Source organism: Sanguibacter keddieii DSM 10542, from assembly GCF_000024925.1.
Classification (GTDB): Bacteria; Actinomycetota; Actinomycetes; order Actinomycetales; family Cellulomonadaceae; genus Sanguibacter; species Sanguibacter keddieii.
The window spans coordinates 1205622-1661518 of the sequence record NC_013521.1 but is presented as its reverse complement, the minus strand read 5'-3'; the positions used below and the strand labels follow the sequence as shown (position 1 = coordinate 1661518).

The 455897-nt window shown below is 71.6% G+C and carries 431 protein-coding genes, 6 tRNA genes, 3 rRNA genes and 2 pseudogenes (2 of these 442 cut by a window edge); 194 read left to right on the top strand and 248 right to left on the bottom strand.

Annotation, left to right across the window (positions count from 1 at the left end; all coding sequences use genetic code 11):
• Both SKED_RS07260 and SKED_RS07255 read right to left on the bottom strand, forming a co-directional pair.
• On the bottom strand, positions 1-779 hold the 5' portion of the coding sequence (locus SKED_RS07260) for a carbohydrate ABC transporter permease (protein ID WP_012866485.1). Its footprint begins 175 nt before the window's first position; the window shows 779 of its 954 coding nt (coding positions 1-779); the start codon lies at positions 777-779; the stop codon falls past the left edge of the window.
• A 6-nt stretch (positions 780-785) separates the two neighbouring features.
• Positions 786-2060 carry an ABC transporter substrate-binding protein gene (locus tag SKED_RS07255; RefSeq protein ID WP_012866484.1) on the bottom strand — a complete coding sequence of 425 codons (1275 nt, stop codon included), beginning with the start codon at positions 2058-2060 and terminating at the stop codon, positions 786-788.
• A gap of 169 nt (positions 2061-2229) precedes the next feature.
• Here SKED_RS07255 and SKED_RS07250 point away from each other — a divergent pair, with 169 nt between their 5' ends.
• The 15 genes from SKED_RS07250 (at position 2230) to trxB (ending at position 15857) form a co-directional block, all read left to right on the top strand.
• Positions 2230-3294 carry a LacI family DNA-binding transcriptional regulator gene (locus SKED_RS07250; RefSeq protein WP_143755687.1) on the top strand — a complete coding sequence of 355 codons (1065 nt, stop codon included), beginning with the start codon at positions 2230-2232 and terminating at the stop codon, positions 3292-3294.
• A gap of 33 nt (positions 3295-3327) precedes the next feature.
• Positions 3328-4704 (top strand): Imm61 family immunity protein, encoded by a 1377-nt coding sequence (locus tag SKED_RS07245; protein WP_012866482.1) that lies wholly within the window; start codon positions 3328-3330, stop codon positions 4702-4704.
• A gap of 146 nt (positions 4705-4850) precedes the next feature.
• A complete protein-coding gene (locus tag SKED_RS07240; RefSeq protein ID WP_012866481.1) occupies positions 4851-6332 on the top strand; it encodes an MFS transporter in 1482 nt (493 codons plus the stop codon).
• Positions 6325-7314 carry an alpha/beta hydrolase gene (locus SKED_RS07235; RefSeq protein WP_012866480.1) on the top strand — a complete coding sequence of 330 codons (990 nt, stop codon included), beginning with the start codon at positions 6325-6327 and terminating at the stop codon, positions 7312-7314. Before SKED_RS07240 ends, SKED_RS07235 begins: the two co-directional genes overlap by 8 nt.
• A 276-nt stretch (positions 7315-7590) precedes the next feature.
• Complete coding sequence (locus tag SKED_RS07230) at positions 7591-8370, top strand: ABC transporter substrate-binding protein (protein ID WP_169310138.1); 780 nt, start codon at positions 7591-7593, stop codon at positions 8368-8370.
• A gap of 60 nt (positions 8371-8430) precedes the next feature.
• Positions 8431-8937 (top strand): DUF6301 family protein, encoded by a 507-nt coding sequence (locus SKED_RS07225; protein WP_012866478.1) that lies wholly within the window; start codon positions 8431-8433, stop codon positions 8935-8937.
• A 458-nt stretch (positions 8938-9395) separates the two neighbouring features.
• Positions 9396-9842 (top strand): MerR family transcriptional regulator, encoded by a 447-nt coding sequence (locus tag SKED_RS07220; protein ID WP_012866477.1) that lies wholly within the window; start codon positions 9396-9398, stop codon positions 9840-9842.
• A complete protein-coding gene (locus SKED_RS07215; protein ID WP_012866476.1) occupies positions 9839-10819 on the top strand; it encodes an arsenic resistance protein in 981 nt (326 codons plus the stop codon). Before SKED_RS07220 ends, SKED_RS07215 begins: the two co-directional genes overlap by 4 nt.
• A 41-nt stretch (positions 10820-10860) precedes the next feature.
• A complete protein-coding gene (locus tag SKED_RS07210; RefSeq protein WP_143755686.1) occupies positions 10861-11202 on the top strand; it encodes a hypothetical protein in 342 nt (113 codons plus the stop codon).
• A 78-nt stretch (positions 11203-11280) separates the two neighbouring features.
• A complete protein-coding gene (locus SKED_RS07205; RefSeq protein ID WP_012866474.1) occupies positions 11281-11631 on the top strand; it encodes an ArsR/SmtB family transcription factor in 351 nt (116 codons plus the stop codon).
• Complete coding sequence (locus SKED_RS07200; RefSeq protein ID WP_012866473.1) at positions 11628-12128, top strand: GNAT family N-acetyltransferase; 501 nt, start codon at positions 11628-11630, stop codon at positions 12126-12128. The genes SKED_RS07205 and SKED_RS07200 overlap by 4 nt, the downstream gene beginning before the upstream one ends.
• 136 nt (positions 12129-12264) lie before the next feature.
• Entirely contained in the window at positions 12265-13380 is a 1116-nt protein-coding gene (arsB, locus tag SKED_RS07195; protein WP_012866472.1) for an ACR3 family arsenite efflux transporter, read from the top strand.
• Positions 13377-14387 carry a metalloregulator ArsR/SmtB family transcription factor gene (locus tag SKED_RS07190; protein ID WP_012866471.1) on the top strand — a complete coding sequence of 337 codons (1011 nt, stop codon included), beginning with the start codon at positions 13377-13379 and terminating at the stop codon, positions 14385-14387. The genes arsB and SKED_RS07190 overlap by 4 nt, the downstream gene beginning before the upstream one ends.
• 31 nt (positions 14388-14418) lie before the next feature.
• Complete coding sequence (locus tag SKED_RS07185) at positions 14419-14862, top strand: arsenate reductase ArsC (protein WP_012866470.1); 444 nt, start codon at positions 14419-14421, stop codon at positions 14860-14862.
• The gene (gene trxB / locus SKED_RS07180) at positions 14859-15857 is read left to right on the top strand and encodes a thioredoxin-disulfide reductase (protein ID WP_012866469.1); all 999 of its coding nucleotides are present in this window, start codon (positions 14859-14861) and stop codon (positions 15855-15857) included. The genes SKED_RS07185 and trxB overlap by 4 nt, the downstream gene beginning before the upstream one ends.
• A 74-nt stretch (positions 15858-15931) precedes the next feature.
• On the opposite strand, the gene SKED_RS07175 is transcribed toward trxB, so the two are convergent.
• The 4 genes from SKED_RS07175 to SKED_RS07160 form a co-directional block, all read right to left on the bottom strand.
• Positions 15932-17317, bottom strand: coding sequence for an FAD-dependent oxidoreductase (locus SKED_RS07175; protein ID WP_012866468.1), 1386 nt, complete (start codon positions 17315-17317; stop codon positions 15932-15934).
• Positions 17318-17624: 307 nt separating this feature from the next.
• Positions 17625-18815: an MFS transporter gene (locus tag SKED_RS07170; protein ID WP_012866467.1), complete on the bottom strand. Its 1191-nt coding sequence runs from the start codon at positions 18813-18815 to the stop codon at positions 17625-17627.
• 275 nt (positions 18816-19090) lie between these two features.
• Entirely contained in the window at positions 19091-19975 is an 885-nt protein-coding gene (locus tag SKED_RS07165) for an aldo/keto reductase (RefSeq protein WP_012866466.1), read from the bottom strand.
• Between the two features lie 158 nt (positions 19976-20133).
• Positions 20134-21186: an aldo/keto reductase gene (locus SKED_RS07160; RefSeq protein WP_081448063.1), complete on the bottom strand. Its 1053-nt coding sequence runs from the start codon at positions 21184-21186 to the stop codon at positions 20134-20136.
• 97 nt (positions 21187-21283) lie between these two features.
• Here SKED_RS07160 and SKED_RS07155 point away from each other — a divergent pair, with 97 nt between their 5' ends.
• Positions 21284-21886, top strand: coding sequence for a TetR family transcriptional regulator (locus SKED_RS07155; protein ID WP_012866464.1), 603 nt, complete (start codon positions 21284-21286; stop codon positions 21884-21886).
• 19 nt (positions 21887-21905) lie between these two features.
• Here SKED_RS07155 and SKED_RS07150 read toward each other — a convergent pair whose 3' ends face one another.
• From SKED_RS07150 to SKED_RS07125, 6 genes are all read right to left on the bottom strand, one after another.
• Positions 21906-22460 carry a dihydrofolate reductase family protein gene (locus tag SKED_RS07150; protein ID WP_012866463.1) on the bottom strand — a complete coding sequence of 185 codons (555 nt, stop codon included), beginning with the start codon at positions 22458-22460 and terminating at the stop codon, positions 21906-21908.
• Positions 22457-23011, bottom strand: a complete 555-nt coding sequence (locus tag SKED_RS07145; RefSeq protein ID WP_012866462.1) for a TetR/AcrR family transcriptional regulator — start codon at positions 23009-23011, stop codon at positions 22457-22459. Before SKED_RS07145 ends, SKED_RS07150 begins: the two co-directional genes overlap by 4 nt.
• Before the next feature lie 44 nt (positions 23012-23055).
• Positions 23056-23592: a VanZ family protein gene (locus SKED_RS07140; protein ID WP_143755685.1), complete on the bottom strand. Its 537-nt coding sequence runs from the start codon at positions 23590-23592 to the stop codon at positions 23056-23058.
• 215 nt (positions 23593-23807) lie between these two features.
• Entirely contained in the window at positions 23808-24962 is a 1155-nt protein-coding gene (locus SKED_RS07135; protein WP_012866460.1) for a DUF418 domain-containing protein, read from the bottom strand.
• A gap of 91 nt (positions 24963-25053) precedes the next feature.
• A complete protein-coding gene (locus tag SKED_RS07130) occupies positions 25054-28158 on the bottom strand; it encodes a glycoside hydrolase domain-containing protein (protein WP_012866459.1) in 3105 nt (1034 codons plus the stop codon).
• A 40-nt stretch (positions 28159-28198) separates the two neighbouring features.
• Complete coding sequence (locus tag SKED_RS07125; protein WP_012866458.1) at positions 28199-29128, bottom strand: endo-beta-N-acetylglucosaminidase H; 930 nt, start codon at positions 29126-29128, stop codon at positions 28199-28201.
• Positions 29129-29536: 408 nt separating this feature from the next.
• Here SKED_RS07125 and SKED_RS19950 point away from each other — a divergent pair, with 408 nt between their 5' ends.
• Genes SKED_RS19950 through SKED_RS07105 form a run of 6 tightly spaced genes read left to right on the top strand, consistent with a single transcriptional unit; the run spans position 29537 to position 34837 of the window.
• Entirely contained in the window at positions 29537-29653 is a 117-nt protein-coding gene (locus SKED_RS19950) for a keywimysin-related RiPP (protein WP_143755684.1), read from the top strand.
• Positions 29654-29669: 16 nt separating this feature from the next.
• Entirely contained in the window at positions 29670-31472 is a 1803-nt protein-coding gene (locus tag SKED_RS19440) for an asparagine synthase-related protein (RefSeq protein ID WP_081447941.1), read from the top strand.
• Positions 31469-31735, top strand: a complete 267-nt coding sequence (locus SKED_RS07115) for a PqqD family peptide modification chaperone (RefSeq protein ID WP_012866456.1) — start codon at positions 31469-31471, stop codon at positions 31733-31735. Before SKED_RS19440 ends, SKED_RS07115 begins: the two co-directional genes overlap by 4 nt.
• Positions 31732-32169: a lasso peptide biosynthesis B2 protein gene (locus tag SKED_RS20955; protein ID WP_012866455.1), complete on the top strand. Its 438-nt coding sequence runs from the start codon at positions 31732-31734 to the stop codon at positions 32167-32169. The genes SKED_RS07115 and SKED_RS20955 overlap by 4 nt, the downstream gene beginning before the upstream one ends.
• Positions 32166-33812, top strand: a complete 1647-nt coding sequence (locus SKED_RS07110) for an ABC transporter ATP-binding protein (protein WP_012866454.1) — start codon at positions 32166-32168, stop codon at positions 33810-33812. The genes SKED_RS20955 and SKED_RS07110 overlap by 4 nt, the downstream gene beginning before the upstream one ends.
• Positions 33800-34837, top strand: coding sequence for a methyltransferase (locus tag SKED_RS07105; protein WP_012866453.1), 1038 nt, complete (start codon positions 33800-33802; stop codon positions 34835-34837). The genes SKED_RS07110 and SKED_RS07105 overlap by 13 nt, the downstream gene beginning before the upstream one ends.
• 69 nt (positions 34838-34906) lie before the next feature.
• Here SKED_RS07105 and SKED_RS07100 read toward each other — a convergent pair whose 3' ends face one another.
• Entirely contained in the window at positions 34907-35458 is a 552-nt protein-coding gene (locus SKED_RS07100) for a dihydrofolate reductase family protein (RefSeq protein WP_012866452.1), read from the bottom strand.
• A gap of 74 nt (positions 35459-35532) precedes the next feature.
• On the opposite strand from SKED_RS07100, the gene SKED_RS07095 reads away from it, so the two are divergent.
• On the top strand, positions 35533-36213 hold the full coding sequence (locus SKED_RS07095; RefSeq protein WP_012866451.1) for a GOLPH3/VPS74 family protein: 681 nt from the start codon (positions 35533-35535) through the stop codon (positions 36211-36213).
• Positions 36214-36286: 73 nt separating this feature from the next.
• On the opposite strand, the gene SKED_RS07090 is transcribed toward SKED_RS07095, so the two are convergent.
• Positions 36287-36724, bottom strand: coding sequence for a shikimate kinase (locus SKED_RS07090; protein WP_042437852.1), 438 nt, complete (start codon positions 36722-36724; stop codon positions 36287-36289).
• A 128-nt stretch (positions 36725-36852) separates the two neighbouring features.
• Between SKED_RS07090 and SKED_RS07085 the strand changes: the two genes are divergently transcribed.
• The 3 genes from SKED_RS07085 to SKED_RS07075 are packed head-to-tail and all read left to right on the top strand — an operon-like array spanning position 36853 to position 38822.
• The gene (locus tag SKED_RS07085) at positions 36853-37824 is read left to right on the top strand and encodes a glycoside hydrolase family 43 protein (protein ID WP_012866449.1); all 972 of its coding nucleotides are present in this window, start codon (positions 36853-36855) and stop codon (positions 37822-37824) included.
• Complete coding sequence (locus SKED_RS07080) at positions 37821-38483, top strand: maleylpyruvate isomerase family mycothiol-dependent enzyme (RefSeq protein ID WP_012866448.1); 663 nt, start codon at positions 37821-37823, stop codon at positions 38481-38483. Before SKED_RS07085 ends, SKED_RS07080 begins: the two co-directional genes overlap by 4 nt.
• 42 nt (positions 38484-38525) lie before the next feature.
• Positions 38526-38822 carry a DUF3253 domain-containing protein gene (locus SKED_RS07075; protein ID WP_012866447.1) on the top strand — a complete coding sequence of 99 codons (297 nt, stop codon included), beginning with the start codon at positions 38526-38528 and terminating at the stop codon, positions 38820-38822.
• 157 nt (positions 38823-38979) lie between these two features.
• Here the strand turns inward: SKED_RS07075 and SKED_RS07070 are convergent, their stop codons facing one another.
• Entirely contained in the window at positions 38980-40482 is a 1503-nt protein-coding gene (locus SKED_RS07070) for a dicarboxylate/amino acid:cation symporter (RefSeq protein WP_012866446.1), read from the bottom strand.
• 470 nt (positions 40483-40952) lie between these two features.
• On the bottom strand, positions 40953-42125 hold the full coding sequence (locus SKED_RS07065; protein ID WP_012866445.1) for a zinc-binding alcohol dehydrogenase family protein: 1173 nt from the start codon (positions 42123-42125) through the stop codon (positions 40953-40955).
• Positions 42126-42203: 78 nt separating this feature from the next.
• Between SKED_RS07065 and SKED_RS20495 the strand changes: the two genes are divergently transcribed.
• On the top strand, positions 42204-42755 hold the full coding sequence (locus tag SKED_RS20495; protein WP_012866444.1) for a TetR/AcrR family transcriptional regulator: 552 nt from the start codon (positions 42204-42206) through the stop codon (positions 42753-42755).
• Here the strand turns inward: SKED_RS20495 and SKED_RS07055 are convergent.
• Together SKED_RS07055 and SKED_RS07050 are read right to left on the bottom strand one after the other, a co-directional pair.
• The gene (locus SKED_RS07055) at positions 42746-43318 is read right to left on the bottom strand and encodes a YdeI/OmpD-associated family protein (protein ID WP_012866443.1); all 573 of its coding nucleotides are present in this window, start codon (positions 43316-43318) and stop codon (positions 42746-42748) included. The two genes, SKED_RS20495 and SKED_RS07055, sit on opposite strands and share 10 nt — an antisense overlap.
• A 41-nt stretch (positions 43319-43359) precedes the next feature.
• Positions 43360-44253: a helix-turn-helix domain-containing protein gene (locus SKED_RS07050; protein WP_012866442.1), complete on the bottom strand. Its 894-nt coding sequence runs from the start codon at positions 44251-44253 to the stop codon at positions 43360-43362.
• A gap of 149 nt (positions 44254-44402) precedes the next feature.
• Here SKED_RS07050 and SKED_RS07045 point away from each other — a divergent pair, with 149 nt between their 5' ends.
• The 3 genes and pseudogenes from SKED_RS07045 to SKED_RS07035 all read left to right on the top strand — a co-directional run bounded on the left by SKED_RS07045 (position 44403) and on the right by SKED_RS07035 (position 46585).
• Entirely contained in the window at positions 44403-45380 is a 978-nt protein-coding gene (locus SKED_RS07045) for an aldo/keto reductase (RefSeq protein ID WP_012866441.1), read from the top strand.
• Between the two features lie 54 nt (positions 45381-45434).
• A pseudogene (locus tag SKED_RS19430) lies at positions 45435-45608 on the top strand (DUF2255 family protein); the annotation flags it as partial.
• A 77-nt stretch (positions 45609-45685) separates the two neighbouring features.
• The gene (locus SKED_RS07035) at positions 45686-46585 is read left to right on the top strand and encodes an aldo/keto reductase (RefSeq protein WP_012866439.1); all 900 of its coding nucleotides are present in this window, start codon (positions 45686-45688) and stop codon (positions 46583-46585) included.
• A 22-nt stretch (positions 46586-46607) separates the two neighbouring features.
• On the opposite strand, the gene SKED_RS07030 is transcribed toward SKED_RS07035, so the two are convergent.
• From SKED_RS07030 to SKED_RS07020, 3 genes are all read right to left on the bottom strand, one after another.
• Positions 46608-46826 (bottom strand): helix-hairpin-helix domain-containing protein, encoded by a 219-nt coding sequence (locus tag SKED_RS07030; protein WP_012866438.1) that lies wholly within the window; start codon positions 46824-46826, stop codon positions 46608-46610.
• The gene (locus tag SKED_RS07025; RefSeq protein WP_012866437.1) at positions 46826-49804 is read right to left on the bottom strand and encodes a glycoside hydrolase family 2 TIM barrel-domain containing protein; all 2979 of its coding nucleotides are present in this window, start codon (positions 49802-49804) and stop codon (positions 46826-46828) included. The genes SKED_RS07030 and SKED_RS07025 overlap by 1 nt, the downstream gene beginning before the upstream one ends.
• A 204-nt stretch (positions 49805-50008) precedes the next feature.
• Complete coding sequence (locus tag SKED_RS07020) at positions 50009-50767, bottom strand: hypothetical protein (RefSeq protein ID WP_042438806.1); 759 nt, start codon at positions 50765-50767, stop codon at positions 50009-50011.
• A 292-nt stretch (positions 50768-51059) separates the two neighbouring features.
• Here SKED_RS07020 and SKED_RS07015 point away from each other — a divergent pair, with 292 nt between their 5' ends.
• Genes SKED_RS07015 through SKED_RS06985 form a run of 7 tightly spaced genes read left to right on the top strand, consistent with a single transcriptional unit; the run spans position 51060 to position 62705 of the window.
• Positions 51060-53075: an ABC transporter substrate-binding protein gene (locus tag SKED_RS07015; protein WP_012866435.1), complete on the top strand. Its 2016-nt coding sequence runs from the start codon at positions 51060-51062 to the stop codon at positions 53073-53075.
• On the top strand, positions 53072-54061 hold the full coding sequence (locus SKED_RS07010) for an ABC transporter permease (protein WP_012866434.1): 990 nt from the start codon (positions 53072-53074) through the stop codon (positions 54059-54061). The genes SKED_RS07015 and SKED_RS07010 overlap by 4 nt, the downstream gene beginning before the upstream one ends.
• A 10-nt stretch (positions 54062-54071) precedes the next feature.
• Positions 54072-55226 carry an ABC transporter permease gene (locus tag SKED_RS07005; protein WP_012866433.1) on the top strand — a complete coding sequence of 385 codons (1155 nt, stop codon included), beginning with the start codon at positions 54072-54074 and terminating at the stop codon, positions 55224-55226.
• Positions 55223-56956 carry an ABC transporter ATP-binding protein gene (locus SKED_RS07000; RefSeq protein ID WP_012866432.1) on the top strand — a complete coding sequence of 578 codons (1734 nt, stop codon included), beginning with the start codon at positions 55223-55225 and terminating at the stop codon, positions 56954-56956. The genes SKED_RS07005 and SKED_RS07000 overlap by 4 nt, the downstream gene beginning before the upstream one ends.
• Positions 56957-56990: 34 nt before the next feature.
• Positions 56991-57962 carry a LacI family DNA-binding transcriptional regulator gene (locus SKED_RS06995; RefSeq protein ID WP_169310137.1) on the top strand — a complete coding sequence of 324 codons (972 nt, stop codon included), beginning with the start codon at positions 56991-56993 and terminating at the stop codon, positions 57960-57962.
• 27 nt (positions 57963-57989) lie between these two features.
• A complete protein-coding gene (locus SKED_RS06990) occupies positions 57990-60398 on the top strand; it encodes a beta-galactosidase (RefSeq protein ID WP_012866430.1) in 2409 nt (802 codons plus the stop codon).
• A 21-nt stretch (positions 60399-60419) separates the two neighbouring features.
• Positions 60420-62705, top strand: coding sequence for a family 78 glycoside hydrolase catalytic domain (locus tag SKED_RS06985; protein WP_012866429.1), 2286 nt, complete (start codon positions 60420-60422; stop codon positions 62703-62705).
• Here SKED_RS06985 and SKED_RS06980 read toward each other — a convergent pair.
• Positions 62702-63535, bottom strand: coding sequence for a helix-turn-helix transcriptional regulator (locus tag SKED_RS06980; RefSeq protein ID WP_012866428.1), 834 nt, complete (start codon positions 63533-63535; stop codon positions 62702-62704). The genes SKED_RS06985 and SKED_RS06980 overlap by 4 nt on opposite strands.
• Positions 63536-63686: 151 nt before the next feature.
• Here SKED_RS06980 and SKED_RS06975 point away from each other — a divergent pair, with 151 nt between their 5' ends.
• Both SKED_RS06975 and SKED_RS06970 read left to right on the top strand, forming a co-directional pair.
• Positions 63687-64751 (top strand): aldo/keto reductase, encoded by a 1065-nt coding sequence (locus tag SKED_RS06975; protein WP_012866427.1) that lies wholly within the window; start codon positions 63687-63689, stop codon positions 64749-64751.
• Complete coding sequence (locus SKED_RS06970; protein ID WP_081447938.1) at positions 64748-65386, top strand: Atu4866 domain-containing protein; 639 nt, start codon at positions 64748-64750, stop codon at positions 65384-65386. The genes SKED_RS06975 and SKED_RS06970 overlap by 4 nt, the downstream gene beginning before the upstream one ends.
• Positions 65387-65436: 50 nt before the next feature.
• Here the strand turns inward: SKED_RS06970 and SKED_RS06965 are convergent, their stop codons facing one another.
• The 5 genes from SKED_RS06965 to SKED_RS06945 all read right to left on the bottom strand — a co-directional run bounded on the left by SKED_RS06965 (position 65437) and on the right by SKED_RS06945 (position 67696).
• Complete coding sequence (locus SKED_RS06965; protein WP_012866425.1) at positions 65437-66231, bottom strand: SDR family NAD(P)-dependent oxidoreductase; 795 nt, start codon at positions 66229-66231, stop codon at positions 65437-65439.
• Between the two features lie 116 nt (positions 66232-66347).
• Complete coding sequence (locus SKED_RS06960) at positions 66348-66596, bottom strand: type II toxin-antitoxin system Phd/YefM family antitoxin (protein WP_012866424.1); 249 nt, start codon at positions 66594-66596, stop codon at positions 66348-66350.
• A 93-nt stretch (positions 66597-66689) separates the two neighbouring features.
• Positions 66690-66763 (bottom strand) — tRNA-Val (locus SKED_RS06955).
• Positions 66764-66783: 20 nt separating this feature from the next.
• Positions 66784-67275 (bottom strand): peroxiredoxin, encoded by a 492-nt coding sequence (locus SKED_RS06950; protein WP_012866423.1) that lies wholly within the window; start codon positions 67273-67275, stop codon positions 66784-66786.
• A 7-nt stretch (positions 67276-67282) separates the two neighbouring features.
• Positions 67283-67696 carry a DUF3052 domain-containing protein gene (locus SKED_RS06945; RefSeq protein WP_012866422.1) on the bottom strand — a complete coding sequence of 138 codons (414 nt, stop codon included), beginning with the start codon at positions 67694-67696 and terminating at the stop codon, positions 67283-67285.
• 444 nt (positions 67697-68140) lie between these two features.
• Between SKED_RS06945 and aceE the strand changes: the two genes are divergently transcribed.
• Positions 68141-70885: a pyruvate dehydrogenase (acetyl-transferring), homodimeric type gene (gene aceE, locus SKED_RS06940; protein WP_042437851.1), complete on the top strand. Its 2745-nt coding sequence runs from the start codon at positions 68141-68143 to the stop codon at positions 70883-70885.
• A 107-nt stretch (positions 70886-70992) separates the two neighbouring features.
• On the opposite strand, the gene SKED_RS06935 is transcribed toward aceE, so the two are convergent.
• The gene (locus tag SKED_RS06935; RefSeq protein WP_012866420.1) at positions 70993-71679 is read right to left on the bottom strand and encodes a hypothetical protein; all 687 of its coding nucleotides are present in this window, start codon (positions 71677-71679) and stop codon (positions 70993-70995) included.
• Between the two features lie 156 nt (positions 71680-71835).
• On the opposite strand from SKED_RS06935, the gene SKED_RS06930 reads away from it, so the two are divergent.
• The 5 genes from SKED_RS06930 to SKED_RS06910 all read left to right on the top strand — a co-directional run bounded on the left by SKED_RS06930 (position 71836) and on the right by SKED_RS06910 (position 76858).
• Positions 71836-73029 carry a PucR family transcriptional regulator gene (locus SKED_RS06930; RefSeq protein ID WP_012866419.1) on the top strand — a complete coding sequence of 398 codons (1194 nt, stop codon included), beginning with the start codon at positions 71836-71838 and terminating at the stop codon, positions 73027-73029.
• Between the two features lie 154 nt (positions 73030-73183).
• Positions 73184-74170, top strand: a complete 987-nt coding sequence (locus tag SKED_RS06925; RefSeq protein WP_012866418.1) for an ACP S-malonyltransferase — start codon at positions 73184-73186, stop codon at positions 74168-74170.
• A complete protein-coding gene (locus SKED_RS06920) occupies positions 74167-75171 on the top strand; it encodes a beta-ketoacyl-ACP synthase III (RefSeq protein ID WP_012866417.1) in 1005 nt (334 codons plus the stop codon). Before SKED_RS06925 ends, SKED_RS06920 begins: the two co-directional genes overlap by 4 nt.
• 61 nt (positions 75172-75232) lie before the next feature.
• On the top strand, positions 75233-75481 hold the full coding sequence (locus SKED_RS06915; protein WP_012866416.1) for an acyl carrier protein: 249 nt from the start codon (positions 75233-75235) through the stop codon (positions 75479-75481).
• Positions 75482-75613: 132 nt separating this feature from the next.
• On the top strand, positions 75614-76858 hold the full coding sequence (locus tag SKED_RS06910) for a beta-ketoacyl-[acyl-carrier-protein] synthase family protein (RefSeq protein WP_012866415.1): 1245 nt from the start codon (positions 75614-75616) through the stop codon (positions 76856-76858).
• A 127-nt stretch (positions 76859-76985) separates the two neighbouring features.
• Here SKED_RS06910 and SKED_RS06905 read toward each other — a convergent pair whose 3' ends face one another.
• From SKED_RS06905 to def, 3 genes are all read right to left on the bottom strand, one after another.
• Positions 76986-79154 carry an acyltransferase family protein gene (locus SKED_RS06905; protein WP_012866414.1) on the bottom strand — a complete coding sequence of 723 codons (2169 nt, stop codon included), beginning with the start codon at positions 79152-79154 and terminating at the stop codon, positions 76986-76988.
• Between the two features lie 156 nt (positions 79155-79310).
• Entirely contained in the window at positions 79311-79811 is a 501-nt protein-coding gene (locus SKED_RS06900) for a DUF3145 domain-containing protein (RefSeq protein ID WP_012866413.1), read from the bottom strand.
• A gap of 179 nt (positions 79812-79990) precedes the next feature.
• Complete coding sequence (def, locus tag SKED_RS06895; protein WP_012866412.1) at positions 79991-80479, bottom strand: peptide deformylase; 489 nt, start codon at positions 80477-80479, stop codon at positions 79991-79993.
• 98 nt (positions 80480-80577) lie between these two features.
• Between def and SKED_RS06890 the strand changes: the two genes are divergently transcribed.
• The 4 genes from SKED_RS06890 (at position 80578) to SKED_RS06875 (ending at position 81739) form a co-directional block, all read left to right on the top strand.
• Positions 80578-80654: transfer RNA gene (locus SKED_RS06890), tRNA-Ile, on the top strand.
• 89 nt (positions 80655-80743) lie between these two features.
• Positions 80744-81262, top strand: coding sequence for a hypothetical protein (locus SKED_RS06885; protein WP_012866411.1), 519 nt, complete (start codon positions 80744-80746; stop codon positions 81260-81262).
• A gap of 19 nt (positions 81263-81281) precedes the next feature.
• Positions 81282-81357: transfer RNA gene (locus tag SKED_RS06880), tRNA-Asn, on the top strand.
• Positions 81358-81463: 106 nt separating this feature from the next.
• Positions 81464-81739 carry a hypothetical protein gene (locus tag SKED_RS06875; RefSeq protein ID WP_012866410.1) on the top strand — a complete coding sequence of 92 codons (276 nt, stop codon included), beginning with the start codon at positions 81464-81466 and terminating at the stop codon, positions 81737-81739.
• Here the strand turns inward: SKED_RS06875 and SKED_RS06870 are convergent.
• Positions 81693-82379, bottom strand: a complete 687-nt coding sequence (locus SKED_RS06870) for a phosphatase PAP2 family protein (RefSeq protein WP_012866409.1) — start codon at positions 82377-82379, stop codon at positions 81693-81695. The two genes, SKED_RS06875 and SKED_RS06870, sit on opposite strands and share 47 nt — an antisense overlap.
• 91 nt (positions 82380-82470) lie before the next feature.
• Between SKED_RS06870 and SKED_RS06865 the strand changes: the two genes are divergently transcribed.
• Positions 82471-83253 (top strand): class I SAM-dependent methyltransferase, encoded by a 783-nt coding sequence (locus tag SKED_RS06865; RefSeq protein WP_012866408.1) that lies wholly within the window; start codon positions 82471-82473, stop codon positions 83251-83253.
• Between the two features lie 9 nt (positions 83254-83262).
• Here the strand turns inward: SKED_RS06865 and dnaG are convergent, their stop codons facing one another.
• Positions 83263-85233 carry a DNA primase gene (dnaG, locus tag SKED_RS06860; protein ID WP_012866407.1) on the bottom strand — a complete coding sequence of 657 codons (1971 nt, stop codon included), beginning with the start codon at positions 85231-85233 and terminating at the stop codon, positions 83263-83265.
• Between the two features lie 300 nt (positions 85234-85533).
• Here dnaG and cofG point away from each other — a divergent pair, with 300 nt between their 5' ends.
• The 3 genes from cofG to SKED_RS06845 are packed head-to-tail and all read left to right on the top strand — an operon-like array spanning position 85534 to position 90235.
• Positions 85534-87969: a 7,8-didemethyl-8-hydroxy-5-deazariboflavin synthase CofG gene (gene cofG / locus SKED_RS06855; RefSeq protein WP_012866406.1), complete on the top strand. Its 2436-nt coding sequence runs from the start codon at positions 85534-85536 to the stop codon at positions 87967-87969.
• The gene (locus SKED_RS06850) at positions 87966-88721 is read left to right on the top strand and encodes an alpha/beta fold hydrolase (RefSeq protein WP_012866405.1); all 756 of its coding nucleotides are present in this window, start codon (positions 87966-87968) and stop codon (positions 88719-88721) included. The genes cofG and SKED_RS06850 overlap by 4 nt, the downstream gene beginning before the upstream one ends.
• Positions 88718-90235, top strand: coding sequence for a flavin-containing monooxygenase (locus SKED_RS06845; protein WP_012866404.1), 1518 nt, complete (start codon positions 88718-88720; stop codon positions 90233-90235). Before SKED_RS06850 ends, SKED_RS06845 begins: the two co-directional genes overlap by 4 nt.
• Before the next feature lie 34 nt (positions 90236-90269).
• Here SKED_RS06845 and SKED_RS06840 read toward each other — a convergent pair whose 3' ends face one another.
• Positions 90270-91235 (bottom strand): isoaspartyl peptidase/L-asparaginase family protein, encoded by a 966-nt coding sequence (locus SKED_RS06840; RefSeq protein ID WP_012866403.1) that lies wholly within the window; start codon positions 91233-91235, stop codon positions 90270-90272.
• Positions 91236-91315: 80 nt separating this feature from the next.
• On the opposite strand from SKED_RS06840, the gene SKED_RS06835 reads away from it, so the two are divergent.
• A complete protein-coding gene (locus tag SKED_RS06835; protein WP_245534615.1) occupies positions 91316-91930 on the top strand; it encodes an NUDIX hydrolase in 615 nt (204 codons plus the stop codon).
• Here SKED_RS06835 and SKED_RS06830 read toward each other — a convergent pair.
• From SKED_RS06830 to SKED_RS06800, 7 genes are all read right to left on the bottom strand, one after another.
• On the bottom strand, positions 91917-92414 hold the full coding sequence (locus SKED_RS06830; RefSeq protein WP_012866401.1) for an RNA polymerase sigma factor: 498 nt from the start codon (positions 92412-92414) through the stop codon (positions 91917-91919). The two genes, SKED_RS06835 and SKED_RS06830, sit on opposite strands and share 14 nt — an antisense overlap.
• Entirely contained in the window at positions 92411-92950 is a 540-nt protein-coding gene (locus SKED_RS06825; RefSeq protein WP_012866400.1) for a hypothetical protein, read from the bottom strand. The genes SKED_RS06830 and SKED_RS06825 overlap by 4 nt, the downstream gene beginning before the upstream one ends.
• Before the next feature lie 73 nt (positions 92951-93023).
• A complete protein-coding gene (locus SKED_RS06820; protein ID WP_012866399.1) occupies positions 93024-94316 on the bottom strand; it encodes a deoxyguanosinetriphosphate triphosphohydrolase in 1293 nt (430 codons plus the stop codon).
• 144 nt (positions 94317-94460) lie between these two features.
• Positions 94461-96335: a glycoside hydrolase family 13 protein gene (locus tag SKED_RS06815; RefSeq protein WP_012866398.1), complete on the bottom strand. Its 1875-nt coding sequence runs from the start codon at positions 96333-96335 to the stop codon at positions 94461-94463.
• Between the two features lie 10 nt (positions 96336-96345).
• Positions 96346-97263: a sugar ABC transporter permease gene (locus SKED_RS06810; protein ID WP_012866397.1), complete on the bottom strand. Its 918-nt coding sequence runs from the start codon at positions 97261-97263 to the stop codon at positions 96346-96348.
• A gap of 1 nt (position 97264) precedes the next feature.
• Positions 97265-98872, bottom strand: coding sequence for an ABC transporter permease subunit (locus tag SKED_RS06805; RefSeq protein ID WP_012866396.1), 1608 nt, complete (start codon positions 98870-98872; stop codon positions 97265-97267).
• Between the two features lie 117 nt (positions 98873-98989).
• Positions 98990-100228, bottom strand: coding sequence for a sugar ABC transporter substrate-binding protein (locus tag SKED_RS06800; RefSeq protein WP_012866395.1), 1239 nt, complete (start codon positions 100226-100228; stop codon positions 98990-98992).
• Positions 100229-100540: 312 nt separating this feature from the next.
• Between SKED_RS06800 and SKED_RS06795 the strand changes: the two genes are divergently transcribed.
• Both SKED_RS06795 and SKED_RS06790 read left to right on the top strand, forming a co-directional pair.
• Positions 100541-101611 (top strand): LacI family DNA-binding transcriptional regulator, encoded by a 1071-nt coding sequence (locus SKED_RS06795; protein WP_012866394.1) that lies wholly within the window; start codon positions 100541-100543, stop codon positions 101609-101611.
• 100 nt (positions 101612-101711) lie between these two features.
• Positions 101712-103487 carry a glycoside hydrolase family 13 protein gene (locus SKED_RS06790; RefSeq protein ID WP_042438790.1) on the top strand — a complete coding sequence of 592 codons (1776 nt, stop codon included), beginning with the start codon at positions 101712-101714 and terminating at the stop codon, positions 103485-103487.
• A 166-nt stretch (positions 103488-103653) separates the two neighbouring features.
• Here the strand turns inward: SKED_RS06790 and dusB are convergent, their stop codons facing one another.
• A complete protein-coding gene (dusB, locus tag SKED_RS06785; protein ID WP_012866392.1) occupies positions 103654-104874 on the bottom strand; it encodes a tRNA dihydrouridine synthase DusB in 1221 nt (406 codons plus the stop codon).
• Positions 104871-105842: a ferredoxin family protein gene (locus SKED_RS06780; protein ID WP_012866391.1), complete on the bottom strand. Its 972-nt coding sequence runs from the start codon at positions 105840-105842 to the stop codon at positions 104871-104873. The genes dusB and SKED_RS06780 overlap by 4 nt, the downstream gene beginning before the upstream one ends.
• Before the next feature lie 112 nt (positions 105843-105954).
• On the opposite strand from SKED_RS06780, the gene SKED_RS06775 reads away from it, so the two are divergent.
• The 5 genes from SKED_RS06775 to SKED_RS06755 all read left to right on the top strand — a co-directional run bounded on the left by SKED_RS06775 (position 105955) and on the right by SKED_RS06755 (position 111028).
• Complete coding sequence (locus SKED_RS06775; RefSeq protein WP_012866390.1) at positions 105955-106362, top strand: RidA family protein; 408 nt, start codon at positions 105955-105957, stop codon at positions 106360-106362.
• A gap of 55 nt (positions 106363-106417) precedes the next feature.
• The gene (locus tag SKED_RS06770; protein ID WP_012866389.1) at positions 106418-107311 is read left to right on the top strand and encodes a MerR family transcriptional regulator; all 894 of its coding nucleotides are present in this window, start codon (positions 106418-106420) and stop codon (positions 107309-107311) included.
• 97 nt (positions 107312-107408) lie between these two features.
• Positions 107409-109583 carry a glutamine synthetase III family protein gene (locus SKED_RS06765; protein WP_042438787.1) on the top strand — a complete coding sequence of 725 codons (2175 nt, stop codon included), beginning with the start codon at positions 107409-107411 and terminating at the stop codon, positions 109581-109583.
• A 171-nt stretch (positions 109584-109754) separates the two neighbouring features.
• On the top strand, positions 109755-110249 hold the full coding sequence (locus SKED_RS06760; protein WP_012866387.1) for a GNAT family N-acetyltransferase: 495 nt from the start codon (positions 109755-109757) through the stop codon (positions 110247-110249).
• 77 nt (positions 110250-110326) lie between these two features.
• Positions 110327-111028, top strand: a complete 702-nt coding sequence (locus tag SKED_RS06755) for an AMIN-like domain-containing (lipo)protein (RefSeq protein ID WP_012866386.1) — start codon at positions 110327-110329, stop codon at positions 111026-111028.
• Between the two features lie 38 nt (positions 111029-111066).
• Here SKED_RS06755 and SKED_RS06750 read toward each other — a convergent pair whose 3' ends face one another.
• Positions 111067-111600, bottom strand: a complete 534-nt coding sequence (locus tag SKED_RS06750; protein WP_012866385.1) for a hypothetical protein — start codon at positions 111598-111600, stop codon at positions 111067-111069.
• Positions 111601-111648: 48 nt separating this feature from the next.
• Here SKED_RS06750 and SKED_RS06745 point away from each other — a divergent pair, with 48 nt between their 5' ends.
• The 3 genes from SKED_RS06745 to SKED_RS06735 all read left to right on the top strand — a co-directional run bounded on the left by SKED_RS06745 (position 111649) and on the right by SKED_RS06735 (position 114724).
• Positions 111649-112494, top strand: coding sequence for an alpha/beta hydrolase (locus tag SKED_RS06745; protein WP_012866384.1), 846 nt, complete (start codon positions 111649-111651; stop codon positions 112492-112494).
• A gap of 211 nt (positions 112495-112705) precedes the next feature.
• On the top strand, positions 112706-114163 hold the full coding sequence (locus SKED_RS06740; protein WP_245534614.1) for an MFS transporter: 1458 nt from the start codon (positions 112706-112708) through the stop codon (positions 114161-114163).
• Positions 114164-114199: 36 nt separating this feature from the next.
• Positions 114200-114724, top strand: coding sequence for a TetR/AcrR family transcriptional regulator (locus SKED_RS06735; RefSeq protein ID WP_245534613.1), 525 nt, complete (start codon positions 114200-114202; stop codon positions 114722-114724).
• 49 nt (positions 114725-114773) lie between these two features.
• On the opposite strand, the gene SKED_RS06730 is transcribed toward SKED_RS06735, so the two are convergent.
• Positions 114774-115307 (bottom strand): hypothetical protein, encoded by a 534-nt coding sequence (locus SKED_RS06730; RefSeq protein WP_012866381.1) that lies wholly within the window; start codon positions 115305-115307, stop codon positions 114774-114776.
• Positions 115308-115463: 156 nt separating this feature from the next.
• Complete coding sequence (locus SKED_RS06725) at positions 115464-116852, bottom strand: glycine--tRNA ligase (protein WP_012866380.1); 1389 nt, start codon at positions 116850-116852, stop codon at positions 115464-115466.
• Positions 116853-117046: 194 nt separating this feature from the next.
• On the opposite strand from SKED_RS06725, the gene SKED_RS06720 reads away from it, so the two are divergent.
• From SKED_RS06720 to SKED_RS06690, 7 genes are read left to right on the top strand one after another with little or no spacing between them, the layout of a single operon-like run.
• On the top strand, positions 117047-118288 hold the full coding sequence (locus tag SKED_RS06720; protein ID WP_012866379.1) for an aminotransferase class I/II-fold pyridoxal phosphate-dependent enzyme: 1242 nt from the start codon (positions 117047-117049) through the stop codon (positions 118286-118288).
• Positions 118285-119286, top strand: a complete 1002-nt coding sequence (locus SKED_RS06715; RefSeq protein WP_012866378.1) for a hypothetical protein — start codon at positions 118285-118287, stop codon at positions 119284-119286. The genes SKED_RS06720 and SKED_RS06715 overlap by 4 nt, the downstream gene beginning before the upstream one ends.
• Positions 119287-119288: 2 nt before the next feature.
• Positions 119289-120251, top strand: coding sequence for a metal ABC transporter substrate-binding protein (locus SKED_RS06710; protein ID WP_012866377.1), 963 nt, complete (start codon positions 119289-119291; stop codon positions 120249-120251).
• Complete coding sequence (locus tag SKED_RS06705) at positions 120248-121078, top strand: metal ABC transporter ATP-binding protein (protein ID WP_012866376.1); 831 nt, start codon at positions 120248-120250, stop codon at positions 121076-121078. The genes SKED_RS06710 and SKED_RS06705 overlap by 4 nt, the downstream gene beginning before the upstream one ends.
• A complete protein-coding gene (locus SKED_RS06700; RefSeq protein WP_012866375.1) occupies positions 121075-122007 on the top strand; it encodes a metal ABC transporter permease in 933 nt (310 codons plus the stop codon). Before SKED_RS06705 ends, SKED_RS06700 begins: the two co-directional genes overlap by 4 nt.
• A complete protein-coding gene (locus tag SKED_RS06695) occupies positions 121995-122405 on the top strand; it encodes a Fur family transcriptional regulator (protein WP_012866374.1) in 411 nt (136 codons plus the stop codon). The genes SKED_RS06700 and SKED_RS06695 overlap by 13 nt, the downstream gene beginning before the upstream one ends.
• 20 nt (positions 122406-122425) lie before the next feature.
• A complete protein-coding gene (locus SKED_RS06690; RefSeq protein ID WP_012866373.1) occupies positions 122426-122950 on the top strand; it encodes an SNARE-associated domain-containing protein in 525 nt (174 codons plus the stop codon).
• Positions 122951-122969: 19 nt separating this feature from the next.
• Here the strand turns inward: SKED_RS06690 and SKED_RS06685 are convergent, their stop codons facing one another.
• The 4 genes from SKED_RS06685 to SKED_RS06670 form a co-directional block, all read right to left on the bottom strand.
• On the bottom strand, positions 122970-124148 hold the full coding sequence (locus SKED_RS06685) for an ABC transporter permease (RefSeq protein WP_012866372.1): 1179 nt from the start codon (positions 124146-124148) through the stop codon (positions 122970-122972).
• Positions 124145-124861 carry an ABC transporter ATP-binding protein gene (locus SKED_RS06680; RefSeq protein WP_012866371.1) on the bottom strand — a complete coding sequence of 239 codons (717 nt, stop codon included), beginning with the start codon at positions 124859-124861 and terminating at the stop codon, positions 124145-124147. Before SKED_RS06680 ends, SKED_RS06685 begins: the two co-directional genes overlap by 4 nt.
• Positions 124858-126105, bottom strand: coding sequence for an efflux RND transporter periplasmic adaptor subunit (locus tag SKED_RS06675; RefSeq protein ID WP_143755681.1), 1248 nt, complete (start codon positions 126103-126105; stop codon positions 124858-124860). Before SKED_RS06675 ends, SKED_RS06680 begins: the two co-directional genes overlap by 4 nt.
• A 77-nt stretch (positions 126106-126182) precedes the next feature.
• On the bottom strand, positions 126183-126860 hold the full coding sequence (locus SKED_RS06670) for a hypothetical protein (protein ID WP_012866369.1): 678 nt from the start codon (positions 126858-126860) through the stop codon (positions 126183-126185).
• A 146-nt stretch (positions 126861-127006) separates the two neighbouring features.
• On the opposite strand from SKED_RS06670, the gene SKED_RS06665 reads away from it, so the two are divergent.
• From SKED_RS06665 to helR, 3 genes are all read left to right on the top strand, one after another.
• A complete protein-coding gene (locus SKED_RS06665; RefSeq protein ID WP_012866368.1) occupies positions 127007-127714 on the top strand; it encodes a response regulator transcription factor in 708 nt (235 codons plus the stop codon).
• Entirely contained in the window at positions 127704-129545 is a 1842-nt protein-coding gene (locus SKED_RS06660) for a sensor histidine kinase (protein ID WP_012866367.1), read from the top strand. The genes SKED_RS06665 and SKED_RS06660 overlap by 11 nt, the downstream gene beginning before the upstream one ends.
• Positions 129546-129632: 87 nt before the next feature.
• On the top strand, positions 129633-131927 hold the full coding sequence (helR, locus tag SKED_RS06655) for an RNA polymerase recycling motor ATPase HelR (RefSeq protein ID WP_012866366.1): 2295 nt from the start codon (positions 129633-129635) through the stop codon (positions 131925-131927).
• Between the two features lie 37 nt (positions 131928-131964).
• Here helR and SKED_RS06650 read toward each other — a convergent pair whose 3' ends face one another.
• The 13 genes from SKED_RS06650 to hrcA form a co-directional block, all read right to left on the bottom strand.
• On the bottom strand, positions 131965-132804 hold the full coding sequence (locus SKED_RS06650) for an isoprenyl transferase (RefSeq protein ID WP_012866365.1): 840 nt from the start codon (positions 132802-132804) through the stop codon (positions 131965-131967).
• Positions 132782-133615, bottom strand: coding sequence for a DNA repair protein RecO (recO, locus tag SKED_RS06645; protein WP_081448062.1), 834 nt, complete (start codon positions 133613-133615; stop codon positions 132782-132784). The genes SKED_RS06650 and recO overlap by 23 nt, the downstream gene beginning before the upstream one ends.
• Positions 133616-133722: 107 nt before the next feature.
• On the bottom strand, positions 133723-135519 hold the full coding sequence (gene leuA, locus SKED_RS06640) for a 2-isopropylmalate synthase (RefSeq protein ID WP_042437846.1): 1797 nt from the start codon (positions 135517-135519) through the stop codon (positions 133723-133725).
• 312 nt (positions 135520-135831) lie between these two features.
• The gene (locus tag SKED_RS18920) at positions 135832-137742 is read right to left on the bottom strand and encodes a variant leucine-rich repeat-containing protein (protein WP_012866362.1); all 1911 of its coding nucleotides are present in this window, start codon (positions 137740-137742) and stop codon (positions 135832-135834) included.
• Between the two features lie 119 nt (positions 137743-137861).
• Positions 137862-140231, bottom strand: coding sequence for a DUF7937 domain-containing protein (locus SKED_RS20490; RefSeq protein ID WP_217167952.1), 2370 nt, complete (start codon positions 140229-140231; stop codon positions 137862-137864).
• Positions 140232-140476: 245 nt separating this feature from the next.
• Positions 140477-141421, bottom strand: a complete 945-nt coding sequence (gene era / locus SKED_RS06620; RefSeq protein WP_012866359.1) for a GTPase Era — start codon at positions 141419-141421, stop codon at positions 140477-140479.
• Positions 141418-142764, bottom strand: coding sequence for a hemolysin family protein (locus SKED_RS06615; protein ID WP_012866358.1), 1347 nt, complete (start codon positions 142762-142764; stop codon positions 141418-141420). Before SKED_RS06615 ends, era begins: the two co-directional genes overlap by 4 nt.
• A complete protein-coding gene (gene ybeY, locus SKED_RS06610; RefSeq protein ID WP_012866357.1) occupies positions 142761-143222 on the bottom strand; it encodes an rRNA maturation RNase YbeY in 462 nt (153 codons plus the stop codon). The genes SKED_RS06615 and ybeY overlap by 4 nt, the downstream gene beginning before the upstream one ends.
• Positions 143219-144280: a PhoH family protein gene (locus SKED_RS06605; protein ID WP_012866356.1), complete on the bottom strand. Its 1062-nt coding sequence runs from the start codon at positions 144278-144280 to the stop codon at positions 143219-143221. The genes ybeY and SKED_RS06605 overlap by 4 nt, the downstream gene beginning before the upstream one ends.
• Before the next feature lie 120 nt (positions 144281-144400).
• Positions 144401-144757 carry an HIT domain-containing protein gene (locus tag SKED_RS06600; protein WP_012866355.1) on the bottom strand — a complete coding sequence of 119 codons (357 nt, stop codon included), beginning with the start codon at positions 144755-144757 and terminating at the stop codon, positions 144401-144403.
• Positions 144758-144836: 79 nt separating this feature from the next.
• Positions 144837-145610, bottom strand: coding sequence for a 16S rRNA (uracil(1498)-N(3))-methyltransferase (locus tag SKED_RS06595; RefSeq protein ID WP_012866354.1), 774 nt, complete (start codon positions 145608-145610; stop codon positions 144837-144839).
• Entirely contained in the window at positions 145610-146728 is a 1119-nt protein-coding gene (dnaJ, locus tag SKED_RS06590) for a molecular chaperone DnaJ (RefSeq protein WP_012866353.1), read from the bottom strand. Before dnaJ ends, SKED_RS06595 begins: the two co-directional genes overlap by 1 nt.
• 180 nt (positions 146729-146908) lie before the next feature.
• Positions 146909-147934 carry a heat-inducible transcriptional repressor HrcA gene (gene hrcA, locus SKED_RS06585; RefSeq protein ID WP_012866352.1) on the bottom strand — a complete coding sequence of 342 codons (1026 nt, stop codon included), beginning with the start codon at positions 147932-147934 and terminating at the stop codon, positions 146909-146911.
• A gap of 263 nt (positions 147935-148197) precedes the next feature.
• On the opposite strand from hrcA, the gene SKED_RS06580 reads away from it, so the two are divergent.
• The 4 genes from SKED_RS06580 to SKED_RS06565 all read left to right on the top strand — a co-directional run bounded on the left by SKED_RS06580 (position 148198) and on the right by SKED_RS06565 (position 152539).
• Positions 148198-149487, top strand: a complete 1290-nt coding sequence (locus SKED_RS06580) for a GAF domain-containing protein (protein ID WP_143755680.1) — start codon at positions 148198-148200, stop codon at positions 149485-149487.
• 106 nt (positions 149488-149593) lie between these two features.
• The gene (gene exaC / locus SKED_RS06575; RefSeq protein ID WP_012866350.1) at positions 149594-151117 is read left to right on the top strand and encodes an acetaldehyde dehydrogenase ExaC; all 1524 of its coding nucleotides are present in this window, start codon (positions 149594-149596) and stop codon (positions 151115-151117) included.
• A 56-nt stretch (positions 151118-151173) separates the two neighbouring features.
• The gene (locus SKED_RS06570) at positions 151174-151605 is read left to right on the top strand and encodes a DUF779 domain-containing protein (protein WP_012866349.1); all 432 of its coding nucleotides are present in this window, start codon (positions 151174-151176) and stop codon (positions 151603-151605) included.
• A 73-nt stretch (positions 151606-151678) separates the two neighbouring features.
• A complete protein-coding gene (locus tag SKED_RS06565) occupies positions 151679-152539 on the top strand; it encodes a DUF3097 domain-containing protein (RefSeq protein ID WP_012866348.1) in 861 nt (286 codons plus the stop codon).
• A gap of 136 nt (positions 152540-152675) precedes the next feature.
• Here SKED_RS06565 and SKED_RS20670 read toward each other — a convergent pair whose 3' ends face one another.
• From SKED_RS20670 to SKED_RS06535, 6 genes are all read right to left on the bottom strand, one after another.
• Positions 152676-153698, bottom strand: a complete 1023-nt coding sequence (locus tag SKED_RS20670; protein ID WP_012866347.1) for an integral membrane protein — start codon at positions 153696-153698, stop codon at positions 152676-152678.
• A gap of 103 nt (positions 153699-153801) precedes the next feature.
• On the bottom strand, positions 153802-155952 hold the full coding sequence (locus tag SKED_RS06555) for an acyltransferase family protein (protein ID WP_012866346.1): 2151 nt from the start codon (positions 155950-155952) through the stop codon (positions 153802-153804).
• 2 nt (positions 155953-155954) lie between these two features.
• Entirely contained in the window at positions 155955-157211 is a 1257-nt protein-coding gene (gene hemW / locus SKED_RS06550; protein ID WP_012866345.1) for a radical SAM family heme chaperone HemW, read from the bottom strand.
• 7 nt (positions 157212-157218) lie between these two features.
• Entirely contained in the window at positions 157219-159102 is a 1884-nt protein-coding gene (gene lepA / locus SKED_RS06545; RefSeq protein ID WP_012866344.1) for a translation elongation factor 4, read from the bottom strand.
• 170 nt (positions 159103-159272) lie between these two features.
• The gene (locus tag SKED_RS06540) at positions 159273-160943 is read right to left on the bottom strand and encodes a solute symporter family protein (protein WP_012866343.1); all 1671 of its coding nucleotides are present in this window, start codon (positions 160941-160943) and stop codon (positions 159273-159275) included.
• A complete protein-coding gene (locus tag SKED_RS06535; RefSeq protein ID WP_012866342.1) occupies positions 160940-161350 on the bottom strand; it encodes a DUF485 domain-containing protein in 411 nt (136 codons plus the stop codon). The genes SKED_RS06540 and SKED_RS06535 overlap by 4 nt, the downstream gene beginning before the upstream one ends.
• 154 nt (positions 161351-161504) lie before the next feature.
• Here SKED_RS06535 and SKED_RS06530 point away from each other — a divergent pair, with 154 nt between their 5' ends.
• The 3 genes from SKED_RS06530 (at position 161505) to SKED_RS06520 (ending at position 164302) form a co-directional block, all read left to right on the top strand.
• Entirely contained in the window at positions 161505-162086 is a 582-nt protein-coding gene (locus SKED_RS06530) for a type II toxin-antitoxin system PemK/MazF family toxin (RefSeq protein WP_012866341.1), read from the top strand.
• A 194-nt stretch (positions 162087-162280) separates the two neighbouring features.
• Complete coding sequence (rpsT, locus tag SKED_RS06525) at positions 162281-162541, top strand: 30S ribosomal protein S20 (protein ID WP_012866340.1); 261 nt, start codon at positions 162281-162283, stop codon at positions 162539-162541.
• Positions 162542-162772: 231 nt separating this feature from the next.
• Complete coding sequence (locus SKED_RS06520) at positions 162773-164302, top strand: UDP-N-acetylglucosamine 1-carboxyvinyltransferase (RefSeq protein ID WP_012866339.1); 1530 nt, start codon at positions 162773-162775, stop codon at positions 164300-164302.
• Positions 164303-164392: 90 nt separating this feature from the next.
• Here SKED_RS06520 and holA read toward each other — a convergent pair whose 3' ends face one another.
• From holA to SKED_RS06455, 13 genes are all read right to left on the bottom strand, one after another.
• Complete coding sequence (gene holA / locus SKED_RS06515) at positions 164393-165397, bottom strand: DNA polymerase III subunit delta (RefSeq protein ID WP_012866338.1); 1005 nt, start codon at positions 165395-165397, stop codon at positions 164393-164395.
• A gap of 12 nt (positions 165398-165409) precedes the next feature.
• The gene (locus SKED_RS06510) at positions 165410-168076 is read right to left on the bottom strand and encodes a ComEC/Rec2 family competence protein (protein ID WP_012866337.1); all 2667 of its coding nucleotides are present in this window, start codon (positions 168074-168076) and stop codon (positions 165410-165412) included.
• Entirely contained in the window at positions 168073-168978 is a 906-nt protein-coding gene (locus tag SKED_RS06505; RefSeq protein ID WP_012866336.1) for a helix-hairpin-helix domain-containing protein, read from the bottom strand. Before SKED_RS06505 ends, SKED_RS06510 begins: the two co-directional genes overlap by 4 nt.
• Before the next feature lie 181 nt (positions 168979-169159).
• Positions 169160-170056, bottom strand: a complete 897-nt coding sequence (locus tag SKED_RS06500) for a DegV family protein (protein WP_012866335.1) — start codon at positions 170054-170056, stop codon at positions 169160-169162.
• Positions 170057-170071: 15 nt separating this feature from the next.
• Positions 170072-173008 carry a leucine--tRNA ligase gene (gene leuS, locus SKED_RS06495; protein WP_012866334.1) on the bottom strand — a complete coding sequence of 979 codons (2937 nt, stop codon included), beginning with the start codon at positions 173006-173008 and terminating at the stop codon, positions 170072-170074.
• 75 nt (positions 173009-173083) lie between these two features.
• Positions 173084-173824 carry a vitamin K epoxide reductase family protein gene (locus SKED_RS06490; protein ID WP_012866333.1) on the bottom strand — a complete coding sequence of 247 codons (741 nt, stop codon included), beginning with the start codon at positions 173822-173824 and terminating at the stop codon, positions 173084-173086.
• Positions 173825-173961: 137 nt separating this feature from the next.
• Complete coding sequence (locus SKED_RS06485; protein WP_012866332.1) at positions 173962-175233, bottom strand: MFS transporter; 1272 nt, start codon at positions 175231-175233, stop codon at positions 173962-173964.
• Positions 175230-175922, bottom strand: a complete 693-nt coding sequence (locus SKED_RS06480) for a metal-dependent transcriptional regulator (protein ID WP_012866331.1) — start codon at positions 175920-175922, stop codon at positions 175230-175232. Before SKED_RS06480 ends, SKED_RS06485 begins: the two co-directional genes overlap by 4 nt.
• A gap of 118 nt (positions 175923-176040) precedes the next feature.
• Positions 176041-176871: a metal ABC transporter permease gene (locus tag SKED_RS06475; protein WP_012866330.1), complete on the bottom strand. Its 831-nt coding sequence runs from the start codon at positions 176869-176871 to the stop codon at positions 176041-176043.
• Positions 176868-177656: a metal ABC transporter ATP-binding protein gene (locus SKED_RS06470; protein WP_012866329.1), complete on the bottom strand. Its 789-nt coding sequence runs from the start codon at positions 177654-177656 to the stop codon at positions 176868-176870. The genes SKED_RS06475 and SKED_RS06470 overlap by 4 nt, the downstream gene beginning before the upstream one ends.
• The gene (locus SKED_RS06465) at positions 177653-178657 is read right to left on the bottom strand and encodes a metal ABC transporter substrate-binding protein (RefSeq protein ID WP_245534612.1); all 1005 of its coding nucleotides are present in this window, start codon (positions 178655-178657) and stop codon (positions 177653-177655) included. The genes SKED_RS06470 and SKED_RS06465 overlap by 4 nt, the downstream gene beginning before the upstream one ends.
• A gap of 82 nt (positions 178658-178739) precedes the next feature.
• A complete protein-coding gene (locus SKED_RS06460; RefSeq protein ID WP_012866327.1) occupies positions 178740-180647 on the bottom strand; it encodes a metallophosphoesterase family protein in 1908 nt (635 codons plus the stop codon).
• Positions 180647-180979 (bottom strand): histone-like nucleoid-structuring protein Lsr2, encoded by a 333-nt coding sequence (locus SKED_RS06455; protein WP_012866326.1) that lies wholly within the window; start codon positions 180977-180979, stop codon positions 180647-180649. Before SKED_RS06455 ends, SKED_RS06460 begins: the two co-directional genes overlap by 1 nt.
• A 182-nt stretch (positions 180980-181161) precedes the next feature.
• Between SKED_RS06455 and SKED_RS06450 the strand changes: the two genes are divergently transcribed.
• The 3 genes from SKED_RS06450 to SKED_RS06440 all read left to right on the top strand — a co-directional run bounded on the left by SKED_RS06450 (position 181162) and on the right by SKED_RS06440 (position 185852).
• Positions 181162-181623: a PPOX class F420-dependent oxidoreductase gene (locus SKED_RS06450; RefSeq protein ID WP_012866325.1), complete on the top strand. Its 462-nt coding sequence runs from the start codon at positions 181162-181164 to the stop codon at positions 181621-181623.
• Positions 181620-183407 (top strand): glycoside hydrolase family 35 protein, encoded by a 1788-nt coding sequence (locus SKED_RS06445; RefSeq protein WP_042438761.1) that lies wholly within the window; start codon positions 181620-181622, stop codon positions 183405-183407. Before SKED_RS06450 ends, SKED_RS06445 begins: the two co-directional genes overlap by 4 nt.
• Before the next feature lie 126 nt (positions 183408-183533).
• The gene (locus SKED_RS06440) at positions 183534-185852 is read left to right on the top strand and encodes a SpoIIE family protein phosphatase (protein WP_012866323.1); all 2319 of its coding nucleotides are present in this window, start codon (positions 183534-183536) and stop codon (positions 185850-185852) included.
• Between the two features lie 118 nt (positions 185853-185970).
• On the opposite strand, the gene SKED_RS06435 is transcribed toward SKED_RS06440, so the two are convergent.
• Positions 185971-186315 (bottom strand): STAS domain-containing protein, encoded by a 345-nt coding sequence (locus tag SKED_RS06435; RefSeq protein WP_012866322.1) that lies wholly within the window; start codon positions 186313-186315, stop codon positions 185971-185973.
• Between the two features lie 264 nt (positions 186316-186579).
• On the opposite strand from SKED_RS06435, the gene SKED_RS06430 reads away from it, so the two are divergent.
• Positions 186580-187059, top strand: coding sequence for an ATP-binding protein (locus SKED_RS06430; RefSeq protein WP_042437842.1), 480 nt, complete (start codon positions 186580-186582; stop codon positions 187057-187059).
• 108 nt (positions 187060-187167) lie between these two features.
• On the opposite strand, the gene SKED_RS06425 is transcribed toward SKED_RS06430, so the two are convergent.
• Positions 187168-187482, bottom strand: coding sequence for a CDGSH iron-sulfur domain-containing protein (locus SKED_RS06425; protein WP_012866321.1), 315 nt, complete (start codon positions 187480-187482; stop codon positions 187168-187170).
• Positions 187479-188561, bottom strand: a complete 1083-nt coding sequence (locus SKED_RS06420) for an iron-containing redox enzyme family protein (RefSeq protein WP_012866320.1) — start codon at positions 188559-188561, stop codon at positions 187479-187481. The genes SKED_RS06425 and SKED_RS06420 overlap by 4 nt, the downstream gene beginning before the upstream one ends.
• Positions 188562-188705: 144 nt before the next feature.
• Between SKED_RS06420 and SKED_RS18910 the strand changes: the two genes are divergently transcribed.
• Positions 188706-190484: a PP2C family protein-serine/threonine phosphatase gene (locus SKED_RS18910; RefSeq protein ID WP_169310135.1), complete on the top strand. Its 1779-nt coding sequence runs from the start codon at positions 188706-188708 to the stop codon at positions 190482-190484.
• 16 nt (positions 190485-190500) lie between these two features.
• Here the strand turns inward: SKED_RS18910 and ku are convergent, their stop codons facing one another.
• Complete coding sequence (gene ku / locus SKED_RS06410) at positions 190501-191499, bottom strand: non-homologous end joining protein Ku (protein WP_012866318.1); 999 nt, start codon at positions 191497-191499, stop codon at positions 190501-190503.
• 208 nt (positions 191500-191707) lie between these two features.
• Between ku and SKED_RS06405 the strand changes: the two genes are divergently transcribed.
• Positions 191708-192838 carry an ATP-binding protein gene (locus SKED_RS06405; RefSeq protein WP_042437840.1) on the top strand — a complete coding sequence of 377 codons (1131 nt, stop codon included), beginning with the start codon at positions 191708-191710 and terminating at the stop codon, positions 192836-192838.
• Between the two features lie 139 nt (positions 192839-192977).
• Positions 192978-195536 (top strand): ATP-dependent DNA ligase, encoded by a 2559-nt coding sequence (locus tag SKED_RS06400; protein WP_012866316.1) that lies wholly within the window; start codon positions 192978-192980, stop codon positions 195534-195536.
• 39 nt (positions 195537-195575) lie between these two features.
• Here the strand turns inward: SKED_RS06400 and SKED_RS06395 are convergent, their stop codons facing one another.
• On the bottom strand, positions 195576-196355 hold the full coding sequence (locus SKED_RS06395) for a polyphosphate polymerase domain-containing protein (RefSeq protein WP_012866315.1): 780 nt from the start codon (positions 196353-196355) through the stop codon (positions 195576-195578).
• Positions 196352-197119, bottom strand: coding sequence for a DUF4956 domain-containing protein (locus tag SKED_RS06390; protein ID WP_012866314.1), 768 nt, complete (start codon positions 197117-197119; stop codon positions 196352-196354). The genes SKED_RS06395 and SKED_RS06390 overlap by 4 nt, the downstream gene beginning before the upstream one ends.
• 290 nt (positions 197120-197409) lie before the next feature.
• On the opposite strand from SKED_RS06390, the gene SKED_RS06385 reads away from it, so the two are divergent.
• The 4 genes from SKED_RS06385 to SKED_RS06370 all read left to right on the top strand — a co-directional run bounded on the left by SKED_RS06385 (position 197410) and on the right by SKED_RS06370 (position 202722).
• On the top strand, positions 197410-199020 hold the full coding sequence (locus tag SKED_RS06385; RefSeq protein WP_012866313.1) for a CotH kinase family protein: 1611 nt from the start codon (positions 197410-197412) through the stop codon (positions 199018-199020).
• Between the two features lie 102 nt (positions 199021-199122).
• Complete coding sequence (locus tag SKED_RS06380; protein WP_012866312.1) at positions 199123-200622, top strand: malate:quinone oxidoreductase; 1500 nt, start codon at positions 199123-199125, stop codon at positions 200620-200622.
• A gap of 1 nt (position 200623) precedes the next feature.
• Positions 200624-201199, top strand: coding sequence for a GNAT family N-acetyltransferase (locus SKED_RS06375; RefSeq protein ID WP_081447934.1), 576 nt, complete (start codon positions 200624-200626; stop codon positions 201197-201199).
• A gap of 161 nt (positions 201200-201360) precedes the next feature.
• Positions 201361-202722, top strand: coding sequence for an MFS transporter (locus tag SKED_RS06370; RefSeq protein WP_012866310.1), 1362 nt, complete (start codon positions 201361-201363; stop codon positions 202720-202722).
• A 39-nt stretch (positions 202723-202761) separates the two neighbouring features.
• Here SKED_RS06370 and SKED_RS06365 read toward each other — a convergent pair whose 3' ends face one another.
• Positions 202762-203181 (bottom strand): GNAT family N-acetyltransferase, encoded by a 420-nt coding sequence (locus SKED_RS06365; protein WP_012866309.1) that lies wholly within the window; start codon positions 203179-203181, stop codon positions 202762-202764.
• Between the two features lie 34 nt (positions 203182-203215).
• Between SKED_RS06365 and SKED_RS06360 the strand changes: the two genes are divergently transcribed.
• Together SKED_RS06360 and SKED_RS06355 are read left to right on the top strand one after the other, a co-directional pair.
• Entirely contained in the window at positions 203216-203662 is a 447-nt protein-coding gene (locus tag SKED_RS06360) for an effector binding domain-containing protein (RefSeq protein ID WP_012866308.1), read from the top strand.
• 3 nt (positions 203663-203665) lie between these two features.
• The gene (locus SKED_RS06355; RefSeq protein WP_012866307.1) at positions 203666-204271 is read left to right on the top strand and encodes a GrpB family protein; all 606 of its coding nucleotides are present in this window, start codon (positions 203666-203668) and stop codon (positions 204269-204271) included.
• Between the two features lie 9 nt (positions 204272-204280).
• Here the strand turns inward: SKED_RS06355 and SKED_RS06350 are convergent, their stop codons facing one another.
• Both SKED_RS06350 and SKED_RS06345 read right to left on the bottom strand, forming a co-directional pair.
• Positions 204281-204784 (bottom strand): AAA family ATPase, encoded by a 504-nt coding sequence (locus SKED_RS06350; protein WP_012866306.1) that lies wholly within the window; start codon positions 204782-204784, stop codon positions 204281-204283.
• A gap of 39 nt (positions 204785-204823) precedes the next feature.
• Positions 204824-205045, bottom strand: coding sequence for a hypothetical protein (locus SKED_RS06345; protein WP_042437838.1), 222 nt, complete (start codon positions 205043-205045; stop codon positions 204824-204826).
• A gap of 140 nt (positions 205046-205185) precedes the next feature.
• Between SKED_RS06345 and SKED_RS06340 the strand changes: the two genes are divergently transcribed.
• From SKED_RS06340 to SKED_RS06325, 4 genes are all read left to right on the top strand, one after another.
• Positions 205186-205572 carry a PadR family transcriptional regulator gene (locus tag SKED_RS06340; RefSeq protein WP_012866305.1) on the top strand — a complete coding sequence of 129 codons (387 nt, stop codon included), beginning with the start codon at positions 205186-205188 and terminating at the stop codon, positions 205570-205572.
• On the top strand, positions 205569-206603 hold the full coding sequence (locus SKED_RS06335; protein WP_012866304.1) for a hypothetical protein: 1035 nt from the start codon (positions 205569-205571) through the stop codon (positions 206601-206603). The genes SKED_RS06340 and SKED_RS06335 overlap by 4 nt, the downstream gene beginning before the upstream one ends.
• A gap of 24 nt (positions 206604-206627) precedes the next feature.
• Positions 206628-207620, top strand: coding sequence for an aldo/keto reductase (locus SKED_RS06330; protein WP_012866303.1), 993 nt, complete (start codon positions 206628-206630; stop codon positions 207618-207620).
• A gap of 100 nt (positions 207621-207720) precedes the next feature.
• The gene (locus tag SKED_RS06325; protein ID WP_012866302.1) at positions 207721-207951 is read left to right on the top strand and encodes a hypothetical protein; all 231 of its coding nucleotides are present in this window, start codon (positions 207721-207723) and stop codon (positions 207949-207951) included.
• Positions 207952-207986: 35 nt separating this feature from the next.
• Here the strand turns inward: SKED_RS06325 and SKED_RS06320 are convergent, their stop codons facing one another.
• The gene (locus SKED_RS06320; RefSeq protein WP_012866301.1) at positions 207987-208316 is read right to left on the bottom strand and encodes a DUF2277 domain-containing protein; all 330 of its coding nucleotides are present in this window, start codon (positions 208314-208316) and stop codon (positions 207987-207989) included.
• Between the two features lie 84 nt (positions 208317-208400).
• Positions 208401-209009 (bottom strand): thymidine kinase, encoded by a 609-nt coding sequence (locus tag SKED_RS06315; RefSeq protein ID WP_012866300.1) that lies wholly within the window; start codon positions 209007-209009, stop codon positions 208401-208403.
• 237 nt (positions 209010-209246) lie between these two features.
• Here SKED_RS06315 and SKED_RS06310 point away from each other — a divergent pair, with 237 nt between their 5' ends.
• Complete coding sequence (locus SKED_RS06310) at positions 209247-209540, top strand: hypothetical protein (protein WP_012866299.1); 294 nt, start codon at positions 209247-209249, stop codon at positions 209538-209540.
• A gap of 27 nt (positions 209541-209567) precedes the next feature.
• On the opposite strand, the gene SKED_RS06305 is transcribed toward SKED_RS06310, so the two are convergent.
• The 14 genes from SKED_RS06305 to idi form a co-directional block, all read right to left on the bottom strand.
• A complete protein-coding gene (locus tag SKED_RS06305) occupies positions 209568-209807 on the bottom strand; it encodes a hypothetical protein (RefSeq protein WP_012866298.1) in 240 nt (79 codons plus the stop codon).
• A 114-nt stretch (positions 209808-209921) separates the two neighbouring features.
• Positions 209922-210767, bottom strand: a complete 846-nt coding sequence (locus SKED_RS06300; protein ID WP_012866297.1) for a M23 family metallopeptidase — start codon at positions 210765-210767, stop codon at positions 209922-209924.
• Positions 210764-211330: an ArsR/SmtB family transcription factor gene (locus SKED_RS06295; protein ID WP_012866296.1), complete on the bottom strand. Its 567-nt coding sequence runs from the start codon at positions 211328-211330 to the stop codon at positions 210764-210766. Before SKED_RS06295 ends, SKED_RS06300 begins: the two co-directional genes overlap by 4 nt.
• An 86-nt stretch (positions 211331-211416) precedes the next feature.
• Positions 211417-212442, bottom strand: coding sequence for an ABC transporter ATP-binding protein (locus tag SKED_RS06290; RefSeq protein WP_012866295.1), 1026 nt, complete (start codon positions 212440-212442; stop codon positions 211417-211419).
• Positions 212439-213239 (bottom strand): ABC transporter permease, encoded by an 801-nt coding sequence (locus tag SKED_RS06285; protein WP_012866294.1) that lies wholly within the window; start codon positions 213237-213239, stop codon positions 212439-212441. The genes SKED_RS06290 and SKED_RS06285 overlap by 4 nt, the downstream gene beginning before the upstream one ends.
• The gene (locus SKED_RS06280; RefSeq protein ID WP_012866293.1) at positions 213232-214035 is read right to left on the bottom strand and encodes an ABC transporter permease; all 804 of its coding nucleotides are present in this window, start codon (positions 214033-214035) and stop codon (positions 213232-213234) included. The genes SKED_RS06285 and SKED_RS06280 overlap by 8 nt, the downstream gene beginning before the upstream one ends.
• Positions 214036-214079: 44 nt before the next feature.
• A complete protein-coding gene (locus SKED_RS06275; protein ID WP_012866292.1) occupies positions 214080-214715 on the bottom strand; it encodes a trimeric intracellular cation channel family protein in 636 nt (211 codons plus the stop codon).
• Between the two features lie 10 nt (positions 214716-214725).
• Positions 214726-215682 carry a prenyltransferase gene (locus SKED_RS06270; protein ID WP_012866291.1) on the bottom strand — a complete coding sequence of 319 codons (957 nt, stop codon included), beginning with the start codon at positions 215680-215682 and terminating at the stop codon, positions 214726-214728.
• Positions 215679-216035, bottom strand: coding sequence for a lycopene cyclase domain-containing protein (locus tag SKED_RS06265; RefSeq protein ID WP_012866290.1), 357 nt, complete (start codon positions 216033-216035; stop codon positions 215679-215681). Before SKED_RS06265 ends, SKED_RS06270 begins: the two co-directional genes overlap by 4 nt.
• Positions 216032-216367, bottom strand: coding sequence for a lycopene cyclase domain-containing protein (locus SKED_RS06260; RefSeq protein WP_012866289.1), 336 nt, complete (start codon positions 216365-216367; stop codon positions 216032-216034). The genes SKED_RS06265 and SKED_RS06260 overlap by 4 nt, the downstream gene beginning before the upstream one ends.
• On the bottom strand, positions 216364-217962 hold the full coding sequence (gene crtI / locus SKED_RS06255) for a phytoene desaturase family protein (protein WP_012866288.1): 1599 nt from the start codon (positions 217960-217962) through the stop codon (positions 216364-216366). The genes SKED_RS06260 and crtI overlap by 4 nt, the downstream gene beginning before the upstream one ends.
• Complete coding sequence (locus tag SKED_RS06250; RefSeq protein WP_012866287.1) at positions 217959-218852, bottom strand: phytoene/squalene synthase family protein; 894 nt, start codon at positions 218850-218852, stop codon at positions 217959-217961. The genes crtI and SKED_RS06250 overlap by 4 nt, the downstream gene beginning before the upstream one ends.
• Positions 218853-218866: 14 nt before the next feature.
• The gene (locus SKED_RS06245) at positions 218867-219952 is read right to left on the bottom strand and encodes a polyprenyl synthetase family protein (protein ID WP_012866286.1); all 1086 of its coding nucleotides are present in this window, start codon (positions 219950-219952) and stop codon (positions 218867-218869) included.
• A complete protein-coding gene (idi, locus tag SKED_RS06240; protein WP_012866285.1) occupies positions 219949-220539 on the bottom strand; it encodes an isopentenyl-diphosphate Delta-isomerase in 591 nt (196 codons plus the stop codon). The genes SKED_RS06245 and idi overlap by 4 nt, the downstream gene beginning before the upstream one ends.
• Positions 220540-220627: 88 nt before the next feature.
• Here idi and SKED_RS06235 point away from each other — a divergent pair, with 88 nt between their 5' ends.
• A complete protein-coding gene (locus SKED_RS06235; protein WP_012866284.1) occupies positions 220628-221182 on the top strand; it encodes a MarR family winged helix-turn-helix transcriptional regulator in 555 nt (184 codons plus the stop codon).
• 98 nt (positions 221183-221280) lie between these two features.
• Positions 221281-221916: an alpha/beta hydrolase gene (locus SKED_RS06230; protein WP_012866283.1), complete on the top strand. Its 636-nt coding sequence runs from the start codon at positions 221281-221283 to the stop codon at positions 221914-221916.
• A gap of 21 nt (positions 221917-221937) precedes the next feature.
• Here SKED_RS06230 and SKED_RS06225 read toward each other — a convergent pair whose 3' ends face one another.
• The 3 genes from SKED_RS06225 to SKED_RS06215 all read right to left on the bottom strand — a co-directional run bounded on the left by SKED_RS06225 (position 221938) and on the right by SKED_RS06215 (position 223847).
• Entirely contained in the window at positions 221938-222378 is a 441-nt protein-coding gene (locus tag SKED_RS06225; RefSeq protein ID WP_012866282.1) for a hypothetical protein, read from the bottom strand.
• A 104-nt stretch (positions 222379-222482) separates the two neighbouring features.
• The gene (locus SKED_RS06220) at positions 222483-223121 is read right to left on the bottom strand and encodes a CYTH domain-containing protein (protein WP_012866281.1); all 639 of its coding nucleotides are present in this window, start codon (positions 223119-223121) and stop codon (positions 222483-222485) included.
• A 129-nt stretch (positions 223122-223250) separates the two neighbouring features.
• On the bottom strand, positions 223251-223847 hold the full coding sequence (locus SKED_RS06215) for a GNAT family N-acetyltransferase (protein WP_042437835.1): 597 nt from the start codon (positions 223845-223847) through the stop codon (positions 223251-223253).
• An 86-nt stretch (positions 223848-223933) separates the two neighbouring features.
• Here SKED_RS06215 and SKED_RS06210 point away from each other — a divergent pair, with 86 nt between their 5' ends.
• The gene (locus SKED_RS06210) at positions 223934-224413 is read left to right on the top strand and encodes a hypothetical protein (protein ID WP_012866279.1); all 480 of its coding nucleotides are present in this window, start codon (positions 223934-223936) and stop codon (positions 224411-224413) included.
• 10 nt (positions 224414-224423) lie between these two features.
• On the opposite strand, the gene SKED_RS06205 is transcribed toward SKED_RS06210, so the two are convergent.
• Complete coding sequence (locus SKED_RS06205; protein WP_012866278.1) at positions 224424-225176, bottom strand: helix-turn-helix domain-containing protein; 753 nt, start codon at positions 225174-225176, stop codon at positions 224424-224426.
• A 158-nt stretch (positions 225177-225334) separates the two neighbouring features.
• Here SKED_RS06205 and SKED_RS06200 point away from each other — a divergent pair, with 158 nt between their 5' ends.
• Entirely contained in the window at positions 225335-226150 is an 816-nt protein-coding gene (locus SKED_RS06200; protein ID WP_012866277.1) for an isocitrate lyase/PEP mutase family protein, read from the top strand.
• Between the two features lie 40 nt (positions 226151-226190).
• Here the strand turns inward: SKED_RS06200 and SKED_RS06195 are convergent, their stop codons facing one another.
• The 7 genes from SKED_RS06195 to SKED_RS06165 all read right to left on the bottom strand — a co-directional run bounded on the left by SKED_RS06195 (position 226191) and on the right by SKED_RS06165 (position 232388).
• The gene (locus SKED_RS06195) at positions 226191-226592 is read right to left on the bottom strand and encodes a DUF1304 domain-containing protein (protein ID WP_012866276.1); all 402 of its coding nucleotides are present in this window, start codon (positions 226590-226592) and stop codon (positions 226191-226193) included.
• Between the two features lie 109 nt (positions 226593-226701).
• Positions 226702-227229: a tetratricopeptide repeat protein gene (locus SKED_RS06190; protein WP_012866275.1), complete on the bottom strand. Its 528-nt coding sequence runs from the start codon at positions 227227-227229 to the stop codon at positions 226702-226704.
• Between the two features lie 20 nt (positions 227230-227249).
• Complete coding sequence (locus SKED_RS06185; RefSeq protein WP_012866274.1) at positions 227250-227585, bottom strand: hypothetical protein; 336 nt, start codon at positions 227583-227585, stop codon at positions 227250-227252.
• A gap of 116 nt (positions 227586-227701) precedes the next feature.
• Complete coding sequence (add, locus tag SKED_RS06180; protein WP_012866273.1) at positions 227702-228730, bottom strand: adenosine deaminase; 1029 nt, start codon at positions 228728-228730, stop codon at positions 227702-227704.
• A 48-nt stretch (positions 228731-228778) separates the two neighbouring features.
• On the bottom strand, positions 228779-229198 hold the full coding sequence (locus tag SKED_RS06175; protein ID WP_012866272.1) for a YchJ family protein: 420 nt from the start codon (positions 229196-229198) through the stop codon (positions 228779-228781).
• Between the two features lie 52 nt (positions 229199-229250).
• Positions 229251-231296, bottom strand: coding sequence for an AAA family ATPase (locus SKED_RS06170; protein ID WP_012866271.1), 2046 nt, complete (start codon positions 231294-231296; stop codon positions 229251-229253).
• Positions 231297-231509: 213 nt separating this feature from the next.
• Positions 231510-232388 carry an LLM class F420-dependent oxidoreductase gene (locus tag SKED_RS06165; protein WP_012866270.1) on the bottom strand — a complete coding sequence of 293 codons (879 nt, stop codon included), beginning with the start codon at positions 232386-232388 and terminating at the stop codon, positions 231510-231512.
• A 122-nt stretch (positions 232389-232510) separates the two neighbouring features.
• Between SKED_RS06165 and SKED_RS06160 the strand changes: the two genes are divergently transcribed.
• Entirely contained in the window at positions 232511-233509 is a 999-nt protein-coding gene (locus SKED_RS06160) for a DMT family transporter (protein WP_169310134.1), read from the top strand.
• A gap of 55 nt (positions 233510-233564) precedes the next feature.
• A complete protein-coding gene (locus SKED_RS06155; protein WP_012866268.1) occupies positions 233565-234572 on the top strand; it encodes an LLM class flavin-dependent oxidoreductase in 1008 nt (335 codons plus the stop codon).
• 12 nt (positions 234573-234584) lie between these two features.
• Here SKED_RS06155 and SKED_RS06150 read toward each other — a convergent pair whose 3' ends face one another.
• Positions 234585-236180, bottom strand: coding sequence for a carboxylesterase/lipase family protein (locus SKED_RS06150; protein WP_012866267.1), 1596 nt, complete (start codon positions 236178-236180; stop codon positions 234585-234587).
• A 178-nt stretch (positions 236181-236358) separates the two neighbouring features.
• Between SKED_RS06150 and SKED_RS06145 the strand changes: the two genes are divergently transcribed.
• On the top strand, positions 236359-237018 hold the full coding sequence (locus tag SKED_RS06145; protein WP_012866266.1) for a CatA-like O-acetyltransferase: 660 nt from the start codon (positions 236359-236361) through the stop codon (positions 237016-237018).
• A gap of 26 nt (positions 237019-237044) precedes the next feature.
• On the opposite strand, the gene SKED_RS06140 is transcribed toward SKED_RS06145, so the two are convergent.
• The 3 genes from SKED_RS06140 to SKED_RS06130 all read right to left on the bottom strand — a co-directional run bounded on the left by SKED_RS06140 (position 237045) and on the right by SKED_RS06130 (position 238728).
• The gene (locus tag SKED_RS06140; RefSeq protein WP_012866265.1) at positions 237045-237443 is read right to left on the bottom strand and encodes an MmcQ/YjbR family DNA-binding protein; all 399 of its coding nucleotides are present in this window, start codon (positions 237441-237443) and stop codon (positions 237045-237047) included.
• Entirely contained in the window at positions 237440-237823 is a 384-nt protein-coding gene (locus SKED_RS06135; RefSeq protein WP_012866264.1) for an MmcQ/YjbR family DNA-binding protein, read from the bottom strand. Before SKED_RS06135 ends, SKED_RS06140 begins: the two co-directional genes overlap by 4 nt.
• Positions 237824-237936: 113 nt before the next feature.
• The gene (locus SKED_RS06130) at positions 237937-238728 is read right to left on the bottom strand and encodes an SDR family NAD(P)-dependent oxidoreductase (protein ID WP_012866263.1); all 792 of its coding nucleotides are present in this window, start codon (positions 238726-238728) and stop codon (positions 237937-237939) included.
• 101 nt (positions 238729-238829) lie between these two features.
• On the opposite strand from SKED_RS06130, the gene SKED_RS06125 reads away from it, so the two are divergent.
• Both SKED_RS06125 and SKED_RS06120 read left to right on the top strand, forming a co-directional pair.
• Positions 238830-239315: a MarR family winged helix-turn-helix transcriptional regulator gene (locus SKED_RS06125; RefSeq protein WP_012866262.1), complete on the top strand. Its 486-nt coding sequence runs from the start codon at positions 238830-238832 to the stop codon at positions 239313-239315.
• Entirely contained in the window at positions 239312-239581 is a 270-nt protein-coding gene (locus SKED_RS06120) for a hypothetical protein (RefSeq protein WP_143755675.1), read from the top strand. Before SKED_RS06125 ends, SKED_RS06120 begins: the two co-directional genes overlap by 4 nt.
• Positions 239582-239594: 13 nt before the next feature.
• Here SKED_RS06120 and SKED_RS06115 read toward each other — a convergent pair whose 3' ends face one another.
• Genes SKED_RS06115 through SKED_RS06105 form a run of 3 tightly spaced genes read right to left on the bottom strand, consistent with a single transcriptional unit; the run spans position 239595 to position 240963 of the window.
• Complete coding sequence (locus SKED_RS06115; RefSeq protein WP_174269731.1) at positions 239595-239918, bottom strand: DMT family transporter; 324 nt, start codon at positions 239916-239918, stop codon at positions 239595-239597.
• Entirely contained in the window at positions 239915-240298 is a 384-nt protein-coding gene (locus SKED_RS06110) for an SMR family transporter (RefSeq protein ID WP_012866259.1), read from the bottom strand. Before SKED_RS06110 ends, SKED_RS06115 begins: the two co-directional genes overlap by 4 nt.
• Complete coding sequence (locus SKED_RS06105; RefSeq protein ID WP_012866258.1) at positions 240295-240963, bottom strand: GNAT family N-acetyltransferase; 669 nt, start codon at positions 240961-240963, stop codon at positions 240295-240297. Before SKED_RS06105 ends, SKED_RS06110 begins: the two co-directional genes overlap by 4 nt.
• Before the next feature lie 135 nt (positions 240964-241098).
• Between SKED_RS06105 and SKED_RS18905 the strand changes: the two genes are divergently transcribed.
• Positions 241099-241725: a TetR/AcrR family transcriptional regulator gene (locus SKED_RS18905; protein WP_169310133.1), complete on the top strand. Its 627-nt coding sequence runs from the start codon at positions 241099-241101 to the stop codon at positions 241723-241725.
• Positions 241726-241739: 14 nt separating this feature from the next.
• On the opposite strand, the gene SKED_RS06095 is transcribed toward SKED_RS18905, so the two are convergent.
• Together SKED_RS06095 and SKED_RS06090 are read right to left on the bottom strand one after the other, a co-directional pair.
• Complete coding sequence (locus SKED_RS06095) at positions 241740-242825, bottom strand: M20 family metallopeptidase (RefSeq protein WP_042438725.1); 1086 nt, start codon at positions 242823-242825, stop codon at positions 241740-241742.
• Between the two features lie 85 nt (positions 242826-242910).
• Positions 242911-243834: an AraC family transcriptional regulator gene (locus SKED_RS06090; RefSeq protein ID WP_012866255.1), complete on the bottom strand. Its 924-nt coding sequence runs from the start codon at positions 243832-243834 to the stop codon at positions 242911-242913.
• Positions 243835-244004: 170 nt separating this feature from the next.
• Here SKED_RS06090 and SKED_RS06085 point away from each other — a divergent pair, with 170 nt between their 5' ends.
• The gene (locus tag SKED_RS06085; RefSeq protein ID WP_217167949.1) at positions 244005-244361 is read left to right on the top strand and encodes a putative quinol monooxygenase; all 357 of its coding nucleotides are present in this window, start codon (positions 244005-244007) and stop codon (positions 244359-244361) included.
• 27 nt (positions 244362-244388) lie between these two features.
• On the opposite strand, the gene SKED_RS06080 is transcribed toward SKED_RS06085, so the two are convergent.
• The gene (locus SKED_RS06080) at positions 244389-245204 is read right to left on the bottom strand and encodes a hypothetical protein (protein WP_143755674.1); all 816 of its coding nucleotides are present in this window, start codon (positions 245202-245204) and stop codon (positions 244389-244391) included.
• Between the two features lie 451 nt (positions 245205-245655).
• Here SKED_RS06080 and SKED_RS19940 point away from each other — a divergent pair, with 451 nt between their 5' ends.
• Both SKED_RS19940 and SKED_RS06075 read left to right on the top strand, forming a co-directional pair.
• Positions 245656-246645, top strand: a complete 990-nt coding sequence (locus tag SKED_RS19940; RefSeq protein ID WP_143755673.1) for a hypothetical protein — start codon at positions 245656-245658, stop codon at positions 246643-246645.
• Positions 246646-246832: 187 nt separating this feature from the next.
• Positions 246833-247859, top strand: a pseudogene (locus tag SKED_RS06075) (NADPH:quinone reductase).
• 63 nt (positions 247860-247922) lie between these two features.
• Here the strand turns inward: SKED_RS06075 and SKED_RS06070 are convergent.
• The 5 genes from SKED_RS06070 to SKED_RS06050 form a co-directional block, all read right to left on the bottom strand.
• Positions 247923-248258 carry a branched-chain amino acid transporter permease gene (locus SKED_RS06070; RefSeq protein WP_012866249.1) on the bottom strand — a complete coding sequence of 112 codons (336 nt, stop codon included), beginning with the start codon at positions 248256-248258 and terminating at the stop codon, positions 247923-247925.
• Positions 248251-249003 carry an AzlC family ABC transporter permease gene (locus tag SKED_RS06065; RefSeq protein ID WP_012866248.1) on the bottom strand — a complete coding sequence of 251 codons (753 nt, stop codon included), beginning with the start codon at positions 249001-249003 and terminating at the stop codon, positions 248251-248253. The genes SKED_RS06070 and SKED_RS06065 overlap by 8 nt, the downstream gene beginning before the upstream one ends.
• A 73-nt stretch (positions 249004-249076) precedes the next feature.
• On the bottom strand, positions 249077-249487 hold the full coding sequence (locus SKED_RS06060) for an NUDIX hydrolase (RefSeq protein WP_012866247.1): 411 nt from the start codon (positions 249485-249487) through the stop codon (positions 249077-249079).
• A gap of 67 nt (positions 249488-249554) precedes the next feature.
• Positions 249555-250049, bottom strand: coding sequence for a heme-degrading domain-containing protein (locus SKED_RS06055; RefSeq protein WP_012866246.1), 495 nt, complete (start codon positions 250047-250049; stop codon positions 249555-249557).
• The gene (locus SKED_RS06050) at positions 250046-250423 is read right to left on the bottom strand and encodes a winged helix-turn-helix transcriptional regulator (RefSeq protein ID WP_012866245.1); all 378 of its coding nucleotides are present in this window, start codon (positions 250421-250423) and stop codon (positions 250046-250048) included. The genes SKED_RS06055 and SKED_RS06050 overlap by 4 nt, the downstream gene beginning before the upstream one ends.
• A gap of 58 nt (positions 250424-250481) precedes the next feature.
• On the opposite strand from SKED_RS06050, the gene SKED_RS06045 reads away from it, so the two are divergent.
• The 4 genes from SKED_RS06045 (at position 250482) to SKED_RS06030 (ending at position 254107) form a co-directional block, all read left to right on the top strand.
• Positions 250482-251318, top strand: a complete 837-nt coding sequence (locus SKED_RS06045; protein WP_012866244.1) for an SDR family oxidoreductase — start codon at positions 250482-250484, stop codon at positions 251316-251318.
• A gap of 144 nt (positions 251319-251462) precedes the next feature.
• Complete coding sequence (locus tag SKED_RS06040) at positions 251463-252443, top strand: arsenic resistance protein (protein WP_042437831.1); 981 nt, start codon at positions 251463-251465, stop codon at positions 252441-252443.
• A gap of 122 nt (positions 252444-252565) precedes the next feature.
• Positions 252566-253138: a hypothetical protein gene (locus tag SKED_RS06035; RefSeq protein ID WP_012866242.1), complete on the top strand. Its 573-nt coding sequence runs from the start codon at positions 252566-252568 to the stop codon at positions 253136-253138.
• A 63-nt stretch (positions 253139-253201) separates the two neighbouring features.
• Positions 253202-254107 (top strand): oxygenase MpaB family protein, encoded by a 906-nt coding sequence (locus SKED_RS06030; protein ID WP_042437830.1) that lies wholly within the window; start codon positions 253202-253204, stop codon positions 254105-254107.
• 37 nt (positions 254108-254144) lie between these two features.
• On the opposite strand, the gene SKED_RS06025 is transcribed toward SKED_RS06030, so the two are convergent.
• Positions 254145-254711 carry a GrpB family protein gene (locus SKED_RS06025; RefSeq protein ID WP_012866240.1) on the bottom strand — a complete coding sequence of 189 codons (567 nt, stop codon included), beginning with the start codon at positions 254709-254711 and terminating at the stop codon, positions 254145-254147.
• Positions 254712-254886: 175 nt separating this feature from the next.
• Here SKED_RS06025 and SKED_RS06020 point away from each other — a divergent pair, with 175 nt between their 5' ends.
• Both SKED_RS06020 and SKED_RS06015 read left to right on the top strand, forming a co-directional pair.
• Positions 254887-255597 (top strand): class I SAM-dependent methyltransferase, encoded by a 711-nt coding sequence (locus tag SKED_RS06020; protein WP_012866239.1) that lies wholly within the window; start codon positions 254887-254889, stop codon positions 255595-255597.
• A gap of 132 nt (positions 255598-255729) precedes the next feature.
• The gene (locus SKED_RS06015; RefSeq protein WP_012866238.1) at positions 255730-256500 is read left to right on the top strand and encodes a DUF4184 family protein; all 771 of its coding nucleotides are present in this window, start codon (positions 255730-255732) and stop codon (positions 256498-256500) included.
• Positions 256501-256537: 37 nt separating this feature from the next.
• Here SKED_RS06015 and SKED_RS06010 read toward each other — a convergent pair whose 3' ends face one another.
• Positions 256538-257086, bottom strand: coding sequence for a hypothetical protein (locus tag SKED_RS06010; protein ID WP_012866237.1), 549 nt, complete (start codon positions 257084-257086; stop codon positions 256538-256540).
• Between the two features lie 167 nt (positions 257087-257253).
• On the opposite strand from SKED_RS06010, the gene SKED_RS06005 reads away from it, so the two are divergent.
• Both SKED_RS06005 and SKED_RS20425 read left to right on the top strand, forming a co-directional pair.
• Complete coding sequence (locus SKED_RS06005; protein ID WP_012866236.1) at positions 257254-257553, top strand: type II toxin-antitoxin system Phd/YefM family antitoxin; 300 nt, start codon at positions 257254-257256, stop codon at positions 257551-257553.
• 4 nt (positions 257554-257557) lie between these two features.
• Positions 257558-257941 carry a hypothetical protein gene (locus SKED_RS20425; protein WP_042437827.1) on the top strand — a complete coding sequence of 128 codons (384 nt, stop codon included), beginning with the start codon at positions 257558-257560 and terminating at the stop codon, positions 257939-257941.
• Between the two features lie 48 nt (positions 257942-257989).
• Here the strand turns inward: SKED_RS20425 and SKED_RS05995 are convergent, their stop codons facing one another.
• Positions 257990-258589, bottom strand: coding sequence for a TetR/AcrR family transcriptional regulator (locus tag SKED_RS05995; protein ID WP_012866234.1), 600 nt, complete (start codon positions 258587-258589; stop codon positions 257990-257992).
• Positions 258590-258725: 136 nt separating this feature from the next.
• On the opposite strand from SKED_RS05995, the gene SKED_RS05990 reads away from it, so the two are divergent.
• Genes SKED_RS05990 through SKED_RS05970 form a run of 5 tightly spaced genes read left to right on the top strand, consistent with a single transcriptional unit; the run spans position 258726 to position 264354 of the window.
• Positions 258726-260378: an ABC transporter substrate-binding protein gene (locus tag SKED_RS05990; RefSeq protein ID WP_012866233.1), complete on the top strand. Its 1653-nt coding sequence runs from the start codon at positions 258726-258728 to the stop codon at positions 260376-260378.
• A gap of 16 nt (positions 260379-260394) precedes the next feature.
• Positions 260395-261387, top strand: a complete 993-nt coding sequence (locus tag SKED_RS05985) for an ABC transporter permease (RefSeq protein ID WP_012866232.1) — start codon at positions 260395-260397, stop codon at positions 261385-261387.
• Entirely contained in the window at positions 261384-262253 is an 870-nt protein-coding gene (locus tag SKED_RS05980; protein WP_012866231.1) for an ABC transporter permease, read from the top strand. The genes SKED_RS05985 and SKED_RS05980 overlap by 4 nt, the downstream gene beginning before the upstream one ends.
• Positions 262250-263800 carry an ATP-binding cassette domain-containing protein gene (locus SKED_RS05975; protein WP_012866230.1) on the top strand — a complete coding sequence of 517 codons (1551 nt, stop codon included), beginning with the start codon at positions 262250-262252 and terminating at the stop codon, positions 263798-263800. Before SKED_RS05980 ends, SKED_RS05975 begins: the two co-directional genes overlap by 4 nt.
• Before the next feature lie 41 nt (positions 263801-263841).
• Entirely contained in the window at positions 263842-264354 is a 513-nt protein-coding gene (locus SKED_RS05970; protein ID WP_012866229.1) for a GNAT family N-acetyltransferase, read from the top strand.
• Between the two features lie 77 nt (positions 264355-264431).
• Here the strand turns inward: SKED_RS05970 and SKED_RS05965 are convergent, their stop codons facing one another.
• Positions 264432-265220, bottom strand: coding sequence for a GntR family transcriptional regulator (locus SKED_RS05965; RefSeq protein ID WP_012866228.1), 789 nt, complete (start codon positions 265218-265220; stop codon positions 264432-264434).
• A gap of 39 nt (positions 265221-265259) precedes the next feature.
• Between SKED_RS05965 and SKED_RS05960 the strand changes: the two genes are divergently transcribed.
• The 3 genes from SKED_RS05960 to SKED_RS05950 all read left to right on the top strand — a co-directional run bounded on the left by SKED_RS05960 (position 265260) and on the right by SKED_RS05950 (position 267630).
• Complete coding sequence (locus SKED_RS05960) at positions 265260-266468, top strand: MFS transporter (RefSeq protein ID WP_081447933.1); 1209 nt, start codon at positions 265260-265262, stop codon at positions 266466-266468.
• 86 nt (positions 266469-266554) lie between these two features.
• Positions 266555-267037, top strand: a complete 483-nt coding sequence (locus SKED_RS05955) for a GNAT family N-acetyltransferase (RefSeq protein WP_012866226.1) — start codon at positions 266555-266557, stop codon at positions 267035-267037.
• Positions 267038-267177: 140 nt separating this feature from the next.
• Complete coding sequence (locus tag SKED_RS05950) at positions 267178-267630, top strand: hypothetical protein (RefSeq protein ID WP_012866225.1); 453 nt, start codon at positions 267178-267180, stop codon at positions 267628-267630.
• Positions 267631-267673: 43 nt separating this feature from the next.
• Here SKED_RS05950 and SKED_RS05945 read toward each other — a convergent pair whose 3' ends face one another.
• Together SKED_RS05945 and SKED_RS05940 are read right to left on the bottom strand one after the other, a co-directional pair.
• Positions 267674-268171: a hypothetical protein gene (locus tag SKED_RS05945; protein WP_143755671.1), complete on the bottom strand. Its 498-nt coding sequence runs from the start codon at positions 268169-268171 to the stop codon at positions 267674-267676.
• Positions 268172-268305: 134 nt separating this feature from the next.
• The gene (locus SKED_RS05940) at positions 268306-268653 is read right to left on the bottom strand and encodes a hypothetical protein (protein WP_012866223.1); all 348 of its coding nucleotides are present in this window, start codon (positions 268651-268653) and stop codon (positions 268306-268308) included.
• Positions 268654-268769: 116 nt separating this feature from the next.
• Here SKED_RS05940 and SKED_RS05935 point away from each other — a divergent pair, with 116 nt between their 5' ends.
• Both SKED_RS05935 and SKED_RS05930 read left to right on the top strand, forming a co-directional pair.
• On the top strand, positions 268770-269189 hold the full coding sequence (locus tag SKED_RS05935; RefSeq protein WP_012866222.1) for a hypothetical protein: 420 nt from the start codon (positions 268770-268772) through the stop codon (positions 269187-269189).
• Positions 269186-269476, top strand: a complete 291-nt coding sequence (locus SKED_RS05930) for a transcriptional regulator (protein ID WP_012866221.1) — start codon at positions 269186-269188, stop codon at positions 269474-269476. The genes SKED_RS05935 and SKED_RS05930 overlap by 4 nt, the downstream gene beginning before the upstream one ends.
• A gap of 86 nt (positions 269477-269562) precedes the next feature.
• On the opposite strand, the gene SKED_RS05925 is transcribed toward SKED_RS05930, so the two are convergent.
• Positions 269563-270111, bottom strand: coding sequence for a TetR/AcrR family transcriptional regulator (locus SKED_RS05925; RefSeq protein WP_012866220.1), 549 nt, complete (start codon positions 270109-270111; stop codon positions 269563-269565).
• A gap of 58 nt (positions 270112-270169) precedes the next feature.
• On the opposite strand from SKED_RS05925, the gene SKED_RS05920 reads away from it, so the two are divergent.
• On the top strand, positions 270170-270991 hold the full coding sequence (locus SKED_RS05920) for an SDR family NAD(P)-dependent oxidoreductase (RefSeq protein WP_042437824.1): 822 nt from the start codon (positions 270170-270172) through the stop codon (positions 270989-270991).
• On the opposite strand, the gene SKED_RS05915 is transcribed toward SKED_RS05920, so the two are convergent.
• Positions 270958-271788 carry an alpha/beta fold hydrolase gene (locus tag SKED_RS05915; protein ID WP_012866218.1) on the bottom strand — a complete coding sequence of 277 codons (831 nt, stop codon included), beginning with the start codon at positions 271786-271788 and terminating at the stop codon, positions 270958-270960. The genes SKED_RS05920 and SKED_RS05915 overlap by 34 nt on opposite strands.
• A gap of 115 nt (positions 271789-271903) precedes the next feature.
• On the opposite strand from SKED_RS05915, the gene SKED_RS05910 reads away from it, so the two are divergent.
• Together SKED_RS05910 and SKED_RS05905 are read left to right on the top strand one after the other, a co-directional pair.
• Positions 271904-272485 carry a sugar O-acetyltransferase gene (locus SKED_RS05910; protein WP_012866217.1) on the top strand — a complete coding sequence of 194 codons (582 nt, stop codon included), beginning with the start codon at positions 271904-271906 and terminating at the stop codon, positions 272483-272485.
• A gap of 103 nt (positions 272486-272588) precedes the next feature.
• Positions 272589-272954: a hypothetical protein gene (locus SKED_RS05905; protein WP_245534611.1), complete on the top strand. Its 366-nt coding sequence runs from the start codon at positions 272589-272591 to the stop codon at positions 272952-272954.
• A 13-nt stretch (positions 272955-272967) separates the two neighbouring features.
• On the opposite strand, the gene SKED_RS05900 is transcribed toward SKED_RS05905, so the two are convergent.
• Positions 272968-273999 carry an aldo/keto reductase gene (locus SKED_RS05900; protein ID WP_012866215.1) on the bottom strand — a complete coding sequence of 344 codons (1032 nt, stop codon included), beginning with the start codon at positions 273997-273999 and terminating at the stop codon, positions 272968-272970.
• 154 nt (positions 274000-274153) lie between these two features.
• On the opposite strand from SKED_RS05900, the gene SKED_RS20270 reads away from it, so the two are divergent.
• The 3 genes from SKED_RS20270 to SKED_RS05885 are packed head-to-tail and all read left to right on the top strand — an operon-like array spanning position 274154 to position 275700.
• Complete coding sequence (locus tag SKED_RS20270; RefSeq protein WP_012866214.1) at positions 274154-274345, top strand: hypothetical protein; 192 nt, start codon at positions 274154-274156, stop codon at positions 274343-274345.
• Entirely contained in the window at positions 274342-274605 is a 264-nt protein-coding gene (locus tag SKED_RS05890; RefSeq protein ID WP_042437820.1) for a hypothetical protein, read from the top strand. The genes SKED_RS20270 and SKED_RS05890 overlap by 4 nt, the downstream gene beginning before the upstream one ends.
• A 54-nt stretch (positions 274606-274659) precedes the next feature.
• Positions 274660-275700 (top strand): DNA polymerase Y family protein, encoded by a 1041-nt coding sequence (locus SKED_RS05885; RefSeq protein WP_012866213.1) that lies wholly within the window; start codon positions 274660-274662, stop codon positions 275698-275700.
• 22 nt (positions 275701-275722) lie between these two features.
• Here SKED_RS05885 and SKED_RS05880 read toward each other — a convergent pair whose 3' ends face one another.
• Genes SKED_RS05880 through SKED_RS05870 form a run of 3 tightly spaced genes read right to left on the bottom strand, consistent with a single transcriptional unit; the run spans position 275723 to position 277896 of the window.
• A complete protein-coding gene (locus SKED_RS05880) occupies positions 275723-276634 on the bottom strand; it encodes a helix-turn-helix domain-containing protein (RefSeq protein ID WP_012866212.1) in 912 nt (303 codons plus the stop codon).
• Between the two features lie 55 nt (positions 276635-276689).
• Positions 276690-276881, bottom strand: a complete 192-nt coding sequence (locus tag SKED_RS05875; protein ID WP_012866211.1) for a hypothetical protein — start codon at positions 276879-276881, stop codon at positions 276690-276692.
• 49 nt (positions 276882-276930) lie between these two features.
• Entirely contained in the window at positions 276931-277896 is a 966-nt protein-coding gene (locus SKED_RS05870) for a manganese catalase family protein (RefSeq protein WP_012866210.1), read from the bottom strand.
• 333 nt (positions 277897-278229) lie between these two features.
• Between SKED_RS05870 and SKED_RS05865 the strand changes: the two genes are divergently transcribed.
• On the top strand, positions 278230-278973 hold the full coding sequence (locus SKED_RS05865; protein ID WP_012866209.1) for a PAS and ANTAR domain-containing protein: 744 nt from the start codon (positions 278230-278232) through the stop codon (positions 278971-278973).
• 45 nt (positions 278974-279018) lie between these two features.
• On the opposite strand, the gene SKED_RS05860 is transcribed toward SKED_RS05865, so the two are convergent.
• The 3 genes from SKED_RS05860 to SKED_RS05850 all read right to left on the bottom strand — a co-directional run bounded on the left by SKED_RS05860 (position 279019) and on the right by SKED_RS05850 (position 281370).
• Positions 279019-279747, bottom strand: a complete 729-nt coding sequence (locus SKED_RS05860; RefSeq protein ID WP_012866208.1) for a hypothetical protein — start codon at positions 279745-279747, stop codon at positions 279019-279021.
• Positions 279748-279913: 166 nt separating this feature from the next.
• A complete protein-coding gene (locus SKED_RS05855; RefSeq protein ID WP_012866207.1) occupies positions 279914-280654 on the bottom strand; it encodes a GAF and ANTAR domain-containing protein in 741 nt (246 codons plus the stop codon).
• A 173-nt stretch (positions 280655-280827) separates the two neighbouring features.
• Positions 280828-281370 carry a MarR family winged helix-turn-helix transcriptional regulator gene (locus tag SKED_RS05850; RefSeq protein WP_012866206.1) on the bottom strand — a complete coding sequence of 181 codons (543 nt, stop codon included), beginning with the start codon at positions 281368-281370 and terminating at the stop codon, positions 280828-280830.
• Positions 281371-281455: 85 nt separating this feature from the next.
• Between SKED_RS05850 and SKED_RS05845 the strand changes: the two genes are divergently transcribed.
• Genes SKED_RS05845 through SKED_RS05835 form a run of 3 tightly spaced genes read left to right on the top strand, consistent with a single transcriptional unit; the run spans position 281456 to position 283564 of the window.
• A complete protein-coding gene (locus SKED_RS05845) occupies positions 281456-281830 on the top strand; it encodes a DoxX family protein (RefSeq protein WP_012866205.1) in 375 nt (124 codons plus the stop codon).
• A 13-nt stretch (positions 281831-281843) separates the two neighbouring features.
• Positions 281844-282881 (top strand): LLM class flavin-dependent oxidoreductase, encoded by a 1038-nt coding sequence (locus SKED_RS05840; RefSeq protein ID WP_012866204.1) that lies wholly within the window; start codon positions 281844-281846, stop codon positions 282879-282881.
• Entirely contained in the window at positions 282878-283564 is a 687-nt protein-coding gene (locus tag SKED_RS05835; protein WP_012866203.1) for an NADPH-dependent F420 reductase, read from the top strand. The genes SKED_RS05840 and SKED_RS05835 overlap by 4 nt, the downstream gene beginning before the upstream one ends.
• A 40-nt stretch (positions 283565-283604) precedes the next feature.
• Here the strand turns inward: SKED_RS05835 and SKED_RS05830 are convergent, their stop codons facing one another.
• Positions 283605-283796, bottom strand: coding sequence for a hypothetical protein (locus SKED_RS05830; protein WP_012866202.1), 192 nt, complete (start codon positions 283794-283796; stop codon positions 283605-283607).
• Between the two features lie 52 nt (positions 283797-283848).
• Between SKED_RS05830 and SKED_RS05825 the strand changes: the two genes are divergently transcribed.
• The 3 genes from SKED_RS05825 to SKED_RS05815 all read left to right on the top strand — a co-directional run bounded on the left by SKED_RS05825 (position 283849) and on the right by SKED_RS05815 (position 286528).
• Complete coding sequence (locus SKED_RS05825; RefSeq protein WP_012866201.1) at positions 283849-284451, top strand: CGNR zinc finger domain-containing protein; 603 nt, start codon at positions 283849-283851, stop codon at positions 284449-284451.
• 25 nt (positions 284452-284476) lie between these two features.
• Complete coding sequence (locus tag SKED_RS05820) at positions 284477-284920, top strand: MarR family winged helix-turn-helix transcriptional regulator (protein ID WP_012866200.1); 444 nt, start codon at positions 284477-284479, stop codon at positions 284918-284920.
• A gap of 150 nt (positions 284921-285070) precedes the next feature.
• Positions 285071-286528 carry an MATE family efflux transporter gene (locus SKED_RS05815; RefSeq protein ID WP_012866199.1) on the top strand — a complete coding sequence of 486 codons (1458 nt, stop codon included), beginning with the start codon at positions 285071-285073 and terminating at the stop codon, positions 286526-286528.
• 16 nt (positions 286529-286544) lie between these two features.
• On the opposite strand, the gene SKED_RS05810 is transcribed toward SKED_RS05815, so the two are convergent.
• The 3 genes from SKED_RS05810 to cmtR all read right to left on the bottom strand — a co-directional run bounded on the left by SKED_RS05810 (position 286545) and on the right by cmtR (position 289647).
• Positions 286545-287216, bottom strand: coding sequence for a DsbA family protein (locus SKED_RS05810; protein WP_012866198.1), 672 nt, complete (start codon positions 287214-287216; stop codon positions 286545-286547).
• Between the two features lie 62 nt (positions 287217-287278).
• The gene (locus SKED_RS05805; RefSeq protein WP_169310132.1) at positions 287279-289291 is read right to left on the bottom strand and encodes a heavy metal translocating P-type ATPase; all 2013 of its coding nucleotides are present in this window, start codon (positions 289289-289291) and stop codon (positions 287279-287281) included.
• Positions 289288-289647, bottom strand: coding sequence for a Cd(II)/Pb(II)-sensing metalloregulatory transcriptional regulator CmtR (gene cmtR / locus SKED_RS05800; protein WP_012866196.1), 360 nt, complete (start codon positions 289645-289647; stop codon positions 289288-289290). Before cmtR ends, SKED_RS05805 begins: the two co-directional genes overlap by 4 nt.
• A gap of 259 nt (positions 289648-289906) precedes the next feature.
• On the opposite strand from cmtR, the gene SKED_RS05795 reads away from it, so the two are divergent.
• From SKED_RS05795 to SKED_RS18900, 3 genes are all read left to right on the top strand, one after another.
• On the top strand, positions 289907-290377 hold the full coding sequence (locus SKED_RS05795; protein ID WP_012866195.1) for a hypothetical protein: 471 nt from the start codon (positions 289907-289909) through the stop codon (positions 290375-290377).
• A 237-nt stretch (positions 290378-290614) separates the two neighbouring features.
• Positions 290615-291724, top strand: a complete 1110-nt coding sequence (locus SKED_RS05790) for an ATP synthase subunit B family protein (RefSeq protein ID WP_012866194.1) — start codon at positions 290615-290617, stop codon at positions 291722-291724.
• 175 nt (positions 291725-291899) lie between these two features.
• Positions 291900-293408, top strand: coding sequence for a SpoIIE family protein phosphatase (locus tag SKED_RS18900; RefSeq protein ID WP_012866193.1), 1509 nt, complete (start codon positions 291900-291902; stop codon positions 293406-293408).
• On the opposite strand, the gene SKED_RS05780 is transcribed toward SKED_RS18900, so the two are convergent.
• Positions 293405-293878 carry an ATP-binding protein gene (locus SKED_RS05780; RefSeq protein WP_012866192.1) on the bottom strand — a complete coding sequence of 158 codons (474 nt, stop codon included), beginning with the start codon at positions 293876-293878 and terminating at the stop codon, positions 293405-293407. The genes SKED_RS18900 and SKED_RS05780 overlap by 4 nt on opposite strands.
• A gap of 99 nt (positions 293879-293977) precedes the next feature.
• Complete coding sequence (locus tag SKED_RS05775; protein ID WP_012866191.1) at positions 293978-295396, bottom strand: basic amino acid/polyamine antiporter; 1419 nt, start codon at positions 295394-295396, stop codon at positions 293978-293980.
• Between the two features lie 252 nt (positions 295397-295648).
• On the opposite strand from SKED_RS05775, the gene lysX reads away from it, so the two are divergent.
• Together lysX and SKED_RS05765 are read left to right on the top strand one after the other, a co-directional pair.
• Positions 295649-299092, top strand: a complete 3444-nt coding sequence (lysX, locus tag SKED_RS05770) for a bifunctional lysylphosphatidylglycerol synthetase/lysine--tRNA ligase LysX (RefSeq protein WP_012866190.1) — start codon at positions 295649-295651, stop codon at positions 299090-299092.
• 15 nt (positions 299093-299107) lie between these two features.
• Positions 299108-299932, top strand: coding sequence for a hypothetical protein (locus tag SKED_RS05765; protein ID WP_012866189.1), 825 nt, complete (start codon positions 299108-299110; stop codon positions 299930-299932).
• A 16-nt stretch (positions 299933-299948) separates the two neighbouring features.
• Here the strand turns inward: SKED_RS05765 and SKED_RS05760 are convergent, their stop codons facing one another.
• Positions 299949-301112, bottom strand: a complete 1164-nt coding sequence (locus SKED_RS05760) for a GNAT family N-acetyltransferase (protein ID WP_012866188.1) — start codon at positions 301110-301112, stop codon at positions 299949-299951.
• Between the two features lie 120 nt (positions 301113-301232).
• Here SKED_RS05760 and SKED_RS05755 point away from each other — a divergent pair, with 120 nt between their 5' ends.
• The 6 genes from SKED_RS05755 (at position 301233) to SKED_RS05730 (ending at position 306643) form a co-directional block, all read left to right on the top strand.
• Positions 301233-301889 carry a hypothetical protein gene (locus tag SKED_RS05755; RefSeq protein ID WP_012866187.1) on the top strand — a complete coding sequence of 219 codons (657 nt, stop codon included), beginning with the start codon at positions 301233-301235 and terminating at the stop codon, positions 301887-301889.
• A gap of 192 nt (positions 301890-302081) precedes the next feature.
• Complete coding sequence (locus tag SKED_RS05750; protein WP_012866186.1) at positions 302082-302708, top strand: copper resistance CopC family protein; 627 nt, start codon at positions 302082-302084, stop codon at positions 302706-302708.
• Between the two features lie 43 nt (positions 302709-302751).
• Positions 302752-303435, top strand: coding sequence for a copper chaperone PCu(A)C (locus SKED_RS05745; RefSeq protein WP_012866185.1), 684 nt, complete (start codon positions 302752-302754; stop codon positions 303433-303435).
• Positions 303435-304757 carry a Dyp-type peroxidase gene (locus SKED_RS05740; protein WP_012866184.1) on the top strand — a complete coding sequence of 441 codons (1323 nt, stop codon included), beginning with the start codon at positions 303435-303437 and terminating at the stop codon, positions 304755-304757. Before SKED_RS05745 ends, SKED_RS05740 begins: the two co-directional genes overlap by 1 nt.
• Entirely contained in the window at positions 304754-306214 is a 1461-nt protein-coding gene (locus SKED_RS05735; protein WP_012866183.1) for a PepSY-associated TM helix domain-containing protein, read from the top strand. Before SKED_RS05740 ends, SKED_RS05735 begins: the two co-directional genes overlap by 4 nt.
• A 51-nt stretch (positions 306215-306265) precedes the next feature.
• On the top strand, positions 306266-306643 hold the full coding sequence (locus SKED_RS05730) for a pyridoxamine 5'-phosphate oxidase family protein (protein ID WP_012866182.1): 378 nt from the start codon (positions 306266-306268) through the stop codon (positions 306641-306643).
• A 26-nt stretch (positions 306644-306669) separates the two neighbouring features.
• Here the strand turns inward: SKED_RS05730 and SKED_RS05725 are convergent, their stop codons facing one another.
• Together SKED_RS05725 and SKED_RS05720 are read right to left on the bottom strand one after the other, a co-directional pair.
• A complete protein-coding gene (locus SKED_RS05725) occupies positions 306670-308133 on the bottom strand; it encodes a carboxylesterase family protein (RefSeq protein WP_012866181.1) in 1464 nt (487 codons plus the stop codon).
• The gene (locus SKED_RS05720) at positions 308130-309449 is read right to left on the bottom strand and encodes an MFS transporter (protein WP_012866180.1); all 1320 of its coding nucleotides are present in this window, start codon (positions 309447-309449) and stop codon (positions 308130-308132) included. Before SKED_RS05720 ends, SKED_RS05725 begins: the two co-directional genes overlap by 4 nt.
• A 139-nt stretch (positions 309450-309588) precedes the next feature.
• Here SKED_RS05720 and SKED_RS05715 point away from each other — a divergent pair, with 139 nt between their 5' ends.
• Both SKED_RS05715 and SKED_RS05710 read left to right on the top strand, forming a co-directional pair.
• Complete coding sequence (locus SKED_RS05715; protein WP_012866179.1) at positions 309589-310221, top strand: GntR family transcriptional regulator; 633 nt, start codon at positions 309589-309591, stop codon at positions 310219-310221.
• Positions 310222-310257: 36 nt separating this feature from the next.
• Positions 310258-311121: a glycosyltransferase family 2 protein gene (locus SKED_RS05710; RefSeq protein ID WP_012866178.1), complete on the top strand. Its 864-nt coding sequence runs from the start codon at positions 310258-310260 to the stop codon at positions 311119-311121.
• 31 nt (positions 311122-311152) lie between these two features.
• Here SKED_RS05710 and SKED_RS05705 read toward each other — a convergent pair whose 3' ends face one another.
• Positions 311153-311623, bottom strand: a complete 471-nt coding sequence (locus tag SKED_RS05705) for a GNAT family N-acetyltransferase (RefSeq protein WP_012866177.1) — start codon at positions 311621-311623, stop codon at positions 311153-311155.
• Positions 311624-311714: 91 nt separating this feature from the next.
• Between SKED_RS05705 and SKED_RS20665 the strand changes: the two genes are divergently transcribed.
• A complete protein-coding gene (locus tag SKED_RS20665; protein ID WP_012866176.1) occupies positions 311715-312131 on the top strand; it encodes an arsenate-mycothiol transferase ArsC in 417 nt (138 codons plus the stop codon).
• Between the two features lie 48 nt (positions 312132-312179).
• On the opposite strand, the gene SKED_RS05695 is transcribed toward SKED_RS20665, so the two are convergent.
• The 10 genes from SKED_RS05695 to SKED_RS05650 all read right to left on the bottom strand — a co-directional run bounded on the left by SKED_RS05695 (position 312180) and on the right by SKED_RS05650 (position 326035).
• Positions 312180-314279 (bottom strand): beta-galactosidase, encoded by a 2100-nt coding sequence (locus SKED_RS05695; protein ID WP_012866175.1) that lies wholly within the window; start codon positions 314277-314279, stop codon positions 312180-312182.
• Between the two features lie 100 nt (positions 314280-314379).
• A complete protein-coding gene (locus tag SKED_RS05690) occupies positions 314380-315300 on the bottom strand; it encodes a carbohydrate ABC transporter permease (RefSeq protein ID WP_012866174.1) in 921 nt (306 codons plus the stop codon).
• Positions 315297-316232, bottom strand: coding sequence for a carbohydrate ABC transporter permease (locus SKED_RS05685; protein WP_012866173.1), 936 nt, complete (start codon positions 316230-316232; stop codon positions 315297-315299). Before SKED_RS05685 ends, SKED_RS05690 begins: the two co-directional genes overlap by 4 nt.
• 10 nt (positions 316233-316242) lie before the next feature.
• Entirely contained in the window at positions 316243-317577 is a 1335-nt protein-coding gene (locus tag SKED_RS05680; protein WP_012866172.1) for an ABC transporter substrate-binding protein, read from the bottom strand.
• A gap of 195 nt (positions 317578-317772) precedes the next feature.
• Complete coding sequence (locus SKED_RS05675) at positions 317773-318861, bottom strand: LacI family DNA-binding transcriptional regulator (RefSeq protein WP_012866171.1); 1089 nt, start codon at positions 318859-318861, stop codon at positions 317773-317775.
• Positions 318862-319053: 192 nt separating this feature from the next.
• A complete protein-coding gene (locus tag SKED_RS05670) occupies positions 319054-320199 on the bottom strand; it encodes a LacI family DNA-binding transcriptional regulator (RefSeq protein WP_012866170.1) in 1146 nt (381 codons plus the stop codon).
• Between the two features lie 149 nt (positions 320200-320348).
• Positions 320349-322706 (bottom strand): beta-xylosidase/alpha-l-arabinosidase, encoded by a 2358-nt coding sequence (locus SKED_RS05665; protein WP_012866169.1) that lies wholly within the window; start codon positions 322704-322706, stop codon positions 320349-320351.
• A 74-nt stretch (positions 322707-322780) separates the two neighbouring features.
• A complete protein-coding gene (locus SKED_RS05660; protein ID WP_012866168.1) occupies positions 322781-323686 on the bottom strand; it encodes a carbohydrate ABC transporter permease in 906 nt (301 codons plus the stop codon).
• Entirely contained in the window at positions 323683-324735 is a 1053-nt protein-coding gene (locus SKED_RS05655) for a carbohydrate ABC transporter permease (protein ID WP_143755666.1), read from the bottom strand. The genes SKED_RS05660 and SKED_RS05655 overlap by 4 nt, the downstream gene beginning before the upstream one ends.
• Positions 324736-324748: 13 nt before the next feature.
• Positions 324749-326035 (bottom strand): extracellular solute-binding protein, encoded by a 1287-nt coding sequence (locus SKED_RS05650; RefSeq protein WP_012866166.1) that lies wholly within the window; start codon positions 326033-326035, stop codon positions 324749-324751.
• A gap of 110 nt (positions 326036-326145) precedes the next feature.
• On the opposite strand from SKED_RS05650, the gene SKED_RS05645 reads away from it, so the two are divergent.
• On the top strand, positions 326146-327141 hold the full coding sequence (locus SKED_RS05645) for a LacI family DNA-binding transcriptional regulator (protein ID WP_012866165.1): 996 nt from the start codon (positions 326146-326148) through the stop codon (positions 327139-327141).
• 71 nt (positions 327142-327212) lie between these two features.
• On the opposite strand, the gene SKED_RS05640 is transcribed toward SKED_RS05645, so the two are convergent.
• The 14 genes from SKED_RS05640 to SKED_RS05580 all read right to left on the bottom strand — a co-directional run bounded on the left by SKED_RS05640 (position 327213) and on the right by SKED_RS05580 (position 342871).
• Entirely contained in the window at positions 327213-328055 is an 843-nt protein-coding gene (locus tag SKED_RS05640) for an LLM class F420-dependent oxidoreductase (protein ID WP_012866164.1), read from the bottom strand.
• A 152-nt stretch (positions 328056-328207) separates the two neighbouring features.
• Positions 328208-329695, bottom strand: coding sequence for an amidase (locus SKED_RS05635; RefSeq protein WP_012866163.1), 1488 nt, complete (start codon positions 329693-329695; stop codon positions 328208-328210).
• Between the two features lie 128 nt (positions 329696-329823).
• A tRNA-Ala gene (locus tag SKED_RS05630) sits at positions 329824-329896 on the bottom strand.
• 47 nt (positions 329897-329943) lie between these two features.
• Positions 329944-330624 carry a histidine phosphatase family protein gene (locus SKED_RS05625; protein WP_012866162.1) on the bottom strand — a complete coding sequence of 227 codons (681 nt, stop codon included), beginning with the start codon at positions 330622-330624 and terminating at the stop codon, positions 329944-329946.
• A complete protein-coding gene (gene rsfS, locus SKED_RS05620) occupies positions 330621-331067 on the bottom strand; it encodes a ribosome silencing factor (protein ID WP_012866161.1) in 447 nt (148 codons plus the stop codon). Before rsfS ends, SKED_RS05625 begins: the two co-directional genes overlap by 4 nt.
• Positions 331068-331075: 8 nt before the next feature.
• Positions 331076-332650: a hypothetical protein gene (locus SKED_RS18895; protein WP_012866160.1), complete on the bottom strand. Its 1575-nt coding sequence runs from the start codon at positions 332648-332650 to the stop codon at positions 331076-331078.
• Entirely contained in the window at positions 332647-333261 is a 615-nt protein-coding gene (nadD, locus tag SKED_RS05610) for a nicotinate-nucleotide adenylyltransferase (protein WP_012866159.1), read from the bottom strand. Before nadD ends, SKED_RS18895 begins: the two co-directional genes overlap by 4 nt.
• Positions 333262-333283: 22 nt before the next feature.
• Positions 333284-333436, bottom strand: coding sequence for a hypothetical protein (locus tag SKED_RS20265; protein ID WP_169310131.1), 153 nt, complete (start codon positions 333434-333436; stop codon positions 333284-333286).
• A gap of 122 nt (positions 333437-333558) precedes the next feature.
• The gene (locus tag SKED_RS05605; RefSeq protein ID WP_042437815.1) at positions 333559-334923 is read right to left on the bottom strand and encodes a glutamate-5-semialdehyde dehydrogenase; all 1365 of its coding nucleotides are present in this window, start codon (positions 334921-334923) and stop codon (positions 333559-333561) included.
• Between the two features lie 88 nt (positions 334924-335011).
• Entirely contained in the window at positions 335012-336271 is a 1260-nt protein-coding gene (gene proB, locus SKED_RS05600; protein WP_012866156.1) for a glutamate 5-kinase, read from the bottom strand.
• Between the two features lie 22 nt (positions 336272-336293).
• Positions 336294-337847 (bottom strand): GTPase ObgE, encoded by a 1554-nt coding sequence (gene obgE / locus SKED_RS05595; RefSeq protein WP_012866155.1) that lies wholly within the window; start codon positions 337845-337847, stop codon positions 336294-336296.
• A gap of 115 nt (positions 337848-337962) precedes the next feature.
• Positions 337963-338220, bottom strand: a complete 258-nt coding sequence (rpmA, locus tag SKED_RS05590; RefSeq protein WP_012866154.1) for a 50S ribosomal protein L27 — start codon at positions 338218-338220, stop codon at positions 337963-337965.
• Positions 338221-338297: 77 nt separating this feature from the next.
• Positions 338298-338606 (bottom strand): 50S ribosomal protein L21, encoded by a 309-nt coding sequence (rplU, locus tag SKED_RS05585; protein ID WP_174269741.1) that lies wholly within the window; start codon positions 338604-338606, stop codon positions 338298-338300.
• 467 nt (positions 338607-339073) lie between these two features.
• Positions 339074-342871, bottom strand: coding sequence for an Rne/Rng family ribonuclease (locus SKED_RS05580; RefSeq protein WP_012866152.1), 3798 nt, complete (start codon positions 342869-342871; stop codon positions 339074-339076).
• Positions 342872-343370: 499 nt separating this feature from the next.
• Here SKED_RS05580 and SKED_RS05575 point away from each other — a divergent pair, with 499 nt between their 5' ends.
• From SKED_RS05575 to SKED_RS05555, 5 genes are read left to right on the top strand one after another with little or no spacing between them, the layout of a single operon-like run.
• Entirely contained in the window at positions 343371-344861 is a 1491-nt protein-coding gene (locus SKED_RS05575) for a cytochrome ubiquinol oxidase subunit I (protein WP_012866151.1), read from the top strand.
• Positions 344862-344891: 30 nt separating this feature from the next.
• On the top strand, positions 344892-345998 hold the full coding sequence (cydB, locus tag SKED_RS05570) for a cytochrome d ubiquinol oxidase subunit II (RefSeq protein WP_012866150.1): 1107 nt from the start codon (positions 344892-344894) through the stop codon (positions 345996-345998).
• Between the two features lies 1 nt (position 345999).
• A complete protein-coding gene (gene cydD, locus SKED_RS05565; RefSeq protein ID WP_012866149.1) occupies positions 346000-347727 on the top strand; it encodes a thiol reductant ABC exporter subunit CydD in 1728 nt (575 codons plus the stop codon).
• Entirely contained in the window at positions 347724-349676 is a 1953-nt protein-coding gene (cydC, locus tag SKED_RS05560) for a thiol reductant ABC exporter subunit CydC (RefSeq protein ID WP_012866148.1), read from the top strand. Before cydD ends, cydC begins: the two co-directional genes overlap by 4 nt.
• A gap of 10 nt (positions 349677-349686) precedes the next feature.
• Positions 349687-350862 (top strand): GAF domain-containing sensor histidine kinase, encoded by a 1176-nt coding sequence (locus tag SKED_RS05555; protein WP_012866147.1) that lies wholly within the window; start codon positions 349687-349689, stop codon positions 350860-350862.
• 74 nt (positions 350863-350936) lie between these two features.
• On the opposite strand, the gene SKED_RS05550 is transcribed toward SKED_RS05555, so the two are convergent.
• Positions 350937-351566, bottom strand: a complete 630-nt coding sequence (locus SKED_RS05550; RefSeq protein WP_042438693.1) for a response regulator — start codon at positions 351564-351566, stop codon at positions 350937-350939.
• 136 nt (positions 351567-351702) lie between these two features.
• Here SKED_RS05550 and SKED_RS05545 point away from each other — a divergent pair, with 136 nt between their 5' ends.
• Positions 351703-352659 carry a phosphoglycerate dehydrogenase gene (locus tag SKED_RS05545; RefSeq protein WP_012866145.1) on the top strand — a complete coding sequence of 319 codons (957 nt, stop codon included), beginning with the start codon at positions 351703-351705 and terminating at the stop codon, positions 352657-352659.
• Between the two features lie 137 nt (positions 352660-352796).
• Here the strand turns inward: SKED_RS05545 and SKED_RS05540 are convergent, their stop codons facing one another.
• The 7 genes from SKED_RS05540 to coaD form a co-directional block, all read right to left on the bottom strand.
• Entirely contained in the window at positions 352797-353198 is a 402-nt protein-coding gene (locus SKED_RS05540; RefSeq protein WP_012866144.1) for a DUF4259 domain-containing protein, read from the bottom strand.
• A 184-nt stretch (positions 353199-353382) separates the two neighbouring features.
• Positions 353383-354312 (bottom strand): bifunctional DNA-formamidopyrimidine glycosylase/DNA-(apurinic or apyrimidinic site) lyase, encoded by a 930-nt coding sequence (gene mutM, locus SKED_RS05535; protein ID WP_012866143.1) that lies wholly within the window; start codon positions 354310-354312, stop codon positions 353383-353385.
• Positions 354313-354346: 34 nt separating this feature from the next.
• A complete protein-coding gene (gene rnc, locus SKED_RS05530) occupies positions 354347-355051 on the bottom strand; it encodes a ribonuclease III (protein ID WP_012866142.1) in 705 nt (234 codons plus the stop codon).
• A gap of 49 nt (positions 355052-355100) precedes the next feature.
• A complete protein-coding gene (gene rpmF, locus SKED_RS05525) occupies positions 355101-355295 on the bottom strand; it encodes a 50S ribosomal protein L32 (RefSeq protein WP_012866141.1) in 195 nt (64 codons plus the stop codon).
• A 2-nt stretch (positions 355296-355297) separates the two neighbouring features.
• Positions 355298-355873, bottom strand: a complete 576-nt coding sequence (locus SKED_RS05520; protein WP_012866140.1) for a YceD family protein — start codon at positions 355871-355873, stop codon at positions 355298-355300.
• A 214-nt stretch (positions 355874-356087) separates the two neighbouring features.
• Positions 356088-356615, bottom strand: a complete 528-nt coding sequence (locus tag SKED_RS05515; protein WP_012866139.1) for an ATP synthase subunit B family protein — start codon at positions 356613-356615, stop codon at positions 356088-356090.
• Positions 356612-357208 (bottom strand): pantetheine-phosphate adenylyltransferase, encoded by a 597-nt coding sequence (coaD, locus tag SKED_RS05510; RefSeq protein WP_012866138.1) that lies wholly within the window; start codon positions 357206-357208, stop codon positions 356612-356614. The genes SKED_RS05515 and coaD overlap by 4 nt, the downstream gene beginning before the upstream one ends.
• Before the next feature lie 45 nt (positions 357209-357253).
• Here coaD and SKED_RS05505 point away from each other — a divergent pair, with 45 nt between their 5' ends.
• Complete coding sequence (locus SKED_RS05505) at positions 357254-358111, top strand: GNAT family N-acetyltransferase (protein WP_012866137.1); 858 nt, start codon at positions 357254-357256, stop codon at positions 358109-358111.
• A 2-nt stretch (positions 358112-358113) separates the two neighbouring features.
• On the opposite strand, the gene rsmD is transcribed toward SKED_RS05505, so the two are convergent.
• Genes rsmD through SKED_RS05490 form a run of 3 tightly spaced genes read right to left on the bottom strand, consistent with a single transcriptional unit; the run spans position 358114 to position 362787 of the window.
• Positions 358114-358725: a 16S rRNA (guanine(966)-N(2))-methyltransferase RsmD gene (rsmD, locus tag SKED_RS05500; RefSeq protein ID WP_012866136.1), complete on the bottom strand. Its 612-nt coding sequence runs from the start codon at positions 358723-358725 to the stop codon at positions 358114-358116.
• A gap of 46 nt (positions 358726-358771) precedes the next feature.
• Positions 358772-361048, bottom strand: a complete 2277-nt coding sequence (locus SKED_RS05495) for an ATP-dependent DNA helicase RecG (protein ID WP_012866135.1) — start codon at positions 361046-361048, stop codon at positions 358772-358774.
• The gene (locus SKED_RS05490; protein ID WP_012866134.1) at positions 361045-362787 is read right to left on the bottom strand and encodes a DAK2 domain-containing protein; all 1743 of its coding nucleotides are present in this window, start codon (positions 362785-362787) and stop codon (positions 361045-361047) included. Before SKED_RS05490 ends, SKED_RS05495 begins: the two co-directional genes overlap by 4 nt.
• Before the next feature lie 338 nt (positions 362788-363125).
• Between SKED_RS05490 and rpmB the strand changes: the two genes are divergently transcribed.
• Positions 363126-363317, top strand: coding sequence for a 50S ribosomal protein L28 (rpmB, locus tag SKED_RS05485; RefSeq protein ID WP_012866133.1), 192 nt, complete (start codon positions 363126-363128; stop codon positions 363315-363317).
• A gap of 140 nt (positions 363318-363457) precedes the next feature.
• Complete coding sequence (locus tag SKED_RS05480) at positions 363458-363973, top strand: GNAT family N-acetyltransferase (RefSeq protein WP_012866132.1); 516 nt, start codon at positions 363458-363460, stop codon at positions 363971-363973.
• 15 nt (positions 363974-363988) lie between these two features.
• On the opposite strand, the gene SKED_RS05475 is transcribed toward SKED_RS05480, so the two are convergent.
• A complete protein-coding gene (locus tag SKED_RS05475) occupies positions 363989-364987 on the bottom strand; it encodes a thiamine-phosphate kinase (RefSeq protein WP_012866131.1) in 999 nt (332 codons plus the stop codon).
• 67 nt (positions 364988-365054) lie between these two features.
• Here SKED_RS05475 and SKED_RS05470 point away from each other — a divergent pair, with 67 nt between their 5' ends.
• Entirely contained in the window at positions 365055-365588 is a 534-nt protein-coding gene (locus SKED_RS05470; protein ID WP_245534610.1) for a DUF3515 family protein, read from the top strand.
• A 42-nt stretch (positions 365589-365630) separates the two neighbouring features.
• On the opposite strand, the gene SKED_RS05465 is transcribed toward SKED_RS05470, so the two are convergent.
• The gene (locus tag SKED_RS05465) at positions 365631-366833 is read right to left on the bottom strand and encodes a D-alanine--D-alanine ligase family protein (RefSeq protein WP_012866129.1); all 1203 of its coding nucleotides are present in this window, start codon (positions 366831-366833) and stop codon (positions 365631-365633) included.
• 42 nt (positions 366834-366875) lie between these two features.
• On the opposite strand from SKED_RS05465, the gene SKED_RS05460 reads away from it, so the two are divergent.
• Positions 366876-368072, top strand: a complete 1197-nt coding sequence (locus SKED_RS05460) for a trans-sulfuration enzyme family protein (RefSeq protein WP_012866128.1) — start codon at positions 366876-366878, stop codon at positions 368070-368072.
• A gap of 42 nt (positions 368073-368114) precedes the next feature.
• Here the strand turns inward: SKED_RS05460 and SKED_RS05455 are convergent, their stop codons facing one another.
• The 5 genes from SKED_RS05455 to leuC form a co-directional block, all read right to left on the bottom strand.
• Positions 368115-369125: an NAD(P)H-dependent glycerol-3-phosphate dehydrogenase gene (locus SKED_RS05455; protein WP_012866127.1), complete on the bottom strand. Its 1011-nt coding sequence runs from the start codon at positions 369123-369125 to the stop codon at positions 368115-368117.
• On the bottom strand, positions 369122-369970 hold the full coding sequence (locus tag SKED_RS05450; RefSeq protein WP_012866126.1) for a lysophospholipid acyltransferase family protein: 849 nt from the start codon (positions 369968-369970) through the stop codon (positions 369122-369124). Before SKED_RS05450 ends, SKED_RS05455 begins: the two co-directional genes overlap by 4 nt.
• A 56-nt stretch (positions 369971-370026) precedes the next feature.
• Positions 370027-371343: a UDP-N-acetylglucosamine 1-carboxyvinyltransferase gene (murA, locus tag SKED_RS05445; RefSeq protein ID WP_012866125.1), complete on the bottom strand. Its 1317-nt coding sequence runs from the start codon at positions 371341-371343 to the stop codon at positions 370027-370029.
• Positions 371344-371495: 152 nt separating this feature from the next.
• Positions 371496-372134 (bottom strand): 3-isopropylmalate dehydratase small subunit, encoded by a 639-nt coding sequence (gene leuD / locus SKED_RS05440; RefSeq protein WP_012866124.1) that lies wholly within the window; start codon positions 372132-372134, stop codon positions 371496-371498.
• Positions 372135-372161: 27 nt separating this feature from the next.
• Positions 372162-373601: a 3-isopropylmalate dehydratase large subunit gene (gene leuC, locus SKED_RS05435; RefSeq protein ID WP_012866123.1), complete on the bottom strand. Its 1440-nt coding sequence runs from the start codon at positions 373599-373601 to the stop codon at positions 372162-372164.
• 117 nt (positions 373602-373718) lie between these two features.
• Here leuC and SKED_RS05430 point away from each other — a divergent pair, with 117 nt between their 5' ends.
• Entirely contained in the window at positions 373719-374438 is a 720-nt protein-coding gene (locus tag SKED_RS05430; RefSeq protein WP_012866122.1) for an IclR family transcriptional regulator, read from the top strand.
• 303 nt (positions 374439-374741) lie between these two features.
• On the opposite strand, the gene SKED_RS05425 is transcribed toward SKED_RS05430, so the two are convergent.
• Positions 374742-374817 (bottom strand) — tRNA-Glu (locus SKED_RS05425).
• Between the two features lie 109 nt (positions 374818-374926).
• A tRNA-Gln gene (locus SKED_RS05420) sits at positions 374927-374998 on the bottom strand.
• 181 nt (positions 374999-375179) lie between these two features.
• Here SKED_RS05420 and SKED_RS05415 point away from each other — a divergent pair.
• Both SKED_RS05415 and SKED_RS20420 read left to right on the top strand, forming a co-directional pair.
• Complete coding sequence (locus tag SKED_RS05415; protein WP_012866121.1) at positions 375180-375875, top strand: maleylpyruvate isomerase N-terminal domain-containing protein; 696 nt, start codon at positions 375180-375182, stop codon at positions 375873-375875.
• A 174-nt stretch (positions 375876-376049) separates the two neighbouring features.
• On the top strand, positions 376050-376610 hold the full coding sequence (locus SKED_RS20420; RefSeq protein WP_012866120.1) for a hypothetical protein: 561 nt from the start codon (positions 376050-376052) through the stop codon (positions 376608-376610).
• Between the two features lie 15 nt (positions 376611-376625).
• Here the strand turns inward: SKED_RS20420 and SKED_RS05405 are convergent, their stop codons facing one another.
• Positions 376626-377717: a YeiH family protein gene (locus SKED_RS05405; protein ID WP_012866119.1), complete on the bottom strand. Its 1092-nt coding sequence runs from the start codon at positions 377715-377717 to the stop codon at positions 376626-376628.
• Between the two features lie 103 nt (positions 377718-377820).
• Here SKED_RS05405 and SKED_RS05400 point away from each other — a divergent pair, with 103 nt between their 5' ends.
• Positions 377821-378762: a LysR family transcriptional regulator gene (locus SKED_RS05400; RefSeq protein WP_012866118.1), complete on the top strand. Its 942-nt coding sequence runs from the start codon at positions 377821-377823 to the stop codon at positions 378760-378762.
• Positions 378763-378804: 42 nt separating this feature from the next.
• On the opposite strand, the gene SKED_RS05395 is transcribed toward SKED_RS05400, so the two are convergent.
• The 5 genes from SKED_RS05395 to SKED_RS05375 all read right to left on the bottom strand — a co-directional run bounded on the left by SKED_RS05395 (position 378805) and on the right by SKED_RS05375 (position 383634).
• Complete coding sequence (locus tag SKED_RS05395; protein ID WP_245534609.1) at positions 378805-379611, bottom strand: HAD family hydrolase; 807 nt, start codon at positions 379609-379611, stop codon at positions 378805-378807.
• A gap of 14 nt (positions 379612-379625) precedes the next feature.
• Positions 379626-381155 (bottom strand): glutamate--tRNA ligase, encoded by a 1530-nt coding sequence (gene gltX / locus SKED_RS05390; protein WP_012866116.1) that lies wholly within the window; start codon positions 381153-381155, stop codon positions 379626-379628.
• A gap of 125 nt (positions 381156-381280) precedes the next feature.
• Positions 381281-381943, bottom strand: coding sequence for a PH domain-containing protein (locus tag SKED_RS05385; protein WP_012866115.1), 663 nt, complete (start codon positions 381941-381943; stop codon positions 381281-381283).
• A complete protein-coding gene (locus SKED_RS05380) occupies positions 381940-382725 on the bottom strand; it encodes a fumarylacetoacetate hydrolase family protein (protein WP_012866114.1) in 786 nt (261 codons plus the stop codon). The genes SKED_RS05385 and SKED_RS05380 overlap by 4 nt, the downstream gene beginning before the upstream one ends.
• Positions 382726-382743: 18 nt before the next feature.
• Positions 382744-383634 (bottom strand): class I SAM-dependent methyltransferase, encoded by an 891-nt coding sequence (locus SKED_RS05375; RefSeq protein WP_012866113.1) that lies wholly within the window; start codon positions 383632-383634, stop codon positions 382744-382746.
• Positions 383635-383756: 122 nt separating this feature from the next.
• Between SKED_RS05375 and SKED_RS05370 the strand changes: the two genes are divergently transcribed.
• Positions 383757-384740: an aldo/keto reductase gene (locus tag SKED_RS05370; RefSeq protein ID WP_012866112.1), complete on the top strand. Its 984-nt coding sequence runs from the start codon at positions 383757-383759 to the stop codon at positions 384738-384740.
• A 3-nt stretch (positions 384741-384743) separates the two neighbouring features.
• On the opposite strand, the gene SKED_RS05365 is transcribed toward SKED_RS05370, so the two are convergent.
• Positions 384744-385955 carry an FAD-dependent monooxygenase gene (locus SKED_RS05365; protein WP_012866111.1) on the bottom strand — a complete coding sequence of 404 codons (1212 nt, stop codon included), beginning with the start codon at positions 385953-385955 and terminating at the stop codon, positions 384744-384746.
• 64 nt (positions 385956-386019) lie between these two features.
• Here SKED_RS05365 and SKED_RS05360 point away from each other — a divergent pair, with 64 nt between their 5' ends.
• Positions 386020-386547 carry a MarR family winged helix-turn-helix transcriptional regulator gene (locus SKED_RS05360; protein ID WP_012866110.1) on the top strand — a complete coding sequence of 176 codons (528 nt, stop codon included), beginning with the start codon at positions 386020-386022 and terminating at the stop codon, positions 386545-386547.
• Positions 386548-386553: 6 nt separating this feature from the next.
• Positions 386554-387441, top strand: coding sequence for a hypothetical protein (locus SKED_RS05355; protein WP_012866109.1), 888 nt, complete (start codon positions 386554-386556; stop codon positions 387439-387441).
• Between the two features lie 2 nt (positions 387442-387443).
• Here SKED_RS05355 and SKED_RS05350 read toward each other — a convergent pair whose 3' ends face one another.
• A complete protein-coding gene (locus tag SKED_RS05350; protein ID WP_012866108.1) occupies positions 387444-388916 on the bottom strand; it encodes an alanine/glycine:cation symporter family protein in 1473 nt (490 codons plus the stop codon).
• Positions 388917-389090: 174 nt separating this feature from the next.
• Between SKED_RS05350 and SKED_RS05345 the strand changes: the two genes are divergently transcribed.
• Entirely contained in the window at positions 389091-391700 is a 2610-nt protein-coding gene (locus SKED_RS05345) for a DEAD/DEAH box helicase (RefSeq protein WP_012866107.1), read from the top strand.
• 42 nt (positions 391701-391742) lie between these two features.
• On the opposite strand, the gene SKED_RS05340 is transcribed toward SKED_RS05345, so the two are convergent.
• Positions 391743-392600, bottom strand: a complete 858-nt coding sequence (locus tag SKED_RS05340; RefSeq protein WP_012866106.1) for a PhzF family phenazine biosynthesis protein — start codon at positions 392598-392600, stop codon at positions 391743-391745.
• Between the two features lie 117 nt (positions 392601-392717).
• Here SKED_RS05340 and ybaK point away from each other — a divergent pair, with 117 nt between their 5' ends.
• On the top strand, positions 392718-393230 hold the full coding sequence (gene ybaK / locus SKED_RS05335) for a Cys-tRNA(Pro) deacylase (protein WP_012866105.1): 513 nt from the start codon (positions 392718-392720) through the stop codon (positions 393228-393230).
• Between the two features lie 38 nt (positions 393231-393268).
• On the opposite strand, the gene SKED_RS05330 is transcribed toward ybaK, so the two are convergent.
• A complete protein-coding gene (locus SKED_RS05330; protein WP_012866104.1) occupies positions 393269-393976 on the bottom strand; it encodes an SDR family oxidoreductase in 708 nt (235 codons plus the stop codon).
• 111 nt (positions 393977-394087) lie between these two features.
• Between SKED_RS05330 and SKED_RS05325 the strand changes: the two genes are divergently transcribed.
• Positions 394088-394525, top strand: coding sequence for a MerR family transcriptional regulator (locus tag SKED_RS05325; RefSeq protein WP_012866103.1), 438 nt, complete (start codon positions 394088-394090; stop codon positions 394523-394525).
• Positions 394526-394619: 94 nt separating this feature from the next.
• On the opposite strand, the gene SKED_RS05320 is transcribed toward SKED_RS05325, so the two are convergent.
• Positions 394620-395012 (bottom strand): YccF domain-containing protein, encoded by a 393-nt coding sequence (locus tag SKED_RS05320; protein WP_012866102.1) that lies wholly within the window; start codon positions 395010-395012, stop codon positions 394620-394622.
• A 47-nt stretch (positions 395013-395059) separates the two neighbouring features.
• Positions 395060-396637, bottom strand: coding sequence for a DUF2079 domain-containing protein (locus SKED_RS05315; RefSeq protein ID WP_012866101.1), 1578 nt, complete (start codon positions 396635-396637; stop codon positions 395060-395062).
• A gap of 34 nt (positions 396638-396671) precedes the next feature.
• Between SKED_RS05315 and SKED_RS05310 the strand changes: the two genes are divergently transcribed.
• The 4 genes from SKED_RS05310 to SKED_RS05295 all read left to right on the top strand — a co-directional run bounded on the left by SKED_RS05310 (position 396672) and on the right by SKED_RS05295 (position 399279).
• Complete coding sequence (locus SKED_RS05310; protein WP_012866100.1) at positions 396672-397493, top strand: YggS family pyridoxal phosphate-dependent enzyme; 822 nt, start codon at positions 396672-396674, stop codon at positions 397491-397493.
• Between the two features lie 81 nt (positions 397494-397574).
• Positions 397575-398366: a hypothetical protein gene (locus SKED_RS05305; RefSeq protein ID WP_012866099.1), complete on the top strand. Its 792-nt coding sequence runs from the start codon at positions 397575-397577 to the stop codon at positions 398364-398366.
• A gap of 291 nt (positions 398367-398657) precedes the next feature.
• Positions 398658-398852 carry a helix-turn-helix transcriptional regulator gene (locus tag SKED_RS05300; RefSeq protein WP_012866098.1) on the top strand — a complete coding sequence of 65 codons (195 nt, stop codon included), beginning with the start codon at positions 398658-398660 and terminating at the stop codon, positions 398850-398852.
• Positions 398839-399279 carry a hypothetical protein gene (locus tag SKED_RS05295; RefSeq protein WP_012866097.1) on the top strand — a complete coding sequence of 147 codons (441 nt, stop codon included), beginning with the start codon at positions 398839-398841 and terminating at the stop codon, positions 399277-399279. The genes SKED_RS05300 and SKED_RS05295 overlap by 14 nt, the downstream gene beginning before the upstream one ends.
• A gap of 94 nt (positions 399280-399373) precedes the next feature.
• On the opposite strand, the gene lplAB is transcribed toward SKED_RS05295, so the two are convergent.
• The 4 genes from lplAB to SKED_RS05275 form a co-directional block, all read right to left on the bottom strand.
• On the bottom strand, positions 399374-400423 hold the full coding sequence (gene lplAB / locus SKED_RS05290; protein WP_012866096.1) for a lipoate-protein ligase LplAB: 1050 nt from the start codon (positions 400421-400423) through the stop codon (positions 399374-399376).
• 65 nt (positions 400424-400488) lie between these two features.
• Positions 400489-402078, bottom strand: a complete 1590-nt coding sequence (cimA, locus tag SKED_RS05285) for a citramalate synthase (RefSeq protein ID WP_012866095.1) — start codon at positions 402076-402078, stop codon at positions 400489-400491.
• 347 nt (positions 402079-402425) lie between these two features.
• Entirely contained in the window at positions 402426-403550 is a 1125-nt protein-coding gene (locus SKED_RS05280) for a branched-chain amino acid aminotransferase (protein WP_012866094.1), read from the bottom strand.
• A gap of 158 nt (positions 403551-403708) precedes the next feature.
• Positions 403709-404752, bottom strand: coding sequence for a 3-isopropylmalate dehydrogenase (locus SKED_RS05275; protein WP_042437804.1), 1044 nt, complete (start codon positions 404750-404752; stop codon positions 403709-403711).
• 184 nt (positions 404753-404936) lie between these two features.
• Between SKED_RS05275 and SKED_RS05270 the strand changes: the two genes are divergently transcribed.
• From SKED_RS05270 to SKED_RS05260, 3 genes are all read left to right on the top strand, one after another.
• Positions 404937-405926 (top strand): DUF6301 family protein, encoded by a 990-nt coding sequence (locus SKED_RS05270; RefSeq protein WP_012866092.1) that lies wholly within the window; start codon positions 404937-404939, stop codon positions 405924-405926.
• A gap of 2 nt (positions 405927-405928) precedes the next feature.
• Positions 405929-406381, top strand: coding sequence for a hypothetical protein (locus SKED_RS05265; protein ID WP_042437801.1), 453 nt, complete (start codon positions 405929-405931; stop codon positions 406379-406381).
• Positions 406382-406484: 103 nt separating this feature from the next.
• Complete coding sequence (locus SKED_RS05260) at positions 406485-406823, top strand: antibiotic biosynthesis monooxygenase family protein (RefSeq protein WP_042437799.1); 339 nt, start codon at positions 406485-406487, stop codon at positions 406821-406823.
• Here SKED_RS05260 and SKED_RS05255 read toward each other — a convergent pair.
• Together SKED_RS05255 and SKED_RS05250 are read right to left on the bottom strand one after the other, a co-directional pair.
• Positions 406820-407623 carry a pentapeptide repeat-containing protein gene (locus SKED_RS05255; RefSeq protein ID WP_012866089.1) on the bottom strand — a complete coding sequence of 268 codons (804 nt, stop codon included), beginning with the start codon at positions 407621-407623 and terminating at the stop codon, positions 406820-406822. The two genes, SKED_RS05260 and SKED_RS05255, sit on opposite strands and share 4 nt — an antisense overlap.
• A 9-nt stretch (positions 407624-407632) precedes the next feature.
• On the bottom strand, positions 407633-409921 hold the full coding sequence (locus SKED_RS05250; RefSeq protein WP_012866088.1) for an MMPL family transporter: 2289 nt from the start codon (positions 409919-409921) through the stop codon (positions 407633-407635).
• A 131-nt stretch (positions 409922-410052) separates the two neighbouring features.
• Between SKED_RS05250 and SKED_RS05245 the strand changes: the two genes are divergently transcribed.
• On the top strand, positions 410053-410781 hold the full coding sequence (locus SKED_RS05245; RefSeq protein WP_012866087.1) for a TetR/AcrR family transcriptional regulator: 729 nt from the start codon (positions 410053-410055) through the stop codon (positions 410779-410781).
• A gap of 68 nt (positions 410782-410849) precedes the next feature.
• Here the strand turns inward: SKED_RS05245 and SKED_RS20910 are convergent, their stop codons facing one another.
• The 5 genes from SKED_RS20910 to SKED_RS05220 all read right to left on the bottom strand — a co-directional run bounded on the left by SKED_RS20910 (position 410850) and on the right by SKED_RS05220 (position 416542).
• Positions 410850-411932, bottom strand: a complete 1083-nt coding sequence (locus tag SKED_RS20910; protein WP_012866086.1) for a nitroreductase/quinone reductase family protein — start codon at positions 411930-411932, stop codon at positions 410850-410852.
• A 69-nt stretch (positions 411933-412001) separates the two neighbouring features.
• Positions 412002-413030 (bottom strand): ketol-acid reductoisomerase, encoded by a 1029-nt coding sequence (gene ilvC, locus SKED_RS05235; protein ID WP_012866085.1) that lies wholly within the window; start codon positions 413028-413030, stop codon positions 412002-412004.
• Positions 413031-413081: 51 nt separating this feature from the next.
• Positions 413082-413606, bottom strand: coding sequence for an acetolactate synthase small subunit (gene ilvN, locus SKED_RS05230; protein WP_012866084.1), 525 nt, complete (start codon positions 413604-413606; stop codon positions 413082-413084).
• Between the two features lie 15 nt (positions 413607-413621).
• Positions 413622-415502: an acetolactate synthase large subunit gene (locus SKED_RS05225; protein WP_012866083.1), complete on the bottom strand. Its 1881-nt coding sequence runs from the start codon at positions 415500-415502 to the stop codon at positions 413622-413624.
• Positions 415503-415888: 386 nt separating this feature from the next.
• Positions 415889-416542 carry a VOC family protein gene (locus SKED_RS05220; protein ID WP_012866082.1) on the bottom strand — a complete coding sequence of 218 codons (654 nt, stop codon included), beginning with the start codon at positions 416540-416542 and terminating at the stop codon, positions 415889-415891.
• A gap of 66 nt (positions 416543-416608) precedes the next feature.
• Between SKED_RS05220 and SKED_RS05215 the strand changes: the two genes are divergently transcribed.
• Entirely contained in the window at positions 416609-417160 is a 552-nt protein-coding gene (locus tag SKED_RS05215; protein WP_012866081.1) for a hypothetical protein, read from the top strand.
• A 124-nt stretch (positions 417161-417284) separates the two neighbouring features.
• Here the strand turns inward: SKED_RS05215 and ilvD are convergent, their stop codons facing one another.
• Positions 417285-419033, bottom strand: coding sequence for a dihydroxy-acid dehydratase (gene ilvD / locus SKED_RS05210; RefSeq protein ID WP_012866080.1), 1749 nt, complete (start codon positions 419031-419033; stop codon positions 417285-417287).
• A gap of 175 nt (positions 419034-419208) precedes the next feature.
• On the opposite strand from ilvD, the gene SKED_RS05205 reads away from it, so the two are divergent.
• Both SKED_RS05205 and SKED_RS05200 read left to right on the top strand, forming a co-directional pair.
• The gene (locus tag SKED_RS05205; protein ID WP_012866079.1) at positions 419209-419769 is read left to right on the top strand and encodes a hypothetical protein; all 561 of its coding nucleotides are present in this window, start codon (positions 419209-419211) and stop codon (positions 419767-419769) included.
• Positions 419770-419932: 163 nt separating this feature from the next.
• A complete protein-coding gene (locus SKED_RS05200; RefSeq protein WP_012866078.1) occupies positions 419933-421285 on the top strand; it encodes a cryptochrome/photolyase family protein in 1353 nt (450 codons plus the stop codon).
• Positions 421286-421343: 58 nt separating this feature from the next.
• Here SKED_RS05200 and SKED_RS05195 read toward each other — a convergent pair whose 3' ends face one another.
• From SKED_RS05195 to SKED_RS05135, 13 genes are all read right to left on the bottom strand, one after another.
• Entirely contained in the window at positions 421344-421817 is a 474-nt protein-coding gene (locus tag SKED_RS05195) for a GyrI-like domain-containing protein (protein WP_012866077.1), read from the bottom strand.
• Between the two features lie 125 nt (positions 421818-421942).
• Positions 421943-422539 carry a GNAT family N-acetyltransferase gene (locus tag SKED_RS05190; protein ID WP_012866076.1) on the bottom strand — a complete coding sequence of 199 codons (597 nt, stop codon included), beginning with the start codon at positions 422537-422539 and terminating at the stop codon, positions 421943-421945.
• Between the two features lie 127 nt (positions 422540-422666).
• Entirely contained in the window at positions 422667-424175 is a 1509-nt protein-coding gene (gene gatB, locus SKED_RS05185) for an Asp-tRNA(Asn)/Glu-tRNA(Gln) amidotransferase subunit GatB (protein WP_012866075.1), read from the bottom strand.
• Positions 424175-425686, bottom strand: coding sequence for an Asp-tRNA(Asn)/Glu-tRNA(Gln) amidotransferase subunit GatA (gatA, locus tag SKED_RS05180; RefSeq protein ID WP_012866074.1), 1512 nt, complete (start codon positions 425684-425686; stop codon positions 424175-424177). The genes gatB and gatA overlap by 1 nt, the downstream gene beginning before the upstream one ends.
• On the bottom strand, positions 425683-425982 hold the full coding sequence (gatC, locus tag SKED_RS05175; RefSeq protein ID WP_012866073.1) for an Asp-tRNA(Asn)/Glu-tRNA(Gln) amidotransferase subunit GatC: 300 nt from the start codon (positions 425980-425982) through the stop codon (positions 425683-425685). The genes gatA and gatC overlap by 4 nt, the downstream gene beginning before the upstream one ends.
• 170 nt (positions 425983-426152) lie before the next feature.
• Positions 426153-426269, bottom strand: a 5S ribosomal RNA gene (rrf, locus tag SKED_RS05170).
• Between the two features lie 78 nt (positions 426270-426347).
• Positions 426348-429459: ribosomal RNA gene (locus SKED_RS05165) — 23S ribosomal RNA — on the bottom strand.
• Between the two features lie 453 nt (positions 429460-429912).
• A 16S ribosomal RNA gene (locus SKED_RS05160) occupies positions 429913-431436 on the bottom strand.
• The 16S, 23S and 5S rRNA genes sit together here, the layout of an rRNA operon.
• A 660-nt stretch (positions 431437-432096) precedes the next feature.
• Positions 432097-433098: a sugar phosphate isomerase/epimerase family protein gene (locus SKED_RS05155; RefSeq protein ID WP_012866072.1), complete on the bottom strand. Its 1002-nt coding sequence runs from the start codon at positions 433096-433098 to the stop codon at positions 432097-432099.
• Between the two features lie 99 nt (positions 433099-433197).
• Positions 433198-434388 carry a Gfo/Idh/MocA family protein gene (locus SKED_RS05150; RefSeq protein WP_012866071.1) on the bottom strand — a complete coding sequence of 397 codons (1191 nt, stop codon included), beginning with the start codon at positions 434386-434388 and terminating at the stop codon, positions 433198-433200.
• Positions 434389-434453: 65 nt separating this feature from the next.
• Positions 434454-435554 carry a substrate-binding domain-containing protein gene (locus SKED_RS05145; RefSeq protein ID WP_012866070.1) on the bottom strand — a complete coding sequence of 367 codons (1101 nt, stop codon included), beginning with the start codon at positions 435552-435554 and terminating at the stop codon, positions 434454-434456.
• Positions 435555-435630: 76 nt separating this feature from the next.
• Positions 435631-436773, bottom strand: a complete 1143-nt coding sequence (locus SKED_RS05140; protein WP_012866069.1) for an ABC transporter permease — start codon at positions 436771-436773, stop codon at positions 435631-435633.
• Positions 436770-438299, bottom strand: coding sequence for a sugar ABC transporter ATP-binding protein (locus SKED_RS05135; protein WP_174269730.1), 1530 nt, complete (start codon positions 438297-438299; stop codon positions 436770-436772). The genes SKED_RS05140 and SKED_RS05135 overlap by 4 nt, the downstream gene beginning before the upstream one ends.
• 117 nt (positions 438300-438416) lie before the next feature.
• On the opposite strand from SKED_RS05135, the gene SKED_RS05130 reads away from it, so the two are divergent.
• Positions 438417-439604, top strand: coding sequence for an ROK family transcriptional regulator (locus tag SKED_RS05130; RefSeq protein ID WP_012866067.1), 1188 nt, complete (start codon positions 438417-438419; stop codon positions 439602-439604).
• A 16-nt stretch (positions 439605-439620) separates the two neighbouring features.
• On the opposite strand, the gene ligA is transcribed toward SKED_RS05130, so the two are convergent.
• A complete protein-coding gene (gene ligA, locus SKED_RS05125; RefSeq protein WP_012866066.1) occupies positions 439621-442236 on the bottom strand; it encodes an NAD-dependent DNA ligase LigA in 2616 nt (871 codons plus the stop codon).
• Positions 442237-442393: 157 nt separating this feature from the next.
• Between ligA and SKED_RS05120 the strand changes: the two genes are divergently transcribed.
• Positions 442394-444481, top strand: a complete 2088-nt coding sequence (locus SKED_RS05120; RefSeq protein ID WP_012866065.1) for a prolyl oligopeptidase family serine peptidase — start codon at positions 442394-442396, stop codon at positions 444479-444481.
• A 91-nt stretch (positions 444482-444572) separates the two neighbouring features.
• Here the strand turns inward: SKED_RS05120 and SKED_RS05115 are convergent, their stop codons facing one another.
• From SKED_RS05115 to SKED_RS05090, 6 genes are all read right to left on the bottom strand, one after another.
• Positions 444573-445925, bottom strand: coding sequence for an MFS transporter (locus SKED_RS05115; protein ID WP_012866064.1), 1353 nt, complete (start codon positions 445923-445925; stop codon positions 444573-444575).
• Positions 445918-446961, bottom strand: a complete 1044-nt coding sequence (locus SKED_RS05110; RefSeq protein WP_012866063.1) for a uroporphyrinogen decarboxylase/cobalamine-independent methonine synthase family protein — start codon at positions 446959-446961, stop codon at positions 445918-445920. Before SKED_RS05110 ends, SKED_RS05115 begins: the two co-directional genes overlap by 8 nt.
• Positions 446958-448181: a tRNA 2-thiouridine(34) synthase MnmA gene (mnmA, locus tag SKED_RS05105; protein ID WP_012866062.1), complete on the bottom strand. Its 1224-nt coding sequence runs from the start codon at positions 448179-448181 to the stop codon at positions 446958-446960. Before mnmA ends, SKED_RS05110 begins: the two co-directional genes overlap by 4 nt.
• Positions 448178-449416 (bottom strand): cysteine desulfurase family protein, encoded by a 1239-nt coding sequence (locus tag SKED_RS05100; RefSeq protein WP_012866061.1) that lies wholly within the window; start codon positions 449414-449416, stop codon positions 448178-448180. Before SKED_RS05100 ends, mnmA begins: the two co-directional genes overlap by 4 nt.
• Before the next feature lie 115 nt (positions 449417-449531).
• The gene (locus SKED_RS05095; RefSeq protein ID WP_012866060.1) at positions 449532-450536 is read right to left on the bottom strand and encodes an electron transfer flavoprotein subunit alpha/FixB family protein; all 1005 of its coding nucleotides are present in this window, start codon (positions 450534-450536) and stop codon (positions 449532-449534) included.
• Positions 450537-450555: 19 nt separating this feature from the next.
• Positions 450556-451362, bottom strand: coding sequence for an electron transfer flavoprotein subunit beta/FixA family protein (locus SKED_RS05090; protein WP_012866059.1), 807 nt, complete (start codon positions 451360-451362; stop codon positions 450556-450558).
• A 114-nt stretch (positions 451363-451476) separates the two neighbouring features.
• On the opposite strand from SKED_RS05090, the gene glgX reads away from it, so the two are divergent.
• Together glgX and SKED_RS05080 are read left to right on the top strand one after the other, a co-directional pair.
• Complete coding sequence (gene glgX / locus SKED_RS05085; RefSeq protein ID WP_012866058.1) at positions 451477-453945, top strand: glycogen debranching protein GlgX; 2469 nt, start codon at positions 451477-451479, stop codon at positions 453943-453945.
• Positions 453942-454481: a GNAT family N-acetyltransferase gene (locus tag SKED_RS05080; RefSeq protein WP_012866057.1), complete on the top strand. Its 540-nt coding sequence runs from the start codon at positions 453942-453944 to the stop codon at positions 454479-454481. Before glgX ends, SKED_RS05080 begins: the two co-directional genes overlap by 4 nt.
• 26 nt (positions 454482-454507) lie before the next feature.
• Here SKED_RS05080 and SKED_RS05075 read toward each other — a convergent pair whose 3' ends face one another.
• Together SKED_RS05075 and glgP are read right to left on the bottom strand one after the other, a co-directional pair.
• Positions 454508-454957 (bottom strand): GNAT family N-acetyltransferase, encoded by a 450-nt coding sequence (locus SKED_RS05075; protein ID WP_012866056.1) that lies wholly within the window; start codon positions 454955-454957, stop codon positions 454508-454510.
• Positions 454958-455088: 131 nt separating this feature from the next.
• On the bottom strand, positions 455089-455897 hold the final stretch of the coding sequence (gene glgP / locus SKED_RS05070; protein ID WP_012866055.1) for an alpha-glucan family phosphorylase. The gene runs 1759 nt beyond the window's last position; 809 of the gene's 2568 nt are visible here — the last part of the coding sequence; its start codon lies beyond the right edge, outside the window — the gene reads right to left on this strand; the stop codon is at positions 455089-455091.

Here is a 455897-nt window from a genome sequence, read left to right as displayed (position 1 = left end):
CCGGTCATGATGAAGACCTCGCTGAACACGCGCAGCGCGGCGACGCAGACGAGCACGGCGATGAGGAGCATCGCGCCGCGGACCGCGGGCAGCGTGACGGCCGCGAAGCGTCGGACGGCGCCGGCACCGTCCATCGCAGCAGCCTCGTGGAGGTCCTTGCCGACGTTCCCGAGGGCCGCCAGGTAGATGATCATGTAGTACCCCAGGCCCTTCCAGACCGTGAGGCTGACGGCGCTGAGGACGATGAGCCAGCGGTCGGTGAGGAACGGCAGCGGCTCCTGGATGATCGACATGGCCTGCGCGAGCCCGTTGACGAGGCCGCGGTCGTCGAGCATGAAGGTCCAGATGAGCGCGACGACCACGGCCGACGCGATGACCGGGGTGTAGAACGCGGTGCGGAAGAACGTGATGCCGGGCATCTTCTTCTCGACCAGCAGCGCGATGAGCAGCGGCAGGACCGTCAGCAGCGGCAGGCAGACGAGCATGAACACGACGCTGTTGACGAGGGCGTTGACCACCTGGTCGTCGCGGAGGATGAGCGCGAAGTTCTCGAAGCCCACGTAGCGCTCGTTGCCGCCGAGCGGCTTCGCGTTGGTGAAGGCCATCCGGATCGTGTTGAGCGACGGCCAGATGGAGAACACGAAGAGCCAGCCCAGCGCCGGGGCGAGGAACAGCCAGGGCGTGATCTTCCGGGTGGTGCGGGTCGGGCCGCGGTCCCGTCGCGGGTGCCCGGCGGGCGGGCCCCCCGCGACGGGGGCGGTGACGTCGGTGACGGTCATCGCGGGCTACTGCCGTGCCAGCAGGTCGTTGAGCTTCTCGACGGACTTGTCGAGCGCCTCCTGGCCGCTGATGTCACCGCGGATCGCGAGGGCGATCTGCTGGGCGAGGTAGTCGTTCATGGCGCCGTTGACGGAGTACGGGGTGAGCACCTGGGCGGTCTGCAGCGACTCGAAGCCGGTGACGCGGGCCTTGGCCGACGGCGTGCCGTCGTCCTCGGTGAAGTACGGGTCCGCGTCGGAGCCCTGGGTCGACGGGAAGACGTTCGCGATGTGCGCGAACTCGTTCTGGTTCTCGGCGTCGGTGACGAACTCGCCGAAGGCGATGGCCGTCGCGAGGTTCTCGCTGCTGGCCGAGACGCTCACGCCCTGCACGTACAGCGGGGAGATGTTGAGGGCCGGGCTGATCGCCACGTTCCCCTTGAGGCTCGGGTTGTTCTCCTCGAAGTCCGCGATCGCGGTGGCGCCACCGGTGGTCCAGGCGACCTTGCCCTGCGTGAAGAGCTGGGAGTTGCCGAGGTAGTCAGCGTTGAGGACGGTGGGCGGCATCTCGCCGTTGGCGTAGGCCTCGGCGTACCGGTCCACGATGGCCGCGGCCTCGGGGGTGTTGAACACGAACTCGGTGCCGTCCTCGTTCAGGATGTCGATGCCCTCGAGCGTGAAGTCACCGACACCGGGCACGCGGCTGATGAGGTAGCTCTCCGGGCAGGCCTGCGCCATCGTCGAGGCCTGCTCGAACAGCTCGTCGGTGGTGGCCGGCGGGGCGGTCGAGTCGAGGCCGCAGGCGTCGAGCTGCTCGGCGTTCCAGTAGTTGACGTCGGTGCCCAGGTACCACGGGTAGCCGTAGACACCCTCGACGCCGTCGAAACGGAAGGCGTCGACCGACCCCTCGAAGTACGTGCTCTCCATGTCGGTGCTCTGGCTGACGTCGTAGAGCATGTCCTGCTGGGCCAGCGGCAGCGCGAAGTCCGGCGGGAGGTTGACGACGTCGGGAAGGGTGTTGGTGGAGGCCTGCGAGAGGACCTTCTCGGAGTAGCCGTCGCCCGGCTGGTCGACGAGCTCGACCGAGGTGCCCGGGTTGGCCTCCTCGAAGTCGGCGATGACGCCGTTGAGGTACTCCGCGTAGGTCGGGGTGAGCGACCACGTCTGGAAGCGGATCGCCCCGGTGACCTCCCCCTCGGGGTCTGAGCCCTCCCCCGGTGAGCCGCCGCTGCAGCCGGCGAGCAGGGCGGTGGCGACGAGAGCGCTGGCTGCGGTGGCGAGCGGTGTGCGCTGGATCCTCATGGTGGTTCTGCTCCTTCGTTGGAGGGACCTGACGGCGGCGCCTCGTCGTCGAGGACGCGCCGGGATGGGAGGGATGACACGGGTGCTGTGAGGTGTATCTTTGGCAACTAAACCGGGTAAGTCAAGGTCGTGTCAACCGGTTAAGTGCCGACTGAGGTGAGGATCGATGATGAGTCCCCGGGTCACACCACCGCGCCGCCGCGCGACGCTCAGCGACATCGCCACGCGGCTCGGCGTCTCCAAGGCGGCGGTGTCCTTCGCCCTCAACGGTCGCCCCGGCGTGAGCGAGGAGCTGCGCGAGCAGGTGCTCGCCGTCGCCGCCGAGCTCCACTACCGGCCCAGCTCCGCGGCGCTCGCGCTCGGCGGGTCCCGGGCCGACGTCATCGGGCTGGTGCTCAACCGTCCCGCCCGGACCCTCGGCACCGAGGCGTTCTTCCCCGAGCTCATGGCCGGCATCCAGGCCGGCCTCGCACCGACGCACACCGGCCTGCAGACCCTGGTGGTCGCGTCCCTGGCTGACGAGGTCGACGCCTACCGCACGTGGCAGGCCACCCAACGGGTCGACGGCGTGATCCTCATCGACCCGCGCCGCGACGACGAGCGCGTCGCCCTCGTGGCCGACCTCGGCCTGCCAGCGGTGCAGATCGGCAGCCACCCGAGCGAGGACCCGACGGTCCCGACCGTCTGGGTCGACGACCACGAGGTCGCCACCCGCCTCTTCGACGCGATGTTCGCCCTCGGCCACCGCCGCGTCGCGCACGTCATGGGTCCGCTCGACCTCGAGCACACCGAGCTGCGCCGCCAGGCCTTCCACGACTGCGTCGGGCGGTACGACGCCGGGACACCGGTGTCCGTCGAGACCGACTACTCGGCCGAGCAGTCCGCGGCCGCGACCCTCGAGCTGCTGCGCCGTGACGACCGCCCGAGCGCGATCGTCTACGACAACGACGTCATGGCCCTCGCGGGGCTGCGCGTCGCGCAGGAAGAGGGGGTGGCGGTCCCCCGCGAGCTGTCGATCGCGAGCTTCGACGACTCGATCGCGATGCGCCTCGTGCGGCCGTCGATCACGGCGCTCACCCGTGACACCTACGCGCTGGGTGAGCTCGCTGCGCGGACGCTCATGCAGGTCGTCGCTGCCGCCGGGACCGAGGCGATAATCGGGTCTGTCGCGGGGATGACTCCGACGCTGTCGGTGCGGGAGAGCACGGCGCCGTCGGCGGTCGCTCGGAAGTGACCGGAGGCGGTCGGTCAGGCTACCGTCGCCCGTGTGACGACTCTCAGCACACTCGGCCCCTCGTCGGCGTTCGCCGAGCTCGTCGGTCTGGGTGGATACACGGTCGGCGCTGATGGTGACGACGTCGAGGTGTGGAGCACCGGCGGCGAAGAGCGCCACCGCGTCCGAGCGAGCGACTCTGGTCTCGCGGTGGCCGGAGCGTCACGGTCAGGAAGCTACGCCACGGAGCTCCAGGCGTCGTCGATCGAGGACGTCGAACGCTATCTCACCTTCCTCATCGGCAACTCCGCGGTCCGAGGACCACGTGGGCACACGCTGCTGTCGACGAGCACTCAGACGCCCCTGGCCGCTGGCATCGAGTCCGCAACCGATGCCGAGGGGAATGCCCATCTCTGGAGCGTCTCCGACCCACGCCGGACGGTGACCTTTCTCCGCGGGGTGCCGTGGGAGCCTCGGACGTTCAGCCATCTCATGGGTGTGCCCGTCGGGCTGCTCCGACGAGCACTGCTGGACGAGCACGGATCTCCCGTCTTCGACGTCGGGCAGCCCCACGACAGCCGGCTGTCCGTCCTGTCGTGGACGCCCGCGTGGCTGTTCTCGACGGCCTTCCGAGAGTTCGTCGCGCTCGGTGGTGCAGAGGTGACGGCACGCGGCGACACGGTGCAGGTCGGCGACCTCGAGGCCGGCTACGAGGTCTCGGACACTGACGGGTGGTGGTGCGTGCACCGGTACTCCCGCGGCCTCCGTCACGCGACGCTGCGAGCGCGGCGCGCCGAGGATGTCGAGCGCTATCTCCTGCTGCGGCTCGGCCCGGCTGCTCGGCACTCTCCTCACCTCAGGCTCCCGCTCCTGGTAGAGCCCGCTCCACCTGTGGAGATCGCGGACGGACTGCGCTTCGAACCTCTCGAACCTGGATGGGTGTCCGTGCGCGAGGCAGACGGCTCGGAGCGTGGCATCGAGATCGCCGACGCCGGGATCATCGCGGCACGGGATGCCCGGGACCTCACCCACCTGCTGCGCTCGACGCCGCAGACGATCCGGGAGTCGTACCTCGACGCGGCTGGGTCTCCGGCGCTGTCTCCCGTCCTCGTCCCGGTGAGCCGTGGCGACTCCGCCCCGCCCTCGACCACCTGGGCACAGCTCTCGGCCACAGACCGCCGCCTCGCAGACACGGGGTTCCGCCTCTTCTGCTCCCTCTCCGAGAAGCGGCGGAAGACGTTCGAGGACCCCGTCTCCGCGAGCCCGTTCGACGGAGGGGTCGTCGTGTTCCGGGCCATCCGCGGCGGCGGCAAGATCCTCGTCGCGCACGACGGGTCCGTCCTCTACCGACCCTCGTCTCACTCCCTGGAGCGGGCTCTCGACGAGTTCCGCGCCGGTCGGCGCACACCCCTGGGCTCCTTCGGCGCCTGACCTTCCGGCCGCGTGCGGCTCTGGTAGGTCCGAGCCCGGATGGGCTATCGTCGGCCGCAGAGGGAAAAATCCCGCTGCGCCACGGCGAGCGGAACCGCGTACGCGTCTCACGGGAGTCGCCACTTCTTCGTCGAAGGAGTGCGCCCATGTCCCTGCGAACCGCCGCCACAGTCCCAGTTGCCTCATCCCCACCTCGTCTCCGAGACGCGTGGGTCGCCCTGTCGGGCCTCTCGGCGGTGTTCCTCTTCGAGATGCTCGACACCTCGGTCCTCAACGTCGCGCTCCCGACGATCGGTCGCGACCTCGCGGCGCCCACCGGGTCCCTGCAGTGGGTGACGGGGGCGTACTCGGTCGCCTTCGGCGGCCTCATGCTCCTCTTCGGCGCAGTATCCGACCGCTTCGGCCGCCGCCGCATCATGCTCGTCGGGCTGACCCTGCTCGCGTGCGCGAGCATGCTCACCGTGCTCGTCAGCTCAGTCGAGCAGCTCGTCGCCGTCCGGGCTCTCATGGGGGTCGCCGCCGCGATGACCACGCCGGGATCCATGGCGCTGGCCTTCCGACTGTTCTCCACCGAGGACCTCCGCGTCCGTGCGCTCACAATCATCTCGACCGCGGGTCTCCTCGGCCTCGCCGTCGGGCCGACCGTCGGCGGGCTCGTCCTCGCCGTGGCCCCCTGGCAGGTGCTCCTCGTCGCGAACGCGCCGATCGCCGCGATCGCGTTCCTCGGCATCTGGGCCGGAGTCTCCGCCGACCGTCCGGACGACCTGCACCGTGACCCCGTCGACGTCGCCGGCGCCCTGCTCGGCACGGCGACCGTCGTCGGAGCACTCGTCACACCGACGCTGTTCGTCGTCTCGACCTCCGACCGGACCGCCTGGGGCGCCGTGGTCGCGACCGTCGTCGCGGCGGTCGGGTTCGTGGTGCGAGAGCGCACCGCACGGCACCCGTTGCTCGACCTGCGGCTCGTGGCCCGGCCGCTGGTCGCCAGCGGCCTCGCGTACAAGGCGGCCGCTGGGCTCGCCATGGCGGGACTGTCGTACATGGTCACCCTCCAGCTGCAGCTCGCCTGGGGGTGGCCGCCAGCCCTCGCCGCCGTCGGGACGCTGCCGCAGGTCGTGGTCCTCCTCGCCAGCGGACGGCTCGTCGGACCGTTCGTGCGACGGGTGGGCCTCGACCGCGCAGCCTGGACGAGCGCCACAGCGGTCGTCGCCGGTCTCGCCGTCTTCGCGTCCCTCGGGCGCCTCGGCTACCCCTGGGTGCTGCTCGCGCTCGTGCTCGTCGCCGCCGGGACGCGCGTGGTCGGCGTCGTCGCCGGCACCACCGTCCTGCGCGGCCTGCCGGCGGACCGCACCTCCGTCGGGGCCGCGCTCGTCGACACCGCCAGCGAGCTCGCGACGGCGGTCGGCATCGCTGCCACCGGCACGATCCTCACCGCCCTCGTCTCCGGCAGCATCACCGCCACGACGTGGACCCCGACCCAGGCTCACTCCTTCCAGGCCGCGATCTCGGTCGCAGGCCTGACCATCACCGTCATCGCCGCCGCACTGGTCTGTCTCGGCGCCCTCTGTGCTCGCCGCACCACTCCCTCGACCACCCCGACGACCACCCAGGAGTCCTCCGATGTCTGACATCACCACCCGACCGCCGTTCGACCCCGAGCTCGCCACCTTCCTCACCGCTCTCGAGGCGCGGGGCCCCTTCACGCTCACCGCCGAGATGGTGCCGCACATGCGTCAGCTCGACGTGACCGAGGAGGTCCTCGACGAGCGCCTCCGGGCCCACGGCTACGGACGACGGACCGTGACGGTCCCCGGACACCTCGGGGACCCGATCCGGCTCGCCGTCATCCAGCGCGCCGACCGGACCGGTGCGACGACCGCCGTCTACGGCATCCACGGCGGCGGGATGATGTTCGGCCACTACCTGTCGAACATGGACTCCTACGACTGGCTCCTCGAGCACGACGTCGTGCTCGTCAGCGTCGACTACCGCCTCGCCCCCGAGCACCCGGACCCCTACCCGGTCGAGGACTGCTACGCCGGACTCGTGTGGGTGGCCGAGCACGCCGAGGAGCTCGGTATCGACCCCGAGCGCATCGTCGTCGCGGGGCAGAGCGCAGGCGCTGGGCTCGCCGCCGGCGTCGCGCTCCTCGCGCGCGACCGTCGAGGCCCGGCGCTGATGGCCCAGATCCTGGTGTCACCGATGCTCGACGACCGCGACGCCACCGTCTCGACCCACCAGATCGACGGGGTCGGGGTCGCAGATCGCCAGATGACCCGCTTCGGCTGGGACGCCTACCTGGGGCACCGCCGCGCCACCGACGACGTGTCCGTGTACGCCGCGCCCGCACGCGCGACAGACCTCTCGGCGCTACCGCACACCTACGTCGACTGCGGCAGCGCCGAGGTCTTCCGCGACGAGACGGTCGCCTACGCCAGCGCGCTGTGGGCCGCTGGCGTCGACGCTGAGCTGCACGTCTGGCCGGGTGCCTTCCACGGCTTCACCAGCATGATGCCGCAGGCCGCTGTCTCGAGGAGCGCGACAGCGGCGCTGGCGGACTGGACGCGACGCCTGCTCGCGGTGCCGTCGACCGTCGGGGCGTTGGACTGACCGAGCTGTACTCGACGGAGGCCGAGGGGCGGATGAGACACCGCGAGACTCGTGGAGTGTGGGATGCCACACCTCGGCCTCCGCGAAGAGTTAGGTGAGGCTATCCTCCTCTGTATGAACCTCACGGCGATCCGACGCCCACGCAGAGCACTCGCCCTTCTCTCTGCACTGACCGTCGGTCTCGTCGCCGCGTGCAGCACCGAGACAGCGCAGTCTTCTCCCTCGTCTGAGACCACAGCTACCACGACCGTCACGCACGCCTTCGGTGACACCGAGGTGGGTAGCAGGGACCGCGTCGCGGTCCTCGACGGCGACCGCACGCTCGAGGCCGTCGTCGCCCTCGGCATCGACCCCGTCGCTGCCGTCGTGCCGCCACTCACCGGCGACTACGCGCCGGTGGTGCGTGAGGAGCTCGACGGAGAGCCCGCCGACATCGGGACCTCCGACGGAGGCATCAACCTCGAGGCGCTCGCTGCCGCCGAACCCGACCTCATCGTCATGCAGAGCGAGGGGGCCGAGGATCTCTACGAGCAGGTCTCCCAGATCGCCCCGACCGTCGCCGTCGAGTACACGCCCTCCGGCTGGGAGGAGACGCTCACCCAGGTCGGCAGCTTCCTCGGCCGGGAGGACGCTGCCGCCGACCTCGTCGCCGCGTACGACGGACGAGCCGCCGAGGCCGCAGCGACCGCGCCGCAGGACGCGGGCACGCTGTCGATCGTCCGGGTGCGGACCGACACCGTCCGGTACATGACGCAGGAAGGGTCCTTCCCGTGGTCGGTCGCTCTCGACCTCGGCCGCCAGGCACCGGCGACCCAGGAGCTCGGCGAGGACGGCACGCAGGCGGTCGACGTGAGCATGGAGCAGCTCGACCTGCTCGTCGCGGACGACGTCGTCCTGCTCGTCGACGACGGCGCCGGACCTGCCGCGCAGCAGGTGGAAGACCTGCTGCGCGCCATGGCCCCGGACGCGACGTACTCGCAGATCCCGTCGAAGGACGTCTTGTTCGGGAACGTCCTCACCGCTCAGGCCTTGCTCGACACCCTGACGACCGGCTGACCGCCCCTGCTCCGCAGCTCATCGGTGAGGCCAACGCAGAGACAGTCATAGGCTCATCGGATGAACGCACTCTCCAGAGTCACCGATGCTCAGGTCGATGCCATCTGCGATGCCTTCGTATCGGTGTCGTGGCCGCTCGGGCGCGACGACTTCGGGGCACTCGCGGAGCGCCTCGGGTGGCAGCTGAAGCTGGAGACGTCGAGCGGAGTCCAGCACCGTTCTGGGTACTCCTTGAATCTGCCGACCGTCCGTTCGCTCGTCGCAGACGATGCGATATCCCAGGTCACCATCGCGGTCTCCGACAAGAGCGATGACTCGAGGGCGCTGCGGAGTGCCGCAGACGAGCTGCAGTCAGCACTGAGCGGGCGATGTGGTCAGTCCTCCGGATCCCGGGACGGAGACCACCGCTGGGAGCTGGGCAACGGCGGCAGGATCTGGCTCAGGACGGTGCCCAAGAAGCTGCTGCTCGTCGTGGAGTCGCAGCGATTCGCAGACGTGGAGCGGGGCGAGGAGCGTCTGGGCATCGGCCCCGACCTCTCGCCGGGCGCCGGTGATGCCACCGACTGACGCCGTCCGGTCGACCGTGGCCTCGACGGAAAGACGACACAGACTCGGAGTCTTGGGACTCATCGCCGACGCCACCACCCTGCTCATCTTCTCGACCGCGGCGTCGTGACCCCGACCCCTGGGCGCTGACAGACACCTGACGCGACGGGCTGAGCTGCGCTCGTCCCGAGATCTGGCTCCCGTCGTGCTCGGAGGGCGGATGGAGCCGCGCAGCAATGGAGCTCAGGCCGTCCCCAGGTGCGAGAGGGGTGGCGCCCCTTCCCCCGGGCTCACCAGAAAGGGCTCATGCCGGGTTTCGGGTCGACGAGGTTTCGGGGACAGGTTTCGGTGCACCCGCGGCCGGCGTGTTGCGCTCAGGCTGTCCCAGCCTCGACCTCACCCGAAAACGATCGTTTCCGGGGGCCGTCGACGGTCCGACTAGACCTTCGAGTCGGCTTGAAGGTTTACCGTAGGGCGCTGTGCGCATCTCAGAGGTAGCAGACAGGTCCGGTGTCCCTGCGACGACCCTTCGCTACTACGACTCCATCGGCCTGATCCAGGCTCGGCGAGCGACCAACGGCTACCGCGACTACGACCCGTCCGTCCTGGAGCGCCTGACGCTCGTCGACGCCGCCCAGCGCCTCGACCTGTCCCTCCCGCAGATCGGCGAGCTGCTGACGGCCGTCGAGAGCGAGACCTGCACCCAGGTCCGCGAGACCCTGCACCCCAGGCTCACCGAGCGCCTGCGCGACGTCGACGCGCACCTGGCTGCCCTGCAACTGCTGCGCGAGCACCTGGTGGCCGCCACGCAGCGCGTCGCGGCCTGCCCCGACAGCGGTTCCTCGTGCCGCAGCGAGTGCATGCTGCTCGGCCAACCGCGCTCGACCTGCACCTCCCACGACCCCGCGAACGGAAGCCCCCGATGATCACCCGAGCAGTCCAGTGGTGGGACCGAGTCCAGATCCCCCTCTATCTCGTCGCGATCGCGCTGGGTGCCGTGGTGGGCCTGGCCGCGCCCGGCCTGGCTCCCGCCCTGGAGCACTCCATCAACCCGGTCCTGGCGCTGCTGCTGTTCGCCACATTCCTCGGCGTGCCCCTCGTCGAGGTCGGACGCGGGTTCAGGGACGTGCGGTTCCTCGCCACGGTCCTGGTCGCGAACTTCGTCGCGGTGCCGGTGGTCGCCTTCGCGCTCTCCCGGTTCGTAGCGGACGACCGCGGGCTCATGCTCGGGGTCCTGCTGGTCCTGCTGACCCCCTGCATCGACTACGTCATCGTCTTCACCGGACTGGCCGGTGGAGCTCGCGCACGCCTGCTGAGCGCAGCGCCGCTGCTGATGATCGTCCAGATGCTCCTGCTGCCGGTCTACCTGTACCTGTTCGCCGGCTCTGACGTCCTCGAGGTCATCGAGATCGAGCCCTTCGTCGAGGCCTTCCTCGTCCTGATCGTCGCCCCGCTGGCCGCAGCCGCCCTCGTCCAGGCCCTCGCCCGCCGCCACCGCGCCGGGCGAGCCGTCGAGAACGTCATGGCCGGGGCGATGGTGCCGCTGATGATGGCCACCCTCGCCGTCGTCATCGGCTCCCAGATCGCCGCTGTCGGGTCCGAGGTCGCCGCCCTGGCCCGAGTCCTGCCCCTGTACGTCGCCTTCGTCGTCATCGCCGTGGCTCTCGGGAAGGTCGCCGCCAGGGTCGGGCGGCTCGACGTGCCCGCGACCCGGGCCGTGATGTTCTCCACTGCCACCCGCAACTCCCTGGTCGTCCTGCCCCTAGCCCTGGCGCTGCCGGCTTCGCTCTCGATCGCCCCGCTCGCCGTGGTCACCCAGACCCTCGTCGAGCTCGTGGCCATGGTGATCCTCGTCCGCCTCGTCCCACGCCTCACCCCAGCCCAACCCGCACCCACGACCTAGGTCGGATGCGGCTCCCCGATCAGGCGGAGATACTCAAGGGCATGGGGACCTTCGACTTTCACTCAGACATCCACGAGCTCGACGGCCTGCGCGGACCTGAGGGCCTGGCGGCGGTTGGCCTGTTCATGTCGACCGGGGCCTGGACCGGCAGCCACGGCCGCACCGGCATCGTTCCTCGCGACTTCGCCGTCGGGACGGCAGGCGGCGACCAAGACTCGATCGATCGCCTGATCCGCGCCGGGCTCTGGGAAGAGATCCCCGAGGGGTACCGGATGCTCCGCGGGCCCCACTCCGACCCCGACCTGCCCATGCCGCTGTGGCGCTACACCGACGACGACCTCGGCGACCGGATCTTCGCGATGGACGACACCCCGAACAACTAGCTCGCCGTCCCGGCCTAGGTCTGTGTGCTCGCCCCTCGGCCATCATCGGTTTCGATCGATGCATGGGACGATGAGCAGATGAGCACACTGACCTCGACCACCACCGAGTGCTGTGTCCCGGCGGTCCGCGACTCCCTGGACGTCGGCGCGGCCGAGGACATCGCTCGCGGGTACAAAGCCCTGGGCGACCCCACGCGCCTGCGCCTGCTGGCGCTGGTGGCCTCGGGCGAGGGTGGGGAGGCGTGCGTGTGCGACCTGACCGAGCCTGTGGGCCTGAGCCAGGCGACGGTGAGCCATCACCTGAAGATTCTCGTCGAGGCCGGCTTGCTCACCCGGGAGCGGCGTGGGACCTGGTCGTACTACACGATCCAGCACCCCCGCTTCGACGAGCTCGGCAGGCAGCTGCTGACATCAGCCATGCCCGCATGACACCTGCGGGCCTCACCCTGCGAGCGATGACCCCGAGTGACTGGGGGCGGGTCGCCGACATCTACACGGCCGGCATCGCGACCGGCCAGGCGACGTTCGAGACAACCGTCCCGTCGTGGGAAGCGTTCGACCAGGGCAAGCTCGACACCCACCGCACCGTCGCGGTCGACGCGTCCGGTCTGGTCGTGGGCTGGTGCGCGGTGAGCCCGATTTCGGCCCGGCCGGCCTACGCCGGCGTCGTGGAGAACTCGGTCTACGTCGACCCCGCCGCCGCCGGCCACGGGGTCGGCGGGGCTCTGCTCGCCCATCTGGTCGCCTCGACAGAGGTGACGGGCATCTGGACGATCCAGGCGGGAATCTTCCCGGAGAACACCGCGAGCATGCGACTGCACGCGCGCGCCGGCTTCCGCGTCGTGGGGGTCCGCGAACGCATAGCCCAGCTGAAGGGCACCTGGCGCGATGTCGCGCTGCTCGAACGCCGCAGCCCCCACCCCTGACCTTCCCAGGACCGGCGCAGGTGAACGGCAGTCGAACGTTCGGGACCTCGCTTGCTCTTCTGTATCGAGATAAGTCAATATAGATGCAGACCGATACAGGCTGCTCAGGTGGCCCCCTCTGCGCGATTGGCTCCCCGTGACTGACGTCTCCGCTGCGACCACGACGACCGGCCCAGGCTCACCGCCCCGGCTCTCCACCCTCGACCGCTGGCTGCCGGCGTGGATCGGCCTGGCGATGGTCGCCGGCCTGCTGCTCGGACGCTTCATCCCGGGCGTCTCCGACGTGCTCTCCCGCATGGAGGTCGGCGGCATCTCGGTGCCGATCGGGCTCGGGCTGCTGGTGATGATGTACCCGGTGCTGGCCAAGGTCCGTTATGACAAGGTCGCCGCCGTGACCGGGGACAAGCGCCTGCTGTTCAGCTCCCTGGCGCTGAACTGGATCATCGGCCCCGGGGTGATGTTCGCCCTGGCGTGGATCTTCCTGCCCGACCTTCCCGAGTACCGCACGGGCCTGATCATCGTGGGGCTGGCGCGCTGCATCGCGATGGTCGTCATCTGGAACGACCTGGCCTGCGGTGACCGGGAGGCCGCTGCGGTGCTCATCGCGATCAACTCCGTGTTCCAGGTCGTCGCCTTCTCGCTCCTGGGCTACTTCTACCTCACCGTCCTGCCTGGCTGGCTCGGCCTCGACACCGCAGGCCTGGACATCTCGATGGGCCAGATCGCCCTCAACGTCCTGGTCTTCCTCGGCGTCCCGCTCGTAGCCGGCTTCGCCTCACGGGCCGTCGGCGAGCGGACCAAGGGACGCCAGTGGTACGAGGAGACCTACCTGCCCGTCATCGGACCCTGGGCGCTCTATGGGCTGCTGTTCACGATCGTGCTGCTCTTCGCCCTCCAGGGCGACGCGGTCACCTCGAATCCGCTCGACGTCGCCCGCATCGCCCTGCCGCTGCTGGTCTACTTCGCCCTCATGTGGGGCCTGGGCATCGTGACCGGCAAGACCCTGGGCCTGGGGTACGCGAAGTCCACCACGCTGGCCTTCACCGCAGCAGGCAACAACTTCGAGCTCGCGATCGCCGTGGCGATCGGCACCTTCGGCGCGACGTCCGGGCAGGCTCTGGCCGGGGTCGTCGGGCCGCTCATCGAGGTCCCCGTCCTGGTCGCCCTCGTCTACGTGACCTTGTGGGTCGGGCGGCGCTGGTTCGCCGTAGACCCCTACCAGACCGTCTCCGACCGACAGGTGCAGCCATGACCTCCTCCCTCACCGCCGAGCAGACGTGCGATCAGGTCACCCCTGCGAGCACGAGCATGAGCCTGGACTCAGCCGTGGCCGTCGCGGCGATGCTCAAGTCCGTGGCCGACCCGCTGCGCCTGCGGATGCTGTCCTTCATCACCACCTCCCCGACCGGCGAGGCGTGCGTGTGCGACATCGCGACCGTCGCCGACATCGCCCAGCCCACCGTCTCCCACCACCTGCGCGTGCTCAAGGACAACGGCCTGCTGACCTCCGAGCGGCGCGGCACCTGGGTCTACTACCGGGTCGCACCGGCCCTGCGCGGGGCGGTCAGCACGCTGCTGGACGCCTTCGCCCCCGCAGCGCTGGAGAACCTCACCCGCGCCGGGTCAGCGGTAGGGCTCGAAGACGTCGACGCGATCTTGACCCGCATCGCCGGCGAGCTCGCCCAGCGCTTCGAGCACCTGAGTGCCCAGACCGTCACCACCACGGTGCGCGAGTCCTACACCGCCCTGGCCCGCAGCGCGGGCGTTCGTTCGCACCTGGTGGTGGCTGCTGAGCGCTTCGCCCGCCAGCGCCTCGAAGACCTCACCCGCGCCCAGGCAGCGACCGGCGTGCCGCAGGTGCTGTTCGTCTGCGTGGCCAACGCCGGACGCTCCCAGCTGGCCGCCGAGCTCGTGCGACGCTACGCCGGAGACCGGGTGGTGGTGCGCTCTGCCGGGTCCGCGCCCGCCGCAGACCTCCACCCCGAGGTCCGCGACGTCCTGGACTCCCTCGGCGCGGACGCCGACGCCGCGTTCCCCAAGCCCCTCACCGACGACGCGGTCCGCGCCGCCGACGTCGTGGTGTCCATGGGCTGCGGTGACACCTGCCCGATCCTGCCCGGCACCCGCTACGAGGAGTGGGTCGTGGGCGACCCGGCCCTGGCCTCCCACGACGGGGTGCTGGCGATCACCGAGCAGATCGACGCCCACGTGCGCGTCCTGCTGGCCGATCTGCTGCCCGATCTCGACCTGCCCGCCTGACCTTCATCCGCACCTGACCTGGAGAACGTTCATGACTGAGAACACCGCCCCCGCCAAGCCGTCCGTGCTGTTCGTCTGCGTCCACAACGCCGGCCGCTCCCAGATGGCCGCAGGATTCCTCACCGCCCTGGGCGCAGGCAACGTCGAGGTCCGCTCGGCCGGGTCCGAGCCGGCTGACCAGATCAACCCGACCGCCGTCGAGGCCATGCTCGAGCTCGGCATCGACATCCGCACCGAGACCCCCAAGGTCCTGACCCCCGACGCGGTCAAGGCCTCCGACGTCGTGATCACCATGGGCTGCGGTGACGTGTGCCCGATCTTCCCCGGCAAGCGCTACGAAGACTGGAAGCTCGACGACCCTGCCGGACAGGGCATCGAGGCCGTGCGGCCCATCCGCGATGACATCCAGGCCCGCATCCTGAACCTGCTCGACGAGCTCGGCGTGACCCCTGCACCCCTGACGCCGGCGGCATGAGCATGACCAGCCCCACGCACGAGCTCATCATCGTCGGGTCCGGTCCGGCCGGGTACACCGCTGCCGTCTACGCGGCGCGCGCCGGGCTGGCCCCGCTGGTCCTGGCCGGGTCGGTGACCGCTGGTGGCGCACTGATGAACACGACCGAGGTCGAGAACTTCCCGGGCTTCGTCGAGGGCATCATGGGCCCTGAGCTCATGGAGAACATGCAGAAGCAGGCCGAGCGCTTCGGCGCCCGGATCGAGTGGGACGACGCGACGAGCCTCGACCTCGACGGTCCGATCAAGGTCGTCACCACAGGCTCGGGCGAGGTGTTCTCCGCCCGCGCGGTGATCCTCGCGACAGGCTCGGCCTACCGCGAGCTGGGTCTCGAGGACGAGACGCGCCTGTCCGGGCGTGGGGTGTCCTGGTGCGCGACCTGCGACGGGTTCTTCTTCCGCGACCAGGAGATCGTGGTCGTCGGTGGCGGCGACTCGGCCGTCGAAGAGGCGACGTTCCTCACGCGCTTCGCCTCGAAGGTCACGATGGTGCACCGCCGCGACTCGCTGCGCGCCTCGAAGATCATGGCCGAGCGTGCTGCGTCCGACCCGAAGATCGAGTTCGCCTGGAACTCTGAGGTCGTCGCGATCCACGGCGCGGACAAGGTCGAGGGTGTGCGCCTGCGCGACACCCTCACCGGTGAAGAGCGCGACGTCGCGGCCGGGGGCCTGTTCGTGGCCATCGGTCACGACCCGCGCACCGAGCTCGTCAAGGGCCAGGTCACGCTCGACGACGAGGGATACATCGAGGTGCAGGGTCGCTCGACACGCACCAACCTCGAGGGTGTCTTCGCCTGCGGCGACGCCGTCGACCACACCTACCGCCAGGCGATCACGGCCGCCGGGTCCGGCTGCGCCGCGGCGCTCGACGCCCAGCACTACCTCGCAGACCTCGTCGGTGCGCAGGACTCCCCGACCGAGCTCGTCGAGGCCGTCGACGCCCTCGAAGCGCACTGACTTCCACCTGCTGCATGACGAAGGCCCTCCCGTCCGCGCTCGGACGGGAGGGCCTTCTTCGGCCTACCCCCTGGTCAGGCCGAGTCCGCTGACCGCCCGTGCGCCAGGCCGGTGGCGAAACCAGTCGTTGCCGGTGCGCCGATCGTCAGCAGCTGCGGGGTCTCGTTCGTCCCGCAGCACGAGGTCTCTTCACCGTCGGCCGCGACGTCGGTCGAGCACACACCGGTCGCCGGCAGGTTCAGCTCGACCGCCATCGCGGCGGCGGTGTCTCCGGCCAGGGCAGCGGCGATGGACCGGACCTGCTCGTAGCCGGTGGCCAGCAGGAAGGTCGGCGCTCGCCCGTAGCTCTTCATCCCGGCGATGTAGAACCCGGCGTCGGGGTGGCGCAGCAGCTGCTCACCGTGGGCGGGGACTGTGCCGCAGGAGTGGTAGTTGGGGTCGATGAGCTCGGCGAGACCGGCCGGGCACTCCATGGCGCTGTCGAGGTCCAGGCGCACCTCGCGCACGATGTCGAGGTCAGGGCGGAACCCGGTGGCGTTGACGACCTGGTCGACCGTCACGTCCAGGACCTCGTCTCGGGTGCTGCCCGTGACCCGGACACGCTGACCTTCTCCGCTGATCTGCTCAATAGAGGCGCGCTTGATCAGGGTGATGCGCCCTGACTCGGTGGCCTCCTTCAGTCGCGAGCCCAGCAGCCCGCGTGCGGGCAGCTCGTCGTCGCTCCCGCCCCCGAAGAGCCGGCGGGCCGACCCGCCGCGGATCGCCCAGGTGATCGTCGTTCCCGGCGCGGTCTCGGCGAGCTCGACCAGGGCCAGCAGCGTGTTGGCGGCCGAGTGCCCCATGCCGACCACGAGGGTGTGGGTGCCGGCGAACCGCGCGCGGTCCCGGCCCAGGACGTCGGGCAGGGGGCCGGTGAGGTAGCCGGCGTTCTCCTTCTCGCCAAGGGCTGGCAGCCCACCGGTGCCGATCGGGTTGGTGTGGTCCCAGGTCCCTGAGGTGTCGATGACGGCTCGGGCCAGCACGTCCTGGACCTGGCCCCCGGCCACGATCCGCACGCGATAGGGCTGACGGTCGCGGCCCAAGGAGCGCGTCTTGTCCGCCCCGTCGCGCGTGATGCCGGTGACCTTCGACCCCAGGCGCAGACGCTCAGTGATCTGCGGGAGGGCGGCGAGAGGAGTGAGGTAGTCGGCGACGAGCTCCGCCCCCGTGGGCAGAGTGTCCGGGTCGGGCGAGCGCCACCCTGTGGGCTCCAGGAGCCGGAGCGCGGCCGCGTCGACGTCGTAGCGCCACGGCGAGAACAGGCGCACGTGCCCCCACGAGGAGACCGCAGCGCCGACCGCGTCCCCCTGCTCGACCACCAGCGGCTCCACACCCCGCTCGATCAGGTGCGCAGCGGCCGCAAGGCCAACAGGCCCAGCACCGATGACGACGACGGGCAGGTGGTCGGCGGTCGAACTCATGAGCGCTCCCTGGGACGTGACGTTGGATCGAAGAAAACCGATCCAGTCGATTGTTGCACAGCACCACCCCACCCCGCTCTCACTGACGCCCGCCCCTGAGGGGCACGACGGCTAGCGGGTCCCCTCTCCAGAGGGGTTTCGGGCGCGCCAAAACCACCCCCGCGACCGGCCTGACCAGAAACGGTCACCGATTCAAAACCCGTTTCGGGCGGACACCGTTTCTGGTGGCAGCTTCCAGGGTCCGCACCCTCCACCACCAGAAACGATCGTTTCCGGTGATGACTCCATCCCTTGGCTGAATCGATGATCAACACACGTTGGGCTTCGGCGGCTGCTCGGCCCTGCCCGGCTTGTCCAGAACGTCCATGCAAAGCAGCGCCAACGGTCCAGCGACAGCTGCGGTGACGAGGATCCCGGCGAGCACCAGGCACACCACGGCCCACGACGTCACACCATAAAGCGACCCGGCACCGGCGGCCCCGACCGCTCCACCGGCCAGTGCAGCATTGCTCAGCAAACTCATCCCACGGCCAGCCCGTACTGAGGTGCTGACCTCGGCCACCACCGCCTCGTCCACTGGTGTGAGGGCAGCCCAAGATGCACTCGTCAGGATCCACAGCGCGGCGATGGCGACCGGCCCAGGTGCCGCAGCGAGCCCCGCTGCGCAGATCGCCGAGGCCCCCGCCCCCACCATGTAGATCCTCCTGCGCCCCCAGTGCCCTGTGAGGCGGTGCAGTGGCCCGGGGAGAACGGTCAGAGCGATGCCACCGGGCAGAAACACCAGGGCAATCTGGAAGACATCGAGCTCGGTCGTCATCTGAAGGTGCAGCAGGACGAGGAGGCCGATGCCAGCTTCCGCGATGCTCATCAATGCGACGACCGCGAGCAAGGGGCCAAGACGCTGAAGGTCATTCCTGGCGCTGTCCGTCGACGAGTCCGCGGGCCGAAACGTGCTCTCGGCACGCAAGAGGAGTGCGGCCGACCCGACCAGGCACGTGGCACCGAACGCTGCGAACAAGGCCCGGTAGCCGACGATCGGCAGCAGGACCATCGCTGGAACCCAGACGATCCAGGCGACGAGAGCGATCCTCGAGAACAAGTGCGCGAAAGCACCACCGTCGTCGACGAGGTGCTCGGCCGTGATCGCGCGCACCGCGACCCACAACAGCGCCCCACCTATCCCGGTCGTCCCTGCCGCGAGGAGAGCGACCTCGATCCCTGGCGCGAGGGCGTAACCGAAGCAGCCGAGTCCGTAGAGCAGCGAGCCCGCGGCGGCGACCCGGGCGCGTTCGCGGTGATCGGCCAACCACCCGGCGAACGGGCGCGCGATGAATGACACCACGAGCTCGAGGGCGACGAGCACGCCGATCTGCGCAGGGGAGGCACCCAGGGCCGATCCCGCCCACAGTGGGAGCAGGAAGTCGAGGACGTCACCTGATCCCCCGACGAGCGCAGCCGCCAAGACCGCAGATCGCTGCCGTGCGCTGCGCTGCCCCATCGACCGAGACTAGCGAACCCTCACCGCCAGAACGGCAACAACATGCTGTCCTCGCGGGGCCCGCCACCAGAAACGATCGTTTCCGGTGGGGCGGAGTGCCTCCCGAGACGGCGACACCTTGGGAACGCGGCAACGGCACGGACCAGCTGTTGCTGGGCCGCGCCGTTGTTGGTGGCACCGTTCCGTTCGAGACCGGCTGCACGCTCGTTAGACGAGGAGTCACGCGAGTAGAGGGGGGGCGAGGGGCGTCGTGGTGACGCCAGTCGGCCCTCGGATCACTCGGGGATCGCGAATCCGTAGTTGTCGAGGTTCAGGGTGTTGGAGTCGGGTCCGCCGCGCACGCCAGTGTCGAGGGCGTCGATCGCCGCGATCTCCGCCGGGGCGAGGGAGAAGTCGAACACGTCGAAGTTCTCCGCGATGCGGTGCGCCTTGACCGACTTCGGGATGGCAGAGAAGCCGTGGTCGATGTGCCACCGGAGCATGACCTGGGCCGGGGTCTTGCCGTAGCGCCCGGCCAGGTCGGTCAGGACGGGCTCGGTGAAGGGGTTCTTGGTGGAGTCACCGTAGGTGTACGACCCGCCGATCGGCGACCACGACTGGGTCAGGACGCCGTACTGGTCGTTGGCCACGCGCCACTGGGGCTGGGAGAAGTAGGGGTGCACCTCGATCTGGTTGACCGCTGGCACCACCGAGGATGCGTCGACGATCGCCTGCAGCTGGCTGGGCATGAAGTTGGAGACACCGATCGCGCGGACGCGGCCGTCGGCGAGCAGGGTCTCGAGCGCACGGTAGGCGGCGATCGTCTTGTCGAACTCGTCGGCGAGGGGCTGGTGGAGCACCAGGAGGTCGATCTGGTCGACGTCGAGCTTGCGGCGGCTCTTCTCGAAGCCTCGCAGCGTCTCCTCGTAGCCGTAGTCGCTCATCCAGATCTTCGTCTCGACGAAGATCTCGGAACGCTCGACGCCAGAGCGCTTGATGCCTTCGCCGACCTCACGCTCGTTGAAGTAGGCAGCGGCGGTGTCGATGTGCCGGTAGCCGGTCTGCAGTGCGGAGACGACCGCGGCGGTGGTCTCCTCGGGCGAGCTCTGGTAGACGCCGAGCCCGAGGGCAGGCATGGTCACGCCGTTGTTCAGCGTCACGTGGAGCTGCTGGTCAGCCATAGGTGGCTCCTCTTGTGTGTTGAGCGGTAGTCAGACGGTGAAAGGGGCCCGCGATGAGTCGTCGCGGTGCCCCCCTGGGTCAACCGGCGGGACCACGCGTCGTAAGGTTCTCGACGCGGGGCCTCCGCCGGCTGCGGGGTGCTGGGTGACTCAGCGGTTCACGGCACGGAACTCGGTGAACTCGGTGGCGATGCCGTACTGCTCGCGGAAGCTGTCGCTGACCGGCCCGAGCATGGTGTCTGCGGGGTCAGTCCCACGGGGGGGAGGTTGGCCTCGGCGTAGCGGGCTCCGTGCCCGCCGGCGGGCAGGATCGCGGCGATGAGGTCGAGGTCGTTCGGGGTCAGCGTCACGTCGACTGCGCCGACGTTCTCGGCGATGCGCGCCTGGGAGCGGGTTCCGGGGATCGGGACGATCCGCTCGCCCTGGGCCAGGAGCCAGGCCAGGGCCAGCTGGGCGACGGTCGCGCCCTTGGACGTGGCCAGCTCGGTCAGCTGCGCGGTGGCCTCGAGGTTCTTCTCGAAGTTGCCGGGCTGCCAGCGCGGGTCGGTGCGGCGCATGTCGGTCTCGTCGTACTCGTGGGCCGGTCGCGCGGTGCCGGTGAGGAACCCACGCCCCAGAGGCGAGTAGGGGACGAATCCGATCCCGAGGTCGGTGAGCGTGGGGAAGATCGCCTCGACGTCGCGCTCGAAGAGGGAGTACTCGGTCTGGAGCACCGAGACGGGCTGGACCGCGTGAGCGCGGCGGATCGTGGCAGGGCCGGCTTCGGAGAGGCCGAAGTACTTGACCTTGCCTGCGTCGATGAGCTCCTTGACGGTGCCGGCGACGTCCTCGATCGGCACGTCCGGGTCCACGCGGTGCTGGTAGAAGAGGTCGACGTAGTCGACCCCCAGGTAGCGCAGGCTGTTGTCGAGGACCTCGCGGATGCGCTCGGGGCGGCTGTCCTGGCCGTAGTCGTGGGTGAACCCGAACTTCGTCGCGATCTGGATGTCGTCGCGGAAGCCCTTGACCGCCTGGCCCACGATCTTCTCGTTCTCGCCCCACCCGTAGAGCTCTGCGGTGTCGAAGAACCTCACGCCCAGGTCGTAGGCCTTCGCGATGGTGGCTGCACCCTCCTGCTGGTCTCCGGGGCCGTAGGCGATGGAGATGCCCATCGCGCCGTAACCGATGGCTGAGGTCTCCAGGCCCTGCTGGCCGAGCTGTCGCTTCTGCATGGTCATTCCCTTCCGTCGAGAGACTTCACTGTACGCCACTTCTGTCACTCTATGACAGTTGCTTCGCGAGCCGCCACCTCTGGACTAGGATGGGGGCATGACAGAGGCAACGCGGGCACCGGCATCAGGGCTCAGGAGCGTCACGCGCGCCTCGGCACGAGAGCACGTCGCCGAGCAGGCGCTGCGCCTGTTCGACGAGCGCGGCTTCGACCAGACGACCATCGAAGACATCGCCTCGGCCGTGGGCATGTCCACGCGGAGCTTTTTCCGCTACTTCCCCGTGAAGGAGGACGTGGTCATCGGCGACCCGGCCCCCTTCGGGCTGCTCGTGCGCGACGCCGCGCAGACCCGCCCCACCGACGAGCCGGTCTGGCAGGTGCTCCGGAACGCCTTCGCGCCGGTCGAGGAGAGCACCGCCGCCGGGACCGCGACCGGCCTGCGGACGATGCGGGTCATGATGAGCACAGCCTCGCTCCGGGCACGCAACCTCGAGAAGCACATCGCCTGGGCCGCGCTCCTCGAGCCGGTCATCATCGACCGGCTCGACGGCCCCGAGGACAGCAGGGCGTTCCGCGCCCAGACCCTCATCCACACCGCGCTGGCGTGCCTGGACGTCGCTCTCGCCGAGTGGACTCGTCGCGACGGTGCGACGCCCGTGGGCGAGCTCCTCGACAGGGCTTTCGCGACCGCGCGCGCCTGAGACCGCGTCAGCAGAGGCTTCAGCGCCGCGAGACGTCGTAGGTCACGCGCAGGAGCCCGTCGCCGTCGGTCGAGTGGTGGCCACGGAGCGTCAGCAGGACGTCGCGGTCGAGGTCTCCGAAGAGACGGCTCCCGCGACCGAGGAGCACCGGCGCGACGGACACGGTGATCTCGTCGACGAGACCCGCCGAGACGAACGACTGGATGGTCCGGCCGCCGTCGACGTAGACACGTTCGGCTCCGGTGCGTGCGAGCAGGTCGCTGGCCTCGTCGACGGAGCGCACCACCTGGGCGCGGTCGCTGGCGTCGAGCGTCGTGCTGAGCACGATGACGGTCTTGCCCTCGAACGGCCACTCGTCGAAGCCTGACACCGTGTCGTACGTCGTCCGTCCCATGACGAGAGTGTCGATGGTCGGGAAGAACGTCTTCCAGACCAGAGCAGGGTGCGCCCCCTCCTCGGCTGCGTGGCCTCGCGGCTCGGGGGCGGTGAGCCAGGAGAGGTCGCCGTCGGGCTTGGCGATGTAGCCGTCGAGGCTCGTCCCGATGAAGACGCATCCGCGCCAGGTGCGGGTCATGGTCGTGCCCATTCCTCGAGGAGGTTGTCGATGGTCTGTTCGGGTGATGTGGGGTCGAGAGAGACCGCTTGCCGGTAGAGACTCCCGTGGAGGGCGTCGAGCACGGTGAGGGCGGCTGCGCGGTGGTCGAGGTCAGCGCGGAGTGAGAGATGCGCGAGCAGGCTCTCGATGTACCGCGCCTGCTTGTCCCAGCCTTCACGGAGCAGCTCCACCGCCTCTGGAGACCACAGGTCTCGCATGAGCTCCCCGAGCCCGGTGATCGCAGCAGACGACGACGCTGTCGCGAAGTTCGCCCGGCCGTACGCCCGCAGCTCGTCGAGAGCGTGCTCGGGGTCGGCCGGAGCAGACGGCACGGTGTCGATCCAGCGTCGCGAGAGGGCGTGCAGCAGGCGCTCCTTGGACCCGAAGCGCTTGATGAGGCCTGCGGCGCTGATCCCCGCGGCCGGTGCGACGTCGCCGAGGCCCCAGGGCTCGGTCGAGGTGCGCTGGGACAGGGCGGCGCCGATGCGGTCCAGCAGCTCGGCGTCGGTGGATCGGGGCGGGCGACTCATGGGATTAGTAAATCACAATTGATTAACGGCCTGCCACCCCGCGCTCAGCGCCAGCGGAACCCGTCGACGACCTGCGCGACACCCGGGATCCGCCGCACGGCCTCGAGCAGCGCGAGCCCGACCCCGGTGCCCACCACGTTGAAGAGCAGGTCGTTCACGTCGGCGACGTGACCGCCACCGAGGAGGTTCGCCGTCAGGTACTGCGACACCTCGATGAGCAGGCTCAGGCCCGCCCCCAGGAGCAGCACCCGCCACCACGGCGCACGCACGAAGAACAGCGGGAGCAGCACCCCCAGCGGGACGAAGACCACGACGTTCGTCACGGCGTCGACGACCTCGTAGTCGACCAGCGGCACCAGGTTGAGGTACGTGTCCCACGGCTGGTCAGAGAAGGGCTTGTCGAGGAAGATCGGGAACACCGTATTCGCGAGCACCCCCGCCAGGTATACGCACAGCGCCAACGAGACCGCTGCGCGCTGCGGGGTGAGCCGCGCGCGTCGGTGCAGCGACCACAGCAAGACCGCGAACGCCAGCGTGGCGACGGGGACGACGACCGGTAGCACCGGGACCTGATGAAACACCTGAGCTGCTCCCAGTCGTGGGTCGAGATGGCAGTGTCCACCTGCGCACCGGGACCCCGGGCGCAGCGTAGGCACGGGACACCGCTCTGACCTGCAGAGCGGTGTCCCTCCGACACGGTAGGACGGATCGCCTCGGGAGGGGTCCACCGCAGGCATGACCCTGCGCTGCCCCTGTGCCCCCAGGGGGGGACGAAGGATCCCAGGACGGGAGCGGATCAGCGGGATCGACGGCGGGTGAGGAACCGGAAGCTGAGGTCCCAGACGTACTCGAGCGGCCCCCGGGAGTAGTACCGCAGCCAGACCTTCGCGAAGAGGATCACCAGGGCGCCGATCACGAGGAACATGAGGACCGTGCCGATCAAGGGGTCGAGCATCGGCGAGAGAGAGGAGCCGCCGAGCCAGCGCTGGGCCACGCGGCCGAGGATGTTCTGGAGCACGTAGCAGCTCAGAGCCATCCGTCCGACGAGAGACAGGTGTCGCCCGGCCACGCCGATCGGGTGCCGCTGGTAGAACGCGGCCATGAGCGCGAGGATCCCGAACGCGGTGAACGGCGCGGCCAGGAACCGGCCGAAGCCGTACGTCTCCTGGGAGAGGAAGAACGCCAGGTCCAGCGGGATCCCCACCCCGAAGCCCACGACCATGACCCATCGACGCAGGCGGGATCCTCGGGCCTCGAGGATCCCGTGGCGGTACACCAGGGCACCGAGCGTGAAGCACACGAGACCCAGGGTGAAGATCGAGCCGGTGTCGCTGCCGACGGTCAGGTCGCTCAGCACCGTCAGAGCGTTGTTGTGGATCTCGTACGCGTAGGGCGGCCTCCCCTCGGCCACCAAGAACTCACCCGGGAAGACGAAGCCGGGGGCACCGTAGAAGCCGGGCAGGGCCCAGGGAAGGAGGATGAGCGTGACGTGTGTCGTGAGGGCTACGCCGATGAAGATCCACTGGCGCTTCTCGGGCATCAGCAGGACGAAGGCCACGACGAAGCCGAGGACGGCGTAGACGCGCAGGACGTCGAACTGCACGACGAAGATGTAGTTGAGGACCCCGTCGAGGAAGAGCAGGCCGGCGCGGACGAGATAGGTGCCCGGCCACCGGAGGCCGCGCCTCGCCGCCGCCTGCCGTTGGATCTCGAGACCGATCCCGAACATGATGGTGAGGAGTCCGAGGAACTTGCCCTCCGACGTCCACGAGAGCAGCTCGGCCCATCGGACGTCGATGACACGCTCGCCGAAAAACGCCTGGAACAACCAGATGTTGCTGGCCAGCGTGCCCAGGATGGCGAGCCCACGGATGACGTCGAGCGAGGCGATGCGAGGCTTCTTCGAGGCGTCGGCGGGTTGAGGGAGAGGTGGCGCAAGAGGTGTGGTCACGCCCCGAGTCCATCGTGCGGCCCGTTGCCAGAGCGTCTCGGGTTCTCGATATGCAGGCGACAGGCGCGCGATCTTGCACCGGGTCAGGCTCTCAAGTCGTGCCGAAGACCTCGAGCTGTGACAGCTCGACCTGGGAGAGCGCGGTCAGCCGGACGGCGACGACGTCCCCTCCCTCGCCGCCCTCGGGACGTGTGCGGAACGGCCGCGTCTGGCAGGCGAGGTCGAAGGTCTCCTCCCGCGAGTCGAGCGGCACCACGGTGCCGTCGGCCGTGATGCCCTCGAGCCGCCATGCGGCATCAACCGGGTCGGGGACCACCGGAAGAGCAGCAGGCTCCCCCGCGAGCGTCACCGTGTACAGCGAGACCACTGCTGGTTCGGTGAGCGCGAGCTCGACGTGCTCACCCGCAGCGAGGACGACGGCGGTCTCACCACGGTCGTCGGTGAGACCTCCCGCATCGACGACGAGAAGGTCGCGCAGCGGCTCGCGGAGGCCCAGCTCGGTGCTGATCGACGTGGGCCGGCTGTCACGAGCCCAGCCCGTCGGCTCGTCAGACAGCACGAAGGCGATGTGCCGTGCGGTCGCGAGGACGTCCGCCGGTACCGCGACGCGCTCCCAGACCTCTCCGTCGACGCGGACCTCGCGGACGTACCGTGCGCCCGGGTTCACCGCGGTGATCTCGAGCGGGTGGTCGCGTCCCTGCGGGTGGAGCGTGACGCGGGGCAGCAGCGGCGGGGTGAGCACCATCTCCCCGGTCCCCGGGACCAGCGGGTAGAGCCCGAGCACCGCGAAGAGGTACCACGCAGACATCTCCCCGTTGTCCTCGTCCCCCGGGTAGCCCTGGCCGATCTCGGAGCCGACGAACAACCGGTCGCGGGCCTCGACGACCACGCGGTGCGCGTCGTCGTGGCGCCCGGCGAAGCAGTAGGTGAGCGGGATGTGGTGGGCGGGCTGGTTGGAGAGCCCGAGCATGCCCATCCGGACGTCGCGCGCCTCGGACATCTCGTGGATGACGAAGCCGTAGGACCCGACCAGGGTGGGGTCGGCCGTCTCCGGGGTGGCGAAGAACGCGTCGAGGGCGGCGCCCAGCGCAGCCTCTCCACCGTGCAGCTCCGCGAGGCCGGCACCGTCGTGGGGTGCGGTGAAGGCGGTGCCCCAGGCGTTGGTCTCGGTGTAGTCGTGGCCCCACTCGGCCGGGTCGAAGTCCTCCTCCGAGACCCGCCAGGTGCTGTCGGGGTGGCGCCCGAGGAAGAACCCGAGGCCGCGGTGGAACACAGACCGGTACCCGAGCGCGCGGCGCCCGAGGTACTCGGCCTCCGCGTCGAGCCGGTCGCGGTGCGCCGCGTCGGTGGTCTGCTCGCGCAGCGCGAGCGCCAGCCGGGCGGCGGAGGCGTCGTTGATGGCGTTGTCGAGGGTCCAGGACATCCCCTCGTGGACGTCGGTGTCGACGTAGCCGCGGAAGATCGCGGGGCGCAGGCCCTTCCGACCGATCCGCGCGTCGGCCGCGGGGACGGTCGCGTGGTGCAGCGCCGACTGGTAGGCCCCGTCGAGGCGGAGCGGCACGCCCTGGGCGGTGAGACCGGCGAAGACGGTGTCGCTCGTGGTGCCCGTCATGCAGTCGACGGGACCGGGGGCGCTCCACCGGGCCACCCATCCGGAGTCGGTCGCGTGCTGGACGAAGCCGTCGGCACGCTCCGCAGCCGTGGTCGGGGTGAGCAGACCGAGGAGCGGCCAGGCGGTGCGGTAGGTGTCCCAGAAGCCATTGTTAGACGAGTACTTGCCCAGGCGGACCGCGCCGTCGACCGGGCTGCGGTAGCGCGGGCCCGCCGGACCGGGCTCGTCGTAGGTGTTCGGGTACGCGAAGATCCGGCCGAGGCTCCCGCCAACCGAGCGCAGCACGTCGGCGGACACCTGGTCGGTGTCGTGGATCTCGACCGTGGAGAGCACGCGGCGCCAGGCGTCGGCGGCGGTCCGCAGCATGTCGTCGACGCCGCCGGCGCGCGACACGTTGTCGCGCGCCTGCGCGGCGTCGATCGTCGAGACGCCGATCAGCACGTCGGCCGCTGCTGCGTCGAAGGTGACGGCGCCGCGGAGCACGCCGTCGGCGGGCGTGAGCGTGTGGCTCTCGACGTGCGGGAAGACCGCGTGGACGTGGTGGTCGGGGCCGTCCCCGGTGTCACGGAGCAGCACGTCGAGGTGCAGGGTCCCGCCGTCGACGTCCCACCGCACCTCGACGGCCTCCCCGAGGTGGTCGAGGACCACGGAGAGCACGTCGGTGTGCGACCTGAACCGCAGGCCGATCGCGTGCTGCGCGGCGGTCATGACCACGGAGACGCCGTCGAGCTCGACCTCGTAGCGGTCGGCTCCGGCGTGCTCGCTCGCGCGGTCGAACCCCAGGGCGCGTGCCTGGCGGTCCAGCGGCGGGTCCGCCTGAGCGCTCGGCATGAGCTGGAAGACGCCGCGGTCGCCGATCCATGGGCTCGGGATGTGGCTCGTCGCGAAGGCCTGCAGCGACGAGGAACCCATCTGGTAGCGGTAGGGCCAGTTCCCGGCCGACGCGTCGGTCATCGGGAGCCCGAAGAGACCGCCGTGCGGGACCGAGACGACCGGGGCGGTGTTGCCGCGCGAGAACCGGTCGGAGGAGTGGGTGCCGCGCCGGGTGTCGACCCAGCCCAGCAGGACGTCCGGGCGCGGCGGCGCGGGGCGGACTGTCACGTCGCCGACGTGGACGGTGGTGGCGTCGTCGGTCGCACCGACGGCGACCGTCACGGCGGTGACCTGCTGACCCACCCAGGGGCCGAGGTCGACGACGCGCCGGTTCCACTGGTCGACCGAGAGCATCTTGGCTGCTGCTTGAGCCGCAGAGTCCAGCCGTGTCCCGTGCTGGTCGACGGCACCCGACCCGCTGAGCCGGGTGCCGTCGTCGAGCTCGAGGTCGACGACCAGGGCCGTGGCGCCGTACCGGTCACGCTCCCCCGCCACCGGGAGCACGTCGTAGACGAGCTCGTCGCCGGCTGCGATGACTCGACCAGCGGGCCAGGGGGCTCCACCGGCAGTCGACGACGCGCCAGGGAGCGTGACCGTCCCTCCTCCCGGTGGGCTGTCGACCCGCCAGCAGCGGTCGGCGTCGATCTCGTCGGTGGCAGCCGGCGCGAAGGCGGGCAGTCCTCGGGACAGTGATGGCGTCGTCGTCTCCACCCGTCGAGACTTGCGGACTAAACCGCATTAGTCAACGTTGTCAGCCCGTGTAGACCGTGTCCTGGCCGTAGAGCTCGCGCGTGATCGCAGAGAGATAGCTGCTCGCGTCGCCAGCCCGCAGGTCGTAGGTGACGAAGGCTCCGTAGCCGTCGGCGACCGTGCGTGCCGCGAGGTTCGTCGCGGTGCTCACCGGCGTCTGGCCGAGGTCGACCGCCGCGGCGCCGAGACGTGAGCGGTCGAGGTCGAACTGCGGCGGGTTGTACTGGCCGTAGTAGGGGTTCCAGATGTAGTCGAGCTTGTCGACCACCGAGGTGGGCGCCTGCTGGAGCGACGTCGAGGTCGCGCCGATGTCGTAGAGGGTGATGAGGCTGTCGGCGGGGAGCTTCTCGTGCAGCGCGTCGACGAGCCAGGCTGCGGAGCTGGGGTTCACGGCCGGGGTCCCACCGGAGCCGTAGGTGACCCACTCGTCGTCGATGTCGACGCCGTCGAGACCGTAGGTCTGCACGACGTCGGCGACCTCGTCGGCGAAGGCCTCGGCCGAGGCCTGGGTCGGGAAGTTCGCGAACCCAGCGGCCTGGTGGTTGCCGAGCAGGGACAGGGTGACCTTGATGCCCATGTCCTGGAGAGGCTTGATCTGGGTGTCGGCGGCATCGAGGGTGGCCTGGACCTGGTCGTTGAGGTGCAGGTAGGGCGCTGTGCCGTCGTGGTTGATGTTCGCCGCGAAGATGATCGCGACGTCGAAGGCGTTCGACCCGTCGGCCAGCTCGTACTTCCCGACGTTGGCGAGCTCGTTGCTGTTGACCTCGACGTAGGCGATCGAGACGGGGTCCGAGCTCGAGCGGGCGCCTGGCTCCGGCGCGGCGGCGGCCGGCAGCGCCGCCACCGTCCCGAGTGCGGCCGCGGCGGCCATCGCCGTCGCCGCGGCGATCGCTCGACGGGCGGGGTGTCGTCGTTCGTGGGTGCGTGACATCGGTACTCCTCGTTGAGTGCGTGTCGTCGACACTGCGTCGACGAACAGCACGCAACCGGACTTAACCGGGTTAGTCAACCAATGACTGGCGTGCCGATGCTGCGCCCCAGACGCACCTGCCGCCCATCTGCACCCCGATCACGGGCGACCGCGACCCCGCCGGCGCCCCGAGGCGCCCGTCGTCCCGTGTTCTCAATGCAGCCGCAGCCGCATCAGTCGCCCAACATGCGCGGTATGGAGTTATTGAGACTCGGCGCCCCTTATGTTAGTTTCATCACAGCGAGCAACGCAGCTCGCCGCGGTGGTGGATCAACGCCACATGCCTTCAGAGGCACTTCCCGCGTCGCAGCAGGAGGCTACGAGCCACCTGCTGCTCAACCTCTCTCGTGACGGAAGGGGGTGATCAAGATGAAGAACTACGAAACCCCGATGCTCATCCCGCTCGGCTCGTTCGCGGACCTCACGGCTGGGCTCGGACGACTCCTGGCTGACCGAGTCATCCCGGTCGGCCGGCTGGTCCCATGACCTAAGGAGGTCAAACATGACAAGCGGTCGCGATCCCCGAGCACTCTTGCTCACCATCACCGAGAGACCCGAAGCGATCGCGACCGCTTGCCGTGACCTCTCCTCGACAGCGAGCACCGGCGGGCTGACCCTCATGTGGATCGAGGCTGGTCGCCACTCAACACGAGTGGTCGACGCATCTGGCCGCGCCTGCGGCTTCGCGTCCTTCCCCTCGCGATCAGCAGCCACGGAAATCCGCACCTGCGAGAGCTCCGCTGTGGCGATGCATCGAGACCTTGCACGTCGCGGAGCGCGCGTGGTGGCCATCTGGACCGGCGAAGAGGTGTCGATACGTGGATCAGCCACAGGCTTCGACCGGATCTACTACTCAACTGACGCGCAGTGCACCGTCGTGAGCGACCGAGCCGACACTCTCGCAGAACACGTCGGCGCTCAGATCGACCACACCGGGCTAGCCATCAGCCTGATTTCTCCGGTGAGCCACCCTTTCGACCAAGGACCACTCTGGACAGGAATTGTCCCGGTCCAACCTGGCCTCATGCTCTCGATACGTGCTGGCACCCCTCCAGCTGTCATTCCTTGGTGGGATCCACCGGATGCGCACGCCTCGCTCTCAGACGGTGCCAAGGGGGTGAGATCCGCGATCCAAGAATCCGTTCGTGACGCTGGAGCTGGACACGATGCCATCTTGGCGGACCTCTCCGGCGGGCTCGACTCGACAACCATCACAGCTCTTGGCCTCGACCTCTTCCCTCGGACCCACTTCGTGGCGCTGACAGCCGGGGACCTGGGCCAGAACAGGGACCAGATGTGGGCGGAGCAAGCCGCACGTCACCTGCGCCCCGGAGAGCACATCATGCTCGGAGGCGCGGATCTCCCTCTGGTCTACTCCGACACCCTGGATCTGGGGGCCGAGACCGACCACCCGAGCCCAGCCCTCGCCACGCGGTCCACGATCCGCTCGATCGCCGCCATTGGACGTACAGCCGGAGCTACGACGCACCTGACAGGACACGGTGGCGACCACATGTTCTACGGCATGCCAACACTGCTGCGTGACTCCGTATGGCGCAGACCTCGGGGAAGCCTTCGAAAGATCAACGCCTATCGCCACATGCTGGGCTGGCCGCTGCACGAGATCATCCGACAGTTGCTGTGCAGACAGACGTACGCGGAATGCATCAAAGACTATGACCGCCAGTCCCCCGTGCGCAAAGATCGGATCCCGATCTTGCGATGGACGACGCCCCCCACACTGCCTCCTTGGATTTCAAACCATGGACGGGACCTCATCGCTGAATACGTCGTCAGCCCGACCACTGACCTATCCCCGATGTCTCGGCGGCCTGGTGCCCATGCAGAACTCGACACGATCCGCCAGGGAGCACAGCTCGCGCGCGCGATCTCTCAGATATCTTTCGCCCATGGACTCGAGCTCCAGGCACCGTTCTTCGACGACCGAGTCCTGACAGCGACTCTCACTCTGGACGCGGAAGCGCGGGTCGATCCGTGGTCCTACAAGGCACCGCTCAAGCTAGCCATGGTCGACATATTGCCGCATGCGACACTCACGCGAACCTCCAAAGACGAAGGTTCGCTCGAGCTCGAGCTCGGGATACGAGAGAACAGATCAGATATCCGCGACCTGCTCGAAGACTCACACCTTGCCAACCTGGGAATCATCGATGCAGATATTCTTCATCACGCACTCGAGACCGAGATGCACCCCGCGCTCTCAGACAGCGGTCTCACGACAACTATCTGCACCGAGTCGTGGCTCAGAGGCCGTATTCTCACGACTGGGATGGACCAACCATGAAGTATATTCTTAGCGATTCCGTGGCTATGACTAGGACCGATTATGGTTACGTCATCCTAGACACGAGGAAGAGTAAGTACTTCCAAGTCAACGCAGTTGCAGGCGAGATGCTGAAACTGCTGGCCAGTGGGCGATGCGTCAGCGACGTCGCGCAGTCGGTCGCAGACACATACGACATTCCGGGGACACGCGTCCTGAGAGACCTCGAAGCGCTGATCTCGGAAGCGTTGGGCGCCTGCATCATCGAACAGGTCTCCGAATGACAGTCCCGATGGCCATGCCCGCGCCACGGGAAGAACTTCGGCTCCACCGACTAGATCCTCGGCGGGCGGTCATCGCGCTCTCCTTCCTTCTGGCACGACCGAGCCCGGCACATCTGCAGCTCGTGTTGAGACTGCTCAGCCGTCACGCAGAGCCTGCCGATCTCACCACCACCGGACACGCCTATCGCCTCGTGGTGGCGACCAGTCCGCGATGCGCCGGATGGTGGGGGTGCCTTCCTCGCTCCATCGCGGTCGCACTTCTCTGCCGGCTGCGCGGGCAATGGCCTACCTGGTGCGTCGGCGTCCGGAACTCACCGCCGTTCGCTGCTCACGCGTGGGTCGAGTCGGAGGGCGAGATAGTCGGCGAGACAGCCTCGCCCTCCACCTATGCGCCTCTAGTGCGGGTTGGCAGGACAGCGGTCGGTGAACCATGACGATGAGAGAAATCCTTCACGAACACCGAGCCAGGTTCGCATGGGCCTCCCTGCTGATCATCATCGGAACCGGCTTTGGGCTGATGCAGCCACTTGTCGCAGGACAGGTGGTGTCGACGGTGCAGCTGAGAGAGAGCGCTTGGCCAGCGATATGGACTCTCGTCGGAATCTTTGTCGTCCAGGTCGTCACCGAAACCCTCGGTAGATACCATCTTGAGGTAACGGGAGAAGAAACCGCACGCTCCCTGAGAAGACGCGTCGTGGTTCGAGCCCTTCATGCCCGACTTGAAACACTATCCGCCTATCGCTCGGGAGATCTGATCTCGAGGATCGTCGGAGATCCTAGTGCATTCCAGGGCGCTGTGACCCACGGATATCTTGACATGGCGATCGGAATTCTTACCCTTGTGGGGGCAGCGCTTCTTATGGCGGCAATCAGCCCGCTCCTGCTCATCACGGTAGTGGCAATCATTGCCATTGCAGCGTTGGGTGCAGGAATATTTCTATCCCAGCTGCAGGCGGTCGCCACCAAGAAGCAAGCAGGGATCGCATCCCTCACCGCTGATCTTGAGAGCGTCCTCATCGCCGTCCGAACCGTGAAGACGTCAAATGCCGAGCTACGCGAGTCCGAACGCTTGTCGCGTTCGGTCCAGCGGGTCCTCGATGCCGCCCGACGAGGAGCCGGCCTGACAGCAGCAGCGACCCCTAGCATCTATCTCGCCGCAACCGGCTCCCTCATAGCCGTCGTGGTGATCGGCGGCTCTCAAGTGGCAGACGGGAGTCTAAGTACGTCGGAGCTGGTGTCGGCGCTTCTGTACTCCACCTACATCGTGGTCCCTCTGGGTGGCATCGTCGAGGGCTACACCTCGGTCGCTGCCGGCCGAGCTTCTCTACGAAGAATCTCTGAGATCGTGAGCCTCGAGGCCGAGTACGAGTACGGCGAACCTTCCACGATGCAGGGCCCTGCCGACGAGAGGACAGACCACCCGGTCGTCTTCGATCGTGTCGACTTCTCGTACGCCGCCACGGCACCGCCAGTTCTCAGGTCAGCGTCAATCAAGGTGCAGCGCGGCTCTCGGTGCCTCATCGTGGGCAGCTCGGGTTCTGGCAAGTCGACGGTACTCAATCTCATGTGCGGACTGTACGTCCCACAGGCTGGCTCGATCTCAACCCTGGGGTCCACACCTTCTGGTCAAGACCTGCGACAGCTGCGATCCAAGATCGCACTGGTCGAGCAGAACTCTCCCGTCCTGCACGGGACTGCACGGGAGGCCGTTTCGTATGCAGTTCCGCAGATTTCTGATGCGGAGATACTGCGCATCCTGTCCAGCGTCGGACTGGACGGCGTCTTTCCCGACTCATGTTCCCTGAACCGGGACCTGGGCGACCTCGGAGCGACTCTCTCGGGAGGCGAGAGGCAACGAATCGCTCTGGCCCGAGGGCTCGCTGTCCGACCAGACCTTCTGCTGCTGGACGAGCCGACCTCTAGTCTCGATACCCGCTCATTCGAGAGCGTCATGGCAAGCATCGCCGCGCTTCCGAGAGACGTCACTGTCGTCATGGTCTCTCATGACTACCGCCAGCTCGAGTGGGCTGACTCGATCATCGAGATCCGGGATGGAGGGCTCGTATGGAAGACATGAGGTCCAGTGGGAGCGAGGGCAGCGATGCCACGTGTGCCCCGTGGACGCCGGCTGAGTTCTCCGGAGCCGTCGACGGGTTGGACTCGATCGCCGTGAGGCTGGCCGCCACCTTTCGAATCCCCGACAGGATTTCCGAAGGCTGTGAAACCGTCGATCAGATCGCTCGGACGCTCGCTGTCGACCCGGAGGCTCTAGGTCGAGTCGTAAGATATCTGACAGCGAGAGGCATGTTCGCCGAGAACGACGGCGTCATCACCTTGGGCGAGTATGGCCGCACTCTGCTCGACGCTGACCCGAGCGGTCTTCGACGCTGGCTGACGGCGGACGGACCCGGCGCTCGGCTCGACGCGTCGCTCCTCGCGCTGGCGCAATCCGTCGAGCACGGCGGTTCCAACTACTCCGCGACCCATGGGGTCGACCTCTACGAAGACGCCGCCACGCCGGCTCAGAATGGCGACACCTTCAACTCCTTGCGCGCAGAGCATTGCGCCGCCATCGCACGTGGGGTGGTGCGTCTCCGTCTGTGGAAAGGGTCCGGGCACGTCGCCGATCTAGGTGGTGGGGAGGGGCAGCTCATCGCGTCGCTCCTCACAACTCATCCCCGGCTTCGCGGCACACTCCTGGACCTTCCACCTGCCATAGAGTCCGCGCGTGCCAGGCTCGAATCCGCTGGTGTGATCTCGCGTTGCACAATGGTTGCAGGCTCCTTCTTCGACGAGTTGCCCTTCGCTGCCGACATCTATGTGCTGTCGAACGTCCTCCACAACTGGGATGACGAGCACGCCCGCCGCATCTTGCGGCGTTGCCGCGCGAGAGCCGGTGGCGTCTTGATCGTCGAAACTCTTGCCGATCGAGTCGCGGCCCGGGGTGCGACGTCGATGGACCTGAGGATGCTGGCGTTCTGCGGCGGGAGAGAACGCACGACCGACGAGTATGAGTTGCTTCTTCGTGCGGAGCGGTTCGAGGTGACGAACATCGAGAAGATCACCTCCGAGCTCTGGGCGATCGCGGCGCAGCCAACTTAGAACCCAGCGAAACCTCTGTGCCTCTCCATACGACTCCCTTCCTCGCTAAGCGCAGACGTTCTTCATGGCTCATCGCACCTCGTACACCAGCCGTGCGAACTGTCCGACGGCCTTCGCCGAGACCAGGTGGAGACGGTCGGACTCGACGCGGCGCGGGAGCAGCGGCGCCCCGCCGGCGAGGGCGACAGGTGCGACGGAGATCGCGATCTCGTCGAGGGCTCCGATGTCGAGGAGCTGGCCGGCGAGGTCTCCCCCGCCGACCACCCAGATGTCGCGCTCCCCGGCGGCCTCGCGGATCGCGGGCAGCGCGTCGGCGACGGCCCCCGACACGAACCGCACGTCCGCGCCCTCGGGGACGGGGAGGTCGCGGGTGGTGAAGACGAAGGTGGTCTTGTCCCCGTGGAAGTTCTGCCACTTCTCGGGGTGGGCGAGGATGTCCTCCTCCGCGAGGATCCACTCGTAGGTCGTCGAGCCCTCGACGAGCACGGCGGCATCGGACGGGAAGAGCCCCTCGTCGGGCGCGTCCCCGTTCTCGACGGCGAACAACCAGGCCAGCGAGTTCTGCTCGTCGGCGATCCAGCCGTTGATGGTCGTGGCGGTGTCGAAGATGATGCGTCCCATGCTCGGCACGCTAGCTCCGTCCACCGACATCCGACAGGGCGCGAGACCCGGCCGGTCTCGCTAGGGTCGAGACCATGCTGACCGTCACCGAGGACTTCTTGCTGCTGATGCTCGACGAGACCACGGGGCGACCGCGCCTCGACAGCTCGTCCCTCCCGCTCGGCCTCGCCGGCGGCGTGCTGCTCGACCTGTCGCTCGCTGGCCGGATCACCGTCCCCGAGCGAGGAGCGCCCGACGCGGGACGTGTCGTCGTCGTGCCCGGCCCGCCGCTCGGCCACCCGGTCCTCGACGGCGGACTGGCGATCCTCGCCAAGGACACGCCGCGCAAGCCCGACACCGTCGTGACCCGCCTGTCCAAGGACCTGCGCGAGGCCGTGGCCGGAGCCCTCGAGGCCCGCGGGCTGGTGCGCCGGGAGACGCGACGTGTGCTGGGCATCTTCCCGAGCACCACCTGGACGCCCGTCTCGCCGATGGCTGGCCACGCGGTCCGCGAGCGCCTCTGGGCGACGCTCGTGGTCGGGCAGGACCCGGACGCACCGACCGCGGCGCTCGTCGCACTGCTGCTCGCGACCGACTCCCTGCACAAGGCCCTGCCAGGTCAGGACAAGCGGGCGCTCAAGCAGCGTGCGAAGCAGGTGGCCGAGGGCAGCTGGGCGGCGGACAGCGTGCGCAAGGCCATCAGTGCGGTGCAGACGGCGATCCTCGCGTCGGTGATGGTCGCGACGACCGCGGCGACGACCACGTCGTCGTCCTGACGAAGCCCGCAGAGCTGTCATCGCTCATCGTTGGCCTGGGCCTGCGCCGTCGCGCCTGGGCCTGGGGCCTCGGTCAGAGAGCCTCAACGGCATCGGCGAGGGCGCCGACCGGATGCCGCCCGTCGAGCTCGACGTCCGCAGTCTGACGGAGCAGCGGCTCGACCTCGGTGGTGAGGCGCCGGATCTCCTCCTGGTCGTCCGCCGTCCGGCCGTAGGGGTTGTCGGTGCGCAGCGCGACACGCTCGAGCAGGACCTCGACCGGCACGGTGAGGAGCACGACGTGCTCGAAGCTGTCGTAGAACACCCCTTGGTTGTCGGTGGTCCCCGAGACCACGACGTCGTCGTGGTCGGCCAGGAGACGCGACATCCGAGCCTCGTCCCAGGGACTGCCCGAGCCGTCCGTCCACCCGTCGTAGTCGGTGTCAACCGTGCGGTGCCCGCGCCGGGCCAGCTCTCTGAGCAGCGTCGACTTGCCCGCTCCGGACATGCCGGTGATGAGTACTCGCGCCATCCGCTCACGATACGCACGGGCGCGCCTCCCCGTCCGACAGCCAGCATGCGTACGACACGTGCACCACGGCCGCGCCGTTGAGTAGGTTGATGCCACCACCCAGCGATCGACGATGATCCGGAGCCCGCATGAGCACCACCCACGACACCCCGACCCTCTCCGCCGACGGGGCGTTCCTGCTGGCGTACTTCACACCTGCCACGGACGACGGCGAGCAGGTCCGTCTCGCCGTCAGCCGTGGCCCTCGGCCTGATGCTTTCGACGTCCTCGCCGGAGGTCGACCCGTGCTCGTGTCCGAGGTGGGTGAGCGTGCGGTCCGGGACCCGTTCCTGCTCCGGGACACCGCGCGGGACCTGTTCGTGCTGGTCGCCACGGACCTGCGGGCGCACACCGACGGCGCGTGGGAGCGCTCGACCCGCCGCGGCAGCCGGAGCATCGTGGTGTGGGAGTCCGTCGACCTCGTCACCTGGTCGCCCGGTCGCCTGGTCGAGGTCGCGCCACCTGAGGCGGGGAACACCTGGGCGCCGAAGGTGTTCCGCTCCCCCGCGGACGACACCTGGCTGGTGTTCTGGGCGTCGGCGCTCTACGCCCCTGGCGACGACCGCACCGCCGGGTCGCACCAGCGCATCCTCGTCGCCGAGACCGACGACTTCCAGACCTTCTCCCCCGCCCGCGTCTACCTCGACCCGGGGCACGACGTCATCGACGTGACCTTCGCCGTGCACGACGGCGTCACCTACAGGTTCTCGGCGAACGCCCAGTCCGCCGACCCCGACAAGACCACCGGCTTCCACGTGTTCGTCGAGCGCGGCACGGACGTGCTCGACCCGGCGTTCGTCCCCGTCGTCGTCGACGTGGGGCGCGACGAGCTCGAGCGCGGCGAGGGACCGGCGGTCGCGGTGTCCCACGACGGGACCGAGCTGTTCCTGCTCGTCGACGAGTTCACCGGGCGCGGGTGCACGCTCTTCACCGCCACCGACCCCGCGTCGGGCACCTTCGTCCACGAACCCTCGGCACGGCTGCCCGAGACGGCACGGCACGGGTCGCTGCTGGCCATCACCGCCGACGAGCGCGACCGGCTGCTCGGGGCGCTCCGATGACACTCACCACTGCTGACCACTGGGAAGCGATCCGTGCGGAGCGGGCTCGCCTCGCCGGTGACCTCGCGGACCTCACCGACGCCCAGTGGGCCTCCCCGAGCCTGTGCGCGGACTGGTCGGTCGAGGACGTCGTCGCGCACCTCACCGCCGGGGCGAGCACCGGCCGGTGGGCGTGGCTGCGGAGCATCGCCGGGGCAGGCTTCCGGCCCGCGGTGCACAACGCCCGACGTCTCGCCGAGCACCGTGGGGCGACCCCGGCCCAGACGCTCGAGCAGTTCCGCACCGTCGTGGACTTACGGGTCGCCCCGACCGGCGACCTCTGGGCGTGGCTCGGTGAGGTGGTCGTCCACGGCGCCGACGTCCGCGAACCGCTCGGGATCCGCACCGTGCCAGATCTCTCCGCGGTGGTCGCGGTCGCGGAGGGGTACGTCCGCAAGGACTTCGCGGTCGACTCGCGGTCGATGGCCAAGGGGCTGCGACTCGTCGCGACCGACTCCAGCTTCCGCGCGGGAGACGCGGCGTCCGCACCGGGGACGACCGTCGAGGGGAGCACCCTCGACCTGGTGCTCGCCATGGCAGGACGCCCCTCCGTCGCCGGTCGCCTCGGCGGCGACGGGGTGCCTACGCTCCTCGAGCGCATGCAGCCGCTGCCGGGCTGATACCGCGCGCGCCGCACGCCGTGCCGGCGCATACTCGACGAGATGAGCGACGACACCCAGCAGACCCCCGCCGCGCCCCACAGCAAGGTCGACGACGCGTCGATCGCGGCGACGATCATCGACCTCCTCTCCCAGCGCGCAGACACCTCGTCGATCTGCCCGTCGGACGCGGCGAGAGCGGTCGGCGGCGACCACTGGCGGGACCTCATGGACGACACGCGTCGGGTCGCGCGCCGGCTGGTCGCCGAGGGGCGGGTGCAGATCACGCAGGGCGGCGAGGTCGTCGACCCCACCGAGGCGCGCGGACCGATCCGGATCCGCTGGGCGCGCGAGGACTGAGACTGCTCCCGCCGACTGCTTCCCGGGGGCGCAGAGTCGCCGGGTGCGCCTCCGTCCGAGCACAGACGCACTGAGCCCGCTCGCACGAGGGCGAACGGGCTCAGGCGGGACGGGCTGTCTCTGACGTCGTCAGGACGCGCTCGTTATGAGACTGCGGTCAGGAGTTCTTGTCGCGCCCCTCGGGGACCGGCGCGCCGGTCACCGTCGGAGCGCCGACCGTGACGGGCGTGCCCGCGTCGGCCTGCGCCTCGTCGACGATCTCCTCGGCCTCCTCGTCGTCGGCGAAGAGGTCCTCGGAGGTCGCGGAGCGGTACTGCTCCTCGTCGAGGATGCCCTCACGCTTGGCCACGATGACCGGCACGAGCACCTGGCCCGCGACGTTGACCGCGGTGCGGCCCATGTCGAGGATCGGGTCGATGGCGAGCAGCAGCCCGACACCCGCGAGCGGGAGGCCGAGGGTCGAGAGCGTCAGGGTGAGCATGACGATCGCGCCGGTGAGCCCGGCGGTCGCCGCGGAGCCGATCACGGAGACGAAGGCGATGAGCAGGTAGTCGGTGACCGAGAGGTCGATGCCGAAGATCTGCGCGACGAAGATCGCCGAGATCGCCGGGTAGATCGAGGCGCAGCCGTCCATCTTGGTGGTCGCGCCGAGCGGCACGGCGAAGGACGCGTAGGCGCTGGGCACGCCGAGGTTGCGCTCGGTGACGCGCTGCGTGAGCGGCAGGGTGCCGATGGACGAGCGGGACACGAAGGCCAGCTGGATCGCGGGCCAGGCGCCGCGGAAGTAGCTGAGGACGCGGAGCCCGTTGATGCGCAGCAGCACCGGGTAGAGCACGAGCAGGACGATCGCGAGGCCGATGTAGATCGCGGCGGCGAAGGTGCCGAGCGGGGCCAGGAGGTCCCAGCCGTAGGAGGCGATCGCGTTGCCGATGAGGCCGAGGGTGCCGAGCGGCGCGAGGCGGATGACCCACCAGAGGATCTTCTGGATGATCTCGAGGGCCGACCGGTTGAAGGTGAGGAACGGCTCGGCCTTGCGGCCGACCTTGAGCGCGGCGATGCCGACCGCGAGGGCCATGACCACGATCTGCAGCACGTTGAAGGACAGCGACGTGCTGGCCGTGACGGCCCCGCTCTCGGCGACCTGCGTGCTGGTGTTAGCACCCAGTCCGAGGAAGTTGGCCGGCAGCAGGCTGTCGAGGAAGTCGAGCCACGAGCCGGTGCGGCCCGGCTCGGAGCCGTCGGCGATGTCGAGGGTGGTGTTCTGGCCGGGGCGCATGATGATGCCCAGCGCGATGCCGACCGCGACGGAGACGAGCGCGGTGATCGCGAACCACATGAGGGTCTTGGCAGCGAGGCGCGCACCGTCGGCGACGTGCCGCAGGTTGGTGATCGACGCGACGATCGCGGTGAAGACGAGCGGCGGCACGAGGGTGCGCAGCAGCAGGACGAAGGACGACCCGATGGTGTCGAGGGTCGTGGTCAGCCAGTTGGCGCCGCCCTCGGGAGTGCCGTCGTCGACGGTCCCCATGGACAGGGCCCACCAGCCGAGCAGCACGCCGAGGACGAGCGACCCGATGATCTGGACGCTGAAGGACGGGGCGCGGAAGCGGCGCTTGCCGGTCGACGGAGTCTGTGCGTCCGTCGTGGTGGAGCTGGTCACGTGAGGCCTTTCGGGTGGGGGCGGGCGTGGTGGTGCGCGCACGACGGCGGGGGCCGACATCGTGGGTGCGCAGACGCCAGAGGGGTGGAGACGATGCGTGGCACGCGCCAGACGAGACCCGACAGGTCGGTGGCGCGGCGAGATCGGCACGGCCGAGCGCAGAGACGGCTAGCGTGCGGCGACGGCGAGCAGCGGCGGGCGCGTGAGCGCGACGCGGCGTGCGGTGGGACTCAGCCGAAGGTCAACAACAGCAGGGCAGACAGCAGGTGGACTCCGTCAGCGGGCTCGCGTGACCGAGGTCAGCGGCGCGGTGAGCGGGGTCGTTCCACCCGTGTGTCACAGTCTGTCTCCTGAGGGATCGTGGCGCGGAGTACCCGCGACGAGCCATGCTAACGACCCCGTCCACGCTCTTCAACAGGACGGCCCCGTCGGAGCGGCGCTGCGCCAGCTCCGGTCTCCGGCGACCTGGCTCACCTGGGCTCGGGCGAGGCCCCCGGCCGGCCTGCCCCCGGCAGCGTCACGACGAGCTTCTGCGCGGAGACGCCAGCTCGCATCGTGTCGATCGCCCCTTGGAGAGCCTCCAGACCCTCGCCGACCACGGCAGGCCGAGGCGCGAGATGGTGCCGCCCTTCGGCGAGCGCCGCTGGCAGATAACCGGACCAGAGAGCAGGTCCGACGGCGCTCGACGCGATGGCACTCCCCCACACGAACCGAGCCCGTACGCCGTGCCGCAGGCAACGGGCCTGCAGCGCGACGTTGGACCAGACGAGGCGGGTCATCATCCGCACCCTCGACCACGCGAGCCCGCCGCGGCGCGGCTGGTCGTAGAAGGAGACCGACGGGCTGGTCAGCGCGACCCGCCGGGCGCCGGTCTGCGCAGCGATCGACACGCACGGCTCAGCGGATCCGACCGCGACGGCCACGATCCCGACGACCCGCGCACCCCGAGCAGCGGCGACGACCGACGCGACGACGTCGTCGTCGCGATAGTCGAAGACTGCTCGCGCCCCCAGCCTCCGCATGTCCTCGTGGTGACGCGGGGAGGCTGTGGTGATGACGCTGTAGCCCGCGGCACGGGCGAGCTGGATCGCGTTGCTCCCCACGCTCGTCGACCCGCCCCACACGACGACGACCTCGTCGTCTCGCCCGAACCCGTCGCCCGCCCCGGGATCGAGCCTGCTGAGGTCGAGACCCAGCTGGGACGTCTCGAAGAGCGCTGCGGCCGCCGTCGACAGCGCCAGCGGCAGCACGACGACGTCGTCGAACGACACCTGGTCGGGGACAGGGGCGGCTAGTGCCTCGTCAACCGCGACGAGATGCTGGAACCCTCCCCCGGAGACGTGGTCCCGCCCCTTCTCGAGCCCCGTCGCGTAGGCCACGACCCGGTCTCCGACCGTGAACCTGCTCGCACCGGGCCCCACGGCGACCACCGTCCCGGCGACGTCCTCGCCGAGCACCACCGGGTAGTCGAGCCACCGGTACATGAGGCGGCCGTTGGACTGGACGATCGCGTCGAGCGGGTTGACGGCGACGGCGCGCACCTCCACCACAACCTGGTGCGGGCCTGGGGTGGGTACCGGCGACGGTCGCACGACCAGGTCGGCGAAGGGAGCCTCGATCCACGCGGCGGAGTTGCTGATCATGAACGGCTCCAGAGATTGAATGATGACACGACGTGACATCACTCTAGGTCTGATGTCACTCCGTGTCATCATGGAGTCATGCCTCGATGGTCCCCCGACGCCGCCCTCGTCCTCGAAGAAGCCGCCATGGCCTTGTTCGCCGAGCACGGCTACGCAGAGACGACGGTCCCGCAGATCGCCGAGCGCGCCGGGCTGACCACCCGGACGTTCTTCAGGCACTTCACCGAGAAGCGGGAGGTCGTCTTCCTCCGCGACCGGGAGCTCCCGACCGCGGTGCTCACGATCCTCGACGCCCTCCCCCCAGGCCTGAGCACGCGGCAGCTCGTCGAGCAGGGACTGAGCCGGGCTGCGGTCGAGCTCGAGCAGTGGCGTGCGCCGATCAGCCGACGGGACGCGATCATCCGGACCGACGAGCACCTGCGCGAGCGGGAGCTCCTCAAGCTCGACCACCTCGCGGCCGCGGTCGAGCAGGGACTCGTGGCGCGACAGGTCCCGACGGCAGAGGCGCACGTGGCCTCGAAGGTCGCCGCGCTCGCCTTCGACCTCGCCCTGCGGCGGTGGCTGGATGCTGAGGGATCGTCGCTCCAGGACGAGCTCGACCGCGCCTGGTCCGCCCTCCGTCAGGTGTAGTGCTTCTCGCCCCGCGCGGCCTTCTCGACGACGTCCTGGATGCGCGCAGCCCGGACGGACGGCGTCTTGATGCCGCTGAGCCGGAAGTAGATACGGAACTTCTCGACCTTCGTGAGCCCGTCGATGAAGGCCGCGGCTGCCGGGTTGGCGTCGAGGGCGGCCTGGAGGTCGGGCGGGGCGACGGCGTCCTTCTGCCGGTAGGCGGCGTCCCACCGGCCGTCGGCCTGCGCACGGGCGACCTCGGCGAGCCCGCCGGGCTGCATCCGGCCCTCCTCGATCAACCGGGCGACGTGCTCGCGGTTGATCTTCGACCACGGGCTGTTCTTGCGGCGCGGGGTGAAGACGTTGAGCATGTAGTCGTCGTCGAGGCGCTGCGCCTGGCCGTCGATCCACCCGTAGCAGAGCGCGACGTCGAGGGCCTCGGACCACGTCATGCCGACGGCCGTGGAGGTCTTCTTGCGGAGCGTGAGGCGCACCCCGCCCGGGTCGGGTGACCCGGCGAGGTACTGCTCCCACTCCTCGACGGTGACGTCGAGCACGGGCTTGTCGGCGACGCTGACCATGACCGAGATCTTAGCGACGCCGTCTGACACCCGCGTGGCGCTCAGCGGGCGTCGCCGGTGCCCGTCGTCGGGGCGTGCTCCGCTGCCGTCGCCGACCAGCTCGCGAGGACCGCGAGCGCGTCGGCCGTCGGGCTCGACGGCGGGGCGCTGTAGGCCACGAGCTGGAGCCCGGGACCCGAGGCGAGGGCCATCGCCTCGTAGCTGAGGTCGAGGTCGCCGACCACGGGGTGGGTGATGCTCTTGGTGCCGGTGCTGTGCTGGCGCACGTCGTGCGAGGCCCACAGGCTCCGGAACGGCTCGCTGGCCACGGACAGCTCGCCGACGAGGTCGCTGAGCAGCCGGTCGTGCGGGGAGCGCCCTGCCTCCGAGCGCAGGAGGGCGACGGTCTGCGCGGCGGCGTCGTCCCAGTCCCGGTAGAAGGCGGGTGCCTGCGGGCTGGTGAAGACGAAGCGGCCGAAGTTCGCCGGTCGCTGCGGCTGCGTGGACATCTCGGAGAACACGGCACGTCCGAGCCGGTTGGTCGCGAGGACGTCGAGGCGGCCGTTCTGGACGAACGCCGGGACGTCGGCCATCGCGTCGAGGAGCTGCTGGACCGACGGGCGCACCTGCTGCGGGCGCGCGGGCCCGCGTCGGCGACGGGGCTGCGCACCCTCGTTCGCGGCGCGCACGAGGTCGTAGAGGTGGGTGCGTTCTGCGTCGTCGAGGTCGAGCGCCCGGCTGACGCCGTCGAGCACCGCCTCGGAGACGCCCTTGGCGTTGCCCCGCTCGAGGCGCACGTAGTACTCGACGCTCATGCCGGCGAGGAGCGCGACCTCCTCGCGGCGCAGCCCGGGGACGCGGCGGCGGCCGCCGAAGTCGGGGAGCCCCGCGTCGGCCGGGGTGCGTCGGGCCCGCCGGGAGACGAGGAACGCGCGGATGTCGTTCGGGGTGTCCATGACTGCGAACCTACGACACCTGCCGGGGCCGAGAGAGGTACTGGCAGTGACCCTGTCGACAGGGTCTGCCTCGGACCGCGCGTCGAGGGTTTGACTGACGTCCTCACCGCCGCACGTCACCGCACCCTCGCTCACGGAAGAAGCTCCTCATGAAGATCGCACGTCTCGCAGACCTCGAGGTCTCCCGCATCGGCCTCGGCGCCATGACCATGGCCGGCACGTACACCAGCGAGGGCTCCCTGGACCACGACGAGTCGGTCCGCACCATCCACCGCGCCCTGGACCTGGGCGTGACGCACATCGACACCGCCGAGATCTACGGTCCGTTCCTCAGCGAGGAGATCGTCGGGCGCGCGATCGCCGGGCGTCGCGACGACGTGGTCCTCGCGACCAAGTTCGGTCTGTTCTCCCGCGAGGCGGGAGAGCGCAGCGTCGACAGCAGCCCCTCGAACATCCGCACCGCGGTCGAGGGGTCGCTGCGCCGGCTGGGCACCGACCGCATCGACCTGTACTACCAGCACCGCGTCGACCGGAACGTCCCCATCGAGGAGACCGCGGGCGCCGTGGCCGAGCTCGTCGCCGAGGGCAAAGTCCTGCACTTCGGTCTGTCCGAGGCCTCCCCCGAGACCATCCGCCGCGCCCACGCCGTCCAGCCCGTCACCGCCCTGCAGACCGAGTACTCGCTGTGGACCCGCGACGTCGAGGACGAGATCCTCCCGCTCTTGCGCGAGCTGGGCATCGGGCTGGTCCCGTACTCGCCGCTCGGGCACGGCCTGCTCACCGGGCAGATCCGCACCGTCGACGACTTCGCCGACGACGACTGGCGCAAGACCAACCCGCGCTTCACGGGCGAGAACTTCCAGCGCAACCTCGCTCTCGTCGACGAGGTCACGGCCATCGGCGCCGAGGTCGGGGCGACCCCCGCGCAGACGGCGCTCGCCTGGCTGCTCACCCGCGGAGACGACATCGCACCGATCCCCGGGACCCGGCGGGTGAGCCGCGTCGAGGAGAACACCGCCGCCGACACGGTCGTGCTCACCGCCGACCAGGTGCACCGCCTCGACACCATGCAGCCTGCCGCCGGTGCACGGCACGACGAGGCCAACATGGCGTCGGTCGACGTCTGACGCGCTGCACCGAGGGAGGGCCTCACAGGCCCTCCTCGGTGCGCGGGCCGGGTCAGCGCGGGCGGCGTCGTGGCGGACGTGACCTTCGAGCCTGCCGACCCTGCGGTGCGCGACGCGCTCGACGCGGCCTACCACGCCAAGTACGACCGTTACGGCCCCAGTCCGGTCGGCGCCTTGACGGGCGACGACGTCCTCCGCACGACACTGCGCGTCATCCCGGTCGACTGACGGCCTGCCAGGGCCTGGCGGACGGGGGTACCGACAGCCCCTCCCACGGCGCGGCGACCGTGCCTAGCGTGGGAGGCATGGCACAGACATCGATCCCCACCCTGACCCTGAACAACGGCGTCACCATGCCCGCCCTCGGCTACGGCGTCTTCCAGACCTCTCCCGAGGAGACCCGCACCGCGGTGCAGACGGCGCTCGAGGTCGGCTACCGCCACGTCGACACCGCCGCCGCGTACGGCAACGAGCGCGAGGTGGGCGAGGCGATCCACCAGTCCGGCCTGGCCCGTGACGAGGTCTTCGTCGAGACGAAGGTCTGGATCAGCGACTACGGCACCGAGGCGACGCTGCTCGCCTTCGACAAGAGCGCAGGCAAGCTCGGCATCGATCAGGTCGACCTGCTGATCCTGCACCAGCCGCTCACCACGCAGTTCGACCTCACCATCGACGCCTACCGATCCCTCGAGACCCTCCTCGAGGCGGGCAAGGTCCGGGCCATCGGTGTCAGCAACTTCATGGAGCGTGACCTCACCGCCCTCCTCGAGGCGACGACGGTGGTCCCGGCCGTCAACCAGATCGAGGTGCACCCGTACTTCAGCCAGCCCGGCGTGCGCGCCCTCGGCGAGCAGCACGGGATCGTCACACAGGCCTGGTCCCCCATCGGCGGCATCACCTTCTACCCCGGCTGGGGCGACGAGCGCCGCAGCACCCTGAAGGACCCGACGATGACTGAGATCGCTGCGGCGCACGGCGTCACGCCCGCCCAGGTGATGCTCGGCTGGCACCTGCAGCAGGGCCGCTCGGCGATCCCCAAGTCGGTCACGCCGCACCGCATCACCGAGAACTTCGCGGTCGCCGACCTCGTGCTCACCGCAGCCGAGCTCGCGGCCGTCGACGCCCTCGACACCGGCGAGCGCGGCGGACCCGACCCGGCGACGATGACGCTCGAGACCTACGGACGCGACATCCCGGAGGCCTGAGCCGCCGCTCAGACAGGCACCTTCACCCTCCGGCGAAGGCGAGGCCGAGGCCGTCCAGCTCCTCCGCGAGGATCCGGACGGCCTTGGGGCCGACGCCGTGGATCCCGAGCAGCTCCCGCGTCGAGCGCGCGGCGAGCTGCTCGTAGGTGGTGATCCCGTGGACCGCGAGCTCACGTCGCGCGACTTTCCCGATGCGCGGCGTCAGCTCGCTGGTCTCGGGACCGGCCGGCTCGCTGGTCATCAGCGTCCCACCGGCTGCGACGCGAGCCGCACCGACACCTCGGCCGGCGCCGCCGTGAGGCGGGCGTTGGAGAGCACGCCCGGTCCGCACGCCGCGCTGCCCAAGCCGTGCTGGCGGGCGTCGAGGTGCAGCCAGAGCTTCCCGTCGGGCACGAGGTCGTGCGGGTGCGCGGCCTGGTCGAGTGCCGTGTCGGACCACGGGCGCAGCGACAGCTCGAGGCCTGCCGTGCTGCGGCCGCCGACACTGCTCGGTCCGGCGTCGAGCGTGAGCTCCGACCCGTCGGCGAAGGTCAGCTCCGCGTGGGTCACGCCGCGTCGGGCGCCGTTCTCCTGCGGGTGCGTGTAGCGCGTCTGCAGGCTGCGGACGGTGTGCTCGTACGCACCGCCGACGGCAGCCTTCCGGGAGTCGGAGTACGACTCCTCCGGGCCGAGCCCGTGCCAGCGCACGGCGACGTCCTCGGCTCCGGGCTCGTCGAGCACGAGCAGCACACCGAGGCGCGCGATGCTCTGGCCCCAGCGCCCCTCGGGGGTGATGGCGACGTGCAGGTCGACGTCGTCTGAGCCGTCGGCGACAGGGCGCCACGTGTACACGGTGCGGAACCCGTTGCGGGTGCGTGGGCCTGCGGTGCGGGCGGTCACGACCAGCGCGCCGTCCGTGATCTCGGCCGAGACCTTGCGCTCGGCGAGCAGGTGCAGGCCGCTCTCCTTCCAGACGCTCTCGTCCGAGAGGTCGACCCAGCTGCCCTCGCGACGGTCGTTGTCGGTCGGTGCGCGCCAGGCGTCCACGCGCAGCTCGGCCACCGGGCGCCCGTGCAGCTCGAGGAGGGTGCCGCGCGCGTCGAAGCGCGCGTGCCCGACGGTGAAGCCGTCCGAGGTCTGCTGCGCGCGGCCGGTCGCCTCCGGCAGGGAGACGGCCGGGGTCAGGGCGAGCTGGCCGCTGGACACGACGAACGACCCGGCCGCGTCGTCGAACCACGGTGCGTCGAGGTGGTCGGCCTCGTGCTGGACCGCACGCAGCGTCCACCAGGTCGGGGTGTGGTCGGGCGACGGCAGGTCGAGGCCCGCGGGCGGGGCGACGCTCCGCTCCTCACCGGGTGCGAGCACGAGGTCGTCGAGGGTGTCCGTGGCGAGGACGTCGTCCCCGTGGTGGAGGGTCCACTCGAAGGTCAGGTGCGAGGTGTCGCGGAAGGCGTACCGGTTGCGGACCAGCAGGGTGGTCCCGTCGGCCGTCGGGTCGAGGCGCACGGGTGCGAAGACCGCGGCCATCTCGACGAGCGACGGGGCCGGCGTGCGGTCGGGCAGGACGAGGCCGTCGGCGATGAAGGTGCCGTCGTGGAAGTCCTCGCCGAAGTCGCCGCCGTAGGCCGCGAACTCGGTCCCGTCGTCGGTGCGGCGCGTGAGGCCGTGGTCGATCCACTCCCAGATGAACCCGCCCATGAGTCGCGGGTACCGGTCGAAGATCGCGTCGTAGTCGCTCAGCCCGCCGGGACCGTTGCCCATCGCGTGCGCGTACTCGCACTGCAGGAACGGCATCTGACGGCGGCGGGCGTCGGCCTCGGCGCGGGCGAGCGGCGCCTCGACGCCCTGGCCGATGAGCTCGGTCTCCTCGCTCGTCGCGTACATGCGGGAGTACACGTCGACGTCGTCGGAGGACCAGTCGCCCTCGTAGTGCACCGGGCGGGTCGGGTCGAGGGCGCGGACGGCCGCGGTCATGGCGGCGACGTTGCACCCGCTGCCGGCCTCGTTGCCGAGCGACCACAGGACGATGCTCGGGTGGTGGGCGTCGCGGCGGACGGTCCGGGTGACACGGTCGACGAGGACGTCCTCCCACGCCGGGTCGTCGGTGGGGTTGCCGACCCATCCCCCGTCGATGAACCCGTGCGTCTCGAGGTCGTTCTCGTCGACGACGTACAGGCCGTGCTCGTCGCACAGGTCGAGGAAGTGCGGGTGCGGCGGGTAGTGGCTGGTGCGCACGGCGTTGACGTGGTGACGCTTCATGAGGAGGACGTCCTCGAGCATGCGCTCCGGGGTGACCGAGCGGCCACGAAGCGGGTCGAACTCGTGGCGGTTGACCCCACGCAGCTTCACGGGGGCGCCGTTGACGAGGAAGACCCCGTCCTCGATCGAGACGGTGCGGAACCCGGCACGGAGGGTGACGGTCTCCCCCGGCGTCGTCACGGTCACGTCGTAGAGACGCGGCCGCTCGGCGCTCCACGGCTCGACCTGCGCAGTCGCGGTCTCGCCGGCCGCGACGTCGATGCCGAGCTCGGGGACGGTGACGCGAGCCTCGGCAGATCCCTCGACCTCGACGGTGAGCGAGCCGGTCCCCGTGGTGTGGTCGTAGTCCGCGACGACGGTCGCGTGCGCGACGCTCGCCTCCGGCCGGTGCTCGAGGGTCACGCTGCGGAAGATGCCCGACAGCCACCACTGGTCCTGGTCCTCGACGTAGCTGAGCGCCGACCACTGGGTCACGCGGACCGAGAGCAGGTTCTCGCCCGGGACGACGACGTCGGTGACGTCGATCTCTGTCGCCAGGCGGGAGCCGTGCGAGGTGGCGACGACGGCGCCGTTGACCGACACCTCGAACCACGAGTCCACGCCCTCGAAGCGCAGGTAGGCGCGACCGTCAGCGGCCCACCCGGCCGGGACCTCGAAGGTCCGGCGGTACTCCCCCGTCGGGTTCGCGTCGGGCACGAAGGGCGGCTCGACCGGGAAGGGGTAGAGCACGTTGCTGTAGGCCGGGGTGCCGTAGGGCCAGGTGTCGGGTGCACCGGCGAGCTGCCAGTGCCCGGGGACCTCGATGGTGTCCCACTCGTCGCCGCGGTCTGCAGGGTCGGCACCGGTGTCGGCCGACGGGAACAGCCGGAAGCGCCACGGGCCGTCGAGGCTCACCGACGCGGCGTCGGAGGCGCCTGTCGGCGGGCGGAACCGCGCGGGAACGGTCCCGGTCGGCAGGCTGACGGTGTCGTGACGGGGCACGGGCGCTCCTCGAGGTCGGTGTCGGCGACGGGCGCCCGAGGTCGCGCCGACCAGGGGTGCCGGAGCGGGGAGAGGCCAGGGCGTCGTCGCCGTGTTCAACGATGAACACTATCGGGGTCGGGTGACGGCGCTCAACACGGACGGGCGTCCGTCCGCGTCGCGAGACGCACCTGGGGAGAGGCACCGCCGACGGGCGGGGGTCCGTCAGCCCAGCGCGGTCCCGGTGGTGTCGAGGTCGACCAGCCAGTGGTTGCGCAGGGTGAGAGCCCGCTCGGTGGCGGCGAGGATGCCGGCGACCAGCAGCGTGGTGTTGGCCCAGGCCGGCAGGTTGATCGGTGACGTGAAGGTGCCGAAGCGATCGGAGACGATGTCGAGCCGGGTCACCATCTCGAGGGCCAGCGGTGCGGCGACCACCAGGCCGACGAGCAGGACGACGACGGCGACCGCGCCGATCGCCGAGCTGGTGCGCGGGAACCGGCGCCCGAAGCGAGCCCTCAGGCCTTCGAGCGAGGTGCGGTCGGGGCGCAGGGTCCGCTCGGTCCCGTCGTCGAGGACGTAGTGCATGCGGGTCAGGCCGTACATGCTGATCGCGACGTCGACCACGCCACCGGGGACCGGGAAGGTTGCCGGGAGATCGGACCGGTGGACCTGCACGCCGTCGCGGTAGAGCGCGGCGGGGCTCGTGACCTTCTTGTCCTTCGCTCCCTCCTCCCCGATCTGGTCGGAGAGCTCGTCCGCGAGGTGGTGGACGTCGACGGCGTAGACCGGGGTGGGCTCGGCGGGCTCGGCTGTGCCCGCGGAACCTGCGGCACCCTCGGGCCCCGGCTGCTGCGGCTCGACGGCGTCGTCGAGGTAGAACAGCGACCGGTGCAGCCCCTGCCACAGCCGGAAGTCCTTCAGCGCGCTCCGGTCCCCCGGCTGCACCTTCGCGAGCCGCTTGCTGATCTTGCGTCGCCGGAACATCGTCCTCCAGAGAGGGCTGGGCGGCGGTCGGGCCGCGTGGGTGTGGCGGTCGTCAGGCTGGTCGTCGTGGTCCATACCGGGCAGACACCGGCCGGTACGTCTCTACCGACGATAGCGCTGGTCATCAGCCTGCCAGGCGTAGCACTGACCGACCCTCTCACCAGGCGATCCATTGAATCGTTCCAACAGGCTCTTGTGGTGCCGGACTAAAACCGGTTACAGTCCAGTCGTTCACAGGTGAACCGCAGCACGCGTCTCAGAGCAGAGCGCGTCCGACCAGGAGGGCTTCCCGATGGAGGGACCACCCGACGCACGCCCCACCCCGCCCCCGCAGGGCACCGGCATCAGCCGCCGCGCCGTCCTGCTCGGCGGCGCCTTCGCGGCCGCCGCCAGCCTCAGCGGCTGCTCCTTCATGACCCTCGAGCCGAGGGTCTCGTCGACACCCGTCGCCCCGCTCCCCGGCCAGAAGGAGGCCCCCATGCTGGCGGCGCGCGTCGCCGCCGGGACGCTCCCGCCGCTCGAGCAGCGCCTCCCGGTCGACCCGCAGGTCATCACGCCGACCGACCGCGAGGGCGTCTACGGCGGACGCTGGCGCAGCGGCATGCTCGGGACGGTCTCCGTCTACCAGGCCTACACCTACGCGGCGAGCGACGCACTGCTCAGCTGGGACCCGGACTTCACCGAGCCCGTCCCCGACATCGCCGAGTCCGTCGAGGTGCTCGACGGCGGCAAGACGTTCCTCTTCACGCTGCGCGAGGGCGTCCGCTGGTCCGACGGCGAGCCGTTCACGAGCGACGACGTCGTCTTCGCCTACGACGAGGTGATGAGCCACCCCGACCTGCTCGTCTCGCCCCCGCAGGAGTTCACGACCGACGGGACGCCCGGGCGCATCGAGAAGATCGACGACCGCCGGTTCGCCTTCCGCTTCGAGGGCGTCAACGGGATGTTCCTCGCCCACCTCGCCGGGCCCACCGGGTACATCCTCGTGCTCTACCCGCGCCACTACCTCGAGCAGTTCCACGCCGACCACACGCCCGGGGCAGACCAGGCCGCGCAGGACGCCGGCTTCGGGGGCTGGGGCGACCACTTCTTCTCCAAGGTCGGCCGCGGCTACTGGGACCTGCCCCGCTGGCAGACCACCGAGCTGCCGACCGTCGCGTGCTGGAACGTCCGCACACCGCTGGGCCAAGGGTCCCGCCTCGTGCTCGAGCGCAACCCCTACTACTACAAGGTCGACCCGTCCGGGCGTCAGCTGCCCTACCTCGACGAGGTGGTCCTCGAGATCATCGGCGACCCCCAGCTCATGACCATCCAGGCGTCCAACGGCGAGATCACCCTCCCGCAGAGCGACGTCACCACCCTCGACAACAAGCCCGTCCTCGCCGCCAACCGGGACCGCGGCCGCTACCACCTCGTCGAGGCCATCACGGCCGAGCAGAACCAGCTCTCGCTGCAGCTCAACCTCAACACCGAGGACCTCGGCCTGCGCGAGGTGTTCCTCGAGCGCGACTTCCGGGTGGCGCTGTCCCTCGCGACCGACCGCCGGCAGATCATCGACGCCGTCTACCAGCGTCAGGGCGAGCCCTGGCAGCTCGCCCCACGGCGCGAGTCACCGTTCTACGACGAGGAGATGGCCACCCAGCACACCGCCCTCGACCTCGACGCCGCGAACGCGCTGCTCGACGGGCTCGGGCTGACCGAGCGCGACGGCAACGGCCTCCGGCTGCGCCGCGACGGCGTCCCGCTCACCTTCGACATGGCCGTCATCACCCAGCGCCCGTCGTCCATCAGCGCGCTCGACCTCATCTCCCAGCAGTGGCGCCGCGTCGGCGTCGGGATGCGCGTCCAGTCGATGGACCGGTCGCTCTTCACCCAGCGCAGGTCCCTCAACCAGCTCGACGCAGCCGTCGGGTCGGCCGGGGGCGGGCTGCTCGACGCCATGTACGACCCACGCCTGTGGCTGCCGCACAACGCCGAGTGCCAGTGGGCACCGCTGTGGGCGCTGTGGTTCATCACGGACGGCGCCGAGGGCGAGGAGCCCATCGCGCCCGTGCTCGAGCAGATGGAGCTGTACCGCGAGCTGGGACGCACCCTCGACATGGACGAGCAGATGGCCCTGTTCCGCCAGGTGCTCGCCATCGCCAAGCGCGAGTTCTACACCATCGGCGTGTGCCTGCCCGCCGGTGACTACTCCGTGGTGCAGGACGACTTCGTCAACTTCCCCAGCACCTTCATCAGCAGCTTCATCTACCCCACGCCCGGCCCGATGCGGCCCGAGCAGTTCTCGATGGAGGCGACCGCAGGATGATCCGCTACGTCCTCCGGCGCGTGCTCATCGCCGTCCCGGTGCTGTTCCTCATCTCGATCGCCGCCTTCGCGATCATCCAGCTGCCGCCCGGCGACTACCTCACCACCTACGTGGCCGGGCTGCAGGCCTCGGGCCAGGCCGTCAACGCCGCCCAGGTGGCACAGCTCGCCGAGCAGTACGGGCTCAACCAGCCGATCTGGGTCCAGTACCTCAAGTGGATCGGCAACGTCCTCCAGGGCGACTTCGGCACGTCCTTCGAGTGGAACCAGCCCGTCTCGACGCTGCTCGCCGAACGTCTCCCGCTGACCATCGTCCTGGCGGTCACCACGCTGCTCTTCACGTGGCTGCTCGCCTTCCCGGCCGGAATCTACTCGGCCCTGCGCCAGTACTCCTGGGGCGACTACAGCATCACGGTCCTCGCGTTCCTCGGCATCGCCGTCCCGAACTTCCTCATCGCGCTCGTCCTCGCGTGGATCAGCTCGTCGGTGTTCGGGCAACCCATCGGCGGGCTGTTCTCCGCGGAGTACGTCGACGCGTCGTGGAACCTCGGCAAGGTGCTCGACCTCCTCGCGCACATCTGGGTGCCCATCGTGGTGCTCGGTGCTGCCGGGACGGCCGGGCTGATGCGGATCCTGCGCGCCAACCTGCTCGACGAGCTGCGCCGCCCGTACGTCACCGCAGCCCGTGCGCGAGGGATCCCCGAGCGTCGTCTCATCGTCCGCTACCCGCTCCGCGTGGCGCTCAACCCGTTCATCTCGACGATCGGGTGGGTGCTGCCCGCGCTCATCTCGGGCGAGGTGATCGTGGCCCAGGTGCTGGCGCTGCCCACCACCGGCCCGCTCCTGGTCAGCGCCCTCACCAGCCAGGACATGTTCCTCGCCGGCTCGATCATCCTCATCATCAGCACGCTCACCGTCATCGGCTCGCTCGTCTCCGACGTGGCCCTGGCGCTGCTGGACCCCCGCATCCGACTCAGCTACCAGTGAGGTGCCTCCCATGGCTACCAGCCTGCAGACCGTCTCTGCCGTCCCGTCCGACGACGGCAAGCCCGCGGTGGCACCTCAGCTGCCGCAGCGCACGCTCGTCTGGATGGCGTTCCGGCGCCACCGCCTGGCCTACGCGAGCCTGTTCGTCATCGTCGCCGCGTACGTCCTCGCGATGTTCTCCGGGTTCTTCGCGCCCTACAGCACCCAGCACCTGGTGGCGGACCGCACCTACGCCCCGCCCCAGGCCGTCCACCTGTTCTCCGACGAGGGCTTCGGCCTCCACGCCTACGGGCAGAGCGCGACGCAGGACCCGGAGACCCTCGAGCTCACCTGGTCGACCGACACCAGCGAGCGCGTCGACCTGGGGTTCTTCGTGCAGGGCGAGCCGTACTCGCTGCTCGGCCTGACGGTCGACCGGCACTTCTTCGGCCCCATGGACCCGTCCGAGACCGTGTTCCTGCTCGGCTCGGACCGGGTGGGGCACGACATGTTGAGCATGCTGCTGCACGGCGCCCGGACGTCGCTGACCATCGGTCTGGTCGGCGTCGCGATCGCCTTCGTCATCGGCATCGTGCTCGGCAGCGTGTCCGGGTACTACGGCGGGCGGACCGACACGGTCATCCAGCGCATCATCGAGTTCTTCATGTCGATGCCCACGCTCCCGCTGTGGCTCGGCCTGGCGGCCGCGCTGCCGACGTCGTGGAGCGGGACACAGCGGTACTTCGCCATCACGCTCATCGTGGCCGTCATCGGCTGGACCGACCTCGCTCGGGTGGTCCGGGGGCGCTTCCTGTCGCTGCGCGACGAGCAGTACGTCGTGGCAGCACGTCTCGACGGAGCCTCGACCCCGCGGCTCATCGGCCGCTACCTCGTGCCGTCCATGACCAGCCACCTCATCGCCTCGGTGACGCTGTCGGTGCCCGGGATGATCCTCGCCGAGACCGCGCTGTCGTTCCTGGGGCTGGGGATCCAGCCGCCCGACGTCAGCTGGGGCGTGCTGCTCCAGGAGGCGCAGAACCTGCGCGCCCTCACCACCGCGCCGTGGCTCCTCCTCCCGGGTCTGGCCGTGATCATCACGGTGCTGGCCATGAACTTCATCGGCGACGGGCTCCGCGACGCCGCCGACCCGTACCAGACCCAGTCCCTCGGAGGAGCGCGCTCATGACCGTCACCACGCCCGTCACCGGCTCGGCCGCCGACGCCACCGAGGACCTCATCCTGTCCGTGCGCGGCCTGCGCACCACCTTCGCCGGGCTGCACGGCCCGGTCCACGCCGTCCAGGACGTCGACCTCGACCTGCGCCGGGGCACGACCCTCGCGGTCGTCGGCGAGTCCGGGTCCGGCAAGTCCGTGACGGTGCGCTCCCTGCTGGGGATCCTCGACCCCGGCGGGCGCGTCGAGGCCGGCACCGCCCTGTTCCGCGCCGGCGCCGGCGACGCACCCGTCGACCTCCTGCAGCTCGGGCCCAAGAGCACCGCGCTGCGCGAGGTGCGCGGCAAGCAGGTGGGCATGATCTTCCAGGAGCCCATGGCGTCCCTCTCCCCCATGCAGACCATCGGCGCGCACATCGTCGAGGTCCTGCGCATCCACCTGGGCATGACCAAGGCCGAGGCCCGCGAGCGCGGCATCTCCCTGCTGCGGCGGGTGGGCATCGCGGACCCGGCGCGCTGCATGGACAGCTACTCGTTCCAGCTGTCGGGCGGCATGTGCCAGCGTGCGATGATCGCGCTGGCGCTGGCGTGCGACCCGCGGCTGCTCATCGCCGACGAGCCGACCACGGCGCTCGACGTCACGACCCAGGCGAAGGTCCTCGACCTGCTGGAGGAGACGACGGCGGAGTCGAACCTGTCGGTCCTGTTCATCACGCACGACCTCGGTGTGGTCGCGCGGGTGGCCGACCACGTGGCGGTGATGCGGTACGGGGCGCTCGTGGAGAGCGGGCCGGCGGCGCAGGTCTTCGAGGACCCGCAGCACGAGTACACCCAGCAGCTGGTGCGCGCGTCGACGGTGAAGCCCCGGCACGCGCGAGCACAGCCGCGGGCCGAGAGCGGCGCGAGCGCTCCGGCGGACCTGCTGCCGGTCGTGGAGGTCAGCGACCTGCACGTGACCTTCGGCGGGAAGGCGCGGGCCTTCTCGCGCAGGGCCGAGCCGGTGCACGCCGTCGCGGGGGTGACCCTCGAGGTGCTGCCGGGCGAGACCCTCGGTCTGGTCGGTGAGTCGGGCTCGGGGAAGACGACGACAGGCCGGGCGGTCGTGGGTGCGCAGGTCACCACGGGCGGCTCGGTCGTCTACCGCGACGCCGACGGCGTCACGCACGACCTCGTCGCGATGTCGAAGGAGGCACGGCGCGGGTTCCGGACCGACGTCCGCATGGTGTTCCAGGACCCGTACACCTCGCTCAACCCGCGGATGCGGCTGCTCGAGATCCTCGCGGAGCCGTTGCGCATCAACCACCTGGCGTCAGGCTCCGAGATGCAGGACCGCGTGGCGGCAGCCCTGGAGCGGGTGGGGCTCGAGGCGGACCACATGAACCGGTACCCGCACGCGTTCTCGGGCGGGCAGCGTCAGCGGGTCAACATCGCGCGGGCGCTCATCACCGAGCCGCGCCTCGTGGTCGCCGACGAGGCGGTGTCGGCCCTCGACGTGTCGGTCCGGGCGCAGATCCTCGAGCTGCTCAACGGGCTGCAGGACGACTTCGGCCTCGCGTACCTGTTCATCTCGCACGACCTGTCGGTCGTGGAGTCCGTGTGCGACCGCGTGGCGGTGATGCAGCACGGGATGATCGTGGAGTCCCGCCCCACGGCGGACCTGTTCGCCGAGCCGCAGCACGAGTACACGCGGATGCTGCTGGACTCGGTGCCGGTGCCCGACCCGAGCGCGTACGCGCGCCGATGAGCAGAGGAACCCAGTGACCGGACAAGAACGCCGAGTGACCATCGACGACGTGGCCCGCCTGGCCGGGGTGTCGAAGGCCACCGTCTCCCGACACCTCAACGGCAAGAGCTGGGTGAGCCCGGACGCGACCCGCGCGGTCGGCGAGGCCATCGAGGCCCTGGGCTACGTGCCGAACGGCTCGGCGCAGAAGCTCGCCAAGCAGCGGACGGACTACGTGGGCTGCGTGTTCTCCGAGCCGATGCTGTCGCTGTCGGAGAACCCGGTGTTCGCGGTGCTGCTGCAGGACATCACGCGTGAGCTGTCGGTGTCGGGGCGCTCGACGGTGCTGCTCTTCGCGCAGACGCCCGAGGAGGAGGAACGGGTGCTGCACTACGCCCGGGCCCGGCACGTCGACGGGATCATCATCATGACCCCGGTCGCCGGCAGCCGTCTGCTCACCGAGCTGGTGCGCACCGGCTTCCCGACGGTCACCACCGGGCCGGTGTCCGACGACCCGGACTGGCCCGTGCCGTACGCGGGCGTGGACGACGCGATGGGCAGCACGCAGGCCGTCGAGCACCTGCTCGAGACGGGGCGGCGTGCGATCGGCGTCGTCTCCGGCCCGCTGCGCACCCCGGGTGCGCACACCCGGCTGCAGGCAGCCGTCGACGCGCTCGACGGCGCCCCCGCCGAGCGCGTCGAGGAGGCGGCTGCGTTCACGGTCGCGGCCGGGTACGAGGCCGCGCGGGTCCTGCTCGAGCGCTGCCCCGACCTCGACGCCCTGTACGTGGCCTCCGACGTCCTCGCGATCGGCGCGGCCGACTACCTCCAGCGGTCCGGCCGCCGGATCCCCGAGGACGTGGCGCTGGTGGGCTTCGACAACGTCGCGACCAACCCGCCGCTGACCACCGTCGCCCCCGTGGGCTCGGGCACCTCGCCCGCCGCGCTCATCACCGACCTGCTCGACGGCAAGACCGTCCGGTCGGTCCTCAACCCGACCATGCTCGTCCGCCGCACGAGCACCTGACCCACGACCGAAGGACCTCTCCGAACCATGACTGCCGCTCCCGCCTCGACCTCCCCCCAGACCCTCGTCCGGCTGCGCGCTGCTGGCTGGCCGCAGCCCGAGCGGGCGGCCAGCATGCCGGACGCCCGTGACGGCGCGACGACCATCACCGTGACCGACCGGTGCCTGTCGCGCGACGGGGTGCCGTGGGTCCCGGTGACGGGCGAGATGCACTACAGCCGCGTGCCCCGCCACCGCTGGGCCGAGACGCTGCGCCTCATGAGGGCCGGCGGGATCACGGTGGTCGCGACGTACCTGCCGTGGATCCACCACCAGCCCGAGCGCGGCACCGCGCCGCGGTTCGACGACGGCCTCGACGTCGCCGAGCTCGTCCGGCTGGCCGCGGCCGAGGGCCTGGACGTGGTGCTGCGGGTGGGTCCGTGGTGCCACGGCGAGGTCCGCAACGGCGGGCTCCCCGACTGGGTGGTCGCGGCCCCGTACACCGAGCGGACCGACGACCCCGCGTACCTCGAGGACGTCCGGACATGGTTCGGCCACCTCGGCGACCAGCTGCGCGACTGGTGCGAGCCCGGTGGACCGGTGGTCGGCGTGCAGGTCGAGAACGAGATCTACGACCAGCCCGACCACATCAGCACCCTGAAGCAGATCGCACGGGAGGTCGGGATCCGGGCTCCGCTGTGGACGGCGACCGCCTGGGGCGGGGCCGACATCCCGGTCGGCGACGTCTTCCCCATGTACGGCGGGTACCAGGACGGGTTCTGGCTCGACACCCACGACCGCTGGGAGGACCACGGGTTCGCCGGGCAGTTCAGCTTCTCGGACCAGTGGGACGCCCCCGAGATCGGCGCCGACCTCGCCGGCGACAGCCGCACCGCGCCGGTCCTCGACGCGTCGGCGGCGGCTGCGCCACGACCCGAGTTCCCGCCGGCCACCTGCGAGCTCGGCGGTGGCATGGCCAGCGCCTACCACCGGCGCATCGACGCGCAGGGCCGTGACACCGCGGCCATCGCGCACTGCAAGGCCGGGAGCGGGTCGGTGTGGCAGGGGTACTACATGTACGCGGGCGGCACGAACCCCGGCCCCGACCTGCAGGAGTCGCACGCGACCGGGTACCCCAACGACCTGCCCGAGCTCAACTACGACTTCCGGGCGCCCGTCGGAGCGCACCTGCAGCTGCGCGAGAGCTTCCACCGGCTGCGCGGGCAGCACGCCTTCCTCGCCGCCTACGGCTCCCGGCTGGCGCAGATGCCGTCGACCGCGGGCAGCAGCCCGGCGCAGTGGGCGCTGCGCAGCGACGGCCGGTCCGGGTTCCTGTACCTCAGCACCCACCGCCCGTACGCCTCGCTCCCCGGGCTCGACGGGACGCGCTTCGAGGTCGACCTCGACGAGCAGACGGTGCGTGTCCCGCACGTGCCCGTCGACGTCCCGAGCGGCGCGACCGCGGCCTGGCCCGTGATGCTCGACCTCGGCGAGACGATGCTGCGCTGGGCGACCGCGACGGTCCTCACCCGGCTCGACACGCCCCAGGGTGAGCCGTTGCTCGTGCTGACCGCCGCCCCCGGGGTGCCCGTGCACCTGGGCTTCCCGGCCGACCACGAGGTGACCGTCGAGAGAACCGGTGCCGAGAGCGCCGGTGCTGGTGGTCGGGCTGCCGTCCTCGTCGACGGCGACCCGGGCGAGAGCGTCCTGAAGGACGTGGTGCCGTCGGCCACGACCGTCGTGCGGGTCGACGGGCCGCAGGGCCGTGCCCGCATCCTCGTGCTCAGCGAGGAGGACGCGCTGCGCGCCTGGACCCCGACGGTCGACGGGCGGCTGCGCCTGGTCCTCACCGACGCCGAGGCGGTCTACGAGGCTCCCGGCGGGGAGACTGCCGCCGGGGATACTGCCACCGGGCTGCGGGTCCTGACGTCCTGCCCGGCGAGCGTCGACGTCCTCGGGATCGACGCGGGCGCCGGCTACGAGCGTCACGACGTCGCGCACGACGTCGTCGAGCCACGGATCACCGTCGAGCTCGTGCGCGCCGCACGCGAGCCGGCACCGGCGGTCGTCACGGTCCCGGACCGCGCCAGTGCACCCACCGCGTCCGACGTCGAGGAACGTTCCGCCCGGTACCGCGTGACGGTGACGGGCCTCGCGCGGGCGGGCGAGAGGTCGCTGCTGCGCCTCGACCTCGTCGGGGACGTCGCACGCTCGACCTTCGACGGTCGCGCCGAGGACCTGTTCTGGAACGGCGCCGAGTGGGACGTCGACATCACCCCCACGACGGACGCCGAGGAGCGGGTGGTCGACGTGCTGGTCTACCCGATCACCGACCAGACCCCCGTCCGCCTGCCCGAGCGCGCCGAGCACGCCAGGTCGCTCACCACCGGCCCGACGGCCGAGATCCAGTCGGCCGAGGTGCTCACCTTCCGCACGACCACGCTCTCGTTCCCCTGACCAGCCCGACCTGAGGACACCATGCACCCCCACCTCCACGACATCGACGACGCCGTCTGGATCACCCACCCCGCCTGGGCGGACGGCACCCCACCGCTGCAGGCGCCCGTGCTGCGCTGGTCGGGGTCGGTCGGCTCCCCCGTCCGTGCCGCACGGCTCACCGTCGCCGGCCTCGGCGTCTGGGAGGCGCGGGTCAACGGGGCACCGTCGTCGGCCGACGTGCTCGAGCCCGGCGTCTCCGAGACCCGCACACGGGTGGCGACCGTCAGCCACGACGTCACGTCGCTCCTGCGGGAGGGCGTCAACGAGCTCGTGGTCGAGCTCGGCGAGGGACCCTCGCACGTCCGGGAGGTCGAGGGCCGCTACACCAAGTTCGTCGGGCTGCGGGTGGCTCCGCGAGCGCGCGTCGCGCTCGTCGTCGAGACCGCCGACGGCCGCACCGAGCGCCACGTCTCCGGGCCGCGCTGGGGTGCGATGCTCGGGCCGACGACGCTGAGCCACTGGTACGGCGGCGAGGACTACGACGCACGCCTCGATCCTGCGGGCTGGCACACGGCGGACAGCACGCCCGACGCTGGGTGGGAGCCGGCAGCCGTGGTCGGCGGGCCGCAGGACGGCCCTCGGCCGTGGGAGCGGCAGGCACCGCCGATGCGCGTCGTCGACGTCGTCGAGGAACGCACCCGCCTCCCGCTGCCCGACGGTGCGACCGTGGACCTGGGGCGCAACCTCGCCGGTCGCCAGGTGCTGCGGCTCGGACCGGGCTTCCCCGCGGGCGCGCGGGTCGAGATGTTCCCCGCGGAGTACGTGCACGACGACGGCCGTGCCGACCAGAGCAGCACGGGTCGCACCATCGTGGACCGCTACACGGCGGCCGGTGGCGCGGCGACGTGGCGACCACGCTTCTGCTACCACGGCTTCCGGTACCTCCAGCTGCGCGTGGTCGCGGCAGACGGCACAGTGCTGCCGACCGACGACGTGCACGTGAGCGCCGAGCAGATCATGACCGACGACCCGGTGGTCGGCGGGTTCGCCACCTCGGACGCGACCCTCCAAGGGGTCTACGACCTCGTGGTGCGAGCGGCCGAGTCGAACCTCTACAGCGTGCCGACCGACTGCCCGCACCGCGAGAAGCTCGGCTGGCTCGAGCAGCTCGACCAGGTGTTCGAGCCGGTCTCCGCGCGGTTCGACGTGTCCGCGCACTACGCCGACATGATCACGCACATGCTGGACTCCCAGACCCTTGACGGGCTGATCCCCGACATCGCCCCCGAGCTCGTGGTCTTCGAGGACGGTTTCCGCGACGACGTCAGCTGGGGCGGGGTCGTCTGGCACCTCCCCCGGCACCTGCACCGCCAGTATGGCGACCTCGCCCCGGCCCGGCAGGCCTGGGACGCGGGCGTGCGGTACCTCGACTACGTCGAGCGGTCTGCGGGCGGTGGCCTGCTGGACCACGGTCTCGGCGACTGGATCACCCTCGACGACAGCACCCCGCGTCCGCTCGTCGCGACCTACGGGTGGGTGCGGATGCTCGACAGCGCCACCGAGGTGGCCGAGGCGCTCGGGAGGAGCGAGGACGCCGCGCGGTTCCGGGGACGGGCTGGCGAGCTGCGCGCGATGCTCGAGGAGGAGTACGTGTCCGGTGACGGCGGCGACCTCGTCGTCGGGTCCGGCAGCCAGGCCAGCCTGGCGCTGCTCGTCGACCTCGGGGCGCTCGGCGCCGCTCGCCGTGAGGCTGCCGGCCAGCAGCTCGTCGCCCGCATCCACGAGGCCGGTGACCGCATCACCGTCGGGGAGATCGGCCTCGCGGCGCTGCAGCGGGTGCTCGTCGAGCGCGGCGAGCACGAGCTCCTGCGCACCGTGTACACCCGGCTCGACGTCCCCAGCTACGGCACGATGCTCGCCGCCGGCGAGACGACGCTGCACGAGCACTGGACGGGACGCGCGACCGACGGCTCCGCGAACCACTTCATGCTCGGGTACGTGGCGCACTGGCTGACCGGGTCCGTGGCCGGCCTGCGGCAGGACGTCGGGAGCGTCGCGTGGGAGCGCGCGCTGGTCGCCCCGGCGCCGGTCGAGGGGGTGGAGTCGGCATCGACGCACCATGACAGCCCGGCGGGGAGGTACAGCGTGGCGTGGCGACGGGACGAGGAGGGGCTCGTGTTGCGGGTGGTCGTCCCGGCCGCCGGCTCGGCGCGGCTCGTCCTGCCGGACGGGTTCGACCCGGCCACGACGGGCGAGGTGTCGGTGCGCGACCTCGGGCCCGGGACCCACGTCCGCCGGCTCGTCGAGCGGCCCGGCGTCGTCTAGTCGGCGGCCTGCCTCGGGCTCGCGGCGAGCGACCCGAGGAGGGCCAGCGCTTCGGCGCTGGGGCTCCCCGCGGGGGCGTGGTAGACGATCAGCTGCAGCCCGGGGTCGCTGCGGACGTCGAGGGCCTCGTAGGTAAGGGTCAGCACGCCGACGTCAGGGTGGCGGAACAGCTTGGGCTCTCGGGTCTTGCCCCGCACGTCGTGGCGGCTCCACAGGTCCCGGAACGCCGGGCTCCGACGGGTGAGCTCGTCGAGGAGCTCGAGCAGCCGCGGGTCGCGCGGGTCGTGCCCCTCCGCCAGGCGCAGGTGGCCGGTGGCGGAGTGGGCGGCGCGCTCCCAGTCCACGTAGAAGTCGCGTCCCGCGGGGTCGAGGAAGACCGTCCTGGCCAGGTTGTCGGTCTCGGTGAGACCGGAGTGCAGGGCGCGCGCGAGGTCGTTCTCGGCGAGGACGTCCATGGTCCGGTCGATGACGTAGGCGGGCGTCGAGTGCCAGGTGCTCATGAGCCGGGCGAGGTCGTCGCTGACCGCCCCGTCACGGTGGTCGTACCCGAAGGGCACGGCGCAGCCCGCGAGCCGGAACAGGTGCGCCCGCGCGTCGGCGCCCAGGTCCAGGGCCCGGGCGAGCGCGGCCAGCACCTGCTCCGAGGGGTGCCGCTCGCGGCCCTGCTCCAGGCGTGTGTAGTAGTCGGCGCTGAGACCGGCGAGCACGGCGACCTCTTCGCGCCGCAGCCCAGGCACCCGGCGGTAGCCGGAGCTGGCGGCGGTCGTCGCGTCCGGCTGCGCCTGCGCACGCCGGGCCGTGAGGTACGCGCCGAGCCCGTCGTTCTGCATGGCTCGAGGGTACGTCGCAGCCCGCCCGGATTCCTGGGTGGGTCGCACCCAGGATGTCCTCGCCCTGGTCCAGCCGGGCGCAGCCGATGAGTCTGGATGTCGCAGCGGGACGACTCCCGGTCCGCTGCCCAGCACCGACAGGAGGGCACCCATGCGCTACACACTTCTCGGCCGGTCCGGCATCCGCGTCTCCGAGCTCGCGCTCGGCACCATGACCTTCGGCGACGACTGGGGTTGGGGTGCCTCGCGGGAGACCAGTGCCCGCCTGCTCGACCTCTACGCCGAGGCCGGCGGGAACTTCGTCGACACCGCAGACGCCTACACCGGTGGGACGTCGGAGTCGGTCATTGGTGCGACACTCAGAGGCCGGCGCGACCGGTTCGTCATCGGCACCAAGTACTCGTTGCAGACCCAGCCCGGAGACCTCAACACCGCGGGCAACCACCGCAAGAACCTCGTCACGTCCCTCGAGGCGAGCCTGCGCCGCCTCGAGACCGACCACGTCGACGTGCTGTGGGTCCACGCCCGGGACACGCTCACCCCGTTGCCCGAGGTCATGCGGGCGCTGGACGACCAGGTGCGGGCTGGGAAGGTCCTGCACGTGGGCGTCTCGGACTGGCCAGCGTGGGAGATCGCGCAGGCCAACACCCTGGCGGAGCTGCGCGGCTGGTCGCCGTTCGTCGGCGTGCAGCTGCGCTACAACCTGCTGAGCCGCTCCCCCGACTCCGAGCTGATGCCGATGGCGCAGGCGCACGACCTCGCCGTCCTCGCCTGGGGTCCGCTCGCCGAGGGACGCCTGACGGGCAAGTACCTCGACGGCGGGGAGGGGCGTCTGACCCGCGGCGGGTGGGACTTCAGCGGGACGGCCGAGGACCACGTGGTGCGCGAGGTGGTCGCCGTCGCCGAGGCGGGCGGCTGGACGCCGGCCCAGGTCGCCTACGCGTGGCTGCGCTCACGATCCGGGACGATCATCCCGCTGCTCGGCGCCACCAGCGAGCAGCAGCTGGCCAGCAACCTCGCCAGCACCGACATCACGCTCGACGACAGCACGCTGCGCCGGCTCGACGAGCTCAGCGCCCCGGTGCTCGGCTTCCCCCACGACGTGATGCGCGGCGAGGACATGATCGGCCTCGCCTACGGCGACCAGTGGCGAGAGGTGACCGACCACCGTCGTGCGTCTCGGCGGCCGGTGAACGACAACCCGGCGCTCGCATGAGTGCCCCCTCCGCGCCGCGCACCGTCGTCGTCCGTGGCGCGCTCGTGCACGTCACGCGGTCACGGTCGGTGCGCGGGGACGTCGTGGCCACCGACGGCGTCCTTACCCATGTGGGACCTGATGGGCCGCGCCCGCCGGACGCTCTTGTGCTGGACGGCTCGGGGGCCACCGTGGTGCCGATCCTGGTCGAGGGCGCAATCCGTGCCCGTGGCTCCGACACCGGTTCCTGGCTGACGCCGAGGAGCCCTGCGACCTTCGCTGTGGTCCGCGGTGCGGTCGCTGCGTCGCGCGTCGGCGAGATGCTCATGGTCAACCCGCAGGACCTTCTCGCTGTAGTGCTCGAGGATCAGGTGGTCGTCTGGGACGGCTCCACCGCCGACCTGCACGACCCGGGGCCCGACTGGGTCGGCGCCTGGACGGACCCGTCCCGTGGCATGACGCAGCACCTCAGCGCCGACGGCCGGTACTCCGAGACCCGTGGCGGCCGACGCGACGCCTACACGGGTTGCTTCTGGGCGCACCGGGACTGGGTCGCCTACCTCGACGACACCGGGTTCTGGGCCTTCGGGCAGCGCGCCGACGATGTCCTGCACCACGCGAGGTTCGTGCTGCGCCGGGTACCGCCTCGAGCCTGACGGCCGGGGCCCCGGCCGCGCCGCCCGGTTCAGGGCGGCGCGGGGCCGGGTCACGGCAGGATCGAGTCCACGTACCCGCCGTCGACGCGCACGGCAGCACCGGTCGTCGCCGAGGCGAGCGGTGAGGACAGGTAGGCGACCATGTTCGCGATCTCCTGCGGCTCGATGAGCCGCTGGAGGAGGGACTGCGGGCGGTGCAGGCGCATGAACTCGCGCTGCGCCTCGTCCCACGGGAGGGCGGGGTCGACGAGCTCGTAGACGAAGCTCTCGACTCCCCCGGTGTGCGTCGGGCCGGCGATCACGGAGTTCACCGTGACACCGGTGCCCGCAGCGTCCTTGGCGAACCCGCGCGAGACCGCGAGCAGCGCGGTCTTCGACATGCCGTAGTGGATCATCTCGGCCGGGATGACGATCGCCGAGTCGCTCGCGATGTTGAGCACCCGACCCCAGCCGCGCTCCTTCATCCCCGGCAGCGTCGCGCGGATCAGCCGGACGGCAGCGAGGACGTTGACCTCGAAGTATCGCCGCCACTCGTCGTCCGTGATGTCGAGGGCGGGCTCGGCGCCGAAGATGCCGAGGTTGTTGACGAGGACGTCGACGTGCCCGATCGCGGAGAGGACCGCGTCGGTGCCAGCCTCGTCGGTGACGTCTCCCGGGGCAGCGACGAGGTTCCGCTGGGGAGCCTCAGCGAGCAGCTCGGCGACGACGGCGTCAACCGTCTCGGCACTACGGCCGTTGATCGCCACCCGCGCGCCAGCGTCAGCGAGGGTTGCAGCGATCGCTCGCCCGATCCCCTGGGTCGAGCCGGTCACGAGCGCGGTACGGCCGTGGAGGTCGATGAGCATGGAGAGTCCCCTTCGAGTGCGGATGACGCATAGAACGACGGAAGCCGTTGGTCATCGCAACCACGGGAAAGGCGATTTGATGCCCAGCGCCCACGACCCGACAGCTCCTCAGCTGGTCAGCAGTCGGAGCTCGATGCGCTGGATCCCGATTCCAGCCTCTTGATCGAGGCCAGGACCCGCCGAGAATTGGCGGGCTCGCGGAGGATGTGAAGCGTCTCTCTCAGCGACTCGTACTCGGCCAGCGCGACGACCACCGCAGCAGAGCGCCCTACGCTCTCGATGATGATCTCTTCACGGTCTTCGAGCACCGAGTCGAGGATCTCGGCATAGTGATCGCGGGCGTAGGACTGGGACACGGTCTTCATCGACGGATCCTCCAGACGTCGCCTACCCGAGCCTCAAGCGGCCTGGGGCCAGCCATGGGAGACGGGTGGGGCGTCGGCTCTCAGGCAGAGCAGTGGGCCCGGAGGGACTCGAACCCCCGACATCCACGGTGTAAGCGTGGCGCTCTAACCAGCTGAGCTACAGGCCCTTGAACGAGCGGTGGACAGACTACAACGCCGCGACGGCCTCGAGGTACCCCGAGAGGTCTCGGCGCTGGCCTGCCTCGTTGACGACGGCCCAGCGGACGATGCCCTCGGCGTCAACCAGGAAGCTGCCGCGCACCGCGCGGCCGCGCTCCTCGTCGAAGACGCCGTACGCCCGGGCTGCCTCGCCGTGCGGCCAGAAGTCGGACAGCAGGTCGAAGCCGAAGCCTTCCTGCTCGGACCAGGCCTTGAGCGAGTACATCGGGTCGCACGACACGGCGAGCAGGCGGACGCCTGCGGTCTCGAGCTCGGCGATGTTGTCGCGGAGCTCGCAGAGCTCTCCCGTGCAGATGCCGGAGAACGCGAAGGGGTAGAAGACGACCAGCACGGGCGTCCCGCGCAACGAGCTGAGGCGCACGGGCGTGCCGTGCGTGTCCTTGAGCTCGAGGTCGGGTGCGGCGTCGCCGACGGACGGGGCCGTCGGGCGTGCGGCGGAGACCGCGCCGGTCGTCGTCACCCGCGAGTCACTTGCCGCGGCCGCGGGTGGCGAGCTTGGTCGCCGACCAGTCGGGCGCGATCGCGAACGTGGTCGTGGCGTGCAGGCCCGCGGTGGTGCCGGCCTCCTGGATCTCGCTGTGGCCCACGTGGCCGTCGCGGCCGGGCTTGCGCGTGAAGATCCAGATGATGCCACCGTCGTCGAGGACGGTCTGGATGTCGACGAGGGCGTCGGTCAGGTCGCCGTCCTCTTCTCGCCACCAGAGGATGACGCCGTCGCAGACGTCGTCGTAGTCCTCGTCGACGAGATCGGTCTGGGTGATCTCCTCGATCGCCTCGCGAAGATCGTCGTCGACGTCCTCGCCCCAGCCGAACTCCTGGACAACGAGCCCTGAGGCGAAACCGAGACGGTCCGCATCCTGAGGCTCAGTGGTCGCTACCACGGTGATGTCGTTCCTTTCACGCGAGTGCCGGTCGCAGGTCCGCGCCGGATAGATCGATGGTGGCAAACGTAGCCCACCTCACGCCACGTCGCTCCCGGTATGCCTCCAGGATCGCGAACGTGTCGCCCACCTGGCAAGCGGTCGCGCCCGCACGGGCCGTCCGCCACCCCGCCGACCCCGGGCGCGTCGCCCCCGACGACACCCCAGATCTGACCCCCATACCGCCCAGAGCGCCACGAACCACCCGCTGTCACGAACGTCACGCCCCGTCCGGGGCCCGGCAGGTGGCTTTACGCCTCGCGTTGCGATGAGAATGGACGGATCGACCGGAGTTGACGAAGCCTTTGCGCGCAGCACACACGAGCGCGAGGGAGCGACGACCGGGCCAGGCGAGCGACGGGGCACACCGCCCCACAATGCTCTGAACACGATGTGAGGTTGCTGGTGGCAACGCATGACGAGACTCGGCCGTTGATCAACGGTCTCTTGAGCCAAGTCCCTGATATCGACCCCTCTGAGACCTCGGAGTGGATCGACTCCTTCGACGGGCTCCTCGAGGAGCGTGGCGGCCCGCGGGCCCGTTACATCCTGCTCAACCTGCTGAAGCGGGCTCGGGAGCGCAACGTCGCCATCCCGACCTCGATCAACACCCCGTACGTGAACACCATCGGTGTCCACGAGGAGCCGTACTTCCCCGGCGACGAGGTCATGGAGCGCAAGTACCGCTCCTGGAACCGCTGGAACGCCGCCGTCATGGTGACGCGCGCCCAGCGCCCCGGCATCGCCGTCGGCGGGCACATCTCGTCGTACGCCTCTGTGGCGACCCTCTACGAGGTCGGCCTCAACCACTTCTTCCGCGGCAAGGACCACCCGGGCGGCGGAGACCAGATCTACTTCCAGGGTCACGCCTCCCCCGGTGTCTACTCGCGCGCCTTCCTCGAGGGTCGCCTCACGGCCGAGGACCTCGACGGGTTCCGCCAGGAGCACTCGCACGAGGGCGGCGGCCTGCCGTCGTACCCGCACCCGCGCCAGATGCCTGACTTCTGGGAGTTCCCGACCGTCTCGATGGGCCTCGGCCCGGCGTCGGCGATCTACCAGGCGTGGACCAACCGCTACCTGCACAACCGCGGGATCAAGGACACCAGCCAGCAGAACGTCTGGGCCTTCCTCGGCGACGGCGAGATGGACGAGCCGGAGAGCCGCGGCATGCTGCAGCTCGCCGCGCAGCAGCAGCTCGACAACCTCACCTTCGTGGTCAACTGCAACCTGCAGCGCCTCGACGGCCCGGTCCGTGGCAACGGCAAGATCATCCAGGAGCTCGAGGCGCAGTTCCGCGGCGCCGGCTGGAACGTCATCAAGGTGATCTGGGGCCGCGAGTGGGACGTCCTGCTCAACGCCGACAAGGACCGCGCGCTGGTCAACCTCATGGGCGAGACCCCTGACGGCGACTACCAGACGTACCGCGCCGAGGACGGCGCGTTCATCCGCGAGCACTTCTTCGGTCGCGACCCGCGCACCAAGCAGCTCGTCGAGAACCTCTCGGACGACGACATCTGGGCCCTCAAGCGTGGTGGCCACGACTACCGCAAGCTGTACGCGGCCTACGCCGCGGCGACGGCCCACACGGGTCAGCCGACGGTCATCCTCGCGCACACCATCAAGGGCTACGGGCTCGGCTCCGGCTTTGCCGGCCGCAACTCGACGCACCAGATGAAGAAGGTCGCCCTCGCCGACCTCAAGACGCTGCGCGACTCGCTGCACATCCCGATCACGGACGAGCAGCTCGACGCCGACCCGTACGCACCGCCGTACTACCACCCGGGTGCTGACGCGCCGGAGATCCAGTACATGCTGGACCGCCGCAAGAAGCTCGGCGGGTTCGTCCCCGAGCGTCGCTCGGTGTCGTCGGAGGTCACGCTCCCGGCCGACTCCAAGTACGACATCCTCAAGAAGGGGTCGGGCAACCAGGAGGTCGCCACGACGCAGGCCTTCGTGCGCCTGCTCAAGGACCTCATCAAGGACAAGGAGTTCGGCAACCGCATCGTGCCGATCATCCCCGACGAGGCCCGCACCTTCGGTCTGGACTCGATCTTCCCGTCCGCGAAGATCTTCAACACCCAGGGCCAGAACTACCTGGCCGTGGACCGCGACCTCATGCTCTCCTACAAGGAGTCCGAGGCCGGGCAGATCATGCACACGGGCATCAACGAGGCCGGCTCCGCAGCGGCCTTCCAGGCCGTGGGCACCTCGTACGCCACGCACGGCGAGGTCATCGTCCCGTTCTACATCTTCTACTCGATGTTCGGGTTCCAGCGGACCGGCGACCAGTTCTGGGCCGCAGGCGACCAGCTGACCCGCGGGTTCATCATCGGCGCGACCGCCGGCCGCACCACCCTCACGGGTGAGGGCCTGCAGCACGCCGACGGCCACTCGCCGCTCATCGCCGGCACCAACACGTCGATCGTCCAGTACGACGCGGCGTACGGCTACGAGCTGCGGCACATCGTCCGCGACGGCATGCAGCGCATGTACGGCAAGGACGAGTCGCGCGACCAGAACGTCATGTACTACCTCACGGTGTACAACGAGCCGATGGTCCAGCCGGCCGAGCCCGAGGACGTGGACGTCGAGGGCATCATCCGTGGAATCCACCAGGTCGCGGCCTCCGAGGGCGAGGGCCCCAAGGCCCAGATCCTCGCGTCCGGCGTCGGTGTGCCGTGGGCCCTCGAGGCCAAGCAGCTCCTCGCCGACGACTGGGGCGTCCAGGCCGACGTGTGGTCCGTGACGAGCTGGAACGAGCTGCGCCGCGACGGTCTCGCCGCCGAGCAGCACAACTTCCTCAACCCGTCCGAGCCGGTGCGCGAGGCCTACCTCACGACCAAGCTCAAGGACGCCCAGGGGCCGTTCGTGGCCACGAGCGACTTCGACCACCTCGTGCCCGACCAGGTGCGCCAGTGGGTCCCGGGCGACTACGCGGTGCTCGGTGCGGACGGCTTCGGCTTCTCCGACACCCGCGCAGCAGCACGTCGCTACTTCAAGATCGACGGCCCCTCGGTCGTCGTGCGCACCCTGCAGCAGCTCGCCAAGCGCGGCGAGGTCCCCGCAGAGGCCGCCGCCCAGGCGATCGAGAAGTACAAGCTCCACGACGTGAACGCCGGCACCTCCGGCAACGCGGGCGGCGACTCCTGACGGGTCACCGCTGACATGCAGAAGGCCCCGCACCCTCCACGGAGGGTGCGGGGCCTTCTGCATGCTGCTGAGGCCGGGACGGCCAGCCAGCGGCTGCGGTCAGACGGTCAGGTGCCCGCGAGCTTCTGCTCGGCCTGGGCGATGGCCTTCTGGACGTCCGGGCGGATCTTCGCCACGGCACGCTTGTCCGGGCTCAGGTCGAGCGACTGGAGGTGGTGACGGGCGTCGAAGAGCCGGTCCGCCTCGAGCGCCGCGAGGATCACCTGACGCCCGACCTCGGGCGTGTGCTCCTTGGCGCGCCAGTGGCCCACACCGAGGCCGAGGGCCTCGACGGGCTGCCCGGCCTCACGGAGCATGGTGATGGCCTCGACGAGCGCCTCACCGGTCGGGTCGCGGTCGGCAGCCGTCGAGAGCCGGCGGATCGCCGCCTCGGGGTCGTCGTCGAGCGAGAGCCGTGCCAGCTCGATCAACGGGTACCAGGCCCGCGGGTTGCCGGCCAGCTCCTCGCCGAGCGCCCACACCGCGAGGTCCGCAGCACGCTGCTTCTCGGTGTCGGCGACCTCGGCCGCGAGCGGGTCCTCGTTGTGGGTGCTGTCGGCGGCGCGTCGACGCACCACCTCGGACAGCGCCTGGAACGCACGGATGTTGTTGGGGTCGTCGACGAGCATCGCGCGCAGCGCGTCCTCGTGCAGGGTGTCGCCGCGGCGGTCACCCTTGGTCGGCCGACGCGTACCGATCGTGGACGCCGAGGTGTTGCGGCGCATGAGCTGACGGAGTCTGGGCATGAGTGCCATACGCCGACGATAGCCGCTGAGGCCCCGACGCACCGGTCGGGGGACGTGGACGCCACCGCCGGACACCTGCTCGGCGGCGCCGCGACACGCTCGGGCTTTGTCGCTTCCCCACAACTCACCGCTCGTCCTGGGCCGACCAGGTCGTATGCTCTGGGGATGCCCACCGCTGCCCCCGACGCGAACGTCCCGACAGCCAGCACCCCCGGGACCGCCGCGAACCTCCAGCGCGTCCGTGACGGCAGTGGCCTCCTCACCGCCGCCGCGCTGCGCCGCCTCGACGAGGACCTCCCCTGGTACCGGGACCTCCCGGCCGACGAGCGTTCCTGGGTCGGGCTCGTCGCCCAGTCCGGCATCACGTCCTTCGTCACCTGGTACGCGGACCGCTCCCAGACGCCCCACGGCGTCGGCGACATCTTCGCCGCGGCCCCGACCGACCTCACCCGGTCGATCTCCCTGCAGCACACCCTCCAGCTCGTGCGGATCGTGGTCGAGGTCGTCGAGACGCACTCCGACCAGCTCGCCGCCCCGGGCGGTGAGCGCGACCTGCGCGAGGCCGTGCTCCGGTACTCCCGCGAGGTCGCGTTCTCGGCGGCCGAGGTCTACGCCCGTGCCGCCGAGGTCCGCGGCGCGTGGGACGCGCGCCTCGAGGCCCTCGTCGTCGACGCGATCATCCGCGGTGACCAGGACAACTCGCTGCGCTCGCGCGTCTCCGCGCTCGGGTGGAGCGGCCTCGGCGAGGTCCTCGTCATGGTCGGGACCACCACGTCGCCCCTCGACGACATCCGTGCCGCCGAGCTGCGCCGCGCCACCAGCCGCGCGGCCTGCGACGTGCTCGTCGGGATCCAGGGCGACCGGGTGGTCCTCGTGCTCGGCGGCGAGGGCGACCTCATCGGCGTCGCAACCTCCCTGCTGCCGCGGTTCGGGCCCGGCCCGGTGATCATCGGGCCGTCGATGCAGAACCTCGACGACGCGTGGCGCTCGGCCACCGCGGCGCTGGCCGGCCTGCGCGCCGTCCCCGCCTGGCCGCAGGCCCCCCGGCCTGTCCTCGCGGACGAGCTGCTGCCCGAGCGGCTGCTCACCGGGGACCACGAGGCGCGCCGCACCCTCGTGCGCCTCGCCTACACACCGCTGTCGGAGGCCACCGGGTCGGTCCTCGACACGCTCTCCGCCTACCTCGGCAACGGCCGCTCCCTCGAGGCTGCGGCGCGCGACCTCTACGTGCACCCCAACACGGTGCGGTACCGCCTGCGCAAGGTCGCCGAGATCACCGGCTGGGACCCGCTCGACGCCCGCGAGTCCTTCGTGCTGCAGGTCGCGCTGGCCGTCGGGCGGCTCGCCGCGGCCCGCTGAGACCGTCGCCACCGCGCCGGGGAGCATCCGCACCCCGGCGTCGGCACCACCACCTCGCGCACCCCTCGCTTGTAGGGTGTGCACAAGGACCGCGGAGACACTTCGTGCGGGTCGTGACGGCCCGCACCACCACAGGATCGGGCAGAGTAAGACCGTGCTAGCCATCGTGTGCCCTGGACAGGGCTCTCAGACCCCCGCCATGCTCACCCCCTGGCTCGAGCTGCCGGGAGTCGCCGAGCAGCTCGCCGCGTGGTCGACCGACGACCTCGACCTGCGTGCCCTCGGCACCGAGGCCGACGCCGACGCCATCCGCGACACCCGCGTCGCCCAGCCGCTCATCGTCGCCTCGTCGATCATCGCGCTGCGCGCCGTGCTCGACGGCCGTGACGCCACCGACGTCGTCGACGTCACCGCAGGCCACTCCGTCGGCGAGCTCGCCGCGGCTGCCGTCGCCGGTGTCCTCGACGACGCGAGCGCCGTCGCCCTCGTCACCCGCCGCGCCGCCGTCATGGCCGAGGCCGCTGCCGCGAACCCCTCGGGCATGTCCGCCGTCCTCGGCGGAGACCCCGACGAGGTGCTCGCCGCGATCGAGGCCGCCGGCCTGTGGCCCGCCAACGTCAACGGCGGTGGCCAGGTGGTCGCCGCCGGTTCCCTCGAGGGTCTCGCAGCCTTCGCCGCGAACCCGCCGGCCAAGGCCCGCGTCATCGCGCTCAAGGTCGCAGGAGCCTTCCACACCCCCCTCATGGAGTCCGCCCGCGCGGCCTTCGCCGAGGTCACCGCCGGCTGGACCGCCGCAGACCCCCGCGTCCCGTTCCTGTCCAACGCGGACGGTGCGTCGTACGCGACGATCAGCTCCGACGCGTCACTGCCCCTCGGCAGCGGCCGCGACGTGCTGGACCGCCTCACCGCGCAGATCACCGCACCGGTGCGGTGGGACCTCTGCCAGGAGAGCCTCGCCGCCGCCGGCGTCACTGGGCTCCTCGAGCTCATGCCCGGCGGTGTCCTCACCGGGCTGGCGCGCCGTGCGCTCCCGGGCGTCGAGACGGTCGCCGTGAAGTCCCCCGCCGACCTCGACGCGGCCCGCGACCTCGTCGCCCGCCACGCCGGCACCACTCCCCCCACCGCAGAGGACGCGAAGTGACCCTCCAGCTCAAGCAGTCCACCGGTCCCGAGTTCTCGCGGATCCTCGGCCTCGGCGCCGCGCGCGGCACGAACGTCGTCACCAACGACGACGTCGCCGGCCCGATCGACTCCTCCGACGAGTGGATCCAGCAGCGCACCGGCATCATCACGCGCCGCCGCTCCGACGCCGACGTCACCGTCATCGACCTGGCGGAGGAGGCGGCCCTCAAGGCCATCGCCGCCGCCGGCATCACGGCGCAGGAGATCGACGCCGTGATCCTGTCGACCGTCACATACTTCCACCAGACCCCCGCCGGCGCCGCCCTCGTGGCCGACCGCATCGGGGCGACCCCCGCCGCAGCCTTCGACATCTCGGCCGCCTGCGCCGGGTACTCCTACGGCATCGGCCAGGCCGACGCGCTCGTGCGCTCGGGCACGGCTCGCAACGTCCTGGTCATCGGCGCGGAGAAGATGAGCGACTTCATCGACCCGACCGACCGCTCCATCTCGTTCCTGCTCGGCGACGGCGCCGGCGCGGCCGTGGTCGGCCCGTCCGACACGCCCGGCATCGGCCCGACCATCTGGGGCTCGGACGGCTCCAAGGCGCAGACCATCCGCCAGACGCACTCCTGGCAGGAGCTGCGCACGCAGCCCGAGCTCGGCTGGCCGACGCTGCGCCAGGAGGGCCAGACGGTCTTCAAGTGGGCCGCGTTCCAGATGCCCGTGGTAGCGCAGCAGGCGCTCGACGCCGCCGGCGTGACGGCCGACGACATCCAGGTGTTCGTGCCCCACCAGGCCAACATGCGGATCATCGACCAGTTCATCAAGCAGCTCAAGCTCCCCGACACCGTGGTGGTCGGGCGGGACATCGCCGACACGGGCAACACCTCCGCGGCGTCCATCCCGCTCGCGACCGACCGCCTCCTGGCCGAGGGCCAGGCGAAGTCCGGAGACCTCTCGCTGCAGATCGGGTTCGGCGCGGGCCTCGTCTACGCCGCGCAGGTCGTCGTCCTGCCGTAGGTTTCACCAGTACCTTTCTCTCGACCCCACAGCAGTTCCACCAACACAAGGAGACACACCCATGGCTTACACCGAGCAGGACATCCTCGCGGGCCTCGCCGAGATCGTCGCCGAGGAGACCGGCCTCCCGGCTGACTCGGTCACCTCCGAGAAGTCCTTCACGGACGACCTCGACATCGACTCGCTGTCGATGATGACGATCGTGACCCACGCCGAGGACAAGTTCTCCGTGACCATCCCGGACGACGAGGTCAAGAACCTCTCGACCGTCGGCGACGCGGTGAGCTTCATCAACGGCGCGCAGGCCTGACGTACGCCTGACCGCGGGGTCGAGGACGCACCGTCCTCGGCCCCGCGCCCTGCGGTCGACCTGGCAGCACACCCCGCGCCGGCACCGCTACCCCTAAGACATCTGACCCCGCCTTCCCCCCAGGAGCACCTGATGAGCAACTCCCGCGACGTCGTCGTCACCGGTCTCGGCGCCACCACGCCACTCGGCGGCGACGTGGAGTCCACCTGGAAGGCCGCCCTCGCCGGCGAGTCCGGTGCGCGCACCCTCGACAACGACTGGGCAGAGAAGTACGGCATCGCCGTCGAGTTCGCCGCCCAGCTCAAGGTCAAGGCCGAGGACGTGCTCCCCCGCCCCGAGATGAAGCGCATGGACCCCTCCGCGCAGTACGCGATCATCGCGACGCGCGAGGCGTGGGCCGACGCCGGCAGCCCCGAGACCGACCCCGAGCGCATCGGCGCCGTGGTGTCGTCCGGCATCGGCGGGATCTGGACCACCCTCGACGCGTGGGACACCCTCCGTGAGCGTGGCGGGCGCCGCGTGCTTCCCATGACCGTCCCGATGCTCATGCCCAACTCGCCGACTGCCTACGTCGAGCTCGAGATCGGTGCCCGCGCCGGTGCGCACGCACTCGTCTCCGCCTGCGCGTCGGGTGCCGAGGCCATCGGCTACGGCATCGAGATGATCCGCTCCGGCCGCGCCGACGTCGTGGTCGCCGGTGGTACCGAGGCCGCGATCCACCCGATGCCCCTCGCCGCCTTCGCGGCGTCGCGCACCCTGTCGCTGCGCAACGACGACCCGGCCGGCGCCTCGCGGCCCTACGACGTCAACCGTGACGGCTTCGTGCTCGGCGAGGGCGCAGCCGTCGTGGTCCTCGAGAGCGCGGAGCACGCCGCCGCCCGAGGCGCCCGCGTCTACGCGCGCCTCACCGGTGTCGGTCTGAGCTCGGACGCGTACCACATCACCTCCCCCGAGCCCACGGGTCGCGGCCAGATCGCCGCGATGAAGTCGGCACTCAAGGACGCCGACCAGACGACGCGCGACATCGTGCACGTCAACGCCCACGCCACCTCGACCTCCGTCGGTGACCTCATCGAGGCCCGTGCCGTCCGCACGCTCCTCGGCGACGACGCGGACCACGTCGCGCTGTCGGCCACCAAGTCGATGACCGGGCACCTGCTCGGCGGCGCCGGTGCGCTCGAGACGGTCTTCACCGTCCTCGCCGTGCACCACCGCACCGCACCGCCCACCATCAACGTGTCGGACCCGGACCCCGAGCTCGACATCGACCTGGTGCGCGACACCCCCCGCGCGCTCCCCGAGGGCGACATCGCCGCGATCAACAACTCCTTCGGCTTCGGCGGCCACAACGTGGCCCTCATCGCCCGCAGCGTCTGACGCACGGCGCCCCGCGCCACCCGCACCACCGCCAGAGCGGTGCCAGCCTCCTGGGCCGGCACCGCTCTGTCGTACTGTGACCACCCGACCTGGCGGGTAGTCGCCCGCCGGGGTACGGGCCGTGGGGCTAGCCTTCCTCGTCCGGGCTGTCACCCACGACGCCAGCCATCGCGTCCCAGAGGAGCGGGGCGAGGGTGCGGGCGTAGGCGGGGGTGATGTGGTGGTAGTCGCGGTAGACGAGGACGCTGCCGATGACGGGTGGGCAGGAGCCCTCCGCGCAGAACCACGGCTCGGTGTCCACGAACGTCACGTCGGTCTCGGCCGCCGCAGCGACCTGGTGGTCGAGCGGGAGGGCGTCCGCAGCGGTCCGCGCGCAGACCGACGGGTCGACGGCGTGCGTGACCACGCACTCGGTGGTGGCGTCCTCGGGGAGCATCTGCGGGTTGTCGGACAGCACCACGACGGGCAGCCCGGCCTCGGAGAGCCGCGTCCAGGCCTCCACGAGACCGTCGACGGGCGAGGCGACGCTGTCGGTCGCGACGAAGTCGACGTCGGTCCGGTTCGAGGTGACGACCACGTCGATGCTCGGATCGGCGAGCATCGCCTCGGTGGTCGCGTCGTTCGACCGGACGCAGAGTCCGCCGCGCTCCGCGTCCGAGGTCGGCTGCGCCGTCGAGTACGGGCAGCTGCTGCGCAGGTAGGTGATGACCCGGACGTCGTGCTCCGCGGCCACCGCCTGGAGCGTGGGCAGGTACTGCTCGGCGTGCGAGTCTCCGACCAGCGCGACGACGCGCTCGGCGTCCGCGGGACCGAACTCGCAGCGCGGCGCCACCTCCTCCCCGTCGCGTGAGGCCTTGCAGCGCCCTTCAGCGCCCTCGGGGAGCTCCTCACGGGGGTTCTCGGGTGCAGGGACGATCGTGCGGCTGGTGGACGCGAAGGTGTTGATACCGACGGTGGTCAGGGAGCCTGCGCCGAGGGCGTCCGGGGCCTCCGCGAGCAGTGCCTGCGCACCGGCGGCACGGTCGTCGGCCCGAGCCTCGGCGGTCCGCCCGGGCACCTGCACCACGACGACGCTGACGACGAGCAGCACCGCGGCGGCGACGAGAACCGCCCGTGCGCTCGCACCCGGGCGCAGACCGCGGTGGAAGGGCACCTCGACGACGCGTCGCGTGAGGCCGGCCAGCAGCAGCGAGGCACCCAGGACACCGACGAGCACCGTCGTGGAGGCCTCGGCCACCGAGGTCGCACCGGAGACGCGGGCGACCGCGAAGGGCGCGAGGACGAGCACCGGCCAGTGCCACAGGTAGAGGGAGTACGAGACGTCGCCCAGCCAGAGCACCGCCCTGCCGGAGCTCAGCCTGCGGACCGTCGGTGTGCCGCCAGAACGTGCCGCGAGGATCACCAGGGCCGCACCGACGGTCGGGACGAGAGCGAGCGCTCCCGGGAACCCGTCGAGCGGCACGAGGACCATGCCGCCGGCGATGAGCACCAGCCCGAGCCACGCAGTCGCGGCACGTACCCGCGCGTCGGACGTGCGCAGCGCACTCAGGGCGAGCAGCGCACCCACCCCGAGCTCCCAGAACCGCGTGTGGCTGACGAAGTACGCCGCCGGGTCGCCGCTCGCGGTGACCACCACCGAGCAGACGAAGGAGACCAGGGTGAGCACCAGGACGAGGACGAGCGCAGACCTGCGAGCACCCGCGGCACCGCTGGGGGCTGCCTCGGCGCGTCGTCGTGCACCGCGGCGCGAGCGCGCCCACAGGAGCAGGACGAGCGCCACGGGCCACAGGACGTAGAACTGCTCCTCGATCGACAGCGACCAGAAGTGCTGGAACGGGCTCGGCGCCGCACCCTCGGCGAGGTAGTCGACGGAGTCCGACGCGAGCAGCCAGTTCTGCACCCAGAGCAGCGACGCCGTGCCCTGCCGCGTCACCTCGGCCCAGCGGAGCTCGGGCAGCAGCGCGACCGCGGCGAGCGCCGTGGTGACGACCACGAGCGTCGCGGCAGGCAGGATCCGGCGGGCTCGGCGGGCGTAGAACCGGGCGAGCCCGAGGCGCCCGGTGCGCTCGACCTCGCCGATCATGTGCGAGGTGATGAGGTACCCGGAGATCACGAAGAACACGTCGACACCCACGAACCCTGCGGGCAGCACCGACGGCCAGAGGTGGTAGACCACCACACCGGCGACGGCGAGGGCGCGTAGGGCCTGGATCTCGGGGACGATCGCCGTCGGGCGACGCACGGAGGGACCGGCCGGTGCTGCGTCGGGGGCAGGACGCGAGAGGGCGCTCGTCATGCAGGCCTCCCAGGTCGGCGTGTGCGAGCCGGTCTGGAGGGCGTCGCGATCAGTCGGGGCGCGAAGGACGGCGCGCCGGTGCACCAGCCTGCCACGTGGTCCTGGGAACGGTCACGCCCGGGCGGGCCCTGGGGGCCGGGGTGAGCGGTGGGGCTGTCAGCCGACGCGGTGCAGCCAGCGCACGGGAGCCCCGGCCCCGGCGTAGCGGAAGGGCTCGAGCTCGTCGTCCCAGGCCTGGCCGAGGGCGAGGCCGAGCTCTTCCTGCAGGCGGACGGGGTCGTGGGCGTGCGCGAGGGCGGCGCGGACGCGGTCCTCGGGGACGACGACGTTGCCGTGGACGTCGGTGGCTGCGTGGAAGATGCCGAGCTCGGGGGTGTGGCTCCAGCGGGAGCCGTCGACGCCGTAGCTGGCCTCTTCGGTGACCTCGTAGCGCAGGTGGGTCCACCCGCGGAGCGCCGAGGCGATGCGCGAGCCGGTGCCTTGAGGGCCCTGCCACGAGTACTCGGAGCGGAAGAGTCCGGGCGCGGCAGGCTGCTCGATCCAGTCGAAGGTCACGACCGAGTCGAGGACGTTGCTCGCCGCCCACTCCAGGTGCGGGCAGAGCGCGCGCGGCGAGGAGTGCACGAAAAGTACACCGCGGGTGATGGCACCAGGCATGTAGCCCCTCCTAGAGTCGAGATTCGTCTTCCCCAACGACCTCAAGCACCTGGACGAGATGTCACGCACTTCACGGTTTACGTACTGCTGAGGCCATCATGCCCCACGGACCAGCAGTTGACCAGCAGAGATCCCGGGAGCGTGCGCTCCCGGGATCCCCGACCTCCGGAGACGAGGTCTCAGAGGGACTCGCGCAGGGCGCGCATCGCCTTCTTGCGGACGGCCTTGTCGAGGCGGTCCAGGTAGAGGTAGCCGTCGAGGTGGTCCACCTCGTGCTGCAGGCAGCGGGCCATGAGCTCGGTGCCCTCGACCACGACCTTGTTGCCGTCGAGGTCCGTTCCCTCGACCCGTGCGTACCAGGCGCGCTCGGTCGGGTACCAGAGGTTCGGGACCGAGAGGCAGCCCTCGTCACCGTCCTGGTACTCGTCCTCGGAGAGCTCGACGATCTTCGGGTTGAGCACGTAGCCGATCTCGTCGTCGATGTTCCACGAGAAGGCCCGCAGGCTCACGCCGATCTGGTTCGCAGCGAGGCCGGCGCGGCCGTCGTCGTTCACGGTGTCGAGGAGGTCCTCGACGAGGCCCCTGACCCTGTCGTCGATGACCGTGATCTCGTCGCACGGGGTGCGGAGCACGGGGTCGGGGACGACACGGATCTCTCTGATAGCCATGCGTCGATTATCCCACGAGCGCACCGGCCGCGGAGCACCGTCTGCGGGCGTGCCGCACGTCCGAGACCTGCCCCGCTGCCCGATATGATCGTCCGCGAGCCCCGTTAGCTCAGATGGTCAGAGCGTCCGACTCATAATCGGCTGGTCGCCGGTTCAAGCCCGGCACGGGGCACCAGACGTCTGCACCGGCACCACCGGCTCGATGCACAGGCTCGTGCGGGCCGGTGTGAGCCGGAGCACATCCACGCACGCTACGGTGGGTCGATGGGTCTCCTGTCACGCACCGAGAAGCTCCCGGCCGACGTGCGCGCTGCACTGGACCTCGACCGCGGGGACCGCGTCCTCGCCCACGGCAGGCTCGAGGACGGCTCCTGGGCAGTCGCGACCGCCGCGTCACTGATCCGCTCCGACGGCACCAGCACAGCCGCGTGCTCCTGGACCGACGTCGACCGGGGCGCTTGGGACCCCACCACGGCGACGCTCACGGTGACCTGGGTGGATGGCTCCCCTCCCCTGGTCCTGACGGTCGCCGACCCGCGCCGCACGGCCCTCATGCGGGTGTTCAGGGAGCGCGTCCAGGCCTCTGTGGTGATGTCCGAGACGGTGGCGCTGGGGCCTGGTTTGACCGCACGTGTCGCCGTGCGCAAAGATCTCCACGGCAACCTGGTCACACAGGTCGTCGGGGATGCCGGGGCAGACATGTCTGACCCGCTCGTCCAGGCCGCGGTGCGGTCCGCGCTGGCCCGTCTGAGGTCGGCGTCCGGAGCACCACCCGAAGCCTGATAGAGTTTCTCCCGGTCGATCCCGCGTAGCTCAGTTGGCAGAGCATCCGACTGTTAATCGGATTGTCACTGGTTCGAGTCCAGTCGCGGGAGCCACACAGAAGGCCCCTCACCTGCAGGAATGCAGATGAGGGGCCTTCGTCGTACCCGGGGTCTGAGCGCTCGCCGGGTGCACTGGCGCGGTCGCCACTACTGTCGGCTCATGAGCGCGAGCGACCCGTTGAAGGCCAGCACGGTGTACCTCGACGCGCTCACCGCGAAGGACGGCGACCACGACGCGTCCGTCCTCGGCATCGCGACGGCGATGGCCGGGCTCGACGACATCGTCACGTCCTCCCCCGACACCAGCACCGTGTTCTTCGGAGGCTTCATCGCCCTCGAGGCGGCGGTCACGATGCTGTCTCAGGCACGCGGCGTGGACCGGCTGCAGGTCATCGGTGAGCTGCGGCACGTGATCGAGAGCGCAGAGGGCTACTGACCGCGTCGAGCCGCTCGACCACACGCGGCGACGCCAGCACGGGACCGAGCAGCAGGACGACCACCAGCAGCGTCACGCTGCCCAGCGCAACACCTGCCACCACCTCGTGGGGCGCGTGGACGCCCTGCAGCACCCTCCCGACACCTCCGAGCACCGCGAGGACCACGACGGACGCCTGAGCCCACCGGGGCCACGTGGAGCGCACCAGGAGCACCACCGCGGTCGCCCCCGCGACGGCGATGGTCGTGTGGTTGCTCGGGAACCCCCAGCTGCCCTCACCCGGGCAGTCGACCACGGCGATGTCCCGGCACACGCGATCGGCCTGCACGAACGCCTTGAGGCCCTCGCTCGCGCCGTACGCGGCCACGACCCCCGCACCGGCGGCGACCGCGAGCGCGAGGTTCGCTCCCCCGCGCCGCAGGGCCTGCCACCCGGCGACCGCGCAGGCCAGGCCGAGGAGCACCACGGCGACCTCGGAGACGGCGGCCACCCCGGGGAGGTCGACGGTGGTGGGCACGATGGTCTGGACGAGGTCGTGGCTGGGTCTGCGCAGCAGCCAGGCGACGGTCATGACGAGCGCACCTGCGGCGAGGAGGACCGCGGCACGCGTGGCGCGGGCAGCCGTGGTTGCTGACAGCATCGGGGAAGGGGATGTTCCGGGCATCCGGTCACCGTACGGGGCTAGAAAATGCCCTCGTCACCAGAACACGGTCCCCGCTAGGGTCCCTCTCATGACCTCCACAGGAACGGACGACCTGCTGCGGCTGTGGCGTGCGGAGGAGTCGGTCGTGCCCTCGGGGTGGGACTTCTCCTCTCTCGCCGGGCGCGTGCACGAGGACGAGGTCCCGTGGGACCTCACGGCCGAGACGCGCCGGCTGCTGGGCTCGGCGTCGCGTGTGCTCGACATGGGGACCGGGGGCGGTGAGCACCTGACGACCCTGGCGGACGCGCTGCCGTCGGACACAACCGCCACGGAGGGCTGGGAGCCGAACCTGCCGGTCGCGCGCCGGGCGCTCGCCCCGCTGGGGATCGACGTGGTCGCCTACGACGCCGAGGCGGTCCCCGCGCAGCCGATGCCCTTCGAGGACGGGCGGTTCGACCTCGTGCTCGCACGGCACGAGGCCTTCGACGCGGTCGAGGTGGCCCGGGTGCTCGCACCGGGTGGAGTGCTGCTCACCCAGCAGGTGGGCGGGGACGACGCGGCCGAGGCGCACGCGCTCTTCGGCGCTCCGTTCGCCTACCTCGACATGCTGCTGCCCGTGGTGGCGGCGTCGGTCGCGGCGGCGGGTCTCGAGGTCGAGGAGTCGGCGTCGTGGTCGGGCGAGACGCGGTTCGACGACGTCGGGGCGCTGGTGCGCTACTTCCGCATGGTGCCGTGGGACGTGCCCAAGGACTTCGGCGTGGACCGCTACGCCGACGTGCTCGTCGACCTCCACCGGGCCGGGCCCGCACGCGGGGAGGCATTCGTGCTCACGCAGACGAGATTCTGGCTGCGCGCGACGAAGCCCGACTAGGAGCTGACGTCAGTCGCGGGCGCTCTGCTCGCGGAGCTCGCGGCGCTGCTGCTCGAGGGTGAGCAGGTCGGTGAAGGCCTGGTTGTAGGCCTCAGCCTCGGCGACGGGGTCGAGGCGCTGCAGGCGAGACCGGGCGTTGCCGATCTTGCGGGTGATGCCGAGCTCGACGAAGGCGCGCACGACGCCCTGGACGTAGTCGTCGATCGCGCCGGGGCGGTCCTCGGGCAGCGGTGCGACCGCGAGCTCGTTGACGAGGGCGAGGACGGGAGGTGAGCACTCCTCGGTGATGAGCCCGACCCACTCGGAGTCCTGGCGCTGCGCGGCGGTCGCGAGGCCGCCTGCGGCACGGATCGCCTCGTGGACGGCCCGCCAGGCGGGCACGGTGAAGGCGTCGCCCGGGAGGTCGTCGACGGCGGCCGCGGGGATGTGGTGCGGGTGCTGGAGGATCACCTCGAGCGTCTGGCGCTCGAGGCGGGCGATGGGGTCGGACTGGCTGGGCCGCTGGAAGCCGTCGCCGGAGTCGGCACCGGGCAGGCGGGCGCCGCCGTCGCCGCTCTGCTCGGGCGCCTGGCGGCTCGGTCGACCACGGTCGCCTCCGCGCTGCTGACCGTTGCCCTGGCCGCGACCGGCGGTCTGGACCGCGCGCAGCACGGACTCGCCGTCCATACCGAGCCAGCCGGCGAGCATGCGGGCGTACTCGGGGCGCAGCGCGGTGTCGCGGATCCCGGCGACGACGGGTGCAGCCGCGCGCAGGGCGGCGACGCGGCCCTCGGCGGTGTCGAGGTCGTAGGTCGCGAGCGTGGTCTTGATGACGAACTCGAAGAGCGGCTGGCGTCCCTCGACGAGGGCCTGGACGGCCTGCGGGCCGCGGGCCTGGCGCAGGTCGCAGGGGTCCATGCCGGAGGGCTCGACGGCCACGAAGGTCTGGGCGTAGAACTTCTGGTCCTCGCCGAAGGCGCGCATGGCGGCCTTCTGCCCGGCGGCGTCCCCGTCGAAGGTGAAGATGATCTCGCCGCCCGAGGACCCTCCGCCGGCGAGCTGCACGCCGCCGCCTGCGCTGGTGTCGCCGACGAGGCGGCGCGCGAAGCGCACGTGGTCGGGACCGAAGGCGGTGCCGCAGGTCGCGACGGCCGTCGTGACCCCGGACAGGTGCGCGGCCATGACGTCGGTGTAGCCCTCGACGACCACGATCTGCTTGTTCTTGGCGATGTCCCGCTTGGCGAGGTCGATGCCGTAGAGGACCTGCGACTTCTTGTAGAGCGCGGTCTCGGGGGTGTTGAGGTACTTGGGGCCCTGGTCTTCCTCGTAGAGCTTGCGGGCGCCGAAGCCGATGGTCTCACCGGTGACGTCGCGGATGGGCCAGATGAGCCGGCCGCGGAAGCGGTCGTAGATCCCCCGGTTGCCCTGGCTGACAAGGCCGGAGGCGGTGAGCTCGGCCTCGGTGAAGCCCTTGCCGCGCAGGTGCTTGAGGGCGGCGTCCCAGCCCTTGGGGGCGTACCCGATGCCGAAGTGCAGGGCGTCGTTGCGGTCGAAGCTGCGCTCGGCGAGGAACGCGCGCGCGGTCGCGGCCTCGGGGGTGAGCAGCTGCTCGGCGAAGAACGCACCGGCGATGCGGTTGGCCTCGAGGAGGCGCTGGCGCTTTCCGGGCTCCTCGGTGCGGCGCGGGCCGCTGCCCTCTTCGTAGCGGAGCTGGATGCCGACGCGCCCGGCCAGGTACTCGACGGCCTCGGAGAACCCGAGCCCGTCGATCTTCTGCACGAAGGAGATGACGTCGCCGCCCTCGTTGCAGCCGAAGCAGTGCCACCGGCCCACCTGGGGGCGCACGTGGAAGGACGGGGAGCGCTCGTCGTGAAAGGGGCACAGGCCCTTCATGGAGCCGACGCCCGCGGGGCGCAGGGTGACCTGCTCGCCGACGATCTCCTCGATGCGCGCCTTGTCACGGACGGCGTCCACGTCTTCGCGTTTGATGAGACCAGCCACGTCGTCGAGTCTAGGCCTCCCGGGGCCGCCGGCCGACCGCGGCGTCTACGCCTGTGGAGGACGGGGTGGAGGAGCGCTCGCGAGCAGACCAAGGCACGACGCCACGATGCTCCTCCGGCCGGTCAGACCCGGCCCGACCTCACCCGCGCGGGTACAGTCACCTCCAGCTGCCCTCGCCGTCGCAGGCACCTGTCCCAGCCCTGCTGGGCGCGGCGGTCGAGACCGCCAGCAGGTGCCCGCCCGGCACCGGGGGCACCTACGATCGGACGGCCGGAGAGCCGCCCAGTGCCTGGAGGACAGATGACCTGCGATGCGATCGACGCGGCCCTGACCCGGGCCGAGCAGTCCGGGACGACCACCCAGGACGACGCGACGCTCCTCCTCGCAGCGCGCGGCGACGAGCTCGAGCGGCTGCTGGTGCTCGCCTCCCGGATCCGTGACGAGGGGCTCGAGCGTGCCGGCCGCGCCGGCGTCATCACCTACTCCAAGAAGGTGTTCGTCCCGCTCACCAAGCTGTGCCGGGACCGTTGCCACTACTGCGTGTTCGTCGAGACCCCGGGGAGCCTGCGCGCGTCGGGCGAGCAGTCGTTCATGGAGCCCGAGGACATCCTCGCGGTCGCCCGGGCCGGCGCCGCGCTCGGCTGCAAGGAGGCGCTGTTCACCCTGGGCGACCGGCCCGAGGACCGGTGGCCGTCCGCTCGGGCGTGGCTCGACGAGCACGGGTACTCCTCGACCCTCGAGTACGTGCGGGCGATGGCCGTGCTGGTCCTCGAGGAGACCGGGCTGCTCCCCCACCTCAACCCGGGCGTGATGTCGTGGGCCGAGCTCCAGCGCCTGCGGCCGGTCGCCCCGTCGATGGGCATGATGCTCGAGACGACCGCGACCCGCCTGTGGTCCGAGAAGGGCGGGGTGCACTACGGGTCCCCGGACAAGGACCCGGCGCTGCGCCTGCGCGTCCTCGAGGACGCCGGCCGCTCGAAGGTCCCCTTCACCACGGGTGTGCTGCTGGGCATCGGCGAGGACGACGCCGAGCGCGCCGAGGCGCTCTTCGCCATCCGCGCCTCGCACGAGCGCCACGGGCACGTCCAGGAGACCATCGTCCAGAACTTCCGCGCGAAGCCGCGGACCGCGATGCAGAACGACTCCGACCTCGAGCTCCAGGAGTACATCGCCGCGGTGGCCGTCGCCCGTGTGGTCATGGGACCCGACGCGACCGTCCAGGCACCGCCGAACCTCACCGACCCGCACGAGCTCGGCCTGCTGGTCCGCGCCGGGATCGACGACTGGGGCGGCGTCAGCCCGCTCACCGCGGACCACGTGAACCCCGAGCGTCCCTGGCCGCACATCGGCGACCTCGCAGCGTTGACTGCGACCGCCGGATTCGAGCTGCGCGAGCGTCTCACCGCCCACCCGCCGTACCTCGCGGACGCCGGGACCTGGGTCGACGACCGCATCCGCCCGCACCTCGACGCGCTCACCGACACGGAGACCTTCCTGGCCGTCGAGGACGCCGAGGTCGTCGGCAGGCCCTTCGAGCCCGTGCTCGTCTCTCGGGCGACCCCCCGGAGCCCCGACGCCCCGGCGGGCACCGGAGCCAGCCCTCGCCTCAGCCGCGAGGTCGCCGACGTGCTGTCCCGTGCCACGGACGCCCCGGCCGGGCTCTCCGACGCGGACTACCTCGTCCTGCTCTCCGCCGACGGCGCCGACCTCGACGCCCTCGCTGCCCTCGCCGACGCGGTGCGACGCGAGTCCGTCGGCGACGACGTGACCTTCGTGGCCAACCGCAACCTCGACGCCTCGCTGTTCTCGCCGAGCCGCCTCACGGTCGGTCGCGTCACGGAGCTGGTCGCCGAGGCGCAGGCCCTCGGGGCCACCGAGATCTGCGCACAGGGCGCCGTGAGCGGCGAGCCGGGCTACGACTACCTCGACCTCGTGCGGGCTATCCGCACGCAGGCCCCGGAGATGCACCTGCACGCCTTCCGGCCGGCCGAGCTGTACGCGGGCGCGGCCCGCCAGGGGCTGACCCTCGACGAGTACGTCGCAGTGCTGCGCTCGGCCGGGGTGGACACGGTGCCCGGGACCGGGGCCTTCGTCCTCGACCAGGACGTCCGCGAGGTCCTGGGCGGTCCGTCGGTGCTGACGGTCGACGCGTGGGAGCGCGCGATCCTCACCGCGCACCGCGCCGGCCTGCGCTCTACCGCGACGCTCGTCTACGGCTCCGTCGAGACGCCGGAGCAGCAGCTGGCGCACCTGCGCCGCCTCGCGGCGATCCAGGACTCGACCGGTGGCTTCACCGAGATGATCGCCATGCCCTTCGTGCCGCACGACGCGCCGACCGTCACCGGGACGCGCGGCGGACCCTCGCTGCGCGAGACCCGTGCGGTCCACGCGGTCGCCCGCCTCGTGCTCACCGGTCGGATCGACAACCTGCAGACGGCGTGGACCAAGCACGGGATGCGCACCAGCCAGACGCTGCTGCTGGGCGGGGCGAACGACCTCGGTGGGCTGCTGCTCGACGGTGCCCTCGACCCCGAGGTCGGGGCGGAGGCGTACCGTGCCCTGGACCGGGCCGACGTCGTGCGCCTCGCCGACGAGATCGGGCGCCCGGTGCGTCAGCGCACCACCGACTACGGGGCCGCCGACACGTCGGACCTCCTCACCGGCGGTGGGGACGGTCACCCCACTGTCGAGCCCTGGCTGCGCACCGACCTCATCAGCGGCGCGCGCCTGCGATGACCTCGTCCGTCGCCGAGCCGTCCCGCCCGACCCCGGTGGTGCTCGTCCCGGGGTTCTCGGGTGGCGGCGCGGAGTACGCCTTCGTGCAGCCGATGCTGGCGCGGCGCGGGCCTGCGGTCGTGGTCGACCTGGAGGGTGCGGACCCTGCTGACCTCGCAGCGCTGGTCGAGCGCGTCGCGGGAGTGGTGCGCGCCCAGGCTGGCCCGGTCGTCCTCGTCGGCGCGTCTTCCGGGGCGCTCGTGGCGACCGCGGTCGCTGCGGCCGAGCCGAGGGTGCGCGGTCTCGTGCTGCTCGGCGGGTGGGTGGCGCCCGACGCGCGGCTGCGCGAAGGTCTCGACCTGCTGCTCGCCGTCGGCGAGCGGTCGCCCGAGCTCCTGCCCGCCCTCGCACGGCTGCTGCTGCTCAGCCCGTCGGCGACGACGGCGCCAGGCGCACCGCTGCTGGCCGCCGACCCGTCGGCCACGGCGCGCCTCGCCGCCACCCGCTCCCTCGACGTCTCGGGCGCTGCGGAGGCGGCACCGGGCACCGATGCCTGGACCACGCCCACGCTCGTGGTGGCCGGCAGCGCCGACGCGCTCGTCTCCCCCGCGCTCACGCAGGAGCTCGTCGGGTCCTTCGACGACGTCCGGTACGCGGTGCTCGACGCCGGGCACGCGCTGCTCGCCGAGCGACCCGCGGAGGTGCTCGCGCTCGTCGAGGCTTTCGTGGACGGTCGTGTGGACCCCGGGGCCGTCCCGACGGTGCAGGTATGAGCGCCCCGACGACGAGCACGGCAGACGCGCCGCACGTCGGCACGCCCACCGGCACCCCGACCGACGTCGAGACCGTCGTCGTCGGGGCGGGCTTCGCCGGGATCGGGACCGCGGTCCGCCTGGCGCGTGCCGGGCGCACGGACTTCGTGGTGCTCGAGCGTGGCGACGGCGTCGGTGGGACCTGGCGGGACAACAGCTACCCCGGCGTCGGGTGCGACGTGCCCTCGCACCTGTACTCGTACTCCTTCCGGCCGCGCGCAGGGTGGTCCGCGGTGTTCGCACCGGGCGAGGAGATCCGCGAGTACCTCGAGGCGACCGTCGAGGACGAGGGCATCGGACCGCACCTGCGGCTGGGCACCGAGGTGCGGTCGATGCGCTGGGACGAGGCCGAGGCCCGCTGGTACGTGACGTCGTCGGCAGGCGTCTTCCGGTGCGTCGCGCTCGTGGTGTGCGCCGGGCGGCTGTCGGAGCCGCGGCTGCCTTCGGCGCGCGGGCTGGAGACCTTCGCCGGGCCGGTGTTCCACTCGGCGCGCTGGGACCACTCGGTCGTGACGGCCGGTGCTCGCGTGGGCGTCGTCGGGTCGGGGGCGTCGGCCGTGCAGATCCTGCCGCAGGTCGCGGGCGACGCCGGCGAGGTCGTGCTGTTCCAGCGGAGCGCCCCCTATGTAGTGCCGCGCGGGAACCGCGCCTATTCCGACGCCGAGCGCCGCGGCCTCGAGCGGGTCCCCGGGGCCGTCGAGCGCCTGCGGTCGCGGCTGTTCTGGGAGATGGAGCAGGGGCTGGCCGCCCGGCACGCCGTGCCCGGGTTCGTCGACCGGCTGCGCGAGACCGCTCTCGGGCACCTCGCCGCCCAGGTCCCCGACCCCGCGCTGCGCGAGACGCTCACCCCGGACTACGAGATCGGCTGCAAGCGCGTGCTGCTCTCGGACGACTACTACCCGGCGGTCGCCTCACCCGTCGTGACGGTGGTCCCCGCCGCGCTCGAGGAGGTCCGCGGGCACACCGTCGTGGCCGCCGACGGGACCGCCCACGAGCTCGACGTCCTGATCCTCGCGACGGGCTTCGTGTCGACGCGCCCGCCGTGGGCCGAGCAGGTGGTCGGCCGGGACGGCAGCACCCTGGCCGAGCAGTGGATCACGGGCATGAGCGCCTACGCCTCGACCAGCGTGCACGGGTTCCCGAACCTGTTCGTCATCAACGGCCCGCAGGCCAGCCTCGGGCACAACTCCGCGGTGTTCATGATCGAGACGCAGATCGAGCACGTCCTCGGGGCCCTCGACCACGTCCGGTCGCACGGCGTGGTCGAGGCGACCCGCGAGGCCGAGGAGTCGTACTCCGCGTGGCTCGACGAGGCCGGCGCCGGCACGGTGTGGCGCACCGGAGGCTGCACCAGCTGGTACCGCGACGACCGCAACGGCCGCCTCACGCTGCTGTGGCCAGACTTCGCCTTCACCTTCCGCGAGCGCTACGGGCGCTTCGACCCGGACGGGTACGGGCTCGCTGCGGCGGGGTGACCGTCTGAGGCCTTCAGTGCCTGCTGGCTGACGCTCAGGCGACGACCTCGGTCTCGCAGGTGCTGGTCGCGTATCCCCGGAACATCGCGGCCGAGCAGAAGCCGAGGACCACGCCGCCGGCGCTGTCGACGGCGATGAGCCCGCCGTCCCCGCCGGTCGCGACGAGGTGCTCGTCGATCGCCGACTCGACGGCGTCGTGCAGGGTGTCTCCGCGGTAGCGGATGCGGGCGGCGACGTCGTGGGCGAGCACCCCGCGGAGGAAGAACTCCCCGATACCGGTGCAGGAGATCGCGACGGTGCTGTTGTCGGCGTAGGTCCCGGCGCCGACGACGGGTGCGTCGCCGATGCGCCCGACCATCTGGTTGGTCACGCCGCCGGTCGAGGTGGCCGCGGCGAGGTTGCCCTGGCTGTCGCGGGCGACGGCCCCGACGGTCCCGTGGCCGACGACCGTGCCGGGGGCGGGTGACTCGGGTGCCGGCCAGCGTGGCGTCGAGGCGTCGGCCCCGAGGGCGTCGTCGAGCTGGGCTCGTCGGCGCGGGGTGACGAAGTAGTCCTGCGGTGCGGTCGGCACGCCCCAGCGGGCGAGGAGGTCGGCGTCGGGGTCGGCGACGAGCACGTGCCGGGTCTGCTCCCTGACGGCCCGGGCCGCGAGGACGGGGTTGCGTGCACGCGTCGACCCGGTGACGGCGCCGACAGAGCGGTCCGTGCCGGACATGACGGCCGCGTCGAGCTCCACGGTGCCTGCGCTGGTGAGCGCGGCGCCGCGCCCGGCGTTGAAGTGCTCGTCGTCCTCGAGGACGAGGACCGCCGCGGTGACCGCGTCGAGGGCGGCGCCGCCATCGTGCAGGACGGCGCGACCGGCGTCGACGGCACGGCGCAGGCCGGCCTCGTAGCCGGCGGTCTCCTCGGGTGTCAGCGGACGGGGTCGCGGGCCGGCTCCGGCGTGGATCGCGAGGGACCACTGCTGCTCGGGCGTCGGGGGCAGGTGGGTGAGGTGCATCGGTCCAGTCTGGCGGACGGGTGGGCACCGTGCTGGGGCTGGGCACTCGACGGGTCCCGACCGCCCGCTAGTGTCGTCGGGTGACCGAGACGCCTGCCCCGCACCCTCTCCCGTCCACGGCCTCTGGGCCTGGAGACGACCCGCGGACCGTGGTCCTCGCCGAGCAGCTCGCGTCGTGGGCACCCCGGTCCCCGCACCTCGCGACGCTGCGCGTCGAGTACCTGGCGTACCTCGCCGACGGCGGCACGGCCACGCGCGACGCCTCCCCGCAGCACCTCACGGCGAGCACCTTCGTCCTCAGCCCGGACCTGCGGCAGGTGCTGCTCTGCTTCCACCGCAAGGGCCAGTTCTGGGTCCAGGTCGGCGGGCACGTCGAGCCGGGCGACTCCGACGTCGCGGCTGCGGCCGCCCGCGAGGCGCACGAGGAGAGCGGGCTGGTGGACCTCGGGCTGCTCCGCCGCACCCCGGTCGACCTCGACCGCCACGGCCTGGGCGACGCCTTCGGGCGCTGCGCCGTGCACTGGGACGTCGGCTACGTGGCGCTCGTGCCAGCGGACAGCGTCCCGGTGGTCAGCGAGGAGAGCGACGACGTCGCGTGGTGGCCGGTCGACGCCCTGCCCGCCGAGGTGCCCCCGCAGCTCCACGGCCGGTTAGCGCGAGTCCTGGCCGAGCTCACCGACCTCACCGGGGCGTAGGGGCGAGCACGTCGCGCAAGGTCTCCTTCGCCCGCTGGTACCGCCCTCGGGCGGTCGAGGCGGGGATCCCCAGCAGGTCCGCGGCGTCCGTGAGCGAGAACCCGTCCCAGTGGACGAGCCGGACGAGCTCGGCCAGGTCCGGGTCGAGCCTGTCGATCGCGTCGCGGATCTCGACGCCGTGGTCGGCGGACGACGCGGTCCGCTGGCCCAGGGTCGACCGGAGGCGGTCAGCGAGCCGGGACCGGCGCGACGACCCTCGCTGCGCGTGCAGCAGGACGTTGCGGGCGATACCGAACAGCCACATGCGGGCCTCGGTCGGCGCGGTCGGGAGCGCGTCGACGCGGGACCAGGCGGTGGTCATCACGTCCGCGAGGGCGTCGGCGGCGTCCTCGCGGTCGAGGCGCCGGAGGAAGTAGCGCAGGAGGTCGTCCGAGCACTCGCCGAGCGCCGCGGTGAGGAGCTGCCGGGATCTGGTCGAGGTCATGAGCAGACGAGCTCGGACTCGTAGCTCGCCGACTGCCCGAGGATGCCGTGCGCCTCCAACGCTGCACGGATCCGCAGCTGGAGTGCCATGGAGACCCCGATGTCGTAGCCCTTGTCCTCGGGGAAGAAGTCGTGCGGCACGTCGTGGTGCTCCAAGGCTGCCGCGACGTCGGCGTCCGTGAGGCGGGTGCTGGCGACCGTGTCACGGATCACCTCGCCGAACTCCTCGGAGACCGCCGTGAGGTTGCCGAAGCGGAGCTCGCACGTCGCACCGCTCGGCGGTACGTAGCTGATCGAGACGAGCGGGTCGTCCTGCGCCCAGGGAGACCACTGGCTGCCCGCAGCCGCTGCGGCGACGGCGCCTACCCCGAGGAGGGACGCCGCGATCGCCGCCGCGGCGACAGGGCGTGCGGGACGACGCCTGCGGGCGGGCGCCGAGCGGGCCGCCATCGCCGCGACCTGCCGGCGTTCGTCCGGGGTCAGGTCGCCTGCCGGGTCGGCGTCCTCAAGGAAGGTGTCCAGGTCGTCGATCTGCATGTCTGCCTCCGGTCGTGGGGTGGTCTACCCCGTACATTCCCGGACGGGCGAGATTCGTCCACGCAGATCGAGGTCAGACGTCGAGCTTGCCCGGCTGGACGAGGCGGGCGTGCCACTGGGCGGCTGAGACGTCGGTGAGGGAGGCCACCTGGTCGACGACGACACGCAGGCGGGCGGCGTCGTCCTCGGCCTCCTTCCAGTCGATCGCGAACGACGGCTCGAGGGCGATCGGGGCGCGGTCGCTGAGGACCTCGACGAGGTCGGCGACGAGCTCGCGCTGACGGATGTAGAGGGGCTCTCCCTCGCGCGGCGCCATGATGTAGGCGACGGCGAGGCCCTTGAGGACGAGGATCTCGGCGAGGGTCTCCTCGGGGACGATGAGCATCGCCGCGTACCGGGTGAGCGGGCCGTCGCCGTACTGCGCGCGGGTGGCGCGCTCGGCGGCCTTGGCGAACCGGCCGATGAGCTGGCTGGTGGTGTCCTTGAGGGTGGCGAGGGCGCGCCGCGACCCGTCGAAGCCCTGGACCAGCAGGCCGGCGTCGTCGAGGCGCTCGATGGCGTCGCGGAGGCCGTCGGGCGAGACGAGGTGGCCGTACCAGGTCTGCACGGCGTCGATCACGCGGGCGCGCTCCTCGTCGCCCTCGAGGATCTTGAGGTCGAAGCGTCCGCCGACGATGCCGTCCTCGACGTCGTGCACGGAGTACGAGATGTCGTCGGCGAGGTCCATGACCTGCGCCTCCAGGCACTTGACGCCCTCGGGGGCGCCGTCGCGCAGCCACTCGAAGACGGGCATGTCGTCGGCGTAGACGCCGAACTTGTGGGTGGGGCGACCGTCGAGGCGCAGCGGGCCCTGCCGGTACGCCCACGGGTACTTGACCGACGCGTCGAGGCTCGCACGGGTGAGGTTGAGGCCGACGGCGCGGCCGTCGTCGGCGAAGACCTTGCCCTCGAGGCGGGTGAGCAGGCGCAGGGTCTGGGCGTTGCCCTCGAAGCCGCCGATGTCCTTGGCGATCTCGGCGAGGGCGCGCTCGCCGTTGTGCCCGAAGGGCGGGTGCCCGAGGTCGTGCGCCAGGCAGGCGGTGTCGACCACGTCGGGGTCGCAGCCGAGCGCCTTGCCGAGCTCGCGACCCACCTGCGCGACCTCGAGGGTGTGGGTCAGGCGGGTGCGGATGAAGTCGTCAGACGCCGGGCCGAGGACCTGAGTCTTGGCCCCGAGGCGGCGCAGCGCCGAGGAGTGCACGATGCGCGCGCGGTCCCGCTCGAAGGGGGTCCGCGCCTTGCTCTTGGGAGCCTCGTCGACCCACCGCAGACGGTCGGCCTGCGTGTAGCCGGACTCGGCGGTGTCGCGTTCGTGGGTGTGTGGCACAGGACAAGCGTAGCCAGCGGCTGACCAGGTGCTCTACGCGACGTCGCAGACCGGCCAGCCGTCGGGTGACGCCTTGCTCCGGAGACGGGCAGAGCCCGGGTGCACCTTGTGGGCACCCGGGCTCTGACGGTCTGGGCCGTGGTCCTAGCGGAGGCGCCAGGCGTGGACTCCGGGGCCGCCGGCGGGGAGGGCGTAGCCGCCGTCGACGGGCTCGAGGTCCGCGTCGCCGTAGAGGGTGACGGGTGCGCCGTCGGGCGCGATGGCCTCGGGCAGCACCGCACCGCACCAGGGTGCGCGGGCGACGAGCACCAGGACCGTCTCGTCCGGAGACTCGCGCAGGAACGCGACGGCGTCGTCCTCGACGAGCACCCAGCGCAGGCCACCGGTGCGCAGGGCGACCGAGGAGCGGCGCAGCGCGACGAGGCGGCGGTACACGTCGAAGGTGTCCCCGTCCCAGCGGTCCGGCTCGTCCCACGGCATGGTGACGCGTGCGTGCTCGCCGTTGAGACCCTCGGCGCCGATCTCGTCACCGGCGAAGACCACGGGCGTGCCCGGGTAGGTGAAGAGAAGGCCGGCGGCGACCTCGACCATGTCGAGGCTGCCGACCAGGGACCGCAGGCGCGGGGTGTCGTGCGAGCCGAGCATGTTCCACTGCGACGCGACGACCTTCCAGGGGACCACGGAGTCGAAGTCGCGCATGGCGGCGACCATGTCGCGCCCGGATCGGCGCGGCAGGGAGGTGGGCAGCCCGAGGGCCGGCACGGCGCTGTCCTCGGCGACGACCCACGACCACACGGGCCGGGTGAACGCCGAGTAGTTCATGTTGGCGTGCCAGCCGTCGCCCATCATGTCGAGGCCGGAGTCGTGGAAGTGCTCAGACACCAGCACCGCGTCGGGGTTGATGTCCTGCATGGTGCGACGGACGGTCCGGGCGACCTCGTGCGTCATGTCTTGGTCGGCGTACCGGCCGGTCATGTTGGCGACGTCGACACGCCAGCCGTCGAGCGCGAAGGGCTCGGAGATCCAGCGCCCGATGACGGAGTCGGGCCCGTCGATCATGCGGCGCGCGAGCTCGGGCGACCTGTAGTCGAGCTTGGGCAGCGAGGCGTGCTCGAGCCACCCGACGTAGCCGGGCTCGTCGTCCTGCCAGTAGAAGAAGGACCCCTCGGGGCTGGACCGGTCGGCCTGCGCACGGCGGAACCACTCGTGCCCGTCGCCGGTGTGGTTGGTGGTGATGTCGCCCATGATGCGCATGCCACGCTCGTGCACGGCGCCCGACAGGGACGCGAGCGCCTCGTCGCCACCGAGCAGCGGGTCGACCTCGTCGAAGCTGCTCGCGTCGTAGCGGTGGTTGGAGCGCCCCGGGAACACGGGTGTGAGGTAGAGCGTCCCGACACCGAGGTCCTCGAGGTGGTCGAGGTGCTGCTCGATCCCGGGCAGGTCACCTCCGTACAGCTGCGTGCCGACGCCCGGACCGGAGCCGATGGGCTCGTCGGCCCACTCCGCGTCCTGCGCCCACTCGGGCGTCGGCTTCTCGGCGATCCCGCGCGCGAAGCGGTCGGGGAACACCTGGTAGACGAGGCTGCCCGTCATCCACTCCGGCGCCGCGTCGAACACGGTGAGCCGGAAGTCGGAGACGTCGGGCACCTCGCGGGAGAACAGCCCCTTGCCGTTGAGCCAGCGGTAGCCGCCGGGCTCGTTGACGAAGAACCTGTAGCTCGTCACCGGGTTGTGCACCAGCACCTGCGCCTCGTACCAGCGGTCGGTCGACGTGGTCTCGACCAGCTCGGCGGCCGACATGCGCGGCTCGCCGTCCCGCACGACGCGTAGGTGGATCCCGCGCTCGGTGCCGGCGAGCGGGACCCGGACCCGCACGGTGACGGACTCCCCCAGGCTCGGCGTCGGGTTCGACACGTAGAGCGCCGAGCCGTCGTGGTGCGGGTCACCGAGGAGGTGTCCCGCACCGGCGGTGCCGGGCTGGGCGAGGTGACGGGCGGGCTGGGGGTGCGCAGAGCTCATGTGGAGAGGGTCATCCCTTGACGGAGCCGGCGGTGAGGCCGGAGACGATGTACTTCTGGAGGAACAGGAAGAGCAGGATCACGGGGATCGCGCTGAGCACGGCACCGGCGGCGAACTGGCCCCACGGTGCGTTGCGCTCGTCGGAGGCCCACTGGTAGAGCCCCACCGCGAGGGTGAGCTTGTCGGTGCTCTGCAGCACCGTGCGCGCGATGATGAACTCGCCGTAGGTCCCGACGAAGGACAGCAGGCCCACGACCGCGAGGATCGGTGCGACCAGGCGCAGGATGATGGTCCAGAAGATCTGCGCGTGGCTCGCGCCGTCGATCTTCGCGGCCTCGTCGATCTCGCGCGGCACGGTGTTGAAGAACCCGTACATGAGGAAGGTGTTCACGCCGAGCGCCCCACCGAGGTACACGAAGATCAGCGCGAGCTGGCTGTTGACGCCGAGGATCGGGAAGACGTCCTTGAGGGTCAGCAGCACGAGGAAGATCGCGACGACCGCGAGCATCTGCGGGAACATCTGGATGAGCAGCAGCGCGGTGAGCGAGGCGCGGCGCCCACGGAAGCGGAACCGCGAGAAGGCGTAGGCCGCGGCCCCACCCATGAGCACCGTCGCGACGGCGGTCACCGAGCAGATGACCAGCGAGTTGATCGCCCACGACGCGAAGTCCGTCTCGAACAGCCGCTGGAAGTTGGCGAGGCTGAAGGTGCGGAACAGGTTGTTGGACCCGGTGAGCGTGCCGCCCGGGTTGAGCGAGGCCGACACCACGTAGAGCAGCGGCAGCGCGCAGTAGATGATGACGACGACGCCGACGACGTGCCGCCAGCCGACCTCGCGCCACCACTTCATGCCCGTGGGTGCGTCGCTGCGGTACGTGACCGTCTCACCGGTCGCGCTCGTCACGGTCGACGTGGTCGTGGTGGCCATGTCAGAGCTCCTCGAGGGTACGGGTCCGGCGGAAGCCGAGCCACGAGATGAGACCGACGACGATGAAGATGAGGATCGACACCGCGGCCGCGAGTCCGTACTGCTTCACGCCGCTCTCGAAGGCGACCGAGTAGACCATCGAGATGAGCAGGTCGGTCGAGCCGATGACCAGCGGTGAGCCCGGGAAGTTCGGACCACCCCCGGTGAGCATGTAGATCAACGTGAAGTTGTTGAAGTTGAAGGCGAAGGACGAGATGAGCAGGGGCGCGACCGAGATGAGGAGCAGCGGGTAGATGATCCGCGTGACCACCCGGAACGGGCTCGCGCCGTCCAGCTTGGCCGACTCGATGACGTCGCCCGGGATCGCCTGGAGGGCACCCGTGCAGATGAGGAACATGTACGGGAAGCCGAGCCACAGGTTGACGCCGAGGATCGCCAGCTTGGCGAGCCACGGGTCGGTGAGCCACGGGATGTCCGCGCCCTGGAAGATGATCTCGTTGATGAACCCGAAGCGTTCGTTGAGCATGCCGCGCCACACGAGCGCCGCGAGGAACCCGGGGAAGGCGTACGGGAGGATCATCAGCGCCCGGTAGAGCTTGCGACCGCGGATGCGCGGGTCGTTGAACACGAGGGCCAGGCCGAGGCCGAGCACGAAGGTGGTCGCGACCGACAGGAACGCGAAGGCGAAGGTCCACACGGTGATCTGCAGGAACGCACCGGAGATCCGCGAGTCCGTGAACATCGTGGTGAAGTTCTCGAAGCCGACCGTGACCTGCCAGCCGGGCGTGAGGCGCTGGCCGTCGGCCGACACGAAGTTCCCGCGGTCGTCCGGGGTGTAGACCGTGCCGTCCTCGATGTTCGTGAACGTGTCCGTGGCCTCGTCGTAGGCGAGGGTCGGGGCGAACACGAAGCCGTTCGACGCGTCCTGCGTGCGCAGGCTGCCGCCGCCGAGGTCCTCGGGGAACTCCACGCGCAGGCTGGTGACCTCGGCCTGGCGCTGGGCGACCTCGGCGAAGGTCAGGACGTCGTAGCCGGGCACCGCGGTGACCGAGGCACCGGCGACGGTCGCGTCGGACGCGACCTCGAGCGGCGAGTCCTCAGAGCCGACGAGCGGCTGGCCGTCGCGCACGATGGCGAAGGCGAGACCGTCGTCGTCCGAGAGCACCGTGAGCGGGTAGGAGGCCGAGCCCTCGACACGCTTCTCGGTCTGCAGCTCGATCGACGCGATCGCGTCGGTCTTGTTGAGGATGTGCCCGTCACCGTAGTTCGTGAAAGCGATGTAGCCGGTGTAGACCATCGTGAAGAGCTGGTACACCAAGAGGAAGAGCAGCCCGGGGATGAGGTACTTGAGCGGCACCGCCCGGCGGCTGAAGTAGGCCCAGTCCGCGACCGCGACGGCCAGGACGAGGAACACCGCGATGCCCCACGAGCCGACGGCTGCGGCCGCGAGGATCCCGTAGAGCCCGAAGGCGTTCACCATCGCCATGAGCACGAGCTTGACGATGAAACCGGGCTTCATGGCGCGGGCGGCGGCGTGGTCGGGCCGCGGCTGCGGCTCGCGCACGGCGTCCGCCTCGGGCGGTCGGACGACCGTCGGCTGGTCGGGCATGGTCTTCCCTCCGGGAAAAGGTGCGGGCCCCGGACGACCACGTCCGGCGCCCTGGTGCTCAGGGGCAGGGGTGGGAGCCGTCGTGGCTCCCACCCCTGGTGGTGCTGTGGTGCGGGATCAGGAACCGGCGATGGCCGACTCGATGTTGGAGATCATCGTGTTCCAGCCGGCGACGGGGTCGCTGGCAGCACCGGTGAAGACCTCAGCCTGTCCGACGCCCCAGAAGGTCCAGACCGACGCCATGGCGGGGATGGACGGCATCGGGAAGCCCTCGGCACCGGCCTCGCCGAAGCCGGCGAGGATCGGGTCCTCGACCTTCTCGGCCGACGCGGTGAGCGCGGGCGAGCGGCCGCCGGCCTCGTACAGCGCGTCCTGCGCCTCTTCGGTCGTCAGGTAGTTGGCGACGAACTCGTTCGCGAGGACCGGGTTCTTGGCGTACGCGTTGACGAGCGCACCCTGCACACCGACGAAGGGACGAGCAGGCTCGCCACCGGCGCTCGGGATCGGCAGGACGGTGATGTCCATGCCGGCATCGGTGAACGCCGTCGTGTTCCACGGGCCCGTGATCGTGTAGGCGCTCTCGCCGTCGATGAAGGCCTGCTTGGCGATGTCGCCGTCGATCGAGGCGTCGAAGATGCGCTCGTCGCCCATCTCGCGCAGGAACGTCGCGAAGTTCTCCCCGGCCTCGCCGCCCATGGCGATCTGGTCCGTGTACGACCCGTCCTCGGTCTGCTCGAAGACCGTCGCCCCGAAGGACGTCTGGATCGGGTACATGTGGTACGGGTCGCCCTCGATGCCCTGCTGGATGAGGATCGGGTAGGTGCCGAGGCCCTTGCCCTGCTCGACGAGCTCCTGGAAGGTCTCCGGGGTCTCGGTCGCGAGAGCGTTGTTGCGGACGAGCGCGATGTTCTCGATCGAGTACGGCACGCCGTAGTTCTGGCCGTCGTAGACGAAGGCGCTCGCGGCCGAGGCCACGAAGTCGGAGGACGCGTCGCCGAGGGCGACGGGTGCGACGAGGCCGTTGGTGACGAGCTCACCGAGGCCGTCCGAGGCGGTGATGATGACGTCGGGGCCCTCACCGGTCTGGGCCTGCTGGACGAAGTCCGGGCCGATGTCGCCCGAGGCCTTCTGGACCATGTTGACCTCGACGCCGGTGTCGGCGGTGAAGGTCTCCGCGACGCCGCGGAAGTCGTTGATGCGGACCTCGTCGACCCACATCGTGATGGAGCCGGCCGCGTCAGCGCCGGCCGCCGACGTCGCGGTCCCCTCCGCGGGGGTGTCGTCGTCGCTCGAGCCGCAGGCAGCGAGGGTGAGGCTGGTGACCAGCGCTCCGGCAAGAAGGATGCTTCGTCGCATCGTCTGTACTCCCAGGGTGAGTGGATGGGTCCGGCCGTCTACGGCGAGATCCACCGTCGTTGGCCCTGATAGCCCAGACCGTAACCTCTCGCATCCTCAGGTTGCAAGCCGTTGCAGTAACTTTCAGGCAACGATGCCGTGCACGTTGCAAGATCGTGGATGAGATCCCCGGATTCTTTAGAGATCGCGCCGATCTGTCGTAGCATGAGGCGCTGGCTGTCGCTCTGCAACGGCTTGCAACAGCTCCCGGGTCAACCCGGATCACGCCCATCAGCGCTACGAGAGCCCTGACGCACGACAAGGAGGTCTGGTGTGTCTCTCATCCCGTCCGAAGGCTCAGGTGGCAAGACCCGCCTGACCGACCTCGCCCAGCAGGCGGGCGTCAGCACCGCCACGGTGTCGCGCGTCCTCAACGGCAAGGTCGGCGTCGCGTCCGAGACCCGCCAGGCCGTGCTGGCCGCCCTCGACGTGCTCGGCTACGAGCGCCCCGAGAAGCTCCGCAACCGGTCGGCAGGGCTCATCGGGCTCATCGTCCCCGAGCTCACCAACCCGGTGTTCCCAGCCTTCGCGCAGACCATCGAGAGCATGCTGTCCCAGCGCGGCTACACCCCCCTGCTGTGCACCCAGTCCCCCGGTGGCACCACCGAGGACGAGTACATCGAGATGCTCCTCGACCACTCGATCGACGGCATCATCTTCGTCTCCGGGCTGCACGCAGACACCCAGGCGAGCCGCGCCCGCTACGACAGGCTCCTGGCCCGCGGCATCCCGCTGGTGTTCATCAACGGCTACGCCGACGACATCGAGGCGCCCTTCGTCTCCGCCGACGACACCGCCGCCATGGAGCTCTCCGTCCGCCACCTCGTGTCGCTCGGGCACCAGAAGATCGGCCTGGCCACCGGCCCGGACCGCTTCATCACCGCGCGCCGCAAGCTCGAGGGCTTCCAGGACGCCGTCCAGCGTCACCTCGGCATCGAGGACGCCAGCCCGCACGTCGCCACGTCGCTGTTCACCGTCGAGGGCGGCCAGGCCGCCGGAGGCGACCTCATCGACTCCGGGCACACCGCTATCGTCTGCGGCTCCGACCTCATGGCCCTCGGCGTCGTCCGCGCCGCCCACCAGCGCCGGCTCACGGTCCCCTACAACCTGTCGGTCGTGGGCTACGACGACTCGCCGCTCATCGCCTTCACCGACCCGCCGCTCACCACCGTCCGTCAACCTGTCTCGGCCATGTGCCACGCCGCGATCAGCGCGCTCGTCGCCCTGCTCAACGGCGGCAGCGCCCCCCGGTCCGAGCTGCTGTTCCACCCCGAGCTCATCGTGCGCAACTCCACGGGCGCCTCGCCCGACATGCGCATCCACGCCGCGCAGCGCACCAGCTGACCGGCACGCAGACCACCCCCCGATCCACCGTCTCCGACCCACGAAGGACTCTTCCGCCGTGACCCACCTCGACTCGACCTCAGCCGCTCAGGCTCTCGAGCTGACCACCACCAGCCCCACCGTCTCGGTGATCCACGCGGCGAGCGACGTCGCCCGGGAGTGGTGGCGCACCGCCGTCATCTACCAGGTGTACCCGCGTTCCTTCGCCGACGCCGACGGCGACGGCATCGGTGACATCCCTGGCATCACCTCGAAGCTGGACCACTTCGTGGACCTCGGCGTCGACGCCGTCTGGCTGTCCCCGTTCTACCGCTCGCCCCAGGCCGACGCCGGCTACGACGTGGCCGACTACCGCGAGGTCGACCCGCTGTTCGGCACCAACGCCGACTTCGAGGCGCTCCTCGAAGGGGCTCACGCCCGCGGCCTCAAGGTCATCGCCGACCTCGTCCCCAACCACACCTCGGACGACCACGCCTGGTTCCAGGCCGCGCTCGCTGCCGGGCCGGGCAGCGCCGAGCGCGCCCGCTACCTGTTCCGCGAGGGCCAGGGCGAGCACGGCGAGCTGCCCCCGAACAACTGGAAGTCGATCTTCGGCGGTCCGGCGTGGACGCGCGTGAGCGAGCGCGCCGCCGCGGCCACGGACGGCATCACCGACGGCCAGTGGTACCTGCACATGTTCGACACCCGCCAGCCCGACCTCGACTGGGAGCACCCCGAGGTCCGCAGCGAGTTCGAGGACATCCTGCGCTTCTGGCTCGACCGCGGCGTCGACGGATTCCGCATCGACGTGGCGCACGGCATGGTCAAGGCCCCCGGCCTCCCCGACTGGGACGGCGACGTCGCGATGGTCGAGGGCTCCTCCGAGGCTCCCGGTGCCGTCGACACCGAGCCGCACGAGGCGGCCGAGGACGGCTCGACCGGCGCCGGCAACTCCGGCCCCATGTTCGACCAGGAGGGTGTGCACGACATCTACCGCGCCTGGCACAAGGTCCTCGCGCCGTACGACGGCGACCGCGCCCTCGTCGCCGAGGCCTGGGTCGAGCCGCTGAGCCGCCTCGCGCGCTACGTCCGCAGCGACGAGATGCACCAGGCCTTCAACTTCTCGTACCTCACCACCGCGTGGGACGCGGCCGCGCTGCGCGGCGTCGTCACCGCGTCGCTCGAGGCCTCGGACGCCGTCGGCGCGCCGACCACCTGGGTGCTGTCCAACCACGACGTCATCCGTCACGCGTCCCGCATGGGCCTCACCGGCGCCGCGGTCCGCCCCAACGGCATCGGCAAGAACGACCCGCAGCCCGACGCCGAGCTCGGCCTGCGCCGCGCTCGCGCCGCGACCCTGCAGATGCTGGGCCTGCCCGGCTCGGCGTACGTCTACCAGGGCGAGGAGCTCGGTCTGCCCGAGCACACCGACCTCGACGACGACCTCCGTCAGGACCCGGCCTGGTGGCGCTCCGGCTACACCGAGGCCGGCCGCGACGGCTGCCGCGTCCCGCTCCCCTGGGTCGCCGACGCCCCCGGCTACGGCTTCGGCCCGACCGGCAAGACCTGGCTCCCGCAGCCGGACACCTACAAGGAGTGCGCCGCCGACGTGCAGCGCACCACCGAGGGCTCCACGTACTCCATGTACAAGGCAGCGCTCGCGACGCGTCGCGCCAAGGACCTCGGGCTCGGCTCCCTCGGCTGGGTCGAGGACTTCGCCTCGTCCCCCTCGGTGCTGGCCTTCGTCAACAACGACGTCCTGGTCGTCACCAACTTCGGCGAGGCCCCCGTGGCCCTGCCCGAGGGCGCGGAGGTGCTCATCACGAGCGGCCCGCTGACCACCGCCGGCGACCGCACCGCGGTCCCGCAGGACACCACGGTGTGGGTGCAGGTCTGACGTCTGACGGTGCCGCGGGCTGACTGCCCGCGGCACCGACGAGAGAAGGAGGGCAGTCCCGGTCGGGACTGCCCTCCTTCTCTGTGCACGGTCTCTCCGTGCGTGATCTCTCCGTGCCCGATCCCTCTGCGCTCGAGGCGACGTCGGGTGCGGGCGGAGCCCTGCGTCAGCCGCCGGAGACGCTCAGCTCGGCCTCGAGGAGCTTGGCGCGGTGCTCGTCGCTCAGCTCGCGCGAGGACAGCCAGCCGTCGGGGACGTGCGGCTTCTTGGGGCTGCCCTGGCGTCCGCGCTGCCCCTCGGCGCGCTCGCCCGGGTACGGCTCGTCGTGGTCGAGGGCGTCGAGGTGCTGGCGCAGCTCGGCGAGGGACGACACCATCGCGAGGGCGCGTCGTGCGTCGCCGCCCACGGCGTAGCCCTTGAGGTACCAGGCCATGTGCTTGCGGAGGTCGCGGGTGCCCTTGTCCTCGTCCTGGAAGAACTCGGCCATGAGCTCACCGTGCCGGTAGATGGTCTCGGCGACCTCGTGCAGACCGGGCTTGACCCGCTCGTCCGAGCCGTTGAAAGCAGCCATGAGGTCGGCGAACAACCACGGGCGCCCCTGGCAGCCGCGCCCGACGACCACGCCGTCGCAACCGGTCTGGCGGACCATCTCGAGGGCGTCCTCGGCCGACCAGATGTCGCCGTTGCCGAGCACGGGGATGCTCGTCACCGTCTCCTTGAGCTGGCGGATCGCCGACCAGTCGGCCGTGCCGGAGTAGTAGTCGGCGGCGGTGCGCGCGTGCAGCGCGACGGCGGCGACGCCGGCCTGCTCGGCGATGAGCCCGGCCTCGAGGTACGTGAGGTGGTCGTCGTCGATGCCCTTGCGCATCTTGATGGTCACCGGGACGTCGTGACGTGCACCGGCCTCGACGGCCGCGTCGACGATCCGGGTGAAGAGCTCGCGCTTCCAGGGGAGCACCGCTCCCCCGCCCTTGCGGGTCACCTTGGGGACGGGGCAGCCGAAGTTGAGGTCGACGTGGTCGGCCCGTCCCTCACCCGCGATGATCTCGACGGCCGCACCGACCGTGGCCGGGTCGACGCCGTAGACCTGCGCGGAGCGGGGCGACTCGCCGTCCTCGAAGGTGACGATGCGCAGCGCCTGCTCGTTGCGCTCGACGATGGCGCGCGACGTCACCATCTCGGCGACGTACAGACCGCCGGGGCCGTGCTCACGGCACAGCTTGCGGAAGGCGGTGTTCGTGACGCCGGCCATCGGCGCGAGCACCACCGGCGACGGCACCGTGTACTGACCGATGCGCAGCGGCGGGAGCAGCGGCGTGGCCTGCGCAGACGTGCCGGTCCCGTCCGTGGGCGCGCCGGTCGCTTCGAGGGTGGTCGCGGAAGTCATGCCCCCAGTATCCCACCGCGACCAGCGGTGAGGCGGTCCGTCACCGGGGAGACGACGGTCACGGCGCGCCACGAGCTCCACCCGGCTGGTTCGGCGCCCCGGACGCAGGCGTGCGTCGTCGGCGCCCCGGGGGTCGGGGTCCGCTCCGCGTTCACGACGAACGTCTCGCTGCGGTGCCGGATCTCGACGCGCGCGCTCGTGCCGTCGTCGCTCACGGTCTCGTCCAGGACCTCGAAGCCGTCGACCTCGGTGATGCCGGTGAGCTGGCGCACGGCGTGCTCGGCGACCTGGGCGGGCTGGCTGAAGGCCGAGCGGCCCCGGAGGTGCTCGGAGACGACACGGCCGTCGACGTAGGCGTCGAGCACCGCGGCAGCGGTCTCGTCGACGAGGCGGGAGTAGTGCAGCCCGTGCGGGAGCAGCACGACGTTGGCGGCGAAGCGGTCGCCGCCCACGTGCGTGCACTCCCACACGTCGACGTCGTCCCGGGCCGCCATGCCGGGCAGGAGCGGTCGGCCGAGCTCGGCGCAGCACACGTCGCGACGACCGTGCGTGCACACGAGCGCCAGGGGCAGGTCGTGCGTCTCTCCCTGGGTGGGGCGGTCTCCGGCGACGGCGGCGGTGACGTCGACCGCCAGGAGCTCGTCGTAGGTGTCGATCTCGAACCGGCGCACCCACGGCCCGGCAGGGTGCGTCGCCGCGACGAAGCACACCGGTCGGGTGACGGTCCGCGAGCGCGGTCGGCGGATCAGCACCACCCGCACACCGGGCTGCCCCAGGTGCTCGACCACCTCGTCCGGAAAGATTCCTTCGGGTGCCTCGGAGGGCCAGGGGCCGGGGTGCTCGACGAGCACCCACGCGTCCGCGCGGCCGGCGGCACCGACCATCGGCTCGTCGAGGTCGCGCGAGATCAGGGCACAGCCGACGCGTCGTGGCCTGGGGCGCCCGTCGTCGGTCTCCTTCGCAGTCATCGGAGCGAGGCTACCCTTACCTGCTTCGTGCGGCCGGAGTCGTCCATCCGCTCTGACCAGCGGGTCGATGAGAGGATGGACGATCCCCATCCCCGTACGACGAGAGCGAACCATGCCGTCTGCCGTGACCCTCATCCGTTCCGCAGCCCTGTCGGATGCCGCCGAGTACGCCTACGCGGCCACCGCGCCCGCCGACGCCCGCCTCGTCTTCCTCGCCGGCTCGTGCCCTCTCGAGGCGGACGGGTCGACGGCTGCTGTCGGCGACTACGCGGGTCAGGCCGCGAAGTGCCTCGAGAACATGACCGTCGCCCTCGCTGCGGCCGGCGCGACCGTCGAGGACGTCATCAGCACGCGGGTGCTCGTCGCCTCGACCCGCCAGGCAGACCTGGTGGAGGCCTGGGACGTGGTCCGCGAGACCTTCGGGGACCACGACGTCCCGAGCACGCTGCTGGGCGTCACCGTCCTCGGCTACGACGACCAGCTCGTCGAGATCGAGGCCGTGGCCGCGGTGCGCGACTGACGCGTCCGAGACGCGGCTTGAGGTCGCCCCAGGGGCGTGGCCCAGAGTGGACGGCATGACAGACAACACCAGCACCGACTACTCCGCGGGACGGTTCCGGTCGATGACCGGCCTCTCGGACAAGGCGCTCCGCCTGTACGCAGACCGAGAGATCCTCGTCCCGGCTGCCGTCGACCCGACCACCGGCTACCGCTCGTACGACGCCGACCAGCTGCGCGACGGCATCACCCTCGATCTCCTGCGTCGAGCACGGCTGCCGCTCGACGACCTCCACGCCGACCGGCGGTTCCGGTTCGACGATCACCGCGGACAGCTCGCGATGCGCAGGGCCATGGAGGACTTCTACCTCGACCTCGCAGAACGCGTGGCGACCGGCGACCCTGCGGGTCTCGTGGCTGCGGTGAGCGAGGCGGGCCCTGCGCACTGGGTCGCCGCGGAGGTGCCGTTCGAGGTCTCCTCGAGCACCGACGACCTCGAGGAGACCTTCACGGCGATGGCGGTCGACCTCCCTCACCTCGACCGGACTCTGGTGGACGCTCTCCAGTCCGAGGGCGTCGAGCTGGTCGATGAGTCGTGGACCGTGTCGACGCAGGGCGCTGCGGCGCGGCTGCGCCTCGCTCACCGTGCGCTGTCTCCGGTGCGGGCGAGCACCCTCGAGAAGCTGACGGATGCCGTCAGGTCGTCCGCCGGTCCGACGGTGCGGGTGACGTCCGGGACTCTGCCTGCACGGCGCGAGCTGGTCTACTCCTCGCCGGACGGCGACCCGGCCGACGACCCGGGTCTGACCGACTCGACGCTCTCTCACCTGGGGGTCCTGGCTCTGGCCCGGTACCTCGCAGACGAGGGCGCCGAGACGCTGCACGAGACCGCCCGGCGCCGCGTCCTGTCGACCTCCCTGTTCGACCCGACCGCGACCTCGGAGGACGTCTACGACCTCCGGGCCGGGTAGCCGCTCCACGAAACATGCCCGTAACACAGGAGCCCTTCCCCGTAACACGAGGGCCCTACGGTGCCCGGAGCGAATGTCTACGATGGAGAGCGGGATCATGACTGCCAACCACGTCCGAAGCCAGGCGATCACCGAGGTGCTCACCCGCCCCGCCGTGCAGACGGCTGAGACCCGTCCGCTGAGCGAGACGTGGGCGACCGACGTCTTCAACCTCACGAAGATGGAGGAGGCGCTCTCCAAGACCGCCTTCAAGGCGGTCAAGAAGACCGTCACGACCGGAGAGCCGCTCGACCCGGCCACGGCCGACATCGTCGCCGCCGCGATGAAGACCTGGGCGATGAGCAAGGGTGCGAAGTTCTTCTCGCACGTGTTCTACCCGCTCACCAACATCACGGCCGAGAAGCACGACGGGTTCATCGTCACCAACTCGGACGGTCAGGCGATCACCGAGTTCACCGGCAGCCTGCTCATCAAGGGCGAGCCCGACGGCTCCTCGTTCCCCAACGGCTCGCTGCGCATGACGAACGCCGCCCGCGGGTACACCGCCTGGGACCCCACCAGCCCCGCGTACATCATGTGGACCGCCAACGGCGCGACGCTCATGATCCCGTCGGTCTTCATGTCGTGGACCGGCGAGTCCCTCGACAAGAAGATCCCGCTGCTGCGCTCGATCTCCGCCATGGACGTCTCCGCGCGCCGCGTCCTCACCCTCATGGGCGAGACGGACATCGCCCCGCTCAACGCCAGCTGTGGCCCCGAGCAGGAGTACTTCCTCGTCGACCAGCACTTCGCGGCCGCTCGCCCGGACCTGCTGCTCTCCGGCCGGACGCTCTTCGGCGCCCCGCCCGCCAAGGGCCAGGAGTTCGACGACCACTACTTCGGGGCGATCCCCGAGCGCGTGCAGGTCTTCATGCAGGCCTTCGAGGAGAAGCTCTACCGCCTGGGCATCCCCGCCAAGACCCACCACAACGAGGTGGCCCCCGGCCAGTTCGAGATCGCGCCGTACCACGAGGCCGCGAACGTCGCCGCGGACCACCAGCAGCTGCTCATGACCGTGATGAAGGCGACCGCTGCGGAGCACGGGTTCCTGTGCCTGCTGCACGAGAAGCCCTTCGCCGGCCTCAACGGCTCGGGCAAGCACGTCAACTGGTCGGTGGGCAACGCCACCCAGGGCAACCTGCTCGACCCGGGGACCTCGCCCGAGCACAACCTCAACTTCCTGCTCTTCTGCGGTGCGGTCATCCGCGGCGTGCACAAGTACGGCCCGCTGCTGCGCGCCGTCATCGCGTCGGCGTCCAACGACCACCGTCTCGGTGCGAACGAGGCCCCGCCGGCGATCCTGTCGGTGTACCTCGGCGACCAGCTCGAGGGCGTCTACAACGACATCAAGGCCGGGAAGATCTCGGTCTCCTCCGACGGTGGCGTGATGGACCTCGGCCTGTCGCAGATCCTCAACTTCCAGCGCGACCCGGGCGACCGCAACCGCACCTCCCCGTTCGCCTTCACCGGCAACCGGTTCGAGTTCCGCGCGGTCGGCTCCTCGCAGTCGATCTCCGGTCCCCTCACGGCGCTCAACACGATGCTGGCCGACTCCCTCACCTGGGTCGCCGACCAGCTCGAGACGCAGCTCGAGAAGGGCCTGACGCGCCCCGAGGCCGTCGCGGTCGTCGTCAAGGAGCTCATGGAGCTGCACGGCGACGCCGTCTTCGGCGGCGACGGCTACTCCTCCGAGTGGCACGAGGCTGCTGTGGCGGAGCGCGGTCTGCGCAACCTGCCGACCAGCGCCGAGGCTCTCCCTGTCTACACCGAGCCGGACGTCATTGACCTGTTCGAGCGGACGGGCGTGCTGTCGGCCGTCGAGCTCAACGCCCGGTACGAGGTGTACTCCGAGCAGTACATCAACTCGATCGCGGTCGAGGCCCGTCTGGTCGTCGACATGGCGCGGACCGTCATCTACCCGGCCGCCCTCAAGTACGCCGCTGACCTCGCCACCACGTACGCCGCGGCCAACGAGGTCGGGATCTCCTTCGACACGGCCCAGGTCAAGATCATCGCCGAGAACGCGAACCTGCTGCTGTCGACCGCGACCCAGCTGGAGTCCGCGCTGGAGTCGCACGACTTCGCCGACACCAAGGCGCACATGGAGCACTCGGCGACCTCGATCAGGGGCCTCATGGAGACCGCTCGCGGCTACGCGGACGCCCTCGAGGCCCAGGTCGACGACGCCGTCTGGCCGCTGCCGAAGTACCGCGAGATGCTCTTCATCAAGTAGGGCACCAGTCCCCCGAGCAGGCTGACGACGCCCGCCCGGAGACCGGACCGAGAGATGCGAGCCTGGACCGACGCACCGACGTGTGCGCTGGTCCAGGCTCGTCGTCGTCTGCATGAGCCGGTGGTCGAGGGCACGGGCCAGCAGGGGCGCTCGCCCTGTCATGATGACCGGATGGACTTCACCATCCGCGAGCCGACGGCTCAGGACGCACCCCACCTCGCCGAGCTCCACGTCAGCACCTGGCGCGAGGCGTACACCCACCTCTTGCCGCACGACTACTTCTCGACGGAGTACGTCGAGGGTCGTCACCGGATGTGGGAGCACGTCCTGTCCCACCCCCGCGACGACGTCACCGTGCGGGTCGCCGAGGCTGACGGGACGCTCGTCGGCTTCGCCTGGGCTGGACCGGGTATCGGCGACGGAGACGAAGCGCTCCCGCGACAGCGTCAGCTCTACGCGATCTACCTCGCGGAGTCGCACCACGGGAGTGGCGCAGCCCAGGCACTGCTCGACCAGGCGATCGGGGCCGGTCCGGCGATGCTCTGGGTGGCGAAGCAGAACCCTCGGGCTACCGCGTTCTACGCACGCAACGGCTTCGTCTTCGACGGCACCGAGCAGGTCGACCCGCAGGCCCCGTCGATCACCGACGCCCGCATGGTCCGGTAAGCCGCTGGTGCGCTGAGGGTGCGGAGCCGGGCGCGTGTGGATAGGTTCGAGCACTCCGCTCTGAAAGGTCACCTCACATGCGCAGGACCGTTCTGCCCGCCGTCGTCGCTGCAGCTCTCGCCCTCGGGGCGTGCAGCTCCTCCGGGACCGACCCTGAGCCGACGGCGACGCAGCCGACCGATACGGCACCGACCACCACGGCACCGCAGCCGACGGAGACGACGCCCGCCGCGACGGAAGAGCCCGAACCGTTGCCGACCGCCGAGGAGCCGGAGGACGCACCGGCGGACGAGGCAGAGGAGCCCGCAGGTGCCGAGTTCAGCACGGAGGCGCAGGAGAGTCCTGAGCACCCCGTGTCGCCCGGCGACGAGGGCCCCCTGTTCTCCACCGGCGCCCGGGTGGCACACCACGACGGTTTCGACCGGGTGGTGATCGACTTCGAGGGCACCGGCACTCCCGGCTGGCGCGCGGAGTACGTCGAGGAGGTCGTCTCTGACGAGGTGGTCGGTGAGGTCGACCTCGCCGGAGACGCCATCGTCCGGGTCAGCGTGAGCGGGGTGAGCCTCCCCCTGACCGAGGGCGAGCTCGACCTGAGCCAGATGGCAGAAGGCCACTACGACGCCAGCCAGGCCGAGGTAGTCCAGGACGTGTTCGCCACAGGCATCTTCGAGGGCTGGAGCAGCACCTTCGTCGGGCTGGACGCCCAGGCCCCGTTCCGCGTGTTCACGCTCACCGAGCCCACACGCCTCGTGGTGGACGTCAGCACAGACGAGAGCTGAACCGGCCGCTGACCCCAGACCGCGGCTCCCCGTGGGGGCTAACGGTCGTCGTCCGGCCGGGCGGCGCCCACCGTACCGAGCAGGGCGTCGGTGAGGAGGTCTCCTGTGCTGGTCCCGGTGGCGACGCACCGGAGCAGTGCGTCGAGACCGGCGGCGACGACCGTCACCTCCTCGTACTCCGGCTCTCCTCCACGGACGACCCTGCCGTCCGGTGCGACGGCCAGGTACTCGTACCCGTCGCGCACCGACAGCAGGATCGGGATGTGGGAGGACCAGAAGGCGTCGACGGCGGAGCGCTCAGCCTCGCCGGGAGCAGCCGCCAGGCTCTCGTGCCGGAACGCGTCCCACGGGAACGCCTCGTCGCTGACCCCACCGGCATAGCTGTCCGCCGAGAGGAACCACACCTGGTCGTCGGGGCTGGCGAGCAGGGAGAACGACCTCACCCAGGAGACCAGCTGGTCGGAGGCTCCGACCAGCGGGTCCGGCACCGGGGCGGAGGCAGCCCGGGTCGGTCCTTCGCGCACCCACCCCGCGGTCGACAGGGCGGTGGTCGCGTCGAGGTGAAGACCCATGGCGACATCGTAGCCAGCCCGTCGCCGAGGGCTCGATAGTGTCGACCGATGGCCACCACGATCCCGTTCGCCTCGCTCCCGGTCTCCCAGGTCGACGTCACCTACGAGTACGGCCCCGACTCTCGGCCCAGAGACGGGGTCGAACCAGGGTCTGTCGAGCGGCTCTCGATCGACGACAGCGACACGTTCCCCGGGACGTCGCGCACGGTCTGGGTGCACCGGCCAGCCGGCCACTCGCCGCACCAGGACAGCGCGGTGATGTTCTTCAACGACGGCTGGTGGTACCTGGACCCCGAGGGAGACGTGCGGGGAGGGACGGTCCTCGACAACCTCGCAGCCACAGGAGACCTCCCGCAGACGATCGGCGTGTTCGTCGACCCCGGGGTCCTCGACGTCGACGGAGTCCCCACCAAGCACCGCAACGCCGAGTACGACGCCTTCGACGACCGCTACGCGACGTTCCTCCTCGACGAGGTCCTGCCCCTGGTCGAGGCCCGCTACGCGGTCGCGGACGACCCGATGATGCGCGGGATCTGCGGCGGCAGCAGCGGCGGTGACGCCGCGCTGACTGCGGCGTGGACGCGGCCGGACGGCATCGGACGGGTGATCGCGTTCAACGCCAGCTTCGCCCAGATGCCCGGCGGCAACCCGTACCCCGCGCTCGTCGCCAGCGAGCCGCGCAAGCCGCTGCGTGTGCTCCTCCACGCCGCGCACAGGGACCTGAACTGGGACGCGGCGGACCACAACTGGTTCGCAGAGAACCTCGAGACCGCAGCAGCGCTCGCCCGCGCCGGCTACGACCTCAGGCTGGTGACAGGCGACGGTGGCCACAGCCCGAACCACGGCGGCGTCCTCCTCCCCGACGCGCTGCGGTGGCTCTGGGCGGAGCACTGACGCAGGTCTATGCCGGACCCGTCGACCGGGTGTCGCGTCTGGGGATCCCCTCGCAGACCTCGAGCGGTCGCGGTGGCGATCGGGTCTGAGGGTGAGCCACGTTCCCGTAACTATACATTCTAGATGGTACAGTTACGTCGTGAACTCGACCCGTACCCCCGCCGTGGTATCGCCCACGAGCCCTCGGCAGCGATGGCTGCTCCTCGTGACCGTGAGCGCAGGACTGCTGCTCATCACCCTCGACAACTCGATCCTCTACACCGCGCTGCCCACCCTCACCGAGGAGATCGGCGCGTCGCCGTCGCAGGGCCTGTGGATCATCAACGCCTACCCCCTCGTCATGGCAGGCCTGCTGCTCGGAGCAGGGACCCTCGGCGACCGTGTCGGGCACCAGCGCATGTTCCTCGTCGGGCTGGTCATCTTCGCGGCGGCCTCCCTGGTCGCGGCATTCGCACCCGCCCCCGAGGTCCTCATCGCCGCACGCGCCGTGCTGGCGGTCGGTGCGGCGTCGATGATGCCGGCCACGCTCGCGCTGATCCGCATCGCGTTCACGATCGAGCGCGAGCGCAACGTCGCCATCGCCGTATGGGGATCCGTCGCGCTGATCGGCAGCGCCCTGGGACCGATCGTCGGAGGAGCCCTCCTCGAGCACTTCTGGTGGGGCTCGGTGTTCCTCGTCAACGTCCCCGTCGCGGTCATCGCGTTGCTCGTCGTGCTCAAGGTCGCCCCGCACAACGACCCCGACCCCTCGAAGACGTGGGACCTGCTGTCTTCCGTCCAGGTGATGGTCGCGATGGTCGGGCTCGTCTTCGCCCTCAAGGAGGTCACCAAGCCCGGTCCGTCGTGGCCCGTGGTCGCGGCAGCCCTCGTGGCCGCAGCACTCGGAGCGATCACCTTCACCCGTCGCCAGTCACGCCTGGACCACCCCCTGCTCGACTTCTCGATCTTCCGGAACCGCGCCTTCGCCGCCGGTGTCCTCGCGGCAGCGTTTGCGATGTTCGCCGTGGGCGGCATCCAGCTCGTCACCAGCCAGCGCTACCAGCTGGTCGAAGGCCTCAGCCCGCTCGAGGCCGGCGCGCTGGTCGCGGCCGTGGCGGTCGGCGCCCTGCCCACCGGGCTGCTCGGCGGTGCGTTCTTGCACGTGGTCGGGCTCAGGACCCTCATCGGCGGCGGGCTGACCGTCAGCACCGTCGGGGTGGTCGTGACCGTCACCAGCTTCCAGTCGGGCCTGGGCTGGATGATCGCCGGTCTCGCGCTGACCGGCATGGGGCTCGGCGCGGCGATGTCCGTCGCCTCGACCGCGATCGTCGGCAACGTGCCGCCGCGCCGCGCCGGCATGGCCTCGTCGCTCGAAGAGGTCTCCTACGAGTTCGGCAGCCTCACCGCGGTCGCGATCCTCGGTTCGCTGCTCACCGCGATCTACACCAGCACCATCACCCTGCCGCCCGGAGCGCTGGCCGAGGCCGGAGACTCCCTCTCCGGGGCGCTGTCCACGAGCGCCTCGGACCCTGGCATCCTAGAGGCGGCCTTCACGGCGTTCGACCACGGGTACTCCGTCGTCATGGTCGTCGTGGCGGCAGTCCTGGCGACCGGGGCGGCCCTGACCACCGCGCTGCTCTGGCGCTACGGTCCGGGGAGCGCCTCCTCGTCCTACGACTCCGACCACTGACCTGCGAGGACACCTGTGCGAACCAGCAAGCGAACGATGATCCTCGACGCGGCGACCCGCGTCATCCAGCGAGCAGGTGTCACAGCAGTGACCTTCGACTCCGTGGCGGCCGAGGCCGGCCTCACGCGCGGAGGGATCATGTACCACTTCCCCTCACGGGAGGAGCTGCTCACCGCGCTGCACGAGCACGAGGCCGACGCCTGGGACGCACTGATGGCCCGCACCGCGGGGAAGTCCGCGGACGAGGCCACCGTCGACGAACGCCTCAGCGCCTACGTCCGTGTCTGCACGGAGTCCGCGACCCGCGCAGAGCTCCAGCTCCTCCTCGAGGCCGTGAGCACACCGGAGCACATGTCTCCGTGGACGTCCGTGATGAACCGCTGGGCACCGCCCGTCGACCCCGCCGCGGTCACCCAGGAGGACCCGGAGGCCGTCTGGCGGCTCGTGGCACGGCTCGCCGCCGACGGCCTCTGGATGCACGAGGCCCTGTCCGACCAGCCCCTGTCACCAGAGGTCCGCGCGACCATCGCCGAGCTCCTCGCCCGTCGAACCCCGCTCTAGGGTGGGGCGAGCGCCTCGACCCTGACGGACCGCTCGGGCATCCCGGCAGTCACCGCCGCCGTGAGCCGCCCGGCAGGGTCGTCGCGAGTGCGGCGCCGCCGCACACGGCGGACAGCACACCGAGGGCCGCGAGCGGTCCGGCGCCGCCGGTCCCGACGAGGAGCAGGATCCCGGTGACCGCCGCGACCGCCCCCAGCCCGGCACGCCACAGCAGCGCGCGTCGAGGGTCGCGCCGCCGGTCCAGCGGTGGCCACGGCACCCGACGGCCGTAGCGGACCCGGCCCGGGTGGTCGACCGGGCCAGGTCCGTCGACCAGGTCTCCGGCAGCACCGACCCATGCCCCCGTGCCGACCTCCGGGCAGTGGTCGTGCACCGTCCGCGACACGACCTCGAAGTCGGCCGGGGACCTTCGGTACATGACGGTGACCCGGACGTCGGTCTCGACGCGACCGTCGTGATGGAGCGCGTCGTAGCGGCACACCCGGACCGGGCGGCCCCGACGACCCGGCCACCGTGACCGCTGCACCGTGGCGACGGCCCGTACGGCGAGAGGTCGGTCGTCGGGACGGTCGTCGGTGCGCACCGGACGATGGTCACACGGCGGCTCGCGGACGGCACGGCCAGCAGCGAGCACACCCTGGCGCGACGACGCCCGCGCCTAGACCCGTGAGGGTCGGGACGCGGGCGTCGGACGTGCAGGCCGGGACGGCGACGCGTGGTGCGCGCCGCCCCGGGGGCGTCAGGCTCCGAGGAGACGGGCGCCGAGGTACGCGGTGACCTGGTCGAGGGCGACGCGCTCCTGCGACATGTCGTCGCGGTGGCGGATCGTCACGGCCTGGTCGTCGAGGGTGTCGAAGTCGACGGTGATGCAGAACGGCGTGCCGATCTCGTCCTGGCGGCGGTAGCGGCGGCCGATCGCACCGGCGTCGTCGAAGTCGACGTTCCAGTGCTTGCGGAGCTCGGTCGCGAGGTCGCGCGCCTTGGGCGAGAGCTGCTCGTTGCGGGACAGCGGCAGGACCGCGGCCTTGACCGGCGACAGGCGCGGGTCGAGCTTGAGCACGGTGCGGGTGTCGACGCCGCCCTTCGCGTTCGGGGCCTCGTCCTCGGTGTACGCCTCGGCGAGGAACGCCATGAGCGAGCGCGTCAGACCGGCCGCGGGCTCGATGACGTACGGGACCCAGCGCTCGTTCTTGCCCTGGTCGAAGTAGCTGAGGTCCTTGCCGGAGTGCTCCGAGTGCGTCTTGAGGTCGAAGTCCGTGCGGTTCGCGATGCCCTCGAGCTCGCCCCACTCGGAGCCGGTGAACCCGAAGCGGTACTCGATGTCGACGGTGCGGGTCGAGTAGTGCGACAGCTTCTCCTGCGGGTGCTCGAACAGGCGCAGGTTGTCACGGCTGATGCCGAGGTCCACGTACCAGGCGGTGCGCAGGTCGATCCAGTACTGGTGCCACTCGGCGTCCGTGCCGGGCTCGACGAAGAACTCCATCTCCATCTGCTCGAACTCACGCGTGCGGAAGATGAAGTTCCCCGGCGTGATCTCGTTGCGGAAGGACTTGCCGATCTGGCCGATGCCGAACGGCGGCTTCTTGCGGCTGGCGCCGACGACGTTGGCGAAGTTCACGAAGATGCCCTGCGCGGTCTCGGGGCGCAGGTAGTGCAGCCCGGACTCGTCCTCGACGGGGCCGAGGTACGTCTTGAGCATCATGTTGAAGTCGCGGGGCTCGGTCCACTGGCCGCGGGTCCCGCAGTTGGGGCAGGCGATGTCGGCGAGGCCGTTCTCGGGGACGCGGCCCTTCTTCTCCTCGAACTCCTCGAGCATCTGGTCCTCGCGGAACCGCTTGTGGCACGAGAGGCACTCGGTCAGCGGGTCGGTGAAGACGCCGACGTGGCCGGAGGCCTCCCAGATCTTGCGCGGCAGGATGACCGCGGAGTCGAGGCCCACGACGTCGTCGCGGCTCGTGACCATGGTGCGCCACCACTGGCGCTTGATGTTCTCCTTGAGCTCGACACCGAGGGGCCCGTAGTCCCACGCCGAGCGCGAACCTCCGTAGATCTCGCCGGACTGGAAGACGAAGCCACGGCGCTTCGCGAGGGAGATGGCGGCGTCGAGACGAGAGGGCGCTTGGGCCACAGTGATCACTCCAAGAACATCGGGGCCCGCACGTGGCTCGTGGGGCTCAGGGGGTCGACGCACGTCGCGCGTCGAGGTCCCAGGCTACTAGGGGCCGGCACGCGTGCCGCGCCGGACGCGCACCCACGACCGTGACGCACGTCGCTAGCCTGGCCCGAGAGGACCACCCGCCCGAGACCTGCGACTGGAGCACCATGACCACACCACGACCGGCTGGCGCCTGGCACCGCACCGCACGGGCCGCAGGTCTGCTCGGGTCCGACGGCACGGTCGCGCCGACGATCTTCGCCGAGATGTCCGCGCTCGCCGCGACCACCGGCGCCATCAACCTCGGTCAGGGGTTCCCGGAGGAGGACGGCCCGGAGTTCGTCCGCGAGGCGGCCGTCGCGGCGATCCGGGAGGGCCACAACCAGTACCCGCCCGGGCCGGGCACGCCCGAGCTGCTGCGCGCCGTCGCCCAGCACCAGGAGCGCTGCTACGGGCTCTCGGTCGACCCCGCCTCCGAGGTGCTCGTCACCGCCGGCGCGACCGAGGCGATCACCGCGACGCTGCTCGCGCTCTGCGAGCCGGGCGACGAGGTGGTCACCCTCGAGCCCTTCTACGACTCGCACGCCGCCGCGATCGCACTCGCCGGGGCCGTGCACCGGACGGTGCCGCTGCGACGGACCGCGGGCAGCGCGCGCTTCGCGCTCGACGTCGACGCCCTGCGGACCACCGTCGGTCCGCAGACGCGCATCATCCTGGTCAACACCCCGCACAACCCGACCGGGACCGTGCTCACCCGGGCCGAGCTCGGGGAGATCGCGGCGGTGGCACAGCAGCACGACGTGATCGTCGTGACCGACGAGGTGTACGAGCACCTGACCTTCGACGACGTCGAGCACGTCCCGGTCGCCACGCTGTCCGGCATGGCCGACCGGACGGTGACCATCTCGTCGGCCGGCAAGACCTTCTCCCTCACCGGCTGGAAGATCGGCTGGCTGCACGCCCGCGCCGACCTCGTCACCGCGATCCGGACCGTCAAGCAGTACCTCACCTACGTCAACGGGGCCCCGTTCCAGCCCGCCGTGGCCCTGGCCCTCACCGACCCGCGAGGCGACGAGGCCGTCAGAGCCCTCCGCGACTCGCTGGCCCACCGCCGTGACCTGCTGTGCGAAGGGCTCGTCGCCGCGGGCTTCGACGTCGTCGTGCCGCAGGGCACGTACTTCGTGGTGGCCGACGGCGCGCCCCTCGGCTACGAGGACGGCGCCGAGCTCGCCCGACGCCTCCCGGACCTGGCCGGGGTGGTCGGCGTCCCGGTCAGCGCGTTCTGCCAGGCCGGATCGGAGACCGCGGCGCTGCTCCGGTCGAGCATCCGCTTCACCTTCGTCAAGACCGAGGCGAGCATCGAGCACGCCACGCAGCAGCTGGCGGCGGCAGGGCGGCCGACGAGATGACCGCGAGCGCCACGCCGCACGCCCTCCGCCCGCTGAGCGCCGACGACCTGCTGGCCGGTCCGCGCGGGCGACGGCTGTGCGCCGAGGTCGCAGACGACATGTCACCCGAGGACATCTCGCTCGCACTCACCGAGTCCGTCGACGCGGCGCGGTACTGGCAGTCACAGGACGAGCTGGACCAGGAGCTCGCCCTCCCGGGGAGTCGTGACCGGCTCCGCCCCGTGGCCGAGGTGCTGGCGTCGGCGAGCGCGACCGGGTGGTGGACCGCCCCTCTCGACCTGGACGACCTGCACGAGGTCGAGATGCTCGACGAGACCGCACCCGCCGGCCGGAGTGCGTTGGTCGGTGCACGAGAGCGCCTGGAGCGCTGGCGTACGGACCGGGACCTCGAGGAGGAGCAGCACGTGGGCTCGGACCGCGGGCTCGAGCATGCGGCGGGCGGTGAGTGGTGGACCCAGCCTCTCGGGGCGGACCTGGTCCGCACGACACCGACGGTGCCGTCGCTCGCCCCGGCGGGACTCTTCTACCCAGAGGACAGCTACGGCTGGTCCGATGCTCTGTCATGGCCGTTGTGGGCCACGCGCGCACCGCGGGTCTTCGAGATCGACGGCCCCGGTGACCTCGCGGCGCTCGTCTCGAGGTTCCCTCGTGACGTCACGCGGTCGCGGCGACGGACGTGGTGGGAGACGACAGGCGTCGACGGCGCTTGGGCGGCCCCCGACTGGTCGGCCGTCGCGGAGGACTACGACGCCGTGCACCTCACCGTGAGGGGCTACCTGACGACGGCGGGGACTGCCGTCCCGGTGGAGGGCACCCCCGTCGCCGGTGCCTGCACCGTGCTCGCCGGCTGGGCGCCTGGCGAGACGGTGTGGCTCACCGACGTGCTCGAGCCCGCCGGTGCGGCGCGCCGGTGGCGCCGCCGGGACGACGAGGTCCTGTGGGACCTGGTGACCGACGAGACACCGCAGACGTTTGACACCCCTCCTCCGCACAATTGAGAATGATGCTCATGAACATCCCCCGGTCCCGTGTCCCAGCAGCCCTCGCGGTCAGCGCCCTCGGCGCCGCCCTCGCCCTCACGGGCTGCAGCAGCGCGGACACCCCGGACGACGGCCGCCTCCAGGTCCTCGCCTCGTTCTACCCCCTGCAGTTCATCACCCAGGAGATCGGCGGCGACCTCGTCGACGTCACCTCCCTCACCCCCTCGGGTGCCGAGCCGCACGACCTCGAGCTCTCCCCCGCAGCCGCGCGCAGCGTCGGCGACGCCGACCTCGTCGTCTACCTCTCCGACTTCCAGCCGGCCGTCGACGACGCGATCGCCCAGCGCGAGCCCGCCCACGTGGTCGACGCGGCCACGTCGGCCCACCTCGAGGCGCACGAGCTCCAGGGCGAGTCCGAGGACGAGCACGGCGAGGAGCACTCGACCGACGACGGCCACGACCACGGGGCGCTCGACCCCCACTTCTGGCTCGACCCCGAGCGCCTGGCAGACGTCAGCGAGGACGTCGTCGCCGAGCTCTCCGCGATCGACCCGGACAACGCCGACACCTACGCCCAGCGCGGCGACGACCTCGTGGCCTCGCTCACCGAGCTCGACACGACCTTCGCCGACGGCCTCGCCCAGTGCGACTCGCAGCTCCTGGTCACCTCGCACGAGGCCTTCGGGTACCTCGCCGAGCGGTATGGGCTCGAGCAGGTCGGCATCTCCGGGATCGACCCCGAGGGCGAGCCCTCGCCGGCCCGCATCAAGGAGGTCTCCGCGATCATCAAGGACCGCGGCGTGACTACCATCTACTTCGAGACGCTCGTCAGCCCCAAGGTCACCGAGACCCTGGCCGCCGACCTCGGCATCACGAGCGCCGTCCTCGACCCGCTCGAGAGCCTCACCGACCCCGACGGGGACTACCGTTCAGTCATGCTGAGCAACCTCGAGGCACTCCAGTCCGGTCTGGGCTGCGCATGAGCCAGACCCTCACGTCGGCACCCTCGCCCGGCGCCTCAGACCAACCGGGCAGCACGGCAGCGCCGGCCATCGAGGCGCACGGCGTGCACGTGTCCATCGACGGCAGCCACATCCTGCGCGGCATCGACCTGACGGTCCGCTCGGGCGAGGTCGTCGCCCTCCTCGGCGCCAACGGGTCCGGCAAGTCGACGCTCGTCCGGTCCCTCGTCGGGATCCTGCCGACCACCCACGGCACGGTCGCGATCCACGGCACGCCGCTCGGGCGCTCCGTGCCCTGGCAGCGCATCGGCTACGTGCCGCAGCGCGTCAGCGCCTCGACCGGGGTGCCGTCGACCGCGCTCGAGGTCGTCGCGTCCGGCCTGCTCTACGGCCGCCGCATCCGCCTGCCGCGGTCCGCGCGCGCCGACGCCCTCGAGGCGCTCGGACGCGTCGGGCTGGCCGACCGCGCCGACCGCGCCGTCGGCGAGCTCTCGGGCGGCCAGCAGCAGCGCGTCCTCATCGCCCGCGCCCTCGCCCGCAAGCCCGACCTGCTCGTCCTCGACGAGCCCGTCGCCGGGGTGGACCACCCGAGCCAGGAGGCCTTCGCCGCAACCTTGACAGCACTCGTCGAGCAGGGCACCACCATCCTCGTGGTGCTCCACGAGCTCGGCAGCTTCGCGCCCCTCATCACCCGTACCGTGGTCCTGCAGCACGGCACCAAGGTGCACGACGGCGCGCCCCTCGCCCCAGCCGGCGACCACGGCGCCCCGGGCCACGACCACGTGCACCCGCACCACGACGAAGAGCCCGGCTCGCCGCTCATCCAGGACACAGGATTCCCCTCATGACCTTCTTCTCCGAGATCAGCGGCATGCTGTCCGACCCCTTCATGCAGCGGTCCCTCGCGGCCGCCGTGATCGTCGGGCTCACCGCCCCCGTCATGGGCACCTACCTCGTCCAGCGCAAGCTCTCCCTGCTCGGCGACGGCATCGGGCACATCGCGCTCACCGGAGTCGCGGTCGGGTGGCTCGTCGGGTCGACCATGGGCCTGGTCCAGAACGACGCCCTCGCCATCCCCGGCGCCGTGGTCGCCGCCGTCCTGGGCTCCGTGGCGATCGAGCTGGTGCGCGAGCGTGGCCGGACGAGCGGCGACGTCGCGCTCGCCCTGATGTTCTACGGCGGCATCGCCGGCGGTGTGCTCATCATCGGGTTCGCCGGCGGCACCAACGCCAACCTCATGTCGTACCTCTTCGGGTCCATCTCGACGGTCACCATGACCGACCTCTACCTCACGGTCGGGCTCGGCGCGGTCATCCTGCTGGTCGGGGTGGGGCTGAGCTCGGCGCTGTTCAGCGTGTCCCACGACGAGGACTTCGCGCGGGCCTCCGGCCTGCCGGTCCGCGGCCTCAACATCGCGATCGCCGTCATCGCGGCGCTCACCGTGACCGTCTCCATGCGCGTGGTGGGGCTGCTGCTCGTCAGCGCGCTGATGATCATCCCCGTCGCCGTCGCCCAGCTCGTCACCACGTCGTTCCGACGCACCATGGTCGTGGCCGTCGCGATCGGCGTCGCCGTGTGCGTCGTCGGCCTCTCGATCACCTACTGGCAGCCGCAGTCACCGGGCGCGACCATCGTCGTCCTCGCGATCGCTCTCTACGCCGTGGTCGCCGCGCTGCGCCCGCTCGTGGTGCGACGGCGGACGGTCGCCCGCGACCCGCACCCCGATATGATGGACGACGTCACACTCGACCAGGGAGCCCCCAGATGCAGCGCATGACCCGGCAGCGCACCGCGATCGCGGAGCTGCTCGAGTCCGTCGAAGACTTCCGCAGCGCGCAGCAGCTCCACGAGATCCTGCGTGCCCGCGGCGACAGCACAGGCCTCGCGACCGTGTACCGGACCCTCCAGGGGCTCGCCGACGCCAAGCAGGTCGACGTGCTGCGCACCGCGGACGGCGAGAGCCTCTACCGCCGGTGCGAGCGGTCCGAGCACCACCACCACCTCGTCTGCCGCAGCTGCGGGGCCACCGTCGAGATCGACGGCCCCACGGTCGAGGCCTGGGCGACGCTCGTGGGCTCCACCCACGGCTTCACCGAGATCGAGCACACCATCGAGCTGTTCGGCACCTGCGCGGACTGCGCCGCCGCACGCGCCGACGCCGCGCCCCCCTCCTGAGGCGTCGGCGAGGAGGACGAGTGCCCGAGCAGCTCGAGAGCGCGCCTTTCGTCGCCATCTTCGCGTTCTTCTTCGCCGTCGCCTTCGTACGGACCCAGGCGACGTACTGGGTAGCCCGCGTGGTCGCGACCCAGACGCTCGAGCGCACCACGCCGAGGAACCGGCTCCTCGCCCAGGCCCAGGCCTGGTCGACGACCCCCGCCGCACAGCGTGGTGTCGCGACCGTCAACCGCTGGGGTGTCCTGGCCGTCCCGCTGAGCTTCTGCGCCGTGGGCACCAAGACTGTGGTCAACGGTGCGGCGGGCCTGACCCGGATGCCCTTCCTCACACGGTACCTGCCAGCCCTCGTGGTGGGCTGCCTCATCCACGCGACCATCTACGCGACCATCGGCTGGGCCGCGTGGACCGCGGCGATCTCCGCGGCGACCGGGTCCCCGTGGGGTGCCGTGGCTCTCGTCGTCCTCCTCCTGCTCACCGTGCTCGGGGTGCTGCACGTGGCCCGCGCACGCCGGAGGTCGACGGCGGCCCGGACCGCAGGCTCGTGACCCGAGACCTCGCCCGGCCCTACTCGGCCGAGAGCGCGAGGGTGGGTGGGAGCCGCGCGGCCCGGACCGAGGGGGCTATCCCCGCGAGGGCTCCCGTGACCAGCGCGGCGGCGACCCCGGCGCAGACGACGTCCAGCGGGACCACGACCGGCCACCCGCGCGACGTCGCCCAGAGCACCGTCGCGAACGCCCCGCCAGCGCTGCCGAGCGCACCGCCGGCCAGGCACAGGCAGAGCGCCTCGGTCATGAACTGCGTACGGATCGCCGAGCGCTGAGCACCGAGCGCCCGACGCAGCCCGATCTCGCGGCGGCGCTCCAGCACGGAGGCGAAGAGCGTGTTCGCGATCCCGACGCCGCCGACCAGCAGGGCGACAGCCGCAAGCCCGACGAACATGCCTTCGAAGGTCGCGCCGGTCGCCTGCCTCGCCGCGACGACGTCTGACGGACGGCTGACGAGCACCCGCCCCGGCGACTCGGCAGAGAGCGTCGAGGCCAGGACGGGACGGAGCTCACCGATGACCTCGTCAGGCGCCGTGACGTAGGCGACGGTCGGGCGGACGTCCGGGTCGAGCCAGGTCTCGGCGTCCGCCCAGTCCATGAGGACGGCCGACTGGAGGTCGACCGCCAGCGGGCTCGGCGCGAGGACGCCGACCACGGTGAACGCGACCCCGCCGACGTCGATCGTCACCGGGTCCGACGGCAGACGGTCGAGGCCCAGGCGCTCGGCTGCGTCAGACCCGAGCACGACGGTCGGCTCGACGTCCCCGGTGAGCGTGCGCCCGTCGGCGACCCTCAGCCGCAGCATCTCGTCGAGAGTCCCGCTCACGGCGAGCGCCGTGATGGCTCCGTCACCCTGCGGGCGCAGCGCGCTGCTGCGGACCGAGGCGTGCGTGTTGGCGACCACCGCCGCCCCGGTGACCGGTCCGACCCGCTCGAGCATGGCCTGGCTCTCGCGCGGCAGCGTGCGGACCTCTCCCCCGGTCTGGACGGGGTCGACCCGCAGGAGGTCTGCCCCGAGCGCCGACAGACGACGGTCGAGGTCCGCCTGCGACGAGGCCGGGATGCTCGTGACGAGGACGACCGTGGCGATGCCGATCGAGATGCCCAGGGCAGCCAGCACGGACCTCAGGCGCCGCGCGCGGAGCCCGACGGTCCCGACCACAAGGGTGTCGACCAGCGACAGTCCCGTGCGGCTCATCGTCCACCTCCGGTGGCGTGCTGGACGCGTGCACCGGCGTCGGCAGGCGCACCGTCGTCGACGACCACGCCGTCGTGCAGCTCGACCCGCCGCGCCGACCGTGCGGCGACCGTGAGGTCGTGGGTGATCACGGCGATCGTGGTGCCCTCCGCGCTGAGTCGCTCGAGCACGGCCATGACGAGGTCGCCGTTACGGCTGTCGAGGGCACCGGTGGGCTCGTCGGCGAGGACGATCGCGGGCTCCTTGACGATGGCCCGCGCGATCGCGACCCGTTGCCGCTCACCGCCCGAGAGCTGGGGCGGACGGTGCCCGACCCGGTGAGCGAGCCCGACACGCTCGAGCGCCTCGGTCGCGAGCGCTCGGCGCTGACGTCGTGGCACGCCCGCGTAGAGCAGTCCCGTCATGACGTTGCCGGTGGCGGTCTGGCCGTCGTCGAGGTGGAAGCTCTGGAACACGAAGCCGATCGACCGCGCCCGCAGCTCGGTGGTCTCCCGGTCTGTCAGCCCGCTGGTGTCCTGGCCGTCGACGCGGACGGTGCCGGAGGTCGGTGTGTCGAGCGTGCCCATGACGTTCATCAGGGTGGACTTGCCCGAGCCGGACCGCCCGACGATCGTGAAGAGCTCGCCGCGCTCTACCCGGAGCGACACCGAGTCGAGCGCCACCACGTCGGGGCCGAAGGTCTTGGTCACGTCCTCGAGCTCGAGGATGCTCACGAGGCGGTCACCACCCTGAGTCCCTCGTGCACGGCATCACCCGAGACCTCGACCCGCGCGTCGGTGAACATGCCGGTCTCGACCGGCACGAGGGTGCCGTCCTCGAGCTGGAGCGCGTGACCGCCCTCGCGCAGCGCGAGCAGCGCGGCCGGCGGCACGGCGAGCACCTGGTCGCGGCGCGCGGTGACGATGCGCACCGTGACCGGCCCCCCGTCCACCCCGGACAACGCCTCCTGGTCGGCGACCTCGACGACCACGGTGGCCGAGGCGTCGCCGGCCTCACCGCTCGTGCCCACCTCCGCGACGGTCCCGGGGACCTCGGCGCCGCCGGGCAGCACGACGGTCACCTCGCCGCCCTGCTGGACGGCGGCCTCGGGGACCTGGTCTGCCGAGAGCCGGACGACCTTCCGGGTGCTCGTGACGCGCAGCACCGCAGCCCCCTCGGCGGGGTCGCCGAGCTGCGAGAGGACCGCCGAGACCCGCACGTCCTCGGGGAGCACGACGGCCTCGCCGGTCTGGATCGAGGTGACGCTCGTGATCGGCGCGGGTGGGGTCTCGGCGGCCGGTGCCGGAGGGGCGCTGCCGTCCGCCGGTGCCGGCGGCTCGTCTGGTACCCCGTCGGGTGACGCCTGAGGCGCCTGCGGGTCGTCGTCAGGCGAGACCGGGACCTCGGCCCCTTCACCGTCAGGTGCGTCGGCCGGTGCCTCGGCCGAGGCACCGGCACCCGCTGCCGCACGTCCCGCGCCCTGACCGCTCTGCGGGTCCGGCGTCCCCGGACCGTCCGGCGGGACGAGCTCGACGGGCCGGAGGCCGTTCGCCGTGCGCCACCGGCTGACGGCTGCCGCGAACCGCGGTCCGGTGACGTCGCCGGGCGGGAAGGCGGCGAGGTGCCCGAGTGCCACGAGGTTCTGCGCGACCACGTCCACGTCGGGCCCGCGCAGCCCGGAGCCGTCCAGGGTCCGGTAGAGCGGGGTCTCCCCCAGGAACAGCACGACCGGCTGGTCGTCCGTCCGGAGCACGGTGTCCCCGCGGGTCAGCACGGTGCCCACGTCGGGCAGCCAGGTGATGGTGCCCGCCCGGGAGGCCGTGATCTCGCGGGAGCCGGAGAACTCCACCATCCCCTGGGCCTCCTGGGTGACGACGAGGTCCTCACGAGCGACCTCGACCGTCTCCCGTACCGGTCGACCGACCGCGGACGGGCTCGCTCCCCCGTCAGGGGTCCCGCTCGGCCAGGCGGTCGTCACCAGGACACCTACCCCGACGAGCGAGGCCGCGACGACACCGGCGACCACCGTCGTGCGCCGGCCAGCACGTGGCCCTCTCACTGCCACGAACCAGCGTCGACGACGCTCGTCTCGCACTGGTCGTGGAGCTCCATGCCGAGGCTGATCGACCGCGAGTCGTTCGACGGACCACCGAGCGCGACACCGATCCTCCCGTCGTCCTGGACGACCTCGACGTAGGTGACCCCGCGGTCGTGCAGGCAGTCGACGACCGCCTGCACGAAGTTCAGCGCGTCCGGGTTCTGAGGGTCGTACTCCCACGGCGCGAGCGGGAGGAGCGAGGCGCAGTGCTCGGTCGCCTCCCTGTCGGCCGCAGCCTGCTCGGGCGAGGCCGGACCGGTACCTCCCTCGGTGCCCCCGGCGTCGGACCCCGCGCCCGCGGGGATGCCCGAGTGGTCCATGGTGCAGCGGTCGTACCCGGCCTGCGCCTCGATCTCCTCCTCCTCGGTCATGTCGAGCCGCAGCCGCACCGGCTCGCCGTAGGTGGCGAACAGGTCGTCGCCAGCAGCGTCGGCGGCGTCGGCGGGCGGCCCGCCCTGCGTCGGGTCGGCAGGCCCGGGCGCGGCGGGCGCCTCGGTGGTCGGGATGCTCGCGATCTCGCCCGAGCCGGTCTCGGGCGGGGCGCTCTGGGCGCCCGAGCAGGCGCTGAGGGCGACGACGAGGGCGAGCAGCGGGGCGGCTGCCCTCGCCTGGGCGGTGCGGTGGTGGAGGTGCATGGTCGCTCCAGGGTTCAGGGGTGCTGGGAGGTGCGCGACGAGACGCTAGCCAGCGATTGTGAGGAACCTGTCCGGTGCCCTTGAGGTCCTCGTGAGCCACCCACCCACGCGCTCTCCCCGCGTCCTCGCGCCCCTAGGATGGCGGCGTGACGACGATCCTGATCGCAGAGGACGACGAGCTCCAGGCCGAGCTCGCGCGACGGTACCTGACCCGTGAGGGCTACCAGGCGACGGTCGTCGGCGACGGTCGCTCCGCCCTCGAGGCAGTCCGCGGCTCGGCGGTCGACCTGCTGGTCCTCGACGTCATGCTGCCGGAGATGGACGGCTTCGCGGTGTGCCGTGCACTGCGCGCCGCGGGCGACGAGACACCCATCCTCATGCTCACCGCCCGCTCCGAGGAGGACGACCTGCTCGTGGGGCTCGAGCTCGGCGCCGACGACTACCTCTCGAAGCCCTACTCCCCCCGCGAGATGGTGGCCAGGGCCCGGGCCCTGCTCCGGCGCAGCCGCACCGTCGACGACGGACCCGTCACGGTCGGCCCGCTCGTGGTGGACCCCCGGCGGCACGAGGCGTCCGTCGGCGGCACCCCGATCGACCTCACCCGTGCCGAGATGCAGCTCTTGACCCTCCTGGCGGAGCACGCCGGGCTGGTGCTCAGCCGACCGCAGCTCCTGCGGCACCTGCACGGCTCCGACGAGTACACGACCGAGCGCACCATCGACACCCACATGAAGAACCTGCGGTCCAAGGTCGACGCGGTGTTCGACGGTCCCGAGCTCCTGCGCACCGTCTACGGGGTGGGCTACAAGCTCGTCGCCCCGACCGCGACAGAGCCCGGGACCGATGCGACGTAGCCTCGTCGCGCGGCTGCTCCTGTCCGTCGTCGCGGTCGCACTCGTCGCGGTCCTCGGGACCGTCTGGCTCACCCGCACCACCCAGCCCAGCTACAGCATCGAGCAGGCAGGCACCAACCTCGAGGCGGACGTCGCGATCGTCGACGAGCTGCTCGACTGGGGCGGGTCGCACGCGACCTGGGACGACGTCGGTCCCGTCGTCCACAGGCTCGCGCGCGAGCACGGGCGCCGCATCGCGGTCGTCGAGCAAGGACGCACCGTGGTCGACACCCGCCCAGGGTTCCCCTACCCCGACCACGCCCGCACGGAGGTCGACCCGTGGCAGGAGCTCGTCGACCAGGTCCTGGCACCCGACGACTCCCCAGGGACCGGGAGCGAGGACCTCGCCCCTCTGCCCGACCATCTCAGCGGTGCGCTCACGCTCGACGACGAGCAGCGCGCAGAGAGCCTGCGCAGGGTGTCGGCGGTCGTCGGGTGCCTGGGGCTGACCCTGGAGACCTCGATCGCGTTCTGGCCCACCGGCCGAGCCGTGCTCGACGTCGCGTCACAGCCGGACGGCTGCGGCGCACCAGCGCTGGCGCAGCCGATCGGCCCTGAGCAGCGTGCCCTCGACCAGATCACCGAGCTGACCAACCCCTGCCTGATCACCGCGGGGCTGCCGCCGGTGGACCGTGTGGTGCTCCGCCCCGTCCGAGCCGACCCGGCCGGCATCGTGCTGGGCCTCCAGACCGGCGGCGAGCCGGTCCGCCGGCCCGCTCCCGGAGAGGAGCTGAGGTGCGTCGCGGCCGCCTTCACGACGGCCTCGGCCGGGTCGGTCGCACCCTCCGTCGAGGTGTACCTCACGGACGAGCGCGGGGACCAGCGCAACGCCCTCGACCTCAGCCCCGGGTCTCAGGCGCGCATCGCCCTCGTCTCAGCGGTGGTCGTGACGCTCGTGCTCGCCACCGCGGGCCTCGTGGGGGTGCCGGCGGTCCGCCGGGTCCGCTCCGTGACGCGCGCGGCACGCGAGCTCGCGGCCGGTGACCTCTCCGTGGTCGTGCCGGTGCGCGGCGGCGACGAGGTGTCGGACCTCGCCCGGGCCTTCAACACCATGGCGGCCGAGCTCGCCCGGACCCGCGAGCAGCAGCAGCAGATGGTCGCCGACGTCTCGCACGAGCTCCGCACCCCGCTGACCACGCTGCGCGGCTGGCTCGAGGGTGCCCAGGAGGGCGTGGTCCCGACCGACGCGCACCTCGTCGACCTGCTCCACGGCGAGACCATGCACCTGCAGCAGATCACCGCCGACCTGCAGACGCTGAGCCGTGCGGACTCCGGTCACCTCCAGGTGCACCGGGAGCCGACGGACGTGGCCGCGCTGCTCCACGAGGCACGCCGTGCCTCAGGCGAGAGAGCCGCCACCCGCTCCCTCGACGTCCGGGTCGACGCACCCGGGCCCCTGGTCGCCGAGGTGGACCCCGGGCGCGTGCGACAGGTCGTCGAGAACCTCGTCGCCAACGCGGTCCAGCACTCTGAAGGGTCTCGTATCGACCTGCGGGCGGCGCTGGACGGCACGACCGTCGTGCTCGAGGTCGCCGACGACGGCATCGGGATGACGGCCGACGACCTCTCGCGACTGTTCGACCGCTTCTGGCGCGCAGACCGCTCTCGGACCAAGGGGTCCGGAGGCTCGGGGCTGGGCCTGGCCATCAGCCGCACGCTCGTCGAGCTCCACGGCGGGACGCTGACCGCTGCCAGCGAGCCGGGTGTGGGGACGGTCTTCACCGCCACGTTCCCCGGCAGCACGACCGGGGAAGAGCCGGACGCACCGCGTCCTTCCACTCTCAACTTATAGCGGAGCAGGGGGCTTGCCGCAAGGCCCCCTCTGCGGTGGAGGATCGTCGCCCGAGACCCTCGACACCTCGGGCAGAGGAGCGGCACCGTGCAGCACACCACCAGCGTCTTCGACCTGCCAGAGCACCTGGCGGCGAAGGCCGACCCCGCGCTCGTCGAGCGCGACGAGCAGCTGTTCACCGAGCTGAGCGGCTCGCTCGAGCAGACCGTCACCGACCTCACCGCACGCCTCGCCACCGTGCGACGCTCCCCCGCGGGACACGGCCAGACCGCCGTGGAGCGTGACGCGGAGATCCACCGCCTCGTCGCCCGGCTGCGTGGTCTGCGCCGGCACGGGCCGGACCTCTGCCTCGGACGGACCGTCGCCGACGACGCGACCGCCGAGCACGTCTACGTCGGGCGGCAGGGCCTCACCGACGCAGCGGGCGAGCCGCTGCTCGTCGACTGGCGCTCCCCCGCCGCCGAGGCCTTCTTCGCCGCGACCCCGGCGCACCCGATGGGCCTGGCCAGCCGCCGCCGGTACCGCTGGCACCTCGGCCGGGTGCGCGACTACTGGGACGAGCCGCTCACCCCTGCCGCGCTCGCCAGCAACCGAGAGGACCACGGGGACGACGACGGTGGCAGGGAGGGCGACGGTGGTGTCGGCGACGCGCTCCCCGACGCACGGTCGGCCTTCGTCGCGAGCCTCGGCGGCAGCCGCACCGACCGCATGCGCGACGTCCTGGGCACCATCCAGGGCGACCAGGACGCGATCATCCGCGCCGGGTCGCGCGGGACGCTCGTGGTCGACGGCGGTCCCGGGACCGGGAAGACGGTGGTCGCGCTGCACCGCTGCGCCTACCTGCTCTACACCGACCCGCTCCTGGGCCACCGCCGCGGCGGGGTCCTGTTCGTGGGCCCGCACCAGCCCTACCTCGACTACGTCGCCGACGTCCTGCCCGACCTCGGCGAGGACGGCGTGCAGACCTGCACGCTCGCCGACCTCGTCCCCGAGGGGGCTGCGGCCGTCCCCGAGCGCGACCCCGCGGTCGCGCGGCTCAAGGGGAACCTGGCGATGGTCGAGGCCGTCGAGGCCGCGGTGCGCTTCTACGAGCAGCCTCCCGCCGACGGGCTCCTCGTCGAGACGCCCTGGGCCGACCTCTGGCTCAGCCCGGCCGACTGGGCCCGGGCCTTAGGGTCACCCGACCCCGGCACCCCCCACAACGAGGCGCGCGACGGTATCCGGGACGAGATCGTCTCGATCCTCGTGGACCGGCTCGCCGAGCAGGGCGACGACAGGTACGAGGACGGTGCGGAGGTGGAGGACGGTGCAGGGCTCGCGGACGACGGGGCGTACGGCGGCGACGAGGGCGGCGACGTCTCGCCGGACGTCCTCCGCGCGGCGGTGCGCCGCGACGCCGGTCTGACCGCCGCGGTCGACCGTGCGTGGCCCCTCCTCGACGCCGCGGAGCTCGTCGCCGACCTGTGGGCGGTCCCCGCGTACCTGCGGCACTGCGCGCCGTGGACGAGCCCGGAGGACCGCGCCGCGCTCCGACGTCCGGCCGAGAGCGCCTGGACCGACGCCGACCTGCCGCTCCTCGACGCGGCCCGTCACCGCCTCGGCGACCCTGATGCCTCCCGCCGACGCGCACGCCACGAGGCGACCGTCTCGTCCGAGCTCGAGTACCGCTCGCAGGTGATCGACGACCTCGTCGCCGCCGACGACGACCGCGAGAGCGAGGTGGTGATGCTCCGCAGCAGCGACCTCGCCGAGGCCCTGGCCGGTGCCTTCGACCCCGACGACGTCGCGCACGACCACCTCGTCGGTCCCTTCGCGCACGTGGTGGTCGACGAGGCGCAGGAGCTCACCGATGCCGCGTGGCAGATGGTGCTGCGCCGCTGCCCCTCGCGCAGCCTCACCGTCGTCGGAGACCGTGCCCAGGCTCGCGGCGGGTTCACGGAGACCTGGCAGGAACGGCTCGACAGGGTGGGTCTCACCGGTGTCACGGTCTCGCCGCTCACCTACAACTACCGCACCCCCGCGGCGATCATGGCGGAGGCGGAGGTCGTCGTCCGGGCGGCGATCCCGGACGCGAACGTGCCGGTCTCGGTCCGCACCACGTCGGGGCACGAGGTCCGGCACGGGTCTGTCGACGAGCTCGAGACCGTGCTCGAGGAGTGGCTGGCCGAGCACCCGGACGGCACGGCCTGCGTCGTCGGAGACCCAGGGTTCGTCGGGACCTCGCGCGTGCGGTCCCTCGCACCCGAGCTCACCAAGGGGCTCGAGTTCGACCTCGTCGTGCTCGTCGACCCGGAGGCCCTCGGGTCCGGGGTCGAGGGAGCGGTCGACCGGTACGTCGCGATGACGCGGGCCACCGAGCGGCTCGTGGTGCTCACGCACTGAGGGCGCCGCGCAGCCGTGCTCGCTCGGACGGGCGCACTCAGCCCGGCTGGTCACCGGCGGCCGGCGCGGTCGACGGCACGTCGACCGCGCCGCCGTAGCGGCGGTCGCGACGCGCGTACTCCTCGACGGCCCGCCACAGCGTGCGGCGGTCGACGTCGGGCCAGAGCTGGTTCATGAAGACCAGCTCGGCGTAGGCCGACTGCCAGATCATGAAGTTCGAGATGCGCTGCTCCCCCGAGGACCGCAGGAAGAGGTCGACGTCGGGCAGGTCCGGCTCGTCGAGGTACCGGGCGACGGTCTTCTCGGTGATCTTGGACGGGTCGAGCCTGCCTGCGGCGACCTCGCGGCCGATGGCCTGCGCGGCGTCGGCGATCTCGGCGCGACCGCCGTAGTTGACGCACATGGTGAGGGTGCACACCGTGTTCTCGCGGGTGAGCTCCTCGGCCACCTCGAGCTCGGAGATCACCGAGCGCCAGAGCCGGGGACGGCGCCCGGCCCAGCGGACCCGCACGCCCCAGGAGTTCAGGGTGTCCCGCTGGCGACGGAGCACGTCGCGGTTGAAGCCCATGAGGAAGCGCACCTCCTCCGGTGACCGCTTCCAGTTCTCGGTCGAGAACGCGTATGCGGAGACGTGCTGGACACCGATGTCGATCGCGCCCGCCACGACGTCGAGGAGCGCGGCCTCCCCCGCCTCGTGGCCCGCGGTCCGCGGCAGCCCGCGGGCGTTGGCCCACCGGCCGTTGCCGTCCATGACCACGGCGACGTGCTGCGGGACGAACTCGCGCGGGATCGCCGGCGCCGTCTCCCCCGAGGGGTGCGACGGCGGGAGGATCGGGGCGGCACGCCGCACGGGCTCAGGCTTGGGGGTGCGAGCCATGGAGAGCTCCTTCGGTCACGGTGGGCTGGTCGGCGTCGGCCGGTGCCGGCAGGTCGGCGGTGGCAGCCGGCTCCGCCGGCACGGTGCGGTCGACCATCCTCAGCGAGCGCAGCGCACGCTCGAGGTGGTACTGGGAGTAGGCGGCGACGATGCCGTTGGCCTCGCGGCGGCAGCGCTCGTCGGTGACGTCGGCCACCGCCCAGTCGCCGCTCAGCAGGGCTGCGAGCAGGTCGACCGTCTCGGGTGCGGGAGCCGTCGAGCCCGGGGGGCGACAGCGCGGGCAGACGGTGCCACCCTGCGCGACGGAGAAGGCCCGGTGCGGGCCGGGCTCGCCGCAGCGCGCGCAGTCCGCGAAGGTCGGCGCCCAGCCGGCGACCGCGAGGGCCCGCAGCAGGTAGGAGTCGAGCACCAGGCCGGGCGCGTGCGCGTGGTCGGCGAGGGCCCGCAGCGCCCCGGCGAGCAGCCAGAACTGCTGGACGCTCGGCTCGCGCTCGGCCTCGACGAGACGGTCCGCCGTCTCGAGCATCACCGCCCCTGCCGTGTAGAGCGTGTAGTCCGAGAAGATCGCACGCGCGTACGGCTGGACCATCTCGGCCTGGGTGACGATGTCGAGGTTGCGCCCGACGTGCAGCTGGACGTCGACGAACATGAAGGGCTCGAGGCGCGCGCCGAAGCGCGACGACGTACGCCGCACGCCCTTGGCGACGGCGCGCACCTTGCCGTGCTCGCGCGTGAGGAACGTGATGATCCGGTCCGCCTCGCCCAGCTTGTGGGTGCGCAGCACGAGCGCTTCGTCTCGGTAGAGGACCACGCTCACCATCATCTCTCATCGCACCGACAGCGGGGGCAGCCGGCGCGGGTCGTCACAGGACGTGCACCTCGGGGACCGACCAGCTGGTCGGTCCCCGAGGCGTCAGGTCACGCGGCCGTGCGGCCCTCGCGGTTGACGGCCGAGATGATCGCCTTGAGGGAGGCCGTGGTGATCGACGGGTCAATGCCCACGCCCCACAGGACCTCGTCGCCGACGGCGCACTCGACGTAGGCAGCCGCGGTCGCGTCGCCACCCTCGGAGAGAGCATGCTCGGCGTAGTCGAGGACGCGGACGTCGACGCCCACCTGGCTGACCGCGTCCACGAAGGCCGCGATCGGGCCGTTGCCGGTGCCCTCGAGCGTGATCGGCGTGCCGCCGTCGACCAGGTCGACGGACAGGGTGTCGAGGCCGCCCTCGACGCTCGAGGCGCGCGTGCCGCGAAGGGACAGGCGTCCCCAGGCCTCGAGCGGGCCGTCGGCCGGGGCCGGCAGGTACTCGTCGGCGAAGATCTGCCAGATGTCCTCGCCGGTGACCTCGCGGCCGCCGGAGTCGGTCACCGACTGCACCACGCGCGAGAACTCGATCTGCAGGCGGCGCGGCAGGTCCAGGTGGCGCTCGGTCTTGAGCAGGTACGAGATGCCGCCCTTGCCGGACTGCGAGTTGACCCGGATGACGGCCTCGTAGGAGCGCCCCAGGTCGCGCGGGTCGATCGGCAGGTACGGGACGCCCCACACGAGGTCGTCGACCGAGACGCCCTTCGCGTCGGCCTCGGCGGCCATCGCGTCGAGGCCCTTCTTGATCGCGTCCTGGTGCGAGCCCGAGAAGGCCGTGAAGACGAGGTCACCGGCGTAGGGGTGGCGCTCGTGGACCGCCAGCTGGTTGCAGTGCTCGACGGTGCGGCGGATGTGGTCGATGCCGCCGCCGACGGTGAAGTCGATCTGCGGGTCGACGCCCTGGCTGAACAGGTTCATGCCCAGGGTCACCAGGTCGACGTTGCCGGTGCGCTCGCCGTTGCCGAACAGGCAGCCCTCGATGCGGTCGGCGCCGGCCTGGTAGCCGAGCTCGGCGGCCGCCACCGCGGTGCCGCGGTCGTTGTGCGGGTGCAGCGACAGGACCACGTTCTCGCGGTGCACCAGGTGACGGTTCATCCACTCGATCGAGTCGGCGTACACGTTGGGCGTGGCCATCTCGACCGTGGCGGGCAGGTTGATGATCACCTTGCGGTCCGGGGTCGGCTCGAAGACCTCGATGACCTCGTTGCAGATGCGCGCGGCGAACTCGAGCTCGGTCCCGGTGTAGGACTCGGGCGAGTACTCGTAGAAGACCTGGGTCTCGGGGATCGTCTGCTCGAACTTGCGGCACAGGCGCGCGCCCTCGAGGGCGATGTCGACGATGCCGTCCATGTCCGTGCGGAACACGACGTCGCGCTGGAGCGTCGAGGTCGAGTTGTACAGGTGGACGATCGCCTGCTTGGCGCCCGCGATCGCCTCGTAGGTGCGGGCGATGAGGTGCTCGCGGGACTGCGTCAGCACCTGGATCACCACGTCGTCGGGGATCAGCCCGTCGTCGATGAGCATGCGGACGAAGTCGAAGTCCGTCTGCGAGGCCGAGGGGAACCCGACCTCGATCTCCTTGTAGCCCATCGAGACGAGCAGCTCGAACATGCGCAGCTTGCGCTCGGCGTTCATCGGCTCGATGAGCGCCTGGTTCCCGTCGCGCAGGTCGACCGCGCACCAGCGCGGGGCCTGGGTGATGACCTTGTCCGGCCACGTGCGGTCGGGGACCTCCACGCGGAACTGCTCGGAGTAGGGGCGGTACTTGTGGACCGGCATCGGCGTCGGTCGCTGCACCGCGCTGGCGGCGCTCGTGCTGCTGGAGCTGGGGGCTGCAGGCTGGGGGTTCATGTCAGTAGGTCCTTCGTCGTCCTGTGCGTTCGAGGGTGTCGATCCTGTAAGCCGGCACACCAACCACCGCGACGAGGAGACGGCCTACGAGGCCTCGTCGCGGCACAGAAGGAGGAGGAGAACCCGCTGGACGCCATTCACGTCGACCACTCTACCCCTCGAGGCGTCGAGCGCCAGGGCGTCTCACCAGAGCCGTCGCCGGCTGCCCTCTGCCGGTCCTCTGCCGGTCCTGCGCCTGTCCTGTGCCCGTCATGTGCCGGAGACGACCGAGCCCGCCCCGCGGGTGGCGGGGCGGGCTCGGTCGGGCGTGCGTCAGAACATGTCGGCCAGGTCGCCGAGGCTGTCCTCGAGCCACTCGGGGTCGTCGAGCTTCCCCTCGTCCTTGAGCCGCAGGACGTTCGACAGGATCAGGCCTGACGAGTCGCCCCAGGTGGCCGCGCTGCTCATGTACCAAGACCCGTCCTCCTCGATCGCGACGAGGGACAGGTCGGTGATGCCCAGCTCCCCGAGCAACGGCACCTGGTCGGCGCAGCCCTCGACGGACTCGCCGTCCGCCTCTGCCTGGATGCACTCGGCGTCGAGGGTGACCGAGAAGTCCGTGCCCTCGATCGTGCCCGAGACCTCGAGGGACTCGAGCCGGAGCCACGCGACGCCGTCCTTCTCGTCGCGGACGCTGAAGGACGCGTCGACGTCCACGTCGCGCAGTTGCTCCTGGAAGTCCCGGAAGGTCTCGTCGTCGATGCTGCTGAGGTCGCCGTAGAGCGAGAACGCACGGCGGTCGGCCAGCGGGAGCGCCTTGGCGAGCTCCGCGGTGGTCCCGGTCTCGAGGTAGTCCTTGATGCCCAGGACGAGCCCCTCGCCAGCGGCCTCCGGGGTGTCGTACGCCCCGGCCAGGTCGGCGCCCGGCATCGCGCCGCGCTCGACGCCTGCCGCGAGCGTCGAGTACTCGGTGAGCGTGAGGTAGGGGCTGACGTACCAGTCGCCGCCCTCCTCGACCACCACGAGGAACGGGGAGATGGGGTCGTCCCCGAGGTCGAGGCCCAGGTCGCCGCCGAGGTCGCTCGGGTCGAGGGTGAGGTCGTCCGCGGTGACCGTCGCGGGGAAGGACTCGGCGACGCCCTCCTCGATGGCCTCGCGGATCTCGCTCTCGGTCGGCATCGTCGCACCCTGGTCCTGCAGAGTGGTCCACAGCGACGACCCCTCGATCTCGTCGAAGAACCCGACCGTCGCCTCGACGAGCCTGTCGGCGTCGGCGTCGACCGTGAGAGAGCCGCTCGTGATGCTCACCTTGGCGAGCCCGTCGCCGATCTCCTCGCTGCTGACCTGGAGGTCGTCCAGCGTGAGGTCGAGCGCGTCGAGGTACTGCTCGTAGGCGTCGGTGAGATCGCTGACCTCGTCGCCGTCGGGCATGCGGGCGTCGAAGAGGTCGGCGGCCGTGGTGAGCTGGGAGATCTCGGCCGGCGAGGTCACGCCGTAGACCGCGACGAGGTCCTTGGAGGCCACGCCCTCGATCATCTGGGTCGCCGCGGCCTCGGGCGTGGACGCCCCGCCGACCTTGGAGAACCAGAAGTGGTTCGCCGCGAAGGCGCCTGCGCCGAGGAGGACGAGGACGCCTGCGCCGACGCCGATCCACAGGCCCTTGCGGGACTTCTTGGTGCCGGTGCCGGCAGCAGGCTGCGCCGCCCACGCGCCCTGCTGCTGAGCGGGCTGGCCGTAGCCCACCGGGGCGCCCGGCTGCTGGGCGAAGCCCTGCTGGCCGTAGGCGTCCTGGCCCTGAGGCGTCTGACCGGCCTGCGGTCCCCAGGCCGGCTGCCCGTAGCCCTGCTGGACGTATGCCTGGGTCGGCTGGGTGCCGTAGCCCTGCTGGGCCTGCTGCTGGGGCTGGCCCTGCCAGAGCTGCTGGGTCTGGTCGGGCTGGGCGGGCTGCGGCACCTGCTGGGTCAGGGCTGGCTGGGCCCCCTCGGGAGCCGGCGGGACCGGCGGAGCGGGCGGCACCGGCGGGGCGAGGGGACGCTGCGGGGCGGCCGAGCGGGCGTCGATGGCCGCTGCGACCGCGGGGTCGCCCTGCGCGCGGAGCCAGTCGAGCAGCTCGGGGTACGCCACGGGGTTCGCGGCCACCGCCGCGCGCAGGTCAGGACGGTGGGTCGCGATCTCGGCGAGGGTCGCGGGAGGGGTCGATGGGTCGGCCGCGTGAGACGCGGTGAACTCGCTCGGGCTGGTCATGGTCAACCTGTTCTGGTGAGAGGTGCGCCGGGGGGACGATGGGCCGGCTCTGCCGGCCTGGGAGCCGAAGAGCCCAGCCGCCGCGGGGGCGTCTGGGCTCTTCGGGTCACCTGAGGCCGTCAGGCCTGGCGGTTGCGGAGCGCCTCGTCGACCGCAGGCTCACCGAGCTGGCCGAGCCAGTCGAGGAGCGCCGGGTACGTGGTCGGGTTGGCAGCGACCTGGGGACGCAGCTCGGGCGCCTCCTGGACGATCTGCGACAGGACCAGACCCGTGGTCGACGGGTCGAGGGCCTGCTCGGCCGTGTAGCCGTGCGACGCGGCCGGGGCCACGGGAGCCGGGGCCGACTGCGCCACCGGCTGCGAGCCCTCGGAGGACGACGGCTGCTGCGGAGCCTCGTGCTGCTCGCTCACCGACGCGGCCGAGACACCCGGGGCGTAGCCCGCGAGGTGGGTGTCCTGGTCGATCTCGCTGTCCGGGGCAGCCGACGCGCTCGGCGCCTGCCACTGCTGGTCAGCAGCGGGCTGCTGGGCCACGGGGGCCGAGCCGTAGCCGCCCTCGGGCGAGCCCTGGTCCGTCGGGGTCCCGTACGCACCGGTCGGTGCGCCGTACTGGCCCTGCTGGGGTGCGCCGTACTGCCCCTGGGCGGGGGCTCCGTACTGACCCTGCTGCTGCGGGGCTCCGTACTGACCCTGCGCCGGAGCGCCGTACTGACCCTGGGGCGCGCCGTACTGACCCTGCTGCTGGGCACCGTACTGGCCATGCTGAGGCTGCCCGCCCTGCGGCTGGCTCCACTGGTAGGCAGCCTGGCCGGCGGCGCGGGGTGCCGGACGGTTCTCGGCGAAGTACGTCCGGATCTCCTTGGGCACCGTGAGCGCGAAGGCCACGATCGCCGGGAGCGCGAAGGCGAGGAGCAGGTGTCCCTCGGCGACGAGCTTGTGCTCGCTGAAGCCGTTGGAGAGCTTCGGCGCGATGACGAGGAGCACGATGCCGATCACGAAGGCCAGGCCTGCCGCACCGAGGGCCAGGTTGCGGCCGTTGGCGGGGCGCGACGCGAGCGTGAGGCGTGCGTACACCGCTCCACCCGCGACCACGAGGCCGAGGATGATCGACGTGATGAGGCCACCGAGGCCCACGTCCACCTGGTCACGACCCGGGATCCCGATCCACAGCGCAGACAGGACGGACGCCGAGACGGCGACGATCGCGAGGTAGTCGAGCGCGTGCACCGCCACGCGGACCCACGTGGTGCTGGGCTCTTCGGTGCGTAGCGTGCGGCGGAAGGCGGGCGAGGAGACCGCGGCGGCGATCGCCGGCAGGAAGATCGCGCCGAGACCGGCCTGGAACGACAGGATGGTGGGCGGCGCCACGAAGAACAGCGCGTGCACCGACTGCACCTGCAGGAACGAGCTGGAGTCGCCCGAGCCGAAGAGGAAGATCACGACGAGCGAGATGCCGAGGCCCACGAGGAGCAGGCGCCACGACGGGGAGCGCTCGACGAGCACGCCGTAGACGGCCCACCCGACGAACCCGACGAGGAACAGCCAGGCGACGATGCCGGACACCACGAACATGGCGCCGTTGTAGTCGCCGGCGTTTACGAGGAACATCACGAGCGAGATGAGCATGGTCACGGCCGCGAGGCCGGCGAGGCCGAGGGTGACCGCGCGCCACGTCTTGGGCGCGGCGAGGTCGAGGTTCTCGGGGCCCATCTCCGTCTCGCGCGGCTGCGCCGCGAGGACGGCACCGGCGAGACCGAGCGCGAAGGCCGTGCCGACGCCGTAGACGTCGCCGACCTTGAAGATGTCGAGGACGACGTAGACCACGACCGCGAGGGCGTAGGGCGCGTTCGCGACCTGGCGGGCCAGGCGCGTCTGGTGCACCGTCCACGTGGCCGGGAAGACACCGCCACGTGCCAGGTACGGCAGCGCGAGGGACAGCACCGAGACGACGGTGACGATGATGACGACGAAGTGGAAGCTGTCGCCGATCTTCTCGCCGCCGGTCACCCAGAGGGCGAGCGAGACGAGCAGGAGCAGCGCCGCGACGCCGTCACGGACGAAGTCGGCGACGGGGATGCCCTTGAAGGGGTTGGGACGCGGGGCGGACGGCGCCTGGGGCGCGTAGCCGCCCTGCTGGCCGTGCTGGCCCTGCGGCGCGTACTGCCCGGGCTGGCCCTGCGGACCCTGCTGGCCAGGCTGACCCGGGTACTGGCCCTGCTGGGGAGCGTACTGGCCCTGCTGAGCGGGCTGGCCCTGGTACTGGCCCTGCTGCGGTGCGTACTGGCCGGGCTGGCCAGGCTGTCCCTGGTGCTGCTGGGGAGCGTACTGGCCAGGCTGACCCTGCTGCGGGGCGTACTGACCGTGCTCGCCGGGCTGACCCTGCTGCGGCACGTGCTGGCCCGGCTGGGGCGCCGGGTCCGAGGGGTTCTGCGGCGGCGGCCCCTGCTGCGGGTACCCGCCGGGCGTTGGCGCCTGGCCTTCGTGGCTCATGTTCTCCCTTTCGTCGTTGCCGTGGCGTGCGCGTGCCCGGTGTCCGGCGCGCCTGCCTCACGGTGGCACGACCAGCCGCCGACCGCTCCCGAGAGAAAGCGGGCGGCGTCCCTGGCTGACGCGCTCGTGACCGGCACGGATGTCCTTGCGCGACACGTCTCACCGAAGAGCATGGACCACATCGTGGCGCGGTGCACCGTCTGACCCCCGGTAGAACTCCCCATGCCCGTCCGCGGGCGGGGAGGTCAGAAGCCCAGTCGGCGCATCTGCTTGGGGTCGCGCTGCCAGTCCTTGGCGACCTTGACGTGCAGGTCGAGGTACACCCGGTTCCCCAGCAGCGCCTCGATACCGCGACGGGACTCGGTGCCGATGTGCCGCAGGCGCGAGCCTCCGCGGCCGATGATGATGGCCTTCTGGCTGTCCCGCTCGACGAAGATGTTCACCCGCACGTCGAGCAGCGGGTTGGAGCCGTTGGAGCCCTCGCGCGGCAGGATCTCGTCGACCACGACCGCGAGGGAGTGCGGGAGCTCGTCGCGGACGCCCTCGAGGGCGGCCTCGCGGACCAGCTCGGCGACCATGACGGCCTCGGGCTCGTCGGTGAGCTCACCGTCCGGGTAGAGCTCGCCGCCCTCCGGGAGGTGCTTGACGAGCACGTCGGCGAGGGTGCCCACCTGGTAGCCGCCCTTGGCGGACACGGGGACGATGTCCGCCCACTCCCCCAGCTGGTCCACCGACAGCAGGTGCAGGGCGAGCTGCTCGTGGGTGACGAGGTCGGCCTTGGTCACCACGGCGATGACCGGGGTCCCGCGGCGGCCGCGGTTGAGCTCGGCGAGCTGGTTCGCGATGTAGCGGTCACCCGGGCCGACCTTCTGGTCGGCCGGCAGGCAGAACGCGATGACGTCGACCTCGGACAGCGTGTCGCGCACCAGGTCGTTGAGCCGCTCGCCGAGGAGCGTCCTGGGGCGGTGCAGACCCGGGGTGTCGACGAGGATCAGCTGCGCGTCGGGTCGGTTGACGATGCCACGGATGGTGTGGCGCGTGGTCTGCGGACGGTCCGAGGTGATCGCGACCTTCTGCCCGACGAGCGCGTTGGTCAGCGTCGACTTGCCCGCGTTGGGGCGGCCGACGAAGCAGGCGAAGCCTGACCGGTGCACGGCGCCCTCGGGCGCGTCGGTGGGGGTGCGGCTCATGATTCGGTCTCCTGCTGGGTGCGGTTCGTGCGGCGGTCGTCGCGCGCACGGTGGTCGTCGGTCACTCGTCGTTCCTGGGTGGTGACCGGGTCTCCGGCCTCGCTCCGGGAGACGAGAAGGGTGGCGAGCTGGCGCCGTCGGCCGTCGACGCGCTCGGCGACGAGGTGGACCCCGTGCACGTCGGCCGTCGCGCCGGTCAGCGGCACCTTGCCGAGGGCCTTGGCGAGGAGCCCTCCGGCGGTGTCGACGTCGTCGTCGTCGATCTCGAGGTCGAACAGCTCACCGAGCTCGTCGACGGGCATGCGGGACGGGACCCGGTAGGTCCCCGGCTGGGTCTCCTCGACCTCGGGCGCGGCGGCGTCGTGCTCGTCGGTGAGCTCGCCGACGATCTCCTCGATCGCGTCCTCGATGGTCACGAGCCCGGCGATGCCGCCGTACTCGTCGACCACCAGCGCGATGTGCGACGACGCGCCCTGCAGCTCGCGGAGCAGGTCGTCGACGGGCTTGGACTCGGGGACGAAGGTCGCCTGCCGCATGACCTTGCCGACCGTGCGCGACGCGCCGTCCTCGGCGTCGTTGAGCACGCGCACGACGTCCTTGAAGTAGACGACGCCGAGCAGCTCGTCGACGGAGTCGCCGACGACGGGCACGCGCGAGAAGCCGGACCGCAGGAAGAGGTTGAGCGCCTTGGGCAGCGGGGTGTAGGCGGCGACCGTCACCATGTCGGTGCGCGGGACCATGACCTCGCGGGTCGTGGTGGACCTCAGCCCGAACACCGAGCGCAGCATCATGCGCTCGTCGTCCTCGATGACGTCGGAGTCGTTGACCCGGTCGACCATGTCGCGCAGCTCGTGCTCGTCCTCCGCCTCGGCGTTGGTGCGGGCCGAGCTGGTGAGCGAGGTGACGCGTCCGGCGACGGTGAGGGCGACAGACAGCAGCGCCGAGAGCCGCACGAGGGTCTGCGCGGGGCGGTGGCGGCCGAGGGTCCGCGGGCTGATGCGCACCAGCACGAGCGCGACGAGCGCGCTCACCACCACCGCGAGGACCAGCACCAGCCACCACTCGTCGACGAAGGCCGCGAAGCACACGGTGATGCACGCCGTGGCGAGCATCTCGGCGAACACCCGCAGGAACGCGGCCGAGGCCGCGGTCTGGGCCGGCTCTGCGACGAGACGCTGGACCCGGTACGCGAGGTCCCGGCGGTTGTCGACGATCTCCGCGACGGCCGAGCGGCTGATCCGGGTGACCGCCGCCTCGCCCGCGCTCAGCAGCGCGGCGAGGAGGATCCCGACGACGGCCAGCACGACGAGCAGGCCGACCGGTGCGTCGTCGAGGATGTTCATCCGGTAGGACGCCCCGCGAGGAACGTGAGCAGGAGGCGGCGCTGCAGGCCGAACATCTCCTTCTCCTCCTCGGGCTCGGCGTGGTCGTAGCCGAGCAGGTGCAGGATGCCGTGCGTGGTGAGCAGGAGCATCTCCTCGACGGTCGAGTGACCGGCCCCCTGGGCCTGGATCGCGGCGACCTCGGGGCAGACGACGACGTCGCCGAGCAGCCCCGCGGGGGTGACCTCGCCCTCGCGCCCCGGGCGGAGCTCGTCCATGGGGAAGGAGAGGACGTCGGTGGGGCCGGGCTCGTCCATCCACTGGACGTGCAGCTCGCTCATGACCTCGGTGCCGACGAAGAGGATCGACAGCTCGGTCTGCGAGTGCACGTGCATCTCGTCGAGGACGAACCGTCCGAGGGCGGCGAACTCGGCCTCGTCGACCTCGTAGCCGGACTCGTTGTTGACTTCGATGCTCACCTGCGGTGGCCTTTCTCGGTGGTCCGGTCGCTCGACCGGGGGTCCTGACGGGTGGTGTGGCGGGCCGTGGACACGTCCCACCGGGAGTAGGCCTCGATGATGTCACCGACGAGACGGTGCCGGACCACGTCCGTCGAGGACAGGCGGCAGAACTCGATGTCGTCGACGCCCGTGAGGACGTCCTCGATGACGCGCAGCCCGGACTGCGTGCCGCCCGGCAGGTCCACCTGCGTGACGTCGCCGGTGATGACCATCTTCGACTGGAAGCCCAGACGTGTGAGGAACATCTTCATCTGCTCGACCGAGGTGTTCTGGGCCTCGTCGAGGATGATGAACGCGTCGTTGAGCGTGCGCCCGCGCATGTAGGCCAGCGGGGCGACCTCGATCGTGCCCGCCTCGATGAGCTTGGGGATCGACTGCGGGTCGATCATGTCGTGCAGCGCGTCGTACAGCGGGCGCAGGTACGGGTCGATCTTGTCCGACAGCGACCCGGGCAGGAACCCGAGCCGTTCGCCGGCCTCGACCGCCGGGCGGGTCAGCACGATGCGGTGCACCTGCCGGGCCTGGAGCGCCTGGACGGCCTTGGCCATCGCGAGGTACGTCTTGCCGGTGCCCGCCGGTCCGATGCCGAAGGTCACGGTGCTCGCGTCGATCGCGTCGACGTAGTGCTTCTGGCCGGCCGTCTTGGGGCGGATGCTCTTGCCCCGGCTCGACAGGATGTCGAGGGAGAACACCTCGGCCGGTCGGGTGATGCTCGAGGCGGTGAGCATCGCGATGGACCGGGTGACGACGTCAGCCGACAGGGGCGCGCCCGACTGGGCCACCTCGACGAGCTCGTCGACGAGCCGCGCAGCGAGCGCGACGTCCCCGACCGGGCCGCGCAGCACGATCTCGTCCTCGCGGACCCGGACGTCGACCGTGGTGAAGCCCGCCTCGAGGGCGCGCAGCACGGAGTCGACCGGGCCCAGCAGGCTGGCGATGGACACGTCCGCCGGGACGACGATGCGGTGCTCGACGTCGGTGGGGAGGGTGCCACCAGTGCTCTCTGCAGCTGTCATAGGGCGGTGTTCTCGGTCCTTCGGGTCAGATGGGTGGTCGTACGTCTGGTGGAGCGGTCGTGCGGTGGTCAAGTGTAGGACTGCTCGGCGCCGGGCAGGGCGGCCGGGCGGGCGGGGCGGTCAGGCGAACCGGCCGCCGAGGCTGGTGCCGCCGAGCACGTGACCGTGCACGTGGAAGACGGACTGCCCGGCCTGTGGGCCGGAGTTGAAGACGAGGCGGAACTGGCCGTCGGCCTGCTCCCCCGCGACCTGCTCGGCGAGCGCGACGAGCTCGGCGAGCACCTCGGGCCGGGCGGCAGCCAGCTGAGCGACCTCCCCGTGGTGCTCGGTCGGCACGACCAGCACGTGCACGGGTGCCTGCGGGTTGATGTCTGCGAAGGCCACGACGTTCTCGCTGCGCGCCACGATCTCCGCGGGGATCTTCCCCTCGACGATCGAGCAGAACAGGCAGTCGGGCTCGGGTGCGCTCGTGGTCATACCTCGAGGCTATCCGCTGAGCACGACATCGTCAGGCGGAATCCGGCACCGCTGGCGGGACGGCCGTCGGCTCGCCCCCTCACGCCCACCGGCCCAGGCGCTCGGACAGCAGCGCGACGGCGATCGGACCGGCGGTCGAGGTACGCAGCACGTGCGGCCCGAGCCGGGCGAGCGTCGCCCCGGCCTCGGTGAGCAGCGTGCACTCCCGGTCGCTGATGCCGCCCTCGGGGCCGACGACCACGAGGACCTCGGCGACCGCGTCACCGGTACGTGCCGGCAGGGGCACCTGGGCGATGGGCAGGGTCGCCTCCTCGTGGAGGACCACCACGACGCCGCCCGACGCGACGACCTGCGCGGTCCGTGCCGCGAGCCCCTTGGCGTCGACGACCTCGCCGACACCGGGCAGGCTCGCCCGCCGGGCCTGCTTGGTGGCCGCGCGCACCGTCGCGACCCAGCGGGCCCGCGACTTCGCGGCACGGTCGCCGCGCCACACCACGACCGAGCGCTCGGCCTGCCACGGGAGCACGGCGTCGACGCCGGCCTCGGTGGCCGCCTCGATCGCGAGCTCGTCCCGGTCCCCCTTGGCGAGGGCCTGCACGAGCACCACGGACACGCCGTCGGTGCTCTCCTGGACCGACTCGACGACCTCGAGGGTCACCTCGGCGGCCTGGACGGCCGTGACCCGGCAGGTCAGCCGCAGGCCCGCGCCGTCGACCACGTCGATGCGCTCGCCCACGCCGCGCCGCTGGACCACGCCCGCGTGGCGTCCCTCGAGACCGTCGAGGACGTAGGTGTCACCCTGGGTCAGCCCACCCAGGTTCCCGGACTCGGCCAGGAAGACCGGCGCACTCATCAGCGTCCTGAGAGCTTCTCACGCAGCCGGCTGAAGACACCCGGGTGGGCTGCGGCGACGCGCCCCTCGGGACGCTCCTCGCCGCGCAGCACCGAGAGCTGGCGGAGGAGCTCCGCCTGCTCCTCGGACAGCGAGGTGGGCACCTGGACCTCGACGTGCACGTTGATGTCGCCGCGCCCGCTGCCGTGGAGGTGGCCCACACCGAGGTTCTTCAGCGTGATGACCTGGTCCGGCTGCGTGCCCGGGCGCAGGTCGACCGACTCGGGGCCGTCGAGCGTCTCGAGCTCGATGACCGTGCCGAGGGCCGCCGCCGTCATGGGGACCTCGAGGGTGCAGTGCAGGTCGTCGCCGCGACGCAGGAAGGTCTCGTGCTTGCGCTCGCGGATCTCGAGGTACAGGTCGCCGGCGGGGCCGCCGGCCGGGCCGACCTCGCCCTGCGAGGTGAGCTTGATGCGGTTGCCGGTCTCGACGCCGGCCGGGACCTCGACGGCCACGGTGCGGCGGCTGCGGACGCGGCCCTCGCCGGAGCACTCGGCGCAGGGCTCGGGGATCGTGGTGCCGAAGCCCTGGCAGGCGGCGCACGGCGCCGTCGTCATGACCTGCCCGAGGAACGAGCGGGCGACCCGCTGGACGGTCCCACGGCCGTTGCAGACGTCGCAGGTGCGCGGCGAGGTGCCGGGTCGGCAGCACGAGCCGGAGCAGGTGCCGCAGATGACCGCGGTGTCGACCTGGACGTCGCGGCGCGCACCGAAGGCAGCCTCCGAGAGGTCGATGTCGAGGCGCACCAGGGCGTCCTGGCCGCGGCGCGAGCGCGGGATCGGGCCCCGCTGCTGCTGCCCGCCGCCGAAGAACGTCTCGAAGATGTCCTGGAAGCCGAAGCCGCCGCCACCGTTCATGCCGCCGCCGGGCGCCGACGGGTCGTTGCCCATGTCGTACGAGCGGCGCTTCTCGGGGTTCGAGAGCACCTCGTAGGCGCGACCGACGTCCTTGAACCTGTCCTCGGCGTCCGGGCCCGCGACGTCGGGGTGCAGCTCGCGCGCCAGCTTGCGGTACGCCTTCTTGATCTGGTCCTGGCTGGCGTCGCGGTCGACACCGAGCACCTCGTAGTAGTCGCTCACTGGTTGATCTCTGCCGTTCGTCGGTGGGGGCTGCTTCGGCGGTCCGTCGCGGCACCGCGGTGCTCGCTCTGAACTCTGCAACGTCTGGACGGGGGAATGTGTTTCATCGCGTGCGTCACGTCAGGCACCCGGTGCCCTGCAGGGCGCCCGGCGGAGCCGGTGCCGTGCGCCGCGCGGGCCTCAGGCACCGAGGATCCGTGACAGGTAGCGGGCCACCGCGCGGACCGAGGCGATGGTCGCGGGGTAGTCCATGCGGGTGGGGCCGATCGAGCCGATGGTCGCCACGGCGTCGCCGTCCGAGCCGTAGCCCGTGGTGACCACCGAGGTCTCGAACAGGCCGGAGAGCTGCGTCTCGTGGCCGATCCGCACGTTGACGCCCGACGAGTGGTCGCCCATCTCCGTGAGGAGGTTGAGCAGCACGACCTGCTCCTCGAGCGCCTCGAGGACCGGGCGCAGCGCGTGCTCGAAGCGCATGCTCGCGTGCGCGAGGTTCGCGGTCCCGGCGAGCACGATGCGCTCCTCGCCCTCCTGGGAGAGCGTGTCGGTGACGACCTCGGCGACCCGCGCGACGAGCGGCTGGTCCTCCGGGGCGAAGGTGTCCGCGAGCGCGTCGAGGGCTGTCCGGAGCTCGGGCAGGCGTCGGCCGGCGGCCGCGGCGTTGAGCCGGGCGCGCAGCGCGACGAGGACGAGCTCGTCGGGGGTCGCGTCGAGCTCGAGGGTGCGCTGCTCGACGCGTCCGGTGTCGGTGATGATGACGACGAGGAGGCGTCGCTCGCCGAGGACGACGAGCTCGAGGTGCCGCAGGCCGGAGCGGCGCAGCGAGGGGTACTGGACGACGGCGACCTGCCCGGTGAGCTGGGCGAGCAGCCGGCCGGCGCGGGTGACGACGTCGTCGAGGTCGACCGCGCCGTTGAGGAAGGTCTCGATCGCGTTCTTCTCGGCGGCGCTGAGGGCCTTGACCCCGGCGAGGCGGTCGACGAACATCCGGTAGCCCTTGTCGGTGGGCACGCGTCCGGCCGAGGTGTGCGGCTGGGCGATGAAGCCGCCCTCCTCGAGGACCGCCATGTCGTTGCGGATGGTCGCGGGCGAGACGCCGAGGCTGTGCCGCTCGGCGAGGACCTTGGACCCGACGGGCTCGCGGGTGTGGACGTAGTCCTCGACGATGGCGCGCAGGACGTCCAGCCGTCGCTCGTCGCTCGCCGCCACAGACCTCTCCTTGCTCGTCGTGCTTCGTCGTGCCTCGTCCTCATGGTGGTGCCCGTCGTGCTCGTGACACCTCGCGGCACCTCACGGCCGGCGGCAAGGGCTCGATCAGCACTCGGCACGCCGGAGTGCTAATTCTACGCCAGGGCACCGTCGGACCGCACGTGGCGTCTGGCGCTGACACCAGCACGGTCCGCCGGTATCGTCAGAGACGACCTGGACCGCTGCGCGACGGAGCGCGGCGGACGACGGACGGAGGTCGGCGCGTGCATCCCCCGGCAGCGTGGCCCGGCGGCGTGAGGCCGCTCGTGCAGGACTCCTGGCTGCGGTCGACGGCCTCTCGGCTGGACCCCGACGCGGTCCCCGAGCCGACGCTGCTCGACGACGGTCTGCGTGCCGTCCAGGACGAGCACCCCCTCACCCGTGTCCTCGGGACGATCGAGACCCTCCTCGTCCGGCACACCACGGACACCGGCCTCATGGTCGCCGTCGGCGACCAGGCGGGTCGGCTGCTCTGGGTCGACGGCGACCACGACGTGCGCCGCCGCGCGGAGAGCATGGGCTTCGTGGCCGGGACGGACTGGTCGGAGCGCGCCGTCGGCACCAACGCCCCGGGGACGGCGCTCGTCCTGGACCGCGCGGTGCAGATCCGCCGGGCGGAGCACTTCAGCAGGATCGTGCACCCGTGGAGCTGCACGGCCGTGCCGGTCCACGACCGCGCGACGGGCGCGCTGCTCGGCGTCATCGACATCACGGGCGGGGACGACGCCGTCGCCCCGACCACCCTCGCGCTCGTCGAGGCGACGGCCCTGGCGGTCGAGGCCGAGCTGCACCTGCTGACCCTCGAGGACCGGCTGGCGCGGCGTCCTGCGCGCCGCCCGTCGGGGTTCACCGTGCGGCGGCTCTCCCCGCGCCCCCTGACGGGAGCCGTGCCGCAGGCTGCTCCGGCCGCAGCCCCGCCTCCGGGGACAGGCGCCCTGCTGCGCGTCCTGGGCAGGACCGACGCGCTCCTCGAGACCGCCGGGCGCACGGTGGCCCTGACCGGTCGGCACGCCGAGATCCTCACGCTCCTCGCCTGGCACCCGCGCGGTCTCGGGGCCGACGAGCTGGCCGTCGCGGTCTACGGTCGGGACGACGCCGTCGTGACGCTGCGCGCAGAGATGGTGCGGCTGCGCCGAGCGCTCGGCGAGTCCGGGCCGGACGTCCTCTCCCGCCCCTACCGTCTCGGCGGGCACCTCGACCTCGACGCCTCGCAGGTGCTCGCCTTCCTCGACCGCGGGGCGCACCGCGTCGCGCTCGCCGGCTACGTGGGCCCCGTCCTGCCCGGCTCGCGCGCCCCCGGCGTCGACGACGTCCGGACCGAGGTGAGCCGACGCCTGCGCGAGTCCCTGCTGGCCGACGCCGGGGTCGACACCCTCCTGGCCTACGCGCGCACCGACGAGGGGGCCGCCGACGTCGAGCTGTGGACCACCTGCCTGCGGCTGCTCCCGGCCCGCTCGCCGCGCCGGGCGGCGGTCGTGGCGCACCTCGAGGACCTCGAGGTGGCTCTCGGCTGACCGCGGGGCACCGTGCAACTCGATGCAACCTGCTCGCGCGTAGCGTCGACGACGAGCCCGGTCACCGCCGGGCGACCTCCCTGACAGCGTCGTCGAAGGAGCACACATGACCGTCTACGCAGCCCCCGGCACCCCCGAGGCCCTCGTCACCTTCAAGTCCCGCTACGAGCACTGGATCGGCGGCCGCTGGGTCGCCCCCGTCAAGGGCCAGTACTTCGAGGACATCTCCCCCGTCAACGGCAAGCCCTTCGCGGAGGTCGCGCGCGGCACCGCCGAGGACATCGAGGCCGCCCTCGACGCCGCCCACAAGGCCGCCCCGTCGTGGGGCAAGACCACCGGCACCGAGCGCGCCGACGTCCTCAACAAGATCGCCGACGTCATCGACGCGAACCTCGAGCTCCTCGCGGTCGCCGAGACCTGGGACAACGGCAAGCCCGTCCGTGAACCCCTCAACGCCGACCTACCCCTCGCCGCCGACCACTTCCGGTACTTCGCGTCGGTGATCCGCGCGCAGGAGGGCGAGTTCACCGAGCTCGACAACGACACCGTCGCCTACCACTACGCCGAGCCGCTCGGTGTGGTCGGGCAGATCATCCCCTGGAACTTCCCGATCCTCATGGCCACCTGGAAGCTCGCGCCCGCGCTGGCCGGCGGCAACACGATCGTGCTCAAGCCGGCCGAGCAGACACCGGTGTCGATCCTCGTGCTGATCGAGCTCATCGGCGACATCCTCCCGCCCGGGGTGCTCAACGTAGTCAACGGGTTCGGCCTCGAGGCCGGCAAGCCGCTCGCCTCGAGCCCGCGGATCCGCAAGATCGCCTTCACCGGCGAGACGACCACGGGCCGCCTCATCCTCCAGTACGCGAGCGCGAACCTCATCCCCTCGACCGTCGAGCTCGGCGGGAAGAGCCCGAACATCTTCTTCGAGGACGTGGCCGACAAGAACGACGCGTACTACGACAAGGCGCAGGAGGGCTTCGTGCTCTTCGCCTTCAACCAGGGCGAGGTCTGCACCTGCCCGTCGCGGTCGCTCATCCAGAAGCCCATCTACGACTCGTTCCTGTCCGACGCGCTCGACCGCACCAAGAAGGCCGTGCAGGGGAACCCGCTCGACACCGACACCCAGGTCGGGGCGCAGGCCTCGAACGACCAGCTCGAGAAGATCCTCAGCTACATCGACATCGGCAAGCAGGAGGGAGCCCGGCTGCTGCTCGGCGGCGAGCGCGTGGACCTCGGCGGTGACCTCACCGACGGGTACTACGTGGCACCGACGATCTTCGAGGGGCAGAACTCGATGCGGATCTTCCAGGAGGAGATCTTCGGTCCGGTCGTCGCGGTGACGAGCTTCGACGACTACGCCGACGCGATCGCGCAGGCCAACGACACGCTGTACGGCCTCGGGGCAGGCGTGTGGTCGCGCAACGGGAACCTCGCCTACCGGGCCGGGCGCGACATCAAGGCGGGTCGCGTGTGGGTGAACAACTACCACGCGTACCCGGCCGGGGCGGCGTTCGGCGGGTACAAGAGCTCGGGGATCGGGCGGGAGAACAGCAAGCTCGCACTCGACCACTACCAGCAGACGAAGAACCTGCTGGTGAGCTACTCGGAGTCGGCCCTCGGGTTCTTCTAGGACCGGGTACCGCACCACCTGAGCAGCCGAGCACCTGAGGACCCGAGGAGGACCGCATGATCGAGGCCGACGTCGTCATCGAGGGCGAGACGCAGTCGCGGGTCGCCGCGACGGACAGCGCCGTCGCGCTGCTGCGACGGCTGTGGGAGCAGCACGGGCCGCTGATGTTCCACCAGTCCGGAGGGTGCTGCGACGGGTCCTCCCCCATGTGCTACCCGGCAGGCGAGCTCTTCACCTCCGCGGCCGACGTGCTGCTCGGGCACCTCGACATCTCCGAGAGCGGCGGCGAGGACGGCACCGAGGGTGGCGTGGAGCCGCAGTCCATCGAGTTCTGGATGTCGACCGAGCAGTTCGCGTACTGGCGTCACACCCACCTCACGGTGGACGTGGTCCCGGGGCGCGGGTCCGGGTTCTCGGTCGAGAGCCCCGAGGGCGTGCGCTTCATCATCCGGTCGCGGCTCATGGAGACCTCGGACGCCTTCGTCTGACGTCATCCCCGGCGGAGCCTCGTGGTCGGCGAGGCTCCGCCGGGCGAGCACGCCCGGCGGCTAGCCTGCTGCGGTGAGCTCAGACCGCTACTCCCAGGACGTCCTCGCCTCCGGCCCCCACCCCTCGGTGCGCCGCCCGACCTCGCGACCGGTCGCCGCCGAGCGCGGCCTCGTCGTCGAGGAGGTCATGTCCGGGTGGGTCGGCGCCGTGACGCGGGTCGAGAAGTCCGGCGGCATGCACGTCGTGGTCCTCGAGGACCGCGCCGGGCGCACCCGCACCTTCTCGCTCGGTCCGGGATTCTGGGTCGACGGCGCGCCCGTGACCCTCACCCCACCCGTCACCTCGACCGCGCCCGCCGCCCCGACGCGCACCGCGAGCGGGTCCCGCGTCGTCGCCGACGCCCGGGCCCGCGTCGCGCGCGGCAGCCGCATCTGGGTCGAGGGGCGCCACGACGCCGAGCTGGTCGAGAAGGTCTGGGGCGACGACCTCCGGGTCGAGGGCGTGGTCGTCGAGCTCCTCGAGGGCGTCGACAACCTCGAGGAGGCGCTCGTCGACTTCAAGCCCTCGAAGGGCCGCCGCGTCGGGGTCCTCGTCGACCACCTGGTGCCTGGGAGCAAGGAGCAGCGCATCACCGACGAGGTGCTGCGACGGTTCCCCGGCGGGAACGTCAAGGTGCTCGGTCACCCCTACGTCGACGTGTGGCAGGCCGTGCGACCGCAGCGCGTCGGCCTCGACGCTTGGCCCGTGATCGACCGCGGCACCGAGTGGAAGTACGGGATCCTGCAGCGCCTCGGGTGGCCGGCCGAGAACCAGACGGACGTCGCGCTCGGCTGGAAGAAGATCCTCGGCACGGTCCGCAGCTACGCCGACCTCGAGCCCTCGCTCCTGGGGCGCGTCGAGGAGCTCATCGACTTCGTGACCGTCACCGACTGAGCGCCGGACGCACCGGGCACGCCCTCGCCAGGTGCCCCGCGCTCTTGACGACAGCACAGAGGCCGTACCCCGGCGACGGGGTACGGCCTCTGTCGTGCGTCGAGCGTCGTGCGTCGAGCAGGCGCGCTCGGTCGGTTCAGACCGCCGGCTGCTCGCCGATGAGCCGGCGGTACACGTACGCGGTGGCGATCATCGAGACCGGCACGGCGACGAGCAGGCCGACGAGGAGGACGATCGCGCCAGCGGCTGTCGCGAGGTACACGAAGACGAACAGCAGGATCGCGGGTGCGAAGTTGCGGATCGCGAGCTGGACGCTCGCCTTGATCGCCTCGATCGGGCCGAGGCCCTTGTCGATGACGAACAGCAGCGCGAACTGGCCGAAGAAGCTCACGATGATCGGGCCGACGCCCGTGAAGCTGACGATCGTCGACGCCAGGCCCACGAGCAGCACCGTGACGAGCACGGCGCCGATCCGCGAGAAGGAGAAGAAGTCGCCGACGGTCACCTGGCGGCCGTGCGTGATGGCCAGCGCGCCGCGGATGATGCCCGCCTGGGCGAGCAGCGCGAGGACCAGGATGATCAGCGTGAAGACGACGAAGCCGAAGCCGAGCCCCGCGACGCCCGCCGCACCGATGTCACCGTCGGTGGTGGCCCCGGTGCCGACGAGGACGGAGAAGAACACGATGCTCGCCACGATGAGGATCGCCGCGTAGGCGACGAGCGCCAGCAGGATCGGCCCGAGGTTCTGCGTGAACTTCTGCCAGCCGTAGCGGAAGCCGTCCGGCACGGGCGACTCGGCCGCGCCGTACTGACCGGCGGAGATGGGCGGGGCGCTGGGCGGCGGGTAGGCGCCACCGGGCGGCGGGTAGCCACCGGTCGAGTACTGGTCGCCGCCGTAGGACTGGTCGCCCGGCTGCTTGTCGAAGGCGGGGGGCTGCTGCCCCGGCGCGGGCTGGCCGTAGGCGGGCGGCTGCGGGTAGGCCGGCGGCTGCTGGCCGTAGCCGGGCTGCTCGCCGTAGGCCGGAGGCTGCGGCTGGCCGTAGGTCGGCGGCTGGCCGGGGCCTGCCGGCGGGGGCGGGGTCGATCCCGCGGGGGGCGGCGGGTAGCCCGCCTGGGCGTACGGGTCCTGCGTGCCGTCGTCCGGCGTCTTCTCGCTCATCTCGACTCCTCTGTCGTCGGCTCCGCACGTGCTCGTCCGCAGGTGCGGTCGGCCCGGGCGCGGGAACGTCTCCCCACAGCGTAGGGAAGAACAAACCCCCAGGCTAGGGCTGTGTCACGCCCTGCGCCTCCGCACGGACCAGCGCGTCGGCGACGGTACGCGCGTAGAGCTCCTGCCCGGCGGCGCCCGGGTGGACGCCGTCCTTGCCGAGCACGTCGGGCTGCGCGGCCACCGCGGCCTCCCAGTCGGCGACCACCACACCGGGGTGACGCTCGGCCGCGGCGCGCATCTGGTCGTTCGTCGGGCCGATCCAGCTGCGGTCCGCCGAGCCAGTCACCAGGACCACCCGGTGGTCCGGTCCGATGGCCGCGAGGGCGTCGTCCATGGTCTTCTCGGTGACGGTGCTGTTGGTCCCCAGCGAGACCACCACGTACTCGCGGAGGGCCCCGGCGTCGCGCAGGACCGTGGCGATCTCCGGCACGGTGCTCATCTGCCGGGAGACCTCGGCGTCGACGAAGACCCCGGGCAGCGCGGCCTGGAGCGACGGGACGCTGATGAGGCTCACCGAGTCGCCGATGACGGTCACCTGGTCGCCGGGCGGCGGCCCCGTGGGCTCGGGCGACGGCTCTGCCAAGGGGCTGGGCGAGCCCGACAGGTCGGCGGAGGGGTCCGCCGAGGGGTCGGCCGACGGCTCCGGGGTCGGCGCGGGCTGGGCCTCGTTGGCCTGCTGCGCCGCGGCGGCGCCCTCGAGGATCTGCGCCTCGAGGGAGGACGTGGTCGGCTCGCGGACACCGGCCAGGACCACGGCGGCAACCAGGCCGAGCGCGGCGACCGAGACGACCACCAGGCGCGCCCGGGCCCGGAAGGAGCGCGTCGGGGCGCTGCGCTCGGCGCGCACCGAGGCGAGCAGGCGTCGTGCGCGGCCGGTCACGCGCGTACCGAGCGCACGGATCCCGGCGATCATCACCGGCCGCTCGAGATACTTGTACGAGACCCAGGCGGCCAGCGCCGTGACGGCCGTCGCGACCAGGGCGACGGACCAGGAGCTCGACCGGCCGGGGTTCTCGGCACCCATGAGGCTGGCGACGATCACCACGATCGGCCAGTGCCACAGGTAGATGCCGTAGGAGCGCACACCCACCCAGCGCAGCGGCGACACCTCGACACGCCGGGCCAGGGGCTGGCTGCGGATGAGGAAGGCGATGAGCCCGAGCGAGAACAGCGACGCCAGGACCAGCCCGCCGCGGTACGTGAAGGAGTCGTCGATCGACATCGTGAGCGAGAGGACCACGAGTCCGAGCGCGCTGACGAGCCCGAGGGCGTGACGCGACCACCGGCGCCGCGACGGGGGGAACCAGCGCGCGAACCGGCTCTGCACCGGCAGCAGCGACTCCCCCGCGAAGAGGTCGTCGTCGGGCACCACCGGGGTGTCCCGCGGGGTGCGCGGGGCGAACCACAGCGCGAAGAACGCACCGGCCATGAGCCCGAAGAGGTGGGTGTCGGTGCCGAAGTACACGCGGGACGGGTCGCCCGACGGGTCGACGGCGACTGCCATCCACACGGCGGACCCGACCGCGAACAGGCCCGTGACGACGAGCCCCGTGGCACGCGACCGTCGGACGGAGAACACCGCGAGGAGCACGAGTGGCCAGAAGAGGTAGAACTGCTCCTCCACGGCCAGCGACCAGAAGTTCGCGAAGAGCTGCGGCGTGAGGTCGGCGGAGTACGAGGTGCCCTGGGCGATCGCGAACCAGTTGCTCGCGAATGTCAGTGCGCCGAGCACCTGGAGCTTGATGCCCACCAGCACGTCGCCGCCGATGACGCCGGCCGCGGCGGTGCACACCACCACCACGGCCACCATCGCCGGGATGATGCGTCGGACCCGTCTGGTCCAGAAGTGCCGCAGGGACACGCGACCGGTCTGCACCCGCTCGCGCACCAGCAGGGTGGTGATGAGGAACCCGGAGAGCACGAAGAACACGTCGACGCCGATGAACCCGCCCGGCAGCAGGGCCGGCAAGAAGTGGTAGACCACCACGGCGAGGACCGCGACGGCGCGCAGCGAGTCGAGGCCGTAGATGCGCGGCGGGCGCGACGAGGTGCGGGGCGCGACGGGCTTGCGGACCGTGCCGACCGGCATCGCCGGTCGGTCGAGACGTTCGAGCCCGTCGGGCATCCGGACACGACCGAGCTGCCGGACCGTGGTCGACGGTCCGGGGGTCGGGCGTGGCTCACGAGGCGTCGAGGCAGCCATCGTCAGTCGGTGAGGTCTCTGACGACGGTGTCGGCGAGGAGGCGCCCGCGGCGGGTCAGCACGACACGGCCCGCGATGGCCGCGCGGCCGTCGACGAGGCCGTCGGCGACGTGCTGGGCGACGGCCTTCCGTGCTCGTGGCGACAGGTCGGCCGTCGCGAAGCCCTCGCGCAGGCGGACGCCGAGCATGACGCGCTCGAGCTGGGCCGAGTCGTCGCCGATGGTCTCCTGGCCGGCCGACGGGCTGAGGCCCTCCGCGAGGCGGTTGGCGTAGCGCACGGGGTGCTTGACGTTCCACCAGCGCAGGCCACGTGTGCCGGGCACGTCGGAGCCGAGGTAGGAGTGCGCCCCGGGGCCCACGCCCCACCAGTCGTCCCCGCGCCAGTAGGCGAGGTTGTGGCGGCACGCGCGCTGCACGCCGTCGACGGTGCGCGCCCAGTTGGACACCTCGTACCAGCCGAGGCCCGCCTCGGTGAGGAGGTCGTCGGCGAGCTCGTACTTGGCGGCCTGGTCGTCCTCGTTGGGCAGCGTGAGCTGACCGCGACGCACCTGGGCGGCCATCTTGGTGCCCTGCTCGACCACGAGCGCGTAGGCCGAGACGTGGTCGACGCCCGTGGCGAGCGCCGACTCGACGCTCGTGCGCCAGTCGTCGAGGGTCTCCCCCGGCGTGCCGTAGATGAGGTCGAGCGAGACGTCGAGGCCGACGTCCCGCGCCCAGCGCACCACGTCCGGGATGCGGCGGGGGTCGTGGGTGCGCTCGAGGGTCGCGAGGACGCTCGGGACCGCCGACTGCATACCGAAGGAGACACGGGTGAACCCGGCGTCGGCCAGGACCGCCAGGGACTCCGGGGTCACCGAGTCCGGGTTCGCCTCGGTGGTCACCTCGACGTCGTCCGCGAGCCCCCAGGTGCTGCGGACGGCCGCCAGCATCGTCGCGAGGTCGCGGGCGGGCAGCAGGGTGGGCGTGCCGCCACCCACGAACACGGTCGACACCTCACGGCGCGGCAGACCGGCCGCGTCCATGAGACGCCCGGCCATCTCGATCTCGGAGACGGCCGTCGTCGCGTACGCGGACTGGCTGGCGCCACCGCCGAGCTCGCTCGCGGTGTACGTGTTGAAGTCGCAGTACCCGCACCGCACGGTGCAGAACGGGACGTGCATGTAGACGCCGAACCGGCGGTCGGCTGCGCCGGACGCCACCCAGGTGGGCAGCGTGCCGTCGTCGGGAGCCGGGTCGCCGTCGGGGAGAGCCGGGGTCACGACTGCCTCACTTCTTCTTGTCTCGGGACTCCGTCTGCTCGGAGGTCAGGGCGGCGATGAAGGCTTCCTTCGGGACCTCGACGGACCCGATGGTCTTCATGCGCTTCTTGCCCTCCTTCTGCTTCTCGAGGAGCTTGCGCTTGCGGGAGATGTCTCCGCCGTAGCACTTGGCGAGGACGTCCTTGCGGATGGCGCGGATGGTCTCGCGCGCGATGATCCGGGCGCCGACGGCGGCCTGGATGGGCACCTCGAACTGCTGACGGTTGATGAGGTTCTTCAGCTTGCCCACCATCGACAGCCCGTACGAGTACGCGTTGTCCTTGTGCACGATCGCGCTGAAGGCGTCCACCTGCTCGCCCTGGAGCAGGATGTCGACCTTGACGAGGTCGGCCGCCTGCTCGCCGATCACGTCGTAGTCGAGGGAGGCGTACCCGCGGGTGCGCGACTTCAGCTGGTCGAAGAAGTCGAAGACGATCTCCGCCAGCGGGAGGATGTAGCGCATCTCGACACGGTCGGCCGAGAGGTAGTCCATCCCCTGCAGCTCGCCGCGGCGGCCCTGGCACAGCTCCATGACGGCGCCGATGAACTCCGACGGCGCGATGACGGTGGCCTTGACGATGGGCTCGCGGACCTCGCCGATCTTGCCGCCCGGGAACTCGCTCGGGTTGGTCACCGTGACGACAGACTTGTCGTCCATGGTCACCTCGTAGATGACGTTCGGGGCCGTCGAGATGAGGTCGAGGTTGAACTCGCGCTCGAGGCGCTCGCGCACGATCTCGAGGTGCAGCAGGCCGAGGTAGCCGACACGGAACCCGAATCCGAGCGCGACGGACGTCTCGGGCTCGTAGATGAGCGCGGCGTCGTTGAGCTTGAGGCGGTCGAGCGCGTCGCGCAGCACCGGGTAGTCCGAGCCGTCGACCGGGTACAGGCCGGAGAACACCATCGGCTTGGGGTCGGAGTAGCCGCCGAGGGCGTCGTCGGCCGGCTTCGCGGCGTTGGTGACGGTGTCGCCGACCTTGGACTGGCGGACGTCCTTGACGCCGGTGATGAGGTAGCCCACCTCGCCGACGCCCAGCCCCTTGGTCGGGATGGGCTCGGGGGACGAGACGCCGATCTCGAGGAGGTCGTGGGTCGCCCGGGTCGACATCATGATGACGCGCTCGCGCGGGGCGAGGTTGCCGTCGACGACGCGGACGTAGGTGACGACACCGCGGTAGGTGTCGTACACGGAGTCGAAGATCATCGCGCGGGCCGGGGCGTCCGGGTCGCCGACCGGCGCCGGGGTCTTGAGCACGATGCGGTCGAGCAGCGCGGGGACGCCGACACCCGTCTTGCCGGAGATCTGGAGGACCTCCTCGGGCTCGCAGCCGACGAGGTTCGCGAGCTCTTCCGCGTACTTCTCGGGCTGGGCTGCCGGCAGGTCGATCTTGTTGAGCGCCGGGATGATCGCCATGTCGTTCTCCATGGCGAGGTACAGGTTGGCGAGCGTCTGGGCCTCGATGCCCTGCGCGGCGTCGACCAGGAGCACCGCGGCCTCGCAGGCGGCGAGCGAGCGCGAGACCTCGTAGGTGAAGTCCACGTGGCCCGGGGTGTCGATCATGTTGAGCGCGTAGCCGGTGGGCACGCCGTGCTCGTCGGCGACCTCCCACGGCATGCGGACCGCCTGCGACTTGATGGTGATGCCGCGCTCGCGCTCGATGTCCATGCGGTCGAGGTACTGCGCGCGCATGGCGCGCGGGTCGACGACACCGGTCATCTGGAGCATGCGGTCGGCCAGCGTCGACTTGCCGTGGTCGATGTGCGCGATGATGCAGAAGTTTCGGAGCAGCTCCGGTGCAGTGGCCGCGGGCTGGATACGGGCGAGGTTGGCCGCTGAGGGGATGGGAGTCACGGGTCGATTGTCCCACGACCCCACACCGAGGTGGCACCGCCCCACCCCTCCCTCACTCGCCCCACCCCGCACACCCCACCCCCTCTCATGCCCGTGGCGCGCCCGCGCACCCCTCCGCGGAGGGGTGCGCGGGCGCGCCACGGGCATGAGGACGGGCGCGGGTGCGCGCTCTAGTGGTTGGTGGCGGCCTTCTCGGAGCCGGCGCCTGTGAGGGAGCGCACCTCCATCTCGGCGTACTTGGCCTTGTCTCCCTTCTCGCGGCTGGTGAGGGTGCCGACGATGCCGAGCAGGAACCCGAGCGGGATGGTGACGATGCCGGGGTTCTCGAGCGGGAACCACGCGAAGTCGATGCCGGTGTCGCGGATCATCGACAGGCTGTTGCCGGCGTCGTCCGTCTTGCCCGAGACGACGGGCGAGAAGGTGATGAGCACGAGGCACGACGCGAGGCCGCCGTACATGCTCCACAGCGCTCCCCGGGTGTTGAAGCGCTTCCAGAACAGCGAGTAGATGATGGTCGGCAGGTTGGCGCTCGCCGCGACGGCGAAGGCCAGGGCCACGAGGAAAGCGACGTTCTGGCCGTTGGCGAAGATGCCGCCGACGATCGCCAGCAGCCCGATGACCACGACGGTCATCCGGGCGACCTTGACCTCGCCGTCCGGGTTCACCTCGCCCTTCTTGATGACGGAGGCGTAGATGTCGTGCGCGAAGCTCGCCGCCGCGGTGATGGTGAGCCCGGCGACCACCGCGAGGATGGTCGCGAAGGCCACCGCGGAGATGAGCCCGAGCAGGATCTCGCCGCCGAGGGCGAAGGCCAGCAGCGGCGCGGCCGAGTTCACGCCACCCGGTGCGGCGTTGATCGTGTCGGCGCCAACGAGCGCCCCGGCCCCGTAGCCGAGGACGAGGGTGAAGAGGTAGAAGATGCCGATGAGCCAGATGGCCCAGACCACGGACCGGCGGGCCTCCTTGGCGGTGGGCACCGTGTAGAAGCGCATGAGCACGTGCGGCAGGCCCGCCGTGCCGAGCACGAGGGCCAGGGCGAGCGACAGGAAGTTCAGCTTGCTCGTCTCGCTGCCGCCGTACTGCGCGCCGGGCTCGGCCAGGCCGGCGATGCCGGAGGTGTCGATGGCGCCCTGGATCACGTCGGAGAGGTTGAAGCCGAACTTGGCGAGCACCCACACGGTCATGATCCCGGCGCCGGCGATGAGCAGGATGGCCTTGATGATCTGCACCCAGGTGGTGCCCTTCATCCCGCCGATGAGCACGTAGAGGATCATCAGCGCACCGACCACGGCGATGACGACGGCCTGTCCGCCGGAGCTGTCGATGCCCAGCAGCAGCGCGACCAGTCCCCCGGCGCCGGCCATCTGGGCGAGCAGGTAGAAGAACACGACTGCGAGCGTCGTCAGGGCTGCGGCCATGCGGACGGGGCGCTGCTTGAGCCGGAAGGACAGGACGTCGGCCATCGTGAACTTGCCGGTGTTGCGGAGCAGCTCGGCGACGAGCAGCAGCGCGACGAGCCACGCGACGAGGAACCCGATGGAGTAGAGGAACCCGTCGTAGCCGTTGATCGCGATGGCCCCGACGATGCCGAGGAAGCTCGCGGCCGACAGGTAGTCCCCCGCGATCGCGGTGCCGTTCTGCGGACCGGTGAAGGAGCGCCCGCCGGCGTAGTAGTCCTCGGCGGTCTTGTTGGTCCGCGAGGCCCGCAGCACCACCACGAGGGTGACCGCCACGAAGGCGAGGAAGATGCCGATGTTGACGACCGGGTTGCCGATGTCCTCGGAGGCGGCGAGCACGTAGCCCTGGTCGGCCGTGCCTGCGGCGGAGACGGTGCCGGTCATACGAGATCACGTCCCTCGATGCGCTGACGGAGCTCGTCCGCCATGGGGTCCTGCTTCTTGTTGGCCCAGCGGGCGTAGATCATGGTGATCGCGAAGGTCGTGACGAACTGGCCGAGCCCCAGCAGCAGGCCGACGTTGATGTTCCCCCACACCTGCGTGCTCATGAAGCCGTGCGCGTAGTCCGCGAGCAGCACGTAGGTGAGGTACCAGACGAGGAAGAACGCGGTCATCGGGAAGACGAAGCGGCGGAACCGGCGCCGGAGCGCCTGGAACTCGGGGCTGTCCTGCACCTGCTCGTAGTCGAGGAGGTCGGTCGAGGGGTCCTGCGGTCGGCCACCGCCTCCACCCGGCGGACCTGTCGGTGGTCCGTCGTCGGGTGAGACGGGGGTCTGAGCTGCGTCGGTCATCGCGCCTCCTGGAGATGCCCCGGGCGTCGTTGCCCGGCGCACACTGAGTTGTGTGACCCGGGCCACACTGCCTCAGGGGCGGGTGAGTCGCAACCACCCCCCCGGGGCGTCGCGCAGATCTGCCGCCGGCTGACAACCGGGCTAGCGTTCGAGGATGGCGAAGACCCCCTGGACCACGACCGCCGCCCGCGTCGCCCGCGCCGTGCTGAGCGGGCTCTCCCGTGCGACGAGCGACCGCGGGCCGCGCACGACGGCCGGACCGACGACACGGCCGGGCCGCCCGAGCCCTGGCGTCGCTCGCGGGACCACCACGCAGCGACGACCCGAGGCACCACCGGCCACCTATCCCGGCGACTTCGCCGGGACGGTCCGGGCCGAGTACTCGCCCGACCTCGACGGCAAGCCCGACCCGGGCGAGGTCGTCTGGACCTGGGTCCCGTACGAGGAGGACCACGCGCGCGGCAAGGACCGCCCGGTCCTGCTGGTCGGCCGGGACGGCCCGTGGCTGCTCGGCCTCATGCTCACGAGCAAGGACCACGGGCGCGACGCCGCCGCCGAGGACCGGCACGGCAGGCGGTGGATGGACATCGGCGCGGGCACCTGGGACCACGAGGGCCGCCCGAGCGAGGTGCGGCTCGACCGCGTGGTCCGGGTCGACCCCGCGGCGGTCCGCCGCGAGGGCGCGATCGTGTCGCGCGAGCTGTTCGCCTCCGTCGTGAGCCGTCTGCACGTCTGACGTGGGCGACGGCTCACCCGTGGCCCCTGTCGGGAGCGGGGGCGATCTGGTAGGTTCGGTCTTTGCGTGCTCCGCCCGGGTCGGCGGGCACCATTCCAGTACCTCTCCACGGGTTCCCCACCCCAGTCCCGGTCCTGGAAACGCCTTCTACGACCTGTTCACTCGCTTCGGCGAAATCACCAGAGAGTCCTCACGTGGCTAACATCAAGTCTCAGATCAAGCGCATCGGCACCAACGAGAAGGCTCGCCTTCGCAACAACGCCATCAAGACCGAGCTCCGCACGCACGTTCGTCGTGTGCGGACCGCGGTCAACGCTGGCGACAAGGACGCTGCTGTCGCTGCACTTGTCATCACGTCCAAGAAGCTCGACAAGGCCGTGTCCAAGGGCGTCATCCACGCCAACCAGGCCGCGAACCGCAAGTCGGCTCTTGCAAAGGCCGTCAACGGCCTGTGAGTCTCACTGATCTCTGACACCTCGGTGCCGGAGATCACGCCCAAGGCGTCGCTTCCCGTGTCGGGGCGGCGCCTTTGTCGTACCCGGACCCTCCGTGCCGCCAGGGCGCGCCGAACCGCCGCGACCAGGGCGCCGAGCGTCGTCGCAGGTGAGGACGGCCTGCGGGCCTCCTCCGGAACCCGCCGCACACTGCACACACTTTTATCTCATGTGTGAGATACGGTGGTTCGCATGACGACGATCGACGCTGCCCGTATCGGCACCCTCATCCGCGACGCACGCAAGCTCCACGGCTGGACCCAGGCGCACCTGGCCGACAAGATCGGCACGAGCCAGAGCGCGGTCAACCGGATCGAGAAGGGCGGCCAGAACCTCTCTCTCGACACCGTCCGACGCATATCGGAGGCACTCGACGCCGAGCTCCTCACGCTCGGCCGCAGCGACGTCATGCACCTGCGCGTGCACGGCGGCCGCGAGCTCAGCGGCGCCGTCGACATCCGCTCCTCCAAGAACGCCGCGGTCGCGCTGCTCTGCGCATCCCTGCTCAACCGCGGCCGCACCACGCTGCGCGGCGTGGCCCGCATCGCCGAGGTGGACCGCATCCTCGAGGTGCTGCGCAGCATCGGCGTGAGCGCCGAGTGGACCGAGGACGGCCGCGACCTCGTGCTCCAGCCGCCCGCGACGCTCGCCCTCGACGAGATGGACCAGGAGGCCGCGCGCCGCACCCGCAGCATCCTCATGCTCCTCGGCCCGCTGGTCCACGACCGCCCGACCTTCACCCTCCCCTACGCCGGTGGCTGCGACCTGGGTACCCGGACCGTCGAGCCGCACATGCTCGCGCTGCGGCACTTCGGCGTCGAGGTCCGCGCCACCGAGGAGCAGTACCACGTGGACGTCGACCGCGACCGCCAGGCCGACGGCGCCATCGTCCTGGTCGAGCGCGGCGACACGGTGACCGAGAACGCGATCCTCGCCGCGGCCCGCCACGACGGCGTGACGACCATCCGCAACGCGAGCCCGAACTACATGGTCCAGGACCTCTGCTTCTTCCTCGAGGACCTCGGCGTGAAGATCGAGGGCGTCGGTACCACGACGCTCGTGGTCCACGGCGTGCCCGTGATCGACACCGACATCGAGTACGCACCGTCGGAGGACCCGGTCGAGGCCATGACCTTCCTGGCGGCGGCGATCGTCACGAAGTCGTCGATCACCATCCGGCGCGTGCCGATCGAGTTCGTCGAGATCGAGCTGGCGATCCTGCGCACCATGGGCTTCCGCTACGACATGACGGCCGAGTACATGTCGACCAACGGCCGCACCCGCCTGGTCGACATCACGACGCACGTGAGCGAGCTCAAGGCCCCGATCGACAAGATCCACGCGATGCCGTTCCCCGGCGTGAACATCGACAACCTGCCGTTCTTCGCCGTGATCGCCGCGTCTGCCGAGGGCGGCACGATGATCCACGACTGGACCTACGACAACCGGGCCATCTACCTCACCGAGCTCACCAACCTCGGCGCCAACGTCCGCCTGCTCGACCCGCACCGTGTGCTCGTCGAGGGGCCGACGCGCTGGCGCGGCGCCGAGCTCATGTGCCCGCCGGCGCTGCGTCCCGCGGTCGTGGTGCTGCTCGGCATGCTCGCCGCGCAGGGCACGTCGGTGCTGCGCAACGTCTACATGATCCGCCGCGGCTACGAAGACCTCGCCGACCGCCTCACGGCGCTCGGCGCGCAGATCACGGTGTTCCGCGACATGTGAGTCGCGGTTGGCAGGGCTCGTCCACCGGGCGAGCCCTACCGCTGCGCAGCGTGGCGGTCGGGGCGTCGCCCCGGAGGACCAGCCTGCTGCTCAGCGGCCTGCGCTGCGGGCGACCGTGAGGACGGCGCGCTCGACGGCGAACACCGGGTCGCGTCCTGCGCCCTTGACCTCGGCGTCGGCCTGCGCGGTCGCAGTGATCGCTGTCGCGAGCCCTTCGGGGGTCCAGCTCGCGAGGTCCTTGCGGGCACGGTCGACCTGCCAGGGTGCGAGCCCGAGGTCGGCGGCGCTGCCGCCGCGGCCGCGCATCCCGGCGACCTTGGCGAGGGTGCGCAGCTTCATGGCGAGCGCGGCGACGACGGGCACGGGGTCCGCCCCGGTGTCGAGAGCGTGGCGGAGGAGCGCGACGGCCTGGCCGGCCTCCCCCGCGATGGCGGCGTCGGCGACACGGAACCCGGTGGCCTCCACGCGCCCGCCGTAGTACTTGGCGACGGCGGCCTCGTCGATCGCGCGGTCGGAGTCGGCCATGAGCTGCGAGCACGACGACGCGAGCTCGCGCAGGTCGCTGCCGACGGCCTCGACGAGGGCGCGGACGGCCCCGGCGCTCGCGCGGCGCCCGCCGCGCTTGAACTCGGCGCTCGCGAAGGCGACCTTCTCGGCGTCCTTCTTGATGGGGTCGCAGGTGACGACCGGGGCACCGCTCGCACGGATGGCGTCGAGCATCTTCTTGCCGCGCACGCCGCCGCGGTGCTCGAGGACGAGGAACACGTCGTCGGCCGGGGCAGACAGGTACGCGATGACGTCGGTCATGAGCGCGTCGGTGGTCGCCTCGACGCTCTCGACCACCACGATGCGCGGCTCGGCGAACAGCGACGGGCTGGTGAGGACCGAGAGCATCCCGGACTGGTAGAGCGCCGCCTGGACGGTTGTCTTCTCGGTCTCGGGGTCGACCTCGCGGGCCAGCCCCACGAGCCGCTCGACCGCCCGATCGACGAGCAGTCCCTCGGCTCCATGGACGAGCACGACGGGTGCGAGGGTGGCCTCGTCCCACGAGAGACCCGGGGTCTTGCCACGTGCTGAGCTTCGGGGGGCGGCCATGGTCTAAGGGTGTCACGAGCAGCCACCAGCAACCAACGTCTGTCCCTCCCGCACGACCAGCCCGACGGTGCCGCAGGTGTCGGTCCGCAGGATCGCGGAGCCGGTCGACGCGTAGAGGTCGAGGGCGCTCTCCGTGGGGTGGCCGTAGGTGTTGTCGGCTCCGGCGCTGACCAGCGTGACGCTCGGGCTCAGGTGGTGGGCGAGCGCCGGGTCCTGGGTGCGGGAGCCGTGGTGTGCCATCTTCACGACGTCGACCGTGCCGGTGCCGTCTCTGAGGAGAGTGCGCAGCAGGCTGGCCTGGCCGGCGGTCTCGAGGTCGCCGAGGGCGATGATGCTCAGGTCCGGGGTGCGCAGCGCGAGCACGACGCTCGAGTCGTTCGCCGCCCGGTCGCCCGTCCCCGCCGCGACGTCGTCGGCGGGTGCCAGCACCTCCCACCGCACCTCCTCCGGTGCGGGCCCGGCGAGCAGCGGCTCGGGGTTCGCGTGCGTGCTCGCACGGGCTTCCTCCCAGGGCACGCCGGCGTCGTCGAGCTGCCGCGCGACCGACGCGGCGTGAGTGGCGGGGTCGCGCACGGGGCTGACGTAGACCTGCTGGACCTCGCGGCCATCGAGCACCTCGGGCAGCCCTCCGACGTGGTCGTGGTGGAAGTGGGTGAGCACCAGGAGGTCGAGGGTGGTCACGCCCAGCTCGTCCAGGCACCGTGCCGCGGCGTCGCCCGCCGGGCCGACGTCGATCATCACCGCAGCGCCCGGCCCGGTCTGCACGACGAGGGCGTCACCCTGCCCGACGTCGCACATCACCACCTGCCAGTCGTCCGACCACGCCGTGCCCCCAGGGCGGACGAGGTCCGCGAGCCACGGCGGCTGCGTCTGCCAGACCACGCCGAGCCCCAGCGCCACGCACGCGAGGAACGCGGCGGGCCGGGCGAGCGGCCGGGCCGCCGCCTGCGCCGGGCGGGTCCCTCGACCGCCGTCACGGCGGAGCAGCACGTCCCACAGGCTTCTCCGCGGGCTACTCGGCGCTGCCCCGAGCCCGACGACGTAGACGCCGGTCCGCACGGCCCAGACGAGGCTGCCCCATCGGCCTACGACGACGATCGCCAGGACCGTCACGGCGGCGAGCAGCGCGACACCCGGCGCCCCCTCGACCCACGGGATGCGGGCCAGCGGTGCCGCCGCGAAGCGCTCGGCGACCTCCGCGATCCACCAGGTCGCCCACCCGGCCACCTGCGAGAGCCCGCTGGACGCCTGCGGCCACCAGGGCGCGGCGAGCGCCCCGGCCACACCGAGGACGGTGGCCGGCACCAGCGCCGGGGTCGCGATCAGGTTGGCCGGGACGGAGTACGTCGGCACGAAGGGGTCGAGGAGGATGATCACCGGCCCGCAGGCCATCTGCGCCGCGAGCGGGACCGCGACGGCCAGCGCGAGCCACCGCGGCAGCAGCCGTCCCAGCCACGCCGCGATCGGCCGGGTCCCGACCACGATGCCCGCCGTCCCCAGCACCGACAGGACGAAGCCGTAGGTCCGGGCGAGGAAGGGGTCTACGGCCAGCAGCACCAGCACGGCGACGCAGAGCGCGGTGAGCGACTGGGCAGGTCGCCCCAGCAGGACCGCGCCGAGCGTCACGGACGACATGACGGCCGCGCGCAGCACGCTCGGCTCAGGGTGCACCAGCAGGACGAAGCCGAGCATCGAGGTCCCGGCGACCGGGACCCTGGCCCGCAGCGGCAGGCGCAGGAGCGCGCACAGCCCGGTGACCGTCGCGAAGATGATCGCGAAGTGCGCGCCGGACACCGCCGTCACGTGCGTCAGCGACGTCGTCTTCATCGCGTGGTCGAGCCCCGGCGACATCATCGACGTGTCCCCGATGGCCACGCCCGGCACGAGTCCCCTGGCCTGCTCCGGGAGGGTCGCGGCGACCTCGAGGAAGGCTGAGCGGATGGTGCCGACGGTGCTCAGGACCACGCCAGGGGCTGCGACCACCCGCAGCGCCGAGGCGCGGGTAGTCCCCGGACCCAACGCGAGCATCGCCGTCGCGGCGCTGCCGGGGTCGACGGGCAGCAGGCGCCCCTCGACCTCGACCGTCGCGCCGTATCCGGGCGAGAGGAGCTCGGGCCCACCGAGCACGACCACGTCGCCGTGCGCCGGTCCTGTCGTGGGGACACCGTCGACCCGCCCGCTGACCGTCGTCGCGGTGACGGTGCGCACGTAGCGCGGCTCGCCGTCAAAGCCTGGGGACGTCGCCCGCGGCTCGGAGAGCACGGTCCCGGTCACGGTTCCCGTGGTCCCTGCCTCGACGAGCAGCGGGAGCACACCGGACCGGCCTGCGTGCAGCTGCGCCCCGACCGCGAGCGAGAGCACCACCACGACGCCAGAGACCAGGACGAGCTGGCCGAGCCCGTCCCGGAGGACCTGGTCGAGCAGGTGCGCGAAGCGCTCGAAGAGGACGGTGCGCGCTGGCCGCCGGGGCTCAGCGCTGACCGGGACGGCCGCTACCGTCGACAGCAGCTCAGGGCGCCTCGCCAGGACGAGAGCACGAGCCCCCGCGGCCAGCAGCGCACCCGTCACGGTCGCGGCCACGACCACCAGCGCCGTCCAAGGCTCGGAAGCCACGAGCCACCAGGTAACCACGTACCCGAGGAGCACCGCCGGGACGAGCCGCAGGTCGCGGACCGTCACGGGCCGACCGAGACGAGCTCGCGCAGCCGTTCCATGACGACGGGCCCGATCCCGGAGACGTCCTGGAGCTGGTCGACAGACCCGAAGGCGCCGTGGGTGGTCCGCCAGTCGAGGATCCGCTGCGCGAGCGCCGGGCCGACACCCGGCAGCGTCTGGAGCTCGTCGGCGCCGGCCCGGTTGAGGTCGACCAGCCCGCCCACCGCAGGGGCACCACCGTGCTGCGAGGCCGCACCGGCGGCGGCCTCTGCCGCGACCGGCACCTCCTCCCCCGGTGCCGGGACGTAGACCTGCTCGCCGTCGACCGCCGGCCGGGCGAGGTTCACGGACGCGCTGTCCGCGTCGGGCGTGAGGCCACCCGCTGCGTCGATCGCGTCGACGACGCGCGAGCCCTCGGGGACCTCCACGACCCCTGGCGCGTGCACCCGACCCACGACGTGCACGAGCACCGTCGGGCCGGTGTCGTCGGCCCCGGCAGACCGACCACCAGGAGCAGATGGTTCTCCGGTGGTGTCAGCCACGTCCGGGGTACCTGCCCCAGCGGATTCCTCCGACCGCTCGGCGACCGGCAGCTGGCCCGCTCCCAGCCCGTCCAGCGGCACCGGCTCCGCCGAGACCGCGCGCAGGTCACGGACCACGACGACCCCGGCGACGACCAGCAGCGCCACGAGCGCGACGAGCGCCGTGCGGAGCCCGACCGCCCACCGTCGCCGCTCGGTCTCGCGCTCGACGAGGGTGTCGTGCTCGACCGGGTGCCCGTGTGCCGCGGTGTAGGCGGTCGACACCGACCGCAACAGGTCGGAGCGCGACGTCCCGGCCGCCTCGCGAACCGGCTCGGCGTCCCGCCTGCGCAACGGTGCGGAGCGCTCGGTCGGCGGCGGGAGTCCAGGGATCTCGGTGGTCACCCGCAGGACGCTAGGTCCAGGGGTCCCCTGAGCACCTCACGTCGTCAGCGTCGTGTGGATCCTGGCCCGTCACACCGGACCTGTGGACGAGGCCAGCTCAGCCGAGGCCACAGGTGTGCGGCGGGTCAGCCTCTGCTGCCGCGCAGCTGCAGCCGCCGACCGTTCGACGGGCACCGGCGGTCTACTCGGGGTCGTCCACCGACACCAGCGCGAGCAGTCCCGGCCCCACGTGGGCCCCGAGCACCGCGCTCACGGGCGAGACGAGCACCTGGCGGCCGGTCGCCTCCTCGATGCGGAGCGCGCACGCGACGGCGGCGGTGTCGTCGCCGAGGTGGTGGACCGCGAAGCGCGGCGACGCGCAGGTCCCGAGCGCGGCCACCGCAGCCTCCACGAGCCTGTCGGCGCCCGCCCCACGGGTACGCACCTTCTGGACCACCTCGATCCGACCGTCACGCAGCCCGAGCACAGGGCGCAACCCCAGGGCTGTCCCGAGCGCCGCCGCGGCAGCGCTGAGCCTCCCGCCCCGCCGCAGGTGGTCGAGGGAGTCGACCACGAACAGCGCGGTCGTGCTCGCCGCCACCCGCTCTGCGACCGCGACGACCTCGGCCGCCGAAGCGCCGCTCGCCGCCACGCGAGCAGCAGCCAGAGCGGCGAGCCCGAGACCGGTCGAGACGCTCCGGGAGTCCACGACGTCAACGGGGACCGGGCTGGTGCGGGCAGCCAACGACGCGGCCCGCGCGGTCCCGGACAGCTCCCCCGACAGGTGCACCGACACGACCCGTGAAGCCCCCGAGCGTGCCGCCTCCCGGTACGCGTCCAGGAAGGCCTCCGGCGCGGGTTGCGAGGTGGTGACCTCGGCCCGGCGCGACAGCGCGGCCACGAGGCCCTCGGGTCCGAGGTCGACGCCCTCGTGGTGGGCCACGCCGTCGACCACCACGACGAGCGGCACCGCGAGCACGCCGTGCGCAGCAGCGAGCCCGGCAGGCAGCGAGGCCGTCGAGTCGGTCACGACCACCACACGGCCCGAGGCCGCGTCAGCAGTCGCCGACGCGGCCTCGGTCGTGCGGTCTCCCGCCATGTCTGCTCGCAGCCGTTACTTCGCCGGGACGATGTTGACGAGCTTGGGCGCCCGGACGATGACCTTCATGACGTCCCGGCCGTCGAGCGCGCGCTGCACGCCCGGGTCGGCGAGGGCGAGCGCCTCGAGGTCCGCCTCGCTGGTGTCCGGGGAGACGTCCGCACGCCCACGCACCTTGCCCTGCACCTGGAACACGCACGTCACCGAGTCCTGGACCAGGTACTGCTCGTCCGCAACCGGGTAGGGCTCGTAGGTGAGCGACTCGTCGTGCCCGAGGCGTGCCCAGAGCTCTTCGGCGATGTGCGGCGCGACCGGCGCGGTCATGAGCACGATGGCCTCGGCGGCCTCCCGCGGCACGGACTTGAGCGTCGTCAGGTGGTTGTTGAGGGTGATGAGCTTGGCGATCGCCGTGTTGGCGCGCATGTTCTCCATCTCGACGCGGACGTCGGCGATGGCGCGGTGCACGTGGCGCAGGGTCTCGAGGTCGGCGGGCTCGTCCGTGACGGTGAGCTCCCCGGTGTCCTCGGAGACGACGTTGCGCCACAGGCGTTGCAGGAACCGCTGCGAGCCGACGACGGCGCGGGTGTCCCACGGGCGGGACACGTCGAGCGGCCCCATCGACATCTCGTAGACGCGGAAGGTGTCGGCGCCGTAGGCCTCGTACATGTCGTCGGGAGTGACGACGTTCTTGAGGGACTTGCCCATCTTCCCGTACTCACGGGTGACGGACTCGCCGTTCCACACGTACATGCTCGAGCCGTCGCCGGCCGTGATCTCCTCGACCTCGTCGGCCGGGACGTACGCGCCGCGGGCGTCGACGAAGGCGTAGGCCTGCACGTAGCCCTGGTTGAAGAGCTTGTGGAAGGGCTCGACGCTCGACACGAAGCCGAGGTCGAAGAGCACCTTGTGCCAGAAGCGCGCGTAGAGCAGGTGCAGCACGGCGTGCTCGACGCCGCCCACGTACAGGTCGACTCCCCCGGCGGCACCGGCGGTCGGGTTGTGGTTCGGGCCCATCCAGTAGGAGTCCAGGCTCGCGTCGACCGGGACGGTCGCCGACGGGCCGTCGTTGTGCGGGTCGAGGTAGCGCAGGTAGTACCAGCAGGACCCGGCCCAGTTGGGCATGGTGTTGGTGTCGCGGCGGTACTCGCGCGGGCCGTCGCCCAGGTCGAGGGTGACGGTGACCCAGTCGTCGTTGCGGCCCAGCGGCGGCTCGGGCGAGGAGTCGGCGTCGTCGGGCGCGTAGGTGCGCGGCGAGTAGTCCGGGACGTCGGGCAGGTCGACGGGCAGCATCGCCTCGGTGAGGGCGATGGGCTGCTCGTCGTCGCCGTAGACGATCGGGAAGGGCTCGCCCCAGTAGCGCTGCCGGCTGAACAGCCAGTCGCGCAGGCGGTACGTGATGGTGCCCGACCCGGTGCCCTTCGACTCGAGCCACTCGATCATGTGGCTCTTGGCCTCCGTGACCGAGAGCCCGTCGAGGGAGACCTCGTCGTTGGACGAGGCGACGATCGCGCCGTCGCCGGTCCACGCACCGCCCTCGAAGCCCTCGGGCGTCGCGACCGTGTAGACGACGGGAAGCCCGAAGGCCTCGGCGAAGGCGAAGTCGCGCTCGTCGCCGCCGGGGACCGCCATGATGGCGCCGGTGCCGTAGCCCATGAGGACGTAGTCGGCCGTGAAGACCGGCAGCAGCTGGCCGTTGGCCGGGTTGGTGGCGAGGTGACCGGTGAACACACCGGTCTTCTTGCCCGCGTCGGCCTGCCGCTCGACGGCCGTCTTGGCGGCGGCCAGCGCGCGGTACGCGGCGACGGCGTCGGCCGGGGTCGCGTGCTCGCCGGTCCACGCGGCGGAGGTGCCGTCGGGCCACTCGGCCGGGACCTCGTCGAGCAGCGGGTGCTCGGGCGAGACGACCATGAAGGTGGCGCCGAACAGCGTGTCCGGGCGGGTGGTGAAGACCGTCACGGGCTCGCGCCCGCCGGTCACGTCGAAGGTGACGTGCGCGCCCTCGGAGCGGCCGATCCAGTTGCGCTGCATCGCCTTGACCTTGTCGGGCCAGTCGATGTCCTCGAGGTCGTCGGCCAGGCGGTCGGCGTAGGCCGTGATGCGCATGTTCCACTGGCGCAGGTTGCGCTGGAACACCGGGAAGTTGCCGCGCTCGGAGCGCCCCTCGGAGGTGACCTCCTCGTTGGCCAGCACAGTGCCCAGGCCCGGGCACCAGTTGACCGGGGCGTTCGAGACGTAGGCGAGGCGCTGGTCGTTGACCACGGTGCGCTGCTCGGCGCCCGACAGCTCGCTCCAGGCGCGCCCGTCCGGGGTCGCGCGGGTCCCGGCGACGTACTCGGCCTCGAGCTCGGCGATCGGACGCGCGCGACCGGTACCGCCGTCGGGACGCGTGGCGTCGACGTCGTACCAGGAGTTGAACATCTTGAGGAAGATCCACTGCGTCCAGCGCACGTACTCGGAGTCCGTGGTCGCGAAGGAGCGGCGGTCGTCGTGCGCGAGGCCGAGGCGGCGCAGCTGGCGGCGCATGTTGGCGATGTTCGCCTCGGTGGTGGTGCGCGGGTGCTGCCCCGTCTGCACGGCGTACTGCTCGGCCGGCAGGCCGAAGGCGTCGTAGCCCAGGGCGTGCAGCACGTTGTCGCCGGACATGCGGCGGAAGCGCCCGACCACGTCGGTCGCGATGTAGCCGAGCGGGTGCCCCACGTGCAGGCCGGCTCCCGAGGGGAACGGGAACATGTCCATGACGAAGAAGCTCGGGCTCGACGGGTCGGCGTTGCGGCCCTTGCCGTCGGTCAGCGGTCCGGTGGGGTTGGCCGCGTGGAACGTGCCGAGCTCCGCCCAGCGCTCCTGCCACCGGAGCTCGATCTCGCCCGCGAGAGCCGCGGTGTAGCGCTGCGAGGGCTCTCCCGGTCCGGTCGGGCTCGACGGGTGGGGCTGGTCGTGGGTGCTAGTGGTCACCCGGACAACTTTACCGCCCGACCGCCACCCGCCGGTCCGGCCTCGTCAGCACCGGACCAACCCCGTCAGCACTGGTCAGGAGTAGCGCAGGTGGTCGGCGATCGCCGGGGCCATCCCGAGGACCACCCAGGCGGTCACGGCCAGGTAGAGGACCAGGAGCAGCAGGAACCTGTTGCGGACCACGAAGCCGCGGACCTTGTCCGAGACGCCGAGCATGCGGCCCTGGACGGCGTACACGAACGAGTACCAGAACAGCGGGATCACGGCGAACCAGACGACCATGCAGTACGGGCACAGCTTCTCGAGCTCGTGCACGGAGGTGTACACGAGGAACAGGACGAGCCCGAGGGCCGCGACCGTGCCGCCGAGCAGCGAGCGCCAGTACCAGGCCGGGAGCCGGGCACCGGCGAGCAGCACCACGCCCGAGGTGACCACCACGGGGAAGGCCGCGACCCCGATGAACGGGTTGGGGAAGCCCAGCAGGCTCCCCTGCCAGGACCCCATGGCCGCCGAGCAGTCGAGGAAGATGTTGAAGCTGCAGCTCGCGACGTGGTTCGGGTCCTCGAGCTTGAGGACCTTCTCGATCGAGAGCGCGAGCGACGCGGCGAAGCCGACGAGGCCGAACACCACGAGGACCCAGCCGAAGCGGCGGTCGCCGAGCGACCTGTCGCGGACCGAGGTCGCGGCCATCTCGGCGGCGAGGAGCTCGTCGTCGGTGAGGTCGTCGTCGCTCAGGTCGGGGTCGAGCGCCGTCGCGGCGTGGTCGCCGCGGCCGTCGGACGTGCCGGGAGCTGTGTGCTCGTTCTTGGTCGCCACACGGACTCCTAGGTCGACGAAAGGTCGGGGCGGTTCACCGTAGCCAGCGACGCTGGATGTTTCCTGAGACTGCCAGACTCGCCGCCCGGCCGCTCACCGACGCGCCGCCATGAGCGCCCTGGGCGCCCCGCCGAGGCTCAGCCCTGCTGGTCCGCCGGCTGGTCTGCCGGCTGCGCGAGCAGCTCGGGCGGGACCCGGGTGATCTTCTGCCGGCCGAAGAGCATGATGACTGCGAGGCCGAGGACCGTGAGGACGGCGCCTGCCCAGGCGAGGGACAGGTAGCCCCACCCGGCGGCGATGACGAGCCCGCCGAGGAAGGCGCCGTTGGCGTTGGCGGCGTTGAGCGACGAGTGGCACAGGGCTGCACCGAGCGACGGGGCCGCCGGGGACAGGTCCATGAGTCGTGCCTGCAGCGCGATGCCGAGGATCTGCGACGTGACGCCGATCGCGAAGAGCGCGATCACGGCCGGCACGGGTGAGTGCCCGACGAGCCCGAAGGCCACGAGCGCGACGGCGGTGCTCACGTAGCCGAGGTAGACCGTCTTGAGGACGTCGCGGTCCACGAGCCGTCCGCCGACCAGCACCCCGAGGGTCATGCCGATGCCGAACAGCGCGAGGATCGCCGGGACGCTCGCAACGGACAGTCCGGTCACCTCGGTGAGCGTCGGCTTGACGTAGGAGTAGACGGCGAACATGCCGCCGAAGCCGATGGCGCACCCGGCGAAGGCGATCCACAGCGGGCCGTTCCGCAGCGCGCCGAGCTCCTTGCGGGCCGAGGCTCCGGTCGCGGCGGGCGTCCGGGGCAGCAGGGCGAGCAGCCCCACCACCGTGACGAGCCCGAGGACGCCGATGCCGACGAAGGCGACGCGCCACCCGAGGTTCTGCCCGACCCACGAGGACAGCGGAACTCCGACGATGTTCGCGACGGTGAGGCCGGCCATCATCATCGCGACGGCGTGGCCGCGCCGCGCGTGCCCGACGACGGCGGTGCCGACGATCGCGCCGGTCCCGAAGAACACGCCGTGCGGCAGCCCGGTGAGGAAGCGTCCGAGCATGAGCGTCTCGAGGTTCGGCGCAGCGGCCGAGAGGAGGTTGCCGATCGCGTAGGCCACCATGAGCCACACGACGAGGCGCTTGCGCTCGACCTTCGCGGCGAGCACGGTGATGAGCGGTGCGCCGAGGACGACGCCGAGCGCGTAGGCGGTGATGGTGTGACCGGCGGCGGGGATCGAGGCGTCGAGGTCGGTCGCGATGTCGGTGAGCAGGCCCATCGTCGCGAACTCGGTGGTGCCGATGGTGAAGCCGCCGAGGGCGAGGGCCAGCAGCGCCAGGCCCGGGCGAGCAGCCGCAGCAGGAGGAGTCGCCGTGGTCGGGCGCGTGGTCGCAGGCTGGGTCTCGGGCCCGGTCACTCGGTCACGACCCAGACCGCGTCGGCGGCCCGGAGCCCGAGGTCGACCGTGCTGGTCGACCCGGGGGCGTCGGCCGGTGCCCACTCGATGCACAGGACACCGGCGAAGTCGCGGCGCTCGACCACCCGCAGGCGGGCGTCGAGACCGAAGCCGAGGTCGGCGAAGTACCGGAGCACCTCGCCGTCCGCGTCAGAGATGCGCGCGACCGAGCCCGTGGTCCCGGCGTCGAGCACGGCGAGCGTCACCGCGGGCGGCGTCGGGACGCTGCCGTCGGGCGCGGGGATCGGGTCGCCGTGCGGGTCGCGGACCGGGTGCCCGAGGCGGGCGTCGATGCGGTCGACCATGAGGTCGGAGACGGCGTGCTCGAGGACCTCGGCCTCGTCGTGCACCTCGTCCCAGGTGTACCCGAGCTCGGACACGAGGAAGGTCTCGATGAGCCGGTGGCGCCGCACGATCTGCAGGGCGTGCGCGCGCCCGAGGTCCGTCAGCTCGACCGAGCCGTAGCGCGGGTGCTCGAGCAGCCCCTGGGCCGACAGCCGCCGGACCGTCTCGGAGACCGTGGAGGCCCCGACGCCGATGCGCTCGGCGAGCAGCTTGGTGGTGACGGGCTCGTCCGACCACTCCTGGGCGCTCCAGACCACCTTGAGATAGTCCTGCGCCACGGAGGTCAGCTCGAGTTCACCTGTCACCGGACCAGCCTAGGGCACCGTCGCCGGCGTGCGGACGGCCGTCTCGCGCGGAACCGCGCGCCTCACGAGGCGCTCCTGCGGTTCTGGGACGGTCTCGGCCGGCACCCTGAGACCTCCATCACGCCCGCCGGCTGCGGCTGCGCCAGGTCGCCGCGTAGGCCAGCCCGAAGGCGAGCCCCTGGGCGAGGACGATCATCCCGGCGCTCGACGCGTCGAGGTAATAGCTCGCGTACATCCCGGCGACCGCGCAGAGCGCCGCGACCACGGGGGCGACGACGAGCATCCGCGAGATGCGGTCCGTGAGCAGGAAGGCCGTCGCGCCGGGCGTGATGACCATCGCGACCACGAGGATCACGCCGACGGCCTGCAGCGCGACGACCACCGTGACGGCGAGGGCCGCGAGCAGCAGGGCGCGCAGGCGCCGCGGCGAGAGCCCGATGGCGTGGGCGTGCACGGGGTCGAAGGCGAGCAGCGTGAGGTCGCGGCGCTTCACCACGAGCACCACGGCGGTGAGGGTGCCCAGGACCAGGACCTGCCCGATGTCGAGGTCGGTCACCCCGAGCAGGTTGCCGAACAAGATGTGCGTGAGGTCGATGTGGCTGGGGGTCACCGAGACCAGGACGATCCCGAGCGCGAACAGCGAGGTGAAGACCACGCCGATGACCGCGTCCTCCTTGAGGCGCGTGGTGTCCCGGACCGCGCCGATGAGGGCCACCGCGCCGAACCCGAAGACGAGGGCCCCGGCGGCGAACGGGATCCCCACCACGTACGAGAGCACGACGCCCGGCAGGACCGCGTGGGAGACGGCGTCGCCGAGGAGCGACCAGCCGATGAGGACGAGCCAGCAGCTGAGCAGCGCGCAGACGATGCTCGCGACGACCGTGACGAGCAGCGAGCGCTGCATGAACTCGTAGGCGAAGGGGTCGGTCAAAAAGGTGAGGACGGTCATCGGGTCTCCTCCCCGCCGAAGGCACGCGCGAGGTTCTCGGCGGTGAGCACGTCGCCGGGAGGACCGGCGGCGAGCACGGTGTGGTGCACGAGCACCACGTGGTCGGCGAGGGCAGGGAGCGCGACGAGGTCGTGGGTGGAGACCAGCACGGCGCCGCCGCGGGCGACGAGGTCCCGCAGGACCCCGACGACGAGCGCCTCGGACCGGCGGTCGACCCCGGCGAAGGGCTCGTCGAGCAGGAGCACCTGGGCCTCCTGGCACAGGCTGCGGGCGACGAAGACGCGGCGGCGCTGACCGCCGGAGAGCCGGCCGATCTGCCGGTCGGCGAGCTCGGTGAGCTGCACCTGGGCGAGCGCGGCGTCGACCGCGGCCCGGTCGGTGCGGCCGAGCCGCCGCGTGGTCCCGAGACGGCCGTAGCGCCCCATGGACACGACGTCACGGACGGTGAGCGGGAAGGTGTCGTCGATCTCCTCGGCCTGCGGGACGTACCCGACGAGGCCGGCACGACGGGCGACCTGGGGCGGCTGGCCGAGGATGCTCAGCCGGCCGCCCTCAGGCTCGACGATGCCCATGAGCGCCTTGAAGACGGTCGACTTGCCGGCGCCGTTGACGCCGACGAGCCCGGTGATCGACCCCGCGCGCACCGTGAGCGAGGCCTGGTCGAGGGCCGGGCGGGCGGCACGTCCGCGACCGGACGGCGAGGGGTAGGTGTAGCTCAGGGAGTCGACGACCACGGCGTCGGCGCTGGACGACCACTCCTGCGTGCGCTGGCGGCGGGCGCTCACCGTCCGACCTCCTGGGCGTCCGGGAGCGGGGTGCCGGTGAGCCCGGCGATGATGACCTCGACGTCGTGCGTCAGCAGGTCCTTGTAGGTGGGGACCGGACCGTCCGGCTCGGAGAGCGAGTCGACGTAGAGCACCCCGGCGTAGGTCGAGCCCGACTCGCGCGCCACCTGCTTCTGGGCGTCGGCCGAGACCGTGGACTCGCAGAACACGGCGGGGACCTCGCGGTCACGCACCGCGGAGATCGCGGCCTCCATGCGGCGCGGGCTGGCCTGGCCGTCGACATTGACAGGCCAGAGGTAGACCTCGTCGAGGCCTGCGTCGCGGGCGAGGTACGAGAACGCTCCCTCGCAGGTGACGAGCACCCGTGCCTCCTGCGGGATCTGCTCGAGGGCCTCGGAGAGGGTCTCCCCGATGGCGAGCAGCTCGTCGGCATAGCGCTCGGCGTTCGCCCGGTAGTCCGCCGCGTTGTCGGGGTCGGCCTCCGCGAGGGCCTCCGCGGTGGTGCGCGCGTACTGCGCGCCCACCTCGGGTGACATCCAGGCGTGGGGGTTGGGCGAGCCCGCGACGTCGTCGGGCAGGGACTCTCCCTCGGTCCCGGCGGACTCGACGATGGGCAGCGGCTCGACACCGTCGGACAGCGTGACCGTGGGGACGTCGAGGCCCGCCACGAAGCGCTCGAACCAGGCCTCGAGCCCGAGCCCGTTCTCGAGGATGATGTCGGCGTCCGCTGCGCGGCGCAGGTCGTCCGGCGTGGGCTCGTAGCCGTGGATCTCGGCGCCGACCTTGGTGACCGACTCGACGTAGACGTGCTCGCCGCCCACCTCGCGGGCGATGTCCGCGATCACGGTGAAGGTGGTGAGCACCAGGAGCCGGTCCCCGGCCTCCTCACGAGGGCTCGAGGTCGGCGCGCAGGCAGCGGTGGCGAGGAGCCCGAGGCTGGCGACCACCGCGGCGACCACGGCCCGTCGAATCTTGAAGTTCGGCATACCGAACTTTCGCATCCGGACAGGTGGGTTGTCTAGTTCGCGGCGCGACCGTCCCCGCGGTGCGCACCCTGACGCGCACCGCGGGAGGACGACCAGGTCAGTCCGTGCCGGCCTCGTCCTCGGGACCGGTGCTGGCCGGCGCCGTCGGGGTGTCCCCCGGCACGTCGGTCGACGCGTCGGTGGCAGCGTCGGTCGGCGCGTCAGTCGCGCTCGAGGCCGAGCCGCCGCTCGCGGCGGCGGGCCGCGGCGGGAAGGCCATGCGCTCGCCGACCTGGACCGAGCGGTCCGGCTGGACCGCGATCACGCGGTAGTCGAGCATCACGCGACGCTCGCGGTCGAAGCGGAAGACGGTCATCTCCGCCGTGCCGTTCAGCGGGCCGATGGTCGGCTGGCCCGAGGCGGCTCCCGCCGTCGTCGAGCTGATGTACCGGATCCCCTTGCCGAACTGCAGCGGACCGGAGCGGTAGTGCATGTGCCCCGACAGCTGGACGGGCACGCAGCCCGAGGCCATGACGGGCTCTCCGACGCCCGGGGTGTGGATGAGCAGGATGTCGGCGGGGTCGTCCTCGGCGCAGGCGACGTCCCGCAGCCGGGTCCCGGCCTCCTCGTAGGTCTCGCCGGCGACGGAGACGGACTCCTGACCGATCCGGGTCTCCTTGGGGTCGGAGTCGCCGAGGAACCGGACGCCGTCGATCTCGACGACCGACCCGTCGAGCACGGTCGAGCCCGCCGCTCGGGCCTGGTCCGAGGTGATCGAGCTGTCGTGGTTGCCGTCCGACTGGACCGACGCGGCGCCGTCCGGGACGGCGTTGACGAAGGAGTCGACGCAGAAGCGCTCGACGGCCGTGCCGTTGATGGTCGAGTCGCCGCCGTTGATGACGATCGACGCGCCGGAGAGCGTCGCCGCGGTCGTGATGAGCGGGCTCATGCCCGTGTTGCAGTGCAGGTCCGAGACCATGAGCATCGTCACGACGTCGTCCGGGTCGGACGGCTCCGTGCTCGGCGTCGGCTCGGAGGTCACGTCGGCCCCCTCCTCGCCGCTGCCCGCGTCGGCGTCGGCGCTGCTCGGGTCGGAGCCCGGGTCGGTCGACGTCTCGTCGGACGACGCCCCGTCACCCTCGCCCGCATCCTCCCCGGCGGCCGAGGCGAGCAGCTCGGCGCGTCCCGAGACCCCGTTGTCCCACAGCAGCGCGGTCCGCTGCTCGTCGAGGGCCTCGCGGTCGGCCCAGGCCGTCACGAGGTTGCGGTCGGCCGTCTCGTAGAAGGACTCGTTGGAGCGGTACACGTCGACCAGCTGGCCGCCATAGGTGTCGATGACCCCCGACAGGCGCCCGGTGATGCGCGCCCCCTCGAGAGCCGTACCGACGAAGACCGGCGACGCCTGCGCGTCGACCCGGTCGAGGGCGGTGCTGGCCCGGCTGGTGACCACGACGGTCGAGACCACGAGCGCGACCGCGACGCCGCTCGCGACGAGCACGGTCGAACGGGCGAGCGGCTCGCCGAGCTCGCGGCGCCTCGTAGCACCGAGCGCCAGGTAGCCCGCTCCCCCGACCACCAGCAGCGCGCCGAGCGCACCGGCGGCACGCCACGCGGCGTCGGTCAGCAGCTCGCGTGCGACGTACGAGATCGTGGCGTCAGGGCCGGAGAAGAACTGCAGGTAGCCGTCGACGTCGCCCGCGAGCGCGTTGAGGGTCGTCGCCGAGTCGACGGCCGTGAGGTCTGCGGGGATCTCCTCGATGGTCACCCGGACACCGAGCATCAGCGGGAGCGGGGACTCGAGCTGGACGGTGCCGAGGGGCCCGAGGTCGACCGTGACGAGAGAGCTGGTGGTCACCTCGTAGCGTGCGTTGTGCGGGCCGAGGCTGGCCTCGGTCGAGGCCGTCGTGAGGCCGAACCAGAGGCAGGAGAGCACGGCGAGGACGGAGAGGAGGGTGTACCGGACCCACCGCGCCGGGACGGGAAGGTGGGCGAACCAGCGGCGGACCGAGTCGAGCGCTGCCGACATCAGTTCCCCGCAGCGCGGTACTGGGCGACGACGTCGTCCGGGATCCGGCTGCGTCCGTCGGTGGGCACCTCGATGCCGCGGGCCCCGGCCCAGGCGCGCAGGGCGGTGGGGTCGTAGTCGGTGACGACGCGGGTGAAGGTACGGGTGGAGCCGAGGGAGCCGACCTTGCGGCCGTGGCGCACGGGTCCGTCGAGGAGGTCGCGCAGCGCGCGGGCGTTGCCCGCGGCGAGGTCGATCTCGTACTCGACGCCGTCCACGCCGAAGCGCACGGTCTCGGTCGCGGGGCCCCCGTCGACGTCGTCTGTCAGGACGACCTTGGTGTGTTGTGCCACGCGTGCTCTCCCAGCCTGTCCTGCCGCTCCCCGGACTGAGGAGCCCACCGATCCTAACGTGGAGGTGCCCTCCGCGCAGGGTGCGCGAGGGGCGCTGCGCGGGGTTCCGGAGAGGCGCCTGTGCTGCTGAGACGCTGGTGAGAGCGCTTGCCCCGGCGCGTCGTTCCGGGCAGGCTCGTCGCATGGCCAGAACCGTCGCGCGCGCCGAGCGCGCCACCCGCGAGCAGCTGCTCGACTTCGTCCGTCCGCGCCACCGCGCGATACTCACCACCTACAAGAAGGACGGCTCGCTGCAGACGTCGCCGGTCGCCTGCGGCCTCGACGCCGAGGGCCGGGTCGTGGTGTCGACCTACCCGGAGCGCGCGAAGGCGGCCAACGCCCGCCGCGACGCCCGCGTCACCCTCTGCATCCTGTCCGACGACTGGGACGGCCCGTACGTGCAGGTCGACGGGACCGCCGAGGTGCTCGACATGCCCGCGGCCCTGGAGCCGCTCGTCGAGTACTTCCGGGTGATCGCCGGGGAGCACCCGGACTGGGACGAGTACCGCGACGCGATGCGCGCGCAGGACAAGTCGCTCATCCGGGTGACCATCACCTCGTGGGGCCCGCTCGCCTCGGGCGGCTTCCCGGCGCGGCTCGCATGACCGGCACGACTGCGCCCCGGTCCATGGAGATCGGCGAGACCGACTTCCTCCTCGACGGCAAGCCCTTCCGCATCCTCTCGGGGGCGCTGCACTACTTCAGGGTCCACCCGGACCTGTGGGCCGACCGGATCCACAAGGCCCGCCTCATGGGCCTCAACACCATCGAGACCTACGTGCCGTGGAACGCGCACGCGCCGCAGCGCGGGGAGTTCCGGACGGACGGCGCGCTCGACCTCGAGCGGTTCCTGCGGCTGGTCGAGGCCGAGGGCATGCTCGCGATCGTCCGCCCCGGGCCGTACATCTGCGCGGAGTGGGACAACGGCGGGCTCCCGGGCTGGCTGTTCCGCGACCCTGCGGTCGGCGTGCGACGCGACGAGCCCCTCTACATGGAGGCGGTCTCGGAGTACCTCGGGACGGTCCTCGACCTCGTGGCGCCGTTCCAGGTGGACCGCGGCGGGCCGGTGGTGCTGGTGCAGGTCGAGAACGAGTACGGCGCGTACGGCTCCGACCACGTGTACCTCGAGAAGCTCATGGCGCTCACCCGGTCGCACGGCATCACGGTGCCGCTGACCAGCATCGACCAGCCGAGCGGCACCATGCTCGCCGACGGGAGCATCGACGGGCTGCACCGGACGGGGTCCTTCGGGTCCCGCAGCGCCGAGCGGCTCGCGACCCTGCGCGAGCACCAGCCGACGGGTCCGCTCATGTGCGCGGAGTTCTGGGACGGGTGGTTCGACCACTGGGGTGCGCACCACCACACCACGTCGGCGCAGGACGCGGCCCGCGAGCTCGACGAGCTGCTCGCCGCCGGGGCGTCGGTCAACATCTACATGTTCCACGGCGGCACGAACTTCGGCTTCACGAGCGGAGCGAACGACAAGGGCGTCTACCAGCCGACGACCACCTCGTACGACTACGACGCCCCGCTCGCCGAGGACGGCTACCCGACGGAGAAGTTCTTCGCCTTCCGCGAGGTGATCGCCCGGTACGCACCGGTGCCCGACGAGCCGCTGCCCGAGCGCAGGCCGGCGCCCCTCCCGACGGTCGAGCTGGAGTTCTCGCTCCCCGTGCTCGACGCCGCCGAGCGGCTCGGGTCGTGGACGGCGTCCGAGCACGTCCCGACGACCGACGAGGTCGACTCGTTCACGGGCTTCGCGCTGTACCGCACGACGCTCGCGGCCGCGCAGGAGCGGGTCCTGTCGGTCGGCGAGGTCCGCGACCGGGCGCTCGCGCTGCTCGACCGGGCGCCGGTGGGCACCCTCGACCGGGCCCGGCACGAGCGGACGCTGACGCTCCCCGGCGGCCCGGAGGCCCTGCTCACCCTCCTCGTCGAGGACCAGGGGCGGGTGAACTACGGTCCGCGCCTGGGCGAGCACAAGGGGCTCGTCGGGCCCGTGACGGTCGGGGGCGCCGAGGTCACCGGGTGGGAGATCCTGCCGCTGGACCTCGACGACGTGACCCCGCTCGTCGACGCCGTCCGGGCGGTCGGCGCTCCCGTGGTCAAGGGCGGCGCCGTGGCCGGGCCGGCCTTCGTGTCCGGCAGCATCGAGCTCGACGAGCCGGCCGACCTCTTCCTGTCGGCCGCGCGCCTGGGCAAGGGTGTCGTGTGGGTCAACGGCTTCAACCTCGGCCGCTACTGGAGCGCCGGCCCGCAGCAGACGCTCTACGTCCCGGGGCCGCTCCTGGTGCCCGGACGCAACACCGTGCTGGTGCTGACCCTCGACGGCCTCGACGAGGTGCCGGTCTTCGTGGACGGGCTCGACCTCGGGCACGAGGAGCAGTAGCCGCACCCGGGGTGCCCGGTGCGCCGTCGGTCTCCCGACGACGCACCGGGCTCGCCCTGCGACGATCCGCACCCGGGGTGGGTATCGTTCTCGCATGCACCCCGGCACCGACGACGGGCCACGGTCGTGACGGGCCTCCCGCCACGGCAGACGCTCCTCACCCCCGACACCCCGGTCGACCTCGACAACTGCGCGCGCGAGCCGATCCACATCCCTGGGCTCGTGCAGCCTCGCGGGTGTCTGCTCGTGGTGCGTGCGAGCGACCTCACCGTCGTGCAGTGCTCGGTGAACGTCGCGGAGCTGCTGGGACGTCCGAGCGACGACCTGCTCGGCGCGACGCTGCGCGACGGGCTCGGCGCCGGCTTCGAGGGCACCGTCCGCCGCCACCTCCAGGCCGGCCCGCGTCTCCACGACCGCAACCCGCTCCTGGTGACCGTCGAGGTCCAGGGGACCCCGCTCGAGATGGACGCGATCCTGCACCGCATCCCGCTGCCTGAGGGCAGCGAGGCCGCCGCAGCCGGCGACTCCCTGGTGGTCGTCGAGCTGGAGGTCGCCGACGGCCCGCGCCCCTTCACCTTCGCCAACACCTACCAGGCCGTCCGCGACGCCGTCTCCGACCTCAACCGGGTCCAGTCCCTCACGGACGTCTTCGACACCGCCGCCCGCCACGTGCGCGACCTCACCGGGTTCGACCGCGTGATGATCTACGCCTTCGACGAGGACTACAACGGCGAGGTCGTCTCCGAGGTGCACCGCACGGGCCTCAACTCCTTCCTCGGTCTGCACTACCCGGCGACCGACATCCCCGCGCAGGCCCGCGCCCTGTACGAGAAGAACTGGATCCGGCTGATCTCGGACGTCGACTACGTCCCGTCGCCGATCGTCCCGACGGCGAACCCGCTCACCGGTCAGCCCCTCGACCTCACGCACGCGACGCTGCGCAGCGTCTCGCCCATCCACCTCGAGTACCTCGGCAACATGGGCGTGCGCGCCTCCATGTCGATCTCGCTGCTGCGCGACGGCAAGCTCTGGGGGCTCATCGCCTGCCACCACTACTCCGGACCGCACGAGCCGCCGTTCGGTGTGCGCGCCGCGGCCGAGTTCCTCGGCTCGACCCTGTCGCTGCGCCTGGTCGCCCAGGTCGAGGAAGACCGCCTCGCCGCGTCGCAGCGTGCCGCCGGCATGCTCGCCGAGCTCGTGGCACGCAGCCGCGACGAGGAGCTCCCGCTCGCCCAGGCGCTCACCGCGAGCGGCTCGCTGCTCGACCTCGTCCAGGCGGACGGTGTGGTCGTGCTGGCCGAGGACGACCTCGCGACCTCGGGCGAGACTCCCGACGAGCCTGGCTGCCGGGCGCTGGTGCAGTGGGTGCTCGAGCAGGACGACGACGTGGTCGCGACGGACAGCCTCGTCGCGACGCTCCCGCGCTCGGTCGCGGGCGCCGCAGGTGCCACGGTCGCAGGCACCGAGCCTGACGAGCCCTCTCCGGCCGCAGGCCTGCTCGCCGTGACGCTGCCCGACGGTCAGGTGGTCGTGTGGCTGCGCCACGAGGCGACGCGCGACGTCGACTGGGGCGGCGACCCGCACAACAAGACGATCGAGCGGCTCGAGGACGAGTCCGTGCGCCTGAGCCCCCGCAAGTCCTTCGAGCGCTGGCGCGAGGTCGTCAAGGACCACAGCGTCCCGTGGCAGGAGGAGGTCATCGCCTCCGCGACGGCCCTCCGCGGGCACCTCGTCGAGGCGCTCTACCTGCGCGGGCAGCGCGACCTGCGGTCGGCGCAGGCCATGCAGCGCAGCATGCTGCCCGCGTCGCTGCCCCAGCCCTCCGGCTGGGCGGTGACCGCGCGGTACGAGCCCGCCGACGGCGGACGCGTGGGCGGCGACTGGTACGACGCCCTCGTGCTGCCGAGCGGACGTCTCGCCGCCGTCGTCGGTGACGTGGCGGGGCACGGGCACGTCGCCGCGGCCTCGATGGGCCAGCTGCGCAACGCGCTGCGGGCGATCCTCGTCGGCTCGGAGTCCCCGTCGCGCTCGATCGCCGAGCTCGACACCGTGGCGCGCTGGACGCTCCCCGACCAGTACGCGACGGTCCTCGTCGCGGTGCTCGACCTGACCACCGGGGAGGTCGAGTACTCCTCGGCGGGCCACCTCCCGCCGCTCCTGCTCGCCGCCGACAACAGCTCGACGTGGGACCGCCCGCTCGGGACTCCCCCGCTCGGGGTGCTCGACTCGACCCCGGCCACCCGGCGCGTCACCGTGCCTGCGGGCGGGGGCATCGCGCTGTTCAGCGACGGCCTCGTCGAACGCCGCTCAGAGTCGATCCTGACCGGCGTCGAGCGGCTGCAGTCGGCGCTCGCCTCCGGCGCCGGCGTCGACGGCGCGATGGCGCTGTCGCACGCCACGGACTCGAACGACGACGCGACGCTGCTGCTGCTCTGCCGGGACTGAGCTGCTCGACGTCGTGCGTGCCGGACGCACGGACGCCCGCCAGGCGAGCCTCGTGGCTCGTCCTGCCGGGCGTCTGCGTCAGGAGACCGTGCGGTCTGACGGACCGGGAGCCGGGTGGTCAGGCTTCGTGGTCTGCGGGCGCGCTCGTCCGGAAGTCGAAGCGCGAGGTCAGACCCGTCACGTCGATGATCCACTGGGCCCGCTCGGGCACGTCGACCAGGACAGGACGCTCCCCGTCCGGCGTGGACTTGAGCGCCTCGTAGAGGATGCGCAGACCGCTCGAGTCGATGAAGGTCACACCTGCCATGTCGACGACGACGGGCTCGGTCGACCGGCGGTCTGCCGGCCACTCCTCACGGAACCGCGCGTTGACCACCACGTCGATCTCTCCGGCGAGCGCCCACTGGTGCGGCTGAGCCTCGTCGAGCGAGAAGGTTCCGCTCGTGGCCTTGCGGTCGTCCATATGAAGTCTCCCAGTCGCGATGAGTGCTCGGCAGACAACTATCTCAGACCTGCGACGAGCCGACCACACGAGGCACGAGCCCGTGAGCGTCACGAGCTCATATCACCCGCTGACCTGCGACGACACACCTCACTCGGGTTGAGCGCGCACTCCCGCCGTGGCGATGGCAAGATGGCTGTCTTGCCAGGCAGAGGCACGGTGCCGACAGCCCGGACCGCGCACCGCGACCACCAGACAGACCGACACACCAAGAGGGGCATCCACGTGAGCGAGATCAAGTCTGCCCGCCCACCAGCGGAGTTCACCGAGGTGAACCACTGGGTCCTCGACTCTGTCGACGGTCTGGCGAAGCTGCGCGGCTCGCTGTTCCACGAGCTCACCGGGACGCCGTACATCGGCAGCTCGTCCCTCGACGAGGTCCCCGAGAAGATGGTGCTCGTCACGAGCGAGCTCGCCACCAACGCCCTGCGTCACGGCAAGCCGCCGACGATCGTCACGCTCATGGCGCACGACGGCGAGCACCTCCTCGACGTCGCCGACCACGACGTCTCGAGCGTCCCCGCGCTCGCCGAGGGCCGCGAGCCCGGTGAGGGCGGCTTCGGCCTGCTGCTCGCCCAGCAGCTCGCCCTCGACGTCGGCTGGTACGTCAACGAGACCACCAAGCACATCTGGGCGCGGTTCTCCGCCGAGGAGACCCCGGCGGCTGGAGCACCTGACAGCCCGGAGTCGCTCCAGCAGTCCTGAGGAACCCACGACGCCACAGCAGGCGAGCCCGCCACCCTCGAGGGTGGCGGGCTCGCCTGCTGTCTGACCTCCGCCTCGTGCCGCACCGCGTGCCGCCCCGGCGAGGCCTCAGCCGTCCTCGGACCGGAAGCCGTTGACCTTGTGGGTACCGTCGCAGAGCGGCTTGATGGCCGAGCCTCCGCACCGGCAGAGCGCGACGACGTTGCGGCCCCGGGGCACCTCGCGCCCGTCCGCGCCGAGCAGCGTCGCGGGGCCACGCAGCAGCAGCGGGCCGTCCGGGCACAGCGTGATCGTCACGTCGTGCCCGACGAGCGCACCGGACGTCTCCGCACCGGCTGCGTCGCTCAGCGCCTCAGGCTGGGCGTCGCCCAGCGCCCTCGGCTGAGCGTCGCCCAGCGCCCTCGGCTGAGCGTCGCCGCTCACGCGGCGGACCCGAGCGCGACCTCGCCTCGCTGCCAGGCCTCGAGGAGCCGGGCGCTGGCCCACCCGTCGACGGCGAGGCAGGCTGCGGCACCGAACATGATGTCGGCCAGCAGGTCCGGGTCGTCCTCGGCGAGGCGTCCGGCGAGGTCACGGCCGGCGATCTGCTCGTGCACCGCGTCGGCCTCGACGTGCTCGTCGAAGTACCGTGTGGTCTCGGCGTCGTGACCGGTCCGCCGGAAGCCGTTGCCGTAGAGCCGGTTGGGGATCGACGAGGTCATCTCGAAGGCCGCGAGGTGACCGACGATCGCCCCGCGGAGCCGACGGTGCAGCCCGAACATCGACATCATGTTCACCGAGGCGAGGGTCGAGGCGTCGACGACATCGACATAGGCCCCGTAGGTGTCGTCGAGACCCGCGCCGCGCATCGTCTGCGCGAACAGGGCGGCGTGCGCGGCGACCGGGTCTCCCCCGCCATACTCGTCGGTCTGGATCTCGACGAGCGCCCCCTTGGGCGCTCCGCCCAGCCGCGGGATCGCCCAGGTGTGCGGGTCGGCCTCCTTGAGCTGGTAGAGCGACCGGTGGACGAGGAGGTCACGGAGCTGCTCGACCGTCGCCTTGCGGGCCACGTAGTGCGACAGCCCCGGGCCCGAGTCCTCCGAGGTCATCGCGAACAGCGCCTCGGCGACGGAAGCACGGTCGGCCGCAGGCAGCCCGGGCACCGGCACGCGACGACGGAGCTCGGCCTCGAAGACCGACTCGAGCCGCGCCCGGACCGCGAGGAGCCCTGGCTCCCACTCCCAGGTGTCGGAGACACCCACCAGCCCGCGGTAGTGCAGCTCGTAGAGGCAGAGCAGGGTGATCTGGACGTCGTCGTCCTCGGTCAGGTGGACCTCCGGGTCGGACAGCGACGGAGCTGCGTCCACGGCCTGCCGCAGCCGCTCGCTCGCGGCCCCGGTGTCGGCGCCGTCAGTGGGGTCGAGCACGAGGAGCGCGAGCAGCGCCTCGCTGACCGGCCCACGGGGGGCGGGGAGCGGGTGGCGGCTCGCCCCGCCGCGGACGGTGGGTGCTGCAGGGTTCACTGAGATCTCCGGTGAGGTGGGCGGACGTTGTTCATGACGCTAGGCCTGGCCCGCCTGCCACGCGACCGGGCACCTGTGGACGGCGTACGGCGTGGCACGACCTGCCGCGTCGCTGCTGTCCCCCGGCTCCACTACTGTGACGAGGTGGATTCCCTGTGGTTCGCCGAGGCGACGAAGAACAGCGTGATGGGTATGGCGGCCAGAGAGCTCGCCTGGGACCAGACGCCGCTGGGGCGACCCTCGACCTGGCACCCTGCGCTGCGGCAGGCCGTGCAGCTGTGCTTCTCGACGACCTTCCCCATGATGATCGCCTGGGGCCCCGAGCACACGATGATCTACAACGACGGCTACCGGGACATGCTCGGCACCGACAAGCGGCTCAACGCGATGGGGCGGCCGTCGAAAGAGGTCTGGGCAGAGATCTGGGACTACGTCGGCGGCCTGTTCGCCGAGGTCGAGGAGACCGGGCAGTCGACCGGCGCCCTCGACCAGCCGCTCCTCATGAACCGGTCCGGGTTCGAGGAGGAGACCAACTTCACCTTCTCGTACAGCCCGATCACCGACGAGACCGGCACCGTCCTCGGCATCCTCAACATCACCTCGGAGACCACGGCGTCGGTGGTCGACCGCCGCCGCCTGCAGACCATCGACCAGCTGCACGCAGCCATGACCGACCACCGCGCCGACATCGACGCGCTCGCCGACGCCGTGCTGCACGTCCTGCGCGAGAGCGCAGACATCGCCGGGGCGGAGCTCCACCTCACCGAGGGCGGCGACCTCGTGCTCGCCGGACGCACCCACCACGACCGCGGGAGCCTCGCGGCGCCGCACGTGGTGCACAAGGCATGGTCCTCGCGGACCCCGGTGTCGTCGCGCCCCACGCTCGTCGCGCCGCTCGCACGGGCCGAGGACGCGATCGCCCGCGGGGTCCTGGTGCTCGAGGGAAACCCCCGACGGCCCTACGACGCCGCCCAGCGGTCGTTCCTCATGCTCGTGGCGTCGTCCGTCAGCGCTGCCCTGGGCGCGGCGACGGACCTGCGGCGCGAGATCGACCTCCTCGACGCCCACGCCGAGCTCATCGCCCGGGACGCCGAGCGCAGCCGCGAGTCCTCGGTGACGCTGCAGCACTCCCTGCTCACCGCCCCGCCGGAGCCCGACCACCTGCACATCGTGGTGCGGTACCACCCGGCCTCCGACCACCTCGAGATCGGCGGCGACTGGTACGACTCCTTCATGACCGAGGACGGCTCGACGATGATCGTCATCGGCGACGTCACCGGCCACGACCACCACGCCGCCGCGGCGATGGGGCAGATCCGCGGCATCATCCGCGCGATCGCCTACGACCGCGGGGAGGTGCCGTCCCGGGTGCTCACCCGGGCCGACAACGCGATCCACGGGCTCAACCTCGGCCAGAACGCGACCGCGAGCGCCATCGTCGCCCGCATCGAGCAGGACCACTGCGACCTCAAGGACCGCACGCGGACCATCCGGTGGTCGAACGCCGGGCACCCGCCGCCCGTGATCCTGCGGGCCGACGGCTCCGTCGAGGTGCTGCGTCGTCAGAACGACCTGATCCTGGGGATCATCCCGGACCACGACCGGCACGACTTCACCATCACGCTCAACGACAACGACACGCTGCTGTTCTACACGGACGGCCTCATCGAGCGTCGCAACAGGACGATGACGGCGAGCGTCGAGGCGCTGGTGAGCACGCTCGAGGGCCGTCAGGACGAGGACCTCGACGGTCTGTGCGAGCACGTGCTGCGGACGCTCGTCCCGTCACGGGCCGAGGACGACATCGCCCTGGTGGTGGTGCGCGCCTACCCGCAGGACCAGCCGCGCCCGGCCGAGGCCGGCCCCAACCGGAACATCCCGCCGGAGCTGGACGACAGCGGGACGGCCGACGCCGAGGAGTAGCCGCTCGACGCTCCGGTCAGCTCGCCTTGTCGGCGGCCTTCGCCGACGTGCTCTTCTTCGCAGTGGTCCTCTTCGCGGTGGCCCGGTCGGAGGTCTTCTTGACCGGGGTCTTGCTCGCCGGGGTCTTCTTCGCCGGGGGCTTGCGCGCGGTGGCCTTCTTCGTCGACGTGGCCTTCTCCCCCGCCCCGGACCTCGTACCCGCGCCGTCTTTCTCCTCTGACCCGCCGCGAGACCTCTCGACGCTGCGGCGCAGGACCTCCATGAGGTCGACGACCTCGGCGTCGCCGCCGCTGTCCTCCTCTGGCTCCTCGCCAAAGGTCGCGGCGGTGTCGACGGCGTCGCCGTGCTCGAGCTTGGCGTCGATGAGGGTGCGGAGCTGCACCTGGTAGTCGTCGGTGAACTTCTCGGGCTCGAAGTCGCTCTCGAAGCTCGCGACGAGCGCGGAGGCCATCTCGAGCTCCTTCGCGGTGATCCGCGGGGTCTCGTCGAGCGACGGGAACTCGGGCTCGCGCACCTCGTCGTCCCAGCGCAGCACCTGCAGCAGCAGGACGTCGCCGCGGACGCGCAGTGCCGCGAGGCGGGTGCGCTGACGCAGCGAGAAGGACACGACGGCCACGCGGTCGCTCTCCTCGAGGACGCGGACCAGCAGCCGGTAGGACTTCACGGACTTGGAGTCGGGCTCGAGGTAGTACGCGTGCTCGTACATGATCGGGTCGATCTGGTCGCGCGGCACGAACTCGACCACGTCGATCTCGCGGCTGCGCTCGACGGGCAGCGCGTCGAGGTCGTCGGGGGTGAGCACCACGGTGCGCTCGCCGTCGTCGTACGCCTTGGCGATGTGCCCGTAGTCGACGACCTTGCCGCACACCTCGCAGCGCCGCTGGTAGCGGATGCGTCCGCCGTCGGTGTCGTGGACCTGGTGCAGGCCGACGTCGTGGTCCTCGGTGGCGCTGTAGAGCTTCACGGGCACGTTGACGAGCCCGAAGGTCACGGCACCTTTCCAGATAGCGCGCATGGCCCCATCATTCCCCCGGATGCCGGAGCACGCACGCCTTGCGCGGCTGGCGTCGGTGCCCCTGGGCCCGCAGAGCAGCTCAGAGCGCCAGACATCTGGTGATCGGCCCTGTGGACAACCGTCGCGCAGGCGGAGATCTCTGTAGGTTTGCCGCGTCGTCTCCCGACGCAGGCGGTCGCTTACAAAGATTGCAAAGGGGTGCAAAAGAATGGGACGCAACCCCTTCCGGCCGACAGCCGGCGCATCCCCGCCGCTTCTCGTGGGCCGTGACGACACCTTGGAAGAGCTCGCCGAGTCGCTCGACGACGGCCCTGGCGCCCCCGGCCGTCTTGCTCTGTTCACAGGCCCGCGGGGCGTCGGCAAGACCGTCATGCTCAGCGAGGCAGGTGACCATGCCTTGCAGCGTGGCTGGGTCACGCTGGCGGAGACAGCCACCCCTGGGATGGTCTCGCGCCTCCGACACTCGACATCGAGAACCCTCCGCGAGCTGGATCCTTCCGCGGCTCCGGGAGCATCGATCACCGGCATCACCCTGCCGGTGATCGGCGGAGGCCTGACCGTCTCGTCTCCGCCGGCGTCCGTCGTGGAGTGGCGGCACGACCTAGGTCGTCTGCTCGACGTGCTCGAGCGTCGCGGCACCGGGCTGATGATCACGGTCGACGAGGTACACGCCACCGCACGAGACGAGCTCCGTGATCTCGCTGCGACTGTGCAGCACCTCGTCCGCGAAGACCGAGACGTCGCGCTGGTCATGGCAGGACTGCCGTCCTCCGTCTCTGATCTCCTCAACGACCACGTCCTGACCTTCCTTCGCCGAGCAGCGCGGTTCGAGCTCGACGACGTGCCCCTGGACCGGGTCTCCCAGGCCTTTCGAGCGACGATCTCAGACCATGGCCGGACCATCGACGAAGAAGCGCTCCAGGAAGCGACCGCTGCGACCGGCGGCTACCCCTTCATGATCCAGCTCGTGGGGTACCACCTCTGGCGCCACAGCCAGGATCAGATCACGCTCGAGGCGGTCTTGGACGGTACTGCCGCGGCGCGGACAAGGCTCGGGTCTCTCGTGCACGCCACCGCGCTCGCGGACCTCTCTGCCGTGGACCGGACTTACCTGGTCGCGATGGCTCATGACGACGAGGAGTCCTCGACGGGGGAGATCGCCCGACGGCTCGGGGTGACACCGTTCTACGCCTCGACGTACCGGCGACGTCTGATCGCCGCCGGGGTGATCGCTGCGGTCCGCCACGGCTACGTCGACTTCACGATCCCGTACCTGCGAGAGTACCTCAGAGAGCATGCGACCCGCTACGGGCTCTCAGCCCGTCAGGCCACGCGCTGAGTGCGAGCACCCGCGGTGAGCTCCAGATGCCGACCGGCCCGCGCCTCACCAAGATGGGGGTAGGTCCGCGGACGCCCGCGCGTCCAGATGGCGCTCGGACGAGGCCGTCACCGGCCGGCACCAGCAAGGGAGGCCCACCGTGCCAGACGACGACACAGGGGCGCCCAGTCGCGCCGCTCAGCGCGAGACAGTCACCGTCGACGGGCACCGGGTGACGCTGACGAACCTGTCGAAGGTGATCTACCCGGAGACCGGGACCACCAAGGCCGACGTGCTGGCCTACCTGGCGGCCGTCGCGCAGCCCTTCGTGGCGCACGTGACCGGGCGCCCGGCGACCCGCAAGCGGTGGGTGCACGGCACCGGCGGGCCGGTGTTCTTCCAGAAGAACCTCGAGGACTCCGCCCCCACGTGGGTGCACCGGCGGGACATCCAGCACTCCGACCACGTCAACACGTACCCGCTGGTCGACGACCTCGCGACGCTCACGTGGCTCGGTCAGGTGGCGGCGCTCGAGATCCACGTGCCGCAGTGGCGGTTCGGCCGGACCGGGGTCGAGCACCGGCCCGACCGCCTGGTGCTCGACCTCGACCCCGGGCCCGGCACAGGGCTCGACGAGTGCGTGCAGGTGGCGCTGTGGGCACGGGAGATCCTCACCGGCATGGACCTCGAGCCCTTCCCCGTGACGAGCGGGTCCAAGGGGATCCACCTCTACGCGGCCCTGGACGGAGCGCACGACTCCGACGCGGTGAGCGCCGTCGCGCACGAGCTGGCCCGTGCGCTCCAGGCCGACCACCCCGACCTCGTGGTGTCCGACATGAAGAAGTCGCTGCGCGAGGGCAAGGTGCTCGTCGACTGGTCGCAGAACAACCGCAACAAGACGACCATCAGCCCGTACTCGCTGCGCGGCCGGGACCGCCCCTACGTCGCCGCACCGCGCTCGTGGGCAGAGCTCGAGGCGGGCGGGCTCACCCACCTCGAGGCCGACGAGGTGGTCGCCCGGCTCGAGCGCGACGGTGACCTGCTCGCCCCGCTGCTCACGGGCGGTCATGCCGCGCTCGAGCCGACCACTGCGCGGATGGCGGGCTTCGAGCGGACGGACCGGCTGGAGGTCTACCGGTCGAAGCGCGATGCGTCGAAGACCCCCGAGCCGGTCCCTGAGGCCTCTCCGACCGAGGCGTCCCCCGGCGACGGGCCGGCCGGCTCTGCGGACCCGGCCGCCCCGACCTTCGTCATCCAGGAGCACCACGCCCGGGCTCTGCACTACGACTTCCGGCTCGAGCACGACGGCGTGCTCGTCAGCTGGGCTCTGCCCAAGGGCGAGCCGGTGGACACGACGCACAACCGGCTCGGCGTCCAGACGGAGGACCACCCCCTCGAGTACGGGAGCTTCGAGGGGACGATCCCGAGGGGCGAGTACGGCGCGGGCACCGTGTCGATCTGGGACCGCGGCACCTACGACCTGCACAAGTGGCGCGAGGGCGAAGAGGTCATCGTCACGCTGCACAGTGACGGCTCGGGCGGCACAGACCGCGGGTCGCGGCGCATCGCACTCATCCACACGGCGCACACCGGGGGTGGGACGTCGTGGCTCGTGCACCGGATGAAGGACGACGGGCACTCAGGCGGCGGGGCTGCAGGCGCGTCGGGCGAGGAGGACGACAAGGCGGAGGTCGCCGGGTCTGCGCCCGGGGAGGGCAGCGCCTCGTCGTCCGGGTCGCGCGACCGCCCGCTCACCCCGATGCTCGCGACGCCGGGGACCGTCGACGACCTCGACGAGGACGACTGGGCCTTCGAGATGAAGTGGGACGGCATCCGCGCGGTCGCCACCGTGGTGGCCGACCGTGACGGCTCCCCCGGGTCGGTCCGGTTGACCAGCCGCAACGGCAACGACCTCACGGCGTCCTACCCCGAGCTCGCGGCCCTGTCCGGGTGCGTGGCCGAGGACGTGGTGCTCGACGGTGAGATCGTCGCGCTCGACCAGGGTGGCCGCCCGAGCTTCGGCCGGCTGCAGAGCCGGATGAACCTCACGGCACGACGCGACGTCGCCGCCGCGCAGAAGGCTCAGGGTGTCGTGTACATGGCCTTCGACCTCGTCGAGCGGTCGGGGCGCCGGACCACGCGGGTCGGCTACGACGGCCGCCGGGCGGCTCTCGAGGAGCTCGTGACGGAGTCGGGGCCGGTGCACGTACCACCGGCCTTCACCTCCGACGCGGCCTCGGCCCTCGCGGCCAGCAAGGAGCTCGGGCTCGAGGGCATCGTCGCCAAGCGCCGGTCGAGCACCTACCGCCCGGGCCGTCCGGCGCACACCTGGGTCAAGGTCAAGCACGTGCAGACACAGGAGGTGGTGGTCGTCGGCTGGCGCACCGGCAATGGGGCGCGGGCCCAGACCCTCGGCTCCCTGCTGGTCGCCGTGCCCGACGCCACGGGGACGCTGCGCTACGCCGGACGCGTCGGCACCGGGTTCACCGACGCGACGCTCGAGCGTCTCGCGACCGAGCTGGCCCGGAACCCCCGCCAGACCCCTCCGGTCGACGACGTCCCCGCGGCCGACGCGGGCGACGCGCACTGGGTCCGGGCCGACCGGGTGGGCGAGGTCGCGCACGCCGGGTGGACGGACCAGGGGCGGCTGCGCCACCCCGTGTGGCGCGGGTGGCGCAGCGACAAGGCGCCGGGCGACGTGGTCCGCGAGGACGCCTGACGCGGCCGCTCGGACGCGCCCGGCTCAGAGGTGCTCAGCTCAGACCACGTGCCGTCGCAGCGTGCGGCTCCACCGGTTGGAGGGCAGCGCGTCGTCGAGGGCGGCCAGCCCCACGCAGTACTTGCTGAGGCTCACCGGGCGGTGGCCGCGGGCCCACAGCCACCGGTCGACCGCCGTGGCGGTACCGGGCGACTTGCTCTCGAGGACCACCTGGTCGCCGAGGCTGGCGCTCCCCTGCGTCCCCACCGGGGTGCACAGCAACGACGAGTCGCAGGTGAGCCGCGTCCCGGCGACGGGGTCGACGAAGGTCGTGCGGTCGTAGGTGGTGAGGAGGGTCGGCTCGAGGACCTCTACGACGCTCTGCGCGTCAGGTCGCGCCTGGACGAGGACGGCCTCCGCGAAGGCGCGGGCCTGCGAGTCGAGGGCCGCCGCGGACGACCGCTCGTAGGCGAGGCGCTCCTTGACCGTCTCGCCGCGACCGCCCTTGACCTTGACCTCGAAGACGCACTCGCCGGAGTCCGCGTAGGTGCGGGTGCGGACCTTGAAACGGCGGCGTCGGCCGTGCGCAGCGCTGCGGTACGCCTCGAGCGACGGGGTGTCGAAGTAGACGGACTCGTACCGGAAGCGGCGGCGACCGTCGATCTCGAGGACCCGCAGGCCTTCCTGGTCGGCGAGCAGCTCCGCGAAGACCCGTACGGGGACCACGTACTTGCGGTCGACGCGGGTCTGCAGGTCGGCGAGCTCCTGGATCTCGGTGAGAGACACCGGGGCGAAGCCGGCGAGCAACGGATCGACCTGCGCGTCGACGACGGCGCTCACGAGCGGGCCTGCACGTCGACCTGGGGAACCTGCGCCGCGTGACCGGCGCGCCGCAGCGCGGGGCGCAAGGACTCGGGGACGTCCGACGCGTAGGCACCGGCACCGGTCCCTGCGCCGAGCGGCACGGCGTCGTCTCCGGGACGGTGCACGAGGCCTGCGGGAGTGGTCGTCGTCGTGCGGGTGGTGGTGGCAGCGAGCAGGGCAGACCGCGGGGACCCGCCCGACCGGACGACGTACCGCACGTCGACGCGCTGCATGTCGCGCACCAGGTCGGTCTCCTGGACGATCACGCGGCGGACCGTGCCGCCGAGCAGCTGCTCGAGACGGGCGGTGAGCTGGACCTCGTCGGGGTAGACGGTGTCGAGGGTGACCACCTGGCGGCGGTATCCCGCGGTCTTGGGGTTCGAGTCGACGAGCAGCATCACGAGGATGAGCGCCGCGCTGAACAGCGGTGCGATCCACCACGGGTCGGGCTGCAGACCGGCGATGAGTCCGAGGGCCAGCGAGGCGAAGAAGTACGCGACCTCCTCCTGGGCGAGCTCGGAGGAGCGCAGCCGGATGATCGACAGCACCCCGAACAGCCCGAGGCCGAGGCCCGCGCCGACCGTCGACGTCGCGAGCACGCTCGTCACGGCCAGCACCCCGACGTTGAGACCGATGTACGCGAGGAGCATCTCGCTGCGACGGTGACGGCGGAAGTAGACGGCATAGGTGAGGACGAGGATGGCGACGAGGTCGACGGCGACGATCCACAGGTTCGGCATGAGGGCTCCAGGTGCGTGCAGACGGTGGTGCTGAGGTGATGGGACATGTCTAGGCAGCGGACCTATGGCCTGGCTGTGCGGACCGTAAGAACAGCCGAGGAACGCAGGGTTGCCGGGGCGCGGACAGCCGGTGGACAGCAGGTGGACTGGTCCGCGAGGCGCACCGCGCCGGGCTGGCCACCTCTTGGCCCGCCGAGCCACAGGCTGCGCACAGGGGGCGCCTACCTCGGTCGAAGGCGTCCGGGGTGGAGTGGTCGCCAGCACCTGATCCCCACCCGAAGGACTCCAGCATGCCCACCTCTCAGATCCAGCCGACCAGCTCCGCAGGTCGCCCGGGACAGCCCTCGACCCGCCGCGCCGGCGCCCTCCCCTCCCGGTGGTACCGGGCGACGGCGCTCGTCGTCGGGTCGGTGCTCGCGGTCGGGTCGCTCGCGGCCTGCGACACCTCGGGGACCGCGAGCGCGTCGTCGGTGACGGGGACCACCTCGACCGGTACCTGGGGCGACTCGTCGGTCCGGACCGCGAGCGACGTCGACGGCACCGTCTGGGACTCCTCGACCGTCCACACGATCTCGGTCGAGGTCGACGAGGACGAGCTCGCCGCGATGATCGAGACGTACTCCGCGGAGGACAGCAAGGAGTGGCTCACCGCGACGGTGACCATCGACGGTCAGACCTTCGAGGACGTCGGGCTGCGCCTCAAGGGCAACTCGTCGCTGCGGTCGGTCGGGACGGACACCGACGCCCAGGACATCCCGTGGCTGATCCGCCTCGACAAGTTCGTCGACGGGCAGGAGCTCGACGGGTCGACGGACTTCGTGGTCCGGTCGAACACCTCCGAGACCTCGCTCAACGAGGCGGTCGCCCTCGAGATGCTCGGGGCAGCAGGCCTCGCGACGGAGCAGGCGATCGCGACGAGGTTCTCGGTCAACGGCTCGGAGGAGGCGCTGCGCCTGACCATCGAGGACCCGGACGACGCGTGGGACGCGGCGAGCTTCGACACCGAGGGCATCCTCTACAAGGCCCAGTCCGACGGCGACTACAGCTACCGCGGCGACGACCCGGCGTCGTACACGGACGTGTTCAGCCAGAAGAGCCCCTCGGGCGAGGACGACCTCACGCCTCTCATCGCGTTCTTGAAGTTCCTCGACGAGTCGGACGACGAGACCTTCGCGGCCGAGCTCGGCGAGCACCTCGACGTCGATGCCTTCGCGACGTACCTCGCCATGCAGGACATCGTGGGGAACTTCGACGACATCGACGGGCCGGGCAACAACTCGTTCCTGCGGTACGACTCCGAGACGGGGGCGTTCACGGTGGTGAGCTGGGACCTCAACCTGGCCTTCGGGCAGATGAACGGCGGCGGCATGCCGGGCGGGGCCGCAGGCGCGATGCCCGAGGGAGCCGCGGGTGCCGTACCGGACGGCGCAGACCTGCCCGAGGGGTTCACTCCCCCGGACGGGGCGACGGCACCCGACGGCGCCGGGCTGCCGGAGGGCATGACCCCACCCGACGGCATGACCCCGCCCGACGGCACCGACGCCGGTCAGCGCCCGGACCGCGGCGCAGGACCCGGCACCGGGGCGGCCTCCACGGACGACGGGACCACGGCGGACGAGGGCACCGCCGAGGCTGCCGACGGCCAGCGCCCCGGCGGCGGCATGGGAGGCGGCATGGGCGGCGACAACATCCTCGTCACCCGGTTCCTCGCCGACGACGACTTCGCCGCCCTCGTCGACCAGGCGACCGCCGACCTCACGTCGTCCCTGGTCACGAGCGGGACGGCGCAGGAGATCCTCGACCGGTGGACCGCGCTGCTCACCGACGAGGCGAGCGACCTCGTCGACCCGGCGACCATCACGTCGGAGTCGGAGAGCATCGCAAGCGCTTTCCCGGCATAGGACCTGGGTCCCTTGATCACGGCCCTCGCAGCGTCTCGCGAGGGCCGTGATCTTGATCACTCGACCCCAGGCGGGCGCGGGAGGAGGCCTAGCATCGAAGCCGTGGCAGACAGCACAGCATCCCCCAGCACCCCGGTCGACGTCGTCCTGGTCGGTGGCGGAATCATGAGCGCGACGCTCGGATCCATCATCCGGCTGCTCGAGCCGACGTGGACGATCCGCATCTACGAGCGCCTCGACGAGGTGGCGCAGGAGAGCTCCAACGCGTGGAACAACGCGGGCACCGGGCACGCCGCCCTGTGCGAGCTCAACTACACGCCTGAGAAGGCCGACGGCTCGATCGACATCACCAAGGCGGTGGCGATCAACGAGCAGTTCCAGACGTCGCGCGAGTTCTGGCAGCACCTGGTCACCGCTGACCTGCTGCCCGAGCCCGAGGGCTTCATCGCCTCGACCCCGCACATGACCTTCGTCCGCGGCGCCGCGAACGTCGACTACCTGCGTCGTCGGCACGCCGCCCTCGTCGCGCACCCGCTCTTCAGCGACCTGGAGTTCAGCGACGACCCCGCCGTCGTCGGCGGGTGGGCACCGCTGCTCATGGCCGAGCGGTCGGGTGACGAGCCCGTCGCTGCGACGCGCGCGACCTCGGGCACCGACGTGAACTTCGGCGCGCTCACCCACAAGCTCACCGACTATTTGGTCTCGACCGGTGCACAGCTGCACCTCGAGCACGAGGTCACGTCGCTGCGTCAGCGCAAGGACGGCTCGTGGCGCCTCAAGGTCGCCGACCGCTCCTGGAACGCCCCCGAGCGCCGCAGCACGGTCGACGCGAGGTTCGTGTTCATCGGTGCCGGCGGTGGCGCCCTGCCGCTGCTGCAGAAGGCCGGGATCCCCGAGGCCAAGGGCTACGGCGGCTTCCCCATCAGCGGGCAGTTCCTGCGGACCACCAACCCGGAGCTCGTCGCCCAGCACCAGGCGAAGGTCTACGGCAAGGCCGACGTCGGCTCACCGCCCATGTCCGTGCCGCACCTCGACACCCGTGTCGTGGACGGCGAGACCTCGCTGCTCTTCGGCCCGTACGCGGGCTTCAGCACCAAGTTCCTCAAGAAGGGCTCGCTGCTCGACCTGTTCCTGTCGATCCGCCCGAGCAACATCGTCACGATGCTCGCGGTCGCCAAGGACAACATGGACCTCACCAAGTACCTGATCAGCGAGGTCACGAAGTCGCGCTGGAGCAAGTTCAAGACGCTGCGCACCTTCATGCCGACGGCCGACCCCAAGGACTGGGAGCTCATCACCGCCGGGCAGCGCGTCCAGGTGATGAAGAGCCACCCCGAGAAGCACGGTGTCCTCGAGTTCGGCACGGAGCTCATCACCGCCGAGGACGGCACCATCGCCGGCCTGCTCGGGGCCTCCCCCGGTGCGTCGACGGCTGTCCCCGCGATGATCGACCTGCTCGAGCGCTGCTTCCCGCAGCAGTTCCCCGCCTGGCACCGCGAGCTCGCCACGATGATGCCGAGCCTCGCCCCGCAGCAGTGGGACTCCGAGGAGGCCTTCGCAGAGCTCCAGGCCGACGACGCGGACTTCCAGCCGAGCGCCTGACATGAGCACGCTGCACGAGGTCGGACCGATCACCGACGCCCAGGTGACCACTGACGCCACGCTGACCACCGAGGACCGTCTGCCGGTCCTGGTGCGCGCGGCGACCGACGCGGACTGGCCGGAGATCTGGCAGGCCCTCGAACCGGTGTTCCGCGCGGGCGAGACGTACACGTACCCGCGGGACATCAGCGAGGCCGAGGCCCGGGCCGCGTGGACCGGCGTCCCGCACGTCCAGGTGCTCGTCGCCGAGGACCCGACCGACGGTCGGGTCCTCGGGACCGCCAAGTACCTGCCCAACCACCCGGGTGCCGGCTCGCACGTCGCGAACGCCAGCTTCGTGGTGTCCGGTGACGCGGCCGGCCGCGGCGTCGGACGCGCCCTCGCCGAGGCGACCGTCGACAGCGCCCGGACCGACGGGTTCCGGGCCATGCAGTTCAACGCCGTCGTCGAGACCAACGAGGCGGCCGTCCGGCTCTGGCAGTCGCTCGGCTTCGACGTCCTCACGACGGTCCCGGCCGCCTTCGCGCACCCGACTGCAGGGTTCGTCGGGCTGCACGTGATGCACCGGGAGATCTGAGACAGGACTCACCCTCCCGGACGGGCGTGCTGGTGCTATCGTTTTCTGCGGCGCTCCCAGGTCCTCCTGGTCGAGCACCCGGGCCTGCGGGCTCGTGACGGTCCGATGTGCAACTACCTGCTGACGGAGCAAGGCGGCACCCAGCTGCCGTGGAGGCTCTCGTGGCACAGCAGACATCACCCCTCACCCTGATCCAGCACACTGGCCGGTGGTACTTCCCGGTCGCGTTCGTCGCCAGGCTCCCCTTCGCCATGATGGTCGTCGGCGTGCTGACCCTCGTCACCCACGTGCACGGCTCGGTGGCCCTCGGCGGGCTCGCCTCGGCCGCCGTCGGCATCGGCGTGGTCGTCGCCGGACCGGTGATCGGCGACGTGGTCGACAGGTTCGGCCAGCGCCGGGTGCTGGTCCCCGTCGGGCTGGTCAACGGCGTCCTGCTAGCGGCCTTCCCGCTCGTGGTCCTCGCCGGCGCCCCGACGGCCCTGGTGATGACGCTCGCCGCGCTCATCGGGCTCAGCGCACCGCAGGCCGCCGCCATGAGCCGCAGCCGCGTCATCGCGATCATCCGCGACAGGCTGCTCCCCGAGCAGCGCACCCGCACCTACGCCCGCGCCATGTCCTACGAGTCCGCGGCGGACGAGACGGCCTTCGTCATCGGCCCGTTCCTCGTCGGCATCTTCGCGTCGTTCCTCGCCCCCTGGGCACCGATCGCGATCGCGGCCGTCCTGAGCCTCGTGTTCGTCACGGCCTTCGCCCTGCACCCCACCGCGCGGGCTGCGAGCTCCGAGGCGGACGAGACGCCCGAGCGCGCACCGTTCTCGGCGGTGCTGAGCCCGCGCGTCATGGTGCTCGTCGCAGCGACCTTCGCGGTCGGGTTCTTCTTCGGTGGGGTCCTCACCTCGCTCACGGCCTTCATGGAGGCTCGCGGCGAGGGGTCCCAGGCGGGGCTGCTCTACGGGATGATGGGCATCGGCTCGGCCGTGCTCGCCCTCGCGGCCGCCGCACTGCCGCTGGGCTTCGCGCACCGCTGGCGCTGGGTCGCCTTCTCCGCCGTGATGGTGGTCGGCTCGGTCGCCTACACCGCGCTCGACGGGCGCCCGGCGATGGTCGTCGCGCTGCTCGTCATGGGCCTGGGCGTGGGCCCGGCCCTCGTGACCATCTTCTCGCTCGCCGGGAACCGCAGCCCCGTGGGCCGCTCGACCACGACGATGACGATGCTCGCCTCGGCCCTGACGCTCGCCCAGGCGCTGTCCTCGGCCAGCACGGGCGCCGTCGCCGAGCGCGTCTCGGTCACCGCCGCGATGTCGATCCCGGTGGTCGCCGCGGTGGTGCTCGTGCTGCTCGGGGTGGTCAACGTCGTGATCGAGCGTCGTGAGCGTGGTTCCGAGGACGTCGACGGCGGCGACGACCTCACGCCGGGCAGCGCTGCGGAGCAGCGCACCGAGGTGCGCGAGCACGCTCTCGTGGCCGCCGTCCCCGCCGCGACCCCCGGAGCGGGGCTGCTCACGGACGACGAGCGCAGCTGACGTCTGAGGCGACCGGTCGTCGGCAGGGCTGGAGAAGGATCAGCGGAGCCGCTGCGACATGGTGATCGACCCGTTGGTCGGTCGCTCGAAGCCCAGCTGCTCGTAGAGCCGCTGACCGGGCAGGTCGGCCATGAGGGTCACGAAGGCGCCTTCCGGTGCCCGGTCGCGGATCTCGTCGAGCAGGTCCGTGAGGACCGCCCGGCCCAGCCCGCGCTGCTGGTGGTCGGGCAGCGTCGCCATGTCGGCCACGAGGAAGTACCAGCCACCGTCACCGACGAGGCGTCCCATCGCGACGGTCTCCCCGTCACGCGTCCGGACGGACCGCCACGCCCAGCTGTTCGCCAGCGCAGGTCCGGCCTGGTCCGCACGCTTCGGCGTGAGCCCGGACACCTCCCGCAGCCGCAGGTAGTCGTCCAGGGTCGGCGGCTCGCTCACGAGCGTGTACAGGTCCAGATCCACCCGCACATCCTCCCACCCCCGTACGGTGGCAGGCATGACGGACTACCCCGTGGTGCACGAGCTCGGCCGGATCGACGTCGTGGAACGCGAGGACGCCTCGGCCCTGAGTCGCGACGTGCCGGGTGACCTGGTGACGGTGCAAGCGGCCTGGCCCGCTTTCGAGGGGGAGTTCGACTCGCTGCAGGGACGCGCGATGATGGGGCTGGTCTACGACGGGGTGTACCGGCTGTCGTCCGTCCGTCTCGACCGGGACGACGACAACCCGCTCGACCTCGACGAGACCGTCATCCCCGGAGGCACCTACCTCCGGCTACGCCTGCGCGGGACGGCACCCGAGATCTACGGGCAGATCGGCCCGGCCTTCGACGAGCTCTTCGCGCACGCCGACCACGACACCTCGCGGCCGCACATCGAGCACTACCGCCGCGAGGGCGAGGTCGACTGCCTCGTGCCGGTCCGACACATCGTCGACGCACGGTGAGACATGACAGCCCCCGACAACCCCGCACGCCTTGCTCGCTACGACGACACGTGGCCGGTCCGGGCTGCCGAGGTCCTCGCTGACATCCAGCTCCGCCTCGTCGACCTCCCTGGCGCCTCCGGTGCTCTCTACGACCACATCGGATCGACATCTGTCCCAGGCCTCGATGCGAAGCCCACCATCGACCTCCAGGTGAGGATCCTTCCCCTCCCGTCAGACGAGGATGTTGCCGAGAGGCTCGCGGACCTGGGCTTTCGCCGGGCTCGAGGATCGCGGGCCGACTCCCCGGGTGTCTACCGCGACATCCCCCGTGGTCCGGTGGAGGTCGAGGATGCCGTCTGGGAGAAGTCGCTCTTCGTCAGCTCGGCACCCTCGATCGTCCTCCACATCAGGCGCGCCGACTCGCCGTGGGGCCTGTACACGACCCGTTTCCGAGACTGGCTCCGCGCCCACCCGGAGGAACGCGAGCTCTACCAGGCGACGAAGCACGAGCTCAGTGCTGCGAACGCAGGCAAGCCCGACTACGACGAGTACACCCGGGCGAAGACGGCCTACTTCGACCGCGTCCAAGGGGAGCTCGACCGCTGGCAGGCGACGCCTCGCCGCTGACCGGGAGATCTACCGCCGGGGATCCTGCACGCTCAGACGCAGGATGGTGTCGACGACGTCGGCCAGCGGCCCTGTCGCATCGATGACGATCCCGTCGCGCGGGACGTCCTCTCGAGTCGCATGGAGCCGGAGGACCAGCTGACGCTCCTCGGGCCGGTGACCCCACTCGTCCATGGGACGCTGGTCGAGGCGCTGGACAAGGGTCTCGACATCGACGTCGAGGACGAAGACCGCGTCGAGATCGGCGACGAACTGCGCGAAGTTCCGGGACCCACCGCAGAGGTACGTCACCGGACGGGTCTGGTCCGCGATCAGGGCTCGGACCGCGTCCACGTCCCAGAGGTGGTGCTCGTGGCCTCCGTCGACCGTGGGGTCGCCCGTGACCGGATCGCCTCGGTAGGCCAGCTCACGGTCGCCGTGGACAGCGTGGAAGCCCCGCCGCTGCAGCTCGTCGCAGACCGCAGTCTTGCCAGTGCCTGACACACCCTCGACGAGGAAGTTCCGTAAGCCCACGCCCGTAAGGCTAGCTCGTGCTCGCGTTGGTCCCGTTCCTCAGGGACGGTCTGCAGCGGGCCTGTCGTCCCGTGCACTCGACCGCTTCCGCAGGCTCTGTGCGCAGGCGCACACGACGAGGACCATGCCCGTCATGCTGAGCAGCGGACCGGCGATGCGGTCGGTGGTGAGCAGCGAGACCGCCTGCCACACGAAGAGCGCGAGAGCTCCCGCGATGATCACCTTGAACCGTGTGCCGCTGTCCGGCGTCGTCGTCCCCATGAGGCCACCTTCCCACAGGACCTGGCCATGCAGGCAGACCTCGCGGCATCGACCAAGCCCATGAGCCGTGGCTGGTACCTGCGGACGATCCAGGCAGACGACTAGTGGATATTCCGACTAGTCCGTGTCACGATGAGCGCATGGACGACATCGACCTCACCGGGGAGTGGCTGCGCGGGCTCCTCGGCACCTGCGCCCTCGCGGTGCTCGCCCGGGGCAGCGCGCACGGGTACGCCGTGGTGCAGCAGCTGCAGGCCGCAGGCCTCGGCCCCATCAAGGGCGGTGCGCTGTACCCGGTGCTCAACCGGCTCGAGCGCGACGGAGCCGTCACCGCCGAGTGGCGTGAGGGCGAGGGCGGGCCGGGACGCAAGGTCTTCACGCTGACCCCTGACGGTCGAGCCCACCTCGAGTCGCTGCGCGACGGGTGGGGGCCGTTCGCCCAGACCGTCGCCGGTCTGCTCGACGCGCCGGACACCCCGGCCACATCCTCCTCACCGACCACGATCTCCGCGGGAGACCTGCCATGACCGACACGACGACACAGTGGCCCAGCGCCGACGACCAGGCGTGGGGTGACCGGCTGCGGCTTCGCCTGGGGCTCGACGGCGCAGTTCCCGCAGGGACGGCCGACGAGGCCGTCGCCGACGCCCGCACCGCGTGCCTCGAGTCCGGACGACCGGCCGTCGAGCTCTTCGGCGACGCTGACACCTACGCGCACGAGGTCGTCCGCGACCGCGTACCGGTCGAGGACCGCGCCAGCGTCGACCTCGCGGGCGGCACGCCGCGCAGCCGCTGGACCCTCCTCCTGCTGACCGCCGGGGCGAGCGTCACGGTCGTGGGCATCACCCTGCTGCTCACCTCCGGCTGGACCGCACCCGCGTCTCCCGCGCACGTCGCGCTCTTCGCCGGCGTCCTGCTCTCGTGGGTCGCGATCCTCTGGGGCCTCCTCGACCGCCGAGCCGGGCTGCTGCGACGCGGCTGGGGCTGGTGGACTGCCGGTGCGCTCGGCATCGTCGCGTCGTCGACCGTCGCGGTGTCGCTCCGCGACCGCGACCCGCTCGTCGACGTGCCGGTGCTCGTCGTCCTCGCGTTCGGCGTCGCCCTCACCGTCGTCGCGGTCAACCTCAAACCCCCGGCATCGGCCGAGGACACGTCGCGCGACCTCCCCGCAGACGCATGGTTCGAGCGCCTCGGCGGTCTCCTTCGCGGCCGCTACTACCAATCTCGCGCGACCGTCCGGCACCAGGTCGCCGACGCCCGCGCTCACTGGGAGGACAGCGGCGCACCGCACCCGCACGACGAGTTCGGCTCCCCCGAGGTGTACGCCCTCGAGCTGCTCGACGACTCACCGGCACCCAGGCGGCGGCAGAGGCTCGCGACGGCGTGGTTCTACACGGCATTCGCCGGGCTCTGCGGGTACAACGCGGTCACGGCGGTCCTCGACGACGGGACCGGGACGTGGGGCGTCGTCTGGCGGTGCGTCGCGGTGGCGCTGTTCGTGGGGATGGCCACCCAGACCTGGCGGGAGCACCTCCGCGACCGTCACCGGGCCCGCTGACCTCGCACCCCCTAGGCTGGGGCGATGGACATCAGGACAGCGTCACGCCTCCCCTTCTCCGTCAGCTCCGTCGGCCTCGGCTGCTGGCAGCTCGGCGGCGACTGGGGTGAGGTCACCGAGGGCTCGGCGCACGGCGTGCTCGGCGCCGCCGCCCACGCGGGCGTCACGTTCTTCGACACCGCGGACGTCTACGGCGACGGTCGAAGCGAGCGCCTCGTCGGGTCGTTCCTCGACGCGCGCGGCGTCGACGACGTGCGCGTCGCCACCAAGATGGGCCGCCGGGCCGACCCGCACGAGCCGAGCGCCTTCACCCTCGACGCGTTCCGCGAGTGGACCGACCGCAGCCGACGGAACCTGGGTGTCGACACCCTCGACCTCGTCCAGCTGCACTGCCCGCCCACGCCGGTGTTCTCCGACGACGCGGTCTACGACGCCCTCGACACCCTCGTGGCCGACGGTGCGATCGGCGCGTACGGCGTCTCGGTCGAGACCTGCGCCGAGGCACTCACCGCGATCGCGCGCCCGAACGTGGCGAGCGTCCAGATCATCCTCAATGCCTTCCGTCGCAAGCCCCTCGAAGAGGTGCTGCCCGCCGCACGCGAGGCCGGGGTCGCGATCATCGCGCGCGTGCCGCTCGCGAGCGGCCTGCTGTCTGGCAAGTACGACGAGTCGACGACCTTCGCGGCCGACGACCACCGCACCTTCAACCGTGCCGGCGCCGCCTTCGACGTCGGCGAGACCTTCGCCGGCGTGCCCTTCGAGGTGGGGGTGGCCGCAGCCCGCGAAGTCGCCGCGATCCTGCCCGAGGGCTCGACCGCGACCACGTCGCAGCTCGCGCTGCGGTGGATCCTCGACCAGCCCGGCGTGACGACGGTGATCCCCGGTGCACGGAACGCCTCCCAGGCGGAGGGCAACGCGGCCGCGGCCGACCTCCCGCCGCTCACGGACGAGCAGCTCGCGCGGTTCGAGGAGATCTACGACCAGTCGATCCGGACCCACGTCCACGACCGCTGGTGACGAGCCCCGGTCAGGTGACGCGGACGGCGGTGCGGGTGAACCTGCAGGCCAGGGGCTCTCGACGCTCCCGTTCGCGTCGCCCAGCAGACAGACTGGTCTGATGGCCGACGCAGAGGGATTCGAGTACACCGTCCGCGGCGACGCTCTGGTCGTCGTGACCCACCACGGCCGCACGGCCGCCCGGCTGCGCGGCGAAGCCGCCCGCGACTTCCTGCGAGACGTCGAGACCGGCGACCCGCAGCTGCTCATGGCGACCGTGACCGGGAACTACAAGCGTGGCAACGAGCGCGTCGCCAAGAACCACCCGCGGAACCTGCGCCGCTTCACCTGACGGCACCGTTCAGGCCGCAGCCACCCCGACGCGACTCAGCGCGCAGCGGGCACGGTGTGGTCGTGGTCGTGGTCGTGGTCGTGGTCGTGGTCGTGGTCGTGGAGATGCTCCAGCCTCGCCCGGACCTCGGGACGCCGCAGCGGCGGGACCGTCGTCGGCGGCTGCCGCCTGGCGGGCAGCTCGTCGAGCAGGCGCGTGACGATCGCGGCGATCTCCTCGACCGCCCGGTCGAGCGGCTCCGCGGTCGTCGCGCTCGGGGACTGGACGCCCGTGACCTTGCGGACGAACTGGCGGGCGGCGGCCGCGATCTCCTCGTCGGTCGCCGGGGGCTCGAGACCTCTCAGGGTCGTGATGTTCCGGCACATACCCTCACCGTAGGACTGTGACGCAGGCCACGCCAGGGCCTGCTGTGCCACCGCAGGTCAGACGTCCGAGCCGCGCACGACCCGTCAGCGGGTGAGGTGCCCGCCGCTCTCGCGGAGGTAGCAGGCGGCGCACAACGACTCGTAGCCGACCTCGACGCCGTCGATCGCGACCTGGGCCCCGTCGAAGGTGAAGACGCCGTCGACGGACCGCGCGTTGAAGATCGCCTTGCGCCCGCAGCGGCAGATGGTCTTGAGCTCTTCGAGGCTGTGCGCGATCTCGAGGAGGCGCCGGCTGCCAGGGAAGGCCGCCGTCTGGAAGTCGGTGCGGATGCCGTAGCAGATCACCGGGATCGAGTCGAGGGTCGCGATGCGCAGCAGGTCGTTGACCTGGCCGGCCGAGAGGAACTGCGACTCGTCGACGAGCAGGCAGCTCACGTCCCGGCCCGACTCGGTCTGCACGTGCGCGCGGTGCTGCTGGAACAGGGCGTAGGCGTCCTGCCCCTCCCCCACCATGAAGTCGACGTCGCGGTCGAACCCCAGGCGCGACTGGATCGCCCGGCCGGCCTTGGTGTCGATGCCCGGCTTCGCGAGGAGGACCTGGTGGCCCCGCTCCTCGTAGTTGTACGCGGCCTGCAGCAGAGCCGTGCTCTTGCCGCTGTTCATCGCCCCGTACCGGAAGTACAGCTTTGCCATCGGGTCCCTCTCGTGAAGCGGTCGACGGACATCCCATCACATCGAGGGCCGAGGCGTCAGGTCCTGACGGCTCGTGGGCGCTGGCATGCCGACCGGGCACCCGGTGCTGCTCGCCGCGACATGCCCCGCAGACTTCGGTAGCGTCGACGACTCATGACCGCGGGGGGCGGACGCCCGGGGCAGACGCCGGCTGACGGTCCGCCGCACCACGAGCTCCGCACGGGGGGGAGGACGACCATGAGCACGACGACGCCGCTGAGAGAGCGGTACGCACAGCTGTCCCCACGCGCACGGGTGCGGCTCGGTGCCCTGCTGTTCGCCGTCGGGGTCGGGGTCACCGTGCTCTACATCTTCTTCGACGGTCCGGTCGCGGCCTGGTTCCTGGGACTGACCTGCGTCACGTTCGGTGCGTCCATGATGGGTGCCGAGCTCCGGCGGCGCGGCGAGGAGCAGGACCGCCAGGCACGGGAGCGTCGGATCGCGGAGCAGCGCCGGCCCTGGCCGGCGTCTGAGGGTCACCAGGGCGAGTAGCGCCGCTGAGACCCTCAGGAGCTGAGGTCAGGCCGCAAGGCCCGGCAGCACGGCCACCCCGGCTGACGCGAGGAGCGCGAAGGCGGCGAGCATGAGCGTGCGGAACCCCTCCCCCTGGACGTCGAGCCGCTCACGGTCCGGGAACTGCTCGGCGAAGTCAGAGCGGCCTGCCCGCGACATCAGCCGCACGCCCTTGACGACGAGCACGACGGTGACCACGAGCAGCACGGCAGCGCCGAGCCAGCGGAAGATCTCGGCCAGGTCCACGGGTCTCCGTCCGTCGGGTGTGGCGGTGGGGGCTTCCCAGGATCGCCCGGGTCCGCCGAGGCCGCAAGGCGTCACCAGGACGACGACGGCACCTCCGCACCACGGTGCTCGCCGCTACCGGACCGTCATGTGCTCGCCGTTGCCCGGGAGCCCGACGCCCGGTGCGGCGTCCTCGACGGCCACGTCGGTAAACGCGATCGGGAGCCCCTGACCGGTCCATGCGGACCTGCGGTCCATGAGGTGGGCGTGGACGTGCGGCTCGCTGCTGTTGCCCGAGTTCCCGCACGACCCGATGCGTTGACCGGCCTGCACCCTCTCCCCCTCCCGCACGGCCACGGAGCCGCGCTGCAGGTGGGCGACGAGGGCGAACACGCCGTCGTCGGTGCGGATCACCACGTGGTTGCCGATGATGAACCGCGGCCCGCCGAGCTCGCGCAGCATCCCCTCGGCCATCATGTAGACGACCGCGGCCATCGAGGAGCGTGCGCGGTGGTCCCGCTGACGGTCGTGCGCGGTGACGACGACGCCGTCGACCATCGCCCGCACGTCCTGCCCGAAGGCCGGGTAGTCCGCGACGTCGCGCATCGCGGCACCGGAGCCGAACTCCGGGCGGTCCTGGTCGAGAGGCTCGTGGACGAGGTCGATCGCGTAGGCCTGGCCGTAGGCGCGCACCCCGTGGCTCGGGACCTTGGTCGCCGGGCTGTTGAGTGCAGCCCACCGTCCGACGACGGGCGACCGCACCACGACGGGCTCCCCTGCCGGAAGATGACGGGCGGCAGGTAGGGAGGATGAGAACGCGACCAGCATCCCGACCACTCCCACCAGTGGCAGCACCCCGACCACGGAGGCGACGGGGCCGTCCGGCAGCGCGAGGGACAGCACGGTCGCCGCGATGATCGTCACCGCCGAACCGAGCAGGAGCGGCATGCGGACCCTGTAGACCGCCAGGGCCGCGCTCATCGCTCGACCGCCACGAGGCAGACGAGGAGCGGGACGACGCGCCTCGGCGGCACCTCGTACGTCCCTCGCCCTGCCTGCCGCAACCATCCGGCAGTGAGCAGCTGGCGCAGGTGGTGGTGCAGCTGACCGGTCGTGCCGAGGGAGTCGATCGCGGCGAGGTCGGCGGTCGCCCGGGTGCCGGAGAGCACGTGGCGCAGCAGCTCGACCCGCACCGGGTGGCCGAGGGCCGCGAGGGCCGCGGCGCGGTCGGTCCAGTCGACCTCCAGGAGGCCTGCGGTGCCTGCGCCCTGCTGCCACTCGACGGGGGTGCCGTCGGGCAGGGTCACGGAGCCGGTGAGCATCACGGACCCGTCCTCGGTGGTGGGGTGCTCTGGGCGGCGAGCACGCAGCCCGTCGAGAGCCCAGAAGGTGTCGGAGGGTCCGGGCGTCGCACCGACGCCTGCCGTCCCGACCTCGTGCGCAGGCCCGGCCTCCGCGGTGGGCCGGGGCGCGCGCTCGAGCGCGGAGACCCTGTCGTCGAGTGCCTGGAGGGTGCGCAGCAGCGCGTCCATGTCGTGTGCCATGCCACCACGCTACGTCAGAACGTTTCTACGATCTAGTGGAGTGCGGCGTCGGTCGAAGATCCTCCCGCCGCATCGCACACCCTCGGTCACTGCGACAGGTACAGCCTCCGGACCACGTCCTCGATGTCGGGCTCCTCGATGGCGACGTCGCGGATCGTCGCTCGCGCAGCCACCTCCGCGATCACCTCGGCAGCCGTCGTGATCCCGGGCGCGAAGGCGAGCCGCTGGCGCAGGCCGTCCGCCTCGACCGACACGAGCTCGGTCCCCGGGATCCCCTGCAGGTCCGGCACCCCCGGAACGCCACCGCTGCTCCCGGCACCGGCAGCGCCGGCACCGGACCCGCCTGCCCCGCTGACGAGGTCCACCACCACGACCCGCTGCGCCCCGACCCTGTCGACGAGCCTGGCGAGCGTCCCGTCGAAGGCCATGCTCCCGCGGTCGACCACGAGGACCCGCTCGGTGAGCCGCTGGACGTCGTCCATGTCGTGCGTGGTGAGCAGCAGCGACGTGCCGTGCGCGGCACGCTCCTCGACGAGGAACCCGCGGAGCCGCTCCTTGCTGAGCACGTCGAGGCCGATGGTCGGCTCGTCGAGGACCAGCAGCCGCGGCGAGTGCAGCAGCGCCGCCGCGATCTCGCCACGGATCCGCTGCCCGAGCGAGAGCTGGCGGACGGGTGTCTCGAGGAACTCCCCGAGGTCCAGCCGGTCGACCAGCTCGGCCTGCCGCCGAGCCGCACGGTCCGCGGGCAGCCGGTGGACGGCAGCCAGCGCCCGGTACGACTCGTGCAGCGGGAGGTCCCACCACAGCTGGGTCCGCTGCCCGAACACGACACCGATCTCGCGGGCGAGGTCGCGCCGCTCCTGGTGCGGCACCCTCCCGCAGGTGCGGGCCGTCCCGGCGGTCGGCACGAGGATCCCGGTGAGCATCTTGATGGTCGTCGACTTCCCGGCGCCGTTCGCACCGATGTACCCGACGGCAGCCCCCTCGGCCACGGAGAAGGTGAGGTCGCGGACTGCGTGGACGGTACGGGTCGTCCGGCGCAGGCGCCCTGCCGGGGTCCGGACGCGGAAGTCCCGCGAGAGCCCGGCGACGTCGATGATCGGCTCGGTCATGATCCTGTCCCTGTGTAGTGGCGGAGGCCGGCCTTCCAGCCGGTGAGGGCGACGGCCCAGGCGAGGACCGCGGCCAGCGGGGCGAACCACCCGAGCCACGCGGGCGTCCACGCGGGGCCGGGCTCGCCGATCAGCAGCAGCGTCGGCAGGTAGGCGGTGAATGCCGCGGGCAGCACGAGGGTCACGACCGCGCGCAGGGGCGTGGTGAAGACCGACGTCGGGTACGACGCGGCGTTCGAGCCCCCGTAGACGAAGGCGTTGGTGAACTCGGCGCCGTCGACGAGCCAGAACTGGGCGGCCGCCGCCGCGACGAACACCGCCGCGAAGATCGCGGCCCCGACGAGCGGGATCGCCACCACGAGCAGCACCGCCTGCCAGTCCCAGTCGATCCCGGCCTGCGGCAGCGCGACCGCGAGGATCGCGACACCCACCGCGCAGCGCCCCAGCCTGCGGAGCTGGACGTCGCTGGTCACCAGCTGCCCCAGGACGGACAGCGGCCGCAGCAGGAAGGCGTCGAGCGTCCCCGAGCGCAGGTAGGTGGGCAGCGCGTCCACGTGCCCGACGACGATGTCCGCGAGCGAGAACCCGAGGTTCGCGAAGGCGAAGACGAGCGCCGCGGCGGCGAAGTCGAGCCCACCGAGCTCGGTGACGTTCGTGAAGATCACGTACACCGCGAGGAACTCGAGGAGCCCGACCCCGGCCGACCCGGCGACGTCGAGCGCGAAGGACCTCCGGTACGCGAGCTGCGAGCGGATCCGCGACGAGAGGAGCGCGCGGTACGGGGCGAGATCAGCCACCCTGCACCACCAGCCTGCGGACACCGCGTGCCAGGACCGCACGCCCCACGAGCAGCAGCCCGAGGCACCACGCGGCCTGCACGCCGATGACACCGAGGGCCTCGACACCCTCGACCCGACCGGTCAGCACGTCGACCGGCGCCTGGATCATCGACGGGAAGGGCGACGCCGCCGCGATGCGCGCGAGCCAGTCCGGGAACCAGTGCACCGGCACTGTCAGCCCGCTCAGCGCGCCGACCGCGACCATGTGGAGCGTCAGCACACCGCGCAGCTCGACGAGCCAGAAGGCCGCGAGGTTCACCAACCACCGCAGGGCGAAGGAGACGCAGACGCCGAGCGTCAGCGCGAGGAGCCCGAGGACGTACGGGAGCGCGGTCGTGGGCATCGCGAGCCCGGTGACGAGGGCCCCGACGAGCAGCGGCGGGAGGCCGCGCGGCAGCACCTGGAAGGCGGCGCGCCCGAGGTCGGCCGCGAGGTAGGCCCCCTGGAGGTCGACCGGGCGGGCGAGGTCGACGGCGATGTCACCGCTGCGGATGCGCTGCGCGAGCTCGTCCCACGTCCACACGTTGACCGGGGTGAGCACGGCCTGCGTGAGCCAGGCGTAGGTGGCGCCCTCGAGAGCCCCGTACCCCGCGAGCTCTCCGCCTGCGGCACCGATGACGGCCATGGTGATCGGGGCCCGCAGCAGCCCGAAGACCGTGTTGGTGAAGGCCCCCGCCGCGGTCGCCAGACGGTACGCCGAATAGCGCCGGAAACCGAGCGCGGCGAAGACGGTGTACGTGCTCCAGGGGTGCATGAGGACCGGTCACACTACCGCACGACCGTACCCTGCGGGAGATCTCAGTCGCGGCTCTTCATGTCCCGGGGGCGGGGTGCGTGCAGGTCGTAGCGGACGCCGACCAGACGGATCGCGAAGCAGACGGCCGCGGCGACCACGGTCCACGGGAGCAGGGCGAGGCCGCCGGCGTCGAAGGCCGCTGTCAGCCCGGCGGCGACGAGCGCGGGGATGGCGTAGAGCCCGGAGTGCAGCACGGCGGGGACCTGCCGCACCATGATGTCGCGCAGCGTGCCACCACCGACGGCGGTGACACCGCCGAGGATGATGGCCTGCGTCGCCCCGAGCCCCCACTCGAGGCCCTTGAGGGTGCCGGTCACCGCGAAGAGGCTCAGCCCTGCGGCGTCGAGGACGTTGATGGGCGTCGCGAGCTTCTCGAGCCGCTGCCCGAGCACGAAGGCGATGAGCCCGCCGCACGCCGCGACCGCCAGGTACCGCCCGTCGAGGAAGGTGGTCGGCGGCAGGTCGTCGAGCAGGATGTCGCGGATGAACCCGCCACCGAGCGCGGTGATCATGCCGAGGGTGACGATCCCGACGATGTCGAGCCGTGCCGTGCGTACCGCGGTCATCGCGCCGTTGATGGCGAAGGCCGCGGTCCCCACGAGGTCGAGGGACACCAGGACGGTCGTGGCGGAGGGCATGGACGCAGGTCTACCGGAGGGCGATCCAGATGAGCAACTGGGTGATGAGGAACCCGGAGACGATGTTGAGCCACAGGAACCGCTTCCACCCCGCGTTGGCCCGCTCGCAGTCCGCGTCGCTCAGCGACCGGTACGGCGCGATGTTCACCAGGTAGAGCACGGGCACCACGGCTGCGAGCACGCCCGGCCAGCCGGCGCCGGTCATCAGCAGCGCCGACGCGGCGTAGGCGGCCATCGCGAAGAGCACGGTCCTCGACGCGCCGAACACGGTGCCGATCGAGGCGATGTCCGCCTCGCGGTCTGCCTCGATGTCCTGGACGGCTCCGAAGGCCTGCGAGGCGACGCCCCACAGGAAGAACGCGGCGAGCGTGAAGACCACGGGTGCGGAGAACGACGAGCCCGCGTACACCAGCCCGACGACAGCAGGGCTGACGAAGTGCGTGCTGGAGGTGAGCGAGTCGAGGACCGGTCGCTCCTTGAACCGCAGGCCGGGCGCGGAGTACGCGACGACCGCGAAGACGCTCACCGCGAGGGTGACGAGGCAGGCGACCGGGCTGATCTCGTCCGGCGCGCCCAGGCCCGGCCAGGCGAGCGCGACGGCGACCAGGAACACCAGGAACGGCAGGTTGCTCAGCACGGCCGACCACAGGGTCACCCGGTGCATGCGCCGGTCGAGGACGATCCCCTCGACGCCGCCCTTCCGCGGGTTGCGGAGGTCGGACTCGTAGTCGAACACGTCGTTGATCCCGTACATGAGCAGGTTGTACGGGATGAGGAAGTACAGCGTCCCGACGACGAAGGTCGCCGTGATGCCGCCACCGCTCATGAGGTACGCGGCGGCGAAGGGGTAGGCCGTGTTGATCCAGCTGATCGGTCGAGAGGACCCGACCACCGAGGCGACGACCGACCCGGCCGATGCGCGCGCGGCGCTGGGCGTCTGCGGGGTGCTGCTCGTCGGGGTGCTCACCGTGCGTCCTCTCGTCCTGGCTCGACCTGCTGCCCCGGGGTGTCCTCTCGGGTGCCTCTGCGCCCCAGCCACGTCCACAGCGCCGGCAGCAGGAGACCGGCGGCGATCGGCCAGGCGAGGTCCTCGACCGGCGTCAACCACAGCACGATCCCGACCATGAGGTCGTCCTCGTACCGGAACAGGTCGGCCATGATCATCAGCGAGTCGAAGATGACCGTCAGCACGGACAGCACGACGATGCCGAGGGCGACCGCCTGCCACCAGCGCGGGCCGACGCCTGCGCGCCGGGTGAGGACCACGGTCGCGACGGCGACCACCACGAGGAACACGAGGTTGAGCTGCGCGTAGCTCACGATCGTCCCTCCCCTGCGGGTGTGATGAAGAAGCGTCGCACGAGGCAGAACAGCACCATCGTGAGATAGCAGAGGAAGGTGATGAACACGAGCTCCTCGGGCGGGAAGTCCGGGGCGATCTCGAGCCCGGTCATCCCCGGGCTGTCACCCCGGTAGAACACTCCCGAGAGGATCCCGGAGACGTCCCAGAGCAAGAACATGACGATCCCCGTGCCGAGCACGATCCCGGCGCGGCGCGCGTCGGCCCAGAAGAACAGCTTCCAGCGGTAGTCCATGAGGACCATGGCACCGAGGGACAGCAGCAGCGCACCGAAGTACTCCCACCCCGTCACAGCGGTTCCGCCAGCGGTCCCGTCGAGGTGTCACCGCGCAGCCTCTTGAGCGCGATCTCGGCGCTGATGAGGCACATCGGCAGCCCGATGCCGGGGATGGTGGTCCCGCCGGCGTACAGCAGGCCGTCGACCAGCGCGGAGGCGTTGCTGCCGCGCAGGAAGGCGCTCTGCTTCCAGGTGTGCGCAGGACCGAGCGCACCGCCGGACCACGAGTTGAAGTCGGACACGAAGTCCGCGGGGCCGACGGTGCGGCGCACCGTGATGCGAGAGGCGAGGTCCGGGACACCGGCCCACTCAGCCACCTGGGCGATCGCCGCGTCAGCGGCCTTCTCGACGAGCGGGTCGCCGGCACCGCCGACGCCGCCCGCCCCGATGGTCGGGTCGGGCGGGACCGGCACCAGGATGAAGAGGTTCTCAGAGCCCGCCGGGGCGACCGACGCGTCGGTCGCGGAGGGCCGGCACACGTAGATCGAGGCCGGGTCGGGCACCACGGGGTGGTCGCCGAAGATGCTGTCGAAGTTCTTCTGCCAGTCGGCGGTGAAGAACAGCGAGTGGTGCGCGAGCCCGGGGAGCTCGCCGTCGACCCCGAGGTAGACCAGCACGGCGCCCGGGCCGGACTCGCGCGAGTCCCACCAGCGCTCCGGGTACGTCTGGAGCCCTGCGGGCAGGAGTGCCGTCTCGGTGTGGTGCAGGTCGGCGGCGCTCACGACGACGTCGGCGTCGACGGTCTTCTCGGTGCCGTCGGCGAGCGTGTACCGGACGGCGCTGACGGCGGCACGGCCGCGTCGACCGGCGGTCCTGCGCCGCCCGGAGACGGCCGTGCCGAGCGGAGCGGTGACGATCTCCGTGACGGTCGCGCCCGTCCGGACCTGGACCCCCTCCGCGAGGGCGAGCCGCTCGATCGCGTCGATGATCGTCGTGAAGCCGCCCTGCGGGTACTGGACGCCGTCGGCGAGGTCGAGGTGGCTCATCAGGTGGTACATGCTCGGCGCGCGGTCCGGCGACGAGCCGAGGAACACGGCCGGGTAGCCGAGGATCTGCCGGAGCGTCCGGTGCTGGAAGGACTTCGCGACGAAGCCCTCGAGCGGGCGCAGCAGCAGAGACACGAGGCGTCCGGCCCGGGCGACGACGTCCTTGCGGACGAGGGTCACCTTGGACTGGAACGAGGTGTAGAGGAAGGTCTCGGTCGCGACGTCGTAGGTCTCGCGCGCGGACTCGAGGTAGCGCCGCAGCTGCTCCCCCGCCCCGGGCTCGACCGACTCGAAGGTCGCGACGTTGGTCTCGAGGTCGGGGCTCACGTCGACGGGCGCGTCGGCACCCTCGGCGAACACCCGGTACCCGGGGTCGAGGACGGTCAGGTCGAGCTGCTCGGCGGCCGTCGTGCCGAGCAGGCGGAAGTAGTGGTCGAAGACCTCGGGCATGAGGTACCACGAGGGTCCGGTGTCGAAGCGGAAGCCGTCCGACTCCCAGGAGCCGGTGCGCCCGCCCGTGACGTCGTTCTTCTCGAGGACGGCCACGTCGTGCCCGTCCCTGGCGAGGAGCGCCGCCGTGGCCAGCCCTGCGATCCCTGCGCCGATGACGACGACCCTGCTCATACGGAAGACCCTCTGCTTCTCAGTGCGGCCGCGACGATCCGGGCCTTGGCGGGTGCGGGGACCCGCACCCGGGTGGTGAGCAGCTCGGCGGCCGGGACCGCGGCGACCCGCCGGGTGAGCTCGGCGAAGAGCCCGTGGGCTGCTGCGACGGCTACCCGGCTGTTCGCCGGGAGCCGTGGGATCACCGTAGCCGCGCGGTCCAGGTCGGCGCGCACGTCGGCGACCAGGACGTCGCGGTCGGCGTCGGTGAAGGCGGCGAGGTCGACCCCGGGGAAGTACGCGCGGCCGAGGTCGTCGTGGTCGGCGCCGAGGTCGCGCAGGAAGTTGATCTTCTGGAAGGCCGCACCGAGGCTGCGGGCCCCGGGGGTCAGGTCTGCGACGTCCGTGCGGCCGGCCGCCCCGAGGAACACGTCGAGGCACATGAGCCCGACCACCTCGGCCGAGCCGTAGATGTACTCGTCGAGGGAGTCGGCGGTGTGGACCGAGCGCGTGAGGTCGGTGCGCATCGAGGCGAAGAAGGCCCGGACGTGGTCGTGGTCGAGGTCGAAGCGTCGGGCGGTGATCGCGAAGGCGTGCACCACGAGGTTGGTGCTGTACCCGCTCGCGACGGCGTCGTACGTCTCGCGCTCGAGGTCGTCGAGCAGGCGGGCGCTGCGCGTCGGGTCGGCTGCGGCGAGCGGGCCGTCGACGATCTCGTCGGCCAGCCGCACGAGGGCGTAGATGTTGCGGACGTGCCCGCGGACCGGGCGGTGGAGCAGGCGACAGGCCCAGCCGAAAGAGGTGGAGTACCCGTCGATGACCACCGCGGCGCTCGCCTGGGCGACGGCGTCGTAGCGAGGGTCGTGCGGGACGGGGTGCAGGTCGTCCGACGGGTGGTCGGCTGAGGTCACGGGTGCGGTCCTTCTCATGCTGCTCGTCGGGCGACGTCGCGCGTCACGGACTCGAACCACCCGGTGAAGCCCTCGGGCAGCGAGATCTCGTCGGCCAGGCGTCGGGCGGAGGCGAGGTGCTCGGCGGCGAAGTCCTCGATGAAGCTGCGCGACCCGGCCTCCTCGAGCGCCTGCCGGACGGCGTCGACGCCCTCGTGCGTGAGGCTGGCGTCGCCGACGAACCGGCTGATGGTCGGCCAGGCGTCGGTCTGGCGGGCGTGCGCCATGAGCGGCGTGAGCTTGCCCTCGCGCAGGTCGGTGAGGACGCTCTTGCCGGTGGTCTGCTCGTCGCCGAACACCCCGTCGATGTCGTCGAGGAGCTGGAAGGCGGTGCCGACGAGGCGACCGACGTGGCTGAGCCACTCGACCGTGCGCGGGTCGGCCCCGGCGAGGACCGCCCCGGCCTGGAGCGGCAGCTCGAAGGAGTACACGGCCGTCTTGTGGGCAGCCATCGCGACGATGTCCGCGAGCCCGACGGGTGCGAGGTCGAGGCTGTACCGCACGTCCGAGAGCTCGCCGGCAGCCGTGACGTAGACCGCGTGGTCGAACAGGTGCACGAGGTCGCGCCGGGTCGAGGCCGGGGCGTCGCTGAAGGCGACGAGCCGGTGGGCTCCCGTGAGAGCGAGGTCCCCGGCCAGGATGCCTGCGGCGGCACCCAGGTTCTCGGCACGCTCGTCGTCAGCGCCCTCGGCCCGCGCGCGTTGCGCGAAGGTGCCGGAGACGTTGAGCCGGCCGCGCCGGACGACGTCGTGGTCGATGACGTCGTCGTGCACCACGAAGGCGGTGTGCAGCAGCTCGACGGCGGCGCCGATGGTCGCGGCGAGGGCGGTGTCGGTCCCGCCGAGCTGGTCGTAGACGCCGGTGAGCAGGAGGGGTCGCAGGCGCTTGCCGCCCTGGGACGCGGACTGCAGCGAGGTCCAGAGCTGGGTGTAGTCGGAGCCGTAGGCGTCAGACCGGTCGATCGCCTCGGCGAAGAAGTCGTCGAGGACGCTGTCGACGGTCACGTCGGAGCCGACACGCGGCCCCGAGGCGACGACGCCCTCCGTCGTGCCGCTCGTCATGCGTCCCCGGCCCCCAGGTCGATCTCGCCGAGCTGGTTGAGCTGGCTGACCATCCACGGGCTGAAGGCCCAGGGGGTCGCCGTGATGGCGGTGCCGAGGTCCTGCATGCTCGTCCAGGCGAGGTCCATGACCTCGTCCGGGTTGGGCTGAGGGTCCTGGGTGGTGGTCGCGAAGAAGACGGGGCAGATCTCGTTCTCGACGACGCCGGAGGCGTCGACGGCGCGGTACCGGAAGTCCGGGAGCACGAGCTCGATGCCGTCGACCTCGAGGCCGAGCTCGTGGGCCGCGTGGCGGCGGACGGCATCCGACATCTCCTCGCCGAAGCGAGGGTGCCCGCAGAAGGAGTTGGTCCAGACGCCCGGCCACGTGCGCTTGGCGAGGGCACGGCGCGTGAGCAGCACCTGTCCGTCGGCGCGCAGCAGGTAGCACGAGAAGGCGAGGTGGAGCGGGGTGTCGAGCCCGTGGACCGTGGCCCGCGGGGTGTGGCCGATCCGGGTGCCGTCCTCGGCGAGGAGGATCACGTGGTCGTCGACCTGTGCGGTCTGGGGGGCGGAGTCTGCGCCCTGGGCCGACGTGGCTGTCGTCACGGTTGACCTCCTGGAGTCTGCGAGGACCTGTGCGGTCGGTCGGTGGATCGCTAGCCAAACTACTTACTTCACAAGGTAACATAATGTCATGACCACCTCGGAGCAACCGGAGAGGCCCACGGGATACTGGTACGACAACAGTGACTCCGTGGTCGAGATCCTGCACGCCCTGAGACGTTTCCGCCAGAGCGACCAGGGCATGCGCCGCCGCATGAGCGTCGACATGGCCATGAACGAGTCCGACATGCAGGCCCTCCAGCACGTCGTCATCTCCACCAGCAACGGCCAGCAGGCCACGCCCCGGGACCTCGCACGGTTCCTCGGGATCTCGAGCGCGTCGACCACCAAGCTCCTCGACCGGCTGTCCGCCTCCGGGTACCTCGAGCGCCACCCGCACCCGACAGACAGGCGCGGCCTGGTCATCACCGCGACGCAGCACGCGCACGACGAGCTGCAGGCCCGGATGACCGGCATGCACCGCCGGCTCCGCGAGCTCGCCGCGACGGTGCCGCCCGAGTCCCGGCAGGCCGTGGTCGACTTCCTCACGGCTGTCTCCGACCACCTCGAGACCGAGGGCGGGACACGCTCGGAGGGCTCGGCAGAAGGTCCCGACGTGGCTGCGATCCTCAGGCCCCTGGTCTGAGGGGCCCGACGAGACCCCCAGGTCCGGCATGCTCCACGCCCGCGCCGACCAGCGACGCACAGGCTCGGCACGGCGCTCAGCAGCACTAGGGTGACGGGATGACTCTGAGCCTCGAGGCGTCCGCCGCCGTCTGGTCACCGTCCGCCACGACCGAGCAGGACGCGCCGCTCCTGCTGCTCATGCACGGGTACGGGTCGCACGAGCACGACCTCGTCGGGCTCGTGCCGCACCTGCCGAGCGCGTTCCGCACAGTCTCCGTCCGCGCGCCCCTCGCCGCCGGACCCGGGTACGCCTGGGTGCCGATCGTCGACCCCGGCCGCCCCGAACCTGCCGCGACCCAGGACGCGGCCGACGCCGTCCTGACGTGGCTCGACGAGCACGTCCCGGCCAGCGCCCCGGTCGCGCTGCTCGGCTTCTCGCAGGGCGGTCTCATGGTGACGCACCTGCTGCGCTCGCGTCCTGAGAGGTTCTTCGCCGGGGTCGTGCTCTCAGGCTTCACCGCCGACGTCGAGCTCCCGGGCGACGCGGCGCTCGCACAGATCGCGCCGCCGGTGTTCTTCGGCCGGGGCGACGTCGACCCGATCATCATGCCCGAGGCCTTCGCCCGGACCAGCGCGTGGCTGCCGGAGCACACGACGCTCACCGACGTCGTCTACCCGGGCCTCGCGCACGGCATCTCGCAGCAGGAGCTCGTCGACGTCGACAGGTTCCTCACCAGCGTGCTGCCCGGCTGAACCTCTCGGGCTGTCAGCGGGTCAGGAGCCGCAGCTCTGCGCCACGTAGTCGTCGACCGCGGAGCGCGCGGCCTGGAAGTCCTCCGCGAGGACCAGTCGCTGCGTCTCGCCGGCCTTCTCGGCGTCGGTGCCGCTGGAGAAGATCTCCCCGACCTCGACGACGGTGGAGGTGACGGTCTCCCACTGCTCGGCGATCTCGTCGGGCGCCACGACCGACTCCATGGCGGCACCCGCCGTGGTCCACGAGGTCGCGGCCTCTTCGGTGGTCTGGTCGCCGGCCGAGGACGTGGCCTCGCGTGACTCGACCGCCACGTCGCAGAAGTCTGCGGCACCTGCGGAGGGGTCGGCTCCGGCCGTCGAGCCTGCGCTCGAGCTGTCTGGGGAGTCGTCGGAGCACGCGGCCGAGGTGACGAGCACGAGGCAGCCCAGGGCTGCAGCGGTGGCGCGACGGGTGAGGTTCATGAGGCCATGGTGACCCGGCGCAGGGCAGCAGCGCCACGTGGAGGCACGGGGAGAGGTCTCCATCGAGTCCATCAAGTCTGCTGACTCGAGCGTCGGCCGAGAGGTCAGGCGTCGGTCTCGAGGGTGTTGTGGCCGAAGCCCTGCAGGAACCGGGGCCCGTCGACCGCGAGCTCGCCGGCGAACTGCCGCGACCATCCGGCGAAGGGCGCGTGCGAGAGGGACTCGTTGGAGAACCTGCGGTCCTCGGTGACCTCGGTGACGCAGAACGAGGGGATGGTGAGGTCGGTGACCGGACCACCCCGCTCGCACTCGGCCACGATGAGAGGGCGGTTCGCTCCGCCGAACACGTCGACCACCCAGCCGTCGCCGCCGAGCCACAGGGCGTAGCGGTTCTTGATGATGCGCTTGCCGCCGAGCCGGATCATGTCGAGGCCGACGTTGACGTCGATCTCGCGCTCGGCCTCGTAGCGGGTGCCACCGTTCATGGGGCCCTTGACGGTGATGGCGCAGAACTCGAACTCGCTCGCGAAGTCGCCGAGCACCTGGAGCTCGTCCTCGGTGCCGTCGAGCGGCAGGAGCACCGTGCTCGACTGCACGCGCATCCGCATCGCGTACCCCTCAGCAGCGAGGTAGTAGCTCTGGACGATGAGCACCGGGTCGGGCTCGGTGAGCACAGCCGGCGGGAGCTCGTCGACGTAGAAGCGCCGCTCGAACTCGAAGTCGCCGAAGCCGCAGTCGCTCACCGTCTCCCTCTCGTCCGCAGTGGGCCCTGGGTCGCACGACCGGGCCGGTGCTCCTGAACCTACCAGTGTGCCCCTCGCGCCCACGGCGCACCAGGCCTGTGGACGGCTACGCCGTGAACCGGTGGTCGGCTACGCCTCGAGGTCTTCCCACACGAACGGCGTGGTGGTCCCCGACTCCCAGTCCCGGCGCAGGATCGCGTAGGCCACCGACGCGAGCGGCGCACCGCCGTCGACAGGCCACCCCTCGCGGTAGTGCGCCTCTTTGAGGAACCCCGACCGCAGGAAGGTCTTCCGCATCGCGACGTTGTCCTCGCGCGTCTGCCCCTCGAACCTGCGGGCCTCCGGCATGGTCGTGAAGACCAGGTCGGTCACCGCCTCGAGGACCACCTGGCCGAGCCCGAGGCCGCGGGCCTCGGTCACCAGCCGCAGGTCGAGCATGGGGGTGTCGTCGGAGAGGTCCTCGAGGGTCACGACGCCGATGCGCCCCTCGGTCGCGTGGTCCACCCAGTAGGTGGCGTGGTCCTCGTCGAGGTAGCTCCCGTCGACCAGCCGCGACTCGACGTCGGCTCGCGTGGGGTGGCGTCGCACGTGGAAGGGATACTCGTGCGAGGAGACGAGGTCGACGAGCGCCGGGCCGTCCTCGGGCAGGTCGACGAGGGTGAGCGTCACCGGCGAGGTCGGGCGACGGGTGGCGGAGGTCTGACCGGAGGTCCGTGTTCCAGGCATGCCGCGACCCTACCGAGGCCCCGGGGAGGTCGGCACGGCATTTTCGTCCGGGTGCGCGGCGCGCCCCGAGCGGCGAGACTGGGGCGATGATCTCCGCCGATCTCGCCCGCGCCCTCGCCCTCGCCGGCCTGCGCTGGCACCCCGTCCCCGGTGACCGGTTCACCATCGAGGCCGAGGACCTCGACCAGGTGGTCTACACGGTGAGCGAGCTCATCGTCGAGGTCCACGAGTACCCGACCGGGACGATCCTCGGCTTCAACGGCACCACGGAGTGGGCCCTGGACTCCGTGGACATGGACCAGACGCTGTGGCTGCCCTCCGAGGAACAGCTGCGGACGCTGCTCGGTGCGACCTTCCGGTCGCTCGTGCGCGACGGCGCGGACGTCCCCGCGACCGCCGCCGAGCCTTCTCAGGGGGACGACGAGCGGAGCGAGGATCCCGGGTCCTTCGTCGTGACCATCACACTGCACGGCGAGCCGGTCGAGTTCCGCGCGGAGGTGGCCGCCGAGGCCTACGGGCAGGCGCTGCACTCGCTCATCACGGCGTCGACGGCCGTCGACGCCTGACGACCACCAGTCACACGGCTGCGAGCGGCGGCAACGCGACGAGCACCGGCGCGCCCCAGTCGGGGGCCACGTCGATGCTCACGTCACGCACCAGCGACGTCGGACGTGCGGGGACGAGCACGGGACGCGTCGCGGCCCCGACCACCTGGGTCGCCGGGACCAGCTGACCCGGGGCGTCCTCACGCGAGGGGAGCGCCGAGACCAGCAACCAGAACGCTCCCGGTGGGACGTCCATGAGGATGAAGTACCCCTCGGGGCCCATGAGGGTCCCGGCGATCGGGACACCCTGCGCGGCCCGACGACGGAACAGCCCGACGTAGACCGCGGGCTCGAGTCCTACGGCAGCCTCGGCGGCGGGGCTCAGGTGGACCGACCCGGTGATCACCGTCCCGTCCCGCGCGGGCCCACGGTTGCTCACCGGCCGTGGCTTGCGCTCGGCGAGGGTGTGCGGGAGCCTGCGGAACTCGGTCGGGCTGAGTCCGACCACCTTGACGAACCGGGTGGTGAAGGTGCCGACCGAGCTGAAACCCACCGCGTTGCAGATGTCGACCACCTTGTCCTCACCGGACAGCAGCATCTGCTTGGCGCGCTGGAACCGGTGCGCCGCGAGGAACTGCCCCGGCGGCATGCCGACGAACTTCTCGAAGGACCGCGCGACGTGGAACGGGCTGTACCCGACGTGGTCGGCGAGGTCGTGCAGCGTGACAGGCTCGTCGGAGTGCTCGACGAGGAACCTGGCGGCGCTGACGATGGTCAGGTACATCTGCCCACCCCGCTGCGCCGCACGTCCCCGCCGTTGTGCCGCCCGGTCTGTCCCATGATGTCCATCATGCCGACGCCGTGCACGGACCACAAGAGGCTCCCGTCTCGCCGACGCGCGCCCGGCCGTGTCGACGCCACCATTCGTGGTCCACTGTCGGCATGCACTCTCAGGTCGACCTCGCCCGGTCCTTCGCCTCGCTCCACGTCTCCGGGGCACCGCTCGTCCTGCCCAACGCCTGGGACGTCGCGTCAGCCCGCGTCGTGGTGGCGGCGGGCGCACGGGCTGTGGCCACCACGAGCGCCGGCGTCGCGTGGGCGCACGGTTCCGCGGACGGTCACCGTCTCCCCCGCGCCCAGGCCGTCGGTGCGGTCGCGGCGATCGCCCGCGCGGTCGACGTCCCCGTGACGGCAGACGTCGAGGGCGGGTTCGGCGAGTCAGCGACCGACGTCGCACGCACCGTCGCGGAGGTGATCGAGGCGGGGGCCGTCGGCGTCAACATCGAGGACTCGCTGCGCCCGGTCACCGAGCAGGTCGCGCGTCTGACCGCCGCCCGGGCTGCCGCGGACGACGCGGGCGTCCCGTTGTTCGTCAACGCGCGGATCGACACGCACCGCCTCGGTGGTGTCGGGACCCTCGCGTGGTTCGACGAGACCGTCGAGCGCGCCCTCGCCTACGCAGCCGCGGGCGCGAGCGGCATCTTCGTGCTCGGTGCGCTCGAGGCCGACGTGGTCCGGGCGCTCGTCGCCGCGTCCCCGGTGCCGGTGAACGTGGCGTACGGGCCGGGCACCCTGACCGTCGGCCAGCTCGCCTCCGCCGGTGCGCACCGGGTCAGTGCCGGGTCGTCGATCGCGGAGGCCGCCTACAGCCTGGTGGGTGAGATGGCCGCGACCATGCTCGGCGACTCCGCAGCCGCTCCCGGACCTGCTCCGACCCTCGGGTGGTCGGCCCTCAACGCTCTCGCAGAGGCGCGCTGACGGTCCTGCCCAGGGCGCACGTCAGACCAGCAGGCGCAGGTCAGCCGAGCAGCAGGGCGAGGACGATCGCGACGAGCGGGCAGAAGCCCTGCACGGAGCCCGCGCGGAGCTTGGTGCTGTCGCTCGTGACGAGCACGAGGGCGGCGGCGACCATCGACCCGGTCGCGAAGAGCAGGATCGACGCCCCGGCCACGGCGGCCGTGCCGGAGCCGGCGAGCGCGAGCACGGTGCCGCCGATCGCACCGACCGCCAGGAACAGGTTGTACCAGCCCTGGTTGTAGGCCATCGAGCGGGTGGCGAGCGCCTCCTCCTCGGAGGTCCCGAAGGTCCGGCGCGTCGCGGGGGCCGTCCAGCGCAGGCTCTCGAGCACGAAGATGTAGACGTGCACGAGCCCTGCCAGGACGGCGAAGACGGCGGCGGCGACAGGCAGGTTCTCGAGCACGGTGATTCCTTCGTGGACGCCGTCGGGTGCGACGGCAGGTGAGGCTCCCCCGGCCGGGCAGAGCTGCTGCGGGCAAGCGTACGCCGGAGCCGTCTGACGCCGGCGCGGGCTAGGCCTGGTCGGACGACTCGACGGGGCCGGTCTCGTCGAGCGAGGCGAGGTACTCCGCGTTGCCGCGCACCGCAGGCTTGTAGCGGTTCAGGTCCTCCGAGTCGACGTGCTCCGCCAGCAGGAGGAGCGCGCTCGCCAACGCGGTGCTCGTCCTTCCGGCGGCGTGCAGGCTCAGAGCCTCGAAGGCGCCGAGGGCGACGGAGTCGGGGAACTCCGCACGAGCCCTCGAGAACAGGGAGAGGGAGTCGTCGACGCGTCCGAGGTTGCGCAGCGTGCTCCCGTGCTGGAGGTAGCAGCGCCGCCGGAGGTCGCCGTGGAGGCCTGCCGCCACGGCGCGCTCGTAGAAGCCCAGGGCCGTCAACTCCTCCCCGGCGGTGTCGTAGGCCCCACCGATCTCGTAGAGCACCCGCGCATCGTGGGGGTGCTCCTGGTACAGCACCTGCAAGGCCTCGATCGTCGGTGCCATGTCCGCGCGATCACGGGCCGCGAAGATCCTGTCCAGCTCCTCGTACAGCTCCTGGTCCATGGGCCCTCTGTGCTCCCGTCTCACCCGACGTACGACGCTCGCGGCCCGTCGCTGCTGCGCAGCCAGGCTCGTGCCACGAGCAGGACACCGACGAGCAGCATCGCGACGACCGCGCTGAGGAGCGCATCGTGGGCGGAGGCGAGCAGGTCGTAGGCGTACTGGCCCTCGTCGACGGTCACGGCGGGACCTGGCGAGACGAAGACCTCGGAGATGTAGTAGCGGTTGCCCCACTGGACGAGGAAACCTGCGGCGAAGAGCCCCGCCACCGCCGCCAGGCGGCCGCACCATCGGGCCGCTGCCTCGAGCGCTGGTCGGCGGTCCGTCGTCGCGGCTGCCTCTGCGTGGTCGTACGTCATGTCATACCCCCTGTGTCGCCGACCATCGTGGCACACACCGGTCACGGGTCCGGGGTGCCGACGCGGGTCGTGGCCGTGCGTCCCGCCAGAGAGGAGGCACAGCCACGACCGTCACCTCAGCCCGCGTAGCGCTCGACGTACGCGTCGACCTCGGCGAGGAACCGGGCGCGGTCTGCGTCGGACACCCAGGACGCCTCGAAGGAGTTCTTGGCGAGGGTGACGACCTCGGCGGTCGTCAGGCCGGCCTTCTCGACGAGGGCGACGTAGTTGTCTGCCACGTACCCGCCGAAGTACGCGGGGTCGTCCGAGCTCACCGTGACCTTGACGCCCGCCCGGAGCAGCTGGGCGATCTCGGTGGCCTTCATGTCGTCGGTGACGAAGGAGTTGGACACCGGGCAGCACGTGAGGCCGAGGCCACGCTCGCGCACGAGCTCGACGAGCGCCGGGTCCTCGACGACGTTGGTGCCGTGGTCGATGCGGTCGACGCCGATGTCCTCGAGGACCTGACGGATGTTCTCGATGCTGCCGACCTGGTCGATGTCGCAGTGCATGGTGAGGCGGTAGCCGAGGTCGCGGGCACGGGCGAAGACCGCCGCGAACTTGGCCGGCGGGTTCTCGCGCTCGTCGGAGTCGAGTCCGACACCCAGGATCTTGTCCGCGAAGGGCACGGAGGCCTCGAGGGTCTCGGCGGCGCTCTCGGCGGAGAGGTCCCGCAGGAAGCACAGGATGAGGTGCGCGTCGACGCCGAGCGCGGCACCGTCGACAGCCGCGCGGTGGTAGCCGTTGACGACGTCGGCGAAGGGCACGCCGCGGGTGGTGTGCGCCTGCGGGTCGAAGAACATCTCGACGTGCGTGACGCCGTCCGCCGCGGCGCGGCGCAGGTAGGCGGTCGCGAGGTCGTAGAAGTCCTGCTCCGTGACGAGCACGTCCATCGCCGGGTAGTACACGGCGAGGAAGCTGGCGAGCGAGTCGAACACGTAGCTGGCCTGGACCTCCTCGACGGTGCTCTGGGCGAGCTCCACGCCGTTGCGGCGCGCGAGCTCGAGCTTGAGGTCGGGCTCGAGGGTGCCCTCGAGGTGCAGGTGGAGCTCGGCCTTGGGCAGGCCGGTGACGAAGTCGCGGGTGGGTGAGGCTGGCAGTGCCACAGGGAGGGTCCTCTCGGTCAGGGGTCCCTCAAACCTATCCCTGCAGCACTACTCCTGCGGCGGCTGCTCGACGGCGTCGAGGTAGAGCCAGCGCCGGGCGTCGTCGTCGGAGCGGACGAACCTGCTGACCTCGGTCTGCGTGCTCCGCTCGCCGTCGTGGCGCGAGTGCGCACGGAAGGCGACGGTGCCGGTGTCGTCGGTCTCGCCGCCGTCGACGGTCTCGAGGACCCGCAGGCGCGTCCAGACGGTGTCCGGGTCGAGCTCGAGGTCCGCCGGTCGGGTCTGCGGGTGCCACGAGGCGAGCAGGTGGTCGACATCGCCCGCGGCGAAGGCCGAGTACCGCGACCGCATGAGCGCCTCGGCGGTGCGGGCTGGCTCCTCGCCGGAGTGCACCGGTGCGCAGCACGCCGCGGCGAGACGTCCGGTGCCGCAGGGGCAGGGGCTCGTGAGGTCGAGTGCAGGGCTCATGGCACCAGTATCACCGCACACCTGCCCGGTGTGCAGGGCACCGTGCGACGCCTCAGAGGTACATGCCCGGGCGGGGCCTCTCCGGGACCGGAGGCACGTCGCCGGGCACGTCGCGCGCGAGGACCGTCCGGACGTCGTCCGGTGTGGGCGCGTCGAGGGCGACGACCCGCTCGGCCTGGATCGACGCCGCCTCCTCGAGCACGTTCCGCACGAAGCGGCCGTTGCCAAAACCTGCGGGTCGGGGCCGCGGGAGCATCGCCCGCACCCGGTCCTCGACGCCGTCGCCGAGCACGAACCCCTGCGCGGCCGCCATCGACCGCAGGATGGTGAGGAGGTCGTCGTCGGAGTAGTCGTCGAACACGAGCGTCTTGGGGAATCGCGAGGCGACCCCGGGGTTGGACTGCAAGAACCTGGTCATCTCGTGCGGGTACCCCGCGACGACCACGACCACCTCGTCCCGGCGGTCCTCCATGAGCTTGATGAGCGTGGCGATCGCCTCGGCCCCGAAGTCGCGCGGCGAGTCGGCCGGCATGAGCGCGTAGGCCTCGTCGATGAACAGCACCCCGCCCGACGCACGCTCGAACACCTTGCGGACCTTGGGGGCGGTCTGGCCGATGTACTCCCCCACGAGGTCCATGCGGCTGACCTCGACGAGGTGACCGCGCGAGAGCAGCCCGAGCTGGGCGTAGGTTCGGGCGAGCAGCCGCGCGACCGTCGTCTTGGCGGTCCCCGGGTTGCCGGTGAACACGAGGTGCCGTGAGCGCCCGGAGTCGGGCATGCCGGCCTCGGCCCGCAGCCGGTCGGCGCGCGCCTCGGCCTCGAGCCGGCGGACCTGCGTCTTGACGGGTGCGAGGCCGACGAGCGCGGCCAGCTCGGCCTGCGGGTCGCCGATCTCGACGGCATCCGGGGCGAGCGTCTCGGCGTCGTCCTCGATCTCCTCGTCGCCGTCGCGCAGCCGCATCGGTCGCCCCGGTGCCGGGGTCCGGACGGGCTTGATGCGCCGCGCGAAGTCGTCCATGAGCGGGTTGCGGGCTCGCGTGCTGCGGGCCGTGTAGGTCTCCTCGACGTCCTGGACGAAGTCCACCAGGCTGGGGGTCGACGACGCGACCGGGGCGCCCGGCAGGCCTGCGAGGGACACGGCGGTCTGGCTCACCGTCTGGAGCCACGTCCGGCACACCTCGATCTCGCCGCGCAGCAGCCCGCGGGCCACCCAGTCGCGCGTCGCACCGAGCCACGCCTGCTTGTCGAAGGACGCCTGGCGGTCGGCCATGTCGGCGTTCACCGTGTCGGCCCGCTCGCGTCCGAGCGCCGCGGCGGCAGCGGCGGGCAGCGCGCTGCGGCCGTCCGCGAGCGCGACCGACGCGAGCAGCTCGTCGGCGCTCTGTGACCGCTCGAGGGTCGAGGCGAGGTGCTCGTGGACGACGGTGAAGCCGGCGACCGACCACGAGAAGGTGTCGGTCCAGCCGCCGAGCTCGGGCAGCACGGCGCGCTCGTCGTCGGTCAGCAGGTCGTGGCGCCAGAGCCGGACGAGCTCGGGGTACGGGCTGAAGGCGTGCAGGAGGCGCAGCTCGCGGTCGTCCATGACGCGCTCGAAGATCCCGCGGAGCGCGTCCCTGCGGGTCGCGAAGGGCTCGACGTCGTCGAACACGGCGATGGCGTCGACGCTGGTCTCGAGGGCGTCGAGGCGTGCCTCGGCGTCCTGGCCGGCGTGGTCGAGGAGCCGCAGCGGCCAGTCGGTCGCGGACGGGAAGTAGCGGTAGACCGGGCTCGCCCCGAGCCGGGACACCTCGGGGAGGTGCTCGGCGATGACCTTCTGCGGGAAGGTCGGCTCGGTCCCGGCCAGCAGCGCGCTCCACCCGCCGAGCCGTTCGCCGAGGACCAGCAGGTAGATGGCCATGTGCGGGGTGCCGACGGGCCAGTCGTTCCAGGCGGTGGTGCGCCGGCCCACGCGGTCGTCGGCGACGAGGTCGCGCACGCGCTCGTGCGCGGCCTCCCACCAGCCGTCGGGCACGGGCCAGGGGTCGGAGCCGATGACGTCGAGGTGCGGCCGGGTCGACTGCAGGACGGCGAGGTGGTCTGGCAGGACAAGGGGTGGCACAGGTCTCCTCGGTGAGGCGGGGCACCAGGGGACGGTGCCGGCCTCGACGGTGCGCGCAGGCGTCGGCGGGTCTCGGGGGTTCATTCTGGCACCGAGACCGCACCGTGGCCCAGGGGGTGGCGTGTGTCGGACGGGCGGGTCGAGCGACCGGAGCAGCCCTGGACGGCGACCGTGCAGGAGGTCCGCCGGGTGGCTCAGGTCCGTCGCCGCAGGTCAGAGGTCTCTCAGCAGCGGGACGGCCGGGGCGACCCGGTCGCGGACCCACTCGGGGCCGCTGGTCGAGGGCGTGGCGACGATTACGGTCTCGACGCCGAGGGCTGCGTAGGGTCGCAGCGTCTCGGCGAAGGCGGCCGGGTCGCCCGCGTGGAGCTCCTCGCCGCCGTGCATCATGGTCACGCGGATCTCGGCGGGGTCGCGGCCGAGGTCGTCGCAGTGCCGGCGGAGCACGTCGATCTTGTGGGACACCTGCTCCGGGGTGGTCGCGAAGAGGTTGCAGGCGTCGGCGTACTGCGCCACGAGCCGCAGTGTCTTGCGCTCTCCCCCGCCGCCGACCATCACCTCGGGGTGCGGGGCGCTGAGGGGCTGCGGCGAGCAGAGCGTCTCGGCGAGCTGGTAGTGCGTCCCGTCGAAGGGGCCGTCGTCGGTCGGGTCCCACATCTGGTGGCAGATCTGCAGCGTCTCCTCGAGGCGCTCGAACCGTTCGGCGAGGGGCGGGTACGGGACGCCGAGGGCGAGGTGCTCGCGCTCGTACCAGGCTGCGCCGAGGCCGAGGGTCGCGCGCCCACCGGACAGCACGTCGAGGGTGGTCGCGATCTTGGCGAGCAGGCCTGGCTGACGGTAGGTCACCCCGGTGACGAGTGCGCCGATCTGAGCCTGCTCGGTGCGGCCGGCGAGGAACCCGAGGGTCGTGTACGCCTCGAGCATCGGGTCGCTGGCGGGGAAGCCTGCGCTCTCCATCTGGAAGTAGTGGTCCATCACCGACACCCACGAGACGCCGGCGGTCTCGGCCTCGGCGGCGGTCCCTGCCAGCTCGGCGCGCAGCCGTGCCGGCTCGACGGCGTCGAAGCGCCAGAGGTGGATCCCGAGGCGCATGGTGTCTCCCGACGGTCGAGGTGTAGGGCGGATGGTGGCTAGACGACCATCATGTGCCCGCGGCTGATCGCCCGCCACAGCGGGGGCACGAGGGCCGGTCCGTGGAGGGCACAATGGGCGCCATGACCTCGACGCCGACGCCAGGCCCCGCAGACATCGCCCCCACGGCCCGCTCGGCGCGGTTCGGCACGGCACTCGCGGTCGCGATCACGAGCGGAGCGGTGATCGCCGTGCAGGGCAAGCTCAACGGAGAGCTCGCGACGCGCGGCGCCGGTGCGCTCGTCTCGTCGTGGTTCGCCTACGTCGGTGCGTTCGTCATGGCCGTGCTGCTGCTCGCCGTGCTCGGCCGGCTCGGTCCGGCGATGCGCGCGCTGCGCCACGCGCGGTGGTGGTGGTTCGCGGTCGGGCTGTGCAGCGTGCCCCTGGTGATGTCGATGGCTGTCGGGATCCCGGTCGTCGGTGTGGCGCTCGCGTCGGTGTGCTCGGTCGCTGGCCAGACCGTGTCCGGGCTGGTGCTCGACTCGCGCGGGGTCGGCCTCGACGCGCCGATCCGGTTGACGGTGCGGCGCGCGGTCGCCGGGCTCGGCGCCCTGCTCGGGCTGGTCGTCGCGGTCCTGTCGAGCCCTGGCCCGAGCTCCGGGACCGTCCTCGCGGCCGTGGGCACGGGGCTGTTCCTGTTCGTCGGCGGTCTGCTCCTCTCGGTGCAGTCGGCCGGCAACGGCGTGGTCGCCGCGCGGACCGGCGACCCCCTGGTCCCGACGGTCGCCTCGGTGGTGGGCGGGCTGCTCGGCATCACGGTCGTGTGCGCGGTGGCCCTGGCTGTGGGCGGGCTGTCGGAGGTGTCCCTGCCGCCGCTGAGCACCGACTGGTGGGTGTACCTCGGCGGGCCGCTCGGCGCGATCATCACCGTGTCGGCGGCCTACTCCGTGCGGACGCTCGGCACCTTCGCCCTGACCCTGTCGATCGTCGGAGGCCAGCTGGTCATGGCGCTCGTCCTCGACATCGGCGGGGGCGTCGGTGCGAGCTGGTCGACCATCGTGTCCGTGCTCATCATCGCGGCCTCGGTGTCCCTGACGGTGACCAGGTCACGGTCGGCGGGGCAGGAGAGCACCACGGCGTGACGCCCGGCACGGCGCGGGCGGGAACAGTGCCTGCACGCAGGCTGTTGTCCAGAGCATGACGCTCCCACTCTCGATCCTCGACCTCGCCCCGATCGCCCCCGGAGAGACGGCGAGCGACAGCTTCGCGGCCTCCGTCGCGCTCGCCCAGCAGGCGGAGAAGAGCGGTTATCGCCGTGTCTGGTACGCCGAGCACCACAACATGGCGTCGATCGCGTCGAGCGCCACGTCGGTGCTCATCGCGCACGTGGCGAGCCAGACGTCGACCATCCGGCTCGGCGCAGGCGGCGTGATGCTGCCCAACCACTCGCCGCTGACCATCGCGGAGCAGTTCGGGACCCTCGAGGCCCTGCACCCCGGGCGCATCGACCTGGGTCTCGGCCGAGCGCCGGGCGGCGACCAGGCGACCTTCCGCGCGCTGCGACGTGATCCTGCGGCCTCGGACCAGTTCCCGCAGGACGTCGTCGAGCTCCAGGCCTTCCTGGCCGGCGAGTCCCGCGTGCCAGGTGTCGGTGCCACCCCGGGTGCCGGGTCGCGAGTGCCGCTCTACATCCTCGGGTCGTCGCTGTTCGGCGCGCACCTCGCTGCTGCGCTCGGGCTGCCGTACGCCTTCGCCTCGCACTTCGCCCCGGACGCACTGCACGCCGCGGTCGCCGCGTACCGCTCCGAGTTCCGGCCCTCGAAGCAGCTCGACCAGCCGTACGTGATCGCCGGTGTCAACGCGATCGCGGCTGACGACCACGACGACGCCGCCCAGCAGCTGCTGCTCTCGCGGCGCGCACGTCTGCTCATGATGCTGCGCCAGAGCCGCCAGATCCCGGTGACCCAGACGTTCAGCGACGACGAGCTCGACATGCTCCTCGACTCCCCCGCCGGTGCGCAGGTCGCGAGCATGATGACCTACACCGGTGTCGGCACGGGGCCCGAGGTCGCCGAGTACGTCGCCCGCTTCGGCGAGAGCGTGGGCGCCGACGAGGTCATCGTCGCGCACGCCTCGCTCGCGACGCCGGCCCGGCTGCGATCGGTCGAGCTGCTCGCCGACGCGCACGCGAGCGTCACCGCCTAGGGCCCGGACCGGTCAGACCCGCGGCACCTCCGCCTCCCGCCACCACCGGCGCAGGTGCGGTCGGGGGTCGTCGACGACCGTGCTCTCGCTGCCGAGCAGCATCGTCGCGCGTCGCCGTGGGTCGTGCTCGGGCCAGTCCGGGAGGCCTGCGGCGGCGGGCCGCCCGGTGTGCACGAAGGTCGCCCACGCCTCCGTCATCGCCTGCGAGAGGTCACGCGGGGCGTCCGGACCGACGAGGTCCCGGGTGGTGCCGCGGTCGAGGTGGCCGAAGACGAACGGCGTCTCGATCGAGTGCGCGGCACCCAGCTCCGGCACGGCGTCGCTGCGCCAGGTGAACAGGTACGCCGACGTCGACCCCTGCGCCGACACCCGGGAGTCGAGCAGACGGTCCGTACCGGCCCTGTAGTACAGGTCGGTGAGGTACGCCTCGAGCGCGGGGTATCCGGTCGCAGCGGTCCTGGTGTCCGCCTCGAAGGCTGCCGCCCAGGTGACCGCGGCGTCCGGGGCAGGCTGACGGGCGAGCAGGTCGTCGAGGGTCCGTTGGTTGTCCTCGCCGGATCGCCCTCGTGCTCCGAAGAGGAAGAGCGCTGCCTCGTCGAGGGCCGTCCCGGCGAGCAGGTCGATGCCGTCGGCGAAGTGGGTGCCGTCTCCGGCCGGGTCGGCGGGGAGGAGGTCGCTGCCGATCACCGGCACGAACGGCACGACCCGCTCGCTCGGTGCGCTCCGCGCCAGGTCTGCCAGCACGGCACCCTGCGCCCGGAGCAGGTCGCGGACCGGCGCGCCGAGCAGCGTGCCGGCGTCCGCGCGTCGGAGCCCGAGAGCGTCGAGCACCCGGTCGGTGGTCTCGATCCCCTGCTCGCGGGAGACGGCGCGGTGCGGTCCGCTCTGGACGATGCCGCGGTGCACGAGCGGGAGCGCGGCCGGCGTGCCGAGAAGCGTCGAGACCGAGCTCCCGCCAGCCGACTCCCCCGCGATCGTCACCGAGCCCGGGTCGCCGCCGAACTCCTCGATGTTCTCCCGGACCCACCGCAGCGCCTGGACCTGGTCGCCCAGCCCCGCGCTGCCCGAGCGCGCGAAGGCGTCTCCGAGCAGGTGGTCGAGCGTGAGCGCGCCGAGCACACCCAGGCGGTAGGCGGCGTGCACGACCACGACGTCGTGCTCGGCGGCGAGCACGTCGCCCGCGGCGGACGGGTCCGCCGTCGACCCGCCAGTGAAACCGCCCCCGTGGAACCACACGAGCACCGGGTGCCCGCCGCCACGCGAGGCCGGCGGCGCCCAGACGTTGACGGTGAGGCAGTCTCGCTCGCTCTGCGGGTGACTGGCCGCTCTGACGTCACCGGGGCGGTCGGCCTGTGGTGCGCGCGGCCCCGAGGTCACGCAGTCGCGGACGCCCGTCCACCGCTGCGGCTCGCTCGCTGCCCGGAAACGGGTGCTGTCGGGCGGGAGATCACCGAAGGGCACCCCGAACCAGACGCGGCACTCGCCCTCCCGCACCGGTTGGGTGCGGCCCTCCACCTGCCCGGCGACGGTGCGCACCACGAGCCCGTCGGTGTCGTGCGCGTCGAGCGTGCGGCGCTGCCCGGTGGTCGTGGTGCTGCTGGTCGCCATGAGTGGTCCCCTGTCCTGTCGTCGACGTCGTCGTCGATCGCTACGGTCCTCCTCCACGCTACAAGGGGCTCGGACCGCTGTCCGGTGCAGACGGAGACCGGAGCCCCGGGCAGCCCGAGCGCTCCTGCCTGCCGAGAAACACCTCGACCCTCTCCCGGTCGGCGGACAGGATGGGAAGATGACCTCTCCCTCTGCGACCCCGATCGACCTCTCGACCTGGCCGAGGCGACAGCACTTCGAGCACTACCGCTCGGCCGTCCCGTGCACCTACGCGCTCACCGTCGATCTGGACGCCACAGCATTCGTGGAGGCCCTCCGCGACTCCACCCGGAAGACCTACATCGCGCAAATCTGGGCCCTGGCGACAGCCGTGAACCAGCATGACGAGTTCCGCATGTGCCTCACGCCCGACGGCGCCCCGGCCACCTGGCCCGTGGTCCACCCGTCGTTCACGGTCTTCAACGCGGCTCGGGAGACCTTCGCGAGCGTGTGGGCTCCCTACGACCCGAGCTTTGCCGCGTTCCACGACACGGCGGCGGCCCTGCTGACCGAGCACCGCACGGCGACCGAGATGTTCCCGCAGGGCCCACCGCCGGCGAACTCCTTCGACGTCTCGAGTCTCCCCTGGACGTCTTTCACCGGGTTCTCGCTCGCGGTCCAGCCAGGGTTCGACCACCTGGCACCGATCTTCACGCTCGGTCGGTACGTCGAGCGGGAGGGCTCTCTCCGCCTGCCCGTCGCACTGCAGGTGCACCACGCCGCAGCGGACGGCTTCCACGCAGCACGGCTCCTCGAGACCGTCCAAGGGCTGCTCCTCGAGCCCGGGTGGGTGGCCTGAGCGCAGGGTCCACGGCCCGGTCGACCTCAGCCCGTCGAGCCCCGACCGTCGCACACCCGGTCCAGGCCGTCGCGTTCGCGGCGCGGGAGGCGGGCGACCACGGTGTCGTAGGAGTCGTGGACGAGGTCTTCGACCAGGGAGTCGGTGATCCCGGGGCCCGGGGTGACCGACACCCAGTGCCGCTTGTCGAAGTAGCGGGCGCGCCCGATGCTCTCGTGCTGACGTACGAGGGCGTCGGCGTCCTCGGGGTCGACCTTGACGGTCACGAGCAGGTCGTCCGGGTTCTCGTTCACGACGACGAAGATGCGCCCGCACACCTTGTGGACGAGCAGGCTGTCGGTGAACGGGTAGCCCTCGGAGACCCCGTCCAGGGCTCGTGCTGTCCGGTTGGCGACCTCCTCGAGGCCTGCGCCGTCGAGGCTCACGAGCCAGACCCGAAGGTCGTCGGGTCGACGGGCTGGACCTTCTTCGGCAGCCGCTCGACGACCAGCAGGTACGACTCGGTGACGAGGTCGTCGACCATCGCGGCACCGAGGTCGCCGTCGGGGTGCAGGGTGATCCAGTGCTTCTTGTTCATGTGGTAACCCGGGGTGATGTCGTCGTGGGCCTCACGGAGGCTCCGGCTGTCGGCGGGGGCCGCCTTGAGGACGACGATCGGCTCGGCAGTCACCGCGGTCTGCAGCATGAAGATCTTGCCGCGGACCTTGTACACGTCCCAGTCCTCCCCGAAGGGGTGCGTCAGCTCTGACCCTGGCAGCTCGAGCGCGCGCTCGGCAGCACGCCTCTGCAACGTCTTGCCTCGCACCCCGCCCCATCTCCCTCGCGTCGATCGTGTCCCGGTCACGGTATGCCCTGCCCCTGACACCGGCCGCGACGACGTCGCTGCTGAGCCGCTCTCGGTCACGCGCCGCGACCGGCTCAGAGCATCCCGGTGAGCACCCCGCCGTCCCCTCGCACTGCTGCCCCGTTCGTCGCCGACGCGAGCGGGCTCGCCAGGTAGACCACCAGCGACGCGACCTCGTCCGGCTCGATGAACCGCTCGAGCAGCGTGGTCCGGTTCTGGCCGATGATCGAGGCCTTGACCGCCTCCGCCGGCGCGGACTGAGCGGCTGCGACCGCCTCGACCGCGGACGCCACGCCGTCCGAGTACGTCGGGCCGCCGAGCACCGTGTTGACCGTCACCGCCGTGCCACGGGTGCGCTTGGCCAGACCGTTGCCGAGGGCGATCATCGCGGCCTTGGTGACCCCGTAGGGGATCATGTCGGCGGGGACGTTCACGCCGGACTCGCTGCTGACGAAGAGGACTCGACCCCAGCCTCGCTCGAGCATCCCGGGCAGGACGTGGCGGGAGAGGCGGACCCCGCTCATGAGGTTGACCTCGAGGTAGTGGTCCCACTCCTCGTCGGTGGTCGACTCGAAGCTGCCGAGACCGAAGAGCCCGACGTTGTTGACGAGGATGTCCACGTCACCGAGCTCGGCGACGAGCGTCTCGACGGAGGTCGGGTCGGCGAAGTCTGCGGCGATCCCAGAGTGATCTGCACCGGGATGGGCGCGCCGCAGCTCGGTCGTGACCGCGTCGACCGTCTCGGGGTCGCGACCGTTCACGACGACCCTCGCCCCCTCTGCGGCGAGCCTCGACGCCACCGCGCGCCCGATCCCCTGCGTCGAACCGCTGACGAACGCTGTCTTGCCACGTAGCTGGAGGTCCACGTGCTGTCCCCTTCCGGTCGAGAGCGCAAGCCCCTATGACTTGCCTAGGAAAGTGAGCGTACGTCTCGTGACTTGCTTGAGCAAGTCACTACACTGGCTCCATGCCAGCCCCGTCCCCCACGCCCGGGCTCAGCGGCGACCGCCTCGCCGCGTGGGTCTCTGTCGCGACCATGCTCGAGCGCCTGCCGGCGGCGCTCGACGCCCAGCTGCGACGCGACCACGACCTGAGCCACTACGAGCACGGGCTGCTGACCGCCCTGGACAGCGCAGACGACCGCTCGCTCCGGATGAGCACCCTCGCCGGCTACGCCAGCAGCACCCTGTCCAGGCTCTCCCGGGCGATCTCCCGGCTCGAGAAGAAGGACTGCGTCCGACGAGCCACGGACCCGACCGACGGCCGTTTCACCCTGGCGGTCCTCACCGACGTCGGGCACGACCTCGTCACCCGCTCCTCCCCCGCGCACCACGCCCTCGTCGAGGAGCTCGTCTTCGCCCCCCTCTCCGAGGAGCAGGTGCGAGAGCTCGCAGCCATCAGCAGGCGCATCTCCGTGGCCATCGACCCGACCGCACCGTGGGAGCCTCGGTGAACCTCAGCGACGCCGTCGTGCTGTTCCTCGCGGGCTTTCCCCGCCACGACGGTGAGAAGTACCTCGCCGCGGTCGACGACGAGACCACCCGTGCCGCCGTCCAGGCCCTCCTCGACGAGACGCGGCAGATCCCCGTCGAGTGGGGAAACAAGACGCTCCCCGAGATCGGGCAGGAGGTCCGCGACGAGCTGCGACGACGGCACCCCGAGCTGTCGGAGACGGCCGTGAACCGGCTCGGCAGCTACTTCACCTACCTCGTGAGGTGACGGCACCGCGCCGTCAGTGCGTCGCCCCGAGCTCGATGAGGATCACCCCGACGCCGATGCACGCGATGCCCAGCATCATGCGGCGCGTCAGCGGGTCTCCGAAGGCGACCCGAGCGCCGACCGCGGTCAGCGCAACGCCGGAGGCCGCCCAGATCCCGTAGGCGACACCGATGGCCATACCTGCGTCGAGAGACACGGTGAGCAGCACGAAGGCCAGCGGGTAGAAGACCGCGAGCGGCACGACCCAGGGCTTCTTGCGGAGCCCCTCGGACGCACGGAGGCTGAGGGTCGCGGTCACCTCGGAGAGGATCGCGCCGACGAGCGCGAGCCACATCATGCGCCGACCTCCGTCCGGGTCTCGGACTCCGCGACCGGGGAGGTCTCCACAGGAGTCTTCTCGTGGCCGGTCTCGACGAGGACGACCCCGACCATCACGACGGCGATCCCGAGGACCATCGGCCAGCTCAGCGCCTCGCCGAACAAGGCCGCGGCGAGGAGCGCCGTCAGCGCCACACCCGAGGCAGCCCAGATGCCGTAGACCGAGCCGATCTTAGCCCCCATGCGGAGCAGGATCGCGAGCAGCACGAAGGCCGTCACGTACCCCACGGCAGTGAGGGCGTACCAGCCCGGGGCGTCGAGGGCGGCACGCAGCGAGAGCGTCGCGACGACCTCTGCAGCGATCGCGGCGACCAGGACCGCCCACATCGCCTTCTTCACCGGAGTCCTCCGTCGATCCGCCCAGAGGACGGGTTCCCCGAGGACAGCACCGCGGTCCCCGGGAGCGCCGCCGGGCGCCACATGGCCATCGGGCGTGCGCCCGGGACCCCGTCGATCGGCGCGACCTCCTGGAACCCCTCGCGAGCGTAGAGCCGCCGGTTCCGCTCGTTGGAGGACTCGAGGTAGGCGGGCGCGCCCTCGGCGTCGATGCGCGCGAGCCGAGAGGCGAGCAGCGCCGAGCCGACGCCGGTCCCCCGGGCCGAGGCGACCGCGCCGATCTGCGCGAGGTACCAGTGCCCCTCGGCCGGACGGCACCGCGCGAAGACCGCCTGGACGCGGGTCGCGTGCCGGAGCCCGCGCAGCCCGAGCGCCCGGACGAAGCCCGGGAGCTCCGCGACTTGGCGGAGCAGGTGCGTGCGTGAACCCGGCGGCTCCCACACGGCGACGCCGACGATCTCGCCGTCGTCGCGGCGCGCGAGGTCGACGCCGCCGAGCGGCAGGGCGCCGCTGCGGAGCAGCGGGGCGAAGAGCCGGGCGAGGAGCTCGGCGGTCGGTGCGGGGCGTCCGGTCACGGCGGCCAGGACCGGGTCGCCGGCGAAGGCCTGGGCGAGCACGGAGGCCGCTGCGGGGACGTCGGCGTGGGACGCCGGGGTGATCGTGGGCATGGTGCTCCTTGCGTCAGCGGGGTGGCACTACCTAAACTTGGTCAAGCGACCAAGTCAAGTGACCGACACAGGGTCTCCACGACTCACGACGGACCGATCCGTCGCAGACCACGACCAGACGGGAGAATGGCGGGCATGCCCGACGACACGAAGAACCGCCGACGGTCCGCCGAGGAGCGACGCGAGGACCTCATGGACGCCGCCGTCGTCGTCATGAGCGCACGCGGCGTCGCCGCCGCGACCACCCGTGCCATCGCCGAGGAGGCGGGGGTCCCCCAGGGCGTCTTCCACTACTGCTTCCGCTCCCGGGACGAGCTCGTCACCGCACTCTTCGAACGAGAGATCACCCGGTCCTCCGACCGGACGAGCGGCGCACTCCGCCGCTTCTCCGACGTCGACCGCGGCATCCGTGCCGCCCTGGAAGCCCAGCTGGACCTCGTGCGCTCAGGACCCACGTACTACCTCGCGATGGCCGAGCTCTCGCTCACCGTGCTGCGCACCCCGGACGGTCCACCGCTCGCCGTGTGGGAGCAGGAGCAGTACCGCTCCCGCGCGCAGGCCGGGCTCGAGGCGTGGTCTGCCGAGCACGGTCTGGTCTGGTCCGTGCCTCTCGCGCACGTCGCGTCGTTCCTCGTCGCCGTCGGCGCCGGAGTCACGGGAACCTGGCTCGCCGACCGCGACGACGCACAGGCCGAGGCTGCGCTCGGCGTCGCGGCGCAGGCACTCGGCTCCCTCGCGGGCTCTGCGGGGACCCCCACCTGACCTCGCGTCAGGACTCAGCCGACGATCGCCCGCACGAGCCCTGCCACCAGTCGGACACGTCCGACCACGGTGTCGACCAGCACGTGCTCGGTGTCGGCGTGCGCGCCCCCGCCGACGGCGCCGAGCCCGTCGAGGGTGGGGACGCCGAGGGCGGCGGTGAAGTTGCCGTCGCTGCCTCCGCCGACCGAGACACCGCGGATCCCGGGCTCGAGCGAGGCCGCGAGCGCGAAGAGGTCTGTCGACGTCTCGGGGGTCATCGGCGGGCGGTTCACGGAGCCCGCGACCGTCAGCGCAGCCTCCGGGTGCAGCGGGACGAGCGCCGCGAAGGCTGCCTCGACACGGTCCTTCTCGTCAGCCGTCTCGACACGGACGTCGACGACGACGGTCGCCGCGTCGGGCACCACGTTGCTCTGACCACCTGAGTGCAGGACGGTCGGGGTGACCGTCGTCCCCACCTCGGGACGGTTCAACGCGGCGATGGCGAGCACCTGGTGCGCAGCCTCGACGAGGGCGTTGACGCCCGCCTCGGGCTCGAGGCCGGCGTGCGCCGCGCGGCCGGTGACCGTGACCTCGAAGGTGCCACAGCCCTTGCGGCCGACCTTGAGGTCGCCGCCGTCTGCGGCGCCCTCCATCACGAGGACCGTGCCGCAGGCCAGCGCCCGCTCTTCGAGCAGCGCTCGTGAGGTGACGCTGCCGTTCTCCTCGTCGGCCGTCACGAGGATCTCGACGCCAGACCTGTCGTCGAGCAGCGCGACCGCGTGGATCGCCTGGACCAGGCCGCCGAGCATGTCGAAGACGCCCGGGCCGGTGATCTTGCCTTCTGCGACGGCGAAGGGCCGTCGGGCGAGCGTGCCGGCCGGGAACACCGTGTCGTGGTGCCCGAGCACCAGCACCCGCGGCTCGCCGCCACCCGACCAGTGGACGTGCGGACCGGCCGGACCGTCCACGAGGACGGCCAGGCCACCGAGGCGCCGCTCCAGGAGGTCGGCGACCACGTCGGCCGACGCGGCGAGCGCGACGGGGTCACCGGACGGCGACTCGACCTCCACGAGGGTGCGCAGGTCGTCGAGGATCGGCCCGAGGGCGACGTCGTGAGTCATCGGACCACCGTAGTGCGGTCCGCAGCCGAGCCCGGACGCCGTCACCGGCCACGCTGCCCCGGATGTCGACGATCGCATCTCGACCTCAGCCCTTCGAGCGCGAAGCGCTCCTGTAGCGCCCGGGCGGGAGGGCGCGCTCGCGACGGAAGGCACGGCTGAAGGCGTAGACGGAGGTGTAGCCGACGTCGGAGGCGATCGTCTCGAGGGTGTCGTCCGAGTCGCGGAGCCGATGGGCGGCAAGACTCATCCGCCAGTGGGTCAGGTACTCGCTGGGTGTGGTGCCCGCGAAGGTCGCAAAACGTCGGACGAGGGTCTGCCGTGACGTCGCGACCTCGCGTGCCAGGCTCTCTGTGGTCCACGGGTAGCCCGGCGCCTCGTGGATCTTGGTGACAGCCTGCAGCAGGAGCGGGTCGCGGAGGACACCCCACCACGACCTGTCGGCCTGTGGTGCACCAGCGAGCCAGGCGCGCAAGATCTCGACGAGCAGGATGTCGACGAGGCGGTCGAGGACCAGGTCGGTCGCGAGCCCGGGTCGGGCGAGCTCGCGCCCGAGGAGTCGGACGACGTCGAGGAGGATGGACTCGAGCTGCTGGGCCCGGAGGTGGACCACGGGCGGCAGGAGGGAGAAGACGGGCGCGGGTCCCGCTGGGTCGTGCGAGTAGGAGGCGCCCAGGATCTGCGTCCGCACCTCGCCCTCCCCCAGACGGAGAGTCTCGCCCAGGCGTCGAGCCTCGCGCGCGGCGGCTACGTCGCAGGAGTGGATCTCGACTCCCAGACCGCTGGCGAGCGTGTGGGCGGCGCCGCTGGCCAGGATCACGACGTCCCCGGTCGTCAGGAGCAGCGGCGCATCGGCCTCGACGGTCAGGTAGGCGATGCCGGTCGTGACGACGTAGAGGACGGCGTCTCGGTCGCCCTCCCACTCGACGCCCCAGTCCCCGGCCGCAGCGATGCGAGCGCCGGCACTCCCTCGGACCCCGGAGATGTCGAGCACCTCGGAGAGCACGTCCATGCGACAACGGTACGACGTGATCCGCCCAGGTCACCAAGAACAGTTCCTGAGTGGTCACATCAGGTATGAAACTGAGATCTTCTGGCATTGAGCCGCCCACTGGTCATCCATAACGTTGTCAGCAGTCGGGGCACACGCTCCGAGACCGCACCACCCGAGGAGAGATGACCGTGAGCACGACCGAAGACACCGTCCCAGACGGCCTCATGCCCGCTGACGTCCTGGCATCGTCAACACCTGTCGCCGTCTACGGCTTCGCCAGGGCTAAGGCCGGCAAGGAGCAAGAGCTCGAAGACGCGATCCGGGCGATCATCCCGACGGTCCGCGCCGAGCGGGGCTACGAGCAGTACTCGGTGCACACCACGAAGGAGCAGCCGGGAGCGTTCGCGTTCTACGAGCGCTGGTCCACGGGCCCCGACATCGCGCGCCACGTCCAGCAGCCCCACATGCAGAGCTACTTCGGCAAGATCGCTGATCTCGTCGAAGGCGAGCTCGAGGCCGAGTGGCTCTGGCCCTTGGACGACTGAGGGACGCCCCGATCGGCGCTTCGCCCGTCAGCTCCCCGGGAATCCCTCGACCACGGCGTCGTACTCGTCGGCGGTGGTCGGCTCGAGCGCGCCGTTCGGGGTGTTGGCGAGCGACGCGGCGAGGGTGTCGATCTGCCAGTCGTCGCCGTAGCGCAGGACACCGACGCCGCCGAGGTACGTGTCGCCGTCCCACTCGTAGAGGACGACGTACTCGCGGCGCTCGTCGGCGCCGACGAGGGCGGCCGCCTGGGCGAGGGTCTCGTCGTACTGCTCAGGGCCGACGACGAGATCGACCTGCTGCGCCTTCAGGCTGGAGAGCCGCTCGGAGTCGAGCCCGTCGGCGACGTCCTGGGCACTGAGGTCACCGCCGTCGAGGCGGGTGGTGGTGTCGTAGCGGACCTCGGGCAGGAGCAGGCTGAACGCCATCCGGCGGTACTGGTCAGCAGCGGTCCCGGCACGGGTGGTCCGTCCCAGCTCGACGAAGAACTCGTCGTCGGAGGGCACCGACGAGGTGTCGACGGGTGAGAGCGCCCGGAAGCGCTCGAGCGTGCCGACGAGGTCGAGGTTCTCGGCCTGCGCGTCACCGGCCCACGCCGTCAGTGCCGCCGCGGCGTCACCGTCGGCAATCTTCTCGGTCGAGAACTCGATCGCCTCCTCCGGCGTCGCGAAGCCCTGCTGCTCCGAGTCGTCCGAGCCGCCACCGCCGACGACGAGCAGCACACCGAGCACGAGAGCCACGACGGCCAGCACCGCGACGAGGATCCACGGTAACGGGCTCCGGCGCGGAGCCGGTGCGCCCGGAGCAGGAGGGACGGGCGCGTGAGGAGCGGGCGAGAAGGTCATACCGCCGGACGTTACCCGGCTGACGCGGAGAGGACGATGGAGAGCGCTCCCCAGTAGACCAGACCGATGCGAAGCGTAAGCCAACACTTCGAGTGATCCGTTGCTCAGAGCCACTCACACCTTGGGCGCTGTGTCGTCCAGCCTAGTCGGACCACAACAGCCTCGATTGCCAGTAGCTACGCAGCGACTAACGCCCCTAACCCAAGACCGCACTCGAGACCGTATCCTGACACTCGTGCCTCGACACCGAATCTTCACCCTCGCCCTCCGGGACCGCATGCCGCTAGATGAAAATGGATGGAGCGTTCATCTACATAACGATCTCTGCCCTAAGCCTTGCGTCGACGGCAGTCGATGCGCAGGCACTGTCGCTCGAATCATTCAGAAATCTCGCACAGAAGGCATCGATCACACTCAAGCCGTCAGCGGGATTTCAGAAATAGTCGAAGAGATGCTCGGCTCTCCCGGCGTCACCCTAGGCAAGTTTAGCGGCATTGAAATTCCGGGTCTATCCTCGTATGGAATAGTAAGAGTTCCAATCTCGAGCATTTATGAAGAGAGAGGAGACCAGAACGAAACTTTAGACCCATTTGACATAGCATTCGACGTCCTGACAAGAGTGATCGACGCACTAAGAATCGCAACCAACGCTAGCATTCCACCCCTCACAATTGAACGAATCTATCCGATCTACATCGAGCTCGACTGCGATGAAGATGGTAAAGTCGAGGTAAAAAACATTGCTATCAGCGAGCACGGGTCACTGCTCGAGCGCTCGGACGCTGCAACTCCAGCGCAGTTGAGATCTGCCGAAGAGTATTTCGTCGCTGGAGCCAACGATGATCCAGTAGAGAACATCCGGTACTGGATGCTCGCCGCAAGAAACGACGCCAGGGTTATCGGCGACTACGCGGGAGCAGCCCTCAAGACCGCGGCCGCATCCGAGATTCTCATCAAGACCACCGCTGGTCTACTTATCTGGGAGCAGATCGAGCACCAACCACAACTTCGGTCCAGTTGGTCATCAAAAGGCCAGGCGGCGCTCTCGATGCGCCCAAGCGAACTCATAGCCAGTGTTCTAAGCCCGGCACTAAGAGGAGGATGGTCGTCACAGCACAATCACCAACCGGTGGGCGCATGGCGGCTCTATGTGGCCAAACTCCGAAACCGCGTCATTCACAATGGCTACCGCCCAAGCGCGCCTGAAGTTCATGACGCAATTTGCGCAGTGGACCAACTTGTCGACCACGTGGCTGATCGGATCGCAAGTCGTGCTCAACTTCACCCGCGAACGGCCGTCATTTTGCTTGGCCAGGAAGGACTCGAGAGGCGAGGGGCTTGGGGTAAAGTGCGCGCCACGCTCGACGCAGATGGGTCTGACTGGCGCGATCAGTACCGAACTTGGTCGGAGGGCCTCGCCGACGTGCTATCTGACGAGTGACAACTCGAGTTTGCAACGGCTGGCGTCAGCCGCAGGCCACCGGACGGCACCTTGGCGGCAGCACCTCGGGCAGATCACCCACGTCGCCCCGCCTTCAGCACACTCTTCAGCCACCCTCCGCGACGTCAGGCTGGCGTCCATTGCGACCCGAGGGAATACGACGCCGCCGTCGCTCCTTGTCGCCAGCATGAAGGCAATCGCGTACTCCAGCACCGGCCCCTCGTCCGTCCTGCAGCTCGTCGACCGTGAGGTCGCCGATCCCGGCCCCGGCGAGGTGCGCGTGCGCGTCGTCGTGTCCGGGGTGAACCCGACCGACTGGAAGGCGCGCGCCGAGGGCGACCTGGCCTTCCCCGAGGTCGTCCCGAACCAGGACGGTGCCGGCGTGGTCGACGCCCTCGGCGAGGGTGTCACCGGGCTCGCCGTGGGCGACCGTGTGTGGCTGTACCTCGCGGCGCACCGTCGTCCGACCGGCACCGCCCAGGAGCTCACCGTGCTCCCCGTCGACCGCGTGGTGCCGGTGCCGGACGGCATCGACCTCGACGTCGCGGCGAGCATGGGCGTGCCCGCGATGACGGCGCACCGTGCGCTCACCGTCCACGAGCACGGACCTGCGCGCCTCGCACCGGGCGCGCTGTCAGGCCGTGTCGTCCTCGTCCAGGGGGGGCGCCGGGGCGGTCGGTCACGCGGCGATCCAGCTGGGTGTGTGGGCGGGCGCGACCGTCATCACGACGGTCAGCAGCGACGCGAAGGCCGACCTGGCCCGTGCTGCCGGCGCGCACCACGTGGTCCAGTACCCCGACGACGCCCTCGCCGACCGCATCCGCGAGATCGCCCCCGACGGCGTGGACCACGTGGTCGAGGTGGCACCGGCCCAGAACGCCGCGCTCGACGTCGAGGTGCTCGCCAACCACGGCAGCATCGCGTACTACGCGAACAACAACGGCGACGACTTCTCGGTCCCGATCGTCCCCAGCTTCATCAAGAACGCCCGCTGGCAGGGCCTGCTCCTCTACACGGTCGGCCCCGACGCCCTGAACGCTGCCGCGGAGGACATCACCGCTGCGCTGCGCGACGGTGCGCTGCCCGTCGGCGAGGACGCCGGGCTCCCGCTCACCTGGTTCCCGCTCGAGGAGACCGCCGCGGCGCACGACGCCGTCGAGGGCGGCGCGACCGGCAAGGTGCTGATCCGGGTCAGCGACGAGACGCTCGTGTAGCACCCTCACACCTGAGCACCGAGACGGGGCGTGGCACACCTGGTGCGCCGCGCCCCGTCGTCGTCAGCCGACCGAGAGCACCGTGCTGACCAGCACCACGTACACGGCCGTCCCGCCAAGGATCGACAGCAGCGCGTTGTGCCGCCACAGGTGCAGACCGACCGTGGCACCGAGGCCGACGAGCTCCGGCAGGCCGCGCCACCCGGAGCTGAGCGAGACGTCCTTGAGCGTGTAGACGACCAGGATCACCATGATCCCCACAGGCATGTACCGGCCGAGGAACTGCACGAAGGCCGACTCCCGCAGCTGGCCGATCACCAGGAACGGCAGGGCGCGCAGCGCGAAGGTCACGACGAGGATGGTCGCGAGGGCGGCGAGGACGTAGCCGTCGCTAGGCACGGGCGTCACCTGCCTCGCCGGTCCCACGATCGCGCCGCACGAAGAACCTCACGGTGAGCGCCACGAGGAACAGCACCATGCCGACCACGAGCATCTCGTCGTGCGCGACGAGGAGCGCGACGAGCGCCGACCCGATGGCCAGCACCGGTGAGGTCACGTCCCGGTTCTGACGGAAGGCGTCGAGGGCGAGCACGGTGAAGAGCGCGGTCAGGGCGAACCACATCCCCTGCGGGACCTGGGGCAGGGCGCTGCCGAGGAGCGCCCCGGCGACCCCGCCGACCACCCAGTAGGACTGGCAGAGCACCTGCATCCACACGATGCGAGCGGTGGTCCGCTCGGCCTCGGGGATGTGGTGGGCGAGCGCGTAGGCCTCGTCGGTGAGGGCGTACATGCTGTAGGTCTTGGCGACGGGTCCGCGGACGGAGTGCAGTGGGAAGGACAGCGCGTAGAACACGTGCCGGAAGTTCACCAGCACGGTCGACAGCGCGATGCTCGCCAACGGCGTCGCCGCCATGACGAGCCCGATCGCGAGGAACTCGAGCGACCCGGCGTAGATGAACGTCGAGAACAGCGGCGCCCACCACCACGAGAGCCCAGCCTCGACGACGAGCAGCCCGAAGGCGATCCCGAGCGGCACGAGCGCGACCCCCACGGAGATGGTGTCGCGGACCGCTGCCGGGAAGGGCCGGACCGGGTGCGGGTGGTCTCCCGACGGGGAGGACGGGTCGGCGGGCGGGGGTGGCACGGCCTCACGGTACCGCTGCGCGTCACCGCCGGCCTGGGGCGTCCACCGGAGTCAGGCGGGAGCCCCGCCGCGATCAGCCCCGGAGCGCCGGGACGACGTGAGTGGCGAGCAGCGGCGCGAGGTCGTGCGGCAAGGACTCTGTCGCGATGTCCATCCACCGCAGCTCTGCGATCTCCGCCGCAGGGTCTCCGACGAGAACATCGGGGTGCTCGAACACCGTGGCCTCCACGTCGGCGCCCACCTCGTTCGCCGCTGCCGCGCGGAAGGTCCCGAGCAGGCGGAGAGCGGTCGGGTCGAGGACTACACCCAGCTCCTCGACGCACTCGCGGACGGCGGCCTGCTCGGTGGACTCGCCCACCTCAGGCTTACCGCCGGGGAGCATGAACCGGCTCGTCTCGGTCTTCCGGACCGTGAGCACGGCGCCCGCCGAGTCCCTCAGGACGACGGCACTGACCCGGATGAGCACGTTCTCCTCGTTCGACACGCGTCAGAGCATAGCGACGGGTGATGTGCGGGGCGGGAGCGACCCGGGCGTCCGGTCGGTCTGCACGTCAGCCCCGGTGCGCGTCGCGGTGGGCGGTGAGGGCCTCGACCATGAGGACGTGGTCCTCCTCGTCGGTGAGCCCGGAGACGACGGCGACGCCGACGAGCGCACCGCGGACCCGGAGCGGGACGCCACCGCCGGCGAGGGCGTGAACCGCCGGGTCCAGCCCGAGGCGCGGCTCGGCCTGCGTGACGCCGTGCCCGCGCCACCGGAGCATGACGGCCATCGACGGGTCGTCGTAGCGGCGCACGACGGCGCACTTGCGATCCATCCAGCTGTCGTTGTCGGCGCTCGTCCCGGGCCGAGCAGCCTGGAAGACACGTTGCTCGCCGAGCCAGATCGCGACCGTGACGCCGAGGTCGCGCTCGGTGGCGAGGGCGACGACGCGCTGCCCGAGGTCCCAGGCCTCTGCGTGCCCGAAACGCTCGAGGTCCAGCTCGCGCACCTCGGCCTGGAGCTGCTCTGCTCGGAGCAGGTCGGTGCGGGCGTCGTCGTGGCTCATACGGTGACTCCTTCGTCGTCGAGGGCTTCGGTGCCCTCATCTGTCGGGACCCTCGGGACGGTGAGAGCCCAGCTGTTCATGGCGTCGAGGACGGTGCGCAGGCGCTCTCCGACCTCGGTGAGCTCGTAGACCACGCGCGGCGGGATCTCCGGGTACGACGTGCGCGTCACGATCCCGTTCTCCTCGAATCGGCGCAGGCGGTTGGTGAGGGTGTGGGCGCTGATGCCGGGCAGACGGTCCTTGATCTGCGTGAACCGGAGCGGGCCGTGGAGGAGCTCGCGCACGATGAGCGTGGCCCACGGGCCGTCGAGCAGCACGAGGAACCGGGCCACGCCGCACTCTGGGGACTCGTCAGCAGCTCTCACGAGAGTCATCGTAGCCACCCTTGGTGCAGTTGACGTAACTGATGCACCGCATGCACTAATGGCTCCCATGACCTACATCGTCCACGGCGCCACCGGCGCCCAGGGAACCCCCGTCGCCGCCGCACTCACCTCGTCCGGTCACCACGTGACCGCAGCAGTCCGCACCCCCAGCACCTACTCCGGTCCCGGGTCGGCCGTCGCGGTCGACCTCGCCTCCCCCGCGTCCCTCGTCGACGCCTACCGCGGCGCCGAGGGCGTGTTCGTCCACCTGCCGATCGGATCGCCCGAGCAGCAGCTCGCCCAGGCGCTCGTCATCGCGGACGCCGTCGACGCCGCCCGCCCAGGTCGCGTCGTGATGTCGACGAGCGGCTACACCCTCGACGACACCGCGAGCGCGGTGGCCGTCCTGGCTACCAGGCTCGCCGCGTCGGGCGTCTCGACGGCCGTCGTCCAGCCGCGCCTGTACCTCGAGAACCTCCTGCTGCCCATGGTCGTCGGCCCGGTCCAGCAGGACGGGGTGCTCGCCTACCCGGTGCGCGAGGACTACGCGGTGTCGTGGAGCTCGCACCTCGACGTCGCGGACGTCGTGGTCCGGCTGCTGCAGGACCCGACCGTCACCGGGACCGTCGGCGTCGGGGCGCTGCCCGGCCTGCTCGGAGCCGACCTGGCGCAGGGGTTCGCAGACCACCTGGGCCGCCCGGTCACCTTCGAGAGCATGAGCCCGGACGACTTCGAAGAGCTCCTCACGCCGATGTTCGGACCTGCGGCGACGTCGGTCGCCGACTCCTACCGGTGGCGGGCCACCCAGAGCGACGAGGTGGTCGAGGAGGCGACGAGCGCCCAGCTGCTGCTCGGCCTGCGGCCGCGGACCGTCGCGCAGTGGCTGGGCGACCTGGGCGTCTGAGCGAGCCCGGGCGGCGCACCTCTGGCACGGATGCTGCCCTACGATGATTCCGGACTACCGAGACGAGCCATCGAGAGGGAAAACCGTGCGGAGCACCGGCCCCGCGACGGACCTCGCGGCTGACGCGACGGTCGCCGCCTCGTGATGCGCCACGCAGTCGCGTGGTGGGACCGGGTGCAGGTCCCCCTGTACCTCGCGGCCATCGCGCTCGGCGCGGTCGTCGGGCTGGCCGCTCCTCAGGTCGCCCCGACCCTCGAGCACTCGATCACCCCGGTGCTCGGCCTGCTGCTCTTCGCGACGTTCCTCGGCGTCCCGCTGGTCGAGGTCGGGCGAGGGTTGCGTGACGCACGGTTTCTCGTGACCGTGCTGGCCGCCAACTTCGTCGCGGCCCCGGTCCTCGTCTTCGGACTCTCGCGGTTCGTGGCCGACGACCGTGGCCTGCTGATCGGCGTCCTCCTGGTGCTGCTCACGCCGTGCATCGACTACGTCATCGTGTTCACGGGCCTCGCCGGCGGTGCCCGCGCCCGGCTGCTGGCCGCAGCGCCGCTGCTCATGGTCGTCCAGATGCTCCTGCTGCCCGTCTACCTGCTGGTCATGGCGGGCCCGGACGTCGTCGACGCCGTCGACGTCGGCCCCTTCGTCGAGGCGTTCCTCGTGCTCGTGCTGCTGCCCCTCGCTGCGGCTGCGGCGGTCCAGGCGCTCGCCCGACGGCACCGGTCGGGCCGCGTGGTCGAGACGGTGACGGCCGGCGCGATGGTCCCGCTCATGATGGCGACGCTCGCCGTGGTCGTCGGGTCGCAGGTCGCGGCAGTGGGCTCCGAGGCCGCCACGCTCGTCCGCGTGGTGCCGCTCTACGTCGGCTTCGTCGTCGTCGCGCTGCTCCTCGGCCGGGTGGCCAGCCGGGTTGCCCGCCTCGACGTCCCGGCCACCCGCGCCGTGATGTTCTCGACGGTGACCCGCAACTCCCTCGTCGTGCTCCCGCTCGCTCTTGCGCTCCCGCCAGAGCTGGCGATCGCACCGCTGGCCGTGGTGACGCAGACGCTCGTGGAGCTCGTCGCGATGGTCGTGCTGGTGCGGCTCGTCCCGCGCCTCGTCCCTGAGAGCGCCCCGCCACCGTCGCCGTGACCGCGGCACCGTCACTCCCTGGCAGGTAGGGGACCTCTCCACGGGCAGGTCGGCCCATCGCCACCGCGCTCGCGCCCGGCTAGCGTCGGCCGGGTCACCCACCGCCGACCGGAAGGCACCTCGTGACCGCTCGCCTCTCGCTCCGCACCTGCGCCGTCGTCGCAGCGGCGGTCGTCACGCTCTCGGCCTGCACGTCCTCCGCGCCGTCACCCGAGACGTGGACCTGGGACTCGGTCGACGACCCGACGGGACCGAGCGAGGACACGGTGACGAGCCCGGCCGGAGGACCGGTCGACCTCACCGGCACGCTCCGGTACCAGCTCGGGTCGGTCCCTCCCCCGTACCACTACGAGCTGACCCTCGACCTCACCGCCGACGAGTACACGTTCTCGTGGTCCGGCTACGGCGACGAGGTGGGCCGGACCACAGGCACGCCCCTCGACCACGAGGGCGCTCTCGAGATCCTCGACGCCTCCGGGCTGCTCGAGGGTGACGACGACACCGCCGGGTGCGGCGGCGGGGCGCAGGCTCAGATCGACGTCGAGGTCGACGGCAAGGCGGTCCAGACGCGAGGCGGCACCTGCGGCGGAGAGGGTGCCGCCGACGACGTCGAGGAGGCGATCGTCGCGGTCGTCGGGGCCGACACGGTCGCGGCGGCGGTCCAGGAGGTGGAGGAGTCCGAGAACGCCGGCTGACGGCGCGCGTCGGCGTCCGCCCGGCCAGATGCCCACCCGGCAGACCGCGGGTACGTTCGCCCCATGGGACGGATGACGGACACCTGGCGCTCCCACCTCCTCACGACCTTCTCCGGGGACGACGCGGGCAAGCCGGCATGGGTCGAGAAGATGGCCGAGGGCGACGACGCCGGGTACTTCGGGCCCGGGTCCGCGGCCTGGGCGGTGCACGGGGGCACGGCGACACTCATCGCCGGGATCCGCGCGCTCCTGCTCCAGACCCTCCACCCCGGGGCGATGGCCGGCGTGCACGACTGGTCGCGGTACCAGGAAGACCCGCTCGGACGCCTGTCCGGGACCATCCGCTGGCTGCTCACCGTGACCTTCGGCGACACCACGCAGGCACGGACCGAGTCCAACCGTGTCGGCCGCTACCACCACCGGGTGGTCGGCACCTACGTCGACGCGACCGGCACCGAGCGCCCGTACACCGCGGGCGACCCCGAGCTGCTCGCGTGGGTGCACGTCGTGTTCACCGACGCCTTCCTCACCTGCGACCAGATCTGGGGCGGGGACATCCCCGGCGGCGCGGACCAGTACGTCCGCGAGTGGGCGACCGCCGGCGAGCTCGTGGGCGTCGAGGACCCGCCGCGGTCGCAGGCCGAGCTCACCGCAGCGTTCGCCGCGTTCCGTCCCGCGATGAAGAGCGACGAGCGCGTCGCCGAGGCCGTCCGCTTCATCCGCAACCCACCGCTGCGCCGGTCGATGATGCCCGCCTACCGGGTGCTGTTCGCCGGGGCCGTGGCGTCCATCCCGGCAGACCAGCGTCGGATGCTCGGGCTCCGCCGCCCGTGGTGGCCGGCCATCACCGCCAACCGGGCCGTGCTCTGGGGCGTCGGGCTGATCCTCGGGAAGTCGTCGACCTCCGAGGACGCCGCCCGCTCCCGCATCGACCGGCTGCACCGCGCGGCGGCCGACGAGCCGTCGTAGGGCTCACCAGCAGATCTCCGCCCTGGACGCCTCGGTCTCAGAGCTCGCGGGCAGCCCGGGCGCGCGCCTTGATCGCGACGATCACGTCGGTCTTGGCGTCGGCGTAGGCGTTCATGTCGTCCCACTGCGCCGTCATCAGCGCGCGCTTGGTCTCCGCGTACAGGTCACGGTCGGCCGCGTCGGTCCGTAGGTGGTCTCGGAGCAGCAGGTACTCGTGCACCGCGGCAGCGCCGCGCTCGTAGACGTGGACGTGGGCGTCCCGCTCCGGGGTCCGCACCAGGCGGTGGCCGGGCTCGCGCGTGCGCAGCTGGTACCCGGCGGCGAGGAGCGCGTCGAGGTAGTCCTCCTCGGCGGTGATGTCGTCGACGGTCACCACGACGTCGATGATCGGCTTGGCGGCCAGGCCGGGGACCGACGTCGACCCGATGTGCTCGACGCCGACGTCGTGCCCGGCGAGCGCCGCCCGGATCCGCTGCTCGTGCTCGCGGTAGAGCACAGGCCACCGCTCGTCGTAGTCGTGGAGGTCGACGTGCAGGGCCTCGACACCTCCGACCAGCTCGAGGGTGGTGACGTCAGGGCGGCGCGGGGCGCGTTCGGTGCTCACGGCACCATGGTCCCACCGTGCCGCGGTGCCGGTCGTCAGGACCGCCACGCTGCGTCGGTGCTGTGGTGGTCCTGCGCCGGTCGTGCGGAACGGGGTCCACCACCCGTCGACACCGCCCATGATTGGCACCGGGTCACCGACGCGGCTGACCAGCACCGACTCTCCAGGGGACACCATGAGCGCTGACGACTACGACCGCTTCGCCGACGACTACGAGGCGGAGAACGCCTCGAGCCTGCTCAACGCCTACTACGAACGGCCGGCGGTGCTGGACCTCGCCGGTGACGTGCGCGGCCGCACGATCCTCGACGCCGGCTGCGGGTCCGGGCCGCTGGCCGCCGAGCTCGTCACACGCGGCGCCGACGTCGTGGGCTTCGACGGCAGCCCCGCGATGATCGACCTCGCACGTCGCCGCCTCGGCGAGGCCGTCCCGCTGACCGTCCACGACCTCACCGAGCCGCTGCCCTACGACGACGAGACCTTCGATGACGTCGTCGCCTCGCTCGTGCTGCACTACCTGGAGGACTGGGACGCCCCGCTGGCCGAGATCCGCCGGGTGCTCAAGCCCGGCGGGCGGCTCATCGCCTCCGTGAACCACCCGTTCGCCCAGGTGCTCAACGCCCCGACCGAGGACTACTTCGCCACCCGGCTCTACGACGAGGACGTCGAGCTCGCCGGGAAGCCCACCGTCCTGACCTTCTGGCACCGTCCCCTGCGCGAGGTCGTCCGGGCGGTGACCGACGCGGGCCTCAGCGTCCGTGTGATCGACGAGCCTGCCCCCTCAGCCGACACCCCGGCCGACCTCCTGCCCCCGAGGATCGCCAGCGGCGAGCGCAGCGCCTTCTTCTGCTTCCTCTTCGTCGTGGCGGAGAAACCCGCGGCGTAGGTCAGCCTGCGGGTGGACGCGAGCGGCGCGGGCCGCCTCTTACCCTTGCTCGGGCGGCCTCCCCGCGCCGCCCTCCCCTGCCCCGGCACGGTCTGCCCGTGCCGGTCCTCACCCGAGCGAGTCCCCGTGCCGATGACCTTCGTCCACCCTGCAGCAGTCCTGCCGCTGATGCGTGGCCCCCTCGTCCCTGCTGCCCTCGTGGCAGGCGCGCTCGCACCCGACGTGCCGTACTTCCTGCGGGCTCTGCGCATCCCTGTCAGCGCGCAGTCGTGGTGGGAGCCGTTCCTCAACGCGACCACGACGCACTCGTGGCCCGGTCTGGTGACCGTGGCGCTGCCGCTCGCCCTCGTCCTCTACCTCGCGCTGGCTTCCTGCGGGCGTCCGGCGCGCTGGGCGCTGCCCACTGCCTCGGTCGGTCGGGGCACGCGGGACGGTCGGGGTGACCTCTGGGTGGTGTGGGTGGTGGTGTCCCTCGCGCTCGGTGTGCTCACCCACGTGCTGTGGGACTCCTTCACCCACAGCGACGGGTGGGTCGTGACGCACGTCGACGCGCTGCGGACCGAGGCGGTCGGCTCGCTGACCTGGGCCCGTCTGCTCCAGCACCTGAGCACCGCCGTCGGCCTGGTGGCGCTCGTGGTCTACGCGTGGCGGCATCGTCAGAGCTGGCTCGTCACCGCCGACCCGACCCGTCGCACGCGGTCGGTGCGCGTGCTGACCGTCGTGGCCGTTGCGGCAGCCGTCGGCGCCGGGACCCTGGTCCTCCTCCAGCGCGACGGGGACGGTGGCCTCGAGCACCTCCTGTCGGACGCCGTGATCGGTGCCGGCCTCGGCGCTGGCGGCGCCGTCGCGATCCTCACGGTCCTCTGGTGGTCGGTCCGCCCGGACCGCGTCCGGACGGGATGACCCAGGCGCGGCACCGGCTGTCGCCAGGGACCAGGTCTCAGGGGATGTCGAGCGGGTCGACGAGCAGCCCCACGCGCTCGTCGACGTAGGCGGCGAGGTCGCGCGCGGCACCGTCGCCCAGCGCCGCGTTCCACCGGACCTTGACGGACCCGTCAGGTGCGACGAACACGGGGCTGTCGCCGGAGCGCAGGCTCTGCGGGTCCAGCGCGACGACCTTCCAGCCGTGGTTGACCGGCTCCCCCGCCGGGAACTTGCCGCGCAGCGCCGCGGCGCGCAGGTCGCGGCGGTCCTCGCCGGACTGCGACTGGTAGTTCCGGACGCCCGCCTCGCGTGCACGCACGATCGCACCGGTCGCGTAGAGCGTGCCCTCCTGGTCGACCATGAGTGCACCGAGGCGCCAGGCCCGCCCGACGGGACGCAGCACAGCCTCCCGGGTGAAGAGGAGCACCTTGCGCGGCTCCACGTACTCCGCGAGCGCCTCGTCGCGGGCCCTGGCAGCAGCGAGCCGCTCGACGGCCCGGGAGACGACCGCCCGGATCTCTGCGGCGACCGGCTCGTCGCCGACCGGTGTCTGACTGGTACTCACCAGACCATCATGCCGGTGACCGGCCCACCGACGCTCGCCGACAAGGTCTTCGGGGACGAGGTGAGTTCCGTGCCACCGCACGCTCGACAGGGCAAGCCGTACGGAAAGACGTACATCTTTCCGTCATCATTGTTGACACGATCGGTTCGGCGCTGGACACTTGGTCAATGACGATGACTCACTTCCAGGTGCAGTCGACGAGCGACGCTCGCACCCACCTCTCATCAGCACTCAAGCTCTTCCGACGTGACGGCGTCAACGCTGAGCCACTGGTGTTCGGGAGTCATCGGCGCCCCGAGGGCGTGGTGATTCCCTTCGAGCTCTTCGAGGCGATCCTCCCGGCAATCGAGGACGCGCAGATCGCACCACTGCTCCGTGAGCGCATCGCCGACGACACCCCTCGGAAATCTCTCGACGAGGTCATCGGCGAGCTGGGGCTGTCGCACCGAGACTTCGACCTCGACTGACTCGATGGATCTGACTCTCCATCGGGATGTGGTCGACGACATCCGTGCGCTGCCAGACGACCTCGCACGCCACGCAGCGATCCAGACGATCGCAGACATCCGGAGAGGTGTCCGCGTTGGAGCTCCGCTGGACTACCGAGCCGGCACCGGCGACCTACGCGACTGCCGGAAGGTGTACTTCGACATCGTCGACGCGGGGCACAAGCCGCGATTTCGACTCGTGTACTTGGTGGTCGACGAGACAGTCGAGGTGCTCTCTGCGGAGGTGGTCGCCGTCGGTGTGCGGGCAGACCTTGACGCATACCACCTGGCCGCGCTCAGACTCGGTCGCCACCCTGATGTCGACCACGACCACGACCACGACCGCCCCGACTCGACTCGACCGTGACGTGGCGTGACGAGCACGGAGTAGCGAGAGGCACATGTGAGAGCAGCGTCAGGGCAGCGCGCCCTCGACCGGCTCGAGGGCCCTCGCCAGCACGTCGGACAGCGAGGTGCGGACCGCTCCGGAGCGTGACCACTCCCCGACGGCGGCGACGAGCGCCCCGGCGTAGGCGGCTCCCGCCACCTCGGCGCGCAGCGGCTCGACCCCGCGGGCGACGGCGAAGGCCGTGAGCACGACGGCGACGTCGCTCGCCCGGAGGGCGGCGGCACGGCGGAGCTCGTCGGCCAGACCCATGGTGTCGGCGTGGGTGAAGGCGAGGGACACGTTGTCGGGACGCAGCGCCCCGGCGACCTCCATGAGCGCTGCCCGCGCGGTGCCGCGAGGGGTGCCGTCGTCGAGCCGCGGGTCGGCCAGCGCCTCGCCCAGCCCGGCGACCGTCGCGTCGAAGGTGGACCACAGGAGGTCGCTCTTGGCGCCGAAGTAGTTGAAGAAGGTGTTGCGGCTCACGCCTGCCCGGGCGGTGATGTCGGCGACGGAGGTGGCGGAGTACCCGCGCTCGAGGAACAGCTCGCCGGCCGCCTCTTCCAGCATCGCGCGGGAGGACGCGCGCGGACGGCCCGCGGGACGGGTGGCGGGAGTGACGGGGCTCATGCCCTGATCGTAGCGACCGCCCCACACAGGTGACCTATTGTGGGACGCAGTCCAAGAACTCGTGCGGCGATGCTCGACCGCACCCGTGCACCGACGCACAGCCGTGCCCGGTCCGCTGCCCACTCCCTGGAGAACCATGCTCGCCGCCCGACGCGCCCTCACCCGGCGCGGAGCCGCCCTGGCCGCCCTCGTCCCCGCCGCCGCACTCGTCCTCTCCTCCTGCGGCACCGACGACTCCTCGTCGTCCGCCGAGCCGCAGGACGGTGGCACCCTCGTCTACGCGACCGGCGACGCCGAGCCCACCTGCCTCGACCCGCACGTCGGCGGCAACTACCCGCAGGCTCTCCTCACCACGCAGGTGCTCGAGCCGCTCGTCGGCCGCGACGCCGAGGGCGAGATCCTGCCGTGGCTCGCGACCGCCTGGGAGGTCAGCGAGGACGGGCTCACCTGGGACTTCACACTCGCCGAGGACATCACCTTCACCGACGGCATGCCCTTCGACGCCGAGGCCGTCAAGGTCAACGTCGAGCACCTCCAGGACCCTGAGACGCAGTCGTCGACCGGGTACCTCGCGCTCGCCAAGGTCTCCGAGGTCGAGGTCGTCGAGGCGAACCACGCCCGCTTCCACCTGTCCGAGCCGGACTCCGCCCTCGCCGAGTCGCTCAGCCAGCCGTGGCTCGCCATCGAGTCCCCGACAGGCATCGCCCGCGGCATGGAGGCCAACTGCGCCGCCCCCGTGGGCACCGGGCCGTTCGTCGTCGAGAGCTGGACGCCCCAGCAGCAGGTGGACCTGGTCCGCAACGACGACTACTCGACCGTCGCCCCCGAGGCCGAGAACGACGGCCCCGCGCACCTCGACCGCATCGTGTGGCGGTTCATCCCCGACGCCGCGACCCGCTACGCCGCGCTGCAGTCCGGCGAGGTCCAGGTCATCGACAACCCGCAGCCCGACGCGATCGCCACGGCCCAGGCCGGCGGCGACATCACCGACGTCGACGCCCCGCGCCCCGGCTCGGTCAACCGTATCGAGCTCAACTCCGGCCAGGCGCCCTTCGACGACGTCCGCGTCCGCGAGGCGTTCATCCGGTCCGCCGACGTCGACCCCGGCATCGAGAGCCTCTACGCCGGGACCGTCACGCGCTCGTACTCGCCGCTGTCGAGCAGCGAGCCCATGGCCGTCTCCGACGACTCGCTGTTCGGCACCGACGTCGACGCCGCGAACACCCTCCTCGACGAGGCCGGCTGGACCGAGCGCGACGCCGACGGCTACCGCACCAAGGACGGCGAGCGCCTCACCCTCCGCTTCCCGGTGAGCACCAACCAGTCGGTCGCGGCCGAGCAGTCGCTGTTCGAGCAGATCCAGGCCAACACCAAGGCCGTCGGCTTCGAGGTCGTCATCACGCCGCTCGACCTCAGCGGCTGGTACACGGCCCTCGGTGCGAACGAGTACGAGATCGTCTCCGCCCCGTACACCAAGGTCGGTCCGGACGTCCTGCGGATCCTCTACCACTCGAGCGGCATCGTCCCGGCGCCGAGCGGGTACTTCGCCAACCACGCGCAGGTCTCCGACCCGGTCCTCGACGCCACGCTCGACAGCGCGGCCGAGACGACCGACCAGGCCGAGCGCGCCGAGCTCTACGCCGAGGCGCAGCAGACCGTCCTCGACGGCTTCTTCATCCTGCCGCTGTACGACCAGCAGAACCACTTCCTCACGCGAGGCGTGGACGGCATCCGGACGCTGCACACGGTCGGCACGCCGACGTTCCTCGACACGCGTCTCGCGTCCTAGGGGCACACTCGTCGCCATGAGCGTTCTCCGCTGGGCCCTCGGTCGGGTCGGGGCTGCCGCCCTCGTCGCCTGGGTCGTCACCACCGTCGTGTTCTTCGCCCTCCGGGCGGCCGGCGGCGACCCGACCGAGGCGATCCTCGGCGGCCCCGGCTCGCAGGCCGGGGAGGAGGCCGTCGCGCAGGCGCGGGCCGACTACGGCCTCGACCGGCCGCTGATCGTCCAGTACCTGGTGCAGATGCAGCGGATCGTCACCTTCCAGCTCGGCGACTCCTACGCCCGACGGCAGCCGGTCGCCGACCTCGTCGGCGCCCAGCTGCCGTCGACCATCCTGCTCGCGGTGCTCGCCCTCACCCTCGCCTGGGTGATCGCCCTCGCAGTCGCGACGCTCTCGACCCGCTCGCGCGGGCCGCTCGGGCGCGCGGCCTCCGGTGTCGCCCAGGCCGGCGAGATCGTCGCCACGGTGGTCCCGCACTTCTGGCTCGGCGCGGTGCTCATCCTCGTCTTCTCGTCGACCCTCGGCTGGTTCCCGGCCACGAGCGTCGGCGCCTCCCCCGCCGGTCTCGTGCTGCCCGTCGTGACCCTCGCGATCCCGACGGCCGGGTTCCTCGGACAGCTCATGCGTGACGGCCTCGACGAGGCCGCGGCGTCGCCCTTCGCCACGACGGCCCGCGCCCGCGGTGCCTCCGAGTCGCGGGTCCTCTGGCGCCACACGCTGCGCCACGCCGCGTTGCCGGCGATCTCGCTGTCCGGGTGGGCCTTCGGCTCGCTGCTCAGCGGCGCGGTCGTCGTCGAGTCGCTGTTCGGGCGCCCGGGCCTCGGGCGCCTTCTCCTCGACGCGACGTCCTCCCGGGACGTCCCCGTGGTGGTCGGCACGGTGCTCGTCATCGCCCTCACCTACACCGTCGTCATGACCGTCGCCGACGGCGTCGAGCGCCTCGTCGACCCCCGCCCGCGCGGGACCGCCCGCACCGCCGACCGGTCAGCCGAGCCCGAGAAGGCGATCGTATGAGCACCCTGAAGAGTCCCCAGACGCCCAGGACGCTCTCGGTCAGCACGCTGCGCCGTCGCGCCCGGCTGGGGGTGTTCGGCGTCGCCGGGGTGCTCGCGCTGGGCGTCGTGCTGCTCATGGCGGTCGCCACGGTGTGGCCGGGGCTGCTGGCGCCGGGCGACCCCGACGCCATCGCCCCGCGCGACGCCTTCGCCGCACCGAGCCTGGCGCACTGGTTCGGGACCGACGAGTCCGGTCGTGACGTCTTCACGCGCGTGGTCCACGGCACCCGGCAGTCCCTCGGCATCGGTGCCGCGGCGACAGGGATCGGCGTCGGCATCGGGCTGGTCATCGGGCTGCTCGCCGGTCTCGGCCCGCGCCGTCTCGACGGTGCGCTCAGCCGTGTCATCGAGGTGCTCTTCGCGCTCCCCTCGCTCGTCCTCGCGCTGCTGCTGGTCGCCGTGATGGGCGCCGGAGTCACCCCGACGCTCATCGCCGTCGGCCTCGCGACCGCCCCCGGGTACGCGCGCATCCTGCGCTCCCAGGTGCGGTCCGTCGCGGCGAGCTCCTACGTCGAGGCCGCGCGCCTCGAAGGCCAGCCGACGCTGCTCGTGTTCGCCAAGCACATCGCCCCGAACACGCTCTGGCCCCTCGTAGCCGTCGCGACGCTCGGCGTCGGCCAGGCGATCGTGTGGGTCTCCGCGCTGAGCTTCCTCGGCCTCGGCGCCCTGCCCCCGTCGCCGGAGTGGGGTGCGATGGTCAACGGCGGTCGCGTGTACCTGGTGCGCGCATGGTGGCTCACGCTGGCGCCGGGGCTCGCGATCACGCTGACGGCCGCGGCCCTGACCCTCCTCGGACGACGCCTCGGACGGGTGGGGGCAGCATGAGCGCGCTCGAGATCCGCGGGCTCGACGTGTCGTTCCCCGGCGTCGGGAGCGTGCTGCGCGGCGTCGACCTCTCCGTCGCGCCCGGCGAGTGCGTCGCCGTCGTCGGGGAGTCGGGGTCGGGCAAGTCCGTCCTGGTCCGCTCGGTGCTCGGCCTCGCCTCGGAAGGCGGGTCGACCGCGACGGTCACGGCCGCGACCTTCACCGTCGCCGGCCGAGACGTCCGCCGCCTCTCGGAGCGCGGGTGGCGGTCGGTGCGCGGCTCCCAGGTGGGCCTCGTGCTCCAGGACGCCCTGCAGTCCCTCGACCCCCTGCGGACCGTCGGCGCCGAGATCGGCGAGACGCTCGCCCTGCGCAAGCTGCCGCGCGCCCAGCGCCGCGAGCGGACGCTGCGTGCACTCGCCGCAGCCGGGCTCGACTCCCCCGAGCTGCGTTTCGCGCAGCGGCCTGGCCAGCTGTCCGGCGGCATGCGCCAGCGCGCGCTCATCGCCTCCGCCCTCGTCGCCGAGCCACCGCTCCTGGTGCTCGACGAACCGACGACCGCGCTCGACGCGACCGTCGCCGCACGCGTGCTCGACACCCTCGCCGAGCTTCGCGACTCCGGGACCGCGCTGCTGCTGGTGAGCCACGACCTGGCCGCCGTCGCGCAGGTCGCCGACCGTGTCGTCGTGCTGAGCCACGGCGAGGTCGTCGAGGAGGGGCCCACGGCGCAGGTGCTGTCCTCGCCGCAGCACCCGGAGACCCAGCGGCTCGCGGCCGCCGTCCCCCGCGGTGCCAAGCCCGGAACCGCGCCCGACATCGGACCGGTGGTCCTGTCCGGTCGCGGCCTGTCGCGGACGTTCTCGACGCCTGGCGGTGGCCACGTGCGCGCCGTGGACGGCGTCGACGTCGAGCTCCACCGTGGCGAGGCCCTCGGGATCGTCGGCGAGTCCGGGTCGGGCAAGACGACCCTCGCCCGGCTGCTGCTCGCGGCCGAGGCGCCCGACGCCGGGGTGGTGACCCTCGACGGTGAGCCGTGGAGCGCCGCCGGGCACCGCGAGCGCCAGTCCCGCCGGCACCGCGTCCAGCTGGTCCCGCAAGACCCGCTCGGGTCCTTCGACCCCCGGTACACCGCAGGGCGCATCCTCCGTGAGGCGCTCTCCCGCGGGCGGTCGACCGCGACGCCGGTCGAGCTGCTCGAGGCGGTGCGCCTCCCGCCCGAGGTGCTCGGGCGTCGTCCACGCAGCCTCTCCGGAGGCCAGCGTCAGCGTCTCGCCATCGCCCGGGCGCTCGCCCTCGAGCCCGACGTCCTGGTCTGCGACGAGCCGGTGTCGGCGCTCGACGTCACCGTGCAGGCGGAGATCCTCGACCTGGTGCTGGACCTCCAGCGCAGCCGCGGGCTGTCGATCGTCTTCGTGTCGCACGACCTCGCGGTGGTCCGGCAGGTCTGCGACACGGTGCTCGTGATGCGCGACGGCAAGGTCGTCGAGCACGGCCCGGTCGAGGAGGTCTTCGCGCGACCGCAAGACCCGTTCACCCGGGAGCTGCTGGGGGCGCGACGCGGGGCGTGACGGACCGTGGTCTCGTCGTCTGCGACGGATATCGTGGCGGCATGGTCTCCGGTGGTCTCGACGTCGAGCAGGGCACGCCCGATGATGTCGCCGAGGCGGTCGAGCTCCTCGACGGAGCGAGGCGCTGGCTGCGCGACCGTTCGATCGACCAGTGGCGACACGCGATCTCGGCCGAGGTCGTCCTGGCAGACGCGGAACGCGGAGAGCTCTTCGTCGTCCGCGGCCGCCGCGGACTGGAGGCGATCGCCACCATCACCGACCACGACGCGGAGACCTGGGGCGCCGACGGCACCCCGGCCCTCTACGTCCATCGCCTCGCTATAGCACAGGCGAGCCGCGGTCAGGGCCTGGGGCAAGCACTGCTGGGCTGGACGTCCACTCGCGCCGCGGCCCGGCACAAGGCCTTCGTCCGGCTGGACTGCGCCGACGACAACCACGGCCTGCGGCGCTTCTACGAGTCTCAGGGGTTCCAGCACGTGAAGGACACGACCGTGACAGCCCCGGGGAGCACCCGTGTCCTCGGGTCGAGCCTCTACCAACGGGCCGCGCCCTAGCGACGCGCCTCCCGCAGCAAGTCGAGCTGCTGCTGACCGGCGGCTCCGGCGGCCGAGGCCGTGTCGGCGTCCCGTCGTCAGGCGGGCAGGTGCCCTCGTCCCGCGGGGTGGCTGATCTCGAGCGGTCCCGCCTCGGGGCGGAGGACCACCTTGGCCAGGTAGAGCGGCCGGGCGCCGAGGTGGACCGTCTGCGTGACGATCAGCACGGGCGAGGTGGGGCGGACGGCGAGCAGCTTCGCGCGGACAGCCCCCGGCGTGCCGGCCGTCAGCTCCGACCGCCCGCTGCCGAGGGCTGGCCCGAGGTCAGCCGTCAGGACACCGAGGCATGTGCGGTCGGGGTCGAGGTCTTCGACGAGGCGCTGCACCTGCGCGCCGAAGGTATGGAGGCGCTCCCCCGCCGGGAGGTGCTCCTGGACCAGCGCGACGGGTTCGCCGTCGCTGGACAGCAGGGACTCGACGAACAGGCTCGGCGACGTCGGTGCGATGCCGAGGCCCTCGGCGATGAACGACGCCGACTCGTGCTGCAGCGTCACCTCGGTGCGGCTGAGCGACAGGTCGGGGAACCGGTCGGAGAGGACCTGCTCCATCGGGCGCAGCCGCTCGAAACCTGCGGGTGGCTGGGCGGCGCAGACGACACGGCCGATCCCCCGGCGTGACCGGAGCAGCCCGTCCTCCTCGAGCAGCAGCAGCGCCTCTCGGACGACGGTGCGGCTGACCTCCATCGCCTCGCCGATCTCGCTCTCGCTGGGGAGCAACGACTCCGGCGGCAGGGCGCCGGTGCGGACGGCGCTCGCGATGCGGTCGTAGACCTCGACCCGCAGCGGGACTCCGGGGCGGGGAGCGATCGGACCTCTGAGAGCTGTCACCTGCTCATCACATCATATGGCTCTGTCATACTGGCTTGTATGACAACCTCGTCCTACCCGGTGGTCTCCGTGCTCCGGACCCGGCACACCGGATACCTGCTGCTCACCTCCCTCCTCGGCCGGCTCCCGGGTGCGATGGCGGCTCTGGCGATCGTGCAGCTCGTCCGGTCGACGAGCGGCGACTTCACCTTCGCCGGGCTGATCACCGCGACCTTCGTCGTCGCGGGAGCCGTGGGCCAGCCCCTCCTCAGCAGGCTCGTCGACCGGCTCGGGCAGGTCGCCGTCCTCGCCGTGAGCGGCATCCTGAGCTTCCTGTCGTTCACCGGCATGGCACTCACCGTCGAGCCGGCGCCGTGGGTCGCCGTCGGGCTCGCGGCAGCCGCAGGAGTCTCCACGCCGCCGCTCGAGCCGGCGCTCCGTGCGCTGTGGCCGCGGCTGGTGACCCCGGGACCCCAGCTGAAGGCGGCCTACAGCCTCGACGCCGGTGCCCAGGAGATCATCTTCATCGTCGGCCCCCTGCTGACCGTCGCCGGCATCGCCGTCTTCGGGCCGGTCGGCAACCTGCTCTTCGCCGGCGGGCTCGGTCTGGTCGGGGCGCTCGCCTTCGTCCTCAACCCGGCACCGCGCGCCGCCTCGACCGATCGACGCAGAGACACCACCGCACGCAGCAGCGTCCGGTCGCCCATCCGCATCCCCGCGGTCGCACGGGTCGCCGCACTCACCTTCGGCATCGGCTTCCCCGTCGGGACGCTCACCATCGTGGCGACCGCCACCGAGACGGCACGGGCCGACGCAGGCCTCGCCGGGTGGATCCTCGCCGTCAACGCGGTCGGGGCGCTGATCGGTGCGACGGCCGTCGGCATCCGACCGCTGGGATCGACGCCAGAACGCCTGCTCACCCTGTGCGGCGTCCTGCTCGCCGTCGGGTACCTACCGCTCGCCCTCACGGGGCTCCCCACCACGGCCTACCTCGTCGCCGCGGGTGTCTCCGGGCTGATGCTCCCGCCGACGCTCGGCCAGGTCTTCGAGCGCATCGGCCAGCTCAGCCCGCCCGACGCCCTCACCGAGGCGAACGGGTGGGTGGTCAGCGCCATGACACTGGGGATCGGCGGCGGCACGCTCGTGTCGGGCGCCATCGTCGGAGCCGAAGGTACGTCAGCGGTGGCGTGGATCGTCCTGGGCTCGTCCACGCTGACGGCACTGCTGGCGCTGGTCGCGCTGCCGCGCCGGTCAGCCCTTGCTCGGTGACGGTCGATCAGCACCAAGCCCCTCGACCATCCAGGCGCCCCTGAAAAAGGTCGTAGCCGAGCGAGGACCCGTGCGAGGATCGCCCGATGCTGCTCAGGAACGATCAGGTCAGCCTCGAGTCGATCACCTCGTCGACCGCCCGTCGCATCCTGGATCGTCAGGAACGCCCCGGTGACAGGTGGCACGCGGAGTACCCCTTCGCCGACGAGCTCGCCCCGCTGAGATCGCTGGCGTCGTCCCCTCCGACCGGCTCACACTTCACGATGTACGTGATCCGCCGGCCGTCAGACGGACTGGCAGTCGGCGGGTTCGGGTTCTTCGGACCACCCGATCAGGAGGGGACCGTGGAGCTCGGCTACGGCCTCGTCCCGTCCGCTCGCGGTCGAGGGCTTGCCACCGCAGCAGTCGTGCTCGCCCTCGAGCACGCCCGGCTGTGGGGCGCGCGTCGCGCAGCTGCCGACACCGAGGTCACCAACAGCGCGTCCCGTCGCGTGCTGACGAAGTCTGGCCTGGTCGAGACAGGTCACCGCGGGTCTCTCGTCCTGTACGAGCGGAACCTGGCTGACTGAGCAGAGACGCGGACCCAGCTCCCTCGCTGACCTCGCCGGGAGGACCACCGAAGCGCTCTCCGTCCCGATACGCTTCGACTGAACCGTCAAGCTCGAGCATCGACTGAGAGGACGAGCACGCGATGGCGCAGGACACTCATGTGAGGCAGTCCAACGGCTTCAGCCGTGGACCGCTGGTCGACTCGATCCGCCCCTACCAGGACCAGCTCCGCTTCTCACTCGGCCGGATGAACGGCACGACGTCCTGGGCCTACAGCCTCTGGCGTGCACCCGAAGGGTCTGACCTGTCCGACGACATCCCGCTGTCGGAGTCCTACCTGCAGTGCGCCGGGTCAGCCGAGGCGCTCACGATCGAGCTGCGACAGCTCGACGAGGACGGCGTCCCCCACCAGTGGGTGGTCGGCAAGCCGGCCGAGGTGCCGAGCGGACCACCGACCGAGGTGATCCAGTGGGACGACGGGAAGCACAGGACCACGGTGCACCCGCACGAGGTGTTCACGGCAGCCGAGGCCGGAGACGTGTTCGTCGCCTACTTCCTGACCGACGCGGTTCCCGCGCAGTGCACGCTGCGTGCGCTGGACCTGCGGCACTGATCGACCATAGCTCTCGCGCCCCAGAGACCGACCCCGCTCAGCCTCAGTGCCAGTGGGGCTGGAAGGAGCACTGCCGGGCGATGACGAACGTCTCCCCGGGGTCTGAAGCCGACGCCGAGCTCACGGCCTCGATCACGTCCTTCAGCCTTCCGTGCGACCAGATGAAGCCCCTGCTGGAGGTCGGGCGTCTCCGGTACCCCGGGCTGGGGTCCTCGCGGAACGTCCAGGCGTCATCCTCGTCAGGAGTGCCCGTCCACGGCCATCCGGTGTTGTCGACGGGCCACGCGCTGGTGACCTCGCCCGCTCGCATCAACCCGATCCGCTGACCGATCAGCAGGGAGTTGTACCCCTGGCTGACGAAGTCGTACATCTGGCCGAACGTGGCGTAGTCCGCGAGCGTCTGCGTCGTGTGCTCCAGCAGGATCTTGCCCTCACCCGGCTCGACGCCCCGGGTCCACGGGACTGCCGCGATGAAGAACATCGGGCCCTCGACGGTGGGGTCGGTCAGCTCCTGCATCGCCGTGCGCACCTCATCAGCCATGGCGGCGATCATCCCATGCCGGCTCCGGCTGAAGGACATCGCCCGAGGTCGAGACGGCGCACCGGAGCGGCTCGGACGGGCCCGCGGTGATCGAACCGGCAAGAGCGATCAGCAGCAGCTCCTGCGAGCGCGTGTCAGGCGAAGATCTGCGGGGCGCGACCGTGATGGCTCGTGTACTCCTCGACGAGCTCGTCCTCGGACACCTGACCGCCGTCGCGGAGGTCGCGCAGGAATGGCAGCAACCACTCGCCGTCGGCCTTGACGAGGTGCGCCGACCACCGGGGCCCCAGTGCCTCGTCGACGCTGACGACGCAGCCGGCAGCCCCGTGCCCCACGCCCTCGCTGAAGCCGACGGTCCACCCGCCGTCATCTCCCAGGATCAGGTCGACGTCGTACGGCCAGGCAGGGCTGTCGCCCGCGCGATCACCCAGACGGTTGGACGCAAGTTTGAGGACGCGCTTCTTCTGGCGGTTGGTCGGCACCCGTCCATCATGCCTACGACGCCCTGCGGATCCCACCGGGACGGCCGGGAACTCCGGGATCCACGACAGGACTCATCTACTTGCATGTTTGCCAACTACTTGCGAGAGTATCGGTCGTGACCACCGACAGCGCCTCAGCCCGCTCCGCCCTCGACGCCGCCGAGCGCAGCTCGACGCTCATCGTGCGACGCACCCGTGGGCTGCGGTGGACGATGCTCGCCTTCTCTGCCGCGACCGCCGCCGGGCTGCTCCTCGTCGGCGTCGGACCTCGCCCCTTCGGCATCATCTTCGGAACGGTCCTCATCGCGGGCGCCGGGGGTGCGCTGGGGGCGACTGGTGCCGCGTCCTCCGCGCTCCCGGCAGGTTTCCGGCGGCGCTACGCCATCACGATCGCCGTCTGGACGGCCGTCTACGCCGCCGTCCTGCTCGTGGGTCTGCTCGCCTTCCCCGGCTCCGTGGCGTTCTGGGCCTTGGGCGCAGTCGCGAGCGTCGTCCCCGGCCTGTGGTTCTCCCTCGCTGAGCGAGCACAGTCGTGACGCACCCGCGCGCCGCGCTCGACAAGGAGCTCACCGCGCCCCTGAGACTCTCGATCGCCGCAGCGCTCGCCGCCGTCGAAGAGGCCGAGTTCGCCGCCGTGCGGGACGCCGTCGAGACCAACGACGCCGAGCTCTCGCGCCAGGTCTCCCGGCTCGAGACGGCGGGGTACCTGGTGGTCTCGAAGAAGAAGTCCGGGCGCTACGCACGCACCTGGCTGACCCTGACCCCGCACGGTCGCGACCGGCTCTCGTCGCACGTCAGCGCCCTGCGGCAGATCACCGGGTAGGGCTGGCGTCGACGGACCGCGGCCCGCCACCAGCCGCGGGACCACGGCACTCCTCTCGCCAGCGGCACGTCCGTCCCCCGCCGCCGTCAGACGACACCCGCAGCTCGCATCGTCCGGGCGACGTGTGCCGACACCCAGCCCGTGTCGAACGGGCGGCTGCGGAGCAGCCATCGATGAAGCACCGGCCCGACGAACAGCTCGGCGACATCGTCTGCTTCAGCGACACCACCTCGACGCAGGCGGTCCGAGACGGCCTTCATCTGCGGACCGAGGAGCAGCCTGCGGAACTCCTCCGCGAGCGCGTCGTCGGACTGCATCTCCGCTGTCACCGCCCGCAGCAGCGGGCCGTGGGTCGGGTCGGAGAGCTCTGCGACCATCCCTGTCGCGAGCTCCTCGAGGTCGTGCGCGAGGTCTCCCGAGTCGGGCAGGACGACGCTGCCGTCGTCGTCGAGACTGCGCGCGAGCAGCGCGTCGAAGAGGATCGCCCCGGTCGAGGCCCACGACCGGTAGAGCGTCTGCTTGCTGACACCGGCGCGAGCGGCGATGCCCTCCATGGTGATCGCACCGACGCGCCCCTCGCCCGCGAGCGACAGGACTGCCCGGTGGACCGTGTCGCGAGTTCTCTGGCGTGCCATGCGACAAGCCTAGTCGACCAAACGAGACGCAGCGTCCAGTTATCGATAGGCTGCCGTCATGACGAATCCGCAGACCTGGATGATCACGGGCGGTAACCGAGGCCTGGGGCGATCGCTCACCCTGGCCGCTCTGGACGCGGGGCACGCCGTGGTGGCGACAGCTCGAGGTGAGCACACGCTCCCCGCGCACGAGCGCCTGACGGTCCTGACCCTGGACGTCCGCGACCACGCGCAGGCCCACCGGACCGTGGCGTCGGCGGTCGATCACCTAGGACGCATCGACGTCCTGGTGAACAACGCCGGTTACGGCCTGATCGGTGCGGTCGAGGAGGCGTCGGAGGAGGACGCTCGCTCGATCGTCGACACGAACCTGCTCGGACCGCTGTGGCTGAGCCAGGCCGTCATCCCGGTCATGCGCGAGCAGGGGCACGGGCACATCGTCCAGGTCTCGACCGTGGGAGCGGTCGGCACGATGCCCATGCTCGGTCTCTACAACGCGACCAAGTGGGGCCTCGAGGCGCTCAGCGAGGCGATGGCCGGGGAGGTCTCACGCTTCGGCATCCGTGTGTCCCTCGTCGAACCCGGGGAGCTCGACACCGACTGGGCGGGCAGCAGCATGGCCTTCAGCGCGCCCCTGGGGCCCTACGACGGCCTGCGCTCGGAGATGTTCGGCACCGCGGAGGTCCCATGGCCCCCGGTCGAGACGAGCAGCGGGACAGCGCCCGGGGAGGTCGCAGACGCGATCCTCGCGCGCGTCGCAGCCCAGGACGACCGTCGCCTCCGCGTGCTCGTCGGGGACGATTCCCCCGCGCAGGTCCGTGCGGCTCTCGACCTCCGCCTCGCGGACTACGCCCTCGACCCCCGCTTCCCCTCCAGCTGACGAGCAGCATCCGGCAGCGCGTCCCGCAACGCGGCGACCCACGCGTCGAAGCAGTCGAGGTGGGCGTCGTGCGAGGCACCCGCGAGGTCGACCCGTCGGACGTCGCGCCCGCGAGCGACGAGCTCGGCCTTCTGCTGCTCGGTGAACATCCCGCCGTCGGCGAAGACCGCGACCACGGGCACCTCGACGCTCTCCCACTCGGCCCACCGCTCCTCCCCTACCGCGGTGATGACGGCCTGCACGACGTCGGCGTCGAAGCGTGGGTACCACCCGTCCGCCCGCCGCTCGAGGTCCTCGACCCAGGCGCGCTGGAGCGGACCGTCACCGAGGGCCTCCACGGCAGCGGCGCGGCTGACGAAGGGGACGTCCCACGACCGGAAGAAGTCGCCGAGCGCCTGGTGGTCGGCCTCCGAGCCGCCGCCCTGGTTCCCCTCGAGCATCACGAGCCTGGAGACCAGGTCGGGCCGCGCCGCTGCCACGAGCATCGCGGTGTGCGCACCCATCGACTGACCGACGAGCACGACCGGCTGCGAGGTGAGCGTGGTGAGGACCTGCACGACGTCCGCGACGAAGGCCTCCCGCGAGGTGTCCGCCGGACGCGTGGTGCTCAGCCCGTGCCCGCGCTGGTCGACCAGGACGACACGACGTCCGCCGAGCGCCCGCGCCGTCGGCAGGAGCTCGCGGCTGCTCCCGGCGAGGCCGTGCAGCAGCACCACGGCGGGCTCGTCACCCTCGATCACGGTGCAGGAGACGGTCGTGCCGTCGTCGGTCTGGACCTGCTGCGTCGTCGCACCCATCCCGTGATCCTAGGAGAGCGAGGGGGTACCAGCAGGGCATCCCACACCCCGGGCGGCGGACCTAGGGTGGTCCGCAGAAACACAGATCTGCGACCCCACGCCCCGGAGGACACCGATGACCCTCGACGACCTGCTCGCCACGCTCGACGCGGGCGAGACCATTACCGGCGCCTCGCCCGCTCACGAGGTCATGCACGCGACGAGCCAGGAGGCGCTGCGGATCACCGGAGAGCTCAACTCCGGCTACCACGAGCCCGCAGACGTGCGAGAGCTGCTCGCGCGACTCACCGGCAGGCCCGTCGACGAGTCGGTCACCCTGTTCCCGCCGTTCACGTCGGACTTCGGCAAGAACATCCACCTCGGCAAGAGGGTCTTCATCAACGCCGGGTGCCGGTTCCAGGACCAGGGCGGCATCACCATCGGCGACGACTGCCTCATCGGCCACAACGCCGTCATCGCGACGCTCCAGCACGACATCGTCCCGTCGCGCCGCAGCAACCTCATCCCGTCGCCCGTCGTGATCGGCCGCAACGTCTGGCTCGGCGCCAACGTCACCGTGCTGCCCGGGGTCACCATCGGCGACGACGCCGTGATCGGCGCCGGGTCCGTGGTCACCAAGGACGTCCCGGCCCGGACGATCGCGGTCGGCTCCCCCGCGCGCGTGGTGCGCAGCATCGAGGACGACGCCGAGGTCTGAGCCTCGGCCGAGATCTCGGCAGCCCCTGGGGACCTCTGCCCTCGGGGACCTGTCCCCATCCTCTGCCACCCCGGCACGACGCCGCGTGGCAGAGGATGAGGCCATGACCACGAGCCCCCGCACACCCGCCCGCCTGACGAGGACCCGAGCCCGTGGCGTGGCCGCCGCTGCCACGTTCCTCGGGATCGTCATGCTCAGCGCCTGCAGCGTCTCTGCCTCCGCGAACCTCACCGTCTCGCCGGGGAAGGTCGCCACCGAGGCCGAGGACGCCCTCGAGAAAGTGGTGGGGTCGCGCCCCGAGGTCGACTGCGGCGACGAGCAGGTCGACCTCCTCGACGGGACGGTCGTCGCCTGCGAGCTCACCGACCCCACGACAGGGTCACGGTACGACACGGCCGTGACCCTGTCGGAGGTCGACGGGACGAGCTTCCACATCGACGTCGACGTCGCCGAGGAGCCGAAGGCCTGACACGAGCGGTCGCTCAGCGCCCTCCGGTGAGCTTGCGACCACGCTGTGCCACGCCGGCGGTCCCGTACGGGTAGTCGTCGACGTGGGGTGCGCTGGCCTCCGTCAGGCGGGTGGTCTCGTCCTCGGTGAGCACGAGGTCGGCGGCCGCGAGGTTGTCGCTCAGCTGCTCGACGGTGCGCGCGCCGAGGATCACCGAGGTGACGGCCGGGCGGTCGGCCAGCCAGGAGAGCGCGACCTGCGAGGCCGAGACGTCGCGCGCGGAGGCGATGTTGCGGAGGGTGTCGACGACGCGCCACGTGCGCTCGTCGTCGTTGCGGGCCTGCCACGCCTCCATGCCGCGCTGCGGGTTCTCACCGAGACGGGTCGCCCCGGTGGGCGAGACGTCACGCTCGTACTTGCCGGTGAGCCAGCCTCCCGCGAGCGGCGACCACGGGAGCAGGCCGATGCCGGCGTCGAGAGAGGCGGGGACCACCTCGTGCTCGATGTCGCGGACCAGCAGGTTGTACTGGGGCTGGAGCGTGACGGGCGCCGCCCAGCCGTTCGCGGCTGCCGTGTGGACGGCCTTGGTGAGCTGCCAGCCGAGGTAGTTGGAGAACCCGTAGTACGAGATCTTCCCGGCGGTCACGGCGTCGTCGAGGAACCGCAGCGTCTCGTCGAGGGGCGTCACCGCGTCCCACGCGTGCATCTGGTACAGGTCGACGTGGTCGACCCCGAGGCGCCGCAGCGAGTCGTCGAGGGCGGCGCGCAGGTGGCGGCGAGAGAGGCCGAGGTCGTTGGGTCCGTCGCCCATGGGGAAGCGCCCCTTGGTCGCGAGGACCACCTGGGAGGCCTCGGTCGGGTGCGCGGCCAGCCAGCGTCCGATGATCTCCTCGGACCTCCCGCCGCTGTACACGTCGGCGGTGTCGACGAAGGTGCCGCCCGCCTCGACGAAGGTCTCCATGATGCGGCCCGAGGTCTCCTCGTCGGCCTCCGACCCGAACGTCATCGTCCCGAGACAGTGGGTGGACACGACTGCGCCGCTGCGGCCGAGGGTGCGGTACTGCATGGGGGTGCTCCTGGGGTGGTCTAGGGGCTGGTGCGCTCTCCACCCTCCCCCGCCACCGGTGGCCCCGCCAGCCGAGCCGGGCGAGCGCGCACACCGCGTAGACTCGTCGCTCAGCCGTGCGCGACCGCGCAGGCGCAGGTCAGGGGGCCGCACCATGGATCGTCCGAGCAGGTCGACGCACGTCACCGGGGCGCTCATCGGCGTCGGGTTCGTCGCCGTCGGCATCCAGCGGCTCGCCGACGACGCCGCGACGCTGGGCGTCGTGTGCCTCGTCGCAGGCCTGGCGTTCGCCGGCTGGCACGTCCGCCGCTTCCTGCTGCTCCGCACGCAGGGCCAGGACCGATGAGCGACCTGCCCCGGGCGTACCCCGTCCCCGCCGAGACCTGGACCGGTCCCGACGAGGACCCGCGGCCGGTCCGTCGACGGATGACCGGCACGCTCGGGTGGGCTCTCTACTACGTCGCCCTGGCCGTGGTGGCGATCGCCTTCCCCGCGGTGTTCCCGTGGGTGCTCGGAGTCATCGGTGCCTGCCTGGCCGTCCATGCCGTCGTCGTGGTCGCCCGCGCGATCCGCGCACGCCGGACGGCCCGAGCGAACGTGGGCTGACCACCAGCCCGACGAACCTTCACGGTCGACTCGAACACCTGTACGATCAGCCGCATGGCCGTCGGACCGCTCCTCCACGCGGACGCAGACGCGTTCTTCGCGTCCGTGGTGCTGCGGTCGCGGCCCGAGCTCGTGGCTGTGCCCATGGCGGTGGTCGCCCACGTCTTCGTCGCGAGCGCGAACTACCCGGCCCGCGCCCTGGGCGTCACCGGCGGAATGCTCGCCGACGACGCTCTCCGCCAGCACCCTGGTCTGGTGCTCGTCGACGTCCCGCGGGCAGAGGTCGAGGAGGCCGGGGACGCCTTGTTCGACCTCTTCCACGAGTGCGCTCGCGCTGTCGAGCCCGGGTCCGTCGAGGAGGCCTTCCTCGACGTGGGAGCCTCCGACTGGGACGCCGCCGTCGCAGCAGGCCACGACCTCCGTCGCAGGGCCGCCGCAGAGCTGGGCCTCCCGGTGAGCGTCGGTGTCGGCCGCACCAAGCTCATGGCCAAGCTCGCGTCGCGCGCGACAAAACCGGACGGCCTGCACGTCATCGGACCTGAGCGAGAGGCCGAGCTCCGCACGGCCCTCCCGCTCGGCGAGGTGTGGGGTGTGGGGGCCGCCACCCGCGACCGCCTCGCGAACCTCGGGGTGCAGCGCCTCGGAGACCTCGACGACGTCCCACGGGCCCTGCTGCAGCAGGCCTGCGGGACCGCGATGGCACGTCGGCTGTGGCGGATCCGCGACGGGACGGACGACGCCACGGTCCGGACCGTCGAGGCCCGGTCCGTGATCTCGGCCGAGGGTGCGACGTCGGGCTACGGCCGCGCAGACCTGAGCACCGCCGACCTCGTCGCGTCGTGCGCCGTCCGGGCCTGCCGACGCGCGGCGCGTGCCGGGCTGGTCGCGGCGGGGCTCGTCCTCACGCTGCGGGCCGAGGGAGGCTCGCCGGTCGTCGTGAAGCGGTCTCTCGCCGAGGCGACCTCGTCACCGGAGGACGTGCTGCCCGTCGCACGCGACCTCGTGGCCACGGCTCTGGCCGACGAGGTCGCGACGGTCCGCGTCTCGCTGACCGGCCTGCTGCCCGCGGGCCTGGTGCAGCAGACGCTCTTCTGACCTGACCTGACCTGACCTGAGCTCAGCGACGGAGCGACTCGTCGCCCACGCCTGCGTCCTCCGAGGCCGTCGCCGCCCACGAGGCCAGCAGCCTCAGCCCGTCGTCCGACGGCGACCCGGCGGCGGCCGTGTAGACGTTGAGCTGCAGCCCGGGGTCGGCCGGGAGCACCAGCGCCTCGTAGTCGAGCTCGAGCATCCCGACGGCCGGGTGGTGGAACACCTTGGTGCCGCTGCGGTGGTAGCGGACGTCGTGCGACGCCCACATCTGCCGGAAGTCCTCGCTGCGGGTCGACAGCTCGCCGACGAGGGCCGTCAGCCCCGTGTCGTACGGGTTCTTGCCGGCCTCGGCCCGCAGGATCGCCACGGCGTCGTGCGCCACCCGGGCAGCCTTGTCACCCCAGTACGCGCCGGCGGCGACAGGGTCGAGGAAGTGGAAGCGCGCCGTGTTCACCGGCGTGCCCGGGACGTAGGTGGGCGAGTCGTACATCGGGGCGTAGAGGGCCCGGCCGAGCGTGTTCGTCCCGAGCACGTCGAGCCGTCCGTTACGGACGATCGCAGGCACTCCGCCCATCGCGTCGAGGATCCGCTGGGTCGCCGGGCGCAGGACCGCCGCAGGGGTCTTGCGGGCACGCGAGCGCGCCGCCCCTGAGGCGTTGGCCGTGCGGGCCAGGTCGAACAGGTGCCCGCGCTCGGCCTCGTCGAGCTGCAGCGCCGCGGCGAGCGCCTCGAGGACCTCGTCCGAGGCCCCGCCGAGGTTGCCGCGCTCGAGGCGCGTGTAGTAGTCGACGCTGACGCCCGCGAGCATGGCCACCTCTTCGCGCCGCAGCCCGGGGACGCGCCGGTTGCCGCCGTAGGCGGGCAGGCCGGCGCGGTCCGGGGTGATCCGGGCGCGGCGCGTGGAGAGGAACTCGCTGGTCTCGGCCTTCAGGTCCATGAGACCGACGGTACGCCCGGGACGCGCCACGGTGGGAGGGTCCGCTGGTACCCGGCTAGGGCTCGGGCGCGTACGTGCCGGGCGCAGGCGCGGGGTCTGGCTCGGGTGCGTACGTCCCGGGGACCGTCTCGCCCTCGGGCTCGGGTGCGTACGTCCCGGGCTCGGGCTCGGGGTCTGGCTCGGGCGCGTAGGTCCCGGGCTCGGTCGGGTCGGTGCGGCGGTGCGGGGTGCCGTCGGGGTCGGTCATGGTCGTACCTCTCTCGTCGTCGTGCTGCGGGACGCGTGGTGCTGCAGGGTCAGGAGCCCTTGGTGGGCTCGACGGGCCCGTAGACGGGCTGGACCTCGGCCATCTCGATGTCGGCGGTCGCCTGGATGAGCGAGAGCAGCTCGGGGTCGAGGCCCGGGGCGAACTCCTCGAAGCGCTCGTCGGCGATGGTCGACGGGACACCCTCGGGGGCCTGCTCGGAGGCGTCGAGCTCGGTGCCGTCGTTCGACGGCGACATGCCGCGGAAGATCTTCCCGGCCTCGGACAGCCCCGTGAGGTCGAAGGTGTACTGCTTGCTCTGCAGCCCGAGGTCCACGAGCTTCTTCACCTCGGGGAACTTCTCCGCGTTGGTCTTGGGGATCGGCAGCAGCTTCCCCCAGTCGACGCCGAGGGTCTCGAGGGCCTTGGCGTAGGCGTTCTCGTGGGCCTGGTCCCGGACGATGAGGTACGAGATGGTCGACCGCGCGGTCTTGTTCTCGGTCATCTCGTAGATACGGCACTTCTGCAGGCGGCCGGTCGACTCGAGCATGAGGTTGTAGAGCAGGTCGAGCACGAGGTTGCCCGAGTTGTAGACGTAGCTGCCGCTCCACGGGTTGCCCGCGGAGTCGACGGGCAGCGCGCCCTGGGCGGCGACGAGGTAGTGGTGGATGTTGCCCTCGTCGAGGGCGAGGCGCAGGGGCGTGTCGCCACCGGCACCCGGCGTGTCCAGCGGGTCGGTCTTCTTGCCGTTGTACCGGGGCGAGCCGTCGAGCAGGCGAGAGATCGTCGTGCCGATGAGCTCGACGTGGCTGATCTCCTCGGTGCCGATCCCCTGGAGCAGGTCGCGGTACGGCTTCGCTGCCGCGCCGCGGAAGTTCATGCTCTGGAACAGGTACTGCATCATCGTCCGCATCTCGCCGAACTGGCCGCCGAGCCCCTCCTGGAGGGCGTTCGCCGCGGCGGGGTCGGGCTCGTCGGCGACGATGTCGTGGATGAGGCGCTGCACGTGCAGGTACATGGTGTCCCTCTCGTCGTGCGGTGGTGCGCCGACGGCCTGGAGGCGCGACGGCGCTGCCGTGCGGCTCTGCGGAGCCGAGGCTGGGTGGTACCGGGCGTGGCCCTGTGCGAACGGGAGGCGCTTCGTCGCGATCTCGCCGCCGTCATGACGAGTGTGTGCCCGCCGCCCGGGCACGAGGCCGGGGAGTCGGAGGGTCTGCCCTCACAGTAGGCCCGCTGTCCGTCGCACGCGCGGCAGGGTCGGGCGGCGCTACCTCGTGCCTCCTGGCCTCGACTATCATCGACAACCGGTCAGGCAGTGGCCATCCGTCAGGAGACTCCTAGGAGAACTGCCATGCACGCCCGTCCGACCAGCAGCGCGCACCCGACGCCGGACGCTCGATCGACCCCCTCCACCCCCCGCAGCTCGACGTCCCGTGGGACCGCCGCGCGCGCTGACGGCGACACCGTCGTCGGGACCTTCCGGCTCGACGTGCCCTCGGACCGCTGGACGTGGTCCGACGAGGTCTACCTCGTGCACGGCTTCGAGCCGGGTCAGGTCGTCCCGTCGACCAAGCTCCTGCTCTCCCACGCCCACCCTGACGACGCCCCGCGTCTGGCGGAGGTGCTGGACGAGGCCCAGCGCGACGGGTCCGCGTTCAGCCACGTCTACCGGGCCCTCGACGCGGCCGAGGAGACGCGCACCGTCGCGATCGTCGGGAGCGGTCAGCGCGACACCGGTGCCGTCCGCGCGGTCGACGGGTACGTGGTCGACCTCACCGGCAGCTACCGCGCTGCGGTCGACCGTGAGGCCACCGCGGCCATCGCCGCCTCGTCGCTGAGCCGCGCGACCATCGAGCAGGCGAAGGGCATCGTCGTCGCTGCCCTGGGGATCACCGACGAGCGAGCATTCGACGTGCTGCGCCAGTTCTCGAACGACTCGAACACCCCGGTCCGCGTGGTCGCCGCCCGGCTGGTCGCCAGCCTGCAGCTGGCACCGTCCGGGGCCCTGCTCGGGGACGTGCGCACGCACCTCGCCGCGATCGCGCCGGGTTCCCAGGGCGCCGACGAGGAGCCGGGCGGAGCCGCCGGCCGCTGACCTGCCTGCCTGCCACGTGCTGGCCCAGGTCGTGCCTGACGGGCTCTAGACGGAGACCTCGGCCGGACGCAGCCGTGCTGCGCGGAAGATCTCGGTCGTCCCGGTGTCGGCGACCAGCCACCCGCCGTCGCAGCGCAGGCCGAGGGCACGCACCAGGCCGTCGGCCTCGTGGAAGTCCTGGCTGCCGAAGAGGTCCCGGAGCAGGCTCCCACGGGCGACCGCGCTCCCCTGCGCGTCGAGCAGCAGGACACGGACCGTGGCATGACCGCCCGCCGCAGCGAGCGGGTTGGCCAGCACCAGCAGCCCGACGGTCTCGAGGACCTCCGGTGCGAGCTCGAGCAGCGGGCGCGCGTCGTCGTACCCGGCCAGCCCGTCGACCCAGGCGTCCTCGGGGACCTCGTCGGTCTCGGAGACCGTCGACTGCGGTACGGCCCCGGTCTCCCCGGCGCACGCGAGCGCGATCTCGCGGACGTCGAGCGTCGGGAGGTACAGCACGGCACCCTCGCGGTCGACGGCTCGGTACCGGACCAGACGCGTCGGACCACCAGCAGAGGCCGCGCGAGGCATGTCCGGGGACGGGTCAGCGGTCGTCACCGAGTCGCCGAGACGCTCCGCGCGCACCCCGCTCTCGGAGGCGACCAGCTGCACCACGTGACGAGAAGCCTCCGGGCCGAGGCCGAGGACCTCGAGCACCTGCGCGGCCGCACGAGACTCGGCGGTGCGGTCGGGCTCGGAGGAGGCAGGGTCGGGCAGCGTGTCGACGCGCGAGGGCATGGGGAGTCCATCCGTGAGACGAGTTCCAGCCCATGCTTGACCGGCACTTGACTCTAGATCCGGCACGCAGAGCAGGCAAACGGAGGAGAAGCCCTGGTCACAGGCTCGCCCCGGTCATCGGCCGAGATCAGCCGGCCACGCTCCTCCCACGCCCCGCGCCCCCGGGTCAGCCCCGCCCGGGCGAACCTGCGTCGGACGACGTCCCGGGCAGCCGACGGGTCGACACGATCTCCTGCGCGACCTGCACCAGCTTGGTGTTGGAGTCCTGGGACAGCCGGCTCAGCACCGAGAAGGCGTTCTCCGCCGAGAGGCCGAACCGTTCCATGACGATCCCCTGCGCCTGGCCGATCACCGTCCGGCTCAGCACCGCAGAGGTCAGCTGCTCCTCGGTCTGCGCGGCCTGGATCGCGGCGGCGGCGACCGCGGCGAAGGACGCCGCGAGCGAGATGTCGGTCGGCGTGAAGGCGTCGACGTCCGTGGAGTAGAGGTTCAGCGCACCGTGCGTGGTCTCGCTCGTGTAGAGCTGCACCGCGAGCATGCTCTTGACGCCGATCTTCGCGTCGACAGCAGGCGCCCAGCGCGGCCAGCGCTCGTCGGAGACGATGTCGGACGAGTGGACGACCTCGTGAGCCCGGACCGCGTCGAGGCACGGCCCCTCGTCGAGCTCGTACTGCAGCCGGTCGCCGATCCGCACACCCGGGTCGGTGGCAGCGGTCGTCGTGATCTCACGACCGAGCACGTGTGTGATCCCGGCGGCAGAGCACCCCTCGACCATCTCCACCGCGAGGTTCACGATGCTCTGCAGCGTCTGGTCGAGCGTCGGCTCGTCCGCGAGCTGCCGGGCGGCGTCGGCGACGCGGTCGGAGACGGTGAGGTCGGACGTCGGCGGGGTGCTGTGGCCGGTCATGGATGACTCCTCGGGGAGGGACCGTCGGTGCGGGGCGGTGAGCCCCCGGCTCAGGGAGCCGGCCGTCCCGACGGTCGAGCGGACGACGACACTGTAGCGCTCGAGCCGAGGAGGTCGGAGCCGGCTCGGGACTCCTGCGGACGTCTCCGCACCAGGCAGCGGTCGCTGAGCGATCAGGATCCGTCGTGCGGGTAGGTCGTCGCGAGCACACGGAGGATCTCGGGGTTCACGACCTCGAGCACCTGTGCGACGAGGTCGCCGAGCTGCACCATCTTCTCGGGCCCGAGGGGGTCGACGACCAGCTCGCGGACGGTCCGCACGTGGCCGGGCGCTGCTGCGACCACGAGCGCCGTCCCGGCGTCGGTGAGCACCACCTCGGTCTGGCGGCCGTCGCCGGCGAACGGTCGTCGCTCCACCCACCCGCGGTCCTCCATGCGGGTCAGCGCGTGCGACAGACGGGAGATCGACCCCGCGACGAAGGCCGCGAGGTCGCTCATCAGCGCTGCCCGTCCCGGGGCCTCGGACAAGCCGGCCATGACCATGTAGTCGAAGCCGTTGACGCCGCTCTCGCGCTTGAGCCCGCTGCTGATCGCGGGAGGCAGGGCCTCCATGAGCGCCGAGAGCAGGAGCCAGGCACGGACCTCGTCCGGGGCCAGCCAGGGCACGGGACCGCCGTCGCCGGTGGTGTCGGCCCGCTCTGCCTTCTCGTCGTCCATCCCCTCACCCTAACCGGTCGCTTGAAGTTTCAACTCGGCAGGCCTACAGTCGCACCGTCAGTTGAAACTTCACGTAAGGAAGATCATGAACCTCGCCCTCTGGATCCTCGCCGGGCTGCTCGCCGTCGCGTTCTTCGCCTCCGGCCTGTCCAAGATCGTCGGCACGCGCGACCAGATGATCACCAAGACCCCCTACGTCGAGGACTTCCCCCAGGGAGCCGTCCGGCTCATCGGGCTCGTCGAGGTGCTCGGTGCGCTGGGGCTCGTCCTGCCTGCCCTTCTCGACGTCGCCCCCGCCCTCGTCCCCACCGCGGCGATCGGCCTCGCCCTCGTGATGATCGGCGCCGCCGTGGTCCACCTGCGCCGCGGAGACGACGTCGCCGCCGCCGTGCCGGCACTGGTGCTCGCCCTCCTCTCCGCCGTCGTCGCCTGGGGTCGCCTCGGCTCCTGGGCCTTCTGAGACGAGGCACGCGATGACCGACGTGATCTTCGGCCTCGACACCTTCGGCGACGTCCCCACCGACGACACCGGGGCGCCCGTGAGCCACGCGCGCTCGATCCGCCAGGTGGTCGACGAGGCCGTCCTGGCCGACCAGCTGGGCGTCGACGTCTTCGCCCTCGGCGAGCACCACCGCCCCGAGTACTCGGTGTCCTCCCCGGAGACCGTGCTCGCCGGCATCGCGACCCGCACCTCTCGGATCCGCCTCGGGTCCGGCGTCACCGTGCTCAGCTCGGACGACCCGGTCCGGGTGTTCCAGCGCTTCGCGACGCTCGACGCGCTGTCCGAGGGGCGTGCGGAGGTGATCCTCGGACGAGGCTCGTTCACCGAGTCCTTCCCGCTCTTCGGCTACGACCTCGCCGACTACGACGTGCTGTTCGAGGAGAAGCTCGAGCTGTTCTCGCGGCTCCTCGAGGAGAAGCCCGTCACCTGGAGCGGCACCACGCGTGCGGCCCTGACCGAGGCGGACGTCTTCCCCAAGACCGAGGGCGGCCTGAAGACCTGGGTCGGAGTCGGAGGCTCTCCGCAGTCGGTGGTCCGGACGGCGCGGTACGGGTTTCCCCTCATGCTCGCGATCATCGGCGGCCAGCCGGAGCGGTTCGCCCCCTACATCGACCTCTACCGGCGTGCGTCCGAGCAGCTCGGCACCGTGGCCCAGCCCGTCGGCATGCACTCCCCCGGGTTCGTCGCCCGCACGGACGACGAGGCGAAGGAGGTCTACTGGCCCCACTACAAGGTGGTGCGCGACCGCATCGGCGCACTCCGCGGGTGGCCGCCCGTACGCCGTGAGGAGTTCGAGGCGGAGACCCGAGACGGGTCGATGTACGTCGGCTCCCCCGAGACCGTCGCCCGCCGCGTCGCCCGCGCGATCTCCGCGACCGGCGTCGGCCGCTTCGACCTCATCTACACCTCGGGCGGCCAGCCGACGAGCGCCCGGACCCGCTCCGTGGAGCTCTTCGGCGAGCGTGTGGTCCCGATGGTCCGCGACCTCCTCACCTCGAGCACGTCATGACCACCACCGTCGGCATCTTCGGCGCGGGCAAGCTCGGGACCGTCGTCGCACGGCTGGCCGTCGCCGCGGGGCACCGCGTCCTCGTGGCCGGCTCTGGCGAGCCCGAGTCCATCCGGCTGGTCGTCGACGTCCTCGCACCTGGCGCCGTCGCCGTGACGGGCGAGGAGGCCGCGCGCACCAGCGACGTGGTCGTCCTCGCCCTGCCCCTCGGGCGGCTCGACACCCTGCCGGGCGCCGCGCTCGCAGGGCAGACGGTGGTCGACGCCACGAACTACTGGTGGGAGGTCGACGGACCACGCCCCGACCTGACTGACGACCTACGGTCGACCAGCGAGGTCGTCCAGGAGCACCTCGGCGGCGCGGTCGTCGTCAAGGCGCTCAACCACATGGGCTACCACGACCTCGACGAAGGACCACGCCCGGCCGGGGCCCCGGGTCGCCGGGCGATCGCCGTCGCCGGTGACGACCGGGCCGCCGTCACACGGGTCGCCACCCTCGTGGACTCGCTCGGCTTCGACACCGTGGACGCCGGGTCGCTGCACGACAGCATCTCGCTCCAGCCGCACGCCGAGGCTTTCGGCGCGAACGTCGAGGCCGCCGTGCTCGCGGAGCTCGTCGCGACGTTCCCCGGCTCGCCTCGCGGCCGAGAGGTGGCTCGGGCACGCGCCCTCGAGGTGCGCTGACGCAGGCTCGGCGCCCTCGGCGCGAGGCCGGCTCGGTACGTCACCCGTGTGCGGACGGCGAGGACCACCGCCGTCCAGCTCCTGTCTCGACGACCGCCACCGTCCACCCGGCAGACGACGTGGTGCGCGGGACGAGCTCGACGCTGTGCGCCCCGCAGTCGCACCGGACGTAGACGACCTGCCCCTCGCTCGTCGCGTGGGAGGACAGACGGGACCACTCGTGGGTGTGCATGACCCGAGCATCACGTAACAGATCGAGCCCTTTCAACCATTACAGTGGCCGGATGGGATTCGACCACGACCACCAGGTCGGACCGCGCCTCGCGGTCGCCCTCGTGAACTCGACCGCGAGCAGCGCGCCACCCCAGGACGGGGCTCGCACACCCGGCGCCGTCGCCCAGTCGGCTCACCAGGTCCTCACGCTCGAAGACCTGCTCGAGGCGCACGGCATCCGCCGTCCGGCGCTCACCGCGACGGCCACCCGCGAGATCACCGGCTGGGCGGAGCGGCTCCGGACGGTCTTCGCCGCCTCCGACGTCGAGGCGCGGTGCGCCGCCGTCAACACGCTCCTCGCCGAGGTCTCCGGAGCCCTGTACCTCTCGACGCACGACGGGACGCCTCCCCACGTGCACCTCGTCCCCGACGAGCAGGAGGTCACGGCCCGCGTCCGGTCCGTGACCGCCGGCGGCCTCGCCTTCTTCCTCGCCTGGTCCGGCGGGACGCGCCTGGGCACCTGCGGTCGCCCCCGGTGCGACCGCGTCTTCGTCGACGCCTCGCGCGGCGGGCGCCAGCGGTACTGCAGCGCCCGCTGCGGCAACACGGACGCGGTGGCGCGGCACCGCGCGCACTTCGGGCACACCCGCTCATCTTCGAGGGTTGACAGTTAGACTTCTAATCATTAGATTCCTGAGCATGGACCACGACGACACCACCCCACCCCGCAGCCTCGAGCTCGTCCGCTGGATCGGGTGGGCGCAGCGCAAGGCCGGCGAGGACTGGATCCGCGAGCGCGACCTCAGCCACCAGCAGGCCTTCGTGCTCGGGCACCTCGCACGGTCACCCGGCGCGATCCAGCGCGAGCTGGCCGACCTGAGCCGCACCAGTGCGGCGAGCGTCTCGAGCCTGCTCCAGGGCCTCGAGCGCCGCGGGCTCGTCGAGCGCCGCTCCGAGGACGGCGACGAGCGCCGCAAGCGCGTCTACGCGACCGACGCCGGTATCGACCTCATCGCGGGCTTCGACTCTGCGATGGAGGCCGCCGACGAGACGATCCTCGCCCCCCTGGACGACGACGAGCGCGCCGCCCTGCAAGCCCTCCTCAGCAAGATCACCGCAGTCCTGCCTCCCCCGTCTCGGTGAGCGCGGCCCGCCACCTGGCCTGACGTCCGCCCGGCCTGACGTCTGCGGCTCACACCACCGCTCTTCCCACCACAGCCCCCACGCCACAGCTCCCTCCACCACGCCCGCGAACGCCGGCGTGCGCTCGAGCCTGCCCAGAAAGAGGACGCCATGAGCACCTCAGCCACCACCAACCCCACCGGCGGCGCCGGCACCGCCGAACCTGTCGGCACCAACCGCTGGTACCTCTCGAGCGCGCCGATGCTGCGCGCCCTCCTGCACCTCTGCGTCCCGATGGCAGCCGCGATGGTCGTCAGCGCGGTCTACAACGTCGTCAACGCCGGGTTCATCGGGTCCCTGCACGACAGCGCGCTCCTCGCGGCGGTCACCCTCGGCGCCCCGCTGCTCGCCGTCGTCATGGCGGTCGGCGGCATGTTCGGCGTCGGGGGTGGTGCGCTGATCTCACGCCTGCTCGGCGCGACGGAGCACGACCCGACGCAGGCCGGGCAGATCAGGCGCGTCTCGTCCTTCGCGCTCTGGGGCTCCGTCGTGACCGGAGCCGCGATCAGCGTGGTCGGGCTCGTGCTGCTCGACCCGCTCGTGTCCCTGCTGGGCGCAGACAGCGCCGCGGCACCTGCGACCCGTGCCTTCGTCGGGACGCTGCTCGTCTTCGTCCCGGTCTTCGCCGCCGCGTTCTGCCTCGAGCAGCTGGTCCGGGCCGAGGGCGCCGCGCGCCAGGTGATGACTGCCCTCGTCGTCTCGACGGTCGCGAACGTGGTGCTCGACGTCCTCTTCATCCTCGTCCTGCACCGGGGCGTGGCCGGGGCCGCGCTCGCGATGGGCCTGTCGAACGTCGTCACGGTCGTCTACCTCGCCGGGTGGCTCCACCGCAGCAGCCAGCACGTCCGGCTCTCCCCCCGGTGGTTCACGCTCTCGTCCACGGTCCTGCGCCCCGTCCTGGGTGTCGGGGTGAGCGAGCTGTTCCAGGCGTCGTTCCTGGTGGTCACGTCCCTCGTGCTCAACAACCTCGCCGCCACCTACGGCGACACCGCGCTGGCTGCCATGGGGGTCGCGGTCCGCGTCGCGCAGGTCCCCGAGTTCTTGGTCATGGGCGTGACGCTCGGTGTCCTGCCGCTCTTCGCCTACGCCTACGGCAAGGGCGACCGTGAGCGCCTCGCGTCGGCGCTGCGCGTCTCGGCGATCACGGTGGGGAGCATCGTGCTGGTCTCCGCGGCCACGGCCGTCGTGCTCCGGGAGCAGCTGGTCTCGGCGTTCACGGCAGACCGCGCTGTCCTCGCGGTCGGTGTGACCGTGCTGACGGCGCAGGTCGTCGCGATGGTCGCCAACGGGTTCGCCGGGCTGCTCACGTCGTACTTCCAGGCGACCGGCCGCACCGTCCCGGCGATCGTCATGTCGACGGCGCAGGGGGTGCTGTTCGTCCCCGTCGTCCTCGCCGGCCACGTGTGGTTCGGGCTGCCCGGCATCATCTGGTCGTTGACCGTGTCCGAGGGCGTCGTGCTCGTCGTCGGGATCGCGCTGTGGTTCGGCTACCGGCGCTCGATCGACCGCGGCCTGGCCGAGGGCAGTCCCGAGCGCGCGGAGGCTGCGCTCGAGCAGGCCGACGCGTAGCGCCGGAGCCGGGCCCTCAGCCCTGCCGGGCCTGGAGCGCCGCGTCGATCGCGGCCCGCAGGTCCGCCTCGGTGCGCAGCTCGACCCGGACGTCGTCGACGAAGATCGTCGGGGTCCCCTGGACGCCCAGCGCGACCCCGGCCTCGAAGTCCGACGCGACCCGGTCGAGCACCTCGGGGTCGGCGACGTCGCGGTCGTAGACCTCGAGGTCCAGTCCGAGGTCCTCGGCGAAGGTCCGGAACAGGTCGGCCTGCGACACCTGCTGCTCGCCCCACTGCGCCTGCGTGTCGAACATGCGGTGGTACATCTCCTCGAGCCGCCCCTGCCTCGCGGCGGCCTCGACGGCGACGGCCGCGGTGGTGGAGTTGGCGTGGCCCGGCATCGGGAAGTACCTGATCGCGAAGGTCACCTGCCCCTCGTGCTCGGCGCGCAGGTCCTCGAGCACCGGGTAGACCGCGGCGCACACCTCGCACTCGAAGTCGAGGAACTCCACGACCGTCACCGCCCCCTCGCCCGCGTCAGACAGCAGGCGGGTGTCCGCGGCGAGGGCCGGCGCGGCTGGGCCGCTGGCAGGTCGCTCCGCCGACGACGAGCCGGAGGAGATTGCGACGTAGACGAGCGCGCCGAGCACGACGGCAGCCAGGGCTGCGACGACGGAGGCGACGAGACGAGAGCTTCGAGCGGGCACGGTGTGTCCTTGTCAGCAGTGCGGGTGGGGCGGGCGGTGCGACGGTGCGGGCAGCAGCAGGGTCAGCGGGTCAGCGCGGTGGCCGGTACCGGGACGTCCGCTGCTGGGAGCCCCGGCAGGGCGGGGCGACCGCGCGAGGCCCGGACGCCGTTGGCGATGATGAGGACCTCGGCGAGCTCGTGCACCAGCACCACCCCGGCGAGAGCGACGGTACCGGTCAGGGCCAGCGGGACGAGGACCACGACGACCAGCAGGGCGAGCACGATGTTCTGGGTCATGATCACGTGGCCGCGTCGCGCGTGGGCCAGCGCCTGCGGGATCAGCCGCAGGTCAGACCCGGTGAAGGTGACGTCGGCCGACTCGACGGCGGCGGCGGAGCCGGTGGCCCCCATGGCGATCCCGACGCCGGCGGTCGCGAGCGCCGGGGCGTCGTTGATGCCATCACCGACCATCGCGGTCACGCCGCGGGCACCGAGGGCGTCGACGGCCGCGGCCTTGTCGGTGGGGAGCTGCTGGGCACGGACGTCGGCGATGCCGACCGTGCGGGCGAGCGCTGCCGCGGTGCGGGGGTTGTCCCCGGTGAGCATCACGGTCTCGATGCCCTGCGCGTGCAGACCGGCGACCGCGGCCGCCGCCTCGGGGCGCAGCTCGTCGCGGATCCCCAGGAGCCCCGCCGGTCGTCCGCCGACCTCGACGACGACGACCGTCATGCCGTCGGCCTCCATCCTCGCGCAGCGCTCCTCGAGCAGCCCCGGATCCACCCAGCGCGGGCTGCCGACCCGCACCGCTGCCCCGTGGACCGTCCCTGTGAGCCCCTGACCGGCGAGCTCGTGGGCGTCGTCGACGACCGGCGGCGCCGGGTGCGCGGCGAGGACCGCGGAGGCCAGCGGGTGGGTGCTCCGGGCCTCGAGCGCTGCCGCGGCCTCGAGGACCGCGTCGCGGTCGATGCCGTCAGCGGTCGCGACCTCGACCACCGTCGGGCGGTTCTGCGTGAGCGTCCCGGTCTTGTCGAAGGCCACCACGGACACCGCCCCCAGCCGCTCGAAGGCCTGCCCGGAGGTGATGACCACCCCGAAGCGGCTCGCCGACCCGATCGCGGAGATCACCGTGACCGGGACGGCGATGGCCAGGGCGCACGGCGACGCCGCGACCAGGACCACGAGGGCCCGCTCGACCCAGAGGCCGGGGTCGTCGGTGAACGCGCCGCCGAGCGCCACGAGCGCTGCGGCCACGAGCACCGCGGGCACCAGCGGGCGGGCGATCCGGTCGGCGACACGGGCACGGTCGCCCTTGCGCTGGTGGGCCTGCTCGACGAGCCGCACGATCGTGGTGAGCGAGTTCTCGGTGCCGCTGGCCGTCGCCTCGACGAGCAGCGTCCCCGACCCGTTGATCGAGCCGGCGGCGACGGCGTCGCCCGGTGCGACCTCGACGGGGATCGACTCCCCGGTGACGGCCGACGCGTCCATGCTGCTGCGCCCCTGGGCGACCACCCCGTCGGTCGCGAGGCGCTCACCGGCGCGGACCACGAGCAGGTCCAGCTCGCGGACCTCGGCGACCGGGACGACCTCGTCGCCGGACAGCCGTGAGACGGTCGCCGTCTCGGGGACGAGGGAGAGCAGCGAGCGCAGGCCGGCCTTCGCACGGTCCATCGCGCGGTCCTCGAGGGCCTCCGCGATCGAGAACAGGAAGGCGAGTGCGGCAGCCTCCCCGACGTGCCCGAGGAGGACCGCCCCGACCGCCGCGACGGTCATGAGGAGACCGACGCCGAGCCGACCGCGGGCGAGCCGGCGCACGGCGCCCGGCACGAAGGTCGACGCACCGACCAGCAGGCTCGCGGCGAGGACGACCGCGGCTGCCGCGCCGGCCCCCGACCACTCGAGCGCGTAGCCGAGCGCCAGGAGGAGGCCGGCGCCGAGCGGGACCAGGATCGAGCGGTCGCGCCACCACCGCGAGGTGGGGACGGGCGCTGCGAGCGCGCCGGGGTCCACCACCTGCGACTCTCCTCCCTGCAGGGTCCGCGGAGAGGCCACCGGCGACGGCTGCGTGTCGTCGCCGCCGCAGCACTCCCGGCTCACGGCTGCACCTGCGTGCCGCAGCACAGCGGGACGTCGCAGTGCTCGTCGGAGCACCCCTCGCCGTCGTCGACGGCGAGCACCACGTCGATGAGCGAGGCGAGCGCAGACGTGAGGTGCGGGTCGGCGATCTCGTAGCGCGTGCGGCGCCCCTCCGGCACCGCGACGACGATCCCGCAGCCCCGCAGGCAGCTGAGGTGGTTGGACACGTTCGTGCGGGTCAGCCCGAGGTCCTGCGCCAGCGTGGCGGGGTACCCGGGCTCGGACAGCAGGTGCACGAGGATCCGCGAGCGCGTGGGGTCGGACATCGCCCGACCGAGCCGGTTCATGACGTCGAGGCGCGAGGCGATGGTCAGCATGCGCTGACTATACAGCCAAGGCTGACCATTTCATCCGCTCACGGACGTGGAGCGAGGGGCCCGTCGACGACGGACCCCCCGTACAGGGTGCCCCGTCTGCTGGAGCCGCCCTCAAGACAGGTTCGAGGCGAGGGTCGTCGCGGATGGGCCACGCCTCCCGCCGTCGCCGTGATCGCGCTGCGCCTGACGGTAGCGGCGTGTAGCGTCGACCGCGGGTCTAGAAGGCGGCTCGAGCACCGACGCCCCCGGAGGTCCCACGATGAACGAGTCCATCCAGCAGAACGCCGTGCAGCAAGGACTCGCCGTCAGCTGCCGAGCCCTGGGCATCACCGAGATCACCGCCGGCTGGGACGAGGTCAAGCACGCCTTCCGGCGCGCCTGGTCCACGTGGGACCGCGCCTCGGAGCTCCCCGCCATCCGGTGCACGTTCGTCGGCAGCTCGATCCACCCGGCCCTGGTCAAGAGCGCCTCGCGGCCTGGGAGCCTCATCGCGTCCTGGGACTGCGAGGGCTCGCTGCGCCCCGTGGTCCGTGACGACCTGGCACCTGGCGCCCTGCCCGACCTCCTCGCGCTCCTCACCGGAGTGCGCCTCGAGGACTGGATCGAGCTCACCCGGTCACTCGTCGCCAGCCTCGACGACGCCGACGTGATCCACGTCCCCGCCTACGAGCCAGCGCCCGACGACCGCCACGACGTGCCCGCGAGCACCACGCCCGCCCCCGCGATCTGAACCGCGCGCCGCCGAGCGACCTCTCACCCGCTCTGCCCCTGGTGCGGCCGTGCGGACCCGTCACCTGCGACGACACCTTCCGGACCACAGGCCGACGCCGCACGCTCCCACCGTCGCCCCGGTGTGGCAGTCCTCACGCACCCCCTCCCCCGATGGCGAGGTACTGGCACATCTGTTCAGGTTGGTCTCTCACGACAGCAGCGAGCTCGACCGCACGCACGACGAACGGAACACCCCATGCCTGGACCAGACGCCATCGACACCGACCTGCGGACCCCACGCCCCACGACCCCCTCGTGGCGCGCCACGTACCTCGGGTCGGACACCCGCGACGGCTCGGCGAACATCTCGTGGGGCTCCGTCCTCGCCGGGGTCGTCACCTTCCTCGCGCTCGTCGTCACCTTCTCCCTCATCGGCACCGCCATCGGGCTCGGCGGGGTCGACCCGGCCTCCGACAACCCCCTCGACGGCGTCGGCACCGGTCTGACCATCTGGGCCGTCCTCACGCTCCTCGTCTCGCTCGCCGGTGCCGGCTTCGTCTCCGGGGTCCTCGCGGTCCGCGCAGGCTTCATGCACGGAGTGGTCACCTGGGCCACCGGCGTCATCGCCTTCGTGGTGCTCCTCGGCCTCCTCGCCTCGGCCGCCTTCGGCGCCATCGGCTCGCTCGTCAGCGGTGCCGCCTCGACCGTCGGGGGCGCGGCGTCGAGCGTGGCCGACCTCGCCGGGGACGGCGTGAACAAGGCCATCGACGGCGTCTCCGACCAGCTCGGCGACATCGACGCGGCCTCGGTCGACCAGCAGACCCAGGACATCCTCGTCGGCACCGGCGTCCCCGAGCTCCAGCCCGGGTACCTCCAGGACCAGGTCGACGCCGCCGGCACCGAGATCAGCGACGCCGGAGTCGACCTGCTGACCAACCCGGACGACGCCGACACGATCCTCGACGACCTCACCACGTCCCTCGAGGACCGCGTCACGACCATCACCGACGCGGTCGACCGCGACGCGATCACCCGGTCTGTCGCGGAGAACACCGACCTCACCGGCACCGAGGCCGAGGAGGCCGTCAGCACGATCGAGCAGGGGCTGCAGTCCGCCGGCCAGTCCGCGCAGGACATGCTCGACGGTGCGGCCTCAGCCCTCGCCGACGCGCGGGAGACCATCTCCGAGCAGATCGACCAGGCGCGTCAGACCGCTGACGACATCTCGGACTCCGTCGCCCGCGCCGCCGGCTGGGTGTTCGTCGCACTGGTCCTCGGGCTCGCCGTGACCGCGTTCGCCGCGCTGCTCGGCTCGCGCCTCGTCGTCGGACGGGACTCCGCAGGCCGGGTCACCCGCCAGGGCTGACCTCACGCTCCGCAGACGACGTCCCGCTCACCTGCCACGGTGCGCGGGACGTCGTCGTCTCCGCACCCACCGCGAGGTACCGGACACGCCCGGGGGGCACCGCGCAGCATCGTCCGACGGCGCGCCGCGGGAGCGTGGGTGTCACGCACGGGCACGGGTGTGCCACCCTTCCGGTGTGGACTCTCTCCCCGGCACCGAGGCGCTCGCGGCACGCGCCGAGCAGATGGCAGCCCTGTTCGGCTCCCGCGCGGTCGGCGTGGCGACCGGGTCCGTCGACCGGGTCCACGAGGCCAACGACGAGATGCTGCGCATCCTCGGCAGGACGAGAGCCGACCTCGCCGAGGGGATCTCGTGGATGGACGTCGGGCGCCCGGCCGACGCCGAGCGTGACACCCGGGCCTTCGACCACCTGCGTCGCGACGGCAGCTCCGTGGTCGTCAAAGAGCTCGTGCGCCCCGACGGCGAGGGCGTCCCGGCGCTCGCGATCCTGGCGGCGACCGGTCGCGGCCCCCTGCGGTGGGTCGCCGTGGTCGTCGACCTCTCGGGGGACGAGCGGCTCAAGCACCTCGCGTGGTCCGAGGCCGCGATCGTCTCCACCCTGCTCGAGGACGCACCGATCGGCTTCGCCTTCATCGGGCCAGACCTGCGGTTCGTCCGGGTCAACCGTGAGCTCGCCGCCATGAACGGCTTCACGGTCGCCGAGCACGACGGCGCAGGCGTCTTCGACCTGCTCCCCGACCTGCGCGAGGGCGCCGAGCCCCTGCTGCGCGCCGTGCTGGACCGTGGCATCCCGGTCCGCGACGCGGAGATCGTCGGGACCACCCCTGCCGAGCCCGGCGTGACCCACACCTGGCTCGAGTCGTTCTTCCCCGTCCGCACCGCGCACGGGCCCGTCCTCGGCGTGGCCGCGATCGCCCGTGACGTCACCCGCGTGCGGAGCCTCCAGGACGAGCTCGCCGCCACCTCGCTGCGGCTGAGCCGGGCGCTCCACGAGATGCAGGAGACCCTGCAGCCTGCCGTGCTCCCCGGCGCGGACGGCTACTCGGTGGCCTTCCGCCACCTGCCCGCCGACGCCGAGGTCGGGCTCGGCGGCGACTGGTACGACGTGGTCCGCACCGCCGAGGGCCACCTCGTGGCCAGCATCGGCGACGTCGTCGGCCACGGGGTCGAGGCCATCGGCGACATGGCACGCGCCAGCTCGTCCCTGCGCGCCTACGTCAGCGAGGGGCACTCCCCCGACCGCGCGCTCGGCCACCTCGACACCCTGCTCGGCAGCACCGGCACGTCGATGGCCACAGCCGCCGTGATGAGCGTCGACCCCGCCACCGGCGAGGTCTGCCTCGCACGGGCAGGGCACCCGTACCCCCTCGTGGTGAGCACAGACGGCAGCGTCCGGACGCTCGACGGCGCCTCCGGGCCGATGCTCGGCGCGCTGCCCGGGTCACGCTTCACGACGGCCGAGCTGGTGCTGCGCCCTGGCGACACCGTCGTGCTGTTCACCGACGGTCTCGTCGAGCGCCGCGGCGAGAGCCCGGCGGCGAGCGCCGCACGCCTGGCCCAGGCGCTCTCCGCCGGCGCCGACCTCGGGGTCGAGGAGCTGGCCGACCTCGTCCTCGATCGCTGTCTCTTGCCCGGCCTGCGCCGCGACGACGCGTGCCTGCTCCTCGTGCGGCGCGACGCCTAGCCCGAGCCCGGCAGACCGGTCTCGTCGGCCGGGAACCTCGCCCAGACGTGCTTGGCGTCCTGGGTGGCGTACCAGCCGACGCTGTCGGCGACACGCGTCACGAGCGCGAGGCCGAAGCCGCCCTCTCCCGGCCCTCGCCCCTCGGGACGCTGCGGGGCTGCGGCGGGCGTGCAGTCGGCGACGTCGAGGAGGTACCCCTCCGGTGCCGTCCAGAGGCTGACCGTCGCCGGCGGGCCGGCGTGCTTGAGCGCGTTGGTCGCCAGCTCGCTCGCAGCCAGCGCGAGTCCGGCGGCGACGTCGGCGCGTCGCCCCGTCGCGACCTGGTCCTGGCGGGGCGCGTCCGCGCCCTGGCGCTGCACCGCGGCGGTCAGAGCACCTCGCAGGAGGCCGAGCTGGTCGTACGAGTCGAGCGTCCAGGTGGTCACGGTGCCGGGGTGCCCAGGTGGTTCGGCGTGCGGGATCGGCGTCACGGGTACTCCTCTTGAAGACCTCTATCGTCACAGGCCCGAGCGCTCCACGCCTCCGGGGACACGGGCGCCGTGCTCAGATCGTGATCTGCAGCGCCGCCGTCAGAGGGTGATACGCCCCAGGGCCAGGCCGACGACGGCCACCACACCCAGCGCCGCCACGACCGCCGCGGCGCACAGCTCTCGCCGCGAGAGGCCACCTGCGGCGCGGCGTGCGTACGCGTGCACGACCGTCCCCGGCGCGTAGACGACACAGGTGAGCAGGAGGTACTTCAGCCCGCCGGCCCACACGAGGAACAGCGCGTAGCCGATCGCGAGCACCGCGAGGACGACCCAGCGGGCGGCGGTGCGCCGGTCGGGCCACGCGAGCCTCAGGGACAGCCCGGCCGAGAGCAGGTACGGGACGAGCACCAGGGAGGAGCACAGGGAGATCGCGACCGTGAAGGCGTCGGTGGTGCCCAGGACGGTGAGCAGGAAGAGCTGGACCAGGACGCTGGTCATGGTGATCGCGGCGACGGGCGCGTGGTGGCGGTTCTCGCGGGCGAGCCAGCGGGGCATGTCACCCTGCTCGGCGGCCTGGACCACCACCTCGCAGCTCACCAGCGTCCACGCGAGGTAGGCCCCGAGGACGGAGATCAGCAGGCCGACACCGACGAGCGCCCCGCCCCACGGCCCGAGGACGTGCTCGAGGACACCGCCGATCGAGGGCTGGTCGAGCGCGGCGATCTCCTCGCGGGGCATCACACCGAAGGACACCATGGTCACGAGCACGAACAGCACGAAGACCCCGCCGAACCCCGTCATGGTGGCCCATCCGACGTCGGCCCGGCGCCGGGCGTAGCGCGAGTACGCGCTCGCGCACTCCATCCCGATGAACACGAAGACGGTGAGGAGCATCGTCGAGCGCACCTGCGAGGGGAGCGGGACGCCGCTGACGCTCATGTTCGCCACGAAGACGGCCGGGTCGAAGGCGACCAGCGCGACGACCACGAACACCCCGAGCGGGACGAGCTTGGCGACGGTGACGACCCGGTTCAGCGCGTTCGCGGAGTGGATCCCGCGGGAGAGCAGCAGCTGGTAGACCCAGACGCCGACCGAGGCGACGGCGACGGCCGCCGGCGTCGACCCGCCGTCGAAGACCGGCAGCCACTCCCCGACGGTCGACATGATGAGGACCCAGTAGGCGACGTTCCCGACGACCGCGGTGAGGTAGTACCCGAAGGCCGACAAGAACTCGGCGTAGCGGCCGAACCCCTCGCGGGCGTAGGAGTAGACGCCCGCGTCCAGGTCGGGCCGCCGGTTGGCCAGGCGCAGGAAGGTCAGCGCCAGCGTCGCGGTCCCCGCGCCCGCGATCACCCACGCGATGCCCGACCCGGCCACCCCCGTGCTCCGGGAGAACTCTCCGGGCAGGGAGAACACCCCGGCCCCGACCATCGAGCCCACCACGAGCGCGACGAGCGTCCAGCGGCCGACTGCGACCGGCGTCGTCGCCGCAGGTCGCTCCGTCGTCTGCCCCGTCATCGCCGTGCCGTGCCGCGCTGCTCGCCCCTCGTGACCATCGTGGCCCCCACCTCGGTCGTCGCCAGGTCTGCATCATGGCAGCCGTCGACCGGTCGCGACAGAGGGGGCACGGTGGCGGGTATTGCGGAGCACGGGAGGTCCGACCACACTGGGTCTCGGCGGACCGGGGACGGGCCGCCGTCCGCGTGGTGCAGGACGCCGGCGCCCGAGCCTCGTCGGGGCAGGCCACCTGCCGAGCTCTTGGGGGGCACGATGAGACACCCGGCGACCGACCTGACCGACGACCCGGCCGCGCCCGTCGCGCACGGTGCGAGCAGCGTGCTGGGGGCCACGCCGCCGAGCACGTCGACCACCACCGCGCCGCCCACCGCTCCCCGTGCCCCGTCAGAGCCGGTCACGCCCGGACGTCCCTGGGCCCGCACCGTCGCCAGGCTCACCGGGCGCGTCGTCCAGGCAGTCGCGATCTGGCTGCTCGTCGGGCTGCTGCTCCTGCCCTTCGCCCCGGGCGTCGTCCACGACGTCGGCCGGTGGCTGTCGGTCCTCAACGTCCCGAGCCAGCCGAGCTTCTTCACGGTGATCCTCGTGGGGGTCGTGGCCTCGGGCCTGCTGCGCCGGCTCCGTGCCGCGCTGTGGTTCGTGATCCTCGCGTGGCAGGTGCCGCCGATGCTGCTCGCCGTCCTCACCGCGCTGGTCGTCGGGACCCGGCAGTCGACGCTCGCCGAGCTCGAGGTCCCGCCGGTCGACCTCGTCGCGGGCGTCGTGGCCCTCGTCGCCATCCCCGTCCTGGTGCTCTCCCGCGAGGCCTTCCCCGCCCGCCTGCGGCCGCGCGCGTGGCGCGGCGCAGTCCTGGTGATGCTCACCGGCGCGGTCGTGAGCACGGTCGTCGCGATGTCGCTCCTCCAGGTCGTCACGCACTCCCTCAGCGGACCGGCGGAGCGCCTGCGGTGGAGCCTCGCGAACGCTGTCGGCATCCACGTCGCGACGTCGCCCGCCGACCCGAGCGTCCCCGCGTGGGTCGCGGTCGTGGCGAGCGTGTTCTCCGCCGCCGGGCTGCTGCTCGGCATCGCCGTGTTCCTCCGATCAGCCGCGGGTGACCCCCGACGCCGCTCGGACGACGCGCTCGCCGTGCGACGCCTGCTCCTCACCTACCCGTCGGCCGACTCCCTCGAGTACTTCGCGACGCGTGACGACAGGTCGGCGGTCCTGTCGGCCGACGGCGAAGCCGCCGTGTCCTACCGGGTGGTCTCGGGCGTGAGCCTCGCGGCCGGCGACCCGGTGGGTGACCCCGCCTCGTGGCCCGACGCCGTGGCCCGCTGGCTCGACCACACCCGCGCGCACGGGTGGATCCCCGCCGTCACCTCGGCCACGCCCGCCGGCGCACGCACCTACCGCGACGCCGGCCTGCACCCGCTGCCCATGGGCGACGAGGCGGTCGTCGAGACGCGCCGGTTCGACCTGTCGAACCCGGCGATGCGCCCGGTCCGGCGCAGCGTCGAGCGTGGGAAGACGGCCGGGTACACGGTGCGCGTCCGCCGGCAGTCTGCCGTCGCCCCGGCCGAGCTCGCCGGGCTCGTCGAGCTCGCCGAGACGTGGCGGCACGGCGACGAGCGCGGGTACTCCATGGCCCTCGACCGGCTCGGGTCGCCCGTCGACCCACGCGAGGTGGTCGTCACCGCGCACGACGCCGACGGGACGTGCCAGGGGCTGCTGTCCTTCGTCCCGTGGGGACGGCGGGGGCTCTCGCTCGACGTGATGCGCCGGTCTCCCGACGCGGTCTCCGGAGTCACCGAGATCATGGTCGCGGGCCTGGTCGGCTCCTCCCGCGAGCTCGGCGTCGAGGAGGTGTCCATGAACTTCGCGATGTTCCGGGAGACCTTCGAGCTCGGCGAGCGCATCGGTGCCACGCCGTTCCAGCGCCTCAACCGTCGCGTGCTGCTCCTCGCGTCCCGGTACTGGCAGCTCGAGCAGCTGTACCGGTCCAACGAGAAGTACCTGCCCGACTGGCGTCCGCGCCTGCTCTGCTACGAGGCCACCAGCCAGCTGACGCGCGTGATCTTCGCCCTCGGGCAGGCCGAGGGCTTCCTGCCCCGCAACCCCCGCTGGTTCGCCGGCACGGACGAGCGCGAGGACGAGCCGAGCCTGAGCAGCCCCGAGCAGGCTGCCGAGGTCGTCGCGCAGGAGACCGCGCTGCTCGCGGTCGCCGGACCGGAGCGCCGCCTCACCGAGCAGCAGCGCAACCGGCACCGCAGGCTCGACGTGCTGCGCGCCGCCGGCATGGACCCCTACCCGGTGGCGGTCCCCCGCAGCTGCACGGTGGGCGAGGCGAGGGCCCTGGCAGTGCAGGTCGGGACGAGCCCCGAGACCGGGCCGGCGACGGAGCAGGTCGAGGTCGTGGGGCGCGTGGTGCGCCTGCGCGACCTCGGCGGCGTGCTGTTCGCCGTCCTGCGCGAGGGCACCGACCAGGTGCAGGCGATGCTCACGGCCGACGGGAGCGCCGACGTCGCGCTCTGGCGTCGCGCCGTCGACCTCGGCGACCAGGTCGGGGTCAGCGGGACCGTGACCCGCAGCCGCAGCGGCGAGCCGACGGTCCAGGTGACCTCCTGGCGGATGGCCGCGAAGGCGCTCACGCCGCCCCCGGACAAGCACCGCGGGCTCGTCGACCCGGAGACGCGACTGCGACTGCGCCACATGGACCTGGCCCTCGACGACCGCGCCCAGCAGCTGCTGCGCGCCCGGTCGGCCGCGGTGTGGTCGATGCGCAGCACGCTGGTCGGCCGCGACTTCCTCGAGGTCGAGACCCCGATCCTGCAGCGGATCCACGGTGGCGCCAACGCGCGCCCCTTCACCACGCACATCAACGCGTACGACATGGACCTGTACCTGCGGATCGCCCCCGAGCTCTACCTGAAGCAGCTCATGGTCGGTGGTGCGGGGCGGGTGTTCGAGCTCGGGCGCAACTTCCGCAACGAGGGCGTCGACAGCACGCACAACCCCGAGTTCACCTCGGTCGAGGCCTACGAGGCCTTCGGCGACTACCTCACCATGCGCGACCTCACCCGTGACCTCGTCGTGGCCGCGGCGGTCGCCGTGCACGGCGAGCCGGTCTCCCGCAGGGCCGACGGCACCGTGGTCCGTCTCGACGAGCCGTGGCCGAGCATCACGGTGCACGACGCGGTCTCCCGCGCCGTCGGGGTCGAGGTCACCCCTGACCTCCCGCTGGCCGACCTGCGCAAGGTCTGCGACTCCCACGACGTCGCCTGGGACGCCCAGGAGACCCACGGGGCGCTCGTCACCGAGCTGTACGACAGGTTCGTCGAGGGGCAGACCGAGCGGCCGACCTTCTACATGGACTTCCCCGTGGAGACCTCCCCGCTGACCCGCCAGCACCGGCGCGACCCGCGCCTGGCCGAGCGGTGGGACCTCGTGGCCTTCGGCGCCGAGCTCGGCACCGCGTACTCCGAGCTCGTCGACCCGGTCGAGCAGCGGGCCCGGCTGACCCAGCAGTCGATCCTCGCGGCGGCGGGCGACCCCGAGGCCATGGAGGTCGACGAGGGCTTCCTCTCCGCCCTCGAGTTCGCCATGCCGCCGACCGGTGGTCTCGGCATCGGTGTGGACCGGGTGGTGATGATGCTCGTGGGCGCCTCGATCCGCGACACCCTGACCTTCCCGTTCATCCGTCCGACCGGTCGGGCCTGAGGGTCAGGGCCGACCATGACCTTCGCACTCCTCGCCGCAGCGGTCGCCGCGGTCGCCTACGGCGTGAGCACCGTCATGCAGGCGGTCGCCATGCGTCGCGCCCACGGCCTCGCCGGGGTCGCCCAGCCGCTCGTCGTCGCCGCGCTCGTGCTCGACGGCGCCGCGTGGCTGCTCTCCCTGGTGGCCCTCGACCGCCTCCCGCTGTTCGTGGTGCAGGCCGTCCTCGCCGCGTCCGTCGTGGTCGTGGTGCTGCTCGCCCGCGTCGTCCTCGACGCCCCGACCCGGCGACGCGACGTGGCCGCGGTCGTCGTGGTGGTCCTCGCGCTCGTCGCGCTGGCCGGCGGCTCGGGCGAGCAGCCCGCGAGCGCCCCGCCGCAGGGCTTCGACGCCTCGATGATCGCCGCCTCGGTGCTGCTCGCGGTCGTGACCGCCGTCGCCTACGCGAAGGGCTCCCCCGCCCTGCTCGCCCTGCTCTCCGGGCTGGGGTTCTCCGGTGCGGCGATCGCGGCCCGCGGCGCGCACGGCGCCGACGACCTCCTGGGGACGGTGCTGCAGCCGCTGACCGTGGCGATCCTCGTCTGCGGGGCGTGCGGGGTGCTCGCCTCGCTGCGGGCGCTCGAGCGCGGCTCTGCCGGGTCGATCGCCGCCGTGCTGTCGGTCACCGAGGTCGTGGTCCCCGGGGCGGTCGGACTCGTGGTGCTCGGCGACGTGGTGCGCGAGGGCTGGGCCGTCCCGGTCGCCCTCGGGCTCGTGGCAGCGCTCGGGGCCTGCTGGGTGCTCGCGACGAGCCCCGCGAGCGCGACCGCCGAGGAGGCGCCCGTCGCGAGCGCCCCGGCCTGAGCCGGGGCGCCTGAGGTCAGGCGAGCCGCTTCTGCCAGAGGGCGACGACGCCGGTGGGGGCGAAGCCGAGCGCCTCGTTGATGGACAGCATGTGCCGGTTCTCCTCGGCGTTCCAGGTGTGCAGGCGCTCGAGCGCGGGGCGCAGGGTGCGCAGCGCCACGAGGTTCTGGGCCTTCATGAGCATGCCCAGGCGGTGCCCACGGTGCGCCGGGGCGACGAGGGTGTCGTCCTGGAACGCCAGGAAGCCGTAGGACGACGGCATCTGGATCTCGCTGTACCCGACGAGCTCGCCCGAGGGCCGGTGCCGGACCGCGGTCGTCATGACGTCGTTCCCCGACTCCCGCGAGGTCTGCTCCGCCTGCCGGACGTCCTCCACCGTCTGCACGTGCTCGACGAGGTCGAGCCCCGCGACGGGGACCGCCGTCGACATGAGGGTCGAGAGCGCGGCGTACTGCTCGACGAGGTCGTCGGGGCAGCGGTCGTACCAGGTCAGGGCCTCGTAGTCGGGGCCGGCCGCGACCAGGGCCTCGGCGAGGTACCGGTCGACGACGCCGTCGTCGGCCAGGGGGAAGGACAGGACGCTGTACCGCTCACCCTGCTCGAGCGCGTAGCCACGCCCCCGGGCGAAGGCCACGGCGGGCGCGTCCCCGGCGATGCGTCCGGCACCGGTCGGCGGCGTCACGACGTCCACGGCGTCGGCCGGCGGCTCGCCCGCGTGCCCGACGTCGAGGATGAGGGTCGTCCGGCCGCGCTCTGCTGCGAGCGCCTCGACGGCGTCGGCCAGCGCCGTGCCGATCCCCGAGCGGAGCGAGTCGGGGCGGACGTAGACGCCGAAGGTCGCGAGGTGGGTGTTGCCGGTGAGCTCCATCGCGAGGAAGGCCGCGCCCACGACGTCCTCCCGCGCCGGCTCGCCCTCGGTCCCGGGGCGGGTCGCGACGAGCACGAGACGCTCGGTCGAGCTCGCGTCGCGCATGATCGGGAGCCGCATCTCTGCGGGCAGGTACAGGTCGCCGTGGCCCCACGTCGCGGTCTCGACCGCGTGCTGGACGTCGCAGGCCCCGAGGAAGGGTTGCGCCTGCGGGCTCTCGAGGGACTCGGGCAGGGCGACGAGGGACACGGTCCACCGGTCGCTCGGGCTGGGCATGGTTCGGTCGGGGGTCGTCCCCTGGGTGGTGCTCATGGCCACCATGCTGGTCAGCGCAGGTCAGCCGGTCAACGGAATAAGCGCAGGACCTCTGGGCCATCACCTAGGATCTTGGTCATGACCGGTCAGGGCAGCGAGGTGCTAGAGGTGCCCGCAGTGGACCCCACGACCTCTGGGCGGTCCCGCGCCGAGCGCACGGCACGTGCCACCCGCGGCCTCGCAGCAGCCGGCTTCTCGACCTTCGTCGCCCTGGCCTCGCACGTGCTCGCCGGCGGCGAGGTCCCGGGCCTGCTCGGGATCGTCGTCCCGCTGGTCTTCGCGACCTCCACGTGCATCGCCCTCGCCGGGCTACGGCGTTCGTGGTTGCGCCTGTCGGTGTCGGTCGCCCTCAGCCAGGTCCTCTTCCACACGCTGTTCGTCGTCGGTGCCGCCACCACGTCGACCGTCGTGACCGGCACCGGCGGGGCCCATGCGGGCCACGGCGCCGAGCCGATGGTGATGGCCGTCGGGTCCGCCGGGTCGTCGATGGCGCACGCCGGGCACTCCGGGGCCTGGATGTGGTTCGCGCACGCGGTCGCCGCCCTCGTCACCGTCGTCACCCTGCGCCAGGGCGAGGCCGTCCTGGCGCGGTTCGCCGAGCTCGCCGACCGCCTCGTCGCCGTCCTCTTCCTGCCGGTCGTCCGGCTCCTCGTCCTCCCGACCCAGCCGCGCGCGGCGCTCACGGGCGTCGAGGGCGTCTGGACGCCGTCACCGCTCCCGGTGGTGACCACCGGGACGGTCCGCAGAGGACCGCCCGTCCCGTCGTACGTCTGACACCCACGCCAGCACCTGACCGAGGCACGCCCGTCGCGCCCGGCCACCGCGCTGTGCCCTGACGTTCCCGCGCCCGCACACCGGCGCCCCGCCGTCGCACCAGGCTCCCTGGCACCTGAGCCTCGGGGCCGCCTGGTCTCCTGCGACGACGTGCCCCCGGGACGCGTGCGCGGGCCTCGACGAAGGCCTGACATGACTGCTCTGACACCTCGTGCTGCCCTGACACCCCGTGGCGCTGCCCTGCGCACGGCCGGGACGGGGGCGCTCCTCGCGCTCCTCGTCGCGGTCGGCGCGACCCCGGCGGCCGCGCACGACCAGCTGCTCGACAGCTCGCCCAGCGAGGGCGAGCACCTCGACACAGCACCGACGGAGGTCGCCCTGAGGTTCTCCGACGAGATCCTCACCATCGGCCCCGCGGTGCTCGTCGTCGACACCGACGGGACCTCCTGGACCGACGGCGACCCCGAGCTCGACGGACCCGACGTGGTCACCCCGCTCGCCGACGACCTCCCCGACGGGGCGTACGAGGTGCGCTGGCGCGTCGTGTCCTCCGACGGGCACCCCATCAGCGGGGTCGTCCCCTTCACCGTGGGCGAGCCCGACGCGGCACCGGTCGCCGGGCCACCGGCCCCGGCAGGCGACCCGACCTCGGCGGCGACCGCAGACGCAGCAGCACCCCTGCCGTCTGACGCCTCGCCCGCCTGGGTGCGCCCCGTGCTCGTCGGAGCCGGCGGCGCGGTCGTCGCGTCGGTCCTCTTCTGGGTGGTCACGCGCGCCACGCGCCGCCGCCCCTCCCCGCCCGACGACGCGTCCCTCTGACGCGACCTCCGGCACCACCACTCTCTTCTCGTAAGGAACCACCATGTCTGCACGCACCACGCACCCCGCTCGCCCCGCCGCTGCGCCGAGCCTGCCCGCTCCGCGCCTGTCGCAGCGCAGGAGCGTCCCGTCCCTCGCCCTCGCCGTCGCGTCGTTGGTCGTCCTCGCCGGGTGCTCCACCGCCGACGCCGACCAGCCGGCCGCGTCGGGAGCCTCTGCCGGAGACTCCGTGACCGTCGACGACGCCTGGGTCAAGGCTGCTGACAGCGGCATGTCTGCCGCCTTCGGCGACCTCACCAACACCGGGACGGACGACGTCACCGTCGTGTCCGTCACCTCGCCCGCCTCGACCGCCCTCGAGCTCCACGAGACGGTCGAGAACGAGAGCGGCGCGATGGTCATGCGCGAGAAGCAGGACGGGTTCACCATCCCCGCCGGCGGCGAGCTGCTGCTCGAGCCTGGCGGCAACCACATCATGCTCATGGACCTCACCGAGCCGCTCGTCGCCGGTGACGAGGTGACGGTGACGCTCACCTTCTCCGACGACTCGACCCTCGACCTCACCGCCCCCGTCAAGGACTACGCGGGCGCCAACGAGAGCTACGAGGGCGGAGAGGGCGACGACGACATGGAGGGGATGGAGGGCATGGACCACGGCGACGCGGGGTCCAGCACCGACCACGACGGCTCTGACCACTCCGAGCACACCGGCACGGACGACGAGTGATGGGCCGCGACCTGACCTCTGACGCCCCTGGCGCGCCCCGTGCGGCCGAGGCACCCGAGGCCGGTCGCGGCGGACCGACGCGGCGACAGCTCCTCTTCGGAGGGGCTGTCGCCGGGATCGGTGCCGTCGCCGCGATCGGCGTCGACACGCTGACCCGACGCGACGACCGCCCGGACGCGACCGACGAGGCCGCGCAGGCACTCCACGGGAGCCTCACCGTGCCCTTCTACGGGGAGCACCAGGCAGGGGTCGAGACCCCGCCCCAGGCGCACGCGACCCTCGTCGCCCTCGACCTGCGCCCCGAGGTCGACCGCGACGGCCTGCGCCGCCTCATGCGTCTGCTGACCGACGATGCCGCCCGCCTCACCCAGGGCACGGCGGCGCTCGCCGACTCCGAGCCCGAGCTCGCGCACGTCCCGGCCCGCCTCACGGTGACCTTCGGGTTCGGGCCCGGGCTCGTCCGCCGGGCCACCGACGACGCAGGTTCTGACGGCGTGGGCGCTGGAGGAACCGCCTCCGTGGCGCTGCCCACCTGGCTGCGCCCGCTCCCTGCCTTCACCGTCGACCGGCTCGAGGAGGCGTGGAGCGACGGCGACCTGCTGCTGCAGATCGGCGCCGACGACGCCTTCACCGTCGCCCACGCGCAGCGGATGCTGCTCAAGGACGCCCGGAGCTTCGCGACGGTGCGCTGGACGCAGACCGGGTTCCGGCGTGCCCACGGCTCGGAGAGGTCCGGCACGACCATGCGCAACCTCTTCGGCCAGGTCGACGGGACCGTCAACCCTGCGCCGACCACGGAGGACTTCGACGGCCTCGTGTGGGTCCGCGACGGCTGGCTCGCCGGCGGCACCAGCATGGTCGTCCGGCGGATCAGCATGGACCTCGACGGGTGGGACCGCCTCGACCGCGGCGGGCGCGAGCAGTCGGTCGGGCGGTTCCTGTCCAACGGCGCCCCGCTGACCGGCACCGAGGAGCACGACGAGCCCGACTTCGAGGCCACCACCGCGATCGGCTTCCCGGTGATCGCCGAGTTCTCGCACGTCCGGCGCTCGCGCTCGGACGACACGTCGCAGCGGATCTTCCGCCGCGCGTACAACTACGACGACGCACCGACCGGCGACGCCGTCTCGGAGTCGGGCCTGCTCTTCGTGTCCTTCCAGGCCGACGTCGACGCCCAGTTCGTGCCGCTCCAGCAGCGGCTCGACGAGCTCGACCTGCTCAACGAGTGGACCACGCCCATCGGCTCGGCCGTCTTCGCGATCCCTCCGGGCTGCTCCGAGGGCGGCTACGTCGGCGAGACGCTGCTGGAGGAGGCCTCGTGACCACCACCACGGACGTCCACCCCGGCGGCGGCGCACCTCTGGGTGGGGACCAGCGACCACGACGTCGCACCGGCTGGCTGGCACCGCTGCTCCTGCGCCTGCACTTCTACGCCGGGATCTTCGTCGGGCCGTTCATCCTGGTCGCGGCGACCAGCGGTGCGCTGTACGCCCTGACCCCGCAGGTCGAGAAGATCGTCTACTCCCACGAGCTGACGGCCCCCGTGACTGCCACCACGCTCACCCTGGCCGAGCAGGTCCGGGCGGCTGACGCGTACGTGGGCGACGGGCAGCAGGTCGTGGCGGTGCGCCCCGCCCCCGAGCCCGGCGACACCACCCGGGTCATGTACGCCGACGCGCGGCTCGGCGAGAGCCAGACGCGCGCCGTGCTCGTGGACCCGGGGACCGCCGAGATCCGCGGTGACCTCCCCGTCTACGGGACCTCGGGCGCACTCCCGCTGCGCCACTGGGTCTCGGACCTGCACCGGTCCCTGCACCTCGGGGACGCCGGGCGCCTGTACAGCGAGCTGGCCGCCTCGTGGCTCGGGGTCGTCGCGCTCGCCGGCGCCGGGCTGTGGGTGGTGCGGTTCCGCAAGACCCGCACCAAGAGGTCCATGCTGCGGCCCGACACCCGCGCCTCCGGCTATGCCAAGACCCGCTCGTGGCACACCTCGACCGGGATCTGGGTGCTGGGAGCCGCCCTGTTCCTGTCCGTCACCGGCATCACCTGGTCGCAGCACGGCGGTGGGAACTTCTCGGACCTGCGGACCGCGGTCGGGTGGACCACCCCGTCGGTCAGCACCGACCTCACCGGGTCCGCCGAGGGTCCCGTCGACGAGCACGCGCACCACGGTGCGCCGGCGCCGGTTCCCACGACCGGTGCGGACACGTCAGACCTCAACCCCGGCGCGTTCGACACCGTCCTGCGCATCGGGCAGGAGGTCAACATCACCACCGGTCTCGTGGAGATCCGCCCGCCCTCCGGGCCGGGCACGGCGTGGGTCGTCCAGGAGATCCAGCGCAGCTACCCGACCGAGGTCGACGCCGTCGCGGTGGACGGGCAGACCATGCAGGTGGTCGACCGGGTCGACTTCGCGGACTTCGGCATCGTGGCGAAGCTGAGCCGGTGGGGCATCGACCTGCACATGGGCTCGATGTTCGGCCTCGCCAACCAGCTCGTCCTGTTCGTCGCAGGCTCCGCGATCGCCGCCATGGTCGTCTGGGGCTACGTCATGTGGTGGCAGCGGCGACCGGTCCGCGACCCGCAGCGCCGCGTCGGCAAGGCCCCCGCACGCGGGGTGCTGCGCCGAGCCCCCTGGTGGGGCACCGTCGCGGCGGTCGTGGTCGCAGCTGCTGTCGGGGTGTTCCTCCCGCTCATGGGGCTGTCGCTCGCGGCGTTCCTGGTCGTCGACGCTGTCGTCGGGTGGCGGCAGGCCCGGCACGGCCGGTCGACTGCCTGACCGGCTGCGAGGCGCGTCCCCCGGTCTGCCGCCGACCGGCAGACTGGGGGGATGCGCCACTCAGCCCTCCTCGACGCCTCGCTGCACCTGTGGCTCACGGCGAACCGGCCCGACGGACCTCCGCACACCACCCCGCTGTGGTTCGTGCACGACGACGACGCCCTGTGGGTGTCGGTCCGGCAGACGTCGTGGAAGGCCCGGCTGCTGCGGCTCGACCCGCGGGTCAGCCTCGCGGTCGAGGGCACGGCACCGGCGGGCGGACTCGTCGGGGAGGGCACGGCCGAGCTCGTCGAGGTCGGCTCGCGTCCCGACGTCGCTCGGGCGTTCGCCGCGCGCTACGACGGGTGGGACGGGGCGGACCCCGCGACCGACGGACCGCGTGTGCTCGCGAAGATCACCCTCAGCCGGTGGTTCCAAGAGCCCCTCTGACCGGTCCCGCGGCAGCCGCCCCCTCCTCAGGGGCGCGGGATCCCGTCCCAGACCTCGAGGACGGTCCGGAGCTGGGCCGTGGCGTCCTCGCGGAGCTCACCGATCCCGTGCGCCCGCAGCTCGTCGACCTCGGTGCACCCCCAGGACGGGCCATCACCGGTGACGAAGTCCAGCACGGCATCGGTGAGCTGGTCGTCACGCCTCACCGCAGCCGCTGACGCGTCGGGAAGGTGCCGTCCGATCAACCCAGGTACGTCGCAGGCGTGCCCGGCGGGCAGGCCGTCGGCACCGCCGATCAGCAGGAGGTGCGCCTGCCCGCCCGACGCGGCGTGCGTCTGGGCGAGACGCACGACCGGCAGACGGTAGACGTAGTCGCTGAGGATCCGCTCTCTGATCTCTCCTGGCGAGGCGCCCTCGCCGAGGGTCGCGGAGAACCCGTCGACGAGGCGCCGGGCACGCTCGTCGCCGACGCCCCACGAGGTCACCTCCGCCACGACGGCGCTGAGGCTGTCGGGGTCGAACGTGTCCTGAGCAGCCGCTCGGAACAGCGCGATCTCGTCCTGCGTCGCGCTCACGAGGAGCGGGACGTGGGCGACCCGCCCCGACGCGAAGCTCTCGAGGGGGTGCTCAGACAGCACAGGCGCCAGGGACGCGGAGTCGTCGACGACACCCAGCGCGTGCGGCGAGGGGCCGTTGCGGATCCCGATGTCTCTCGCGACGATCCTGCTCTGGGCGTCGACCAGGTCGGCGGCCGGCACACCCATCAGACGAGCGAGCTCGTCCGTCGCCCCGAGGTCGCTCAGCAGGTCTGCTGCCATCGACTCCGCCCGCTGCGGCGGGACGATGCGCGAGGCACCGGCGGAGTGGACGGACAGACGTGCGAACAGCCCGTCAGCAGCCCGGACGGCGGGGAGCGCCGCCGTGAGGAACCCTCCGGCGCTCTCACCGACGACGCAGACCTGGTCTGGGTCTCCGCCGAAGGCCCGGATGTTCTCCTTGACCCAGGCGAGCGCCGTCACCAGGTCCTGCAGCCCGAGGTTGTGGGCCCCCTCGAACGGGGACCCGTACGCGTCGAGCGACACGAAACCGAGCGCTCCCACCCGGTAGCTCGGCGAGACGACGACCACGCGCCCGGTCGCGGCCAGGACGGCGCCGTCCTGAGTCCAGGCCGACCCTGCGCCGTGCTCGAAGCCACCGCCGTAGACGGAGACGTAGACGGGCAGCGGCTCGTCGGTGACGTGCTCCGGAGCCCAGACGTTGAGGAAGTGGCAGTCCTCGTCAGGCTCTGCCCCGAGGGGAGGCACCGGAGGCGGGGTCTGGAACGGGGCGGCCCCGTAGGCGGAGGTCGGGGCACTCTCGTCGAGCTCGACCAGGACCGGCGGGCGGAACCTCTCGGCGGTCGCGTAGCGGATGCCGAGCCAGCTGCGGACCCCTGCGCTCTGGTCCTGGTGCGCTCGGCCGCTGTCCGGCCGGGAGACGTCGTCGCTCATCGCGTCACCACAGGCGACACGGGAGCAGCGTCGTCGTCGCGCTCCCCCGCCGGGTCGATCGCCGGTGCCGAGGCACCGGGCACGGCATCGGACGGGGTGAGACGTGCCCCAGAACGCAGTGCCACCGCGAGGATCCCGAAGGCCACCACGAAGATCACCAGGTTGGCCGCGAACGACAGGTCGTAGCTGCCGGTGCTGTCGTAGACGAGCCCGTGCACGTACACGCCGGCCGCGTTCGCGAGCGACCCGACCATGAGGATCGGACCGAGGATCTTGCTGTACTCGAGCGCCCCGAACACGTTGCGGACGAGGACGACGACAGCGACGAGGTTGATCGCCTGGCCCATCCCGCTCGAGAAGCTCGCGACCGACAGCGGCAGCTGTCCCGAGAACGCCCACAGCCCAGACCAGCCGAACAGTGCCACGAGCGTGAAGATCCCGACCGCGAGCATCGGTCGCATGTGGTCGAGCGCTGCACCGATGGCGAACTTGCCGACCGACGCCCCGATGAGCAGCGCGGAGAAGATCGCGGCGGCCGCGGTGAGCGTGAGGCCTCCCTGGGTCAGGTACGTGGGGAGGTGCTGGACGAGGGAGCCGGCGAGCTGCAGGATCACGCCGACCGCGGCGAAGCACACGAAGGGCAGGGTCCGGAACGCGCGCCGGGCCGGGATCCCCGTGAGCGTCACGTTCGCGCCGTCCTTGGGCTCGAAGCCGAACGGTCGCTGCTCCCCCGTGGGTCGGAGCTTCGTGACGAACAGGGTGAAGGGCAGGAGCGTCACGAGGACGATGACTCCGGTGACCACGTAGGCCGAGCGCCACCCGTGGTCGGTGATGATGTCGCCGATGATGGGGCTGAAGACGGCTCCGCCCACCGCGGTCATGGCGCCTGCGATGCCGGTGACCAGACCGAGGTGCTTCTCGAACCAGTTCCCGAGCAGGATCGGCACGGAGAGCAGGATCGCCACGGCCTTCGTCACGCCGAGCACGAGGTTCGCGGCGTAGAGCACCCAGATGCTCGTGGCACCGGCCGAGGCGAAGTAGGCGCACGCGGTCAGGACGACCATGATGCTGAGGAAGATCTTGAGGTTGATCCGCTCGAAGAGCGGCGACGCCACGCCGAGCGCGACCGCGCCCGCGATGCCGGACACCGTGCTCATGAGGGCGACGTCGGAGAGGGAGATCCCGAGCTCCTCGCTCACGGAGCCCCAGTAGAGGCTGGCCGTGTTGAGCGTCAGGCCGAAACCGACGAACGAGATGACGCACGCTGCCGCGAAGACCATCCAGGCGAAGTGCGGCCGCTGTCTCGCACCCATCATGTCTCTCCTTCGAACTGGTCCGGCTCCAGTGCCGGACACGAATGTCCTCACTGTACGCACTGTCCGCAGCGAGGACAACGCGCGCACTGAGTACAGTGGCATCGGGGTCGATCTCGCCCCGACCACGACAGGAGGGGTGATGACGCCAGATCTCATCGCGGACCAGATCGCGCGCGCGATCCGAGAGGGCGAGTTCGGCCAGGGCGCCCAGCTCGTCCAGGAGGACCTCGCCCGACGCTTCGGCGTCAGCCGCAACCCCATCCGCGAGGCCCTGCGCCTCCTCGAGGCCAACGGGCTCGTCGAGATCCGCGGTGGCGGTGGCGCCACGGTCCGCACGCTCTCCTCCGACGACCTCGTCGAGCTGTACGGCCTGCGCAAGGTCCTCGAGCCGACCATCGCGGAGGCCCTCGTCGACAGCTCGACGCAGCGCGCCGTCGCGGAGCTCGACTCGATGGCCACCGCGATGGCCGACGAGCCGCGGATCCCCCAGTGGATGGAGCTCAACTACACGTTCCACCAACGCCTGTACGTGCTCTCCGGGCTCCCGAGGACCGCGTCGATCCTCACCTCGCTGCTGAGCGCCGTGCAGCCCTACTCCCGTCGCAACATCGAGGACCTCGGGGGCAAGGAACAGGCCGACGTCGAGCACCGCTCGATCGTCGACGCCCTCCGCGCCCACGACTCTGACCGGCTCGCAGCACTGTTCGTCCAGCACCTCGAGGGCGCAGAACGGCGTCTCCGCCCAGCCCCCGCGGCGTCGACCGCTCTCTGAGGGTCCGCCCGAGCCAGACGCACGTCAGGAGCAGCCATGTCATCCGTCGGGGTGGTCGTCACGGCCTACGACCAGGGGCGCACCGTCGAGGACGCCGTCCTCTCGGTGCTCGCGCAGAGCCACCCGGTCGACGAGGTCGTCGTGGTCGACGACGGGTCGACCGCCCCGGAGAGCCTCGAGGTGCTGGCCGGGCTCCCCCGCCTCGGTGGGACCGCCCCCGTCGTGCGCGTGCTGCACCAGCCGAACGGCGGGGTCTCAGCGGCGCGCAACACCGGGATCGCGGCGTCGGGCACCGAGGTCGTCGCCGTCCTCGACGGTGACGACCTCTGGGAGCCGACCTTCGTCGAGAAGACCCTGGCGCTGCTCGCCGACGACAGCACCGTCGCGGCGTCCAGCTGGCTGTCGATGTTCGGCGTCGCCCAGGGCGTCGTCGAGCCCACCGGCGGCACCGTCGAGGCGTTCCTGCCGCGCAACGCCGCCCCCGCGTCGGCCCTGTTCCGGCGGGCGCACTGGGGAGAGGCCGGCGGGTACGACGAGTCGATGCGGCAGGGCTTCGAGGACTGGGACTTCTTCCTCCGGCTCCTGCGGCGCGACGGGTCCCGGGTGGCTGTCGTCCCCGAGCCTCTGCTGAGGTACCGCACGCACCCGGCCTCGGCAAACGTCCGCAGCATGGAGGACCGGCTCGCACGCTACGCGCAGGTCGTCGCGAACCACCGGGAGACCTTCACCGCGCATCTGGAGTCAGCGCTCCTCGGGCTCGAGCGGACCTCGATCACCCGGCTCGCCGCGTGGGAGGAGATCGTCGCCGACGACCCCGCGCTCGACGTCGGACGGGTCAGCTTCGGTGACGGCGGGATGGCCGCAGCCGTGCGCATCGCGTCCGTCCGGTCCCAGACCTGACGGCGGTGGTACCCGCGTCTCAGACGGCGCGTCAGGCGAGCGTCTTGGCCATCTTGACCGACGTGGTCTCGTAGCCGAGCGACTCGTAGAGGCGTCGCGCGCCGGTGTTGAACCCGAAGACGCTGAGCCCGAGGGTGCGGGCACCCTGCGAGCGCGCGTAGTCCTCGCCCAGCAGCATCGCCTGCCGGCCGTAGCCGCGGCCTCGGTGCTCGGTGTCGACCACGACGTCCCAGACCCACCAGGCAGTCGGGTCGTCTGAGGTGTCGGGGCCGACCCACAGGTAACCGACCGGCGCCTCGGACCCGTCGAGGAGGTCGAAGACGACGTGCCCGTCAGGGAGGCTGCCCTCGGCGACGTCGTCCTCGATGCTCGCCCGTGCGCGACGCTGCGCTTCGGCGGGCGTCGCACCCATGGTGACGAGGTCCGCCGCGTACTCGGCGACGCTCCGCTCGATCCAGGCGGGGAGGTCGTGGGGCGCGAGCGGGCGCAGTGCGAGAGTCATCGGACGATCTTCGCAGGCGCGACGCGGGCAGGTGCGCGGTGGGAGGATCGTGTCCGCCCCTTCTCCTCCCCTCGCCCTCTCAGGAGTCCCCGTGCCCAGCCCCACCTCCCGCACCCCGCACGTCGTCTTCGTGTGCCAGAAGAACGGCGGCAAGTCGCAGATGGCCGCCGCCCTTCTCCGCGACCTGGCCGGTGACAGCGTCGTCGTCACCTCCGCCGGCACGCTCCCCGGGACCGCGCTCAACGTGCAGTCGGTCGAGTCGCTGGCCGAGATCGGCGTCGGTGTCGGCGACGAGCACCCCAAGGCCCTGACCCCCGAGATGCTCGAGGCCGCCGACCTCGTCGTGGTCCTCGGCACCGAGGCCCAGGTGCAGGCCCCGGACGGCACGCCTCTCGAGACCTGGGTCACCGACGAGCCCTCCGACCGCGGCATCACCGGCGCAGAGCGCATGCGCCTCGTCCGGGACGACATCCGGGCACGGGTCGGCGACCTGCGCCGCCGCCTCTGAGGCAGATGTCGGACCCCGCTCGCCTGCGGGGCCCGACGTCGCTCCGGATCAGCCCTCGACGAGCACGCGCACGTCCCACGCGCCCAGCTCGAGCGTCTCGCCCGCCGCGAGCGCACGACCGTCGACCGCGTCGCTGACGTCGCGCGGCGCCACGAAGGAGACGGTCTCCCACGACCAGTTGTGGACGTAGCGCACGGTCCGGCCGTCGGTGAGCGTCGCGCCGGAGACGGTGACCGACGGGTGGGCGGCTGCGGCGTCGGACCACTCCCCAGCGGCCCTGGCCGGGGTGGCCCAGCGGAGCAGTGAGCCCGTCGTCGTCGGGTCCAGGAGGGTCCCGACGTAGGTGACCCGCCCGGCCCCGCGTGCCGCGGAGGTGACGGCCGGCCACCGGCCGAAGTGCGGGTGGACGTACTCGAGCAGAGGCTCGGCGTCTCCGACGACCTTCAAGCCGTCGACCCACCGGCCCGCCGTCGCGCCCTCGGGGACGACGAAAGAGCTGCCCGTCGGGGCGACCACGGGCAGACGCACCTGGAGGTTGGAGAACTCGTCGTACATCACGCCCGCGGCCTCGGTGAGTCGTGACGGCTTGACGTCGAGACGGGCCCGGGCCTCGGTGTCGGCATACCCGGTGCGGATGCCGAGGACGAGGTGCCCGCCGGCCTCGGCGTAGGCGTCGAGCCAGTCGAGCTGCGCGTCGGTCGTCACGTAGAAGCCGGCGACGACGAGCGTCGGGAGCTCTGCGGCGACCTCGGCCGCGGGCCGGTCGAACAGGTGCCGGGGGTGGACGACCCGCACCTGGAGCCCGGCCTCGAAGGCACCCCGGTAGTAGGCGTCGACGATCATCTCGTAGGACCGCGGCAGCGGCTCGGTGTCGTCGCCGAGCGGCGGCTGGAAGGCCATCGCCCACTTGCTCGCGTTGTCGTAGACGATGCCGAGGTCGGCCTCGGGCACCGCCCCGGCGACGACCGGGCCCGCCGCCGCGAGCTCGGCGCCGAGCTCGGCGACCTGCTCGTAGATGCGCCCGGGCTGCTGGCTGTGCGGGAGCACGCCACCCCAGTACGTCTCGGTGCCGTAGTGGAGCGTGTGCCAGTGCCAGTACTCGACCATCTGCGCACCCCGGGCGACGAGCGCCCAGGCGGCCTGGCGCAGCTGCCCGTCGTACGGCGCCTCGTTGAGGTTCGAGCCCCAGATCGACGCGGCCGCGGTCTCGGTGACGAGGAAGGGCTCCTGCCGCGTCGAGTACATGCGGTCGGCCGTGCGGTACATGGCCCAGGTCCCGGTGGTGAACCACTTCTGCTCGGGGTCGCCGGTCGCCGGGACCGCGAGGTGGTCCTGCACCCGGTAGTACGGGTTACCCGCCGTGACGTCGAGGACCGCGCCGACGGCGTCGTCCTCGAGGGCGGGACGGTCGTAGGACAGGCAGGTCATGACGAACTGCTCGGGGCGGGCGAGCGTCCGCACGAGGTCGGCCTGCCACTCGATGAGCTCGGTGGTCAGGCTCGCCTGGAACCGTCGCCAGGCGAGGTCGTACTGCGGCTGGGCGTTGTTGTCGGGTGTCCAGAGGTCGGCCCAGGTCGAGAGACGGTGCGACCAGTAGGTGAGGCCCCACTCGCGGTTGAGGGTCTCGACGTCGCCGTAGGTCTCGCGGAGCTCGTCCACGAAGCGCTCGAAGACGTCGTGGTTGTGGAAGATCTCGTTGCCGGGCTCGTTGTCGACCTGGTAGCCGATCACCGCGGGGTGGTCGGCGTAGCGCGCGACGACGGCGCGGACGACGCGCTCGGCGTGGAACCTGAAGGCGGCGTGCGTGAAGTTGGCCTCCTGGCGTGCGCCCCACCCGCTGCGCTCCCCGGTGCGGCGCTCCCCCGCGATCTCCGGGTACCGCCGGGCGAGCCACATCGGGACCGCGTAGGTGGGGGTCCCGAGGATGACGCTCAGGCCGCGCTCGTGGGCGCCGTCGAGCACCGGGGCGAGCCACTCGAGGTCGAGACGGCCCTCCTCGGGCTCCCAGGTGGACCAGACGGACTCGCCGACGCGGATCACCGAGAACCCGGCCTCGACCATGAGGTCGAGGTCGGTCTCGAGCCGCGGCGAGGGCTGGTACTCGTGGTAGTACGCGGCGCCGAACAGGACCTTCGGTGGGAGTGTCATGACGTCCTTCCAGTGGTGCGGTGCAGTGATGCGGAGCAGGTGCGGAGCAGGTGCGGTGGGGCGGGGCGGGGCGGTGGGGCGGGGCAGCGCGGGCGGCGTCTCAGCCCTTGACGGCCCCGGCGGACAGACCTTCGAGCAGCTGCTTGCGCAGCAGCAGGAAGACGATGATCATCGGCACCGAGGCGAGGACCGACCCGGCCAGGACCAGGTCGAAGGCGCGGTTCTCGGAGCCGTAGAGGATGTTGAGGCCGAGCGGCAGCGTGTACTGGTCGACGTCGGACACGATGACGAGCGGCCACAGGAAGCTGTTGTAGCTCTGCAGGAAGCTCCACACCCCGAGCGCCCCGAGGGAGGGCCGCAGCAGCGGGAGCACCACGCGCCAGAAGATCCCGAACTCGGACGTGCCGTCGATGCGCGCGGCCTCGAGGAGCTCGTCCGGGACAGACTGCACGATGAACTGCTGCATCATGAAGATCCCGAAGGCCGGGGCGACCCACGGCACGATGAGCGCGAAGAACGGGTTGCCGAGGCCGGACTTCACGAGCAGGACGAACAGCGGCACTAGGATCACCGCGAAGGGGATCGACAACGAGCTGAACATGATGGTGAAGAGCGGCCCCTTGCCGCGGAACCGGTACTTGGCGAAGGCGAAGCCGGCGAGCGCGCAGACGAAGACGGACACGACCGTCGCGATGGTCGCCACGGCGGTGCTCATGGCGAACCACGACCAGAAGGGCTGCTGGGTGAGCAGGTTCCGGTAGTTCTCGAGTGTCGGCGAGCCCGGGACCAGCTGCAGCGGGTTCGTGAAGATCTCGCCGCGCTCCTTGAAGGAGCCGGAGAGCGCGAAGAGCAGCGGCATGACGAACACGCCCATGAGGACGGTGAGCGTCAGGTAGAGCACGAAGCGCTGTGGGGTGAGCCGGCGGCTGTCGCTGCTGGGGCGCCGGTCGCGGCGCTTCCGAGGCGTGCTGGGTGCGGTGCGGGCAGAAGGCCTCTCGGAGGCTGTGGCCTGGGTGGTCATGATGCCTTCCCGATGCTCAGGGCGCGGTTGAGCAGCCGGCTCACCGCGAAGACGACGACGAACAGGACGATGCCGGCCGCCGCGGCGTAGCCGAACTGCTGGCGCTCGAAGGCGGCGCGGAACACGAACATGGCGATGGACAGCGTCGACTCCCCCGGGCCGCCGCGGGTCAGCAGGTAGGGCTCGTCGAAGATCTGCGCCGCGCTGATGAAGGACGTGACCACCACGAAGGCGGTGACGGGCTGGATGGCGGGCAGCGTCACCGTGGTGAACTTCCGGACGGTCCCGGCGCCGTCGAGCTCCGCCGCCTCGTAGAGCTCGCGCGGGACGGCCTGCAGCCCGGCGAGGAAGAAGATGGTGAGGTACCCCACCCAGCGCCACAGCATGACGAAGCTCAGCGAGACCTTGGCCCAGGTCGGGTCGCCGAGCCAGTCGACGCCGCCGAAGCCGAGGACGGACTGGAGCAGGGTGTTGACGAGCCCGAACTCGGTGTCGAGCATCATCGAGAAGATGAGCGAGATGACGATCGGCGAGATGACCATCGGGATGAAGTAGGTGACGCGGAAGAGGTCGCGTCCTCGCAGCCCCTTGGCGTTGAGCGCCTGCGCGACGAGCAGCGACAGCGGGACGACGACGAGCACGCTGACGAGGACGTAGATGCCGGAGTTGCCCATCGCCGTCCAGAAGCTCGTGTCCGTGAGCAGCCCGGCGTAGTTGCGCAGGCCGACGAAGGTCGGCGAGCCGAGGCCGGCCCACTGCGTGGTGCTGAGGACCATCGCAGCGAGGATCGGCACGATCATGAACAGCACGTACAGCAGGTAGAACGGTGCGATGAAGGCGTAGGGCGCGAGGGTCGGGCCGACGGAGCGGCGCTTCCCCGGCGGGCTGGTCCGGGTACCGGTCGAGCCGGCGGGTGCGGTGAGGGTGGTCATCGTCGGGCTCCTACTTGTTCGCCTGGGCGGCGAAGGACTCGGCGGCCGAGTCGAGCGCCTCGCGCGGGGTGAGCCGACCGCGGTAGGCGTCGACGAGCGCGCCGGCCAGGGCCGTCTGGAGGATGAACAGGTCCGGGCTCATGTAGACGGGCGGTGCCTCGTCGATGATGTCGGTGTAGACCTCGAAGAGCCTCTGCCCGCCGCAGTACTCGTCCTGGGCGTCGAGGAGCTCGGGTCGCTCGAAGACGGAGCGCATGGTCGGCAGGTATCCGAGGTCGAGGTAGCGCTTCACCTGCTGGTCCGGGTCGAGGTACGCGGCCCGCACGAACTCCTGCGCGGCGAGCGAGTTCGGCTTGCCCGCGATCGCCGTGAAGCCGGTCCCGCCCGAGAAGCTCGTCCGGCCGCCTCCCCCGGCGAACCTCGGCATGGGGGCGATGCGCCACGCCCCGGACTGCTCGGGGACGTTGGGCTCGAGCCCGAAGGTCTTGTACCAGTTGGCCATCCAGAGCCCGAGCACCTTCTCGGTCTTGAGCGCCGTCTGCATGCTCGGCCCGTAGAAGTCGGCGACCGTCGTGAGGAACCCGGACTGGACGCCGTCGACGAGGAAGGTCAGGACCTCCTCTGCCTCGGGTGTCTGGATGGTCAGCGTGCCGTCGGCGTCGAAGAGCCCTCCGCCGCGCTGGAGCAGCAGCATCCAGAAGATCTGCATGACCTGCCCGAGGTCGCTGCCGGTCGCCACGGCGCCGAGCGACTTCCCGGTCTTGGCGTAGAAGCCGGCGCCGAACTCGGCGTACTCCTCCCAGGTCTCGAGGTCCGTCGGGACGCCGAGAGACGACGTGAGGTCGTCGCGGTAGTAGTAGACGACGAGCGGCGAGTCGGAGTCGAGGGCGTAGAGCTTCCCGTCCTTGCTGAACGGGGCGAGCCGGGCCTCGACGAGGTCGGAGCGCACGTCGGCGACCGTGCCGGTGAGGTCGACCATGAGCTCGTCGGCGATGTCGCCGCGGAGGAGCCGGGCGAAGTTGCCGAGCTCGATGCCCGCGACGTCGGGGGTGCCGCGGCCGGCGACCGCCTGCGCGATGATCTTGGTGACGAGGTCGGTGGCGGCGATCTGCGTGACGTCGAGGGTGTAGTCGAAGTCGGTCTCCTGGGACGCGAGCGCCGTCGCCGCGGTGAAGAAGTCGATGTAGCCGGCGTCGTGCGTCCAGAAGCTGAGGTCGACGGCACCGTCGGTCCTCGAGGGCTGGGGTCTGCCGGGGGCGCAGCCGCCGAGCAGCCCGCCGAGGACGGCGGCGCCGCCCAGGGCCAGGCTCGCTCGGAGCATGCTCCGGCGGGTGATGTCGGTCATGAGTGCCTCTCGTCGTCGGGGGCTCTGCACAGGTGGTGGGGGGGTGTGGCGGAGGGCGGCGGGCATGGAGGTGCCGTGGCGCCGACCGTCGAGGGTCGTACCGGTGGGTGTGGGGTCTGGTGAGCTCGGGGTGGGCCGCTGGGCCCGGGGACGTGCGGTGGCGTGCGTGGCTGCCGGTCGGGCCGCCGAGCGCTGTCAGAGGCCGGTGAGGGTGCGGCGCCGAGGGTTTGCCCGGGCCGTGCTCTCGCGGATGATGAGCTGGACGGGGACGGAGGCCTGGCGGGAGCCGACGTGCCGTCCCTCGATCGCGGCGATCAGACGTCGCATGCCCTGCCGGGCGATCTCCGCGAAGTCCTGCCGCACGGTGGTGAGCGGGGTGTGCAGGAAGCCTGCGGTGCCGATGTCGTCGAAGCCGACGACGCTCACGTCGTCAGGGACGCTGAGCCCGGACCGCTCGAAGGCGTGGATGAGCCCGACGGCCATGTCGTCGTTCGCCGCGAAGACGGCGGTGAGGTCGTCGCGGGTCGCCAGCGACAAGCCGATCTCGTAGCCGGACGACGCCGTCCAGTCGCCGCGGACCACGTCGGGGACGGCGCAGCCGGACTCGAGGAGCGCGGCGCGCCACCCGTCGACGCGGTTCTCGCTGGTCCCCCACCCGTCGGGCCCGGCCACGTGCCAGACGGTCCGGTGGCCGAGGCCGAGCAGGTGCTCGGTGGCGCTGCGGGCACCTCCCCACGTGTCGGCGCCGACGAGGATCCAGTCGTCGTCCTCGTTCTCGCGGTGCTCGACGGCGAGGACGGGGATGCCGGGGACGGAGTGCCCGATGCGCTGGAGGCTGTCCGCCGGCTCGGAGATGACGATCGCCTCGACGCCCTGGGCGACGAGCGCGTCCATCGCTGCCCCGATGTCGTCGGCACCGCCCGAGGCCGTGCGCACGAGCGTGAGGCTGTAGCCGGCGCCGCGTGCGGCCTTCTCGACCCCGTCGACGATCGAGGCAGGGCCGAGCAGGGAGGAGCCGATGCTCACCATGCCGATGGTCCGGGTGCGGTTGGTGACCAGCGCGCGGGCCGCGGAGTTAGGACGGAAGCCGAGGCTGGCGATCGCCTCGAGGACGCGGGTGCGGACCTCGGGGCTGACGTTGGGCTCACGGTTGACGACGCGGGAGACGGTCTTCTGCGACACCTGGGCAGCGCGGGCGACGTCGACCATCGACGGAGGACGGGTGCTGCGGGAGCGCTCGGCAGGCGGCGGTGCTGCGGCCGCGGGCTCGTGGTCTGCGCTCATCGGGGCTCCTTCGCTCCAGGACCGCCGGCTGGTGCCGGCGACCGCATGACTACGTAGTCACACAGAGAGGTTCACACGCGGTGACTACGTAGTCAAGAGGTGGGAGAGAACACGTCTGCCACCAGCAGAGACCTGCGGCCTCGTCGACCGCCAGGGAGCGCACGACCCCGTGCACGCGGCGTCGGTGGGCCCTCAGTGCGTCCCGCAGCTCCCACGGAGCAAGACCCGGACGGGGACGTCGACGGTCGTCGGTGCGCCGGTCGGTGCTGCGATCCGGGCGACGAGGCGCTCGACGGCGATCCGTCCCAGCTCGGTCATGGGCTGCTGGACGGTGGTCAGCCGCGGGGTCGTCGACTGCGTCTCGTCGACACCGTCGAACCCGGTGACCGCCACCTCGCCGGGGACGCCGACCCCCTCCTCGACCAGCACGTCGAGCACGCCGAGGGCCATCTGGTCGTTGCCGCACACCAGCGCCCGAGGGAGCGGCGGCCCGCCTCGCCGGCTCTCCTCGACCAGCCCGCGCACGACCTCGCGCGCGACCGCTCGGGAGTAGTCCGCGCGCAGGGTCGGGACCTCGGGGGCGTCGAGCCCGGCGCCCAGCAGGGCGGACCTGAACCCGGCGAAGCGCTCCTGGTCGTCGCGAGCCCAGCTCGTGCCGCCGACGTACCGGACGTCGGTGTACCCGTGGTCGACCACGAGGTGCCGGACGAGCGCCGCCATCCCGCGCTCGTTGTCGACCCGGATCCTGTCGTGGTCCACGGACCGGTCCGGGCCCGCCATGACCACCACGGGCACGCGGTGCGCGACGTGGTCGAGGAGCTCGTCGCCGAGGGCCGCAGAGACGACCGCGAGGCCGTCGACCCGGCCGGCGAGGTCCTGCACGAGGCTCGCACCGTCGGCGCCCCGGACCACGGTGATGGTCACCGAGAGCCCGGCGCGCCACGCTGCGTGCTCGGCGCCGCGGATCACCTCGCCGAAGTAGAGGTTGCCCCAGGCGACGGTCGGCACCGCGGACTCGTCCCGGACGATCTCGACCTCGCGCCCACCGCCTGTCGCGACCGCGCTCCCGCTCGCCCCCGCTGCGACGCCGAGGACGTCGTCGGGCTCGACGACGACCGGGGCGACCTCCGGGAAGCAGAGCCCGATGAGCCCCGTGTGCCGTGCGACGAGGCCGCGTGCCGACGCCGACGGGATGTACCCGAGCTCGGCGACCGCCGCCTCGACGAGCGCTCGACGGTGCTCGCTCACGCGGTGGGACTGCTGCAGGACGCGGGAGACCGTCGAGATCGAGACGCCGGCTCGCAGGGCGACGTCGTAGATGGTCGGCAGGGTGCTCATGAGGGGCTCCAGCTCAGAGGTCAGCGGCCACCGTCCCGGTCTCCGTCGGCCGTGGTCCAGGCCCAAGGTACACGCGCGGGTGAAGCCGCGGCAGCCCGCCGGCGGCCCTGGGTCCCGCCCCCTGCGCGGGACCCAGCACCGGCTGTGGCTCAGCGCCCCAGCGCTGCTTCTGTGGTCCGCAGCACCTCGGTGCGCACGGTCCGCGCGTCGGCGAGCGTCACCTCGTGCAGAGGACCGGTGATCGTCAGCGACGCCGTGGTCTCCTTCTCGGCGCACGACGGGCCGACCCACAGCTCGACCTCGCCGGGCTCGACGACCCGCACCATCGAGCGGTCCGAGAACGCCAGGCGCGCGGTCGGGACGTCGAGGCGCACCACGACGCTCTCCCCCGGGTCGAGGTCGACCCGGGCGTAGCCGAGCAGCTGCGCGACGGGCCGTGTCACCGACCCGACGACGTCGCGGGCGTAGAGCTGGACGACGTCCGTCCCGGCGCGCTCCCCCGTGTTCGTCACCTGGACCGTGGCGGAGAAGGCGTCGCCGGCGAGCACCTCGGCGTCAACCGTGAGCGCTGTGCGCTCGAAGGTCGTGTACGTCAGACCGTGACCGAAGGGCAGCAGCGGTGTGCTGTCCGTGCTGGTCACCTCGGACGGTCCGCCGAGGACGGGGTGCAGGTACGAGTACGGCTGCGCACCGGCAGAGCGCGGCATGCTCACGGGAAGGCGCCCCGAGGGGGCGACCCGTCCCGACAGGACCCCGGCGATCGCGCGGCCACCCTCCTCCCCCGGGAAGAACGACTGGACCACCGCTCGCGGTGCTCCAGGTCCACCGACCGCCCAGTCCACGGCGTACGGCCGGCCGGTGAGCAGCACCACGACCACCGGCGTGCCCGTGGCGGCGACCGCCTCGACCAGCTCCCGCTGGACCCCGGGCAGGTCGAGGGACTCGACGTCGTTGCCCTCTCCCACCGTGCCGCGGCCGAAGAGCCCGGCCTGGTCGCCGAGCACCACGACGGCGACGTCGGAGCGGGCCGCGAGCGCCGCGGCGTCCTCGAACCCCGACCTGTCCTCGCCCTCGACGGCGCAGCCGGGTGCGTGCTCGACGACGGTCCCCGGCGCTGCGCCGCGGAGCTCGTCGCGGAGCGCCTCGACGACCGTCGGGATCTCGATGCCGATCTCGTGGTCCGGGTGGTGCGCGAGCACGTGGTTCGCGAAGGAGTAGCAGCCCATGAGCGCCTCGGCCCGGTCCGCGTTCGGACCGATCACGGCGACGCGGGAGGGCGCCGGCCCGTCTCCTGGCAGGAGCGGCAGTGTCCCGTCGTTGGTCAGCAGCACCAGGGACTCCTCGGCGAGGCGTCGTGCGACGTCCCGGTGCCCGGCGGGGTCGAGGTCGACCGCGGTCGGCGGCGCGTCGTCGAAGCGGGCGTCGAGCAGACCGAGCTCTTCCTTCTGCGCGAGGGCACGCAGCACGGCACGGTCGACGAGCGCCTCGTCGACCAGCCCGGCACGGACCTTCTCGGCGAGCGGGCCGGTGTAGGCGTCGCCGGTGGGCAGCTCGACGTCGATGCCGGCCGCGAGCGCGAGGGAGGCCGCCTCGCCGCGGTCGGCGGCGACCGCGTGCATGACCTCGAGGAACGCGACGGTGAAGTAGTCGGAGACCACGACGCCGTCGAAGCCCCAGAGGTCGCGGAGCACACCCGTGAGATAGGTGGGGTCCGCGGCGACGGGGATGCCGTCGATCTCGGCGTAGGAGTTCATCACCGACCGCACCCCGCCGTCGAGCACCGCCATCTCGAAGGGCGGCAGGAGCACGTCGGCGATCTCCCGGGGACCGGCGTGGACGGGGGCGTGGTTGCGGCCGGCACGAGAGGCGGAGTACCCGACGAAGTGCTTGAGCGTGGCGTGCACGCCCTCGGACTGGAGGCCCTGGACGTAGGCGGTGCCGATGGTGCCGACCACGTACGGGTCCTCGGCGATGCACTCGTCGACCCGGCCCCAGCGGGGGTCGCGGATCACGTCGAGGACGGGGGCGAGCCCCTGGTGGATGCCGAGCGTGCGCATCGAGGTACCGATCGCGGCGCCCATCTCCGCGACGAGGCCCGGGTCGAAGGACGCTCCCCAGGCGAGCGGTGTCGGGAAGGTCGCGGCCTTCCAGGCGGCGAGACCGGTGAGGCACTCCTCGTGGACGAGCGCGGGGATGCCCAGCCGTGTCTCGCGGACGAGCCGGCGCTGCTCTCCCCAGAGCCACGCGGCGCGCTCGACCGGGTCGACCGGCCGGGTGCCGTACACCCGGGTGAGGTGCCCGAGCCCGTGCGCGGTCGCCTCCTCGTAGTGGCCCGAGGTGGCCATCTCCCCCTGCATGGGCGCGACGACCTCGCCGCCCTGGTCCACCCAGTAGCCGACCAGCTGGGCGAGCTTCTCGTCGAGGGTCATCTGGGCGTGCAGCCGCGCGACCCTCTCGGAGACCTGCGGCAGCGGGATCCGCGCCGGGGCGGTGGCCTGGTGGTTCACGTGCGGTCCTCCTTCGGTGCCACGTCCGACGAGCGGCGTGGATGGTGCTGGGGCGCTGCGGTGCTGTCGTCCGGTCATCCCTTGACCGCTCCCTGGAGGCCGTTGACGATGCGCTTCTGCATGGCCAAGAAGAACACCAGCGCGGGGATCATGGCCAGCGAGGTGAAGGCCAGGACACCCGCGGTGTCCTGGGCGTGCTCGCTCGAGAAGGTCGCGACACCGAGCGGCAGCGTCTGCGCCGCCGGGTCGTTGAGCACGAGGAGCGGGAGCAGGTACGCGTTCCACGAGCCGACGAAGGCAAGCACCCCGACGGTCACGAGCGCCGGGCCAGACAGCGGCAGCAGGATCCGCCAGAAGAAGCCTACGCGCGACGTGCCGTCGAGCATCGCCGCCTCCTCGAGCTCCTTGGGGAGGGCCCGCAGGAACGGTCGCAGGATCACGACGGTCATGGGGAGCGCGAAGGCTGCCTGGGGCAGCGCGACGCCCCAGAAGGTGTTCGAGAGGTTGAGGTCACGGACCATGAGGAACAGCGGGATGATCGCGACGGTCAGCGGGAACAGCAGCCCGAGGGTGAACACCATGAAGAGCGCGTCGCGCCCCTTGAAGGCGTAGCGGGCCAGCGGGTAGGCGGCCATGACCCCGAAGACCGACACGATGGCCGTCGTGACGAGCGCGATGACCGAGGAGTTGAGGGCGAGCTGCCAGAACTGCGAGGACTGCAGCACGTCCGTGTAGTTGCTCAGCACCCACGGGTCGGGCAGCGCCACGGGGTCGTTGGCCAGCTGGGCGTTCGACCGGAAGCCGCCGAGGACGGCGTAGAGGACGGGTCCGAGGGTCATCGCGGCGACGACGAGCGCCGCCAGGTAGACCAGCGGGGTCCCGCCGGCGTTCGGCCCCGACCTGCGGCGGCGTGCCCGCGGTGCGCGTGCACCGGGAGGAGCCACCGCCGGGGTCGGTGCGGCGGTCGTGGTGGCGCTCATCGCTTCACCTTCTCGCTCGACGGGGTATGAGCGCCGTCGCTGTTGTCGCGGCGCAGGATGAACAGCTGGTAGAGCAGCGCGAGCACCAGCGAGAAGGCGAAGAGCAGGACGGCGACGGCAGAGCCGTACCCGTACTGGCTGCGCTCGGTGCCACGGCTGATGAGGTAGGTGGCCATCGTCATGGTCGAGTTGGCCGGGCCGCCCTTGGTGAGGATCCACACCATGTCGAACAGCTGGAGCGAGCCGATCATCGACAGGAACCCCCAGGTGCGGATGGTCGGGCCGAGCAGCGGCACGGTGATCTTGCGCTGCACCTGCCACCACGACGCCCCGTCGATCTGGGCGGCCTCGTGGAGGTCGGGCGGCACGCCCTGCAGCCCCGCGAGGAACAGGATCACCGCGAGACCGAGGTACTTCCAGGTGAGCACGAACATCACGGTGTAGAGCGCGACGTCGGGGTTCCCGAGCCACAGCTGGGTATACCGCTCGAGGCCGACCGCCGCGAAGAGCGCGTCGACCACCCCACCGGGCTGGAGCAGCATGAACCAGACGACACCGGCCACGACCTCGGCGAGGACGTACGGCACGAAGATGATGACGCGCAGCGCGGTGCGCCCCCACATGTTCCGGTTGAGCAGTAGCGCGATCGCCAGACCGAGCGGCAGCTGGACCACGATCGAGAGCACGATGATCGTGAGGTTGTGGCGCAGCGCTCCCGTGAACACGTCGTCCCCGAGGGCCTGGACGTAGTTGGCCAGCCCGACGAAGTTGTCCATCGGCCCGAGGCCGTTCCACTTGTACAGCGAGTAGTGCCCGGCCTGGAGCACCGGCACCACGACGAACAGCGCGAGCAGCGCGAGGGCGGGCGTCACGAAGAACGCGATCTCCAGCCGGGTGCGCCAGCGCGAGGTGAGGGGCGCGCGGCGCCGTCGGCCGCCCGCGGGCACCGCCGCCGGGCGCGCGGCCCGGTCGGCGGTGCTGGTGCTGGTGCTGGCGGTCGTGCTGCCGGTGCTCGTGCTGCCGGCACCGGCTCCCTGTCGCGCGGTCATGTTGCCGGCCATCTCACTCGCCGTCGGCTGCGGTCTGCGCCTGGTCGACGACGTCCTGCGGGGTCGCCTGCCCGGCGAACAGCAGCGAGATCGCGTCGTTCATCGCACCGCCGACGTTCTCGCCGAAGGCCGTGTCGAAGTACAGCTGCACGAAGGGCGCCTCGTCGCGGACGGCGAGCAGGTCGGCGAGGACCGGGTCGGCGACCGACGCGGACGCTGCCGGGTTGGTCGGCAGGCCCATGCTGTTCTCGGCGAAGCCCTGCTGCACCTCGTCGCTCAGCAGGTACCTGATGAAGTCCACGCAGATGTCGGGAGCCTGCTCGGAGCAGGCCCACGCGTCACCGCCGCCGAGCTGGTCGGTCGGGTCTCCCGCGCCGCCGTCGACCTCGGGGAAGGCGAACCACCCGGTGTCCTCACCCAGCCCCTGCTGGTCCTCGGTGAGCCCCTGCATCACGCCGGGCTCCCAGTGCCCGGCGAGCTCCATCGCCACCTGCTCGGTGGCGAGGAGCCCCGAGGCCGAGCTCGGGCCGGCCTGCGCCGGGGTCGCGAGGAACCCGGCGTTGAAGGGCTCGGCCGCGATGAGCTCTTCGAGGTCCTCCCCTGCCGCGACGAAGCACGGGTCGGAGAAGTCCTTGGACGTCACGGCGTCCTTGAGGACGTCGGAGGAGCACTCGCGCAGCGAGAAGTAGTACCAGTAGTGCGCCGCCGGCCAGACGTCGCCCGCACCGACGGAGATCGGCGCGATGCCCGCGGCCTTGAGCTTGTCGATGGCGTCGTAGAGGTCGTCCATGGTCTCGGGGGCCTCGGTGATGCCCGCCTCGGCGAAGAGCGCCTTGTTGTACCAGAAGCCGACGAGCCCCAGGGAGAACGGCAGGGCGTAGGTCTGCCCGTCCATCTGCCAGCCGGCGACCGCGCCGCCGAGGTTCTCGATCTCGGCCGCTGCGGGCTCGGAGATGTCCTTGATGAGGCCGGCCTCGACGTGGGCGGCCATCTCGCCGCCGCCGCGCTCCATGAAGATGTCGGGGGTGTCGCCGGTCTGGAACGCGGCGTTGAGCTTGGTGCCCATGTCTTCGTGCTGCATCGCGCTGATGGTGATGGTCACGCCGGGGTTGGCCGCCTCGAAGTCGGCCGCGACCTGCTCGTAGTAGTCCTTGCCGGGCGCGGTGTTCGAGTTGTGCCACCAGGTGAGGGTGGAGCCGTCGCCGTCGTCGGCGGCCTCGCCGCCGCCCGAGCTGCAGCCTGCCAGCAGGCCGAGAGCGGCTGTGAGCGCCACAGCCGTGCGCAGTGTCGTCTTCTTCATCGAAGTGCTCCTTGTCATCGTCGACAGTGGGTGTGAGAGGACTCTGACAGCGCGACACGGTGCGTGTCAATCGTTATCGATAACGTTTTACACAAGGTAGTGTCGCCAGCATGAAGCGCCGGGTCACCATCACGGACGTCGCCGACGCCGCGGGCGTCTCGGTCGCGACCGTCTCCAAGGTCATCAACGCCCGCTACGGCGTCGCCGCCGCGACGAGCTCGCGCGTGCAGGAGGTCATCGAGCAGCTCGGCTACGAGTCGAGCCTCGTCGCGCGCAGCATGCGCTCGCACCGCACCCACGTCATCGGGATCCTCGTGGCCGAGTTCGAGCCCTTCAGCGCCGAGATCCTCAAGGGCGCCGCCTCGGCGCTGCTCGAGACCGACTACGAGCTGCTCGCCTACACCGGGGCACGCCAGAGCGGCGGCGCCGGGTGGGAGCAGCGGTACCTCTCACGGCTCAGCGGCACGCTCATCGACGGCGCCCTCGTCGTCACCCCCACGGTCGTCGAGCCCGACACCGACATCCCCGTGGTCACGATCGACCCGCACACGGGCCCCGTCGGCATCCCGACGGTCGACTCGGACAGCTACACCGGCGCGCTCCTGGCGACCCGGCACCTCACGGGGCTCGGTCACCGCCGCATCGGGTTCCTCACCGGACGGCCCGACCTCGCGTCGTCCGCGCTGCGCGAGGCCGGCTACGTCGAGGCGCTGCGCGAGGTGGGCGTCCGCGTCGACCCGGCGCTCGTGCGCACCGGCGACTACCGGACCGACGGTGCCCACCAGCCTGCGACCGAGCTGCTCACCATGGCGGACCGGCCCACGGCGATCTTCGCCGCGAACGACCTCTCCGCGATCGGCGTGATGGACGTCGCCCGTGACCTCGGCATCGACGTCCCCGGCGACCTCTCCGTCGTCGGGTTCGACGACATCCCCGAGTCGACGGCGACCACTCCCCCGCTGACCACCGTCCACCAGCCGATCCAGCAGATGGGCGCGACCGCCGTCCGTCTCCTCGTCGGCCTCCTCAGCGGCACCCCGGCCGAGCAGACCCACGTCACGCTCCCCACCTCCCTCGTCGTCCGCGGGACCACCCGAGCCGTCTGAGCCGCGAGCGACGACGGCCCGCCGCGCGTGCTGCGCGACGGGCCGTCGGGGGATCGTGAGCCAGGTGTCCGTCAGCCCTGGTGCTGGGCGTTCTTGGCGTCGCGCCAGGCGAGCCAGTCGGCGACACCGGAGATGTCGTAGTCCGGGCCGGAGATACCGATGGTGAAGAGCGTCGCGCCGAGGGCGTGCTGCTGCTCGACCTCCTCGACGCTGCGCTTGCCGATCTCGGTGGAGATCTCGATCTCGGTCACGTCGCGACCCACCACGCGGGCGTGCTCGGCGAGGATCCCGAGCTTGCGCTCGAGGGTCTCCGCGTCGCTGAAGCTGTGCCAGATGTCGGCGTGCTGGGCGACGATCCGGAGGGTCTTCTTCTCGCCACCACCGCCGATGAGCACCGGGATCTTGCGGGTGGGCGCCGGGTTGAGCTTCCCCCAGCGGTCCTCGATCGTCGGGAGGTCACGAGCCAGCGCGTCCAGGCGGGTGCCGACGGTGCCGAACTCGTAGCCGTACTCGTCGTAGTCGCGCTCGAACCAGCCGGAGCCGGTGCCGAAGATGAACCGGCCCTGCCCGCCCTTGGCGCTGATGTGGTCGATGGTCCGGGCCATGTCGGCCTGGAGGTTCGCGTTGCGGTAGCTGTTGCAGTTGACCAGGGCGCCGATCTCGACACGGCTGGTCTGCTCGGCGAGCGCCGCGAGCATGGTCCACGACTCGAAGTGCAGGCCGTCGGGCTCACCAGACAGCGGGTAGAAGTGGTCCCAGTTGAAGAGGATGTCGACGCCGAGGTCCTCGAGGGCCGCGGCGGTCTCGCGGATCTTCTCGTAGGAGGCGTGCTGCGGCGCGATCTGCACGCCGATGCGCACGGGGCGTCGGGCGGCGGCAGGCTGGGCGGGGGCGTCGGTGAGCGGCTCGGTCATGGGAGGCTCCGATCAGGTGGGGGTCCACCGGGCGAGGAAGGTGGCGGCACGACGGGCGCCGCCGGTCGGGGCGGGTCGCGGCGGCATCGCTGTCGACCCTGCGTCAATGTACCCGCCGGCAGCCGTCTGGGCTCTGCGACCACGGCAAGATCTCACCAGGCAGGCGGGTGACGGTCCGGCCAGCGCAGGCCGGCCTCGAGCTGCGCCGCCACGGCCAGCAGGGTCCGCTCCGCACCGGGGCGTCCGACGAGCTGCACACCCATCGGCAGGCCGGCCGGCGCCGTCGCGTCGGGCTCCGTCCAGTGCGTCGGGACGGTGATCGCGGGCAGACCGCACACGTTGATCATCGAGGTGTACGGCGTGTACTCGCACTGCTGCGCGAAGTTCCGCTCCGGGTCGGTGGCGTCGTACCACCCGACGGGCCGCGGGGTCTGCGCCATCGCCGGGAGCAAGACCGCGTCGTAGGCCGACACCCGGGCGACCATCGTCCGCTCGAAGGCGGACAGCGCCCCGAGCGCCTCGACGAGCTCGCGTGCGGACACCGCTCGCCCGCGCTCGACGAGCCACTGCGTGAGCGGCTCGAGCAGCGCGAGGCGCTCGGGCTCGTCGATGGGCACCGCAGCCGCCCCGGCCATCCACAGCGTCCTGAAGGCGGGTGCGTAGGTCGGGTCGGGCTCCCAGGGGTCGGCGTCGACCACCTCGTGCCCGAGGTCCCCCAGCGCCCGCACCCCGGCGTCGAGGGCGGCTCGCGCCTCGTCGCCGAGCACTACGTCGTACGCACCGTCCCACGAGCTGAAGGTGCTGAGCCCGATGCGCAGCGGACGCCCCTCAGGCGCCTCCCCGGTCTCGGCCGCCGCCAGGTACGAGCCGGCCGGTCCTGCGGCCGTGCGCAGCGTGCGGGGGTGGTCCACGAGGCCTCCTGCGGTGCGCGGGAGCATGCCCTCGAGCAGGAGCGCGGCGTCGGCGGTGGTCCGGGCGATCGGCCCGTGGACCACGAGCCCGCCGAGCGACTCGACGCCTCCCCCGGCAGGCAGCAGCCCACGGGTCGGCTTGAGGCCCACGAGACCGCAGGCAGCGGCCGGGATGCGGATGGACCCTCCGCCGTCCGAGCCCGGTGCGACGGGCAGCAGCCCGGCGGCAACGGCCACGGCGGCACCCCCGCTCGACCCGCCGGACCCGCGCGTGAGGTCCCACGGGTTGCGGGCCGGCGGCCCGACGAGCGTCTCCGTGTACGACGGGAAGCCGAGCTCGGGTGCAGCGGTCTTGCCGAGCGACACCACCCCCGCCGCGTCGAGGACCTGGGTGACGTCGCTGCTCACCTCGGGCACGTAGCGGTACGAGCCCGAGAAGGCACGCGACCCGAACCCGGTCGCCACGCCTGCGCGGTCTGAGAGGTCCTTGTCGCCGGTCGGCAGGCCCCACAGCGGGGCGGTGCCGGGCTCGGGCGGCGGACCCTCTGCGGAGAGCCGAGCGGCCTGCGCACGGGCGGCCTCGGGCGTGACGGTGACGAAGGCTCCGAGCGCGCCGTCACGCTCGGCGACGCGTCCCAGGTAGTGCTCGGTGACGTCGGTCGGTGAGAGCTCTCCCGACCGGAGCTGACGGCTGAGCTCGGTCGCGGTGCGCTCGTGCAGGCTGGTCATCGACCCAGCATAGAGACCCGGCGGGCGACCACCTGTGAGGCGTCTCACACCCCTGTTCTCGGCTCGCACCACCCGTCGCGAGAACGACGAAGGGCCCGACCGTTTCCGGTCGGGCCCTTCGTTCTCGGTGGAGCTGAGGGGACTCGAACCCCTGACCCCCTGCATGCCATGCAGGTGCGCTACCAGCTGCGCCACAGCCCCAAGAACTTCAAGAAGTTCTTGTTCCCCGTTGCCGAGGCGTTGCAATCTTAGACCGAAGTTGGCTCCAAGTTCCAATCGGGTCCCGCGTTCCAGTGATCTAGCGGAAAACCGGCCCCGACGTTGTGCGCGAGGAGCCTCCACGGAGTCCCCGACGCAGGTCCGGAGCGCTCGACGTGGCTCCAGTGGACGTTGTGCAGCCCGTTGAGACCACGCCACGCCTCCGGGTCCAGCCCGATGAGCGCGGTGACGCCGATGGTGATGGCCGCCCCGTGCGAGACGATCACGAGGGTGTCGTCCGACGCGAGGTCGGCGCCGTGCTCCTCGACGGCCGCGAGCATGCGCTCGGCCACCTCGGTGCGGGTCTCGATGCTCGCGCCGGCAGGCTGCTCGCCGCGTCGCCACTGGGCGAACTCGTCGGGCCAGCCCTCCTCGATCTCCGGGCGGGTCAGTCCCTCCCAGTCACCGAAGCTGCGCTCACGGACACGCTCGTCGATGACGAGGTCGTGACCGCCCACCTGTGCGTAGTGCTCCGCCGTCACCCGGGCGCGGACGAGGTCGGACGCGACCACGCGCGCGCAGCCGTGCAGGTTGGCCAGCGCGCGTGCGCCGTGCTCGGCCTGCCAGTGCCCGACCTCGTCGAGGGGGATGTCGACCTGCCCCTGCAGACGCCCGGCCGCGTTGTACGCGGTCCGGCCGTGCCGCAGGAAGACGACGGAGCCGGCACTCATACGGTGTCGTCGCGCGTGTCGGCCGGGACCGGGTAGCCGAAGTCGTCGGCCTCGTACTCGGGCGCGATGCCGTCGCCGCCGCGGGCGTCCTCGGGCAGCTCGATGACGGGGCAGTCCTTCCAGAGGCGCTCGAGCGCGTAGTACACGCGGTCCTCCGTGTGCTGGACGTGCACGACGATGTCGCCGAAGTCGATGAGGACCCAGCGTGACTCGCCCTTGCCCTCACGGCGGATCGGCTTCACGCCGAGCCCGTGGAGGGCTTCCTCGACGGCGTCGACGATGGCCGACACCTGTCGCTCGTTGTTGCCGGACGCGATGAGGAACACGTCGGTCAGGACGAGCTGCTCGCTGACGTCCAGGGCGATGATCTCGGCCGCCTTGCGGTCAGATGCGGCGCGGGCCGCGGCGATCGCCAGCTCGACGGCACGTTCGGTTGCAGGCACAGGTCTCCTCAGAGGTCTTCGGTGTCGGGGGCGCCGGAGGTGTCGGTGGTCCAGCCGGGCTGGTCCGCCGAGGTCCGCGAGGCGTCGGTCGACGTGACCGACAAGGCCGAAGACGCAGACGACGCACCGCTCTCGCCCTCCAGGGCGACTTTCCAGAGTATCAGCCCGAGGACGAAGGCCACCGCGACGAGGATCACGTAGTGCAGCCAGGTGTACTTGTGGTCCGGCTCGTCGTCGTAGTCGTCATCGTCGTGCTCGTCGACGTCGTGGTCGGTCTCGACGTCGTCGTGCAGCGCCCCGGCCGCCGGGGCGGCAGGGCCGGTGGTGATGGCGTCCCAGCGCGGCATGCCGGAGAACGACTCGGGCTCCTCCGCGAGCCGCGGCGGGACGTCCTTGGTCGCCGACGTCACGTCGACAGGGCTGAGCACGCCCGTCGCGTCGGGGTCGGTCGCGCTGCCGGGCTGGACGCCGGTGTCGGTCTCACGGGCGGCCGCAGCCGACGTGTCGACCGCGGGCGCCGCGACGGCCGTCCACGGGGCGTCTGCCGGGGCCACCGGGGCCCAGGTCTGGCTCCCCGCAGGGACGGCGGTCGGGCTCGCGCCCCGTCCCGCGCCCGTCGCGGGCACACCGAGGCGCTGGTTCGGCTGCTGGGTCGCGGGACGCGCCGCCGGCTGGACCGGAGCCTGCACCGACGGCAGCTGTCCTGCTGCCGCCTGCGGTGCTCCCTGCTCGGCGGCGGTCTGCTGCGCTGCCTGCTGTCGCGAGGCGTAGTCGAGCGTGCCGGTGCGGGCCACGGCCGGCTGACCAGCAGGCACCCCCTGGGGCTGCTGCGCCGACGCCTGCGGTCGTGCTCCGGCAGGGCGCGCCGAGGGAGGCGCGGAGGCGGCCAGACGCTGGGAGAAGCTCATCGCGGCACCGCTCGCGGCGGAGCCCTGCCCCGCGGTCCGCGCACCGGCAGCGACCGGCGACGACCACGGGGTGGTCCCGGCCGGTGCCGTCGGGCTCGGGGACGCCGGACCTGCGCCGGGCGCCGCGGAGGCAGTCGTGGCAGCGGCGGCGTCCTGCGGGCGGGCGGGGCGCGACGCGGTGAGCTCGCCCGTCTCGTCGACGGTCCGGATCTTTCCGGTCTGGTGCGGGGGCACGATGACCGCTCCGGTCTCGCTGACCGCGCTGGCCTGCTCTCGCAGCGACCGCCGTGACAGCCCCGGCTGGCGCTCCTGGGCGGTCGGACGGCGCACGGCCCCCTGCGGGTCGGCGGCGGGAGCCGCCGTCGGGGCGGCCTGGGACGCTGCGGGGGCTGCGGGCGCTGCGGTGCGCTGCGCGGGCTCGCGTCGCTGCTGCGACGGGTCGGACGGCTGCTCCGCCGCCGGTGCCGGGCGCTCGGCGGCTGCGGTCGGTGCCGGGCGCTGCGCCGCAGGCGGCTGCTCGCGTGCGGACGGCGGTTGCTGGACCGGTGCGGCTGCCGGCGCGGGCTGCGCGTACGCCGGTGGCGCCGCCTCCGCTGCCGTGCGGGCGGCCTCGGCCTCAGCCTGCTCGCGGAGCTGGCGGCGCGTCAGAGGCGCGCCGTCCGCTGGGTTCGTCATGATGCCACCTTCACAGCTGACTCTCGGTACAGACGGTACTTCGCGATGTACTGCACGACACCGTCCGGCACGAGGTACCAGACCGGGTCGCCTGCGCGGGCCCGGGCCCGGCAGTCGGTCGACGAGATGGACAGTGCCGGGATCTCGAGGAGGCTCACGTGCTCGCTCGGCAGGCCGGCGACCGACAGCACGTGCCCCGGTCGGGTGACAGCCACGAAGTGCGCCATCTCCCAGAGCTCGGGGGCGTTCTTCCACGTCGCGATCTGCTCGACCGCGTCCGCACCGGTGATGAAGAACAGGTCGGCGTCGGGACGCTGGTCCCGCAGGTCGCGCAACGTGTCGACGGTGTAGGTCAGACCGGGCCGGTCGATGTCGACGCGGCTGGTCGTGAACCTCGGGTTCGACGCGGTCGCGATGACGGTCATCAGGTACCGGTGCTCCGCAGGGCTGACGTCCTGCCCCTGCTTGAAGCTCGGCTGGCCCGTGGGCACGAACACGACCTCGTCGAGGTCGAACCGAGCCGCGACCTCGCTCGCCGCGACGAGGTGCCCGTGGTGGATGGGGTCGAAGGTGCCACCCATGACACCGACACGCTGCCGCACAGAGGTCATCAGCTCAGGATCTCGACGACGGTCAGTGACGGGTCCACACGCTGCGGAAGGCGTAGGTCACGGCCATCAGTGCGGAGAGGACCACGAAGGTCGTGATGCCGAAGGCGACGGGCGGCATCGCGAGGTGGTTCACGACCTCGTGCTCTTCTGCGGCTGCCAGCACTGTTGCGAACACGTCATCCTCCATCGGGTCGGTCACGGGCGGCCCGGAGGGCCCGCCCGTCGCTCACTGGGACGTGAGCGTCTCTCGAGCGCCCAGTCTCTCACGTCTCCTATCGGCACGGAACGTCGCGCACTTCACCCCGAGAGGTCACCGGAGCTCTCGGCGGCCGGAGCGCAGGTCACCGGCCGCGCAGGGGCGGCGACCGCGCCGCGCACGTGCCCGTCGCCGTTGACGACCCACTTGGTGGTGGTCAGCTCGGCGAGACCCATCGGGCCGCGCGCGTGGAGCTTCTGGGTCGAGATGCCGATCTCCGCGCCGAGCCCGAACTCGGCCCCGTCGGTGAACCGGGTCGAGGCGTTGACCATGATCGCGGCAGAGTCCAGCTCGGCGACGAACCGCTCGGACGACCGCAGGTCACGGGTGACGATCGCCTCGGTGTGGCCCGAGGTCCACGTGCGGATGTGCTCGATGGCCCCGTCGAGGTCGGGCACCACGCGGACCGCGAGGTCGAGCGAGAGGTACTCGGTGGCCCAGTCCTCGTCGGTGGCCGGGACGACGGTGACGCCTTCCGGAGCGAGCGCGGCGGTGAGCGCGTCGGCGTGCACCACCACGTCGGCCGCGCCGAGCGCGGCGAGCACCCCGGGCAGCAGGGCCTGCGCGGCGTCCGCGTGGACGAGCAGCGTCTCGGCCGCGTTGCAGACGCCGACGCGGTGCGTCTTGGAGTTCAGCACGATCGAGACCGCGGTCTCGAGCTCGGCCGAGGCGTCGAGGTAGACGTGGCAGTTGCCGACGCCCGTCTCGATGACGGGGACCGTCGACTCGCGCACCACGGTCTGGATGAGGTCAGCACCCCCGCGGGGCACCAGGACGTCGACGAGGCCACGGGCGTGCATGAGGGCGACGGCGCCGGGGCGGCCGTGCGCGTCGATCGACTGGACGAGGTCGGCGGGCAGGCCCTGCTCCTCGAGCGCGCTGGCGAGCACCCGCACGATGACCTCGTTCGAGCTGGCTGCGGCGCTGCCGCCGCGCAGGATCACCGCGTTGCCGCTCTTGAGAGCGAGCCCGGCAGCGTCGACGGTGACGTTCGGGCGGGCCTCGTAGATCATGCCCACCACACCCATGGGGACGCGCTCCTGGCGCAGGCGCAGCCCGTTCGGCAGGATCGAGCCGCGCACGACCTCGCCGACGGGGTCCGGCAGGGCGGCGAGGTCGCGCAGCGCGTCGGCGATCGAGACGATGCGCTCGGGCGTCAGGGCGAGCCGGTCCAGGAGCCCCGGGGACGTCCCGTTGGAGCGCCCCCGCGCGAGGTCGGTCTCGTTCGCGGCGACGATCTCCGTCGTGGCCGCGACGAGGGCGTCGGCCAGGGCGTTGAGGGCCGCGTCCTTCGTCGCGCGGGTCGCCGCCGCGAGGGAGCGGGACGCCACCTTCGCGCGTCGGGCGGTCTCGAGCACGGCTTCGGTCACCTCGTGGCGCACTGCGCCGTCGTCTGCCTGAGTCATCCCTCCAGGCTAGCGACTGCGTCGTGCAGCGCGACACACGTCCGCTGGGTGGTCCCGCCCGGGCCGTCCTGGCCCGGGCGGTCCGAGGTCAGCTGCGCCTGCGGCGCCGCACGAGCACGAGGTCGTCGCGGTGCACCACCGCACGGTCGTACCCCTCCCCCAGGGAGTCGCGCAGGTCTCCCGTGGTCTGCCCCATGAGGTCGGGGATCTCCGCGGAGTCGAAGGCCGAGAGCCCGCGGGCGACGACCCTCCCCTCGCGGTCCACGAGCTCGACGGGGTCCGACGCCTCGAACTCGCCGACGACCCCCGTGATGCCCGCGGGCAGGAGCGAGGCCGTGCCCCCGAGGACCGCGTGGACGGCCCCGTCGTCGAGCACCAGGCTGCCGCGGGTCTTCGACGCGTACGCGAGCCAGAGCCGGCGTCGCGTCGTACGGCGGCCGGTCGCGTGGAACCACGTGCCGACGAGGTCGCCCCGCAGTGCGCCCTCGACGTTCACGGCCTGCGTCAGCACGACCGGGATGCCGGACTGCGTCGCGATGAGGACCGAGTTGAGCTTGGTGACCATCCCGCCGGTCCCCACAGAGCTGCCGCTGCCGGTGACCTCGACGTCCTCGATGTCCGCGGGGCTGCGCACCTCGGGGATGCGCTTCGAGCCCTCACGGGACGGCGGTCCGTCGTAGAGGCCGTCGACGTCGGTGAGGAGCACCATCGCGTCGGCGCGCACGAGGTGCGAGACGAGCGCCGCGAGGCGGTCGTTGTCGCCGAAGCGGATCTCGTCCGTCGCGACCGCGTCGTTCTCGTTGACCACGGGCACGACGCCCAGGTCGAGAAGACGCTCGAGGGAACGCTGCGCGTTCCGGTAGTGCCCGCGCCGGACGGTGTCCTCGGCCGTCAGCAGCAGCTGCCCGACCTGGATGCCGTGCGCCGCGAAGGCCGCGGTGTACCGGGCCACGAGGAGGCCCTGGCCCACGGACGCGGCGGCCTGGGCCGTGGCGAGGTCGCCGGGACGGGCCGAGAGGCCGAGGGGGCCCAGGCCCGCCGCCAGGGCGCCCGAGGTGACCAGGACGACCTGGTACCCCGCGGCGTGCCGTGCGGCGATGACCTGGACGAGCGCTGTCAGCGCGTCGGAGTCGAGCGTGCCGTCCTCACGGGTGAGGGAGGACGAGCCGATCTTCACTACGACCCGCCCCGCGGTGCCCATGAGGGACCGCGGGGTCTTCGGGACGGGGAGGATCGGGCTGTCACGCTCCGAGGCGCCCTCGCCGGGTGCCTGCGGCGTGCGCTGGGGGGTGCTGCTGGTCGAGTCGGAGTCGTGTCGGTCAGAGATCGATGTTCCGGAATCGCTCATCCGACCATTGTGGCGCAGGTGGTCAGTCGTCTGCCTTGGTGTCCACAGTCGCGTCGACGGCCACGTCGGGGTCGGTCCACAGCCCCTGCTCGCGCTCGGTCCACAGCTCGGCGCGGGCCTCGGCCTTGGCGTCCATGCGGTCCGTGTACTCGCGGCGCTTCTCCTCGCGGGTGGGGCGCAGCTGCTCGGCGATGCGCGCGTCCGTACCGCGCGGACCACCGAGGAGCTCGGCACCGGTGACGAGGGTGGGCTCCCAGTCGAAGATCACGGCGTTCTGCTCGGGGCCGATGCGCACCTCGTCGCCGGCGACAGCACCCGCCTTGAAGAGCTGCTTCTCGACGCCGAGGGTCGCGAGGCGGTCGGCAAGGTAGCCGATGGCCTCCTCGTTGGTGAAGTCCGTCTGGCGGACCCAGCGCTCGGGCTTGGTGCCGCGGATCTCGAAGAACGGCTGGCCGCCGGCCTCCTTGCGCTGCACCGTGAACTCGGAGCCGTCCGCGGCCTTCGGGCGGATGATCGTGCGGGCCATGCTCGGCTTCGGCGCGAGCTTGCGGGCACGCTCGACGTACTCGGCGAGGACGTAGGTGAGCTGCTTGAGACCCTCGTGGCTGGCGGCCGAGACCTCGAAGACCTTGACGCCGCGCGCCTCGAACTCCGGGCGGACCATCTCGGCCAGCTCGCGGGCCTCGGGGACGTCCACCTTGTTGAGCACCACGACGCGGGGGCGCTCGTTGAGCGGGATGCGGCTGCCGTCGGACTGGAGGTCCGGCGCGTAGGCGGCGAGCTCCTGCTCGATGACCTCGAGGTCGCTCACCGGGTCGCGACCCGGGTCGAGGGTCGCGCAGTCGAGGACGTGCACGAGGACCGCGCAGCGCTCGATGTGGCGGAGGAACTCGAGGCCGAGGCCCTTGCCCTCGCTCGCACCCTCGATGAGACCGGGGACGTCGGCCACCGTGTAGCGCGAGGAGCCGGCCTGGACCACACCGAGGTTCGGCACGAGGGTGGTGAAGGGGTAGTCGGCGATCTTGGGCCGTGCGGCCGAGATCGCGGCGATGAGGCTGGACTTGCCGGCGCTCGGGTAGCCGACCAGCGCGACGTCGGCGATGGTCTTGAGTTCGAGGACGACGGACGCCTCGTTGCCCGGCTCGCCGAGGAGCGCGAAGCCCGGGGCCTTGCGGTTCTTCGAGGCCAGCGCGTTGTTGCCCAGCCCACCGTGCCCGCCTTCGGCGACCACGTACTCCGCGCCGAGACCGATGAGGTCGGCGAGCACGTTGCCGTCGGTGTCCTTGACCACGGTGCCGTCGGGCACGGAGAGGATCATGTCCTCGCCGTTGGCGCCCTGGCGGTAGTCGCCCATGCCCTGGGTGCCCGAGGGCGCGCTGCGGTGCGGCAGGTGGTGGAACTCGAGGAGGGTGGTGACCTGACCGTCGACGCGCAGGATGATGCTCCCGCCCATCCCTCCGGCGCCGCCGTCGGGGCCGGCGAGCGGCTTGAACTTCTCGCGGCGGATCGAGGCGCAGCCGTTCCCGCCGTTGCCGCCTGAGGCGTGCAGGACCACGCGGTCTACGAACGAAGCCATCGGTCAACCAATCATCGAGCGAGCTGCCGCAGCGCGACAGGGTGGGGCGAGCATGAGCAAGAGGGGCGCACCGAACCGGTGCGCCCCTCTTGCGGAAGATCTAGGAGTCTGAAGCTCAGACGCCAGCCTCGACGATGTCGATGACCTTGCGGCCACGACGAGTGCCGAACTGGACCGCACCGGCGGTCAGGGCGAAGAGCGTGTCGTCCCCGCCACGGCCGACGTTGTTGCCGGGGTGGAAGTGGGTGCCACGCTGGCGGACGATGATCTCGCCGGCGTTGACGAGCTGACCGCCGAAGCGCTTGACACCGAGACGCTGTGCGTTCGAGTCGCGACCGTTGCGCGAGGAGCTCGCGCCTTTCTTGTGTGCCATGGCCGAACCTGCTTTCCTGCTGAAGAGTGTCTGACGAGGTCGTTCGCAGGAGGCACAGGCCTACCGCGACGAGAAAATCACTTGATGCCGGTGACCTTCAGGCGGGTCAGCTGCTGACGGTGACCCTGACGCTTGCGGTAGCCGGTCTTGTTCTTGAACTTGAGGATGGTGATCTTCGGGCCCTTCTCGTCCCGGACGATCTCCGCGGTGACCTTGACCTTGGCGAGGTCTGCTGCCTTGGTCGTCACCTTCTCCCCGTCGACCAGAAGCAGCGCGGGAAGTTCGATGGACTCGCCAGCGTCGCCGGAAAGTCGGTCGACGACGACGACGTCGCCCACGGAAACCTTCTCCTGGCGGCCACCGGCCTTGACGATCGCGTACACCACGTTGCTGCTCATCTCTCTTAGTGTCTGCGGCATGCTCATCACCTGACTCGTAGACAGGCCATCGACGTGGTCGTTGGCGGCGTCATCAGACTCAGGGAGCACACAGGGACCAGCGCGATTCAGTACGCGCCGACGTTCAAGATTACGGAATCTTGCGCTCAGGGTCAAATGCCACTGCTAGCACTGCTACTCAGCTCTCGGTGGCTGGTTCGCAGGTGCCTGCACGACCTGCGCACAGACGGAGCCGTCAGGCTCCGAGGACCATCATGCCCTACTCCGACGGCACTCTCCACCATCGGGCACCCGTCGGGCCTGTGAGACAGCACTCATCGGCGTCCCCGACGGCGCCCGGTGCAGGCCTCGGTGCAGGGACGCACCACCACGGGAGACGCCGCAGGCGCGGACGACGTCGTCGTCCGCGCCTGCGGCGTGCTGAGGCCTCGTCTCGAGCCCTACGGTCCCTGCGGTCAGTCCTGGTCGGCCTTCTTGGCGCCACGACCGCGGCCGGACACCGGTCGGCGGACCGACCGGAGCTCTGCGACCACGTCGAGCACGGGCCGCTTCGGCTCCTGCTCGTCGGAGTCCTCTGCCCCGGTCTCGGTCTCGGTCGCCTGCTCGCCGACCGTGACGTCGTCGGCCGGCTCGGCCTGCTCGACCTCGTCCACGACCTGCTCGGTCTCGACGACCGTCACCTCGACGACCGCGAGCTCGCCCTGCTCGGCGGACCCGGCCGCGTGGCCGTGCTCGTCGTCGTGCTCGTGGGCGTGCGCCGCGGCCGCGGCGATGGTCGCCAGGGTCGCCTTGACGGCCTCACGGGCCTCGGGGAGCACGGGGACCGTGGTGCTCTCGGTCTCCTTGGCTCCCCCGCGCTTGCGGCGCGAGCGCTTGCTGTCGCCGCCGTCGGCCGGGGCCGAGGACTGCGCGGCGACCTGGGCGCCCGAGGGCTGCGAGCCACCCTGGAAGTGCTTCTCGTTCGGCTCGTCGTGGACGATGAACCCGCGGCCGTTGCAGTGGTCGCAGGTCTCGCTGAAGGCCTCGACGAGACCCTGGCCCACGCGCTTGCGGGTCATCTGGACGAGGCCGAGCGAGGTGACCTCGGCGACCTGGTGCTTGGTGCGGTCGCGGCCGAGGCACTCGACCATGCGGCGCAGGACGAGGTCGCGGTTGGACTCGAGGACCATGTCGATGAAGTCCACGACGATGATCCCGCCGATGTCGCGCAGGCGGAGCTGGCGGACGATCTCCTCGGCGGCCTCGAGGTTGTTGCGCGTGACCGTCTCCTCGAGCGTCCCGCCAGAGCCGGTGAACTTGCCGGTGTTGACGTCGACGACCGTCATGGCCTCGGTCCGGTCGATGACGAGCGAGCCACCCGAGGGCAGCCAGACCTTGCGGTCCATGCCCTTGGCGAGCTGCTCGTCGATCCGGGCCTCCGCGAAGACATCCTTATCGCTCGTCCAGCGCTTGACGCGCTCGGCGAGGTCCGGGGCGAGGGCGTTGACGTACTCCGAGATCTCGGACCAGGCACCGTCGCCGGAGACCGTCAGCGACGTGAAGTCGTCGTTGAAGATGTCGCGGACCACTCGGATGGCGAGGTCCGGCTCCCCCTGGAGGAGCGCCGGCGCGGACGCGGTCTTCGACTTCTTCTCGATGGCCTCCCACTGGCCCTGGAGCCGGGCGATGTCAGCGCGGAGCTCCTCCTCGCTGGCCCCCTCGGCGGCGGTGCGCACGATGACGCCCGCGGTCTCGGGGACGACCTCGCGGAGGATCTTCTTGAGGCGCGCACGCTCGGTGTCGGGGAGCTTGCGCGAGATCCCCGTCATGCCACCACCGGGCACGTAGACGAGGTAGCGGCCGGCGAGCGTGACCTGCGAGGTCAGGCGAGCGCCCTTCTGGCCGATCGGGTCCTTGGTGACCTGCACCAGGACCGAGTCGCCAGACTTGAGCGCCTGCTCGATGCGTCGGGGCTGCCCCTCCATGCCTGCGGCGTCCCAGTTGACCTCGCCGGCGTAGAGGACGGCGTTGCGGCCCTTGCCGACGTCGATGAACGCGGCCTCCATGCTGGGCAGGACGTTCTGGACACGGCCCAGGTAGACGTTGCCGGCCATCGAGGCCTGCGACTGCTGCGACACGTAGTGCTCGACGAGCACGCCGTCCTCGAGCACCGCGATCTGGGTGCGACCGTTCCGCTCGCGGACGATCATCGAGCGCTCGACGGACTCGCGACGCGCGAGGAACTCCGCCTCGGTGATGATCGAGCGGCGACGACCGGCGTCGCGTCCTTCGCGGCGGCGCTGGCGCTTGGCCTCGAGACGCGTCGAGCCCTTGAGCGCGGTGACCTCGTCCGAGCCGGTCCGGCCGGAACGGCTCGAGCCACCCTGGCTGCGCCCCGCCGCGGGGCTGCTGGGCGCCGAGTCGCTGTCCGACCCGCGCGACCCACGACGGCGGCGACGACGACGACGGCTGGACGCCGAGTCGTCAGAGTCGTCGGAGTCGTGGTCGTCGGAGTCCTCCGAGCCCTCGGGCTCGTCGTCGTCGGAGTCGGACGTCTGCTGCTGGGCAGCACCGCGGGACCGGCGGCGCGAGCGCGAGCGCCCGCCCTCGCCGCGCGAGCCCTCGTCCGAGGAGCCGGTGTGCGTGTCGCCCGAGTCGTCGGTGCTGTCGTCGGAGTCGTCGTCGCCCTCGGCGTCGTCGTCCCGACGGGAGTCGCGGTCGTCCTCGTCACGCTGGTCGTTGCCACCGCGGTTGCGGCGTCCACGACCGCCACGGCGGCGGCGACGTCGGGGCGCGCCCGAGCCGTCGGTGTCCGCATCGTCAGAGCCGTCGGAGTCGTCAGCGTCGTCCGTGTCGTCAGCGTCGGAGGACTCGTCCGTCGTGACCTCGTCGGACCCGGCGAGGTCCTGGTCCTGCGCGGCGACGAGCGCCTCGTCGGTGGTGGCCTCGTCCTCGTCCTCCTCGACCTCGACGGCGGCAGCAGCCTCGGAGATCGCCTTGGGCGGGCCGGCAGGCGACTGGGCCCGACGACGTCGGGGACGCCCGGCGTCGGGGTCGGGTGCCTGGAAGAGCAGAGCAGTGGTGCGACGGGCAGGGGCCTCGGCGACCGTCTCGGCCTCAGGCTCGGCGACCTGGTGGTCGCGCTCGGCGGAGGCGGGCTCGGCCGGTGCCTGACGGGACTCGGGCTCGGCGCTGCGGGCACGACGGCTGCGCGTCTTGCGCGGCGCGTCCGCCTGCGGCTCCGTGGCGGTCACGGCAGGCACGTCGCTGGTCGAGGTGCTCGTCGAGCCTGCCTCGGCGGCGGGGGCCGTCTGCTCGGCCTCGACCGCAGCAGGGGCCGACGCGGCGCGGGTCGCCGCACGACGGGGGCGGGAGACCTCGGCGTCCTCGAAGAGGGCGGTCGCGGGCGCGGAGGCCGCCTTGCGGCTGCGACGGGCCGGCTTCGACGCGGGCTCGGTGGCGAGGGCCTCGATCGAGGCCACGACGTCGAGGCTGGCGACCTCGTCCTCGTGGGTCGGCGTCGTGGCCGGGGCCGCCGCACGCGAGCGCGAGCGCCGCGGTGCACGGGCAGGCGCCTCGGCCGGGGCGTCGGACACAGGTGCCGGGGCCGTGGTGCCGGCGGTCGGCTCGGTCTCCTGAGACGCCGGGGCGGCGGCGGACGCAGGGGCCGAGGCCTTGCGTGTCGCTGCCCGGGTGCGACGACGGGGTGCGGCGTCCTCGGTCGGCGCCGTCGTCTCGGCGGCGGCCGGGGTGTCGACGGCGGCCGTGGTGTCGACGGCAGCGGGAGCGGTCTCCGCGGCGGCCGGCGCGGTGCTCGCAGCGGCAGCGGGTGCGCTCGTCGGGCCGGAGAGCTCGGCGAACACGTCGAGCTGCTCGGTGGTCTTGGTGACCCGGCGCGAACGGCGCGGGGCCTTCGCCGGTGCAGCGGCCTCGGTCGAGGTCGCAGCCTCGGTCGGTGCGGCGCTCTGGGCCGCCGCCGGGGCCGCGGCGGGCTCTGCGGCTGCAGCCTCGGCGGCCGGAGCCGTGGAGGTCTCGACCGTCTTCTTCGCGGACGTGGCACGTCGGCTGCGGGTCTTGGGGGCCGGCGCGGCGGTCTCGGCAGCCGGGGCGCTCGTCGTCGAGGTGCTGCGGGGCGCCTCGCTGCTCGTGGCGTCCTTGGTGCTGTCTCCGGCCTCGGCCGCAGGGGCGGCGGCGGGGCGGGTCACGCGGCGACGCGCGGGCTTCTTCGCTGTCGCGTCGGTCGGTTCGGTCGTGTTCGTGGGGTCGAGCGTCACGTGGTGTGCTCCAGGTGCCCTGATACGGCTCCGCCCCACACGAGCGGTGCCCCCAGGGCTGTTCAGTCGTCGTCGGCACTGGTGTGCCGCGACGGAAGTCGTCGGTGTGGATACGCGGCAGGGCGAGCGACGGTGTGCGCCAGGCGGCCGGGCAGTTCTCCCGGCTGCGGCGCGACACAATCCGCGATTCGCACGTGCTGCGTTCACAAGCTCGGCATCGAGGGCGTGTGGGGCCCTTGAGCCTCGTTCAGTATCGCACAGCGGTCCAGATCGGCCCGCCGAGACCGCGCCCACGCGTGTCGGGCCCCTGGCGCGCGCGGGAGGGCGCGGGCCAGACTGACCCTGACGGGCGATTCGAGACCTAGGTCACGCGGGCCGGACGCCTTCCTGCACGGGGCAGGGACCTTGGTCCCACACCCCGAAATCTTCACGGCATAGCGTCAGTTCGAGCCGCACCCCGCGCCCCGCCTCGCGCCCCACCCACACCCTCAGGAGCACCGTGGACGTCCTGGACATAGCTCGGTGGCAGTTCGCCATCACCACCGTCTATCACTTCTTCTACGTACCTCTGACGATCGGGCTCGCACCCCTGGTCGCCATCATGCAGACCGCCTGGGTCCGCACGGGCAACGAGCGCTGGCTCAAGCTCACCAAGTTCTTCGGCAAGCTGCTCCTCATCAACTTCGCCATCGGCGTGGTGACCGGGATCGTCCAGGAGTTCCAGTTCGGCATGAACTGGAGCGAGTACTCGCGGTTCGTCGGCGACGTCTTCGGAGCCCCGCTCGCCATGGAGGCGCTCGCCGCGTTCTTCGTCGAGTCGACGTTCCTGGGGCTGTGGATCTTCGGGTGGGACAAGCTCCCCAAGAAGATCCACCTCGCGTGCATCTGGGCCGTGGCCGTCGCGACCAACCTCTCGGCCTACTTCATCCTCGCGGCCAACTCCTGGATGCAGCACCCCGTGGGGGCGGTCTTCAACCCGGAGACCGGTCGCGCGGAGATGAACGACATCTGGGCGGTGCTCACCAACAACACCCTCCTCGCCGCGTTCCCGCACACCATCACCGCCGCGTGGTTGACAGCCGGGACCTTCGTGGCCGGCATCGCCGCCTGGTGGATGGTCCGCGAGGTCCGTCGCGGGCGCAAGGAGGTCGCCCGGGACGTGTACCGGCCTGCGGTGATCCTCGGGCTCGTGGTGATGATCGTGTCGGGTGCCGGCATCGCCGTGTCGGGCGACGCCCAGGCCAAGCTGATGTTCCAGCAGCAGCCCATGAAGATGGCCGCGGCCGAGGCCCTGTGCGAGTCCTCGCCGAACGGGGCGCCGTTCTCCATCCTCACCCTCGGCAACCTGGCCAACGACTGCGAGAACGTCACGCACGTCCTGGAGATCCCCGGGCTGACCAGCTTCCTGGCCGACGGGTCCTTCTCCGCCCCGCTGCCGGGGATCGACGAGGTCCAGCAGCAGATGGAAGAGCGCTACGGCGACACCGACGCCGCAGGCAACCCGATCGACTACTCGCCCAACCTCGCCCTCACCTACTGGAGCTTCCGGCTCATGATCGGCCTGGGCGCCGGGTCGGCCCTGCTCGCGGTCATGGCGCTGTGGCTCACCCGCAAGGGGCGGGTCAGCGACAGCACCTGGCTGGCCCGCGTCGGGCTGATCGCGATCCCCATGCCGTTCCTCGCGTCGTCCTTCGGCTGGATCTTCACCGAGGCCGGGCGTCAGCCGTGGGTCGTGGTGCCCAACCCGACAGGCATCGACCAGATCCGCATGCTCACCGAGAACGGTGTCTCGCTCGCCCAGGGCGCGGGGGTGGTCTTCGCCTCGATGGCGATCTTCACGCTCGTCTACACCGTCCTCACCGTCGTCTGGGTCCGCCTCATCTGGCGGTACATGGTCGAGGGCGCGCCCGAGACCGTCCACGACGACTCCCCCGAGGCCCGATCCGACGACGACGACACGGCCGACCGTCCGCTGTCCTTCGCCTACTGACCCTCCGCACCGCGAGAAAGGACCTACGACGTGGACCTCGAAACACTCCAGGTGCTCTGGTTCGTACTGATCGCCGTCCTGTGGACGGGCTACCTCGTGCTCGAGGGCTTCGACTTCGGCGTCGGCATGCTCATGCCGATCCTCGGTCGCAAGGAGAAGGACCGCCGGGTCATGATCAACACCATCGGCCCCGTCTGGGACGGCAACGAGGTGTGGCTGCTGACCGCCGGCGGGGCGACCTTCGCGGCGTTCCCCGAGTGGTACGCCTCGCTCTTCTCCGGCTTCTACATCCCGCTGTTCATCATCCTCATCTGCCTCATCGTGCGCGGCATGGGCTTCGAGTACCGCTCGAAGATCAACGACGCCACGTGGCGCCGCCGCTGGGACGCCTCGGTGATCATCGGGTCGTGGCTCCCCTCGATCCTCTGGGGCGTCGCCTTCGCCAACCTGGTCCGCGGTGTCGAGATGGACGCGAACCACACGATGACGGGCGGGTTCTTCTCCCTCCTCTCCCCCTTCGCGCTGCTCGGTGGCGTCGTCACAATGCTGCTCTTCCTCACGCACGGTGCCGTGTTCGTGGCGCTCAAGACCGAGGGCGACATCCGCGTCCGGGCCCGCCGCCTGGCCGGCATGTTCTCGGTCGCCTCGGTGGTCGCGGCCGGCGGCTGGGCCCTCTGGGCGCAGCTCGCCTACGGGACGACCTGGACCTGGGGTGCGGTCGCCGTCGCCGCGGCGGCTCTCGTCGCCGTCGTGGTCTCGAACGCACGGGCCCGTGAGGGCTGGGCGTTCTTCTGGTCCGCCCTCGCGATCCTCGCCGCCGTCGTGCTCATCTTCGGCTCGATGTACCCGGACGTCATGCCGGCGAGCAACGACCCGGCCAACTCCCTGAACATCCGCAACGCGTCCTCGACCGAGTACACGCTCACCGTGATGACCTGGGTCGCGCTGTTCCTCACGCCCCTCGTCCTGCTCTACCAGTCGTGGACGTACTGGGTGTTCCGCAAGCGCATCGGCACGCACCACATCCCCGAGCCCATCGGCCTGCCGTCGCTCACCCCGCCGCGCCGCACCGACGGCCGGGGCACGCCGCCGTCGTCCGGGACGCCGGAGACCCCGACACCGCAGGACACCCACTGACGTGAAGCCTCTCGACCCGAAGCTGCTCCGGTACGCAGCGCCTGCCCGCGGGTACGTGCTGCTGACCACGGCCTTCGGCATCGTCACCGCCGGGCTCGTCATCGCACAGGCCCTGCTCATCGCGGCCGTGCTCGCGCCGGTCGTCTCCTCCGGCGCCACCCTCGGCGACGTCGCGGGCCACCTCCGGTGGCTCGCGGCGGTCGTCGTGGCGCGGGCCGTCGTCAACGGCCTGCAGGAGCGCTACGCGCACCGCGCCGCGACCCGGGTCGTCACGAGCCTGCGCGGCCAGGTGCTCGAGCACGCCGCCGGGCTCGGGCCTCGCTGGCTCGCCACCGGTCAGGGCGTCGACGTGGTGACCCTCGCGACCCGAGGTCTGGACGACCTCGAGCCCTACCTCGTGCGCTACCTCCCCCAGCTCCTGCTGGCCGTCACGGTCACCCCCGCGACGCTCGTCGTGGTCTTCGGGCTCGACTGGATCTCGGCGGTGATCGTCGTCGTCACCATCCCGCTCGTCCCGGTCTTCATGATCCTGGTGGGCCAGCTGACGCAGGCGTACTCCGAGCGCAGGCTCGCGGTCATGCAGCGGCTCGGCTCGCAGGTGCTCGACCTGCTCGCCGGTCTGCCGACGCTGCGGGCCTTCGGCCGCGAGCGCGGCCCCGTCGCCCGGGTCCGCCAGCTCGGCGAGGCCTACACGCGCTCGACGATGAAGACGCTGCGCGTCGCCTTCCTCTCCGGCATGGTGCTCGAGCTGCTCACCACGCTGTCGGTCGCCCTCGTGGCCGTGGGGGTCGGGCTGCGCCTGGTCTACGGGCAGGTCGACCTCGAGGTCGCGATCGCCGTCCTGGTGCTCGCCCCCGAGGTGTACCTGCCGATCCGGCAGATCGGCGTGCAGTTCCACGCGTCGACCGACGGCATCACGGCGGCGCAGAAGGCCTTCGCCGTGATCGAGGAGCCGCTGCGGCCCCGCGGCACGGTCGCCGCACCCGACCTCGCCCGGTCGACCGTCACGCTCTCGGGCGTCGGCGTCGTGGCTCCCGGTCGTGACGTCAGCGCCCCGTCGGGGCTGACCGCCTCGATCGCGCCCGGACGCATCGTCGCGCTCACCGGGCCGAGCGGCTCGGGCAAGACGACGACGGTGCTCGCGCTGCTCGGCCTCGTCAGCCCGGACGCCGGGACCGTGCAGGTGGACGGCACCGACCTGGCGACCGTCGACCTCGAGACCTGGTGGCGGCAGATCGCCTGGCTCCCCCAGCGCAGCGCGCTGCCACCCGGCTCGATCCGTGCGACGCTCGACGCCGCGCGCCGCTCGGGCGCGGAGCACCAGGGCCCCCGGGGCGACACCTTCGACCCTGACGACACCGCTGCCGGGACCGCTGCCGCGACCGCCCGGGCCATGCGCCTCACGGGGCTCGACGCCGTGGTCGCCGCGCTGCCCGACGGCCTCGACACGGTGCTCGGTCAGGGCGGGGTGGGCCTGAGCGTCGGCCAGCGCCAGCGCGTCGCCCTCACCGCGGCGCTGCTCGGCGACGAGCCGCTCGTCGTGCTCGACGAGCCCACGGCGCACCTGGACGCCCTCGCCGAGGACCAGGTGCTCGCCTCCCTCGCCGCGCTGCGCGAGGCGGGGCGCACCGTCCTGGTCGTGGCGCACCGGCCGAGCCTCGTCGCCCTCGCGGACGACGTCGTCGAGGTCACCTCCTCCCCCCGCACCCGTGACGAGGTCGACGCATGAGCCCCCGAGCGCCCGAGACCTCCGTCGCGGCGGACCTGTCCGCCACCACCGACCCCTCCGCCACCACCGAGCCACGCTCCTCGCACGGCTCCGCCGACCCGCTGCGCCGAGCCGTGCGGCTCCTCGACGTCGACCTGCGGCGGGCGGCGCTAGCGCTGCTGCTGGGCGTCCTCGCCCTGGGCAGCGCCATCGCCCTCGCTGCGGTCTCCGCGTGGCTCATCGCGCGGGCGTCCCAGATGCCCCCGGTCATGACCCTCACGGTCGCGACGGTGTCGGTGCGGATGTTCGGCATCTCCCGCGGGCTGTTCCGCTACCTCGAGCGGCTGGCCTCGCACACCGTCGCGCTGCGCGGCATGGCGTCGCTGCGCACCCGCATCTACGCCGCCCTCGCGGGCGGGCGCCTCGACGCCGTCGCCGCGCTGCGGCGCGGCGACCTGCTCGCCCGGGTCGGCGCCGACGTCGACGCGGTCGGCGACGTGGTGGTCCGTGCGATCCTCCCCGGTGCGGTGGCCGTCGTGCTCGGTGTGGGGTCCGTGGCCTTCGTCGGGGTGTTCCACCTCGGTGCCGCGGCGGCCCTGGCCGGCTGCCTCGTGCTCTCCGGGATCGTCGGCCCGTGGCTCGCCGCGCGCGGTGCCGCCACGACCGAGCGGCGCACGGCCCGGGCGAGGTCCGACATGGCGGCGGTCGCCCTCGAGATCGTCGACGACGCCGCCGCGCTCACCGTGTCGGGGAACCTCCGGTCTCGGCGAGAGGCCCTCGCCGAGGCCGACGGTCGTCTCGCCGCTGCCACAGACGCAGGTGCCCGCACCTCCGGGCTCGCCGCGGGGATCGGGACGCTCGCGGTCGGGCTCGCCGTCGTGGCCACCATGCTGCTCGCCATCCCCTCCGTGACAGCCGGGACCCTCGGCCCCGTCCAGCTGGCCGTCGTGGTGCTCACGCCCCTCGCGGTCTTCGAGATCACCCAGACGCTCCCCGCCGCCGCCATCCAGATGCACCGGTCACGGCAGGCCGCCGCGCGCATCATGGCGCTGCTGGACGCCGCCACGCCCGAGGGGGACGGCGCACCCGACCGCGACGGCCCCCCAGAGAAGGACGACGTGCTCGACGACATCGCCGAGGTAGACCGAGAGCCGCAGGCCGGCATCCCTGCGCAGCGCTCGACCGCCCGGTCCCTCACCGCCCTGTCCCTCACCGCTCGCGACCTCGCCTGCGGCTGGCCCGGGACGGCGCCGGTCGTGGCCGGGCTCGACCTCGACCTGCGTCCCGGGCGTTCGGTGGCGCTGGTGGGGCCCAGCGGGACGGGCAAGACGACCACCCTGCTCACCCTCGCCGGGCTCGTCGACCCCGTCGGCGGGTCGCTCACGCTCGACGGCCGACCGGTCCGCACCGCGTCGCACGACACCGTGGCACAGCACGTGGTGCTCACCACCGAGGACGCCCACGTGTTCAGCACGACGGTCCTGGAGAACCTCCGGGTGGCCCGGGGAGACGTCGCCGAGGCGCAGGCGGTCGCCGCGCTCGAGCGGGCGGGGCTCGGGGAGTGGCTCGCCGGTCTGCCCGACGGCGTCCTCACGACGCTCGGCGCCGACGGCGCCACCATCTCGGGCGGCGAGCGCCGACGGCTCCTGCTCGCGCGCGCTCTCTGCTCCCCCGCGACCTTCCTGCTGGTGGACGAGCCCGCCGAGCACCTGGACCCCGCGACGGCCGACCAGCTCGTGGCCGACCTGCTGCGTGCCGGGCGGGGCACGGACCAGCCCCGCGGGGTGGTGGTCGCGACCCACCGGCTGTCGGCCCTGGCCGCGGCCGACGAGGTCGTGCTGATCGACGAGGGCGGGGTCGTCGCCCGCGGCACGCACGCGTCTCTGCTGGTCACGCAGGCGACGTACCGTGCGACAGTAGACGGCGAGCACACCACCACGACGACGAGGAGCCCCGGTGCTACCAGGTGAGGCAGATGCTGTGGAGCGAGAGAAGTGGCTGAGCGCGGGCGCGCACATCACCACGATGCTGCTGTCGGGCGCACCTGAGGAGGACGTGCTCGAGCACATCGTCTCGGTCGCCCGCGAGATCGCCGACGCCGACGCGGCCTGCCTCGTCCTCCCCGGGCTCGGTGGCGAGCTGGTGATGGAGATCGTGCGCGGCTGGAACTCCGACGAGCTCCTCGGCCAGACCATGCCGCACGGCGGGCTCTCGTGGACCGCGCTGCGCAGCGGCAAGGGCCGGCTCGTGCCCTCGCTCGCCGTCGCGCGCAACCTCCAGCTCCCTCCCATGCGGCGCTTCGGCCCCGCGCTCTACGCCCCGATGGGGACCGCGGAGAAGCCCGTCGGCGTCCTCGTGCTGCTGCGCAAGGTGGGGCAGGAGGCGTTCATCAGCAAGGACCTCGAGCGTGCCTCGACCTTCGCGGACCAGGCTGCCCTCGCCCTCGTGCTCTCGGAGGCCCGGCAGGCCCAGGACCTCTCCAAGCTCGTCGAGGAGCGCGAGCGCATCGCGCGGGACCTCCACGACCTCGCCATCCAGCAGCTGTTCGCCACCGGCATGCAGCTCGAGACGGTCCGGCGCCGCGCGGCGCGCGGCCTCGACAAGGCCGGGCTCATCTCCATCCTCGACGAGGCCCTCGACAACGTGGACAACTCGGTGCGCGAGATCCGGGCCATCGTCCACTCCCTGCGCGACCCCGACGCGGCGACCGGGCTCGTCGAGCGGCTGCGCCGCGAGGCGTCGCTCGCCCGCACCGGGCTCGGCTTCGCCCCGTCGCTCGTCATCTCCCTCGACGACCGGAGCCTGGGCGCCATCGACGACGACGAAGAGCTCGTCGACGAGCTCGTGTCCCAGGCGCTGGCCGACGACATCCTCGCCGTCGTGCGCGAGGGGCTCGCGAACGCCGCCCGGCACGCGCAGGCGTCGTCCGTGGCCGTGCGCGTCACGGTCGCGACCCTCCACGAGGGCCCGGGCGACGTCACCGTCGAGGTCGAGGACGACGGCGTCGGGCTCGGGGCACCGACCGGACGCAAGTCGGGGACCTGGAACGTCGCCGCCCGCGCGCGTCAGCACGGCGGGTCGTCGAGCCTCGAGAACTCCGCCACCGGGCGGGGCACGATCCTCACCTGGTCGGCGCCGCTCGTCGAGCGCAGCTGAGGGGTGCTGGGCGGCGTCCGCCCAGCACCCCGCCGAGCCCGCCGGGGGCACTCCCCCGACCGTGGCGGCCCGGCTCAGCGGTTCGTGGAGTCCTGCGCCCAGGCGTGGTGCTTGCGTGCGGCGACCCAGGCGGCGACCTGGGTGCGGCGCTGGAGGCCCATCTTGGCCAGCAGCGAGGTGATGTGGTTCTTCACGGTCTTCTCCGCGATGCTCAGGCGCTCGGCGATCTCACGGTTCGAGAGTCCTTCACCGATGAGGTCGACGACGCGCACCTCGCTCGGGGTGAGGTCCTCGGTCGGGTCGTCGTGCTCGCGGCGACGACGCGTGATGGTGCGCTCGTCGAGCAGCACCCGTCCGGCGGCGACGGCGCGCACGACGTCGGCGATCTCCGCGCCGCGGACGCTCTTGAGCACGTAGGCGGCGGCCCCCACCTCGAGGGCGGCGGCCAGGGCCGAGTCGTCGTCGAAGGACGTGAGCACGATCGCGCGGGTCTCGGGCTGGGTGGCGCGGACGGAGCGCATGAGGTCGATCCCGGTGCCGTCCGGCAGCTGGAGGTCGACGAGCATGACCTGGGGGTGCACGAGGCTCGCACGACGGACGCCCTCGGCGACGCTGCCGGCCTCGGCGACGACGCTCATGCCCTCGGACCTGTCGATCACCTCGGCGATGCCTCGTCGGACGACCTCGTGGTCGTCGACGATCATGACGCTGATGCTCTCGGTCTGCAGGCCCTCAGGTGTTGTGTCCACGACCACATCCTATCGGTGCGGGGCCTGCCAGAGCGGTCACGACGCGGTCTCCCACCGGGCGCCTGCGCCGATCTTTGGCACAGTGGAGCACATGAAGGTCCTCCTCCCCACGTCCCTGTCCCTCGACCTCCCCGTCGACCAGACCGTCGACGGCGTCACCTACGTCTCCTACGCGCCCGACGCCCCGGTGCCCGACGCGCACACCGACGCCGACGCGCTCGTCGCCTGGGGGAACACGTCCGAGCAGCTGGCCGACACCGCGCGCCGTCTCACCGCCCTGCGGTGGGTCCAGGCCCTCGCCGCAGGTCCCGACGCGATCCTCGCCGCGGGCTTCGCGCCCGAGGTCGTCGTCACCTCCGGCCGCTCGCTGCACGACGGCCCGGTCTCCGAGCACACGCTCGCCCTGGCCCTGTCGGCGGCACGGCGCCTCGACCTCATGGTGGACGCCCAGCGGGACTCCCGGTGGGCAGGCGAACTCGGGGGCTCGCAGTCCGGCGACCGGGCCACCTACCCCGGCCTCGGGACCCTCGCCGGGGCAGCGGTGACCGTGTGGGGCTTCGGGTCGATCGGTCAGGCGCTCGCGCCGCTCCTGCAGATGCTCGGGGCGGACGTCGTCGGCGTCGCCACGACCGCCGGCGAGCGGTCCGGGTTCCCCGTGATCACCGAGGACGAGCTGCCCGCACGGCTCGCGGAGACGGACCTGCTCGTCGCGATCCTCCCCGCCACCCCCGAGACCGAGAAGATCGTCTCCGAGAAGGTCTTCGCGGCGCTCCCGGACCACGCGTGGGTGGTCAACGTCGGACGCGGGGCGACCCTCGACGAGGTGGCCCTCGAGCAGGCGCTGCGCGCCGGGACCCTCGGGGGCGCTGCTCTCGACGTCGTGGCCACCGAGCCGCTCCCGGCGTCGTCGACGCTGTGGGAGACCCCGAACCTCATCCTCACGCCGCACGCGGCCGGCGGACGACCCCAGGGCGCCACCGAGCTCGTCGCGGAGAACGTCGCCGCTTTCCGAGAGGGCCGGACGCTCCGCAACGTCGTCTCGCGCTGAGCGGGCTGCCCGCGGCCTGACCGCCTGGGCCACAGGTTCTCCGCCCTGGGCCGCAGGGTCTCGCAGCCCGGGCTGCGGGCGGCTTCAGGGCTCAGGCCGCGGGACCGCTCCCACGCGGAGCGAGCAGGTCCCGCAGGTCAGCCGAGCGTCGAGCGGAGCCGGTCCAGGGACTCGACCGACGGTGCTCGCCACGAGTCGAGCTCGCCGGCCTCTTCCCAGAGCTCGTAGAGCTCGGAGGTCTCGCTGTCGGTGAGAGCGCGGTCGGCCATCTCGACGATCCACCGGACCTTGTCCTCGGTGAACTGCTCGGCGACCTGCGAGAGGTCGACGTCGGCGAGCGCCGGGTGGGGCGCGCGGTCTCCCTGGAGCACGAGGGCGATCTCGACGAGCGCGATCGCGTACTGCCCGCCGTCGACCTCGAGGTAGTCGTCCTCGAAGGCCCACCCGAGGGCGTCGAAGGTGAACTCGCCACGCTCGATGTCAGCCACGAGGTCACCTGCCCCGTCGTTCCCGAACGGCTCGCTGCTCCAGGCTCCCATACGGCTTCCTTCGTCTCGTCCTCGTGCCCGTGCGGGCTGCGCGTGGCGGCTCGGGGGCCGCACGGCCCGTGCGCCTGCTCGCCCGCGGCTCGACGCTGCGCTGCGTCGGGCTGCGGTCGCCATCTGCTTGACGTGAGGCCCGCCTGAGCACACTAGTACCCTGCGGGCTCTCAGGTGAAGCCCGCTACCGCGACGCGTTCCGAGGGCGCGGCTGGCATACCGGGCAGCTGAACGACGAACGGTTCATGAACTCGTCGCGCCGGATCGTCGCACCGCACCTGCGGCAGGGTTTGCCGGCCTGGCCGTAGGCGGCGAGAGACCGGTCGAAGTAGCCCGACGCACCGTTGACGTTGACGTAGAGCGCGTCGAAGCTGGTCCCGCCCTGGCTGAGCGCCTCGCGCATCACCTGCTCGGCGGCGGCCAGCACCGCGGCGACCTGGGCGCGGGACATCCCGGCGGTCCCCCGGGCGTAGTGCGTGGACGCCCGCCACAGGGCCTCGTCCGCGTAGATGTTGCCGATGCCCGAGACGACGGTCTGGTCGAGCAGCGCCCGCTTGATCCCGGTGCGCCGGCGGCGGACCCGGTCGACGAGGGCTGTCCGTCCGGCGGTCCCCTCGGCGACGGCCGGGTCGAGGAGGTCGCGCGCGATGTGGGAGACGGGCTCGGGGACGAGCGGCTCGTCGGTGCCGAGGCCGCCCGGCAGACCGTCGGGGGTCGCGACGAGCTCGGTGACGCTGAGGTGACCGAAGGTCCGCTGGTCGACGAAGTCGAGGGCGAGGGGTGTGCCGTCTGCTGCGGTGAGGTGGAGCCGGACCCGCAGGTGGCTCGACTCGGCGGTGAGGGTGTCCCCCGAGCGCACGAGGAGCTGGCCGCTCATGCCCAGGTGCCCGAGGAGCGCGAGGCCGGGCTCGTCGAGAGTCAGCCAGAGGTACTTGCCGCGTCGTGCGGCCTCGACCAGGCGGTGGCCCGAGAGGCGCGCGGCGAAGTCGACCGGTCCGCCCTCGTGCCGACGGACGCTGTAGTCGCGGCGGACCTCGACGCAGTCCACGCGCGCGCCCAGCACGTGCCGGGCGAGGCCGTCGCGGACCGTCTCGACCTCGGGGAGCTCAGGCACGGTGCAGCCAGCGGGCGGTGTCCACGGAGGAGGGTCAGCGCCCGGTGAGGGCGACGTAGGCCTGCTCGGCGGCGATCTGCTCGGCGTGCTTCTTGGCGGTGCCCTGGCCGGTGCCGAGGATCTCGCCGTCGATGATCACGTGCGCCGTGAAGATGCGGGCGTGGTCGGGGCCCTCGCCCTCGCTCGTGTACTCGGGAGCACCGACGTTGCGCTCGGCAGCAGCCTCCTGCAGCGAGGTCTTCCAGTCGAGGCCTGCGCCGAGGTCGGCCGCGGCGTCGAGCGTGCTGTCCAGGAGCCGGTGGACGAAGCTGCGGGCCTCCTCGAGGCCGTGGCTCAGGTAGACGGCGCCGATGAGCGACTCGACGGTGTCCGAGAGGATCGAGTCCTTGTCGAACCCGCGCGTCTGCGACTCGCCCTTGCCGAGCAGGATGTAGTCCCCGAGGGACAGCCTGCGGGCGACGGCGGCCAGGGCGCGCTGCGACACCGAGGCCGCGCGCATCTTGGCGAGGTCGCCCTCGGGGCGGTCGGGGTGGCGCCGGAACAGCGCCTCGGCGGCCACGAGCCCCAGCACCGCGTCACCGAGGAACTCGAGACGCTCGTTGGTGGGGATCCCGCCGGCCTCGTGCGCGAAGGACCGGTGGGTCAGGGAAAGCACGAGGAGCTCGGGGTCCAGATGGACCCCGAGCTCCTCGAGAAGGTGCGTTGCCGGTGAGACCTGACGACCTGCGTGCGATGCCACCGGAACTTCTCCTTCGACCAATCCGTGCGACGCCAGCGGCGCCGGCGAATCAGTTAGCGTGCTCGGTGCGCAGCGCCTCGGCGTACTGACGACCCTTGTAGGTGCCGCACGTCGGGCACGCAGCGTGCGACAGCTTGTCGCCCTTGCACTGCGGGCACGTGGTGAGGTTCGCGGCGGTCGTCTTCCACTGCGAACGGCGCGCACGGGTGTTGCTGCGCGACATCTTGCGCTTCGGAACAGCCACGGCTAGCTCTCTTTCGTCTCGTCGATAATGCTCTTGAGTGTCGACCACCGGGGGTCGAGCAGTTCGTGCTGGTGATCAGGATCGTCCGCCAGGTGGGCACCGCACTCGGAGCACAGCCCCGGGCAGTCGGGCGAACACAACGGTTGGAATGGTAGTGCAAGCACCACCGAATCCCTAAGCACGGGTTCGAGGTCGATCATATCGTCCTCGAGCTCGCGCACCTCTTCTTCCTCGTCGTCGTCGCCCGCGTCCTCTGCGGCCTTGGCGCGCTCGGGGTACACGAACAGCTCTGTGACGGTGAAGTCGACGTCGTCGACCACCTCGTCCAGGCACCGGACGCACTCGCCGACCGACTGGCCTGCGACTGTCCCGGAGACGAGGACACCCTCCATCACGGCTTCGAGCCTCAGGTCGAGGCTGATGTCGCTACCTTCGGGGATCCCGATGACGACAGTCCCCAGGTCCACCGGCGCCGGAGCCGTGAGCTGGACCTCACGCATCGAGCCAGGACGCCTGCTGAGCTCACGAGTGTCGAGAACGAGCGGCGATCGAGGGTCGAGAGTGATGAGGTGCTCCACGGTGTGTCCGAAGGTGATGGGTGCTGAGGGGCCGTCTGCTGTCGACCGGCTCGCACCGGCGTCCAGCAACCCCGCCGTCTCCGGCAGGGCCAACAGACAATACTACGCCATCTGCGGCCGTGCCCAGACCCGTCGGGCGGTCCGCCGGTGTGACGTGATCGGCGCTGCCCGGTCGGTCTCCGGCCCGTCGGTGCTGGTCGGCTGGCGCGCCGGCTCAGCGCTGCTGGTCGGCAGCTCCCGCCCCGGCCTCGTCGAGGCGCTCGGCGAGCCGGTCACGTCCGGCGTGCACCTGCGCGAGCACCTTGCCGAGGTCGATCTCGAACTCGGCGAGGCGGCGGTCGCAGTAGTCGTCGGCCTCACGGCGCAGGCGCGCAGCGGTCGACTCGGCCTCGGCGACGAGCTCGCGGGCCTGGACCTGCCCCTGGAGCACCACCTGCTCCGAGGCGACGAGCTCGGCGGCACGACGCCGCGCGGTCTCGATGAGCTCCTCGGCCTGGGAGTGGGCGTCCTCGAGGACCTGGTCAGCGTCGGAGAGCACCTCGTCCGCCCGGGTCAGCTGGGTGGGGAGGGCCTCGCGGAGCTCGTCGAGCAGGTCGAGGGCCTCGTTGCGGTTGACGAGCACCGAGGACGACATGGGCATCGTCCGGGCACGCTCGACGAGGTCGGTCAGCGCGTCGAGGATCGCGGGCACGCCGGCGCCCTCACCCTCGACGAAGGTCTCGTGGTCGTCGTGGGGGGTCATGAGACTCCTTGGTTCGGGTGGGCGGCGGAGCCGGGAGAGGTGTCCCCGCCGGGTGCTGGGAGCGGGGTGGCGGTGGGGTGCGTGGCGGTCGCGGTCGACGCGGGCGACGCGGGCGGGGGGACGCCCAGCGCGCGGCGGACGGCGTCTGCGACGCCCGGCGGCACGAGGTCGTCGACCTGCCCGCCGTGGCGTGCGACGTCCTTGACCATCGACGACGCGATGTGCGCGTACCGCGGGTCGGCGGTGAGGAACACCGACTCGACCCCGGAGAGGTGACGGTTCATCAGCGCCATGGGCTGCTCGGCGTCGTAGTCCGCTCCCCCGCGCAGGCCCTTGACGACCGCGACGGCGCCGAGCTCGCGGCACAGGTCGACGAGCAGCCCCGGGACCTCGACGACACGGACGGTCGGCAGGTCGGCGCAGGCCGCCTCGGCCAGCGCGACCCGCGCCCCGACGTCGAGGAGCGCGGACTTGGAGGCGTTGCGGGCGACGCCCACGACCACCTCGTCGAAGAGGAGGGACGCCCGACGGACGACGTCCAGGTGCCCCAGGGTGATCGGGTCGAAGGATCCCGGGCAGACGGCAAGAGTCACCCGCTCACGGTAGTACACGCCCACCCGGTGGCCCATGATGGCTCCATGACGACTGAGCCCGAGCAGCCGCCCACCGCCCCTGACCCGACCTCCGCCACGACGACCGGTCCAGGCGCCGCCCCGGAGCGCGCCGACCGGCCCGGGGTCGACCTCGAGCCGCTCGTCACGGCCGCCGACCTCGAAGAGCTCCACCGCGACGTGCTGAGCCCGTCCTTCCCGCCCGAAGAGCTCGAGAGCCTGGAGTCGCTCGTCGAGGGCTGCGCGCAGGGGGGCACCCGCGCTCTCGGCGTCCGGCGCGACGGGCGTGTCGTGGCCGGTGCTGTCGCCGCGGGGTCTGGCACCCCCGGCGAGGCGATGCTGCTGGTCTACCTCGCGATCGCCCCGGGGCAGCGCGGCGGCGGCATCGGTGGTGCGCTGCTCGACGCCGCGGTCCAGACCTGGGTCGCCGAGTCGTCGCCCGGTCTGCTGCTCGCCGAGGTCGAGCACCCGGCCCACCACGAGGCGAGCGAGGCGCACGGCGACCCTGCGGCACGGCTGCGCTTCTACGCGCGGCACGGCGCCCGGCTGCTCGCGGTGCCGTACTTCCAGCCCGGGCTGGGCGCGACCGCGGCCCGCGTCCCGGCGCTGCTCCTCACCACGCTGCACGTCGCCCCGGAGGTCGTCGTCGAGGGCCCACTCGACGCACCGACCGCGGTCGACGCCGGCCCGCTGCGCGACTTCCTCACGTCGTATCTCGTGGGGTCCGAGGGGTCGCTGCGCGACGACGCGGACACCCGGGCCCTGCTCGACGCGGTCGGCGGACCGAGCGTCGCGCTCGTCGACCCGTCAGACCTCGCGTCCGTACCGGTCGGCATGGCGTGGGCGGCTGCTGGCGCGCACGTGCCGGAGGGCGACGGCGCCTGAGCTCAGGAGGACGCGGCGCCGGCGGGCTCGTCGTCGGAGGCAGGCGCGTCGTCGTCCTCGCCGGCCCCGACGGGCTCTGCGTAGTGCACCAGCGTCTCGCCGTAGGACTTCGTGACGATGAGCCGCCACGAGGCCGGCCACGTCGGCTCCGGGGTCCGCGAGGACCGCTCCACCACGACCACGGCATCCTCGGAGACGTGCCCCTCGAGCGCGAGGAGCAGCGCCGCGACGTCGGCGTCGCTCATGTCGTAGGGCGGGTCGAGGAACACCAGGTCCCACGGCTGCGCGGGGGGCTGCGCGACGAAGCGCTCGGCCCGGTCCGCGACCACCCGGACGCCGGAGAGCCCGAGGGTCGCGACGTTCTGCTGGCAGACCTGTGCGGCGACCTTCCCCGCCTCGACCAGCACCACCGCGGACGCGCCGCGGCTCGCCGCCTCGAGCCCCAGGGCCCCCGAGCCGGCGCAGAGGTCGAGCACGCGGGCGCCGTCGAGCACCTCGTAGTGCTCGAGCCGCGAGAAGATCGCCTCGCGCACCCTGTCGCTGGTCGGGCGGGTGCCCTTCGGTGGGACGGCGAGGCTCCTGCCGCCGACGAGCCCTGCCACGATCCGAGTCACCGGACCAGCCTAGCGAGCGGCCGGCCGTGGTCGTGCCGCACGGGCGTCACGACCGGTCGAGGTACTCCGCCCGCTCCCCCGTCACCCGTCCGGTGATCTCGGCCAGCAGCACCGGGTGGGTGACGAGCGTCGGGTCGACGGCCACGACCGCGGCCGCGTCCTCGCGGGCCTGCTCGATGACGGCGGTGTCGCGGACCACGCGCAGCAGCTGGAGCGACGTCGAGCGGCCCGACTGCGCGGCGCCGAGCACGTCGCCCTCGCTGCGCATCTCGAGGTCGGCGGCGGCGAGCTCGAAGCCGTCGGTAGTCGACGCGAGCGTGGTGAGGCGGGTCTTCGCCGGTTCTGCGTCGGCCATCTCCGACACGAGGAAGCAGATCCCGGCGTCGGCCCCACGCCCGACCCGCCCACGCAGCTGGTGCAGCTGCGACAGGCCGAAGCGGTCGGCGTCGAGCACGACCATCGCGGTGGCACGGGGGACGTCGACCCCGACCTCGATGACCGTCGTCGACACGAGGAGGTCGACCTCGCCCGCCGTGAAGGCCGCCATGGCAGCCTCCTTCTCAGCCTGGGGCATCTGCCCGTGGAGGATGCCGATCCGCACCCCGCGGAAGACCTCGAGGGCCGCCAGCTCGGCGGCGACCTCGAGGACCGCGCGCAGGGGCGTCCGCGACCTCGCCGCAGACGCGGCGGGACCGCCCGGGTTGTCGCGGTCCTCGTCGGTGCCCGCGAGCGCTGCCGGGTCGAGAGCGGGCGTCGCGTCGTCCTCGGACGAGTCGTCCCCGGTGATCCGCGGGCAGACGACGTAGGCCTGGCGGCCGGCGTCGATCTCCTCGCGCACCTTGGCCCAGGTGCGCGAGACCCATGCGGGCTTCTGGGCGGGCACGACGTAGGTGGTGATGCCGGAGCGCCCGGCGGGGATCTCGCGCAGCGTCGAGGTCTCGAGGTCGCCGAAGACGGTCATGGCGACGGTGCGCGGGATCGGGGTGGCGGTCATGACCAGCAGGTGCGGGACGGTGCGGGCCTTGGCACGCAGCAGGTCGCGCTGCTCGACACCGAAGCGGTGCTGCTCGTCGACGACGACGAGGCCGAGCTCGGCGAACTGCACCCCTGCGCTGAGCAGGGCGTGCGTGCCGACGACGATCCCGGCGGCACCCGACGCGGCGTCGAGCAGGTTCTTCTTCTTCACGGCGGCCGGCTGGGACCCGGTGACCAGGGCGACGCGGGTGCCGTGGGCGGCCCCGCCGAGCATGCCGCCTGCGGCGAGGTCGCCGAGCAGGGCGGCCAGGGTCCGGGCGTGCTGGGCGGCGAGCACCTCGGTCGGTGCCAGGAGTGCGGCCTGCCCTCCGGCGTCGACGACCTGGAGCATGGCCCGCAGCGCGACGACGGTCTTGCCCGAGCCGACCTCGCCCTGGAGCAGGCGCTGCATGGGGTGGGGGGCCGCGAGCTCGGCCGCGATCTCGTCGCCGACCTCCCGCTGCCCGGTGGTGAGGGTGAAGGGGAGGGCGGCGTCGAAGTCGCGCAGGATCGACGGGCCGTCCTCGACGAGGGTCCGCGAGGTCGCCTCGAGGGCGGCGGCCTCCGACCGTCGCAGGGCGAGGGCGGTCTGCAGGACGAAGGCCTCCTCGTACCGCAGGCGCTTCTGGCCGCGGTGCCACTCGCTCTCGCTCTCCGGCAGGTGGATGTCCCGGAAGGCCTGCACCAGCGGCACGAGGTTCCGTCGACCGAGCACGTCCGCCGGGACGGGGTCGGCGAGGTCGTCGACGTGGAGCGGGTCGAGGACCTGGCGGACGCACTTGTGGATCTTCCACGAGGCGAAGGACGCGGTGGCCGGGTAGATCGGCATGAGGCGACTGACCTCGAGCAGCGCGTCGACCTCGTTCTCGACGTCCACGCCGGGGAGCAGGTAGTCCGGGTGGGTGAGCTGCCTCTCGTTGCGGTACTCGGAGACCACCCCGGTGAAGAGTCCGGCACGGCCGGGCTTCAGCCGGGACTCGTGGGTGCGCAGCGCACCGGGGTGCTTGGCGAAGAAGGTGAGCGAGAGTCGGTCCGTGCCGTCCGAGACGACCGCCTGGAGCATCGCGCCGCCGCGCGAGCGCATCTCTCGGACCGTCGCGCTGACCACCTGCGCCATCACGGTGACGTGCTCTCCCACCACGAGGGTCGAGAGCTGGGACATGGCGCCCGGGTCGGCGTACCGCCGCGGGTAGTGACGGAGCAGGTCGCCGGTGGTCGTGAGGCCCAGCTTGGCGAGCTGGTTCGAGGTGCGCTTCTCGAAGACCTTGGTGAGGGGCTCGTCGAGGGTGAAGGGGTGGTCGATGCTCACTGCTGCTCTGCTCCGATGACGAGTGCGGTGGACCGTCGCCCGGAGGGGAGGACGACGGTCTCGAGTCCGGGCGCGAGACGCTCGGCGTGGACGACGAGGTCGGTGAGGACGCTCGCGGGGACCAGGTCCCCTGCGAGCACCGTGAGCACCGTGGGGGCTGCGGGGGCGGTGGAGGCGGTGGAGGCGGTAGGGCTCGGCTCGCAGGTGCGCGCGGCGTACTGGAGGAGACGCGACAGCTGGTCCACCAGCTCGGCGGGGCGCGCGGCGTCCACCTGGACCGCCCGGACGGAGGCGACGACGGCCTCCATGGCACGCAGGGAGGCGGTCCGGGCCGCGCGCCCGGCGCTCCCTGCCGAGGTGTCGGACACCCAGGCGGACAGGGCGGCGACCACGTGCAGGTCGCTCGTGGACGCGACGGCCGTGACCTGGGGACGGGACAGGTCCCCCAGGCCACGGGCCAGCGCGAGCGTGGACTCGTCGGCCGGCAGCACCAGCACCTGCTCGGCGTCGGTCTCGTGCACGGCCCGGAGCAGGTCCTCGCGCTCGACGGGCCCGCTGCCGCGCAGCACGACGACGGCGCCCGAGCGGGCCAGGTCCGTCACGAGGCCCGGCGCGCTCGTGCAGGCGACGAGGCCGAGCTCGGCGGCCCCTCGCGCCGAGACCTGGTGGGCGAGGCACCGGACGACCACCTGCCCCACCTCCCAGCGGTCGAGCAGCCGCAGGACGTCGACGGGGTGGTCGGTGTGCACGTGCACCTGCCAGGTGCCGCGCCGGGCGGAGCCGTCCCCGGCCGGGTCGCGCCGGTCCGCGCCGCCGACCACGACGACCGAGTCGCCGAGCTGCTGGAGACCGGACCGCAGCAGCGGTGCCACCTCCTCCAAGGAGGTCGTCGTGCCGCCCTCCGCGCCGACCGCGTGCCGGACGACGCACATGACCTCGAACTCACCGTCGACCACTGTGCCGTGAGCGCCGTGTGAGCCGTGGGCGTGGGAGCCGCCCTCGTGCGCCACGGGCTCGCCCGCGACAGAGAGTGTCTCCGCCTCGGTCGCACGCGTCGGTCCGTGGCCGAGGGCGCGGCAGAGTGCGTCGAGCACGAGGACGAAGCCGTAGGCACCTGCGTCGAGCACCCTGGCCCGGCGGAGCTCGTCGAGCTCGTCGACGCTGCGCCGGAGGGCTGCGTCGGCGCCTGCGCACGCTGCGACGAGGACCTCGGCGAGGCCGCCGCCGTCGGTCACGGCGCGCGCGGCGGCGTCGGCGGCTCCGCGGGCGGCGGTGAGCATGGTGCCGGACCGTGGGTCGACGACGGACGCGTGCGCGCTCTCGGCCCCGCGGTCGAGAGCCCGGGCGAGCAGCCCGGCGGCGCTCTCCTCTGCCCGAGAGGCGTCGGGCAGACCTGCGGGAGAAGCCGCGTGCCCTGCCGCGAAGCCACGGAGGAACTCGCTCATGATCACGCCCGAGCTGCCGCGCGCGCCGAGCAGCGCACCGTGCGCGAGGGCGTGCAGCACGTCGTCGGTCGTCGCGGGCCCCGCACCGGCTGCGGCGACGGCGGAGTCGCGGGCCTGGGTGAGCGTGCCGGCGAGGTTGGTGCCCGTGTCGGCGTCAGGCACGGGGAACACGTTGGCGCGGTCGATGACGGGGCGCGCCCGTTCCAGGACGTCCACGGCGTCGCCGGCCCAGCGCAGCACCGAGGCCACGTCGAGCAGCGCGCTGCGCCCGTCCGTGCTGCTGGTGTGTGTCACGACGCACTCCCTCTCCGCGCTCCGACGACATATGATGTCGTACATCGTCCCGCGCCACACAGGTGCCGGACGCCAGGGCACGGCTCTCGCAGCCGGGCCCCGCAGGCCGAGCAGGGTCCTCACCGGACTCCTGGGACAGCCGGCGTCCGCAGGCAATTTGGGTAGCACCGAGAGAATCCGCTACCCTATCGAGGTTGCCCGCACACACCAGGGCATGCGCGAACCGTGACACCACCCTCCCGTGACCTTCCGAGGTTCTCGTGCGGGTTCACTCGGATCCGCATCCACAGACCATTGAAGTCGCCGCACAGCGGCGTGCATGACGATCAGGAGAGACCGTGGCTGCCAACTGCGAAGTCTGCGCAAAGAGCCCGAGCTTCGGGCACAGCATCTCGCACTCGCACGTGCGCACGAAGCGCCGCTGGAACCCGAACATCCAGCGCGTTCGCGCAATCGTCAACGGTGCACCCAAGCGCCTCAACGTGTGCACCTCCTGCCTCAAGGCAGGCAAGGTCACGCGTCACATCTGAGTCTCTTCCTCGCGAAGACTCTCTCGCACAGCCCGTCGGACCTCGGTCCGGCGGGCTGTCGGTGTCTCCGGGCACGGTCCTGCAGGGACGGTGCCGCAGAACCCTTGGCGTGACGGACCCGCCGTGGCAGGCTGACCGGTATGGACCACGAGCGTGACGACCTGACCATCCGTCCGGCCACGGCCGCCGACGCCTCGGCGATCGCGCGCATCCACGTCGCCTCGTGGCGCGAGGCCTACGCCGGCATCGTGCCGACCCAGTACCTCGCGAGCCTCGACGTCGCCGCCCGCGAGGCGTGGTGGGACGACGTCGTCGGACGGACGGCGAGCAGCACCTGGGTCGCAGAGCTCGACCAGCGCACCGTCGGCTTCGCCCACCTCGGCCCGGCCGGGGACGAGGACGCCGAGCCCGAGGACCTCGAGCTGTACGCGATCTACCTCGACCCCGAGACGTGGGGGCGGGGTGTCGCGCGCGACCTCATGCGGACCGTGCTCGACGCCGCGCCCGAGTCGTCGGCGGTGTCCCTGTGGGTGCTCGCCGACAACGAGCGTGCCCGCAGGTTCTACAAGCGGCACGGCTTCGAGCCGGACGGCGTCGAGAAGATCGAGGAGATCGGCGGGAAGCCGCTCACCGAGGTCCGCTACCGCCGCCGCTGAGCAGCGTCCGCCGGCTCAGGCCCGGCTGCCCCGTCCGGCGAAGTGGTCCCAGCCCTCGTCGCCGTCGGGCACGACGCCCTGCACCGTGACGGCCGGGCCACGCTCTGCCGTGGCCTCGAGCACCCGACCGACCACGCGGAACTCCGGCGGCAGGTCTGCCCCCGCCGGGAAGGTCGCCAGCAGCCCGTGGTCCTCGCCGCCCGTGAGCACCCAGCGCACCGGGTCGACGTCGAGCGCCCTCCCGGCGGCCGAGAGCGCCGCGAGGTCGCGCGGGCTCGAGAGGCCCAGCGGGTCGAGGTCGAGGACCACGCCGCTCGCCCGGGCGATCCGCCCTCCGTCGCGCAGCAGCCCGTCCGACACGTCGAGCATGGCCGTGGCCCCGGCCAGGCGGGCGCGCGCGCCCGAGCCGATCGGCGGGTCGGGGCGCAGGTAGGCGGCGACGAGGTCGGGGTACGCCGTGGTCTCCTCAGCACCCGAGAGGAGGTCGAGGCCCGCTGCGGAACGTCCCAGCACACCGGCGTGGGCGACGACGTCGCCCGGCCGTGCGCCGGAGCGCAGCACGGGCGCACCGCCCTCGAGGTCGCCGTGGACCGTCACGGCCACGACGATCGCGTCGCCGCTCGACAGGTCCCCGCCGACCACACCGGCGCCGTGCGGTGCGCAGGCCTCCGCGAGGCCGCGGGCGAGCTCGAGGACCCAGTGGACCTCCTCGGTGCGGGGCAGCACGAGGGACACCACGAGCGAGGTGGGCCTGGCGCCCATGGCAGCGATGTCGGCGAGGTTCTGGACGGCTGCGCGCCAGCCGACGTCGTAGCCGGTCGACCAGTCGCGGATGAAGTGCCGGTCCTGGACCAGGACGTCGGTCGAGACCACGAACCTGCCGTCCGGGGCCGAGATCACCGCTGCGTCGTCGCCGGGACCGACGAGCGTCGCGTCGGTCGTGGGGAGCAGCGGGAAGATCCGTGCGAGCAGCTGCTCCTCGGCCAGGTCGCAGACACGCTCAGAAGCACTCACGCGGCCACCCTAGCCCAGCGCGTGCGGGCCCCGGCCGACGTCCAGGCGCGGGCACTAGAGTGTCGGGGTGCTCACGAGTCTCCTCCACCGCCCGCGCAGGTCCGCCCGACCGGTGAGGTCACGCGTGCTGCGGCCCGTGGCGGCCGCCCTCGCGCTGGTCGCCGGGGCTGCCGCTCTCGCGGCCTGCACCCCGACCATCGACGTGCCCGCGGGCGTCGACGCCGCGGAGCCGGTCTGCGCGAAGGTCGTCCTCATGCTGCCCGACGAGGTCGGCGGGCAGGACAAGGTCCGGGCGTCGAGCCAGGCAACCGCCGCGTGGGGCGAGCCGGGCCGCGCGATCACGCTGCGCTGCGGCGTCGAGCCGCCCGCGCCGACCACGCAGGACTGCCAGTCCGTCGACCCGGGCATCGCGGGGCTGGGGACCTTCGACTGGATCACCAGCCAGGACGACAACGGCTGGACCTTCACCACCTACGGGCGCGAGCCCGCCGTCGCGGTCCAGGTGCCGACCGAGCTCGGCGGCAGCCAGCCGACGGCCTCGCTCATCGACGTGGCGCGGGCCGTCGCGGAGATCCCGACGACCTCGCACGCCTGCCGCTGAGAGCACGACCAGCCGGGCCGGCCGGGTCAGCCGGGTCTCCGCTCAGCGCAGACCGGTCTCGCGCTCGAGGGCGAGCTCGACGAGCTCGGTGATGAGCTCGGCGTACGGCAGGCCGCTGCGGTCCCACATGCGCGGGTACATCGAGAAGGGCGTGAAGCCCGGCATCGTGTTGATCTCGTTGACGACGACCTCGCCCGCCTCCGTGACGAACACGTCGACGCGCGAGAGCCCCTCGCCCGAGACGGCCTCGAAGGTCCGCACGGCGACGTCCTGCACCTCGGCGACCAGCTCGGGGCTGAGGTCTGCGGGGCAGGTGAGCTCGACGCTCTGCTCGCTGAGGTACTTGGCCTCGAAGTCGTAGAAGGCGTGGGTGGTGTCGGTCACCTGGATCTCGCCAGGCAGGGACGCGCGGGCGCGCTCGCCGCGGCGACCGCCGAGCACGGCGCACTCGATCTCGCGGCCGACGATGCCGGCCTCGACGATCACCTTCGGGTCGTGCCGACGGGCCTCGGCGACGGCGGCCGGCAGGTCGGCGAGGTCGTCGACCTTGCTGATGCCCAGGCTCGAGCCGGCGCGCGCGGGCTTGACGAACACGGGCAGCCCGAGCCCGGCGACGCGGGCGGTCACGGCCTCGGCGTCGCGGTCCCACTCCCCCGGCGGGACGACCGTGTACGGGCCCACCGGCAGCCCCTGGCCGGCCAGCACGAGCTTCATGAAGTGCTTGTCCATGCCCACGGCCGAGGCGAGGACGCCGGCGCCGACGTAGCGGACGTCGGCGAGCTCGAGCATCCCCTGGAGGGTGCCGTCCTCCCCGAAGGGCCCGTGGAGCAGCGGGAAGACGACGTCGACGTCGCCGAGGACCCGCGGAAGCGCCCCGGCCTCGAGGACGCGCAGCGCGGTCTGGCCGACGGCGAGCGGCAGCAGCACCTCGGTGCCGGTCGCGTCGACCTCGGGGAGACGCCCGTCGGTGATGGCCCAGCGGTCGGGGTCGTCCTCGACGAGCACCCACTGGCCGGTGCGCGTGATCCCCACGGGCACCACGTCGTAGCGGTCGCGGTCGATGGCGCGCATGACCCCGGCGGCCGTGGCGCACGAGATGACGTGCTCGCCGGAGCGTCCGCCGAACAGCAGCACGACGCGGGGACGACGGTGCTCACCCGGCAGGTCGCCCGAGGCGTCGGCGCGCAGAGCGGGCGCCGGTGCGGACGCAGGGGTGGGGGGCTGGGATTCTGAGACGGTAGCCATCGCGTGCGACTTTACCGGAGCGCACGGCTTACCCTCGGACGCATGGACGACGCGTCGACGACCCCCGGGACCACCGCTCAGCACAGCCCTCACGGCCCGGCGTCGCCGGCGCTCTCCCCGGCGACCGTCGCGGTCGCCGCAGGGCGGCCGCCGCGGGTCTCGGGCGGCCCGGTGAACCCACCGGTGGTGCTCTCGTCGACCTACGTCTCGGCCGGTGTCCCCTCCCCCGACGAGAAGCTCTACACCCGCGCCGGGACCGAGACCTGGGAGCCCTTCGAGGACGCGATCGCCCAGCTCGAGGGGGCGTCCCAGAGCGGGGTCGTCTTCGCCTCCGGCATGGCGGCGATCGCCTCGGTCCTCGCGATGGTCCCCGACGGCGGCACCGTGGTGGTGCCGCGGCACGCCTACCAGGTCACCCTCGGGTTCGTCGACGACATGGCCGAGCGCCACCGGGTGACGGTCCGCCGGGTCGACATCGCGGACACCGAGGCCTCGGTCGCGGCCTTCGCCGGCGCCGACCTCGTGTGGGTCGAGTCACCCACCAACCCGATGCTCGAGGTCGCGGACCTCCCCGTCCTCATCGACGCGGCGCACCGCGCCGGCGCCCTCGTCGCGGTCGACAACACCTTCGCGACCCCGCTCGTGCAGCGCCCCCTGGAGTCCGGTGCGGACCTCGTGGTGCACTCGGTGACCAAGTACCTCGCCGGCCACTCCGACGTCGTCCTCGGGGCCGTCGTGACGAGCTCGGAGCACCTCGAGCGGTCGGTCCGCGCCTACCGCACGCTGCACGGCGCGATCGCCGGGCCGTGGGAGGTCTGGCTCGCGCTGCGCGGCCTGCGGACCCTCGCGCTGCGCGTCGAGCGCGCGCAGGCGAACGCCGCCGAGATCGCCCACCGGCTGTCCGGCCACCCGTCGGTCGCCGAGGTCCGGCACCCGTCGCTGCCCGACGACCCGGGGCACGAGGTCGCGACCCGCGTCATGGACGGGTACGGCGCGATCATCGGCCTGCGCCCCGTGGGCGGGGTCGAGGCGGCCGACGCGGTCGTCGACGCCCTCGCGCTGTGGGTCCCCGCCACGAGCCTCGGCGGGGTCGAGTCGAGCCTCGAGCGACGACGTCGCTTCACGACCGAGTCCCCCACGGTCCCCGAGGACCTGCTGCGCATGAGCGTCGGCATCGAGGACGTCGAGGACCTCTGGGCCGACCTCGACCAGGCGCTGCGGCGCGTCACAGGAGCCTGAGGCGCGTCACGGGGGTCTGAGACCCCCGTGACGCCGTGCGCCTCAGGCGTCCCCGCGGACGCCCTCTGAGCGCTGCGGGCGGGCGAGGAGCCCGCGGGCGATGTCGTCGACCGGCAGGCCGCCGTGCAGCACGCCGACCACGGCCTCGGTGATGGGCATCTCGACGCCGACGGAACGGGCGAGCTCGAGGACCGAGCGGCAGGACTTCACGCCCTCGGCCGTCCCGCCCGTGGCGGTGATCGCGTCCTCGAGCGTCATGCCCTGGCCCACGTGCTTGCCGAGCGTGTGGTTGCGCGAGGACGGTGACGCGCAGGTGGCCATGAGGTCGCCCATCCCGGCAAGCCCGGGGAAGGTCTCGGCGTCGGCGCCGAGCGCGAGCCCGAGCCGGCTGATCTCCGCCAGACCGCGGGTGATGACCGTGGCCGTCGTGTTGTAGCCGAAGCCGCGCCCCTGGGCCATGCCCACGGCGAGGGCGATGACGTTCTTCACGGCGCCGCACAGCTCGACGCCGACCACGTCGGCGTTCGTGTACGGGCGGAAGTACCCGGAGGAGCACGCCCTCGCGACGAGCGCGGCCGTCTGCGGGTCGCTCGACGAGACGACCGTGGCGGTCGGCTGGCGACGGGCGATCTCGCCGGCGAGGTTCGGCCCCGAGACGACGGCCACGCGACCGGCGTCGATCGCGAGCGACTCGGCGACCACCTCGCTCATGCGGCGGTCGGTGCTCAGCTCGACGCCCTTCATGAGGGAGACGGCCACGGCGCCGGCGGGCACGAGGTCGCGCAGCGGCTCGAGGGTCGCGCGGGCGCTCTGCGACGGGATGGCCACGACCACGAGGTCGACGCCGTCGAGGGCTGCGGCCACGTCGGTCGTGGCGGTCACCGACTCGGGCAGCTCGATCCCCGGGAGGTAGCGGCCGTTGACGTGCTCCGTCGTGATCTGGAGGGCCACGTCCTGGTTGCGCCCCCACAGCCGCACGGTGCAGCCGGCGTCGGCGAGGACCTGCGCGAAGGTGGTGCCCCAGGCACCCGAGCCGAGGACTGCGGCGATCATCGGGCGTCTTCCTCGGTCGTGGTGTCAGGGGTCGCGGTGCCGGGTGCGACGTCCGGGACGAGCTCGTCGGTCGGGTCAGCAGCAGGCGCGGCGTCGGCGGTGGGCCCGACCTTCTGCGCTCGCGCGGCCTTGCGCATGTCGTAGCGGACCGCGGGGGCCTTCTCGCCGCGGATCTCCTCGAGGAGAGCGGTGATGGCCGCCATGATGCGCTCGGTGGCCTCGGTGAGGACCGCGGAGTCCTGCGGACGCCCCCGGAGGTCCGAGAGGTCGACGGGCGGGCCGGCGTGGATCGAGACCTTCTTGCGGGGGAAGGGGTGCAGACGCTTGGAGTACTGCGGGAGGATCAGCTGCGGCCCCCACTGCGCGACCGGTATCACGGGCACCCCGCTGCTCAGGGCGAGACGTGCCGCGCCGGTCTTGCCGACCATCGGCCACAGGTCGGGGTCACGCGTGAGGGTGCCCTCGGGGAACACCGCGACGCACTCCCCGGCCTCGAGCTGGCGGACCGCGTCGGCGAGCGACGAGGCGGCTCCCGACGTGCCGCGGTGCACGGGGATCATGCCGGTGCGGTCGAGGATCCCCTTGAGGACCGGGATCTTCCACAGCGACGCCTTGGCGAGGATGCGGGGCGGCCGCGAGGAGTCGTACACGAAGTGCGCGAAGGTCAGCGGGTCGAGGTTGGTCATGTGGTTCGCCGCGGCGATGTACCCACCGCTCGTGGGGAGGTGCTCGGTGCCCTGCCAGTCCTTAGTGCCGACGACGGCCAGGAGCGGCTTGAGGATGCCTGCTGCCAGCCGGTAGGTGAAGGACTTCCCCGTGCCTGTGGACGCGCTCTCTGATGTCACCGGGCAAGGCTACCGCCCGCCAGGACACCACGTCCCGGCGGGCGGTCGGCTGCTCGTCAGCTGCGCGAGAACTCCGCGCCGAGCGCCTCGAGCTTCTCGGTGAAGCGCTCGTAGCCGCGGTCGATGAGCGTGATGCCGCGGACCTTCGAGGTGCCCTTCGCGGCGAGGGCCGCGATGAGGTGGCTGAAGCCTCCGCGCAGGTCCGGGACCTCGATGTCGGCCGCGGCGAGCGGCGTCGGGCCGGAGATCACGGCGGAGTGGTAGAAGTTCCGCTGGCCGAAACGGCAGGGCCGTCCGCCGAGGCACTCCTTGTAGACCTGGATGTTGGCACCCATGCCGCGCAGCGCGTCGGTGAACCCGAAGCGGTTCTCGTAGACGGTCTCGTGGACGATCGACAGGCCCTTGGCCTGGGTGAGCGCCACGACGAGCGGCTGCTGCCAGTCCGTCATGAAGCCGGGGTGCACGTCGGTCTCGAGGACGATCGACCGGAGCTCGCCACCGGGGTGGAAGAACCGGATGCCGTCGTCCTCGACCTCGAACTCGCCGCCGACCTTGCGGAAGGTGTTGAGGAACGCGGTCATCTCCGGCTGCGTCGCGCCCTTGACGAAGATGTCGCCCTGGGTGGCGAGCGCGGCGGAGGCCCACGAGGAGGCCTCGATGCGGTCGCCGAGCGCCGTGTGGCGGTACCCGGACAGCTTGGAGACGCCCTCGATCCGGATCACGCGGTCGGTGTCGACCGAGATGATCGCGCCCATCTTCTGCAAGACGTTGATGAGGTCCATGATCTCGGGCTCGATGGCCGCGTTGGACAGCTCGGTGATGCCCTCGGCGCGCACGGCGGTGAGCAGCAGCTGCTCGGTCGCGCCGACGCTCGGGTACGGCAGCGTGATCTTGGTGCCGCGCAGGCCGTTCGGGGCGGTGAGGTGGATGCCCTGCTCGCGCTTGTCCACCTGGGCGCCGAACTGGCGCAGGATGTCGAGGTGGTAGTTGATCGGCCGGTCGCCGATGCGGCAGCCGCCGAGGTCGGGGATGAAGGCCTCACCGAGGCGGTGCAGCAGCGGTCCGCAGAAGAGGATCGGGATGCGGCTCGAGCCGGCGTGCGCGTCGATGTCGGCCACGTGGGCGGACTCGACGTTGCTCGGGTCGAGCCGGAGCACACCGGCCGGGACGTCGTAGTCGACCGAGACGCCGTGGAGCTCGAGGAGACCGGAGACAACCTTGACGTCGCGGATCTCGGGGACGTTGCGCAGCTCGCTGGGGCCTTCGCCGAGGAGCGAGGCGACCATGGCCTTGGAGACGAAGTTCTTCGCACCGCGGACGGTGATGGTTCCGTTCAGCGGGTTGCCGCCGTCGACGGAGAGCAGATCTGTCATGACGCTATGGTCGCCTATCGCTCGGCAGAGCTCCTAACGGAGCGGGGTACGTGCACGGTGTCTTCACGCATGACGGAGCACGGCGACGGGGCCACCTGGTCGTCCAGGTGGCCCCGTCGTCGTGCGGTGCGCGTCGTGCGCGGGCTGCGTCGTCAGGAGACGGGGCGCGCCGCCTCGATCTCGACGGGCGGGAGGTGCTTGGCCGGGAGCGTCTTCGGGCGCCACGCGGCGCGCGACTCCTCGAACTCGGTGATCTCGGCCTCGTGCTGGAGGGTCAGGCCGATGTCGTCGAGGCCCTCCATGAGGCGCCAGCGGGTGTAGTCGTCCACCTGGAAGGGCACGACGACGTCGTCCGCGGAGGCCGTGCGGTCGACGAGGTTCACGGTGACCTCGGTGCCCGGCTTGGTCTCGAGGACCTTCCACAGCAGCTCGATGTCCTCCTGGGCGAGCTGGGCGGCGAGCAGGCCCTGCTTGCCGGAGTTGCCGCGGAAGATGTCGGCGAAGCGGGCGGAGAGGACCGCCTTGAAGCCGTAGTCCTTGAGCGCCCACACCGCGTGCTCGCGGGAGGACCCGGTGCCGAAGTCCGGCCCGGCCACGAGCACGGACCCGCTCGTGTACGCGGGCTGGTTGAGCACGAAGGACTCGTCGCCGCGCCAGGCGGCGAAGAGCGCGTCCTCGAAGCCCGTGCGGGTCACGCGCTTGAGGTAGACGGCGGGGATGATCTGGTCGGTGTCGACGTTGCTGCGGCGCAGCGGGACGCCCACACCGGTGTGCGTTGCGAACTTCTCCATGATGACTCCAGAAACCTCAGGGGGCGGTCAGGCGGGCTGCAGGGCGTCGGCGCCGGCCGCGTCCTGGGCGAGGTCGGACGGCGAGGACAGCGTCCCGCGGATCGCGGTGGCTGCGGCGACGAGCGGCGACACGAGGTGCGTGCGCCCGCCCTTGCCCTGCCGACCCTCGAAGTTGCGGTTGGACGTCGACGCGGAGCGCTCGCCCGGGGCCAGCTGGTCCGGGTTCATGCCCAGGCACATCGAGCAGCCGGCGTTGCGCCACTCGGCACCGAAGTCGAGGAACACCTTGTCGAGCCCTTCGGCCTCGGCCTGCAGGCGCACGCGCGCCGAGCCGGGGACGACGAGGACGCGGAGGGTGTCCGCCTTCTTCTTGCCCTCGACGATCTCGGCGACGGCTCGGAGGTCCTCGATGCGGCCGTTGGTGCAGGAGCCGATGAAGACCGTGTCGATCGCGATGTCGCGCAGCGGGGTCCCCGGGTTGAGGCCCATGTACTCGATCGCGCGCTCGGCGGTGACGCGCTCGTTCTCGTCGGCGATCTCCGAGGGGACCGGGACGTTGGCCGAGAGCGGGAGGCCCTGGCCGGGGTTGGTGCCCCAGGTGACGAAGGGCTCGAGGTCGGCGGCCTCGAGGACCACCTCGGTGTCGAAGGTCGCGTCGTCGTCCGTGCGCAGGGTCTTCCAGTACTCGACGGCGGCGTCCCAGTCGGCTCCCTCGGGGGCGTGGGGGCGGCCCTTGAGGTACTCGAAGGTGGTCTCGTCGGGGGCGATCATGCCGGCGCGGGCGCCGGCCTCGATCGACATGTTGCAGATGGTCATGCGGCCCTCCATGGAGAGCGACCGGATGGCCTCGCCGCGGTACTCGAGCACGTAGCCCTGACCGCCGCCGGTCCCGATCTTGGCGATGACCGCGAGGATGATGTCCTTCGCCGTGCTGCCCTCGGGGAGGGCGCCGTCGACGGTGATCGCCATCGTCTTGAAGGGGGCGAGCGGGAGGGTCTGCGTGGCGAGGACGTGCTCGACCTCGCTGGTCCCGATGCCGAAGGCGAGCGCTCCGAAGGCACCGTGCGTCGAGGTGTGCGAGTCCCCGCAGACGACGGTGAGGCCGGGCATGGTGAGGCCGAGCTGCGGCCCGACCACGTGGACGATCCCCTGGTCGGCGTCGCCGAGCGAGTGGATGCGGACGCCGAACTCCTTCGCGTTGTTGCGGAGGGTGTCGATCTGCGTGCGGCTGGTGAGGTCCGCGATCGGCAGGTCGATGTTGAGCGTCGGCGTGTTGTGGTCCTCGGTCGCGATCGTGAGGTCCGGGCGGCGGACGGGACGCCCCGCCAGGCGCAGGCCCTCGAAGGCCTGCGGGCTCGTGACCTCGTGCACGAGGTGCAGGTCGATGTAGAGGAGGTCAGGCGCTCCGTCGCTTCCTCGACGCACCAGATGGGCGTCCCAAACCTTCTCCGCCAGCGTGCCGGCCATCACAGTTCCTCTCGTGCACAGTCGCGCCGGTCTGCACCGGCCGGGCGACGCGTGCGTCTTTGGGGGCTTTCGGTCAGGCCGCTTGCATCTCAGCCTTCGAGACTGCAATATCGACCTATGGACAATTCTAGCGGAGTCGGAGTGCTCGACAAGGCAGCATCCGTTTTGGGTGCTCTCGAGGCAGGCCCGGCCACCCTCGCACAGCTCGTCGCGGCCACCCGCCTGGCCCGCCCCACGGCCCATCGCCTGGCCGTGGCGCTCGAGCACCACCGCCTCGTCACCCGCGACATGCAGGGCAGGTTCGTGCTCGGCCCGCGCCTCAACGAGCTCGCCACGGCCGCCGGCGAGGACCGCCTGCTCGCCGCCGCGAACCCCGTGCTGACCGCGCTGCGCGACCACACGGGCGAGAGCGCCCAGCTGTACCGCCGCCAGGGCGACCAGCGCATCTGCGTGGCCGCCGCCGAGCGCCCGGTCGGCCTGCGCGACTCCATCCCCGTGGGGGCGACCCTCACCATGCACGCCGGGTCTGCCGCGCAGATCCTGCTCGCGTGGGAGGAGCCGGACCGTCTGCACCGCGGGCTCCAGGGCGCCAAGTTCACCGCGACCATCCTGTCCGGCGTCCGCCGCCGCGGCTGGGCACAGTCGGTGTCCGAGCGCGAGGTCGGCGTCGCGTCGGTCTCCGCCCCCGTGCGCGGGCCGTCGGGGCGCATCGTCGCGGCCGTGTCCATCTCTGGGCCCGTCGAGCGCCTGAGCCGCCAGCCCGGACGCCTGCACGCCGGCTCCGTCGTGGCAGCAGCCAACCGCCTCACCGAGGTGCTGCGCCGCTCCGGCGAGTAGCCCTCCCCCGCCCCTCCTCCCCCTGGCCCCGAGGCCCGGCACGCACCGCGCGCCGGGCCTCAGTCGCACCCCAGCCCGCGAGGTCGCACAGACACGCCAGACCACTCCCCAGGCTCGGCGTGTCCCGGTCAGGGATGCGACCTGGGTGCCAGAGGTGCGACCTCGGCGGGCGGCGGGGCACCTCGGCGAGGGAGGTGTGACGTCTGCGACATGCGGGCTGGCCGGCACGATGTCGGTGTCTTCACCGGCGTCGTCCCCGGGAACGACGAAGGCCCGGTCAGGTTTCCCTGACCGGGCCTTGCGTGGTACCCCCAACGGGATTTGAACCCGTGTTACCGCCGTGAGAGGGCGGCGTCCTAGGCCGCTAGACGATGGGGGCCTAAGAAGCGTTTCCGCTGGTCTTGCGACCGGCTTCTGTACTTCCGAGTGAGAACTCTACCGCATGTTCTGAGTGCTTGTGACACCCGATCATGTGATCGAACTCTGCGCTGGGCTACCAGGACTCGAACCTAGAATGTCGGTACCAGAAACCGATGTGTTGCCAATTACACCATAGCCCAAGGAGAAGCGACCCCCGCTGACTTCCCGCTCTCGCGTTCCGTACCGGTGGGCTCCGCCGATCCAGAACATTACCCGACCTCTGGGGCTACGCCAAACCGCACCCCGTGAAGCCCGAGATCCTGCGGATCCAGGCCGTTCTGACGTAGACCGCCGGGTCGATCCGTGGCACGGTCCTGTGTCATGGACCATCCACAGGACCACTCACCGGACGACTCACCGCTCGACGACGTGCACCTCGTCGCACCAGCACCCGCAGACCGCCCCTCCGACGCCGACGACGTCCTCGAGTCGGCCCGGTGGTTCTCCGCCCTCGTGCGCGGGGCGACCTCCGCGGCGCTCGACGCACCCGCGGGTGACGTGGAGTGGTCGTGCTGGCGCACCGCCGAGCACGTCGGCGACGACATGCTCGCGTACGCGCTCCAGCTCGCCTCCGGGGCGTCGGAGGACTACCTGCCGCTCCTCGCCGCCGACGGCGGGGACGACATCGTGCGCGTCGACCCCTCCGCCGGTCCCGAGGGTCTGGCGGACTCGGTCGAGGGGCTCGCCGTGCTGCTCGCCTCCCAGGTGCGCACGTCGGCGCCCTCCGCCCGCGCCTTCCACCCGCACGGGACGTCCGACGCGTGCGGCTTCGCGGCCATGGGCGTCGTCGAGCTGCTCGTGCACGGGTACGACGTGGGGCGAGGCCTCGGCGTCGACGTGGGCCCGGCCTCCTCCCTCCCGCTCCCGGCGGGCCCAGCGGGCCGAGCGGTCGCCCGCCTGTTCCAGGAGGCACCCCGCACCCGCCCGGAGGCCGCCCTGCTGTGGTGCACCGGGCGCATCGCCCTGCCGGGCGTGCCACGCCGTGACCGGTGGCGCTGGGACTCCTCGGTGCGCTGAGGCGACGAGGCTGCCCCGCCTCTCCTCGACCCGCCGACACGCTGTGACGCGCACATCTGGTGCTCGCGTGCCAGAAAGGGCGGCACACGGTGCCGCGGCGCGGTAAGTTGGGTGGTCGACGACCGGCACGGCCTCGCACGACGAGAGCCGCAGCCCCACACCTCCTGAGAGCTCATGGACGAGACAGACACCCAGACCCCCACGCAGGACGGCCAGGCGACCGCGCCTGCAGGCCGACGCCCTGCGCTGCCCGGGCGTCGTCGCCTGGTCGCGCTGGCCACCGTCGCCGCCGTGCTGGCGGGGGCCGGGGTCTGGGCCGCCGCGCAGACCATGTCGAGAGAGTCCAAGGAGGGCGACGGCGTCCGGCGCACCGACCTCACGTCGCTCACCGACCGCATGCCGGCGCTCGCCATCGGCCGGTCCGCGGTCTGGTACAGCGGCTGGGTGGAGGGCCAGACGGCCGCCGACCAGCCCGCACCCACCTGGATGGACGCCGTCGTCACCCTCCCCGAGGGGCGTGCGGACGACCTCGCGGCCGCGTACTCGACCGGACCGGCACGCGAGCGGCCGGACGTCGTCGACGAGCTCGCCGGCGACGTGCCGCTCGGCGACCTCCAGACCAGCCTGGCGCTCGACCGCGCCGTGAGCACCCCGTACTGGCACGCCACCGCCTACCTGAGCGTCGAGACCGACCAGCTGGTCCTCGTGGTCCAAGGTCGCACCGCGGCCCCCTGAGCCACCCCACCCTCCTCAGGTGAGCAGCATCGTCCCGGCGGTCGCGGTCCCGACGGCCACGAGCGTCGAGACGGCGCCGAGCACCAGGGGCCTCCCGCCGCTGCGGACCAGGCGCGGCAGGTCGACGCCTGCGCCGAGCGCGACCATCGCCGCGGTGAGGAGAACCTGCTGCAGCGCCTGTGCGGCCGAGAGCAGCCCGTCGGGCACCAGCCCCGACGACCGGACGAGGACGGCCACCAGGAAGGCCAGCACGAAGCCGGGGACCAGGGGCGCCACGGAGCGACGTGCGCCCTCGGGGCCCACGGGGTCGCCTGCCGGCGCTCCGGGCGCTGCGGCGCTCCCGGCCCGGACCCTGCTGCGGTCGCGCGCCGCCACGGCGGCGGTCAGCGGCGCCAGCAGGACGACGCGGGCGAGCTTGGCGACCGTCGCCGCCGCCAGGGCCGCTGCCGAGACCCCTCCGGCTGCCGCGACCACCTGGCCGACCTCCTGGACGCTCGCCCCGACGAGCAGGCCCGCCTGGGCGTCGGTGAGACCGAGCGTCCGGACGAACCACGGGAGCACGAGCACGGCGAGCGTCCCGTAGAGCGTCACGAGGGCCAGGGCGGTCCCGACGGCGTCGCTGTCCGCGCGGGCCGCGGAGGGTCCCGTCGTCGTCCGCGCACCGACGGTGCCGCTCATCGCGGCGATCGCGGCAGCCCCGCAGATCGAGAAGCCGGTCGCCACGTACAGTCGCGTGAGGGCGTCGACCCGGAGGGCCTGCCCGACCCGCAGGGTCACGGCGAAGGTGCACACGACGGTCGCGAGGACCACGAGCAGCCCGCGCCACCCGAGGCCGACGAGCTGCCCGAGGGACAGCTGGAGCCCGAGCAGCACGACCCCGGCACGCAGGACGTGCGTCCGCGCCCAGCCGACCCCGGCCCAGGCCACCCCGGGGACGGCGCGCAGCGAGCCCAGCAGGGCGCCGGCCACGAGAGCGACGACGAGCGGGGAGGCGACCACACCGGTCAGCGAGGTGATCGCCGGGGCGAGCACCAGGCTCGCCGCGGCGGCGACGGCGACGAGCAGCAGCCCGGGGAGGGCACGGGAGAGTCCGGGCGGGAGGTTCACCCGAGCAACCCTGCTGCGCCGGGGCGTCTCGCGGAACGTCCGGTTCGCTCTCGCGCCATAGCCGCGGGCTATGCCCGAGCCCTCTGAGGTCTAGGATCGCAGCGTGGACCGCGCCAGCACCTCACCCCGGACCTCGCTCGCCGCGCTCGACGTGCTCGTCGCCACCGACACGCACGGCTCGATCAGCGCCGCGGCGCGCGTCCTGGGCATCTCGCAGCCGAGCGCGTCGGCCACCCTCCGCCGGCTCGAGCGCTCCCTCGGGCTGGACATCGTCGCCCGGTCGAGCCGGGGCAGCCAGCTCACCGAGACCGGCCGCGCGTTCGCCGTGTGGGCCCGCTCGGTCCTCGACGCCTCGGACGCCCTCGAACGGGCCGCCGCCGCGCTCCGCGAAGGTCCCGCGCACCGCGTCCGGCTCGCCGCGAGCATGACGGTCGCCGAGCACCTGGTCCCCCGCTGGCTCGCCCTGCTGGCGGACGGGACCTCGCCGGACGAGTCCTCGCACGACCGTCCCGAGGTCGAGCTCGCGGTCCGCAACTCCCAGGACGTCATGGAGCTCGTGCTCTCCGGCGAGGCCGACCTCGGGTTCGTCGAGGGCTCGACCGTCCGCCGCGGCCTGCGGTCCCGCACCGTGCAGCACGACAGCCTGGCGGTCGTCGTCGGCTCCCAGCACCCGTGGGCACAACGTCGCCGGCGCACCGTCACCGTCACCGAGCTGCTCGGCGCCCGGCTCGTGGTGCGCGAGCCCGGCTCGGGGACGCGCGACATCTTCGAGCGTGCCCTCGCCCGCATGGGCGAGAGCCTGCCCGACCACCTGCCGAGCCTCGGGTCGAGCGCCGCGCTCAGCGCGAGCGTCCGCATCTCCGACTCGGTCACCGTGCTGTCCGAGCTCGCCGTCGCCGACGACGTGAGCCGCGGCTCGCTCGTGCGTCTCGACGTCCCCGGGCTCGACCTGGGACGTCGCCTGCGCATGGTCTGGCGCGAGGGCGCGGAGATGTCAGCACCTACCCGGCGCATCGCCGCGACGGTCACCGCACGGCAGGGGTGAGAGCTGCGTGCACCCGACCCGACGAGGCCGGGCGCACGGCCGTCAGACGGTCTTCAGGTACCCGGTGAGCTCGTCGAGCCCCTGCAGCACCACGACACCGTCGGCCGACGCGGCCAGCGGGTCCTCCTGGTGCACTCCCCCGCGACGGGTGCCCGGACGGTCGAGCCACGCGCCGAACAGCCCGGCACGCACCGCGGCCCGCGCGTCGAGGTCGAGCTCGTCACCGACGTAGAGCGTGCGCGCCGGGTCCGTGCCGAGCCGGGCGCAGGCCTCGAGGAACACCCGCGGGTCGGGCTTGCCGAAGCCGAAGGTGTCGAGCCCGACGAGCATCGGCACGTGCCCGAGCCCCGTCGCCTCGAGCTTGGGCAGCTGGTGCTCGGTCGTCGCGTTGGACAGCGCCCCGACCCGCAGGCCGAGGGCCGACACGGCAGCGACCGCGTCGACCGCGTCGTCGTGCGCAGCCCAGCCCGCCCGGTACGAGGCGTCGAAGACCTCGTCCCAGGCGACGAACTCCTCCTCCGTGAGGGGCGGCGCACCGAAGGCCTCCTGCAGCTGGTTCGCACGACGGCGACGCTGCTCGTCGAGCGTCACCTCGCCGCGCGTGTACGAGCGGTAGTGACCGTCGGGGTCCCGGCGCCACAGCGCCAGCACCTCGCCGAGCCGCTCGGCGGGCAGGTGCGAGAGGTAGACCCGGGCGATCCCGTCCATCGCCGCACCGAAGGCGGCACGGGTGTTGACGAGGGTGTCGTCGATGTCGAACAGGACGCCGTCGAGCGGACCCCGACCGTCGAAGAGCACCTGCGCCGTCGGCAGAGCCTCCGGAGCACGGCCGTCGGTCACGCCGGTCACGCCGAGGTCACCCGTCACAGAGAGGCCCGCAGCGCACGCAGACGGACGAGGGAACGCTCCTTGCCCAGGATCTCCATCGACTCGAACAGCGGCGGCGACACACGGCGCCCCGTGATCGCGACGCGCAGCGGCGCGAAGGCGAACTTGGGCTTGACCCCCATCGCCTCGACCAGCTCGGCCTTGAGGGCGTCCTGCTGCGCGGTCGGGCCGAAGTCCTCGAGCGCCTCGAGGGTCGCGATCGAACGGTCGAGGACCTCGGCGGCCTCCTCGCGGAGCGCCGTCCGAGCAGCCTCCTCGACCACGACGGCGTCGTCGGCCACGAACAGGAAGCCGAGCATCCCGGGGGCCTCGCCGAGGAGCGTCATGCGCTCCTGGACCAGCGGCGCACCGGCGTCCAGCAGCGCCTGGACCTCGGGAGCGAGGTCGGCGTACGAGTCGGCCGGGACCAGGCCCGCCGCGTGCAGGTACGGCACCAGACGGTTGCGGAAGTCGTCGCCGTCGAGGCGGCGCAGGTGCGTCGCGTTGATCGCCTCCGCCTTCTTCACGTCGAAGCGCGCCGGGTTCGGCAGCACGTCGGCGACGTCGAAGGCCGCGACGAGCTCGTCGACCGTGAAGATGTCGTTGTCGGCCGAGATGCTCCAGCCGAGCAGCGCGAGGTAGTTGAGCAGGCCCTCGGGAGTGAAGCCGCGCTCGCGGTGCAGGAAGAGGTTGGACTCGGGGTCGCGCTTGGACAGCTTCTTGTTGCCCTCGCCCATGACGTACGGCAGGTGCCCGAAGGCCGGCACGACCTTAGCGACGCCGATCTCGAGCAGCGCCCGGTACAGCACCACCTGGCGGGGCGTGGAGGACAGCAGGTCCTCGCCGCGCAGCACGTGCGTGATCTCCATGAGCGCGTCGTCGACCGGGTTGACCAGCGTGTACAGCGGCTGGCCGTTGGCGCGGACGATGACGTAGTCGGGGACGGTGCCGGCCTTGAAGGTCACGTCGCCGCGGACGAGGTCGGTGACGGTCACGTCCTCGTCGGGCATGCGCAGGCGCAGGACGGGCTCACGGCCCTCGGCCCGGAAGCCCGCCTTCTGCTCGTCGGTGAGGTCGCGGTCGAAGCCGTCGTAGCCCATGACCTTGGGGCGGCCGGCAGCGACGTTGCGCGCCTCGGTCTCCTCGGGCGTGGTGAAGGACTCGTAGGCGTAGCCGCCCTCGACGAGGCGACGGATGACGTCCTGGTAGATGTCGCTGCGCTGGGACTGACGGTACGGCTCGTGCGGGCCGCCGACCTCGATGCCCTCGTCCCAGTCGAGCCCGAGCCAGCGCAGCGCGTCGAGGAGCTGCTGGTAGCTCTCCTCCGAGTCGCGCTCGGCGTCCGTGTCCTCGATGCGGAACACGAAGGTCCCGCCCGTGTGCCGCGCGTAGGCCCAGTTGAACAGGGCGGTCCGGATGAGCCCCACGTGCGGGGTCCCGGTCGGCGACGGGCAGAAGCGGACGCGGACGGCGCTGCCCGAGGGCGTGGCGACGGCTGCGGGGGTGGTCTCGACGGACACGTACACACCTGGGTTTCAGATCGGGGAGCTGGGGTCGCGTGGCGACCCTCCCAGCCTACCCAGTCCGCCGGCAGACGGGTCCCGCACCCGGCCCCGGTCACCAGGGGGTGGCACGTGCTCCGCAGCGCGGCTCAGCGTCGTCGGCTGCTGAACCAGCGCTTCTCGACGCTCGCCCCCTGGTACCGCGGGCCGGCGACGGCCCACAGCGTCTGCTGGAGCTCGGGCAGGTGCCGCTCGATCCCGGCCCGCGGGAAGAACGGCCCGGTGCCCACGTCGAGGCCGTGCGTGTACCCCTCAGCGGTGGTGCCGGACGAGCGGAGCCGTCGCAGCAGCGGGTGGGCGGCCTCGGAGGCGTCGCTGTCGTGGAGCGCGAGCTCGAGGCGGGGGTACGACTGACGGTCGACGAGGTCGACCGGCGTGACGACACGGTCGAGGTACACGCGGAACCGGACGGCCGCGACCTCGGACCACAGCACCTGCTCCGTGCGTCCGCCGGCCCGGACCTCGATCCCGGCCGGTCCGACGTCGAACCCCGACCTGCCCGCGTGACGCAGCGTCGCCAGCAGCCCGAGGGCGCCGACGGCGATGATCGCGCCGACCACTCCGAAGGCCGCGCGGAGCGCCACGGGCTGAGGCTCGGCGCCCCGCCCGAGGGCGAGGAGCACGAGCATCGCGGCCGTGCCGAGGCCGAGCACCGACAGCACCACGACCGCCGTCCGCCCGCCCCTCGGGGCGTGGCGGAACGTCGGACCGGCGGCAGACGCGGGTCGTGGCTGCGCCGGCGGGTGGCTCATCCGTTCCGACGGACGACCGGGTTGCTCAGCACGCCGATGCCCTCGACCTCGCACTCGACGCGGTCGCCCGCGACGATCGGGCCGACGCCCGCCGGCGTGCCCGTGAGGATGAGGTCGCCGGGGAGCAGCGTGAAGGCCTCGGAGATGTACGAGACGAGGAACGCGATGTCGAAGACGAGGTCGCGGGTGTTGCCGTCCTGGCGGGTCTCGCCGTTGACGCGCGACGAGACGCCGAGCATGTCGGTGTCGAGCTCGGTCTCGATCCACGGGCCGACGGGGCACGACGAGTCGAAGCCCTTGGCGCGGGCCCACTGGCCGTCGGTGCGCTGGGCGTCGCGGGCCGTGACGTCGTTCGCGACGGTGTAGCCGAGGACGTGCTCGAGCGCGCGCTCGGGGGTGACGTCCTTGGTGATCCGCCCGATGACCACGGCCAGCTCGGACTCGTAGCTCACCTCGTCGGTGAAGTCGGGGAGCACGATGGGGTCGTCCGGGCCGATCACCGCGGTGTTCGGCTTGAAGAACAGCAGCGGGCTCGTGGGGACCTCGTTGCCCATCTCCTTCGCGTGGTCGGCGTAGTTGCGGCCTACTCCCACGATCTTGGAGCGCGGGATGACGGGCGCGAGCAGGCGCACGCCGTCGCCGATCTCGATCCGCTCACCCGTGGGGTTCACGGGCATGTAGAGCGGGTCGCCGTTGAGGACGGCGAGGTAGTCCTTGCCGTTCTCGGTCTGGACAAATCCGAAGCGGGGGTCGTCACCAGTGGTGAATCTCGCGATACGCACGTCGAGAGCCTACGCGCCTCAGGCCCGGGCGAGGATCTCGCCGTTGAGGACCGAGAACCAGCCGTCGGGCTGGTCGGCCCAGCGGCGCCACTCGTGCGCCAGCTCCTCGAGGGCGACGTCGTCGGCGAGGCCGGCGTCCTTGGCCTGCACGGCGAAGTTCGACTCGATGCAGCGCTCGGCCCACAGGCCGCCCCACCACTCGCGGGACTCGGGGCTGGCGTAGCACCAGACCCCGGCCGACCCGGTGAGCGACTCGGGGGTGAAGCCGGCCTCCTGGAACCAGCTGAGGAGCCGGCGCCCGGCGTCGGCCTGGTAGCCGTAGGCGGCGGTGACCTCGTGGTACAGCGTGTTCCACTCGGTGAGACCGGCGGAGTCCGGGTACCAGGTCATGGCGCTGTAGTCGGCGTCGCGCGCGGCGACGATGCCACCGGGCTTGGTGACCCGGCGCATCTCGCGGATCGCGGCGATCGGGTCCGACAGGTGCTGCAGCAGCTGGTGGGCGTGCACCACGTCGAAGGTGTCGTCGTCGAAGGGCAGCTCGTACGCGTTGGCGTACTCGAAGGTCACGTTGGTGGTCCCCGTGGACTCGGCGAGCTCGCGCGCGCTGTCGAGGACGGGGGTCGCGGCGTCGACGCCGACGACGCGCTCGACGAGGCGCGCGAGGTCGACCGTCACCGTGCCCGGGCCGCACCCGACGTCGAGGAGGGTCATGTCGTCGCGGAGCAGCGGGACGAGGTGCGCCGCGGAGTTCGCGGCCGTCCGCGACCGGTGCGAGCGCAGGACCGACTCGTGGTGGCCGTGCGTGTACGACTCGGACTCGCGGGACTGCTCGCTGCCGTGGGTGCCTGTGGGCGCCTCGCGGTGGGAATCGGTCGGCGCCTCGGTGCGCTCCGCGCTGTGCTGTGTCATGTGTACGACGGTAGGGGTGCCGTGACACATCTGAGACATGGTTCTCGGATGGTGGGACCAGCCGTCCGGCGAGGGTGGTCGTCGTGTGGTCCGCCGACCGTCCGGCGCGTACGTTCGCGGGTATGACTTCTACGATCGACCACCGTCATCTGGGCCGCTCTGGGCTGACCGTCTCCGTCGTCGGGCTCGGCTGCAACAACCTCGGGCGCCAGCACTGTGCGACCGAGTCGCTCGAGGGCAGCACCGCCGTCGTCAACGCCGCGCTCGACGCCGGGATCACGCTCTTCGACGTCGCCGACGTCTACGGCGCAGAGCCCGGGCGCTCCGAGGAGTACCTCGGCAAGGCTCTCGGCGACCGTCGCGACGAGGCCGTCGTGGCCACCAAGTTCGGCATGGACGTCCGCGGCGCCAACGGGCCGGACCACGGTGCGCGCGGTTCGCGCCGCTACATCCTGGCCTCGGTCGAGGCGTCGCTGCGCCGGCTCGGCACCGACTACATCGACCTGTACCAGTTCCACACCCCGGACCCCGGCACCCCGGTCGAGGAGACGCTGGCCGCCCTGGACTCCCTCGTGACCAGCGGCAAGGTCCGGTACGTGGGGCACTCGAACCGCGCCGGGTGGCAGATCGCCGAGGCCGAGCTCCTCGCCCGCCAGCTCGGGACCGAGCGCTTCGTGTCGAGCCAGAACCACTACAACATCATCGACCGCCGCGCCGAGCTCGAGGTCGTCCCGGCCGCCGAGGCCTTCGGCCTGGGCGTGCTGCCCTACTTCCCGCTCGCCAACGGCCTGCTCACCGGCAAGTACAGCCGCGACGGCGGACCCGCCGACGGGCGCCTGACGCACTCCAAGCCGGCGCTGCTCGAGTCCGCGCCGTGGGAGGCCCTCGAGAGGTACTCGGCCTTCGCCGCCGAGCGTGGTCTCACCGAGGTGCAGGTCGCGTTCTCGTGGCTCGCCGCCCAGCCCGTCGTCTCGTCGGTCATCGCCGGCGCCACGCGCCCCGAGCAGGTCGAGCAGAACGCCGCCGCGGTGCACCCGCTGTCCGCCGAGGACCTCGCCGAGCTCGACGCGATCTTCCCGAGGCCGGACAAGATCGCGCTGTTCTGAGCCTCAGTCCGTCGCTCGCTCGAGGTGCGAGTAGTCGGGGAGCTCGATGCGGTCGGCCGGCGGACGGAACAGCCGTGCGCCGACCGACCGCCCGACGGGCGTGGCCGCGAGCGCGAGGACCCCGTGGAGCGCGGCGATGCCGGCCCGGGTCCGCGGGTTGGCCAGGCGCGGCGTCCCTGGCGGGAGGTCCTGCGCCTGGTCGACGTACGGTCGCATGATCCGCTCGTAGCCCGCGAAGGCGTCGCGGTGGTCGACGTGCGCGGCGAGCTCGCCCGCGAGCACGTAGGCGCCGGTCAGCCCGAGGCTCGTGCCCATGCCGCTCACGGGCGAGGCGCAGTAGGCCGCGTCGCCGACCAGGGCGGCACGTCCCTGGTGCCAGGTGGGTGAGTGCACCTGCCCGACCTGCTCGAAGTAGTACTCGTCGGCGTGCCGCAGCCCGTCGAGCACGCGGGGCGTCTCCCAGCCGGCGTCGGCGAAGAGCCGGCTCAGGAGGTCCCGCTGGGAGGGGTCGTCGAGGTCTTCGTAGCCGCGGGGCGGCGAGAGGAAGGACAGCGTCGCGCGGATGGTGCCGAGGTTGTCGGGGCGCAGCGTGACCGACCGCCCGCCCGGGGCGGAGTACCAGCGCCACCAGTCGGTGTCGGAGGCGACCCTGGGGATGGTGAGGTAGGCGGTGTACATGCCCTTCGGCTGGATCTGGGCGCGGTCTCCGACGACGAGCCGTCGGGTGCGGGACCGCATGCCGTCGGCCGCGACCACCACGTCGAAGGTCTCCTCGCGGCCGTCGGCGAAGGTGACGTCGATCCCGTCCGCGTGGTCGTCGAGCGCGGCGATCGTGGTGCCGAACCTGTAGTCGGTCGTCTCACGGCTGTGCTCGACGAGGAGCCGGGCGAGCTCGCCGCGGAGGATCTCGAGCTCGGCGGTGGCGCCGTCGGTGTCTCCGGTGCCCGCGGGCAGCTCGGCCCGGGTGCGTCCGTCGCGGCCGACGAACCGGGTCCCGAGCTCACCGGTCCCGGAGGCCCGGATCGCGTCCTCGAGGCCCATCTTCCGGGCGACCTCGCGACCAGCGCCTCGGACGTCGATGTTCTGCCCGGCGGTCCGCAGCTCGTCGGCGCGCTCGACGACGACGACCTCCCAGCCGTAGCGCTGCATCCACCAGGCGAGGGCCGGACCGGCGATGCTGGCGCCGGAGACGAGGACTCGTCGTGACGTGACCATGGAACACTCTTCTCTCGCAAAGTTATTTGATGATGAAATAATAACGGCACGATAGACTCTCCGCATGTCCACCCGAGCCGACGCCCCCGCGAGCGCCCCTCCGGAGGACGGCGGGAGCCGGGCGACGGAGCAGCTGCTCGAGGCGCTCACCGCCTACGGCGCCACCTACGCGCAGGTCGGCCGCGAGTTCGCGACCACGGCCGGGCTCCACACGACGGACGCGACGGCCCTCGTCGAGATCCTCGGCGCCGAGGAGCGCGGCACCCCGCTCACCCCCGCACGCCTGAGCGAGCGCATCGGGCTGAGCTTCGGAGCCACGTCGACCCTGCTCAACCGGCTCGAGGCGGCGCACCACGTCGAGCGCAGCCGGGGGCACGCCGACCGCCGGCTCGTCACGCTGCACTCGACCCCGACGGTGCACGAGGTGGCCGAGCGCTTCTTCGACCCGCTCGGCGAGCGGGTCACCGCCGTCCTCGCGCCCTACTCCGACGAGGAGGTCGCGCGGCTCGCCCGCATGCTCGCCGAGGTCCGTCAGGCCATGGAGACGTACGCGACCGAGGCCGACGACGCCCGCACCACGACGCAGGGATAGACCGACGTGCTCACCCAGACCGCCCTCTCCCACGACACGTGGGCCCCGCTCGCCGCGGCGCACGCCGAGCACGCGGACGCGCTCACCGCAGGCTGGCGGTCACGCCGCCTCGCGGGCGAGAAGCACGAGATCGACGACTTCCTCTTCACCTACTACACGACGCGTCCCGCCCAGCTGCGCCGCTGGCACCCGGGAGCGGGCGTGGTGCTGCACGACGCGCCCGGCGGCACCGAGGCCTTCGCGGAGCGGGCGACGTGGCGCTGGTGCGAGCCCACGCCGGACGGCGGCCTCACGGTCGACGTCCCGACCTTCCTCGCGGACCGCGGGTCGACGGTCCGCTACGTGCGCACCCTCGTCGCGGCGACCGCGGGGCGCCCTACGAACGTCGGGTGCTTCGGGCTGCACGAGTGGGCGATGGTCTACCGCCAGGGCGACGACACCCGGCACACGCTCCCGCTGCGCCTCGGTGCTGCCGGGACGGACGCCGTCGTCGAGTCGCACCAGATCCGGTGCACGCACTTCGACGCCTTCCGGTTCTTCACGCCCGAGGCGGTCCCGCTCAACCGGCTGCAGCCCACCCGTGACGACCAGCCCGCCCTCGAGCAGCCCGGCTGCCTGCACGCCGGCATGGACCTGTTCAAGTGGACCAACAAGCTTGTCCCGGCCCTGCCGAGCGACCTCGTGCTCGACTGCTTCGAGCTCGCCCGCGACATCCGCCTGCTCGACATGCAGGCCTCTCCCTACGACGTCTCCCGCTTCGGTGAGGAGGCCGTGATGATCGAGACCCCCGAGGGCAAGGCGGAGTACGCGCGGCGCCAGCGGGAGTTCGCCGAGCGCGGCGCACCCCTGCGGCTGCGGATCGTCGAGGCCTGCGACCGGCTGCTCGTCGGCTGACCTCAGCGCCCGTTCTGCGACGGGTCGCGCTCCGTCACCCTCGGCGCCCAGACGGCGCCGGGCAGGTCCCCCGGCAAGAAGCGGTTGCCGTGGCCGACGAACCTCTCGTCGAGCGTGCCGGTCCGCATCCGGTGCTCGTAGTCGCGGAGCGCACCGAGCACCCACCGGAGCAGGAGCGTGCACGCCGTGAGGTTGACGAGCGCCATGCCCGCCATCGCGATGTCGGCGATGTCCCACACCACCTCGAGGCTGAGCACCGACCCGGTGGCGACCGCCGCCAGCACCAGGACGCGGAACGCCGCCACACCCGAGGCCGTGCGGATCCCGAGGTACGCGAGGTTCACCTCGACGTAGGCGTAGTTGCCGAACAGCGACGTGAAGGCGAAGACGAAGATGAGCATCGTCATCAGCGGCGTCGCCCAGGCCCCGAGGGCCGTCGTCACGGCGAGCGTCGTGAGGGTGGCCCCGGCGGCGTCGGTCGTGACACCGGGCGTGAACACCGTCGGGCCGGCGAGCAGGATCATGAACGCCGTGGCCGAGCACACGATCATGGTGTCGACGAACACGCCGAGCGACTGCACCAGCCCCTGCTTCACCGGGTGGCTGACCGTCGCGGTCGCCGCGGTGTTGGGCGCCGACCCCATCCCGGCCTCGTTGGAGAACAGCCCGCGCCGCACGCCGTTCATCAGCGCCGCGAAGACGCCGCCCGCGACGCCCGCCGCGGCCTCGTCGAGGCCGAACGCCCCGTCGACGATCATCCGCACCGCGGCCGGCACCTGGCCGATGTTGAGCCCGATGATCACCACGGCGAGCAGCACGTAGAGACCAGCCATCACCGGCAGCACCACGGCTGAGATGCGGGCGATGCGCCGGACCCCGCCGAACAGGATCGGTGCCGCGAGCAGCACGAGGAGGGCCGCCGTCCAGCCGACGCCGACGCCGTGCTCGGCCTCGAGGACACCGGCGATGGTGTTCGCCTGGACCATGTTGAACGCGAAGCCGAAGGTGAAGATCAGCAGCACGGCGAAGAGCACCGCGAGACCCTTCGAGCCGAGCCCCCGCTGGATGTAGTACGCCGGGCCGCCGCGGTAGGTGCCACCCGCGCTGCGGACCTTGAAGAGCTGTCCGAGCGTCGCCTCCACGAAGGCCGTCGCCATGCCGATGAAGGCGACCATCCACATCCAGAAGATGGCCCCAGGCCCGCCGAGGGTGAGCGCGATCGCCACCCCGACGATGTTGCCGGTCCCCACACGGGACGCGAGCCCCACGCAGAACGCCTGGAACGACGAGATACCTCCGTGCGCGTCACCCCGGGAGACGACCACCACGTGCCACATGTGCTTGGCGAGCCGTACCTGGACCGCGCGGGTGCGGACCGTGAAGTAGATGCCGAGGCCCACGAGCACGTAGATCAGCAGGTAGGTGTAGAGGAAGTCGTTGAGCGGGTCGATCAGGGCTGCCTTGAGGGTGTCCATCGCGCGTCCGTCCGTCTTTGGCTGGGGTGGCAAGACCGAAGGTGCCGACTTTACCTTTTACGACCGTTCTGTCAAGAAGATCCGCGACGCGGCTTCTGGGCCGTTGGTCGGGCGCGCACCGCGCTCCGCACCGTCGGCACCCGCGCGCCCGACGAACCTGGGAGACTAGACCGGGTGACCTCCACGACGCCGTACCAGATCAGCCTCCTCGACCACGTCCCGCCTGCCGTGGGCGGTGCCGCGCCGGACCCTGACGAGCTCTTCCAGGGCTTCGCGTCGTGGGCCGAGGACCGCGGGCTGAGCCTGTACCCCGCGCAGGAGGAGGCGCTCATCGAGCTGGTCTCCGGCTCGCACGTCATCCTCAGCACCCCGACCGGTTCGGGGAAGTCGCTCGTGGCCACGGGCGCGCACTACGTGGCGATGGCCGAGGGCAAGCGGTCCTTCTACACCGCTCCCCTCAAGGCGCTCGTGAGCGAGAAGTTCTTCGCCCTCGTCGAGGTGTTCGGCTCGGAGAACGTCGGCATGATGACCGGCGACTCGTCGGTCAACCCGACAGCGCCGATCATCTGCTGCACTGCCGAGATCCTCGCGAACATCGCCCTGCGCACCGGCGGGGTCGACGCGGACGACCCGGGCGTCGACCAGGTGGTCATGGACGAGTTCCACTTCTACGCCGACCCCCAGCGCGGCTGGGCGTGGCAGGTGCCCCTGCTCGAGCTGCCCAAGGCGCAGTTCCTGCTCATGTCGGCGACCCTCGGCGACACGGAGATGTTCCGCACCGACCTCGAGGAGCGCACGGGCCGCACCGTCGCCGAGGTGACGAGCGTCGACCGCCCGGTCCCGCTGAGCTTCAGCTACGTCATCGAGCCCCTCGGCGAGGTCATCGAGGACCTCGTGCACACGCACCGCGCCCCGGTGTACGTCGTGCACTTCACGCAGAAGGACGCGGTCGACCGTGCCCAGTCGCTGCTGAGCACCAACCTCGCGAGCAAGGAGGAGAAGGCCGCGATCGTCGCCGAGCTCGGCGACTTCCGCTTCACCTCGGGCTTCGGCAAGTCGCTCAGCAAGTACCTGCGCGCGGGCATCGGCGTGCACCACGCGGGGATGCTGCCCAAGTACCGCCGCGTCGTCGAGCGCCTCACGCAGAAGGGCCTGCTCAAGGTCGTCTGCGGGACCGACACCCTGGGCGTCGGCATCAACGTGCCGATCCGCACCGTGCTGCTCACGAGCGTCGTGAAGTTCGACGGCGAGCGCATGCGCCACCTCACCGCGCGCGAGTTCCACCAGATCGCGGGCCGCGCCGGGCGCGCCGGCTACGACACCATGGGCGACGTCATCGTCATGGCGCCCGAGCACGTCATCGAGAACCGCAAGCTGCTCGAGCGCGCCGGCGACGACCCGAAGAAGCTCAAGAAGATCGTCCGCAAGAAGGCTCCCGCCGGAGCGGTCAACTGGACGGACAAGACCTTCGAGCGCCTGCGCGACGCCGACCCGGAGCCGCTCACCAGCCACTTCACGGTGAGCCACGCCCTCGTGCTCAACGTGCTCGCGCGCAGCACGAAGGCCAGCGGCGACCCGGTGAGCGCCATGCGACACCTGCTCACCGCCAACCACGACTCCGAGCAGAACAAGGCCGCGCACGTGCGCCAGGTGTTCCGCATCTACCGCTCGCTGCGCCAGGCCGGCATCGTCGAGAAGGTCTCTGACGGCAGGGGCGGCTACACCGTGCGACTCACGGTCGACCTGCCACGCGACTTCGCGCTCAACCAGCCGCTCTCCCCCTTCGCCCTCGCGGCCCAGGACCTCCTCGAGCCCGAGTCGCCGACGCACGCCCTGGACGTCGTCTCCGTCATCGAGGCGACCCTCGACGACCCCCGCCAGGTGCTCTACGGCCAGCAGCGCGCCGCCCGCGGCGAGGCCATCGGTGCCCTCAAGGCCGAGGGGTACGACTACGAGGAGCGCATGGCCGCCCTCGAGGACGTGTCGTGGCCCAAGCCCCTCGAGGAGCTGCTGGGCGCCGCCTTCGAGACGTACAAGAAGACCAACCCGTGGGTCGCCGACCAGGAGCTCTCACCCAAGTCCGTGGTCCGCGACATGGTCGAGCGCGCCATGACCTTCGCGGAGTTCGTGTCGAAGTACCAGCTCGACCGCACCGAGGGCGTCGTGCTGCGCTACCTCGCCGACGCGTACCGGACGCTGCGCCAGACGGTGTCGACCGAGCACAAGACCGAGGAGGTCGAGGACCTCGTCGAGTGGCTCGGCGAGCTGGTCCGCGGGGTCGACTCGAGCCTGCTCGACGAGTGGGAGCGGCTGTCCAACCCCGTCGACGACGACGCCGACACCCTGACGGGCGACACCCCGCTCAACGGGACCGTCGTCGAGGCGCCCGTCCGCCCGGTCACCGGGAACGTCCGCGCCTTCCGGGTGCTGCTGCGCAACGCGATGTTCAAGCGCGTCGAGCTCGCCTCCCGCGAGGCGTACTCGACGCTCGGGTCGCTCGACGGCACCGACGGCTGGGACGCCGACGCGTGGGCCGACGCCCTCGACCCGATGTTCGAGCACTACGGCGACGACGCGATCGGCTTCGGGCCGCAGGCCCGCTCCCCCAAGCTGCTCACCATCACCGAGGGGGTCGACGGCAACCCCCGGTTCTGGTCGGTGCGCCAGGTGCTCGACGACCCCGACGGCGACCACGACTGGGGCATCACCGCGACCGTCGACCTCGACGCGAGCGACGAGGCCGGCGAGGTCGTCCTCCACGTCACCGACGTCGCGGCGATGTAGCGACGGAGCGAGGGAGCGAGGCCCGACGGCCGCGAGCGCCGGTCAGGCCTCGACGGTGCCGCGGATGCAGGTGACGGTGCTGCCGCCGACCCAGAAGTCCGAGCCGTCCTGCTCGACGTGGACGCGTCCGTCGCGCTGGACGGCCCAGCCCTGGCCCGCGACGTAGGTGCTGGGCAGCACCCCGAGCGGCACGAGCCACTGGGCGAGGCCGGCGTTGAGGCTGCCGGTGACCGGGTCCTCGGCGGCGCCCTCGCCGGGGATGAAGGCCCGGACTTCGGCGGCCACACCGGCCTTCCCCTGCGTCGACGTCCGGTCCCAGAGCCCGGCGACCCCGAGCTTGAGGTCGTGCTCGCTCATCACGGCGAAGTCCGGCTGCACGCGGCGCACGGCGTCGCCGTCCGCGAGCAGCACGCCGAGCCACCCGGGGCCGTTGTCGATCCACGCGAGGTCGCGCAGGTCGGCGAGGTCGAGCCCGAGGGCCGCCGCGACGTGCCCGCTGGTCGTCTCGTCGACCGGGCCCGAGCGACGCAGCGGCGGCGCCGCGAAGGCGAGCCGGGACCCGTCGCGACGGATGCGCACCAGGCCCACCTCGCACTCCTGGACGACGTCGACGCCCCACTGGCGCCCACCGGCCTCGAGCCACGCGTGCGCGCTGCCGAGCGTCGGGTGCCCGGCGAAGGGCAGCTCGCCGCGCGTCGTGAAGATGCGCAGCCTGTAGTCCGCACCGGTCTCGCGTGCCGGCAGCACGAAGGTGGTCTCCGAGAGGTTGGTCCAGCGCGCGAAGGCCGCCATCTCCTCGTCGGTCATGCCGTCGGCGTCGAGCACGACGGCGACGGGGTTGCCCTGGTAGGGCACGGAGGTGAACACGTCGACCTGGGCGAAGGCGCGGCTGCGAGTCATGGGCCGACCCTAGCCGGGGCGGCCTGCGACCGACCAGGGACGCCCACCATGCGTCTGCTCGCCGTCGTCCGCGACGCCGAGGGCGTCTCCCCCGGTCAGAAGGGCTAGCGTGGAGGCATGTCGAAGCACGCGAAGAAGGACGACCACGCCGCCCACGGCGCCACCCCGGCGATCGTCGCCCTCGCGAAGGCCGGAGTCGTGCACACCGTGCACCCTTACGAGCACGACCCGTCGAGCGACCTCGGCTACGGCCTCGAGGCCGCGCAGGCGATCGGCGTCGAGCCCGCCAAGGTGTTCAAGACGCTGATGGCCTCGGTCGACGGCCACCTCGTCGTCGGCGTCGTCCCGGTCGACCGCACGCTCGACCTCAAGGCGCTCGCCCATGCCGTCGGCGGCAAGAAGGCGACGATGGCGGAGAAGGCCGCCGCCGAGCGCGCGACGGGCTACGTCGTCGGCGGCATCTCCCCGCTCGGCCAGCGCTCACCCCACACGACCGTCGTCGACTCCTCAGCGCTCACCCACGACACCGTCTACGTCTCCGGCGGCCGCCGGGGCCTCGACATCGGCCTCTCCCCCACCGACCTGGTGACCTCCACGAGCGCCAAGACCGCCGACATCGCCCGCGTCTGAGGTCCGGCCGGCCCAGCCACCGGCGTCGTCGAGAGTGGTCAGCCGGCGAGCATCGCACCGTAGAGGTCTGCGGGGTCCCCCGCGAGAGAGGCCTTGACCATCGCCGCCGTGTCGTCGACCAGCACCTCGAACCGACCGGCCGCCAGACCGTCGAGCGACGCCCGCGCCACCGCCCTCGGGTCTGTCTTCGGCCCGTCGTAGCCGGACATCATGTCGGTGTCCGCCGCTCCGAGGTGCACGCCCTGGACGAAGGTCCCCTGCGCCGCGAGATCCAGGCGGACCGCGTTGGTCAGGCTCCACTCGGCGGACTTCGCGGCGGCGTACGCCCCGTTGCCCGGGGACACGAACCACGACAGCGCCGAGAGGACGTTGACGATGCTGCCTCCGCCGTTCGAGGCGAGCACCGGCGCGAACGCACGGATGACCTCGAGCGTCCCCCAGAAGTGCGTGTCCATGTGGCGATGGGCCTCGGCGAGGTCCCCGGTCAGCAGAGGCGCGGACGTGCCGATCCCCGCGTTGTTGACGAGGAGCGTCACGTCGCTCGCGACCCGGGCAGCCTCGGCGACGGACTCGTGGTCGAGCAGGTCGAGCCTCAGCACCTGGACCCCTGGGACCTGGAGGAGCTCAGGCTGGCGGGCTGTGGCGTAGACCTTGCGGACGCCACGCTCGAGGAGCTCGGCCACGAAGTGGCTGCCGATCCCTCGGTTGGCGCCGGTGACCAGGGCGGTGTGCTCTGAGAGGTTCATGTGCTTCTCGATTCGTCCGGAGGCGCGGCGCGGACGGTCTGCCGGCCGCGTCCGGCTACCGTAGGACCTGACACCCGTGTCAGGTGCAAGCCCGCGAGCAGGAGGTACCCCGTGCGCATCGGTGACGTCGCGGCCCGGTCTGGCGTGAGCGTCCGGTCGCTCAGGTACTACGAGCAGCAGGGCCTCATCACCTCTGACAGGACCTCCGGCGGGCAACGAGACTATGCGGAGGGTGTGGTCGACCGCGTGCGTCTCGTCCAGCACTTCTACTCCGCCGGGCTGCCGAGCCGGACGATCGCAGAGATCTTGCCCAGCGTCGACGCCGGCCAGGCGACCCCTGGAGCCCTCGAGCTCCTCGTCCGCGAGCGCGACCGCATGGCGTCCACGATCGACGACCTCACCGCCACCCTCGGCCGGCTACGGGACGTCATCGACCATGCCGAGCACAGCGACCCCGTCCGATGCGCTGCGCGCGCCACCGTGGTCTCCGTCGACGGAGACACGAGCCTGAACCTCAAGCCCGCACCCAGGGCCGCACGCCCCGCCTGACCGCCCACTCTCATGTCCGTGGCGCGAGGGCTCAGACCCCCGCGGAGGTACCTGCGGTCGCGCCACGAGCATGAGAGCGGGGCGGGGGGGCGGGTCAGTAGGTGGCGAAGGGGCGGTCTGTGGGGACGATCTGCTTGCCCAGGGGGAGCAGGGAGATCGGGATGAGCTTGAAGCTCGCGATGCCCATGGGGATCCCGATGATGGTGACGCACAGCGCGATGCCGGTGACCAGGTGCCCGATGGCGAGCCACCAGCCCGCCACGACGAGCCAGACGATGTTGCCGATGGTCGACCACGCGCCCGCCCCGGGGTGGTCCACCACCGTGCGGCCGAAGGGCCACAGCACGTAGCTGGCCATCCGGAAGGACGCGATGCCGAAGGGGATCGTCACGATGAGGATGCAGCAGACGACGCCCGCGAAGGCGTAGCCGACCGCCATCCAGAAGCCGGCGAACACCAGCCAGATGAGGTTGAGGAGCGTCTTCATGGTCTGAGCCTAGGCCCGGGGCCGGACGAGCGTCGGCCGAGGGCCCTTCAGCCGGCGGTCCGCTCGACCACCACGTACCCGGCCTCGTCGAAGACGACGGTGTACTCGGTCCCCGGGAAGGCACGCTCGGCGTACTGCTCGACGTCGACGGGGGCGTTCCCGCCCCAGGACAGCTGGTCGATCACCACGTAGTCGGGCCGCACGGACGGTGACGTCGAGATCCAGTACACCTCGCGGTCCGTGGCCAGCTGGACGATGAGCCCGCGGTCGCTCGCGACGCTCGCCCCGGCCGGCACCGCCGCGACGGCACGCTCGGCCGACGCGACACGCTCGCTGCGCTCGTACGTGGCGGGCGACCACAGGTCACGCAGCGGGAACTGCGTGACGAGCACCGCGGCGACCACCGCCATCGCGGCAGGGGCCAGCCGCGCGTAGGTGCGGAGCAGGTCCGACCTCGACGCACGCAGCCGCACGATGCCGTCGATCGCCGCCGCGAAGAGGATGGGCATGAGGATGACGGAGTAGTGCCACGTCGTCCCCCAGTAGAACTCCGTCGACCCGGCGTAGCGCCACACGAGGGTCGGGACGGCCACGAGCACGAGCGGCGACCGCAGCGCCACCAGCGCGGTGATGACGAGCAGCATCACGAGGGTCTCGATCTTCACGGCGGGCGTCAGCAGCCCCGTGAGGGTGTCGAGCAGACCGGAGACCGCCCCACCCGACCCGGCGGCCGACCCGTCCTCGCTGAGCTTGCCCCAGTAGTCGTAGCGGCCCTGCGGGTTGAAGAAGGGGACGATCACCGTGAGCACCAGCACGAAGCCGGCCGCGCCTACCGCAGCGACGGCCGTGCCCAGCCGCCGCTGCCCGCGCAGCCACAGCACGACGCCGAAGGCCGCGACCGTCAGGCCGAGGTCCTCCTTGACCCCCAGCAGCAGGACCACCCAGACGGCGCTCGCCCGCCACCGCTCGGTGAGGAAGGCCGCCATCCCGAAGGCCAGCAGCGGGACCGCGAGCGCGTACTCGTGGAACTGCACGTCGACCGCCGACTGGATCCCCCACGCGAAGGCGTAGGCGAAGCCGACCGCGAGGCCGGGCCAGGCACCGAGCAGTCGGCGCGCGACGAGCGCGATCGGCACGACGGACACCGCGACGAGCACGCACTGCGCCACCAGCAGGGTCACCGGCGACGGGAACACCCGGTAGAACGGCGCGATCACCACGAGCAGCGGCGAGAAGTGGTCCCCCAGCTGGTTGAAGTCAGGGCCCTTGATCGGCACGATCGGGGCGCCCAGCCGCGCGTAGCCAGCGATGGCCTGCTCGAAGATCGCGTTGTCCCACGACGGGTTCTCCCAGCGGTACCACCGGGCCAGCGACAGCGTGAGGTAGGCGAGGAAGGCGACGAGGGTCAGCACCGTGACCGGCCAGTGCACGACGGGGCCGCGGACGGCGGCCCTCAGCGCCGACGCGACGCGGCTGCTCTCGGGCGACGCAGACCGCACGTCGCCGCCGGGCTCGCCGTGTGGCGCGGCCTGCTGGTCGTCCCGCCCGTCGCTCTCGGGCGCGCCGGGACGACCGCCGGCCGTCGGCGCTGCGGTCTGCTCGCGTTCGCTGTGCCCCTGGTCCACCGGGACAGTCTGTCGCACGAACGTGAGAACTACGATGCTGTCCATGCCCCCGACCGCCCCGAGCGACCCGACGCCCACGCCGTCCTTCGCAGACGCACTCGCCCGCGTGCACGACCGCATCGAGCGAGCACGCACCTCCGCCGGGCGCGACGACCGCGACGGCAGCGACGGCAGCGACGACAAGGTCCGGCTGCTGCTCGCCACCAAGACGCAGGACGCCGACGACGTCCGCGCCGCCGTGCTCGCCGACCGCGCAGCAGGCCGCCCCGGCGAGGTCCTCGTCGGCGAGAACCGGGTGCAGGAGCTCACCGCGAAGGCACCGGCGCTGGCAGACCTCGCCCTGACCGTGCACCTCATCGGCGCCCTGCAGTCCAACAAGGTCAACCACGCCCTGCGCGCGCTCGCCCAGCACCGCCAGGCCTGCGTCGAGACCGTCGACTCCATCGCCCTCGCCGAGAAGATCGGCAGCCGGGTGCTCACAGCGGCCGCAGAGGCAGGTGACGGGAGCACGGACATCCCGCTCGACGTCTACGTGCAGGTGAACGTCTCGGGCGAGGAGTCCAAGGCCGGGGTCTCCCCCGAGGCGGCGGTCGAGCTCGCGCTCGCGGTCGCCGAGGTCGACGGTCTCCGTCTCTCCGGGTTCATGACGATCGGGGCACGGTCGTCGGACGAGCGCCTGGTCCGCGCAGGCTTCGCGAGGCTGCGTGAGCTCCGCGACGAGGTCCTCGGGTCGGGGGCGCCGGGGACCTCGGCTGCCACCGAGCTGTCGATGGGCATGTCGCAGGACCTCGAGTGGGCCGTCGCCGAGGGGGCGACGCTCGTGCGCGTCGGCTCCGCGGTCTTCGGGGCTCGCTGACCTCACGTGCAGTCGCGCCCTGGTGCTGAGAGCTGGCGCCCCGGTGCTGAGCCGACGGGCGTGGCCGGATAAGGTCAGGGCATGAAGATGCCCTTCTCCCGCAAGCCCGCTGCCGCTGCACTGCCCCCTGGTGTCACGGAGGTGTGGGCGGCCGAGGAGAACAGCGTCGTCGTGCACCTGCCGTTCGACTCGAGCAGCCCGGACGCGAGCCTGGTCGCCGACACCCTGTCCGACGCGATCGTCGCCGTGGTGCGCGCGGTCCAGGCGGGCGACTTCGGCCACAGCATCCCCGAGGGCACCTCGGGCGCGGGCGTCCAGATCCAGGTCGACGCGACCACCCCGCTGGGCCCGCTGGCCAAGCGCAACGTGGAGATCCTGCAGGAGCGCCTCGGTCGCTCGATCCCGCTGTCGGTCGTCGAGCAGCCGCTGCCCGTCGTCGTCGAGGAGGAGCCCGCGAAGGCTGCCCCGAAGGCCGTCGCGGCGCCGGTGGCGCCCGTGGTGCGCGGTCCTGAGCCGAGCGAGGGCCTGGTGCCCGCCGTGTTCGTGTGGGACGAGGAGAACGAGCGCCTGCGCACCGAGATCGTGCTGCTCGGCGAGACGGGCGCGGACGCCCAGACGCAGGTGGACCTGCGACGCCTCGTCGAGCTGACCATCGCGTCGCTCGCGAGCCCGTCGGTCCGCGAGACCGTCCCGGCGGACGCCCCGTCGGACTACGCGGTGTGGGTGACCGTCGTCGTCAACGAGGACGCCGCAGGCCCGCTCACCGAGAAGATGTTCACGGACGGCGAGGAGCAGTTCGAGGACACCCGCGTGGACTTCGTGGCGATGACCGAGCCGCGGGAGACCGTCGAGGAGATGCTCGCCGGTCGCTGACCTCGCAGCAGCAGGACCGCTGGCCGTCCTGTCGGTAAGGCCGGACTCGGGTCGGCTCGCCTCTGGCGGGTCGAGAAGGGCAGGAAGTAGACCCCGGTCCGACGCCAGCGCAGGACCACGCAGAGCCCCTGACGGTGACCCCACCGTCAGGGGCTCTCGCACGTCCGCATGTCAAGGGTGCTTGACACGCGTTCGGGCGCCAAGCATGCTTGACATGAGTCAAGCACCCTTGACAGTCGATCAGAGCCGGCACGCACCCAGCAGACCCGGCCCAGACCACCGAGGAGATCCGTGCTCAACGACGTCCGCGCCCTGCGTGAGGCCGCCGGCCTGTCCCAGGCCGCGCTCGGCACCGTGCTCGGTGTCTCGCGCCAGACCATCAACTCGATCGAGACCGGGAAGTACGACCCGTCCCTCCCCCTCGCGATCGCCATCGCCCGCCACTTCACCACGACAGTCGAGGAGATCTTCCATGTCGACGCCTGAGACCACCCGATCCAAGACGGCCCTGTACCTCTCCCTCGCCGCGCTCGGTGCGATCGTCGCCGTCGTGTCGATCTGGATGCTCCTGCGATCGAACGACTCCGACACCGCGCAGAGCATGGCCAAGGGCGTGCTCCAGGGCGGTGCCGTCGGGGCGGCCCTCGGCCTGCTCGCCATCTGGCGGGCGCTCCGCCGGCCAGACAAGGCCAAGGCCGGCGACCGCATCGCCGCCGGGTTGGCCGACGAGCGCGACCGCTCCGTCTGGCGCCGGTCGACCTCGATCCTCGGGACGGCCGCGCTGCCCCTCTGCGGAGCCGCCGCGGTCGCCACCGGCCTCGGCGCCCCGGTCGACGCCGTCATGGCGATCCTGCTCTGGACCCAGCTCGTCCTGCTCGTCGTGTCGGTCGCCGTCATCGACCGCCGCTCCTGACCACCACCCCTCACGACGAGGGACGGGGCGCGACGGCGAGGTACTCCGGGGAGTACCTCGCCGTCGCGCCCCGGTCATCGTGGCGGGTGGTCGGTCAGGGGACGCGGGCGGTCCACTCGGGGGTCGAGAACTTGGTCTCGACGAGCTCGCGGGCGCGGGCCCACTCGGCCTCGGTCACGGTGCCCTCGACGGTCTCGTAGCGGCCGCGGAAGTGCGCCTTGAAGGACTCGATGACCTCGGCGCGGGACATGCCCGTCTGGGAGCGCACGGGGTCGACGCGCTTGTTGGCGCTCTTGGTGCCCTTGTCGCTCATCTTCTCGCGACCGATGCGCAGCACCTCGACCATCTTGTCCGCGTCGATGTCGTAGGCCATGGTCACGTGGTGGAGCACCGCTCCCCCGACGAACCGCTTCTGCGCGGCACCGGCGATCTTCCCGGCGGGCGACGCGATGTCGTTGAGCGGCTGGTACGTCGCGGCGACGCCGAGCTCGGCGAGGGCACCGAGCACCCAGTCGTCGAGGAAGGCGTAGGACTTCTCGAAGCTCAGGCCCTCGACGAGCGAGCTCGGGACGGTGAGCGAGTACGTGATGGTGTTGCCGGGCTCGATGAACATCGCGCCACCGCCGGACACACGACGCACGACGGTGATGCCGTGCTTGTCGGCACCCTCGGGGTCGACCTCGTTCTTGAGCGATTGGAACGAGCCGATGACGACGGCGGGGGCGCCCCACTCCCAGATGCGCAGCGTCGGCGGGCGCAGACCGGCGTCGACCGACTCGGAGATGGCCTGGTCGAGCGCCATGTGCATCTCGGGGGCCTGCGGGCCGTCGTGGACGATCTCGAAGGTGTGGTCGTGCCACCCGGTCGCGCGGCCGAGCGCCCGGCGCGCCGCGATCGCCACGGCCTCGGGGCTGAAGCCCACGAGCACCGCGGTCGGGTCGAGCGTGCGGGTGATCGACTCCGCGAGCGCCGCGACCGACGCGTCGACGGGCATGCCCTCGAGCGCTCGGTCGATGTCGGCGAGCGCCGTGTCGGGCTCGAGGAAGAAGTCGCCGCTGACCGCGACGCGCGCCAGCCGACCCTCCTCGACCTCGAGGTCGATCGCTACGAGCTTGCCACCTGGGACCTTGTATTCGCCTCTCACACCGTCAGCCTATGCCCAACCCGGCCGCAGGTCCCCAGCCAGCCGCTCCGGGCCGGTCTGACCGCTCAGCGAGGGTCGACGCCGGCGTGGACGAGGCCGTAGATCGCCGAGTCGGTCAGCGCCTCCCAGGAGGCCTCGAGGAGGTTCGCGCCGACGCCCACCGTCGACCAGCTCTTCTGGCCGTCCGTCGTCTCGATGAGCACGCGGGTCACGGCGTCCGTGCCGTGCATCTGGTCGAGGATGCGCACCTTGAAGTCGATGAGCTCGAAGTGCGCGATCTCGGGGTACACGGTCGCGAGCGCGAGGCGCAGCGCGTGGTCGAGGGCGTTGACCGGCCCGTTGCCCTCCCCCGTGACCACGTGGCGCTCGCCGCCGGCGTGCAGCTTGACGGTCGCCTCGGCCGTCGGGACCGTCCCCCGGCTCCCGGTGCGCTCCACGATGGTCCGCCAGCTCTCGACCGTGAAGTACTGCGGGCGCTCCCCTCGGACCTCCTCGGTGAGCAGCAGCTCGAAGGACGCGTCGGCCGCGTCGTAGGTGTAGCCGTTGGCCTCCGCCTCCTTGACGCGGGTGGTCACCCGCGTGAGCACCTCGCCCTGCCCGGCGAGGTCGAAGCCGAGCTCTTTGCCCTTGAGCTCGATCGAGGCGCGCCCGGCCATCTCGGAGATGAGCATGCGCATGTCGTTGCCGACGAGCGTCGGGTCGATGTGCTGGTACAGGTCGGGGTCGACCTTGATGGCGCTCGCGTGCAGGCCGGCCTTGTGCGCGAAGGCGCTCGCCCCGACGTAGGGCTGGCGGGCGTAGGGCGAGATGTTGGTGATCTCGCTGATGGCGTGCGCGAGCCTGCTGGACTCGGCGAGACCGTCACCGGCGAGGAGCGTGCGTCCGCCCTTGAGCTCGAGGTTCGCGACCACGGTGATGAGGTCGGCGTTGCCGGTGCGCTCCCCGTAGCCGTTGACGGTGCCCTGGACGTGCGACGCTCCCGCGTCGACCGCAGCGAGCGAGTTCGCGACGGCGCAGCCGGTGTCGTTGTGGGCGTGCATCCCGAGGACCGGCCCCTCACCGACGGTCTCGCGGACCTCCGCGACGATCTCGCCCACCCAGTGGGGGAGCATCCCGCCGTTCGTGTCGCAGAGCGCGACGACCTCGGCGCCGGCCTCGAAGGCCGTCAGCGCGGCACGGCGCGAGTACTCGGGGTCGTACCGGTAGCCGTCGAAGAAGTGCTCCGCGTCGACGACCACGCGCCGGCCCTCGGCGACGAGGAACGACACCGTGTCGGTGATCATCGCGAGGTTCTCCTCGGGCGTCGTGCGCAGCGCCCGCTCGACGTGCCGGACGTCGAACTTCGACACGAGGGTGATGACGGGTGCCTGCGAGGCGAGCAGCGCGAGCACCTGCGGGTCCTCGCTGGCCCGCAGGCCCACCTTGCGGGTCGCGCCGAAGGCTGCGAGCACGGCGTTGCGGAGCGTCAGCTCCTTCTGGGCCCGCGCGAAGAAGTCGGTGTCCTTGGGGACCGCACCGGGCCACCCACCCTCGATGAACCCCACCCCGAGCTCGTCGAGCAGGGGCGCGATCGCCAGCTTGTCCGAGACAGTGAGGTTCATGCCCTCCTGCTGGGCGCCGTCGCGCAGGGTGGTGTCGTACACGTGGAAGGTCACTCGTCGGCTCTTCTCTGGGGGAGACAGTTCTCGTGCTGTGAAGATGGTGCCCCTCCCCTCCGCCGCGCTCGCTGCCCGGCGGGGTGTGCCGGACAAACAAAAAACCCCCCGGGGTACGGGAGGTCTGCGCGTCCGGAGGAAGGAACCGGACGCGCTACACGATGAGGAGCGCAGTGCTGACGTGGTGTGTCACGCCTCACATGATGCCACGTCTGCGCCCGGAGTCAACTCTGTGTCCGCGGTGCGGCCGCGGCACCCGACGTCCCGCACCGAGCACCCGGACAGCACGCTGCCCGGCGACGCTCGCGCGTCACCGGGCAGGATGCCTGGTCGAGGTGCCGGACCGCTCAGACGAGGCGGGTCATCCACCCGTGCGGGTCGGCGACCCGTCCGGTCTGGATGCCGGTGAGCTCGTCACGGATCGACAGCGTGAGCTCCCCCGGGCCGCCGCCCGAGATGGTCGCGTCGAACTCGGTGCCGGCCAGGCGACCGATCGGCGTGACGACAGCCGCGGTCCCGCACGCGAAGGCCTCCACGATCGAGCCGTCGGCCAGACCCTCCTGGACCTCGGTGAGCAGGATGCGACGCTCGACGACCTCGTGCCCACGGTCCTTGAGCAGCTGGATGATCGACATGCGCGTGACGCCCTCGAGGATCGAGCCGGAGAGCTCCGGGGTCTCGACCGAGCCGTCGGCGCGGACGAAGAACACGTTCATGCCGCCGAGCTCCTCGATGGCCGTGTTGGTCGACGCGTCGAGGAAGAGCACCTGCTCGAAGCCGTGCTCGAAGGCCTCGATCTGCGGCTTGAGGCTCGCCGCGTAGTTGCCGCCGCACTTGGCGTCGCCGGTGCCGCCGGCCCCTGCGCGGTGCATGTCCTGGGAGACCCAGATCGACACGGGCTTCACGCCGCCCGCGAAGTACGGGCCGACCGGGGACGCGATGACGAGGAACTCGGCCTCGAGCGACGGCCGGACGCCGAGGAACGCCTCGGAGCCGTACATGAACGGACGCAGGTAGAGGCTGGCCTCGGCGCCCGAGGGCACCCAGGCGGCGTCGGCGCGCACCAGCGCGGTGATCGCACCGAGGAAGTCCTCCTCGGGGAGCTCGGGCAGCGCGAGGCGGCGCGCGGACCGTGCGAAGCGGGCCGCGTTGGCCTCGGGGCGGAAGGTCCAGACCGACCCGTCGGCGTGACGGTAGGCCTTGAGGCCCTCGAAGATCTCCTGCGCGTAGTGGAGGACGGCGCTCGCAGGGTCCATCTGGAGGGGGCCGTACTTCTCGACGCGGTGGTCGGCCCACCCCGTCCCGGCGGTCCAGGTGACCCTGGCCATGTGGTCGGAGAAGACGGTGCCGAACTTCGGCTCGGCGAGGAGCGCCTCGCGCTCCGCGTCGGGCAGCGGGGCGTCGGAGGGGCGGATGTCGAACGACGCGGCGCGGGCTGCGGCGTCGGACGTGTGGTCGAGCGTGGAACTCATGGTGGTAGGCCTTTCACCTGGCGACCAGACGAGTTTCCCACGCCGCGCCCCGTGGTGGGGCAACGGCGTGGGAAGTCGCGCCGGGTCTGCGAGGACGGCGTCCGGCGACGCGCGCCCGGTGGAGCAGTCCGGTGAAGACGACCGAGGTGTGTCGAGAGTCAGCCGCGCACGCGGTCAGCGAGCTCGGCGCCCACCTCGGCCGTCGACCGTACTCGGGTGCCGCGCTCGGCGAGGTCCGCGGCGACGGCGGCCTCGACGCGACGGGACTCGTCGGTCAGGCCGAGGTGGTCGAGGAGCATCGCGACCGAGAGGACGGTGGCCGTGGGGTCGGCCTTGCCCTGCCCGGCGATGTCGGGCGCAGACCCGTGGACGGGCTCGAACATGGAGGGTGCGGTGCGGTCCGGGTTGATGTTCGCCGAGGCCGCGAGGCCGATGCCGCCGGTGATCGCGGCGGCCTGGTCCGTCAGGATGTCGCCGAACAGGTTGTCGGTGACGATGACGTCGAATCGCGACGGGTTCGTCGTGAGGAAGATGGTGGCGGCGTCGACGTGCAGGTAGTCCGTCGTGACGTCCGGGAAGTCGGCGTTCACGGCCTCGACCGTGCGGCGCCACAGGTGGCCGGCGTGCACCAGGACGTTGTGCTTGTGCACGAGCGTCAGGTGCTTGCGCGGGCGGGCCTGGGCACGGGCGAAGGCGTCGCGGACGACGCGCTCGACGCCGAAGGCGGTGTTGACCGAGACCTCGTTGGCGACCTCGTGGGGCGTGCCGACCCGGATCGCGCCGCCGTTGCCGACGTACGGGCCCTCGGTGCCCTCACGGACCACGACGAAGTCGATCTCGCCCGGCTCGGCGAGCGGGGACTTCACACCCTGGTACAGCTTGCCGGGGCGCAGGTTGACGTAGTGGTCGAGGGCGAAGCGCAGCTTGAGCAGGAGACCACGCTCGAGGACGCCCGACGGGACCGACGGGTCGCCGATGGCGCCGAGCAGGATCGCGTCGTGGGTGCGGATCGAGGCGAGGTCCTCGTCGGTGAGGGTCTCACCGGTCCGGTGCCAGCGCTGGGCGCCCAGGTCGAAGGGGGTCGGGCTGACCGTGGTCCCCGTCCCCGCGAGCGCCGCGTCGAGCACGGCGAGGCCCTGCTCCACGACCTCGATCCCGATGCCGTCGCCTGCCACCACTGCCAGCTCGATGTTCCTCGTCATGGTCCAGAGTCTAGACGCAGTCCCACGTGTCGGGACTCAGGTCTCGCGATGCGAACCTCTCGCAGGTGAGCGCCCCCCCTCGAGATGCCCGGAGGGCCGATCTGTATCCTCGACCCCACGCGGCGGCTCCTCCGGCGCGGGCCCCGCAGGGCGCTGCGTCTCGACGAGAGCTGGGTGATGGGTGATGTCCGACTGGGACGACTTCGAGGAGCGCCTGGCCACGACCCTGCGGAACGTGACCGAACGGGTCTTCCTCATCATCTTCTCCACCGCTGAGCCGGTCCGGTACGTCCAGCTCGCCGGGGGCCCCGAACGGGTCGACGCCGAGGCACCGGGGACCGACGTCGTCGCGGACGCGGACGAGACCGTCCTGGACGCCGCAGGGTGGACCCCACCGGGCGTCGCACAGCCGAGCTGGACGGCCACGCTCCCCATCCCCGCACTCACCACCGAGCATCACGGGGTGGCACGGCAGTGCGCCAGAGCCCTGCGGTACGCGTACGGCCTCACGAGCCCGGACGACCTCGGGTACCGGGCGTGGCGCGAGCCGGAGATGATCCCGCCCGGGGAGACCTGGTCCACCGACCGTGTCGAGCGCATGGACCGGGGCGACCGTGCACTCCGGCTCCCCACCCTCGGCATCGGTCCGGACGAGCGGCAGGCTCCTGAGACCTCCGCTGTGCCCGCTGCGCCCTCGTGGAAGGCCATGAGCCCCGCAGAGGTCTGCGACCTCATGGACTTCTGGGCGGCTCAGCCGTGGCCGCAGACGCGCGACGAGGTGCACCGCTCCGCCGTCGAGCAGCTCGGCTGGACGGTCGAGGTCGAGGACGGCACCCCGTACCTCATCAACACCGTCTCTGGGCTGACCGTGCCCGACGTCTCGACCATCGGGTCTCGCGGGGACCTGAGCCACCTCAGCCTGCGGACCTCGGACGTGGTCCGGCCGGTCACAGCGGAGTCCACCGCCTTCCTCGGCGACACCTTCGCCCTCCTCGTGCGTGCCCGTGAGGTCGCATGGGGCGCACCGACGATGCGACGGCGCGAGGACTCCACGTCGGCGACCTGGGACCTGGCGTCTGGTGCGCGGGTCTCGTTCACCTGTGCCGCCCGGAGCCTGAGCGCGATGTTCCAGACCCCCCAGGGTGTCGCTCTCGACCAGAGAGCAGGCTGGTGAGCGTGGGTCGGCGTCAGCGACGGTCCCCCGAGACCGGCACCGCCCCCGAGCTCGCGCCAGGCCTCTACGCACGTCTCGACGGCGTCGACTACCCGCTGGGCCACCGAGGGAGCACGTGGGCGCTCTGGACCGGGCACCAGACCCCCGGGTTCACCCCGACCGGGTTCACGAAGCACGGCACGCGCCGGTTCTTCCGGACGGTCGCGCCGGACGAGCAGCTGGAGTGCTTCCGGGTCGCGAGGCACGGCACCTACCGGGACCTCACGATCGAGATCGTCAGCAGCACCCCGGACCAGGTCGTGGCGGTGTCGAGAGATCCTCGGTCACGCGACGCAGGCTTCTCCAGCATCGACCGAGGGCAGTGGTCCATAGCCCTCCGGACCGACGACCCGGACCTCCGCGTCACGACCACACGGACGGCCGTGCCAGCCCCGTGGGGCTCCGCAGGCAGCTGAGCCGGCGGGCAGCGCCTACCTGCCCCAGACGGCGACGGGACACCTGGGCACCAGAGCACGAGGGCCTGCGTGAGACACCGCCGCCTGTGAGACGCTGAACCGCATGACAGTCGTGAAGATCAACGCCATCGACGTACCCGAGGGCTCCGGCCCCGAGCTCGAGAAGCGGTTCGCCGCCCGTAAGGGGGCCGTCGAGAACTCCCCCGGGTTCCTCGGCTTCGAGCTGCTGCGCCCGGTCAAGGGCGAGACCCGCTACTTCGTCTACACGAAGTGGGAGACGGAGGAGGCCTACCAGGCCTGGGCCGACGGCCCCGCCCGCGCCGCCCACGCCGGTCCCCCGGCCGGTGCAGACGGAGCACCCGCCGCCCGCCCCGCGTCAGTGGCCTCCGGCGCGAGCCTCCTCGAGTTCGAGGTCGTTCTGGGCGTCGACGGCCAGGGCTAGCGGCCTCCGGAGTCGCCCCGGTCCGTCGGCAGGGGCGACTCCGGCTCCAGCGGGACCGCGCCTGCCCGACCGGCAGCCGCGGCCTCTACGTACGCCGCCAGGAACTGGTCCTCGATCTCCTCGGCGGACACCCGCCCGTCCCAGCGGTCGGCGACCCGCTCGCCGTCGACGGTGCACCCCTCGACCCGGAGCTCCCCGACGGGGAGCCCGCTCCCCCGGAGCTCGCACCGTTCGAAGGACGTGAGCGGCGAGACCACGGTCGCGCCGAAGGTGCAGTCGACGAACCGCCCACCGACGAGGCGCGCGTCGGAGAGGTCTGCCTCGTCGAAGGAGCACCGTTCGAAGGTCGCGTTCTCCCCGAGCGTCGCACCCCGGAGCGACGCGCCGGTGAAGTCGCAGTCGACGAACGTACCGGCGAGCCTGACCTTCGGCATCCGTGCCGCCACGAAGGTGCACCGCTCCAGCCGACGCCCGAGGATGCTGCCCACCGAGAGGGCCGCACCGTCCAGCGTGCACCCCGCGAGCTCGGACTGGTAGACGTGCAGCCGCCCCTTCATGTGCGAGAGGTCGAGCGAGCCGAGCGTCACGTAGTGGACGGCCAGGCCGTCCTTCCCACCCGGGAGACCTCGGAGGTCGACGGGAACGTCATCCGCAGCCCCCCAGGGCGACACGACACGGTGCGGGCCGCGCGCGACCTTCGCCTGCTGCTCCAGCTGGTCTCGTACCTGGTCGACCCGCTGCTCGTCCCACCTCCGCCGGAGTGCCGCGGGGGTCGAGGGCCGGGTGGTCTCGTGTGCCATGGCGGCACCCTAGCGGTCAGAGCCGACCCTGAGGTCCGGGGCCGCCAGGTGGACCGTCCCGGGTACCGACCTGCCGTCTGACGTCGCGGCACGCTCGTCCACAGCGCCGTCGCCCTCCCCCTCGCTCACGCCGAAGCGGTCGTGGAACCGCTGCAGCGGGGCGGGCAGCCACCAGGTGGCGCGGCCGAGGAGCGCGAGGGTCGCCGGCACGAGGAGGGCGCGGACGACGGTCGCGTCGAGGGCGACCGCGAAGGCCAGCCCGAGGCCGACGACCTTGAGGAAGGTGACCCCGCTCGTGGCCATCGCGGCGAGGACGACGACGAGCAGCAGGGCGGCGCTCGTGATGGTGCTGCCCGAGCGCACCAGACCCGTGGTGATCGCCTCGCGGGTCCCGGCCCCGGCGAGGTGCGCCTCGCGGATGCGGCTCAGCAGGAAGAGCTCGTAGTCCATCGCGAGGCCGAAGGCCACGACCGCGACGAGGACGAGGTTGCCCGGGGCCACCGCGCCCGCTGCGGTGAAGCCGGCGAGCCCGGCGAGGTGCCCGTCGACGAAGGCCCAGGTGAGCACGCCGAAGGTCGCCGCGAGCGAGAGCACGTTGAGCACCACCGCCTTGACCGGGGCGACCACGGAGCCGAGCGCGAGGAACAGCAGCACGAGCGTCACGCCCGCGACGAACAGCGCCGTCCACGGCGCCGTGGTGACGATCGCGCGGATGGAGTCGGCACTCGTGGCAGCCGCACCGCCGACGAGCACTTCGGTCCCCGCCGGGGCCTCGAGCCCTCGGACCTCCTCGACCAACGTGCGGGCCTCGGGTGAGTCGGTGAGGAGGTCCGTGACCACGGAGACGTGCGTGACGTCGCCGCTCTGGGCGACGACCTCGGCGCCGAGCACCCCGTCGAGCGCGGCGACGTCGGCGAGATATCCCCCGGCGACGTCGGCACCGAGCGCACCCGCGCCCTCCGCCCCACGCACGGCCACCTCGACGACGGTCCCCGACTGCCCGGGGAAGAGCTCCGCGACACGCTCGGTCGCGAGCCGCGGCCCCGAGGCGGCAGGGAGCTCGCGGGCGTCGCCGTCGGCGACCTGCAGGCCCAGCAGCGGGAGGGCGAGCAGCAGGAGCAGCCCGACCGAGGCGGCGACCACCGCACCGGGGAACCGCAGGACGACGGACGCCACGCGGGCCCAGCCGCTCGCCCCGCTGCGCCGGTTTCCGCCACGCCGACCGGCGCCCCGCAGGGCCGCGAGCCTCGACGTGATCCCGCGCGGCAGGCGACCGGCGTCGACGCGGCGCCCGAGGACGGCGAGCAGCGCCGGCAGGAGGGTGACGGCGAGGAGCATGTCGAGGAGGACTACGACCATGCCGCCGACGCCCATCGAGCGGAGGAACATCTGCGGGAAGAAGAGCAGCCCGGCGAAGGCGATGAGGACGGTCACACCCGAGAACACGACCGTGCGGCCGGCCGTCGAGACCGTCGTGCGGACTGCCCGCTCGACGTCGCCGGTCCGGGCGAGCTCTTCGCGGAACCGGCTGACCATGAACAGCGAGTAGTCGATCGCGAGACCGAGGCCGAGGATGGTCGTGACGTTGACCGCGAAGGACGAGACGTCCGTGACCGTCGTGAGGGCACGCAGCAGGCCGAGGGCACCGAGGATCGCGACGACGCCGATGGTGACCGGGAGCAGCGCGGCCACGAGACCGCCGAAGATCACGAGGAGCAGCAGGACCAGCACGGGCATCGCGAGCACCTCGGCACGCACGATGTCGGACTCGGAGAGGTGCTGCATCTCGGCGAGGACGACGACCGACCCACCGACGTCGGTCGACCATCCGGCGGGAGCCTCCACCAGCTCTTCGACACCGTCGACCTGCGCCTGCCGGTCCTCCTCGGTGGCCCCGGAGAGGGTGATGACGGCGAGGGCGCTGCGCCCGTCGCTCCCCAGCAGGCTGGCGGCGACGTCGACGGGGAGGCCGTCGGTCCAGGGTGTGAGCGTCGAGACCGCGGTGCCCGCCGGGAGCGCGGCGAGGGCTGAGGTGACGGTCTGCTCGAAGAGCGGGTCGTCGGTGGTCACGGCGTCGGAGCCGTAGACCACGACGACGTCGGCGGCGCTCCGGCCGAAGGTCTCCTCGAGCAGCGCGTCGGCGGCGGCGCTCTGGGACCCGGGGTCCGCGAACCCGCCGCTCTTGACCGACTCGGTGACGGCCGGGCCGAGGACTGCGGCGATCACGGTGAGGAGCCCCGCGAGCAGCAGGACCAGGCCTCTGCGGCGGTAGACGAACGACCCGAGGGCTGAGAACACGACGGACTCCCTGACGTAAGATGTGACAGCCGATCACTCCCGTGAACGCTGTTTGCTAACGGCGTTTACTAGAGCATCTGGTGTTTACTTCTGTCAAGTGGCGCGGTCTCGCGTCGGAGGAGGACGAGGACGTGACCGCACAGACGACCCGCCGCGAGATGCAGCGGATGGCCACCGAGCTCGAGATCAAGTCCGTCGCCCGCCGCCAGCTCGCCCAGGACGGCGTCCAGGACGTCACCCTGCGCGCGATCGCCCGCGACATGGGTATGACGGCCCCCGCGCTCTACCGGTACTTCCCGAGCCTCGACGACCTCGTCGCGTCGATGTGCGAGGACTTCTTCGAGGAGATCACCGAGTCCATCGGTGCCGCCATCGCGGCCGAGGGCGACGACGGCGGGCGGGCGATGCACGCCGCCATCCGCACCTTCCGCACCTGGGCCGTCGAGCACCGCAACGAGTTCGCGCTCATGTTCCGCCACGACACGGGGACCCACGCCGACGGGGACAGCACCTCACGCTTCGCAGCGGTCTTCTTCGACCTCTACCTGCGCCTCTGGTCCGCACAGCCCTTCGAGGCACCGGAGCTCACCGACACCTCGGCCGCCACCTGCAGCGCGATCGGCCGGTTCGCAGCAGACTGCCTCGGGTCGCCGCTCTCGAGCGCCGACGCTCCCCCTCCCGCCGCGCTCTTCGTCTTCGCGCGGACCTGGGTGCGGCTCTACGGCGTCATCGGCATGGAGGTCGTCGGGCAGCTCGCCTTCATGTTCGACGACGTCACGCCGTACTTCGAGAGCGAGCTCGAGGACGCCGCGACGTCCCTCGGCATCCCCTACGTCCCGCTCGAGCGCACCACCGCCTGACGCACGACCCCAGGTGCGACGGAGGGCCGGCCCCCTCGGCGGGGACCGGCCCTCACGGCGTGAGCGTGTCAGCGCGGGTAGAGCAGCTCGAAACGCTCCGTGACGACCATGAAGTCCTCCGGCACCGTCTCGATGCCGAGCACCCGGCGGAAGAACTCTGCGTGGTCCGCCCGCCACGACGCGAGCGTGCGGTCACCCTCGCCCTCGGCGGCCGCGAGCTCTTCGCTCACCTCGCCGAAGGGGACGACCTCGACCTCGGTGGTGCGGATGAGGGCCTTGGGGTGCCCCGCGCCGTCGACGACGATCGACAGGTCGCCGGCCTTGGGCAGCGGGGCGTCCTCGTCGTCGTACTCCGAGAGCGCCGACGACGTCGCCGTCTTGGTCCCGGCGAGCACCAGCTCGAGGAGACGGTCCGCCTGCTCCGGGTTGTCGCCGAAGGACCACGCCACCGGCGCGACGCCCTCCGCGACCGTCAGCCCGCCCACCACGGCGATCCGCCCGAGGCCGGCCTGGACGCGCGAGCTCTCCCAGAACTCCGCGATCTCGTCGTCGAGCTCGGTCGACCGCTCGATGCGCTCGAGCTCCTCCTCGACCGGCTCGTAGGGCAGTGCCGGGTCGGTGCCGGAGGTGGCGGCGTCACCGCGCTCGGCGTCGACGGTCGCGCCCTCAGCAGGCAGCACCGCCGCCTGCGCGTCGTCCGCACCGGACGCTTGGCCGTCGAAGGGCTCGAGCACGAACACCGGGATCAGCCGTGAGGTCTTGGTCGCGTAGTCCGCGTAGTCGGGGTAGGCCTCGACCGAGCGCGCCCACCAGGTCTCGCGCTCCTCGCCCTCGAGCTCTCGGGCGAGGTAGTCCCGCACGACGGCTCCGTCGCGCAGCTCCACGTGCGGGTCGGCCACGAGGTTGTAGTACCAGGTCGGGTGCTTGGGCGCGCCGCCCAAGGAGGCGACGACGGCGTAGAGCCCGTCGTGCTCCACCCGCATGAGCGGGATCTTGCGGATCTTGCCGGACCTCGCCCCACGCGAGACGAGCACGATCACGGGCATGCCGCGCATCGTGGTGCCCTCGGCACCGTTCGTCCGCTCGATGAGCTCGACCTGCTCGCGCGAGAAGTCGTCCGTGCTGGGCTCGTACGTTCCGTGGAGAGGCATGACCCCAGTCAAGCAGGTCGAGCCCGCCTGCAAAAGCGCAGACGGGCCCGACCAGGGGAAAGACGAGGATCAGCGTCCAGCAGATCCTTCGACATAGTCCGTGTCGCTCGGCTTGACCCACGCGAAGAGCTTGCGCAGCTCGCGGCCGGTGGCCTCGATCGGGTGCGCCTCGCCCTTGGCACGGAGCTCCTTGAACTCGGGGGCACCGTTGTCCTGGTCGGAGATGAAGCGCTCGGCGAAGGCACCGTTCTGGATGTCCGCGAGGACAGCCTTCATGTTCTCCTTCACCTCGGGGGTGATGACGCGCGGGCCGGAGACGTAGTCGCCGTACTCCGCGGTGTCGGAGACGGACCAGCGCTGCTTGGCGATGCCGCCCTCCCACATGAGGTCGACGATGAGCTTGAGCTCGTGCAGCACCTCGAAGTACGCGACCTCGGGCTGGTAACCCGCCTCGGTGAGCACCTCGAAGCCGTACTGGACGAGCTGCGAGGCACCGCCGCAGAGGACGGCCTGCTCGCCGAAGAGGTCGGTCTCGGTCTCCTCGGTGAAGGTCGTCTTGATGCCGGCGGCGCGCAGGCCACCGATCGCCTTGCCGTAGGAGAGCGCGAGCTCCCACGCCGAGCCGGACGCGTCCTGCTCGACGGCGACGATCACGGGCACGCCGCGGCCGTCGAGGTACTCGCGGCGCACGAGGTGGCCCGGTCCCTTGGGGGCGACCATGACGATGTCGTGGCCGGCCTCGGGCTTGATGTAGCCGAAGCGGATGTTGAAGCCGTGGCCGAACACGAGGGCAGCGCCCTCGGTGAGGTTCGGCGCGATCTCGTCGGTGTACACGTGACGCTGGACCTGGTCCGGCGCGAGGATGACGACGACGTCGGCCTCCTTGACGGCCTCGGCGACGGTGAGGACGCGCAGGCCCTCGTCCTCGGCCTTCTTGCGCGAGGCAGAGCCCTCACGCAGGCCGACGGTGACGTCGACGCCCGAGTCGCGCAGGTTGAGCGCGTGGGCGTGGCCCTGGCTCCCGTAGCCGATGACGGCGACCTTGCGGCCGGCGATGATGGACAGATCAGCGTCGTCGTCGTAGAACAGCTCAGCCACCGTAGATCTCCTTGGTTAGAAATGTGTGTCGTTCGTCGTGCATGAAGTGTGTCAGGCCGAGCGCGGGACGCGCTCGAGCGCCCGGTCGGTGATCGAGCGCGAGCCGCGCCCGATGCCGACGGTCCCCGACTTGACGATCTCGCGGATGCCGAAGGGCTCGAGAGCCCCGAGGAGTGCCGAGAGCTTGTCCGGGTTACCGGTCGCCTCGATCGTGACGGCGTCGGGGACGACGTCGACGACGTGGGCGCGGAAGAGCTGCACCACCTCGAGCACGTGGGTGCGCGTGCTGAGGTCTGCCCTCACCTTCACGAGCATGAGCTCGCGCTGTACCGCCGCTGCCGGGTCCAGCTCGACGATCTTGATGACGTTGACCAGCTTGTTGAGCTGCTTGGTCACCTGCTCCAGCGGGAGGTCGTCGACGTCGACGACGACGGTCACCCGCGAGAGCTCCTCGTGCTCCGTCGGTCCGACGGCGAGAGAGTGGATATTGAAGGCCCTGCGTGCGAACAGGCCTGCGACGCGCGCGAGCACGGCGGGCTTGTTCTCGACGAGGACCGAGAGGGTGTGACGAGTCATGGTCTGGGCTCCCGGTCAGTCTTCGCGGTCCCACGCGGGCGAGATGCCGCGTGCGTACTGGATGTCGTCGTTGCTCACGCCGGCGGCCACCATCGGCCACACCATGGCGTCGCGCGACACGTGGAAGTCGATGACCACGGGCTGGTCGTTGATCTGCTCCGCGCGCTTGATCGCCGCGTCGACCTCGTTCGCGTGCTCGACGCGGATGCCGACGCAGCCGTAGGCGTCCGCGAGCTTGACGAAGTCGGGGATGTGGCGGGTGCCGTGCCCTGTGTGCAGGTCGGTGTTCGAGTACCGGGACTCGTAGAACAGCGTCTGCCACTGGCGGACCATGCCGAGCGAGGAGTTGTTGATCAGCGCCACCTTGATGGGGATGTCGTTGATCGAGCAGGTCGCGAGCTCCTGGTTGGTCATCTGGAAGCAGCCGTCGCCGTCGATCGCCCAGACGGTGCGGTCGGGCTGACCGACCTTGGCTCCCATCGCGGCCGGGATCGAGTAGCCCATGGTGCCCAGGCCGCCCGAGTTGAGCCACGTGTTGGGGCGCTCGTAGCGGATGAACTGCGAGGCCCACATCTGGTGCTGCCCCACGCCCGACACGTAGATGCTGTCCGGGCCCGAGATCTCGCCGAGGCGGCTGATGATGTGCTGCGGGGCGAGGTGACCGTCCTCGGGCTCCGTGAAGCCGAGGGGGTATGTCTCGCGCCACGAGTCGATCTGGCGCCACCAGGCCTCGAGGTCCGGCTTGCCGTGGGTCTCCTGCTCGCGGGCGAGCTCGGGGAGCAGGTCGGCGATGACCTCCTTGAGGTCTCCGACGATCGGCACGTCGACCGCACGGTTCTTGCCGATCTCTGCCGGGTCGATGTCCGCGTGGATGATCGTCGCGTGCGGGGCGAAGCTCGAGAGCTTGCCGGTGACGCGGTCGTCGAAGCGCGCGCCGAGCGCGAAGACCAGGTCGGCCTTCTGCAGGGCGGACACGGCCGGGACCGTGCCGTGCATGCCGGGCATGCCGAGGTTCTGCGGGTGCGAGTCGGGCAGCGCGCCGCGGGCCATGAGGGTCGTGACCGCAGCCGCTCCGGAGAGGTCGACCAGCTTGCGCAGCTCGGCCGCCGCGCCGGAGCGGATCGCGCCACCACCGACGTAGAGGACGGGGCGTCGTGCCGAGGCGAGCAGACGGGCCGCCTCGCGGATCTGCTTGCTGTGCGGCTTGGTCACCGGGTGGTAGCCCGGCAGGTTGAGCTCGCTCGGCCAGCTGAACGTCGTCTTCGCCTGCATGGCGGACTTCGCGATGTCCACGAGCACCGGGCCGGGGCGACCGGTCGAGGCGATGTGGAAGGCCTCGGCGATGGTCCGCGGGATGTCGTCGGGGTCCGTCACGAGGAAGCTGTGCTTGGTCACCGGGAAGGTGATGCCGACGATGTCCGCCTCCTGGAAGGCGTCCGTGCCGATGAGCGACGCGCCGACCTGGCCGGTGATCGCGACCATGGGGATCGAGTCCATGTTCGCGTCGGCGATCGGGGTCACGAGGTTCGTCGCACCGGGGCCCGAGGTCGCCATGGTGACGCCGACGCGGCCGGTCGCGTGGGCGTAGCCGGACGCGGCGTGGCCGCCGCCCTGCTCGTGCCGGACCAGGATGTGCCGGATCTTCTTCGAGTCCATGAGCGGGTCGTAGGTCGGGAGGATCGCGCCGCCGGGGATGCCGAAGACGGTCTCGACGCCCGCGGCCTCGAGCGAGCGGACGATCGACTCGGCGCCGGTGACCTCGGCGGTCGAGACGTCGGTGCGCGGCCGGCGCACGGCGTCGCCGGGGGCTGGCTTCGGTGCGCTCGGCGTGGCGGCGGGAGCCGCTCCTGCCGGCGCTCCGCCGCGAGGCGGTGCGGGTGTGGGGCCCTGGACCATCGGGTTCTCCTGGGTGCTGTACGACGTGTGGCGGGAGTGCTTACCGGTCAGTGCTTGTGGGCTGCGTGTGGGCTGCTGGTGCGTGAAGACCCGCTGGTCGCAGGTCGTGACATGAAAAAACCCCTCGTCCCCGGGTAGGGGCCTTCGAGGGGTGAGCGCGCTGACGAAACCGAAGTGCTGGGCCTCAGCCGGCGCGCTCGGTAAGTACTACGAGGATGTTCGTCTGCATACGAAGGAGAGTACGCCTCCCCCGCAGCGATGTCATGCGGCCCTCGAACCGTCTCGCCCGCTGAGACAGAGCCGCCCACCGTGAGACGACGAGGAGAGCCCTCAGGAGGCTCGACGCTCCCTGCTCCTCTGCGTCACGCCGCTGCGGTGCATCTCGCTCAGTCACGCCCGGCCGCGGTCGACACGCACACCTCGTTGCCGTCGGCGTCCGCCAGCACCCACCAGCTGGGAGCGTGCTCGTCCGAGACCAGCCGGCCGCCCGCCGCCAGCGCGGCCTCGACCCGGGCTGGTCCCTCGTCGACCAGGACGGAGACATCGACGTGCAGACGCCCGCGCTCGGTCCGCACGTCGTCGCTGTCCTGGAACCAGACGCGCGGCCCGGTACCGCGCGGGTCGGCGAGCGCGTCCGGGTCGTCGCCGGCCGCCTCGTAGCCGAGGACCGCCGCCCAGAAGGGCCGGACCCGCGCGTCGTCCGTGGTGTCGACCGCGATCTCGACCGCCTGGGGCGCACCCGGCGCCTGCTCGACGCCGAGCTCGACCGCGACCAGCGCCACCCGTGCGGCGAGGTCGACGTCGCGCTCGGTGAGCCGCCCGACGTCGTGGCTCACCACGGACAGCGCCACGTACCCGTAGCCCAGCGTGACGTCCGGGTGGTGGCCCGCCGCCTCGGCCTCCTCGGCGACGCGCTCGACGAAGGTGAGCGCGGAGGCGAAGTCCGGGGTGGCGAAGTGGGCGACCAGGCGCCCGAGGACCACGCGCCAGGGCGTGCCCGCGAGCGCCGCCTCGATCTCACCGGTCGTCAGATCAGTCATGTCAGCCACTGTGGCACCTAGAGTGGGACACCACAACGCCCGCCGCAGAGACAGGAGCACCGCCCCGTGGCCGTCCGGACCCCCACCTGGCGATCCGTCTCCCTCGCGGCAGCTCTCTCGCTCGTCCTGTCGCTGTCCGCCTGCGGCGACGACCCGGACACCCTCTCGCACGTGGCCGTCGACCGGACCGTCGTCGACGCCGAGACGTCGCAGACGACGACAGTCCACGGCTACGTCCCCGACATCGCGACGCCCGTGGGATTCGACGCCGGGGGCGGCATCGAGGACCCGGTGATCGTCGCGGTCGACGTGACCGTGAGCGTCGGCCCGGACCGGACGTTCTCCGTCCGCCGCGGCGACTTCGAGCTGCGGACCTCCTCGGGCGAGGTCAGCGCCGCGCTGACCACGGTCGACCGCACGCTCCAGGACGAGTCCCTGTGGCCCCTCACGGAGACCCGGACGGGCGGCACCCAGCGCGGCTGGGTGGCCTTCGCGGTGGACCGCGAGGCCGTCGACGGGGCGACCCTCGTCGCGAACCGCCCGGACGCGATGACGGTCGACGGGGCCGGCTCGCTCGCGGCTGCGGCCCTCGACGTCCCGCTCACCCCGGCCGGCTGAGCCCTCCTCGGGCTGCCCTCCTCCTGCTCGCCTCCCCCGCAGACGCACGACGGGCGGGCCGGACCGTGAGGTCCGACCCGCCCGTCGACGGTGCGCGCGGCGCCTGAGGACGCCCACGTCGTGCTCAGTACAGGACGGCACCCTGCGACGCGGAGTGGACGAGCTTGGCGTACTTGGCCAGCACACCGCGCGTGTACGTCGGGGCGAGCGGCTCCCAGCCGGCCTTGCGCGCCTCGAGGACCTCGGGGTCGACGAGCAGGTCGAGGGTGGCGTTGGCGACGTCGAGACGGATGCGGTCACCGTCCTGGACGAACGCGACCGGGCCGCCGTCGACGGCCTCGGGCGCGACGTGGCCGACGCACAGGCCGGTGGTGCCGCCCGAGAAGCGGCCGTCGGTGAGCAGGAGCACGTCCTTGCCGAGGCCGGCTCCCTTGATGGCACCGGTGATCGCGAGCATCTCGCGCATGCCCGGTCCGCCCTTGGGGCCCTCGTAGCGGATGACGACGACGTCGCCGGCCTGGATGGTCCCGTCCTCGAGGGCGTCCATCGCGGCGCGCTCCCGCTCGAACACGCGGGCGGTTCCCTCGAAGACGTCGGAGTCGAAGCCTGCGGACTTCACGACGGCACCCTCGGGAGCCAGCGAGCCGTGCAGGATGGTGATGCCACCGGTCTTGTGGATCGGGTTGCTCAGCGCGCGCAGGATCTTGCCGTCGGGGTCGGGCGGAGCGATGTCCGCGAGGTTCTCCGCGACGGTCTTGCCGGTCACCGTGAGGCAGTCGCCGTGCAGCAGCCCGGCGTCGAGCAGCGCCTTCATGACGACGGGCACGCCGCCGATGCGGTCGACGTCCGCCATGACGTAACGGCCGAAGGGCTTGAGGTCACCCAGGTGCGGCACCTTCGCGGCGACGCGGCTGAAGTCGTCGAGCGTGAGCTCGACCTCGGCCTCGTGCGCGATGGCCAGCAGGTGCAGGACCGCGTTGGTCGAGCCGCCGAAGGCCATGACCACGGCGATCGCGTTCTCGAAGGCCTCCTTGGTCATGATCTGGCGGGCCGTGATGCCCTTGCGGAGCAGCTCGACGACGGCCTCGCCGGACTTGTGCGCGAAGGCGTCGCGGCGACGGTCGGCCGAGGGCGGCGCGGCCGAGCCCGGCAGCGACATGCCCATCGCCTCGGCGACGGAGGCCATCGTGTTCGCGGTGTACATGCCGCCGCAGGCCCCCTCGCCCGGGCAGATCGCGCGCTCGATGCGGTCGAGGTCGCCCTTGCTCATGAGGCCCTTGGCGCAGGCGCCCACGGCCTCGAAGGCGTCGATGAGCGTGACGTCCTTCTCGGTGCCGTCCTCGAGCTTGACCCAGCCCGGCATGATCGTGCCCGCGTAGAGGAACACGGAGGACAGGTCGAGGCGGGCCGCTGCCATGAGCATGCCCGGGAGCGACTTGTCGCAGCCTGCGAGGAGCACGGAGCCGTCGAGGCGCTCGGCCTGCATGACGGTCTCGACCGAGTCGGCGATGATGTCGCGCGAGACGAGCGAGAAGTGCATGCCCTCGTGGCCCATCGAGATGCCGTCCGAGACGGAGATGGTGCCGAACTCGAGCGGGTACCCGCCGCCCGCGTGCACGCCGCCCTTGACGGCCTTGGCCAGGCGGTCGAGCGACAGGTTGCAGGGGGTGATCTCGTTCCACGAGCTCGCGACACCGATCTGGGGCTTGACCCAGTCGTCGTCGCCCATGCCGACGGCGCGGAGCATGCCGCGCGACGCGGTGGCCTCGATCCCGTCGGTCACCTTGCGCGAACGGGGCTTGATGTCGACACCCGGGGCCGTGGCCCCGTCCGTGCCGGCGTTCTCGGTGTCGGTCTGTGGCGTTGCGGTCATGCGTCGAGTGTAGGACCGCACGCGCGCAGCACACGTCGCAGGGTCACTCCTCGGACGGGACCTACGTCCCCCAGATCTGGGGACCTACGGCCCACGAGACGACCCTGGCAGGGGTCGAGGATTGAGTCATCAGCACACACCAGTGCAGCACAGTTCATCTGAGGGGATGAGAGCAATGACCGCAGCAACGACCACTCGAACACAGGGCACCACCGCCGTCGTCACCGGCGACGACATCGTGGTCCGTCCTGGGGCACGCCGCTGGCTCGCCGTGGCGCGTCTGTCGACCGGGTTCATCTTCCTCTGGGCCTTCCTCGACAAGACCTTCGGCCTCGGGTACTCGACGCCGACCGAGCGCGCCTGGATCAACGGCGGCAACCCGAGCCAGGGCTTCCTCAACAGCGACGCCGTCGTCGGCCCCTTCAAGGACTTCTTCGCCAGCATCGCCAGCCCTGCCACGGACGTCCTGTTCATGCTCGGCATGCTGGCCGTGGGTCTCGCGGTGATGCTCGGCATGGGAGTCCGCGTCGCAGCGGTCGCCGGCTCGCTCATCATGTTCCTCATGTGGGTCGCCGAGTGGCCCATGGAGGCTGGCACCAACCCGTTCATGGACTACCACATCATCTACGCCCTCGTCCTGATCGTCGTCGCCTACACGCTGGCCGGTGACACCTGGGGCCTCGGCAAGTGGTGGGCCAACCTGCCGGTCGTCAAGCAGTACGGCTGGCTCCGCTGACACCAGCGTCACCATCTCCCGCGAGCCGCACCCAGACTCGCAGGGCACCTCGGAAGGCCCCGTCGCCACAGCGACGGGGCCTTCCCTGCGTGGGGGCGCGGCCGGGTCCGGCCCCCTCCCCTCCCGGCCTGCCGACCGACCGGCGCCGCACTAGGGTGGCCCGATGACCACGATCCACTGGTTCCGACGCGACCTCCGGCTGGCCGACAACCCTGCGCTCAACAGCGCGTGGGAGCAGGCCCAGGCCGACGGCTCGCAGGTCGTCGGCCTGTTCGTCCTCGACGACCGCCTCTGGGGACCGTCCGGGTCGCCCCGACGCGACTACCTGCTCGCCAGCCTGCGCGCCCTCGACGAGAGCATGGGCGGCAGGCTCGTGGTCCGCCGCGGTGCCCCGACCGAGGTCCTGCCCGCCGTGGCCCGCGAGGTCGGGGCGCGCACCGTGCACGTCGCCGAGTCCTTCGAGCCCTTCGGCCGTGCTCGCGACGAGGAGGTCGAGACGGCGCTCGCCGAGGACGACGTCGAGCTGCGCCGCACCGGGTCCGCCTACGCCGTCTCCCCCGGACGCGTCCTCACCCGCACCGGCACGCCCTACCGGGTGTTCACCCCGTTCCGCACCGCGTGGCTCGACCACGGGTGGTGCGGCCCCGCGCAGGACCCGGGCGAGGTCGACTGGGCAGAGCTGCCGTCGGAGGACCTCCCGGAGGCCGACGGCGAGCCGCTGCGCCCTGCGGGCGAGGAGGCGGCCCTCGAACGCTGGCACGAGTTCCTCGAGGACGTCGCCGGCTACGACGACGACCGCAACCGACCCGACCTCGACCTCACCTCCCGGCTGTCCGTCCCGCTCAAGTGGGGCGAGATCCACCCCCGCACCCTGCTCGCCGACCTCAAGAACCTCCGGGACGAGGGAGCCGCGAGCTTCCGCTCCGAGCTCGCGTGGCGCGAGTTCCACGCCGACGTCCTGTTCCACTCCCCCGAGGCCGCGACGCTCTCGATCCGCGAGGTCATGCCCGACGACGCGTGGACGCCGCGCTCGCAGGCCGACCGCTGGTTCGAGGCGTGGACGGAGGGCCGCACCGGGTACCCGATGGTCGACGCCGGCATGCGCCAGCTGCTCGCCGAGGGGTGGATGCACGGCCGGGTCCGCATGCTCGTGGGGTCGTTCCTCGTCAAGGACCTCCACATCCCGTGGCAGCGCGGCGCTCGGCACTTCATGCAGCACCTGCTCGACGCCGACCGCTCCCAGAACCAGCTCAACTGGCAGTGGGTCGCCGGGACGGGGCTGGACGCCTCCCCGTACTTCCGCATCTTCAACCCCGTGACGCAGGGCCTGAAGTTCGACCCGGACGGCGAGTACGTCCGCCGGTGGGTCCCCGAGCTGCGCGGGATCCCGGGCAAGGCGGTCCACGAACCCTGGAAGCTGCCGACGCCGCCCGAGGACTACCCCGACCAGCTGGTCGACCACGGGCGCGAGCGCAAGGAGTCCCTCGACGCCTACGCGCGCTTCAAGGACGGCTGAGCGCGGTCTGCCCTGCCGCGGCGGTCGGGCGTGCTCCCGGGCGTCCTCCGGGGCCGCATCAGGCGAGAGGCTCGCAGACCTCGGTGACGAGGTCCTGCTCGCCCACCTGGTCGGGGGTCCTCAGGTAGAGGTTGAAGGCCTTGCGCTCGACCGCTTCCCCCGTGGCGAAGGTCAGGTGCTCCGCGGCGACCCGCTCGTCGATGCGACGGTGCGCCTCGGTGATCTGGTCGTACGAGCCCAGCACCCGCGCGACGAGGCAGTCACGGCTCGGCAGCTCGAGCACCTCGAGCGGGGGCACGGCCAGGGTGCCGGGTGCGACGGGCACGAAGATCGACAGTTCGACGTCGTGCGGGGTGTACTCGTCGTCGTGCTCGATGACACCGCCCGGACCGGACGGGGTGATCGCCTGGGCCTCGAGGAGAGGCATCATCCGCTCCCAGAGCTGCACCTCGTCGGCGTAGGTCGGGACGGTGCCGCGCAGCGCGACGACGGTCATGGCGGGGACGACGGTCCGGTCCAGGGTGATCGACATGGCAGGCTCCGTGCTCGGCGGCTGTGCGGTGGTGTCCCATGGTCACCACCGCACGCCCCTCGCCGTCAAGACCCTGCCGGCGCCTCGGCAGGCTCGGTCAGAGCTGGTCGGTCAGCGCTGGTCGGTCAGCGCTGCTCGGTGTCGCGGGACCTGTAGTCGTCCTCGAGGACGGCCATGAGGAAGACGTCGCAGTAGGAGTCGCCGTCGAGCGCGGCGTCCCGCTGGCGGCCCTCCAGGACGAAGCCGAGAGACTCGTAGAGCGCGCGGGCGCGCGGGTTGATCGCCAGGACGTCGAGCTGGACGCGGTGCAGGCGCGGGCCGTCGTCGCCCTGGCCGTCGCCGTCGAAGGCGTAGCGCAGGACCTGGTCGATGGCGTCACGGCCGTAGCCACGACCGCGGTAGTCGGGCAGCTGGGCGAGCCTGAGGTTCGCGCAGCGGGTGTCCTCGTCGATCTCGTTGAGGACGATCTCGCCGATCATCTCGTCGCTCACCAGCTGCCCGTCCCGCTCGAGCGCCGGTGTGACCGCCCAGTCGTAGCGGCCGGGGCGGTCGCTCACGGTGCGCGCCCACTCCTCGACCTGAGCGCGGTCGAAGTCTGCCGTGGTCCCGGTGAGGCGCATGGCCTCCGGGTCCTGGAGCGACTCCCACATCCGTTCGGCATCGGTCGCCTCGACAGGCCTGAGCCGGGCGATCTCGCCGGTGAGCACCGGTCCGCGTGTCATGGTCTCTCCTCGTCGTGCTGGTACTCGTGCGGGGTGTGGAGCGAGGCGGGGCGGGTACGACGGTGGTCCGCCGTACCCGCCCCGCGGGACGTGCTGGTCGGGCGCTGGTCTCCCGGCGCCCGAGGTGTCAGCCGATGCGCTCGACGACCAGCTCGCGGACGCGGGCCGCGTCGGCCTGCCCGCGGGTGGCCTTCATGACCGCACCGATGACGGCGCCGATCGGCCCGAGGTTCCCCGAGCGGATCTTCTCGACGATGTCCGGCTGCGCGGCCAGGACGGTGTCGATGGCCTCGAGCAGGGGGCCGTCGTCGGAGACGATCTCGAGACCGCGGGCCACGACGACCTCCTCCGGCGACCCCTCGCCGGCGAGCACGCCCTCGAGGACCTGGCGGGCCATCTTGTCGTTGATGCGCCCCGAGTCGACGAGCGACTGCAGCTGACCGATCTGCTCCGGGGTGACCGGGAGGTCGGCGAGCTCGACCTCGGTGGTCTTGGCGGCACGGGCGAGCTCGCCCATCCACCACTTGCGGGCTGCCGCGGGGCTGGCGCCTGCCGCGATGGTCGTCTCGATGAGCTCGACCGCGCCGGCGTTCACGACGTCGCGCATCTCCGGGTCGGAGAAGCCCCAGTCCCCCTGCAGACGACGACGGCGGTCGGCCGGCATCTCCGGGAGGGTCGCGCGGATCTCCTCGACCCAGGCGCGGCTCGGCTCGACCGGGACCAGGTCGGGCTCGGGGAAGTACCGGTAGTCCTCGGCGTCGGACTTCACACGTCCGGCCGTCGTGGTCGAGGTGTCCTCGTGCCAGTGCCGCGTCTCCTGCGTGACGGTCTTCCCGGCGTCGAGCACCGCAGCCTGGCGGGAGACCTCGTAGCGCACCGCGCGCTCGATGGACCGGAACGAGTTGACGTTCTTGGTCTCGGTGCGGGTGCCGAGCGGCGACTCGGGGGTCGCGCGCAGGGAGAGGTTCACGTCGGCGCGGACGTTGCCGCGCTCCATGCGGGCCTCGGAGACGTCGAGCGCCCGGAAGATGTCGCGCAACGTCTGGACGTAGGCCCGCGCGACCTCGGGGGCGCGGGTGCCGGCGCCGGTGATCGGACGGGTGACGATCTCGACGAGGGGGATCCCGGCACGGTTGTAGTCGACCAGCGAGTGGTCCGCCCCGTGGATGCGCCCGGTGCTGCCGCCGACGTGGGTGTTCTTGCCGGCGTCCTCCTCCATGTGGGCGCGCTCGATCTCGACCCGGAAGATCGAGCCGTCGTCGAGCTCCACGTCGAGGTACCCGTCGAAGGCGATGGGCTCGTCGTACTGGGACGTCTGGAAGTTCTTGGGGACGTCCGGGTAGAAGTAGTTCTTCCGCGCGAAGCGGCAGGACTCGGCGATCGAGCAGTTGAGCGCGAGGCCGATCTTGATGGCCGACTCGACGGCCTTGCCGTTGACCACGGGCAGCGCACCCGGCAGGCCGAGCGAGACAGGGGTGGTCTGCGTGTTCGGCGCACCACCGAACTCGACCTCGGCCGCGCAGAACATCTTGGTCTTGGTGCCGAGCTCGACGTGGACCTCGATGCCGATGACGGGGTCGAAGCGTGCGACGGCCTCGTCGTAGTCGACCAGGTCGACGTGGGCAGAGTGGCTCATCAGCGGGTCTCCAGTTCAGGTGCCTGGTCGAGGAGCGGTCCGCCCCAGGCGTTCTCGAGGGCGGCCTCGAGGGCCGCACCGACGCGGTACAGGCGCTCGTCAGCACGGGCGGGGGCGAGGATCTGGAAGCCGACGGGGAGGCCGTCGTCCGAGAGACCGTTCGGGAGGGAGATGCCCGGGACGCCCGCGAGGTTGGCCGGGATGGTCGCGACGTCGTTGAGGTACATCGCGAGGGGGTCGTCGAGCTTCTCGCCGAACTTGAACGCCGTGGTGGGCGACGTCGGGGAGACGAGCACGTCGGCCTTCTCGAAGGCGGCCGCGAAGTCGCGCTGGATGAGCGTGCGCACCTTCTGGGCCGAGCCGTAGTAGGCGTCGTAGTAGCCGGCGGACAGCGCGTAGGTCCCGAGGATCACGCGGCGCTTCACCTCGTCGCCGAAACCGGCGCCGCGGGTCGCGGACATGACGCGCTCCGCGGTGACCGGGCCCTCGGTGGGCTCGACGCGCAGGCCGAAGCGCATGCCGTCGAACTTCGCGAGGTTGCTCGACGCCTCGGCGGGCATGATGAGGTAGTAGGCCGCGAGGGCGTTGACGAAGTGCGGGCAGGAGACCTCGACGACCTCGGCGCCAGCAGCCTTGAGCAGCTCGAGGGACTCCTCGAAGCGTGCGGAGACACCGGCCTGGTAGCCCTCGCCGCTGAGCTCCTTGACCACACCGACGCGGACGCCCGTGAGGTCGCCGAGCGCACCCTGACGGGCAGCGTCGACGAGCGTCGGGACGGGCTCGTCCAACGAGGTCGAGTCGCGCGGGTCGTGACCGCCGATGAGCTCGTGCAGGAGCGCGGAGTCGAGGACGGTCCGCGTGACGGGGCCGGCCTGGTCGAGGGACGAGGCCATCGCGATGAGGCCGTAGCGGGAGACGCCACCGTAGGTGGGCTTCACGCCGACCGTGCCGGTGACGGCGCCGGGCTGGCGGATGGAGCCTCCGGTGTCGGTCCCGATCGCGAGAGGCGCCTCGAAGGCGGCCACCGCCGCGGCCGAGCCACCGCCCGAGCCACCGGGGATCCGGTCGAGGTCCCAGGGGTTGCGGGTGTTGCCGTAGGCAGAGTGCTCGGTGCTGGACCCCATGGCGAACTCGTCCATGTTGGTCTTGCCGAGGATGGGCAGGCCGGCGGCCTTGATCTTCTCGACGAGCGTGGCGTCGTAGGGCGGGATCCAGCCCTCGAGGATCTTGGAGCCGGCCGTGGTCGGGAGCCCCTTGGTGACGACGACGTCCTTGACGGCGATCGGCACCCCGGCGAGCGGGTGCAGGTCCTCGCCGGCAGCGCGGCGGGCGTCGATGTCGCGGGCCGTGGCGAGCGCCTCGTCGGCGCTCACGTGGAGGAAGGCGTGGACGTCGGTGTCGACGGCGCTGATGCGGTCGAGGTGGGCCTGCGTGACCTCGACGCTCGAGACGTCGCCGGCCACGAGGTGGGCCGCGAGCTCCGCGGCGCTCTTGCGGGTCAGGTCGCTCATGAGTCCTCCCCCAGGATCTGAGGGACGAGGAACCGTCCGTCTTCGCTCGCGGGTGCGCTGGCCATGATCTCGTCGACGTCGAGCGGTGCGACGGGGACGTCGTCACGGAAGACGTTGGAGAGCGGCAGCGGGTGGCTGGTCGCGGGTACGTCGGGCGTCGCGACGGCGCTGACCTCGGCGATCGCGTCGACGATCACGACGAGCTCGCCTGCGAGGCGGTCGAGTTCTTCGGGGCTGAGGTCGATGCGCGCGAGCGCTGCGACGCGCGCGACCTCGTCACGGGAGAGTGTGGACATGCCCCCAGTCTAGGCCAGCAGGACGTCCCAGAGCAGGGACCTCCGAGCTGTCGAGGAGTGAGAGATCTCGCGCCGTACGGGGCTCCGACAGGCACGCCCGCAGCACCGAGGACGTTCCTGGGTACGACGAAAGCCCACCCCCAGAAGGGGTGGGCTTTCGTTGAATGATTGTCCGGCGGCGACCTACTCTCCCACACAGTCTCCCGTGCAGTACCATCGGCGCAGAGGGGCTTAGCTTCCGGGTTCGGAATGGGACCGGGCGTTTCCCCCTCGCTATGACCGCCGTAACTCTATTGGGTTGTCAACCGGTTCTCGGCCGTTACCCGAGAACCGCACAGTGGACGCGTAGCACACAAAAATTGAGTGTTATCAAGTTATCGGCTTATTAGTACCGGTCAGCTCCGAGAGTCGTTAGTCCTCTCTTCCACGTCCGGCCTATCTACCCAGTGGTCTGCTGGGAGCCTCTCGAGGGTCAAGCCCTCATGGAAACCTCATCTTGAAGCAGGCTTCCCGCTTAGATGCTTTCAGCGGTTATCCCTTCCGAACGTAGCCAACCAGCCGTGCTCCTGGCGGAACAACTGGCACACCAGAGGTTCGTCCGTCCCGGTCCTCTCGTACTAGGGACAGCCCTTCTCAAGTTTCCTGCGCGCGCAGCGGATAGGGACCGAACTGTCTCACGACGTTCTAAACCCAGCTCGCGTACCGCTTTAATGGGCGAACAGCCCAACCCTTGGGACCTACTCCAGCCCCAGGATGCGACGAGCCGACATCGAGGTGCCAAACCATGCCGTCGATATGGACTCTTGGGCAAGATCAGCCTGTTATCCCCGGGGTACCTTTTATCCGTTGAGCGACGGCGCTTCCACAAGCCACCGCCGGATCACTAGTTCCGACTTTCGTCCCTGCTCGACCTGTCAGTCTCACAGTCAAGCTCCCTTGTGCACTTGCACTCGACACCTGATTGCCAACCAGGCTGAGGGAACCTTTGAGCGCCTCCGTTACATTTTAGGAGGCAACCGCCCCAGTTAAACTACCCATCAGGCACTGTCCCTGATCCGGATTACGGACCGAGGTTAGATGTCCAGAGCGACCAGAGTGGTATTTCAACGTTGACTCCACGAACACTGGCGTGCCCGCTTCACAGTCTCCCACCTATCCTACACAAGCCGCACCGAACACCAATACCAAACTATAGTAAAGGTCCCGGGGTCTTTCCGTCCTGCTGCGCGTAACGAGCATCTTTACTCGTAGTGCAATTTCGCCGAGTTCACGGTTGAGACAGCGGAGAAGTCGTTACGCCATTCGTGCAGGTCGGAACTTACCCGACAAGGAATTTCGCTACCTTAGGATGGTTATAGTTACCACCGCCGTTTACTGGGGCTTAAATTCTGAGCTTCGCACAAGTGCTAACCCGTCCTCTTAACCTTCCAGCACCGGGCAGGCGTCAGTCCGTATACATCGTCTTGCGACTTCGCACGGACCTGTGTTTTTAGTAAACAGTCGCTTCTCCCTGGTCTCTGCGGCCCTTGCACGCTCGGCCAGCTAGTGGCTTCACGCTCCGGGCCCCCCTTCTCCCGAAGTTACGGGGGCATTTTGCCGAGTTCCTTAACCATGATTCTCTCGATCGCCTTAGTATTCTCTACCTGATCACCTGAGTCGGTTTAGGGTACGGGCGGCTTGAACCTCGCGTCGAAGCTTTTCTCGGCAGCATAGGATCACCAAATCCCCACCTAGGGTGGGTCCCGTCAGATCTCAGGCTATGTGAACAGCGGATTTGCCTACTGTTCGCCCTACGTCCTTAGACCGAGACAACCGTCGCTCGGCTTGGCTACCTTCCTGCGTCACTCCTGTTAATACGCTTACCTACTACCGGTTCGGGTCCCGCGCTCCCCTGAGTCCTCAGCCCCGAAGGGCCTGTAGACCAGGCTTGGGCGGTCAGCATCACCGGGCTCGGTATGGGCGGTTCTTCGCCGGTAGGAGAATATCAACTCCTTGTCCATCGACTACGCCTGTCGGCCTCGCCTTAGGTCCCGACTTACCCAGGGCGGATTAGCCTGGCCCTGGAACCCTTGATCATTCGGCGGACGGGTTTCTCACCCGTCTTTCGCTACTCATGCCTGCATTCTCACTCGTGTAGGCTCCACCACTGGGTTCCCCCGCAGCTTCACTGCCCACACGACGCTCCCCTACCCATCCACACACCTGGACCACGAAGGCCTGGTTATTATGTGAATGCCACAGCTTCGGCGGTGTACTTGAGCCCCGCTACATTGTCGGCGCGGAATCACTTGACCAGTGAGCTATTACGCACTCTTTCAAGGGTGGCTGCTTCTAAGCCAACCTCCTGGTTGTCTGTGCAACTCCACATCCTTTCCCACTTAGCACACGCTTAGGGGCCTTAGCTGGTGGTCTGGGCTGTTTCCCTCTCGACTACGGAGCTTATCCCCCGCAGTCTCACTCCCGCGCTCTCACTTACCGGCATTCGGAGTTTGGCTAACGTCAGTAACCTTGTAGGGCCCATCGGCTATCCAGTAGCTCTACCTCCGGCAAGAAACACGCGAGGCTGCACCTAAATGCATTTCGGGGAGAACCAGCTATCACGAAGTTTGATTGGCCTTTCACCCCTACCCACAGGTCATCCCCCCAGTTTTCAACCTAGGTGGGTTCGGTCCTCCACGCGGTCTTACCCGCGCTTCAACCTGCCCATGGGTAGATCACTTCGCTTCGGGTCTAGACCCAGCGACTCTGACGCCCTATTCGGACTCGCTTTCGCTACGGCTTCCCCACACGGGTTAACCTCGCCACTGAGCACTAACTCGCAGGCTCATTCTTCAAAAGGCACGCTGTCACCCCTGCTAAGGAGGCTCCAACGGATTGTAGGCACACGGTTTCAGGTACTATTTCACTCCCCTCCCGGGGTACTTTTCACCTTTCCCTCACGGTACTTGTCCGCTATCGGTCACTAGGTAGTATTTAGGCTTATGAAGTGGTCTTCACGGATTCACACGGGATTTCTCGGGCCCCGTGCTACTTGGGATCCCCTTCGGGAGGCCACATGATTTCGTCTACGGGGGTCACACCCTCTACGCCGGGCCTTTCAATGCCCTTCGACTATCACATGACTTTCTGACTCCCTGACAAGCCGGCAGACTCATCTGAAAGGTCCCACAACCCCGCCCATGCAACCCCTGCCGGGTATCACACATGAACGGTTTGGCCTCATCCGCTTTCGCTCGCCACTACTCACGGAATATCTCTTCCTGTCGGTACTGAGATGTTTCACTTCCCGACGTTCCCTCCACACACCCTATATATTCAGGTGCAGGTAACACGACATAACTCGTGCTGGGTTTCCCCATTCGGAAATCCTCGGATCACAGTTCGTTTGCCAACTCCCCGAGGCTTATCGCAGGCTACTACGTCCTTCATCGGCTCCTAGTGCCAAGGCATCCACCCTGTGCCCTTAAAAACTTGACAACAATAAAATTGCAGAGAACAAAGATAAATCTTTGATCTTACAAAGATGCTCGCGTCCACTGTGCAGTTCTCAAGCTACGGACGATCCCACCCAACACCACCGCCTACCCCCGAGCTAGGCTCAAGAGCGGTTCAACTGGTTCAGGGTGACCCGTGTCGTGGCAACCAACCCGATCCGCCAAGACCCAGAGGTCTCAGCCGGCTTGGCGCCTGAAGTTCACTTGCGTCAAGACGCCCGTGCCTTCAGGACCCAACAGTGTGCTCATGTCCCCACCCCTCGACCCACTCTCTTCCAACCAGACGAAGCTGGTGTACTAGCAGCGGACCTCATGACGAGTCCTAGTCAATGTTCCACCCGTGAGCAACCGCCCACACCCTCATTCGGAGTGTGGAAGCGGCCACCTGAACCCGACCGGGGTAGTCCCCGGAACGAGCCAGTGTGTAGCTCCTTAGAAAGGAGGTGATCCAGCCGCACCTTCCGGTACGGCTACCTTGTTACGACTTAGTCCCAATCGCCAATCCCACCTTCGACGGCTCCATCCCACAAGGGGTTAGGCCACCGGCTTCGGGTGTTACCGACTTTCGTGACTTGACGGGCGGTGTGTACAAGGCCCGGGAACGTATTCACCGCAGCGTTGCTGATCTGCGATTACTAGCGACTCCGACTTCATGGGGTCGAGTTGCAGACCCCAATCCGAACTGAGACCGGCTTTTTGGGATTCGCTCCACCTCGCGGTATCGCAGCCCTTTGTACCGGCCATTGTAGCATGCGTGAAGCCCAAGACATAAGGGGCATGATGATTTGACGTCATCCCCACCTTCCTCCGAGTTGACCCCGGCAGTCTCCTATGAGTCCCCACCATGACGTGCTGGCAACATAGGACGAGGGTTGCGCTCGTTGCGGGACTTAACCCAACATCTCACGACACGAGCTGACGACAACCATGCACCACCTGTACACCAGTCCGAAGACGCGACCATCTCTGGCCGATTCCGGTGTATGTCAAGCCTTGGTAAGGTTCTTCGCGTTGCATCGAATTAATCCGCATGCTCCGCCGCTTGTGCGGGCCCCCGTCAATTCCTTTGAGTTTTAGCCTTGCGGCCGTACTCCCCAGGCGGGGCACTTAATGCGTTAGCTGCGGCGCGGAACTCGTGGAATGAGCCCCACACCTAGTGCCCAACGTTTACGGCATGGACTACCAGGGTATCTAATCCTGTTCGCTCCCCATGCTTTCGCTCCTCAGCGTCAGTAGTGGCCCAGTGACCTGCCTTCGCCATCGGTGTTCCTCCTGATATCTGCGCATTCCACCGCTACACCAGGAATTCCAGTCACCCCTACCACACTCTAGTCTGCCCGTACCCGATGCAAGCTCAAGGTTGAGCCTTGAGTTTTCACACCAGACGCGACAAACCGCCTACGAGCTCTTTACGCCCAATAATTCCGGACAACGCTTGCGCCCTACGTATTACCGCGGCTGCTGGCACGTAGTTAGCCGGCGCTTCTTCTGCAGGTACCGTCACTTTCGCTTCTTCCCTACTGAAAGAGGTTTACAACCCGAAGGCCTTCATCCCTCACGCGGCGTCGCTGCATCAGGCTTTCGCCCATTGTGCAATATTCCCCACTGCTGCCTCCCGTAGGAGTCTGGGCCGTGTCTCAGTCCCAGTGTGGCCGGTCGCCCTCTCAGGCCGGCTACCCGTCGACGCCTTGGTGAGCCGTTACCTCACCAACTAGCTGATAGGCCGCGAGTCCATCCTTGACCGAAAAACTTTCCAGACGCCGACCATGCGATCGCGTCTCGTATCCGGTATTAGCCCCGGTTTCCCGGAGTTATCCCAGAGTCAAGGGCAGGTTACTCACGTGTTACTCACCCGTTCGCCACTGATCAACCAGAGCAAGCTCTAGCGTCACCGTTCGACTTGCATGTGTTAAGCACGCCGCCAGCGTTCGTCCTGAGCCAGGATCAAACTCTCCGTAAATGTTTGCTATCAACCAGCCGAAACCAGTTAACAACCATACGAAGCAAGCCTCCCTGCAAAGAGAGAACTTGATTAATCAAGGCTACAAACCGAAAACTTGCGTTTTCAATTCATACCAAATAAACCTCGTCCAACATCAGCCCCGACCGAAAGATCAGGTACCAACCCAAGACGAGGGGTCTTGGCATTGACTATTAAGCACACTGTTGAGTTCTCAAGGAGCGGACGCGCATCACCCGTTCACTCATTACTGAGCGTCTGGCGTGAGGCAACCGTTCAAACTTACCCGACTCGCAACCCTGCGTCAACCCGCCGTTTCCAGCGCATTAACCCGGTGAAGCGGGCCTGGTGAAGACTACCTGATCTCCGCGGCCCTCCGAACCACTCTTCCGAGCGACTCGAACCGCATCTACCAGCACCAGACTCGAAGTCCCGCACCGGCCGAACCAGGCCCTCCACACTACCAGGCGCAGGCGGACCTGCGAAGCCTTCATGAGGAGGATGCCGAACCCCGGGACCAGCCACTTCGCGCCGGCTCCGAAGAGCTTCGCAGTGGTGTCTGTGTCTCCCGGTCGGGCTGACCTCGAGAACATTACGCGACGCCCTCGCCGTTGCCAAGCCGCTCCCCCGTGACCGCGGTCACCCTGGTCAGAGCGTCGCTCAGCGCGCGCTGAACGCCGCGTCGAACGCAGCCTCGGGTGCGTCGAGCGCGAGCCTGCGCACGAACTCGAGCGCCTCGGGCGCGCCGACCAGCCGGTCCATGCCGGCGTCCTCCCACTCGATGGAGATCGGCCCTGCGTACCCGATGGTGTTGAGCATCCGGAAGGCGTCCTCCCACGGGACGTCGCCGTGCCCGGTCGAGATGAAGTCCCACCCGCGGCGGCCGTCGGCCCACGCCAGGTGCGAGCCCATCCGGCCGTTGCGGCCGTTGCTCATGCGCTTCTTCGTGTCCTTGCAGTCCACGTGGTAGATCCGGTCCTTGAAGTCCCAGAGGAAGCTCACGGGGTCGATGTCCTGCCACACCATGTGGCTCGGGTCCCAGTTGAGCCCGAAGGCCTCGCGGTGACCGATGGCCTCCAGGGTGCGGACGGTCGTCCAGTAGTCGTAGGCGATCTCGCTCGGGTGCACCTCGTGCGCGAAACGCACCCCCACGTCGTCGAAGACGTCGAGGATCGGGTTCCAGCGGTCCGCGAAGTCCTGGTACCCGGCGTCGACGGCCTCCTGGCTCACCGGCGGGAACATCGCCACGTACTTCCAGATCGACGAGCCCGTGAACCCCACCACGGTCTTCACCCCGAGCCGGGCTGCCAGGCGCGCGGTGTGCTTCATCTCCTCGGCGGCACGCTGGCGCACCCCCTCCGGGTCTCCGTCTCCCCAGACCACGTCGGGCAGGATGTCGCGGTGCCGCTGGTCGATGGGGTCGTCGCAGACCGCCTGCCCCTTGAGGTGGTTGGAGATCGCGTGCACCTGGAGGCCGTGCCGCGCCAAGATGTCGAGGCGTCCCTGCACGTACTCGTCGTCGTCCCACCGCCACGGGTCGAGATGGTCTCCCCAGCACGCGATCTCGAGACCGTCGTATCCCCACCCGGCCGCGAGCGCCGCGACCTCCTCGAAGGGCAGGTCGGCCCACTGGCCGGTGAAGAGGGTGATCGGACGGACCATGACGGGCTCCTTCGGTCGGGCTGACGGACTGGGGTGGTCGAGCAGGTCTTCCTCGGCGGTCAGCGGACCGCTCCGGGTCTCCGGGTCAGTGTCGGTTCCTCACACGTCCCTCCAGCTGCTGCGGTCGGCGGCCGACTCCTCGACGGCTGCGAGCACCTTCTGCACGACGAGACCGTCGCGGAAGGTCGGGGCCGGCTGGGTCCCGGTGGCGAGGGCCTCGACGAGGTCGACCACCTGGTGCGTGAAGGCGTGCTCGTACCCGAGGCCGTGACCGGCCGGCCACCAGTGGGCGACGTACGGGTGCTCGGGCTCGGTCACCACGATCCTGCGGAAGCCTGCCGTGCTCGCGGGTTCCTGGGCGTCGTACAGGTGGAGGACGTTCATGTCCTCGAAGTCGAAGGACAGCGAGCCCAGGGACCCGTCGACCTCGAGGCGGATGGCGTTCTTGCGACCGGTGGCGAACCGCGTCGCCTCGAAGACCGCGATCCCTCCCCCGCTCATGCGGGCGAGGAAGGCTGTCGCGTCGTCGACCGTGACGGGCCCGCGCCCCTGCCCGGCGACGCCGCCCAGCCCTGCGGGCGACGCCCCCGAGGACGACGACGCGACAGGGCGCTCGGCGACGAAGGTCTCGAGCATGCCCGAGACCCCGGTCACCTGCTCCCCCGTGACGAACTGGGCCAGGTCGACCACGTGCGCCCCGATGTCGCCAAGGGCACCGGAGCCGGCACGCTCCTTGTCGAGGCGCCAGGTCAGCGGCGACTCCTCGTCGGTCAGCCAGTCCTGGAGGTACTGCGCCCGGACGTGCCGCACCGTACCGATGCGCCCCTCCTCGACGAGCTGCCGGGCGAGACGGACGGCGGGCACCCGACGGTAGGTGAAGCCCACCATCGCCACCACACCGCGCAGCACCGCGGCGTCGGCCGCGTCGGCCATCTGCTGGGCCTCCGCGACCGAGTTCGCGAGCGGCTTCTCGCACAGCACGTGCTTCCCGGCCTCGAGCGCGGCGATCGCGATCTCGGCGTGGGTGTCGCCCGGCGTGCAGATGTCGACGAGGTCGACGTCGTCGCGCGCCACGAGGTCCTTCCAGCTGGCCTCGGAGCCGAGCCAGCCGAGCCGGTCCGCCGCGGCTCTCGCGCTCTCCGTGGTGCGCCCGGCGACCGCGGTCATCTCGGTGCGCAGCGGCAGGTCGAAGAACCGCGGTGCGGTCCGCCACGCCTGCGAGTGCGCCGCGCCCATGAAGGCGTGCCCCACCATCCCGACCCCCAGCCGGGGTCGTCCGTCGTCGGACATGGTCCGCTCCCTCCGTGGGGTGGGACCGGGCAGGCGCCCGGTCCCACCGGTGTCGTGGTGGTCGGTCAGGACTCGAAGGCGGAGGGCAGGAACTGGTCGACGTTGTCAGCGGTGACGACCGGTGCGTAGAGCTGGACCTGGCGCGGGACGCCGAGGGAGGCGAGGTCGCTCACGGACTTCTCCTGGACGGCGAGCCGGGCCATCTTGATGCCGTCGGCCGCCTGCGTCGACGGGTAGACGACGGTCGCCTGGAGGACGGTGTCGCCGGCCTCGATGGACCGCATGACGTTGGCCGAGCCGGCACCGCCGACCATGAAGAACTCGTCGCGGCCCGCGCTCTCGATGGCGGCGAGCACGCCGACGCCCTGGTCGTCGTCGTGGTTCCAGATCGCGTCGATCTGCGGTGCGGCCTGGAGCAGGTTGGCGGTCGCGGACTCGCCGCCCTGGATGGTGAAGTCGGCGGCGACGCGGTTGTCGACGTCGAGCCCGCAGCCCTCGAGGGCGTCGGCGAAGCCCTGGCTGCGGTCCTGGGTGAGGGGCAGCGAGTCGATGCCGGCGATCTCGGCGACCACCGCGTCGGGGTTGTCGCCCAGCTGCTCGCAGATGTAGGTACCGGCACTGACGCCCATGCCGTAGTTGTCGCCGAGCACCGTGGCCCGGGCCGCGAAGGGGCTCGAGAACTCCCGGTCGACGTTGATCACCACGATCCCGGCCTCCATCGCCTCGGTCGCGATCTCGGTGAGGGCCGCCCCGTCGAAGGGCAGCAGGACGATGGCGTCGACGCCGTCGTTGATGAAGGTCTCGATCTGGCTGATCTGGAGGCTGACGTCGTTGGTGCCCTCCGCGACGCGGAGCTCGACGTCGGGGTAGTTCTCGGCCTCGGCCTTGGCGGCCTCGGTGATCGCGCCCATCCACCCGTGGTCGGCGGCCGGGGCCGAGAAGCCGATGACGACGGTGTCACCGGAGGCGTCGTTGTCGGAGGCCGCTGCCGGTGCCGCGGCGGCCGACGAGTCGGAGGGTGCGGGGGTGTTGGAGGTGCAGGCCGAGAGTGCGAGGCCTGCGACGGCGAGGCCTGCCACGAGGGCGGGGACGCGTCGTCGGTCGGTGCCGCGCTCCGGGGATCCGATGCGGGCCTGCGGGGTCTGGCTGAACAGTCGAGCGGACATGAGAATCTCCTGTGATCGTCGTCCTGCTGCGGGTCTGGGGTGGTGGTCGGGCACCCGGGAGGGCACCCGGAAGGCGTCAGGTGGTGCGGCTGCGGGTCGCGAACCTCTGCTGGACGAGGACGGCCACGACGATGATCACGCCCTTGACGACGGCCTGCGCCGAGGTGGACATGTTGTTCTGCGTGAACACGTTGGTGAGGGTCGTGAAGATGAGCACACCGAGGACGGTGCCGACGATGGTGCCGCGGCCTCCGGCGAGGAGCGTGCCGCCGACGACGACGGCCGCGATGGCGTCGAGCTCGTACATCTGGCCGTTGGTCGACGAGCCCGCGGTGGTCCGGGCGAGCATCATGACTCCGGCGATGCCTGCGGTGAGGCCGGAGAGCGCGTAGAGGTACATGGTGTGGCGCTTGACCTTGATCCCGGCGAGGCGCGCAGCCTCGGGGTTGCCGCCCACGGCCACGGTGCGGCGGCCGAAGGTCGTACGGTTGAGGAGCACCCAGCCGGCGACCGACACGAGCGCGAACATCCACACGAGCACGGGGACGCCCAGCACCGATGCCCGGAAGACGTCGAGGAACTCCGGGACGCTCACCACCTGGGTCTTGCGGTTGGCGATGATCTCGGCGAGGCCGCGGGCGCCGACCATCATGGCGAGCGTCGCCATGAAGCCGACGATCTTGCCGTAGGCGATGAGGATGCCGTTGATGAGCCCGCAGGCGACACCGACCGCGAGCGCGACACCGACCATGACGAGCCAGTGGGTGTCTCGCGCCATCGTCTGCGTGGCGAGGGTGCTGGCCCACACCGTGGCGAGACCGAGCACCGAGCCGACGGAGAGGTCGATCCCTCCCCCGGTGATGACGAAGGTCATGCCGATGCACAGCACGCCGAGCACGGCGGCGAGCCGGAGGATGGTGAGGGCGTTGTCGAAGCTCGCGAAGCGCTCTCCGCCGGTGACGGCCCCGACGACGCAGAGCAGGACGAGCGCGAGGACGAGGCCGAGGTTGCGGCCGACGGAGCCGTGCAGGCCGGGGAGCCCCTGGTGCCGCGGACTGTCGGTCGAGGTGGTGGCGGGGCTGTCGAGGGGTTCGGGGGTGCTGAGGGCGACCCCGGCGTCGTCGGGGCGATCGCTCGAGGTGCGCGCCCCGCCCTTCGTGAGTGGAGGACCGGTGCGGTCGCCGGTCCCTGACGGGGGTGTGGTCCTGTGCTCGCTCATGCGGCACGTCCTTCCATGACGAGGGCGAGCACGCCGTGCTCGTCGATCGAGTCGGCGGGGCCGGTGTAGACGACGGATCCTTCGGAGACCACGAGGACGCGGTCGGACATGCCGAGGACCTCGTCGATCTCGCTCGAGACCACGACGACGGCGGCGCCGTCGTCGGCGAGCCTGCGGACCAGGGCGTAGATCTCGGCGCGGGCGCCGACGTCGACGCCACGGGTGGGCTCGTCGAGGAGCAGCACGCGGCAGCCGTGCACGAGCCAGCGGGCGAGCAGCACCTTCTGCTGGTTGCCGCCCGAGAGCGTCCGGGCGGTGCGCTCGACGTCGCGGGGCCGCAGGTCGAGGGCGTCGGCCTCCCGCACCGCGGCGGCCCGCTCGTCGCCCTCGTGCAGGAGGCTGCCGCGGGCGAAGCGTCCGAAGGTCGAGAGCGTGATGTTGCGGTAGACGGGCTCGTCGAGGAGCAGCCCCTGGCTCTTGCGCTCCTCGGGGCAGAGCCCGACGCCGGCGTCGACGGCCGAGCCGACGGAGCCGGGGCGGGTCCGTCGTCCGGCGACGTGGACGGTCCCGGCGGTCGCGCGGCGGGCTCCGTAGACGGTCTCGAGGATCTCCGAGCGTCCGGAGCCGACGAGCCCGGCGAGGCCGACGACCTCGCCGGCGTGCACCTCGAAGGACACGCCCTGGAACGTCCCGGCGAGCCCGAGCCCCTCGACGCGCAGGAGCACCTCCGCGTCCCCCGCGAGCGGGGTGCTCGGCGGGAAGACCTGCTCGACGGTGCGGCCCGTCATGAGCCGGATGAGCTCGGGGGTCGGGGTGTCGGCGACCGCGAGGTTCTGGGCGACGGTGCGGCCGTCCTTGAGGACGGTGATGCGGTCGCCGATCGCGCGGATCTCCTCGAGACGGTGCGAGATGTAGACGATCGCCACGCCCGAGGCGGTGAGCTCGCGGACCACCCGGAACAGGTTCTCGACCTCTTCGGAGTCGAGGACCGCCGAGGGCTCGTCCATGACGATGACGCTCGCGTCGCGGGAGAGCGCCCGGGCCATCGAGACGATCTGCTTGCCTGCGGCGGACAGCGAGCCGACGTCCTGGGTGGGCGAGATGCCGGGGTGCCCGAGACGGGCGAGCAGCTCGCGGGTGCGGCGGACGGCGGCCCGGCGGCGGGAGAAGCCCGCGGTGGCGAGCTCGTGCCCGAGGTACACGTTCTCGGTGACGCTCAGGCCGTCGACGACGTCGAGCTCCTGGTACATGGTGGCGATGCCGAGGCCGAGGGCGGCGACGGGGTGCGGGATGGTGACGACCTCCCCGCGGACGAGGACCTGGCCCTCGTCGGGCTGGTGGGCTCCGGCGAGCACCTTGATGAGGGTGGACTTGCCGGCGCCGTTCTGGCCGAGGAGGCAGTGCACCTCTCCGGGGAGGATCTCGAGATCGACGCCGTCGAGTGCACGGGCGCCGGGAAACTGCTTGACGATGCTGCGCATCTGCAGGAGCGGCACTGCTGCTGAGGGTGGGTCCACGGTGACCATGGGTCTGAACCTAGGGGCTACTTCTGTCGACCGTCAAGCAAAAGATGAGAACTTGTTGATCGTTATCCGCTCGTGATCTGCTAAAGTCGCGCTCATCTGCGGCGAGAGGTGGACCCCATGACGGCCGAGGAGGCGCTCCGCGTCGTCCCGCGCACCACAGGCGCAGGCGACCTGTTCCAGCTGCTGCGGGACGGTCAGCCCCGCACCCGCGCCGAGCTCGCCGCCGTCACCGGCCAGGCCCGCTCGACCATCGCCGCCCGCATCGACCTGCTCATGGCCTCCGGTCTCGTGGCCCCCGCGGGCGAGGCCAGCTCGACCGGCGGACGGCCCCCGGCCACCTTCGCCTTCAGCCCCGCGGCCCGCGTCGTGCTCGCCGTCGACCTCGGCGCGACGCACGCGCACCTCGCCGTCACCGACCTGGCTTCCACGGTGCTCGCCGAGCTCGAGGCCCCCATCGCCATCGCCGACGGACCCGACGTGATCCTCGGCTGGGTCGCGCAGACCGGCGAGGAGCTGGTCCTGTCGACCGGCCGCACCCTCGACGACCTGGTCTCCGTGGGCGTCGGGCTCCCCGGGCCGGTCGAGCACTCGACCGGTCGACCGATCAACCCGCCGATCATGCCCGCGTGGGACGACGTCGACGTCCCCGGGGGGCTCAGCGCGCGGCTCGGCGCCTCGGTGCTGGTCGACAACGACGTCAACATCATGGCGCTCGGCGAGCACCGCACCGAGTGGCCGGGCGTGAGCGACCTGCTGTTCGTCAAGGTCGCGACCGGCATCGGCGCGGGCATCATCAGCGACGGCGCGCTGCGTCGCGGAGCCCAGGGTGCCGCCGGCGACATCGGCCACGTCGCGGTGTCGGACCGCTCGGAGGTGCCGTGCCGCTGCGGGAACCTCGGCTGCCTCGAGGCTGTCGCCAGCGGGCAGGCCGTCGCCGCGCAGCTCGCCGCGACGGGCCTCGCCGCGACGTCGTCGAACGACGTGGTGGCGCTCGTGCGTGCCGGCGACCTCTACGCGAGCCGCGCGGTCCGGCAGGCCGGGCGCGACATCGGGACCGTGCTCGCGGGGTGCGTGAGCCTGCTCAACCCGTCGATGATCGTCGTCGGCGGGGTCGTCGCGAGCTCGGGCGAGCACCTCATCGCCGGGATCCGCGAGGTGGTCTACCGTCGCTCGCTGCCGCTGGCCACCCAGCACCTGCGGATCGTCGCCTCGCGGACCGGGAACCGCGCCGGTGTGCTCGGGGCGAGCGCCATGGCCGTGGACCACGTGCTCTCGTCCGCGGCCATCGACGCGCTCATCGGCTGACCCCGGGCGCCCGGGGTCAGCTCAGCGGGGCCTCAACCTCACCGACGGCCGGCTCGCCGTCGACGACCGGCTCCCCGTCGTCGTCCAGCAGCGGCTCTGCCGCCGCGGGCGGTCCCTCGGCGAGGAGCGTGACGAAGCCGGCCTCGTCGAGGATAGTGAGGCCGAGCTCGCGCGCCTTGGCCTCCTTGGACCCGGCGTTCTCCCCGACGACCACGAAGTCGGTCTTCTTCGAGACGGACCCGGCAGCCTTGCCACCACGGACGATGATCGCCTCCTTGACCTGGTCCCGGTTGAAGCCTTCCAAGGATCCGGTCACCACGACGGTGAACCCCTCGAGGGTGCGGACGATCGACTCGTCGCGCTCGTCACGCATCCGCACGCCTGCGGCCCTCCAGCGGTCGATGATCTCGCGGTGCCAGTCGGAGCCGTCGATCTCGACGTCGTCGTCCTCGTCGTGGACCTCGTCCGCGGAGGAGGCCTTGCCCGGGTCCGGTGCGTCCGCGGGAGGCGCTCCGTCGCCGGGGACGGCGTCGGCCGGCAGCTCGACGCCGTCACCGGGGACCGCGTCGGTGTCGGCCTCGTCGGTGTCGGCCTCGTCGGTGTCGGCCTCGGTAGTCGGCGCGGCTGCCACCGGCACAGGCTCGACCGAGGACCGCCCGTTGAACCAGATCCGGACCGCACGCGCGATGGTCGGACCGACGCCCTCGGTGGCGGCGAGCTCCTCCTCGGTCGCGGCCATGATCGCCTCGACCGACTCGAAGGCCGTCGCGAGGGCGCGCGCCGCGGTGGGGCCCACGTGGCGGATCGAGAGGGCGACCAGCACCCGCCACAGCGGACGCGCCTTCGCCTTCTCGCGCTCCTCGAAGAACTTGACCGTGGTGGCCGAGGGCTTGGACGGCGTCTTGGCGGTCGCCTTGGTCCAGAAGAACGGGACCTGCTCCCACACGCCGGTTCCGACGCCGGCCTTCTTCTTCTCGCGCCAGACCAGGACGTCCGCGAGCGCGTCGACCTCGAAGTCGAAGAACCCGGCCTCTGTCTCCAGGACGGGGACCTGGACCGGGACGCCCTCCGCGTCCGCGGACTCCGGCCGGTTGTGCTCGGGGTCCACGAGCGCGATCGCGGCCTCCCAGCCCATCGCCTCGATGTCGAAGGCGCCGCGGCCCGCGAGGTGGAACACGCGTTCGCGCAGCTGCGACGGGCAGGACCGCTGGTTGGGGCAGCGGATGTCGACGTCGCCCTCCTTGGCGGGGGCGAGCGTCGTGCCGCACGACGGGCACTCGGTCGGCATGACGAACTCGCGCTCGGAGCCGTCGCGCAGGTCGACCACCGGGCCGACGATCTCGGGGATGACGTCGCCTGCCTTGCGCAGCACGACGGTGTCGCCGATGAGCACGCCCTTGCGGCGCACCTCGCTGCCGTTGTGCAGGGTCGCCATCGAGACGGTCGACCCGGCGACCAGCACGGGCTCCATCATCCCGAAAGGTGTCACCCGCCCGGTGCGCCCCACGTTGACGAGGATGTCGAGGAGCGTGGTGTTGACCTCCTCGGGCGGGTACTTGTAGGCGATCGCCCAGCGCGGGGCCCGGCTGGTGGCGCCGAGCTGACGCTGGAGCGCGAGCTCGTCGACCTTGACGACGATGCCGTCGAGCTCGTGCTCGATGTCGTGCCGGTGGTCGCCGTAGTAGTCGATCATCTCCTGGACGCCGGGCATGCCCTCGACCACACGGTTGTGGTCGGAGACCGGCACGCCCCACGCCCGGAAGTAGTCGTAGGCGTCGGACTGGCGGCGCAGCTCCGACGGGGTCCCCGCCTCCCAGTGCAGCGCACCGACCCCGTGGGCGTACATGCGCAGCGGCCTGCCGGCGGTGATCTTCGGGTTCTTCTGGCGGAGCGAGCCTGCTGCCGCGTTGCGCGGGTTGGCGAAGGGCGGCTTGCCGGCCGCGACCTGCGCCTCGTTGAGAGCGGCGAACTGGTCGACGAGCATGAAGACCTCGCCGCGGATCTCGATGAGGTCGGGCACCTCTCTCACCGACGCGTCGAGCGCCTTCGGGATCCCCTCGATGGTGAGGACGTTGAGCGTGACGTCCTCACCCGTGCGCCCGTCGCCACGCGTGGCGGCACGGACCAGGCGGCCCTTCTCGTACAGCAGCGCGATGGCGAGGCCGTCGATCTTGACCTCGCACAGGTAGTGCACCTGCGAGGTGCCGATCTCACGGTGCACGCGCTCGGCCCACGCGTCGAGGTCCTCGGCGTTGAAGGCGTTGTCGAGGCTGAGCATCTGCTCGCGGTGGTCGACCGCCGCGAAGTCCGTCGAGAAGGTCCCGCCCACCCGCTGGGTCGGCGAGTCGGGGGTGCGCAGCTGCGGGTGCGCCTCCTCGATGTCACCGAGCTCGCGGAGCAGCGTGTCGTACTCCGCGTCGGAGACCGTCGGGGCGTCGCGGACGTAGTAGGCGAACTGGTGCGCCTCGATGGTCTCGGCGAGCTCGGCCCACCGGGTGCGGGCGGCGCTGAGCTCGGCGCTGGCCTCGGTCGCGGAGCTCGCGCTGCCGCTCGGCGCTGCGCTGCCCGGGCTCGCCTGCTCGTCCGTCTCGGACGTGCCGGCGGGGGGACCTGAAGGCTTCTTCGTGCTCACCGTCCGATTATCCCGCGCACCACCCACATCCGCTCCCCCGACCCGCCTGCCTGCGGCGACGTCCTGGTCGCGGCGTGCGCGAGCGACCGGTCCCCTCGGTGAGCACGCCGGCCCCGCCCGCGGGCGAGCGGCCAGCCGCTGCCCGTAGGGTGGTCCGATGACTGCTGAGAACACTGGGACGACCACTGGGACGAAGGCCCCCGAGGCCACCGCCGACGACCCGCGCCTGTGGCTCGAGGAGGTCGAGGGCGACGACGCCCTGGCCTGGGTCCGGGAGCGCAACGCGGAGACCACGAGCACCCTCGCCGCGACCGAGGAGTTCGCGAGCACGCAGGCCGCGCTCCGGGCGGTCCTCGACTCGGACGCGAAGATCCCCGACGTGTCGCAGGTCGGCGACCACCTCTACAACTTCTGGAAGGACTCGGAGCACGTGCGCGGGCTCTGGCGCCGCACGACGCTCGAGTCGTACCGGACGGCCGAGCCGGAGTGGGAGACCGTCCTCGACGTCGACGCGCTCGCCGAGTCCGAGGGCGAGAGCTGGGTGTGGCACGGTGCGAGCATCCTGCGCCCCGCATACCGCAAGGCCCTGGTGAGCCTGTCCCGCGGAGGCTCCGACGCCGACGTCACGCGTGAGCTCGACCTCGCGACCAAGGAGTTCGTCAGCCCGGAGGACGGCGGGTTCTACCGCCCGGAGTCCAAGGGTGACCTCGCCTGGGTCGACGACGACACCGTCTACGTGTTCACCGACACCGGCGAGGGCTCGATGACGTCGTCCGGGTACCCGCGGGTCGCCCGGCGCTGGCACCGTGGCACCCCGCTCGAGGACGCGACGGTCCTCTACGAGGGCCGGGCCGACGACATGTACATCTCGGCCTTCCGCAGCCACACCCCGGGCTTCGTCCGCGACTTCGTGGCGCGTGCCCTGGCCTTCTACAGCAACGAGCTCTACGTCCTCGCGGCCGACGACTCGCTCACCAAGGTCGACGTGCCGGACTCGGCCGAGGTCGGGTTCAAGCGCGAGTGGCTGCTCGTCGAGCTCCGTGACGACTGGACCGTCGAGGGCACCACGTACCGCTCGGGCTCCCTGCTCGCGACGGGCTTCGACGACTTCCTCGCGGGCGGCCGGGACCTCACGGTCCTCTTCGAGCCCGACGGCTCGACCTCGCTCGCCGGGGCGACGTGGACCAAGAGCCACCTGGTGCTCAACGTCCTCGACGACGTGAAGAACCGCCTGCACGTGCTCACCCCGCCGGCCGACGGCGCGGGGTCGTGGGCGCACAGCGACATGCTCGGCGCACCGAGCATCGGGACCGTCTCGGTCCGCGCCGTGGACTCCGACGCGTCGGACGACGTGTGGCTGGTCGCGACGGACTACCTCACGCCCACCACCCTCTCGATCGCGACGGTCGGGCAGGAGCCCGAGCTGCTCAAGTCGATGCCGGTGTTCTTCGACGCGTCCGGGCTGACCGTCGAGCAGCACTTCGCGACCTCGGACGATGGCACCAAGGTGCCGTACTTCCTGGTGCGCCGCGAGGACCTCGCGCTCGACGGCACCGCGCCCACGCTGCTCTACGGCTACGGCGGTTTCGAGATCTCGCTGACCCCCGGCTACTCGGGCGGGCTGGGCCGGGCGTGGCTGGAGCAGGGCGGCGTGTACGTCGTCGCGAACATCCGCGGCGGCGGCGAGTACGGGCCGCGCTGGCACCAGCTCGCCCTGCAGGAGAACCGGCACCGGGCGTACGAGGACTTCTCGTCGGTCGCGAAGGACCTCGTCGAGCGCGGCGTCACCTCGCGCGCGCACCTCGGCGTGCAGGGCGGCTCGAACGGCGGGCTGCTCACCGGCAACATGCTCACCCAGCACCCGGAGCTCTTCGGTGCCGTGGTGGTGCAGGTGCCGCTGCTCGACATGAAGCGGTACTCGCACCTGCTCGCCGGTGCGTCGTGGATGGCGGAGTACGGGGACCCGGACGACCCCGAGCAGTGGGAGTTCATCCAGACCTTCTCGCCGTACCACCTGTTCGACGCCGACCGTGAGTACCCGCCGGTGCTCTTCACGACGTCGACGCGCGACGACCGCGTGCACCCGGGTCACGCCCGCAAGCTCGCCGCCGCGATGGTCGAGGCGGGCAAGGACGTGACGTACTACGAGAACATCGAGGGCGGCCACGGCGGCGCTGCGAACAACGAGCAGGCCTCGTTCATGCAGGCCCTGGCCTACAGGTTCCTCTGGGAGCGCCTGGCCTGACCCCTGCTCTGCCTCCTCGAGGGACGGGGCGCGACGGCGAGGTACTCCCCGGAGTACCTCGCCGTCGCGCCCCGTCCCTCATGGTGGGAGGTCAGGGCTCGGGGTGGCGGGAGTCGTAGGCGAGGAGGCGGGGCTGCCAGCGGAGCAGGAGCGCGAGGACCACGACGCAGAGGAGGCCTCCGACCACGGCGGCCCAGCCCTCGCCCCACCAGGACGACTGCGCACCGAGGGCGAGGTCGCCGAGCCGCGGACCGCCGGCGACCACCACGATGAACACGCCCTGCAGGCGGCCACGCATGTCGTCGGGGGTCGCGGACTGCAGGATCGTCTGGCGGAACACCGAGCTGATCGCGTCGGACGCCCCGCACAGCGCGAGCATGACGAGCGCCGCCACGAGGGCGACCACCAGCACGTGGTCCGGGGTGGTCCGGCCGGCGAGCACGAGCACGACGCCGAAGCCCGCGACCGACAGCCCCCAGGCGACGATGGCCCACGCGATGACGACGCCCTGCCGGTGCACGCGGGTGAGCCCGCCCGAGAACAGCCCGGCGAGCAGCCCGCCCACGGCGAGCGCCGCGGTGAGCGCGCCGGTCGTCGCCGCTCCCCCGCCGAGGATCACCACGCCGATGGCGGGGAACAGCACGCGGGGCATGGCGAGCACCATCGCGACGAGGTCGACGAGGAAGGTCATCCGGACGTTCGGCCGTGTCGCCAGGTAGCGCAGGCCCTCGAGGACCGACGACAGCCCGACCCGGCGGCGCGCGGCGTCCTTGGCCCCGGCCCGGGGGTCGTCCGCGCCCTCGGCGCCGTCCCCGCCGTCGCCGGCGTGGGACGGCTCGGGCGGCATGCCGGGCAGCTGGACCAGCGCCCACAGGGCCGCGGTGAAGCAGAGCACGTCGACCGTGTAGACGATGCCGAAGCCCCACCGGCTCACGACGAGCGCCGCGACGAGCGGCCCCACCGTGAGGGCGACGTTCCAGGTGATGGTCATGAGGGTGTTGGCTGCCGGCAGCAGCGCAGGGCGCAGCAGCCGGGGGATGATGGCCGACCGTGCCGGGTTGTTCACCGCGAAGGCCGCCGACTGGAGCGCGACGAGCCCGTAGAGCAGCCCGACCGACCCGACGTCGAGCCACGCCTGCGCGGCGAGCAGCATCGTCACGACCCACAGCACCACCGAGGCCGAGAGCGCGACCTTGCGGCGGTCGTAGGCGTCGACGAGCGCGCCGCCGTACAGCCCGAGCAGCACGAGCGGGACGAGCGCGCAGATGCCGAGCACCCCGACGGCGAAGGTCGACGAGGTGAGCGAGTAGACCTGGAGGCCGACCGCGACCACGGTGAGCTGAGCGCCGAGGTTCGAGATGCCCAGGCCCCACCACAGGCGCCGGAATGCCGGCGACTCGCGCAGCGGGGTGGTGTCGGCGAAGAGGCGGCGGCCGCTAGCCACCGGCGCGCTCGGCGAGGATCTCCGCCGCGCGGACCACCGTGCCGAGGGCACCCCGGGCGCGGTCAGGGGTCCGGTCCTCGGTCCACGTCGCGGCGCTGCCCGAAGAGGTGAGCACCACGTCGGCGAGGCCGTCGGCCGGCAGGCCCATGCGACGCCAGGGGACGCTCACGAGGTCCGCGAGACCTCGGACGTCCGCGCCCGCGCACTGCGACACCGTGGCGGGCGGGAGCCCGGCCCACAGCTGCGTGCCACGCTCGACGGCCCGGGCCAGCAGCTCCCAGCCGCGCGGGTCCCAGGCGCCGTCCGCGACGGAGGCGACCTCGAGGCCGACGGCGTCGGCGCCCGAGAGCACGACGGGCGGGACCGCGTCCCAGACCTGGCCGACGTGCACCACCGAGCGCGCACCCGCGGCACGGACGGCGTGGACCACCGGCTCGATGCCCTCGAGGATCTCGGGGCCGCGGACCGCCCGCAGGCGTGAGTACCCGGAGAAGCTGGGGACCACGCCGGCCGAGACCTGCCCGAGGAGCGACTCGTCGACCTGGACGGTGAGCTCGGCGCCGGGTGCCTGCGCGCGGACCGCCGCGAGGTGCTCGGCGATGCCTTCCGCGAGGGCGCCGACCAGCGCGTGGACGGCTCCGAGGTCGGAGAGCACCCGGTCACCCCGGGCGAGGTACAGCGTCGCGGCGAGGGTCCACGGCCCGACCACCTGGACGGTGAGCGGCCCGGAGTACCCGGCGCCGGCGATCGCGAGGGCGTCGAGGTCCTCCCGGAGGAAGGCCTCGGCGCGGTTCGCGTCGACGCCCGGGTGGTCGGCGAGCCTCCACCCGTGCGGGCCGAGCTCGACCGGCATCTCGGGGAGCAGCAGGGCGGTGCGCGCGATCGGCTCCGAGCCGGGGCCGCGCCCGGGGAGCTGCGTGAAGAAGGGCAGGCCGGTGACGCCGGTGGGCGCGGCGGAGAGGTCGCCGAGGATGGTCAGCAGCGACTCGAGGGGGTCCGTCCCGGGCCAGACACCCGGTCCGCTGGCCCCGGTCACGCGGAGCGTGCCGGCTGCGTGGCGGGCTGGGTCTGCTGGGCCGGCTGCGTCTCGGCGCGTCCGGCGCGCGTGGAGGCCACGACCGTCGACTGCCCGAGGACGCGGGTGCCGAGGTAGGCCACGAGCGACTGGCCCGCGGCGACGCCGCGGAGCGTCGCGCCGACGAGCTCGACCTCCATGCCGCCCGTGGCGCCCGAGGCGTCGGGCACGGCACGCACGCGGGCCGGGACAGGCTCACCGTGCGCCCGCACCTGGACCTCGGCGTCGATCCAGCCCGAGGGAGCCGCGGCCGTGGAGCCGGTCTCGGCTCCGTGCGCGGCGAGGACGTCGTCGGCGAGCCAGACGCTCTGGTCACCGGTGATCCGGTCGACCGAGAGCATCTCGGCCGGCCCGACGACCACGGTGTTGGACACCGGCTGGATGTCGAGGACGTACCGGGCCTTGCCGTCAGCCGCCGGGCGCCCGATGGCCAGGCCCTTGCGCTGCCCGACGGTGTACGCGTAGGCACCCTCGTGCTCGCCGAGGACGGTGCCGTCGACGTCGACGATGTCGCCGGTCTTGGTCCCGAGGCGCTCCTGGAGGAACCCCTTGGTGTCGCCGTCGGCGACGAAGCAGATGTCGTAGGAGTCGGGCTTGGCCGACACGCTCAGCCCACGTGCGGCGGCCTCGGCGCGCACCGCGTCCTTGGACTCGAAGGCCCCGAGCGGGAACATGGCGCGGCGCAGGCGCTCCGGCCCCATGACGGCGAGGACGTACGACTGGTCCTTCGCCGTGTTCGGCGAGCGGTGCAGCTCGCGCAGCTCGCTCCCGTCGGGTCGTGTCGAGGTGATCACCTGGGCGTAGTGGCCCGTCGCGACCGCGTCGAAACCGAGCGCGGTCGCCTTGTCGAGGAGCGCCTCGAACTTGATGTGCTCGTTGCACCGCACGCACGGGTTCGGGGTGCGGCCTGCTGCGTACTCCGAGAGGAAGTCGGCCACGACGGTGTCCTCGAACTTCTCGGAGAGGTCCCACACGTAGTACGGGATGCCGAGCACGTCGGCGGCCCGACGTGCGTCGCCCGCGTCCTCGATCGAGCAGCACCCGCGCGAGCCCTCGCGGAACTGGTTGCGGTTGCGGGACAGCGCCATGTGCACGCCGACCACCTCGTGGCCCGCGTCGACGATGCGCGCCGCGGCGACCGCCGAGTCCACCCCGCCGGACATGGCTGCGAGGACCTTCATGAGCTCACCTCTCGATCGCTGCGGTGACGTCGCGTGCCGACGGACGCGAGTCCTGCGGACGTCGCCCGTGCGACGACGTCGGGGAGGACCTCGAGCAGGAGGTCCACGTCGCTCTCCGTCGACGTCGCGCCGAAGGAGAAGCGGAGGGCGCCGCGGGCGTCGTCCTCGTCGATGCCGAGCGCGAGCAGCACGTGCGACGGCTGCGGGACGCCGGCCTGGCAGGCCGAGCCCGTCGAGGACTGCACCCCGGCGGAGTCGAGCAGGTACAGGAGCGAGTCGCCCTCGCACCCGGCGAAGGTCAGGTGCGCGTTGCCGGGCAGCCGGAGCGTGGCCTCGGCCACCGGGTCCGGTCCGCGCAGCGTCGCCGACGGGACGGCGGCGAGGACCCCGGCGACGAGGCGGTCGCGCAGCGCGGCCAGGCGCGGGGCGGCGTTCTCGCGCGCCGCGACGGACTCGGCGACGGCGACCGCGAAGGCACGGATGCCCGCGGTGTCGAGCGTGCCGGACCGGATCCCGCGCTCCTGCCCTCCCCCGTGCAGCACCGGGGTGACGTCGAGCGCGCGGCGGACGAGCAGCGCGCCGACACCGACCGGTCCCCCGAGCTTGTGGGCGGTGAGGGTGAGGGCGTCGAGCCCGCTCGCCGCGAAGTCGACCGGGACGTGACCGACGGCCTGGACGGCGTCGGAGTGCACGGGGATGCCGTACGTGCGTGCGGCGGCGACCACGTCGTCGACCGGCTGGACCGTCCCGACCTCGTTGTTGGCCCACATCACGGAGATCAGCGCGACCTCGTCGGCGTGCGCCGCGAGCTCGGCCCGCAGCGCGTCGACGTCGAGCACACCCCGGGAGTCGACGGCGAGGAGCACGATCTCTGCCCCGGCGTGCTCGGCCATCCAGAACGCCGGGTCGAGCACGGCGTGGTGCTCGACCGCGGAGACGAGGATGCGTCGCCGCTCCGGGTGGTTGACGCGGCGCGCCCAGAAGAGGCCCTTGATCGCGAGGTTGTCCGCCTCGGTGCCCCCACCGGTGAAGACGACCTCGCTCGGCCGGGCGCCGAGGGAGGCGGCGAGGGTCTCGCGGGCCTCCTCGACGACGCGGCGGGCGGCGCGGCCGGCCGAGTGCAGCGACGACGGGTTGCCGACGAGCGCCATCTGCTGCGCGTACGCCTCGATCGCGGCAGGCGACATGGGAGTCGTCGCCGCGTGGTCGAGGTACGCGGAACGGTGAGGATTCACAGTCGACCAGTCTACGAGCCGCTGCCGCCCGCGCGATCCGCGGGGACTGTGACGAGCGCCCGGGTCAGGCTGCCGCGTCCCGCGCGCCCCGAGGGACCCGACCGTGGGGGCGGGCTCAGCCCTGGGTGGCCTTGTGCGCGCGGATCGCGGCGGCGGCCTGCGGGAGCACCTCGGCCAGGTCGCCCACGACGCCGAAGTCGGCGATCTCGAAGATCGGCGAGTCCGGGTCGTTGTTGACGGCGACGACCACGCCCGAGGCCTGCATGCCACCACGGTGGTGCGGGGCGCCGGAGATCCCTGCGCCGACGTAGACGCGCGGGGCGATCGTCACGCCCGTCTGGCCGATCTGGGCGTCGTGCTCGACCCAGCCCTCGTCGACCGCGTCACGGGTGGCGCCGACCGCGGCACCGAGCGCGTCCGCCAGGTCCTCGACCGGGCCGAAGTCACCGAGGGTCCCCCGGCCACCGGCCACCACGGCCGAGGCCTCGGCGAGGGCCGGGCGTCCGCTCTGGTCCGCCGCCGTCGCGTGGGCGGTGCGGGACACGAGCACCGCGGCGGTCGCCGCAGCGGTCGGCTCGACCGCGAGGTGCTCGACCCCGGGGACGACCGGCTCGGCGACGGGCTGCGCGACGACCGAGTTCGAGCGGAGGGTGAGGACCGCGCGCGGGGTGGTCGGGGCGCACTCGACGTCCCAGGTCCCGGCGAAGACGCGCTTGGAGCCGACCACGCCGGACTCGGTGAGGGAGATCCCCGAGGTGTCGTAGACGAAGCCCGCCCCGAGGGTCCGTGCCGCGAGCGCGCCGATCTCGCGGTTGACGAAGGACGAGGTGAGCAGCACGAGGTCCGCGCCCGTGCGGTCGGCAGCCGCGGCGAGGGCCTCGGCAGCGACCGGGGCCAGCCGGGCGCCGACGGAGGCGTCACCGGGCAGGTCGACCACGAGCACCGTGCCGGCGCCGTAGGACGCGGCGTCGGCGAGCGTCGTCTCGGACGGGGCCTCGAGGGCCAGCGCGGTGACGTCGCCCAGGGAGCGGGCGAGGGTCAGCAGCTCGCGGGCCGGCGAGCGGAGGCCGTCGGCCGGGGTGTCGAGCAGCACGAGGACGGTTCGGGGGGAGGCAGTCATGGTCGGTCCGTTCGCTCGGTCAGACGAGGTCGTTGCGGATGAGGTACTCGGCGAGCGCGAGCCCGCCCTCGCCCTTGTCGGTGACGAGCTCGACCTCGGGCCGCGGCGGGCGCGGGGCGCTCTCGACGACGCGGCTGCGGGCGGCCGCCTCACCCACGGCGTCCGGGGCCAGGCCCACGTCGCCGAGGCTCAGGACGGTGATCTCCTTGGTCCGGGCCGCCATGATGAGCTTGAAGTTGGGGTACCGCGGGGTGTTCACGTGGTCGGTCACGGAGACGACCGCGGGCAGCGGCGCGGTGAGGACCTCGGTGAAGCCCTCGAGGTCGCGCTCGATCTCGACCTGTCCGTGCTCGACGGTCAGCCGCGAGGCGAGGGTGAGCTGCGGCAGGCCGAGCTCGGCGGCGACGAGGCTGGTCACGACGGACCCGAGCCCGTCGAGCGCGGCCATCCCGGTGATGACGAGGTCGACCGGTGCCTGCGCATCGAGGGTCCGGACGGCGGCGGCCACGGCCGCGGCGGTGCCGAACACGTCCGAGCCGGCGAGCGCGTCGTCGCCGAGGCGGTACGCGCTGCCGACCCCGAGCTGGAAGGCCTTGCGGAGCGCGGCGTCGGCCTCGACCGGGCCGACCGTGAGGGCGACGACCTCGCTCGTGGCGCGCTCGGACTCGTCGAGGGCCTCGACGATCTGCAGCGCGGCCTCGACGGCGTTCTCGTCCAGCTCGTTGAGCGTGCCGTCGTCGGCGCCGCGCCTGACCCGGCCCGCCGGGGTCAGACCCCGGTCCGAGTGGATGTCCGGGACGTGCTTCACCGGGACGACGATCCTCATAGCGCAGCTCTCTCTTCCATCGCAGTGATCCGGTTGCAGCCTACAACGGTGCCGGGCCGTGACCGTCCCGTGCCGTCGGTCCGGAGAAGGTCTGCGACGGGCCAGAATAGGGTCATGAGCGACACACGAGCCGCCTCCGTCCACGGTCCGGTCCCCCCGTTCGGCGTCCACCTCGACGGGGGTGGGGTGCGGGTCTCCGTGCTCGCGTCGCACGCCACCGCCGTCGACCTGTGCCTGATCGACGTGGTGCACACCGCCCCGGGCGTCGAGCCGCGGTTCACCGAGCGTCGCGTCCGGCTCACCGAGCAGGCCTACGGCGTCTGGCACGGCTACGTCCCGGGCGTGCACGAGGGCCAGCGCTACGGGTTCCGCACGCACGGACCGTGGGACCCGGCCGCCGGGCTGCGCCACAACCCCGCCAAGCTGCTCGTCGACCCCTACGCCCGCGGCCTGCTCGGCGACCTCGACCTCGGTCCGGAGACCTACGGCCACGTGACGCGGCTCGAGGACGTCGTGCCGTCCGCGAGCGCCTCGGACGTGTCGGGAGCGGCCGACGCCTCGGGAGCGGCAGGCGGTCCGGCTCCCGCAGGGGCCACCGGCGACGCGGCCACCGCACGCGCGGCGGGCACCGCCGGCTCCGCGAGCACGGCACCGGGGACCGACCTCGTCGCCCTGCCCGGTGTCCCCCGCACCCGGACCCCCATGCTCGGGCGGCACGTGGTGGGCGACCCCTACGGCCCGGCCGACGACCGCGACTCGCTCGGCTCGGTGCCGCACTCCGTGGTCGTCGGCCCCCGCCACCACCACCCGCCGGTGCGCCGGCCGCAGGTGCCGTGGCGGGACACCGTGATCTACGAGGCGCACGTGCGCGGTCTGACCAAGAACCTCGAGGCGCTGCCCGAGGAGCTGCGCGGCACCTACGCAGGGCTCGCCCACCCGGCGACCGTCGCGCACCTCAAGGACCTCGGGATCACCACCGTCGAGCTGCTCCCGATCCACGCCTCCGTGCCGGAGCCGCACCTCGCGACCAAGGGGCTGACCAACTACTGGGGCTACAACACCATCGGGTTCTTCGCCCCGCACGCCGCCTACGCGACCGCGGCTGCGCAGGCTGCCGGGCCGGGAGCCGTCCTCGACGAGGTCAAGGGCATGGTGCACCTGCTGCACGAGGCCGGCCTCGAGGTGCTCCTCGACGTCGTCTACAACCACACCTGCGAGGGCGGGGCCCCCGGGCAGCACCTCAGCTGGCGGGGCCTGGACAACAGCGTCTACTACGTGCACGACGGTGGCAGCCCGGCGCGGCTTGTCGACCACACCGGATGCGGCAACTCGCTCGACTTCCGGCGTCCGCGCGTGGTCCAGATGGCGCTCGACTCGCTGCGGTACTGGGCGCAGGAGGTGGGGGTCGACGGCTTCCGCTTCGACCTCGCCGTCACCCTCGGGCGCGACGGCGCGGGGTTCACGTCCACCCACCCGTTCCTCGTCGGGCTGCAGACCGACCCGGTGATCAACCAGCTCAAGCTCGTGGCCGAGCCGTGGGACGTCGGGATGGGCGGGTGGCAGACGGGGGGCTTCCCCGCGCCGATGGCCGAGTGGAACGACAGGTTCCGCAACGCGACGCGGTCGTTCTGGCTCTCCGACCCGGCGGCTGCCGCGCACGGTCGTGGCGGGCACGGCATCCGCGAGCTCGCGACCCGGCTGGCCGGCTCGGCCGACCTCTTCGGGCACTCGGACCCGCCGCTGGTCCGCGGCGCGATCGCGTCGGTCAACTACGTCACCGCGCACGACGGCTTCACCATGGCCGACCTCGTGGCCTACGACCACAAGCACAACCAGGCCAACGGCGAGGACGGTCGCGACGGCAGCGACGACAACCGGTCGTGGAACCACGGCCTCGAAGGTCCGGTGCCGAGCGACTCGCTCGGCATGGAGATCGCCCCGCTGCGGCGACGGTCCATCCGCAACCTCATGGGGATGCTCCTGCTGTCTGCCGGCACGCCGATGATCACGGCCGGCGACGAGATCGGCCGCACCCAGCGCGGGAACAACAACGCGTACTGCCAGGACGGCGAGATCTCGTGGACCCGGTGGGACCTCGACCCGTGGCGCGAGGACCTGCTCGAGACCACCCGGCACCTGCTCCGTCTGCGCCGGGAGCACCTCGCGCTGCGGGTCGACGGGTTCTTCCTCGGGCACCCGCAGCCCGACGACGAGCCGGGGCAGCCGGACCTCGCCTGGTACGACGCCGCGGCGTCGCCCGTGTCCCACGAGCAGTGGCACGACACCAGCACCCGGATCGTGCAGATGCTGCGCCGCGAGCGCCGCGGCCACGACGCCGAGGAGGTCGACGACTCGCACGTGCTGCTGGTGCTCAACGGCACGCTCGACGACGTGCACGTGACCCTGGCGGGCCGCGGCAACAGCACCCGCGCGTGGACGCTCGCCTGGGACTCGGCGTGGGAGCGGCCCGACGAGCGCGAGCTCACGGTCGCGGGGGCGCCGCACGACGTCGCCGCCGGGACCGAGGTGCACCTCGAGCCGCTGAGCATGCAGGTCTACCTCGCCTACGAGGACCGCGCGTGACCGGCTCCGAGAAGGCCGGGGCGTCGTCCGCGGCGACGGCCGTCACGGAGGGCGGGCTGGTGTGGGAGGTCGTCTCCCCCGGCTCCGACGCGGCCCGGCGGGTCCTCACCGAGTACTTCGACGACATCGTCGGACGGTACTGGGGGCGGCCGGCGCTGCCCGACGAGGTCGCCGCGGCGATGGCGGACGAGCCGAGCGACGACCTCCAGGGCGAGACGGGGCTGCTGCTCGTCGCGTCGTCGGCCGGGGTGCCCGTCGCCTGCGGCGGGGTGCGCCACGCCGGGGACGGTGACGCCGACCTCACCCGGGTCTACGTGGCGCCGAGCCAGCGGGGGCGCCGGCTGGGTGGCGAGCTCGTCGGACGTCTGGAGGTCCTCGCGGCCGCGGCCGGGGTGCGCACGCTGCGGCTCGACGTGCGCGGCGACCTCACGCAGGCCCGGTCGCTGTACCAGCGCCTGGGGTTCGTCGACGTCGAGCCCTTCAGCGACGCCCGGTACGCCGACCACTGGATGGCCAAGGCGCTGGCGCAGCCGTAGCCGGGTGCAGGTCTCAGGGCGCCAGGTCAGATGTCGAGCGCGCCGACGACCTCGCCGAAGAGCTCGACGCCGGTCGGCTCGAAGCCGAGACGCAGGTAGAAGCCCTCGGGCCCGCCCTCGCCGCGCTCCCACAGGACCGTGATGCGGTCGAGACCACGCCGTCGGGCCTCGTCGGCCACCTGCTCGACGGCGAAGCGCCCGACGCCCGAGCGCTGCGCCGAGGCCCCCACCAGGAGCCTCCAGACGCCGGCGCGGAGCTCCTCGATCTCGTTGTCCGGGTCGAAGCTCGCCATGACGAAGCCCACGACCTCGCCGTCGCGCAGCACGACGCGCGGCCAGGCCGGCGGGTTCACGTACGCCTCGGCCACGGACTCGAGCACCGTCGCCACGAACCCCTCCTGCCCCGGCGCGACCCGCAGCGCGGCAGCAGCAGGCAGGTTGTCCGGAGTCAGCTCGACGAGCGCGAAAGAAGACATCCCCCAGTCTCGCACCCCCTTCTCATGCTCGTGGCGCGATGGCGGGACACTCCGGGGAGCGTCGAGCCGTCGCGCCACGAGCATGAGGATCTGACGGGTGGTGCGGGGGTGGTGCGGGTGTGGTGGGGCGGTCAGGCGTTGGCGACGAGGCCGAGCTCGGCGACGTTGGCGAGGCCCGTGTGGCGCGGGACGATGCGCACGGTGTAGCCGAAGGCCCCGGAGAAGTCGAGGACGACCTCGCCGCCGAAGGCGAACCGGCCGTTCTCGTAGGTCTCCGTCACCTCGAGCGACTGCGTCTCGAAGGACGACATCTCGTCCGACTCGGAGACCTTGCCGTGGACCACCTGCACGTCGACGTCCGACGGCGACAGCGCGCCGAGCGAGACGTAGGCGCGCACGGCGAGGCGGTCGCCCACCTGCGGGGACTCCCCGAGCCCTGCGGACTCGACGTGGTCCACGCGGACCTGCGACCAGTCGGACCGGACCGTCGCCTTCCAGCCGGCGAGGTCCTTGGCGCCGGCGTACCCGGAGCCGTGCAGCGCCCGGCCGGCGACGGCGGCGGGTGCGTAGAGCCGTCGGACGTAGTCCTCGACCATGCGGGTCGCCTGGACCTTCGGGCCGAGGGTCGCGAGGGTGTGACGGACCTGCTGCAGCCAGTGCTGCGGGGTGCCGTCCTCACCGCGGTCGTAGAAGCGCTGGGCGACCTGCGACTCGATGAGGTCGTAGAGCGCGGCGGCCTCGAGGTCGTCGCGCCGGTCCGCGTCCTCGACGCCGTCGGCCGTCGGGATGGCCCAGCCGTTCTCGCCGTCGAACCACTCGTCCCACCAGCCGTCGAGGATCGACAGGTTGAGCCCGCCGTTGAGGGCGGCCTTCATGCCCGACGTCCCGCAGGCCTCGAGCGGGCGCAGCGGGTTGTTGAGCCACACGTCGCAGCCCGGGT

Coding starts and splice junctions, on each gene's coding strand:
- SKED_RS07255 (WP_012866484.1), bottom strand. CDS start 2,060: ATGAGGATCCAGCGCACACCGCTCGCCACCGCAGCCAGCGCTCTCGTC.
- SKED_RS07250 (WP_143755687.1), top strand. CDS start 2,230: ATGAGTCCCCGGGTCACACCACCGCGCCGCCGCGCGACGCTCAGCGAC.
- SKED_RS07240 (WP_012866481.1), top strand. CDS start 4,851: ATGTCCCTGCGAACCGCCGCCACAGTCCCAGTTGCCTCATCCCCACCT.
- SKED_RS07235 (WP_012866480.1), top strand. CDS start 6,325: ATGTCTGACATCACCACCCGACCGCCGTTCGACCCCGAGCTCGCCACC.
- SKED_RS07225 (WP_012866478.1), top strand. CDS start 8,431: ATGAACGCACTCTCCAGAGTCACCGATGCTCAGGTCGATGCCATCTGC.
- SKED_RS07215 (WP_012866476.1), top strand. CDS start 9,839: ATGATCACCCGAGCAGTCCAGTGGTGGGACCGAGTCCAGATCCCCCTC.
- SKED_RS07210 (WP_143755686.1), top strand. CDS start 10,861: ATGGGGACCTTCGACTTTCACTCAGACATCCACGAGCTCGACGGCCTG.
- SKED_RS07205 (WP_012866474.1), top strand. CDS start 11,281: ATGAGCACACTGACCTCGACCACCACCGAGTGCTGTGTCCCGGCGGTC.
- SKED_RS07200 (WP_012866473.1), top strand. CDS start 11,628: ATGACACCTGCGGGCCTCACCCTGCGAGCGATGACCCCGAGTGACTGG.
- SKED_RS07190 (WP_012866471.1), top strand. CDS start 13,377: ATGACCTCCTCCCTCACCGCCGAGCAGACGTGCGATCAGGTCACCCCT.
- SKED_RS07185 (WP_012866470.1), top strand. CDS start 14,419: ATGACTGAGAACACCGCCCCCGCCAAGCCGTCCGTGCTGTTCGTCTGC.
- trxB (WP_012866469.1), top strand. CDS start 14,859: ATGAGCATGACCAGCCCCACGCACGAGCTCATCATCGTCGGGTCCGGT.
- SKED_RS07175 (WP_012866468.1), bottom strand. CDS start 17,317: ATGAGTTCGACCGCCGACCACCTGCCCGTCGTCGTCATCGGTGCTGGG.
- SKED_RS07170 (WP_012866467.1), bottom strand. CDS start 18,815: ATGGGGCAGCGCAGCGCACGGCAGCGATCTGCGGTCTTGGCGGCTGCG.
- SKED_RS07165 (WP_012866466.1), bottom strand. CDS start 19,975: ATGGCTGACCAGCAGCTCCACGTGACGCTGAACAACGGCGTGACCATG.
- SKED_RS07160 (WP_081448063.1), bottom strand. CDS start 21,186: ATGCAGAAGCGACAGCTCGGCCAGCAGGGCCTGGAGACCTCAGCCATC.
- SKED_RS07155 (WP_012866464.1), top strand. CDS start 21,284: ATGACAGAGGCAACGCGGGCACCGGCATCAGGGCTCAGGAGCGTCACG.
- SKED_RS07150 (WP_012866463.1), bottom strand. CDS start 22,460: ATGACCCGCACCTGGCGCGGATGCGTCTTCATCGGGACGAGCCTCGAC.
- SKED_RS07145 (WP_012866462.1), bottom strand. CDS start 23,011: ATGAGTCGCCCGCCCCGATCCACCGACGCCGAGCTGCTGGACCGCATC.
- SKED_RS07125 (WP_012866458.1), bottom strand. CDS start 29,128: ATGTCACGCACCCACGAACGACGACACCCCGCCCGTCGAGCGATCGCC.
- SKED_RS19950 (WP_143755684.1), top strand. CDS start 29,537: ATGAAGAACTACGAAACCCCGATGCTCATCCCGCTCGGCTCGTTCGCG.
- SKED_RS19440 (WP_081447941.1), top strand. CDS start 29,670: ATGACAAGCGGTCGCGATCCCCGAGCACTCTTGCTCACCATCACCGAG.
- SKED_RS07115 (WP_012866456.1), top strand. CDS start 31,469: ATGAAGTATATTCTTAGCGATTCCGTGGCTATGACTAGGACCGATTAT.
- SKED_RS20955 (WP_012866455.1), top strand. CDS start 31,732: ATGACAGTCCCGATGGCCATGCCCGCGCCACGGGAAGAACTTCGGCTC.
- SKED_RS07110 (WP_012866454.1), top strand. CDS start 32,166: ATGACGATGAGAGAAATCCTTCACGAACACCGAGCCAGGTTCGCATGG.
- SKED_RS07105 (WP_012866453.1), top strand. CDS start 33,800: ATGGAAGACATGAGGTCCAGTGGGAGCGAGGGCAGCGATGCCACGTGT.
- SKED_RS07100 (WP_012866452.1), bottom strand. CDS start 35,458: ATGGGACGCATCATCTTCGACACCGCCACGACCATCAACGGCTGGATC.
- SKED_RS07095 (WP_012866451.1), top strand. CDS start 35,533: ATGCTGACCGTCACCGAGGACTTCTTGCTGCTGATGCTCGACGAGACC.
- SKED_RS07090 (WP_042437852.1), bottom strand. CDS start 36,724: ATGGCGCGAGTACTCATCACCGGCATGTCCGGAGCGGGCAAGTCGACG.
- SKED_RS07085 (WP_012866449.1), top strand. CDS start 36,853: ATGAGCACCACCCACGACACCCCGACCCTCTCCGCCGACGGGGCGTTC.
- SKED_RS07080 (WP_012866448.1), top strand. CDS start 37,821: ATGACACTCACCACTGCTGACCACTGGGAAGCGATCCGTGCGGAGCGG.
- SKED_RS07075 (WP_012866447.1), top strand. CDS start 38,526: ATGAGCGACGACACCCAGCAGACCCCCGCCGCGCCCCACAGCAAGGTC.
- SKED_RS07065 (WP_012866445.1), bottom strand. CDS start 42,125: ATGATCAGCAACTCCGCCGCGTGGATCGAGGCTCCCTTCGCCGACCTG.
- SKED_RS20495 (WP_012866444.1), top strand. CDS start 42,204: ATGCCTCGATGGTCCCCCGACGCCGCCCTCGTCCTCGAAGAAGCCGCC.
- SKED_RS07055 (WP_012866443.1), bottom strand. CDS start 43,318: ATGGTCAGCGTCGCCGACAAGCCCGTGCTCGACGTCACCGTCGAGGAG.
- SKED_RS07050 (WP_012866442.1), bottom strand. CDS start 44,253: ATGGACACCCCGAACGACATCCGCGCGTTCCTCGTCTCCCGGCGGGCC.
- SKED_RS07045 (WP_012866441.1), top strand. CDS start 44,403: ATGAAGATCGCACGTCTCGCAGACCTCGAGGTCTCCCGCATCGGCCTC.
- SKED_RS07035 (WP_012866439.1), top strand. CDS start 45,686: ATGGCACAGACATCGATCCCCACCCTGACCCTGAACAACGGCGTCACC.
- SKED_RS07030 (WP_012866438.1), bottom strand. CDS start 46,826: ATGACCAGCGAGCCGGCCGGTCCCGAGACCAGCGAGCTGACGCCGCGC.
- SKED_RS07020 (WP_042438806.1), bottom strand. CDS start 50,767: ATGTTCCGGCGACGCAAGATCAGCAAGCGGCTCGCGAAGGTGCAGCCG.
- SKED_RS07015 (WP_012866435.1), top strand. CDS start 51,060: ATGGAGGGACCACCCGACGCACGCCCCACCCCGCCCCCGCAGGGCACC.
- SKED_RS07010 (WP_012866434.1), top strand. CDS start 53,072: ATGATCCGCTACGTCCTCCGGCGCGTGCTCATCGCCGTCCCGGTGCTG.
- SKED_RS07005 (WP_012866433.1), top strand. CDS start 54,072: ATGGCTACCAGCCTGCAGACCGTCTCTGCCGTCCCGTCCGACGACGGC.
- SKED_RS07000 (WP_012866432.1), top strand. CDS start 55,223: ATGACCGTCACCACGCCCGTCACCGGCTCGGCCGCCGACGCCACCGAG.
- SKED_RS06990 (WP_012866430.1), top strand. CDS start 57,990: ATGACTGCCGCTCCCGCCTCGACCTCCCCCCAGACCCTCGTCCGGCTG.
- SKED_RS06985 (WP_012866429.1), top strand. CDS start 60,420: ATGCACCCCCACCTCCACGACATCGACGACGCCGTCTGGATCACCCAC.
- SKED_RS06980 (WP_012866428.1), bottom strand. CDS start 63,535: ATGCAGAACGACGGGCTCGGCGCGTACCTCACGGCCCGGCGTGCGCAG.
- SKED_RS06975 (WP_012866427.1), top strand. CDS start 63,687: ATGCGCTACACACTTCTCGGCCGGTCCGGCATCCGCGTCTCCGAGCTC.
- SKED_RS06970 (WP_081447938.1), top strand. CDS start 64,748: ATGAGTGCCCCCTCCGCGCCGCGCACCGTCGTCGTCCGTGGCGCGCTC.
- SKED_RS06965 (WP_012866425.1), bottom strand. CDS start 66,231: ATGCTCATCGACCTCCACGGCCGTACCGCGCTCGTGACCGGCTCGACC.
- SKED_RS06960 (WP_012866424.1), bottom strand. CDS start 66,596: ATGAAGACCGTGTCCCAGTCCTACGCCCGCGATCACTATGCCGAGATC.
- SKED_RS06935 (WP_012866420.1), bottom strand. CDS start 71,679: ATGGCACTCATGCCCAGACTCCGTCAGCTCATGCGCCGCAACACCTCG.
- SKED_RS06930 (WP_012866419.1), top strand. CDS start 71,836: ATGCCCACCGCTGCCCCCGACGCGAACGTCCCGACAGCCAGCACCCCC.
- SKED_RS06915 (WP_012866416.1), top strand. CDS start 75,233: ATGGCTTACACCGAGCAGGACATCCTCGCGGGCCTCGCCGAGATCGTC.
- SKED_RS06910 (WP_012866415.1), top strand. CDS start 75,614: ATGAGCAACTCCCGCGACGTCGTCGTCACCGGTCTCGGCGCCACCACG.
- SKED_RS06905 (WP_012866414.1), bottom strand. CDS start 79,154: ATGACGAGCGCCCTCTCGCGTCCTGCCCCCGACGCAGCACCGGCCGGT.
- SKED_RS06900 (WP_012866413.1), bottom strand. CDS start 79,811: ATGCCTGGTGCCATCACCCGCGGTGTACTTTTCGTGCACTCCTCGCCG.
- def (WP_012866412.1), bottom strand. CDS start 80,479: ATGGCTATCAGAGAGATCCGTGTCGTCCCCGACCCCGTGCTCCGCACC.
- SKED_RS06885 (WP_012866411.1), top strand. CDS start 80,744: ATGGGTCTCCTGTCACGCACCGAGAAGCTCCCGGCCGACGTGCGCGCT.
- SKED_RS06875 (WP_012866410.1), top strand. CDS start 81,464: ATGAGCGCGAGCGACCCGTTGAAGGCCAGCACGGTGTACCTCGACGCG.
- SKED_RS06870 (WP_012866409.1), bottom strand. CDS start 82,379: ATGCTGTCAGCAACCACGGCTGCCCGCGCCACGCGTGCCGCGGTCCTC.
- SKED_RS06865 (WP_012866408.1), top strand. CDS start 82,471: ATGACCTCCACAGGAACGGACGACCTGCTGCGGCTGTGGCGTGCGGAG.
- cofG (WP_012866406.1), top strand. CDS start 85,534: ATGACCTGCGATGCGATCGACGCGGCCCTGACCCGGGCCGAGCAGTCC.
- SKED_RS06850 (WP_012866405.1), top strand. CDS start 87,966: ATGACCTCGTCCGTCGCCGAGCCGTCCCGCCCGACCCCGGTGGTGCTC.
- SKED_RS06845 (WP_012866404.1), top strand. CDS start 88,718: ATGAGCGCCCCGACGACGAGCACGGCAGACGCGCCGCACGTCGGCACG.
- SKED_RS06840 (WP_012866403.1), bottom strand. CDS start 91,235: ATGCACCTCACCCACCTGCCCCCGACGCCCGAGCAGCAGTGGTCCCTC.
- SKED_RS06830 (WP_012866401.1), bottom strand. CDS start 92,414: ATGACCTCGACCAGATCCCGGCAGCTCCTCACCGCGGCGCTCGGCGAG.
- SKED_RS06825 (WP_012866400.1), bottom strand. CDS start 92,950: ATGCAGATCGACGACCTGGACACCTTCCTTGAGGACGCCGACCCGGCA.
- SKED_RS06815 (WP_012866398.1), bottom strand. CDS start 96,335: ATGAGCTCTGCGCACCCCCAGCCCGCCCGTCACCTCGCCCAGCCCGGC.
- SKED_RS06810 (WP_012866397.1), bottom strand. CDS start 97,263: ATGGCCACCACGACCACGTCGACCGTGACGAGCGCGACCGGTGAGACG.
- SKED_RS06805 (WP_012866396.1), bottom strand. CDS start 98,872: ATGCCCGACCAGCCGACGGTCGTCCGACCGCCCGAGGCGGACGCCGTG.
- SKED_RS06800 (WP_012866395.1), bottom strand. CDS start 100,228: ATGCGACGAAGCATCCTTCTTGCCGGAGCGCTGGTCACCAGCCTCACC.
- dusB (WP_012866392.1), bottom strand. CDS start 104,874: ATGACTTCCGCGACCACCCTCGAAGCGACCGGCGCGCCCACGGACGGG.
- SKED_RS06780 (WP_012866391.1), bottom strand. CDS start 105,842: ATGACTGCGAAGGAGACCGACGACGGGCGCCCCAGGCCACGACGCGTC.
- SKED_RS06775 (WP_012866390.1), top strand. CDS start 105,955: ATGCCGTCTGCCGTGACCCTCATCCGTTCCGCAGCCCTGTCGGATGCC.
- SKED_RS06770 (WP_012866389.1), top strand. CDS start 106,418: ATGACAGACAACACCAGCACCGACTACTCCGCGGGACGGTTCCGGTCG.
- SKED_RS06765 (WP_042438787.1), top strand. CDS start 107,409: ATGACTGCCAACCACGTCCGAAGCCAGGCGATCACCGAGGTGCTCACC.
- SKED_RS06760 (WP_012866387.1), top strand. CDS start 109,755: ATGGACTTCACCATCCGCGAGCCGACGGCTCAGGACGCACCCCACCTC.
- SKED_RS06755 (WP_012866386.1), top strand. CDS start 110,327: ATGCGCAGGACCGTTCTGCCCGCCGTCGTCGCTGCAGCTCTCGCCCTC.
- SKED_RS06750 (WP_012866385.1), bottom strand. CDS start 111,600: ATGGGTCTTCACCTCGACGCGACCACCGCCCTGTCGACCGCGGGGTGG.
- SKED_RS06745 (WP_012866384.1), top strand. CDS start 111,649: ATGGCCACCACGATCCCGTTCGCCTCGCTCCCGGTCTCCCAGGTCGAC.
- SKED_RS06735 (WP_245534613.1), top strand. CDS start 114,200: ATGATCCTCGACGCGGCGACCCGCGTCATCCAGCGAGCAGGTGTCACA.
- SKED_RS06720 (WP_012866379.1), top strand. CDS start 117,047: ATGACCACACCACGACCGGCTGGCGCCTGGCACCGCACCGCACGGGCC.
- SKED_RS06715 (WP_012866378.1), top strand. CDS start 118,285: ATGACCGCGAGCGCCACGCCGCACGCCCTCCGCCCGCTGAGCGCCGAC.
- SKED_RS06710 (WP_012866377.1), top strand. CDS start 119,289: ATGATGCTCATGAACATCCCCCGGTCCCGTGTCCCAGCAGCCCTCGCG.
- SKED_RS06705 (WP_012866376.1), top strand. CDS start 120,248: ATGAGCCAGACCCTCACGTCGGCACCCTCGCCCGGCGCCTCAGACCAA.
- SKED_RS06700 (WP_012866375.1), top strand. CDS start 121,075: ATGACCTTCTTCTCCGAGATCAGCGGCATGCTGTCCGACCCCTTCATG.
- SKED_RS06695 (WP_012866374.1), top strand. CDS start 121,995: ATGCAGCGCATGACCCGGCAGCGCACCGCGATCGCGGAGCTGCTCGAG.
- SKED_RS06685 (WP_012866372.1), bottom strand. CDS start 124,148: ATGAGCCGCACGGGACTGTCGCTGGTCGACACCCTTGTGGTCGGGACC.
- SKED_RS06670 (WP_012866369.1), bottom strand. CDS start 126,860: ATGCACCTCCACCACCGCACCGCCCAGGCGAGGGCAGCCGCCCCGCTG.
- SKED_RS06660 (WP_012866367.1), top strand. CDS start 127,704: ATGCGACGTAGCCTCGTCGCGCGGCTGCTCCTGTCCGTCGTCGCGGTC.
- SKED_RS06650 (WP_012866365.1), bottom strand. CDS start 132,804: ATGGCTCGCACCCCCAAGCCTGAGCCCGTGCGGCGTGCCGCCCCGATC.
- leuA (WP_042437846.1), bottom strand. CDS start 135,519: ATGAACCCCCAGCCTGCAGCCCCCAGCTCCAGCAGCACGAGCGCCGCC.
- SKED_RS18920 (WP_012866362.1), bottom strand. CDS start 137,742: ATGACCAGCCCGAGCGAGTTCACCGCGTCTCACGCGGCCGACCCATCG.
- SKED_RS20490 (WP_217167952.1), bottom strand. CDS start 140,231: ATGAGCCACGAAGGCCAGGCGCCAACGCCCGGCGGGTACCCGCAGCAG.
- era (WP_012866359.1), bottom strand. CDS start 141,421: ATGAGCCGCACCCCCACCGACGCGCCCGAGGGCGCCGTGCACCGGTCA.
- SKED_RS06615 (WP_012866358.1), bottom strand. CDS start 142,764: ATGAACATCCTCGACGACGCACCGGTCGGCCTGCTCGTCGTGCTGGCC.
- SKED_RS06605 (WP_012866356.1), bottom strand. CDS start 144,280: ATGACAGCTGCAGAGAGCACTGGTGGCACCCTCCCCACCGACGTCGAG.
- SKED_RS06600 (WP_012866355.1), bottom strand. CDS start 144,757: ATGACCACGAGCGCACCCGAGCCCGACTGCCTGTTCTGCTCGATCGTC.
- SKED_RS06595 (WP_012866354.1), bottom strand. CDS start 145,610: ATGAGTGCGCCGGTCTTCCTGGCCGAGTCCGGGAACCTGGGTGGGCTG.
- exaC (WP_012866350.1), top strand. CDS start 149,594: ATGACCGTCTACGCAGCCCCCGGCACCCCCGAGGCCCTCGTCACCTTC.
- SKED_RS06570 (WP_012866349.1), top strand. CDS start 151,174: ATGATCGAGGCCGACGTCGTCATCGAGGGCGAGACGCAGTCGCGGGTC.
- SKED_RS20670 (WP_012866347.1), bottom strand. CDS start 153,698: ATGAGCGAGAAGACGCCGGACGACGGCACGCAGGACCCGTACGCCCAG.
- SKED_RS06555 (WP_012866346.1), bottom strand. CDS start 155,952: ATGGCTGCCTCGACGCCTCGTGAGCCACGCCCGACCCCCGGACCGTCG.
- SKED_RS06540 (WP_012866343.1), bottom strand. CDS start 160,943: ATGACCGGCACCGTCTCCGCCGCAGGCACGGCCGACCAGGGCTACGTG.
- SKED_RS06535 (WP_012866342.1), bottom strand. CDS start 161,350: ATGACCGACGCAGCTCAGACCCCCGTCTCACCCGACGACGGACCACCG.
- SKED_RS06530 (WP_012866341.1), top strand. CDS start 161,505: ATGGCGAAGACCCCCTGGACCACGACCGCCGCCCGCGTCGCCCGCGCC.
- SKED_RS06520 (WP_012866339.1), top strand. CDS start 162,773: ATGACGACGATCGACGCTGCCCGTATCGGCACCCTCATCCGCGACGCA.
- holA (WP_012866338.1), bottom strand. CDS start 165,397: ATGGCCGCCCCCCGAAGCTCAGCACGTGGCAAGACCCCGGGTCTCTCG.
- SKED_RS06500 (WP_012866335.1), bottom strand. CDS start 170,056: ATGGCGGGAGACCGCACGACCGAGGCCGCGTCGGCGACTGCTGACGCG.
- SKED_RS06475 (WP_012866330.1), bottom strand. CDS start 176,871: ATGACCGTCCTCACCTTTTTGACCGACCCCTTCGCCTACGAGTTCATG.
- SKED_RS06465 (WP_245534612.1), bottom strand. CDS start 178,657: ATGCGAAAGTTCGGTATGCCGAACTTCAAGATTCGACGGGCCGTGGTC.
- SKED_RS06460 (WP_012866327.1), bottom strand. CDS start 180,647: ATGTCGGCAGCGCTCGACTCGGTCCGCCGCTGGTTCGCCCACCTTCCC.
- SKED_RS06450 (WP_012866325.1), top strand. CDS start 181,162: ATGGCCAGAACCGTCGCGCGCGCCGAGCGCGCCACCCGCGAGCAGCTG.
- SKED_RS06445 (WP_042438761.1), top strand. CDS start 181,620: ATGACCGGCACGACTGCGCCCCGGTCCATGGAGATCGGCGAGACCGAC.
- SKED_RS06435 (WP_012866322.1), bottom strand. CDS start 186,315: ATGGACGACCGCAAGGCCACGAGCGGAACCTTCTCGCTCGACGAGGCT.
- ku (WP_012866318.1), bottom strand. CDS start 191,499: ATGCGCGCTATCTGGAAAGGTGCCGTGACCTTCGGGCTCGTCAACGTG.
- SKED_RS06405 (WP_042437840.1), top strand. CDS start 191,708: ATGGGACGCAACCCCTTCCGGCCGACAGCCGGCGCATCCCCGCCGCTT.
- SKED_RS06390 (WP_012866314.1), bottom strand. CDS start 197,119: ATGCCGAACCTGTGGATCGTCGCCGTCGACCTCGTCGCCATCCTCGTC.
- SKED_RS06385 (WP_012866313.1), top strand. CDS start 197,410: ATGCCCACCTCTCAGATCCAGCCGACCAGCTCCGCAGGTCGCCCGGGA.
- SKED_RS06375 (WP_081447934.1), top strand. CDS start 200,624: ATGAGCACGCTGCACGAGGTCGGACCGATCACCGACGCCCAGGTGACC.
- SKED_RS06360 (WP_012866308.1), top strand. CDS start 203,216: ATGACGGACTACCCCGTGGTGCACGAGCTCGGCCGGATCGACGTCGTG.
- SKED_RS06355 (WP_012866307.1), top strand. CDS start 203,666: ATGACAGCCCCCGACAACCCCGCACGCCTTGCTCGCTACGACGACACG.
- SKED_RS06345 (WP_042437838.1), bottom strand. CDS start 205,045: ATGGGGACGACGACGCCGGACAGCGGCACACGGTTCAAGGTGATCATC.
- SKED_RS06340 (WP_012866305.1), top strand. CDS start 205,186: ATGGACGACATCGACCTCACCGGGGAGTGGCTGCGCGGGCTCCTCGGC.
- SKED_RS06335 (WP_012866304.1), top strand. CDS start 205,569: ATGACCGACACGACGACACAGTGGCCCAGCGCCGACGACCAGGCGTGG.
- SKED_RS06330 (WP_012866303.1), top strand. CDS start 206,628: ATGGACATCAGGACAGCGTCACGCCTCCCCTTCTCCGTCAGCTCCGTC.
- SKED_RS06325 (WP_012866302.1), top strand. CDS start 207,721: ATGGCCGACGCAGAGGGATTCGAGTACACCGTCCGCGGCGACGCTCTG.
- SKED_RS06320 (WP_012866301.1), bottom strand. CDS start 208,316: ATGTGCCGGAACATCACGACCCTGAGAGGTCTCGAGCCCCCGGCGACC.
- SKED_RS06315 (WP_012866300.1), bottom strand. CDS start 209,009: ATGGCAAAGCTGTACTTCCGGTACGGGGCGATGAACAGCGGCAAGAGC.
- SKED_RS06310 (WP_012866299.1), top strand. CDS start 209,247: ATGAGCACGACGACGCCGCTGAGAGAGCGGTACGCACAGCTGTCCCCA.
- SKED_RS06300 (WP_012866297.1), bottom strand. CDS start 210,767: ATGAGCGCGGCCCTGGCGGTCTACAGGGTCCGCATGCCGCTCCTGCTC.
- SKED_RS06295 (WP_012866296.1), bottom strand. CDS start 211,330: ATGGCACACGACATGGACGCGCTGCTGCGCACCCTCCAGGCACTCGAC.
- SKED_RS06290 (WP_012866295.1), bottom strand. CDS start 212,442: ATGACCGAGCCGATCATCGACGTCGCCGGGCTCTCGCGGGACTTCCGC.
- SKED_RS06280 (WP_012866293.1), bottom strand. CDS start 214,035: ATGCACCCCTGGAGCACGTACACCGTCTTCGCCGCGCTCGGTTTCCGG.
- SKED_RS06275 (WP_012866292.1), bottom strand. CDS start 214,715: ATGCCCTCCGCCACGACCGTCCTGGTGTCCCTCGACCTCGTGGGGACC.
- crtI (WP_012866288.1), bottom strand. CDS start 217,962: ATGAGCAGGGTCGTCGTCATCGGCGCAGGGATCGCAGGGCTGGCCACG.
- SKED_RS06245 (WP_012866286.1), bottom strand. CDS start 219,952: ATGACGAGCGGCACGACGGAGGGCGTCGTCGCCTCGGGGCCGCGTGTC.
- SKED_RS06235 (WP_012866284.1), top strand. CDS start 220,628: ATGACCACCTCGGAGCAACCGGAGAGGCCCACGGGATACTGGTACGAC.
- SKED_RS06230 (WP_012866283.1), top strand. CDS start 221,281: ATGACTCTGAGCCTCGAGGCGTCCGCCGCCGTCTGGTCACCGTCCGCC.
- SKED_RS06225 (WP_012866282.1), bottom strand. CDS start 222,378: ATGAACCTCACCCGTCGCGCCACCGCTGCAGCCCTGGGCTGCCTCGTG.
- SKED_RS06215 (WP_042437835.1), bottom strand. CDS start 223,847: ATGCCTGGAACACGGACCTCCGGTCAGACCTCCGCCACCCGTCGCCCG.
- SKED_RS06210 (WP_012866279.1), top strand. CDS start 223,934: ATGATCTCCGCCGATCTCGCCCGCGCCCTCGCCCTCGCCGGCCTGCGC.
- SKED_RS06205 (WP_012866278.1), bottom strand. CDS start 225,176: ATGTACCTGACCATCGTCAGCGCCGCCAGGTTCCTCGTCGAGCACTCC.
- SKED_RS06200 (WP_012866277.1), top strand. CDS start 225,335: ATGCACTCTCAGGTCGACCTCGCCCGGTCCTTCGCCTCGCTCCACGTC.
- SKED_RS06190 (WP_012866275.1), bottom strand. CDS start 227,229: ATGGACCAGGAGCTGTACGAGGAGCTGGACAGGATCTTCGCGGCCCGT.
- SKED_RS06185 (WP_012866274.1), bottom strand. CDS start 227,585: ATGACGTACGACCACGCAGAGGCAGCCGCGACGACGGACCGCCGACCA.
- SKED_RS06175 (WP_012866272.1), bottom strand. CDS start 229,198: ATGAGCCCTGCACTCGACCTCACGAGCCCCTGCCCCTGCGGCACCGGA.
- SKED_RS06165 (WP_012866270.1), bottom strand. CDS start 232,388: ATGCGCCTCGGGATCCACCTCTGGCGCTTCGACGCCGTCGAGCCGGCA.
- SKED_RS06160 (WP_169310134.1), top strand. CDS start 232,511: ATGACCTCGACGCCGACGCCAGGCCCCGCAGACATCGCCCCCACGGCC.
- SKED_RS06155 (WP_012866268.1), top strand. CDS start 233,565: ATGACGCTCCCACTCTCGATCCTCGACCTCGCCCCGATCGCCCCCGGA.
- SKED_RS06150 (WP_012866267.1), bottom strand. CDS start 236,180: ATGGCGACCAGCAGCACCACGACCACCGGGCAGCGCCGCACGCTCGAC.
- SKED_RS06145 (WP_012866266.1), top strand. CDS start 236,359: ATGACCTCTCCCTCTGCGACCCCGATCGACCTCTCGACCTGGCCGAGG.
- SKED_RS06125 (WP_012866262.1), top strand. CDS start 238,830: ATGCCAGCCCCGTCCCCCACGCCCGGGCTCAGCGGCGACCGCCTCGCC.
- SKED_RS06115 (WP_174269731.1), bottom strand. CDS start 239,918: ATGATGTGGCTCGCGCTCGTCGGCGCGATCCTCTCCGAGGTGACCGCG.
- SKED_RS06105 (WP_012866258.1), bottom strand. CDS start 240,963: ATGCCCACGATCACCCCGGCGTCCCACGCCGACGTCCCCGCAGCGGCC.
- SKED_RS18905 (WP_169310133.1), top strand. CDS start 241,099: ATGCCCGACGACACGAAGAACCGCCGACGGTCCGCCGAGGAGCGACGC.
- SKED_RS06095 (WP_042438725.1), bottom strand. CDS start 242,825: ATGACTCACGACGTCGCCCTCGGGCCGATCCTCGACGACCTGCGCACC.
- SKED_RS06090 (WP_012866255.1), bottom strand. CDS start 243,834: ATGGACGTGCTCTCCGAGGTGCTCGACATCTCCGGGGTCCGAGGGAGT.
- SKED_RS06080 (WP_143755674.1), bottom strand. CDS start 245,204: ATGACCTTCTCGCCCGCTCCTCACGCGCCCGTCCCTCCTGCTCCGGGC.
- SKED_RS19940 (WP_143755673.1), top strand. CDS start 245,656: ATGCTCGGCTCTCCCGGCGTCACCCTAGGCAAGTTTAGCGGCATTGAA.
- SKED_RS06055 (WP_012866246.1), bottom strand. CDS start 250,049: ATGAGCCACGACGACGCCCGCACCGACCTGCTCCGAGCAGAGCAGCTC.
- SKED_RS06050 (WP_012866245.1), bottom strand. CDS start 250,423: ATGACTCTCGTGAGAGCTGCTGACGAGTCCCCAGAGTGCGGCGTGGCC.
- SKED_RS06045 (WP_012866244.1), top strand. CDS start 250,482: ATGACCTACATCGTCCACGGCGCCACCGGCGCCCAGGGAACCCCCGTC.
- SKED_RS06040 (WP_042437831.1), top strand. CDS start 251,463: ATGCGCCACGCAGTCGCGTGGTGGGACCGGGTGCAGGTCCCCCTGTAC.
- SKED_RS06030 (WP_042437830.1), top strand. CDS start 253,202: ATGGGACGGATGACGGACACCTGGCGCTCCCACCTCCTCACGACCTTC.
- SKED_RS06020 (WP_012866239.1), top strand. CDS start 254,887: ATGAGCGCTGACGACTACGACCGCTTCGCCGACGACTACGAGGCGGAG.
- SKED_RS06015 (WP_012866238.1), top strand. CDS start 255,730: ATGACCTTCGTCCACCCTGCAGCAGTCCTGCCGCTGATGCGTGGCCCC.
- SKED_RS06005 (WP_012866236.1), top strand. CDS start 257,254: ATGACGATGACTCACTTCCAGGTGCAGTCGACGAGCGACGCTCGCACC.
- SKED_RS20425 (WP_042437827.1), top strand. CDS start 257,558: ATGGATCTGACTCTCCATCGGGATGTGGTCGACGACATCCGTGCGCTG.
- SKED_RS05995 (WP_012866234.1), bottom strand. CDS start 258,589: ATGAGCCCCGTCACTCCCGCCACCCGTCCCGCGGGCCGTCCGCGCGCG.
- SKED_RS05990 (WP_012866233.1), top strand. CDS start 258,726: ATGCTCGCCGCCCGACGCGCCCTCACCCGGCGCGGAGCCGCCCTGGCC.
- SKED_RS05985 (WP_012866232.1), top strand. CDS start 260,395: ATGAGCGTTCTCCGCTGGGCCCTCGGTCGGGTCGGGGCTGCCGCCCTC.
- SKED_RS05980 (WP_012866231.1), top strand. CDS start 261,384: ATGAGCACCCTGAAGAGTCCCCAGACGCCCAGGACGCTCTCGGTCAGC.
- SKED_RS05975 (WP_012866230.1), top strand. CDS start 262,250: ATGAGCGCGCTCGAGATCCGCGGGCTCGACGTGTCGTTCCCCGGCGTC.
- SKED_RS05970 (WP_012866229.1), top strand. CDS start 263,842: ATGGTCTCCGGTGGTCTCGACGTCGAGCAGGGCACGCCCGATGATGTC.
- SKED_RS05960 (WP_081447933.1), top strand. CDS start 265,260: ATGACAACCTCGTCCTACCCGGTGGTCTCCGTGCTCCGGACCCGGCAC.
- SKED_RS05955 (WP_012866226.1), top strand. CDS start 266,555: ATGCTGCTCAGGAACGATCAGGTCAGCCTCGAGTCGATCACCTCGTCG.
- SKED_RS05945 (WP_143755671.1), bottom strand. CDS start 268,171: ATGGCTGATGAGGTGCGCACGGCGATGCAGGAGCTGACCGACCCCACC.
- SKED_RS05925 (WP_012866220.1), bottom strand. CDS start 270,111: ATGGCACGCCAGAGAACTCGCGACACGGTCCACCGGGCAGTCCTGTCG.
- SKED_RS05920 (WP_042437824.1), top strand. CDS start 270,170: ATGACGAATCCGCAGACCTGGATGATCACGGGCGGTAACCGAGGCCTG.
- SKED_RS05915 (WP_012866218.1), bottom strand. CDS start 271,788: ATGGGTGCGACGACGCAGCAGGTCCAGACCGACGACGGCACGACCGTC.
- SKED_RS05910 (WP_012866217.1), top strand. CDS start 271,904: ATGACCCTCGACGACCTGCTCGCCACGCTCGACGCGGGCGAGACCATT.
- SKED_RS05905 (WP_245534611.1), top strand. CDS start 272,589: ATGACCACGAGCCCCCGCACACCCGCCCGCCTGACGAGGACCCGAGCC.
- SKED_RS05900 (WP_012866215.1), bottom strand. CDS start 273,999: ATGCAGTACCGCACCCTCGGCCGCAGCGGCGCAGTCGTGTCCACCCAC.
- SKED_RS20270 (WP_012866214.1), top strand. CDS start 274,154: ATGGATCGTCCGAGCAGGTCGACGCACGTCACCGGGGCGCTCATCGGC.
- SKED_RS05890 (WP_042437820.1), top strand. CDS start 274,342: ATGAGCGACCTGCCCCGGGCGTACCCCGTCCCCGCCGAGACCTGGACC.
- SKED_RS05885 (WP_012866213.1), top strand. CDS start 274,660: ATGGCCGTCGGACCGCTCCTCCACGCGGACGCAGACGCGTTCTTCGCG.
- SKED_RS05880 (WP_012866212.1), bottom strand. CDS start 276,634: ATGGACCTGAAGGCCGAGACCAGCGAGTTCCTCTCCACGCGCCGCGCC.
- SKED_RS05875 (WP_012866211.1), bottom strand. CDS start 276,881: ATGACCGACCCCGACGGCACCCCGCACCGCCGCACCGACCCGACCGAG.
- SKED_RS05870 (WP_012866210.1), bottom strand. CDS start 277,896: ATGTACCTGCACGTGCAGCGCCTCATCCACGACATCGTCGCCGACGAG.
- SKED_RS05865 (WP_012866209.1), top strand. CDS start 278,230: ATGCACGCCCGTCCGACCAGCAGCGCGCACCCGACGCCGGACGCTCGA.
- SKED_RS05860 (WP_012866208.1), bottom strand. CDS start 279,747: ATGCCCTCGCGCGTCGACACGCTGCCCGACCCTGCCTCCTCCGAGCCC.
- SKED_RS05855 (WP_012866207.1), bottom strand. CDS start 280,654: ATGACCGGCCACAGCACCCCGCCGACGTCCGACCTCACCGTCTCCGAC.
- SKED_RS05850 (WP_012866206.1), bottom strand. CDS start 281,370: ATGGACGACGAGAAGGCAGAGCGGGCCGACACCACCGGCGACGGCGGT.
- SKED_RS05845 (WP_012866205.1), top strand. CDS start 281,456: ATGAACCTCGCCCTCTGGATCCTCGCCGGGCTGCTCGCCGTCGCGTTC.
- SKED_RS05840 (WP_012866204.1), top strand. CDS start 281,844: ATGACCGACGTGATCTTCGGCCTCGACACCTTCGGCGACGTCCCCACC.
- SKED_RS05835 (WP_012866203.1), top strand. CDS start 282,878: ATGACCACCACCGTCGGCATCTTCGGCGCGGGCAAGCTCGGGACCGTC.
- SKED_RS05830 (WP_012866202.1), bottom strand. CDS start 283,796: ATGCACACCCACGAGTGGTCCCGTCTGTCCTCCCACGCGACGAGCGAG.
- SKED_RS05825 (WP_012866201.1), top strand. CDS start 283,849: ATGGGATTCGACCACGACCACCAGGTCGGACCGCGCCTCGCGGTCGCC.
- SKED_RS05820 (WP_012866200.1), top strand. CDS start 284,477: ATGGACCACGACGACACCACCCCACCCCGCAGCCTCGAGCTCGTCCGC.
- SKED_RS05815 (WP_012866199.1), top strand. CDS start 285,071: ATGAGCACCTCAGCCACCACCAACCCCACCGGCGGCGCCGGCACCGCC.
- cmtR (WP_012866196.1), bottom strand. CDS start 289,647: ATGCTGACCATCGCCTCGCGCCTCGACGTCATGAACCGGCTCGGTCGG.
- SKED_RS05795 (WP_012866195.1), top strand. CDS start 289,907: ATGAACGAGTCCATCCAGCAGAACGCCGTGCAGCAAGGACTCGCCGTC.
- SKED_RS05790 (WP_012866194.1), top strand. CDS start 290,615: ATGCCTGGACCAGACGCCATCGACACCGACCTGCGGACCCCACGCCCC.
- SKED_RS05775 (WP_012866191.1), bottom strand. CDS start 295,396: ATGACGGGGCAGACGACGGAGCGACCTGCGGCGACGACGCCGGTCGCA.
- lysX (WP_012866190.1), top strand. CDS start 295,649: ATGAGACACCCGGCGACCGACCTGACCGACGACCCGGCCGCGCCCGTC.
- SKED_RS05765 (WP_012866189.1), top strand. CDS start 299,108: ATGACCTTCGCACTCCTCGCCGCAGCGGTCGCCGCGGTCGCCTACGGC.
- SKED_RS05760 (WP_012866188.1), bottom strand. CDS start 301,112: ATGAGCACCACCCAGGGGACGACCCCCGACCGAACCATGCCCAGCCCG.
- SKED_RS05750 (WP_012866186.1), top strand. CDS start 302,082: ATGACTGCTCTGACACCTCGTGCTGCCCTGACACCCCGTGGCGCTGCC.
- SKED_RS05745 (WP_012866185.1), top strand. CDS start 302,752: ATGTCTGCACGCACCACGCACCCCGCTCGCCCCGCCGCTGCGCCGAGC.
- SKED_RS05740 (WP_012866184.1), top strand. CDS start 303,435: ATGGGCCGCGACCTGACCTCTGACGCCCCTGGCGCGCCCCGTGCGGCC.
- SKED_RS05730 (WP_012866182.1), top strand. CDS start 306,266: ATGCGCCACTCAGCCCTCCTCGACGCCTCGCTGCACCTGTGGCTCACG.
- SKED_RS05725 (WP_012866181.1), bottom strand. CDS start 308,133: ATGAGCGACGACGTCTCCCGGCCGGACAGCGGCCGAGCGCACCAGGAC.
- SKED_RS05720 (WP_012866180.1), bottom strand. CDS start 309,449: ATGATGGGTGCGAGACAGCGGCCGCACTTCGCCTGGATGGTCTTCGCG.
- SKED_RS05715 (WP_012866179.1), top strand. CDS start 309,589: ATGACGCCAGATCTCATCGCGGACCAGATCGCGCGCGCGATCCGAGAG.
- SKED_RS05710 (WP_012866178.1), top strand. CDS start 310,258: ATGTCATCCGTCGGGGTGGTCGTCACGGCCTACGACCAGGGGCGCACC.
- SKED_RS05705 (WP_012866177.1), bottom strand. CDS start 311,623: ATGACTCTCGCACTGCGCCCGCTCGCGCCCCACGACCTCCCCGCCTGG.
- SKED_RS05695 (WP_012866175.1), bottom strand. CDS start 314,279: ATGACACTCCCACCGAAGGTCCTGTTCGGCGCCGCGTACTACCACGAG.
- SKED_RS05690 (WP_012866174.1), bottom strand. CDS start 315,300: ATGACCACCCAGGCCACAGCCTCCGAGAGGCCTTCTGCCCGCACCGCA.
- SKED_RS05685 (WP_012866173.1), bottom strand. CDS start 316,232: ATGACCACCCTCACCGCACCCGCCGGCTCGACCGGTACCCGGACCAGC.
- SKED_RS05680 (WP_012866172.1), bottom strand. CDS start 317,577: ATGACCGACATCACCCGCCGGAGCATGCTCCGAGCGAGCCTGGCCCTG.
- SKED_RS05675 (WP_012866171.1), bottom strand. CDS start 318,861: ATGAGCGCAGACCACGAGCCCGCGGCCGCAGCACCGCCGCCTGCCGAG.
- SKED_RS05670 (WP_012866170.1), bottom strand. CDS start 320,199: ATGAGCACCCTGCCGACCATCTACGACGTCGCCCTGCGAGCCGGCGTC.
- SKED_RS05660 (WP_012866168.1), bottom strand. CDS start 323,686: ATGAGCGCCACCACGACCGCCGCACCGACCCCGGCGGTGGCTCCTCCC.
- SKED_RS05655 (WP_143755666.1), bottom strand. CDS start 324,735: ATGACCGCGCGACAGGGAGCCGGTGCCGGCAGCACGAGCACCGGCAGC.
- SKED_RS05650 (WP_012866166.1), bottom strand. CDS start 326,035: ATGAAGAAGACGACACTGCGCACGGCTGTGGCGCTCACAGCCGCTCTC.
- SKED_RS05645 (WP_012866165.1), top strand. CDS start 326,146: ATGAAGCGCCGGGTCACCATCACGGACGTCGCCGACGCCGCGGGCGTC.
- SKED_RS05640 (WP_012866164.1), bottom strand. CDS start 328,055: ATGACCGAGCCGCTCACCGACGCCCCCGCCCAGCCTGCCGCCGCCCGA.
- SKED_RS05635 (WP_012866163.1), bottom strand. CDS start 329,695: ATGACCAGCCTGCACGAGCGCACCGCGACCGAGCTCAGCCGTCAGCTC.
- SKED_RS05625 (WP_012866162.1), bottom strand. CDS start 330,624: ATGAGTGCCGGCTCCGTCGTCTTCCTGCGGCACGGCCGGACCGCGTAC.
- SKED_RS18895 (WP_012866160.1), bottom strand. CDS start 332,650: ATGACGAACCCAGCGGACGGCGCGCCTCTGACGCGCCGCCAGCTCCGC.
- nadD (WP_012866159.1), bottom strand. CDS start 333,261: ATGACCTCTGTGCGGCAGCGTGTCGGTGTCATGGGTGGCACCTTCGAC.
- SKED_RS05605 (WP_042437815.1), bottom strand. CDS start 334,923: ATGACTCAGGCAGACGACGGCGCAGTGCGCCACGAGGTGACCGAAGCC.
- proB (WP_012866156.1), bottom strand. CDS start 336,271: ATGAGCGATTCCGGAACATCGATCTCTGACCGACACGACTCCGACTCG.
- obgE (WP_012866155.1), bottom strand. CDS start 337,847: ATGGCTTCGTTCGTAGACCGCGTGGTCCTGCACGCCTCAGGCGGCAAC.
- rpmA (WP_012866154.1), bottom strand. CDS start 338,220: ATGGCACACAAGAAAGGCGCGAGCTCCTCGCGCAACGGTCGCGACTCG.
- cydC (WP_012866148.1), top strand. CDS start 347,724: ATGAGCCCCCGAGCGCCCGAGACCTCCGTCGCGGCGGACCTGTCCGCC.
- SKED_RS05550 (WP_042438693.1), bottom strand. CDS start 351,566: ATGATCGTCGACGACCACGAGGTCGTCCGACGAGGCATCGCCGAGGTG.
- SKED_RS05545 (WP_012866145.1), top strand. CDS start 351,703: ATGAAGGTCCTCCTCCCCACGTCCCTGTCCCTCGACCTCCCCGTCGAC.
- SKED_RS05540 (WP_012866144.1), bottom strand. CDS start 353,198: ATGGGAGCCTGGAGCAGCGAGCCGTTCGGGAACGACGGGGCAGGTGAC.
- SKED_RS05515 (WP_012866139.1), bottom strand. CDS start 356,615: ATGACCCCCCACGACGACCACGAGACCTTCGTCGAGGGTGAGGGCGCC.
- SKED_RS05505 (WP_012866137.1), top strand. CDS start 357,254: ATGACGACTGAGCCCGAGCAGCCGCCCACCGCCCCTGACCCGACCTCC.
- SKED_RS05480 (WP_012866132.1), top strand. CDS start 363,458: ATGGACCACGAGCGTGACGACCTGACCATCCGTCCGGCCACGGCCGCC.
- SKED_RS05465 (WP_012866129.1), bottom strand. CDS start 366,833: ATGGCTACCGTCTCAGAATCCCAGCCCCCCACCCCTGCGTCCGCACCG.
- SKED_RS05460 (WP_012866128.1), top strand. CDS start 366,876: ATGGACGACGCGTCGACGACCCCCGGGACCACCGCTCAGCACAGCCCT.
- SKED_RS05455 (WP_012866127.1), bottom strand. CDS start 369,125: ATGATCGCCGCAGTCCTCGGCTCGGGTGCCTGGGGCACCACCTTCGCG.
- murA (WP_012866125.1), bottom strand. CDS start 371,343: ATGACAGATCTGCTCTCCGTCGACGGCGGCAACCCGCTGAACGGAACC.
- leuD (WP_012866124.1), bottom strand. CDS start 372,134: ATGGAGAAGTTCGCAACGCACACCGGTGTGGGCGTCCCGCTGCGCCGC.
- leuC (WP_012866123.1), bottom strand. CDS start 373,601: ATGGCCGGCACGCTGGCGGAGAAGGTTTGGGACGCCCATCTGGTGCGT.
- SKED_RS05430 (WP_012866122.1), top strand. CDS start 373,719: ATGGACAATTCTAGCGGAGTCGGAGTGCTCGACAAGGCAGCATCCGTT.
- SKED_RS05415 (WP_012866121.1), top strand. CDS start 375,180: ATGGACCATCCACAGGACCACTCACCGGACGACTCACCGCTCGACGAC.
- SKED_RS20420 (WP_012866120.1), top strand. CDS start 376,050: ATGGACGAGACAGACACCCAGACCCCCACGCAGGACGGCCAGGCGACC.
- SKED_RS05385 (WP_012866115.1), bottom strand. CDS start 381,943: ATGAGCCACCCGCCGGCGCAGCCACGACCCGCGTCTGCCGCCGGTCCG.
- SKED_RS05375 (WP_012866113.1), bottom strand. CDS start 383,634: ATGACACAGCACAGCGCGGAGCGCACCGAGGCGCCGACCGATTCCCAC.
- SKED_RS05370 (WP_012866112.1), top strand. CDS start 383,757: ATGACTTCTACGATCGACCACCGTCATCTGGGCCGCTCTGGGCTGACC.
- SKED_RS05365 (WP_012866111.1), bottom strand. CDS start 385,955: ATGGTCACGTCACGACGAGTCCTCGTCTCCGGCGCCAGCATCGCCGGT.
- SKED_RS05360 (WP_012866110.1), top strand. CDS start 386,020: ATGTCCACCCGAGCCGACGCCCCCGCGAGCGCCCCTCCGGAGGACGGC.
- SKED_RS05350 (WP_012866108.1), bottom strand. CDS start 388,916: ATGGACACCCTCAAGGCAGCCCTGATCGACCCGCTCAACGACTTCCTC.
- SKED_RS05340 (WP_012866106.1), bottom strand. CDS start 392,600: ATGACTCGCAGCCGCGCCTTCGCCCAGGTCGACGTGTTCACCTCCGTG.
- ybaK (WP_012866105.1), top strand. CDS start 392,718: ATGTCGAAGCACGCGAAGAAGGACGACCACGCCGCCCACGGCGCCACC.
- SKED_RS05330 (WP_012866104.1), bottom strand. CDS start 393,976: ATGAACCTCTCAGAGCACACCGCCCTGGTCACCGGCGCCAACCGAGGG.
- SKED_RS05320 (WP_012866102.1), bottom strand. CDS start 395,012: ATGAAGACGCTCCTCAACCTCATCTGGCTGGTGTTCGCCGGCTTCTGG.
- SKED_RS05310 (WP_012866100.1), top strand. CDS start 396,672: ATGCTGTCCATGCCCCCGACCGCCCCGAGCGACCCGACGCCCACGCCG.
- SKED_RS05305 (WP_012866099.1), top strand. CDS start 397,575: ATGAAGATGCCCTTCTCCCGCAAGCCCGCTGCCGCTGCACTGCCCCCT.
- SKED_RS05295 (WP_012866097.1), top strand. CDS start 398,839: ATGTCGACGCCTGAGACCACCCGATCCAAGACGGCCCTGTACCTCTCC.
- SKED_RS05280 (WP_012866094.1), bottom strand. CDS start 403,550: ATGAGTTCCACGCTCGACCACACGTCCGACGCCGCAGCCCGCGCCGCG.
- SKED_RS05275 (WP_042437804.1), bottom strand. CDS start 404,752: ATGACGAGGAACATCGAGCTGGCAGTGGTGGCAGGCGACGGCATCGGG.
- SKED_RS05270 (WP_012866092.1), top strand. CDS start 404,937: ATGTCCGACTGGGACGACTTCGAGGAGCGCCTGGCCACGACCCTGCGG.
- SKED_RS05260 (WP_042437799.1), top strand. CDS start 406,485: ATGACAGTCGTGAAGATCAACGCCATCGACGTACCCGAGGGCTCCGGC.
- SKED_RS05255 (WP_012866089.1), bottom strand. CDS start 407,623: ATGGCACACGAGACCACCCGGCCCTCGACCCCCGCGGCACTCCGGCGG.
- SKED_RS20910 (WP_012866086.1), bottom strand. CDS start 411,932: ATGCCTCTCCACGGAACGTACGAGCCCAGCACGGACGACTTCTCGCGC.
- ilvN (WP_012866084.1), bottom strand. CDS start 413,606: ATGACTCGTCACACCCTCTCGGTCCTCGTCGAGAACAAGCCCGCCGTG.
- SKED_RS05225 (WP_012866083.1), bottom strand. CDS start 415,502: ATGGTCCAGGGCCCCACACCCGCACCGCCTCGCGGCGGAGCGCCGGCA.
- SKED_RS05220 (WP_012866082.1), bottom strand. CDS start 416,542: ATGACTGATCTGACGACCGGTGAGATCGAGGCGGCGCTCGCGGGCACG.
- ilvD (WP_012866080.1), bottom strand. CDS start 419,033: ATGACCGCAACGCCACAGACCGACACCGAGAACGCCGGCACGGACGGG.
- SKED_RS05205 (WP_012866079.1), top strand. CDS start 419,209: ATGACCGCAGCAACGACCACTCGAACACAGGGCACCACCGCCGTCGTC.
- SKED_RS05200 (WP_012866078.1), top strand. CDS start 419,933: ATGACCACGATCCACTGGTTCCGACGCGACCTCCGGCTGGCCGACAAC.
- SKED_RS05195 (WP_012866077.1), bottom strand. CDS start 421,817: ATGTCGATCACCCTGGACCGGACCGTCGTCCCCGCCATGACCGTCGTC.
- SKED_RS05190 (WP_012866076.1), bottom strand. CDS start 422,539: ATGACACGCGGACCGGTGCTCACCGGCGAGATCGCCCGGCTCAGGCCT.
- gatB (WP_012866075.1), bottom strand. CDS start 424,175: ATGAGCCACTCTGCCCACGTCGACCTGGTCGACTACGACGAGGCCGTC.
- gatA (WP_012866074.1), bottom strand. CDS start 425,686: ATGAGCGACCTGACCCGCAAGAGCGCCGCGGAGCTCGCGGCCCACCTC.
- gatC (WP_012866073.1), bottom strand. CDS start 425,982: ATGTCCACACTCTCCCGTGACGAGGTCGCGCGCGTCGCAGCGCTCGCG.
- SKED_RS05155 (WP_012866072.1), bottom strand. CDS start 433,098: ATGGTCCGTCCGATCACCCTCTTCACCGGCCAGTGGGCCGACCTGCCC.
- SKED_RS05150 (WP_012866071.1), bottom strand. CDS start 434,388: ATGTCCGACGACGGACGACCCCGGCTGGGGGTCGGGATGGTGGGGCAC.
- SKED_RS05145 (WP_012866070.1), bottom strand. CDS start 435,554: ATGTCCGCTCGACTGTTCAGCCAGACCCCGCAGGCCCGCATCGGATCC.
- SKED_RS05140 (WP_012866069.1), bottom strand. CDS start 436,773: ATGAGCGAGCACAGGACCACACCCCCGTCAGGGACCGGCGACCGCACC.
- SKED_RS05135 (WP_174269730.1), bottom strand. CDS start 438,299: ATGGTCACCGTGGACCCACCCTCAGCAGCAGTGCCGCTCCTGCAGATG.
- SKED_RS05130 (WP_012866067.1), top strand. CDS start 438,417: ATGACGGCCGAGGAGGCGCTCCGCGTCGTCCCGCGCACCACAGGCGCA.
- SKED_RS05120 (WP_012866065.1), top strand. CDS start 442,394: ATGACTGCTGAGAACACTGGGACGACCACTGGGACGAAGGCCCCCGAG.
- mnmA (WP_012866062.1), bottom strand. CDS start 448,181: ATGAAGGTCCTCGCAGCCATGTCCGGCGGGGTGGACTCGGCGGTCGCC.
- SKED_RS05095 (WP_012866060.1), bottom strand. CDS start 450,536: ATGACTGCCTCCCCCCGAACCGTCCTCGTGCTGCTCGACACCCCGGCC.
- SKED_RS05090 (WP_012866059.1), bottom strand. CDS start 451,362: ATGAGGATCGTCGTCCCGGTGAAGCACGTCCCGGACATCCACTCGGAC.
- glgX (WP_012866058.1), top strand. CDS start 451,477: ATGAGCGACACACGAGCCGCCTCCGTCCACGGTCCGGTCCCCCCGTTC.
- SKED_RS05075 (WP_012866056.1), bottom strand. CDS start 454,957: ATGTCTTCTTTCGCGCTCGTCGAGCTGACTCCGGACAACCTGCCTGCT.